This is a genomic window from Microbacterium phyllosphaerae (genome assembly GCF_017876435.1).
In the GTDB taxonomy this organism is placed as follows: Bacteria; Actinomycetota; Actinomycetes; order Actinomycetales; family Microbacteriaceae; genus Microbacterium; species Microbacterium phyllosphaerae.
Genome location: NZ_JAGIOA010000001.1, coordinates 506,309 through 962,066, shown reverse-complemented (window position 1 = coordinate 962,066; position 455,758 = coordinate 506,309). Strand labels below are relative to the sequence as shown.

Genomic DNA, 455,758 nt, shown 5'->3' with positions numbered 1-455,758 from the left:
GAGGGAGAGACCCGATGACCACGCCGCTGACCACGGCCGTCCGCGTGCGCTACTTCGCCGCCGCAGCCGAGGCCGCAGGAGTCGACGCAGAGGAGCGTGGCGAGAGCTCGCTCGAGGAGCTCCGTGCGGCCGTGATCGCCGAGCACCCGGCTCTCGCCGACATCCTGCCGCGCTGCGCGGTCATGGTCGACGGCGTGCGCAGCGACGACGACCGGTCGCTCGCCGGCGCACAGCTGATCGACGTGCTCCCCCCGTTCGCCGGGGGCTGAGCAGCAGCTCGCCGGCTCAGCTCAGCCGCCGATTCCCTTCCACGACGTCGATCCGTCGGACTCGACCTGACGCTTCCACACGGGCAGCGAGGTCTTGATGTCCTCGATGACCGCGCGGCACACCTCGAACGCCTCGGCGCGGTGCTCGGCGGCGACCGCGATCACGACGGCCGCATCGCCCACGTCGAGTCGTCCGATGCGGTGACTCACGGCCACCGCGACGCGAGCCTCGCCCACGGCATCCGCGGCCGCCTGCTCGGCGATGCGCCGCAGCGTGGCCTCGGCGTCGGGGTGAGAGCTGTACTCGAGCCCGACCACCGGGGTCGTGGCATCCGGGTCGTTGTCGCGCACCCGTCCGATGAAGGTCGTCACACCGCCGAGCGCCGGATCCTCGACGGCGGCGAGGTGCGCGTCGAGGTCGAGACTCTGGTCGGAGATCGCGGCGATCCGCACCTCGTTCATGCGTGGTCACCGCCCTCGACCTGGTCGACGACGTGTCTCGCGACGGTCAGCACCACGGGGACTCCCGATGCCACGGCACGCGTGGAGCCCGGGAGGTTCACGACGAGCGCTCCGGCCGGGTCGACGACACCGGCGAGGCCGCGGGACAGCACCGACAGCGGGGTGTCGGCGAGGCCGCTGCGACGCAGCTCTTCGGCGATGCCCGGCACCTCGCGCGTGATGACCTTGCGGGTGCCCTCGGGGGTCTCGTCCCGCGGGCTGACGCCGGTTCCGCCGGTGGTCACGATCAGTCGCACGCCGCGCGCGACAGCTCGGCGCAGCGCGTCGGCGACGGAGGCCGCACCGTCGGGGATCACCTCGGCGTCGGGGCAGTGCCACCCCGCATCCCTCAGCAGACCGACCGCGATCGGGCCGCCTCTGTCTTCGCGTTCTCCGGCGAACGAGCGATCCGAGACGGTGATCACGCAGGCGGGGAGCGACGTCATGGCTCCACCCTAGGTCCTGCCCCACACAGACGCACGGGCATCATGCGACGCGGATGAGCGACCGCTGCCAGCCCGACGATCCGTTCGGCGCGATCGGTGCGCGCTCCTCGATCTGCATATCGCCGTTCTTGTTGATCGCTCGCACCGCCACGTAGTGCGTCCCCGGTGTGGCATCCCACTCCATGAACCACTGCACCCAGGTGTTCTCGTTGATCGGGGCCGACAGCGTCGCAGGCATCCAGTCGCCCTCGTCGATGCGCACCTCGACCCGCTCGATGCCCACGGTCTGCGCCCACGCGACGCCCGCGATCGGGATGCGACCGGCCTCGACGGCCTGGCCGACCTTCGGGGTGTCGACGCGCGAGGCGAACTTGATCGGAGCCTCGGCGCTGTATCCACGCGGAGTCCAGTAGGCCTCGTCCTTGTCGAACGTGGTGACCTTGAGCTCGGTGAGCCACTTCGTCGCCGAGACGTAGCCATAGAGCCCCGGGACGACCATGCGCACGGGGAAGCCGTGCTCGAGCGGCAGCGGCTCGCCGTTCATGCCCACCGCGAGGATCGCGTCGAGATTGTCATCGGTGAGGGCCGACAGCGGCGTGCTCGCCGTGTAGCCGTCGACGCTCTTCGACAGCACCATGTCGGCGCCGGACTTCACTCCGGCCTTCTTCAGCACGTCGCGCAGCGGAACACCCAGCCACACGGCGTTGCCGACCAGGCCTCCGCCGACCTCGTTCGAGACGCACGTGAGCGTCACCGCATACTCGTCGAGCCCCATGTCGAGGAGGTCCTGGAAGCTCATCTCGACGCGCTGGTCGACCATGCCGTCGATCACGAGACGCCAGGACTCGGGATCGATGGTCGGCACGGTCAATGCGGTGTCGACCCGGTAGAAGTCCTTGTTCGGGGTGATCAGCTTGGTCAGCCCAGGGATGTCGAGCTCAGCGCCCTTCGGCACGGTCACGGTCGATTTCGGGGCGGGAAGCTTGAGGGCATCACGGATCGACGCGACCGATGCGACCGTCATGCTCACGGTGCGGGAGGCGATGCCGACCACGACTGCCGAGACGCTGGCGATGCCGGCGAGGATGAAGAACTGCCTGCGACCCATCGCCTTGGCGGGCTTCGCGTCCGATGCCTCGGCATCCGCGATCTCGGCATCCGCGGTCTCGCCCTTGCGGTCGACCATCGCGACCGGAACCACGGATGCCTTCCACGCCCTGAGCCGACGGATCAGCAGCACGATGATGATGGATCCCGCGATGGTTCCGAGCACGGGGGGCAGGAAGGCGAGGGCCGTGACACCGGCCCTGGTCACGATCGCCGCGGTGGAGAGCGCGCCCGCGACCACCAGGGCGATGACGCCGAGCGGGGGACGGAGCAGCTGCAGGATGCCGGCGATCGCCGACGCGATCACCACCGCGAGACCGAGACCGACCAGCAGCGCGATCTTGTCGTACTCGCCGAAGGTCGCGATCGCGAACTCCTTGAACGGCTGAGGCACGATGTCGATCACGAATCCGCCGACGGCGAGGATGGGGCTGGCCGAGCGCGCGAAGATCAGCGCGAACAGCTCGGCCGTCGCGAGGAAGACGAGTCCACTGATCACACCCGAGAGGGCAGCCCAGAAGAAGAACCTCTTACCCCTGCTCGGCCGTTCGCTCGTGTCGCGCTTCTCTGCCGTGCTGCGCTGTGCCATGGTCTGCTCCTTCGCACCGAGGACGGTGTGGTCTCGGGTTGTTCGGAGCGGAGGCGAGAACGGATGGTCGCGGCATCGGATTCGAGCGGCTCGGGACGCGGCGGGGTCAGAGGCGACGTGCGGTGATGGTGTCGCGGTCCTGCAGTTCGCGCAGTGTGCGCAGGCACCTCGAGCAGAGGATCTCGACGCGACGCGGGTGGTTCTCTCCGCACACGCAGTCGACCGACACCCGCCACTTCGCCTTGCGTCCGCACGCGGCGTACGCCTCGTCATCGCCGTGGTCGCACTCGCACAGCTGACGACCGCGGTCGAGTCCGGGGAGCTCCACGAGGGTGCGCTCGACATCCGAGACCGGGGGCAGCTGCGTCTTCACCACCTGTCGATGCTCCCAGGGCCGTGCGGCCCCGCGCAACACCGCGCGGGGTGGCGGGTCGTCGGGGGGCGGGTCAGACCTGCACGACGTGCGGCGGGGGCGGCGGCGCGAGCTGGCGCTGCGGCACGCCATGCGCCTCGCGGTGCAGACGCTCCATGCGGCTGTCGAGCTCGGCTGCGGCCTCGGCGGCATCCGTCAGGCTCTCGACGAGGTGCGACGGCACCTGGTTCGAGAACTTGTAGTAGATCTTGTGCTCGAGGCTGGCCCAGAAGTCCATCGCGATGGTGCGGAACTGCACCTCGACCGGCACCGACAGCGCCCCGGTCGACAGGAACACCGGCACCTCGATGATCGCGTGCAGGCTCTTGTAGCCGTTGGCCTTCGGAGTGGCGATGTAGTCCTTGACCGTGACGACGGTCACGTCGTCCTGCGCGGTGAGCAGATCGAACAGGCGGTAGACGTCCGCGACGAAGCTGCAGGTCACCCGAACTCCCGCGATGTCGGTGATCTCGGTGCGGATGCGCTCGAAGTCCGGCTCGGCGATGCCCTTCCGGGCGATCTTCTCGACGATGCTGTCGGGCGTCTTCAGCCGGCTCTTGACGTGCTCGATCGGGTTGTACGCGTGGTGGTGGGTGAACTCGTCACGAAGGATCGAGATCTTCGTCTCGACCTCCCGCATCCCGAACTCGTACTCGCGCAGGAAGCGCTGGAACTCATCGCGGAGCTCACGAGTCTGCTGGATGGCGTCATCGGTGACCTGAAGGGACGTCATGCATCCGACGTTACGCGTCCGTGATCGGAAGTGGCTGTGCATCGTCGATGAGAAATCGAGTCGCATCCCGTTGACGATGTCGGAACCCGGGTCTAGAACGGAGGACATGACCAGCGCAGGAGAGAAGTGGACTGAAGCGTACGTCGAGGCCTGGAAATCGAACGACCCTCAGCAGATAGCGGCGCTCTTCAGCGACGACGCGATCTACCTCACCAGCCCCGACTCCGAGCCGCGCATCGGCAGGGCCGACATCGTCGCAGGGTGGCTCGAGGATCTCGACGAACCGGGCACATGGTCGTTCGACTGGTGGATCGTGCGCGAAGACGATGAGTTCGTCGTGGTCGAAGGGCGCACGAAGTATCCGGCCGAGCGCGACTACGTCAACCTCTGGATCGTCCGACTGGATGCCGAGGGCCGGGCGACCGCCTTCACCGAGTGGTACATGCCCCGCCCGCATCAGGACTGAGCGCAGCACCGACCGCGCGGAGGCCGTGAGGATTCCGTTAGGGACGTTCGACACGCCGTAGGGATTCCGTGAGGATCTCGTGAGGGAAGCGTTCGCGGGCGTAGAGTCGCCCGACGTGTCAGATGAAACTCGGGACAACACCGATGCTCCTCCCCGCGCCAAGCGCATCCTGATCGGCGACCCCCTGACGAGCGAGCAGGTCGAAGATCAGCTGCTCCCGAAGAAGATGGCCCTGCCGATCTTCGCGTCGGACGCGCTGAGCTCGGTGGCCTATGCGCCGCAGGAGCTCGTGATGATCCTGCTCATCGGCGGACTCACGTTCCTCTCGTTCACCCCGCTCGTGGCGATCGCGGTCGTGGTGCTGCTGGTCGTGGTGGTGCTCAGCTACCGCCAGCTCATCAAGGCGTACCCCTCGGGTGGTGGCGACTACGAGGTCGCCTCCAAGAACCTGGGCGAGATCCCGGGCGTCATCGTGGCCGCCGCTCTGCTGGTCGACTACGTGCTCACGGTCGCCGTGTCTGTGGCATCCGGTGTCGACAACATCATCTCGGCCGTGCCCGGGCTCGATCCTCTGCGGGTCGAACTCGCCGTCGGCTTCGTGATCCTGATCATCCTCGTGAACCTGCGCGGTGTGCGCGAGGCGTCGCTCGTGTTCGCGATCCCCACCTACGTCTTCATCGCGTCGGTCGGCTTCATGATCGTGACGGGTCTCATCCGCACGTTCCTCGGCGATGCGCCGGTCGCATCGAGCGCCGAGTTCGCGGTGAACGCCGAGAACCTGGGCCAGGCCGCGGTCATCCTGCTGATCCTCCGCGCGTTCTCGAGCGGATGCTCCGCGCTCACCGGCGTCGAGGCCGTCTCGAACGGCGTGCCGGCCTTCCGCACGCCGAAGGTGCGCAACGCGCAGTCGACGCTGGTGCTCATGGGCTCGATCGCCGCCTGCCTGTTCGCCGGCCTCACGGCGCTCGCCCTGATCACCGGCGTGCACTATGCCGAGAATCCGTGCGACCTGATCGGCTTCGACTGCTCCAACCCGCAGCCGAGCCTCATGGCGCAGATCGCCTCGGCGACGTTCGGCGGCGGCAGCATCATGTTCTTCATCATCCAGGCGGCGACCGCGTGCGTGCTGCTCCTCGCGGCCAACACCGCCTTCAACGGATTCCCGCTGCTCGGCTCGGTGCTCGCCCGCGACGGCTACGCACCGAAGTCGCTGAACACCCGCGGTGACCGCCTCGTCTTCTCGAACGGCATGATCGTGCTCGGCATCGCCGCCATCGCCGTGCTCGTCATCTTCCAGGCCAAGCTCACGACGCTGATCCAGCTGTACATCATCGGTGTCTTCGTGTCGTTCTCGCTGGGGCAGATCGGCATGGTGCGGCACTGGAGACGTGTGCTGCGCGGCCCCGTCGAAGACAGAGAGGACTCGGGCGTCGACGGCGCCTCGGCATCCGATCGCCGCTCGGCCAAGGTGGGCCTCGTCATCAACTCTCTGGGCGCCGCGATGACCGTCGCCGTGCTGCTGATCGTGACGATCACCAAGTTCACCCACGGCGCGTATCTCGTGTTCTTCGCGATCCCCGTGCTCGCGTTCCTGATGATGGGCGTCAAGAGGTACTACCGCGACGTCGAGCACGAGATCGCGATCGACGACACCACCAAGTTCGGTGCGACCGGCGACCTCGCGATCGTGCTCGTGAACCGACTGCAGAAGCCGGTCGTGAAGGCCGTCGACTATGCGATCGCCGCCAAGCACGGCAAGACCCTCGCGGTGCACGTCGCCGTGGCATCCGATGATGCCGCACAGCTGCAGAAGGACTGGGCCGACCACCTCGTGCCCATCCCGCTGGTGATCGTCGAGTCGCCGTACCGATCGTTCGCCCAGCCCGTGTCGCAGTTCATCAAGCAGTACCGCGCGAAGCACGGCTCATCGGTCGTCACCGTCTACCTGCCGCAGTACATCGTGGGGCACTGGTGGGAGACGTTCCTGCACAACCGCCGCTCGCGCCGCCTCGCCAACCAACTGATGCTCGTGCACGGAGTGTCGATCACGCTCGTGCCGTGGCTGCTCGACTCGTCGGAGCTGATCTACGGTCGACGGTCGCGCCCGCTGCCCGGGCAGGAGCGCGCAGGCCGCCCGGTCGTCGTGAACGGACGCCGCGCACACCGGCCCGAGGGCCCGCCCGAGGAGTGAGGCGGGCGGCGCCTCTGAGCTCCGTCTTCGGTTCCGGTCGCACTTCGGGCCGCTCCTGAGCTTCGTCTTCGGTTCCGGTCGCACTTCGGGCCGCTCCTGAGCTTCGTCTCCGATTCCGAGCGCAGTTCGTGCCGCTCCTGAGCTTCGACTTCGGTTCCGGTCGCACTTCGTGCCGCTCCTGAGCGATCTCGGCGTCACAGACTGCGACCGGAACGCGCGGGAGACGGATGCTGGCGGCGACAGGCTCAATAGGCTGGGGCGATGACCCCTACGCCGCACGCCGATGTCTGGCCCGTCCGCACCGAGCGCCTGCAGATCCGGCCGATGACGGCGCCCGACATCGATGCGATGTGGGAGTGGCGGCAGCTGCCCGATGTGAACCGCTGGCTGGGACTCGCGCCCGACACGATCGAGGCCTTCCGCGAGCGCTACCTCGACCCTGAGCGCCTCGCCGCGATGTACCTCGTCGAACTGCTTCCGCACGGTGGCGAGCCCGCCGCGCCGATCGGCGACCTCATGATCAGGATCGGCGACGCGTGGGCGCAGCTCGAGGTCACCGACCAGGCGAAGGGTGTCGAGGCGGAGCTCGGCTGGGTGCTCGATCCGGGATACACGGGACGCGGGTATGCGACCGAGGCGATCCGCGCGGTGATCGACGTCTGCTTCGGCGCGCTGGGGCTGCGTCGGGTGCACGCCGGATGCTTCGCCGACAACGAGCCCTCGTGGCGCCTCATGGAGCGGCTCGGGATGCGACGTGAGGAGCTCAGTCGCAAGACCGCGCTGCACCGCTCGGGCCAGTGGCTCGACGGCATGAACTACGGCATCCTCGCGGAGGAGTGGGCGGTCACGGATTCCTGAACACGTCGTGGTCTCCGATGCGGCGCCACCGGATCCGGGGTTCGTCGTCGACGGTGACGATCTCGAACGTGGCGCGGCCGTCGGGTGAGGAGAATGACCACGTCATCTCGAGGATGCCTGGCGCGGCGCGCATGGTCTTGACCCTGAGCGACGCCGGCCAGGGCGTGGACGGATCTTCTGCGAAAGCATCGCAGGCCGGGATGAACTTCTCACGCAGGATCTTCCGGAACTCCGCGAGATGGGACGACTTCAGCCTGCGGACATCAGCGTCGAAGCTCGGGGTCGTCTCGAACTTCACTGTTCGGGCTCGACGGCATCGAGGCTCTCGAGGAAGGCCTCTCCGCTGTCGAACGTAGCCACGCGCCCAGCCGCCACATGCGCATCGACCTCGCGCTCTCGCTGCTGCCACCTCTCGGTCCAGAACCACGCTTGCTCGGCGGGCACAGGCACGGCGGCACGCAGCTCGACTACCCCATCCGCACGCTCGGTCACCTCGAGCTGGGTTCCGGGCTCGTTCAGGCGCAGGCGCTCACGCACGCTCGCTGGCAGGGCGATGAGACCTCGGCTCTGCACGCCGACGTATCCGTGGAACTCTGCGGTGGACATGTCTCCATGGTACTGCCGTGCAGGCAAGCGGGGAAGCTGCTTTGCAGTATTGCAGCATGCCACCTTTCACATGGGACCTGTCAGCCCGAGACCAGCGCGAGGACGAGCGTCGCGACGAGCACGGTCGGCACCGCCACGATCGCGCCCCAGAGCATGAGGCTGCCCCAGCGGATCTCGACGCCGAGCGACACCACCCGGTGGTGCCACAGCAGCGTCGCGAGCGAGGCCCAGGGTGTGATGAGCGGCCCGAGGTTCACGCCGATCAACAGCGCCATCAGCGCGACCGGGTCGCCGGCTGCGGGTTCGAGGATCAGGTAGGCCGGCAGGTTGTTCACCCCGTTCGCGGCGAGCGCGCCCGCGGCCGAGAGGCGCAGCAGCTCGGCGGGTGCGTGGCCGCTGGTGGCCAGCACCGACAGGAAGTCGAGGATGCCGTTCGCGTGCGCGGCCTCGACCACGACGAACAGCGCCGCCGCGAGAGCGATCGCCTGCCACGGCACGAGCGACGGTCGCAGCACATGCCGGCGACGGATGCCGAAGAGCACGACGAGGACCACGGCAGCGACCGTTGCCGGGATCCAGACGTCGTGCGTCAGTGCGAGCAGTGGCATCAGCAGGAGCAGCACCGCGGAGGCTCCCCAGAAGAGCACCCGATCAGACGGCTGTCCCCCTGACGGCACCCGGTATCCGCCGAAGAGCGTGCGCCGATGGCGCAGGGTGAGGATCAGCGCGGGGATCAGAACGCCGACGAGGGTCGGCGCCCAGCTGAGAGCGAGGAACGAGAGCGGGTCGTCGCCGATCGCCCGCGCTGCCAGCAGGTTCGTGAGGTTCGAGACGGGCAGGGCGAGGGACGCCGTGTTCGCGAGCCACACGGTCACGAGCGCGAAGGGCAGGGGCGGGATGCCGACACTCTGCGCCAGCACGACGACGACCGGCGTGACGATCACGGCCGTGGTGTCGAGCGAGAGGAACACGGTGCTGATGACCGCGAGCACCACCACCGACACCCACAGCAGGATGACCCGTCCGTGGCCCCAGCGCGCGAGGCGCTGCGCCACGACGTCGAACACGGCCGCATCCCGCGCCAGCTCGGCGACGATCGTGATCGCCACGACGAACCCGAGCACAGGGGCGATGCGCGCGCCGAGCGCCCCGGCATCCGAGCGCGGAAGGATGCCGGTGACGATGCAGACCACCGCGACGACGATGAGCGCCAGGACGATGATCGTCCCTGCTCCCAGTCGCCGTCGCGTTGCACTCACTCGCTGAGTGTAGATCCGTCAGCCTGTGACGTTCAGTCCTCGTCCCAGGGAAGCTTGACGACCGGCAGGATGTAGACCCGGCCCATCACCGCCGTCGGGTGCTTCGCCATGAAGGTCGCTGCCTCGTCGATCGACTCCGCGGTGACGATGTCGTAGCCCGCGAACCACTCCTTGAACTCGGGGAACGGGCCATCGGTGACGAGCACCTTGCCGCCTCGTACGGCGACCGACTTCGCCTCCTCGCGGCCGGCGACGGGAGCGCCTTCACCGAGTCGTCCCGCCGCGTCGCCCTCCTGCGCCCAGTCTTCGAGCAGTCGTTGATCCTCTCCCTGAGCCATCGTGCCGCCGGTCGGATCGGTCATGTGGATCACGAGGTACTTGTTGCTCATGTGCTCTCTCCGTTCGATGCGGTCCCGGGCGTTCCGGGCGCGGACGGCGTCGCGAGTTCGTCGCGGCGCCGGGTCAGATGGATGATCTCGGCGGTGTTGTCGGCCAGGGCGATCGCACGTGCGTACGCGTCGCGGGCCTCGGAATCGCGGCCCGTGGCTCGCAGCAGTTCGGCGCGCGTCACGTGGAACCCGTGGAAGTGGTCGAGGGCATCGTTCAGCTGCTCGACGAGCGGCAGCGCCCGCTCGGGTGAGTCCCGCTCTGCGAGGGCGACCGCCTTGCCGAGCACGACGACCGGGCTGGGGTCGATCCGCTCGAGCTGTTCGTAGAGCTCGACGATGCGCGCCCAATCGGTGTCGGCGGCATCCGTCGCTCGCACGTGCACCGCGTTGATCTCGGCGAGCAGACGATGTCGACCGGGCACCCCAGGGAGAGGCCCGTCGAGAAGCGCGAGCCCCTGCCCGATGAGCTCGTGGTTCCACGCTTGGCGGTCCTGTTCGTCCAGCCGCACCAGCTCACCCTCGGCGGTGACCCTCGCTGCGGCGCGCGCCTCACTGAGCAGCATCAGCGCCAGCAGACCCGCGACCTCGCAGTCGTCGGGCAGCAGCTCGCGAAGCAGCCCGGTGAGCCTGATCGCGTCGCAGGTCAGCTCCCGACGCAGAGCGGGCACGCCGGCTCCCGACGCGAAATACCCCTCGTTGAAAACGAGATAGAGCACCGCGAGCACCCCGTCGATCCGAATCCGGAGGTCGTCGGCTGCGGGCATCCGATACGGGATCCGCTCGGTCTTGATCTTCGCCTTGGCCCGGGTGATGCGCTGCCGCACCGTGGACTCCGAGATGAGGAACGCCCTGGCGATCTCCTCGACGGTGAGACCACCGACGATCCGCAGAGTCAGGGCGACGCGCGCCTCGAGCGACAGCGCCGGATGGCAGCAGGTGAACAGCAGTCGAAGACGGTCGTCGTCGATGACTCCTGTGGGCTCCGGTGGTTCGGGATCCTGCAGCATGAGAGCCTCCCGCTGCTTGGCGTCGCGGAACGACTCCCGGCGGAGCCGATCGATGGCCTTGCGATAGGCCGTGGTGGTGATCCAGCCGGCGGGGTTCGGTGGAATACCCTCTTCTGACCAGAGCTCAGAGGCTGCGGCGAAGGCCTCCGCGGCCATCTCCTCGGCCAGGTCGAGGTCCCCGCACCTCCGGGTGAGACCGCCGACGATGCGCGCCCACTCGTCGCGGTACACCTGCGTGACGCGCGCCGCGACGTCGGCGTTCACCGAGCCTCCTCGATCCGATTCCGGCGCTGCATCACTCGGGCTCTCTCCATCCGCACGATCGAGCAGGCTCTGCGCCGAGCCGGCCCTCCCGACGATCATCCCGGTTCCCCGTCGCTGCGGAAAGAGCGCGCCCACACGCGGCGAGCGCGGGTCAGAAGAGACGGACGCCGGATCAGACCCGGATGCTCGAGCGCTGCGCGCCGCCGAACGATCCGCTCTTCGGCTTCCTCCGCCTCGAGTCGGTAGACCAGGTTCGCCACCATCGGGTCGTTGTACACAGCCGTCACCGGGTCTCTCTTGTCGACGAGTCACCGGGGATCGGTGGCCTCCTACCCGAACAACGAACGCCGACGCCCGGATGCGACAACGAGGCCCGAGAAAAGTTCGCGCGAGCCCGAGATGTGAGCATCCCGCATGCATCCCGCACAGCCGCGTAGGCAAAGCGTGAGGATCGTCATATTCCGGTCTGCACAGGAGTTGTATCGAGTCTCGTGCTCGACATCATCTACATCGCGCTGACTCTCGCGCTGTTCGCCCTCGTGTCCCTGGTCGCGAAGGGGGTGGAACGACTGTGATCGTCTTCGAGATCATCGCCGCCGCCCTCGCCGTGGCCGCCGTCGTCTACCTCGTGGTGGCTCTCGTCGCCCCGGAGAAGTTCTGATGGGCGCCGGTGCGAACCTGTGGTTCGGCATCCTGCAGGCCGCCGTCCTCATCGTCGCGATCGTGCTGCTGTACCGGCCGGTGGGCGACTACATGGCCCACGTCTTCAGCACGCCCCGTGATCTGAAGGCCGAGAGAGGCATCTACCGCCTGATCGGCGTCGACCCGGCATCCGAGCAGACCTGGCGGGCCTACGCACGCGGCGTGCTCGCGTTCTCGGTCGCCGGGCTCCTGCTCGTCTACGGCCTGCAGCGTCTGCAGGGCTTCCTGCCCGAGTCGCTCGGACTCCCCGCGGTTCCCGAGGGCCTGGCGTTCAACACCGCCGCCTCGTTCGTCGCGAACACGAACTGGCAGTCGTACTCGCCCGAGCAGACCATGGGCTACACCGTGCAGCTCGCGGGCCTCACCGTGCAGAACTTCGTCTCGGCCGCCGTCGGCCTGGCGGTCGCGGTCGCTCTGATCCGCGGCCTCGCCCGTCGGGGCTCGACGACGATCGGCAACTTCTGGGTCGACCTGATCCGCGGGCTCGGACGCATCCTGCTGCCGATCGCCCTGATCGGCGCCATCGCCCTGATCGCGGGCGGTGTGGTGCAGAACTTCGCCGGCTTCACCGATGTGACCACCGTCTCGGGTGGCACGCAGACCATCCCCGGCGGCCCGGTCGCCTCGCAGGAGGCCATCAAGCTGCTCGGCACGAATGGCGGCGGCTTCTTCAACGCCAACTCGGCGCATCCGTTCGAGAACCCGACCGGCTGGACCAACCTGCTGCAGATCCTGCTGATCCTCGTGATCCCGTTCGCGCTGCCCCGCACGTTCGGCCGGATGATCGGTGACGACCGGCAGGGCTATGCGATCGCCGCAGTGATGGGCACGATCTTCCTGATCTCGACCTTCGCCCTCTCGGCCCTCGAACTCGCCGGCCGCGGCAGCGCCCCCGAGCTCGCGGGCGCGGCGATGGAGGGCAAGGAGGTGCGCTTCGGCATACTCGGCTCGACCCTGTTCGGAAGCGCCAGCACGCTGACCTCGACCGGCGCCGTGAACTCGATGCACGACTCGTACACGGCACTCGGCGGCATGATGCCGATGCTCAACATGATGCTCGGCGAGGTCGCCCCCGGTGGCGTCGGCACGGGCCTCTACGGCATGCTCGTGCTCGCTGTCATCGCGGTGTTCGTAGGCGGGCTGCTCGTCGGCCGCACCCCCGAGTACCTCGGCAAGCGCATCGGCCCGAAGGAGATCAAGCTCGCGAGCCTCTACATCCTCGTGACGCCCACCCTCGTGCTGGCAGGCACCGCGCTGAGCTTCGCGATCCCGGGCATCCGCTCCGACGTCGAGTCGACCAGCATCCTGAACCCCGGCGTGCACGGCATGAGCGAGGTGCTCTACGCCTTCACCTCGGCCGCGAACAACAACGGCTCGGCCTTCGCGGGGCTCACCGCGAACACTCCGTGGTTCAACACCGCACTGGGAGTCGCGATGCTGCTCGGCCGGTTCATCCCGATCGTCCTCGTGCTGGCCCTGGCTGGTTCTTTCGCCGCCCAGCAGCGCGTGCCGGAGACCACCGGAACCCTGCCCACGCACCGACCGCAGTTCGTCGGGCTCCTCACCGCCGTCGCGGTCATCATCACGGCACTCACCTACTTCCCCGTGCTCGCACTGGGACCCCTCGCTGAAGGACTCGTCTGACATGACACTCATCACCACGCCGTCGGAACAGCAGGATGCGTCGGCATCCGCCCCCGCCACCACCGAACCGCCGCGCTCGTTCGGCTGGGCGCAGCTGACCCAGGCCCTGCCGGGCGCACTGCGCAAGCTCAACCCCGCATCTCTCGTGCGCAACCCCGTGATGCTGCTCGTCTGGGTCGGCGCCGCGTTCACCACCGTGCTCGCGATCGCAGAACCCTTCCTCGGGGGCCCCGCCGACTCGGGCGGTACCCCGGTGCCCGCGCCGTTCACGTGGGGCATCGCGATCTGGCTGTGGCTGACCGTGCTGTTCGCCAACGTCGCCGAGTCGGTGGCGGAGGGCCGCGGCAAGGCCCAGGCCGCGAGCCTGCGAAAGACCCGCACCAGCACGATGGCCCGCAAGGTCGTGCGCTACGAGGCGACCTCGGATGCCACGGCAGAGCGCACCGAGACGGTCGACGTCTCCTCGGCCGAGCTGCAGCGCGACGACATCGTGATCGTCACGGCGGGCGAGCTGATCCCGGGCGACGGCGACATCGTCGCGGGCATCGCGACCGTCGACGAATCGGCCATCACGGGTGAGAGCGCCCCGGTCATCCGCGAATCCGGCGGCGACCGCAGTGCCGTCACGGGCGGCACCCGCGTGCTGTCGGATCGCATCGTCGTGCGCATCACCTCGAAGCCCGGCGAGACGTTCGTCGACCGCATGATCGCGCTCGTCGAGGGCGCGAGCCGTCAGCGCACACCCAACGAGATCGCGCTCAACATCCTGCTCGCGAGCCTGTCGATCGTGTTCGTCGTCGTGGTGCTCGCGCTCAACCCGATCGCGTCGTACGCGGCGTCGCCCGTCAGCATCCCGGTGCTGATCGCCCTGCTGGTGTGCCTCATCCCGACCACGATCGGCGCCCTGCTCTCGGCCATCGGCATCGCCGGCATGGACCGGCTCGTGCAGCGCAACGTGCTCGCGATGTCGGGCCGCGCGGTCGAGGCCGCGGGAGACGTCACGACCCTGCTGCTCGACAAGACCGGCACCATCACCTACGGCAACCGCCGCGCGCACGAGGTGCTGCGGCTCGGAGGCGTCGACGCCGACGAGCTGCTGCGTGTGGCCGCTCTCTCGTCGCTCGCCGACCCGACACCCGAGGGCGCATCGATCGTCGAGTTGGCCCTGAGCCGCGGCATCCGGGTCGACGAGCCGGCGGATGCCGTCGTCGTGCCGTTCACCGCGCAGACCCGCATGTCGGGTCTCGACCTGGCCGACGGCACGCAGATCCGCAAGGGCGCCGGTTCGGCCGTCAGCGCCTGGCTCGGACTCGAGACGGATGCCGAGCTGACGTCGCTCACCGACGGCGTCGCGTCCAGCGGCGGCACCCCGCTGGTCGTCGCCGTGAAGCACGCCACCGGTGCCGGTCAGGTGCTCGGCGTCGTGCATCTGAAGGACATCGTGAAGGACGGTCTGCGCGAGCGGTTCGAGGAGCTGCGGAGCATGGGCATCCGCACGGTCATGATCACGGGCGACAACCCCCTGACCGCCGCCGCGATCGCGAAGGAGGCGGGGGTCGACGACTTCCTCGCCGAGGCGACCCCCGAGCAGAAGCTCGAGCTGATCAAGCGCGAGCAGGAGGGCGGCCGACTCGTCGCCATGACCGGCGACGGCACGAACGACGCCCCGGCGCTCGCCCAGGCCGACGTCGGCGTCGCGATGAACACGGGCACGTCGGCCGCGAAGGAGGCCGGCAACATGGTCGACCTCGACTCCGATCCGACCAAGCTCATCGACATCGTGCGCATCGGCAAGCAGCTGCTCATCACCCGCGGAGCGCTCACGACGTTCTCGCTCGCGAACGACATCGCCAAGTACTTCGCCATCATCCCCGCGATGTTCATGGGCGTGTTCCCCGGGCTTGCGGCGCTCAACATCATGCAGCTGCACTCGCCGGCATCCGCCGTGACCAGCGCGATCATCTTCAACGCGATCGTGATCGTCTTCCTCATCCCGCTCGCGCTGCGGGGTGTGAAGTACCGGCCGGCGAGCGCCTCGCAGATCCTGCAGCGCAACCTGCTGATCTACGGCCTGGGAGGCGTGATCGCGCCGTTCATCGGCATCAAGCTGATCGACCTCGTCATCACCCTCATCCCCGGTTTCTGACCGGCATCCACCTCGCTTCCCTCTCGCTTCGAAAGGCATCCCATGTCCTCCTCCCGCACCGCCGCTCGCACCGCCGGTGTCGCCGTCCGCGCGATGCTCGTGCTCACCCTCGTGCTCGGCGTCGGCTACACGCTCGTCGTCACCGGCATCGGCCAACTGCTGCTGCCCTTCCAGGCGAACGGGTCGCCGCTGCCCGACGACAGGGGCAGCGCGCTGATCGGGCAGTCCTTCACGGATGCCGACGGCGAGGCTCTCCCCGAGTACTTCCAGTCGCGTCCGTCGGCCGCCGGGGACGGCTACGACGGTGCCGGCTCGAGCGGCAGCAACCTCGGCCCGGAGAACCCCGATCTGGTCGCGGCGATCGACGAGCGCAAGGCCGCGATCGCGAAGCGCGAAGGGGTGAGCCCGGATGCCGTGCCGGCCGATGCCGTCACGGCATCCGGATCCGGTCTCGACCCGCACATCAGCGTCGCCTACGCCCTGCTGCAGGTGCCGCGCGTGGCAGCCGAGCGCGGCGTGCCCGAGGAGGAGGTGCGCGACCTCGTGGAGTCTAGAATTCAAGGGCGGGATCTGGGATTCCTCGGCGAAGAACGCATCAACGTCGCCGAACTCAATCTCGCGCTCGATGAGCGGGAGGGCGAATGACGGCAGAGCGCCACGGCAAGCGCGGCCGCCTCCGCGTCCTGCTCGGCGCGGCCCCCGGCGTCGGCAAGACCTTCGAGATGCTCGCCGAGGGCAAGCGGCTGCTCGACGAGGGACGCGACGTCGTGATCGCGATCGTCGAGACCCACGAGCGGGCGGCGACGGCAGCACAGACCATCGGCATCCCCGAGGTCCCGCGACGTGTCGATCTGCATCGGGGCGTGCCGCTGAGCGAGATGGATCTGGATGCGGTGCTGGCACGGCATCCCGAGATCGCCCTCGTCGACGAGCTCGCCCACACGAACACCCCCGGTTCGCAGAACCCGAAGCGCTGGCAGGACGTCGAGGCGCTGCTGGCGGCGGGCATCGACGTCGTGACGACGGTCAACGTGCAGCACATCGACTCGCTGAACGCCGTGGTGGAGAAGATCACCGGCATCGCGCAGCAGGAGACGATCCCGGATGCCGTGGTGCGGGCCGCCGACGAGATCGAGGTCGTCGACCTCGCACCGCAGTCGCTTCGAGACCGGCTGTCGGCAGGGCTCGTGTACCCCGCCGAGCGGATCGACGCCGCCCTGTCGAACTACTTCCGGCTCGGCAACCTCACCGCGCTGCGCGAGCTCGCCCTGCTGTGGCTCGCCGACGAGGTCGACAGCGCGCTGCGCAGCTACCGCGCCGACCACGGCATCGAGGGCACGTGGCAGGCACGCGAGCGCGTGGTCGTGGCACTCACGGGTGGTCCCGAGGGTGAGACGCTGCTGCGCCGCGGCGCTCGGATCGCCGCCCGCTCCGCCGGTGGCGAGCTGCTCGCGGTGCACGTCGCGGCGCAGGACGGACTCCGCGACGAGACCCCCGGCGCTCTCGCAGCCCAGCGCTCCCTGGTCGAGTCGCTCGGCGGCAGCTTCCACCAGATCATCGGCGACGACATCCCCGGAACCCTCGTCGAGTTCGCACAGGGGGCGGATGCGACCCAGCTCGTCATCGGGGTCAGCCGTCGCGGTCGACTCGCCGCCGCGATGACGGGACCCGGCATCGGCTCCGAGGTCATCCGTCGCTCCGGCGACATCGACGTGCACATCGTCACCCATGCCGCCGCAGGTGGACGCGTCGCACTCCCCCGCATCACCGGCGGTGCTCTCGGCTGGCGGCGGCAGGTGCTCGGTTTCGCGGTCGCCCTCGTCTTCGGGCCTCTGCTGTCGTGGGCGATGTTCGCGTTCCGCAGCCCCGAGTCGATCACGGTCGAGGTGCTGGCGTTCCAGCTGCTCGTCGTGATCGTGGCGCTCGTAGGAGGGCTCCGTCCGGCGGTCTTCGCCGCCGTGCTGTCGGGTATCACCCTCGACTTCCTTTTCGTCGCGCCGATATTCACCATCACGATCGCGCACCCGCTGCACGTGCTCGCCCTCGCGCTCTACGTGATCATCGCCATCCTCGTCAGCATCATCGTCGATCAGGCGGCCCGGCGGGCGCGCACGGCTCAGCGCGCCGCCGCTGAAGCGGAGCTGCTCGCCGCGGTCGCCGGCAACGTGCTGCGCGGAGACAACGCCGTGCTCGCCCTCGTCAGCCGCACCCGCGAGGCGTTCGGGCTGAGCGGAGTGCGCCTGCTCTCCGCCGACGGCGAGGTGCTCGCGAGCGACGGCGAACCCGTGGCCGATGACCGCGCCACCTCCGTGCCCGTCGGCACGGGCGGCGCGTCGCCCGCCGTGCTCGAGCTCCACGGCGAACCCCTCGACACCCCCGCACGCCGCCTGCTCGACGCGATCGTCGCGCAGCTGGCCGCCGCGATCGAGCACACGGATCTGCGCGCGACGGCCCGTGAGGTGGCGGCCCTCGCCGAGACCGACCAGGTGCGCAGCGCTCTGCTCTCGGCGGTGAGCCACGATCTGCGCCGGCCCCTCGCCTCAGCGGTCGCCGCGATCGGCGGACTCCGCGGTGCGCACCGCCTGTCGGCATCCGACCGGGAGGAGCTGCTCGCGACCGCCGACGAGAGCCTCGCCACCCTGTCGTCGCTCGTCACCGACCTGCTCGACGTCAGTCGCGTGCAGGCCGGTGTGCTCGCCGTCTCGCGCATGCGCCTCGATGTCGCCGGCCCCGTGCTCGCCGCCGTGGACGAGCTCGGCCTCGGTCCGTCCGATGTCGAGCTGGCTCTCGACGCCGGCCTGCCCGCGGTCTCGGCCGATCCCGTGCTGCTGCAACGGGTTCTCGTGAACGTCGTCGCCAACGCGAATCGGCACTCGCCGACCGACGACCGTGTGATCGTGTCGACGAGCACCCTCGGCGACCGGGCCGAGATCCGGGTCATCGACCGGGGCAAGGGCGTTCCCGTCGAGAAGCGCGACCAGATCTTCCAGCCGTTCCAGCGCCTCGGAGACACCGACAACACGGCCGGCCTGGGACTCGGGCTCGCACTGTCGCGCGGATTCACCGAGGGCATGGGCGGTACCCTGACACCCGAGGACACCCCCGGCGGTGGGCTCACCATGGTCATCTCGCTGCCACTGGCGGCCGACCCCGACTTCGATCAGGAGGAGACGGAGTGAAGCTCCTCATCGCCGACGACGACCCGCAGATGGTGCGCGCACTGCGCATCACTCTCGCCGCCCACGGGTACGAGGTGGTCGTCGCCCCCGACGGTGCCGCCGCCGTCGCCGCCGCCGCGCAGGCCCATCCCGACATCATCATGCTCGACCTCGGGATGCCGCGGCTCGACGGCATCGAGGTGATCCAGGCGCTGCGCGGCTGGACGAACGTGCCGATCATCGTGGTGTCGGGTCGCACCGGATCCGCCGACAAGGTCGAGGCGCTGGATGCCGGAGCCGACGACTTCGTCACCAAGCCGTTCCAGGTCGACGAGCTGCTCGCGCGGCTGCGTGCCCTGTCTCGTCGCTCGGTGCCGGCCGGCGGCGAATCGACCGTCGGGTTCGGCGACGTCGTGGTCGACCTCGCGACGAAGACCGTCACCCGTGCGGGATCGCGGGTGCATCTCACCCCGACGGAGTGGCGCATGCTCGAGCACCTCGCCCGGCATCCCGGAGCCCTGGTCACCCGACAGGATCTGCTGAAGGAGATCTGGGGCAGCGAACAGGTGTCGGACTCGGGCTACCTGCGCCTCTACATGTCGCAGCTGCGCAAGAAGCTCGAGGCCGAGCCCAGCGCGCCGGTGCACCTGCTCACCGAGTCGGGAATGGGCTACCGGCTCGTCCTCTGAGCCCGGAGCCCTGACTCCTGCGGACTGAGCCCGGCCCTTCGCCCTCGCACTTCGCCTGAGATCAGGAGGACCGTCTGAGATCAGGACGATCTGCGCCGGATGTTCCTGATCTCGACCGGTCGTCCTGATCCGGGCGTGGGGTGAGCCACTTACGCCGCGACCCCTGAACGCGACCGGCGCAGCACGCCGAACGCGCCGGCCGCGACGAGCGCGATGGCGACGATGATCCCGGCGATGCCGGTGACGGTGCTCTCGGGCTCTCCGGTGAAGCGGCCGACCGCGAGCCAGCCGAGACCCCACGCCGTCGCGAGGGCGGGCGCGATGCGCTTGGTGACGAGGGCACTGGCGACACCGATCACGAGCACGACGGCGAGCACGGCGACCGCCCAGATCTCAGCCTGGTCGGCCCAGCTCTCGGGTGCGATCTGCGTGAGCCAGGCGGTGACATTGGCCACGGTCGCGATCGTCACCCATCCGAAGTGCAGTCCGTTCGCCCCATCGACGACGATGCGCTCGGGCCAGGTACGGGCACGGCTGCGCCCGAGGATCACGATGACCCGGGCGAGGGTCGCGAGCAACAGCGCGATCATCAGGACCGTCAGGGGAAGAGTCAGGAACTGCGCCATGACGAGCCACAGTCCGTTGAGGATCATCGACGCGGCGATCCATCCCCCGACCGCGCGCTGGCGCTCATCGGCCCGCTGCGCCGGCAGCGCCTGCCACACCGTGTAGGCGATCAGGCCGATGTAGATCAGCGACCAGATCGAGAACGCGGGGCCGGCCGGAGCGAGGTACGACCCCTGCGCCGACAGCGCCCCGTCTTGCAGCTCGCTGACCGAGGTGCCGCCGAACGCGCCGGAGCCGACAGCCGCGGCTATCAGCATGAACGTGGCCGAGGCGATGATCACTGACTGGCGGGCGATGTCCTGCGTCCGGGATTCCATGCTCCGCACGTTACGCGCGAGCGGGCGGGTGCGCAGGAGCCTTGACACCGGCATTCGAAAACGCTAGCCAGGCTAGCTAAATCTCCGACAATCAGGCAGCAACGGCCGCGTCGATCAGCACCTCGGCGGCGTTGCGCGCCTGCACGGCGACCTGCGGATCGGCGGCGATTGCTGCGGTACTCTGGGCGCCCTCGGCGAGGATCGACAGCTGCGCGGCAAGGGATGCCGGCGCCCCGGCATCCACCACGAGGCCCGACATGTACTGCTGGAACGACGCCTTGTGGTCACGGACGATGGCCGCGACTTCGGGGTTCGTCCCGCCGAGCTCCCCGAATGCGTTGATGAACGCGCACCCGCGGAAGTCGTCGGTGCAGAACCAGTCCTCGAGGTATCCGTACACGGCGAGCAGGCGGTCGCGCGGGTCTGCACCGGCATCCGCCACCGCGCCGGTCAACCCGGCCTCCCACTCGGCATGCTTGCGCGCGAGGACAGCGGTGACGATGTCGGTCTTCGAGGGGAAGAGGGCGTAGAGCTTGCGCAGCGAGACTCCGGCCGCTGCCCGCAGCTCATCCATGCCGACAGCCGCGTAGCCCTTGCGGTAATACAGCTCATCGGCCGCCGCAAGGATCTGTTCACGCACTGTTCCATCGGTCATGATCCCAGTGTACTTGACATGAGAACGACCGTTCTCTACAGTGGGAGACATCAGGTGAGAACGATCGTTCTCACCGAACCGAAAGGATCAGGATCATGGGTTACATCACCGTCGGAAACGAGAACAGCACCCCGATCGAGCTCTACTACGAAGACCAGGGATCGGGTCAGCCCGTCGTCCTGATCCACGGTTACCCGCTCGACGGACACAGCTGGGAGCGCCAGACCCGCGAGCTCCTCGCCCAGGGCTACCGCGTCATCACGTACGACCGCCGCGGCTTCGGCGGATCGTCGAAGGTGAACGCCGGCTACGACTACGACACCTTCGCCGCCGACCTCAACACCGTGCTCGAGACCCTCGACCTGCGCGACGTCGTGCTCGTCGGATTCTCGATGGGCACCGGCGAGCTCGCCCGTTACGTCGGCACTTACGGCCACGAGCGCGTCGCGAAGCTCGCTTTCCTCGCCTCGCTCGAGCCCTTCCTCGTGCAGCGGGACGACAACCCCGAAGGCGTGCCGCAGGATGTCTTCGACGGCATCGAGGCCGCAGCCAAGGGCGATCGCTTCGCGTGGTTCACCGACTTCTACAAGAACTTCTACAACCTCGACGAGAACCTCGGATCGCGCATCAGCCAGGAGGCCGTCACCGGCAGCTGGAACGTCGCGATCGGCAGCGCGCCCGTCGCCGCCTACGCCGTGGTGTCGTCGTGGATCGAGGACTTCCGCGGTGACGTCGACGCCGTGCGCGACGCCGGCAAGCCCACGCTGATCCTGCACGGCACGAAGGACAACATCCTGCCGATCGACGCGACCGCCCGCCGGTTCCACCAGGCCGTGCCCGCCGCGACCTACGTCGAGGTCGAGGGCGCCCCGCACGGCCTGCTCTGGACCCACGCCGACGAGGTCAACGCCGCGCTCAAGGACTTCCTCAGCAAGTAATCGGCCCCGGTCGTTGAGCGACAAGCGCACCGCTCAGCACCGTCCGAGAACAGGACGACCGCCCCGGATCAGGACAGAATCACGCAGATTCTCCTGATTCGGGGCGGTCGTCCTGTTCTCCGCAGGTCAGGCGGATGCCAGCGCCAGGCGCCGTCAGCGCTTGACGGTCACCGTGAGCGGCTTGCTCTCGCTGCTGCCGGCGGCGTTCACGAACTCGACGCGATAGGTGTGCTTCCCCACTGACCGCCCGTCGACCGCCACCGAGACCCGCTGCGCGGCGGGGCTCTTCGCGGTGATGGACCCTTCCTTCAGCAGCACACCGTCCTCGAAGAGGCGGTAGGACATCGCGTTCGTCCCCCACCACATGTCGGCGGTGAGCGTGTACGAGCCGTCACCGTCCCCGTTGTCGGCTGACAGCACGGGAGTGCCCGGCGCGGCATCCTTCACCTTCACCGTGACGGGCTGCACTGCGGTCGTCCCGCGTGAGTTCACGAGCTCACCGGTGTAGACGTATGTGCCGTTCTTCTTGCCGGCCACGGCGACCCGAGCCACCTGCGCGGCGGTGCCCCCGAACGTGAGCGGCACGGTCTTGATCAGCACCCCGTCCTCGAACAGTCGCAGCTTCGTGGCGTTCGACCCCCACCACAGGTTCATGGTGACGGTGAAGTCGCCGTCGAGGAGTCCGGTGTCGTGGCCGTTGTCGTGCGACAGCACGCCGCGAGCCGGCGCGGCCGTCGCCGCGTCCTTCCGCACGAGGGCATCGACCGCGGCATCCAGCGCGCCCAGCGCCCCGGCGACAGCGGACGCACTCGGGCTCGCCGCGGACAACACGATGTCGGCGCGGCCGATCGCTCCGGGCACCGCGACCGTCGACGACTCGATGTAGGCCGCCAGATCGAGGGCTGCGGCAGCCTTCCGCCGCTCCCGCAGCACCGAGGTGTCGGCACCGACCGCGGGTTCGCGTACGAGCTCGAGGTCGTCGATCGTGCCCCACGCCCCGGCAGGCAGAGTAGCCGCGACCCGCACCACGGCTGTGCCGCCGGCTCCGACCTGCAGCGCCTGAGTCGTCGGCGTCGACCACACGCGCCAGCCGTCGAGCGCGAAGGCCGACGGCGCACCCGTCACGGCGGAAGACGACAGAGACAGGGCGACCTTTCCCTCGGTGCCTTCGCCGTCACCCTGCAGTGATGCCCGAGCCACATACCTCCCGGCGGGAAGCCCCGTCACGGTCTGAGTCAGATCGAACGAGTACGCGGATGCCGAGTAGAAGTGCGCCGAGTGCGTGCCGCTGTGGGGGTCGTCCCACGCACGCAGGCTCAGACCGGAGCCGGTCGCCCGCCACATGCTCGTGTCGGCGTCCTCGAAACCGGGGTTCTGCAGGTAGTTGCGTGCCGAGACGGTGACAGTGGCAGTGGCTGCGAGACCGGCATCCGTCGTCCCCGTGATCGTGTACTCGCCGACGCCCTCGATGAACTCCGCACCCGGCGACCAGGTGACCGCCTGCTGCTCCGATGATCCGTCGTTGTAGAGCACCGTGACCTCGCTCGGCAGCTCGACCGCATCGCCCTCGACGAGAGACAGGGCAGCGGGCTGCACCGACTCGACGGCTCGAGGAGCCTGAGCACCGGTGCGCACGTACGAGAAGATGTTCAGCGCATCGGATGCGGTGCCGTCGAAGCCGAACAGTGCCTGGTTGTCCCACGCGGATCCGCCGAACCAGTGCCCGGCGTCTTCGGGCTCGTACTCGCCGGCGAAGCTCGACGCCCATCCGGATCCGTCGCGCTCCCACAGCACCTTGTTCTGCTCGAGCTGAGCGGGCGGACCGACCGGCAGCCACGCGGGCTCCCAGTAGTAGACGCCGATCCCGGCCTCACCCACGTCGGCGACGGCCTGCACGACCGCGCGCACCGCATCGGCCTGACCCTGCACGCTCACCGGATACTGCGTCGCCTCGGAGGGCAGGTCGATCACGTTGCCGTGGCCGTCTCCGTCGTCGAGGGTGAACGCCCACGAGGTCTCGGCGACCATGACCTTCTTGTCGTACGTGTCGGCGACGTGCGAGAGCACCGCCGTGAGGTTCGCCGGGGTGCCGTGCCAGAACGGGTAGTACGACGACGCGAACACGTCGTAATCGACGTCGCGGCGATCGAGCTGCGCGGCGACGTCGGCGTAGAAGCCGGCTCGCTCGGGATTCGTGAAGTGCAGGGCGACGAGCGTGTCGGGCGCCTCGGCGCGCACAGCGGCGGAACCGGCCGAGAACACCTTCGCCATGTCGTCCCAGCCGCGCACTCCGGCGACCCCGCCGTTGGTCTCGTTGCCGACCTGCACCATGCGCAGATCCACCCCCGCGTCGACCAGGCGTCGCACCGCGTCGCGGGTGAAGACGCCGACCTCGGCGGCGACCTGGTCGGCCGTCATGCCCTCCCATGCCTTGGGCACCTGCTGCTTGGCGGGGTCGGCCCAGAAGTCCGAGTAGTGGAAGTCGACGAGCACGCCGAGTCCGGCATCCGTCGCGCGCTGCGAGATCTCGATCGCCCGGTCGACGTCGACATCACCGCCGCCGTAGCCGTTGCCGTTCGCGTCGAACGGGTCGTTCCAGACGCGCACGCGCACGTCGGTGACACCGGCGTCGGCGAGGATCTCGAACAGGTCGCCCGGCGCGCCCTCGGCGTCGCGGAACACGACCCCCGACTCCTCGAGCGACAGCACCGAGGACACGTCGACGCCGCCGATGAAGTCATCGGGCAGGTTCTCGACCCGGGGGACGGTGACGGTGGCATCCGCCGGGTCGGCGGGCGCGACCGCCGTCGACACGGAGGCCGTGAGCGAGGCGGCCGAGGCGGGCAGCGCCACCCCGATCAGGGCGACGGCGGTGACCGCGGCCAGGGCGGTGGAGAGAAGGGAACGCGTGCGACGGTGCATGACGGCCTTTCGAGCAGTGCGGAAGAGGGGATCAGCCCTTGACGGATCCCTGGGTGAGCCCGCCCACGATGTACTTCTGCAGCGAGAAGAACAGCGCGAGCACGGGCACGGCGGCGACCACGACACCGGCGGCGAACAGCCCCCAGCGCGAGGTCAGCTGGTTCGAGACCCACTGGTACATGCCGACGGCGAGCGTCCAGTTGTCCTCGGAGGTGAGGATGATCTTCGACAGGATGAAGTCGCCGAAGGCCGCGAGGAACGCGAGCAGCGCGACGACCGCGAGGATCGGCACGACCAGCGGCATGATGAGCCGCCAGAAGATCTGCGCGTGGCTGGCTCCGTCGATCTTCGCCGACTCGTCGATCTCGACGGGGATCGTGTTGAAGAAGCCGTACATGAGGAACGTGTTCGCGCCGAGAGCGCCGCCGAGGTACACGCAGATCAGGGCGATCTTCGAGTTGATGCCGAGGGCCGGCACGACATCGCCGATCGTCTGCAGCATCAGGAAGATCGCGATGAACGCGAGCGCCTGCGGGAACATCTGCAGCACGAGTAGCGTGGTGAGGCTGGCCCGTCGCCCGCTGAAGCGGAAGCGCGAGAACGCGTACGCACCGCAGGCGCCCATGAGCACCGAGCCGACCGCGGTCACGCCGCCGATCAGCAGCGTGTTGCCGAACCACACCCAGTAGCGCGATTCGCCGAGGGCGATGTAGTTGGCGGGGTCGAACGCACTGAACAAAGCGCTGGATGCCGCGAGGCTGCCGTTCGGGTTGAGTGACGCCGACAGCACGTACACGAGCGGGAACGCGGCGAAGAAGAGGACGCCGACGGCCAGGATGTACTTCCAGCCGACCTCGCTCCACCACCGACGCCGACGTGCACCGGCGCGGGCGGCCTGCGCATCCTTCGACGAACCGGTCACGATGACTCTGGTCTCACTCATCACTGGTACTCCTCGAGCTTGCGGGTCTGTCGGAAGCTCAGCGCTGAGATGAGACCGACCACGATGAAGGCGATGATCGACAGCGCGCTCGCGAGGCCGTAGTCGGCCGCACCACCCGAGACGCCCGAGACGTCGTAGATGGCCGAGACCAGGATGTCGGTCGAGCCCAGTGCGTACGGAGCGCCGGCGATGGCCGGCCCGCCGTTGTTGAACGTGTAGATCACGGTGAAGTTGTTGAACGCGACGGCGAACGAGGCGATCAGCAGTGGGGCGGTCGAGACGAGCAGCAGCGGGAGCACGATCGCGCGGAAGCGCTGGATCTTGTTCGCGCCGTCGATCTCGGCGGCTTCCATCGTCTCGCCCGGCAGCGACTGCAGGGCACCGGTGCAGACGAGGAACCAGTACGGATAGCTCAGCCAGACGTTCACGAAGATCACCGCAGCGCGGGTGAGCCACGGGTCCCCGAGCCAGTTGATGTGGGCTCCGAAGAAGAGCAGGTCGTTGATCACGCCGAACTCGGCGTTGAACATGCCGCGGAACAGCAGCGCGGCCATGAAGGCGGGGAACGCGTAGGGAAGGATGAACAGCGCCCGCAGGAACCGTCGCCCCTTGACGCGCGGGTCGTTGTAGACGATCGCGAGTCCGAGCCCGACGGCGAAGCTCAGCACGACCGAGAGGATCGCGAACGCGAAGGTCCAGACCGTGACGCTCAGCAGGGTGCCGGCGAGGTTCGCATCCGTCAAGAGCTTCAGGAAGTTCGCGAAGCCGACGTTCACCGACCACCCGGTCGGCAGCGCCGTGCCGTCTTCGGCGACGAACGCTCCGAGATCGGTGGCGGTGTAGACCGTGCCCGACTGCGTGTCGGTGATGGTCTGCGCCTCGGCATCCCACACCAGCGTCGGCTCGTAGACCGAGCCGGTGGATCCTTCGCGAGTGCGGATCGAGCCGTCGTTCGGGTCGTCCGAGACCGGGACCCGGAGGTCCTTGATGGCCGCACCGAGCGTCGGATCCGTCAGCACGGTCGCCCGCGGGATGACGGTCCAGCCCGGAACCTCGCTCGGGGCGCCGGTGGTGCCGACCTCGGCTCCGGAGACATCGGAGAGCGGCACCGTGGCCGACCCGACCTGCACGTCGCCGTCGTCGTCGACGATCGCGAAGCCGAGCTCGCCGCCACGCTCGACGATCGACAGCGGATAGTCGGCCGACCCGTCGACGCGGCGCTCACCCTGGATCAGCGCGGCCTCGACCGCCTGCTCCTGCGTGCCGACGTGGCCCGTGCCGTAGTTCGTGAAGGCGATGTAGGCCGTGTACCCGAAGATGAAGACCTGGAAGACGAGCAGGAAGATCAGCCCGGGGAGCAGGTACTTCAGCGGCAGAGCCTTGCGAGTGAAGTACACCCAGTCGGCGATGATGACGAGCAGCACGACCACGCCGAGGACGATCCACGACTCGGCGCTCCAGGCCGAGATCGCCGTCATGATGCCGAAGGCGTTGACGAGCGCCATGAGGGCGAGCTTGAGGAGGAAGCCCCAGCCGAGGCCGCGGAAACGGCGGGCGTGGGATTCGCGCGAGGGCTTCACCACGGGGGTGGGAGCCTGCGTGGGCGGTGCCTGGATCGTCATGTGTGCGTCCTGTCTGCGGATCGCAGGATGGGGAGGGATTCGGGCCCTCCCCATCCGGCAGGATCAACCGGCGAGAGTCGTCTCGAGGTCGGTGACCATGGCGTTCCACGTCGACACCGGGTCGGCGCCGTTGATGATCTGCGCCTGCGCGGCGTTCCAGAGATCCCACACCGAGCCCATCTCAGGGATCGACGGCATCGGGACGCCGCTCTGCGCGGAGGCCACGAAGCCGGCCGTGATCGGGTCGGACGAGACCTCGTCGGCGAGGGTGCTCCACGCGGGGATGCGGGGGTCGGCCTCGTACAGCGCACGCTGCGCGTCTTCGGTGCCGAGGTAGTTCACGAGGAACTCCTGGGCCAGAAGCGCGTTCTTGCTCTTGCTCGAGAGGTAGAAGCCCTGCACACCGACGAACGGCGCGGCGGTCTCGCCGCCGGCCGACGGGATCGGGTTCACGGCGACGTCGATGCCCTCGAACGCGCTGATCGCCCACGGTCCCTGGATCGTGTACGGAGCCTTGCCCGACGCGAAGAGCTCGTTGTTGATGTCGTAGTCGACGGTGGTCGAGATGTAGCCGGTGCCCTGGGAGCCGTTGGCGCCGAGCCAGCTCGCGAAGGCCTCACCGGGGGCACCGCCCATGCCGACCTCGCTCGTGTACGAGCCGGTGTCGTCCTGCACGAAGACCGGGGCGCCGAACGAGGTCTGCAGTCCGTACATCGTGTAGCCGTCGCCGGTCTCGCCACCGGTGTTGATGACGAACGGACGCTCGGTGCCTGCCGCGATGCCCTTGGCGATCATGTCGTCCCAGGTCGCCGGAGCCTCGGCGCCGACGAGGTCGACGTTCTGCACGAGCGCGATCGTCTCGAGCGAGTACGGCAGCGCGTAGAGCTGGCCGTCGTAGGTCATGGCGTCGAGGGCGACCTGCTCGAACTCCGACGACTTGTCACCGAGGTCGATCGTGTCGACGACACCGGCAGCGACGAGCGCGCCGAGCCAGTCGTGGGCGCCGACGGTGATGTCGGGGCCCTCTCCTGTCGGGACCTGAGCGATGAAATCGTTGCGGAGGTCCTCGAAGTTCTTCTGCACGAGGGTGACCTTCGCTCCGGTCTCCTCCTCGAAGGCCTCGGCGGCGGCCGTGATCGCGGCTTCGCGCTCCGCGTCCGTCCAGATGACGAGCTCAGCGCCGTCGCCCGAGACGGCGTCGTCGCCGCCCTCCGGTGCGCCGGCCGAGCAGCCTGCCAGGAGGACGACGGCCGACAGAGCGAGTGCGCCGACTCCGATGTGCTTGCGCATGCGTTTTCCTATCTGTTGTGGCCGACGATGCGCTTCGCGTCATCGCGACCGGGTGAGTGGGTGGTGCTGGTGTTCGGGTAATGCTGAGTGGTGCGGGTGGTGCTGAGTGGTGCGGTCAGGGGGTGGTGGTGCGGATGACGGCGACGCCGCCCGCCGCGATCGTCAGGGCGCCCGAGATCTCGGCGCCGGTGAGCAGATCGACACCTGAGGCCTCGAGCTCGACGTCGTCGTCGCGGTGGTTCACGGCGATGCGGTAGACCGCGTCGGCGCCGTGGCGCGTGATGACCTCGAGGCCTTCCGCGATGCCGGACGGTGCGATGTCGGCATCCGCGTAGACCTCGTGGAGGAGCGCGCGCATGCCCGCGGCATCCAGCCGGGTGCCGACATACCAGCCGGTGCCCGAGCCGTGCACGTTCCGGGTGATCGCCGGTTCGCCCTCGCCGGGACCGCCGGCGAAGTTGGCGACGACCTCGGCTCCTTCGAGCGCGATGTCCTCCTGCCAGACGTCGGCGACGACGCCCTCGTGGTCGACCCAGTCGAGCCCGTGGCTCTCGCCCTCGCGCAGCGGCAGGAACTCCTCGACCGTGAGACCGAGCGCATCGCGCAACGGGGCGACGAAGCCCCCGGCGTGCACGGCGTCGTTCTCGTCGACGATCGCGGAGAAGAACGACACCAGCAGCGTGCCGCCGTCGCTGACATACGAGGTGAGGTTCGCGGCGTCCGCGGTGCTCAGCAGGTACTGCGCCGGGGCGACGACGAGGCGGTAGCCAGAGAGGTCCTGTCCGGGGAGCGCGAAGTCGACCGTGATGCCGTCGCGCCAGAGCTGCTCGTAGAAGCGGCGCACCTGGGCCGCGTGCGTGACGTCTTCGGAGGGCCGCCATTCGAGATCCTGCGCCCAGAACGACTCGAAGTCCCAGAGGATCGCGACGTCGGCCTTCACGGTGGTGCCTTGCACCTCGTCGAGGCGGCCCAGCGCCGCGCCGAGGTCGACGACCTCGCGGAACACACGGGACTCGGCTCCGGCGTGCGGCAGCATCGCGGAGTGGAACTTCTCGGCGCCCGAACGACCGGCCCGCCACTGGAAGAACAGGATGCCGTCGGCACCGCGGCCGAGGTGGGTCAGCGAGTTGCGCGTCATCTCGCCGCGGCGCTTGGCGATGTTGCGCGGCTGCCAGTTGACGGCCGAGGTGGAGTGCTCCATGAGGATCCACGGCTTGCCGCCGCCGACCGAGCGGCTGAGGTCGGCGGCGATCGCCAGACCGATGTGCGCGTCCTCATCGGCCGCCCACAGGTAGTGGTCGTCCGAGACGATGTCGACCTCGCGGCCCCATGCCCACAGGTCGGTCGTCCAGCTCTGGTTGGCCATGAAGTTGGTCGTGACCGGCTGGTCGGCGTGGACGCGGATCGCGTCGCGCTCGGCGATGAAGCACGCGCGCAGCTGGTGATCCGTGAAGCGCGCGAAGTCGAGGCGCTGCGCGGGGTTCACGACGCTCGGGGCGATGGCCGGGGCACCCACGTGCTCCCAGGCCGAGTAGTGCTGACCCCAGAAGGCGGTGCCCCACGCGCTGTTCAGCGCGTCGAGCGAACCGTATTTCTCCTGGAGCCAGAGCCGGAAGGCGGCGACCGCGTTCGGCGAGTAGTCCTCGCCGACGGGAACACCGTACTCGTTGTGCACGTGCCACAGCACGACGGACGGATGCTGCGCGTAGCGCGCCGCGAGAGCATCCGCGATCCGCACGATCGCCTCGCGGTAGGCGGGCGACGAGTGCGAGGCCATGCCGCGGGAGCCGAAGCCCATCGTGCGCCCCTCGCGGTCGATGACGTGAGCGTCGGGGTTCTTCGCGAAGAACCAGGCCGGCGGCGATGCCGTCGGGGTGCCGAGGTCGACCGCGATGCCGTTCTCGTGCAGCAGATCGAGCAGCTCGTCGAGCCAGGTGAAGTCGAACTCGCCCTCGGCGACCTCGATGAGCGCCCACGAGAAGATGCCCACGCTGACCAGGTTGACGCCGGCCTCGCGCATCAGGATGACGTCTTCACGCCACGTCTCGGGCGACCACTGCTCGGGGTTGTAGTCGCCGCCATAGGCGATTCCGCGCAGGTCGGGCCAGGCGTGGGGGGAGGTCATCGGCACTCCATCGGGTCGGTGCGGTCGTGGTGCGGTCCCGACATGCTGTCGCTCATTCGACTGGGACCGGTCTCAGCCTGACTCATGAGACATGACTGGGACCGGTCTCAGTTCTACCCCAGGTGCACTCGTGATCACAACCGCCGTTACCGAACTGAGACCGGTCCCAGTTTCGACTACCGCTGGACGGGATGCTGTGGGTAGAGTCACAGCGATGAGTGATGTCAGCGCGAAGCGCAAGCCGACGATCCGCCAGATCGCGGCGCAGGCGGGGGTGTCCCGCAGCACGGTCTCGCGCGTGATCAACGGCGGGCACTGGGTGTCGCCCGACGCCAGACAGGCCGTCGAAGAGGCGATCCTCGCCACCGGGTACACCGCGAACCATCACGCCCGCAGCCTCGCCACCGGTCGCGCCGGTTCGCTCGCCTTCCTGCTCACCGAGCCGCAGCAGCTGCTGTTCGACGACCCGACCTTCGCGCTGCTGCTGCGCGGCGCCGCCGAAGCTCTCGCCCAGCGCGCGATGACGCTGGTGTTGCTCGTGGCCGGAACGCCCGCCGAGCGCGAGAGCGTCGCACAGTTCCTCAGCGCCGGGCACGTCGACGGCGTCATGCTGATCTCGTCGCACGAGTCGGATCCCCTGCTCGACCAGCTGATCGAGGTCGGAATCCCCACCGTGTGCTGCGGCCTGCCCCTCGGACACGAACGAGAGCTCTCGACGATCTCGGTCGACGAAGTCGCCTCCGCGCGCACGATGGCCGCGCACCTCGTGGCGCAGGGACACCGTCGCATCGGCATGATCACCGGCCCCGACGACACCCCCGGCGGGCGCTACCGCCTGGTCGGATTCCGCGAAGAGCTCGGCGAGCTGTTCGACGAATCTCTGGTCGAGGTCGGCGACTACTCGTACGACTCAGGGCAGGCCGCCATGACCCGGATGCTCGAGCACGACGTCGACGCCGTGTTCGCCGCCTCCGACCGGATGGCCGCAGGAGCCATCGCCGCCGCCCGCCGAGCAGGACGCCGCGTGCCCGAGGACATCGCGATCGCCGGCTTCGACGACTCGGGCCTCGCCGCCACCCACGAGCCGCCGATCACGACCATGCGCCAGCCGTGGGATCAGATCAGTGCGCAGATGGTCGCCGTGCTGCTCGAGGTCATCGCGGGGGCATCACCTCGCTCCGTCGTCCTCGACACCGAGCTCGTGGTGCGCGCGAGCGCGTAGTCCGCTGTCGGGCTCTACGACCGGTCGAGGACCTCGCGGAGCGTGGCGGCGAACGCCTCGGGCTGGCCGGCGTAGCCGAACTCGCCACCCATGAAGCCGCCGTGATGACTGGGGAAGACCGTCACCTGCTGGCCGAGTGCCTCCGCAAGGGCGATCGACGTGCGTCCGGTGTAGACCTTCACCGACTCCTCGCCGACGGCCACGACGATCCTGGTCGGCGACGCCTTCAGCGCCTCGATGTCCGGAACGTAGAGGGGCACCGCCCACGAGAGCTCGGACAGCAACGGGTCGTCCCGGCTGCCGTCATCCTCGGTCGGCATCCCGAATGCTGCAGGGTCGGGCGCTGGCCGAGAGAGGAACTCGTCGGTGACCTCGCCCTCCCACGCCGTCATCGCGACGAAGGCGGCCATCCCGGCGCCCCATCCGTGGTCCTGATACGCCTGCGTGTAGGCCACCCGGGCTCGATGCACCGCGTCGGCATCCGGAAGCACGCTGTCGATCGGCGGCTCGTGCGCGACGAGCGTCGCCACGTCGTGCGGATGCTCCGTGACCAGGGCGAGCGCGGTCACCGCGCCACCGCTGCTCGCGAGCATGTCGACGGGTCCCGCCTCGAGAGCCTCGATGATCGCGTGCACGTCCTCGGCCTGGACCTCGGGTTCGTTCGTGACACCGCCGTCCTTGCGGGCGCTCCGACCCAGTCCGCGCGGGTCGTAGGTCACGACGGTGCGGTCGTCGAACAGCTTCACCTGGGCCTGGAATCCGCTCGCGTCCATCGGCTGGCCGATCATCATCAGCGGAGGGCGACCATCCGCCGTCGGCAGCGGCCCGTGCACGTCGTAGACGAGGTCGACCTCGGGGAGCTCGAGTGTGTGCTGCGTCATCAGGGGCCTCCTCGCCGGCGAACGATTCCACTGGGATGCTACGGCGCCGCCTCCGCGTGCGCCACCGGTTCGGTCGTCGTCCGCGTCGGCGCGAGCGCATGCCACGAAGGAGATCTCACGCGACGAAGGGTCGAACGCCGGATGCAGTCCTTCGTTGCGTGAGATCTCCTTCGTGGCGAGCGAAGCCCGAGCGTGGCCGACCGCGCGGAAGCCGCCTCAGCCGCGCATGGCGACGCCGCGTCGCCAGTAGCCCATGAAGGCCACTTGACCGCGATCGATGCCGAGATCCTTCACGAGGTGGCGGCGCAGCGTCGTGACGACGCCACTCTCGCCGGCGATCCAGAAGTAGCGCTCGGCCGGAGCATCCGCTGCCGCGATCTCCTCACCGAGACCCGAGTAGTCGGGTGTCTCCCAGAGCAGATCCTCGGACTCGATGTCCTTCACGTCGATCTCGTCACCGGCATCCGCATCGCCGAGGTACGCGAGCACGCCGGGAATGAGCCGCACGCCGTGGGGCTCGCCGATGTCGCGAGGCAGCCAGTGCACCTCGACGCCCGACGGAGCGTCAATGCGCAGGATGTCGGCGGGTGACGGCACCTCGAGGAACGCCACCCCACGCAGGTCGCGCGGGGCGTCCTCGAGGATGCGCGCGATCGCGGGAGCCGCCGTCTCGTCACCGGCGAGCACCACCGAGGTGGCCGTCCCCGGCTCGTACTCTGCACCGCCATGAGCGGATGCGGGCACACCGCGGCGCGGGCCGACGATGAACAGCTCCTGGCCGACGGCGGCCGCATCGGCCCAGCGCGACGCCGGTCCGGTGAGACCGGGGGCGAGATGCAGGACGAAGTCGACGTCGAGCTCGGTCCCGGCATCCGTGACCCGCAGCTCGCGCACCGAGTACGTGCGCATCGAGCCGCGCTCGTCTTCGGGCACGGCGAGGAACGAGCCCCACCAGTCGCCGGTCGAGCGGTCGAGATCGGGGAGGATGCCGGATGCCGGCGGGAAGACGATCTTGATGCGCGAGTCGAAGACGTCGCCCGGCGTGCCGAACTCGAACAGGTCTTCACCGCCGAACGTCACGCGCACGAAGTTCGGCGAGACGCGTTCGACGCCGCGCACCTCGGCGCGAGCCAGCACGTAGGTGGGGCGTTCGGTCGTGGTCTCAGCGGACATGATGCCTTCCGATCGGGGTGACCATCGGCTTACCCGAGACGGGGTCGATGGTGATCTGGTTCGCGAGGCCGAAGACCTCTTCGACGTGCTGCGCGGTCACGACATCCTGCGGGGTGCCGGTGACGTGCACACGGCCGTCCTTCATCGCGACGAGCTCGTCGGAGTAGCGCGCCGCGAGATTGAGGTCGTGCAGCACCATGACGATCGTGGTGCCGCGCGAGACGCTCAGGTCGGTGAGCAGGTCGAGCACCTCGACCTGATGAGCGACGTCGAGGAACGTGGTCGGCTCGTCGAGCAGCAGGATGTCGGTCTCCTGCGCGAGCGCCATCGCGATCCACACGCGCTGACGCTGGCCGCCCGACAGCTCGTCGACACTGCGGTCGGCGAGCTCGGTGGTGCCGGTCGCCGCGAGAGCATCCGCCACGACCTCGTAGTCGTGCGCGCTCCAGCGGGCGAGCATCTTCTGATGCGGATGCCGGCCGCGCCCGACGAGGTCGGCGACGGCGATGCCCTCGGGAGCCACCGGCGACTGCGGCAGCAGGCCGAGGATGCGCGCGACCTCCTTGGTCGGGCGCGCGTGCACCGACTTGCCGTCGAGCACGACCTGACCGGCGGTCGGCGAGAGCAGGCGAGCGAGCGAGCGCAGCAGCGTCGACTTGCCGCATCCGTTCGCTCCGACGATCGTCGTGATCTTGCCGGGGGCGATCTCGAGATCGAGGTTCTCGATGATCGTGCGGTCGCCGTAGGCGAGGGTGACGGCGTCGGCCGTCAGAGTGTGCGCCTCGGTCACAGGGAGCCTCCCGAGCGGTTGGTGCGGATGAGCAGATAGATCAGGTACGGAGCGCCGAGCACACCCGTGATGACGCCGACCGGGTAGCGCTCTCCGAACGCGAACTGGCCGATCAGGTCACCGCCGAGCACCAGGACGGCGCCGATGAACGCGCTCGGGACGAGCAGGTTCGCGCCGGGGCCGGTGATGCGCGCGGCGATCGGGCCCGCCATGAAGGCGACGAACGCGATGGGTCCGGTGGCGGCGGTCGCGAAGGCGAGCAGCGCGACCGCCCCGAGGATGAACAGCAGGCGGGTGCGGTTCACCCGCACGCCCAGTCCGGATGCCGAGTCGTCGCCCAGCTGCAGCGCTCCGAGCGCCCTGCCGTTCGAGAGCATGAGCGGCAGGATGACGGCAGCGGCGATCGCGAGAGGGAGCACGCGCTCCCACGAGGCGTTGTTCAGGCTGCCGGTGAGCCACTGCATCGCCGTCTGGATGTCCCAGCTCGCCGCGCGCGACAGCATGTACGAGATGATGCTCTGCAGCATCGCCGCGACGCCGATGCCGATCAGGATCAGCCGGGTGCCGGCGAAGCCGTTCTTGATCGACAGCAGATAGATGATCCCTGCGGTGAGGATCGCGCCGCCGAGGGCCATCAGCGAGACGACGGGTCCGTTGAGCGAGAGCACGACGATCCCCACGACGGCCGCAGCCCCGGCGCCGTTCGAGATGCCGATGATGTCGGGCGACGCGAGCGGATTGCGCAGCAGGGTCTGGAACGAGACGCCGGCGATGCCGAACGCGAAGCCCGAGAGGATCGCGAGCACCGCCCGCGGGAGCCGCAGCTCGCCGACCGTGAAGGATGCTCCGGGCACCGTCTGGCCCAGGATGACGCGGATGACCTCGTCGAGCGGGTAGAACGTGTTGCCGATCATCAGTGCCACGGCGAACAGGACCACCAGCAGCACGCCGAGCACGATCGTGGCGACCGCGTGGCGACGATGGCGGGAACGACGGCCGGCGATGATCGCCGCGACCTGGTCGCCTCGACTGTCGGATGCCGACGGGGTCTGGGCCGCAGCCCGGTCGATGGTGCTCACAGTTCACGCACCTTCTGACGACGGACGATCCAGATGAAGAACGGGGCGCCGATGATCGCGGTGATGATGCCGACCTGGATCTCCTCCGACGACGGAGCGATGACACGGCCGACGATGTCGCTCGCGAGCAGCAGGGCGGAGCCGGCCAGAGCTGAGAACGGCAGCAGCCAGCGGTGGTCGGTGCCGATCAGCATCCGGCACACGTGTGGGATCACGAGACCGACGAAGCCGATGGGCCCGGCGATCGCAGTGGCGGCACCGGCGAGGATCACCGCGCCGACCGCTGAGACGAGGCGCGTGCGGAACACGTGCTCCCCCAGCCCCTTGGCCATGTCGTCGCCGAGCGCGAGGGAGTTCATACCGCGGGCGCTCACGAAGCAGATGAGTGCGCCGAGCGCGAGCACGGGAGCGGTGATCGCGATGCGCGGCCATTCGGCACCGCCGACTCCGCCGATCTGCCAGGACTGGAAGGCCTGCAGCAGGTCGACGCGCGGCAGCATGACCGCGCTGATGAGCGAGGCGAACGCCGCCGAGGTGGCGGCACCCGCCAACGCGAGCTTGAGGGGGGTCGCGCCACCGCGTCCGAGCGAGCCGACCGTGTAGACGAAGGCGGCGGCGAGGGCGGCGCCGATGATCGCGAGGGCCATCTGGCTGTACGCATCGGTCAGACCGAGGAAGGCGAGACCGAGCACCACCGCGAGCGAGGCGCCGTTCGAGACGCCGAGGATGCCGGGGTCGGCGATCGGGTTGCGGGTGACCGCCTGCATCGTCGCGCCCGAGAGCGCGAGAGCGGCACCGACGAGGATCGCGAGCACGGTGCGCGGGAGCCGCTTGATGATCGCCGCCTGAGCGAGCGTGTCATCCTGCCCCGCGAGTGCGGCGAAGATGTCGTCGATGCTCACAGCGCGCACGCCGAAGCAGATGGACAGGATGCAGAGCACGAGCAGCACACCCACTCCGACGAGCAGCCAGAGCGAGCGCGCCCACGCCGGGCGCCGCAGGTCTGCGGTGCCCGGCGTGGGGATGGTGACAGCGGTCACGGGAATTCAGTGCGCGAGGGTGACGCCGAAGGTCACTTCGCGGCGAGCGGTGCTGCCAGCAGAGCGAGGTAGTCGGAGAGACCCCACGGGATCGACAGCGGCGACGGGTTCGCCGACGCGGCGATGGGAGTGGCATCCGGGAGGATCGCGATGCGGCCCTCGGCGATGGCCGGGATCTTCGACAGCAGCGGGTCGGCCTGCAGCGTCGCGATGAGCGACTCGTCGCCGTAGGTCACGAACACGTCGACGTCGTCGAACTTGTCGGCCTCTTCAGCGCTGACCGTCAGGTAGAACTGGTCGCTGTCGGCGTTCTCCTCGACGATCGACGGCAGCGGAAGGCCGAGGTCGTCGTGCAGGTATCCGGGACGCGTGTCGATCGCGGTGTAGTAGCCGACCTGGCTCAGGTCGCTCGGGTCGACGTAGGCGAACAGGACCTTCTTGTCCTTGAGGACGCTGTTCTCTTCGAGGGCGGCCTCGGCATCGGCGTGCAGGTCCTCGATCAGGGCCTCGCCCTGAGCCTCGAGGCCGAGTGCCTTCGAGTTCATCTCGATCATCTCGTCGACCGGGGTGCCCCAGGCGACCTCGGGGTAGGCGACGACCGGTGCGATCTTGGAGAGGGTGTCGTACTCCTCCTGCGTCAGGCCGGAGTACGAGGCGAGGATGACGTCGGGGTTCGTGTCGGCGACGGCCTCGTAGTCGATGCCGTCGGACTCGTCGAAGAGCACGGGCTCGTCGCCGCCGAGCTCGTCGAGCTTCTCCTCGACCCAGGGCAGGATGCCGTTGTCGTCGTCGTCGCCCCACGTCGCCTTGCTCATGCCGACCGGCACGATGCCGAGGGCGAGGGGAACCTCGTGGTTGGCCCACGCGATCGTCGCGACGCGCTCGGGCTTGGTCTCGATGGTCGTCTCGCCGAACACGTGCTCGATCGTGACGGGGAAGGCGCTGTCGTCGGCCGGGTTGCCGCCGGCCGAGTCGGATCCGTTGTCGGCGGCGGGCGTCGCGCAGGCGGTGAGGCCGATGGCGAGGGCCGCGGCGACACCGGCGGCGATGAGACGAGAGGTGCGCACAGGCATTCCCTTCGGGTTGGGATTGGGGGTGCGGCGCAGAGAGGCGCCTGGGCTTTGGTAAGCCTGGCCTAATCTAACAGAAAGTTAGGCAAGCCTCATCTCGGGGTGCCCCTGGGAAGCTGTGCATCGCGCGTTTGGGCGGGGCCAGTTGCGCATCGCGCGTTTGGGCGGGGCCAGTTGCGCATCGCGGACAGGCGAATCGGATGCAGAACTGGCCCCGCACCGGGTTCGGATGCAGAACGGCCCCGCACCGGCATCCGCGCGAAGACCCCAGGGCATGCAGAAAGCCGGCCGGATCCGTGAGGATCCGGCCGGCTTCAGGAAGTCAGCGCGCGCTCAGAGAGCGCGGATGTTCGCCGCCTGCATGCCCTTGGGGCCACGCTCAGCGTCGAATTCGACCTTCTGGTTCTCGCGGAGCTCCTTGAAACCGGAGCCGGCGATTGCCGAGTAGTGGGCGAAAAGGTCGTCCGTGCCGTCATCGGGAGCGATGAAGCCGAAGCCCTTTTCCGCGTTGAACCATTTCACAGTGCCAGTGGCCATGTGTTTTCTACTTTCTGTTTTCAACGGCCGCTTTCGCGGCCTGCGCCGTGACGGAACGTCCGACACACGCGCTCGCTCAACGTACCACGACAGGCTGACCGAATGCCGCGAACGCCGACTTCTGCTGCAGAACCGCCGCTTCTGTGCGTGTGCTGACACCGAGCTTGCGCAGCACGGCCGACACGTGCACGCTCACCGTCTTCGCACTGATGAACAGCCGCTCGCCGATCTGCCGGTTGCTCAGGCCCTCGGCGATCAGCGCGAGAACCTGCCCCTCACGCGAGGTGAGGGGGTCGGATTCCGCGACGGCACGGGAGGGATCGGATGCTGCGGCGAGGCCGGCCGCGACCGAGAATGCCCCGACGGCCTGAGTCAACGGCACGTGCCCGAGCCGCTCCGCCTCGGCGAGCGCGTGGGCCAGAACGGAGGCTGCCTCGGTGCGCTCTCCCGTGTCGACGAGCAGACGCGCGAGCTCGAGCCGGGTCGTCACCCGGACCGTCACCGGCACATCGTCGCCGTCGGCGAGATCGACAGCCGCACGCAGTGCGGGGATCGACGGAGAGAGCAGCGCGTCGAGGATCGACCACCAGGTGTCATCGAGCAGCTGGGTCGGCTGCGCCGACCAGGCTGATCGCACCTCACCGACGGCTTCACCGACATCGACGCCGGATGCGCGGAGTTCGGCGATCATCCACCCCGCCTCGAGGAGAAGCCGTCGCTGGTGGAGGAACACCGGCCCGTCATCGGCGAGCATCGCCCTGACCTCGGCGAGAGCGCGCGCGTGATCGTTGCGCCCCTCGGCGACGGCGACCCGCATCATCACCTCGTCGTACCAGATCTGCCGTTCGACGCGTCCGGTCTCCTCGAACGACGGATGCCACTCGCGTACGATCTCGGCCGCCTGCTCGTGCCTGCCCCGCCACGACAGCACGCGGACGCGCGTCATCGTGGAGTACATGTGCGAGATGCGCAGCGTCCGCTGGGAGAGCTCGCGCGCCAGCATCCCCTCGACGCGGTCGATCTCGCCCATCTCGAGAAGCGGCACCGCCATGTTCTGGGTCATCAGGGCGCCGGTCGTCCGCTCGACGCCGAATGCGCGCGCCGGAGCGAGGCCGTCTTCGGCGACCTGCACCGCATCGCGGTAGCGCCCGAGCAGCCCCAGCAGATCGGAGTAGTTGACCCGGTATCGCATCTCGGCGTTCGTGCCCTTCGCCAGCTGCAGGGCGAGCGCGTACTCGCGGTGCCCTGCCTCGAGATCGCCGAGGTGCGCACGGGCACCGCCGCGGACGTTCGCAGCGATGGACGCCTCGTCATCGGATCCCGCCCTCGCCGCACGGTCTCCGGCCTCGATCGCCAGCGTGATCGCCTCGTCGAGCCGCCCCGCGATCATGTATCTGCTCGCCAGCTGATTGAGGATCGACGCGCGCAGCCGATCGTCGTTGACTCTGCCGTCGAGGGCGGCGAGCGCCTGCTGCAACAGGGGGATCGATCCCTCCCGCCCGAGGTTCATCATGTAGTACGCCTTGTCGCGCAGCAGCCTCGCGTGCGTGCGCGGGTCGACCGTCTCGGGGTCGACCTCGCCGAGGGCGACGTTGACCACCGCGAGCGCACGCTCGCCGTCGCCGGCGTTGCGCAGCACCGAGCCGAGAGTGCGAAGCAGTTCGAACCGCTCGACCTCGACGACGCTCGCCGCGTCGGGTACCCGGATCCACAGGTCGAGGGCGAGTTCGCCGAATCGCGCGGCACTGGCGAAGGCGAACCGTGACTTGGCGTCGAGCATCGCGGTGACGGCTGCGGCGAGCGCACGCCGGTCGTCTTGCGCGAGCTGCCAGTGATACGCGAGGGCTGCGGGGTCGCCGCTGTCGGTGCCGGTGCAGTTCTCTTCGAGGGTCTCGGCGTAGGCGCGATGCAGGCGTGCCCGCTCACCGGGGAGCAGGTCGTCGTGCACGGCCTCGCGCAGCAGCGCGTGCCGGAATCGATAGTCATCGTCGACCACGACGAGGATGCCGCTCATCGTCGCCTCGCGGATCGCCTCATCGAGCCGCGCCTCGGGCAGGCCGGCGAGCTGCGTGACCAGCGGATGCGTCAGAGGACGCTCTGCCCCGGACACGACCTGCACGACGCCTCTCGCATCGTCGCCGAGCCGGTCGAACCGGGCGAGCAGCAGATCGCGCAGACTGCCGGGAAGGGGACCGGCCGAGCATCCGGCGATCTCCTCGACGAAGAACGGCACGCCCTCTGCGCGCTCCTGGATCCGTTCGAGCGCGGTGTCGCTGAGCGGCTCTCCGGTGATCGCTTCGGCGAGCTGCCGCACCGATGCCGTCGCGAGCCTCTCGACGGCGACCCGCTCGAGGAGGCGCGCGCGGGTCGACTCGCCGATGAACCGGCTCACCGCGTCGCCGCGGCGCACGTCGTCGGAACGGCAGGTGAGCACGAGCAGAATGCGCCCTCGGGCGAGCGTGCGCAGCAGGAAGGAGAGGAGCGCGAGAGTCGACTCGTCGGCCCAGTGCAGGTCTTCGACCACCAGCACCTGCGGAGCCAGTTCTGCGGCGGCCTCGATGAGCGATGCGATCGCGTCGCGCAACCGGTCGGGACTGGTCTGCGAGCGCTCGGTGGGGTTGAGCTCGGGCAGCAGCATGCCCAGCGCCTCGACGCCGACGCCGAGCTCGTCACGCACACGATCCGCACCCATTCGCGCGACGATCGAGCGCAGGATGCCGGTCAACGGTCCGAACGGGGTGCGCGATGCCCCGAGGTCGAGACACCAGCCGACGTGGACGTCGGCCCGGTTCGCGACCTCGGCACCGAACTCGCGCAGCAGACGCGACTTGCCGATGCCCGCCTCGCCCTCGACGAGCACCGCGATCGGGACCCCTTCGACCACCTGGTCGAAGAACCCGCGCACGATCGCCAGCTCGACCTCGCGGCCGACCATCGTGGCGCTCGGGGCGGATGGGGGCATGGATTCATCGTCCCACCCCCGTCCGACATTCAGGGGTCTGTGCGCGTCTGCCGTCGGCAGAGTGGAACTCACCTCGCCGCGACGGGTTCGCACCGCAAGGCGGCATCACAGTCGGCGGATGCGGCAGCCTGCCGGTCGGCAGGCACGTCAGCCCGCCGGTCGGCCGGTGCGGCGGCATCCGGGGCAGCGGCGCGTGCACCGATGATCGCGCGCAGCATCCGCTGTCCTGCTCTCCGGAACGGGCCAGCGGCCCGAGGGACGATCTGGTCGGCGTGCTCCGCGAGGAAGCGACGCCGCTCGGCCGCTCTCTGGATCCGCTCCTGCTCGTACTCGGTCACCGTGTAGGCGAGATAGGGGTGCTCGTACATGACATCTCCTCGGTCGGGATGTCCCTACACTCCGCTCTGAGGTGCCACGCCGACATCGGGAGGATGCCCTATCTTTGCGAGTCCGATCGCTCGGGCGCACAGAACGGGGCCCGAACGACAGCGGGGACTACCGCCGTTCGAGCCCCTCACCTGGGGTCTGTCAGGCCTTCACGTCGCCGCGCCACGCGCCGGTCTCGGCACCGCGCTTCTCCATGAACTCCTTGAAGTTCTTCAGGTCCTTCTTCACCGCGTGCGACCCCGCACCGACGAGCGCTCCGACCTTCTCGAGCAACCCTTCGGGCTCCCAGTCGATCTGCACCGTCACGCGGGTCGTGAGGTCCTCGATCTTGTGGAACGTCACGACGCCCGCATGCTCCGTGTCGCCGCCGACGCTCTTCCAGGCGACCCGTTCGTCAGGGTGCTGCTCGGTGATCTCGGCGTCGAACTCGCGCGTCGCGCCGCCGACCTTCACGATCCACCGGTTGTGGGTGTCGTCGATCTGGCGGATGGACTCGACCTCGTCGAGGAACTCCGGGAAGCTCTCGAACTGCGTCCACTGGTTGTAGGCGACGTCGATCGGAACGTGGACGTCGATGGTCTCGATGATCTGCACCATGTGATGCTCCTCACTGCTCGTCGTTCGTGTCGTCCCATTCAGCGCCGGTCGCCGCACATGCGCGATGGGGTTGACTTCTCGGTCGAGCGGGGGCGCTTCCGAGTAGCGTTGGTCGCATGCGCATCCATGCCGCGATCCGCGCCTCCAAGCGCTCACCCCTGCTGCAGGTGGTGAAGTCCGCGGCGGCGACGATCGCCGCGTGGATGCTCGCGGGCTGGGTCGTGCCGGGTCAACTGCCGGTCTTCGCCGCGATCGCGGCCCTGCTCGTCGTGCAGCCCAGCGTCAACCAGTCTCTGTCGAAGGCGCTCGAGCGCAGCATCGGCGTGATCGCCGGCGTGATCATCGCCGTCCTGCTCGGGCTGCTGCTCGGATCGCCGAGCTGGATCGTGCTGCTCGCGATCGTCGTGGCCATGCTCGTCGCGTGGGCGTTGCGGGCGACGCCGGGTACCGGCAACCAGGTCGCGATCTCGGCGATGCTCGTGCTCGCCCTCGGGTCGACCCCCGACTACGCCCTCGCCCGCATCGTCGAGACCCTGATCGGGGTCGTGATCGGCATCGTCGTCAACGCGCTGATCGTGCCGCCCGTGCTCGTCGCCCCCGCTCGGCGCGACCTCGGCCTGCTCGGCAGCGAGCTCGCCGCGAGCCTCGACCGTCTGGCCGACGCCCTGCCCGAGCCGCAGACGCCCGCGGGACTGCAGGAGCTCATGCTCGAGGCACGGCTGCTGCGCCCGATGAAGGATGCCGCAGAGGCGTCGATCGAGGCCGGCGAGGAGTCCCTCACGCTCAACCCGCGCCGTTCCACCCACCGCGAGGAACTCGTCGAGATGCGCGCGCTGCTCGAGCGGCTCTCGCCGATCGTGACGCAGACGATCGGCATGACCCGCGCCTACTTCGATCACTACGACGACTCGATCGGCCAGGAGCCCGCAGTCACGGCGATCGCCGAGCAGTTGCGTCGAGCGGGCCACGATGTGCGCCTCGCGGTGCAGATCGCGGATGTGGCGCCTGAGCCCGAGACCCTCACGTCCGCGATCCCCGCGCTGACGGCACCGCTCGTGATCCGTCCCCCCGCCTCGACGCACTGGATCCTCATCGGGTCGCTGATGGAAGACCTCCGTCGCATCCGCGGAGAGCTCGTCGACGAGGACTGAGCGCGGCTCGAGGCCTACCCTGGAGGCATGTCTGACATGACCGTCGCCGACGCGCTGGCCGAGCTGGCCGCGATCGAGGATCCGAAGATGCGCGCGGCGAACGAGAAGCGCGGCGACGACCATGGCATGAACCTCAGCCGGCTGCGCGGGGTCGCCAAGCGCATCAAGACGGATCACCCCCTGGCGAAGGAGCTGTGGGCGACCGGCGAGACCGGCCCTCGGCTGCTCGCCCTGCTCATCTGCACGCCGAAGCAGTTCACCGCCGACGAGCTCGATGCGATGCTCCGCGAGACTCGGCCCCCGAAGGTCAACGACTGGTTCGTGAACTATGTCGCCAAGAAGACGCCCCTCGCCGAAGAGCTGCGTCTGCGCTGGTTCGACGACTCCGACCCGACGGTCGCCGCCGCGGCGTGGTCGCTCACGACCGTCCGCGTCGCCAAGGACGCGGAAGGCCTCGATCTGGAGCACCTGCTCGACCTGATCGAGCGCGACCTGAAGGATGCACCGAAGCGCCTGCAGTGGTCGATGAACGAGACCCTCGCGAACATCGGCATCTTCCACCCCGAGCTGCGCGCCAGGGCGCTGGAGATCGGTGAGCGCCTGCAGGTGCTGGCCGACTACCCCACCGCTCCGGGCTGCACCTCGCCCTTCGCTCCGGCATGGATCGGCGAGATCGTGCGGCGACGCGAGGGCTGAGCATCCTCATCAGTGTCGTCACTACGCTGATTCCATGAGCACGCACATCGCCGCAGAGCCCGGTCAGATCGCCCCCATCGTCCTGTTCCCCGGTGACCCGCTGCGCGCGAAGTGGATCGCGGAGACGTTCCTGGAGGACGCCGAGCTGTACTCCGAGACCCGCGGGATGCTGGGGTACACCGGCACCTGGGAGGGTCACCGTGTCTCGGTGCAGGGCTCGGGCATGGGCCAGCCGTCGATGGCGATCTATGCGAACGAGCTGTTCGAGGAGTACGACGTGCAGACAATCGTGCGCGTCGGATCGTGCGGCGCTCTGACCGAGAACCTGAAGGTCCGAGACATCATCATCGCCAACGGCGCCTGCACCGACTCGGGCATCAACCGCGTGCGCTTCCACGGTCTCGACTACGCCCCTGTCGCCGACTTCGGCCTGCTGCGCGCGGCGGTCGAGGCGAGCGAGGCGGAGCCCCTGGACTCGGCCGTGCACGTGGGGCTGCTCTTCTCGAGCGACCAGTTCTACAGCACGCGCCCCGAGCTCACCGAGCCGTTCGTGAAGCACGGGGTTCTCGGCGTCGAGATGGAGGCCGCGGGCCTGTACACCCTGGCCGCCTACTACGAGCGCCGCGCCCTGGCCATCTGCACGGTGTCGGATCACATCGTCACCGGCGAGGAGACGACCGCGCAGGAGCGCGAGCAGACGTTCGGCGACATGATCCGCATCGCGCTGCGCGCCGCGACCTCGGTCTGACCTCCCCGTTCCCTTTCGAATCGCTCACCTGACCGCATCTTCACCGCATATCGGGTCATTCACGCGATTCGAAGGCGGGACGAGGTGGGATGATCGACAGACCATGCCTGCGATCCTCGACCCGACCACACTGACCGACGGATCCGATGCGGATGCCGTCTACACGGCGTTCGTCGAGTGGGCGGAGTCGACCGGCATCCGCCTCTACCCCGCGCAGGACGAAGCGGTCATCGAGATCGTCTCGGGCAACAACCTGATCCTGTCGACGCCCACCGGCACCGGAAAGTCGCTCGTCGCGGTCGGCGCGCACTTCGCCGCGCTCGTCGAGGGCCGCCGTTCGTATTACACGGCCCCGATCAAGGCCCTGGTGAGTGAGAAGTTCTTCGCCCTCGTCGACGTGTTCGGCGCCTCCAACGTCGGCATGATCACGGGCGACTCGTCGGTGAACCCGGATGCGCCGATCATCTGCTGCACGGCCGAGATCCTCGCCAACCTCGCTCTGCGCCAGGGCACGGATGCCGCGGTGCACCAGGTCGTGATGGACGAGTTCCACTTCTACGCCGACCCCGACCGCGGGTGGGCGTGGCAGGTGCCGCTGCTCGAGCTGCCGCAGGCGCAGTTCATCCTCATGTCGGCGACCCTCGGCGATGTGTCGCAGCTGTCGAGCGACCTCACCCGCAGGACCGGCCGCGACACGGCATCCGTCACGGGAGTCGAACGCCCCGTGCCGCTGCACTACTTCTATGAGACGACGCCGATCCACGAGACGATCGACGACCTGCTCGGCACCGGTCAGTCGCCGATCTACGTCGTGCACTTCTCGCAGGCGGCGGCGATGGAGCGGGCGCAGGCGCTGTCGAGCACCAAGGTCGCCACGCGGGAGCAGCGAGACGAGATCGCGGCGCTGATCGGCGGTTTCCGTTTCACGACCGCGTTCGGCAAGACCCTTTCGCGGTTCCTCCGGGCGGGCATCGGCGTTCACCATGCCGGGATGCTGCCCAAGTACCGCCGGCTCGTCGAACAGCTCGCGCAGCGCGGCCTGCTGCGGGTGATCTGCGGCACCGACACCCTCGGCGTCGGCATCAACGTGCCGATCCGCACGGTGCTGCTCACGGCGTTGACGAAGTTCGACGGCACCCGGATGCGGCAGCTCAGCGCCCGCGAGTTCCACCAGATCGCGGGACGCGCAGGTCGGGCGGGCTTCGACACCGCGGGCACGGTCGTCGCGCAGGCTCCGGAGCACGAGAGCGAGAACGTCGCCGCGATCAAGAAGGCCGGCGACGATCCGAAGAAGAAGCGCAAGATCGTCCGCAAGAAGGCACCTGATGGCTTCGTCTCGTGGGGAGAGCCGTCGTTCCGCAAGCTGATCGACGCCGAACCCGAGACCCTGACCTCGCACATGCAGATCACGAGCGCCATGATGCTCAACGTGATCGGCCGCGGCGGCGACGTCTTCGGCAACATGCGCGCGCTGGTCTACGACAACCACGAGCCCCGCAAGAGGCAGCGTGAGCTCGCACTGCGCGCGATCGGCATCTACCGGACGCTGCTCGAGTCGGGCGTCGTCGAACAGACCGCAGACGGCGAGATCCGCCTGACGGTCGACCTGCAGCCGAACTTCGCGCTGAACCAGCCGCTGTCGCCGTTCGCCCTCGCGGCGTTCGAGCTGCTCGACCCCGATCCCTCGGCCGGCACCGGCACCGGGTCGTACGCCCTTGACATGATCTCGATCGTCGAATCGACGCTCGACGACCCGCGCGCCATCCTCGGCCAGCAGGAGTTCCAGGCGCGCGGCGAGGCGGTCGCCGTCATGAAGCGCGAGGGCATCGAGTACGACGAGCGCATGGAACTGCTCGAGGAGATCACCTACCCGAAGCCGCTCGACGAGCTCCTGAGCGCGGCATTCGAGACCTTCAGCGCCGCCCAGCCGTGGATCCGCGACTTCGAACTGCATCCGAAGTCGGTCGTGCGCGACATGTACGAGCGAGCCATGTCGTTCGGAGAATATGTCGCCTTCTACAAGATCGCGCGCTCTGAGGGCGTGGTGCTGCGCTACCTCTCCGATGCGTATCGCGCGGCCTCGCAGACGATTCCCGAAGAGCTCAAGGACGAGGACCTCCGCGACCTCATCGAGTGGCTCGGCGAGCTCGTCCGCCAGGTCGACTCGAGCCTGCTCGACGAGTGGGAGGAGCTCGTCAACGGCGTTCTCCAGGGCCCGGATGACGAGCCGATCGTCCCACCTGCGCCGAAGCGTCTCTCCTCGAACGTGCGCGCTTTCCGCACCCTCGTGCGCAACGAGCTGTTCCGCCGTGTGCAGCTCGCGGCCCGTGAGGATGTCTCGGCTCTCGCCGAGCTCGACCCGTCGTTCGGCGCGGATGCCTGGTCCGACGCGCTCGACGGCTACTTCGCCGATCACGACGAGATCCTCACCGGCGCGAACGCCCGCAGCTCCCAGCTGCTGCTCCTCACCGAGGGCGTCAGCGAGTGGACCGTGCGTCAGATCCTCGACGACCCGGCGGGCGACCATGACTGGGGCATCTCGGCCACGGTCGACCTCGCCGCCTCCGACGAGGAGGGCGCCGCCGTCGTCACCGTGACGGGCGTCGACCGACTCTGACGCGCTCGGATGGCTGATCGTCGCCCGGACGGCTGACGGTTGGCGCCTGCGGAGTCAGCCGGGCGGGGCTCAGCCAGCCGTCCGGACCTGCAGCCGCCCGGACCGCAGCCGCCGGGCCGCGGCCGCCCGGACCTGCAGCCGCCCCGACCGCAGCCGCCCAGGGCCTCAGCCCGGCATCCGGGCGGCAGCCACACGGTCGACGAGAAGCAGCGGGTCGAACAGTACCCCGAGCCCGATCCGCACGAGCGCCGCGTGCACCGCGAGGCAGATCGCGATGACGACACCCGTGAGCACGATCGGCCAGACGACCTCGAGTGCCGGGGTCGTGACCCACCCCGCCCCGCGAAGCGCTCCGTCGATCAGCGCGAGCGGGATCATGTGGATCACGTAGATCGGCAGAGTTCGTTGCCCGATCCAGCGCAGGGGGCGCGCGATCGCCCCCGCATGACGGTCGAGCACCGCGCAGGCTGCGACGCCGAACGTGACAGCGACGACCGCGAGCAACGGCCAGACCCCGGGCCACTGCCGCATACCGAGCACCCCGACGGCACCGACCGCGGCGACACATGCCGCTCCCAGCATGAGGGTTCGCAGAGGCCCGGATGCGGCCGCGAAGTGCTCGATCATCGGTCGCAGCCGGAGGCCTGCGAGGAAGAAGAACAGGTTCTGCACGAGCTGCCACAGGTTGCCGAGGTCGGGAATGAGCCCCGCAGCGGCGACCGCCGCGATCACGAAGGCGGCCGGCAACACCACCCCAGTCGGCACATCACGCAGCAGACGAGCGACGACCAGGTACACCGCGAGCGCGAGCAGGTACCAGAGGTTGGTCGGGCTGATGGTGAGCTGCGGGAGCAGCTGCCATCCGTCCTCGGCCCTCGCCGTGTCGAAGCCCGGCGTCAGCGCGAGCACGAACGTCTGGATCACGACCCAGATGACGTAGACCGCGGCGAGGCGCCCTGCGCGACGCCGCCACGACGACCCGGCCGGCGCACTCACGGCGCTTCCCGCGAACATCCCCGAGATGAGGAAGAACAGGGGCATCCGCAGCGGCAGCAGCTGCGCGTTGAGGGTCGCCCACGCGTCGGTGATCGGCCCCGCCCCCTCGACCTCGATCGCGTGCTTGGTGACCACATGCCACAGCACCACCAGGATGATGCAGACGCCCTTCGCGACATCGGGCCAGCCGACGCGAGCCCTCACCGCCCCGGCACCTCGGCGGCACGCACCAGGCGCGACACCAGGTCGACGTACGACACGTCGGCCGCCGCGAACATCCGGGGCACCTGCGAGGCCGCAGTCAGACCGGGCATCGTGTTGACCTCGTTCAGCACGGGCCCCTCTGCCGTGAGGAAGAAGTCCATCCGGGCGACGCCCGCGCAGCCGAGCGCGTCGAACATCGTCAGGGCGGCCCGGCTGAGCGCGGTCGCCTCGGCATCCGAGAGCTGTGCAGGCACCGTGAACCGTGCACTGCCGTCGTACTTCATGGCGGTGTCGAAGAGCCCGGCCGCATGGATCTCGAGTGGCGGAGCCGCCCAGCGCACCCCGCCGGCCTCCCGGATCACCGCGACGTCGATCTCGCGTCCCTGCACGACCTCCTCGACGAGGATGCGGCGGTCGAACCGCGCCGCCTCGCGCAGCGCCGGCCCGAGCTCACCCTCGTCGCGCACGAGCGAGACCCCGTAGCTCGACCCAGCCGACACCGGCTTCACGACCACGGGGCCGTCGAACTCGGCATCCCCGCAGTCGGCGGATGCGATCAGGCGCCCCCGAGCCGTGCGCAACCCTGCGGCCTCGGCCACGAGCTTGGTCGCCCACTTGTCCATGCCGATCGCCCCCGCCCGAGGCCCTGACCCGACCACCCGCACGCCCGCCAGTGCGCACAGCGCCGCGAGAGCGCCGTCTTCCCCGAGCGCTCCATGCACCGCGGGGAATATGACCTCCGCGCGCGATGAGGGGCATCGCGAGAGCCAGGGAGTCGGCGACGGTGGCACCCTCCGAGACGCCCGCCACCTCCCAGATGCCCTCGCGTGAGATGGTCACCGCGCGCACCTCGTGTCCCCCGACACGCAGCGCCTCGGCGACCGCCGCCGCCGACGCGAGAGAGACCTCGTGCTCGGCGTTCTGCCCTCCTCCGACGACCAGCACCCTCACGCGATCGCCCTCTCGACCCGCGCGCCGATACCTGTGACGATCGTGTGCGGAATGCTTCCCGCCCACCGCGCCCACTCCTGCACGCTCGGCACCGCCCCGCCCTCGGGACCGAACACGACGGCGGTCGCGCCCCGCGGCACGATCCCATCCCCCGTGTCGACGACGATCTGATCCATCGACACGCGTCCCACGATCGGGCAGCGGATGCCGTCGATCGCCACCGCCGCCCCCGCGGCGAGTTCGCGAGGAATGCCGTCGGCGTACCCGACCCCGACCACGCTGAGACGGGTCGCGCGCTCGGTCACGAACGCACCGCCGTAGCCCACGGGAGTCCCGGCGGGCACGACGCTGCTGTGCACGACGGATGCCGTCAGCCGCGCCGCCCCGTGCAGCGCCACCGTCTCGGACGGATCGATGCCGACGAGCCCTGCGCCGACGCGAACCAGGTCGAAGTGGGTCGCCGAATCCGTCAGGGTGCCCGAGGTCGCGGCGAGGTGCACGAGGAGCGGGCCGAAGCCGGCGCGCAGCACGGCATCCCGCGCCTGCCGCATCCGCAGCACGGAGGGTGCGTTGACCGACGGGTCTGCCGCATCGGCGCACGGAAGATGCCCCATGACCCCGACCACGTCGATGCGCCCTCGGCCCGAGCGCGCCACCCGCAGCAGCTCTGCCCAGTCGTCGAGTGGCACACCGCCCCGCGCCATGCCGGTATCCATGTGCAGGTGCACGCGGACCGGACCGGCAGCGAGAGCAGTCACATCCGCGAGGAGCTGTCGCAGCTCCTCCACCGATCCGACGGCGATGTCGACGCGATCGGCGACAGCCCGCGCGACGTCGACCCCCGAGGGGTTGAGCCACGCGAGGATCGGCACCTCGATGCTCGCGGACCGCAGCTCGGCAGCATCCTCCGCATCCGTCACGCCCAGCCATTCCGCGCCCGCATCGACCGCCGCGCGAGCGACCGCGACGGCTCCGAGACCGTAGCCGTCGGCCTTCACGACGGCCATGATGCGTGCGTCGGTCGCCGACCGCATCCGCTCGACGTTCGCCGAGACGGCGGCGGGGATCGTGTGCAGAGTGGGCGCGTGCATGCGCGAGAGCGTGAGGCGCGGGGCGCTCAGTGTCGTGGTCATCGCTGGGTCCTCGGATCGGCAGTCGGGTCGTCGTACATGAGGGGGCAGCCGTTGGCGACGGCGGCCGGGCGCAGCTCGAAGTGCCACCGCTCGTTCGCGTAGATCTGGCAGAGCCCGAACTCGGCGCCGTTGCGCGACAGCCAGTCCTGAGCGGCGACCGGTCCGAGGTCGACGGCGTCTCCCGACACGTGCTCGGAGTTCTCGGGAGTCGCGACCCAGCGCGCTGCTTCCTCCTCGGAGCCGTACTCGGCGACCGCGTCCTGCCGCAGCACCTGCTGGTACGCGGCCGAGCGCCACCCGCTGTTCACGTGCACCCGCACGCCGTCGGCTGTTGCCGCCGTGGCCGCGGATCGCACCGCGGCGAGCAGATCGGAGTCGAGGTTGGTCACGGCCGGAGTCTCGTCGAACACCGACACCGCACCCTCGTCACGGATGACGCCGTCGGCCTCGGTGAGCGACGATGCGGAGAAGGTCGGAGGAACGGATGCCGACGCCAGCGACTGCTGGCCGATCAGCACGACCGATCCGGTGATGGCCGCAGCGAGCAGCGCGGCGCCGATCAGCGCGGTGAGGCGTCGCCGCCTGAGGGTGGTGCGTGTGTTCATGTCCTCAGTCAATGCAGGCGCGTGTTGCGAGGGCGTATGCGCTTTTGCATACGCTCCCGATATGCCCGGGTGCGTAAGCTCTGAGCGCATGAGAGCTGTGCCGTGCGTGTGCTGATCGTCGAGGACGAACCGTATCTCGCCGAGGCCGTGCGCGATGGGCTGCGGCTCGAGGCGATCGCCGCCGACATCGCGGGAGACGGCGACACGGCGCTCGAGCTCCTGAGCGTCAACTCCTACGACCTGGCCGTGCTCGACCGCGACATCCCCGGTCCGTCGGGCGATGACGTCGCCCGGTCGATCGTGGCGTCGGGCAGCGGCATCCCGATCCTCATGCTCACCGCGGCCGACCGTCTCGACGACAAGGAGACGGGCTTCGAGATCGGTGCCGACGACTACCTGACCAAGCCGTTCGAGCTGCGCGAGCTCGTGCTGCGCCTGCGTGCCCTCGATCGCCGCCGTCAGCGGGTGCGGCCTCCGGTTCTCGAGGTCGCCGGCCTGCGGCTCGATCCGTTCCGCCGCGAGGTCTTCCGCGACGGCCGGTACGTCGCGCTCACCCGCAAGCAGTTCGCGGTGCTCGAGGTGCTGATCGACGCGGGCGGCGGGGTCGTGAGCGCCGAGCAGCTGCTCGAGCGCGCGTGGGATGAGAACGCCGATCCGTTCACGAACGCCGTGCGCATCACCGTCTCGTCGCTGCGCAAGCGACTCGGGGAGCCCTGGCTGATCCTCACGGTGCCGGGCGTCGGATACCGCATCGGGACGGATGCCGATGACTGATCCGGTGCGCAAGCCCCGGCGCCGCGGCATGAGCGCCCGCTGGAAGCTCACCCTGAGCTATGCGGGCGTCGTCGTCGTGTCGGGCATCGGTCTGCTCGCGGCTGTCGCCCTGTACTTGCTGCGGTATGTGCCCGACGTGGCGATCATCGCCGACCGTTTCGTGCCGAACCGCTCCGACCTCATCCGCGCATTCGTCCCGGTCGCGATCGTCATGATGCTCGTACTGCTTGCGATCGGACTCGGCGGCGGATGGCTCATCGCCGGACGGATGCTGGCGCCCCTCGACCGCATCGGCAAAGCCGCACAGCTCGCAGCTCAGGGGTCGCTGTCACACCGCGTCGCCCTCGAGGGTCCCCGTGACGAGTTCCGAGACCTGGCCGACGTCTTCGACTCGATGCTCGAGCAGCTCGAGGCGCACATCGCCGAGCAGCAGCGGTTCGCCGCCAACGCCTCGCACGAGCTGCGCACCCCGCTCGCGATCTCGCAGACCATGCTCGAGGTCGCCCGCAACGACCCCGATCGCGACGTCGACGCGCTGATCGACCGACTGCACGAGGTCAATGCGCGGGCGATCGAACTGACCGAGGCGCTGCTCATGCTGAGCCGCGCCGAGCGCCGTACGTTCACGCGCGAGCCGATCGACCTCTCACTGCTGACCGAGGAGTCCGCCGAGACCCTGCTCCCCCTCGCCGAGCGGCGTGGCGTGGCGATCGACGTCGGCGGCGACACCGCGAACGTGCTCGGGTCTCCCGCACTCCTTCAGCAGCTGATCACCAACCTCGTGCACAACGCGATCGTGCACAATCTCGCCGAGGGCGGCACCGTCACGGTGCGCACCCACGTTCTTCCCGAGGCCGTCGCGCTGGTGGTCGAGAACACCGGCGAGGTGCTCCCCGCTCATCGCGTCGCGACTCTGGCCGAGCCCTTCCAGCGGGGAGCCGAGCGCACGCGCGGCGACGACCACGTGGGCGTCGGGCTCGGGCTGGCGATCGTCCAGCGCATCGCCCAGGCGCATGACGGATCGCTGGTACTCACCGCGCGCGAGAGCGGCGGGTTGAACGTGACGGTGTGGCTGCCGCATCCGTTCCCCCGGCCGTTGGCCTGAGGCCGGACCGGGGATGGTCGGGGTCGGTCCCGCCCCGACACCTGCATGCTCGAATCACGGATGCAGGCCGAGGAAACCTGTTCTCGGCGTGCATCCGTGATCTGGGCATGCATCTGTTGGGGTGGGGCCGACGGGCCGGGCCGGATGCCGGGTCAGGCGACCTTGTCGCCCCGGAGTGCGGCGAGCTCGCGACCGTAGGTGCGAGCATCCGTCTCGGCATTCTCCTTGAGCTCGCGGGCGGTGTCGGCGAAGGCATCCAGTGCCGGGTTCACTCCCACGAGGGTGAACGGGCGCTCGACGATGCGCAGGTCGAGACCCCAGACGTCTTCGAGCACGCGGCGCAGCCATCCGGTGGAGTGGTCCCAGCCCTCCTTGGGGGTACCGGGGGCGTAGTTGCCGCCGAGAACGGTGACGAGGGTCGCCGGCTTGCCGCGCAGCGCGGTGCCCTGCGGATCGATGCGCGGGTCGGTGTACGCCAGGTCGAACCAGGTCTTGAAGTGCTGCGAGACGCCGTAGTTGTAGAGCGGCACGGCGAAGAGCAGCGCATCGGCGCCGATCAGCTCGTCGGCGAAGGTGGTGCCGAGGGCACGCGCGGCACGCTGGGCGTCGGTGCGCTGCGCTTCGTCGACGAATCCGCCGGTGACGGCATCCGCCCAGGCCGTCGCAGGCACGGGGTCGGCGGCCAGATCGCGGCGCGTGACCGTGGAGTCGGGGTGGGATGCGGTCCACTCGGCCTCGACGAGGTCGGCGAGCGAACGGCTGGCGGACGACGCGGGAAGGATGCTGGCGTCGAGACGGAACAGGGACATGGGGTGCCTTTCGTTTACGTAGTCACTCTGTTTTTCTTAGCGACTCGCGTTAACGTAGCACAGGTATGATGGGCGCATGGCCGAGATCGACGAGGAGCGTCACGTCTGCGACGCCGCCGTCACCCTGGCCTTCAGCGTGCTCGGCAAACGGTGGAACGGCATGATCGTCTCCTCCCTCGGCGGCGGCCCTTCGACCTTCGTCTCACTGCGGCGAGCGGTCGTCGGCATCAGCGACACGGTGCTCTCCGACCGGCTCGCCGAACTCGCCGAGGCCGGACTGGTCTCCCGCGCCGTCGACGCCGGTCCTCCCGTCGCCGTCTCCTACGCCCTCACCGACAGCGGCCGCGGACTCCTGCCGATCCTCGACCAGCTCGGCACCTGGGCGTCCGAGAATCTCGAGATTCGGGCCCGATGACGATCCCTCAGGCACGACGACCCCGCCGCGCCTGGTGGATCCTGCTGCTGCTCGGCGCGCTCATCCTCGCGGGCGCCGCCGCACTGGCGTTCAGCCCCGGTTTCCGTCTCGCACCGCCCGCCGCCTTCGGCGAGGAGCTCACGGTCGACCTCAGCGAGGGCGATCACGCGATCTACGTCACCCCGTCGGATCAGTGGAGTGAGATCGAGTGCACCGGCACGTTCCCCGGGGGCGGCGTACTGCAGCTGCGGCCGGACATGACGCAGCAGGGTCTGCTCATTCCGGAGGCTTGGGATGCGCAGGGGAGCTTCTCCGTGGGCACCCCCTCCCCCGGAACGATCACGTGCGACGGCCCGGTCGCCGACGGTCGGTTCACGGTCGGACCGGTGATGACGTTCTTCACGGTCATCGGAGCCGTGCTGCTCGCGATCCCCGGCATCCTTCTGGTGATCGCCGGCGCGATCGTCGGGGCTGTGCAGGCACGGCGCCCGTAGGTCACGCCTCGTCTCCGATCCGTCGAGTTCACCGGCGGATGCAGGGTTTCGAATCGCGCACTTTGCCGTTCTTCGATCGCGAATCCTGCAAAGTGCGCGATTCGAAACCCAGGGGCGGCAGCCGACTCACCAGGGGCTGGGCTCGTAGTCCTTCAGGAAGACACCGTGGATGTCGTCGCCGGCCTCGCCGCGAACGATCGGGTCGTACACGCGGGCCGCTCCGTCGACGAGGTCGAGCGGGGCATGGAAGCCCTCCTCGGCGAGACGCACCTTCGTGAAGTGGGGACGCTCGTCGGTGATCCAGCCGGTGTCGACGGCGGTCATCAGGATGCCGTCGGTCTCGAGCATCTCGCCCGCGCTGGTGCGCGTCAGCATGTTGAGGGCGGCCTTCGCCATGTTCGTGTGCGGATGCCCCGGGCCCTTGTACCGGCGCGAGAACTGACCCTCCATGGCCGAGACGTTGACCACGTACTTGCGATGCGCCGACGACGCGGCCATCGAGGCGCGCAGACGGCTGATCAGCAGGAACGGCGCTGTCGTGTTCGCGAGCTGCACCTCGAGCATCTCGAGCGGATCGACCTGATCGATCGACTGCACCCAGCTGTTCGACGTGTTCACGTCGGGCACGAGTCCGCCGGCGTCGATCGCGGTGCCGTCGGCGTGCTTCTCCAACGACGATGATCCGGGCGCCATCGCGAGCCGGGCGAGGTCTTCGGCGGTCAGCGCCTGGCCGCCCTGCTCGGCGACGGTGCCGCCGAGGGCTGCGACCGAGAGCAGCGGGTGCGCATCGACGGATGCCTGCAGCGCCTGCGGATGTGGATCGGCGGTGTGCCCGAAGGTCTCCATCTCGGGCAGCGGTCCGTCGGGAAGAGGCTGCAGCTCGGCATCCGCCAGCAGCGAGTACGAACCGGGCGAGCGGCGCACGGTCTGCGCGGCGTTGTTGATCAGGATGTCGAGTGGGCCCTGCGCCGCGACGGAGTCGGCGAGCCCGATGACCTGGGCCGGATCGCGCAGGTCGATGCCGACGACCCGCAGGCGGTGCAGCCAGTCGGCCGAGTCAGGCAGCGCCGAGAACCGACGCACAGCGTCGCGCGGGAAGCGGGTCGTGATCGTCGTGTGGGCACCGTCGCGCAGCAGCCGCAGCGCGATGTGCATACCGATCTTGGCGCGGCCCCCGGTGAGCAGCGCGCGCTTGCCGGTGAGGTCGGTGCGGGCGTTGCGCTTGCCGTGACTGAAACGCGCGCAGTCGGGGCAGAGCTGGTGATAGAACGCGTCGACCACCGTGTACGGCTGCTTGCAGATGTAGCAGTTGCGCGGCTTGAGCAGCTCGCCCGCGATCGGGGCGTCGACGACGCTGGTCGCCAGATCGTGTCCGCGGGTCTCGTCATCGATGCGGTCGGGGGCACCGGTGGCGGTGCGGGCGACGACGGCCTTGTCGGCTTCGGCGATGGCATCGCGGATCTCTTTGCGACGCACGCGCTTGACGGCCTTGAACATCGCGGCGGTCGCGTGACGGACGGCGACGAAGTCGGGGTGCTCGTTGTCGATCTGGTGCAGTTCCGAGAGCACCCGCAGCGTCGTGGCCAGGTCTTCGGGGTCGATGCCGGGTCCGAGGTCGGGTGCAGCGTCGGAGGAGGCATCGGTCATTGTGCCGATTTTACGCGAGATCGCGGGCTGCGTTCCTGGGAGCCTCGGGGCGAGACCGCGCACGGCCCCGCCCCTCGGCATCCGATGGTTCCGGTGGTTCCGACCGGGTCAGTGTCCGGCGGCGCCGACCACCACGAACTCGCCGGGTACGACGTCGAGCGTCGCCTCGGCCGAGACCTCGCCGGTGTGCAGATCGATGGCGAGGATGCGGTTGGCCGCCGGCTCCGTCACGTAGGCGATGTCTCCCACGACGCGCAGGCCCGGGTGCGGCTGCTGCCACTCTTCGGGGCTCTCCCACGGCTCGATGACGCTCCACGAGTCGATCACCTCGCCGGTCTCGTCGAGCACGTTCAGCGTGCCGTCGGAGGCGAGCACGATGATGTTGTCGTGCCCGTCGCGGCCCACTCCGCGCCACGTGTACTCGACGCCCTCGGGCAGGTCGACGACCGAGAGCTCCTGCGCCTCGGTGTCGACGAGCGCGAGCTTCGAGAGGAGGTACCCCTCCTGGTCGGGGTCGATCTTGTAGTCCATCGCCGCGATCGCGCTGGTGTCGGTCACGTAGGCGTTGCCCGAGCGGCCGAAGGCGTCGGGGGCGTCGAGCTTGGTGAACGCCCCGGCTGCGAACAGCAGCGCGCCGTCTTCGCAGCCGAACACGACGGCCTCGCCCTTCAGCGCTCCCTCGCCGTGCACGCCCGGGCACTGCTCGTTGCGGGCGAGCTCGCTGCCGTCTTCGGCGAGCAGGCGGACTCCGCTGCGCGACTCGGAGGTGCCGATGGTCGACAGCACGGTGCCGTCGGACAGCTCGATCGCGACGCCGTGGTGGGCCTCCTCCGAGGTCAGCGTCTCGGCCTCGGGCAGCGATCCCGTGCCGACCGCATCGGTGTCGAACAGCGTCACATCTCCCGTGCCGTCGTCGAACAGAGCCGTGCGCCCGGCGTGCGGGGTGGCGTGCCCGGGGGTCACGGCGTCGAACACCTCGCCCGTGAACTCGACCGTGTCTGAGGCGAGGCCCGTGTCGAGCACGTGGAATCCGTCGGCGGCGGTGACGAAGACGTGTCCGTCGTGGTCGCCGGCCGGGTTGACGCGCAGGAACCCGTCGAGGTCGGCCGAGTCGACCGTGTCGAGGGTCTCGCCGTCGAGCACGACGATGCCGCCGTCGTAGGCGATCGCGACGCGGGTGTCGCCCTCGTGTGCGGCGTCGGAGGCATCGGGTTCGCCGGATGCCGACGGCGCGGCGGTCGCGCATCCGGCGAGCGCGACCACGGCGAGCGTGGCGAGCGCGCCGGCCGCGAGGCGGCTGCGGGCAGGTCGGTGCATGGGGTTTCTCCTTCTTGTGGGTGGTGCGCGGGTGCGCGAGACGGCGGATGCCGTCGATGGGCGTGAGAGCGGATCAGCCGACGAGCTGCACGTATCGGGAGTCGAGGTCGCCGAAGGTGCGGGTGACGGAGCCGTCGCGGTGGTCGATCTCGTGCACGGCCCCGGTGTCCGGGTCGGAGACGTAGGCGTGCTGGGCGTCGACGAGGAGCTGCACCCGGTCGCGCGGCGCGGGGTCGGCGACGGATGCGGCGAGCAGCGGTTGCGTCCGGGCGAGCTCCGAGCCGTCGGCCGCGAGCACTCGCACTGTGCCGTCGGACGCGATGACGACCGTGCGGCTGTCGTCATCGCCGATCGCTGCGGCGCGGACGAGCGAGGTGTCGGTGGCGAGCAGCATCCATTCGCGGGTTCGGGAGTCGAGCAGCCAGGCCCCCTGGTCTCCGGCGACACCGGCGAGGTCGGGTCGGTCGGCGCGGCCGGCGAGGTCGGATGCCGGCGCCACCCCGGCGGGGTACGGGATGACTTCCGCGGCGAGCGCTCCGCCGATCTCCCGCGTGACCAGCACGGCCCCGGTCTCGCAGGCGAAGACGGCGCCGACGCGGGTGATGTCGGCATCCGTCGCGTCGGCACAGGGTGCGGTGATGCCGGTCGCGGTGCCGTCGGAGTCGAGGATCTCGACCGCGTCGCCGGTGGCAGCGAGCAGGTGCCCCGAGAACGGCAGGACGGGTCCGCTCGGGGTGTCCGCGAGGGTGAGGCGCTGCGCATCCTCGATCTCGGCGAGCTGCTCGTGATCGATGAGGGTGACATCGGCGCCGAATCGGATGGCGGTGGCAGTGTCGCCGATGCGGATGTCGGCGGGCCCGTCCCCCTCCACCGCGCCGAGCACGCCCGCATCGCCGACGAACGAGTGGGAGTGGTCGCCGTGCGGCACGGTCCAGCGTCCGGAGTCGATGACGTCGACGGACGTTCCGTCGACCGTCTCGCGGGTGACGTGCAGGAAGCGGCCGCCACCGGTCACCGCAGCATCCGCGGCATCCTCTCCCGCTTCTGCGTCCGTGAGTGGCGAGCGCTCTTCGGTCTCGAGGTCGAGCAAGGCGAGCTCGCCGTTCTCCCCCGCGACGATCAGCGCGAGCGCCGGGGATGCGACCTCGGCCGCGCCGCCGCCGTCGACGCCGTCATTCGGAGGGAGACTCGGGCTCGATGCAGGGGCGGGAGCGCCGGACGCCGCACAGGAGGTGGCGCCCAGAGCGCCCACGAGGAGCGAAGCGAGCAGAAGTGTGCGGCCGGCGCGAGGAGAGGAGGTCACGAGAGATCACCCTATTGAGAACGATTCTCAATCTCAAGTTCAAGACCATTCAGGTGTCGTCGAAACTCGCAGGCGACTTGCCCCGACGTCGGACCCCCGGCGTAGGGTCTGAACATGAGCAGCCACACCGAAACCCCCGGAGTCGTCCCGTCGTACCTGCTCGCCCGCCTTGCCGAGTCGGGCCGCTATCCTCGTGCCGCCGCGGCCGCGAGGCAGACGCTGACGGCCGGCAGACCGCCCTTCCGTGCGCGCATCGACCTGTCGATCGACGAGAACGGCGACCTCGTCGCGCAGCTCTCCGACGCCCCCAACCGCACGATCAGCGATGCGGGAAACACGCAGAACCTGCCGGGCGCGATCGTCCGCGGTGAAGACGACGAACCGGTGGCCGATGCCTCCGTCAACGAGGCGTTCGACGGCCTCGGGGCCACCTTCGAGATGCTGCTCGCTGCCTTCGGCCGCAACTCCCTGAACGACGCCGGGGCACCGCTCGACGCCACCGTGCACTACGGCGTCGACTACGACAACGCCTTCTGGGACGGCGAGCGCATGGTCTTCGGCGACGGAGACGGCGAGGTGTTCGTGGGCTTCACCTCGTCGACCACGGTCATCGGGCACGAGCTCGCTCACGGCGTCGTGCAGTACACCGCGAACCTCGAGTACCAGGGGCAGCCCGGCGCGCTGAACGAGTCGATCGCCGACGTCTTCGGCGCTCTCACCGAGCAGTACCTGCTCGAGCAGAGCGCGGCGGACGCGACGTGGCTGATCGGTGCGGAGATCTTCACGGATGCCGTGCAGGGCACGGCGCTGCGGTCGATGATCGAACCGGGCACCGCCTACGACGACGACGAGCTCGGCAAGGATCCGCAGCCCGCCCACATGAGCGGGTTCGTGCGCACGACCGAGGACAACGGCGGGGTGCACATCAACTCCGGCATCCCGAACCGGGCGTTCGCCCTGTTCGCGATCGACCTCGGCGGCAATGCCTGGGAGACCGCGGGCACCGTCTGGTACCGGGCGCTCACCGGAGGCCTGTCGAGCACCGCGAACTTCACCCAGTTCGCCGATGCGACGGTCGCCGCGGCATCCGCCATCGACGCCGCCACCGGCGCAGCCGCTCGACGTGCGTGGACGACCGTGGGAGTCTATGGAGATGAGCGAGTCCCCTCCACCGACTGACGCGCAGGTCGTCATCGCGGTGGTGCGCACGGGCGGCATCGGCGGCATCCGTCGTCAATGGCGGGTCGAACCGGATCCGGCCGACACGCACGACTGGATCGCGATGATCGAGAGCTGCCCGTGGGATGCCGACGCCGACGGCACCAGGGGTGCCGACCGGTTCGTGTGGCTGATCCGGGTGCGCACTCCGTCGGAGAAGCGCGAGCGGGAGCTGCCCGACTCCGAACTCGACGGTCCGTGGCGGGACCTCGTCGATGCGGTGCGCGCGGCATCCGACTGAGGCATGCACGACTGAGAGCGCACGCCGCGGGCGAGCCGACCACGAGGAATCACCGCCACGGCGGATGATGGGACGACGACACGAGGGGGAACACCATGCCGACGAGCGAAGAGGCCGAGCGCCTGATGCAGCTGTCACGCGAGGCGTACGACCGAGGCGACGTGGTGCTGCACCTGCAGGCCGAGGTCAGCCGACTCACCGGCCAGGCGTCGTCGTGGGGCTCCGCAGAGAACGACTTCGTGAGCGATGACCACGTCGGGTACTTCCTCAGCGACGTCGAGCGCATCGGCTGGCGCCTCGAGCACACCGGCTACACCTTCGTGGAGTCGGGCGCGACGACCTCGGCGCGCATGCTGAGCAGCGGAACCGGCGTCGTCAACCACGGCCACGTCGCGGGGTACTTCACCTTCCGCCGCATCACCCCGTCTGCCTGAACCGATCAATCCGGTGTGAATCGGGTGCTTCCGCCGATGGGCGGGATCAGAATGGGACCCATGGGACTTTTCCAGCAACGCTCCGACGAAGAAGAGAACCAGTGGACTCTGCCCTCCGAGCCGCTCGAACGCTCGGAGTCCGAGGTGCTCGACGACGCCCCCTCCGTCGACCCGCTGTCGATCGGTCTGGGGCTGGGCCCCGGCGCCTCCGTGAGCTCGGTCGCCTTCCCCGTGGCGCCTCCCGCACCGTCCGCGGTCTCGATCGAGAACCGCGACCCCGAGAACGACGACTGACGCGCGGCCGCCTGACAGCACGACGGGCGGTGTCGCCGGTCGCGGCTACGGTTGAGGGATGACGATCACCGCCGCCGCAGACGGCTCCGCCCTGGGCAATCCCGGCCCCAACGGCTGGGCCTGGTACATCGACGACGACAACTGGGCTGCGGGCGGATCCCCCCACGGCACCAACAACCAGGGTGAGCTGCGGGCTGTGCTCGAGCTGCTGCAGGCGACGGCGGGCATCTCCGAGAAGCTCATGATCGAGTGCGACAGCCGCTACGTGATCGATTCGGTGACCAAGTGGATGCCGGGGTGGAAGCGCAAGGGCTGGCGCAAGTCCGACGGCGGACCCGTGCTCAACCGCGACCTGCTCGAGGGCATCGACGAGGCGATCCGCGGACGCGACGTCGAGTTCTCGTGGGTCAAGGGGCACGCCGGCCACCCCCTCAACGAGGCGGCCGACGAGCGCGCGAATGCCGCGGCCAAGGCGTACCAGGCGAAGCAGGAGCCGCGCCGAGGGCCCGGATTCACCCTGGCGACGGATGCCGGCGCAGCTGCGGCAGCCTCCGCACCGATCGCCGCCGCGGCACCGGCATCCGCGGCCTCTTCCGCCCCTGCCCCCTCTTCCCGCCCCGCTGCCTCGACGGCCGTCGCCGAGCCGCTCTGGGCCGAGGCGTCCGATCTGCTCGACGGGCTCGATGCTCCGGTCGACGACCCGATCGTCGTGAGCCTGGCGCTGTCGAGCGATGAGCATGCCCGGCTGCGCGACCGCGCCGAGGCCCAGGGCGTCACGCTCGAAGAGGCGCTCCGCCGCCTGATCTGACGCGCCGCGCACCCCGAGACCCCGCGTACACTCGCACCATGTCGAAGAAGAATGTCGCACGCACCGTCGGTCGGATCTTCCTCGGTTCCTTCCTCGTCTTCGCGGGCGTCTCGCATCTGACGTTCGCGCGCGAGGAGTTCCAGGCGCAGGTGCCGGACTGGGTGCCGCTGGATCCTGACGTGACCGTGCTCGCCTCCGGAGTCGTGGAGGTCGGGCTGGGCGCAGCGCTCCTCGTCGCTCGCAAGCGCCGGGGATTCGTCGGTGTGCTCGCGGCGCTGTTCTTCGTCGCCGTCTTCCCCGGCAACATCGCGCAGTGGCTCGAGCACCGCGATGCGTTCGGTCTCGACACCGACACCAAGCGCTTCGTCCGGCTCTTCTTCCAGCCGGTGCTGATCGCCCTGGCGATCTGGTCGACGCGCACTCCGCGCCGCACATCCGCGGGCTCGTCCGACTCGTAGCCACGGGCACGGTGCAGGGCCGACCCCCTCACGCCTGACCTGCCCGTGCGTGGCCAGTTTCGCACCGGAAACCGGCGGATGCCGTGCACTATTGACCCCGCAACGGAGCCGGGATGCGTTTTTGACCCCGCATCCCGGCATCGCAACGGTCGTAAAGGTCAGACCGCGAGCAGCTCCCGCTCGAGACGGTCGTACGACGTCTCCATGCCGTCGGCCATGCCGGTGGCGAGGATCATGTCGCGCGTCTCCTTGTCGGGGTACTCGATCAGCAGGGTGATCAGCGTCGCGCCGTCCTCCTCGTAGAGGTTCAGGTCGTTCAGCGTCTCGACCGGCATCCCGATCATCCGCTCGGTGTTGACCGACCGGCGAGGCGCGTCGATCAGCAGCGCCTCCCCCTCGAAGCCGAACGGCTGCCCCTCGGTGTCGCCGACCGGCGCCCACGAGTTGCGGTAGGTCTGGCCGACCTCCGTGGCGACGATGCACTCGGTCATCTCCCACCCGTCGGGTCCGAGCAGCCACTGCTTCATGAGCTCGGGTTCGTTGTGCGCACGCCAGACCAGATCACGGGGTCCCTCGACGAGGCGCGTGATGCGCACGTGCACGTCGTCGAGCAGCTCGACCCGCGTGCCCTTGCCCTGCGCGTAGTCGCGGAGGTCCTGCAGCACGGCGTCGATCTGACTCATCGCGAGCTTCGTGCCCTCGACCATCCCCATCGAGACGACCTGCTCCAGCGCATCGGCAGACGCGAAGTGGCTCGTGGTGACCATGCGGGCGCCCTCGGCGGTCGACTCGAACGAGAAGACCATCCGCATCGAGGGCAGGTTCGGGTCAGGGGTGCCCTCGTCGTCGGCGAAAGAGTCGAGCACCTCGAAGCCGTGCGGGGCCTCGATGCGCAGGAACTCCCACGTGCCCGAGGCCTTCTCACCGCGGGGTCCGTTCATCGTGTAGTTCGCCTTGCCGCCGACCGTGTGGTCCCAGGCGGTGAAGGTCGCCGGCCATCCGGGAGGACCCCAGAAGCGCTCGAGCTGGCGCGGGTCGCTGTACGCGGCCCAGACCCGCTCGATCGGCGCCGCGAAATCGGCGACGACGGTCATGGTGAGGTTGTCGGCATCGGTGGTGACATCCGTGACGGGCATGTCAGTCTCCTTCTTCGGTTCGTGGATCTTCGGTGGCTTCGGTCGTGTCTGCAGGAGATGCCGGCGTCTCGGCCAGCAGGTCATCGAGTCGGGCGATGCGCGACCGCCACAGCTCTTCGTATCGGGCGAGGAGCGCCCTGGCGCGGGCGATCATCTCGGGGTTCGCGCGGACGAGCCGCTCGCGTCCCTCGGCGCGCTTGACGATGAGATCCGCCGCTTCGAGCACGGCCACGTGCTTCTGCACCGCGGCGAAGGACATCTCGTATTCGGAGGCGAGGGTCGAGACGGACTGCTCCCGCTCGATCGTCCGGCGCAGGATGTCACGCCGGGTCGACGTCGCCAGTGCGTGGAACACACGGTCGACCTCCGCTTCGCTCAGTTCTCTTTGTGCAACCATTTGGTTGTACGTTATGTCTGAGCGAAGCGGATGTCAAGAGGTCGAGCGAGATCCCTACGAACGAACACTCCTCTGCGTCTCAGCACGATCGCCACCCACCGCGGCGGAGCCCACGCGCGGCCATCTCCACGCGGAGCGGAGGATGAAGGCCAGGAGCAGGACCTCGATCGCGATGGAGATGCCATAGAAGGCGGCCCACTCCCAGGTCGCCCCCGCCGCATTGAAGAGCGAGTACGGAATGAGCAGCGATGCGACGACGAGGTTCGCGACGCGGTTCGCCCGGGCCGGCAGCGCCATGGAGAGCGCCACCATCAGTGCAGGGATCGAGACCGACACGAGGAAGACCGCCAACAGCCCCGAGCTGATGTCGAACTGCCAGATGCGGCCGTTCAGGATGCCGTCGACGACGTCGGGCTTGTAGAAGTTGAACACGTCGACGTAGACGTACAGGAACATGAAGCTCGTCCATGCGGCGGCGATCTTGGCGCGCACCGAAGCGGGTGCGGAATCGAGCAGAGGCTGGGTCTTCGCTTGAGTGGTCATCGGTTCTTCTCTCTCGTTGAACGTTGTTTCGTACACTGTACGCGTACGCTGTACGACCGAGCGTACACCGTACTATGGGCGTGCGGGTGATGACTTTCACGCCGCGGGAGCGAGCGAGGGAAGACGTGTCCGCGAAGGAACAGAACCGAGTCGACTCAGACGCAGGCCTGAGCACGGAGCGGGTGGTGGCCGAGGCGATCCGGCTCGCCGACCGCGAGGGGGTCGACGGACTCAGCATGCGCCGCCTCGCCGGAGCGCTCGGCGCGGGCGCGATGTCGCTCTACCACTACGTGGCGAACAAGGACGAGCTGCTGGATGCCATGATCGACGTCGTCTTCGACGAGGCCGACGCACCGCCACTCGACACGGACTGGCGGTCGGCGATGAGGGCGGAAGCGATCTCCACCCAGCAGGCTCTCGCTCGGCATCCGTGGGCGATCGGCCTGATGGAGTCGAGGACCTCGCCCGGCCCTGCGAACCTCCGCCACCGCGAAGCGGTCACCGCCTGTCTGCGACGTGCCGGGTTCTCGATCCTGATGGCGACCCATGCCAACTGGCTGATCAACAGCTACGTCTACGGCTACGCCCTGCAGGCGGCCAGCCTGCCGTTCGACACCGCCGACGAGCTCGCGGACATGACGCAGGACGTCTACATGCCGCAGCTTCCTCCTGCCGACTTCCCCTATCTCAATGAGTCCGCCGCGGGCCTTCTGGCCGCGGGCTACGACCCTGCCGAGGAGTTCCTCTTCGGGCTCGATCTCATCCTCGACGCGCTCGAACCGCTCAGGGACGCGTAGCCGCGAGCGTCGCAGCCACCGCGACGATGTGGCCGCCCTTGCGCTCGGCACGTCGTACCGACGACGGGTCGACGGCATCACGCTCGAGCATCCGCCAGGGTCGCGCCGCGATGTCGGCTCCGCCCGTCGCGCAGGCGAGGCGGGCGAGCGGTGAGAGCACACGCCAGAAGCCGTGCGGCGGCTGCATGTCGACGATGCACGCCCTCGCGTCGGGGCGCAGGCACGCTCGCGCTCGTTGCCACGCCTCCTCGCGCTCGGTGATCACGCTGAGCGAGTAGGTCGCGAGCAGAGCGTCGGCTCGGCCGTCGCCGCCGCCACGCAGGTCGATCACGGCCCGGGCCACCTCGTCCGACCGCAGCTCTGCGGCATCCGCCCGGATCAGACGGACCCTGTCACGCCAGCCCTGCCGATCGATCCGCCGCTGGGCCACGGCCAGCATCTCGGAGCTGCGATCGATGCCGATCACGACCCCTGACGGCGCCGTCGCCGCGAGCAGCAGCGCGAAGTTCAGCCCGGTCCCGCATCCGAGATCGATGACGACATCGCCGGGTCCCGGGTCGAGCAAGGCGATCCCCGCCTGCCGACCGGCCCGATAGACCAGGCGCTCGCCCGAGAGCACGTCGTACCAGCGCGCGCCCACGCCGTATCGCCGCATCAGTGCCGCCATCCGCCCTCCCGCTTCCGGGTCCACTCTAGGCTTCAGGGATGAGCACTCCTTCTCGCAGATCGGCGCGCGCACTGACCGCGCGCGAGGCAGGCGGACGCACGTGGGACCTGGTCGTGATCGGGGCCGGAAGCGCCGGACTCGTCGGGGCACGCACGGCGGCCGCGCTCGGCGCGCACGTGCTGCTGATCGAGGCGCACCGGTTCGGAGGCGAATGCCTGCACACCGGCTGCGTGCCGTCGAAGGCTCTCATCGCGTCGGCCGCCGCCGCGCACGCCGCGCGCAGCAGCGCGGGGCTGGGTGTGACCGCGAGCGAGGTGCACGTCGACTTCCCCGCCGTGATGCAGCACGTGCACGCCGCGATCCATGACATCGAGCCGGTCGACTCCCCTGAGACGCTCAACCGAGACGGCATCCACACGCTCACCGGCCGCGCGCGGTTCGACGGTCCCCGCTCCGTCGTGGTCGACGGCGAGCGCATCGCGTTCCGTGACGCGCTCATCGCCGCGGGGAGTTCGCCGGTGCGCACGTCGGTCGAGGGCGAGGCATCGATCGACGTGCTCACGAACGAGACCTTCTGGGATCTGGATGCGCTGCCGGCACGCCTGCTCGTGCAGGGCGGTGGCGCGATCGGCTGCGAGATCGCACAGGCGATGGTGCGACTGGGCAGTCAGGTCACGCTGATCCACCGAGGCGATCGGGTGCTGCCGAAGGAGGATGCCGCGGCGAGCGCCGTCGTCCTCGCTGCTCTCCGTGCAGAAGGCGTCGACGTGCGCCTCGGCACGACCGTGCGCTCTTTCGACTCAGCCGGGTCCGACGACGCTCCGTCACCATCGGGCACCGCCCGGCTGAGCGACGGCACGCAGGTCGTGTTCGATCGCGCCCTCGCGGCACTGGGACGCCGGGTCGAGGTCTCCGACCTCGGGCTGCCGGCAGCCGGTGTGACCCTCGATCGCCGAGGAGCGGTCGACGTCGACGCCTCGCTGCGCACGTCGAACCCGCGCATCCGTGCCGCCGGCGATGTCACCCCGCTGCCGCGGTTCACGCACACGGCCGGCATGTACGGCAGCGTCGCCGCGACGAACGCCGTGCTCGGGCTCTCCCGCAAGATCGACGCCGACGTCGTTCCTCGCGTCACGTTCACCTCACCCGAGGTGGGCGCAGTCGGGGTCTCGCCCGCCGACGCGTCCGCGCGCGGGATGCATGTGATCACGCAGCAGCACTCGCATCTCGATCGGGCGATCGCCGACGGCCACACCGACGGATTCACGAACATCGTCGTCGATCGCCGCGGCCGCGTCACGGGGGCGGTGATCGTCGGGCCGCGAGCAGGCGAGTCCTTGGCCGAGTACACCGTGGCGGTGAAGACGAGGATGAACGTACGCACCCTCGCGACGACGATGCACGCGTACCCGACATACTCCGACGCGGGATGGAACGCGGTCGTGAAAGAGGCACAACGTGGTCTGCGGGGCGGGGCGATCGCATTCGCGATCGGACTGCTGGCCCGTCTCCACCGCCGCAGGTCCTGAGCGTGCCCGGCCCGACTCAGCGCAGGCTGCGATAGCCGACGACGACGCGCTGCACAGCGCTCACCGCGACGAAGAGCGACCAGACGAGCGCGATCTGCCAGGCCCAGAACGGCAGGATGAGCCACAGCGCGTGCACCGCGATGGTCTCGGTGCCCTCGGCGATCCGGCCGAGGAACGACAGTGAGCGTCCGTCGTCGATCGTGCGCCCAGTGCGCTCGGCGATCGAGGAGAAGGCGAGGAAGGCCGTGCCGTTCACGTAATAGACCAGGAGCACGACGAGGAACGGCCACCACGGGGCGTCGAACTGCGACGTGGCGCCGAAGGCGACGCCGACGACCGTGGCGCCGTAGACGACGAAGTCGGCGGTGATGTCGAGGAATCCGCCCGCATGCGAGGGCGCGGACTCCCGCCCCTGCGACTCCGCCAACCGTCTGCGACGTCGGGCGAGGGTCCCGTCGAGCCCGTCGGCGATGCGCGAGACGAGCCACAGCCCGAGAGCGACCCCCCACAGCTGGAATCCTGCCGTCACAGCGGAAGCGACGCCGAGCACGAGCCCGAGCACCGTCAGCCGATCGGGCGTGATCCCGGGTCGGTCCAGGGCCGCCGCTGTCGCCTCCAGCGGTCTGACGAGCACGGCCCGCAGAGAACGGTCAAGCATCGAGACCGCCTTCGGCCTTCCGCGCCGACGACGAGCGGTCGCCGTTCCGGCGGCGCAGGATCGCCGCGGTCACGACGCCGCCGAGGATGAGCACACCCAGCACGGCCACCGCCACCCAGAAGGGCGGCCCGAGCTCGAGCCCGAACGCGCCGAGTGCCACATAGGCGGCAGACCCGGGCAGGATGCCGATGGCCGTGCCCAGTGCATAGTCCCTGCGTCTCACGGCCGTGAGCCCTGCCCCGTAGTTGATCAGGGTGAACGGGATGATCGGCACCAGTCGCGCTCCGAGCACCGCGAGGAATCCGCGGTCGGCGAGGGCGGCGTCGAGGCGCGCGACCCGGGCTCCGGTGAGCCGTTCGACGGCCTCCCTGCCGAGTGCTCGACCGATCACGAATGACGCCGCGGCACCGAGCAGGGCTCCGACGTAGACGAGCACGAGAGCGAGCCAGAAGCCCCACACGAGACCTGCTGCGATGGTCAGCAGGTTCTTGGGCACCGGGGTCAGCGTGAGTGCGGCATATCCGACGACGAACAGCAGCGCGCCGCCCGGTCCGAGACCCGCCGCCCAGTCGCGTATCGCCTCGAGGTCCGTCGGGGCGAAGAAATACCCAACCGTTCCGACGAGGGCGACGAACAGAAGGAGAAGCAGCAGGCGGACGATCGCCGACCGCTTCGAGGGGGCGACTCTGACACGCGAATCACCAGCATCCACAGGCATCCTCCCCGACTCCTATACCCTAGCCCGGCGATATGCCGATACACCGATTCCGAAGCGAGGAACCCCGATGAGCAGCACCGCACGATGGCATCGGAGGAGCGCGGCTCTCGCGCTCGCCGTGCCGCTGATCGCCCTCACCGCGTGCGCGGCTCCCCAGAGCAGCGCCTCGACGACCTACGACGACTGGGATGCGGTGCTCGAGGATGCCGAGGGGCAGACCGTGCAGCTGTGGATGTACGGCGGCGACGATCAGGGCAACGCCTACGTCGACGACATCCTCGCTCCTGCGGTCGCGGAGTACGGCGTGACGCTCGAGAGGGTGCCCGTGACCGACACCGGCGATGCGCTGAACCGGGTGTTCACCGAGATCCAGGCCGGCCGCGAAGACGGCACGGTCGACCTCATCTGGGTCAACGGCGACAACTTCCGCACCGGCAAGGAGGCCGACGCCTGGCTGTGCGGCTGGACCGATCTGCTGCCGTCGATGGCGGCCACCGACCCCGACGACCCGCTGCTGCAGTCCGACTTCGGAACCCCCGTCGACGGCTGCGAGGCCCCCTGGCACAAGGCGCAGTTCACGCTCGCCTACAACGCCGAAGCGATCCCCGACCCTCCCACGACTCTCGAGGAAGTGCTCGAGTGGGCCGAAGCCAATCCCGGCCGCTTCACGTATCCCGCTCCCCCGGACTTCACCGGATCGGTGTTCGTTCGCGAGGTGCTGGCGAGCGTCTCGGGCGGCGCCGACGAGGTGCCCGCGGCGTACTCGGACGAGGCATTCGACGAACTGAGCCCTGCCCTCTACAAGCGGCTCGATGACCTGGCCCCGAGTCTGTGGCGTGGCGGCGACACCTACCCGGCGAACGAGGCCGAGCTCGGACAGCTCTTCGCCGACCGGCAGATCGACATCACGATGACGTACGGGCCGGCGACGCTCACCGATCTCGTGGCCGATGGCACCTACCCGCCGGGAACCACTGTGCTGCCTCTCGAGGACGGCACCGTGGGCAACGCGAGCTTCCTCGGACTGCCCGCGAACTCCGACTCGGTCGCGGGCGCGATGGTCGTCGCGAACGTCGCGCTCTCGGTCGAGCAGCAGGTGGCGAAGGCGCAGCCCGATGTGTGGGGGCAGTTCACGGTTCTCGACATCGATGGCCTCTCGGATGCCGACCGCGCCCTGTTCGACACGCTCCCGGAATCGCCTGTCGTTCCCGGGTACGAGGTGCTGTCGGAGAACGCGCACGGCGAACTCTCCGCAGAGTGGGTCCCCGCCCTCGACGAGGGCTGGCGAACCGGCGTGCTCGGCCGATGAGCTTCGCGCCGGTGGCGCGCCGCCGCGGGAGCGCTCGTCAGCTCCTGAGCGGCGCGCTGCTGGTGCTTCCCGCCGCCGTCGTGACGCTGCTCGTCGTGGGTGGCGGGATCGGGGCGACGCTGCTCCAGGCTCTCGGCCTCATGCCCATCGCGGGCCCGGTGAACCCCGGGATCGACGCCTTTCTCGCGCATCCTGACGACCTCGCCGCCGCGACAGGGGTGTCGATCGCCGTCGCGGCCGTGTCGACAGTGATCGCCGTCGTCGTGGGAACCTCCGCCGCAGTCGTCATCGCCTCGGGCCGCGCGGGCAGTCGTCTGCTCGCCGCGCTCGGCGCCACGACCGTGACCGTGCCGCACCTCATCGGCGCCGCGACGATCGGACTGCTGCTCTCGGATGCCGGTGTGCTGCCGCGCATTCTCGGCATACAGCCCGAGGAGTGGGCACCCTGGGTCGGCGGCCCACTGTGGGGAGCGGCGATCGCGGAGTTCGCGTGGAAGGAATCGGCATTCGTCGCGCTCGTGGTGACCGGCACTCTCGCCACCCGCATCGCCACCTACGACGAGACCGCTGCACTGCTCGGCGCGGGTCGGTGGCGCCGCTTCCGCCATGTGCTGCTGCCCCTGACAGCGCCGACCATCGTCATCTGCGCCGCGATCAGCTTCGTCTACGCCCTGGGATCGTACGAGGTCACCTGGCTGCTCGGACGCACCTATCCGGAGCCGCTGCCCGTGCTCGCCGTGCGACTGTTCCAGGGCGTCTCGCTGGCCTCTCGTCCTGAAGCGGCCGCGGTCGCCCTCGCCACCTGCACGATCTCGCTGGCCGTCGTGGCCCTCACCTTCGCGGCGCTTCGGCGTACTGCGATCTGGCGGTGACCGGGCGATGTCGAGCACCCTGACGACTCCGCGCGGCGCCGGCCGCGTCATCCGCCTCGCTCTCACCGCGCTGCTGGTGGTCTGGTTCGCCCTGCCGTTCCTGCCCCTCGTGCTCTGGGCGTTCGCCGACGGCTGGTCCTTCCCCTCGCCCCTGCCCACGGCCTGGGGATTGCAGGGCGTCGAGGACGCGCTCGGCTTCGGCCTGCTGCCCGGACTCGCACGGTCTGTGTTTCTCGGACTCGCGGTCGCCGCGATCGCCACGCCGCTCGGCGCTCTCGCCGCTCGGGCGCTGACCTTCGGGGCCGTGCCGTTCCCCCGAACCGTCTCGGCACTGCTGCTCGCGCCCATCGCCCTGCCGCCGTTCGCCGCAGTGCTCGGCGTGAACGTGCTGCTGCTGCGCGCCCACGTCCCACCGGTCCTCGGTGTGGTGCTCGTACTCGTCGTGCTGGCCCTGCCCTATACGACCTTCGTGATGCGCACGGCCTACGGCGCCTACGATCCGTCGTACGAGGAGGAGGCGCGACTGCTCGGCGCTTCTCGAGCCCAGGTGCTCAGACGCGTGCACCTGCCGATGATCGCTCCGGCTCTCGCTCGCGCCGCGTTCCTCGCGTTCCTCGTCGCCTGGAGCGACTACATCGTGACGGTCATCGTCGGCGGAGGCGAACTCGTCACCCTTCCGCTGATCGTGGCAGGAGCCGCCGCCGGCCTCGGCAACGATGCCGCCGTCGCCGTCATGTCGCTCGGAGCGGTCATCCCCCCGGTCCTGCTCCTCGTCTCCGTGCTGACGCTGCGCGGGTCTCGCAGCCCTGTCACCGAAGGGCATCGGCGGTCGTCCACTCGGTCGCGCTCCGGTGCCGCCACCCCCGCTTCCCACCCCACGACCTCAGGAGCATCCGCGTGAGCGCCGACCTCGTCCTCGACGGACTCGACAAGAGATTCCCCGGCTCGCCCACCCCGGCGCTGCGCGGGTTCTCGCTCACCGTGGCCGCAGGGACATGCACGGCGGTTCTCGGCCCCAGCGGCTCGGGAAAGAGCACCCTGCTGCGGGTCATCGCGGGGCTGGAGTCGCCGGATGCCGGAGCAGTCCGCATCGGCGGAACGGATGTCGCGGACGTCGTGGCAGAACACCGCGGAGTCGGGATGGTCTTCCAGCGTTCGCTGCTGTTCCCCCACCTCACGATCCTCGACAACGTCGCGTTCTCCGACCGGGTCTCCGGGATGAACCGCCGGGCCGCGCGCTCTCGCGCCAGCGAGTACCTCGAGATGGTGCAGCTGCAGGGCTTCGGGGATCGGCGGGTCGGCGAGCTGTCCGGCGGACAGGAGCAGCGGGTCGCGATCGCCAGGGCCCTCGCTGCCGAACCGTCGGTGCTCCTGCTCGACGAACCGTTCAGCGCACTCGACCCCGCTCTCCGCAGCGACATGCACGACCTGCTCGACTCCGTGCGGCAGGCGGTCTCGCCCACGATCGTGCTCGTCACCCACGACCGAGACGAGGCGGCTCGAGCCTCGGATCGCATCGCCCTTCTCGAGCACGGGGTGCTCCTGCACGAGGGGACCGTGCTCGAGGCCTACCGCCGCCCGCGGAACCTGCGGGCGGCGCAGATCATGGGCGGACGCAACGAGGTCGCCGGCGAGGTGCGCGACGGCAACCATCACAGCGCGCTCGGCTCGGTTCCGGTGCCGCCGCAGACGCCGGCGGGGTGGGGGACGCTCGTGATCCGGCAGGAGGACGTGGCCGTGCTCGACGACAGCACGGGATCTACGGATGCCGGCGCGATCGCCGGTGTCGTCGAAGCGGTCCGGGTCACCGGTGCGCGCTCCGAGATCGCCGTCCGCTGCGGCGACGCCCTGCTGCACGCCGAGGCGCCTCCGACGCAGCGGTGTCAGCTCGGCGACCGGGTCCGGCTGATGCTGCCGACGTCGGCCGTGCACGTCGTCACCGGCTGATCCGGCCGGGGGCGGCGTCGGGGCGCCGGCATGGGTCAGCGAGCGGCGGCCCGCGCCGAGCCCGTCTCGCGGACGCCCGTGAGGCCCGCGGGCCTCGAGACGACCTGCGGTGCGGCGCCGTCACGCACCGAGGGGATCGGCAGCAGACGCCGCAGTTCGACGTTCTCGATCGGGTCGAGCACGGAGTGCTGCACGCACGCCGGAACCAGGCGTCCGTCCTCCGGATGCGCCATCGCGTACATGCACGAACCGAGGCGCTCCTGAGTCTCCTTCAGCAGCGGATCATCGGCGACGATGCCCTGTTCCATGAGCTTCCACGCCGGGTCGACCTGCTCGGCGTCCATGAAGTTGTGCACCACGAAGGTCTTGAAAGACACCTTGCCCCGACGCGCCTCGCGCAGCACGCGACGCAGTCCGCCCGCCCGGCGGAGTACGCGTCGGGCGAGGCCGATGAGAGGAGGGATGTCACCCGGGTGGCCGGCGACGGCACGGACCACCTTCACGACGAGCACAGGCTTCGGAATGCCGCCGAAGATCATTCCACCGAAGTGATCGAGGAACCGGTCGCGTGCCGCGATGTCCTTCGGATCGTCGGGGTCGAGCAACGCCGCGAACCCGCCGCCGACCCGCACGCCGACCGTGGAGCGGTTGCATCGCGGGTCGCCGAACTGGGTCGCCTGCCAGGGCAGCTTGTGGCCGGCACCCGCCTCGATCCGCTCCCACACGGCGTCGATGGTGACCTCGCCGAAGTCCTCGCGCCAGCGCCGGTCGTCGCCGATGAACGCGGCCGGCTGGAAGGACATCATGTCGAACGGCATGTCGAGCACGTCGCGGGTGACCTGCTCGACCTCGTCGACATTGGACGGCGTCACGGTCATGTTGTGCGCGAGGTAGCTGTCGACTCCGTGATCGCGCTTGAGGTCGATGAACATCTGCGCGAACTTCTCGCGGAACGGATTGAGCTCGGCTTCACTGTGTGGGCGGACCGCACCCTTGCGACCTCGCATCAGCGAGTCGAAGTGTGCGGCGAAGGACACCTTGTCGAACCTCGGCTTGCGATCCTGGTCGAGCACGACATCGAGCAGATAGTCGTACTCGAAGTCGCCGTGGGTCATCGACATCGGCTCGCGGCCGACCGCGCGCATGGCGAGAAGCGCCTGGGCATGATCCTCCGCCGAGAGCAGACTGACCTCACCGCCGATCAGCTGCGCATGCGCTCGCGGCCCCCGCACCTGACGCAGATACGACATCTGACGCTCGACGTTCTCGATCGTGTGGTCACCGTCGATGCGCACCTTGTTGGCGTCCGCCGAGTGGTAGCAGGGCGAGCACGTGAGGTTGCACTTCGGGAAGACACCATGGGTTCCCTCACATCCCACCGCACAACGACCGAGCAGCTGATTCGGTGTCTTCGCGTGCTCGGGCAACTCGGACCAGCGGATGGCGAGAGCACGTCTGGTCTCGGGATGTATCGGTCGCGTCTCGAGTTCGATCCGCTTGAGTGTCGTGGCGAGTCCCATGGCATCCTCTCGACTCCGTGAGCATCCGCATCGTCGACGGGCTCGATGTCCGAGAGTTGTTCGACGCCGACGGCATCCCGGATTGCATCGATTGTCGCACCCCTGCTCCGTGACGGCACCCCGCACTTCGCCGAGTATCCCGGAGTCGAGCGACGCGTGTCGCCTGCGATCGCGATCACCCGACGCGAATGCGCTCCGATGCGGGCGCAGAGTCGAGACGGGGTGCGCTTCCTGCTGACTTCGGCCAGCGCGCCAGGTCCTCGGCGCGTGGAGGCGCCGCCCCGGCACGAGACACCGCGATCGCCGCACTGGCGAGGGCAGTTCCCGTCGCCTGATCCAGCATGCTCGAAGCATCGGCATCGGGAGCGAAGATCGCGGCCGTGAGCGCCGGGACGAGGCCGGACGAGACGATCCCATAGACGAGACCGGACATGAACGCGTCACCGGCACCGATCGTGTCGACCACCGTCGCAGGCGACGCACGCCTCGTCACCGGTTCTCCCGCGCCGGCGATCGCGGTGACGCAGCCCTCGCCTCCTCTCGTGACGACGGCCAGCCTGGCTCCGAGGTCGAGCACATGCTCGAGCACCTCACCGATCGCGCGACCGGGGTAGAGCCAGTCGGCATCCTCATCGCTCAGCTTCACGATGTGCGATGCGGCCATGATCGACTCGATGCGCGACACGGCGGCGTCTCGCGGTCCGAGCAGCGCCGGCCGGATGTTCGGGTCGTATGTGCGCAGGATCCCGCGAGGGATAGTGGCGAGCATCGCCCGCACGGCCGTGGCTCCCGGCTCGAGTGCCGCACCGATCGACCCGACGTGAACGATCTCGGCATCAGCAGCCTCGACGATCGCGGCGCGCGCGGACAGCTCCCACTCGATGTCGAAGTCGTAGGCGGCCGAGCCGTCAGCTCCTATCACGGCGATCGCACGGGAAGTCCTCGTCCCTGGTCGGATGCTCACCAGCGGCACCCCGACTCCCTCTCGGACCAGATGCTCTTCGAGCAGCCGTCCGTGCGCGTCGTCTCCGATCCGGGTGAGAAGGCTCGTCGAGAGTCCGAGTCTGGCGAGGCCGACGGCGATGTTCAGCGGCGAGCCGCCCGGGTGCGCCATGCCGTCGACGACGTCGACGAGAGCCTCGCCGACCACGAGACAGCGCGGAGCGGTCACCACCGCATCTCCACGACGTCCGCTCGTGCCTGGAGGAGCCGGCCGCCGACCGCGGCGAGCGCGAAGGTGCACGACGACGCGGGGATCAGTGCGGTGAGCACCCTCTCTCCGTGCTCGGCGAACAGCTCGAGCGACGACACCTGCTCGTTGAGCGCATCGATCAAGATCTCCCACTCGATCTCATCCGCCCGGGCGAGGGGCGCCGAGGACGATCCCCGGAAGCCCTCCGGCATCCCCGCGTCCGGACGATCGAGTTCGATGCGGGCACTCGCACGGTCCTGGCGGATCACGACCGCGTCCGCGTCCGTCTCGGATCCGATGCGCAGTTCGACACTCTGCGCGTCTCCGAAGAGGGCGGAGACGCGGATCCGCACGGCATCCGACGCGTCCGCGACGAGCGCGGCACCCTCAGTGAGCGAGCCCAGGTCCGATGTCTCCGGCGCCTCGAGATCCATCACCGGATGCTGCCGCAGTCGCACGTCACCGTCCCGATCGCGTACGAGCGAGAGGCGTCGGGGAAGAGTCATCGCGCTGCGGTGTTCATCGGAATCGTCGGTCGGGATGCGACCGGCATACTTCCAGTTGTCCATCCAGGCGATGAGCGTCCGCTCGTTGCGCGAGAGGCTGTCGAACGTGACCCCGGCATAGCAGTCGGGTCCGAAGTCGATCCAGCCGTAGCGTTCCAACTCGTCGCGCGACTGACTCCCGTCTCTCAGCAGCGCACGCGTCGGAGTGGGGTGGGGAACGGATGCGCGGAACGTCGTGCCGTCGAAATCGCCCACGATGTAATGCGTTCCTGAACCACCCGCGATACCCCCGGGGTTGAGGCTGATCAGCAGCACCCAGCGCACGTCGTCGTCATCGCCGTCGACCGCGAGCGGGAACATGTCGGGGCACTCCCACACACCGCCGACCGGGCCCGCCGGACCATAGGACGACAGGAGGGTCCAGGTCTTGAGGTCGTCGGAGCGGTGGAACAGCACCTGGCGGTCTTCGGCCTCGACCGCGACCATCACCCAGTACCCGTCTCCTCCGTCGTCGTAGCGGAACACCTTCGGGTCACGGAAGTCGCTCGTGCCGCGGTCGAGCACCGGATTGCCGTCGTACTTCGTCCAGGCGTACCCGCCGTCCGTGCTGTACGCGAGTGCCTGCGCCTGTCGTCCGGCCGCAGCGGCCGTGTAGAGCGCCACCAGCGCCGGATTCTCGTCGGTGCCGAATCCGGACGTGTTGCCGTGATCGACCACGACGGAGCCCGAATAGATCTGCGCATCGTCATCGCAGAGGATCGCCGGGTCGCGCTCGGTCCATCGCAGCAGATCGGTGCTCGTCGCATGACCCCAGCTGAGGTTGGCGTGTTCGATGCCCTGCGGGTTGTACTGGAAGTACAGGTGGTACAGGCCGTCGTGGAAGACGAGACCGTTCGGATCGTTCATCCAGTTGTTGCGCGGGGCGAAGTGCATGCGCGGGCTCGTGGTGCGGACCGGGGGAAGGTCAGTGGGGGTCACCGGGCAGTCGTCTTTCTCCTTGATGGGGGCGTGCGTCACTTGCCGACGCCCGCTGTGAGTCCTTCGCGCAGCGGCTTCTGCCCGAAGAAGAACACCAGGAGCGCAGGGATCATCGAGAGGATCACTCCGGCGAGCACCGTCGAGATGCTGCCGGTGCCGAGGTTGCCCTGCAGCGTCACGAGTCCCAATGGCAGGGTGAAGTTCTGGTCGCTGATCGTCATGATGAGCGGCCTGAAGAACTCGTTCCAGTGATAGTTGAAGGCGAGGATGCCGACGATCGCGAGTGCCGGCGTCGCCAGCGGCAGGTAGACGCCGAAGAACGTGCGCCAGGGCCCTGCGCCGTCGAGCTGCGCGGCTTCGCCCAGTTCCGTCGGGATCCCCATGAAGTACTGCCGCATCAGGAACGTGCCGAACGCGGTGGGCAGGGCGGGCACGATGAGCGCCAGGAGCGTGTCGGCGAGCCCCATGCCCCTCACGAGCATGAACACGGGCACGATCGTGACCTGCAGCGGCACCATCATGGTCGCGAGGATCAGAGCGAAGAGGATCTTCTTGCTGCGGAACTCGAACTTGGCGAAGACGTAGCCCGCCATCGCCGCCGAGAGCATCTGCCCCGCCGCGACGAGCATCACCACGAGCGCGCTGTTCCAGGCGTACAGCCAGAGCGGGATCTTGGTGAAGACATCGGCGAACGCTCCGAAGCCGACGGTGACCTCCTGAGTGACGCTGTCGGTGGGCGAGAGCGCCGTGACGAGGGTCCAGACGACCGGTCCGAGAGTGAGGAAGGCCGCCAGCCCGAGGATGACGAACTTTCCGCCTGTGCCGAGGCTGTGGGCCCACGAGCGCTTGGTGATGATTGTCGTAGTCATGATGACCTCACCCGTAGAAGACGAATCGGCGGCTCAGCCGGAACTGGATGGCCGTGACGAGCATGATGAGAAGCGTCAACACGATTCCGATGGCGGAGGCGCCCCCGAAGTCGAGCTCCCGGAAGGCGGACTCGTAGATCACCATCACCGCGGTTCGGGTCTCATCACCGGGACCGCCGCGGGTGAGCACCCACGGCTGATCGAAGATCTGCAGCGCGTTGATGATGGCCATGACCGACGCGACAAGCAGGGTCGGGCTCACGAGGGGCAGCGTGATCATGCGGAACTGCGTCCACCCGGCCGCGCCGTCGAGAGAGGATGCCTCGTAGACCTCGCTCGGGATCGCCGCGAGCCCTCCGATGAAGAGCAGGAACGTGAAGCCGAAGTTCTGCCACACGTAGACCAACAGCACCACGACCTTCGCCCCGAACCCGGTCGTCAGCCACCCGACATCAGCGATGCCGATCAGGTTGAGCGTCTGGTTCACGAGCCCGAACTCCTGGTTGAACAGGTACGCCATGATGAGCGAGACGGATGCGGCCGAGAGGATCAGCGGGAAGAACAGCGACGACCGGAAGAAGGTGCGCAGCCACGTCGGCATCTTCGATTGGACGAGGATGGCGAGCACCAGCGCGACCGTGAGCTGCAGGATGACCGCCACGATGACGAAGCCGATGGTGTTCAGGAATGACACGCGCACCGTGGGATTGGTCGCGAGGTCGACGAAGTTGTCGAGCCCGACGAACACGGGGTCCGAGATGATGTCCCAGCGGAAGAACGCCAGGACGAACGATCCGACGATCGGGACCAGGTTGAACAGCCCGAGGCCGATCACCGTGGGGGCCAGGAAGACCCAGATGACGGACCGGCCCGAGCGGGCGACGGTGCCGGTCTCGCCGCGTGCTCCCGGCGGGACCGTGAGGGTTCGAGTGCTTTCCGACATCATCGTCCTCCCAGCGCGATCTCGAGATCTCGCTGCATCGTCTCCAGGCCCCGGCGCACACCGGACGGGCCGTTGGTGATGGTCGACACCACGTTCTTGAGCAGCGCCGACTCGACGGCGGCCTGCTGGGGAGGCGCCGGCATCGGGCCGGTGTCGGGGAACTTGTCGAGCGTGTCGTAGAAGACTTCCCAGTGCGCGGGGCCGACTCCGGCTCCGTACAGTTCGGCGTTGAGCGAGCGGCGAGGAAGTGATGAGTCCGGCTTCGGGTGGGCGATCTTCATGCCCTCGACCGAAACGCAGTACTTGAGCCATTCCCACGCCTCGTCCTTGCGCGGAGAGGTCTCCATGATCGCGTACCCGCCCGCGCCGAACTGGTGCCGCTGCCCCGACATTCGAGGGAAGTAGGTGACGTCATAGGCGTCGTTCGCGACGCCCGCCTCTTCGAGGCCGCGCACCCAGAATCCGCCCGCGGGAGTCATTCCGACCGCGCCGGTGGAGAACAGCGAGACCAGCTCGTTTCCGCCTCCCTGTGCAGGGTTCGCCGCAAGACCCTCCGAGACCATGCGTTCGAGAACCGAGAAGCTCTCGACGGCATGCTCGTTGAGCGCGTCGGCCTGCTTCCACACATAGCCTCCGCTGCGGGCAGGCTGGTCCGGATAGAAGCGGTCCCAGAACCAGTCACCGCCTCCGGACTTCTCCTCTCGGAGGAAGCTCGTGTTGTTCACGTACAGCCAGGGGACGACGCCGCCCCACAGCCGGTTGTTCCAGAAGTAGGGCAGGAACTGACCCGGCGCGCTCTTCTTCATCGCACGGGCGGTGCCGAGGAACTCCTCGAGCGTCCAGTTGTCGGCGGGGCGTTCGAGCCCTGCGCGCTCCATGGCCTGGGTGCTGTAGAAGACGTTCGCCGCGTTGAAGTTGTCGGGCATCTGGAACAGGCTGCCCTGGTACATGAACGCCTCGATGAGGGTCGGGTTCACGTCGTCGAAGTACTCCTGCATCTCCGACGCGTCGCGGCGCACATACTCGTCGAGAGGATGCGCGAGGCGCGATGCGAAGAGCTGCGCCCCCTCGGTCGCGACCGTGACGACGTCGGGCGGCGTGCCCGCGGCGATCATCGTGAGGATCTTCGCGAAGTACTCGCTCCAGTCCTGACCCTGGATGGCGACGATGCGCACCTCGATGCCGGGGTGCTTGCGCTGGAAGCCGTCGACCAGCGCCTGACGCGCCACGGCGTCCTGGGCAGTGCCGAAGAGGGCGACGGTCAGAGTGTCTGTGCCGCGGCCGGGGATGTCGGCTCCGGTGAGTCTCGGCCACGAGACGACGGTGCCCACGATGCCCAGACCGATCGCGCCGAGCAGAGCCCTGCGAGTGAGATCAACCACGATGTTCTCTCCTGAGTGAGTGACTCCGCAGGCGGGATGCAGTCTCCGCGCGGAGGTGCTGAATTGATTCAGCACGCCGAGATTAGCATCGCGGATGGGGGGCTGCAAGCATTTTGCTAAATCAATTCAACTCAGGTGGTTTCGGGGCATCTCGCGCACTGCCTAAGCTGGAGATGTCACGACAGGAGGAAGCCGGTGCCGAAGAACGTCGATCGCAGGCCGACGCTCGCCGATGTCGCCGCGCTCTCGGGAATGTCGAAGACCGCCGTCAGCATGATCCTGAACGACCGGCCCGGTTCACGCCTCTCGGCCGATGCCGCACGCCGGGTCCGCGCCGCCGCCGAGGAGCTCGGCTACCGCCCGAACCCGGCTGCACAGAGCCTGCGGCTCGGCAAGACGAAGACCCTCGGGTTCATCTCCGACCAGATCACGGTGACCCGCTACGCATCCGAGATGATCCGCGGCCTGCTCTCCGCGGCGAAGGAGCACGGCCACACCGTCCTCATCGCCGAGACGGAGGGTGACGACGCGACGATCTCGGACGAGATCCAGGCGATGATCGATCGCCGAGTCGACGGCATCCTGATCGGACTCCTCGGAGCCCGCATGATCGAGGTACCTGAGACACCCGCCGACGTTCCCGTCGTGATCGTCAACGGCACCTCGACGACGGGGCACCCCTCCGTGCTCCCCGACGAACGCACCGCTGGCCATGCGATGGCGCGCCTGCTCACGGAAGCCGGACATCGTCGTGTCGGAGTGATCGGCAACAACCCCCGCGCGGTCTCGTCGCCGTTGCACTCGGTCACCATCGGGCCGCGGTTCGACGGCATTCGCGCCGCATTCGCCGAGGCGGGCGTCGACCCGCTCATCATCGACGTCCCCGAGTGGAACCCCGACATCGGATACACGCGGACGCTGCAGATGCTCGACGCGCACCCCGACCTCACGGCGATCCTGGCCGGCAACGACGGCGTGGCATTCGGCACGTACCAGGCGATCGCGGAGCGCGGGCTGCGGGTTCCCGACGATATCTCGGTCGCATCGTTCGACGATGAAGAGCTCGCGAGCTTCCAGCGACCGGGCCTGACGACTGCACGGCTCCCCTACGACGTCATGGGTCGCACGGCCGTCGAGATGCTGCTCGGCGAGCGCCCGCTCGGCGCGGTGCTGATCCCGATGCCGGTCATCGAGCGGGCCTCGATACGCTCCGCGGGCTGACCGAGAAATTCCATTCACACGCATCCACCTCACTCTCGCAGGCGTAGGCTGAAGAGAAGGACGGACCGTCCGAGAAGATCTCCCGGCACCGCGACCGTCCGGAAGAGGAGTCACTCGTGGCTCAGTACGACGTCTCGAACCGCTCGGCGATCGTGACGGGAGCAGGCAGCGGAATCGGACGCTCGACCGCTCTGCTGCTCGCCCAGAACGGCGCATCCGTCGTCGTCAACGACCTCAACGCGGACAACGCGAACGCGGTCGTCGACGAGATTCGCGCCGCCGGCGGCACCGCCGAGGCATCCGTCGGAGATGCGACCGACACCGCCTGGATCGCCAGCTCGATCGAACTCGCGAACACGCTCGCCCCCCTGCGCATCGGTGTGAACAACGCCGGCATCGGCGGAGCATCCGCCCCCACCGCCGAGTACGACGACGAGGCCTGGGACAAGGTCATCTCGATCAACCTCAACGCCGTCTTCCGCAACATGAAGGCGCAGATCCCCTCGATCCTCGCGAACGGCGGCGGCTCGGTCGTCAACATCGCGTCGATCCTCGGCAGCGTCGGCTTCGCGAACTCGCCCGCCTACGTCGCCGCCAAGCACGCGGTCGTCGGCATGACCAAGTCGGCCGCCCTCGAGTACTCCGCACAGGGCGTGCGCGTGAACTCCGTCGGCCCCGGCTTCATCGACACCCCGCTGCTCGCCACCATGGGTGACGAAGCCAAGGAGTTCCTCGTCAGCAAGCACCCGATCGGCCGCCTCGGCCAGGCCGACGAGGTCGCGAACCTCATCGCCTTCCTCGCCAGCGACGCCGCCAGCTTCATCACCGGCAGCTACCACCTCGTCGACGGCGGCTACACCGCCCTCTGAGGATCGGTGGCCGCTCGCAGCTGTCAGCGGGCGGAACACCTGCAGGGCGAAAGAACGGATGCAGGGCGAGATCGGTGATCTCGCCCTGCATCTGTCATTCGGCCCTGCATCCGGCACCGACCTACCCGTCGGCGTCGGAACAGGCCCCGAGGTGGATCCCCCAGGAGTCAGGCGAGGCGCTCCAACCGCAGCGTGGCGGTCGCGCTGTGCGCGGCCATCCCCTCGGAATCGGAGATCACCTGCACGGCGTTCGCGAGCTCGGGCGTCGCCTCGCGGCTGATGCGCTGATAGGTGAGCGGCTTGAGGAAGCGCGAGACCGAGAGGCCCGCGCTGTGCTTGGCGCCACCGGCCGTCGGCAGCACGTGGTTCGTGCCGGCCATGCCCTTGTCGGAGTACGCGACGGTGCTCCACGGCCCGAGGAAGATCGAGCCGTAGTTGCGCAGATTCTCGTGGTACCAGTCGTCGTCGGCGGTGAGCAGTTCGAGGTGCTCGGGGGCGAGATCGTCCATGAGCGCCGCAGCGGTCTCGCGGTCCTTCGCGACCGTGACGACGCCGTAGTCGCGCCAGGCGGCGCCCGCGATGTCGACGGTCGCCAGTGTCTCGAGCTGCCGCTCGATCTCGGCGATCACGGCGTGACCGTGCTCTTCGGACGTCGTGATGAGCGCCGCGGGAGAGTTCGGCCCGTGTTCGGCCTGACCCAGAAGGTCGGCGGCGACGAGCACCGGGTCTGCGGTCTCGTCCGAGATGACGGCCACCTCGCTCGGGCCCGCGAGCAGGTCGATCGCGACCGTGCCGAAGAGCTGGCGCTTGGCCTCGGCGACGAAGGCGTTGCCGGCTCCGACGAGCATGTCGACGGGCAGGTCTCCGAGCAGCCCGTAGGCCATCGCAGCGAGCGCCTGCACTCCGCCGATCACGAACACACGGTCGACGCCCGACAGGTGCGCGGCGTAGACGACGGCATCATTCGCTCCGCCGTCGGGCTGCGGAGGCGTGCAGGCGATCACGGTCGGCACACCGGCGGCCTTGGCCACACCCACCGTCATGAAGGCGCTGGCCGTGAGCGGGAAGCGCCCGGCGGGCAGGTACGCACCGACGCGCGAGACGGGGATGTACTTGGCGCCGGTCACGATGCCGGGAACGAACTCGGTCTCGAAGTCGGTCAGGTGCTCGCGGGAGGCGCGAGCGAACGCCTGCGTCCGCGCGGCGCCCAGTTCGATCGCCGCACGCAGATCCGGGTCGAGCCGGTCTCCGCTGCTCGCGATCTGCTCGGCGGTGAGCTCGATGTCGGCGCCCTGGTAGTTGTCGAGCTTCCTGGCGTAGTCGAGCACGGCATCGAGGCCACGCTCGCGGATATCGGCGAGCATGCTCGTCACGGTCTCGATCACCGCGGGGTCGCGCTGCGCAGCCGGTGCATCGATGAGCGGGGTCTTGAGGTGGTGGAAATCGCCGTCGAAGCGGGCGAGCACTGCTGAGGAGTAACGCATGCAGGAAGGCTAGATCCGCGGCATCCACGAGACAACCCTGATGATCCTGAGATAGCCATAGGGTTTACCATTGGGTGTGACCATCACGCAGTTGACCGCCTTCCTCGCCGCACTCGATGACGGTTCGTTCACGGCGGCGGCGAAGAGCCTCGGGATGACACAGGCATCCGTCTCCGAGCTGGTCGCGCGCCTCGAGCGCGAACTCGGCACCACGCTCTTCGCCCGCGGCAGCAGGCGTCTCGTGCCGACGGCGGCAGCGCTCGAACTGCGACCGCACGCCGCGCAGGCGGTGAGCGCGGTGCAGAACGGCATCGACACGATCCAAGCGCTGGCGTCGCTCGAGCGCGGCACCTGCACCTTCGGCGTGCTGCGCAACGCGGCGTACTACGCGCTCGCCGATCTCGCCGAGACCTTCCACCACCGGCATCCGAACGTGCGGCTGCGCCTGGTCGGCATCAACTCCGCGCACGTCGCGCGTTCGATCGCCGCGGGCGAGCTCGAGGCCGGCCTGCTCGTGCTGCCCGTCGACGAGGACGGCCTCGACGTCCGTCCGCTGTTCCGCGACGAGGTGCTCTACGCCTCGGCCACCCGCGAGCCCGATGCCCCGGCGGTCACGATCGATGAGGTCGCCGACGCCAAGCTCGTGCTCTACGACGCGTTCGCCGGATGGGACGACCCGACGCGGCGCCAGCTTCTCGAACGCGCCCGACTCCGGGGCCTCACGATCGACCCCGCCGTCGAAGTCGAGCACGTCGAGACGGCGCTCAGCCTGGTCGCCGCGGGCACGGCCGACACGATCGTGTCTCGGTCCATCGCGGAGTCCGAGGCTTTTCCCACCGGCATCCGCACGTTTCCGTTCGCCGAACCGATGCACGACACGATCGCCCTCGTGCAGCGCCAAGGCGTGCTGCTCTCACCGGCCACCCAGAAGCTCGCCGAGCTGGCGGAGCGGATGCTGCGCGAACGCCTGCCCGAGCACGAGGGGCGCACGGCTCTCGGCTGACCACGCCCCGGGGCCCCGGGACCCGCTCAGTACAGGTCGGCCCGACGGTCGGCGAACAGGTCGTTGTGCGGCGGGAGCGCCTTGCTGCGGACGGCATCGAGCGACAGCACAGCGGTCGCCCCCATCACGGCCCGGAACGCGACGATCCAGCCCTGCTCGTCGATGATCGCCGTGCCGTCGGTCCAATCCACCCCGCGCTCAGATCCCCACCGGTCGGCGATCACCACCGGCAGCCGGGATGACCGGGCCGCCGCCATCGCCTGGATGAGCTCAGGCGCATGCTCACCCTCAGGGCGAGACACGAGCGGCCAGTTGACCGGAAGCGCGAGCACGTCGGCGCCCGCGAGCGCGAGACGGCGGGGCACCTCGGGGAACTCGTTGTCGTAGCAGAGCGCCACGCCGAGTCGACCGAACGGCGCATCGACCACGAGGCCCGCCTCCGCCCCGCTGTCGAAGACCAGCTTCTCGGCTCCCCACAGGTGAGCCTTGCGGTAATCGGCCAGGCGCGCGTCGCGGGTGAGCACGGCGGCCGTGTTGAACAGCAGGTCGCCGGCGGTCTCGGCGTACCCGACCACAACGACGGCATCCGCGGGAATCGCACCCTGCACCGATGCCCAGCGCGGATCAGCGGCGCTCATCGCCGCGCCCCGCGCCTCCTCTCGATCCGCGAACACATAGCCGCTCGTGGCGAGCTCCGGCAGCACGATCAGCTGCGCCCCGCGACGAGCGGCCGCCGAGATCGCCGAGCGGATGCGGTCGAGGTTGCCGTCGAGATCGCCGATGACGACCTCGGGCGACACCGCCGCGACGCGCAGCCGCTCAGCATCCGGCTGTCCGGCGGAGACGCCGGGGCGCGAGGAGCCGGAAGCCCCTCGCGCCCCGTCAGTCTCAGTCATCTTCGGTGGCGGTGACCATCACCCCGAGCGGGGCCAGGTAGCCGTTGGGGTCGATGGTCCAGTCGGCGGCCGCGGCGGCCTCGATGACCTCCGGAGCCCACTCGAGGTAGACGCGGTCGTCGCCGCCGTTGATCACGAGCACGGTTCCGGTGCCGGACTCGTCGCCTTCGACGCACACGTACGAGCGCCAGCTGCCCTCGGGCACCGAGAACGTGTCGCCCGCGCCGAGCGTGACCGCGGTCGACGGGTCGCCGTTGAGGGTGACCTCCCAGCGTCCGGTCTTGAACAGCAGCGCCTGCGTCTTGTCGTGGCGGTGGCGCAGCACACCCTGGCCGGCCTCGGCACGCACCCATGCGAGGTTGAACGAGTGAGGCTCGGTGACGTTCGGCACCTGGCGACGGTTCTCGCTCATGCCGTAGCCGATGGCGGTGGCGAGCTCGACGCGGCCCCCGTCGACCGCGGCGCACAGCAGCGCCGCCGCCGAGTACTTCCGGTCGCCCGGCTGGATCACGCGCGAACGCATGTCCTCGACCGTGTAGGTCGTCAGCTCGTCGATGTAGTGCTGCTTCATCGGCGTGATCAGCGGCACATCGTCGGGCAGCACATCGCCCGCGACCGTGTCGATGAGCTTGTTGTCAGCCGTGAGGTGCAGCCCGTACGACTCCGCCTCGCGCAGCACCGACGGGCCCCAGATGATGCCGCCGTTGTCGTCGCGACCGAGCACCGTGTAGAGGATGCCGTCATCCGGACCCTCGTTGGTGAAGCCGCGGAAGATCCAGGTGGGGATCGTGACGATGTCGCCATCATGGCTGATGTACTCGCCCTGCTTGCCGTCGACACCCCAGCGGAGCCGGAACTCGCCACCGAGGTTGATGAAGACCTCGGCAGTGAAGTGCAGGTGCAGGTTGTTCGAGATGCCGTTCGGCATGCCGGCGGCGCCGGTGTTGAAGCCGTGGTTCACCTCGAGGTTCACGTACTGGCTCGCGTTCTGCGAGACACCCGCCCCGATGAAGGAGTAGTTCTCCTTGCGGTCGGAACCCGGGGTCCGGCAGTCGATGAAGGCCGAGTTGCACGGCACCCAGTCGGAACGGCGGATGGTGCGGCGTGCGATCTCGTCCGCATCCACGATGACGTCGACCTGGTCGACGATGGCGTTGCTCATTTCTTCTTCTCCTGTCGATCAGTCGCTGATCAGTAGATGTTGCTGAAGGCCGCGGGCTCGTCGCCGCGGAGACCCGCGATCTGGGCGCGCAGGGCGATGTCGTCCCACAGCCGCACCTCTTTGACGAGCGCTCCCTGGTGGAACGTGAACTGCGAGATGCCGAGCACGTCGACGGGCTTGCCGGTGAGGCTGCCGTAGTTGGGGACGCCGTTGTAGTCGCCGACGAACTTCCACGTGACGGCGACCCGAAGGCCCGCGTACCGCACGTCGTAGTTGGTCTGGATGTCGCGGATCTCGAACTGCCCAGCGGGGAAAGACTCGAGGAACCGCAGCAGCGCGCGGCGATAGCCCTCGGGTCGGATGACGATGCGGTTGCCGACCGTCACCAGCACGAGGTCGCGGTGGAAGAACTTCTCGACCTTCTGCAGATCGCGGTCGTTCCACACCGTCTGGATCATGTCGATCACGGTCTCGACCTCGGAGCGGTAGTCGTCGGGGCGGACGCCCGAGTCACCCTTCGCGATCGGATCGGACGGCGCCGGCTCGGTCCACGAGCCCGTGTACCCGCGGAACGCCTGCGCACGGGCCAGCTCGTCGAGGTCGAGGCCGCTCTCGAGCGCACCGGCGAGCGAGTCGCGCACCACCCACTCCTCGACCATGCGGCCCTTGCGGTAGAGGCAGTTGGCGATCGTGCGGCTGTGGGAGGAGGTCTGCAGGTGTCCGGAGAGCACGAGGTGCGAACTGAGGAACGCGTCGTCTCCACGGGCCTCCCAGATCACGTCCTCGGCCTGGCCGGTGCGATCGGGCGTCGCCGAGATGCGCATGAGCGTGCCCTCGATGACCTCCTGACGCGTCGTGGAGGTGCCGTAGGCGCCGTGCACGATCGAGTCGGGTTCGTAGTTTTCGCGGATGAAGCTGATCGACCGATCGACCCAGATCAGATCGGTGACCTCGCGGATGAAGTCGTCGGGGTCTTGGTACGGCAGATAGGCAACCGGGTCGAGAGACACGCTTTTCACTCCTTCAGGATGCGAAGCTGCGGTTCATCGGTGATCGCTGGCTCCGTCTTCGTCAGTGTATGCGTATGCACAAACCAGCGCAAGAGAAGATTTTGCGCACACGGTGATCATTCCGCGGTGGAGGCGTCAGGCGGTGCGCGCGGCAGCCAGGGTGCGCCGCGGCACGAAGGCGGATTCGAAGCGCGTGTTCTCGAGGGCGGCGTCCGGATCCTCGATGCGGCGCACGATCAGGTCAGCCGCGGCACGCGCCATTCCGGCGATGTCGTAGCCGATGGTGGCCAGGTCGATGATCGGCCACGCCGCTTCGGGCAGGTCGTCGAAGCCCACGATCGAGAGATCCTCAGGCACGCGGAGCCCGGCTCGATGCGCGGCGTTCAGGGCTCCGTAGGCGACGACATCGTTGCCGCAGAACAGCAGCGTCGGCCGATCCGGCACCGCGAGGATCTCGGTCGCGGCGGCCTCTCCTTCGGCGGCACCGTACGGGACACGCCGGACATCCGCCTCGTGCAGCACCACACCCTCCGCCACGAGCGCCTCGCGCAGCGCGGCCTCGCGGCTCTGCGCGGTGCTGGTGTTGCTCGGCCCGAGCACGGCCCCGACTCTCGCGTGCCCCAGCTCGACCGCACGTCTGACCACCTCGCGGTACCCGGGAGCGGGGTCGACCACCGTGGCATCCGCCTCGACGAAGGATCCGGTGCGGTTGAAGTAGACGAACGGCAGGCCGCGATCCTTGAGACGCAGGGGAGCGACGGACTCGACCGTGGTGGTCGCCAGGATGACGCCGTCGAGGCCGTTCGCGAGCAGACGTTCGACGATCGTGTCGTTGTCGGCCGACTCGGTGTGCAGCATCAGCTGATACCCGAGCGCCTCGAGCTCCCGGTGCACCGGGGCGATGATGTGCGAATAGAACTGGTTGTCGAGATCGGTGAGCAGCAGGCCGATGCGGCGGGTGCGACCGGATGACAGCGCCCTGCCGGCCTCGCTCGGCACGTAGCCCAGCAGCTGCGCGGCCTCGCGCACCCGGAGCTTGGTCGCCTCGGACACCCGCGCATCGTCGCGCAGTGCCCGAGAGACCGTCGGCTGCGAGACACCCGCCAAGCGAGCCACATCGCGACTTGTGACGACCATCTGGCGCCTCCCCCTCGATCTCACGGATTCTACCGCCCTTGACGCCCCGATGCATACGCGGTCATAATCAGCACATACGTATGCAATGAAAGGAAGGGCCATGCCCCTGCATCTGAAGACAGCGCCGACGAAGACGTTCGCGGACACCGCTCAGCAGGATGTCGCCGAGCGCGTGAGGGGGATCATCGGCGACATCCGGGAGAACGGCGACACCGCAGTGCGGCGGTACGCGGAACAGTTCGACAACTGGAGTCGCGACTCCTACCGACTGTCCGATGACGAGATCACCGAGATCATCGCCACCCTCGACCCGCAGGTCATCACCGACATCGAGTTCGTGCAGAGCCAGGTGCGCCGCTTCGCGCAGGCGCAGCGGGATTCGCTCGTCGACATCGAGGTCGAGACGCTGCCCGGGGTCTTCCTCGGACAGAAGCACGTTCCCGTGCAGGCGGCCGGGGCCTACATCCCCGGCGGCAAGTACCCGCTGACCGCCTCGGCCCACATGACGATCATCACCGCGAAGGTCGCGGGCGTGCCCCGCGTCGTCGCGTGCACCCCTCCCATCCGCGGAGAGATCCCCGCCGCGACCGTCGCCGCGATGAAGATGGCCGGCGCCGACGAGATCTACATCCTCGGTGGCGTGCAGGCCGTCGCGGCGATGGCCGTCGGCACCGATTCGATCGACCCCGTCAACATGATCGCCGGCCCCGGCAACGCCTACGTCGCCGAGGCAAAGCGCCAGCTGTTCGGAGAGGTCGGCATCGACCTGTTCGCCGGCCCCACCGAGATCCTCATCGTCGCCGACGAGCACGCCGATCCGTTCTTCACCGCGGTCGATCTGCTCTCGCAGGCCGAGCACGGTCCCGACTCCCCCGCGGTGCTGGTGACCACGTCGCAGGCTCTCGCCGAAGAGGTCATGGACTGGATCGAGAAGATCCTTCCCGGTATGCCCACGCGCGACTACGCCGGGCCCGCCTGGCGCGACTGGGGTCAGGTGATCGTCGCCGACGACCTCGACGAGGCCTACCGGATCGCCGATGACTTCGCCTTCGAGCACGTGCAGATCTTCACGCAGAACCCGCGCGAGGCCCTGACGCGGATGCACGACTACGGCGCCCTGTTCCTCGGTGAGAACACCTGCGTCTCCTACGGCGACAAGGTCATCGGCACCAACCACGTGCTTCCGACCCTCGGTGCCGCTCGCTACACGGGCGGACTCTGGGTGGGCAAGTACCTGCGCACCGTCACCTATCAGGAGGTGCAGAACACCCAGTCTTCGGCCGAGCTCGGCGCCGTGTGCGGTCGCGCCGCCCGTGTCGAGCTGTTCGAAGGCCACGCCCGCTCGGGTGACGCCCGCGCCTGGCGGCACGCCGGCACCGAGTTCGCCTGGATCGACGAGAGCCACGCGGCGGTCGGCGCGGACGCGCGATGACCGACCTCACCGGTCGCACTGCGGTGGTCACCGGAGGCGGCAGCGGACTCGGGGCGGCCATCGCCCGGGCGCTGCACGCCGCCGGTGCGCAGGTGGTCGTCGTCGGGAGGGATGCCGAGAAGCTCGGTCGCGTCGTCGATGAGCTCGGTCCACGGGCGCGCGCGCTCACGTGCGACGTGTCTGACGCGGCATCCGTCGATGCGCTGCGCGAGCAGCTCGCCGGCACCGAGGTGTCGATCCTCGTGAACAACGCCGGCATCCCCGGCCCCGTCGCGGCCCTCACCGACATCGACGTCGCCGACTGGGACGAGGTGTTCGCCGTGAACGTGCGAGGCACCTACCTGCTCTGCAAGGCGCTGCTGCCGGGCATGGTCGCGCGCGGCGACGGTGACGTGATCAACGTCGCATCCGTCTCGGGCAAGCGTCCCCTCGCGCACCGCACGCCGTACTGCGCGTCGAAGATGGCCGTGATCGGGCTCACCTCGACCCTCGCGTTCGAGGTCGGGGCGGCCGGGATCCGGGTGAACTCGCTCTCGCCGGGGCCGGTGCAGGGTCCGCGCATGGAGCGCAACTTCCGCCTCGAGGCCGCGAGATCGGGCACGAGCATCGACGAGGCCGAGCAGGCGTTCGTCTCTCGCGCGGCGCTCGGGCGCATGGTGACGGAGGACGAGGTCGGCGCCGCGGTCATCGCGATGCTGGCGATGCCGGGCATGTGCGGAGCCGACGTCGATCTCTCGGCCGGGATGGTGGCGTGATGGCCTCTGTGCGTGCTCGCGCGCTCGCCGGCGACAAGCTGATCGGCGCCTTGCTGCGGATGCCGTCGGAGGAGCTCGTCGAGATGCTCGCGGTCGCCGAGTTCGACTTCGTGCTGATCGACTGCGAGCACGGACCGGCCGACCTCGTCGCCCTGCGCCAGCACATCGCGCTGGCCCAGGTGCACGGAGTGCCGGTGATCGTGCGGGTCGGCGAGGGCGATCGCGGGCAGATCCTTCGGGTGCTCGACCAGGGTGCGGAGGGCATCCTCGCTCCCCATCTCGACACGGCGGCGGATGCAGCGGCGCTGGTCGACGCGGCGATGTACCCGCCCGTCGGCAACCGGGGCTTCGCGACCTACAGCCGGGCGGGGCGATTCGGCCTCGTCGCGCCGCCGGACCACCGCGACTGGTGGCTCGAGCACACGCTCGTGCTCGGCATGATCGAGTCGCCGGGAGGGGTCGCGAACGTCGACTCGATCGTCTCGACGACGCGGCTCGACGGCATCATGGTGGGGCCCGCCGATCTCGCGGCCAGCTCCGGTCCCGACGATCAGCCGGTGCCCGAGGCGATCACGGCGGTGCATTCGGCGCTCGCGCGCGCCGGCTCACTGCGCATGGACATTGTCGGCACACGGGATGCGGCGAGCGCGGCGTTCTCCGACGGCGCCGACCTCGTCGTCTACAACCTCGCCTCGTCGCTCATGGCGCATCTGCGCGGACTGGCGGCGCCCGAGCGCTGACCCGCACGTCTCCTCAGGAGGAGACGCCGCTCAACTGGGCGCGCCGTCCACGCGCGCGCGCCGTCAGGCGACGGCACCCAACAATCGCTGCTGCGACATCCACGACCGCACGAGGCGCCCGAACTCCCGCGGCCGCTCGAGCGGCAGAAGGTGCCCGGCATCCAGACTCACGAGCCGTGCGTCGGCCATCGCCGACACGATCTCGGTGTGGAAGTGCGGTGGGCAGATCACGTCGTCGAGCCCCGATACGACGAACGTCGGCATCGTCAGCTCGGGCAGGCGGGCGAGCAGGTCGGTGCGGGTGAGCTGCATCGCGAGTTGAGCCCTCAGCCGTTCCGCGCCCGTCTCCTCCCCCATGCGCAGAGTCCGCTGCACCAGATCGGGTCGGTCTCGCACGAGGCGCTCCCCCAGAAGCGGGGACAGGATGCTCTGCTGCAGCGCTCGGGCGTCAGTGCCGGCATCCACTCGGGTCAGCCAGTCGCCCCATCCGGACCGCTGCGCCTCCGTCGGCGCCTTGGCGTTCGTGGATACGAGCACGAGCCCCGCCACACGCTCGGGCGCGGCGAGAGCGAGTGCCATGCCGACGATGCCGCCGAGCGAGTGACCGACGAGCACGAACTTCTCGGGAAGCCCGTCGAGCAGCGCCGCGACCTGCTCGGCGATCGAGGGTCGATCCAGCACGGGCCGGATCGCGCCCTCGAACCCCGCCCCGTCGAACCGCGCATCCGCCCACAGGTCGGCCGTGCAGTTCATACCCGCGAGCAGCACGAGGGGCGCGGCCGCGACCGACACGTCAGCCCTTCACGGCGCCGTCGCTGAGACCGGCGACGAGGTACTTCTGCGCGATGAACGCGATCACGAACACCGGGATCGTGAGCAGCATGGATGCGGCGCCCGCCTGTTGCAGCATCGGCAGGGTCTGCCCGAGCTGGGTGGCGATGAAGACCGGCACGGTCTTCGACGAGGTGTCGGTGAGCACGAGCGCCGTGAGGTACTCCTGGAACGCGAACAGGAAGACGAAGATGCCGGCGGTCAGGATGCCGGGCCCCATCAGCGGGATCATGACCCGGCGCAGCATCCCGATCCTGGTGCAGCCGTCGATCATCGCCGCCTCGTCGAGCTCCTTGGGGATCTCGGCGAAGAAGTTGCGCAGCAGCCAGATCGTGAACGGCTGGTTGATCGCGACCAGGGCGATCGCCAGCGCGAACGTGGTGTCGTAGATGCCGAGCGCCCGGCTGATGTCGTACATCGGCAGTACCACGGCGAAACGAGGAAGTGCGCGGAAGATCAGCGCGAGCACGAGCAGCAGCGCCGAGACGTAACTCGGGAACCGCGAGAGCGCGTAGGCCGCGGGGATGCCGATCGCGAGCGCGATCACGGTCGATACGACGGCGACGACCAGGGTGTTGACCAGGTAGTCGGCGAAGTAGGTGGTCTGCCAGAGGTCGACGAACGCCTGCAGCGTGGGCTGGTAGTCCCAGAGCACCGGCGGGTTCGAGAAGGCGACGTCGGTCGGCTTGGTCACCGAGAGCGTCATCCAGATGAAGGGACTCAGCACGACGACGCAGAGGATGCCGAGCAGCAGCCCCGTGATCACCGGCGGACGGTTGGGCCCACGGCGACGGCGCTTCGGCACGCCCTTGGTGACGATGGCCTTCGTCGAGAGTTCTGCGGAGGTGAGACTCATCGTTCGGCCTTCGCTTCCTTGAAGATGCCCCGGATGAACGGGATCAGCATGATGAGGATCAGGAGGATGGTGAGCACGTTGATCGCGCTGCCGAGGCCGAGGTTCTCGGCGCCGTCGGCGAAGGCGACGGAGTAGACGTAGAGCATGATCGACTCGTTGCCGATGTTCTGCGCCTGTGGCGACAGCGGGATCAGGTTGTCGAACATTCGCAGCACATCCATGATCGTGATCAGCGTCACGAAGCCGAGCACGCCGCGAATGGTCGGGATGATCACGTTGATGTGCGTCTGGAAGCCGTTGGCGCCGTCGATCTTGGCCGCTTCCTTCAACTCGTTCGGCACGCCCTGGAGCCCGGCGAGGATGATGAGCATCGCGAACGGGAGCATGTGCCAGACGGTGTTCGCGATCACGAGGATCGCGTTGGGCACCTGGTCGGTGAACCAGAGCACCTGCGACCCGCCGAAGAAGCCGATCAGGCGGTTCACGACGCCGCCGAAGTTGTCGTCGAAGAGCCACGAGAAGGCGACAGCGCCGACGAGGTTCGGCAGCACGTACGAGACGAGCATGATGCCGAGCACGAGCGGTCGCGACGTGGTGATGCGGTTGATGCCGGTGGCGATGATGTAGCCGAACACGAGCAGGATCGCCGTCGTGACGACCGTGACGGCGACGGTGAAGAGCACCGCCTTGTGGAAGCGCGGATCGGTCAGCGCGTCGGTGAAGTTCTCGAGCCCGATGAACGTGCCGGGTGTGCCGTAACGGACCTGCTCGAAGCTCCACTGCACCGTGCGCACCAGGGGAAGCACGAGGAGTGCACCCATCACCAGCAGGCTCGGAGCGAAGAGCAGCCAGAATTCGCGTGCCTTCATATGCGTCCTCCCTTGGACGGACTGTGGCCTGAACTCGCGCTCAGGCCACAGTCATGGACGTTGGTCGTCGGTCAGCCGGCGATCTTCTCGCCGGCGGCCTGCATCTGGGCGAGCCCGTCGTCGACGGAAACCTGTCCGTTGAGGATCGAGACGAGGATCGGCCGGATCTCGTTCGTGATGTCGGCGATGACCGGAGACACGATCGGCGGCATGGCGCTGGCGATCGAGTCGTTCGCCGCGGCACCGTAGGGAGAGTTCTTCTCCGTCACCATTCCCTCACGCGCCGGGTAGGCGGCGGGGACGGATGCGGTCGAGGCGTCTTCGCTGACGGCCGAGGCCATCATCTGGAAGAGCATGTCGTGGTCGAGCTTGGTGTTGAAGGGGATCGACCAGCCGTCGATCGACAGGCGGTTGTAGGAGTACTGGGCGTCGTCCGAGACCTTCGGTGCGCCGGCGAAGCCGAACGAGTCCGACAGCTTGGAGTTGGCGGGGAGCGTCAGGTCGAACATGCGACCGGAGAACATGATCGACATGGCCGCGGTGCCGTTGAACATCTGCTGCTGCACCTTGGGCTGGTCGAAGGTGGTGACCTGCGGGTCCATGTAGGGCTTGAGTGCGAGCATCGCCTCGACGGCCTGCTTGGCTTCGGGCCCGTCGAGCGTGACGTCGCCGTCTGCGGTGACGAAGTCGGCGCCGAGGGAGTTCATCGCGCCCTCGAAGCCGGTCGTCACATCAGCCGTGGCGAGCCAGGGCAGTGCGATCGGGTAGTCCATGAGCCCTTCGGCCTTGATCGCCTCTGCGGCGCTGATCATCTCGTCGAAGGTGGTCGGCACCTCGAGCCCGAGGTCGTCGAAGATGTCGGTGCGGTAGGCCATCACGAACATCTGCGCCTGCATCGGGATCGCGTAGATGTCGCCGTCGTACGACATGCCTTCGACCATCGACTCGCTGATCTCGCCGAGGCCGTAGTCGTCGGCGTACTTGTCCCAGAGGTCATTCAGCGGAACGAGCTTCTCTTCCTCACCGAAGCCGGGGATGACGAATCCGTAGGTCTCGATGATGTCGTACGTGCCGGTGTCACCGGCGAGGGTGGCCGTGGTCTTGGTCACCTGCCCGCCGAAGTCGATCGGGTCGTGCTTCAACGTGACATCGTCGGTCGAACAGCTCTTGACCATGGTGTCGGTGAAGGGGTCGATGGCGGAGGAGTTGTAGGCGAGGACGTTGACCGTGGTCTTGCCCTCCGGAGCGGTGTAGTCGCACGACACCGTTGTCGCGTTCTCATTGTCGGTGCGGGTCCCGGCGCCGCAGCTGGAGAGGGCGATCATGCCCACGGCTGCGAGGGCGAGTACCGGCAGTGCTCGATGCTTGATGTGTCCCATGACGCTGATGGTATACGTATGCAACGGACTTAGGGAAGCCTATATTCCAGGAAAATCCAAGGATTGAATACGTATACTGCGAAAACTCGCGGCAGGGTGCGGGAAGACCCCCTCCACACCACTGTAGAGGCCGGTGATTCCTACTCCCGAACCTTGCGCTTCTCGAGCACTCCGGCGAGCACCACCGCCACCAACGCCGCCGCGGGAGCCACGATCAGCCCGGCGCGCAGGCTCTGGGTATCGGCGATGAAGCCGACGAAGGGCGGCGAGAGCAGGAAGCCGAGTCGCAGCAGCCACGACACGATCGTGAGGCCCACGCCCGGCTTCAGCCCCGGCAGCTCGTCGGCGGCATGCATGGCCGCGGGGATGAGCGTCGCGATGCCGAAGCCGACCGCCGCGAAGCCCGCGATGGTTCCGGGCACGCTCGGGAAGATCAGGGCGAGGGTCATACCGCCCGCGGCGATCAGACCGCCGACCCTGGCGACCGCGCGCTGGCCGAAGCGGTCGGTCATGCCGTCGCCGAGCATCCGTCCGATGAACTGCGCGCCGACCAGGGCGATGAAACCGAGCGGTGCGATCGCGGCCGCAGCACCGAGCGACTCACTGAGATACAGCGTGGCCCACGAGTTGCCGGCATCCTCGGCGATCGCACCCGCCATCGCGATGAGCGTGAGGGCGATGACCATCATCACGATGCGCGGGCTCACGCCGCGGCGCACCGCGGACTGCAGCTCGACGGGCTCGGCGGTGGCCTCGGCATCCGCCTCTTCGTCGCGGCCGGGAAGGCAGAACCAGAGGGCGGTGAACGCCACCGCTGCGAAGACCGCGGTCGAGATGCCGAGGTGCACGCCGAGGGGCAGCTGCAGCGCGATCGCAGCGGCGGCCATTCCGCCGCCGAGCACCGCGCCGATCGACCAGATCGCGTGGAACGAGTTGATGATCGAGCGTCCGTAGCGGCGCTGCACGCGCAGCCCGTGCGCGTTCTGCGCGACGTCGGTGATCGCATCGGATGCTCCGCCGAGCAGGAGCGCGACGGCGAACAGGATGCCGGAGGGGGCGACGGCGGCGGCGAGCAGACCGAGACCTGTGGCGATCGTGCCGAACACGGCGATGCGGGCCGAGCCGAACCGACGGATCAGCACCGCGGCGAGGAGGCCGGCGGCGATCGCTCCGGCGGGGAAGGCCGCGATCGCGAGACCGTATCCGACGTTGTCGAGACCGAGCGCGGATTTGATCTCGGGGTATCGCGGAAGGATGTTGGCGAACAGCGCGCCGTTCGTGAGGAACAGCGCCGAGACGGCGATGCGCGCACGTCGGGAGGCCCGATCCGGCGCCGGTCGTCGAATCGATTCGATCGAAGTCATAGCAACGACCGTACACGCCAATCGGGCCGTCGGAAACTCGCGCCGAGCGCCAGCCGGAGAGGTTCGCTCGCCTGCTCCGAGACTCAGCCCAGCTGCGGCTCCGCCTCCGGAGCAGCCACCGCGCCCGACGCAGCCGTGGCCACGGCCGCCTTCGCCACGTCGAGGTCGTCGAACTGCCCGAGGAAGTCCGACTGCGGGCCGAACGCGCGGAAGCCCTCGAGGGGCGTCCCGGTGATCGAGCCGAGGAACTGGCGTCGATCATTGCCGACGTGGAAGCCGGGCTCGACCTCGACCCAGAGGCCCCGAGGTCTCGATGCCGCACGCACGCGCGCGCTGGTGACGGCCTTGGCCGCGTTTCTGATCCGAGTCGACATGGGTCACGCACTCATCGCATGCAGCCGGCGAGAGCCACCGGCCGATCGCGCGAACTCCTCGCGCGTGACGTCGAGTCCGCCCGATGAGCTTGCGGCGTTCATCATCGCGACGACCAGGGGGCGATCGATCGGCGCCTCCTCCTCGATCGCGAATCGCAGGGGAATGGATGCGTGCAGCCAGAGCGTCTCGGACACGCCGTCACCCAGGGGGAGCGTGAGCGGGAACGCCTCGTTCCGCCGGAGCTTGGTGACGATCACCAGACGCAGATGCGTCAGCAGCTCGTCATCGACCTCGATCGGTGCTGCGGTGTTGCCGTACGTCAGGTGACCCATGATCTCTCCTCAAGCCAGACTTCGCTTGATAGATAGATTACTAGGTTACCTAGCTAAATGACAGTCGAGACTCAAGGAAGGTCGTTGATCTCTTCCGAAAGGCGGCGCAGGAAGCGCGTCACGGTGTCGATCTGCCCGGGCGTGAATTCGCTCGCGAGCGACTCGACGCGCTGCGTGAGCTCGTCTGCCGGCGAGTGCAGATCGCGCAGAGACGGTCGCAGCACCTTCGATCGGGCGTCGGCCGGATGCGGGGCGATGACGACCTGCCCGCGCTCCTGCAGACGACGCAGCAGGCTCGTGATCGCCGCCGTGCTCACGTTCAGGTGAGCCGCCAGACTGCCCGGTGTCGCCGGAGCGTCGGTGGGAGCATCCGTGATGAACCGCATGGCTTCGCGATCGGTGTCGCTGGGCGCGCGCATGGCCGCGAGGCGACGCCCCAGCTGCGCCTCGGCGCGACGAAGCTCATCGACTCTCGCGACGAGTTCGGTCGCCGTGGTCTGCAGCTGTGTCCTGCTTGCCATGTGTCACCCCCTAGCTCCATGCTACTCGACAATCAGGTAAGCAGGTGAGCTAGTGAAATCCAATGCGACCAGGCACTCTCTTCGGATGCGAAGATGGATACCTGCGGGAAGGGAAGACATGGTCGAGCGATTCACACTCGAGGATGCGGGGTACATCGCGTACACCGACATGCTCGATCGCCTCCGGGCACGCTTTCCATCCGTTCCCGCGTGGCGACTCGACCAGATCGTCACCGCCGAGCACGACGCCATCACCGGCGGCATCCTGCAGATCGTTCCCGCCGAGGTCGAGTCCGGTGCAGCTGAGATGCTCTCCCGCGAGGCCGACGAGCGCGAGCAGCAGGACTCTCTGAGCGACGACGGCGAGGTGGCGTGATGGAGAAGCCTGAGGAGTTCGGCCGCTCGGGCTACTGGTACCCCGAATCGAGCACCGCCAGCACGGTCGACGTCCTGAACATGCTGCGTCGCTACCGCGCGGCCGAGACGGCGATGCGCGCCCGCACCCGCGTGTCGATGGGCATGAACGAGACCGACCTGGTGGCCCTGCGCTTCCTGCTGCGCGAGCAGCGGGCCGGTCGCATCGTGCGCCCGATCGACATCGCCCGCATGCTCGACATCTCGACCGCATCGACGACCACTCTGATCGATCGACTCGAGAAGGGCGGCCACGCCCGCCGCGAGCCGCACCCGACCGATCGCCGCGCCGGCGTGGTCGTTCCGACCGTCAGCAGCGACGACGAGGTGCGCGAGACCCTCGGGGCGATGCATCGACGGATGCTCGCGCTCGTCGACGAGATGAGCGACGAAGAGCGCGGCATCGTCACCCACTTCCTCGCCGGGATGACCTCGGCGATCGAAGAGGCATCCGATCTCGATCAGGAGCTGCGCGACGTCATCCGCTCGCACGAAGAGTCCGAGTCCTCCGACGACTGATCGCCGAGGGCCAGCCGAGAATCGGCCGGCCGCCCGACGGGTCGATCAGGCCTTTTCGGCCTGACCTTCCGTCTGCCCCTCGGTCTGCTCTGCCTTTTCCGCCTGCTCGGCCTGCTCAGCCAGCTCCGCGACGTACTCCGCGTTCTCGAGGCGCTCGGGGAAGAGCTCGTCGAGGTCGAGGTCGGGGTTCTCCTCTTGGGTCTCGACGAGCTCGACGGCCTCCTCGACGGTCTGCACGCTCGGCATGGCACCCGGCAGCGGCCTGCGTGCCGACTCCTTGAGCACGACCACGGCGATGAAGCCGGCGATCGAGGTGCCGATCACGTAGAACGCCGGTGCGAGCGACGACCCGGTCATCTGCACGAGCGCCTCCATCACCACCGGAGCCGTACCCGCGAACAGCGCGACGGCGAGGTTGTACGAGATGCCCATGCCGCCGTAGCGAGAGGACGTCGGGAAGAGGGCAGGCAGCGACGACGCGAGGTTCGCGACGTAGAACGTCACCGGGAACGCGAGCAGCACGAGGCCGAGAAGGGTCGACCAGATCTCGCCGTGCATCATGAACAGGAACGACGGCACGGCCAGGACGATCGCCGAGATCGAGCCGATGAACAGCACCCTCTTGCGTCCGATGCGGTCGGAGAGCTTGCCTGTGAGAGGGATGCAGAGCGCCATCGCCACGAGCACGGGGAGCGTGAGCAGCGTGCCGTGCACCTCGTCGTAGCCGAGGGTGCCGGTCAGGTAGGTCGGCATGTACGACGTGAGCGCGTAGCCGACCGTGTTCGCTGCGGCGACGAGCACGAACGCGGTGAGCAGCTCGCGCCAGTATGCGCGGATCAGCGCGATGACGCCCTTCGGAGCATCCGCGGATTCCTTGGCGTCGTCCGCCGCGCGCTTCGCCGAGTCCTGCGCCTCCTGGAAGGCGGGGGTGTCTTCGATCTTGAGTCGGAAGTAGATCGCGATGAGTCCGAGCGGCAGCGCGACGAGGAACGGGATGCGCCAGGCGAAGCCCTGCATGACCTCTGCCGAGAGCGTGAGCTGCAGGATCGACACGAACGCGGCACCGATCGCGAAGCCCATGTACGAGCCGAGGTCGAGCAGCGAGGCGTAGAAGCCGCGGCGCTTGTCGGGAGCGTATTCGGTGATGAACGTCGTGGCGCCGGCATACTCGCCACCGGTCGAGAAGCCCTGCGCGAGCTTGAGGACGATCAGCAGGATCGGCGCCCAGACGCCGATCACCGAGAAGTCGGGGAGGACACCGATCAGGAACGTCGCGGCGGCCATCATGATGAGCGTGAATGCGAGGACGCGTTGGCGGCCCATCCGGTCGCCGAGCTGGCCGAGCACGATGCCGCCGAGCGGACGCGCGACGAACGTCACGGCGAAGACGCCGAGCGAGAACAACGACTGCGCCCCGGCCGACGCATCGGGCAGGAACGCTCGTCCGATGATGACGGCGAGGTAGCCGTAGACGCCGATGTCGTACCACTCCATGAGGTTGCCGACCACGGTGCCCGCGACGGCGCGGCGGAGCATCGGACGGTCGACCACCGTGACGTCCTCGACGGTGAGGCGCCGCAGTTCCTCCTGCTTGGCCGGTCGCAGGCGACGGAGCAGTCGCTGCCACAGGGTCAGATTCTCGGTCTTCATTGGATCGGACATGCAGTCATCTTCTCTCTCGTGCCGGATCAGCCTCGTAGGCCGGGCCGGACAGACGACGGGGAGGCGGCTGTCGCCGCCTCCCCCGCACTGTGTGGCTGGTCTCAGCTGTTGAAAGCGTCCTTGACGTTCTCGCCGGCCTTCTTGACGTCGGCCTTCGCCTGGTCGGCGCGGCCCTCCGCCTCCAGCTTCTCGTTGTCGGTCACCTTGCCGGCGGCCTCCTTCGCCTTGCCGGCGAGGTCCTGAGCGGCGTTCTTGATCTTGTCATCGAGTCCCATGGGGGATCCTTTCTCTTATCAGCGGTGGTCTTCAGTTGGTCTGGGCGTCTGCTCTGCGCTCACAGCGGGAGCGAGAGGATCTGAGCGATCAGCGGCAGCATCGCGGCGGCGATCAGGGCGATGATCCCGACGATCCCTGCGGCCTGCCAGGGCGGCGATTTCTTGGTGACCAGGGGCGCGCGGCCGATACCGGTCGCGCGCCCCACGGCCTCGCTGGCGGGGAGCGGTGCGAGACTGACCGCCGTCGGGAGCGCAGACGTCGCGTCGAAAGAATCTGGGGAGACGCGTGCGGGGGAACTCGTTGCTCGGGACATGATCACCTTCCTCGCGGTAAAGATTACTAGGTGAACTAGTGAATAGCCAGCCTGATGAAATAGTCAGGTATGCGGCCTACGCTTCACCCATGACCGAGCTCACCCAGCCCACCGGGCACGAAGAGGCCCTGCGCGCCCTCCCCCGCGAAGACGGATCCGCGCCGCGCGCGCTCGTCCTCGGAGCCACCGGATACATCGGCGGCCGCCTCACCCCGCGGCTCCTCAACGCCGGGTACCGGGTGCGCGCTCTCGCCCGAGACGCCGCACGGGCGGCATCCTTTCCCTGGGGTGCGGAGTGCGAGATCGTCGAGGGCTCGGCGGATGACGCGGATGCCGTGGCCGAGGCCATGGCCGACGCCGACGTCGTCTACTACCTGATCCACTCGATGACCGCTGGCAAGGGCTTCGAAGAGAGCGACGAGCGCGCGGCGACGACGGTGGCGGATGCCGCGGCCAAGGCCGGCGTGCGCCGCATCGTCTATCTGGGCGGGCTGCATCCAGAAGACGCGAAGCTCTCGCCGCATCTGCGCTCCCGGGTGCGCGTGGGCGAGATCTTCCTCGAATCCGGCGTGCCGTCGCTGGTGCTGCAGGCCGGGGTCGTGATCGGCTCGGGCTCGGCATCCTTCGAGATGATCCGCCACCTCACCGATGTGCTGCCGTACATGCCGGCGCCGAAGTGGGTGCGAAACCGCATCCAGCCGATCGCCGTGCGCGACGTGCTGCACTACCTGCTCGGCGCCGCGCGGGTGGATGCCGACGTCAACCGCGCGGTCGACATCGGCGGTCCTGACGTGCTGCGCTACGGCCAGATGATGAACGGGTACGCGCTCGAGGCGGGCCTGCGTCAGCGTGCGATCGCCGCACTGCCCGTGCTGACCCCCGGGCTGGCATCGCACTGGGTGAACCTCGTGACGCCGGTCCCTCGCTCGATCGCACGTCCGCTCGTGGCGTCGCTGCAGAACGAGTGCATCGTGAAGGACCACGCGATCGACGACCTGATCCCGAAGCCCGAGGGCGGGCTGACGCCCTACCGCAAGGCCGTGGCGATGGCGCTGGGTCGCGTCGATGCCGACACGATCGAGACGAGCTGGCAGGATGCCGAGGTCTCGGGCGCCCCGAGCGATCCCCTTCCGAGCGACCCCGACTGGGCCGGACGCACCGTGTTCACCGACACCCGCAAGCTGAAGACCGCCGCACCGGTCGACGGGCTGTGGCGCGTGATCATCGGCATCGGCGGATCCAACGGCTGGTACTCGTCGAAGTTCCTCTGGGCCGTGCGCGGGTGGATGGACCGCCTCGTCGGAGGGGTGGGTCTGCGCCGCGGACGTCGCAGCAAGGTCGAGGCCCGCGTCGGTGACGCGATCGACTTCTGGCGCGTCGAGGCCGTCGAAGAGCCGGGGCGGGCGACCGACTCCTCCCCTGCGAGCGGTGGACTGCTGCGCCTGCGCGCCGAGATGAAGGTGCCGGGCGAGGCCTGGCTCGAGCTGAGGGCGCTGCCCGACGGCGACGGCTCACGCTACGAGCAGCGCGCCGTGTTCTTCCCCCGCGGACTGCTCGGACGCCTGTACTGGCTGGGCGTGCTGCCGTTCCACGGGTTCATCTTCGCGGGCATGGCCGCGCGGATCACCGACGCGGCTGCTGTTCCTGTCGAGACCGTCGCGCCCGCTGCGGGTGCGCCGGGTGCGGATTCCGAGGCGGCCGCGGTCGCCTGACGCGGTCGCCTGACACCGTCAGGAGGGCCGCTCGGCGAGGTCGGATGCGTCCGCGTCCGTATCCGCGCCGGCAGCGGCGCCGGCATCGGCACCGGCCCCGGCATCCGCCCCGTCGGTCGCCCCGGCATCCGGGATGATGTCGATGGCCTCGGTCGCGGTCGCGTAGACCTCGGCGAGGCTGTCGTCGACGTCGGCCTCGTCGATCCAGGCGAGGTCGTCCTCGGAGTGGTCGTACTCGACGGGCACGAGCGCGAAGTCGTCGCCGTACTCCTCGAGGCCCGCCATGACGCTGTGGCGCACGGCCATGCGGGCATACCGGTCGCGCAGGATCAGGGGATCGCGGCGGAGGTCCTTCATGAACGCGATCGTCATGAACGTCATGATCACCGCGAACGGCAGCGCGGCGATGATCGTGACGTTCTGCAGCGACTTGAGACCGCTGCCCTCTTCACCGGTCACCAGCAGCACCGCAGCGATGACACCGACCAGCACACCCCAGACGACCGCGACCCACCGAGACGGCTCTGGGCGCCCCTGCTGCGACAGCGTGCCCATGACGAGCGATGCGGAGTCCGCTCCGGTGATGAAGAAGATCGCGATCAGCAGGATCAGCACGATGCTGGTGATCAGCGGGAACGGCAGGTTCTCGAGTACCCCGAAGAGCACCTCTTCGGGCGGATCGACCGTGAGGTTCGCGCCGTCCATCTGCTGCTGGATCGCCGTGGTGCCGAAGATCGCGAACCAGATGAGCGAGATGACGGCGGGCACGACGATGACGACCGACACGAACTGGCGGAGCGTCCGGCCGCGCGAGATCTTGGCGATGAACATGCCGACGAACGGCGACCACGAGATCCACCAGGCCCAGTAGAAGATCGTCCAGCTCGAGAGGAACATCTGCGCCTCGTCGCCCTGCGAGGCCGAGCGGGCGACCATCTCGGGCAGGTCGCCGAGGAACTGCACGGCGACCGAGGGGATGACGTTCAGGATCAGCAGCGTCGGACCCACGAAGAACACGAAGAACGCGAGCAGCAGGGCCACGACCGCGTTGATGTTCGACAGTGCGCGGATGCCCTTCGAGACACCCGACACGGCGGAGGCGATGAAGCAGGCGGTGAGCACGGCGATCGCGGCGATGAGCACGCCGTTGCCGAGCTCGCCGATGCCGCTGACGATCTCGACGCCGTGGCCGATCTGCAGGGCGCCCAGGCCGAGCGAGGCCGCGGTACCGAAGAGGGTCACGATGATCGAGAAGACGTCGATCGTGCGGCCGAGGGGTCCGGTCGTGCGGCCCTCGCCGAGCAGCGGCGCGAAGATCGACGAGATGAGCGGGGTGCGACCGCGGCGGAATGCGCCGTAGGCGATCGCGCCACCGACGAGCGCGTAGAACGCCCAGGCCTGCGGGCCCCAGTGGTAGAGCACCTGCGCCTGCGCGGTGTGCATCGCGTCGAGCGTGTCGGCCTCGACCGTGCCCGGCGGCGGGTTCTCGAAGAAGGTGAGCGGCTCGGCGGCACCCCAGAAGACGAGACCGATGCCCATGCCGGCAGCGAACAGCATCGAGATCCACGAGAACATCGAGAACTCGGGCTCTTCGTCGTCACGGCCGAGAGGGATGCGTCCGTAGCGGCTGAAACCGATGAACAGCATGAAGACGAGGATGACGGTGGCGATCGTCGTGAAGAAGAAGCCGAAGTACTCCACGACCCATGCGAGCACCGTCGAGGTGGTGCCCGAGAGGTTGTCGCCCGCGAACACGCCCCACGCGATGAACGCGACGGTCAGTGCGACGGCGATGCCGAAGACGAGCGGGTCGGTGCGGTAGGTGCGGCCCGTCTCTTCGACCGCGACACCGGGAACGAGCGCCGGATGCACGCCGCGCGGCGGCACGGCGGCAATGTCACGGACGATCTTCTGGGCGGTCTCGGTGGCCTTCGCGGCCTGCCGGACAGCGGCGGTGGTGGTCTTCGGAGCGTCGTTCCTCGGGGGCGTCTTATCGTCCGGAGTGTCCATGAGAACCCATTCTCCCATGCCGGCATACTGCAGCCGGAGTCGCGGCCGGTCCCGCGCACGGCGGAGCGGGTGCGTCAGCGCTGGCGACGCCCGCCGAAGACCGCGTGCAAGAGAGGCAGCGCCGAGACGCAGAGGAGGGTGATGCCGAGCGGCGGCAGGGAGGGCACGAGCAGCGCTCCGCCGACGAGCATCGCGGCGAACAGCACGCCGGAGCCGATACGACGGGCGATGCCCTCGAGCCGGTCGAGGCGACGCTCGAGACGCGACGTGTCGAACGTGACGTTGCCGTCGTCGACGCGCGTGATGATCGCATCGATCCGCTTGGGAAGGCGGTACGTGACGGCCGCGGTCTCCATGGCCTGCTGGGCCATCTCCTGCATGAGGTTGCCCGACTCGTCACGCAGCAGGCGTCCGGCGTAGGGCTCGGCGGCATCCCACACGTTGAAGGTCGGGTCGAGGCTCGAGCACATGCCCGAGGTCAGCGAGACCGCACGGATCAGCAGCAGCATGTTCTCGGGGAGCTGCAGCGGCAGCGAGCGCACCATGTCGCCGAACTCGTCGGCGAAGTCGGCGAACTCCCGCGGATCGACCTTGCTCAGCTCGGCGAAGCCCATGCCGCCGAAGCGGGCGAACAGCGCCCGCAGCGCGCGTTCGAGCTCGGCCGTATCCGCCGAGGGCAGCAGCACGCCGATCTCCTGCGCGGCGGCCACGAGTCCTTTGCTGTCACGACCGGCGACCGCGATGAGCAGCATGCGCAGACCGTCACGGAGGTTCGCCGGGACCTCGGCCATCATGCCGAAGTCGATGAACGTGAGGCGGAAGTTCCGGCCGGTGGTGGATGCCGGCTCCGGCGTCACGAAGATGTTGCCGGGGTGCGGGTCGGCATGCACGAAGCTGTGCGTGAACACCTGGTCGAACATGACCTCGGCGAACACGTCGGCGACCTCGGCCGGATCGATGCCCGCTGCGCGCAGAGCATCCGTGTCGTTGATCTTGATCGCCGTGACATCCGACAGCGTGAGCACGCGGCGGGTCGAGCGCTCCCAGACGATCTCGGGGGCGTCGACGCGGGCGTCGCCGGCGAAGTTCTCGCGGAACCGCTCGGCGCTGGCTGCCTCGTGCAGGTAGTCGATCTCTTCGAGGCTCGTCTGCGCGAACTCCTCGACGAGCCCAGGGGCGTCGACGCGGTCGGCGACCAGGCGCACACGCGTCAGCCAGCGAGCCACGCGGCGGAGGGCCGCGAGGTCGACCGCGACGATCTCGTCGATGCCGGGGCGCTGCACCTTGACGACGACGTTCGCGAGTCCGGTGTCGACGGCATCCTGGGCCGAGAGACGGGCGCGGTGCGCCTGACCCAGGGATGCGGCCGCGACCGGCGACTCGTCGAACCAGGCATACGCCTGCTCCAGCGGCATCCCCAGTTCGGCCTCGGCGGCGGCGCGGATGCCGGCGAACGGCACCGCCGGCACCTCATCCTGCAGCCCCTCGAGCTCTTTCGTGATCTCGGGCGGGAGCACGTCGAGGCGCGACGACATGAACTGCCCGACCTTGATCATGAGCCCGCCGAGCTCGACGGCGAGCACGTGGAACCGCTTCGCGAAGCGCTGCATCCGAGGGGCGCGGGTGCGCTCCGAGACCGAGCTCAGACCGAACTTCGGCAGGACGAGCTCGAACCACCAGATCTTGAGGAATTCACGCGCCGCGAAAGAGAGGATGCGGCGGTACCGGGCACGATGGGCGCCCTGCGCCGCAGCATCCGTCATGTGTCGTCCCTGGGTCGTGTGCGATCAGTCCTGAGCGAGGATCGAGTACAGCCTACGGCGGGCGTCGTCGAGGATCTCGACCGCCTGCTGCACCTGCTCGGTGCTGCCGCTGCGACCGACGGCCGCGGCTGCCGACGCCAGGTCGACTCCGGCCTTGGGCAGTGCGCTGTAGCGGGGGTTGTCGTGCGAGCCCTCACCCTTCGACTGCGACTCCCAGGGTGCCGGATTCTCGGTGTGCTCGGATGCGACCGCGCGACCCGCCTCGGTGAGCGAGTAGGTCTTGCGACCGCCCTGCTCCTCGGCCTCGATCAGGCCCTCGTCGGCGAGGAGCTGCAGCGTCGGGTAGACCGAGCCGGCGCTCGGCTTCCACGAGCCGCCGCTGCGATCGGCGATTTCGTTGATGATCTGATAGCCGTGCATCGGCTTCTCAGCGAGGAGCGAGAGCACCGCGGCGCGGACGTCGCCCTTGGCCATGCGAGAGCCGCCGCTGGGGCGCTGCTCGAACGACTTCTCGAAGGACTTGCGGAGCTGATCCATGGCGTCGAAGATCGCGGATGCGGGTCCGCCCTGACCCGAGCCGAAGCCGGATCCGCCGAACGGGTTCGAGGGGAATGCGTTGTTCATGATGACCTCCCGGAAGTGGTGAGCGATACTCAACGATATATCGTTAAGGCTGGGTGGCGGGTGGGAGTTCTCGTTCGGATTGCACGCCCCATTCCTGAGCGCAAGCCCCGTGCGCCACACAGGTCGCAGTGTTTGACTGCCGGTGATGTCGAATTCGTCTGCCGTTCAGCCTGCGTCCACCTCCATTCGGGTGAGCGTGGTCGTTCCCGTGTTCAGACCGGGGCCGGCATTCGACGAGCTCATCGCGTCGCTCGACTCTCAGACGCTGGATCACTCGCGCTTCGAGGTCCTGCTGTGCGATGACGGATCCGGTGAGGAGACGGCCGCACGGCTGGTCGAGGTCGCGCGCGATCGCGACTACATCCGCGTGGCGTACCTGCCGCACTCGGGCTGGCCGGGCACGCCCCGCAACCACGGGATCGATGAGGCGCGGGGAACGTACATCCAGTTCGTCGACCAGGATGACTGGCTGTATGACGGCGCGCTCGAAGCGCTGTGCGACTATGCCGACAGGAACGGCTCCGACGTCGTGGTGGGCAAGGAGGTGGGCATCGGACGCCCGCTGCCGAAGCGGATCTTCCGCCGTGACGTGCCCCGCGCCGTGCTCGGCGAGGATCCCCTGCTCGAGATGCTCACGCCGCACAAGATGTTCCGCACGTCGTTCCTGCGCGAGAACCGCATCCGCTTCCCCGACGGAAAGGTGCGCCTCGAGGATCACCTGTTCGTCATGAGGGCGTACTTCGAAGCCTCGACGATCTCGATCCTCGCCAGCCAGCCCTGCTACGCGTGGGTCAAGCACGCCGGCAGCGCGAGCTCGTCGCGGATCGACCCCGAGTCGTACTTCCCGCATCTCGAAGCGGTGCTCGACCTCGTCGAGCGATACACCGAGCCGGGGCGACTGCGCGATCGACTGCTGCGGCACTGGTTCCGCGGCAAGATCCTCAAGCGCCTGACGGGCAAGAAGTTCGTCGGATACCCCGACGAGTATCGCGAGCGCCTGCTCGGAGTGGTCGGCCCGCTCGCTCGGCGACGCTTCGGGCCCGGTGTCGACGGCGGCCTCTCTTTCCCGAACCGGATCCGCGCAGCGCTCCTGCGTGCCGACCGGCGCACCGACCTGGTCACGTTCGCGCGGTTCGAGCTCGAGACCACCTGTCGCGCGACGGTCACGTCGGCGCGGTGGTCGCGCGGCGGTGGGCTGTATCTGACGGTCGCCGTCTCGATCACACGCGATGGCAAGGATGCTCTGGTCATCGAACCGGGAACGGGGATCCTGACCTCGCTGCCCGTGGCGATGGACGGCCTGCCCACGGGGCTGCTCGAGGCCGGGCGCGAACTGACGAACGACCGGGTCGAGCTGGTGCTGCGAGACAAGGCCGCGGGGGTCGAACGCCGGGTGGCGAGCGTGCATCCGCGCAACCTCGGGGCGATTCCCGTCGCGATCGACCCGCTGAAGGTGTTCGGTCCCGACGACGAATCGCGCGGCGCGACGCTGTTCGTCACCGTGCGGCGCGCGGGGTGGACGTTCGACGTTCCCCTCACCGCGGATGCCGCGACGCTCGCCGCCGCCGGTCGCTCGCCGCTGCTCGCCGGCCGCACCTGCACGCCTGTCGCGGGGCGCGGCGGCGCGGTCGAGCTGCGTCGCCAGTGGCCCGGCGGGCGGTTGAAAGACGTGGCCGGTCGCGCGGTTCGTCGGATGCGGAGCGGGTCGCGCAAGAAGTAGGCTGCGCCGGCTCGTCTTCAGCGTGCGCTCGACGTCGCCCGATGCCGGCTCGTCCTCAGCGTGCGAGCGTGAGCACCTCCGCGCCGTCCTCCGTGATCGCGATCGTATGCTCGGTGTGGGCCGTGCGGCACCCGGTCGCACTGCGCAGGGTCCATCCGTCGTCGTCGGTGATGAGCTCGTCGGTGTCGGCCATGACCCACGGTTCGAGGGCGAGGAGCAGGCCGGGGCGCAGTGTGTAGCCACGGCCGGGGCGTCCGTCGTTGGCGACGTGCGGATCCTGATGCATCGTCGAGCCGATGCCGTGGCCACCGAACTCGAGATTGATCGGGTAACCCGCGGCGGTCAGCACGGCGCCGATCGCATGTGAGATGTCACCGATGCGGGCTCCAGGACGGGCGACGGCGATGGCCGCGGCGAGCGCACGTTCGGTCGCGTCGATCATCGCGAGATCGGCGGATGCCGCGCTCTCCCCGACCACGAAGCTGATCGCCGCATCGGCGGAGATCCCGCGCAGCGTGACGGCGAGGTCGAGCGTCAGCAGGTCCCCGTCGGCGAGGGCGTAGTCGTGCGGCATCCCGTGCAGCACCGCGTCGTTCACGGCTGTGCAGACATAGTGACCGAAGGGCCCGCGGCCGAACGACGGGGCGTAGTCGACATAGCAGGACTCGGCTCCGGCATCCTCGATCATCTTCTTCGTCCAGCGGTCGAGGTCGAGCAGGTTCACCCCGACGGTCGTGCGCTCTTTCAGTGACTGCAGGATGCTGCCGACGAGCGCCCCGGCATCCCTCGCCCTGGCCAGTTCGTCGCTCGTGAGGATCTCGATCATGGTGCTCTCCGCATCCGGCGTACTGCCGTTCCAATAACTATCCCGGTAATACTATCCCGGTATTAGAATCGGCACATGATGGTTCGCATGCCCCTCACCCCTGCCGAGGTCGAACGCGGCGAGCGCCTGGGCGCCCTGCTGCGGCGAGCGCGCGGCGAACGGTCGATGCTGAGCGTCGCCCTCGATGCGGGGGTCTCGCCCGAGACTCTGCGCAAGATCGAGTCGGGTCGCGTGGCGACTCCCGCCTTCTCGACCATCGCGGCGATCGCGGGCGTGCTGCATCTCTCGCTCGACTCGGTGTGGGCGGAGATCGAACCGCCGGTGCGCACGATCGGGCGCGTGCAGGTCGCATCCTGAGATGGCGCATGCACTGATCACGGGCAGCTCTCGCGGCATCGGGCGCGCCGTCGCCCAGGCCTTCGCTCGACGCGGCGACCGGGTCGTCGTGCACTTCGGTCGAGATCGCGCCGCCGCTGAGGAGACGCTCGCCTCGCTCGAGGGTTCGGGGCATGCTCTCGTGGGCGGCGACCTGGGGGATCCCGCTGAGGCGCAGCGCGTGGTCGAGGAGGCCGTCGCCGCGCTGGGCTCGCTCGACATCCTGGTGAACAACGCAGCCGTCGCGCCGAGTGCGGCGAATGAGCATCGCGTCGACTCGACGTCGTACGCCGAGTGGCAGGCCGCGTGGTCTGCGATGGTCTCGGTGAACCTGCTCGGAGCGTCGAACGTGACGATGCTCGTGGCGCAGCACATGATCGAGCGCGGATCCGGCGGAGCGATCGTCAACGTCGGCTCGCGCGGCGCCTTCCGAGGCGAGGCCGATCACCCCGCATACGCCGCAACGAAGGCGGGGCTGCAGGCGTTCGGTCAGTCGATGGCGCTGGTGCTCGCGCCCCATGGCATCTCGGTCACGTCGGTCGCGCCGGGGATGATCGCGACCGAGCGCCAGTCGGCGAAGCTCGACGGAGAGCAGGGCGACAGCATCCGCGGGCAGAGTCCGTTCGGTCGCGTGGGCACTCCCGAAGAGGTGGCGGATGCCGTTGCGTACCTGACGTCGCCCGGCGCGGTATGGGCGTCGGGGACCGTGCTCGACCTCAACGGGGCGTCGTACTTCCGCTGAGCCCTCGGGCAGCGTCCTGTCACGGGAGCCACCCTTCAGGAGGAGAACTGCGCCTCGGGAGGAGATTCTCCGCGAATCTCTCCTCCCGAGAGGCAGATCTCCTCCCGGGCGGCGGCCACGACGCTCGCGCTTCCGTCCCCACACCCGCACACCCTCACGCTGCGCACCCCGCACCGCACGCACCCTCGGGAGGAGAACTGCGCCTGGGGAGGAGATTTCCCGCGAATCTCTCCTCCCGAGAGGCACATCTCCTCCCGGGCGGCGATGTCGCTCGGGGCTGCGCGCTCCGGGCCACCGCGCTCTTGCGCGTCAGCCCCGCAGCACCGAGTCCAACAGCCCCGGGAACAGCGAGTCGAGCTCGTCGCGGCGGAGCGTCAGCATCCGTCGCCGTCCGTTGGGTTCGTTGCGGATGACCCCCGCTTCGCGCAGAACCTTCATGAAGTGCGACTTGGTCGACTTGGGCAGGTTCGGGTCGGTCGCGTGGCACTCGGCCATGTCGAGCGGACCGTCGGCGAGCTGCCGCGCGATCGCCAGGCGCTCGGGGTCGCTGAGCGCGAAGAGCACGTCCGTGAGCTGAATCTCGGAACGCTCCGGGTGCGGAAGGTCGCCTGGCATAGTTCGAGAATAGTTGAACAATCACGGGGAGGCGAGTACGCTCCGATAGTTCGATGATTCTCGAACCTAACGAGTTCGAGACCTCACCCGCGGGAGCACAGATGACCATCACGTCACCGATCGCCACGACGACGACCGCGCCGATCCGCCGCCCGCGCTTCGGCTTCGCGCTGGCGATCGTCACGCAGATCGCGATGATGATGGGGGCGAGCGCACCGTCGCCGTTCTACCCGGTACTCGCGGCCGAGATCGGGTTCGACGCGATCGTCATCAGCGCCGTGTTCGCCGTCTACGCGATCGCCCTGCTGCTCGCGCTGCTCACCGCCGGGTCGCTCTCCGACCACGTCGGACGCCGCCCCGTCGCGATCGGCGGACTCCTCCTGCTCGCCGCGAGCATGCTGCTGTTCTGGCATGCCGACAGCGTCGCGACGCTCATGCTCGCGCGCATCCTGCAGGGTGCCGCGAGTGGCGTGCTGATCGCCTCCCTCTCGGCCGCCGCCCTCGACCTGGCTCCCGGCGGACGCTCACGGGTCGCCGCCCTGTGGAACGCCCTCAGCCCCGGCATCGGCCTCGCCCTCGGCGCTCTGATCTCGGGCATCGCCCTCGACGTGACCGGCCAGCCGCTGCTCGACGTGTTCGCTCCGCTGACCGTCGTCTACCTCGCGCTCGCCGCGCTCTTCTTCCTCGCGCCCGAGACCGCACCGCTTCGACCCGGAGCACTGGCGTCGCTGAGTCTCCGCCTGTCGGTGCCGGCCGGCATCCGCTCGGACTTCTGGCGGGGCGCGCCCGCGATCATCGCCGGGTGGGCGACCGGTGGACTCTTCCTGTCGCTCGGCGCGAACATCGTGCGCACCGAGCTCGGCGGGGAGGCGCACGTCTGGCAGGGGCTCGCGGTCGCGATGCTCGCAGGAATCGGCGCGATCACCGCGTTCATCTTCCGCAACCGGATGCCGCGCACCTCCGTCATCTTCGGCACCGCCGCGCTCGCGACAGGAACCGCCCTGTCACTCTGGGCCCTCTCGGCCGAGTCACTCCCCTTCTACCTCGCCGCGACCGCCATCACCGGCATGGGCTTCGGCACCGCCTTCTCGGGAGTCGTCGCCTCACTCGCACCCCGCATTCCCGCCACCGACCGCGCCGACACGTTCGCGGTGATCTACCTGCTCGCCTACCTCGCGTTCGGGGTGCCCGCGGTCGTCGCCGGGACGCTGGTCGGGGTGTTCGGGCTCGGAACCGTGTGCGTCGGATACGGGGTCGTGGTCATCGTGCTCGCGTTGGTCGCGCTGGCGCTGCGGGTGCGCCGCACGGAGTAAGGGTCGGAGCCGGCGCGCGGCGATTCCGGTGTGGGCTTCGCGGCTGCATGCGCCTCGGAAGCAGATTCGCACTTCACAAGTCCGGGCTCCCTGATTCCGGACTTCCCAGTGAACATTGACTTCGTCAGCGCACGGATTCCCGCGGTCGATGCGCCGCGTCAGGCATGTCAGGCGGTCTTCAACGGCTGGATCACCGCAAGAGCATCCGCGATCGCATCCCGCTCCACTTCGAGATCGAACTGCGTCTGAAGGTTGATCCAGAATTGTGCGGTCGTGCTGAAGTAGCGCGCCAGTCGCAGCGCCGTGTCAGCGGTGATTCGGCGCTTTCCGAGGACGATCTCGTTGATCCGTCGCGGAGGCACACCCAGCGCGACCGCGACACGATTCTGCGTGAGTTCGAGCGGCTCGATGAACTCGTGCATGAGCACTTCGCCGGGATGGATCGGCGGGAGTTCGTTCATGGTCGCCCCTTGTCTTCAGTGATAGTCGATGATCTCGACGTCTTCAGCGCCGCCGTCGGTCCAGCGGAAGCAGATGCGCCACTGATCATTGATGCGGATGCTGTGCTGACCGATCCTGTCGCCACGCAGCTGCTCGAGCCGATTTCCGGGTGGTGCACGAAGATCGTCGATCACGACTGCCGCATCGATCATCACGAGCTTTCGCAACGCCACTCTCAGAATCCGGGGATCGATACGCTTCACCGACTCCCGCCGCCATAGCCGCCCGGTCGTCGGATCCGCGAACGACCGGATCATTGAAGAACTCTATAACGCGTTGCGTTAATGACGCAACGCGTTATACGCGACCGGGTCCCGACTGACACTCCCGGCATCACGGATCCCCCTTTGCAGGCATCGGAAGTCACAAGCCCACCGAGAACCGTAAACCCGTCTGGCGTGCTCCGTCCGGCATCCCGGAATTGCCTGGGCTCAAAGCCGGATGCCGGATGCCGGCTGCCGGACCGCGGACGCCGCCCCGACCTACCGCCCCGCGAGCAGCTCCCGCAGCCGTGCGACCTCCGCCTCGGGCATCCCGTACCCGTGCTCGGGCGCGGGGTACACACCGTCGCGCACCTCGTCGGCATAGGCCTGGACTCCGGCGACCGACACTCCCCGCACATCGGCATAGCGCTTGACGAACTTGGCGACGCCGCCGGCGTAGATGCCGAGCAGGTCGTGGAAGACGAGCACCTGGCCGTCGGCATCCGCTCCTGCTCCGATACCGATCAGCGGAATGCGCAGGAGGGGCGCGAGCGCCGCGGTGACCTCTGACGGCACGGCTTCGATGACGAGCACCGAGACTCCGGCATCCTGCAGCGCGAGGGCGTCGTCGATCACGGCGAGCGCGGCGTCGGCGGTGCGTCCCTGGGCGCGGTATCCACCGAGGGATGTCGCGGTCTGCGGGGTCAGCCCGACGTGTCCGACCACGGGGATGCCGGCATTCACCAGCGCGCGGGCGCGGTCGACCGTCGTGCCGCCGCGCTCGATCTTGATGAGGTCGACGCCCGCCTCCTTGATGAAGCGCTGCGCGGTCGCGAGGGCGAGCTCGTCCGACGCCTCATACGAGCCGAAGGGCAGGTCGCCGACGAGCAGCGGCTTCGTCAGGCCCCGTCGCACGGCCTTCGTGAGCATGAGCATCTCGTCGATCGTGACCGGCACCGTGCTGTCGTAGCCGAGCACGGTCATCGCGGCCGAGTCGCCGACGAGCACCATGTCGACGCCGGCCTCCTCGACGATCTGCGCACTCGGAAAGTCGTACGCGGTGACCATGACGATCGGCTCACCCGCCTGCTTCTTCGTGGCCAGATCGCCCAGGGTCAGGCGCTTCGACGGGGCAGCGTGGGCGCTCATCGGGCGACCCCTCTCAGCAGGTGGTTGTCGATCAGTCGGGCGGCGCCGACGCGGGCGGCGACGAGAAGCAGTGCGTCTCGTTCGACGGCCGTCACGGGCTGAAGGGTCTCGGCATCCCGGAGTTCCAGGTACTCGGCGTCAATTCCCGCCTCGTCGAGAACAGCCTGAGCAGCAGGAAGGATGCTCTCCCCCGACCGGTGCGCCGCGTCGGCGGCGTCGAGGGCGCGGTTGAGCGCGGTCGCCTGGGCGCGAGCATCCGCGTCGAGGTAGACGTTGCGCGAGCTCATGGCGAGACCGTCGGGTTCGCGCACGATGGGGCAGGCCTCGATCCGCACGTCGAGGTCGAGGTCGCGCACGACCCGGCGGACGACGAGCACCTGCTGTGCATCCTTCTGACCGAAGTAGGCGACGTCGGGCTGCACGATGCCGAACAGCTTGGTGACGACGGTGGCGACGCCATCGAAGTGGTGGGGTCCGCGGCTGGCGCCGTCGAGCACCTCGGTGATGCCCGCGACGTGGATGGTCGTGGCGAAACCGTCGGGGTAGATCTCGGCGGGCTCGGGGGCGAACAGGATGTCGACGCCCTCGGACTCGGCGAGCGCAGCGTCGCGGGCCTCGTCGCGCGGGTAGGTGCTGAGGTCTTCGTTCGCGGCGAACTGGGTCGGGTTGACGAAGAGCGAGACGACGACGAGTCCGTTCTGCTCGCGAGCGGCGCGCATGAGCGAGAGGTGCCCCTCGTGGAAGGCGCCCATGGTCGGCACTAGTCCGACGGACTTGCCCGCCGCCTTGGCGTCGCGGACCGAGGCTCGCACCTCGGCGATCGTGCGGAGGATTCTCATGCCTCGGGCTCCTCGGTGGTGGCGGCGTGATCGGCGGTGGTCGCATGTGGCGCGCGCCCGGCGACCGCGCGGGTGGCGGTGGCGAGCGCGTCGAAGAGGTCTTGGTACTCGGCGGATGCTGCGCGCTGCCGCGCCACGGTGTCTTCATCGCCCCGCACGATCGGCCCAGTGAGAGCGGATGCTGCGCCGGACGCCACCCAGTTGTCGACCGTCTGTCGCACGAGCGGTGCGAGGTGTGCGCGGTCGACGCCCGCGTCCTTCGCGAGGTGTTCGGCCGCATCGAGCACGGTGAGCACGAAGTTCGAGGCGAAGGATGCGGAGGCATGGTACTCCGCGCGGTGGGCGTCGTCGACGTGGAACGGGTTCGCGCCGAGCGCCCTGGCGAGCTGCTCGGCCACCTCGAGCGCCTCGGGGGTGCGGCCGTCGATGGCGACGCCGATGCCGTGGAAGACCTCGGCTGACTCCTTGCCCGTGAAGGTCTGCAGCGGGTGAAGGCTGAAGTCGACGTCGGTCAGCGGCGTCGCCCCCGAGACGTGGGCGACGAGCCGCGCGTGGGATCGAACGGCGAAGGCTACTGCCGGGATGGCGGAATCCGGAACGCAGAGCAGTGCGATGTCGGCATCCGGGGCTCGGTCTTCGCGGCGCAGGGGTCCGATGACGACAAAGCCCGCTGCGCGCAGGGCCCGCGCGAGTACGCCGCCGAGACGGCCGGCGCCGACGATGGCGATGGTCGTTTCGGGGGCGAGAACAGGGGTGCTGTGCATGTCGATTCCCCGGCCGAGACGGTCGGCGCGGATGGGATGAGTATCCGCCCGGGATGGGGTGCGCGCAAAATCTGAGAGCAGAGTGGCAACCAAAAGAGCGCGCATCGTTACTTTTATGCGCACTAGCTTGAGCATATATCGGGCTTATCGATTCCCGGAGTCCCGCGATCAGTTGTGGAGGTTTGCGTCCTTGCCGACCTCGACGATTGAGATCGCCCGGCATGCCGATGTTCTGCGGCGCCGCGCTTGCTCGCGACACGATGCGCTGCCACTCTGGGTCGCGGGCCACTCGACCTCGCTCTCAACTAGCAGGGCTGTCTCATAGAGGAGACACCATGAACACTCTCCAAATACTCGGCGGAGCTGTCATCGCGGCGAGCGCGCTCGCCATGCTCACGGCGTGCTCCTCGGCGGACGAATCCGTGACTGTCCTCAACGTCGGAGGAACCAGAATCGCCGTGAGCAGCGACTCGAACGAAGGCAGTGACGCTCAGTTCGTCGGCCGACTCATCCAAGACGAGCATGGATGCTGGGGCGTCGAGACAGACGACGAGACTTACACGATCGTGTGGCCGGCCGGAACGACACTCGACGAAGACGGTGTCCGCACAGCAAGCTTGCCCGACGTCTTGGCGCTCGGAGAGACTCTCGAAGCATCGGGCGGAGAGATCATCGAGGGCGCATTCCCCAACCTCGAGGACGCGTGCTCTACGCCAGTCATCCAGATCTGGAGCGTGACGGGGAGCTGAACTCAGGAGGCGAAGCGTCCGTCACGCGTAGCGCTCGGCCAGCCAGGCTTCGCCGACGATCGGGATCCCGTAATCACGGGCCTTCCGAGCCTTACCTGACAGGGAATCTGGGTCAGCCGCGATCACGAGCCTCGCCGCCTTCGTCACGGCGGGCTTCGGAGTGAAGCCGTGCTCGCGCAGCCGCTTCTCCCACTCCGACCGCGGCCTGGCCATGTCGCCAGTCAGCACGACGATGTCGCCGGGGGTCAGCGCGAACGCCTCTGCGGGTGCGGCCTCGGCGACCTCCACCGGTCGCGCGAGGGCGTCGAGCACGACCTCCGCGGGGACTTCGAGCAGATGGGCGACTGCGAGAAGATCGGCACGCTCGTCTTCGGTGACCACGCCGTCCGACCACGCGATACGCACCAGAGCGGAGAGGTAGTCGCGGTGAAGTCGTTCGACGGTGGCGCGGCCGAGGCCTGTGCGATCGGCGTGTGCCACCAGCGCATTCTTCTCGTGCTCTGACAGGTAGCGGTCGAGCAGGCACCGCTCGACGAGCGCGACGTATTCGGCCTGCTCGTCCGAGTCGCTGATGTCAGGGACCCTGTCGACAATGCGTTCGAGGAAGCTCGGCGAGTACTCTTCCACGCCGGTGCGGGCCAGCCAGGGGTGGCGCTCGCCCGGGTGCGGAGCGAGCCGCTCGGCGCTGCCGAGAAGCTCCGTCCATGACGACAGCCCCGTGCTGGCGACGAAAGCTCCGAGCAACTCCGCGGTCGCTCGCGCGTCGACCGCGGCACGGTGTCCGCCGTTCAGGTCGATGTCGAAAGCGGCGCAGCAGTCGGCGAGGGTCGTGCTGCCTCCGAGATGAGTGCGCGCGAGACGCATGGTGCAGAGGCTGACGAATGGCACACCACCCCAGTACGCCGCGCGCCCGAGCTCGGCCTGCAGGAATCGCATGTCGAACGAGGCGTTGTGGGCGACGACCACGCGTTGCGAGAGAAGGTCGACGAGATCCGCCGTGATGTGCGAGAACTGCGGTGCGCGCAGGATCTCGCGAGCACTGATGCCGTGGATGTCCTGCCGCCCGAGATCGCGACCCGGGTTGATCAAGGTCTCCCACTGCCCGGTGATCGTGCCGTCGGGCTCGGAGTGCACGACCGAGATCTCGATCGCGCGGTCCGTGCCCTCGGCATGGAACCCGGTCGTCTCGAAGTCGATCGTCGCGAAGCCGGAGGACGGGGTGGGGATCACACTCATGATCGCCAACATATCGGCGAAGTCCGACGACGCTCGACGATGACACGGACGCTCAGCATCCGCCGTACCCTTAACTGTTCTGCCCCATCCCCGGGCACCTTCTCTGGAGCATCCCCATGTCTGCAACTGCGGTCGACGATCGTGCCCGCTATCGGGCGAATCCCACCGTCCTTCAAGCGCTGAAGAGTCCGCGGATGCTGACGCGCGAGGTGCTCGCGGGTCTGGTCGTGGGGCTCGCGCTGATTCCCGAGGCAATCGCGTTCTCGGTGATCGCGGGGGTCGACCCGAAGGTGGGCCTGTTCTCGTCGTTCATCATGGCGGTGTCGATCGCGTTCCTCGGTGGGCGTCCGGCGATGGTGACCGCGGCGACCGGAGCCGTCGCGCTCGTGATCGCACCGGTCGCGCCGACGTATGGGATGGACTACTTCATCGCGACGGTCATTCTCGCGGGCATCTTCCAGGTGATCCTCGGGGTGTTGGGCGTCGCGAAGCTGATGCGGTTCATTCCGCGCAGCGTCATGGTCGGGTTCGTGAACGCACTGGCGATCTTCGTGTTCAGCTCACAGTTCCCGCAGCTGATCGATAAGCCGTGGATGGTGTATCCGCTGGTCGCGCTGGGAATCGTCGTGATGATCGTGATGCCGAAGATCACCAAGGTCGTGCCGGCGCCGCTGGTGTCGGTGGTCATCGTGACGGCCGTGGTGCTGACGTTCGCGATCACCGTGCCGACGGTCGGCGATCAGGGCGAGCTGCCGAAGAGCCTGCCCGAGCTGTTCATCCCGAATGTGCCGCTGACGTGGGAGACGTTCACGATCATCGCGCCGTTCGCGCTCGGGGTCGCGCTGGTCGGACTCATGGAGTCGCTGCTCACTGCGAAGCTCGTCGACGAGATCACCGACACCCACTCGAACAAGACGCGTGAGTCGTGGGCTCAGGGCGTCGCGAACATCCTCTCCGGAACTTTCGGCGGCATGGGCGGATGCGCCGTCATCGGACAGACCATGATCGGCGTCAAGGCCTCGGGCGCCCGGACCCGCATCTCGACGTTCTGCGCCGGCATCTTCCTGTTCCTGCTGGTCGTCGTGTTCGGCGACTTCGTCAGCACGATCCCCATGGCGGCCCTCGTCGCGGTGATGATCATGGTCGCGATCGGGGCGTTCGACTGGCACAGCGTCAAGCCGTCGACCCTGAAGCGGATGCCGAAGAGCGAGACGTTCGTGATGGTGGCGACTGTCGTTCTCGTGCTGTTGACGCACAACCTCGCGATCGGCGTTGTCGGTGGGGTGCTCGTCGCGTCGGTGCTGTTCGTGCGGAGGGTCGCGCACTTCGTGTCTGTGTCTCGGACTGTTTCTCCCGCCGGGGATTCCGTCACGTATGTCGTGAACGGGGAGCTGTTCTTCGCGTCGAGCAACGACCTGACGACGTTGTTCTCGTACTCGGTGGATCCGGACTCTGTCGTGGTCGATCTGTCGGGATCGCACATCTGGGATGCGTCGACCGTCGCCGCGCTGGATGCGATCGAGACGAAGTACACCGCGCTCGGGAAGAGCGTCGAGATCATCGGGATGAACGAGAGCAGTCAGCGGATGCGGGGGCGGTTGACCGGCGGGTTCGAGTGAGCGATCTACCCGGGTAGATCGCAGTCCAGTGATCTACCCAGGTAGATCAAGCTTCGCCCAGGTGCATCGGACGCGGTCCCGTCACGTTCAGCGAGAGCGCCCAGGGCCCGGCACCTCGTTTGATGATCTCCTTCACGATCCGCTCCTCGTGGCGCAGGAACAGAGCGGCCTGCTCCTCCGGTCGCATGTCCCTCTTGGCGCCGATCCACACCGATCGGATTCCGTGCTCACGGTAGGCGGCAAGCTCGGCGGGACGAGTTCGGATGCGTCGGTCGCGTGTGACGACGACAAAGCCTCGCGCCCCGACGATCGGCATCCACTCGAGATCGAGAGCACCGAGCGGCACCTCGGGCAGATCCGGATGCCCGGGAGACAGGAAGTCGCTGCGCCCGGAGCGTCGTAGCACCTTCGCCAGGCCCAGCGTGTTCTCGTCCGCGAAGTACACCGGCGAGAACGGAGTCATCAGGCTGCTCGGTCGCTGCCGACGATGAGTTCGAAGCGCAACGCCTCGTCGACCTGGTCGAGAGTCAGTTCGTAGAGGTCGGCGAGCTCATCGCGCGAGCTGCCGGCTTTGTAATCGCCGGCGAGGACTTCGGTACGCACGTTGCGGACCGCGGGCTGACCGAAAGTGCGCGCAGGATCCATGACGACGAACGGGGTGCGCGGATCGGGCTGGATGCTGCCTGCGGCGCCGTCCACGTACTTCACAGCGCCGCTGAATCGCTCGGTCGCAGCGGTGAGCATGCTCTGTCCGTTGCGCACCACGACGAGCTGAAGGGACCGGTCCAGTCCGACCTCTTCCTGGACGATCTGCACGAGCTCTCTGCCTTCGACTTCGAGGAACGGCTGTGCGAGCGCGAGTGGGTAACGTCCGAACCGCTCTCGAAGCTGCTCGATCGCCGGACGCAGTTTCTGAACGGTGACGTCGCGGCTTCGGAACTCGGCAAGGAGTCGAGCCTCGACCATCTCGCCCCAGGTGACGACCTCGGTTCCCGTCGAGGCTTCGCGAAGGATCGGCTCGTAGAACTTCCCCGCCCTCGAGTACCCATCGAGCCAGCGCCGGGCAGTACCGCCATGCAGGCCAACGAGACGATCGACGTCCGAATAGGAGTAGATCGCCCTGTCGAGCATCGAGGTGGTCATGGCGTCAATCATGACAGTCCCCGACGACAGCTTGGGGATTGCGTGCAGCCTCGCCTCGTGGACCATCAGCTCGCTGCCGTCACAAGGATGCCGGTCTCGTCGCGCGCCCAGGTGAGGTTCGAGCTGTCGCGGAACCGCATCCCGGCGATCGTGCGCTTCTTCGACTTGGTGACGGGTCGAATCTCGTCGTCGAACGAGCGGAGCCGCGACGCGAACTCCCAGGCGTATGTGGTGAGGGCGGTGAGGACGTCTGCGAGGGATCTGAGTTGCACGGGATGACCGTACCCACCCAACAGCCGCCCCCAGCCCGGACGCGCCGCTGCGTGAAGCAGTACATCGGCATCCATCAAACGGCGATCGACTCACGCCATCCGTCAGCCGATGGCTGCCTGGATCTGCGCCGCGAGCTTCTCGACAGCCTTCTTGTTCTTCTTGCCGTCGAGCAGTGCCGGCGGACGATTGTGGTGCACGTTGAGTGTGAGCTGCACATCAGACCCGGATTCCGCGGGGGTCGTGATCGCGCGGCCGAGGAGCTCCCAGTTGAGCATCGTCTTGCGGGTCTGGAAGTCGATCTGCATGCCATCGGGGCTCTCGTGGAGAACCTTGGCCTTGTTCTCAGCGAGAACTCGCTGCACGGCCGCTGCGGTGGTCGCCGCATCGGCGTTCGAGTGGAATGTGGTGGTCGCTTCAGCTGACATCGTGATCCCTCCAGGTCATGGTGTGTCCGGCCACCCTAGCGAAGCGGCCTTCCGGTCTGGCCCGCTTGTCAGCGCAGGACCCCGGCCTGACGCAGGGCATCGCGAAGGCTCTCCACTCCAGTGAAATGATGCGTCGGCATGCCGAGCGCACGTGCGCCAACGAGCTTGCTGGCGGAGTCATCGGTAAAGAAGACCTCGGCGGGTGCGAGCTGCATGGTGTCGAGAACGTACTGGAACGCTCGCACGTCAGGCTTCGTCCAGCCGATCTCGGCAGAGTTGAAGACCGCCTCGAAGTGCGGGGCCAGATTCATGGATGCGATCTCGGCGGGGATCGTGTCAGTGCCGTTGGTGAGGATCGCCGTGCGGATGCCGAAAGTCCGCAGATCGTCGACGAGATCGATGACCTGCTCATCGGCCTGGAACGGCTGAGTTCCCCATGCCTCGGCGGCTTGAGCGTTGCCCAGCGCGCCGCCGATACGTTGCACCCACTCGCGGCGGGAGATCGCCCCGGTCGTCACCTGGTCGAGGAGTTGCGGGGCGAAAGCGATGGCTTCGATCGCCCCAGGGCCGAGGTCGTGAGAGCGTTCGATCGCCGTGACGTTCTCCGGGTCGAAATGACGGACGACACCATCGAGGTCGAAGAGCACGGCGCGGATGGGAGGCATCGGATCACGATAGCGGGCACCATGACGAGGAGAGCGGGACGCTTGCGCCATGATCGGAGCATGGAAGCATCGCCAATCCTCGTCTGGACCCTTCAGCAGGAGATCCCCGTTCCGCCCGACGTGTACTCGCTTCTCGTTGAGGGTGAACAGCCGATCACATCTTTCAAGACGTTCCGCGACTCCGCGACGTTCACTACGAAGCGACTGATCGTCCGCGATGCGCAGCGGATCACCGGCAAGAAAGTTGAGATCTACTCCCTGCCCTACAGCGCCATCAACATGTGGTCGTCTGAGAACGCCGGCACCCTCGACTGGAACTCCGAGATCGAGCTCTGGACGCGTGCCGGCCACATCAAGGTCAGGCTCTCGAAGGGCGCGGATGTCAGGAGGATCGACAGCCTGATCGCTTGGGCTGTGCTGCAGGCGCACTGAGCCTTCGATGCGTGAGGGGTCGAATCAACCCGCGTTGACTTGACCTCCTCGTGTGACGCCAACGAAGGAAAGGGCGGCTATCGTCAGTCGGCACGGACTTTGACTGCGCTGACATCGTTGAGTTCGATCTGAGCGGCGCCGTCGTAGTTTGTGATCGTTCCAGAGGTGCACACCTCCGTGCCGGAGGGAATCGACTCGACTCCTCCGACGTCCCAGAGGACGATCGTGAAGCGCGCGACGTCCGGATAGTCGCGGCCGAGGTTCAGGAAGACGTCGTCGTCGGAACCGCGGATGCTGGCGAGCGGCCCGCACACATACTGACTCTCGCCCACGTGAGCGATGGCTTGGTCCCAACTGATGCTGCCGTCGGACGGAGCTTGCGCGGACGCCGCAGCGGACGCGCTGCAAAGTTGATCTGCCCTGAGCAACGCGGTCGCGGCTTCACCGACCCGATCGACCCAGACGTCACATGCGTCAGCGCCGAACTGAGCGATCGATCCCTTCGACGAGATGTATCCGACAAGAGCGTCGTACTCCTCAGGGCACGAGCTGTTGAGCCAGTCGATCTTCTCGCCGATGCTCCCCGCCGTATCTCCCGCGCGTTCCTGGCTGAGCGCGGCGTCGAACACCTCCTGGCAGCTGTCCGGTGCTGCGTGAGACGGTTGCCGGTCGTCTGCCTGAGCATTCCACCACCACACGCCGCCGATGGCGAGCGCGCCTATGACGATCCACGGCGTCCAGTTCTTCTCCGACTCGGCCATGATCAGCCCGCGAGTTCGCAGGCGATAGCGTTGTACATTTTGGTGGCCGGGTCGTCGGTGACATGGAACTTCGTCGTGCCCGTCGACTTCAGCATCAGCCTGGAGATCTGCGTTGTCGTCAGAGGGGTGGCACCAGCGAGTTCGACGAGCTCGCCACCCTCGACTCGTGCTGTGCCCGAGTAACGCTGGCCCGCCGAATCGACGAGGATCTCGTACTTGCTGTCTTCGTTCACGTAGACGCCCGTGCAGCTGTAAGAGCCGTCCTGCAGCGTCGCGAATGGCGATTGCGCGTTCCACCACCAGATACCGCCAATCGCGAGGACCGCCAACACCGCGTAGGGCTTCCATGTGCGCCACATTGTGCGCTCCTCCATACAGGCTCCTGACCCCAGCGGTTCCCGATATATCAACCTGAGCATAGCGACCCGATCCTGCCGCTCACGCGTCGAATAGCGCATGTGACGGCGACAGCATCGTCGTGGCCTTCATCGCATGACGGCATCCACCGATCCCCTATGCTGACCCAAGAATTCGGAAACCGAAGTCGCCGCGACACCGACCTCGCTGGCTGGCTCCGAAGGCGGCGTGCGTGAGCATTATGTGACACGCAAATAGTCCTGAACGTGTGCGTGCGGTCGAGGGAGAATCACATGGCAATCAAAGTCGACAACGTTCGTGTCTCTTCGGTGGGTGAACTCCTCGCAGAAAAGCTCTTCATCCCCGAGTATCAGCGCCCCTACAGCTGGGAACCCTCAACTGCGCTGCAGCTGGTCGATGATGTGATGGAGGCACTCCATGACCCACAACGCGCCGAGATCCCGTACGTTCTCGGCTCGATCATCCTCCACGATGACGATGGCACGCTCATGGTCGTGGATGGTCAGCAACGACTGCTCACGATTCGGATGATGCTCGCGATCACGGCCCCATGCGCGAAGTTGACGATCGAAGAAGGTGACACCGCAGTGTCGCGGGTATGGCGGGCACTGCAGAAGCGGCTCGGTTCGACTCCGCCGGGCTTCGCTGCCTTCGTCCAAGATCTTTGCCAGATCGTGCGAGTCGAGACCGACGACCCCGACGAGGCATTTCGAGTCTTCGACTCGCAGAATTACCGCGGCAAGCCGCTCGCACCGCACGACCTCCTCAAGGCGCACCACCTTCGCGAGATGCGCGCCGAGTCCGACGCGATGAAAGCCGCAGTCGTCGAAACATGGGAATCGGTGGCGTCCGAAGAGCTCGACAGGCTCTTTTCGACATACCTCTACCGAATCGCCCGGTGGTCGCGCGGCCAGAGTGCAACCACGTTTACAGCCCGCGACATAGGCTTGTTCAAGGGGATTTCGGCGCGCGGCTCAGCTTCACCGAGCGAGCGTTACCATCTCGCCGCGCAAGCCGCGATCCCGCTGCTGACGGCACTGAGCGACGTGAACAGCCACGCGATAAGGCGGGACATCGCTCGCACGCGCTTTCAACTCGATGCACCGATCGTCGCCGGAAAGCCGTTCTTCGAGATGGTGACGTTCATGCTGGAAGAGCTGAAGGATCTCGCGGTCGTCGCGCACATCGGCGACCTGTCAGATTACGCGCTGTACGACCGGGCGCTGCTCCAGGAAGAGCTCGACGGTCGGCGTGCTCTCTCTGAACTCCCATCTCGCAGCCGATACCGCTATGTGGCCGAGCTCTACCTGGCAGCGTTGCTCTACTACTCGAACAGGTACGGAGATACAGAGTTGGAGGCTGTTGGCGCCAGCCTGTTCTCCTGGGCGTATTCGCTGCGAGTCAAGCACCTCCGCGTGCAATTCCGATCCATCGACAACCACGCCCGGTCGTTCGAGGCGCCATTCATTCAGCTTCGAAGCGGCGCGTCCCCCGCATCGATCGCGGGCATCGTCGTCGAAGCGGACGCCTACCAGCCCGATCACGAGAGCACGCTGACCACGATCGTGAACGGAGTACCTCGCACATGAGCACAGGTGAACTCAACGCGCGTCTCTTGACTGTGGGGGAGCTATTCACCGACGACACCGTCTACACCGTGCCCGTCTACCAGCGAAACTACGCCTGGCGCGCGCCGCAGATCGAACAGCTGATCAGTGACATCCAAGACGCGGCTTCCGAGGTCGACTCGGACCCTGACGCCGGCTACTTCCTTGGGAACCTCATCGTCACAGCCCGTCCCTCGATCTCACCCGACTTCGAAGTGATAGATGGCCAACAACGTCTCACCACCCTCCACCTCCTTCTCAGCTTCCTGACGGAGAGTCGGGCGTTGACTTCTGACACACACACGGATCGACTGCGGTATGAGTCACGCCCCCGCGCCGCGGAAGCGCTGCGTCGGGTAGCCCGCAACGCCGCCACGATCTCGACACACGACTTCGCAGCTCGCGAAGACACTGGCATCCACGAGGGCTTCAACGTCATCCAGCAGTTCATCAAGCAGCATCCGACGCTTCGCTCCCCCGATGCGTTGACCGCATTCGCCGACTACCTGTGCCGGAAGGTCACGCTTGTACGGGCCGAGCTGCCGAAGGAGACGGATCTGAACCGTTACTTCGAAGTCATGAACACGCGTGGGCAGCAGCTCCAGCAGGTTGATATCGTCAAGGCTCGACTGATGAGCCGACTGCCGGAGCCGTCCGAGCAGTCGTGCTTCGCGTGGATCTGGGATGCGTGCGCCGACATGGACTCATATGTTCAGATGTCTCTCACCCGCGGCAAACCCGACCTGCGCACGGTGATCTTCGGGGATGACTGGTCGTGGTTGTCGAAGCGGACTTTTGCTGAGCTGTGCGACGCACGTGCTTCCTCCATGGGAACCTCCGCCGAGGCGCCACCCCCTAGCCCGTCCCAGATGTCCCTCGACGAAGCGCTGCACGCATACTCGATGAGGGGACAACAGGACCACGGCGAGGACGTCGACAACGTCCGCTTCCGTTCGACGATCGATTTCCCCGCCTTCCTGCTCCATGCACTCAAGGTCATGGAGGGCGGCGAGGACGAGCTCGAGGGCCAACTCGACGACAAAAGGCTGATCGGACGATTCGAGGAGGCTGTCCCCGGCGCCGCGGCAGAACAGTGGGTACGAAAGTTCGCGGTCACTCTGCTCATCTGCAGGAACATCTTCGACAATCTCGTGCTGAAGCGGCAATTCACGGCGACCGCGAACGACGACGGAGACTGGTCGGTGCAGCGCTTGATACGCCGGAGTTCCAAAGGGCGCCATCTGGCTGGCTACATCAATTCCTTCTCGAAGGGCGCCTCAGACGCCGAGGCGAGTGGAGATGTCGACGAGACGACGAGCGGCATCGTGCTGCTGGAATCGATGCTTCGCGTGACTTACACGTCGCCACGCACGATGCATTGGATCACGCGCGTACTGCGATCGGCAGCGGCCGCTGGCTCGCCCCTCGCCGGGAGCGACCTCGCGGGGCTTCTGCAGGACTATGCCCGCGCAAGGGTCCGGGAGGCTTTTCCCGTGTCCGCGCAACCGCAAGGCTTCGACATCCCCCGAATCGTCTTCACATATCTGGACTACCTCCTACTACGTGATGCACCTCAGCGGGACTTCCGATTCTCGTTCCGCAACTCGATCGAACACTTCTACCCGCAGCGCCCCGATGAGCATCAGAGCGGTGCGGTGGTGTCCCCCGAGAATCTCAATCTGATCGGCAATCTCGCCCTTGTGAGCGTCGGAGCGAACTCGAAGTTCAGCAACTCTCTTCCGAGAGCGAAGGCCGAGAACTTCCGTTCGACGATCGAAGCCCAGAGCGCGAAGCTCCACCTGATGGCTGAGACCACTCGCGAACAAGGTTGGAGCGACGAGCAGCTCGTCCGCCATCATCGCGAAATGGTCGAACGCATACGGAGAGACTTGGCGATCGATGACAGCATCGACCCCCGGTAGGTACCTCCTCGCGGCGCGAGGTGAATATTTTCTCCGCTGGCATCTCGTAATGCCTTGTGTCGACCCGAGTCGATACTCTGAACCAATGACACCGTCGCCATCCCGCGCCGTCTACCTCAAGCATTACCCGAACGGGAAACTCGCAGACACACGGATCTTCTTGTTCGAGGACGGGACGTTCGAGGAGGAACTCGCGACTTCCGCCGATGAGCTCATCGCAGTCGGCGAGTGGGACATCACCCACGAAGATGAGACCGTGACGGTGGCGGTCCGAGTCGGCGAAATGGAGCGGCGATACGACACCGGGGAGACGTGGGGAGATCCGCCGATGTACGCGTCGGGCATCGAACCGGACACGGGACTCGAAGCGCGGCTGTACAGGATTGATCCCACCGACGCCGATTCCGAGGAAACCGCATGACTTCCTCGTTCATCGCCCGCCCCGCAGATGCCGTCGCCTGGCCGTTCTACACGGAACAGACCTCGTTCCGGTGGGCGGCGGATGATGTGACCGACGTCGCTCGGTTCCTCGGAATCCTCCCCGCCGATCTGGAGGTCAGCCACGAAGGGCATACTGTTCCATCGCGGCTCCGCGGTCAGCGAATCAGCCTCGTTCTGGAATCGGAGTGGTTCCCCGTCATCGACTCACTGGGCGCAGCGATCGAGGATGCTGCGTTGCAGCGTCTGGTCCTGCAGACCGGGCCGGAGCTCGACGACGGCTTCCGCGTAGCCGTCCTCCGCATGCGCGATGCGATCAAGATCGATGTCCTCGGGCACATGGAGAACCGCCGAGCGCAGCGTAGACATCCTGGGAGCAGTGCGGATGAGTCCCGCGCCGACTGGTCCATGCTCGGATGGACGCCTGGCACCGAGCCGGCACTCGTATCGAGAGAGTTACCTCACACGACCTCGACCGGTGCGATCGCGTACGCGATCATCGAGCTCCTGGCCCTTGTCGAAATGACCCCGGGAACGGCACCCCATGTGCGTGACGAGGAGTCGGGAACGTGGCTCCCTCTCTCCGATGTGTTCGCCACCGACTTCCCCGGTTCCTTCGCACTCCTCCCCGTCCCTTCTCGCGATCTCGAAGCGCTGAACACCCGTCATCTCGACCTCCGGTCGACACTTATCCTCGAGGCGAACCTTCACGGCTGCGACCTGACCCGCGCGATCTTCGACGGGAGTACGTTGGTCGACGCTGACATGTCCGACGCGGTCCTCGACGGCGCGAGCTTCCGGAACGCCACGCTGGAGCGAGTGGTGTTCGATCGATCGTCCGCGTCATTCATCGATCTGGCCTGGTCGAAGATCAGCGAATCACGTCTGGATGACATCCGCTGGGGCCAGACCGTCCTGTTCAACTCGCAGTTGAACGCCGTCCGAGGGGAGGGGACTCGGATCGAGCATCTCCTCGCCTCGCATGCCCAGGTGAACGGATGTCGGTTCCATCGCTCCGTCTTCGACGGCGCAGAGGTCACGTCGGGGTCGATCAGCGAGAGCTCCTTCGAACACACTGAGCTCACGCGGGCCCGATTCGACGGCAGCCGACTGGATGATGTCGTCTTCTCCGACTGCACACTGGCCCGCGCGAGCTTCCAGCCGGTGGATGACCGCCTCGTCGACGAGGGGATGCGGAGCCATCCCGGATTCTTCATCGACGATCGAGAGGAACGGCAAGCGCGCGCCGACCTGATCGGATCCCTCAACGCGGGACAGCTGCGCAACATCCGGTTCGATCATTCCGACATGACCTGGGCAAACCTGACCGGCGCGGACCTCCGAGGCTTCGACTTCTGGGGTGCGAAGGTCGACGGGTTGAACCTCATCGATGCCACGCTGCGCGGAGGAGAGTTCAGCGGCCAGGGGTGGGAGGCGGTGCACCCGTTCCGGCGATCCGGGCCCGACGAGGCGACCGCGCTCACCATCCTCGCCGAATTCACAGAACAGGGGCTTCGGCTCCCGCACATCCCGCGGGACTCCGGTGTCGGGCTCCGGACGCTCGAGGGCGGAAGCTTCGCCACCGAGGGGCGAAACTGGCCGATCCCGCTCGCCGATGCGCTCCACTCGCTGGTGTCGCAGCTCGCTCGCGGTGGCTGGACACCTGGTCTCGCATTCGGCCGCAGCCTCTCGGGCAGCGGCGTGGAACGGTGGACCTACCTGGCGGTCGCTGGCGATGTCGCGATCGTCGCCGTTCTCCCCGCGCACGACCCCGCCCGCCCGGACGTCTCTCTCGCCTCACGCTGGGCCGAGCTGATGTCAGGCATCAGCGATTTCCTCGATGACGTCCTGCCCCCCGAGCCGGACGAGGAGAGGCTCCTCGTCGTGTTCAGTCCCGCAGACTCGGAATTCGGGTGGACGATTCTGCCCATCGACAATTCGTCACCCCCACCCCGTTTCGGACTGCACCACAGCACCCCCGTGTCCGCGACGGATTTCTTTCACCATGCCGCCGACTGGGATCAAGGCCCATTCAGACCTTGATCCCGGCGCTCCCATCGATCTCTGCTGCCGACGAGAAGATGTCCAGTCCTATAGTTCTGTGAGGGCACGGCGGGCCGATTGATTCGGCCGTCCGACAGCCGAACCAGACAGAGAAACAGAGTCGAGACATGTCTCAAGCTTCGGCGTCCGAAGATCCTTCGACCCGCACGCCGCCGCGGCGGAGAGCCACACGACTGATATCCGCCGCGGCCATGGTGGCGGTTGCCGGACTGGTGGGCGCCGGGTTGTACGTCTTCGTCGATCGCTTGAAGGACAGCGACGGCGACGGACTTCCGGACCACGTCGAGAGTTCAGGATGGGTAACTGTGCGAGGCGCGACCTTCGTCACCGATCCGTGGTCTGCGGACACGGACGGTGATGGTCTCACCGACTCTCAAGAAGCCGGCGACGCCGAGGGAGTTGGGTATGTGGGCGTCTCCGATCCGACGCGTTCGGATTCTGACGGTGACGGGCTCGGAGACCAGCTCGAGGTGCTCGGATGGCAGAGCACAGCTGAGATCACGTATCGGACGGATCCGCTGCGGGCAGACTCCGATTCCGACGGCCTGGACGACGGTATCGAAGCCGGTGCTTCTCGGGCACCGGACCGGGCATTCGCCATCTTCGCGGATCCCCTCGATTCTGATACCGACGCAGACGGCCTGAACGACAGCGCTGAAGCGGATCTCTCGCTCGATCCGTTCCACACCGATACCGACCTGGACGGGCTCGATGATCGCTATGAGGTCGACGAGCTGGGGACCGCCGCGGATTCCGCCGACACGGACGATGACGGGTTGGAAGACGGGTACGAGGTCTCGCATCGCGCGGACCAGGGATTGGACCCACTCTGGCCGGATCAGAGGGTCGACGCACTGACCTTCGCCACAGAGTTCGCGCAGGGCGCCGTGCTCGGAGAGCTCGCCCCCGGCGACACACTGGCCTGGCTGGCCGGCAACCTCGCGGCCGGCGGTACCAGCTTCATTCCCGGGGTGGGCTGGGTAGCCGGAAGTGTCGTCGATCTGCGCGACGCCGTCGGCTCAGCGATTCGTGCGGATTGGGTGGGCGCCGGCTTCAGCATGATCGGCCTTGTGCCCGTGACCGGTGATCTGACGGCTTTCTCGGGAAAAGTCGCGCGCTTCATGATCGATCATCCCGGCCTCGCTCCAGCCGCCGCCGCTGCCGTCGTCGCGCTGGATTGGCTGCCTGACCGCGTCAAGCTGACGGCGTTGAAGTCAGCCACCCCGGAAGGATGGAGCGCTTTGGGCGAGGCAGGGTTCAGCGACAAAGCGTTGCTGAAGCTTCAGAAGGGCAAGACAGGTATCAACACCCTGGCGTCGGCGATGAGCGGGCCGGGGCATGTCAGCGGCACACGTGCTCGGTTCTTCGCCACAGGCCCCGACGCCGAGGCCTGGCTGACCGCATCCCTGCAGTCCTCTCGAACGAAAGCAGACACCCAGGTCGTGTTCTCGACCGCAGCATGCGCTGTCGTCTGCAATGCGGTCGCACGACGTGTCGATGCCATGGCTGCGGGCATCGCACACGAATCCAAGTCAGGACGTGTCTACCTGACCGAATCGATCGAGGCCCAGCTCAGATCAGACGCATACCTCGTCGATGAAGGGCTGATCGAAGGAGCACATTGGCACTTCTTCGCCAGCTCTGAATCGAACTCCATCGGACCGAGCGGGCCAGTCGTCACTCTGCTGGAAGATCTCGGCATCGCCTATACGGTGCATCCCCCTCGGGCCTGAGTACAGCCCTCCATCACCTCGCCAGCACTGCGGGGCATCGAGAGCTCCGGTCAGTCGAACGCCCGCACGAGGTGTCGCCCGATCGCCCTTCCGAGGGGAATCGGGACAGCGTTGCCGATCTGGCGAGCGATTGCGGTCCGAGACCCCGCGAAGCGGTAGTCGACCGGAAAACCCTGGAGAACCGCCGCCTCGTAGTGAGTGATCGCCCGGTCGGCCGAAGGGTGGAGGTATCGCCCCTTCTCCGGCTTGAAGAACTCCGTGCGGATCGTCACCGATGGCTTGTCCACGTACAGCCTCCCCATGACATCGCCGGAACCCGACTTGTGCTTACGCCAGCACGGCGCGAGCAGCTCATCAGGGAGGTTGAACCTGTTTCCGCCCGGCGGGATGCTGGCGAAACGCTTCAGAGAGATCTCCGCATAGTCACGACCGATATGAAGCTCTCTCGAGCTCCACGGGCCGCGATGCGCACGACCGTCGATCTCCACCCGGCGGTCCACAAGAGCTGGATCCACCTCGAGCGGGATGCCTGCGAAGACCTGGCCGACACTGACGTGTTCTTCACGTCGGTGAGTCGCCGCCGGTAGACCGATGTCCGGCATGTCGCGGTGCCGGCCGATGAGGATCGCGCGCTTGCGCGCCTGTGGCGCACCGAAGTCCGCCGCGTTGAGCACGTCCCACTCGAACGCATAGTCGCTGAGGATCCCGCCCGGCTCTGTCGCCTGAGTGAGATCCCGGAACTGGGGCGACTTCGCGAAGACCGCGACGTTCTCGAGGACGAAGTACTTCGGCTGAGCACGGATGATCGTCTCGGCGTACTCACGCCACAACGTGTTGCGCTCGTCCTCGGCGTTCTGCTTACCGAGAGTGGAGAACCCCTGGCAGGGCGGTCCCCCGACGATCACATCGACAGAGGGCACCGTCTCCTCGCGCAGCCACTCTTCGATGCCGCCCTGGTAGGTGACGCCCTCACCGTGATTGAGCGCGAAGGTCGCCGCCGCATCGCGGTCCTTCTCCACCGCGCGAACAACTTCGAAACGAGGTGATGCCTCATGCATCCCCTGGGTGAGTCCGCCGGCTCCCGCGAACAGGTCGAGCACTGAGATGGCGTTCCCCATCGGCGCCTCCCGGGCGGTCGAAAACCCGCAGAGCAAACGGGTTGATCTGATCCTACGACGTTGCAGGATGGACGAATGGAAGCGTCGCCGGCATCCGCAGAATCCGCCTCATGGGCCAGCAGCCCCGCGGCGCGAGCGACCATGCGAGCGAACCGCGGGCGCGACACCGGACCGGAGATGCAGGTCAGACGAATCGTCCATGCGGCAGGGCTTCGCTACCGAGTCAACGCACGCCCTGAGCAAGATCTGCGCCGGACGGTCGACATGCTCTTCCGTCGAACTCGGGTGGCTGTTCTGATCGACGGCTGCTTCTGGCATGGGTGTCCGAAACATCATCAGGCTCCGAAATCGAACGCCACGTTCTGGTCGGACAAGATCGCGACCAATCGGGCGCGCGACTCACAGACGACCGAGTTCCTCACCCGACGCGGATGGCTCGTGCTGCGCTTCTGGGAGCACGAGATCCGGGCGGACGTAGGTCCTGTCGCCGCCCGGATCATCGACGAGGTTCGATCGCGATCAGCCGATGCGCTGTCCGAGCATCGCGTCGAGGACCGGACCGAAGAAACCGACGACCTTCTCCCCTCCGACCACGAACGTCCTGTCGAGCAGTAGGTTCGACGATTCACACGACGTCTCAGGGGCGAGGCTACACGCGTGGCACGCGGCGAGATTCAGCCCGTCGATGCTCTGTGGTTCCGACTCGGCGCATACGGGATCGTTCGGGCACCAGGCGGCCTGCTCCAGGGCTGCCACGATCGCCGGCACCAGCAGGTCCGGCTCCCCCTGGCGGACGAGGCCGCCGAGCGTCCCTTCGACGTCCGCCGTGGTCGTGTAGATGAACACGCCGTAGTCTCCGGCGGCCTCGCAGTAGACCCGCTCCCTCAGGGAGGACGCGGTGTACCCGCTACTGAAAGCCAACTCTCGCATCAGCAGGTGAGCGAATGAGTGGAGCAACACGTACTCAGCGGACACGACGTGCAGGCGAAGTCCGAGAGTGGAGTGATTCTGATGCTCCAGGAGCGTCTCCTCGAGAGTTCTGACCGCCGGCTGCGCTGCCCATTCCTCGACGGCAGCAGCGTCGAAACGGATGAAGATCCCCTCGCCGTATCCCTCGGCCGCCGGCAGCCAGGACTTCTCGAAGGACTGTGTCGACACAGCCGGGACTGCAGTCGCCTCCGGGGAGTACCTGCGGAAGCCTCGCACCGCTCGGACGTCGCGGAGCCTGTCGACCAGCACCACGTCCTGGATCCTCGCGGCCACGCCATCGCTGGCATCCTCGCCCGTCGGGTGCAGCTTGATCGGCCTCGTCACGAAGTCCTGCATGGGCGCGGTTCCGGAAACCGCCCTGACGAATGCTTCGAACTCGTCGCTCTGAAGGGTACTCATGATCTCGCGGCGCTCGACTGGTCCGGCGTCATCCACCAGCGCCTCGATCTCCTCCACCGATACCCCGAGATCCGTAACCATCTGGGCGACCATGCCGTCGCGCAACGCGGGGACAGCGGCGCCGAGGCTGTCGAACAGCCCGTGGCCACGGATCGCGTCCTCTTTGTCGGATCCACGACTGGGAACGGGCGGGATGTCGATGGCACTCACGGAGTCGCTGAAGTGGAGGCTGGTCGCGCCCCGCTGCTGCGCATCCACGGGCTTTCCGCAGCCGGTCCACTCGTTTTCCCAGGGCTGGGTACCCCTACAGGAGAATCCGTCCTTGGCCAACGCATCGCGGCGGAGTTCGCCCAGCGACCTCTTCGCTCCGCAGGCATCGCAGGAGACCTGGAGACTGCTCAGACCGTCACCGACTCCTTCAAGCGTGCGGAAGCGCAACCTCTCGGATGATCTGCAATCGCCCTCAGATCCACGATGTGCCCAGTCACCCCATGGGACGTCACCGAGGTGGCTGTTCTCCGTGCAGACGAGGACGAACCTCATCGGGACGAGCCGTCCGTCGCACCCGGTCTCGGCGCAGTGTGGAGCGCGACCGGTCTCGAGCTTGGGGCTCCACTTGACCAACCGGCGGCACACCTGGCAGAAGAGCCACCCGGGGAACCGGACGAACTCGAGTCCCGGCACCGTGCCCTTCTCAGGTTCGTGGGTCGTCGGGGCCGCCCACAGTTCCTGAACATGGAGGGCATCGGCGAGTCGGGACGAATCCACCCTCTCTCGCACCTTCTGCGAAGGCCACTTGTCCCCGGTCGGCACCATGAACGACTGACCGAGGATGTCCACGATCGCTCCCGGACCGTAGGGGGCGACCGTCTCGGAGGCTCGGATCGTCTTCACCGTCGACTCAACCATTTCTCTCTCCCTTCGCTCGCACCTTCACGACCCTGTCCACATTCCTCATCGAGTTCATCACCGGCCAGCCCGCTCCTGGCTCGGTGAACTGGCGGAGCAGCCGCTCCTCCGGGTCCTTCGACTGGTACACGAGCGACTTGCCCGCACGCGAAGCCCGCTCGCGTACCTCCACCCAGTCGAGGACGGCCTCGTCGATCTCGCGGCCGACCTGTTCCGCCTCGCGTTGGTCAGCGCATGCGATGTGCTCCTTCAACAACGAAACCGCCTTCTCGACGCCCGCTGAATCAGGGTCGAAGTACGCAGCATCAGCGTTTCCATTCCTCCCGACGCCATGCCTCACGAGGATGACCAGCGCTGCGCGCAGAGCCCGACGCCGCGCCTGCAGAGACCAGGGCGTGACGCTCGACGGTTCGACGAACCGGTAATAGGCGCTGTGATACGCGTCGAACGATTCGAACACCGACCTGTCTCTCGGCTTTCCCGAGCGGAACATCGTGACGACCAGCCCCGGCGTCGTCCCACGTCCGACACGGGAGGTCGCCTGGATGTACTCGGCGGTCGTCTTCGTGTGGCCGTTCACGAGCATCATTCCGAGCCGTTGGACGTCGATCCCGACCGACATGATGTTCGTCGTCGCCAGGGCATCGATCACATCCGCGTTCTCGGGCCCTCGCTCGAGTCGCTGCAAGAGGCGTATGAGCTCGTCCGAGGGGACGTTGCCGTTGAGCTCCTCCACCCCTTCGGCGCCCAGAGCGCGAGTCGGCTTCTCGCCGCCGGACCGACGCGCGAGGTTGCTCTGAACGTCATCCCGAAGGATCGTGACCGTGCGCCCGAGTTCGCGAAGGCTGTTGTGGTAAACCGCAAGCGTCCAGTACCGGTCCTTCGCCTCCCCCGCCAAACCGGTGGCGACCGGGGCGTCGAGGAGTTCGGTCGCGATCTGACCGATCGACCACGAAGGCGTGTGAGCCTGCGGCATGATTCCCAGATAGAGCCTTCCCGCAGCATCGGGGTCGGGTTCAGAGAAGTGATTGTCCTCGGCGTGCAGCCCAGCAGGCGGGAACGCCTCGACCTTCTTCGCCATCAGCCCCTGAACCTGGTCCGCCGACGCGCGGGTGGTCGCCGTCGAAGCGACCGTCTTGGGTCCTGTGCCGTTCCATCGGAGCAGGGCTCCGATCGCGGCCTCGTAGGCACCCACGATGGTGCCCAGCGGCCCGGACAGGAGATGGAGCTCATCCTGGATCACGAGCGAAGGAGCGTCGCAGATGCTGTCGATCCCGAACATCCTGGATCCATCCGATATCCAGGCCAGACGTGCGAGTTTGTCGACTGTGGCCACCAACATCGTCGGGGGGTTCGCGTAGATGCCCTCATCGACGACTTGAACCGGAAGCGTGTCGGAGAAGGGACAAGCGTCATCCGGGCAGAAGAACTCGAACCCATAGGCGCTCGCCTTCACCCCGTATCGGCGATCCTTCGACGTCTTGCGTGGCGGCATGATCGACTCGGCGCACCACGGGCACTCGAGCAGCTGGAAAGGGTTGTCCGGGCGGCTTTGCTGTCTCACTTCGCGCAACTGCTTCTCGGCCTGCTTGTACGTGCCTGGAGTGGTGGAGTTGCCCAACCAGAGACCGATCGAGAAATCGGGAGCTTCATCCAGCCGCTCATCGTCCGCGCGCATCAGTTCGAGCGCGCATATGAGTGTCGCCGCGCGCTGGAACTGCTGTGCGGTGAGGAGGCGCATCGTGTAGCGCGTCAGCACAGCCATCCCGCCACCCTTGTGTCCACGGGCCAGCCTGCGTCGGATCATCTCGATCGCGGCGAGGCCGAGGTACGCCTCGGTCTTACCTCCGCCCGTGGGGAACCAGATCAGATCGACGAGATCGCGATCATCGTGCGCATCATCCACAGTCGACGCCAGCGCGCTGAGGATGAACCCCAGCTGGAACGGGCGCCACGTCGGTTCGTCTGCTCCTTTGTCGTCGAAGAGCTTCCGACCGTAACGCGTCTCTTTGTCGACGACCTTGCGCTGCCGCAGCATCTGCCATCGCATCGCGGTGTTGGCCATCCGGAACGCCTGCAGTACTTGTGCATCCTCGCTGAGGACTCGGATGCCCTCTTCGATACGTTCGAGTGCGCGGTGCTGCCGCTCGACGATACTTGCTGCGATAGCGCCGTCGGTGTCATCCAGCTTCGCAGCCTCGGCCTCCTGCTCTGAGATCCAACCCGCGTAATCCCGAGCGACGGACGACAGCCCCTCGACGAGGTCGGGGACGGGCACCGTCTCATCCGACAGCCATCGCATCCTGACGGCATCGCCGGCCCCTCGCTTCGCGCGGATCGCACTCACCTCGGTCTGCGGAATCACAGACGTTCGGACGGTGATCGGAGACGACGCCGGCACGCACTCGACGGCAACGCCATGGCCGATCGCGAACGACGGCTTGTCCCGATAGCGGAACGCCAGCTCGCGATCATCTGCGGAGACGTGAACGCTCGTCTGCGGGTAGGGAAGCAGCCCGGTCTCGTCCGAGCACGACATCTCCACCTGGAAGAGGCACAGCTCCGGATAGCGCTTGGCTTCGCCTGCCGCGACATTCGCGTCGTTGGACAGCGCCACTGTGGTCAGCCAGCGGCCCCTGTGATGGCGCGAGCGCCACGACAGCTTCGCTCGCCCTTCGAGCACCGACATCTCACCGTTCGAACCGACCTCGATGAACTCGCGGCCGCCCACGGGCCGTCGCGTCCACTGCTCGTCACCGCCCTTCTCGTACACCCCGGCCGAAAGGTCGATGCTCAGCGACGACCCACCATGAACGAAGGACATTCCCAGGGAGGCCGGCGCCCACCCGAACGCACCGGTCAGGTTCACGCCGAGGTCCTCGATCTCGGCGTCACCGCCCTCGCCGTCGTCGGCCGCCGACTCCCACTCGATCTCCTCCTCTTCGGCGACCGCTCCGGCCGAGTCCTCGACCTCGTCCAGTTCGGCAGGAACCGCTGTTCCCTGCTCGACCGGGTAGAGCGTGCCCACCAGGTACGCGTACACGGGGCTGCGCTGCAGCACCTCGTGCTCTCCATCGAGCGGCCCCAGCCACCGACGCCGCACTTCGGCGACGACTGCAGCCCTTCCTTCGCGCGGATCAGTGATCGGCTGAGCGGGTTCTGTCGGAGTGGTCGTCTCGATGTCGGTCATGCCTTGCTCCAGAGGTAGTCGAATTCGTTGTAGGCCAGTTCCTCGCCGAACTGTTCGAAGGTGTCCTCGACGTTCACGATGAGGCACCGTTCGGTACCACCGTTCTTCGGGCCCCGAAGGCCTCGCCCCACCATCTGCAGATAGCGGTTCGGGCTGAACGTCGGGCGGGCGATGTAGAGCGCACGTACCTTGGGGGCGTCGAACCCCTGAGTGAGTAGGTCGCAGTTCACCAGTACCTGCGTCTCTCCGGATTTGAACTGTTCGATCACGCGCCGGCGTTGCTGCCTTCGCATGCCGCCATCCACGGAATCCGCATTCACATCGTTCAATCGCAGAAGCGCTGCGATTGTGTGCGCGGATGCCACCGACGCCGCGAAGACGAGGATCGGCCACTCGCTGTTCTGTCGTTTGATGTGCTCCACGACGGTCAAAGTCCGCTGCATGTCCTGGCCGATCGCCGCGAGCATCCCCGGCGTGACCTCTTTCATTCGCTGGAACTCGGCGTCCTGGTCACCCAAGGCGACCTCGACGCCGTTGAGGATCTCGTAATCGACCTCCGACAGGACTTCCCACGACCTCAATTGCGCGATCGGATCGTCTGCGTCGAGCGACTCGAGTCGGTTCTCACCGAAACGCTGGGCGAAACGCTGGTTGATCTCATCGTTGCGACCCCGGAAGGGCGTCGCCGTCAATCCGAGCAACGGCCGCTCGGTCCGTGCCGCCGTGAGCCCGAGGTTCCGGAGGATCTCCGTGTACGACTTCGAGAGTGCTGTGTGAGCTTCGTCGATGACGACGATTCCGGGGTTCGTCAACCACTCGTATTGCGGCTCTCCGAGTCGCCGGACCAAGGTGGCATCGATGGCGACGACCACGTGGAGCTCCTCGTCCGACTCATCCAACTCGTATCCGCCCCAGAACCGGCTGACGTCGAGGGCCCGCTCGTCCCCGAACGCGCGCCAGACCTCGGTGAAGGAGTGGATCGCCTGTTCGCACAACTCCTCGCTCTGTGCGATCCACAGCACCGGCGACGGAATCTCACCCGACTTCATGAGATGGACGAGCGCCTCCACCGTCACACGTGTCTTTCCCGCGCCGGTCGGCAGATAGAGAAGGCCTCGCTTTCCCGCGGGATCTTCGGCGGTGACGAGGTCGCGGATCTTGTCGGCCACTGCGCGCTGGTACGGGTGGAGGGGATTGAGTGTGAGCTGTCCCTGGATATGGCTAACCGCCGACGGCCGCTTCTCGCGCGTTCCCGCGTACGAGGTATCGAACCCGAGGTTCTTCACTGCTGCCTGCGCCGCGGGCGAGCCGTCCCATCGATCGGGGACAGCGATGCCCCGACGCCGAAGCACCTCGCGCAGTTCGCGCACCGAGTCCTGCCCGTACACCCGCAGGAAGAGCTCGGCGACGTTGCGATCGTCCAGAGTTCCGGTGTTGGCCTCCACCGCGTCGAGCAAACCCGCCGGCAGGGCTGCTCGGAGGTCGTCGGCATCGACCAGGATCAACAGACGCCGCTCGTCATTCCGCGCAGAACGAGCTGACGCGATCAGTTCGCTGTGGCGCATCTCCTCGTCACCGCGAAGGACGCTTCGAACGTCGTCCGGCGAGAGCCCGAGTTCGAGGGCGACCGACACCGCGGCGAGCGCGCTCTCCAGGTCGAGGGCGGCGTCGACAGTCACCGCGTTCTCCTGGCGTGTGGCTCGGAGCCGCTTCTTCTTCACACCTCTTGCGCTCTGGAGCACCCGCTGAATGCTTTCGGCGCGCGTCACTGTGACCTTCGCGAGCGGCATGACGACGTGGTTCTGGAGACTCGGGTGGATGTCGCGCAGCGGGACGGCCTCAGCAGCACCGCTGATCTCGATCGACTGGTGGAGAGCGTCCTCGGCGGAGATCAGCCCCCATCTGGTCGTGAGATCCGTATCGTGATCCTCGACGGGTATGTACGCGACTCCCGACTCGTCGAGATCGGCGATGCCGTCTTCGCGGACCGCGACGGCGACCTCTTCGCGAGCCGTGAGCAGAATCCTCCCGTTTGAGATCGCCGGAATACGATCGGGGATCGCCATGTCGGACCTGCGAGCACATTCGACGATCAACTCCGAGAACTCTTCGGGTCGCGTCGCCGGGTAGTCTTCCGCAGCCAGGAAGGCGGCAAGCATCTCCTCGGGAATCGATTCGACGGTCTTCGGCAGTGGCAGCCCCGCGACGACGTCGGTGCTAGCGACCGGCAGGAACGGCGCGAATCGCCTCAATGACCCGGACACTGCTTCATCGATTCTTCGAGCTCCGACGGAAGTCTGGATCAACCCGAGTCGGCGAACGGCCCACCACTCCATGGTCGGCATCCGGATCTCGGCTTTACGCCCTCCGAGCGGAACCACCAGGATGAACTCCGACGCACCCATCCGAGTTAGCACGGCCTGCGTCCAGGCGACTCGGTCCTGTTCCTCAAGGTCGTCCAGCAGCAGGTCAAGCGGACCGACTCCCAGATACTCCGGAACATCGATCCGACTGGCTTTCGCCTGGTTCGCTGCCAGGTAGCGCCGGGCGAGGTTTTCTATCGTCGAGACATACTCGCTCCGGAGACCATCGCGCCAGATAGGCCTGTCACGCTCCGGCGCAGTGACCGCACCGGCGGCAGCGCGGACGGCGACATTCGGAGCCACCGAGGGATCGATCTGGCGGCTGGGTATGTCGCGCGCTATCGAGGCGTCTGCGATGAGATCATGCGCCGCGCGCCAGGTGCCTGCCTGTGTGCGCATGAGAATCGTGACCCCGCGCTGGCGCACGCCCTCGACGGCGTTCAACGCCACGCGTGGGGTGGCGGCATCCAAAGCCTTCCAGAGGCGGACCCAGTCACTCTCCTCCCAGTGATCGGTCGCAGCGGCGGCAAGAGCCGCGGCAGCTTCATCGGCGGATATCTCGCGGAAGCCGAAGGCCCGCAACTCGTCGGCGGCCAAGGCGGCCAGGTCGGCACGCACGAGCTCGACTCCGTCGGGCACAGCTGCGCCCGGCACCGGGAGAAGAACCGTCTGGTTCTGATCTGCGCGCGCCCACTCCCCACTTTCGAGCGGGAGGATCTTCGCGGCGACGGCCGCTTGATAAGTGGGAGATGCACCGCGACGAAGGTCACTGAGAATCCTGAGCGCAGCGAGCGAGCCTCCGGGATCCTGTTCGTCAGCGAGTTCCGCAAGCCACCCCGCCGCCCCGGATTCCTGAGGACTCCGTTCTCCTTCCCCGCCCCCCAGAAGCGAACGGAGTCGAGCGCGTCGGGCCGGCGTGGAGAAGCATTTGGCATGCGGCATCGTCGAGCGCGGAGCGCGTGACTGCCACAACTGCGCCGCCTCGTGGCTTATCGGAGACTTCTCGAGGTCGGGCACGCCTCGGAAGTAGGTGGAGACCTTCAGGGCGCCCGAGACATCGGGAATGAGTGGTCGTGACTTGGCGAGAATGGGCACCGCAGCCGACAGATAGGCATCCGCGGCACTTTTGACCTCTCGCCCGCGAGCGGGGAAGAGATCGAGATGCGCTGCGGGATCGTCGACCGACGCGGCCCTCGCCACCACATCCAGGAACAGTTGCGCTCCCACCTCGAGCATCGCGGCATTGAGTCGGGAGTTGGTGACGAGCGAGGTCCGGTCGTCATTCACCTGCCACGGAGCGTTGAAGATGCCACTGGCCGTCGTCTCGTCGCGGAGGGGGAACCATGCCCAGAGTCGGCCGGTCGCCCTCACTCCCGGCTGCACGGCATAGGAGACTGTCATCGACTGACGCAGTGCCGTCTCCGGGAGGGTCGACGAGACATCGATCGTCGGCGAGTAGGTTCGCTCGGCGAACAGCCAGCGAGCCCGAGTCCCATCACGATCGACGATGACCACCTCACCGTCCTTCTCCTGACCTTCGCGCAGGAAATCTCTAGAGATCGCTGCGGTTCCTGGCCTGCCCTGCAGGGTGATGCGCAGCCGGCTGAGCCCCTTGAAGAACAGCAGAGCCTCTGGCTTGAAATCGTCGAGCTCTTCGCGCAGTCGGGCCCCCTCGCGGCTGAGCGGGAGCTTGACGATGGTGGTCGCCCACCCCATCATCTCCGCGAGGTTCTGATCCTCGCGCCGAGCCGACTCGACATCGATCATGCTGGGCACTCGCAACAGCGGGTAGCGTCCGCCTGCGGACGGGATCCCTGCGAAGAGCTCAGACGTCTCGGGGGCATTGAACCCGAAACTGACCGAACGGCTGAAGATCTGCGGGTGATCGCTGACCCCCAGCACCGACTTGAAGCCCAGCCCGAAGCGGCCGATCTCGTCGCCGCGCTTGGAACTCAGAAAGGCATAGGTGACGGCCGTCAACCCGTCGGCGTCGAAACCCGCGCCCTCATTGGCGCAGTACAGCGCTCCGTCAGCGAGGCGAAACTCGACCATTCCGGACGATCCCCCCGCGGCGAGCGCATCCACGGCGTTCTGCAGCAGCTCAGGAATCTGCCTCGTCCCGTACCCGCCGGACTTGAAGCTGTCCTCCTGACGGACATGCTCGACCAGCAGATCATGGTCTTCCTCATAGACGCGCAGCGCCTTGGACTGTCGCTCCGAGATGTGATCCTGCAACGCGGGATCCATCAGCTCCGGCCAGCTCATGTCGAACCTCTCCTCCTGTCAGCGGAACGTTCGTCCGCGCCGAGGCGAGTGCTCAGCCGAGTGACGTTACGGAGGACCTCAGACATTCCGCTTCGAACGCCACCCCCTGGCGATCATTATGGAGGAGGATTCATCCGTCCGCATGAAGTCGAGGCGCTGAATGTCCGACGAATCGATAAATTCTTCGGTTCTGCTCGGATCGATACGATGGCGGAGAGCGGATCGACCGCAGACCGGTCAGGGGAGGTACGACGTCGTGCAGACATCGCATCAGGATGCCGCTTCGAGCACGCTCAATGTGGCTCCGGGCTCGATCGTCACGGTTCGCGACGCCGACTGGCTCGTGACCAACGCGTCCCCGACGCGTGATGGCCTGTTGGTCGAGGTCACCGGACTCTCAGAGCTGGTCCGTGACACGCGTGCTGCCTTCTACGAGGGCCTCGACGACATCGTGCCGCTCGATCCACGCGCCGCGCGGCTTCGGTCCGACACATCCCCAGGACATCGGCAGACTCGCCTGTGGTTGGAGTCCACGCTGCGCCGCACGCCTCTTCCGCTCGGCGAGGGCGACCTGTCGGTTTCGACGCGGATGCTCACCGACACCCTCGGCTACCAGCGCAGCGCCGTGCGCAAGGCTCTGAGTTCGGAACAGCTCCGCCCTCGCGTGCTCCTCGCCGACACGGTGGGGCTGGGCAAGACGATCGAGATCGGGATGATCCTCTCCGAGCTCGTCCGTCGCGGACGCGGCGAGCGCATCCTCATCGTCACCCCGAAGCACGTGCTCGAACAGATGCAGTTCGAGATGTGGACGCGGTTCGCCCTTCCGTTCGTGCGCCTCGACTCCGTGGGCATCCAGCGCGTACGCCAGAAGCTGCCGGCCACACGCAATCCCTTCAGCCTCTACAAGCGCGTGATCATCTCGGTCGACACGCTCAAGCAGGATCGCTATCTCAACCACCTGCGCCGGCAGCAGTGGGATGCCGTCGTCATCGACGAGTCACACAACCTCACCGGCGTCACCAAGAACAACGCCCTCGCCCGCGTGCTCGCCCCGAACACCGAAGCCCTGATCCTCGCGTCGGCCACTCCCCACAACGGACGCAAGGAGTCGTTCGCCGAGCTCATCCGCCTTCTCGAGCCCACCGCCGTCTCCCCGAACGGTGACGTGGATCCGCAGGCCCTCGATCGCCTCGTGATCCGGCGGCACCGTTACTCGGATGAGGTCAAGCGTGAGGTCGGAGATCAGTGGGCGGAGCGCAAGGAGCTGCAGCATCTGGTCGTCGCCGCGTCACCGGCAGAGGATGCCGTCGCCGACGAACTCGCCGAGGTCTGGCTCTACCCGCAGGTGAGCAGCCCATACTCGGGGGACAACAAGGGACTGTTCCCTTGGACCCTCGCGAAGGCGTATCTGTCGAGCCCTCCGGCGCTGTTGGAGTCTGTGCGCAACCGCATCCGCACCCTCGGCGACACGCGAACCCTCGAGCAGGACCGGGAGCTCGAAGCACTCCGGCGTCTGGAGTCGCTGGCGCGGGACAGCACCGAGGGTGAGTCAGCCAAGCTGACGAAGCTCGTCGCCTACCTCAGGCAGGTCGGCATCGCTCGCGGCTCGGCCGAACGCGTGGTCATCTTCTCGGAGCGGGTGGCAACCCTCCATTGGCTGCAGTCTCGCCTTCGTGAACATCTCAAGCTGAAGGACGAACAGGTCGAGATCCTGCACGGCGGCCTGTCCGACGTCGAGCAGCAGGCCGTCGTCGAGTCTTTCAAGCAGTCATCGTCACCTATCCGAGTTCTGATCACCGGCGACATCGCCTCGGAGGGGGTGAACCTGCACTCCCAGTGCCATGAACTGGTCCACTTCGACATCCCGTGGAGCCTCATCCGCATCGAGCAGCGCAACGGCCGCATCGACCGCTACGGCCAGCAGCACCCACCGCAGATCACGACGCTGCTGCTCAGCCCTTCGAACAAACGGTTCTCGGGTGACATGCGGGTTCTGCAGAGACTCGTCGTGCGCGAGAACGAGGCACATGGCGCGCTCGGCGATGCGGCGGTGCTCATGGGCGCTTACAGCGTCACGGCTGAGGAGAAGGCGATCGAGCAGGCGCTGATGAAGGGCAATCCGATCGACGAGGTCGTTCCGGGAGTCGCCGATATCGCGGACTCCGATGATCCGTGGCGAGCCTTCCTACAGGGATATTCCGAGTCGACCCCCACCGCGGTCTCCGCCACCGTCGATGACGGCGGCACCACCGGCCTCTTCGAGTCGGATGCCGACTACCTGCAGTCCGCCCTGCACGAGGTGTTCGAGACACCGGCCGAGAACCTCGGTGCGGGCGGCGTGGACTGGAAGGTCCACTCCGGATACGGGATGGTCGAGCTCAGCCCGACCGACGACCTGAAGCAACGACTGACCGTCCTGCCGCAGAGTTACCTGCAGGAGCGCAAGGTTCTCGGCGACATGAAGCTCGCGACCACGGAGACCCGGGCCAAGGCCTCGCTCAAGGACGCCCGTGACGACGCCTCGGAACGACAGAGCCTGTGGCCCGACACGCATTACCTCGGGCCGCTGCATCCCGTGCTCGACTGGGCTGGTGATCGCGTCCTCGCGAAGCTGGGTCGCAACGAGGTCTTCGTCGTGCGCGGTGACGTGTCGGTGCCGACCGTGCTGCTGCTCGGCACACTCAGCAATGCCCGAGGTCAGGTGATCGCGACGAGCTTCGTGACGGTCGCCGGCGGGATGATCCGCCCCTACGCGAGTGCGGGAGAGGCGCTCGCCGACCTCGGCATCACCTCGGCGCACACGAACCCGGGTGCTGTCGAGAGCGTCGAGGCACTGCAGGATCTCATCCCGCGGGCTGTCGACCGGGCCGTGGCACATCTCGAGGTGACGACCGAGGCCGCGGCGGCGGACGCTCGCCGACGCGTCGACGAATGGTCCCAGCGGGTGGAGTCGTGGATCGAGACGTCGGGTGACCTCGTCCAGCGTGCGGATCTCAAAGGTCGCCGCTCCGCCGTGAAGGACGAGGAACGCACAGCGCGTTCGATGCTTCCCTCGCGACACCTCGCCCGCCCGCTGCTCGTCGTCGTCCCTGAGGAGGCCTGAGATGCCATCTGATGCGTTCATCGTCGGTGAGGACTGGATCAGCGAGCACTACTTCAACACCGAGTCCGCGAAGCAGTCGTTCCAGGGCCGAGTCACCGCCCGCCGCAAGGACTGGGACGAGCGCGAGAGCGCGGGAGAGAAGACACCGCGGTCGCGTCTCGCGGCGGCAGGAGCCACACTCACATCGCTGTTCTCCACCGTCGACGCGGACGCGGGCAACGATGCGGTGATCGAGATCGATGCGGACCGCTACCGCAGCGAGGTCCTCGCTGCCCTCGCCACCGCCCTCGGCTACGAGGATGCTCGCTGGCGCCGCAAGACGAGCGGGCCGATCACGCTGCTCGCACCGAAGGATGCCGCCGACGTCTCGGCCGCCATGCTCTTCGCTCGCCCCGTCGCCGACGTGGTCGACCTCCTGTCGAAGAACAAGCCGACACTTCTCGAGCCGTTCCTGCCGGAAGACGAGACCGGCGAGGTCATGTCGGTGGCGCGAGCTCTCTCATGGCTGTTCACGAGTGACGAGGCGCCTGCGTTCGCGGTGGTGCTCAGCGGTGCGAAGGCACTCGTCGTCGAACGCGAGCGCTGGGCCGAAGGCCGCTACCTCGCCGTCGATCTGCAGCTCGTGCTCGACCGCAACGAGGTGAAGAAGCGGGGTGGCGAGTTCGATCGTGCCGTCGCCGTGCTCGCCGCGGAGTCGGTCTCACCCGACGTCGACGGCACCACGTGGTGGGCCGAGACGCTCGAAGACTCGGTCAAGCACACCGTCGGTGTCTCGAAGGATCTCCGTGACGGCGTGCGGGAATCGATCGAGATCATCGCCAACGAGGTCGTGCGCCGCCGTGCCGCGCAGTGCCTGGACCCGTTGCCCGCGAGCGAAGCGAACACACTGGCCCGGCAGTCGTTGAGATACCTCTACCGCGTGCTGTTCCTGCTGTTCGCCGAAGCGTCGCCAGAACTGCGCGTGCTTCCCGTCGGCGCACCCGAGTACGCCCTGGGATACGGCCTAGACCGGCTGCGCGAGCTGGTGCTGGTCGAGCTCGGCGAGGAATCCCGCCATCGCACTCACCTCCACGAGTCACTCGACACCCTGTTCCGCCTCGTCGACGCCGGCCATGAGAAGGTGGCGATTACCGATGAGGCTGAGCTCCCCGAGGGACTCGAGTTCCATCCGCTGAGCGCCGATCTGTTCCGACGAGAGTCCGTCGCGCTGATCGATGCGGCGAAACTCGGCGACGGAGCTCTGCAGCGCGTGCTCTCGCTGCTCCTGCTCACTCGTGAGGAGCGGACCAAGAAGGGCGGAGATCGCGGCTTCATCTCGTACGCCGACCTGGGCATCAACCAGCTCGGGGCCGTGTACGAGGGCCTGATGTCGTACAGCGGCTTCTTCGCCGAGACCGATCTTTTCGAGGTGGCGAAGGACGGCGACTCATCGAAGGGCTCGTGGGTCGTGCCCGTCGAACGCGCGCACGACATCGCGAAGCAGCACTTCGTGATGGCCGAAGACCCGATCACCCACGAGCGGGTGCAGCGGCGGTATCGAGGAGGCGAGTTCGTCTTCCGGCTCTCCGGCCGTGAGCGCCAGACCTCGGCCTCGTATTACTCTCCCGAAGTCCTGACGAAGTTCGTCGTAGGCCAGGCACTCGAAGAGCTGCTCGACCAGGACGGTCACACCACGTCGGCCGAAGAGGTCCTCGATCTGAGCGTGTGTGAACCCGCACTCGGCTCGGGCGCGTTCGCGATCGAGGCGGTGCGCCAACTCGCCGACGAGTACCTCACTCGACGGGAACAGGAGGTCGGTCAACGCATCGACCCCGACGAGCGTCCGCGCGAACTGCAGAAGGCCAAAGCCGCGATCGCTCTGCACCAGGTGTACGGCGTCGACCTCAATGCCACGGCCGTAGAACTCGCCGAGATCTCGCTGTGGCTCGACACCATGGTCGATGGTCTGCAGGCGCCCTGGTTCGGGCTGCGCTTGCGTCGGGGCAACTCGCTCATCGGTGCGAAGCGGGCCGTCTACACGCAGAAGCAGGTCAACGACAAGGCTTGGCTGAAAGACACTCCGACCGACGTGACCGTCTCGGCTCTCGTTGACGACATGCGCGGGGGACGAATCGGCAGCTCGACATCGGGCAAGATCCATCACTTTCTCGTGCCCGCCGAGGGCTGGGGATCTGCCGTGGACGCGAAGGAGGCGAGGGAGCTCGCGCCCGAGGCGCACACCGCACTTCGCGAGTGGCGCAAGACGACCCGCGTGAAGCCGTCGAAGAAGCAGCTCGAGCGGCTCGTCGGACTCGGTCATCGGGTCGAGGCGCTCTGGCAGTTCGCACTGCGGCGCCTCGAGATCGCCGAGAGACAGGTCTCCCGCGAGCTGACCCTCTGGAACGATCCTCGACCGCCACAGGAAGGCGACGAAGCCGTAGTCGGCCGCCTCAAGGTCGAGGCGTTCCTGAATGACGACAGCGGAGCATACCGGCGGCTGAGACGAGTGATGGATGCCTGGTGCGCCCTGTGGTTCTGGCCGCTCACTGACGACCTCACGCAGGGGGCAGCACCACCCAATCTCGACGAATGGCTCGACGGGGTCACCGCACTGATCGGCGGCCACTCGCGCGCGACTGCACGCAAAGCCGGTGAGGGCGCCCAGCAGTTCGGCCTGCCGACAGGGTGGGACGACCTCGAGGAGGCCGAGAAGGACGACCTCGACTGGTCGAGCGCACTCGACGTCGACGACGCTCTGGCAAGCCACCCTTGGCTTCGAGTCACCGAGCGCATCGCCGACGCGAACGGTTTCTTCCACTGGGAGCTCGACTTCGCGGGAGTGTTCGCGCGCGGTGGTTTCGATCTGCAGGTCGGGAACCCACCGTGGGTGCGGCCCAGGTCGGACGTCGATGCGCTCTTGGCCGAGGGAGACCCGTGGTGGCAGTTGGCGGTGAAGCCGACTCAGACCGAGGTCAAGGCCAAGCGCGAGCAGACTCTGGAGATCGAGGGGATCCGAGACCTCGTGGTCGACGGCACCGCCGACGTCGCGTGCACCGCCGCATTCGTCGGTTCTCCGATCGTCTATCCACACCTGGCCGGCCTGCAACCGGATCTGTACAGATGCTTCATGGAGTTGACCTGGTCTCATCTCAGTCCGACGGGGGCCGTGGCTCTGATCCACCCGGAGAGTCACTTCACGGATGAGAAGGCGGGCTACCTGCGCCAAGCGACGTATGAGCATCTGCGACGTCACTGGCAATTCATTAACGAGCTCTCATTGTTCGAGATCCACCACCTCGTCTCGTACGGCGTGCATGTGTACGGCGCTGCACAGAGACCGCGGTTCAGAATGGCGACGAACCTCTACCACCCGGAAACAGTGGTCGGCTCGCTTCGGCACAACGGGGATGGACCAGAACCAGGGATCAAGAACGTCGACGGCAAGTGGGACCTCAGCGCCCACAGCGGCCGCATCACGCTCGTCGACGACGATGTGCTGCGGTCATGGCACGGACTTCTTGAAGACGAGTCCACGCCGATCCGAAGGACGCGGATGGTCTACGCGGTCAACCGAGCCACGGCGGCCGTGCTGGCAAAACTCGCCGACGCTCCCCGACTCGGTTCGCTCGGGCTCGAATTTTCCCGTGGGTGGGATGAGAGCATCGATCGCAAGAAAGGTTACTTTGACGTGGAATGGGGCGAGGTGGAGTCGTGGGATCAGGCGATCCTGCAGGGTCCGCACCTCTTCGTCGGCAACCCTTTCTACAAGTCCCCGAACTCGACGATGCTCCACAACCTGGACTGGTCGCCGGTAGACCTGGAGACGCTCGCGCCGAACGCGATGCCCATCACCTCCTATAAGCCCGCCAAACCGCGCGCCGAATACGACGCCGGATACACGCACTGGGGCCCGGACCGAGTCCCTGCCCGCGACCACTATCGAGTCGCATGGCGGAAGATGGCAGCGAACACAGGCGAGCGAACTCTCATTAGCTCTCTCGTACCGCCTGGAACCACACACATTGACGGCATGCTAACGGTCGGTGCACCAAACGCTACGGCTCGTGACCTGCTCGTTTTGCAGGCATACATGTCATCGATTAGCAATGACATGTTGGTTCGCGCTGCGCCCAAGGCCAACATTCGCTTTCAGACGGTCGCAAACCTGGCAGGTCGCCAGAATGAGTTGACGCCAGCGCTAACGCTGCGAGTTGCCCGTTTGAATATGCTCACCTCGGTGTACACCGAGCTAGTGTCCGATGCATTTGATGACGACTGGCGGACCGATCGATGGTCAACCGACGCAGAGGAGACAGGCGCCGTGTCCCTTTCTATCGACACTGCCTCGTGGACGTCCGACTTTCCGCTCCGCCGAGCATCTGATCGACGCCAAGCGCAGGTCGAGATCGACGCCATCGTCGCTCTCTCCCTCGGTATCACCGCCGACGAACTCTGCACGATCTACCGCACCCAGTTCGCCGTGCTCTATGGCTACGACCGAAACACCTACTTCTACGACGCCAACGGGCGCCTCGTCCCGAACGAGGTACTGAAGGTGTGGCGCCAGAAGGGGGACGCGATCTCGCAGGACGAGCGCACCTCGACCAACGCGTCGGGGAACACCTACGAGTACGAGCTGCCGTTCGTCACGCTCGACCGTGAGGCCGACATGCGTCAGGCCTACGCCCACTTCGAGAAGATCCTGCAGGAGCGCTCATGAGTGAACTGCTTCCCTCGCGCGAGGCGGTTCAGATCCGCGAGGCTCTGACCGACTTCCTCACCACGACCTTCGCGCTGTCGGATGTCGACGCGCAGCGGTCGCTCACTGAGTTCCTCACCGATCCCGCGGCCGGCATCTTTCGCGGTCCGTTCGTCCGGGCGCGCATTCCGTTCCGTGCGGCAGACGACGGATGGCGGGAGACACTCGACTGGTACGAGGGCCACACGCCATACGGCCATCAGGCCGATGCGTTCCGTCGTCTCAGCAGTTCGAACCTCGGGGAGCAGCCCGACGGATCGGTGAAAGAACACCCCCTTCCGACGCTCGTCGTGACCGGCACGGGCTCGGGAAAGACCGAGGCGTTCCTGTATCCGATCCTCGATCATGTGTTGCGGGCGAAAGCGGCGGGCGCAGACGGCGTGAAGGCCCTCATCCTCTATCCGATGAACGCATTGGCGAACGATCAGTCGCGACGTATCGCTGAGATGATCCGCGGACATGACGCGCTAAAGGGCGTGCGCGCAGCGCTCTACACCGGTGAACAGGCGGGTGCGAAGCGCACACGAGTCACCGACGACGGCCTCATCAACCACCGCGAGACGATTCGCGATGATCCGCCCGACATCCTGCTCACCAACTACAAGATGCTCGACCAGGTGCTGCTGCGCCCGGCCGACCGAGCCCTCGTCGAGGCGATGAGCCTGGGCCTGCAGTACCTGGTGCTCGACGAGTTCCACACCTACGACGGCGCGCAGGGCACCGACGTCGCGATGTTGCTGCGGCGACTCGGGCTCGCGTTGCGTCGCTCACGTGGTGACACGCGACCTCTCGACACCGAGTTCGAGGCCTTCCCCCTGGGCGACGTGACACCGATCGCGACCAGCGCGACTCTCGGTGACGACGGCGACCCGTCGGGCATGCTCGCGTTCGCGGAGACCGTGTTCGGCCGTCCGTTCGACTCTGCAAGCGTCGTGACCGAGACCCGGCAGTCGGCACGCCTGTGGATCCAGAACGCCCGCGCTGCCGGCCGGGTTCCGACGACCCCGGCGGCCGGCATCAACAATGCGCTCGCCACGGCTGTCGCCGAGGCCGATATCGCGGAGGACGCATCCTCGTCTGAGATCGCCGCAACAGTGCTCGACCGCCTGTACCCGGCATCCACCGATCCTGACGTGGCGGACACACACGTCGAGTGGGCGGATCTACCGGACGAGGACCTCCTGGCGAGCGTCGCTGCCCACCCCCTGATCCACTCCATCGCGCAGGCCGCTGACAAGGCGATCTCGATCGACGACCTCGCCGATCAACTGCTGCCGCGCGGCCTCGGGACCGACGAGACGTTCGAGTCACGGCGCGATGTGCGACGCACCTTCCTCACCCGCGTCTTCGCGATGCTCAGCCATGTGCGCGCGCGAGTCGGCCGGGCTACATTGTCGATCGACCTCAATCTCTGGGTTCGCGAATTGACCCGCATCGACCGGGCCGCCTCCCCCATCGTGCGATTCTCGTGGTCGGATGACGGGCCGAGCGATGCCCTGCTCGAGGACGGTGAGTTCGCCGTCTTCCCGGCGATCTACTGCCGCCACTGCGGCCGCAGCGGCTGGGGCGTCGAGCTCGCACCGACCGGCAACGAACTTTCGGCCGATGACGAGAGCATCCGTCGCAACCACGCCTCACGCGAGACGCGCAGTCGCTTCCGGGCACTGCTGCACGCTCCAGGCGAAGCCGAGTCTTTCGAGGCCGGTACCCCCGTCGCTGGCCTCGCCTGGTTCGATCCCGAGCTGCGTCGCGTCTCGGCGACGATCCCTCAGGATGGCGACGGCACGGCGGTCCACTTGCCCGTCCTGACTCTGACCGGCGATGATGCGAGCGACGACTCGCGCGACGACGTGTGTCCGGCATGTCAGCGCCGTGACGGCATCCGCTTCCTCGGGTCGGCCATGGCGACGATGCTCAGCGTGATCGTGACCACGCTCTTCGGCGACGCGCAGCTCGACCGTGCGGAGAAGAAGGCCCTCATCTTCACCGACAGCGTGCAGGATGCCGCGCACCGGGCCGGGTTCGTGCAGAGCCGCGCGCACGTGTTCGCGCTGCGCAACGCCATTCGGCAGGCGGTGGGCGATCAGCCTGCTCCGCTCGACGAGATCGTCACCCGCATGGTGCAGCAGGCAGGCGACGACCCCGACGCCCGGTATCGCCTCGTGGCTCCAGAGCTCGTGGAGCGCGAGGACTTCGCGCCGTTCTGGTCGAGCGACACCCTGCGCCAGGTACCGACCCAGGTGCGCACACGGATCAACCGACGCCTGCTCTTCGACGTCGCGATGGAGTTCGGACTTCACTCCCGCGTCGGTCGCACGCTCGAACTCACCGGCAGCCTGGCGGCAGGCGTCGACGTGTCCGACGCGAAGCTCGAGGCCCTCGGTCGCAAGGTGTTGGCCGACGGAGGTTCCGAGACCCTCGAGGGGATGTCGGCGGCTAACGCAGACCCGGCGATCGTGCTGCGCTGGGTGCGCGGCGTGATGGAGCGCATGCGCGAGCGCGGTGCCGTCGAGCATGAGTGGTTCTCGAAGTACATCGCCGAAGACGGTCGTCGCTGGAACGTGTGGGGCGGGCGCCCCCGCGGCTCAGGCATGCCTGCGTTCCCACCCGGACGCGAGGCACCTGCATTCCCCCGCGTCGGACCGCACGCGCCGACGGGCACGGACGGGCACCGCACACACCTCGACGTCGTGTCGTCGTCGCAGAGCTGGTTCGCCACGTGGGCGCGCAAGACGCTCTCGGTCACGGCGGCCGAAGGGCCGACGCTCACTGCCGCGCTCCTAGCTTCTCTGGCAAAGGACGGGCTGCTGCACGCGACGAACATCGCGACCGGCTCCGCCACCGTCTACGCCATCCCCCCGGCATCCGTGATCGTCGCCCCTGTGACCGACGCCGAGCTCTCCGACGGCCGCACCCGTCTCGTCTGCGACGTCTGCCAGAACCCGATCACGGGCCTTCCCTCCGCTGTGGCGGCCCTGCGCGACGGGCCATGTATGTCGGCGCGGTGCCCCGGCAGGCTGCGCACGGCTCAGACAGGTCAGAACTACTACCGTGGCTTGTACGACGAGGGGCAGATGCGGCGCGTCGTCGCGCGCGAGCACACCGGTCTTCTCGACGACGATCTGAGACTGAAGTACGAGAACGCCTTCAAGTCCTCGGACGAAGACCCGTCCGCACCGAACGTGTTGGTGGCCACCCCGACACTCGAGATGGGCATCGACATCGGCGACCTGTCGACCGTGATGCTCGCAGGTCTGCCGCGAACCGTGGCCTCATACCTGCAGCGGGTCGGCCGCGCCGGACGTCTCACGGGCAACGCTCTCTCGATCGCCACCGTCACCGGTCGCGGCGATCAGCTGCCCCGAATGGGTGATCCACTGTCGGTCATCAACGGAGCCGTCCGCCCGCCGGCCACCTATCTCGACGCACAGGAGATAGTCCAGCGGCAGTACATCGCGTCTCTGCTCGACCGACGCACCGGGGCCGGGCTGCTGACGCAGACCGACACGCACGACGTGTTGGCGTCCAGCGAACGCGGCACACTTCTCGGCGACCTGATCGACGACGCGGACGGCCATCACGAGCAGCACGTCGAGGAGTTCCTCGCGACCCTGCCCGGGATCACGCCCACGACGGCCGAGCGGTTGCGTGCGTTCGCAACACCCGTCAGCGATGACGGCACCTCGCCACTCGCCGATACCGTGCGCGATGCCGTGCAGCGCTGGAACAAGCAGATCGAAGCCCTGGCATTCCGTCGTAAGGAGATCGCCGACGCGATCCCTGATCTGGAAGCCGCCAAGGATCTCGGCCTCGAGCCGGACGCCGAGGAGAATCTTCGCACGGCGAGGATCACCCACCGTATGCTGGGCCGCCAGCTGAACGAGCTGCACACCGACCATTGGGTCGCTTCGCTCGAGCGATTCGGCCTTCTGCCGAACTACACCCTGCTCGACGACTCGGTGACTCTCGACGCCGCGATCTCGTGGGTCGACCCCGAGACCGGGAGCTGGCAGGAGGATCCGGTGAGCTATCAGCGCGGCGCCTCGGTCGCGATCCAGGAGCTCGCGCCTGGCGCCTACTTCTACGCTCAGGGCTTGGAGATCGAGATCGATGCCGTCGATCTCGGTCCCGGGGGCGAAGCCGTGCAGGAGTGGGCGTTCTGCGCACGATGCGGCCATGGGCGCAACCTCGTGGCAGGAGACGGGCTGAACATCTGTCCACGGTGCGGGGCGAAGGGACTGAACGACGTCGCCCAGCGACTTCGCGTGGTCGAACTCGACGCGGTGTCGGCCATCGCGCGCCGCGACGAGGCATCGATCAGCGACCGCAGCGACGAGCGGCGCCGCACTCGCTTCACCGTGCAGGTCGCCGCCGATCTCGACCCTGCAGGCGTGGCCCGTCGATGGTTCGACGACGAGACACATTTCGGTGTCACCTACGCGCGCGACCTGACGATCCGGTGGCTCAACCTCGGACGACAGAGCGCCGGCGGCGAGGCACGGATCATCGCCGGCCGGGAGCATCACGCTCCGCTGTTCCGTGTGTGTGACACTTGCGGCAAGCAGGACTCGCAGTCGGGTGGAAACCGCCCGAGCGATCATCGTTCGTGGTGCGCTCGGCGCCGGGAGACCCGAGAGCACACGATCGCGCTCGCGCTCAGCCGCACGCTCGTCACGCAGGGGACATTCCTGCGTCTCCCCATCGGGATCACGCTCGGCGACTCGCTCGCCGTACCGAGTCTGGCGGCCGCGATGATGCGCGGGCTGCGTGAAGTCATGGGCGGCGATCCCGATCATCTTCGCGTGATCTCGACGATCGAGCCCGTGGGCGACGACACCACTGCGGAATCCCTGCTCGTGCATGACGCGGTGCCGGGCGGCACGGGCTACCTCGCCGAACTGGCCGATCCGGACCGCATGTTCGAGCTGCTGTCGACGGCGTGGAGGATCGTCCGCGACTGCGAGTGCCGTGGCGAACAGCGCGCCGCCTGCCATCGGTGCCTGTTGCCGTATGCGAGCGGGAACACGAGCGTCGTCTCGCGTGCGAGCGCTGAACAGGCGCTCGCCAAGCTGCTGCGCGTGGGCACCGACGGGGAGCCCCACGCATTCGAGCCCGTCGAACAGGACCCGGGAGTCGTGCTCGACGAGTCCACGATCGAGCAGCTGTTCAGGATGCGCTTCATCGAGCGGGCGCAGAAGCTCGGCGGAACCGTGAAGGAGAAGCCCGGCGACTGGGGCAACAAGGTCCAGGTCAGCTTCCCGGGCGACGCGCGTATCTGGAAGCTGAGCCCGCAGGTGTCGCTCGGATTCACGAAGCCCGACTTCGTCCTCGAGCAGCACGGAGGCGGCGCCGAGCCGATCGCGATCTACACCGACGGGAAGGCATTCCACGCCAGCATCCTGCACAATAAGCTCGCCGAAGATGCCGGGAAGCGGGCGCTCGCACGCAACGGCGGACACCGGGTGCTCGCGGTCACGTGGGCCGATCTGCAGGACGACGACGCGCTGCCCCACGACTGGATCGACCCCGGCTTCGCCGAGCGGATCGCCCCGATGTATCAGCTGCCCCTGGTGCAGCTCGACCGACTCCACGCCGATCCTTTGACGACGCTCATGGAGTGGATGCAGGACCCGGTCGGGGAGGCAAAGCGTCGCGACAAGATCGCTCGTGCTCTCCCCATGATGACGAGGAGCGCCGGCGGTCCGGCGCCCGCCGTCACGCCCGTGAATGCGGCATCCGCGGTGATGCGGGGGGCTACCGATCCGGCTTCGGGCGACTCGATGATCTGGGTCGTGGATCGCGGTGCTCTCGTCCACGCGACTCGGATGGGCGATCAGGGCGCATCGGAGTTCGCCCTGATCATCGACGACCGAGACGCTGCTGTCGGCGCCGAGGGCTTCACGGACGCATGGCGACTCTGGTTGCATCTGTCGAACGTGATCGGTTGGCGACACGATCTCAGCGGTGTCGAGATCCTCGCGCTGTCGCAGGTCGTCGACGCGGGCGGGGACGCTGCCTCGACGGGCGTGCTCGGGCACGTCGACTTCCCGCTCGCGAACGTCAGCATCGAATGGAAGACCCTCGCCGAGGTCGCCACATCCGCGGAGAAGATCCTGATCGCCGCGCTCGCCGCCGCCCCCGGCATCCCGATCCCGAAGATGGGACTCGAGTTGGGCGACGGCATCCCGTTCTCGTTCGTCTGGGAGGATGAGCGCGTCGCGACCGCCTGGGATCTGAACGATGACGATCGAGAGTCCCTCGCGTCACTCGGATGGACCGCAGTGGAACCCGAGGCGGATGCGGTCTTGAGCGCCCTCGCCAATGCAGGAAGGAACTGACATGCCCACGATCGTCTGGGGGGCCGCGAAGGACCCGAAGCATGACCAGGCTGTGAAGGCCAAGATCTACACCTTCCTGGGGAAGCTCAGCGACGACGACACCGTGCCGGGACTCCACATCGAGCCGATGCAGAAGCCGCGCGATGCGCGTGCGCGCACGGGACGGGTCGACATCCACTGGCGCGCCGTGCTCTTCAAGCTCGAGCCCGCCGGAGACGAACCCGTATACGTGTACGCCGGGACATGGCACCACGACGAGGCCATCAAGCGGGCCCGGACCACGACGCTGAGCATGAATCCGGTCAACGGCCTGGCCGTCCTGCGGCAGGAGCTCGACACCGCCGATGAGATCGAGGCGCAGGCCCCTGCTGCGGCCGCGCCCATCGCCGATGAGGCCCCTGCGCAGACGACGGCACTCCTCGCCGATCTCGGGTTCTTCGTCACAGACCTGACCGAGGAGTTCGGATTCGATCAGGAGACGGCGGAGGCGGCCTTCCGCGTTCCGGACGAGGAAGCCCTTCTCGACTTCGCGACCGGTCTCGACACCGCCTGGCAGGCGGACGTCCTCGTCGCGATGGGCGCCGGAACCGCACTCCACCTCATCAAGGAAGAGCTGAAGCTCGACCAGCCTGTCATCATCGACGCGGGCGCGGACGATGACACGAAGCTCGTCGAAGCACTGCGGCATCCCGCGGCGCAGATGCAGTTCACGTTCATCGACGACACCGAAGAGCTGCGCCGTGTCATCGAGGGCGGCGACTTCGGCGCATGGCGTGTGTTCCTGCACCCGGAACAGCGGGAGTACGCAGAGCGCCCCCGCAACGGCTCGTTCCGCCTCACCGGAGGAGCCGGCACCGGTAAGACCGTGGTGCTCTTGCACCGCGCTCGGCACCTGGCGCGGAAGGATCCTCACGCACGGATCGTGCTGACGACGTTCACTCGAGCGCTGGCCGAGAATCTGCGACGCGACCTGGAGCGACTCGATCCCGACCTCCCGTTCGCGGCGAAGCTGGGAGAACCGGGCATTCTCGTCCGCGGAGTCGATCAGATCGCCTCTGACGTGCGCACGACCGCCGGGGGCTCGGCCTTCGGCGATGCGTCACTGGCGGTAGTCGGGTCGTCCCGCGACAGCATGGCGAGCGCCGCAGAGATCGACTGGAAGTCGGCGATCCAGGAGGTCGGCGGCGACCTGCCGATCGCGCTGAGGTCCGAAGCATTCCTCGACGGCGAATACACCCAGGTGGTGCTTCCGCACCGCATCCATGAGCTCGACGACTACCTGCTGGTGCGCCGGCCAGGACGCGGCGTCGCGCTCGACCGCGGACGACGCGCCGCGGTCTGGGCAGTCATCGAGCAGGCGCGCAAGAACCACCGGATCGCCGGAGCGCTCTCATTCGCCGAGGTGGCTGCGATCTCGGCAGAGTGGCTGAAGTCGAACGGGCAGACTCTCGCTGACCATGTGCTGATCGATGAAGCCCAGGACCTCGTCCCGTCGAAGTGGCAGTTGCTGCGTGCTCTCGTGGCCGAAGGCCCTGACGACCTCTTCATCGCAGACGACACGCATCAGCGGATCTACGGGCAGCCCACGGTGCTGAAGCGGTATGGCATCGCCGTGCAGGGCAGATCCCGCCGCCTCACACTGAACTACCGCACGACTCTCGAGAACCTGAGATACGCGATGGAGATCCTGTCGGGCGTGGAGTACTCCGATGCCGAAGCGGAAGACGTGACGACCGCGGGCTATCGCTCGTCACGCAGCGGACCGAAGCCGGTCACCCGCCCGTCGAAGTCGGATGCCTCACAGTTCGACGCGATCGCGGACGACGTGAAGCGATGGATCGCCGAAGGCGTGAAGCCGGAGACCATCGCCATCCTGTCGTCGTCGAACACCTCATCGAAGAAGGTGCAGCAGGGGCTCGGACAGCGTGACGTGGCGGTGGCACTGCTGAACTCGCCTCGGATCACAGGCGGACAGCCTGTCGCGATGACGATGCACAACGCGAAGGGCATGGAGTTCTCACGCGTGGTGTTGTTCGACGTGTCGGACGGTTCTTTCCCGCCAGCCGTTGCGTACAAGGGCGTGCCCGACGAGGAGAAGCCGGACCTCGACAAGCGCTTCCGCTCGCTGCTCTACGTCGCGGCGAGCCGCGCACGTGACGAGCTCGTGGTGACGTGGAAGGGGGCGCCGAGCGCGTTGCTGCTCGGGGAGTGACGACTAGCAGGATGTCGAGCAAACGACTTTGACAGGTACTTTTGACCGACTTGCCAGATTTGCGGAGACTGTTCGACAGCATTCTGCGTGCCGCCACAGGCGGGCCCGCCGCGCCTTTGCGGTGCTCACGCGTGCGTCGCGGAGCGCACGGATCAAAGTACTTGACAAGCTTCGCTCTGCACGCCGCCTCAGTCGGCGTAGCCGTTCCCCTAAGCGGACACCTGGGCGTATGGCGACCGGGTCATTATGAAAACCTTCGGCATCAGAACTTGATACTCGTCGTGATCTCGATGCTCCGGATCGACTTGACCTCGCGCGTGAACGTGGCGCCCACGTTGATCCCCTTCTTACCAGAGACGGACTCAGCGATCGACAGCGCAGCGCGGAGGTTCGCGTCGGACTCTCGAGTTCCACTGAGGGTCATCCGGTATCCCTGAATCGGGTTGGACCCCGTCCGCATCTCGACGAGCGACTTCAATTGTTGATCGTTTGCGAGGTTGTGGCGGCGCAGGAACTCCAGGGCGGCTTCCGGATCGGGCTCGCCGCCACCGAAGGTCAGCTGCCCCTCGAGGCGTGCGTCGAGCTTGCGCGCCACCTCCTTTGACACGTCAGTGTCGCCACCGCCGAGTCCAGGAATCATCGCCCTCACACCGCCGTTCGTCGCAGCGGTCTGACGCTCGATCTTCGCGTCCTCGAATCTCACGTCCGTCGCACCGAGCAGCTTCGCGACGGTGGCAAGGTGATGATACTTCGCACTCGCGAACGACTCGAGGGCGTACTCGGAAAACTCGAAAACCTCGGACTCGTAAGGATTCTTGATCAACAGAGCTCCGGGAATCAGTTGACCTGCTGCTCGGAGGAGCTCACGGACGGCGTTCACCTGGGTCTCGTTGCCTGCAGGCATCACGGAGTAAGGAACGACCATCGCATCGAGATCGTCGACCAATGAGACGGAGTCCGAGTCGCCGGTGATGTCCAGGTAGAGGCTGTCGTCGGCGACCAGCACTGATCGAGGCGATCTGTTGTTCAGGGTGTCCATCACGAGTCCCACGCTCCCTGTGCCGGAGGGCCGGCTACTGTAGCCGGCTCTTGATCCCTCGGAGCAGCCTATCGGCGTCCTTCGAGGTGGAGAGGCTTCCGACGACGACAGCGGCGCCGCCGAGTCGGATGGATCCGATCTTGATCACATCGGCTTCCAGGACTTGCTTGGCCACACGCGATGGGTGACGCGCGTTGTCCGGATGCTCGTCGGCCCACGTGCCCACGAGCAGGATCTTCGGAGCACTGGCGGGCTTCTCGCTGAGCCATTTCCTCAACAGCGCGAGGTGGGTGCGCACCAGTTGAACGGTCCCGGCATCGCCCTGGGCGACGAGATCAGCGCGGAACAGATACCAGACGTGATCGGCGACCGCGAAGGCATCCTTCCACTCGGCCACGTTCAGGCCCTCGCTCCCGGGGAGATCCCGAGGGACCGCGAAGTCGACCGCTTTGCCCTTGATCTCCAATCGAAAACGCCCACGATCACCGCCGGGTTTCGCGCTCGGCAGTCCATCGTCGGGGGCATTGACGTCACGGAGCAGCCTGATCAGCGCAGTCTTGCCCGTCTGCGGAGCCCCCAAGATCGCCACTGTGCGCTGGTCGAGGATCTTCCAGAGCCTCGGAAGAGCCGCGAAGATGGCCGCGCTCACAGCCACGGCGGCCGCGGCGATCGGCACGACCAGGATCGGAAACGGCACCTGCTCTCCCAGCTCGGCCGCTGATCGAGCCGCTTGGTTCTTGGCGCCTACCCCGCCGGGGAGGCCTGGTCGAGTTCAACCCTAGCGGGGCTTCATCGCATCGCCGCTGCAATACCGACGATCCTGCCCTCTCAACTCAGCGGCAGCACCCGCGTCAGCGAAGTATGGGAACACCTTCGCCTCGATTTTGGCCCGCTCCCAGTCGTATTTGAGCATCCGCTGGACTCGGGAACGCACGAGACATCGGTGCTGAAGGTTCGTGCTTCACGTGTACTCATTCAGAACTATGGCGCTATCGACCGCACTCGTGGCCCGACGAAGTGGCTTGCAAGTCCCCGACGATTGCTATTCCTCGTATAGCCGTCGTTCCTTCTCTTCGTCGATCTGACGGTCCACCTCGAGTTCCGCGTGCGTCATGAGAGTCAGCACAATCGCTTCGAACTCCTCGAATTCGGCCTCGAATTCAGCAAGAGATCGAAAGGCCTCCACCGGGTCAGAAAGCTGTCTTGTGCCCTCGGGCCAAGCGTCCCAGCGCATGAGCGTGGCTCGGGTGGGAAGCTTCGCATGCTCGGCTTTCGTGTTTGGGATCGGCTGAAACGCGAACCTGATCGTGTCCATCTCGGTGAATCGTCCACCAAACACGGACACGGCGACCTCTCCCGAGTATCTGAGGAAATCATGCGCCTGATCAACCCGATTTGCGATGTAGGCCGCGATAAGCGTCGGTGCGTCGTCGAGGTCCAGGTCGCGCCGGAGCGCAGCGGCCATCTTCCGCTGAAGATTGCTCACGAGGCCCACCCGGCGCGTCTCCTCCTCCAGATACGGCTCGCCTAGCCGTGCATACAAACGCTCCATAGCTCCGGCGTCGCCGGGCCAACTAAACCCGTGGGGCTCAAGCCGGTCGAGAAAATCCGCAACGAAAAACGCGTAGAGGTGACAGACGACACGCAAAGCCTCCGGACGCGATTCTTCGCGGTGATACATCTCGTTTCGGTAGTCATGGAGCCGCGAGATGATGCGGACATACTCGACAGGGATGTCACCGTGCCAAGCAAAGAAGCGCAACTTGTCGTCGAAGTTGCGGTCGATGTCCCTGACCTGCGACTTCGAGAACGCCCAGTCGACGTACCCGGTGCTTGATGTCTCAACTTCTCCTCTCTGTTCTGGGTCGTTGAGATCCGCAGGAATCCGGCCATCTGAGTTCGACCGCCACGGAGACTCAGCACGAAGCAGGTAGTTCGACAGATGCCGGATCTCTCTAACCATGAGGGTCTCTATCGCACTGTCGAAGAGCAGGAAGGCGACTCGGAGGTCTTCCAAACTGTCGCGAAGCATTGCGTCCCGAGCAGTGAACACCTGGGCTGAGATTTCCGCGGCACTTTGCACGGTGCGATCCTAGTGATTGCTGCGCCGATCCCCTGCCCGTACGGGAAAGACGCTGCAACTCAATCCGTCATCGTTGAGCCTTCGTCAACCAGCATGCGGGACCCCTCGTTCGCGCGCATGGCCCTCACCCGAAACGGCGCGCCGAGGCAGCAGTCGGCGATCGACTGCCTGATTTAGGCGCATGAGACGTACACTGATTGATAAGTAGACGCACCGTTGCGAAACCCAAGCCTCAAGGAGCTCGACCATGGCCCTCACCGCACACTCCACCATCGGCGACTGGCTGAGCGACCCGACCGGCGGGCCACTCATCCGCGCACTCTTCGAGCAGACGGGCGCCGACCCCGAGCTCCTCACCCCCGTGCTCGGCCTGCCGCTGCAGCAGCTCGTCGCGATGAGCCAGGGCGCACTCCCTCAGTCGGTCGTTGACGATCTCGTGCGCGCCGCCAACGGCGGTGAGATCCCCGAGGCCGACGAGTCCGAGGGTTGGAACGAGAAGCCCACCGCCGGACGTTTCGCCGGCAAGACCGTGATCGTCACGGGTGCAGCCTCCGGAATCGGCAAGGCCACCGCATCCCGCATCGCCCGTGAAGGCGGACGCGTCATCGCGTCCGACATCGCCGCCGACAAGCTGGACGCTCTGAAGGCCGAACTGCCGGGTGCCGACATCACCACCGTCGCTGGAGACCTCACCAAGCAGGACGCGATCGACGCCGTCATCGCCGCCGCGGGCGACCGCATCGACGCCCTCGCGAACGTCGCCGGCATCAACGACGACTTCTCCCCCGCGGGCGAGACGACGGATGCCGTCTGGGACCGCGTCATCGCCATCAACCTCACCGCTCCGTTCAAGCTCATGCGTGCGGTGCTGCCGATCATGGAGAAGGCCGGCCGCGGCTCGATCCTCAACGTCTCGAGCGAAGCGGGCCTGCGCGGCAACGCGTCGGGCAACGCCTACACCGCCAGCAAGCACGGCATCATCGGCGTCACGAAGTCCGCGGCGTTCATGTATGGACCCAAGGGCATTCGCGTGAACTCGGTCGCTCCGGGCGGCGTCGCCACCGGCATCCCGATGCCCCCGAACATGTCGGAGTACGGCTCCGGTCGCCTGGCACCGTTCCAGCAGGCGATCCCGACGGTCGCGACCGCCGAGCACCTCGCCGCGTCGATCACGTTCCTGCTGTCGGACGACGCCGTGAACATCAACGGCGCGGTGCTGGCATCCGATGGGGGATGGTCGGTGCAGTAAGCACCCCGATGACTACGCCCCTGCCGACCCGAACGGCAGGGGCGTGCTTCTTTCTCAAGCCGACGTCGGCGCCTGAGGAAGCCCCTACGGTAGGGAAGACTGAGCCGAGGCAGATCGATCTTGTCTCGGCTATCCGATCATCACGTAGAGGGGGAGATGGCACTCCAGTTGATCGCCCTGTCGCCCAGGAACTGGTTTGCTTCCGAGAACACGTACGTGCCCTTGAACGGCCGTTGGTCAGTGTTCGACGCCATTGGATGCGCGGCCCGAATGATCGCGTCACGCGGAACCTGTCGCAGCAACGGCATCGCGATCTTGCGTGCGTCCTCTCCGAGCACGACGAACGCGATAGGCGAGCCTGACGCCGCTAGGCTTCGGATCACGGTCTCGATGAACGGCTTCCAAAGTCGGAGATGAGATTTTGGCTTGTTACTGACGACAGTTAAGGCTGTGTTGAGAAGCAGGACACCTCCCGTTGCCCACTCAGTGAGGTCACCTGTCGCTGGCCTGGTGAAAGGGATGTCGGGATCCCGCTCGAGATTGAGGAAGATTCGGTGAAGCGCCGAGCGCTTGTCCACCTCTCCGTGTTGAGAGAATGCCAACCCGTCCGCGAGCCCTGACGTGTCGTACGGATCCTGGCCCAGGACCATGACCCTCACATCGGTGGGGGCAGCCAGTTCGAAAGCGCGAAACACATTCCGGCGCTCCGGTAGGACGTCCAGCCCGCGCTGGTAGAGGCTCTGAAGATCCGGTGGCCTATCGGACACGCGAAGGTCGAGCCACTCGTCCCAGACGCGCGGAAGAGTTAGCCCGTTGGGCGCTTTCACAACTGACGATGTGTTCACACGTCCAAAGCTAGGACCTGCGCACGCCAGCCGTAGCACGCGATCCAGGTAGCACGCCGGTCGACGTCGCCGTAACTCGAACGCGCAGTGGCTACGGATGCTGTACCTCATCGGAACTGGCGCTTCCACTCAGTGCGGGCCGCCTAGCTCTCTCATATGCTCAGTGAGGGATGACGACCCACCAAGGGCGTCGGGGGATGAATAGAGGGTCAATGAGCGACTTCAGTCCGCTTGAATACATCGAGCAGGCATTGACGGCGGCAGCACGCGCGCTGGGGCCGTTCGTGACTCGACGTCTCTCCGAGGTCGCTCCGGAGGTATCGGACTGGACGCAGATCCTCGCGGCGAAGGACCGGCAGGCCGGCCGTCGAGTCGACCGCTACAACCCCCGTGATCTTTCATTGCAACTGCGCGTCCTGACGGAGCGCCTCGGCAATCTCGGTTTCCCCTTCACAGACCTTGTCGACCGGCAAGCGAGCAACTGCGCGAGTGAGCTCCGAGACGTCCGCAACAAGTGGGCTCACAGCGAAGAGTTCACAGTCGCCCAGACTTTCCGGGCTCTCGATTCAACCGAGATCCTCCTGCGAGCGATCGCTGCTGACGAGGACGCCGACGCGATCGGACTCCTGAAGTCAGAGGTCCTGACGGCGCTGAACACGTCCGAATTGAAACACCAAGACCCCAACGGACCGACCGCCACTCGCGCGGCCTCTGTAGCCCTCGAGTCCACGGCGATCACCGCCGAACCGGGATCGGCTGCCTCGCTCGACGCTTCTGTGCTCAGTCCGTTGAGTTTCGCTGTCGCGCGAACGGGCATCTCGGTCGTGCCGCAGCTGACGGTCTCCTACCGAGGCCCCGAGCTGCGAGGCGCCTCCGTAGAGGTCGAGGTCGACTGTCAGTTGGGATCACTGGGAGACCCTCGCGTATTGCTCGTCGACCTCGACGGAGAACATGACACCACTCTTCGCAACGTCGATCTGCGGTTGGATCCAGCTCGCATGCTCGCGGTCGAGTCGCCCATGCCCGGCACGGTGACCGCGACGTTGAGAGACGCGAACGGCGACGAGATCGCCAGTCAACGCGCGGACGTTCAACTGCTGGCCGCGAATCAATGGATCGCCAAACCGATGCCGCTGAGTCTCGAGCTGCTCGCCGCCTTCATCCAGCCTCAGTCGTCGGCCATCAGTGCTCTTCTGGTCGAGGCATCGACGCTTCTGGGTAACCGGACGGGTTCCTCGGCCTTGGACGGGTACCAGCAGGGCGACCCGAATCGGGTCGATTCGATGGTCGAAGCGATTTACGACGCCGTACGCGCGCGCGACATCCGCTACGCGGAACCGCCCGCGAGCTGGGGGATCTCGGGCCAGAAGGTGCGTACTCCCGCCGAGGTTCTCGAGGGGCGACTGGGCACTTGCCTGGACACGACGCTCACCCTCGCTGCCGCGCTGGAAGAAGCGGGAATCAACTCAACCCTGTGGCTCCTCGAGGGTCACATCTTCCTCGGGTACTGGCGGGAATGGTCGAGCCTCGACGCCCCTGCGCAGGCAGAGGCCAGCGAGGCGGTCAACCTCGTCGGACTGGGCAAGATCGGGCTCGTGGAAACGACGAAGATGACCGGAGGTGCGGAATCCGCGCCGTTCGGGATCGCCCGACGGCAGCCATTCACCGACGGCAACGTGGATCCCACTCTGGTCATCGGCGTGACCGATGTCTTACAGGCTCGACAAGCAGCTATCTATCCCCTGCCGAGTCGCTCGATCGGCTCGAACGGCGAAGTCACGGTGCACGAGTACCGCGCGGCCGCAGCTCCGGATCCATTGCAGTACAACCCCTCCGCCACGGATCTCACCGGCGATGACGCGCGCAGGCTGCCTGCGCGCGTGAGCTCGTGGAAGAACTCCCTGCTCGACCTGAGCCTGCGCAATCGGCTCATCAACTACACGCCGTCAGCAGGTCACTCCATCGCCGTGCCACAGCCAGCTCTAGCCGCATTCGAGGATCTGATCAACAGTGGGTCCGCGATCACGCTCCTTCCCAGCGATCGCATCCCCGATGTCGACAAGACCCGCGGCGTTCAGTTCGGACGCGACCTGCCTGAAGCTGCCCGCTCGGACATGCTCATGTCCCGAAAGTCCGCCTATGTCGACATCACGGAGGGCGCCTATACCTCGCGACTCCGCGCTCTGGCATACAAAGCGCGCACCATCGCCGAGGAAACGGGCGCGAACAATCTCTATGTCGCGTTCGGAATGCTGCGCTGGCGGTTCAACGATCGCGACCTCAGGTCGCCGCTCATCCTCGTGCCTGTGACTCTCGAGCCTGCGGGCCGCGGCTCTGTGTTCCGTGTTCGCGTCGACGACACAGGTGAATCCACACCGAACTACTGCCTGCTAGAGAAGCTGCGAGTGACGCACGGCATCCGCATACCCGGTCTCGAGAACCCGGCAAAGGATGAAGCCGGCATCAACCTCGCAGCCGCCTTCGCGGCCGCGCGGCAGGGATTGGCGGAGGCGCGCTTGCCGTTCACCGTTGAGGACTCCGCAGATCTGTCGATCCTTCAGTTCGGCAAGTATCGGCTGTGGAAGGACCTCGACGAGAGTTGGGAGACATTCACCTCCAACCCGCTCGTCAAGCATCTCGTCCATACGCCGACCGCAGCGTTCGAGGACCCATCGCCGTCGCCGACCTCAGTGGATCTGGATGCTCTCGGAACGTCCCTGCCCGTCCCGGCGGACTCCTCGCAGCTCGACGCGGTCTCGGAAGCGGTCGCGGACCGGACGTTCGTACTCGAGGGCCCTCCCGGCACTGGGAAGTCGCAGACCATCACGAACCTGCTCGCTCATGCCATCGTCAACGGCAAAAGAGTGCTTTTCGTCGCTGAGAAGCGCGCGGCGCTGGACGTCGTGAAGCAGCGTCTCGATGCAGTCGGACTGGGGCCTTTCTCGCTCGATCTCCATGACAAAGGTGCTCGCCCGAATGCCGTCCGCGCGCAGCTGAAAGAGGCACTCGAAACAACGGCGCGCCCCGACGGTGCCGCCCTGAGCGCGCAGAACGAGAATGCGGTATCGAGCCGGAACACTCTGCGCCGGTACGCTGACCGCCTCCACGAGAGCAACACCGCGGGCATGTCGTTCTACACCTCGAGGGATCGCCTCCTGGCGTTCGAGCCCGATGCTCCTACGCTCGACATCCCGACCGCTTTCGTCTCGACGAGTTCCACCACGCAGATCGACTTCGTCCGCACGACACTGAGACGCCTGCCTGACACTGCCGACCTTGTCCGCCCAGCGGAGCTCAACGGGTGGGGCTTCGTCGACGTCACGTCTCATGACCCTTCGGACATCGGGGCCCTGCATCGAGCAGCGATGGACTTCGACCAGGCGATCGGAGACGTCTTCGTCACGACCGGCGAGTCGCCGGCACTCTCGCACAGTACCTCGCCTGAGTTCATCGAACGCTGGTCCCAGCTCGCGGGAGCTCCACGCTTCTCCCTTGAGTCCCTCGATCAGCTGCTCCCCCGAGTCCGATCCGGTGAACTCAGCGCTCTTCAACAGCACCTTCGAACGCTCACGTCCACACCACCACAGTGGGTGAACACCGTTGGCCTCGGCGCGCTGAGCGCGAACCCGACGCCGAGCGCCGTTCACGTAGCAGCTCAGGCTGCCGATGCCTCTGGGTTCTTCGGCCGACGCAAGCGTCAACGATCGGCGCTCGAGATGTTCGGCGACAGCCTGTTGGTGCCTCTGAAGAGCGTGCCTCCGAAATCCATCGCGCAGTTGACCGGACAGGTGGAAGCGACAGCGGCGTCGGCGACTGCTCTGCGCAACGGACTCCTCTCGCTCCCCGTCTCCGTGGTCGGTGCGAGTTGGAACCCGTTCGATGCGACCGACGCGGCTCGCGCCGCGTCGCAGCTCGATTGGCTCGTCTGGCTCAGCGGGGCTCTCGAGTTGCGACCTCATGATCTGGACGCGACGATTCTGCGAGAGACCTATCGCACCTCGCCTGCGGATCCGGCGCTCTCCGGTGCGCTCGCAAAGCTCGGGACCGCTTGGCGTTCACTCGAAGTGATGGCTTCGCCGAAGGTCGGAGCCGGGGTGTTGAAGAGTTGGGCCTCGCCGCGCGCCGTGGTCGATGCGTGGGGAAGCACTCGCGGTTCGCGGGCACTCGAAACCTCTACTCCCACGTCCCTGCAGAGATGGGTGGCGTTCGCTCGGGCGCTCGAGCCTCTGCGAAGCTACGGGCTCTCCGAGGCACACGCAGCACTCATCTCGGGACGCGTTCTGGCAGACGATGCGTCGATCGCCTTCGACAAAGGCGTGGCGGCCTCATCGTTGGTGGAGCGCGAGCAAGCTCAGGGCCTCGAGATATTCGACCCTCAGGCTCACGGCCGATCCGTCGAAAGATTCACCTCGAGCACAGCCGCGATCCGAGCCGAGCTTCCACGCTGGATCCCCGCCGAAATACTCGGCCGGAGGAAGATCGACGCAGCATACAACGGCGGGCGCCTGGGCGAACTCAAGCGTCAGATCGGGCGTCAGCGCGGGGGGCTCTCAGTACGTGGGCTGATGGACGGCTACGCAGAGCTGATCACGCAGATCACCCCGTGCGTACTGGCGAGTCCGGAATCCGTCTCGCGGTTCTTCCCGGCAACCGGCGACCTGTTCGACGTCGTCGTCTTCGATGAAGCGTCGCAGATCAGAGTTCCCGATGCGATCGGCGCGATGGGGCGATCGAACTCGGTGGTGGTGGTGGGCGACAGCAAACAGATGCCACCTACAAGCTTCGCAGACGTCGTGACCGACTCTGATGAGGTGGTCAGCGCGGACAGCACCGCGATCGCCGATGAGGAATCGATCCTGAGCGAATGTGTCCAAGCGCAGGTGCCCCGGCGCTGGTTGTCCTGGCACTACCGGAGTCAGGACGAGGCGCTGATCGCTTTCAGCAATCACAAATACTACGACGGCCGACTCGCATCCTTCCCTGCGCCTTGGCCGACGAGCGCCTCTTCACAGCCCTCGGTGTCCGGTCATGGAGTATCACTGGTCAGGGTCGACGGGCACTTCAACAGAAGCGGACGGGGGCGAGACCTTCGCACCAACATCGTCGAGGCCCGTGCAATCGTCGGGGACATCGCACGGCGCTTCGCCACGTCCAACACTCCTCCATCGCTCGGCGTCGTGACCTTCAACGCGCAGCAACGCTCGCTGATCGAATCACTTCTGCGAGACGAAGCGGACGACCGGATCGCCACCGCTCTCGATCAGCGCGACGGACTGTTCGTCAAGAACCTCGAGAACGTACAGGGAGACGAGCGAGACACGATTCTCTTCTCCGTGGCTTTCAGTGCGAACGAACGTGGCGACCTGCCACTCAACTTCGGACCGCTCTCGCGTGCGGGCGGAGAGCGCCGCCTCAACGTGGCCATCACCAGAGCACGTCGAGAAGTGATTCTGTTCGCCAGTTTCGACCCGTCTGACCTGAGAGCTGAACAGACGTCATCCGTAGGAATCAAGCACCTGCGCTCCTATCTGCAGCTTGCTGCGGACGGTATCGATGAGAACGCAGACGAGGTGGCTCGGCCCGGGTTCGTCGATCGCCATCGAGAAGAGATCGCCGCCACGCTTCGCGACCGAGGGCACGTGGTGCAGACGGACATCGGTCTCTCTGATTTCCGCGTCGATATAGCAATCTCGGCAGCAGACGATCCTGAGCAACCGGTACTCGCCGTTCTGCTCGACGGCCCAACGTGGCGCGAGCGGCGCACTGTGGCCGATCGAGACGCGCTGCCCACCGACGTCCTGAAGGGCCTCATGCACTGGCCGGGCGTGGAGCGTGTATGGCTTCCCGAGTGGCTGCAGCAACGGGAGACGACCCTCGACCGAATCAGTCGCGCCGTTACGGAGGCGACAACTGCTGCGCGTCGTGCCGACGAAACTGGGAAGCGCAGTTCAGTCTCGACGGGCGTCGAAGCGCGAGCAATCGACACAGCATCGGACCCCGTCGCGACCGCCGCTCACGTCGAGACCGGATCTGGCGTGGCGGAGTCGCAACCCGTCGTCCTCGCTCGGTCGGCATCAGCACCCGGGGTCACCGACCTGCAGCATCCCCGTCTTCGGGATTTCTCTGAGTGGTCACCACGAGCGGCCGGCGGCGTCGCGGTTCTCGACGCTCTCCCGTCCCCGGGAGCCGCTCAGCGCATACGCGAACTGGTCCAGGAAGTGATCACGCATGAAGGCCCTATCCACCGAATGCGGCTGGTGAAGCTCGTGGCCGGTGCTTTCGGTCTGAGCAAGGTCCACGCCTCTCGGGCGGATGCAATCCTTCGCTGCGTCCCACCGGATTTCGTTCGACCGAATGATCGTGCGGTTCTGTGGCCGCAAGGTGTCGATCCACTCACCTGGCGGGAGGTCCGCCGGCCAGTCAACGGGACTGCTCGCCCCCTCGAGCATGTCCCTCTGGCGGAGATCGCCAACGCCATGGCGGTCGTCGCGGACCTGAGCGGCGGAATGACGGACGAGGAGATCAAGCGGGAGTCGCTCGGGCTGTTCGGCGGTAAGCGCGTGACGTCCGGCATCGGCGATCGCCTGAGCGAGGCCTTGGATACTGGCCTGAGCTCCGGCCGGCTCCAGCGACGTTCCGGGGGGTTGATCACGGCAGCGAGTTGACGGGGTGGGGCACCCGTCCAGGATGGCCGGGCCAGTGATCGCGCATCTTCACCATGCACCCGGGCGCCCGCTGAGAGAGAGCTCTGCGCTCGCTGCACCCGCCACCGGGATTCTGCCGGCTCCCCATATGCTCGCGGCGTCGGACCAGCTGCCTGACGGAGGATGGTCAGTCCAGTAATTACCTCACTCTTGGAGGCCGGCACGACTGCCGTGCCGGCCTCCGAACTCTCCGATCGCTCGCCGCGCCTTGCGTAGCTCGAAGATCCCGATGAACACTCCGACGCCGAATATGGCAGGGCCGAACCATCGGTACAGCGCGCTCGGATCGAGCACGAGCGTGACGACCCATCCTGCAACCATGACCGCGGAGAACACGATCGAGTAGAGCGCGAAGTTCTTGCGGCGCTGCAATGCCATGCGCTGCTGGATCAGGGAGGGCTCGGCACTGGGCTCGCTCATGAGCCGAGCCTAGACCGCGGCACCCAGCCGAAGTAGGCCACCGCCTCCCGAGCGGATGAAAGACTGACACCGTGCCCGAGCGTCCCGAGATCGTCTGCATCTGCGGCTCCATGCGGTTCGTCGAGGATATGCGCGTGGTGAGTCAGGGCCTGTCGCTCGCTGGCTGCATCGTCCTCATGCCGACTGAGATCGACGGTCCGATCACCGAGGAACAGAAGACCGCGCTGGGCGAACTGCACCTCCGCAGGATCGACCTCGCCGATCGAGTGGTCGTCGTGAACCGGGGTGAGCACTTCGGCGAATCGACGCTCCGCGAGATCGCCTACGCAGAAGCCGCAGGCAAGCCCGGGACCTTCGTCGGCGTCGCGTGGGGCTCGCAGTAGATCTCACATCTGCGTCACCTACCCTGACTGTCATGAAGAAGCTCCCCGCGCTCGCGTCGCTGGCCGTCGGCATCCTGCTGCTCTCCGGATGCTCGCAGGCCGCGACCATCGCCGCCTGCGGACAGGTCGCCGCCCAGGCCACCCAGGTCGCCGGTGTGATCGAGAGCGTCAGCTCGCCGACTCCCGAGGCTGCGCAGGCGGCGCTCGATGAGGTCAAGAAGGTCGCCGAGAACATCCGTGGTGTCGACGGACCCGAGGAATTCGTCACGCTCCGCGACTCGTGGACGACGAGCATCGACGCGTTCGTCGCCGAGGGCGAGAAGGCCATCACCGGGGACGCCGGGGGATGGATGCGGCATCCACCCAGCTGCGCACGGCGACCGACGCGATGGTCGCCTACTGCACGCCGTGACCAGCTAGCGAGCGATCCCTCGCAGCAGCCGCGTCACCGTCGCCGTAACGCGCTCGGCGCTCAACGGCTGACCGATGAGCGCGGCGTACGACGCCATGGCGATGAGCTGGTCAGCGATGGCAGCAGCATCCACGTCTTCGCGGATCTCGCCTGCCGCCTGACCGCGCGCAATCCGCTCGGCGACCCACGCGCGGATCGGCGCCGCGAGACGCTCGTTGAGGGCCAGCCCGAGTTCGTGATCCGTGGCCGTCACCGCGATCAGAGCCCGGGCGAGTGCGACACCCTCGGGCCGCTCCATACCGGCGGACATCGCGGAGAACCAGGCGTGCAGGTCAGCCCGGATGTCGTCGCTCATCGTGACGGTTGCATCCGCGAGGGGCACCTCTCCCTCGAGCAGCGCCTCGCCGAGGATCGCTGCCTTCGACGGCCACCAGCGGTAGATCGTCTGCTTGGAGACGCCCGCCGATTCCGCGAGACCCTCGATCGTCACCGCCTCGTACTCACCGGCCACGACGGCGGCGCGCATCGCCTCGAGCACGGACTGGCGCGCGGCTTCACTTCGGGGACGAGGCACCAGAACAGGCTACCGAGGCTGCGGGCGGCGCGTTTCGTCTCGGGCCGCTTTGCGGGCCTCGCTCAGTGACCGGTGTGGCTCCACACGGTCTTGGATAGAGTCGCGGGATGAGGGAGACACGAGGGCCGCTCAGCATGGGCATATTGACTCTCGCGCTCACACTCTTCGGACTCGTGTTCTTCATCGTGACGATGCTGATCATCCACGGCGCACCGTACCTCACCGACTCGCTCGGCTCCGCGGACGACCGCCAATGGACCGATTGGTACTGGCTCGCGATGCTCATCGTGGCACCCACAGTCGTCACGGGCGCCGTCTCCGGGCTGACCTCCGCCCTCGGCGCATACATCGGAAAGCGCGTCTCGACGAGCATCGATGGCGCACCGGCAGATCGGATGAGAACCAGCGTCGGTGCCGGCATCGGAGGCGCGCTGGGGAGCGCGTTGTTCCTCATCTACATGAGCTGGCTCTATCAGAATGGGCTGAGCCTCTGGATCCTGGTGCTCGGGTCCGCAGCGGTATTCAGCGCCTACGCGGGTTTCACCGCACTGTGGATCGGTCGCAGATCATGGGCTCCTCAGACGCCAGCAGCTGTGATCACCGCCGCGGACGGTATGTGACCGCCACAGCACCGGAATCGAACACCCGACGGCCCACCTCCTTGAGCTCGATACGCTCGTTCAGCCCGTCGAGCAGCCTGGGCCCGTGCCCGGCGATGATCGGATGCACGACGAAGGTGAACTCGTCGATCAGACCCAGCTCGGCGAGCGCGAGCGGCAAGGTCACGCCGCCGACGGACAGCCCCTCACCCGGCTGCGCCTTTAGCTGCGTAACCGCCTCGCCCACGTCGCCTCGGACGAGCTCGGCGTTCCAGTCGACCGACTCCAGCGTGCTCGACACCACATGCTTCGGTATGCGGTCGAGGGCCTCTGCGAACGGGACTTCCCACTCATCCATCCAGTCGGGCCACACCCCGGATGCCGGACGCCGCCAGGCGCCCTCCATCATGTCGTAGGTCGTCCGGCCGTAGAGCACGGCATCCGCTCGCTGCATCTCCGCCGTCCAGAAGCCCATCAGCTCCTCGTCGGGAGCGACGCCCGCCTCGTGATGGACGCAGCCGTCGAGCGTGACGTTGATCGCGTAGCGCAGTGGTCTCATCTCGCCGATCTCCTTCGATGCGGGCGGTGCCGGATGAGGATCAGAGTACTGCTGGTGCCGGCCGATCACTCGCCCTGTTCAATGCCGACGATGTGAAACATCGCCCCGTCGGGAACCGACAGACGCACAGTGCGCGACTCTCCGCTCACGGGGATCGTCCCGAACGCTGCGAGTACGTCGCTGCAGTCTCCGCTCACGAAGGAGTCGAACACGTCGATGCGGTACTCGGCCGTCGGTGAGCATGTCACGTAGAACGCGACCTTGTCGTCGACCTCGGGTAGCTCGAAGGTGGCTGGCCCGCTCCCCGTCTCATCAAGGACGGCGTCGACGGTGAAGTCTACGAAGAGGCCACTCGAAGGATCGGTGATCGTGTCGATCGGGCTCGGTGGATAGTCGGCGACGGGGCTGGGCGACACGCTCGATGCCGGATGAGCAGTGCATCCCACGGACACGCGATCATGAGGACCAGACCCAGTGGTGCGCGACGTCTCACTCGTCGCTCGCATCGATGCGCCCCGACCTGCGAGAGATCACGAGGAGCACTCGCTGCCAGTAGGACTCACCGACGAACCGTGGTTCACGCCTGCGTGACTCGGCCTCGACCAGCACTGCCGTGACGACAGCGATGGTGGAGAAGAGTGGACCGAGCCATTCGGCCGCATCACCGAGATGGATACCAGCGACGATCACACACCCCGTGATCATCAGTGCCCCGACGTTTCCAGCCCAGCGAAACGGAGGCTCGATGCGCGCTCCGAAGAGCAGACCCGCGCCCAACGCCAGTGCGATCACGGCCAGACACGTCAGCATTCGCTTTTCCCTCCACGCTGAGGGGCGGAGGAGCCATCAGTCCTACATGACGTCACATGAGGTACATAAGCACACGAAAGAGTCCTAGGCAGTATTCTGCGGACGGGTCCGCCCGTCTACCCCTCCCCCTCCAACGCCCGGTAGAAGTAGAACGCCCGCTCGCCCGAGTCCGGGTCGGTGCCGCTGAAACCGTGCCGCTCGTAGAAGCGCATCGCCGCGGCATCCGACTCGTCGACGTTGATCTCGATCGCTGCGACTCCGAGCTCGCGGCAGATCTCGACCATCCGCCGCAGGATCGCGCTGCCGATGCCGCTACCCCGCTGCTCAGGCTCGACGTACATCTCGTCGAGCAGCGCGACCGGTCCGTCTGACCACACGTTCGGACGCAGGGTCACGAGCGCGACGCCGGTCGCAGGTGAGCCGCCGAGCACGGCGAACGTCAACGGTTCGTCGAGCAGCATCCGCAGCCGAGCGGCGAGCACCTCGACGCCCGGAGTCTCGGTGTCGAACTCGGTGTTGAACGCGTGCAGGAGTTCAGCGACGGTGACAGCATCCGAGACTTCGGCCCGGCGCACAGGCGTTTCGTCTCGCTCCGCTCGCTCAAGGACCGGGTCGGGGTCAGGCACTGTCCGACTCCGCCTTGCGCGATCCCGCCTCCAGCACATCTCCGGCGGGCAGCTCCTGATGCCCACCGAACTGCAGGCGCATCGCCGACAGCACCTGGTTGGCGAAGTGGTCTTCATCCCGCGAGGCGAAGCGCTCGAACAAGGATGCCGCGAGCACCGGCACGGGCACGCCCACGTCGACCGCGGCCTTGACCGTCCAGCGACCCTCGCCCGAGTCAGACACGCGGCCTGCGAGACCGTCGAGCTGCGGGTTCTCGGCGAGCGCGGCGGCGGTCAGGTCGAGCAGCCACGACGAGATCACGGATCCGCGACGCCACAGCTCCGCGACCTTCGAGGTGTCGATCGGGAACTGGTAGAACTCCGGCTCCTCCAGCGGGGCGATCTCGGCCGAGTGCTCGGCCTCTCGCACCCCGGCATCCGCGTTGTGCAGCACGTTGAGGCCCTCGGCGATCGACGCCATGATGCCGTACTCGATGCCGTTGTGCACCATCTTCACGAAGTGCCCGGCACCCGACGGACCGCAGTGCAGATACCCCTGCTCCTCGGCGGTGAGCTCACCGGTGCGACCGGGCGTGCGCTCGATCTCGCCGACACCCGGAGCGATCGTCTTCAGCACCGGCTCGATGCGCTCGACGGCCTCGTCCGGTCCGCCGACCATCAGGCAGTAGCCGCGGTCGAGCCCGAAGACGCCACCGCTCGTGCCCACATCGACGTAGTGGATGCCGCGCTCGCGGAACGTCTTCGCGCGCCGCACGTCGTCGCGGTAGTTCGAGTTGCCGCCGTCGATCAGGATGTCGCCCTCGTCGAGCACCTCCGCGACCTGGTCGGCGACGGATCCGGTGAGCGATGCGGGCACCATCATCCACACGGCCCGCGGCGCCTCGAGCTTCGACGCGAGGTCGGCCATGCTGTCGGCGCCGACGGCTCCCTCGGCGACCAGCGCCTGCACAGCATCCGCGTTCACGTCGTAGACCACGCATTCGTGCCCCGCCCGCATGAGGCGGCGCACGATGTTGGCGCCCATCCGGCCGAGTCCGATCATCGCCAGCTGCATGAGAATCCCTTCGTCACAGCCGACCCGCGATGCCGCGAGCCGAGTCGGGGCAATCCTGGCACGGGTGCGGGAGGCACTCAATGGTCATGCGGATGCGAGCGCTCGATCGCGCGCGAAAAGCGGATGCTCGCCGCTACCAGGCCACCGCACCGCCGCCGTCGTGGGTGAAGGTGAGCGAGTGGTTGCCGCTGCCGCGGTATCCGGCCAACATGAGCTGGCGCTGCCCCCTCAGCCACGCCTTGCGCTGGGTCAAGTAGGGCGGCGCCTCGGGCTCACCCACCTGCTCGGTGATGTACGCGGCGAGCGCCTCGCGCCTCGCCGGAAGATCATTGACGACGAGCCCTGCAGGATGCAGACCCGACCCCAGCTCGACAGCGAACGACAGGCGGCCCGACCGTTCGTCGACGCGGGGTGCACGGATCAGCGAATCGCTCGGATGCATGATCGCCGCACCGCCCTGCTCAGCCCATTCGGAGAACGGCGTTCCCGACATCCAGGCCGCCGCCGCGGCTCCGATCGATTCGAAGGATCGCTGTGGCCGAACCTGCACGCGCACGAGGTCGTCACGCACACTCAGCTCGCAGATGAACGGCCCTGAGCTGTAGACCTTGTCGGTTCCGGTGGGCTTGCCGAGCACCTTCGCGATCGCGGCGCGGAGCTTACGGGCGACGCTCGCGGCGTCTCCGTCGGAATGCTGAAGACGGAGCGCCCGCTGATCATCGATGCGAGGTCGAGGGAAGTGCTCCAGTCCCTCTTCACGGGCGATCGCCCGCATCCGCTCGACGTCGTACTCAGCGACCTCGCTCAGACGCCCGAGCGTCACCGGAAGTCGTGAGACGAGCTCTTCGCAGCTGTAGGCATCGGTCATGCCCTCATCGTATCCACGCGATTCCGCGGGATGCCGGGTGCAGGAGGGCTCAGCGCTCGGTCATCACCACCGCGGTCGCGATCGCAGCGGCCGCGAGCCCGAGCGCGCCGACGGCGAGGAGAACGAGCCCGGCGGGCCAGACGGCGAGCAGCGTGACGTCGTACGCTCCTTCACCCAACGGCTCCCACTGCTCGACCGCCCCCGTGGCCGTCAGCGCGATGCCGACGATCAGTGCGATGACGGGCAGGCCCCACGCGAGAGCCCACGAGAGACGACGAACGGTCTTGCGGCTCATAGGTGGTGGTGTCGAACTGGCACTCTCCGCCTCGTCGCGAACCTGCTCGGTGATGCGCTCACGCGGAGCATCCTGTGTGCCGTCCATGCCTGCACCATATAGCTCGCCAGGCGTCGGCGGCTAGGGAACGCGAGCCGTCTCGCTCCGCCCGCTCGACGAACGAGCGAACGAAGCGAGACTGACCCGACGTCAGGCCCTGCGCCTCCGCAGCACGAGCGTGATTCCGAGGGCGATCACTCCGGCGCCGAGCGCGACCCACAGCAGCATCCACTGCGCGTCGAGGCCGGTGGTGGCGAGCGGGTCGCCACCGGCATCCGATCCGGCTCCCGATCCGCCCGGGGTGAGGGCGTCGGGGTCGAACACGGTCACGGCGTCCCACCCGATCAGAGTTCCGTCAGCGGCGTAGAGGGCGAAGCGGTGCTCGCCGAAGGGCACGCTCGCGGGGACGGTAAGCGTGGCGGTGGTCCCCGACACAGACGCCGATCCGAGAGCCGTCGGCGTCGAGAACAGGAACCCGTAGACCGACTCGCCATCGCGCCCCTCCGGCATCGAGATCTTCACGGTCGCGCCGGGAGCGAAGCGAGACGGATCGACCGTCACCACGCCCTCGAGCGACGGCACGAGGTCGGCCTCATCGGGCGTCCACGCGGTCGACTCGCCGATCACGAGCACGCCCTCGAAAGCCTCACCCGATCGCGTGCCGATCGACTGCACGAACGACAGCTCGTGCGAGCCCGACCCTGCGATCGGAGAGGTCAACGGCAGCGACCACGATCCGTCGGCACCGACGACCACCGACCCGGCAGCCGCACCGTCGACCGAGACGGAGACGGATGCTCCGGCATGCCCGGTTCCCTCGAGCGAGGAGACGACCGCGTCAGACGGACGAACCGACACGAGATCGGTCGTCACGGCCAGCGAGGCGTCGAGGTCGACACGCTGGTACAGGAACTCCGACGACGCAAGAGCGTGGTCGACGACGCGCGTCTCGCCCACGCAGCCGTGCCAGCCGTGCTCGACCTCGGTGTTCCAGGTCGAGGCGCCGATGATCCACGGCATGAAGTCCGCGGCCATCATGCCGCCGACCTTCGACGCGTTGCGCAGCACCGGCACACCGTCGACATACATGATCACGGTGTCGGCGACCGGGTCGTTGACGATCGCGACGTGGTGCCACGAGCCCTGCATGATCTCGCCCGACCACAGCGTGTACGAGTTGCGGGTGTCGGTGTCGCCGGCCGAGAACTGGTACTCGCGCAGGCTCGAGATGCCGAGCCAAGCAGCCCCCGCACCGGGGTCGGACGAGTCGTTCACGCCGATCCACTGACGGGCGCCGCCGCGGGTGAGCGCCGCGCTCCAGCGGTTGGCCGCCTCGGTCCAGTCCTCGTCGAGCTGCAGGAAGGCCTCGACCGTGTAGCCCGACGACGAGTCGAGGTCGGCGAAGGTGGCCGGTGCCCCGTACTCGGTCGAGATGTACGACATGTTGTCGGGCCCGGTGGCGTTGCGGTGCACGTCAGAGAAGCACACGGCTCCGCGGTCGGCCGAGTAGAACGGCACGTTCTTGTGCGAGACCTGCACGTCTTCGAGCTTCTCGGGAGCATCGGTGTTGTCGATCGCGCTGCGATACATGGGGCTCGCACCCGCGACATCCGGGATCACCGTGGTCTCGTCGACGACTCCCTCAGCGACCGACCCGAAGCGCCAGTGCGCCACGGTGCCGTCGACGTCGATGTAGTCATCCGCTCGTCCGGCCGCAGCCCAGTGTTCGCCGACACCGTCGCCGTCCCAGCCCTCGGAGACGATCTCCTTCGCGCGCTCCGACAGGTCGCCCTGCGTCGCCTCCGCCGGCTTGTACCCGAAGCGGCCCTCGAAATCGACGGCCATCGAGAACGACTGCCACGGCCCGTCGAGCACGGGAGTGTCGTTCGCGGTGAGCGACTCCTTGTCTTTCACCGTCACCCACGGCGACACCGACTCGACGTCGATGCGATCGTTGGTGAGGTCGAACTCGAACAGCGTCATGTAGCCGTTGCCGCCGTCGGCAGCCATCTGATAGTCCGTCAGCACCTGGTAGACGGGGTGACCGAAGTCGTTCGTGCGCTGCCGCATCGTGGTGCCGTGGAAGTGCCCGTTGACCGTGACGACGATCTCGTCGTTCTTGCGGATCAGCTGGTTCCACAGCTCCTCACCCCACCACCAGTCGGCGGGCGACGTCTGATCGAGATCGATGTTGATGATCGCGTGCGACGACAGCACCACCGGGATGCCTGGGTGCGCGTCGAGCACGCCCTGCGCCCACGCGAACGTGTCGGCCGAGGCGTTCCAGGCGAGCGCGAGCGACATCCACTGATGCCCCTCGGCCTCGAAGATGTACGCCGTCGAGAGTCCGTTCTGGAAGCTGTCGACGAACGTCGATCCGCCCTGCGTCTGCATCCGTCCCTTGTCGAACCGCTGCAGGTACTGCCACGAGTTCGCCTCGGACGAGCGGGCGTTCATGTTCGCGACGTCGTGGTTTCCGGGCACGACCGAGTACGGCACACCCCCGTCGGTGAGGATCTTCATGGCCTTGGCCGCGGCATCCCACTCGCCCGTCACCCACTCCTGGTCGACGACGTCGCCCACATGCACCGCGAACGGGATGTTGAGCTCGTCTTTGTTCTCGACGATCCAGTCGGTCTGCACCTCGAACGGGTTGGTGTCGTACTTCGGGTAGAACTGCGACGCGCTGTAGCGCGAATAGAACTGCGTGTCGGGGATCACCGGCAGCACGAAGCTCGACCGCAGCTCGGTGGCGACGGTGTCGGCAGCCGCGGCGAGCGCACCGCGCAGGACCGGTTCGGGAGTGGATGCTGCCGCAGCCGGCGCGGCGGTGGTCGCCAGCAGTCCGGCCGCGATCGCTGTCGCGGTGAAAGCTCGCCAGGAACGGCGACGGGCAGGAGGGTTCATCGGTCTTCCTCGGGTCTCAGAAGGCAGTCAGCGGATCAGCCGGCGAGCGCGGGCCCGAAGGCCTCGACCTCGGACAGGCTCATCCAGTTGTCGTTCGACTTGTTCGTGATCACGACGCGCATACCGGTCGCGAGCACGGGGGTGCTGGTGAACTCGAGGCTCAGGTTCGGCGTCGCGTTGACGTACGGCCAGGTCATCGCCTGGGTGGGCATGTCGATCCATCCGCCGATCAGGTCGCGGTACTGCACCGTGACGCCGCCGACGTTCTGGCGGCCGCCGATGTCGTAGACGGCCGCACCCGTGAGCTGGCGCGGCTGGTCGAAGTAGAACGACACGGTGTTCGGGTTGACGCGGTTCGCGGCCCCGCCGCTCTTCCAGTCGTCGAAGCCGGCGACGTCGCGCACACCGTCGGTGAGCCTGAAGTTTGAGCCGTTCAGGTGCGTGTAGTCCCAGTGGATGCCGGCACCGCGCAGAATGTTCACGCTCGCCGCCGGGGCGATCGTGATCGTGAGGCGGGCGGCGAACCCGGTGGATGCCGCGGCGGGAACCTCGATGACGCCGGCCGTCGCGGTGGCATCGGCGGCGAGCGCCGACCAGTCCCACGTGACGGGGGCTGTGACCGTGGTTCCCGAGCCCGAGATCGTGCGCTGCACCGTGGTGGGCGCGTGCATCTGCAGCTCTTTGAGCGTCTGGCCGACGTAGCCGGTCATCGCCACATCGGTGGCGCCGCCGAGCGAGCCGACGAGGTACTCGGCCTTCACCGGCACGGTCTCGCCGAAGAATCCGACGCCGGTGCCCTCGACGGTCACGGTGCCGTCGACCGTCCAGACGTCGGCGCTCGGCGCGTTCCAGGTGATGTTCGCGAGCGGGGTGGTGAGGCCCCAGCTGTACCGGCCGGTGAGCGCGGTAGGGAGCTTCGGGGGCTTGCCGGTGTCGACGCGCTGCTCGACCGGGGCGACCTCGGCGGTCAGGCGGTGCGTGCGCCACTTCTGCACGTTCGCGGTGCCGGCGTCGTAGGTCTGCACCTCAGACCCGGCCGCGGTCGCCCAGTTGTACATGTCGAGATTGGCTGTCGCGCCGCTCGCATAGGTCTGCACGTTGCGGAGGTACGAGTACCCGCCGCCCGCGTCGCTCATCGTCCACTGCGCGCTGGGGTCGGTCGCCGCCTCGTCGAGGGTGAGACCGGGGATCGTCAGGTACCGGTAGTTCGGATCGATGTTCGTGCGACGTGCGAGCACCTCGCCTTCGGCGTTCGCGAATACGAACCGCTCGGGCGACGCCTCGACCGGGTAGGCGAGCACGGCCTGCGCCGTGAGAGCATCCGCCGTCTTCGCGAACGGGAACACGGCGGCCGCCGCCGGAGTGCTGTCGGGGATCGTCGGCTGGGCCGCCGCATTGCCGATCTCGATGACCTTGCCGGGGGCAGACAGGCTCTCGATCAGCAACGGCGTCGGGTCGCCGAGCAGCGTGGGGTCTGGGTCTGCGGCTGCGTCAGCCTGCGCGACGGAGGGGAGAAGAGCGACGGCCGTGAGGGCGGCCACGCCCAGGGTCGCGATGGCACGCCGGCGGGCACGCCGAGTAGCGGTTCTCATGGAGGGGGATCCTTTCGACAGCGCAGACGATCAGGGTCTCGCCGCGCCGAGGACGAACCTAGTGACCGCGGATGCGGCGAGGGGACCGGTTAATGAATGACACGTGAACAGGATTCGGCGTTCGTGTTAATCCGGTCGGCGACCCGGACCGACGGGTGCGTCAGCGGTCGGGGCGACCCTGCGCTCGCTGCCTGGTGAAAGGATTGAGACACCCGATCCTTCTGCAGGAGACGGGCCCGGCGACCAGACAGAGGTCGCGACCACACAGAGGAGGCGGGATGACCCCCGGCGCGTTCGACCAGATCACGCAAGACGACCTGCGCAACGCAGGCAGCGTCAAATGGACGACCTTCCCCGACACGATCGGCGCCTTCGTCGCCGAGATGGACTTCGGACTCGCGCCGGCCATCACCGGTGCGGTGAAGGATGCTCTCGATCTGGGCGTCACCGGGTATCTGCCCGAGAAGCTCGCGAAGGACCTCTCCGCAGCGACCGCGCGCTGGTACGCGAACTCGTACGGGTGGGAGGTCGCGCCCGAGCGGGTGCACCACGTGCCCGACGTGATCGCCGCGTTCGAGTTGGCGATCGACAACTTCACGACGCCCGGGTCGGCGATCATCGTGCCGACGCCCGCATACATGCCGTTCCTGCTGGTGCCTCCGATGCGCGACCGCAGGGTGATCGAGGTGCCGAGCATCGAGGTCGACGGGCGATGGCTCATGGACCTAGACGCCGTGGCCCAGGCATTCCGCGACGGCGGCGAGATGCTCGTGCTCTGCAACCCGCACAACCCCCTCGGCACCGTCGCGACACGTGACGAGCTGCTCGCCATCGCCGATACCGTGACCGCGGCGGGCGGTCGGGTGTTCGCGGACGAGATCCACGCGCCCATCGTCTACGCGCCGGCGACGCACATCCCCTACGCCTCGGTGTCGAATGCCGCCGCCGCGCACACTCTCACCGCGACCTCGGCGTCGAAGGCGTGGAACCTCGCGGGTCTCAAGTGCGCCCAGATCATCATCTCGAACGACGCCGATGCCGAACTCTGGGAACGCCTGGGCTTCTGGCCCGGCCACGGAACCTCGACGATCGGCGTCGTCGCGAACACCGCCGCCTACACTGCAGGAAGCGAATGGCTCGACCAGGTCGTCGAGTACCTCGACGGCAACCGGCGGATGCTGGCACAGCTCGTCGACGAGAAGCTGCCCGGCGTGCGGATGATCGTGCCCGAAGGCAGCTACATCGCCCTGCTCGACTTCCGCGAGACGGGGTTGAGCGGTGACCTCGGGGCATGGTTCCGTGAGCATGCGCGCGTCGCGATGACGGACGGTGCCGCGTGCGGTGTGGCCGCCATCGGGTACACGCGGTTCGTGTTCGCGCTGCCCCGGCCCGTCATGGTCGAAGCGGTCGAGCGCATCGCCGTGGCGCTGCGCGAGCGGGAGGCGGCGTCGGTCTAGGTTTCGGTTTAGGCCCGGCGCCGCCGGCACGCGGCGCGGGAACTCAGCCAGACCCAGCCGGCACGATCCGACTCTGGGACTCGCTGCGCTGGACCTCCCGCGCGTTCCGCCACTCGTCGAGGACGCGAACGAACCGCTGCGGATCTTCGAGATGCAGGTAGTGACCGTACCCCTCCCACAGTTGCGAAGCAGACCCCGGAGGCGTGTGAAGCGACGCCTCGCGCTGCACGCTGTCGAGCGTCGAGTGCAACGACAGCACGGGTCTGCGGCGGGCACTCGCAGCAGCCTCGGTCGCTGGGCTCAGGCCGATGGCATCCGGATCGACATACTCCGAGCGGAGATACGACGCGATCACCGCCGGCGCGGTGTCGTGCAGGTCAGCCAGCACCCGCCGAGCATCACCCGGCAGCATCCCCACCGTGGCGGAGGCGAAGAACTCCGACACGCGTGGCAACCCCTCACGTTCGATCGCCGTCGCCCAGTCCGCCATGTTCTGGCGCGACTCGGCGGCACCCGCGTACGCCGCATCGACCACGACCTCGCTCTGCACGAGGTCGGGCGCATGCCCATGGGCGAGCATCGTGACCTGCGCCCCCATCGAGTGCCCGACGAGCACAGCCGGAGAAGCCAGACCCTCGAGCACATCGACCACCATGCGCACACCCTGGGCGATCGTGGCGGGCCCAGGCCCTCCTCCAGGCGAGCCCGGAAGCCGTACCGCGACGGCATCCCACGTACTCGCGGGGAGTGCATCCTGAATCGGTCGCCAGCTCTCGGCCGATCCTGCCCAGCCGTGCACCAGCACCACCGGTGTGCGCGTCACTGCAGCCACCACGTCCCTTTCCGATGTGCAACGAATGAACCCACTCTGCCGCACCATGCGCAAGTTGCGCAAGCGTTAGCGCATCCATGATCCATTGAAATAGGTGTTGACAAGCATGCTCTCGCGTTCTACTTTGATAGCGCTTGCTCGCATCGAGCAGCAGATCAGCTTCATCAAGGGAGAAGAAGATGACAGCGCGAAAGGCGTTGATGGCCATCGCAGCGGGAGGCCTGGTTCTGAGCCTCGCTGCGTGTTCGGGAAGCACGAGCGGCACCGGGGATGCCGGGTCGGCAGAGAACCCGATCGAGTTGACCTTCTGGGGAAAGACGCAGGGCCAGAAGGCTCAGGTGGACCTTTGGAACGAAGAGCACCCCGAGGCCCAGATCACCTATGTCGAACAGGGTGGAGACTCCGACCTTTCGCAGGCACTGCAGAACGCGACGACCGCAGGGAACGCACCCGATGTCTTCGAGGTCCCCCGCACGTACTCGGTGTCATTCCTCGCCGACGGCGTCTCGCGAGACATCGCCGAATGGTTCGACAACGACGACGGGGCTATCGCCGAGGGCGCCTTCGACTTCGTGAGCGTCGGCGACACCGTGGTCGGCGTGCCGTACGCGACGAACCCCACGTTCAATGCGATCAACACCACGACCTTCGGCCAGTTCGGGTTCGAGGCTCCGGCCGACTGGGCCGAGTTCCTCGAGCAGGCGACGACGATGCAACAGCAGGGCGACATCAAGAGCATGAACCTGCCGGGCGAGGATCCCTCGTACCTGCGCGACCTGGCGACGCAGTTCGGTGCCGAGTGGTGGCAGCCCGAGGACGACGCCTGGAAGATCGGCTTCACGTCAGAAGAGTCTCTCGCGGCCGGCGAGATCATCCAGCAGGCGATCGACGCCGACATCGTCTCGAACAACACCTACATCGAGTGGGATGCTCTGATGCAGTTCTTCGCATCGGGCCAGCTGTCGCAGTTCACCACCTCGACCTGGCAGCTTCCGGTCTACGAGCAGAACTTCGCTTCGTCGGTCGGCGACTGGGAGCTGGCGTCATATCCGTCCGAGTCCGCCTCGGCTGATCTCGTCTCGCCGAGCTACTACAACATCTACGGGATTTCTCCCTCGACCGATCACCCCGAGACGGCAGTCGAGTTCGCGCGGTGGACCGCCACCGACCCCGACGCGATCGCCCTGCTCGCCGACCCGACCGAGGGCGCGGCGGCCTTCCCGGTCGTCGCCGACCCCGAGTCGGTGATCGACCAGCTGCTGCCGAACGAACTGCTCGGAGACACCCGCGCCGACGCACCCGCCGTGGTGCTCGAAGCCGCCAACACCGCACGCTCGATGATCGAAGGCCCCAACCAGGCGTCCGCGACCGAGGAGCTCACCGACTGGTGGGCCAAGGTGATCACCAAAGAGGCCACGATGCAGGAGCTCCTCGAGCACATGCAGGAGTGGACCATCGATGACCTGACGTCGAAGAACATCCAGGTCGCGGAGTAGCAGCGCACACCATGACCATCTCCTCTGCCCCGTCACCCCGCACCACGCGTCGTGCGGTGGGCTCTCCGCCCACCGCACGACGCGGCTGGCGAGCCTCGCAGAATCGCGCCGGTCTGGCCTTCGCGGCCCCGTTCTACATCGGATTCGCGTTCGTCTTCGTCCTGCCGATCCTGTACGCGATCCAGCAGAGCTTCTTCTCCGTGAAGTCCAGCGGTGGGCTCGGGCTGGGTGGCACAGAGGTCGTCTTCTCCGGGATCGACAACTACGTGCGCGCGTTCTCCGACGAGGGATTCTGGGGGTCGATGGTGCGGGTGGCGATCTTCGCCGTCATCCAGATTCCGATCTCGCTCGGACTGAGCCTGACCGCCGCCCTGCTGCTCGACAGCCTGTCATCCGAAGTGCGCGCCAGCGGATTCCGCACCGCCCTGCTCGTGCCCTACATGGTGCCGGCGATCGTCGCCTCGTTGATCTGGGTCTACCTGTACTCACCGCGAGTCGGGCCCTTCACCTCCGTCGGCGACTTCTTCGGCATCGACGTGAACCTCTTCTCACCCTCGATGCTGTGGTTCTCGATCGGCAACCTCATCGTCTGGATGGTCCTCGGATTCAACATGCTGATCCTCTACGGATCACTGCGCGGGATCGACCGGTCGGTACTCGAGGCCGCACGCGTCGACGGGGCAGGGGCGCTGCGCATCGCCTGGTCAATCAAGATCCCCGCCATCCGCGGAAGTCTCGTGCTCACCGGACTGCTCTCGATCATCGGGATGCTGCAGATCTTCAACGAGCCGCTACTGTTCCGTGCCGCCTCGCCCGAGACGGTGACCAAGGACTTCACACCCATCATGTCGATCTACTTCCAGGCCTTCGCGAGCAACAACTACAACTACGCCGCCGCGCTCTCGGTCGTGCTCGCCGCTTTGCTGGGCGTGCTCTCGTTCGGCTTCTACAAGCTCACCACCCGGAAGGACGCATCGTGACCGTCGACCACCTCGAGGCGCCGGCCCGAGCATCCGTGGTGCGAGGACGGACGACGCCTCTCGAACGCATCCCTCGCCCTCGCCGCCGGGCCGGATCCGAACAGCTCGTCGCCCTGATCGGACTCATCCTCTTCGCGATCTACTCCGTCGCACCGATCTGGTGGCTGATCGTGAACGCCACGAAAGACCGCCGCGACCTCTACAACTCGAACGGCCTGTGGTTCGCCGACTTCAACCTCTGGGCCAACCTCGAGTCGCTCGCGACCTACCAAGACGGCATCTTCTTCCGATGGGTGCTGAACACGCTGGTGTACTCCGGCGTCGGCGCCGCCGTCTGCACGCTGATCTCGATCGCCGTGGGCTACTCGCTCTCGAAGTTCACGTATCGCGGACGCGGGATCGGACTCGGGATCGTCGTCGGTTCGTTCCTGATCCCGAGCACGCTGATCACCCTCCCGCTGTTCCTGCTCTTCTCCCAGCTGGGCATCGTCGACACGATGTGGGCGGTGTTGATCCCGTTCTTCGTCTCCCCGTTCGGGGCGTACCTCGCGAAGGTCTACGTCGACGGCGCAGTGCCGGACGAACTCCTCGAAGCCGCGCGCATCGACGGCGCCAGCGAGTGGCGCATCTTCTTCACGATCGTGCTGCCGATGATGCGCACAGGGGCAGCGACCGTGTTCATCCTGCTTTTCGTCGCGAACTGGAACAACTTCTTCCTGCCCCTCACCATGCTCCGGGGCTCCGACAAGTGGACGCTCGCCGTCGGCCTGTACAGCTGGTTCGTCAACCGATCCAATTCGGTCGTCGACCTCACCGCACTGACCATCACCGGTGCGCTCATCTCGGTGATCCCGCTGGCCATCATGATGATCTCGATGCAGCGCTACTGGAAGACGGGCGTCACGCTCGGCGCGATAAAGTGACCTATCCTCGCCCCGCACGCACTCGAAGGAATCCGATGACAGAGAACGGCGCCGTCACGTTGGAAGACGTGGCTCGCGAGGCCGACGTCTCGGTCTCGACCGCGTCGCGAACCCTCAACGGGCGCACGGGGAGAGTCAGTGAGACGACGCAGGCTCGGGTGCGTGCGGTGGCCGCGCGCCTCGGATACGCGACGAACCTCGCAGCGCAGGCCGTCGCCCTCGGGCGATCGCGAGCCGTCGGGCTCGTCGTCGGCGACATCCCCGACGACTACCAGAACCCGGTCATGACCGGCGTCTTCCACGCAGCGGCGAAGCGGGGAATGCTCGTCACCACTGCGGTCGCCCAGACCGCCGCGATCGACGCCACCTCGAACGCGATCCGCCTGCTCCGCGGCCAGCGTCCCTCTGTGATCATCTACGTCGGAACCGAGTCTTCGACCAGCGACGGCATGCCCGAACTGGCGGCCGAGCTGAAGCATGCAGAGCACGAAGGGTGCCGCGTCGTGGTCATCGGCGTCTCGGGAACGCCCTTCGACTCGGTCGTCGTCGACGATCGACGGGCCGCGGCCGAACTCGCGACGTCACTCGCCGGCATCGGCTACCGCGATCCGATGATCGTCGGCGGCGTGGGCCTCGGGCAGATCTCACGCGAGCGCACCGACGGGTTCATCGAGGGCTGGGCGCAGAACGGCCTGACCGTGCCACTCGACCGCGTGCTGCAGCAGGCATCGAGCCATGACGGCGGATACCGAGCGGCAGGCGAGATCCTACGCCGACGGCCATTGCCCGACGTCGTCTTCTGTGTGAACGACTCGATGGCGATCGGCCTCTCGGTGCGTCTGCGCGAACAGGGCCTCGTCATCGGTCAGGACATCGCTGTCGCCGGATGTGATGACATGCCCGCACTGCGAGACATCGACCCGCCGCTCACGACCATCCACCTGCCCTGGCTGGAAGCCGCCGAAGAGGCATTCCGGCTCGCGGAGTCGACGGAGCCGTCCGGTCGGACAGTCGTTCTCGAGGGATACCCAGTGCTGCGCACATCGACCCCGCAGGTCGCGGGCGTCCGCTCTTAGGGGTTGTTTCAGGCGGGGTCGGGGTTGGTCTCCCCCTGCGTCGTGCGAGGCGAGAGCGGTTCGGATGCCCCTGTGCCCCCGCTCCCGACGGGCGAGGAGACTGGGCCCGCAGCCGCAGCTGCGCTCTGACGCGACGTGATGCAACACAGCGCGACGTGATGCGACGCAGCGCGACGTGATGCGACGCAGCGCGGCGTGCTCTGCTCAGCGAGTGCGGACGGCGTCGCCCATCGCGGCGAGTGCCTCGCGCAGGATCGGCCGCGGCGTCGCGAATACGACCCGCACGAAGTTCTCGTACCCGCGCCCGAGGAGCGCACCCTCGGTGAGCACGACCCCGGTGTGTTCGCGGAAGAACACCGCCGGCGGGCCCTCGATGTTCAGCGCAGTGGTGTCGATCCAGCCGATGTACGTCGCCTCCGGCTCTCGGTACGCGGCGCCGGGCAGGTGCTCGGCGACGAGCGACGCGAGCTCCCGACGAGACTCGTCGAGATACGAGACGACGCCGTCGAGCCAGGGCTTGCCCTCGCGGTACGCCGCGGTCGAGGCGACCACCCCGAGCGTCGCGGCCCCGTGCTGCACTGAGAACCCGAAGCGCCGGTACAGCTCTTGGTCGGCGTCGTTCGAGGTGATCAGCTGCGCGGTCTTCAGGCCGGGGATGTTCCACGCCTTCGACGCGCTCGTACCGGTGACGGTGTGCGCGGCCGTGGCCTCGGACACCGACGCATAGGGGATGAACGGCCTGCCGCCGAAGCGCAATGGCGCGTGGATCTCGTCTGCGAACACGCGACCGCCGTGGCGCTCGACGATCTCGGCAAGAGCCTCGAGCTCGTCGCGGTCGACGACGGTTCCGGTCGGGTTGTGCGGATTGCAGAGCACGAGAGTGCGAGCTCCTGCGGCGAAGGCCTCGTCGATGCGCTGCAGGTCGTGGTGCCAGCGCACCCGTCCGCTCGCATCGGTTGTCTCAACGCCGGGCACCTCGATGACCGGATGCCCGATCGTCGGCAGATATGTCAGAAACGGCATATATGCGGGAGTCGGCACGATGACGGCCGATCCGGCCGGCGCGTACTCCTCGACGGCCACCCGCAACGCCGCCATGACATCAGACACCGGATGCACGCGTTCGGGGTCGATCGCCCAGCCGTATTCGCCCTTCATCCACTCGGCCGTCGCCTCGCCGAGTCGGGCCGCAACCGGAGGCGACAGGTAGCCGAGGTTCTCCTCATCGATCGCGCGGTGCATGGCCTCGGCGATCACCGGTGCGACGCCGAAGTCCATCTCCGCGACCCAGGCGCCGATGCGCCCCGGGTGCAGACTCCACTTACGACTCTCCGGTCGATCGAGGTCGAACCTCGTACGGGAGTCGAAGGGATGCGGGTCGGTGCGCACGCGGTCGTCTGTCATCACATACGGCTCTCAGGCCGCCCGCTGACATCGAACGACGACGACCCCACGACGAATACTCACGCGATCACCGTAGCCGGACTCGAAGCTGAAGCCATCGGCGCGACCGAGCGAGAAGCGTCGGCGTCGAGTCTCGGCTGCGTGCGAGGCAGGATGCCGGCGCTCGTGGTCGCGATCTCAGACACGGCTTCTCCTTCACAGCGGGAGCTTCCACACTAGAGACGAGGTGCTCTGCGGGCGAGTCAGGTTTCGGTGCGTGACGGTTCAGACGCGACGCGGGCCGGCGCATCGGGCGACGCGGATTCATGCATGCCGTCGGGCCTCCCGCGCGCCGTCAGCGCGGACGCGCCATGGCCGCTGCGGCTCGCACGAGCGCCGCGTTGTCGGACGCGACTCGTCCGTCGGGCATCGTCAGGGTGTCTTCGAGCCCGATGCGTGAGTCGAGCCCGAGTTCGACCGCCAGAGAGAACGCCGGCCAGGCCGAGCGCTGCTCTCCGTGCAGCAGGATCGGGATGCTCGGCTCATCGAGCCGCACGTGCGCGATCAGCCCCTCGGCGTGAGACCGCACGACATCGGCGGCCTCATCAGGAAGCTCGATCAGCACACGCAGACACTCTCCACGCACCGGCGAACTCTGCCAGGCGTCAAGACCCGTCGGGTCCCAGATACCCGCTTCGACTCCGACCCCGCGGCTCACGAGCAGCCCGGCGACGTCGTCAGCACCAGCTTCATGCCAGTTGACCGAAACGAAGTCGGGGAGTTCGGTCCAGCCTGCGATCGCGTCGCGGCGTGTGTCGACATCGGGCTCGATCCAGGCTCCGGTGGTGACGCCGATCGGCACGCCTGGACATGCGTCGCGTACGGCCCGAACCCACCGCTCGACGTCATCGGCGGCGAGGCTGTCTCGGCCCGCAGCATCCTTCGGGTGCACGTGGATCGCCTGCGCTCCGGCGGCCACAGCCCTCGCGGCATCCGCAGCGGCGAGCGTCACGTCGGCACTGAGCCCCGGATGCTCGACCGCGGGTCGTGCTCCGTTCAGGCACACCTGCAACAGCATCCGTCGTTCTGATCCGTCACGCTCAGGATCGCTGCCCTGCTCCGGCCGCTCGGCGTTGTCCGGCCCGTTGGCGTTGTCGCGCACCTCTGTGTTGTCCCACCCGCCGGTGTTGTCGCGCCCGTCGGCGCTGTCCCACTCGTCGGTGTTGTCGCGCCCGTCGGCGGGCGGTGCATCGTCACGAATCGCGACCATCAGTTCATGAGGTCGCGCGGATGCCAGTCGTGGAGGTTGCCCGTCTCGGACGGACCCTCTTCGGTACGCACCGCGTGCTGCACCTGGCGCGCTGCCGCTGCTCCGCGACCGACCCGAACGGCGTCGTCTTGGGTTTCGAAGCTGGAACCCAATGTGCGGGATTCGCCCTCGATGCGGTTGAACCAGATTCCGTCTCGTTGGAACGTCTCGATGTCACCTGCGGCCATGCTTCGTCCTTTCGTTCTTCCTTCCTTCTAGTCGGAGCCTCGGACATCGCAGGAGCCCCTTGACAGCATTCTGGGCTTTCGCCTGCGGGGTCGAAAAAGCATCGGAAACCACGGTTTCCGGTGCGTTTTTGACCTCGCAAGCAACCAGTAGGGGCAGGCAGGGGGACCGGCATGCGGCACCCGGCATCCGGCAACCGGCGACCGGCGACCAGCGCCCGCGCTACGCGGCGACGCGCGCGTTTCGCCGTCGGGCGAGCTGGAAGGCCGAGTTCGCGTACGCCGCGGCGATCACGAGCAGCACGGCCGCAGACAGCCGCGAAGGCACCACCAGCGGAGACGTCCACAACATGAAGAAAGTGCTCGCGGCCTGGGCCAGGAACAGCGCCGACAGCACTCCGCTCGACGAGGGCCGCGCGGTCATCTGCCACCACGGCCGAGGGGTCAGGGGCTCATCGACGGCGCGGAACGTCCTCGCCGCGAACACGACCAGCGCGGTGATCGCGACGATCGACCAGGCGAACCCCCACGGGACGTCTGCGACCAACAGCACGACGCCGATCATCGGCACAAGGATGACGGCGGCGACCACGATGCCCGCTTGCACCGAAAGTGTGGTTATCCGCATGCGGGAATCCTCTCGACAGACGAACATGACGGTTCCTCCAGAGGGTACTCACCTGGCGTCTCATGATCCAGGGCACGATGCCGCATCCACTTTCTCTCGCGAACGTCAACCCCACTGACGAGCATCCGGCGCCCTGGTTAGGGTCGTCAGATGCATGGCCCGGATGTACCCGCAAGGAGCAAGCGATGACGCTGGAAGTGATGTCGCCGACGGCGGCACTGCTCGATGGACGATATCTACTGCACGACAGAGTGGGACGCGGCGGCATGGCGACCGTCTATCGCGCCGACGACACGCATCTCGGCCGAACCGTCGCCATCAAGATGATCCATGAGAGCCAAGGCCCCGTCGCCTCGATCGAACGTGCGCACACCGAGAAGGCGCTGTTGGCCTCGCTGAGCCATCCGTCGCTTGTCACGCTGCACGACGCCCAACTCGCACCAGGACGACCGCAGTACCTCGTGATGGAGTTCGTCGACGGGCCGACGCTCGCCGAGCGGATGGCCGCTGGACCCCTGCCCCCGCAGGACGTCGCCCGCCTCACCCGCGACCTCGCCGAGGGGCTGACTGCCGTGCACGGAGCCGGGATCGTGCACCGCGACGTCAAACCCTCGAACGTGCTTCTGGCCCGAGGCCGAGCGGGGCGACCGTTCGCCGCGAAGCTCGCCGACTTCGGCATCGCCTGCACGCTCGGTGACCCTCGGCTGACGACCCCGGGGATCGTGCTCGGCACACTCACCTATATGGCGCCGGAACAGCTGCGCGACGCTGAACCGGGAACAGCGGTCGACATCTTCTCGCTCGGTCTCATCCTGATCGAGGCACTCAGCGGAACACCCGGATACGCATCGCTCGGCTCAGGACGTGCGGCGGCGATCGCGCGGCTGATGAATCCGCCGACGATCTCCGAGACGGTTCCGCGCGAGTGGCGCGATCTGCTCGAGCGAATGACCCGGCTCGAACCCGAAGAACGGCCCGACGCGATCGACGTGGCGCGAGAGGCGCGGCAGCTGCTGCGCGGCTATGCGACGGGCTCGCACCGTGCGGCGGTCGCGGCGTCGGCGGCGGGAGCAGCGTCGGTCGTGGACCCGGGCGCGGGTGGCGGGGAGATCTCGGATGCCGGCGATGCGCCGGGCACTCAGCTGCCGGATGCCGTCGGCCTGCCGCGCGATGGAGCCACGCCCGACGCCCGCGGCGATGTCACGGACCCCGATTCAGCACAACGAGCGACGTCGGCCGAGACGGCAGTGCTGCCGCCGGCGGAGTCGCCACGATCGCACGCCCACACTCGCCGCCGCGTCGTAGCAGGAGCTGCGGGCGCGGTCGCGGCCGGAGCACTCGTCGCCGGTTTCTCCCTGATGGCCGCACCCGCCACCGACCTCGGCCGGGTCGTCTCGGCACAGGTCATGCGCGCGGAGGTGACCCCGATCGCCCCTCCGACAGATGACGGCGCCACGACACCTGTCGAGGTCGCGGCCGACCCGGATGACTCCGGGACGGACGACAAGCCCGGAAACTCGGGCAACCCCGGCAACGGCAATTCCGGAAACTCCGGAAGCGGCAATCCCGGCAACGGCAATCCCGGCAACGGCGAAAACTCCGGCAAGAGCGACGGCGAGTAGTCCGTCACCCCTCCATCCCGTCCATAACTCCGGATGAAACCGACGAGTCCGACCCGAAACCGGGGTGTGCGGACGATCCGACGCCGTTCATCCGGAGTTGTGGACGACCGGCGGCTCAGCCCGCGTGCGCGACCCGCACGTCGAGCACCCAGGTCACGCCGAAGCGGTCGGTCAGCATCCCGAATCCGGGCGACCACGCCGATGCCGCGAGCGGCTCGACGATCGAGGCGCCGTGTGCGAGAGCATCCCAGTATCCGGTGAGCTCGTCGAGAGAGTCGGCACGCAGCGACTGGAAGAACGTCCGGTCGCTGAGGGTCGCGCCATTCTCGCGTGTCGTCGAGCCGGCGGTCGCCTGCAGATCCTCGGATGCGCCCGGGATGTCGTACGCCATGAGCCGGAAGCCCTCGGCGTTCTCGACCTGCCCGAACACGACCTTGTCGGCACCGGGCACCCCGGCCGGCATACCGAAGTCGCCGTAGGTCGCGAGGGTCACCTCGCCGCCGAAGACGGCTCCGTAGAACTCGAGCGCCTGGCGAGCGGTGCCGCGGAAGTTGAGGTGGGTGGTGGTTGCGATGCTCATGATGTCTCCTCGATCGTCGTGCGGCGGATTCGCCGTCGAGAACCACATTCACAGCAGAAGCGGACAGATTCGGTCCTCTACCTGACGCAGAATGGATGCCATGACCGGCAGCTCCTCACGCATGCTCGCCCTGCTCTCGCTGCTGCAGACGCAGCGCGACTGGCCGGGGCAGGTGCTCGCCGACCGCCTCGACGTCACACCGCGCACGGTGCGCCGAGACGTCGACCGCCTGCGCGAACTGGGCTACCGGATCAGCGCGATCAAGGGCCCGGACGGCGGATACCGGCTGGCAGCGGGCTCCGAGCTTCCTCCTCTTCTGTTCGACGACGAGCAGGCCGTCGCGATCGCCGTCGCCCTGCAGAGCGTGCCCGCCACGGGGATCGACATCGACGAGGGCGCCGCTCGTGCGCTCGCCACCGTGCGCCAGGTGATGCCGTCGCGTCTGCGGCATCGGGTCGACGGCATCCGTTTCACCGGCGTCGAGAACGAGACCCGGGTGGATCCCGCGGTGCTCGAGGCCGTCAGCGCCGCGGTACGCGACCGGCGCGTGCTGCGCTTCGACTACGGCGACCACGATCGCCCACCCCGGCGCACCGAGCCGCACGCCGTCGTCGCCCGCGAAGGACGCTGGTACCTGCTCGCGTGGGATCTCGAGGCCGACGACTGGCGCACCTTCCGGCTCGATCGGATGACCCCGCGCATCCCGACCGGCCCCGCCTTCACGCCCCGCGAGCTGCCTGCCGCCGATGCACAGACTTACCTCGCGGCGCGGGCGAAGGGGTCGGATGCCGGCGACCGCTGGCCCTGCATCGGCGAGCTCGTGCTCGAAGTGCCCGCCCGCGAGGTCGCGCACTGGATCGGACGCGACGGCAGCGTCGAGCTGATCGACGACACCTCATGCCGCGTCACGGTCGGATCCTGGTCGTGGACCGGCATCCTCGCCTCGGTCGCCCGCTTCGACGCCCCGTTCCGCGTCGAGGGCCCGCCCGCCCTGGCGGACGCCGCCCGCGCCCTCGCAGCCCGCCTCGGCGCCGCATCCTGACCGGCGATCAGCCACGGCATCCCCCGGTAGACTGGCCATGCCCCGCCGGCCCCTCATCTAGGAGTGCGCGTGACCACCGCCCCTGCACCTGCCCACAAGCACGTCCCCGACTCCGTCGAGAACGCCACCGCGACTCCCGAGAAGGAGCAGCCGTACGCAGCGCTGGGCCTCAAGGATGACGAGTACGCCCGCATCAAGGAGATCCTGGGCCGCCGCCCCACCTCCGGCGAGCTGGCCATGTACTCCGTCATGTGGTCGGAGCACTGCTCGTACAAGTCGTCGAAGAACTACCTGCGCCGTTTCGGCCAGAAGGTGTCCGACGAGATGAAGGAACGCCTGATGGTGGGCATGGGCCAGAACGCGGGCGTCATCGACGTCGGCGAGGGCTGGGCCGTCACCTTCAAGGCCGAGTCGCACAACCACCCGTCGTTCATCGAGCCTTTCCAGGGTGCGGCGACCGGCGTCGGCGGCATCGTCCGCGACATCATCTCGATGGGCGCACGCCCGGTCGCGGTCATGGACGCCCTGCGCTTCGGCGCGATCGACCACCCCGACACCGCCCGCGTCGTGCACGGTGTGACCAGCGGCATCAGCTTCTACGGCAACTGCCTGGGCCTGCCGAACATCGGCGGCGAGACGGTCTTCGACTCCGTCTACCAGGCCAACCCGCTCGTCAACGCGCTCGCGGTCGGCGTGCTCCGCCACGAAGACCTCAAGCTCGCCAACGCGACAGGCGTCGGCAACAAGGTCGTACTGTTCGGCGCCCGCACGGGTGGCGACGGCATCGGCGGCGCCAGCATCCTGGCATCCGACACCTTCGCCGACGGCGGACCCACCAAGCGCCCCGCGGTGCAGGTGGGCGACCCGTTCGCCGAGAAGGTGCTCATCGAGTGCTGCCTCGAGCTGTACCGCGACGAGCTCGTCGAGGCGATCCAAGACCTGGGCGCCGCCGGCATCTCGTGCGCGACAAGCGAGCTCGCCGCCAACGGCAACAGCGGCATGAAGGTCTCGCTCGACAACGTGCTGCTGCGCGACCCGTCGCTCACGGCTGAGGAGATCCTCATGTCGGAGTCGCAGGAGCGCATGATGGCGATCGTCGCCCCCGAGAAGCTCGACGCGTTCCTCGCGGTCGTGAAGAAGTGGGACGTCGAGACGTCGGTGCTCGGTGAGGTCACCGGCGACGGCCGCCTCATCATCGACTGGCAGGGCGAGCGCATCGTCGACGTCGACCCGTCGACCGTCGCGGTCGACGGCCCGGTCTACGACCGCCCCGTCGCCTACCCGACGTGGATCGACGCACTGCAGGCGGATGCCGCCGAGAAGCTGCCCCGTTCGAACGACCCCGAGGTGCTGCGCGAGCAGTTCCTCGACCTGGTCGCCTCACCGAACCTCGCCGACACCCGCTGGATCACCAACCAGTACGACTACTACGTGCTCGGCAACACCGCCCTCTCCTTCCCCGACGACGCCGGCATGATCCGCGTCGACGAGGAGTCGGGCCTGGGCTTCGCGATCTCGACCGACGCCAACGGCCGCTACTGCCAGCTCGACCCGTACGCGGGTGCGCAGCTCGCCCTCGCCGAGGCGTACCGCAACGTCGCCGTCACCGGCGCCGTTCCGACCGCGATCACCGACTGCCTGAACTTCGGCTCTCCCGAGAACCCCGAGGTCATGTGGCAGTTCGGGCAGACCGTCGACGGCCTCGCCGACGGATGCTACGAGCTCGGCACCCCGGTCACCGGCGGAAACGTCTCGTTCTACAACCAGACCGGCGACGTGCCGATCCACCCGACCCCGCTCGTCGGCGTGCTCGGCATCATCGACGACGTCTCGCGCCGCATCCCCTCCGGATGGCAGGACGAGGGTCAGAACATCTACCTGCTCGGCACGACCTCGACCGAGCTGTCGGGTTCGGCGTGGGCCGAGACCGTGCACCAGCACCTCGGTGGACTTCCCCCGAAGGTCGACCTCGCGGGCGAGAAGCGCCTCGCGGGTCTGCTCGGCGCGGCCCGTGACGAGTGGCTGATCTCGTCGGCGCACGACGTGTCGGAGGGTGGCCTCGCACAGGCTCTCGCCGAGGGCGTCTCGCGCTTCGGCGTCGGCGCGCGCGTCTGGCTGAACGAGATCATCGAGCGCGACGGCGTGGATGCCGCATCCGCCCTCTTCTCGGAATCGACCGGTCGCGTCATCGTGACCGTCCCCCGTGAGGACGACGTGAAGTTCCGCGGCCTCTGCGAAGGCCGGAACTACCCGGTCATGCGCATCGGCGTGACCGACAGCGAGGGCGCGAAGCTCGAGGTGCAGGACGTCTTCACCGTTCCGATCGCCGAGATCCGCGAGCGCTCGCAGGCCACCCTGCCCGCAGCCTTCGGCCCGACGGTCGCGGAGCCGGTCAGCGCATGAGCGAGCTCAGCCGGCCCGACGACGACTACGGCGACCTGGGCGAGAAGCGCAACCGCCGCATGCGCATCGTCGCCTGGACCGTCATCATCGCGCTGATCCTCGGTGGCGGCGGCGCGACCGTCCTCACGCTGATCCTCGGCTGAGTTCCGGGGTCCTTCGGCTGCCGCTGCCGCTTCACACTGCCGCTTCACACTTGCAGGCTCAGATCACACGGGCATGCCCAGAACCCGGGTTCCGGCATGCATCTGTGATCTGAGCCTGCGTCTGTGACGGCATCCTCTTCTGCACCGGCATCCGTGATCTGGGCTTCTCCACAGTCCCCGGAATTCGGCCTCGCAATGTAGGCACCCCCGCGGAGGATCACGGCATCACGAATCCAAGGGGGATGCCATGACCGAAGCCAAGCTCGACCTGATCGCGAAACTGCTCGCCAAGGCCGAGAGCACGACGCCCGAAGAGGCCGAGGCTCTGACCGAGCACGCCGAGCGCCTGATCTTGAAGTACGGGATCGAACAGGCGCAGATCGACGAGAGACGCGGGCGACTCGGGCAGACGCAGGAGCAGATCGTCACCGAGCGGATGCTGTTCCGCGGCGTCTATGCGAAGGATCTGCGCGAGATCGGCATCGGCGTGGCCATGGCGTTGGAGACCGTTCGGCCGCTCGTCGGGGAGTTCCCGCCCGTGGCCGCGCTGTATCTGGTCGGGCACGAATCCGACGTCCGCCAGGCGCAGACACTGACCGCGAGCCTCGAGGTGCAGGCCATGGTCGCGATGCGCGACTGGTGGCTCACGCACCGCGACCTGTACGCCAGGCATCGCGAGGGCGACAGACGACGGGCGCGCAGCGGGTTCCTCCGCGGATTCGCGGTGGGCGTCATGAACCGCATCGCCGAGAGCCGGCGAGTGGTCGTCGACGAGAGCATCGCAGGAACCGAACTCGTGCTCGTCTCGCGGCGGAGCCGGGTCGATGCTGCGGTCGACGAGATGGCGACCAAAGCCGCACGGCCGAGGCGAGGGGCGGATGCCGCGTCGTTCGCGTACGGGCACCGATCGGGCCTCGATGCTCAGACCGGCGGCCAGACCGCGGTGGCGCGGTGAGTCAGAGCGCTAGCGGGAGAAGAAGAAGCGGGTCAGCTGCACGATCGACTCGGGGTCGTGGTGCTCGCGCCCCAGCGACTCGACGATGATCGCGCCGAGGATGGCTCGTCCGAGCTGGTCGACCGGCGCGTCTTCGGCGAGCTGTCCGTCGCGGATACCCCCGCGGATGCGCTCGGTGAGGTACTTCTCGACGCCGAGGCTGTCTCCGAGGTGCGCGCCGACTCCGGCATCCTCGGTGGCTGCCGCGACGAGTGATCGCAGCAGCGCTCCGCCCTCGGGCGCTTCGAGGATCGAGAGCACGCTGCGCAGCCACGTCTCGACGTCGGCGGCGAGGTCTCCGGTGTCCGGGACGATGAAGTCGACAGGGATGAGGCGCCCCTCGGCGAGGCACTCTCCGATCAGCGCACCACGCGACGGCCACCAGCGATAGATGGTCTGCTTGCCGACCCCGGCCTCCTTCGCGATCCCCTCGATCGTGAGCCGGTCGTACCCCTGATTGTGGAAGAGGCGAGAGGTCGCGTCGAGAATCGCCTCACGCGCAGCCGTGCTGCGCACGGGCCCGCTTCGATGCTCGTTCACCACACGTTCAGGATAACCACAGAACTCTAGACGAGACGCACCGTATGATCAGTTCGTCTGAAGGAGATCGTCTTGGCATCACTGCTCTACCGTCTGGGTTCCTTCGCTGCGCGCAAGGCGTGGACGGTGATCGTCTCGTGGGTCATCATCCTCGGCCTGGGCGTCGGCGCGTTCCTCACGCTCGGCGGCACGCTGAGCAACAGCTTCGACATCCCCGGCACCGCGTCCGGCGCTGTGACCGATCAGCTCGCCGAGAAGCTGCCCGACACCGCCGGCGGCACGGGAACCGTGGTCTATCAGACGGACGACGGCTCGGCCTTCACCGAGCAGCAGAAGCAGGAGATCTCGAAGCTCGCGGCGAGCGCCGAAGACCTCGACGGCGTCGCCTCGGTCATCGACCCGTTCGATGCGCAGGAGCAGCAGGCCACGCAGGCGCAGGATCTCGCCGACGGGAAGGACGAGATCGAGGGCGGCCGCGCACAGCTCGACGCCGGTCAGGCGCAGCTCGACGATGGTCGCACTCAGCTCGACGCCGGTCTCGACCAGCTGACGACCGCCCGGTCGCAGTCCGAAGCGGGCGGCGCTCCGGCTGAGCAGCTCGCCGCGCTCGATGCTCAGATCGCCGACCTCAACGCCCAGCTCGCCGGCCTCGACGCACAGCAGAAGAAGATCGACGAGTCGCGCACAGAACTCGAGGAGAACGCCGAGAAGGTCGAACTCGGCTCGACGCTGCTCGACCTCACGAACGGCATCGGCGTCGTGTCCGACGACGGCTCCACGGCGATCGTCAACGTCTCGTTCGAAGACCCCCGCCTCGAGCTCTCCGAAGAGGTCAAGCAGGGAACGATCGACCACTTCGAGTCCTCGCCGATCGACGGCGTCGAGGTGAACTTCGGCACCGACATCGCCCAGGGCGTGCCCGAGATCTTCGGCGTCGGAGAGGCGATCGGCCTCGCGTTCGCGGCCGTCGTGCTGATCGTGATGCTCGGCACACTCATCGGCGCGGCTCTGCCGATCGTGACGGCGATCGTCGGCGTGGGCGTCGGCGTGACCGCATCCCTCGCCTTCTCCGGCGTCGTCGACATGGCATCCGTCACTCCGGTGCTCGGCGTCATGCTGGGCCTCGCTGTGGGCATCGACTACTCGCTCTTCATCGTCAACCGACACCGCAAGCAGCTGCTCAACGGCGTCCCCGTGAGGGAATCCATCGGGCTCGCCACGGGCACCTCGGGTACCGCCGTCGTGTTCGCCGGCACCACGGTGATCGTCGCGCTGCTCGCCCTCAATGTGACGGGTGTGCCGTTCCTCGGGCTGATGGGAACCGTCGGCGCGGTCTGCGTCGCCGTCGCGGTGCTCGTCGCGATCACTCTCGCTCCTGCGATCCTCGGACTCGTCGGCACCCGCCTGCTCAGCGGCAAGGCCCGCGCCACGATCGGTCAGCCGCACGCGGCAGGCAAGCCCGTGAAGCGGATGTCGACTCTGCGCGCGATCGTCACCGCCCTCGTCAGCATCATCGCCCTGTTGATCATCGCGATCCCATCGATGTCGATGCGCCTCGGACTCCCCGACGGCGCCAGCGAGCCCTCGGACTCCACGAGCTACCGCGCGTTCCACGCCGTCGACGAGCAGTTCGGCGAAGGGGCGAACGGTCCGCTGCTCGTCACAGCCACCCTCGACGACGCGGTGAGCGACGGCGACCTGCTCGCCACGCAGGTCGAGATCGCCCAGAAGATCGCCGCCCAGGATGACGTCGTGGCCGTCGCTCCGATCGCGACGTCCGACGACAACACACTGCTCGCGTTCCAGGTGCTTCCGGCCGAAGGCCCGAACAGCTCGTCGACAGAGAAGCTCGTGCAGGACATCCGCGCCCTGCCCCAGCTCGACGGCGGCATCACGCTCGGCGTCGCCGGTCAGGCTGCGATCAACATCGACATCTCCGAGGCACTCGCGGGCGTCCTGCCGCTCTACCTCGTGGTCGTCGTCGGACTCTCGCTGCTCATCATGATCGTCGTGTTCCGCTCGCTGCTCGTGCCGATCATCGCCACCGGCGGATTCGTACTCTCGCTGTTCGCGACCTACGGCCTGATCGTCGCCGTGTTCCAGTGGGGCTGGGCGGCAGACCTCATCGGCCTGCACAGCACGGGACCGATCCTGAGCTTCCTGCCTGTCATCCTCGTCGGCATCCTGTTCGGACTCGCGATGGACTACCAGCTCTTCCTCGCCTCGGGGATGCGCGAAGCGTACGTGCACGGAGCCTCGGCACGGGATGCCGTCGCCCAGGGCTTCCGCGCCGGCCGATCGGTCGTCATCGCCGCCGCGCTCATCATGGTGTCGGTGTTCGGCGGGTTCATCTTCTCGGAGTCGACCATCATCCGCTCGATCGGGTTCGGCCTCGCCTTCGGTGTGCTGCTCGATGCCTTCGTCGTGCGGATGCTGCTCATGCCCGCGCTCATGCACCTGCTCGGTCGCTCGGCCTGGTGGCTGCCGCGGTGGCTCGACCGCATCCTCCCGAACGTCGACATGGAGGGCGCCGCCCTCGAGCACGACCACCCCGGTGTGCGGACCGACACGGTTCAGGTCGTGCCGAGCTCGGGGGCGACCGAGGCGCGCTGACCGCCTGGGGCGGCGCGCTCGACCCAGGCACGGCAAGCGCCCCTTCCGCGCACGGGCGGGCGTCGGTAGCCTCGGCCGCAAGGAGGCACCATGACCGTCGCACCCATCGACGTGGCCCTCGACGCGAACATCGAGGGCCACCTCATCGGCTCGCCTGTGAGCATCATCCGCGAGTTCACCTCAGCCGTCGGAAGCGGGCCGCGGTTGCACCGGCATCCGTACGTCGAGACCTTCGTGATCCATCGAGGCCGCGCGCTCTTCACCGTGGGCGACCAACAGGTCGTCGGGACCGGCGGGCAGGTGCTGGTCGTTCCGGCGCTCGTCGACCACCGATTCGAGGTGCTCGACGGCGGCACGTACGAGGCCACCCACATCCATGCGAGCGACCGCTTCATCACGGAGTGGCTCGAGTAGTCGCTCGCGTTCGGCCCGCCGGATGCGAGGTACCGCCCGGATGGCTGAGCGGATCCCGGATGACTGAGTGGCCTGTGGCGATTCCCCCGCCGCCCGGGGATCCACCAGCCGGAACCAGCGGGAGACCGCACAGACGCATGCCCAGATGACGAATGCATGCCGAGAAACCGGATTCTCGACATGCAGGTGTGTTCTGGGCCTGCGGGTGTGTGTGGTGGCCTGCATCGCGCCCGGTCGCCGGCGTGACCTGCACCGCGCCCGGCCACCGTGCCCGATGTCGGAACGTCGGCCTAGAGTGTGCGGATGACGTCGGATGCCCGCTCTCGCCTCGAATCACGACGCGCTGAGGCGAGCGAGCGGGTCGCCACGACGGCGGCCACCCTCGCCGAGCTCATGCACGACCGCGAGGGCTCGAACGACGACGACGAGCACGACCCCGAGGGCGTCACGCTCTCGTCGGAGTGGTCACGATTGACGGGGCTCGCCGAGGCTGCGGCATCCGAGCTCCAGCAGGTCGACGACGCGATCGCGCGCCTGGATGCCGGCACCTACGGCGTCTGCGCGAACTGCGGCCGACCGATCCCCACCGCGCGCCTCGAGGTCCGCCCGTTCGCCACGCACTGCGTCGCCTGCGCCGAGAAACTCGGCCTCTGAGGCCGACGCACCGAGCGCCGAACACGATCGCAGCCCGGCCGAGCGCACGACGCGTCAGGCGACGACGACAGGCCAGGATGCCGCGCGGATGCCCTGCCAGAGCCGGGACAGACGGTCCGCCATGTCGATCGAGGGATCCAGGAGCCATTGCACCTGCAGTCCGTCGGCGGCGGCGATCACGAGATCGGCGACGTACGCGGTGTCGACGTCGGGGCCCATCAGCTCGGCGGCCTGCTCGATCTCGACAGCCTCGACCATGAGGCCGCGCACCCAGGTGAAGCGCTCCTCGAAGAACGCTCGGGCGAGATGGCCTTCAAGAGTCGCCTCCGCCGAGTACTCCACGTAGAGCCTCACGAGTCCGGGCACGCTGGCGTTGTGCGTGATCACGTGAAGGAAGCCCTGAAAACCCTGGAGCGGAGAGTAGAACTGCTCGTGGTCGCGCTCGTCGCGCGCTCGGAGGACCTCGAGGAAGAGCTCTTCTCGAGTGCTGAAGTAGTGCATCAGCCCTGGCTGTGTCAGCCCCACACGCGCGGCGATCTCACGGTTCGACGCCTTGCGGGTTCCCTGCTCGGCGACGACCTCGAGCGCGACGGCGAGGATCTCGGCACGCTTCGCCGCGCCCTTCGCGTACTGCCCCCGTCGTGCCATCAGGTCATTCTAAGAGAATCCGATGAATGTCCGAGTGGGGCCGCGGAGATCGGATGCGCCCCCCGAGGCGTCCGATCCCCACTCCCCTTCCCCGCTACTTCACGCTCTTGATCGGGAAGATCGCCACGGCGCCTATCAGCGCCAGGACTCCGCATATCGAGAACCACAACCCGTAGTTGTTGCCGTTCTCGCTGCCGATGTACACGATGATCCCGCCGATCAGCGGTGCGAACGTCTGCGGCAACGCATTGGCGATGTTGAACACACCGAGATCCTTGCCGGCGTCATCGGGGTTGGGCAGCACATCGACGACGAGTGCGAGGTCGACACCGACGTACATTCCGTAGGCGATACCCATGAAGGCCTCGAGGATGTAGAAGGCAGTGACGTCCTGCACGAAGATCAGGCCCACCGTTCCTGCGGCGAACAACACCGTCGAACTCCAGACGAAGACCTTGCGACGCCCGAGTTTGTCCGAGAGCCTCCCCGCCACGATGCTGACCACGACCAGCGCGACGGTATAGATCAGGACGCTCGTCGAGATCACCGCAGGGATGTCCACCTCCTCGACCCCCACGTGGTTGAGCAGATAGAAGTAGCGGAAGGTCGTGAACCCGAAGCTCGCGAAGGTGATGAGGAATCGAGACCACCACGCCAGGGCGTAATCGGGGTGCTGCCGCGGGCTGACCCAGAACGTCTCCCACCAGTCGCGGAACGTCGCGCGAGGCGGCTTGGTCGGCAGCACCTTGTCGGGAAGGACGATCACGAAGATGACCATCACGATGATTGCGAGGATCGATGGTGCGACGAACATGATGACCAGGTCATTGACGAAGAACTGGGCGACATAGGTGCCGCCGAGGATTCCGACGTTCTGAGCGATGCCGAGCGCCGCAGTGATGGTGCCGCGTTGGAACTTCGGCACCTGATCGGCGACCGTCGCGACGAACGGGGCGAACGCCATGTTGGCGCCCAACTGCGCGAGGGCCCAGCCGACCGTCGCCACGAGCAGGCTCGGCGCGAGCGCCATGATGACGAACGCGACGGTCATGATCACGGTGCCGAGCACGATCCAGATGCGGCGGCGCCCCCACTTGCTGGTCGTGCGATCGGAGACCCGCCCGAACACGACGTTCGCGATCGTCGCGAACAGCGCTCCGACGCCTCCGAGCACCGCAGCCGCCCCCGTCGCACCGTTCTCGGGGATGACCCCGGCCGCCACGAGCGATTGGATCTTGATGCCGATTCCGACGATCGCCGGGCCGAGCAGCGCGATGAAGAAGACCAACTGGGCGATGATCAGCCAGGCGACGTAACTCTTCTTCGCCGGCTCTGTCGGCTCCTTGAACCAATGATGATCGCGGGCGACTGCCGTCGCCGTCGTCATTCCTGACGGCATTCCCGCTGCGGAACCGCTCATGCCTGCCTCCTTCGGCCGGTGGGAGTCGGAAGGCATCGCCACACTGCGAAATGCCGGGGTTTCGCTCCCGTGGCTGAAAACCTAGACCGTTCAGGTTTTCAGCGCAAGAGGTTCTTTCGCAGATGTCGAACGTGCCTTGTGGAACAAAACCTTCACAGCTAAAGTTTTCACATCGAGCGGACGCCGCGCACCCGACGCGGCCCGATCCGACTCAACGGCGAGAGGGAATCACATGTCCGAGCCCACCGGCGCACGCGCCCACGACCTCAGCCTCGAAGAGAAGGCGGCGCTCACCAGCGGCGCGGACTTCTGGACGACCAAGAGCATCGATCGCGTCGGCATCCCCTCGCTCATGCTGACCGACGGACCCCATGGCCTGCGCAAGCAGGGAGGCGACACCGATCACCTGGGCCTCGCCGGCAGCATCCCCGCGACCTGCTTCCCGCCCGCCGTCGGACTCTCGGCGAGCTTCGACCCCGAGCTCGCCGAGCGCGTCGGAGTCGCGCTCGGCGTCGAGTCGGCGATCGAAGACGTCGCGGTGATCCTCGGCCCGGGCATCAACATCAAGCGCTCGCCCCTGTGCGGACGCAACTTCGAGTACATGTCGGAAGACCCGATCGTCTCGGGTGCGATGGGAGCCGGGCTCGTGCGCGGCATCCAGTCGCAGGGCGTCGGCTCGTCGCTCAAGCACTTCGCGGCCAACAACCAGGAGACCGACCGCCTGCGGGTCTCGAGCGACGTCGACCCGCGCACGCTGCGCGAGATCTACCTGCGCGGATTCCAGCGGGTCGTCGAAGACGCCCAGCCGTGGACGATCATGTGCTCGTACAACCGGATCAACGGCGTCTACGCGTCCGAAGACCCGTGGCTGCTCACGACCGTCCTCCGTGACGAGTGGGGTTTCGAGGGCATCGTCGTCTCGGACTGGGGCGCGGTCAACAGCCGCGTCGCCGGCGTGATCGCGGGCATGGACCTTGAGATGCCGGGCAGCAGCGGACGGACGGATGCCGAGATCGTCGCCGCCGTGCAGGACGGCAGCCTCGACGAGGCCGCTCTCGACACCGTCGTCGACCGCCTCGTCGACCTGGCGCGCAAGGCGCAGTCACGGCCGGCGGCATCCGGTCCGCTCGACGTCGATGCCCATCACGCTCTGGCCCGCGAGGTCGCCGGACGCTCGATCGTGCTCCTGCGCAACGAAGGCGGCATCCTGCCTCTGCAGCCGTCGACGAACCTCGCCGTGATCGGCGAGTTCGCGCGCACGCCACGATTCCAGGGCGCGGGGTCGTCGCAGATCAACCCGACCCGCGTCGATACGGCTCTCGATGAGATCCGCGCGCTCAACGGCGCCGACGTCTCGTTCGCCGCCGGGTACACGATCGCCTCGGATGCGGATGCCGACGCTGCGGCGCTCCGCGATGAGGCCGTCGCTGCCGCATCCGCCGCCGATGTGGCCGTCGTGTTCCTGGGCGTTCCCGCCCACGAGGAGTCCGAGGGCTTCGACCGCGAGCACATCGACCTGCCTGCCGCGCAGCTGGAGCTGCTCGACGCGGTGCTCGCCGCGAACCCGAACGTCGTCGTCGTGCTCTCGAACGGCGGGGTCGTTGCTCTGCCGTTCGCCGACCGGGTGCCCGCGATCGTCGAGGCCTGGCTGCTCGGCCAGGCGGGCGGCGGCGGCACCGCCGACGTGCTGTTCGGTGTCGTGAACCCCTCGGGCCGGCTCGCCGAGACCATCCCGCTGCGCATCGAGGACACCCCCGCCTTCGGGACCTTCCCCGGCGAGCACGGCCACTCGCTCTACGGCGAGGGCCTGCTGGTCGGATACCGCTGGTACGACGCGCGGCACCTGCCCGTCGCCTTCCCGTTCGGACACGGCCTGTCGTACACGACCTTCTCGTACGGCGAGGCGACGGCATCCGTCATCGACTCGGGCGACGTCGTCGTCACGGTGCCGGTCACGAACACCGGGGCGGTCGCGGGCCGAGAGGTCGTGCAGGCGTACACGAGCCTTTCCGGATCGTCGGTGCAGCGCGCACCGCGCGAGCTCAAGGCCTTCGCGTCGGTGCTGATCGAGCCGGGAGAGACCGTCCAGGTCGAGCTGCGTCTTCGCCGCTCGGAACTGGCGTACTGGGACACCCGCGTCGACCGCTGGATCGTCGAGAGCGGCGACTACGTCATCGACCTCGGGTCGTCGAGCCGCGATCTGCACGCGCGCACGACCGTCTCTGTCACGGGTGACGAGGTCGTGCTGCCCGTGAGCCTCGGATCATCCTTCGACGAGCTGCTGGGCGACCCCGTCGTGGGTGCGGAGTTCACGGCGGTCATCGCCGAGAAGTTCGGATCGGAGGGCGACGAGATGCTCAAGATGCTCGGCAACTTCCCGGTCGGCCGCCTCGACGGATTCCCGCTGCCTCGGGCCGAACTCGTCGCACTCGTGGAGCGTGCCCAGCGCGGCTGAGGTGAATCGGGCGCAGCCCCGGCATCGAAGCTGTGCCCCGGCCGGGAAGCCGCGACGCCGTCGAGCCCGAGAAGTAGGCTGAGTCCATCATGGAACCCTTCTTCGCGTGGCTCGGCACTGTGCCCTGGTGGATCATCTTCCCCATCATGGGTGTCGCCGGCGGCGCGGCGAAGGCGTGGGAGCGCAATGCGAAGCGCCGCCATGAACGGCGCCTCGAGACGCTGCGACTCAAGGCCGAGATCAAGACCGCCCAGCTCGAGGCCCGCGGAGGCCACGCGCGGCGGATCGGCCCGGCCGTCGTCGACACCCGAGCATCCGTCGCCCCGAACGCCCTGCTCGAGCGCCTGTTCGCCGAGCACGACGAGATCACGGCGCGGTGGCTCGACTACGAGCTCGACGTCGCGAAGCTGATCGCCTTCCCCGCGATGAGCGACGGGCGCCAGCCTCTGGTCGCCGCGTTCCTGCGGGCGAAGAAGACGGCGGATGCTCTGCGGCCGATATCGGCCGAGGCGACCGTGACCGAGCAGCAGGTGTCGGAGTACCTCGACGCGGTGGGCGCCTACGCCGTCGCGTTCGAGATCGCCGAAAAGGATGCCCGGCGCCTGCGCGACTCGACCTTCACCGAACCCGAGCGCAAGCGCCTCGACCGGGCGCAGCAGCTGCTCAAGGTCGCCGTCGACGAATCGGCCACGCAGGCCGAGCGCAACGTCGCCTACCGCCGTGTGCGCGACGAGCTCGAAGGGCTGATCCTGCTCAGCGACGAGGCCGTGCAGGTGCTCGAGAAGCAGGTCGCCCGCGAGCTCCCCGCGCACCCGGCGGCCACGCAGGCCGCACCTTCCGCAGCCCCTGCGGCCGCACCCGAACCGGAACCCGAACGGATCTTCCTGCCCTCTTCGACGAGTTCTCCCGCGCCGCCGACCGCAACAGCAGCGCCCGCGCCTGGGCCTGCGAACACGACGGACGACCGGGAGGACCGGCAGTGATCACGAGATTCGAGGAGCTCGACTGGCAGGAGACGCCGATCGGCGAGCTGACGTTGCGCCGGCGCACCGAGCCTGCGGTCGGCCAGGAGATCTACGAGGTCAAGCTCGGCGACGAGTACCTCATGTCGAGCCTGTTCACGGTGGCGGAGGAGGAGCTCTCGAACCTGGGCCTGGCCGCTGTCGACGGCGATGATCTCTCGGTCCTGGTCGGTGGTCTCGGACTCGGATACACCGCGGTCGCGGCGCTGCGCGACGAACGTGTCTCGTCACTCACCGTGGTCGATCGGCTCGGTGCGGTGATCGGCTGGCACCAGAGGCTGCTGCTGCCCGTGTCGGCGGAACTCGTCGAGGATCCGCGCACGAGCCTGGTCGAAGACGACTTCTTCGCCCTGGTTCGGACAGCACCCTCGGAAGACCACCGCGGATACTCCGCGATCCTGCTGGACGTCGACCACTCGCCGCGTCACCAGCTCGATCCGACTCACGCGGACCTCTACACCGCGGCCGGCCTGCGCGCACTCGACCGGCACCTCGCTGCCGGCGGGGTCTTCGCACTGTGGTCGGACGACCCGCCGGATGACGAGTTCATGGTCGAGATGCACGCCGTGTTCGATGGCGCCGCCGCCCACGTGGTCGACTTCTCGAACGCCGTCACCGGCGGCACGTCATCGAACACCGTCTACGTCGCGCGCAGTCGCGGTGGGCTCGAGGCGACGACCGGGGCCGCACCGAGGTCGACCTCGTGACCCCGAAGACGATCGTGCTCACCGGTGCATCCGACGGCATCGGCGCGGCATCCGCACGCCAGCTCGCGGCATCCGGTCACCGGCTGATCCTGGTCGGACGCTCGCCCGAGAAGACCCGCGCCGTCGCCGCAGACACCGGAGCCGAATGGTTCACCGCCGACTTCTCCCGCCTCGATGACGTGCGCGAGCTGGCGACGAAGATCGCGGATGCCGTGGGCGACGGCGGCATCGACGTGCTCGCGAACAACGCGGGCGGGATCTTCGGCGACCAGACTCCGACGGTCGACGGCTTCGAGAAGACGCTGCAGGTGAACCACCTCGCGCCGTTCCTGCTGACGAATCTGCTGCTCCCTCCGCTGCGCGCCGGCCGCGCGGCGATCATCAACACCTCGAGCGTGGCCCACCGCCTGTTCGGGCGCATCGACATCGACGACCTCGACAATCGCAAGAACTTCAGCGCGAACAGGGCCTACGGCGATGCGAAGCTCGCGAACGTGCTGTTCACGAAGAGCCTGCACACGAAGTTCCACGGCGAGGGGCTGACCTCGGTCGCCTTCCACCCGGGCACGGTGCAGACCAACTTCGCCTCGGACTCGAACACGCTCATGCGCTTCGTCTACCGCACTCCGCTCAAGCGCCTGCTGCTGATCAGCAGCGAGAAGGGCGGCAGCACGCTGAGCTGGTTCGTCGAGGGCACGCCGGACGAGACCTGGATCTCGGGCGAGTACTACGACGAGCGGGTGCTGACCCGACGGGTCAACCCCCGGATCGAGGATGCCGCGCTGGCCGAGGCCCTGTGGCGCAAGAGCGCCGAGCTCGTCGGAATCGACGCCTGACCGCATCCGAACCGCATGGATCTTGCGTCCAGCATGCAGAGGTATGCTGGCACACCGGGTCATGTGACCCTTTCAGAGCGCGAGAGGCGGTGATGGCGATGTCCGGTGATAGTTGCGACGCCGCCTTCGTTGCGTCGCGTCTGACTGCATCCGTGCGTTGAGCTTCGGCTCCGTACCTGCACGTCCTGCTCCGCAGCCGTCGGCGGCGTCTTCCGCCCCCTGACGAATTCTGCGCACGCCCTCTCTGACTCGGCGTGCGCCTGCGAGAACGGAGCCAGCCATGGCCCTCATCGACAACGGCGTGTACGTCCACGGACGTCGCGTGGAGACCCCGAAGAACCTCGACGAGACCTACCGGTCGCTCGACGCGCACGGCGGCATCGCCTGGATCGGCCTCTACCGGCCGAGCCCCCAGGAGGTCACCTCGGTCGCGCGCGAGTTCGACCTGCATCCGCTCGCCGTCGAAGACGCGCTCTCAGGACACCAGCGGTCGAAGGTCGAGCGCTACGGTGACACGCTCTTCGCCGTGCTGCGCCCCGCGCGTTACCGCGACGAGCAGGAGTCGATCGAGTTCGGCGAGCTGCACCTGTTCGTCGGTCCTGACTTCGTGGTGACGATCCGGCACGCGGAGTCGCCCGACCTCGCCGGTGTCCGCCGCCGCATGGAAGCGCACCCCGAACTGCTCGCGATGGGACCGGAGGCGGTCTTCTACGCGATCCTCGACGAGGTCGTCGACGGGTACGAGCCGATCGTCACCGGTCTGCTCAACGACATCGACGAGATCGAGGACCAGCTCTTCGGCGACAGCGACGACGACGCCCTCTCGCGGCGCATCTACGAGCTCTCTCGCGAGGTCATCAACTTCCAGCGGGCGGTGCACCCGCTCGCCGGGATGCTGGAATGGCTGCGCCGGGGCTCGGAGAAGTACCGCATCGACGAGGAGCTGCAGCGCTCGCTGCGCGACGTGCTCGACCACGTCATCCGCGTCAACGAGCGGGTCGACTCTTTCCGCGCGATCCTCGAGAACGCCCTCACCGTGCATTCCGCCCTGGTCGCACGTCGGCAGACCGAGGCGGGGCTGGCGCAGAACGACGAGATCAAGCGGATCTCGTCGTGGGCGGCGATCATCTTCGCCCCGACGCTCGTCGGCACCGTCTACGGCATGAACTTCGACGTCATGCCCGAGCTGCACTGGGTGCACGGCTACCCGATGGCGATCGGCGCGATGGCCGCCTTCGCGGTCGCCCTCTACGGAGTGTTCAAGTACAAGAAGTGGCTGTAGGCCCGGCGGGCTCAACGATCGCGCACTTCGATGCTCGCGACCTCGAGGTCGTCGTCGAGCTGCACGAGGATCCGCGAGTCAGGGAACTGCTTCGGCGCGTCGAAGGCGATCAGCACCGCGTCGGCGAACACGACGACGGAGGTGGCTTCGAGGTCGTCGCGCAGGTCGGTCTGCTCGATCACCGGCTCGTCGTCGACCGCCTCGTCGATGTCGTCGGCGACCTCGTCGATCACCGCACGCCACCGCGTCTCCGACACCGACAGGATGCGGGTGATCGCCGCGAGCAGGGCGTCGACGTCGAGTGTCTCCTCGTCGTCCTCGAGCTCGGGATCGACGTTCACCGTCACCACCGCGCCGGCGGCATCGATGGTCGCGCGGCCATAGACGAGACCGTTCTCGGCGACCGGATCATCGAGCAGACCACTGTCGATGATGCGGGCGAGGAAGTCGTCGAGCAGCGGAGAAGCCATGAGACCAGTCTTCCACTGACGCCGCCGCTAGTCTTTAGGGCGTGCCGAACGCCGAGTCCCCCGCATCCGCCGCATCCGATCTTCGCCGCCTCCACGACGCGCTCGCAGGCCCCGATCCGCTGAACTGGGTCATCACCGGCGACTCGATCACGCACGGACTCGTGCACACGCAGGGCGGTCGCAGCTATGCCGAGCACCTGCACGAGCTGATCCGCGGCGAACTGGGACGCACGCGTGACGCGGTCATCAACACGGCGATCAGCGGGCACCGCATCACCGACATCCTGGGCGACTGGGATCGCCGCGTCGCATCGTGGACCCCCGATGTGGTCACGCTGATGATCGGCACGAACGACATGGCGACCGGGCCCGGGCAGGTCACGGCCGAGCCGGCCGAGTTCGCCGCCTCGCTGCGGGAGTTCGTCACCCGTGCACGCTCGGCGGGCACGATCGTCGTGCTGCAGACTCCCCCGTCGATCGACATCCCCAACGCACCGGGGCGCGAGCGGATCATCGCCTTCGCGGATGCCGTCCGCGAGGTCGCCGCCTCAGAGGACGTGATCCTCGTCGACCAGCACGCGCGCTTCACCGAGCTGGGCAACGGCGGCGTGCCGTGGGGGATGATGAACGATCCGTTCCACCCCAACGCGGCCGGTCACGCAGCCCTCGCGCTCGAGCTCGCGAACGCCCTCGACATCTGCCCGCAGCCCGGCAACGACCGTGTGCTGCCGCTGCTCGAGGCGCGGGTCGCGGCCGCTCGCCTCTGAGCCGCCCGGCACCACGCGCGTCGCACCCCTCCGCAAGTCACACTGGCGCATCGGTTCGTATACCAGTAGCTTGAGCCGCATCCGAAGTCGTACCGCGGGGGAGCGATGAAGGGGGGACGCCATGTCTCATGTGGTGGCAACAGGTGCAGGCAAAGCGATGATGGAGCGCCGGAACGACCCGACGCACGACTACATCCTCGGACTCACTCGAAAGAAGAGACCGCGAGTGCTGTTCGTCGGTACCGCGACGGGTGACGACGCGGCGTACATCGTGAGCTTCTACTCGACCTACGACTCCGACCGGTGCGCGCCGCATCACCTCCCCCTCTTCCACCGGTCGGTCGACGACCTCTCGGGGTTCGTGAAGGGGTTCGACGTCATCCATGTCGGCGGCGGCAACACCGCGAACATGCTCGACGTCTGGAAGCGACAGGGTCTCGATGAGATCATGCGCGAGATGTGGGAGGACCCCGACTCGAACGTCGTGTTCACCGGAGGCAGCGCCGGCGGCATCTGCTGGTTCGAGGGCGGCACGACCGACAGCTACGGACCCACGCTGCAGGTGCTCCCCGAAGGACTCGGATTCCTGCACGGCAGCTTCTGCCCGCACTACGACGCCGAGGATCAGCGGCGGCCGCTGTTCCACGCCTCACTGCTCAGCGGCGAGCTCGCCACCGGGTATGCGGTCGGCAACCTGCAGTCGCTGCACTTCGAGAACTCGGAGTTCGTGACCGCCATCAGTCCGGTCGAGAACGCACTGGCCCTGCGCGTCGAAGCCATCGACGGCAAGATCGTCGAGACCGAGCTCCCGACCGAGATCCTCGCCGGCTCGGACCCCATCACGAAGGGGCCGTCGACGTGAACGACAACGTCTGGATCCTCATCGCCCAGCTGATCGTCGTCATCCTCGCGATCTACATGGGCACCCGCACCAGCGGGATCGGTCTGGGAGTGTGGGGTCTCGTCGGTGTGGCCGTGCTCATCTTCGTCTTCGGAGAGGCCCCGGGCAACGCCCCGGTGGATGCGGTCTTCATCGTCATCACGGTGATCACCGCCGCATCCACCATGCAGGCCGCCGGAGGCATCGACTGGATGGTCTCGGTCGCCGCCAAGGTGATCAGGCGCCGACCGAGGTCTGTGGTGTTCCTCGCGCCCGCGATGTCGTTCCTCTTCACGGTGGGCGCTGGCACGGGAAACATCTTCTACCCGCTGCTGCCCGTGATCTACGACGTGTCGTACCAGCAGAAGATCCGCCCCGAACGGGCGCTGTCGGTCTCGGCCGTGGCCTCGCAGGTCGGCATCCTCTGCTCCCCCGTCTCGGCCGCGACCGCGTCGATGGTGGTACTGCTGGCGCCCCAGGGCGTCGACCTCGGCGGACTGCTGCTGATCATGTGGCCGGCGTCGATCGCCGGACTCTTCGTCGCCGCGCTCGTGATGATGCGGCACGGCAAGGATCTCGAAGACGACCCGGAGTTCCAGCGCCGCCTCGAGAGCCACCAGATCCAGCCACCCGTCGTCGACGCGCACGACACCAAGCTGCCGCGCACCGCGGTGCTGTCGGCCACGCTGTTCCTGATCGGCGTCGGCGTCATCGTGTTCTTCGGGCTCTTCGAGGGGCTGCGCCCGGTGATAGGAACGGATGACGCCGGCGACCCCGTTCGTCTGAGCGTGACCGTCATCATCGAGGTCGTGATGGGCATCATCGCCGCTCTCATCTTCGTGTTCTGCAAGGTCAAGGCCGCAGATGTGCCGAAGCAGCCGACGTTCCCCGCCGGTATCGTCGGGGCGATCGCCCTGTTCGGAATCGCGTGGCTCGCCAACACGTTCGTCGCGGCCAACCAGACGCTCATCGTCGACGGGCTGGGCTCGGTGGTCTCCGGATCGTCGGCGTTCCTCGGGGCGCTGCTGTTCGCGCTGGCACTGTTCGCGGTCGCGATGCTGACGACGAGTCAGTCCAGCGCGACCAACGCGATCGTCCCGATCGGCATCACGATCGGGCTGCCGGCGCCGCTGCTGGTGGGGCTCTGGCCGTCGACGATGGGCATCTACACGCTGCCGGCCAACGGCAGCCAGGTCGCGACCGTGGCGTTCGACCAGACCGGCACGACGAAGATGGGCAAGTTCGTCTTCGACCACTCGTTCCAGCTGCCGAACCTCGTCTACGTCGGCGTCGCGATCGTCGTGGGCGTGGTGCTCTCCTTCCTGTTCTCGTGACGTGAGCGTCCGCTGACATGTCGGATGCCCTCGACCGTACGGCCCTGCGCCAGTTCCTCCTGGGACTCGCGCAGGGCATGAACCCCTAGGCCGAGCCGCGCCGAGTCTTCGGCCGGCTGCTGCCCTGGCGGCGCGGCGGTCGGCCGCGAGACTGAGCCCGCCTGCGGTTCGCTCGTCGTTCTCCGGCCCGCTCCGGTCGCACTTCGTGCCGTCCGATGCGCGTCCGCGCGGCGCATAGTGCGACCGGAGCGGATGCCGCAGCGCCCACCCGGCACAAAGTAAAGTGCGACCGGAACGGATGCCGGAGCGCCCACGCGGCACAAAGTGCGACCGGCGCGGATGCCGCAGCGTCCACGCGGCACAGAGTGCGACCGGAGACCCCGCCACCCCAGACACCCACCGAGAGAGTTCAGTATTCGGTGTTGCTAAGTACCGGTACTCGGTGTTACTTTGTACCGGTACCCAGCAACACTGAGTACCGAACACAACGGAAGGAGGTCCTCATGGGCAAGCAGATGACCGAGATGCTCAAGGGCACCCTGGAGGGCATCGTCTTGACCCTCCTCGCTGAGCAGCCGGCATACGGGTATGAGATCACCACCCGCATCCGCGATCACGGATTCACCGAGATCGCCGAGGGCACGATCTACGCCCTGCTCGTGCGCATCGAGCAGAAGAAGCTCGTCGACGTCGAGAAGGTCCCGAGCGAGAAGGGACCGCCCCGCAAGGTGTACTCGCTGAACGCGGCGGGCACGCAGGAGCTCGAGGAGTTCTGGAAGACCTGGAGCTTCCTCGCGCAGCACATCGAACGCCTCAACACGAACAACACCGACAGCAGCACGAACAAGGAGAACTGACCATGGCCGCGAAGTGGATCGAAGCGCTCACCGGATCGCTCGAGCAGAAGAAGCAGTACCGCGATGCGAAGAAGCGCATCGACGCCCTCCCCGAGCCGTACCGCACGGTCGCGAACGCGCAGCACCGCTACACGATGTACTACGGGGGCATCACCGACGGCGACATCCTCGTGCAGATCTTCCTCGACCTCGCCGACCTGTGGGAGCGCGCCGCCATCGACGGCACCCCGATCCACGACATCGTGGGCGACGACGCCGTCTCGTTCGCCGAGACCTACGCCGAGGCCTACGGCGGAACCCACTGGATCGACAAGGAACGCGCCCGCCTGAACAGCGCGGTCGCCGACGCGAAGAAGAAGGGTCCACGATCATGAACGCATCCGCCATCGCCGTCCGCGGCATCGAGAAGTCCTACAAGGATCTCCACGTGCTGCGCGGCGTCGACTTCGAAGTCGAGAAGGGATCGATCTTCGCCCTCCTCGGGTCGAACGGGGCCGGCAAGACCACGATCGTCCGCATCCTCTCCACGCTGCTGACCTCGGATGCCGGCATCGCCACCGTGCAGGGAATCGATGTCGCCGCCGACCCGGTCGCCGTGCGCCAGCGGATCAGTCTCACCGGCCAGTTCGCCGCGGTCGACGAGATCCTCACCGGTCGTGAGAACCTCGTGCTGGTCGCGAAGCTGCGGCATCTGCCGGAGCCGGGGATCATCGCCGACGACCTGCTCGCCCGCTTCCGACTGACGGATGCCGGCGGCCGCAAGGTCGGCACCTACTCCGGAGGCATGCGCCGTCGTCTCGACATCGCCATGAGCCTCGTCGGACACCCCGAGGTCATCTACCTCGACGAACCGACCACCGGCCTCGACCCCGAAGCCCGCATCGAGGTGTGGGCCGTGGTCAAGGAACTCGCGAACACCGGCACGACCGTGCTGCTCACCACCCAGTACCTCGATGAGGCCGAGCATCTCGCCGACCGCATCGCGATCCTGCACGAGGGCCGGATCATCGCCAACGGCACCCTCGCCGAGCTCAAGCGCCTGCTGCCGGCCGCGAAGGTCGAGTACGTCGAGAAGCAGCCCACCCTCGAGGAGATCTTCCTCACCCTCGTCGGCACCACGTCGACCGCCGAATCCGGAAAGGAGAACGCAGCATGAGCACGCACGTCGTCGCCGACACCGCGACACTCACCGGCCGCTCGATGCGGCACATCTTCCGCAGCACCGACACCATCATCACCACGGCGGTCACCCCGATCGCGCTGATGCTGCTGTTCGTGTTCGTCTTCGGAGGGGCGCTCAAGCAGAGCATCGGCTCCGAGAACTACGTCAACTACCTGCTCCCCGGCATCCTGTTGATCGCAGTCGCATCCGGCATCGCCTACACGGCGTACCGCCTGTTCAACGATCTGCAGAGCGGCATCTTCGAGCGCTTCCACTCCATGCCGATCGCCCGATCGAGCGTGCTGTGGGCGCACGTGCTCACCTCGCTCGTCGCGAACGGCATCACGCTGGCGATCATCTTCGCCGTCGGGTTCCTGTTGGGGTTCCGCACCGGAGCAGGCCCCCTCGCCTGGCTCGCCGTCATCGGCATCCTGCTGCTGTTCACCCTGGCCCTCACCTGGCTGGCGATCATCGCGGGCCTGAGCGCCAAGACGATCGACGGGGCGACGGCGTTCTCGTATCCGCTGATCTTCCTGCCGTTCATCAGCTCGGCCTTCGTGCCGACCGACACCATGCCGGGTCCGGTGCAGTGGTTCGCCGAGAACCAGCCGGTCACGTCGATCGTGAACACCATCCAGGCGCTGTTCGCCGAGAAGCCGGTCGGCACCGACATCTGCGTCGCTCTCGCCTGGTGCGTCGGCATCCTGATCGTCGGCTACGTCTTCGCGATCATCGCCTACCGCAAGAAGGTCAGTTGAACGTCTGCAGTGAGACGGAACGCTCCGTCCGGGCTCCGCGCCCGGCCGGGGCGTTTCGCCGCGCTCGGTGTCGGCTCCTTCGGCACGGCTCGTGACTTCGTGACTGCTCCTCGGGAGGAGAACTGCGCCTCGGGAGGATGATCCTGCTCTGAGCCTCCTCCCGAAGGACGGTTCTCCTCCCGAACGCCCCGAACGCCCTGAGCACATGCGGCGCCGTCAGCGTCGCGGGTGATCGTCGACCTTGACCAGAGTGCGCCCGCGGAGTGTGAACACGGCACCGTCCTCGTCGACGTTCAGGTGCGGGCCGCTGTACCAGCCGCCGTCGATGCCCGGCACGACCGTCGTCACTTCGAAGGTGCGGGGGTGGATGCGGAACAGGTTCGTGTCGGAGACCCCGTAAATCGCACCTCTGGCCGCCTTCATCGCGGCGAAACCAGGAACGAGGGCGGTGAGGTCGCCCGTGTGGACGATCTCGCGGCGCGGGCGATCGATCACGACCAGCGCACCCTTGATCGTGAGCGCGAACAGGTATCGTCCGTGCGCGGCGAGTGCAGCGATGCCGTTGGGCTTGCCCGTCTCGACGCGCCAGAGCTCACGATGCGCCACCGGATCCCACGCGACGATCGTTCCCCGAGGCCCGGTCTTCTGCGCGTTGTCACCGCCGAGATACGCGACGCCGTCGACCGCGACCACGGCGCGCACCAGCTGCACGTCGTCGATCGGATTGATCGCATGGGTGCTTGCGCCGGTGCGCGGATCGAAGGTCCACAGTGAGCCACCGCCCTCGGTGTCGGCCTGCGCGGCCACGAGCAGCATGCGATGGCAGTCGTCCCAGTGGGTGTCGAGCGGACGATTCTGCGCCGACGGGAACGACGCGACGCGACGGATCGGATCACCGGAGCGCGGGTCGTACGCCCAGATCCCCTGCGAGTTGTACTGCCCGGTATAGAGCACACCGCGGATCACCTCGGCATCCTTCGCTTCGCCGGGCGCCCGGAGGTTGACCGCGCCGCCCCGCCGTAGATCGTGACGCGCGATGCCCCCGTTGCCGCCGACATAGGCGAAGCCCGCTCCGACCGCGATCCCCATGCAGGTCTGCGCGCTCACCGGTGCACCTGCCCTGCCGAGGTCGTATTCTCCGCGCACCGCGCCCCCGGCGTCGAGCGCTGCGACAAAGCCGTATCCCGAAACCACGACCAACCCGGCATCGTGGGGCTCGAGCCCCCAGACCTCTCCGAGGTCGATCGTCAGCGGGAGTTGCTGCACGGCAGCCTCACCCGGCGTCCAGCGCAGCACGCCGGAATCATTCGCACAGAACACGTCATCACCCAGGACGGCGAAGTTCTTGGCCGTGGTCCCGATCGACGTCACTGCACGGTACGAGGCGTGATCGGCGAGCGAGATCGCTGCGAGCTTCGACGGCTCGGTCGACCCCGCGGACGACACGAGAAGTCGGTCGCCGGAGACCGTGAGCTCGCGGATGCTGGGGTCGTTCACCATCTCGGCAGGAGTGATGTCGGAGAAGGTCGCCGCCGCACGATCGAAGGCATAGAGCGCCGCCCTGCTGGTGCCTGTTCCGCCGCCGAGCGTGCTCCCGGCTCCGAAGAACACCGCCTGGTCGGTCGCGGCCACGGCTCGGGCGAGCGTCGCCTTCGCATCGGGCACGCCGAGGCTCGTGATCGCTCCGGACGCAGGGTCGTACTGCCACAGCGCCGGGGCACCCGTGCCACCACCTCCGACGGCGAACACGGTGCCGTCCGGCGAGACGGCGAGGTCGCGCACGTCGCGGTCTCCGATGCGTCCGATCGCCACCGCGGGTGAGCTGAGGTCGCTCAGATCCCAGCGATACAGGTTGTTGGCACTCGCTGCCTTCTGCAGGATGCCGGCGTAGAGCACCTTGCGCACGGGATCCACCGCGAGCGCCTGGATACTGTGGCCGGTCACGAGCGTGGTCGAGTGCGTGACAGTGCCCGATGCGACATCGAAGGCGAGGATGCCGGTCGGCTCGAGGTTGCGGGATCCGATGTAGCAGATGCCGTCGAGCAGCACCCCGCTCATGAGCGAGTACTGCATGATGCCGGGCCCGATCTCGGTGATCGTGGTGCCGGTGCGACCAGCCGGGAAGAGTGACGGTGCGGCGCTCGCCGACTGCCCGGATCCGACTCCCGCCGCAGCCGCGAGCAGGCCACCGGCCCCTGCAAGGAGGACGGTTCGTCTGGTCATCTTCAGTGGTTCGGACATGAGGGCTCCTTGCTTCGTCGTCGAATGATGGGGAGAACGTCAGGTCAGGCGGTGATGGCGAGCAGCTCGGGCTCGACCTCGTGCGCGAGCGGCTCGCCCCGCGAGATCCGGAGCAGCTCGTCGAGCATCACTCCCGACAGCCGCTCGAGTTCGACCCCGTACGACCCTGCGATGTGCGGGGTGAGCAGCGCATGCTCGGACGTGTAGAGCGGGTGGTCCGGCTCGAGGATCCACGGCACGGTCACGTCGAGGATCGCGAACAGCTCACCCGCGAGCACCCTGCGGGTCAGAGCGTCCTGATCGACGATCTCGCCACGTGCGGTGTTCACGAGAGTCGCGCCACGCGGCATGGAGGCGATGCCGGCGGCATCCACCAGATCGATCGTCGAGGGCAGCGACGGCGCATGCACCGAGACGACGCGGCTCGTGCGCAGCAGCTCGTCGAGGGCGACCGAGATGACACCGAGCTCCGCGGCATCGGCCTCGGTCAGATACGGGTCGTAGACCACGACCTCGAACGCATAGGCCCTGAGCATCCCGATGACGATGCGGCCGATCTTCGACGCACCGATGATCCCGACGCGCTGACCGTAGTTGCCGAGCCCGGGGAACGATGCCTCGATGTCGAACTCGTCCTGCACCTGACGATAGTGGCGCGCGATCGGGAGCACCTGCTTTCCCGCCAGCACGATCATCGCGACGGCGAACTCGGCGACGGGCACGGCGTTGGCACCGGCGGCCGAGCTCACCCGCACCCCGCGCTCGAGAACTGCGGGGTCGAGGTAGGGCTTCACGGTTCCCGCCGCGTGCAGCACCGCTTCGAGTCGGGGTGCCGCGTCGAGCGCGGCGGTGTCGATGCGTGGTGCGCCCCAGCCCGTCACGAGCACCTCGACTCGAGCGAGCACGGAGCGGGCATGGTCAGACGTGTACTCGGTGAGGATGCCGGCGATGTCGGCCGCAGCGGCGTACTCGCGCATGACCCTCTCGGGGAACACGCGCCCCCGCACGGAGTCGGACATCGCGAAGGCGATCACCGGGCGCCGCGCGCTCACTTGACGCTCCCCGCCGACAGGCCCGATCGCCAGAACCGCTGCAGCATCACGAACGCGAGGATCAGGGGGAGCACCGAGACGAACGATCCGGCGATCACCAGCGTCGAGAACTCGGGGTTCTGCTGCACCTGGCTCTGCCAGAGCGCGATGCCGACGCTGGAGGGGAACAGATCGCGGTTCTGCAGCATGATCAGCGGGAGCATGAAGTTGTTCCAGATGCCGACGAACTGGAAGAGGGCGATCGTGACGAATCCGGGGACGAGCATCGGCAGCCCGACCTGCAGGAAGCTGCGGATGGGACCGGCCCCGTCGACCCTTGCGGCCTCGAGGGTCTCGGCCGGCAGATAGCCCGACGAGAACACTCGTGCCAAGTAGACGCTGAAGGGGTTGCAGAGCGTCGGGATGAGCACCGCCCAGATCGTGTTGGTGAGTCCGATGGATGCCGCGAGCAGGTAGAGCGGGATCACGGTGGCGGTGTTCGGGATCAGGACTCCCACGAGCACCGAGGCGTACAGCCCTCGTTTGCCGCGGAACTCGAACTTGTCGAACGCGTACCCGGCCATGAGTGAGACGAATCCGCCGACGACGGCTCCGATTCCCGCATAGAGGATGCTGTTCCCGAGCCACCGGAGGAAGATCCCGTCGTCCTGCGCGAGCAGGCGCTGCAGGTTGACGAACAGGTCGGTGCCGAAGGCGAACGCGTTGCCCGAGTAGAGGTCGCCGGCATCCTTCGTCGCGGCGAACACCAGCCAGAGCAGCGGCAGCACCATGTAGGCGGAGCCGAGCACCAGGAGTCCGTTGACGCCGACCTTCGCGGCCGTGCGGCGGGAACTGCGCGGCGGGCGCGAGCGCACCGACTTCACGGGGGCGGACGTCGGGGACGTCGGGCGATCGATCACGGCGGTCATCGCGTCGGCTCCTTCGAGGTGAATCGGGTGACGACCCACGACAGCAGGCCGGCGAGCAGGGCGAGGATGATCGAGGCGGCGGCCGCCTGCGGCAGGTTGTTGCGGTTGAACGCCGCGTCGTAGGCCCACATGTTCGGCACCCAGGTGCTGGTCACCGCCGTCGTCGCGGAGGACAGGATCTTCGGCTCGGTGAACAGCTGCAGCGAGCCGATCACGGTGAAGAGCAGCGCGACGCCGAGGGCCGGCCAGACGAGGGGCGTCTTGATCGAGAGTGCGGTGCGGATCTCGCCCGCGCCGTCGACCTTCGCCGCTTCGAGGATCTCGCGCGGCACCGCCTGCAGCGCCGTGAAGAGGATGATGACGTTGTACCCGGCCCACTCCCACACCGCGATGTTGACCATCGAGGGGAGCACGAGCTGCACCGAGAGGAAGTCGATCCCGATGCCGCCGGATTCGAGCGCCTTGACGATCGGGCTGACGCCGGGGGTGTAGAGGTAGGCCCAGATCAGCGCGGCGATCACACCCGGCACGGCGTGCGGCAGGAACAGCAGCAGCTGGAACGCGCGCTTGGCGTAGGCGACCGCCGAGTCGAGCAGGAGCGCGAGCACGAGGGCGAACGCCAGCAGAGTCGGCACGTAGAGCAGGCAGTAGATCGCCAACCGCCCGAAGCCGTCGGTGAAGGTGGTGTCGCTCAGCACCTCGAGGTAGTTGCCGAGTCCGACGAACTCGACCGTCGCCCCGCCGAATCCGAGTCCGCTGCGTCGCTCTGCGAAGAGGCTCATTCCGATCGCGTAGATCACCGGGGCGATCATCGTGAGAGCGAACAGCACGAAGAAGGGGATCAGGAACACGGATGCGGTGCGTCCGCCCGTTCCCGGAATCGTCTTTCTGCGGGCGCGCCTCGTGGCGGGTGCCTGAGTCGTCATGGTCTGTGTCCTTCGATCCGGACCGTCGGGCGGTGCGTCTTCGCGGCCGCCCGACGGTGCATCGGCTATTCCTTGATGTCGAGGCCGAGCTTCTCGAGCCCGCCGACCGTGGCCTTCTGGGTCGAGCTCAGCGCATCGCTCAACGTCGGCGAGGCCGTGACGGAGTCTTTGAGCGCCGTCGCGGTGAGGTCGTACTTCGGTCCCCAGGCCCACGGGCCGAGGTCAGCCGATGCCTCGTCGAACACCTCGTAGATGTCGTTCGCGTAGTAGTCGGTCGGCGCGACGGATGCGGCGACGTCGTTGAGCCCGGGATAGGCCAGGTACGCGGTACCCACGGCACCTCGCGCCTCGATCGCCTCGGGAGACGTGACGAGCCACTCCAGGAAGACCGCTGCCGCTGCCGCGTTGTCGGAGTTCTCGGGGATCGCGAAGCTCGTGCCGCCGCTCAGCGCGCCGCTGGGCTCACCATCCCAGGACGGCGGGGCTGCGGCGATCCACTTGCCTGCCTGGCCCGACGCCTCGGTGCGAGTCTTCAGCGCAGATGCGCTCCATGATCCGCCGACCCACGCGTTGACCACTCCGCTGTTCAGATCGGCGGTCCATTCGTCGCTGAACCCGAGCTGCTTCTTGACCAGTCCCTCGTCGATCAGACGCTGCCAGTAGCCGGCGACGTCCTGCGACCTCTCGTCATCGACGGCGACCTTCCAGCTGTCCTCCTCGACGCTGAACCACTCGGCTCCCGCCTGCCACGACATCGGTGCGAGCTGCGGCTCGTTCGTGAAGAAGCTCGTGAGGTAGGCGTCGGGGTTGGCGGCCTTGACGGCGCGTGCGGCCTCTTCGAATTCGTCCCACGTCGTGGGCACTCCGACCCCCGCGGCCTCGAGCACGTCCTGTCGGTACCAGATGATCATCGGCGGGGCGTCGTACGGGAGCGCGTAGGCCGCGTCGCCGAACGACACGAGGTTGCGCACCTGCTCGTCGTACTCACCTAGCACGTCACCCGACACCAGCTCGTCGACCGGTGCGAGCTGCTCCGCCGCGACGAATCCGGGAAGCCGGTCGTACTCGATGCCGACGACGTCGGGGCCGCTTCCCGATTCGATGGCCGCGGAGAGCTTCGTGTATCCGCCGTTCGCCCCGTTCGGGATCTCTTCGAAGGTGACAGTGATGTCGTCCTGGCTCGCGTTGAAGGCGGCGGCGACATCGGACATGCCGCTCAGGAACGACCAGAAGGTGACCTCACCCTTCGGGGTCTCTGTCGTCACCGGCTCAGCTGCCGGACCACCGGCAGCGCATCCCGCGACGAGGACGGAAGTGGCGGCCAGAGCCACCACCGAGAGGGAAGTTCGATGCAGGGACATCGCGGGTTCTCCTTTGAATCGTTGACCGTGCGAGTTCGATCATTCGTCACGCGGCACGATTCACCAACCGAAGTGGTCGATTTACAACAAAACCTAACAATCAGGGAACGCGGACAGTCGACTCGCGCACCACCAGCGCAGGCAGCAGAGCCATACGCACGGATGTGTGGGCGACGCCCGACGGCTGCCTCAGCCGGTCCACGCAGAGGCGGAGAGCCGCATGGCCGAGCTCATGCTTCGGCGGAGCCACCGCGGTGAGGGGAACTGTCGCGAAGCCGGCGACCTCGTCGTCATACGCCACGACCGCGAAGTCCTCCGGCACCCGCAGTCCCCTCTCGAGCACGAGGTCGAGGAACGCCATCGCGTCGGCATCGCCGAGCAGGATCGCGGCCGTGATCCCCTCCGCCAGGCAATCGTCGAGGAGTGCGCCCAGTTCGACGATGTTCGCGTTGTCGCCGATCTGCGGATGCGAGAGATCACGACGCAGCGCATGAGCCGGTCCCGGATCGAGAGTGCTCATCGCGCGCCGGAACCCTGCGTCGAGCCCCGCCACGGTCGCTGCGGGGCGCGCGGCGAGCGCGATTCCGAGATGCCGCTGCTCGGCCAGATGGCGCACTGCGACCTCGGCGCCGTGCGCATGGTCAGTGCGGACCCATTCGAGCTTTCCCGCCAGCGGATCATCCACCGACCTCTCGACCATCACCACGGGGACGTCGACCCCTGACAGCAGCCGCTGCAGTGCGGAGTTCTGTGTGAGCGAATCCTGGGGCGTGATCATCAGCGCATCCACCCCGCTGGCGATCAGTCGTTCCGCCTGCCGCAACTCCTCCTTCTCGGAGTAGTTCGATGCGCCGACCACGAGGCGGCAGTTCGACTCGTGAGCCGCCTGGCTCGCGCCACGGATCACTTCCGGGAAGTAGTACCGGGTGGTCGGGACGATCATTCCGATCGTCGCCACCGGCCGCGGTCTGATGGCACCGTGCTCACCGTCGCGCGACTGCTGCTGCGCGACCGCCGGAGAGATCGCCCCACCGTGCACCCTCACGAGCAGCCCGCGCTCCTCGAGTGCGACGAGGTCGCGCCACAGCGTCATCGTCGTCACTCCGAGTCGCGCGGCGATCGCCGCGCTCGAGAGTGAGCCACGCAGCTCGAGTTCGCGAAGGATCGCATCGTGACGCGCTGCGGCGGGCATCTCTCCTCCGTCGGGACTCCGTCGAATACAACAGAACCCAACATAGCCGCGGGTCGGGCGCCCGCCCCTCGGGAGGAGATCTGCGCCTGGGGCGGAGGAACCACGACTGCTCCTCCTCCCCAGACGAAGTTCTCCTCCCGGGGCGATAGGTCATCACGAAGCAAACCGCACGAAGGGCCACGATCACGCCCGCGGACGCACGGCCGACACAGCGATGGGCGGAGGATCGCATCGGATCCTCCGCCCATCGGAGTGACGTCGGCCCCACACTGTGGAGCGAGCAGGGTCAGGTCAGCTGACGACCCAGTCGAACTCGTCGCCGTGCTCCTCGAGCCAGGCGTCGATGGCATCCGCTTCCTTGCCCTCGCCGTACTCGTTCACGACCATGTCCTCGAGCGAGCCGTACTGCTCGTCATCGAGCTTGATCTGCTCGATCAGCTCGGCAGCCTCGGGGAACTCCTCGGCGAAGCCCTTCGTGCCGAGGAAGTGCAGCGCCTCGGACTCGCCCATGGCGCCCTTGGGGTCTTCGAGGTCCTTCACGGGGAAGGCGTCGTTGGCCCAGAACGGACGCCACAGCGTGACGACGATGTCCTCCTGCTTGTCGGTCGCGGACTTCAGCTCGGTGAGCATCGCCGCGGTCGACGAGGTGACGAGCTCGTACTCGCCGTCGAGACCGTACTCGGGCATCATCTTCTGGGTCTGCGCGGTGAGGCCGGCGCCCGGCTCGATGCCGTAGATCTTGCCGTCGAGCTCAGCGCCCTTGCCCGCGAGGTCCTCGATCGAGTTCAGGTCGGAGTACTCCGGAACCGCGAGGGTCAGCTTCGCGTTGTCGTAGTACGCGCCGAGGTCTTCGATGTCGTCGCCGTAGGTGTCCATGTACTCGGCGTGCGTCAGCTCGGGCCACGCCGACGGGTACATGTCGACGTCGCCCTGGGCGAGGCCGGTGTACAGCGGACCCGCCTCGGTCAGCGTCTTCATCTCGACGGTGTAGCCGATCTTCTCGAGCTGATCCTGCAGCAGGTACGCCGTGCTGAGTCCGTCGGTCCACGAGGGCAGGAACCCGAGGGTGATCGTACCCTTGTCGCCCGATCCGGTGTCTCCGCCGCCGGTGCCTCCACCGGTGCCGCCCATGCCGTCGCCGCTGCATCCGGCGAGGGTCAGGGTCGCTGCGGCTCCGATGGCCGCGATCGTCAGGAACTTCTTCTTCATGTGTGTGTCTCTCTCGTTCCGTATATATGGGTGCTGTGTTGCTGTGTACTGCGGTGTTGCGTGTTCTCTTGTGGGAGGGATGAGTCAGTGCACGCCGCCGCCGACGGCGGTGCGACGCGGGGATGCCGTCTCGCGATCGGCCGCGTCGGCCGCGGCCTTCGAGTCGGCAGCGTCGGCCGAGACCGACGTGGATCCGGATGCCGTCGACTCCGCCTCGGCGGATGCCGCCTCGAGGCGCTTCTGCGTGCGACGACGCGCGAGCAGACCGAGCAGCGACGAGCGGTTGCTGCCGAGATCGCCCAGGGCCGCGGTGACGCGGTCGAGGAAGACCGCGATGAGCACGACGCCCAGACCCGCCTCGACGCCCTTGGCGATGTTGATGGTCGAGATGGCTTCGACGACGATCTTTCCGAGGCCGTCCGCACCCGCCATTCCGGCGATGACCGCCATCGACAGCGCGAGCATGATGACCTGGTTGACGCCGGCGAGGATCGTCGGCATGGCGAGCGGAAGCTGGATGCCGCGCAGGATCTGCCCCGGCTTCGCACCGAACGCCTGACCGGCCTCGACGGTCTCGGAGTCGACTCCGCGGATGCCGAGCTCGGTGAGACGCACGCCCGGAGGCAGCGCGAAGATCACGGTCGCGACGAGGCCGGGCACGACGCCGATGCTGAAGAACACGATCGCGGGGATCAGGTACACGAACGCCGGCATGGTCTGCATGAAGTCGAGCACGGGCTTGAGAACCGCGCGCACGGTGGCGTTGCGGGCCGACCAGATGCCGAGCGGCACGGCGATGAGCACGGCGATCACGGCGGCGACGAGCACGAGGGCGAGCGTCTGCATCGCCGGAACCCAGAGGTTCATGGCGACGATCAACCCGAACGAGATGATCGTTCCGATCGCGAGCTGCCAGGAGCGCACGAGCCACGCGATGAACGCGGCGATCAGGATGATGACGATGAAGTGCGGGCTGAGCAGCGCGCGGGTGAGACCGTCGACCAGGAAGCTGACGACGAACGAGATGACGTCGAGCAGACCGTCGAGGTTCGTCTTGATCCAGTCGACGCCTGTGGCGACCCAGCTGCCGAGGGGAATGCGGAAACCATCCATCAGCGCACCTCCTCCGTCGTCGCGGCAGCCGGCTGCGTGTCGGCCGTCCATCCGTCATCGAGTACTGCATCGATCTCGGCCTGCGGCATCGGGAGAAGCGGCAGGGTGAGCTCGCCGGTCGCGCCCGGGCCGGGGCCGAGGGCGGCGAGCAGGGTGATGCGGGGGATCACGCCGACGAGGCGGCCCTCGGCATCCACCACTGCCAGCGGCAGCGGCGACTCGACCGACGGGATGAAGAGGTTCATCAGGACTTCGTCCTTGCTGACGCTCTGCGGCACCGGCTTGATGATCGACTCGAGGGTCGACACGCCCTTGCGCACGAGCTTGACGGCATCGCGGTCGGTGACGATGCCGAGCAGCTTGCGGTCGCGGCCCGTGACATAGGTGGCCGACATGAACGCGTCTCGCATCTGGCGCAGCGCCGTGCGGGGGCCGGCGGTCTCGGCGACGACCGGGCGCGGGCGCTCCATGACGTTCGCGGCGGTGAGCACGCGGGCACGGTCGACGTCCTGCACGAACTGCTCGACGTAGTCGTTGGCGGGGTCGGTGAGGATGTCCTCCGGCGTGCCGATCTGCACGATGCGACCGTCACGCATCACGGCGATGCGGTCGCCGAGGAACATGGCCTCGTTGAGGTCGTGGGTGATGAAGACGATCGTCTTCTGCAGCTTCTCCTGGAGTTCGAGCAGCTGCTCCTGCATCTCGCGACGGATCAGCGGGTCGAGCGCGCTGAACGCCTCGTCCATGAGCAGGATGTCGGAGTCGGCGGCGAGCGCACGGGCGATGCCCACACGCTGCTGCATGCCGCCCGAGAGCTCGGACGGCAGCTTGTCAGCCTGGCCCTCGAGCCCCACCAGGGCGAGGATCTCCTCGGCCTTCTTCAGGCGTTCGTCCTTGCCGACGCCCTTGAGTTCGAGCGGGTAGGCGACGTTCGCGGCGACCGTGCGGTGGGGCAGCAGAGCGAAGTGCTGGAACACCATCGAGATGCGGTCGCGGCGGATCTCCCGCAGACGCGACGACGGGATGCCCGTGATGGGGTCGCCGTTCACGACGACGGATCCGTCGCTCGCCTCGTGCAGCCCGTTGAGCATGCGGATGATGGTGGACTTGCCGGAGCCGGAGAGCCCCATGATCACGAAGATCTCACCCCGGTTGACGGTGAAACTGGCGTCGATGACGGCGGCGGTTCCTGCGTCGCTGACTGCGGACCTGCTCTCACCGGCCTTCAGACGACGGACGGCACTGCTCGGATTCTTCCCGAACACTTTGAACAGATTGCGCGCTTCAAGAGCGATTTCGGACACGTTTCCCCTGCGGCTCGCCTCTGCGGCTGAGCCTGCTTCGGTTACGCCCGGGTGATGTTCTCAGGGCCGTTTCGAGTGCATGCTGTGGCGGCGCAGGCGGCGGATTTCGGATCCGCCGCTATAGAGCATCGACCGTACGTCCACGCCTCTTCGCAGCACAGCACATTCGAAAGAAGGACGTGGTCGCGGACTGGTCTTCGGGCCGTCAGGCCCACCAACCAACGTAACGAAATGGCCGGTCAGGGGCAAATCCGCAATCTCGAGTGTCGTTCAGTTCCGTCGGCTGACCGGGGGATTGTGCGGGTTTCGGACACCGTCGCGGCGCGGTGCGACACGGGCGTTTCGGAGGCGGGATCAGCGGCGGATGCTGCGCGTCACGGTGAACTTCGGGGTGCGCTCGAGCTGCTCGGTGACACCCACGAGACGGGTCAGTTCGGCACGGTATCCGAGCGACGAGTTGAAGACCGTGAAGAGCTCGCCGCCGGGGCGGAGGATGCGGGCGGCGGCCTCGAACAGACGCGTCGCCGCCCCGGTGTGCACGCTGCTGCCGAGGTGGAAGGGCGGGTTGAGCAGCACGACGTCGGCGCTGGCGTCGGCGAGTTCGGATCCGGCGTCGTCGTGCATCACCGTGACCCGATCGGCGACACCGTTCGCTGCCATGGTCGCGCGAGCCGAGGCCACGGCTGCGGCCGACCGGTCGGTGGCGATGACGCGCGCATCGGGGTGCGCGAGGGCGTAGGACGCGGCGAGCGCACCCGCTCCGCAGCCGAGATCGACGACAGTCGGAGTCGGCGTCGACGGCCCGCCGTCGACGCCGAGCACCTCGAGCAGCACCCTCGTGCCGATGTCGAGCTTGGCACCCGCGAACGCGCCGCCGTGGGCGGCTAGGGTCAGTCCGTCGTGCTGTGCCACGACAGGAAACGGCGGTTCGGGGGGCACTGTCCGCGGTTCGCTCGCGACGACCAATCGTGACTTCCGTTCGGCCCGCTGCGCCTGGACCTGCGCGAAACCGCGTCCGAGCACCTCGTTCTGCGCGATGGTCATGTGCTTCACGCGGCCACCGGCGACGAGCACGACGTCGGGCGCGGCCCAGCGCGCCACGGCATCCGTGATCTCCTCGAGCTCGGCGAGCGCCTTGGGCAGCTGCAGCAGCACGAGTCGCGCCCCATCCAGCAGTGTCGCATCGAGCTCGTGCGACGAGAATCCTGCAAGCTCGAGCTCTTCGGCATTGCGAGCGAGGGCCCGCCGTCCCGTCGCGAGATCCTGGTGCACCCGCACGCCGTCGAGGCCGGCAGAGATCAGCGCCAGCGTGATCGCGCCGTACTCGTCGCCGATCACCGCGACCTCGTGTCCGTCGATCCCGAGCGACAGAGCGCGCTCGACGAGCAGCAGGTCTGTCGCGTCGTGAGCCTGCAGATTGTCGGCCTCGACGTCGGGCCAGCGGCGCAGGCGGCTGTAGGGGAAGTCCACGTCTCAAGACTACGAGCGGTGCCTCTTGACGGAGGCTGAACGAGTGTTTAGTCTGCTGTACATGCGTTCAGCTCCTGACGATCTCACCGCACGTGCCCGCATCCGCGACGCCGCGATCGGCGCCTTCGCCCGCGACGGATTCGATGCGACCAGCATGCGGACGATCGCCGCGCAGGCCGGTGTCAGCGCCGCGCTGATCGTGCACCATTTCGGCGACAAGAATGCACTCCGCACCGAGTGCGACGAGCACGTGGTCAGCGTCTTCATCGACGAGGAGCACGACCTCATCGAGGCGCCGACCGGCGACCGCATCCGTGCCGCCCTTCAGGATCTCGACCGCTACGGCACGTACGTCGACTACCTCTCGCGCATGCTCGTCGACGGCTCGCCCGCGGCAGACCGGCTGTTCGACAGCTTCCTGGGCAGCACCCGCAGCATGCTCGCCGAACAGAGCGAGGCGGGGATGCTCGAGCCCCTGAGCGACCCCGAGATGACGACGCTGCTCGTGACGCTGATCGGCCTCGGACCCGTCGTGATGCGCAGTCAGATCGCGCGCGCCCTGGGCACCGACCAGCTGAGCCCCGCAGGGCTGCTCCGCCTGACGCTGCCCACGCTCGAGCTGCTCACGCACGGCATCTACTCGACGACTGCGCTGCTCGACAGCGCCCGCGACGCACTCACGCCACAGGGAAACGCCTCGGAAGGAGACGAATCATGACCGACACGATCGAGATCGACCGTCTGCACAAGCGCTACGGCAGCCGCATCGCGCTGCACGAGCTCGACCTGCACGTGCGACCCGGAACCGTCTTCGGACTCATCGGCCCGAACGGCGCCGGAAAGACGACCACGTTGCGCACGCTGGTCGACATCATCCGACCGTCGTCGGGCAGCGTACGGATCCTCGGCGAAGACCCCCGCCACGGCGGCGCGGCACTGCGTCGACGCATCGGGTACGTGCCCGGCGAGCTTCACCTCGAGGGGCGATCGAGCGGCCACCGGATGCTGTCGTTCTATGCCCAGGTCTCGGGCAGCCGCGACGCGGCCACCACCCTGCGCACCGGTCGCGATCTCGCCGATCGCCTCGGCGTCGATCTCTCGCGTCCCGTCCGCACACTGTCGAAGGGCAACAAGCAGAAGGTCGGACTCATCCAGGCGTTCATGCATCGACCCGAGCTGCTGATCCTCGACGAACCCACGAGCGGCCTCGACCCCCTGGTGCAGCGCGAGTTCCTGCAGATGGTGCGCGAGGCGAAGGATGCGGGGCAGACCGTGCTGCTCAGCTCGCATGTGCTCAGCGAGATCCAGCAGACGGCCGACGAGGTCGCGGTGCTCGCGAATGGCCGGGTGGTCGCCGACGGCGATGTCGCCTCGCTGCGGCTGGGCTCGATCCGACGGGTGCGTGCCGAACTCGCGACAGCGGATGCCGCGGCAGCCCGCGCCGAGTTCGACCGGCTTCCCGGGCTCACGGCTCTCGACGTGCAGGATGCCGACGGCATCCTGCACCTGGCAGGCACGATCGACGGCGCCATCGATCCGTTCATCAAAGCCCTCGCGCCCTTCGAGGTACGGGATCTGACGGTCGAGGAGCCCGACCTCGAGGAGTCCGTGCTGCGGCTGTACGGCGACTCGGCGGCATCCGGCGCGGCACCCGCGACACCCCGCGCCACTGCCGGGGCGGACGCCACCGCGGCACCGACCCGGCGATCGCGACGCGATCGGCACGACGGGTCACACGGCTCCGATGGGGAGGTGCAGCGATGAACGGCATCCTGCCGGTGTTCCGGCGCACCCTGCGCGACTCGTGGCGGAGCCTTCTCGGCTGGACGGTCGGACTCGCCGCCGTGCTGTTCCTCTATCTGCCGCTGTATCCGAGCATCGGCGGCAACGGGCAGATGCAGGACATCATCGACGCCCTCCCGAAGCAGCTCGTCGAGACCATCGGGTACGACCAGATCTCGAGCGGCGCTGGCTACACCCAGAGCACGTTCTACGGCCTGATGGGCTTTCTGCTGCTCACGATCGCCGCCGTGATCTGGGGTTCTGCGGCGATAAGCGGGGCAGAGGAGAGCGGACGCGCCGAGCTCGACCTCGCACACGGCATCGGACGCGGTCAGTACGCACTCGAGTCGGCGCTCGCGGTGCTCGTCCGGCTGGTCTGGCTCGGCGCGTTCTCGGGCGTCGTCGTCTGGGCGTTGAACGACTCCGCCGAGCTCGGGCTCGAGGGCTGGCGGATCGTCGGGGCCAGCGCCGCGCTCACCGGACTCGCCTTCCTCACGGCATCCGCCGCGCTGCTCGCGGGAGCCGCGACCGGGCGCAAGGCCTGGGCGACCGGGGCGGGCGCGGGTATCGCGGTGGTCGGATACATCCTGCAGGCGCTCGCCAAGCAGTCGAAGGATCTCGACTGGCTGAACGCCCTCTCGCCCTACGCCTGGGTCTACCGGCAGTCACCGCTCGCCGAGGGCGTCGACCCCGGCGGCCTCGCGCTGACCTGGGGAGTGGCGCTGGTGTTCGTCGCGGTGTCGGCCCTCGCGCTGCGCGCCCGCGACCTGCGCGGCTGACGTCTCGGACGGGAGGGCGGATGCTGCGGCATCCGCCCTTCTTCGCGTACCTGTTGACACGATCGAGGTTCAGTGGTTACCTAGTCGAGTAAGTAACCCACTAACCACCGCGGAGGACTCGTGATCGAAGAAGGCAAGCCGCTCTTCCTCCAGATCGCCGAGCAGATCGAGGACTCGATCCTCGACGGCTCACTTCCGGAGGAGTCACAGGCGCCCTCGACCAACGAGCTCGCCGGCTTCTACCGGATCAACCCCGCGACGGCTGCGAAGGGAGTCGCCATGCTCACCGACAAGGGAGTGCTGTACAAGCGCCGCGGCATCGGCATGTTCGTCGCCGCCGGGGCGAAGGATCTGCTCCTCGGCGAGCGCCGCGCCGCATTCGCCGACCGCTACATCGACCCGCTCCTCGCCGAGGCCCGCACGCTGGGGCTCGGCGCCGAAGACCTCGCCGCACTGCTTCGCGAGCGCGCGTCCCACACCGAACAGACACCGCAGACAGAAGGGAAGACCCCCGCATGACCGCCGTCATCGAGGTCCAGAACCTCACGAAGCACTACAAGGAGAAGAACGCGCTCGACGACGTGTCGCTCACCCTCGAAGGGGGCGCGATCTACGGACTCCTCGGCCGCAACGGCGCGGGCAAGACGACACTCATGTCGATCCTCACCGCGCAGAACTTCGAGTCGTCCGGAACCGTGCGCGTCTTCGGCGAGCACCCCTACGAGAACGCCCGGGTCCTGAATCGGATCTGCTTCGTCCGCGAGAGCCAGAAGTATCCGGATGACGCCTACCCGCGTCACGCGTTCAAGGCCGCGAGCCTCTTCTTCGACAACTGGGATCAGGCCCTGGCAGACGAGCTCGTCGACGAGTTCCAGCTGCCGATGAAGCAGACCATCAAGAAGCTCTCCCGCGGTCAGCTCTCGGCCGTGGGCGTGATCATCGGTCTCGCCTCCCGCGCCGAGCTCACCTTCTTCGACGAGCCCTACCTGGGTCTCGACGCGGTGGCCAGGCAGATCTTCTACGACCGGCTGCTCGAGGACTACGCCGAACACCCCCGCACGATCGTGCTCTCGTCGCACCTGATCGACGAGGTCTCGAATCTCATCGAGAAGGTCATCGTGATCGACAACGGGCAGATCCTGCTCAACGAAGACACGGATGCCGTGCGCGACCGCGCCGTCACCGTGGTCGGCGACGCCGCCAAGGTCGACGCCTGGGCCGCCGACCGCGAGGTGCTGCATCGCGAGGCGCTCGGCCGCGTGGCATCCGTCACGGTGCTCGGCGCGCTGTCGCCCGCCGAGCGCGCCGAGGTCACGGCATCCGGTCTCGATCTCGCGCCCGTCTCTCTGCAGCAGCTGATCGTCCGACTCACTCAGAAGGCCGAGGCGGATTCCGCCACGAGAGGTTCCGATGTGAAGGAGGAGGTGCGCTGATGCGACGCACACTCAACGTCATCCGCCTGCAGCTGATCAACCGCCAGACGTTCATCTGGGTGCCGCTGATCATCCTCGGCTCGGCTGTCGTGCTCTCGGTGCTCATCTACGCGATGATCCCCGTCGACACCCCGAAGTACGGTGGTGGCGGCCAGGCTCCACTCTGGTACTTCTTCGCCATCGGCATCTCGGCGATGACGCTCACGTTCCCGTTCTCCCAGGCGATGAGCATCACCCGACGGGACTTCTTCTTCGGCACGCTTCTCACGGCGATCCTCGGCAGTGCGTTCATGGGCGTGCTGTTCCTGATCGGCGGCGCGATCGAGATGCTGACCAACGGCTACGGAGTCAACGGGTACGTGTTCTACCTCCCGTGGTTGTGGGAGGCGGGTCCGCTCGGGGCGTTCATCGTCTACTTCACCCTCGCGCTCTTCCTGTTCGTCGTCGGCTTCACCGGCGCGACGATCTACAAGAGCTGGGGGCCGACGGTCCTCACCATCGTCGGAGTAGGCCTCGCGCTGATCCTCGTCGGTCTCGCATTCCTCGCGACCAGACTCGACCTGTGGGCCCAGGTGTGGACCGGCATCCTCGATGCGGGTGCGCTCGGGCTCGCACTCTGGGGACTCGTCGCCACGGCGGTGCTCGTCGGGGTGTCTTTCCTCGCCTTCCGCCGGGCGATTCCCTGATCCTCCGGATCCGCTGAGCCGCTCGACCCTCGCCGGTCGCCCCTCCCGGGGCGGCCGGCGTCGTCGCGCCCACACCCGCTACCCGCCGCGAGCGCAGGACGCAACCCGGTGCGGGCACCGAGGCGCACCGGATAGCGTCACCTGCGGGGAGGATGACGAAGGGATGCCGTGAGCAACATCACCACGCGACTCCGAGCGCGCCGCTCGGGGGCCGCGCTCGAGATCCGCGAAGCCGTGCATCCGGCCCGCCTCCTGCTCGTGGCGAAGACCACGCTCGCCGTGGGTCTCGCCTGGACGATCGCCCCGCACATGCCGGGCATCACCGACGAGTACCCCTACTACGCCCCGCTCGGCGCGCTCGTGAGCATGTATCCGACTCTCATGGGGTCGCTGCGGTCAGGCCTGCAGACACTGCTGGGCCTCGCCACCGGCATCGGGCTCGCTCTCCTGGTGGTGATGACGGTCGGCCCGACGTGGTGGACGATCCCCGCCGTGGTGGGTGTGGGCATGCTCATCTCCGGCACCGGCTGGTTCGGCGCCGCCCGCGAGTACGTCCCCGTCGCCGCGCTCTTCGTGCTGATCATCGGCGGCCAGAACGCCGACGACTACTCGCTCGGATACCTGGTGCAGATGGCCGTCGGCGTCGCCATCGGGCTCATCGTGAATGTGGTGATCGCACCGGCTCCGCTGACCCTCGCCGCCGCCGCACGGGTCGATGCGTTCCGCGAGCAGTTGAGCACCCATCTGCATGACATCGGCTCAGCCGTGTCGGAGTCCTGGCCGCCCGAGCACGAGAAATGGGCGAACGATGCGGCGTCCCTCGCCGATACGACCTCCGCGCTGCGACAGGCACTGGCCGATGCCGACGACAGCCGTCGCGGCAATGTCAGGGCGCGCGGCCGACGGGGCGAGACGCAGCACATCCACGCGGACCTGACGCGCCTCGATCGAGTCGCCCACCTCATCCGCGACATCTCCGACGAGATCGCGGACACCATCTGGGATCGACCGGGCGCGCTCGTGCTCGACCCCGCGCTGCCCGAGCCACTGTCGGCCGCCTGCCATGCGGTCGCCGAGGTCGTCGGCCAAGACGAGCCGCTGAGCGCCGCAGATCACCGCGCCAGGGCCGAGGCGGCGCGGGCGATCCGCCTGCTGCTCGAGACGGTCGACGACCGCACGATCGACGTGCACCGCTCGATGGGTCCAGGCGTGCTCGCGGCCATGCACCTGCGCCGCATCCTGATCCTCAGCGGCCACCGCGAACCGGAAGCGCCGGAGTAGCCGTCGTCGCCGTCCGCCGCGTCAGATGGTGTCGTCGGCGGCGAGGACGTCGATCTGCCACGGTCGTCCGGCCGGGTCATCCTTGTCGTGGGCATCGACCGCCTCGGTGATGACCTCCTGCACGCGGTCCATCACGGCTTCGAACTCGGCCTCGGTGAGGCGCACGATGCGCTGCGAGAACGCGGCATGCATCTCGGTCGCCCGACCAGAGAGGTACTCGGGCGTCCAGGCGATCACGCGGCTCAGCATGTCCTGATGGTCGTCGGCGACCGAGCGGACCATGGCGGTGCCCAGGGCCTCGTCCGGCACGGGATGCTCGGGGTCTCCGACATTGAAGGATCCCCTGCGCGACTTCCAGACGCGGTCTCGACGGTCGCGTGCATGCTCGGGAGCCTCCTCGATGAGGCCCGCGTCAGCCAGGACCCGCAGGTGGAAGCTCGCGCTGTTGGCCGGCACGTCGAGGTCGGCAGCGACGTCGGCCGCACGCAGGTGCTCGCGACGCGAGAACAGACGGATCATCCGACGACGCAGCGGGTGGGCGTACGCCTTGAGCATCGCCGACGTCATCCAGACCTGATCGTCGTCCTTCTTCGCCTCCGCCATACCGAGAGTGTATCCGCACCGGAAGTTGCGCAATAAGTATTGCGCAACTGTTCTTGCGCAATTACCGTGGATACCATGGCGACCGTGACCGAGCCCCACCGTCTGTGGCGCAACACCCGATACCTGACCTGGCTCGTGAGCGACACGAGCAAGGGGCTCGCGGCTGCGCTGTTCGCGTTCGCGATCCCCCTGCTCGCGCTGATCGTCACGAACGACCCCGCGCAGGCCGGCATCATCGGCGGCGCGGGCATGGTCGCCCGCCTGCTGCTCACGCTCGCCGGCGGCATCCTCGCCGATCGCCATCGGCGCATCCTCCTGATGCTGATCGGCTCGCTCATCGGCATCCTGCTCGCGGGCGCATTCACCCTGTTGGCGCTCGGCGGCGCACTCACCTTCGCCACGCTCCTCATCGCCGACGTGCTGCTGGCCGCGCGCAGCGGACTCTTCGACGTCGCCGGCGAGAGTGCGATCAAGGAGATCGTCCCCGACGAGGCGATGGGCAGGGCGCAAGCCGCGAACCAGGGCCGCGATGCCGCCATCCAGCTCGCCGGCGGCCCCCTCGGAGGCCTGCTGCTCGGTGTCGGCGGATGGCTGGTCGGCGCGGTCATGACGCTCTGCCATGCGGTCGCGGCGGTGACGGCGTGGATGCTGCAGCGCGAGATGCGCCGCACCGGGATCGTCGACACAGGAGCGGATGCTGTCGCTGCGGGTGCCCGCCCGGAGAACGGAGAGATCGGCGACGAGCGTGTCACCGCGGGGCTCGCCGTGGATCCGGCAGACGGCCTGGGTCTTCCCGTCGACACGGCCCAGGATGCCGGCGCACGAGGCAAGACCAGCGCCTGGGCCGAGCTGCGCGAAGGGTTCACCTGGCTTCTGTCCCGCCCCGACCTGGGCGGCGTGCTGCTCATCATCACGGTCATCAACCTGGGCTTCAACGCCGCGATCACGACCACGATCTACGCGCTGCAGCAGGACGGCTACTCCGAACTCCTCATCGGTTCACTCAGCGCCGCAGTCGGTGGCGTGATGCTCGTGGGAGCGGTCGTCGCCCCGACGCTCGTGCCCCGCATCCGCGCCGGCGTGATCGCGATCAGCGGACTCTCGGTCGTGGCCATCGGCACGATCGTGCTCTCGATGGTCACCGAACCGTGGGCGATCGTGGTCGTGCTCGGTGCGTCGGTGCTCCTGCTTCCGGCACTCAACGCGGGGATGATGGGCTACTTCATGGTCGCGACGCCGACCGAGCTGCTCGGTCGGGCGAACAGCGCGGCCGGCGTCCTGGGCATGGGTGCCCTGCCGCTCGCACCGCTGATCGCCGGCTTCGGCCTCACCTGGATCGGCCGCGAGTGGACCATCCTCGTCTGCGCGGCGCTCTGCGTCGTCGCGGTCGCGCTCGCGCTCGGCAACCGCGCATTGCGCGCCCTGCCGGTCGAGTCGCGCTGGGCCGAGCACGCGCGGCAGTACGAGAACGCCTGAGTCGCAGTCCGGCCGGATGGTGGTCGCGGATCCCGGATGGGTTGATGCCGATGCCGGATGCCGATGCCGGCGCCAGCGGCCGCGCCTTGGCCGATGTCGGTGTCTGTGCGTAGGATCGGCGGCAGCGAACACCCTACGTGAGGAGACGACGATTTCAGCCCTGGAGATCAGCGAGAAGCCTCTGCCCTATGTCCGCCTCGCGACGCTGACCGAGAGCGTGTCGACGCAGCCTGAGGTCGCCCCCGTCGTCGGGCCGCTGTTCGACCGGGTGGCCGACGCACTGCTGGCATCCGGGGCGACCCTGGGTCTGCCGATCGCCGAGTACGACATGGACCGGCACGGCGTGCGCATCACGGTGGGCTTCACCTATGACGGCCCCGCGATCGAGGGCCTTGTGATCGTGGAGCTGCCCGCCGTGGAGTCGGCTTTCAGCGCCACCCATCACGGGTCCATGGCGACCATCGACGACAGCTGGCGGGCGGTGAACGACGCGATCACCGAGCGGGGAGTCACTGCGGTGGGACCATGCCGCGAGGTCTATCTGCAGTCGGAATCCGAAGACCAGGCCGACTGGATCACCGAACTGCAGCAGCCGGTCTCCGCGAACTGAGCCGGTCGAGCGGCGGGTGGTTCGTTCGTTCGGTCGGTCGGTCGGTCGGTCGGTCGGTCGGTCGTCAGAGGATGCCGGTGAGGGCTGCGATGCCGACGAGCACCGAGACCAGGGCGAGCACCAGGGCGATCGCGATCAGCACGGCGTGCACCTTGAGGAAGGTCGTGGCCTTGCCGTCGGCATCGCGCGCCCGCGGGTCGGTCGCGACGCGCTTGTGAAAGCGGGGCCACACCAGCACGTTGAAGGCGGCGTTGAGGAAGAGGACGACAGCGAGGGCGATCACCCCTCCACGGTATCGCCCACGGCATCCCTCCCCCGCCATGCGCACCCGAGGCCCGGCACCGGCACCGGCACCGGCACCGGCACCGGTGACCCGTCCTCCGTCCGAATGCAGGAGACCAGCACGAACGCAGGACGAAACCTCGGTTTCGCTCCTGAACTCGGCCCTTTCTCCTGCTTTCGGCACGCTGTGACGCCCCGCCCCCGGAGCACAGACCGATATTCCGGAAAACTGACCGAGTCCATGTATCACCAAACCCTTGCCGTGCTCCTTACTGGTGTGATCACAATGGGACTCATGATCGACGGCGCACCCGACGGCGCCGCCCTCGATCCTGCACCGGACGACGGCGCGGCACGCTGGAGGCGAGCCGCCGACTTCTTCGACGCATGGCGAGACGGCGACAGCCGCGCGATGGACGACCTCGTGCGGCTGATGACGCCTGTGCTCTGGCATGTCGTGCGCGCCTACGGTCTCGAGCGCACACTCGCCGAAGACGTCATCCAGACGACCTGGCTGCAGCTGGTGCGCGGACACCTATCGATCGCCGATCCGAAGGCCGTTTCAGCCTGGCTGACGACCACCGCGCGCCGCGAGGCCTGGCGGGCGGGCAAGGCGCACAACCGACTCGACACGACAGAGGCGGATGCTCTCGACGCACTGCTCCCCGAGCAGGCATCTGCCGAAGAGCACGCCGCCGCCGGCGAGGAGAACCGCCGACTCTGGTCTGCCGTGCAGCGCCTCGCCGAGAGGTGTCAGCGCCTGCTGCGCGTGATCGCCTTCGAGGAGCGACCGGACTACGCCCGACTCGCCGCCGACCTCGGAATGGCCGTGGGCAGCATCGGTCCGACGAGGCAGCGCTGCCTGGCGAAGCTGCGCGACCTGCTCGCCGCCCCGACACCACGGACGGGAGGCACCTCATGAGCGAGAACGACGGCAACAACGGCGGCGACAACCACGAGGATGCCGAGCTCTTCGCGCACCTGCGCTCGCTGTGGCGCGACGTCGACCCGATGCCCGCCGCACTGATCGATCGCATGATCGCGGCCGTCGCGACCGAGGGCCTATCGGCGGAGTACGCGCTGCTGACCCTGGTCGACCAGCCGCTCGGCGCGGTGCGCGGAGACGCGGATGCGCTGACTCTGCAGTTCAGCGACGGCACGACGAGCATCCTCCTGCACGTCACGGGCACCGCGAGCGGCACGCATCGCATCGACGGCTGGGTCGACACGGCGGCCGGCCTGATCGAGCTCGCCCAGGGCGAGCGCATCCGCACGACCACCGCCAGCGACACAGGTCGCTTCGTGTTCGACGACGTGCCCGACGGGCTCACGCTCGTGCGCCTCACCACGACGGTCGGCGACGAACAGCGCACCCTGTCGACTCCGCAGTTCGAGTTGTGATCCACCGCGGGGCGACCCGCTCACACCGCGGGCCCGCCCGCACACACCGCAGGGCAAGTCCCGCACCTCGCAGGATTCCCCGCACAGGACGCGGGTCCGCCCGCGAGGAGAGGACCGACGATGGAGCAGCCCAAGGGGTGGAGCTGGCAGGACCGAGCGGAAGGATCGATCCGTCGAGGGACGGCGCTGGATCCGTCGGTCGAGCCGGTCGACGGCGTCCGTGCGTTCCCGACCGCGTATCTGCAGGAGCGTCTGCTGATCACGCAGGACCAGATCGACAACGGGCAGGAGGCCTACGACCGGGAGATCCGCGCGCTCCGGGAGGCGGCCGGGTCGTTCGGCTGGAATCTCGACATCGAGTCGCCCGGCGCGGTGCGCTCCGCCGACCAGCTGGTGCCCGGAGTGCCCGGGTTCCTCCGCGCGCACCTCACGACGCCCGACGAGCCGACACGCGGCGAGTCCCCCGTGCCCCCGGATGCCTGGCGCGTGCTGCAGCGCGCTCGACGCAGCACGGGAACCCCGATGCCGAGGACCAGCCTCGAGCACGTGCTGTCGATCGACCCTGTCGGGCTCAATCCCTTCAGCCGCACGAATCCCTTCAGCCGCACCAACCCGTTCAGCCGCACCAACCCGGTGCGGGGCGCGGGAGGCGCCGGTGGCAGCGACGACTACCTCGAACCAGGACGCGGCGCGCGTCAGCCGGTCGCCTGGCTCGGCCCCTCCCCTCAGCGCACTTCCGCTCCGAGGCGTGGTCGTCGCCCGGTCGTGGCGGTGCTCGACACCGGATGCGGCGTACACGACTGGCTGCCCGACGACATCGTCACTCGGCACATCGAGCTCGACGGGGTGCCGGTCGGACTCACCGACGACGCCGACCCCGAGCGCTACCCCGATCTCTACGGGCAGCTCGACGGGGAGATCGACGCGGTCGCCGGGCACGGCACGTTCATCGCCGGCATCATCCGGCAGACGGCGCCGGAGGCCGACATCCTCTCGATCCGCATGGCCGGAGCACTCGGGGTGATCGACGAGAGCACGTTCCTCACCACCGTCGCCCAGGTCGTCGAACTGCTGCGCCGGCACCGCGAGAACCCGAAGACGGGGCATCCGATCGACGTGCTCAACCTGTCGCTCGGGTACTACCACGAGACCCCGGTCGACGGTCAGTTCAGCACGACGCTCAACGCCCTGCTCACCAAGGCACGCGAGCTCGGCTGCGTGGTCGTGTGCTCGGCGGGCAACGACGCGATCGACCGGCCGTCGTTCCCGGCATCCCTCTGGCCCTGGCCGGGTGCCGACAACGGCATCCCGCGCGACAAGGACGCCCCGCACGTCTCGGTCGGCGCACTGAACCCCTCGGCGCGCTCGGTCGCGCTCTTCTCGAACGTCGGTCCGTGGGTGCAGGTATATGCGCCCGGGGCGGCCGTGGTCAGCACCTCGCCGGCGTTCGTCGGCGGCGAGCAGGCGATGACGAGAGCAGACGTCGACGGTCTGCGCCGCGAGACGATCGATCCCGATGACTACCGTGGCGGTTTCGCGATCTGGAGCGGCACGTCGTTCGCGGCACCGTACGTCGCCGGTCGCATCGCCGCACAGCTCGGCACGGTGCCTCCGCAGGGCGTGACGGCGGATGCCGCGGCCAAGGCCGTCGCCGCCGTGCTCAAGACACTGCCGTCACCGGTCGAGCGGGGGTAGACGCGGTCGGGGGTGGATGCGTGCGGATGGCTGGAGAAATCACCGACGGCCGACAGAACGGGCCCGAATCGTCAGCCATCCGTGCATCGTCCAGCCACCTCGCCGGATCTGCGCACAGATGGATGCTCAGATCACGGATGCAGGTCGAGTTCGCCGATCTGAGCCTGCATCCGTGATCTCGACATGCATCCGTGCGCGAGCAGACCGCAGACCGGACCTCGGATGCCGTCACAGACCTTCCCTGAGACGCGACCGACCGGCATTCTGGTTGGATGCCCCTGTCTGCGCGCGAGCTGCACCAGCGCGGCGTCGACGCGGCCAACTCCCGGCGGTTCGCGCAGGCGCGGCGTGCGCTGGCTGCGGCATCCGCCCGCACGGATGACGACGACCTGCGCGCCCGCATCGACGGCACCCTGGCGTACGTGCTCGCCCAGACGGGTGAACCAGCCGAGGCCGAGCGGCTGTCGCGCGAGGCACTGGCACGACCCGGGCTCAGCGCCGAGACCATCGCCCTCGCGAACGGGCAGCTCGGCACCCTGCTCATGCACGGCGGCCGACTCGATGAGGCCGACGTGTTCCTGACGAAGGCGATCGACGGCCTCGACGAGGGGTCGATCCAGAGCGCGAACCTGCTGATGAGCCGGTCGATCGTCAGCATGCAGCGGCATCGCCTCGACGACTGCACCGCCGATCTGCAGCGCGCGATCACCGCCTACGAGGCGCACGACCAACAGGAACCGCTCGCCGAAGCCCGCCACAATCTCGGCTATGCGGCCCTGCTCGGCGGCGACCTCGTCGCGGCGCTGGGGCTCATGACGAGCTCGCGACCGATCCTCGCGGCCACCAGCGACCTCGCCGCAGCGATCAGCGACCTCGACCGGGCCGAGGTACTGCGCGATGCGGGTCTCACGACCGAGGCCGAGGAACTGCTCGGCGCGGTCGCCACGCAGTTCGGCGCGCAGCGGATGCGGCAGGCGCGCGGCGAAGCCGAGTTCCACCTCGCCCGGTCCCTGCTCCGGCATGACGCCCCCGCCGCGGAGCGCGCCGCCTCGACAGCGTCGCGCCGATTCGCCGCCCTGGGCAGCGAAGGCTGGGCCGCTCGTGCCGAGGCCGTGCGTCTCGAGGCCCGACTGCGCGCCCGCCCGACGACGCCACCCGTCGCCGACGAGTTCGCCCGCACCGCGGAAGCGCTAACCCGGGGCGGGTTCCGCACCGAGGCCGTCGCCCTGTCGCTCACGGCACGTCTCGCCGACGGAGGACGGATGCCTCGGCTCACCGCCGACGCACCGACGCCGCTCCGGCTGCGGGCCCACGAGGTGCGCGCCGCACGAGCATCCGCTGCGGGGCGTCACACCGAGGCCCGCCGCGCCGCCGCCGAGGGCCTCGACCTGCTCACCGCCTGGCAGCAGTCGTTCGGCGCCCTCGACCTGCAGGCATCCGTCGCGATGCACGGCACCGAGCTGATGTTCACGGGGCTCGCAGCCGCGGCCCGTGCGCACGACCCCGAGGTGCTGTTCGACTGGTCGGAGCGCGCCAGACACCTGAGCCAGCAGGTCGCTCCCGTGCGTCCCCCGCACGACGCGGACCTGTCGTCCGACCTGGCCGAACTGCGGATGCTCCGCGCCGACCTCGCGGGTTCGGATTGGACGACCGATGCGCGCGTGCGCGAGCTGCGCGACCGGGTGCGCGACCGGCAGTGGTCGTCGACCGGGGCCGGTGGCAGCCGTGAACGTCTGGGTCTGCTCGAGACCCAGGCGCGTCTCGATGACGAGACAGCGATCCTCGCCTACGTGTTCACCCGAGAAGAGCTGCTGTGCGTCGTGGTGACGGCATCCGGCTCGTCGATCGTCGAGCTGTCGCTGCCGCGCATCGAGGCCGCACTCGACGGCCTCCGCGCCGATCTCGATGTCGCGGCTCTCACGCATGCCGGCCCGATGGCGTCGGTCGTGCAGCGGTCGCTCGATGAGAGGCTGCGCCTGCTCGACGACGCCCTCCTCGCGCCGGCGCGGGCTGCGGCAGGTGGGACGGTTCGTCTCGCGCTCACCGTGCCCGGCATCCTCGGCGGCATCCCCTGGGCGATGCTCCCCGGCATGCGCAGAACACCCTTCACGATCGCCACCTCGGTGTCGCGCCTGCTCGGCGACTCGGGTCAGCGCACGACGTCGCAGAGTGCATCCACCGCCGGTTTCGCCGCCGGCCCCCGCGTGGCTCGTGCCGACGAGGAGGTGCGCCGAGCGGCGTCGGCCTGGAGCAGCGCGCGGGTCGTGACGGGCGACGAGGCCCGCGTCTCGGCCGTGACCGAGCTCGCCGCGCAGGTCGACGTGCTGCACATCGCCGCGCACGGCCGCCATGCCGTCGACAATCCCCTCTTCTCGGGCTTCGAGCTCGCCGACGGCACCCTGTTCGGCTACGACGTCGACCTGATCCCGCACGCGCCCGACACCGTCATCCTGTCGGCGTGCGAGTTGGGTCGTTCCTCCGTCCGCTGGGGCGAGGAGGCGCTCGGCATGACGCGGGTCTGGCTGCACGCGGGCACGCGGTGCGTGATCGCGGCCCCCGTCGTCGTGGCGGACGACGTCGCCTGCGAGCTGCTCGGATCCGTGCACACCCAGCTCGCCAGGGGCGTCGCTCCCGCGGTCGCGCTGGCCGCAGCATCCGAATCCACCGGGCTCACTGCCCCGTTCCAGTGCCACGGAAGCGGCCTCTGAAAGAATTTCTCCAGTCGATGTATCAGAACATCGACACCCCGCTCCTTATCTGCAGAAGGTGCCACGCGGAGGGCTTCGGAAACGAAGCGCGAGGGAGGCGCAGTCGAATTGGGGAAACCCTCGTGCACTGGGGAGTGTGAGGGAACGACAGACACCATCTGCTCCGGGGATGTCGCGAGAGGTCGCGGCATCCCCACCAGGAGTTCAGCAGAACACGACCGCGGGGATCAGGCGGTCAGCACCTCGTAGCCGGCTGCGCGCAGGCCGGCGAGCGAGGCGGCGTCCGCGCCGTCGTCGGTGAGGAGAACGGGGAACAGCTCCGCACCGCCGACGGCTGCGAACGCGACCGTGCCGAGCTTGCTGCTGTCGGTGACGACCACCGCCCGGCGGGCCCGCTCGGCCATCATGCGGTTCACGGCCGCCTCCCGCTCATCCTGGGTGGTGGCGCCGGCGTCGGCATCCATTCCGTTGACACCGATGAAGGCGATGTCGAGACGCACTCCTCGCAGCAGCTGCTCGACGAACGGGCCGACGAGCTCGTAGCTGCGCGAGTGGATCACGCCTCCGGTGACCACCACTTTGATGTCGGGGCGGGTCGCGAGCTGGGCGGCGATGTTCACCGCGTTGGTGACGACCGTGATGCCGGGGCCGGCCGCGAGGTCATCCCTCGCGGCGAGCGCCGCGGCGATCGCCGTGGTCGTCGTTCCGCCCGAGAGCCCGACGACCATGCCGGGGGCGACGAGTGCGGCGGCGGCCTGTGCGATGCTCTCCTTCTGCTGCGACCGCTGATGGCTCTTGTAGCGGATCGGCAGTTCGTAGGCGACGGAGTGGGCGACCGCGCCGCCGTGCGTGCGGGTGAGCAGGCGCTGCTCGGCGAGCGAGTCGAGGTCGCGGCGGGTGGTGGCAGCCGAGGCACCGAACCGCTCGACGAGCTCGTCGACGTTGACCTCGCCGTCGGCGGCGAGCAGGTCGAGGATCGCGTTCAGGCGAGCGGCGCGCTTCATGTCACCATCCTGCCCGGTTCGCGCAGTTCACCCCGCCACCTCGACGGTCTCGAGGGCGAACAGCCGCAGCATCCGTGCGGCCTCGCCGGCGAGCGCGTCACGGGCAGGCGTCAGGTACTTGCGAGAGTCGACGAGCATCTGGTCGGCGTCGAGCGTCGAGCGGATCGCCCGGGTGAAGAAGCCGTTCAGGTGGGTCGAGACGTTGATCTTGGTCATGCCCGCCCGCACCGCGTCGGCGATCACGGCGTCCGCGACGCCCGACGAGCCGTGCAGCACGAGCGGCACGTCGAGCGCGCCGTGCAGTCGCGCGATGAGGTCGAGGTCGAGGGATGCCGTGCGATCGGTCATCGCGTGCGACGACCCCACCGCCACGGCCAGGGCGTCGACTCCCGTCGCGGCGACGAACGCGCGCGCCTCGTCGGGGTCGGTGCGCACTCCCGGCGCGTGAGCGCCGTCCTTCCCGCCGACCTCGCCGAGCTCGCCCTCGATGTAGACACCCGCGTCGTGCGCGCGCTCGGCGACGGCCGCGGTGATCGCGACGTTCTCGTCGTAGGGCAGCGTTCCGCCGTCGAACATCACCGAGCCGAATCCGAGGGCGATGGCCTCGTCGACGAGCTCGGGCCGCTCGGCGTGGTCGAGGTGCACAGCCACGGGTGTCGCGGCCCGACGGGCGATCGCGAGGGTCGCCAGCGCTATCGGCTCGAGTCCGCCGTGATAGTCGGCGCAGTTCTGCGAGATCTGCAGGATCACCGGCAGCCCCGACTCGTCGGAGGCGCGCACCAGCCCCTCGGCGGTCTCGAGGTGGATCACGTTGAACGCGCCGATGCCGGTGCCGCGCGTCGCGGCATCCGTCACCAGCTCGCGGGCGGAGACCAGGGTCACAGACGTTCCTCTCGAACGGTGGGGATGAAGGGGCCGACGACGAGGCGCTGTTGGAGCGCGACCCACTCATCGGAGATCTCGCCGGCGAGCGGCATGAGCACGGCGGCGGCCGACCAGGCGGTCGCTCGGCGGAGGATCGTCTCGGGGTCTCGGATGCCGTCGGCGAAGAGCACCGCGCAGGCAGCCACTCCGGCATCGCCGGCACCGGTCGGGTTGCCGGCGAGAGGGGCATCGAGGCGCGCGTGCAGCACCTCGGATGCCGTGACCGCGAGCATGCCCTCGGCGCCGAGCGACAGCAGCACCATCTCGACCCCGCGCTCGAGGAGCGACCGAGCACCCTCGATGGGGTCGGCGAGGCCCGTCGCCTCGACGAGTTCGGCGGCGTTCGGCTTGACGACGGATGCTCCTGCATCCGCCGCGAGCAGCAGAGCGGGGCCCGAGGTGTCGACGATCACGGGAACACCTGCATCCCGCGCCGTGCCGATCAGCAGAGGCAGCAGCGTCTCAGGAGCACCCGGCGGCAGACTGCCGGAGATCACCAGCACCTGCGCGCCGGGAAGGGCATCGACGACCTCGCCGAGCAGCGCCGCCCACTCAGGATCGGTGGGGTTCACACCGCGCTCGTTCACGATCGTGGTGTCGCCGAGCTCTCGGTCGACGATCGCGATGCTCTGCCTCGTGGCACCGACCACCGGCACGAGCCGATGCGGCACTCCACTGGCCCCGAGCTCGGCGGCGAGTTCCACCCCGGCGCGACCGCCGGCCGTCGAGACGGCGAGCACCGAGGCGCCCTGGGCGTGCGCGACGCGCGCGACGTTGAGGCCCTTGCCGCCCGCACGGGCCGCACCGGCATCCGCTCGATGCGTCTCGCCGAGGGTGAGCCGATCGACGTGCCAGGTGAGATCGAGCGCCGGGTTGGGGGTGACGGTGAGGATCATGCGAGCTCCCTTGCGCGCAGGGCCGCTCCGAGGATGCCGGCGTTGCCCGACAGCTCGGCGGGCACGAGTTCGGGGATGCGGTGGAAGCTCAGCCGCGCGGCGAGGCGCGCACGCAGCTCGTCGAAGAGCGCGCCTCCTGCACGCGAGAGGCCCCCGCCGATCACGACGGCTTCCGGGGCGACGACCGCGGTGAGCTGGGCGAGCGAGAGGGTCAGCGCGTCGAGTGCCGAGTTCCAGATCTCGGAGGCGACAGGATCGCCGGCCGCAGCACGTGCGATCACGTCTTTCGCGCCGTCGGGCGTGATCCCGGTCGCCTCGCGGTAGCGGCGCGCGATGGCCCCCGCCGAGGCGACGACCTCGAGGCATCCGCGGGCGCCGCAGGCGCACACGGGCCCGTCGGCGATCGGCGAGTGACCGATCTCGCCGGCGTAGCCGCCGGCTGTGTAGGGCTCTCCTCCCACGAGCAGGGCGCCCGCGATGCCGGTGCCGATGACGAGCACCACCGAGTTCGAGTAGGCGCGGGCGCCGCCCAGGCGATGCTCCGCCCAGCTCGCTGCCCGCACGTCGTGGTCGAACGCCACCGGAAGACCGAGCTTCGCCGACGCGAGATCGCGCAGCGGGGAATCGTGCCAGCCGAGGTTGCTGGCGAAGACGCCGAGCCCGGCATCCGCGTCGACGATGCCCGGCACCACGAGGCCGACTGCCCGGGGCACGACGTCGGGGTGGTCGGCTCGCAGCTCGGCGGCGAGCACACCGAGGCGCTCGATGAGCACCTCGGTGCGGTCGCCGTCGGCGACGGGAGTCGGGGTGCGTCGCAGGCCCAGTGCCGTGCCGTCGGCGTCGAACAGCGCCGATTTGATGTCGGTGCCGCCCACGTCGAACGCGAGCACGGGCGCACCTGCGCCCAGCGTCCGCGCGACGGCGAGCCGCTCGCCCGACGCGTCACTCACGACATCGGCGATGCGCTGCGCATCCTCAGGCCTGGTCATCGACTGCTCCGCAGGTGGGTCGGGTCATGCATCCAGGATGACGGATCGCGTGAGGTTGCGAGGCTGGTCGGGGTCGAGGCCGCGCGCGACGGCCCGGTCGAGTGCGACGCGGTGCAGGCGCACGAGGTCGGCCAGGGGATCGATCGGATGCTGCACGAAACGCGCCCCCGTGGCCTCGACCTGCGCGGCCAGACCCTCGGGCGCCTCACCGAACTGCCAGGTGACGCGACCCGGCGCGGCGATCGCGATCGGACCGTGGCGGTATTCCATCGACGGGTACGACTCGGTCCACGACTGCGACGATTCGCGCATCTTCAGTGCGGCCTCGTGCGCGAGGCCGACGGTCCAGCCACGGCCGAGGAACGAGTACTGCTCGGCGTCGCGGAGCTCGTCGTCATAGTCGGCGGCGAGCACGGCAGCGGCATCCTCGATCGCACCGGTGAGGTCTTCACCGAGCGACGCCCGGAACAGCGCGAGCGCGGTCGTCGCGAAGCGGGTCTGCACGACCGACTTCTCATCGGCGAAGGGCAGCAGCACGGCCTCGTCGACGAGAGGGACGAGCGGCGAGGTCTCGTCGCCGATCACGCCGATCGTGGGCACGCGACCCTTGATGCGGTCGACCAGTTCGAGGACCTCGGTCGTGGTGCCCGAGCGCGTGAGCGCGACCACGGCGTCATAGCCGCGGTCGACGAACGACTCGGAGGCGGCGAAGGCGTCGGTCTCACCCTGGCCGGAGGTCTCGCGGAGGAACGCGTACGACTGCGCCATGAACCACGAGGTGCCGCAGCCGACGACGGCGATGCGGGCTCCGGATGCGGGCAGCAGTGCCTGTGCATCGCGGAGATCGGCGGCGCGAGCCCACGTCTCGGGCTGCGAGGTGAGCTCTTCGCGCATGTGTGCGCCGGGCAGAAGTTCGGTCATGTCGGGCCCTCCGGACCAGATGTTGCAAGTTTGTGATTGTTTAGGTGCTGATTCGATCATAGTATTTCGACACAAGGAAATGTCGCAAGGTTCCTCTTGATTTGTTTATTCTCCTGACAAATAATCGAACAAGTTCCACCGCCCCTCCGGCGACCCGGTCCATGGAGGGTTCTCCGAGCCGACCCGGCTTGACCGATCGCCCAGCCACCAAGGGAAGGCGATCACACGCACCGTCGCGTGAGTTGTGCTTGCGACTGTGCACCACCTACACAGTGAGGAATGCAATACACATGAAGAAGTCACTGCGATTCGGCGCCGTTGCCCTGGCGGCAACCGCCACGCTCACGCTCGCTTCGTGCGGGTTCGGCGGCTCCACCGGAAGCGGCGGAGACGCCGAGGGCGAGACCACTCTCAACCTCCTCGTCCCCAGCTACTCCGACGCCACCAAGGGCCTGTGGGAAGACGTGATCGACGGGTTCGAGAAGGAGAACCCCGACATCAAGGTCGACCTCGAGGTGCAGTCGTGGGACAACCTCGAGAAGGTCGTCTCGACCAAGATCCAGGCCGGCGAGGCTCCCGACATCTACAACGGCGGCCCGTTCGCCGGGTTCGTCGGCGACGAGCTGCTCTACCCGGTCGATGACGTCGTCTCGGAAGACACGTACTCCGACTTCCAGGACGCGTTCCTCGCGAACGCCGAGGTCGACGGCACCGCCTACGCGCTGCCGCTGATCGCCTCGGCGCGTGCACTGTTCGTCAACAACACCCTGCTCGACCAGGCCGGCGTCGAGGCGCCGAAGACCTGGGACGAGCTGCTGGATGCCGCGACCAAGGTGTCGGCACTCGGCGGCGGCGTGGCCGGATACGGCATGCCCCTCGGCTCCGAAGAGGCGCAGGCCGAGGCCGCCGTGTGGCTGTGGGGCGGCGGCGGCTCGTTCGGCGATGCCTCCGAGATCACGATCGACACCCCCGAGAACCTCGTCGGTGCCGAGCAGATCAAGAAGATGATCGACGCCGGCGCCACGCAGGCAGACCCCGGTTCGACCCAGCGCTCGCCCCTGATGGACATCTTCATCCAGGGCAAGATCGGCATGCAGGTGGGTCTGCCGCCGACGGTGGGCCAGATCGAAGAGGGCAACCCCGAGCTCGACTACTCCATCGTGCCGATCCCGACGAAGGACGGCTCGCCGTTCACGCTCGGCGTCATGGACCAGCTGATGGCGTTCCAGAACGACGGTGACAAGCAGGAGGCGATCACCAAGTTCTTCGACTACTACTACTCGGCCGACGTGTACGTGCCGTGGGTGCAGGCCGAGGGCTTCCTTCCCGTCACCAAGTCGGGTGCCGAGCAGCTCGCCGGCGAGGAGGCTCTCAAGCCGTTCCTCGACGTGCTGCCCGACGCACAGTTCTACCCGTCGACGAACGAGAAGTGGTCGGCCACCGACGGCGCCTTCAAGTCGCTGTTCGGCCAGCTGCAGACGAAGTCCGCGCAGGATGTCCTGACCGAGATCCAGGCACAGGTCGACGCGGGCTGAGCCCCGCCGACGGAGAGGTTCGGATATTCCATGAGCCAGACGAAAGAATCCTCGAACCTCGCGGGGGCGGCCACCGGCCGCCCCCGCACCCCGGGCCGCCGATCCGGCGCCGCCCGCGGCAAGCCCGGCGGAAAGGACCTGCTCCAGGCGCTGCCCTGGATCGCCCCCGCCCTGCTCCTCATCATCGGCGTGGTGCTGTTCCCCGCCGGTGTGATGTTCTTCAACTCCACCCGCGACATCTCGCTGTCGGGCCTCGACAAGGGCTCGGTCGGCTTCGACAACTTCGTGACGGTGTTCACGTTCGCCGAGTTCTGGCCGATCATCTTCCGCACGGTCGTCTGGGTCGTCGTCGTGGTCGGCTTCACCGTGATGATCTCGCTGGGCCTCGCGCAGATTCTCAACAAGGCCTTCCCCGGCCGACAGATCGTGCGCATGGCCGTCATCGTGCCGTGGGCGGCATCCGTCGTGATGACGACCATGGTCTTCTATTACAGCCTCGAGCCGTACTTCGGAGTCTTCAACAAGTTCCTGTACGACATCGGGCTCTCCGATGACGCGGTCGGCTACGGGTGGACGAAGAACCCGGCGACCGCCTTCGCGTGGTCGATCGTGATCGCCGTCTTCGTCTCGCTGCCGTTCACGACGTACACGATCCTGGCGGGACTGCAGACGGTTCCGTCCGACACCCTCGAGGCCGCGAAGATGGACGGCGCCGGAGCGACCCGCACGTACTGGACCATCGTGCTGCCGCAGTTGCGCAGCGCTCTCGCGGTCGCCGTGCTCATCAACATCATCAACGTGTTCAACTCGCTGCCGATCCTCAAGGTGATGACGGGCTCGATCCCCGGCTACGGCGCCGACACGATCATGACGATGATCTTCAAGTACATCGAGCTGCAGAAGAAGGTCGACGTCGCGAGTGCGCTCTCGGTCGTGGCCTTCCTCATCGTGATCGTGATCGTCGCGATCTACGTCAAGGCCGTCAAGCCCATGAAGGAGGTCTGATCATGACCCTGACCGAGACCGCCCTCGTCACGACCGCCGGAGACGACGCCGCTCCCCGCATCCCGGGCCGCAAGCGCCGATACACCGAAGACCAGGTGACGCTGCCCCGCGTCATCCTGCGCATGGCCGCCGGCATCCTCGTGCTCGCGATCTTCGTGCTGCCTTACCTGATCATGTTCTTCGGCTCGGTGAAGACCAAGCCGCAGATCCGCTCGGTCGACCCGACGTACCTCCCGACCGAGTGGCACTGGGAGAACTACATCTCGATGTGGTCGACCCCCGAGACGCCGCTGCCGTACAACCTGATCTCGACGATCATCATCGCCGTGTTCGCGACGCTGCTGGTGCTCGTGGTCTCGCTCCCCGCGGCGTACTACACCGCCCGGTTCAAGTTCCCCGGTCGCATGGTGTTCCTGTTCCTCGTGATCGTGACGCAGATGCTGCAGCCCGCCGTGCTCACCTCGGGTCTGTTCCGCCAGTTCACGACCCTGGGACTCGGTGACACGTGGGCGGCGATGATCTTCATCAACGCGGCGTTCAACCTCTCGTTCGCGGTGTGGATCATGCACTCGTTCTTCGCCGGCATCCCCAAGGAGGTCGACGAGGCCGCCCAGATCGACGGCGCCGGGCGCTTCACCGTGCTGTTCAAGATCAACCTGCCGCTCGTGTGGCCGGGCATCGTGACCGCGATCGTCTTCACGTTCGTGGCCTGCTGGAACGAGTTCGCCGCATCGCTCGTCATCCTCTCCACCGACAAGAACCAGCCGCTCTCGGTCGCGCTGACGAAGTTCGTGGGTCAGTACGAGACCAGCTGGCAGTACGTGTTCGGCGTCTCGATCGTCGCGATCCTGCCCGTCGTCATCCTGTTCATGCTGATCGAGAAGCGCCTCGTCGGCGGCCTCACCGCTGGCAGCGTGAAGTAGACCCCGCGGTATCGATGCGGAGCGCCACCCCGGTGGCGCTCCGCATCGCTGTCTCCGGGCGGACTGCAGCGTTCAGGCTCGTTCCGGTCGCACTTCGTGCCGCCATTCGCGCTCACAAGCGGCTCGAAGTGCGACCGGAACCGACACGAGCGCGGAAGCGCGCAGCGTCAGTCGTGAGAAGCGGATGCCGCGCGCAGCTGCGCCGGGCTCCAGCGCACGCCCAGCGCGCTCGACAGCGCCACCTGAGCGACCCCGGTGGAGATCGAGGCGTCCGCATCGGCGTACCGCACGGGCACGTTCGCCGTTCCGGTGGCGGTGTAGTCGATCTCGGCCTGCACGAGACGGAGGAACCGATCGCCGAGCGCGCGCGCCGGGCCGCCGATCACGACCTCGGCGGCGTCGAGCACCGCCGCGATGAGCTTGATCGTGCGCGCCAGTGCGCGTGCGCCGTCGGCCAGCCGCTCGCTGTCGGCGGTCGCGGCGAGGGCCTCGATCGCCCGGTCGTCGAGCGCGTCGTCGAAGGTGTCGCCGAACATGGCCGTCATCGATGCCACCGACTCCAGGCACCCCTGTCGTCCGCAGCGGCAGGGGCGTGCGGCGTCGCCGAACTGCACCTGCACGTGGCCGATCTCACCGGCGCGGTCACGGGGTCCGGGGGCGAGTTCGCCGTCGAGCGTGACCGCCGCTCCGATCCCGGTGCCGATGTGGATGAAGAGGCGGTACCCCGACGACTCCTGCTCCCTGGCGGACTCGGCGATCGCCTCGGCATCCACGTCGTTGACGAGCAATACGGGCACGCCGAGCAGCGCCTCGAACCGATCGGCGAGAGCGACGTCGGTCCAGCCGAGCTGCACGCTCTCAAAGACGCGTCGGCCGTCGGTCGTGCCGGGGAGCTGCACACCGGCGACGAGCAGACGGTCGCGGTGTGCGGCCGCGATCTCGGCGAGCGCGTCGTCGAGCATCCGATCGCGGGACTCCTCCGAGTACGCGACCCTGCGCGTCTCGACCTCGGCGCCGTCGAGACCGACCAGCGCGATGCGCGCGTCAGTCGGCCGGACCACGAGCACCAGGATGAGGTGATGAGCAGCGTCGATGCTGAGCGTCGTCGCCCGCTTGCCCCCGGTGCTGGCGGCCTGGGCGCCCTCGGCGATCAGCTGGAGATCGATGAGCTCGGCGACGAGAGACGAGGCGGTGGCCGCCGTGAGCCCGGTCGCGCGAGCGATGCCTGCGCGCGTCTGCGTGCCGGGTTCACGGAACACGAGCTGCAGCGCCCGCCGCAGGTTGGCACGACGAACCGACGCCTGCGTGTCGAGTGCGTCGTCGCCGTTCAGCATGGAGCCGGTCCCGTTGTCGGAATTGATTGACAGACCAGGGGGTTCTGCGTACCCTCGGTCATAGTTTATTCAATAAACTTAGTTCGGTCCCCGGGCGGGTGAGTGCTGCACACACTGTCACTCGCCCGGAAGGCCGGCTCATCGCCCCTCAGCGGCTTCCGTGTGATGGCGGATCACCTCGGCCACCACGAAGTTGAACCACTTCTCGGCGAACTCGGGGTCGAGATGCGCATCCTCGGCGAGTGCCTTGAGGCGCGCGACCTGCTGCTCTTCGCGGCCGGGATCGGATGCCGGCATCTCATGCTCGGCTTTCAGCTGCCCGACCTGCTGCGTGGCGCGGAAGCGCTCCGCGAGCATGAAGATGAGTGCGGCATCGATGTTGTCGATGCTCGAGCGCAGTCGGAGGAGTTCAGCCCGGGGATCTTCGGCGGCGGTCATGCCCCCTACTCTACGGAAACACGGGGCTGAACGACCCCATGCGACAGCGCGGATGCTCCCCGGTCGCGCCGCTGTCGAGCGCTATCGTGAGCACATGAGCCGAGAAGAGCAGGAACCGTCGTCGAGCGCGTCCGCTGCCGCATCCGCCCCGTCCCCGACCTCGGAGTCACGGGTGTCGGCACCTGCCGAGACCGCCGGCGACTCAGCCGTCGTCGGTGAATCCGAGTCCCCGACCGTCGTCACGACCGCGCTCGTCGACCAGACAGTGTCACAGGCTCCCCGCACTGGCGTCGTCGAGCCGATGACGCCGAGCCGCTCGTTCTGGACGCGCATCGACCGCCCGTTCGTGTTCGGCTTCCTCGTGACGCTCGGGGGCCTCGCGGCGCTCGTGCTCGGCCTGGCCGTCGCGAACCTCTCGACCGTTCTCATCTACATCGCCCTCGCGCTCTTCGCCGCACTGGGACTCGATCCGACCGTGCGCTTCCTCGAACGGCGCGGGCTGTCTCGGGCCATCTCCGTGGTCGTCGCGATCCTCGGGCTCATCGTCGTGGCGGGCCTCGTGGTGTGGATGGTGCTGCCTGTCGTGATCGAGCAGATCGCGAGCTTCATCCGGTCGGTGCCCGGCATGATCCAGGAGTTCATGCGCAGCGACATCTACGCGACCCTCGAAGACCAGTTCGGCGACCAGTTCGAATCCCTGGTCACCGACGTGCAGAAGTTCCTCACCGACCCCGGCAACATCGCCGCGATCGGCGGAGGGGCCCTGCAGGTCGGTGCGTCGATCGCGAATGCGATCTCGGGCATCATCGTGGTGCTCGTGCTCACGCTCTACTTCGTCGCGACCCTGCCCTCGATCAAGACGGGAATGCTGCGTCTCGCTCCTGCCCGTGACCGCGCTCGCGCAAGCGACATCACCGACCAGATCACCGACTCCGTCGGCGCCTATGTCATGGGGATGGTCGTGCTCGCGTTCTGCAACGCCGTCCTCACCTTCCTGCTCTATCTCTTCCTCGGCCTGCCGTTCCCTCCGCTGATGGCGACCGTCGCGTTCTGCATCACCCTGATCCCGCTCGTCGGATCGGTGATCTTCTGGATCATCGGCAGTGGGCTCGCGCTCTTCAGCGATCCGGTAGCGGCGCTCGTGTTCGCCCTCATCTACGTGGTCTACATGCAGATCGAGGCGTACGTCATCACTCCCCGCGTGATGAACAAGGCCGTCGCCGTTCCCGGGGCGCTCGTCGTGATCGGCGCGCTGGCCGGCGGCACGCTGCTCGGCCTGCTCGGCGCCCTCGTGGCGGTGCCGGTCGCCGCATCCATCCTCATCATCATCAAGCAGGTGCTGATCCCGCGGCAGGATGCCCGGGTCTAGCCCGCCCCGAGCCGGCTCCCACCACCCCGCACACGCGAAGCGCCCGGCCCCCTCAGGGACCGGGCGCTTCGCGTGAGGCGACTCGGATCAGACGAGGTCGTTGTCCTCGAGCCACTTCTTGGCGATGTCGGCCGACGACTGCTGGTCGACCGTGCTCAGAACGTTGAGCGCGACGAGCTCCTCACCGGTCAGCTTGGCGCTGATGGCGTTGAGCACGTCGGACACGTCGTCGGCGATGTCGCTCGAGACGATCGGCACCACGTTCGACGAGATGATGAGGTTCTCGGGGTCTTCGAGCGCGACGATGTCTTCGGTCTCGAAGGCCGGGTCGGCCGTGTAGATGTCGGCGACCTGGATCTGGCCGGCGAGCAGCGACTCGAGCGTGGTCGGGCCGGTGGCCGAGAACGCCAGGTCGACGCCGTAGACCTCCTTGGCCTTCGCCGGGCTGTACGGACGCTGCTCGAACTCGGGAGCCGCGCCGATCGTGACCTGAGAGGTCACCTTCGACAGGTCGCCGATCGTCTTCAGGCCGTTCTCCTCGGCGAAGCTCTTCAGCACCGTGTAGGAGTCCTGGTCGGTCGCCTCGGCGAAGTCGAGGGCCGTCAGGCTCTCGGGCAGAGCATCCTGCAGAGCCGCGTAGACGTCGTCAGGGCTGGTGACGTCGACCTCGTCGTCCGAGATGTACTCGAGCAGGCTGCCCGTGTACTCGGGGAAGACGTTGATGTCACCGGACTCGACGTCGGGCATGTACGCGTCGCGCTGGCCGATGTTGAGCTTCTTCTCGACGTCGAAGCCTGCCGCCTCGAGCGCCTGGGCGTAGATCTCGGCGATGATCTCGTTGGAGTAGTACGCCTGCGAGCCGACGACGATCGTGTCGCCGCTGCCCGAGCCTTCACTCGAGTCGGACGACTGCTCGTCGAGCGGGTTGCTCGACGAGCAGGCCGACAGGGCGAGTGCTGCCGCGGCGACCAGGCCGACGGCGAAGACAGAACGCTTGCCTCGTGCTGTGAACATGGACTTCCTCTTCTCTGGAACTGCTGTGGGGGACATCACGGAGATGGACGATTCAGGCGGTGGCCGGTGCGGCGGTCGGCTGCGCGGACCCTCGCGACCGACGGCGTTCGGGGCGACCGGTGCGGAGACCCGCAGGAACGGCGGCGTGCTGTGCGGCCGCGAGGAGCAGGTCGACGAGCAGGGCGAGCACGGCGACGATGATCGCACCGGCGAGCACCTGATCGAACCGGCGCAGGGGGATGCCCTGGATGATCGGCCAGCCGAGGCCGCCGAGGTTGACGTAGGCGGCGATCGTGACGGTCGCGATCACCTGCAGCAGCGCCGAGCGGATGCCGCCGACCAGAAGCGGCAGGCCCAGCGGCACCTCGACCTTCCAGAAGATCTGCCAGCCGGTCATCCCCATCGCCTTGGCCGAGTCGATCACGCGGCGGTCGATCGCCTCGAGCCCGGTGTAGGCGCCAGCGAGCAGCGAGGGGATGGCGAGGAGCACGAACGTGACGATGGCCGCCTCGGGGATGCGCAGCACGCCGAGCAGCAGCACGAGCAGCACCATCAGACCGAAGGCGGGGATCGCGCGGGCGGCTCCGGAGACGGCGACCGCGATCTCGCGGCCACGACCCGTGTGCCCGATGAGCCACCCGATCGGCAGCGCGATGACCGCCGCGATCAGCACGGAGATCGCGGTGAGGGCGAGGTGCTGGCCGAGCAGCACCGGCAGCGCATAGCGACCCTGCCACTGCTCGGGGGCGAGCATCCAGGCGATGGCTTCGGCGAAGAGGTTCATGCGGGAGCCCCCACGGCGAGCGCACGGGCGGCGGCGGGCTTCGACGCGGCGCGCGTCCACGGCATCAGCGCTCGCCCGAGAAGCAGGAGGATCAGGTCGATCACGAGTGCGATCACGACGACCGCGACGACACCCGCGAAGACCTCGGCGATGATGCGGCGCTCGAGGCCGTTCGTGAAGAGGTAGCCGAGATTGGTGACGCCGATCAGGATGCCGACCGTGGCCAGCGAGATCGTGCTCACAGCGGTGACGCGGAGGCCGGCGAGGATCACGGGCCCGGCGAGCGGGAACTCGACCGCCCAGAAGCGGCGGAAGGCGGCGAACCCGGTGGCCGTCGCGGCCTGGCGGACGCCGTCATCGACAGAGTCGAGCCCGTCGGACACCGCACGCACGAGGATCGCGATCGCGTAGATGGTCAGCGCGATCACGAGGTTCGACTCGCTGATCGCCGAGTACCCGAGCGCGGCGGGCAACAGGATCAGCAGCGCGAGCGACGGGATCGTGTACAGCAGGCCGGTGAGCACGATGATGGGTCCGCGTACGAGGCGGAACCGCCAGGCGACCCAGCCGAGCGGGAGCGACAGCACGAAACCGAGCACGATCGGGATGATGCTCTGACGCAGATGCACCAGAGTCAGCTCGAAGATCAACCCGAGGTTGTCGGTGACCCAATTCACGCGCGCTCGCCCCGGACCGCACCGAGGGCGGCGGCATCCGGCCCGGCCAGCGGACCGTCGGACTTCTCGGCGTCGCCCACGATCGCACCCTGGGTGCGACCCTCGGAGTCGACCACCACGGTGCCGTGCGGCGTCTCTTTGAGGTGCAGAGCGCGGCGTCCGCGGTCGGCTCCGATGAAGGAAGCGACGAAGTCGTCTGCCGGGTTCTCGATGATCTCGCTCGGGCTGCCCACCTGCACGATACGGGCACCCTTGTCGAGGATCACGACCTGGTCGCCGAGCAGGAAGGCCTCGTCGATGTCGTGCGTGACGAACACCACCGTCTTGTCGAGTTCGCGCTGCAGCCGCAGCGTCTCCTGCTGCAGGTCGGCGCGCACGATCGGGTCGACGGCGCCGAAAGGCTCGTCCATGAGCAGGATGTTCGGGTCTGCCGCGAGGCCTCGGGCCACCCCGACACGCTGCTGCTGCCCACCCGAGAGCTGGCTCGGGTACCGCTCGGCCAGCGACTGGTCGAGACCGACGGTGGCCAGCAGCTCGCGCGCCCGCTCGTGAGCCGGACCCTTCTTCACGCCGGTCAGGCGCAGCACCGTCGCGACGTTGTCGATCACGGTGAAGTGCGGCATGAGGCCCGAGTTCTGCATCACATAGCCGATGCTGCGGCGCAGCGCGACCGGATCGCCGCCGAGCACGCTCTCGCCGTCGATCTCGACGTCACCCGAGGTGGGCTCGACCATGCGGTTGATCATCCGCAGCAGAGTGGTCTTGCCACAGCCGGAAGATCCGACGAAGACGGTCGTCTGGCGGGAGGGCAGAACCAGGCTGAAGTCCTTGACGGCTGTCGTGCCGTCGGGGAACTGCTTGGTGACGTTGCGGAATTCGATCACGATTACTCTCCGGTCGATCGATCGACGAGACGGGCATCAGCGCCCCGGCTGCGGCATACAGAGGTCATGCGGACACTTCGACGCGGGGGTCGAACGCGACGAAGCCCGAGAAGTCCTTGCCGACACGGTCGAAGGCGCTCGGGTACGGGGTCGGATACGACCAGGCATAGTCGGTGTGCAGCTCGCCGCCGGCCTGCACCGAGTAGTACTGGGCAGCGCCCTTCCACGGGCAGGTGTACGGGGTCGGGCTCTCGACGAGCGCGCCCTCGGTGATGGATGCCGGCGGAAAGTACCAGTTGCCTTCGATGCGCGCGAGATCGCTCTCGTCTGCTTCGGCGATGACGGTTCCTGCGAGTACAGCCTTCATGGTCCTGCCTCCTCGGATGTGGTTTCGAGCGTATAAGAGGTGTGCGACATCCGCCCCAGGCTTGCGCTGGGGGCCGTCAATGTGAGAAACAAACCTGCGCCGGGCACGCCGAGCGCACCCGTCTTCTCACGGTCTGTTCGGAGCGGATGCCGGAACAGATGGTTCGAGAGATCATGCCGAATCCCGCCCGTAGCCCTCCAGCAGCCGCAGCCAGACCTCGCTGATCGTCGGGTAGGCCGGAACGGCGTGCCAGAGGCGCGCGATGGGCACCTCGCCCACGATCGCCACGGTCGCGGTCTGCACGAGCTCGGCGACCTCGGGGCCGACGAAGGTGGCGCCGATGATGACGTCACGCTCCTTGTCGATCACGATGCGGGCCTGGCCCTCGAAGCCGTCCTCGTAGAGGCTGGCGCCCGCGACCCCGCCGAGGTCGTAATCCACCACGACGACATCTGTGCCCGCCTCACGGGCCTCGGCCTCGGTCTGCCCGACCGATGCCACCTCGGGGAACGAGAACGTCACCTGGGGGGCTGCGGTCTTGTCGGCCGTCGCCACATGCTTTCCCCAGGGCTCGTCGTCGACATCCGCGCCCTGCGCCCGAGCCGCGATGACATCGCCGGCCGCCCGCGCCTGATACTTGCCCTGATGCGTGAGGAGCACGCGGCCGTTGACATCGCCGACCGCGTAGAGCCAGTCGGATCCGGGGACGCGCAGCGTGTCGTCGACCGTGATCCAGCGCCCCGGCTCGAGGCCCACGACGTCGAGCCCGATGTCTCCGCTGCGCGGCGAACGGCCCGTCGCGACGAGCACCTCCGCCGCGGTGACCGTCGATCCGTCGTCGAGCACGATCGACACCCCGTCGTCGCCGCGCGTGACGCCGGTGGTCCCCGTGTCGGTGCGCACGTCGACGCCGAGTTCCTTCAGCCCCGCGGCCACCCGCTCACCCGCGAACGGCTCCATCGTGCCGAGCAGGCCGCTCCGGGCGATGATCGTCACCGTCGAGCCGAGAGCCGCGTATGCCGTCGCCATCTCGACCGCGACCACTCCTCCGCCGATCACGGCCAGCGACTCGGGAAGCTCTTCGGCACTCGTCGCCTCACGGCTCGTCCACGGGGATGACTCGCGCAGGCCCTCGATCGGCGGGATGACGGCATCCGAACCCGTGCTGATCGCGACGGCATGGCGGGCGCGGAGCACGCGGGTGCCGCCGTCGGCATCCGTCACCGTCACCTCGCGCTCGCCCGTCAGGCGACCGTGACCTCGGGCCAGGTCGATGCCGGCCGAGTCGAGCCACTTCACCTGACCGTCGTCCGACCAGTTGCTCGTGAACGAGTCGCGGCGGTCGAACACCGCCCGCACGTCGAGCTTTCCGGTCACCGCCTCCTTGGCTCCTGCGACGTGCTGCGCCGCGCGCAGCGCCTGCCCAGAGCGCAGCAGCGCCTTCGACGGCATGCACGCCCAGTACGAGCACTCGCCGCCGACCAGTTCGCTCTCCACGATGATCGCGGTCAGTCCGTCCTGCACGGCGCGGTCGGCGACGTTCTCGCCCACGGGACCTCCGCCCAGCACGATCAGGTCGTATTCGTCGGTCTTCTCAGCAGTCATGGGGTGCACCTCTCCGTCGCCCAGTCTTGCTCAGAAGCAACGCCGAGTCACGGGGTGGTGTTCCGCCGGAGCTTGTGCAAGAGCGCTCCGGGCGCGTCGTGCCGTCCGTGTTCGTCCCGCGCGTCACGCACTCCGCGGGGCGACGCGAGGCGCGAGCACCGCCGCGGCGAGCGCGATGACGCCGGCCAGGGCGAAGACCGCGACGAACGGATCGGCCACCGCCGCGAGCCCGGTGAACAGCACGCCCGTGATCGCGAGCGCAAGGGCGCTTCCGAAGGAGTCGGCCACCGTCATGGCCGCACTGTTGAAGCCCTGATTCTCGGGCGCCGACATCTCGAGGGTCAGAGCGCTGGTCCGCGGACTCATCAGCCCCATGCCCGCCCCTGCGACGATCCACGCGACGATGATGACGACGACCGGCGCGGTGAGCACCGCTGCGGCGAGCGCGAGCACGACCCCCGCGACGACGAGGAGCGTGCCGATCCTCACAGCCGTGACGCTCGAGAGGCGCACCCCCATGCGCCCCTGCACGGTGGCGGCGGCCGACCACGCGAGCGCCCCGCCGGTGAGGGAGAGCCCCGCGATGGTCGGCGACACCTCGTATCGATCGGTCAGCAGATAGGGGATGTACACCTGGGCGCCGAAGAACCCGGCGGCGGCGAGTCCGCGCACGAGCAGCACCGAGGGCAGACCGCGTCGGGCACGCAGGGTTCCCGTGGGCAGCAGCGCCCGGACCGCGACAAGCGCCACGACGACTGCTGCCGCCGCGAGCACGGGGCCGACGCCGGGGATGTCGCCGACGAGGTTCAGACCGAGCACCGCGACCGCGGCGAGCACCGACCATCCCAGCCGGCCGAACGCCCACGGGATCGTGGCATCGCCGTCGCCCGAGAGCCCGCGGAGCGCGGGGACGACCATCAGCAGGGCGGGGACCACGAGGAAGACGACGCCGAGGAACACCCAGTGCCAGCTCCACAGCTCTGTGACGGCCCCGGCGACGGTCGGCCCGACGAGCGACGGCACGACCCAGGCGGCGGCGAAACCGGCGAAGATCGCAGGATGCAGCTCGCGCGGGTAGACGCGGGCGACGACCACGTACAGTGCCACCATCAGCCCGCCGTTGCCGAGGCCCTGAGCGAAGCGCCCGGCGACGAGCACCTCCATCGTCGGTGCGAGGCCCGCGACGAGGAGTCCGACGACGAACAGCGCCACCGAGGCGTACAGCGGCGCGACGGGTCCGCGGCGATCGGCCCAGTTGCCCGCCACGACCATGCCGATCACCCCGGTGGCGAGCGGCCCCGCGAAGGCGAGCGCATACAGACGATCGCCTTCGAGGTCGGCGCTCACCGCCGGCATCACCGTGGTGACGGCGAGGGATTCGAACGCCCCGAGGAACACGAGGGCGCAGGCGCCGATGGTGATCCAGAGGTAGGCGCCGCTCATGATGCCGGGGGCGGCGACCTTCGCGGTCTGCGCCCCACCCGTGTCGATGGTCATAGGCACGACCGTAGAACCTCAACAAAGGTTGAGGTCAAGCGGGCTCAGTGGACGCGCGTCAGCGAACCGGCAGGAAGTGCGTCGGTGTCGGAGCCTGGGCGGTATGACGGATGCCGAGCGGCGCCCCCGTGCGCTCATCGAGGTCGATCAGCGCGACGGTGTCGGAGCGCTGTCCGGCGACGAGGAGCTTGCCCTCGTGCACGAGGTGATGCCGCGGCCAGTCGACGCCCGAGTCGGCGAGCGCGATCGGCTCGAGGCTCTCGCCTCCGCCGCGCACGCGCAGCGCCGCGATCGTGTTGCTCCCGCGGAGCGCCGTGTAGAGGAACTGCGCGTCGCGCGTGCGGGCGAGCTCGGCAGGGAAGTCCACACCGATCTCGGCGATCGGGCTCGCCAGCACCGACGAGGCCACGGCCCACGTGCCGTCGCGGCCGGCGGCGAGCGTGAACACCTCGCACGAGTACTCCGTGACGACGTGCAGGTGGCCGCTGGGGTGCACGACCATGTGGCGCGGGCCGGTGCCGAGCGGCAGCACGACCTCATGATCGAGCACGAGGCCTGCCGCGCCCTGGCGCCAGATCCGCACCAGATCGAAGCCCAGGTCGGTCGTGGCGATGCGCCCGTCGGGCAGGAACGCCGAGGCGTGCGCGTGCGAGACACGCTCTTCTCCGCCGGCCGTGAGTTCGCCGGCATACGGATCCGATGCCGCCGCGGCGACCCCCGCCGGCGCCGACGTCTCGATCGGTTCGCCGAGAAGCGCCGCACGCAGCTCGGCGGCCTTGTTCACGGCATCCGGCACCAGGCGTCCCAGCGGATCGATGCCGATGCGCACCACCCGTCCGTCGCCGTAGCAACTCGCGATCAGGGACGATCCGTCCCGCGCGACCGACACGTGGCAGACCGAATCGCCGGCCTCGACCGGCTCTCCGAGCGGCCGCAGCGTGGATTCACCGCTTCGAGAGAATGCCTGCACCGCGGCATCCCCCTCGAGCGCCGCGTAGACGACGTCGAGAGTCGGATGCTGCGCCAGCCACGACGGCGACGGGGTCTGCGTGACCGCGCCGCGGTACTCGAGGGCGGTCTGCCGGTCGGCATCCCCCGCCAGCAGGCCGATGCCGTCGGCGGAGCCGTCCATCGCGGAGCCGTAGCCTCCGAGCCAGAACCGGGTCACAGCGCGCTCAGTCGAGCAGGTCGTGACGCACGATGACCTGGTCGCGCTCGGGGCCGACGCCGATGACCGAGATGCGGGTGTTGCTCATGCTCTCGAGCGCCAGCACGTAGTCCTGGGCGTTCTGCGGCAGGTCGTCGAAGGTGCGTGCCGTCGAGATGTCTTCACTCCAGCCGGGGAAGTACTCGAGGATCGGCGTCGCGTGGTGGAAGTCGGTCTGGTTGACCGGGACCTCGTCGAAGCGCGTGCCGTCGACGTCGTAGGCGACGCAGACCGGGATCTGCTCGAGACCCGTGAGGATGTCGAGCTTGGTGAGCACGAGGTCGGTGATGCCGTTGACGCGGGTCGCGTAGCGCGTGATCGGGGCGTCGTACCAGCCCACCCGGCGGGGACGGCCGGTGGTCGTGCCGAACTCGAAGCCGCGCGAGCGCAGCCATTCGCCCTGCTCGTCGAACAGCTCGGTCGGGAACGGACCCGAGCCGACACGGGTCGTGTACGCCTTGACGATGCCGACGATGCGGTCGAGGGCACCGGGGCCGACTCCCGAGCCGGTCGAGGCGCCGCCGGCGGTCGCCGACGACGACGTGACGAACGGGTAGGTGCCGTGGTCGACGTCGAGCATGGTCGCCTGGCCGCCCTCGAACACGACGACCTCGCCGCGGTTCAGGGCTTCGTCGAGCAGGTAGCCGGTGTCGGCGACCATCGGACGGAGTCGCTCGGCGTAGGACAGCAGGTCTTCGACGATCTCGTCGGCCGTGATCGCGCGTCGGTTGAAGATCTTCACCAGGAGGTGGTTCTTCTGGTCGAGGGCGCCCTCGACCTTCTGACGCAGGATGTTCTCGTCGAAGAGATCCTGCACGCGGATGCCGACGCGGTTGATCTTGTCGGCGTACGCCGGACCGATGCCGCGGCCGGTCGTGCCGATCATGCGCTTGCCGAGGAAGCGTTCGGTGACCTTGTCGAGCGTGCGGTGGTACTGGGTGATGATGTGCGCGTTGGCGCTCACCTTGAGACGCGAGACGTCGATGCCGCGGCCGCCGAGGGCCTCGAGCTCGCTGAACAGCACCTCGAGATCGATCACGACGCCGTTGCCGATCACCGGGGTGACCCCGGGCGACAGGATGCCCGAGGGCAGCAGGTGCAGCGCGTACTTCTCGTTGCCGACCACGACCGTGTGGCCTGCGTTGTTGCCGCCGTTGAACTTGACGACCCAGTCGGTGCGCTCGCCGAGCAGGTCGGTGGCCTTGCCCTTGCCCTCATCGCCCCACTGGACGCCGACGATAACGATTCCTGGCATGGGTATCCCCCTTGCTTTCGCCGGGTTTGCACCGGCTGATGAGCTGGCCCTTGTCGGGCGACTCCATCCTACCGAAGGCCTGTTTCGCGGCCGTTTCAGGTGTGGACGGGTGGGCTCCCGTCGCAGTTCGTGCCGCTCGGGAGGTCGCGTGCCCGCTCCCGTCGCTGTTCTTGCCGCTCCCACGGCCGGACCCCCGATCCCGTGGCAGTTCGTGCCGCACGGGAGGTCGTGCGGCCGCTCCCGTCGCAGTTCGTGCCGCACGGGAGGTCGTGCGGCCGCTCCCGTCGCAGTTCGCGCCGCTTGGACGGTCGCAACGCGGCACGAAGTGCGACCGGAGCAATCGGACGCGGCACGAAGTGCGACCGGAAGAGCCGAAGAGGTGCGGCGGGCACGACGCACTGCGAAGCACTGCGAAGCACTGCGAAGCACTGACTGAAAAGCGACGGATGCTGTCGCTCCGGCGCATCGCCGATGTCGGTGGCCGGTGCCAGGATCGAAGGATGCCGAAGACCGGTCCCGTCCAGCGCGACGACAGCCTGAATCCCGCGAAGCCCCGCACACAGGGTCCGCTCGTGCTCATCGCCGCCCTCGTGACGGTCGTGCTGTGGGCGTCGGCGTTCATCGGCATCCGCGGTGCGGGTCCGCATTTCGACCCGGGAGCCCTGGCGCTGCTGCGCATGGCCGTGGGCAGCGTCGCGCTCGGGCTCATCGCGGTGCGCCACGGCATCCGTCTTCCCGAGCGCCGCCACTGGTGGCTCGTCGCGGTGTGGGGCGTCGGATGGTTCTGCGTCTACAACCTCGCGCTCAACGCAGCCGAGCGAACCCTCGATGCGGGCACGGCGGCGATGGTCGTGAACCTCGCGCCCCTGATGGTGGTGGTCTTCAGCGGACTCTTCCTGCGTGAGGGGTTCCCGAAGCCGCTCATCATCGGAGCCCCGATCGCGTTCCTCGGCGTGGTGCTGATCGGTATGAATTCGTCGACGAGCGAGGGGCCCGACATCACGGGGCTGCTGCTCGCACTGCTGGCCGCAGTCATGTACGCGGGGTGCACACTGCTGCAGAAGCACCTGCTGAGTGCAGGGTCCGATGCGACGACCCTCACCTGGCTCGGCGCACTCGCGGGCACCGTCGCACTGCTCCCGTGGACGGGCAGCCTGATCGGCGCTCTGCAGACGGCTCCGCTCGAGTCGACGCTGTGGGTCGTCTATCTCGGTATCTTCCCGACCGCGATCGCGTTCACGACCTGGGCGTACGTGCTGCAGCGCAGCTCTGCCGGGCAGACGTCAGCCACGACCTACGTCGTTCCCGCGATCGCGATCCTGATGTCGTGGGCGATTCTCGGCGAGGTGCCGACTCCGCTCATGTTCGTCGGGGGCGCGCTGTGCCTGCTCGGCGTACTCGTCACTCGGATGCGGTGGGGCCGCCGCGCCTGATCGTCCCCGCGGCTCTTCCGTCCTGAGTCGGGCGGTTTCTCTCGGCGCGCGGCATGTCGCGGTTTCGGCCTCGGCTGCGGCGCATCCGCACTCGCATCCGCATCTGCAACTGCATCCGTGCGCGGCCACACACGCACCGCCCGCCACGAGGGGTCTGTGCGGGGTCAAAAACGCACCCCTCGAGCACGTTTCGGATGCACTTTTGACCCCGTACCAGTCGGCCGGTGCACTTTTGACCCCGCACCAACGCGACGCCACGCCGACACCGCACCCCGCACCCCGCACCCCGCACGAACCCGAAGCCGCACGGACGCACCGCGCACCACATGGATCCGTGCGGGGTCAAAAACTCATGCCTCGAGCACCTCGAAGCCATGCGGGGTCAAAAACGCACCCCTCGAGCACCTCGAAGCCATGCGGGGTCAAAAACTCATGCCTCAAACACGTTTCGGGTGCACTTTTGACCCCGCACCAACGCGACCCCGCACCGACGCGACCCCGCAACCCGCAACCCGCAACCCGCAACCCGGACCAACGCAACCCGCACCGACACCGCATCCGGCACTCGACGCACCACGACTCAGCTCAGCGCGACACCGACCGGCGCTGACGGATCGACCCGCGCTGCGCCTCGACGCTCGCGAGCATGTCGCCCGCGAGCTTGCGCTTGAGTTCGAGCGACTCCCCGATCTCGGCGGCGAGTCTCGGGCGGGTGCGGATCAGCTCGTCGATCGTCGCGAGGGGCAGCACGAGAACGGTCAGGATCTCGCCCGCGACCGTCACAGCCTGCGTCCGCTCACGGGTGAGCGCCGTCTGACCGATCAGATCGCCCTTCTCGGCCGCCGCGAACTCGACCCGTCCGCCGTCGACCTCGATCGCGAGGACCGCGCGGCCCGAGACGACGACGCGCACCTCGTCGGGCACGACGCCACTGGGCAGGACGACCTCGCCGACGCCGTAGCGCTCGAGATGCGAGGCCTGCGTCATCGCCTCGAGATCGTCGTCGTGCAGATGCAGCGTCCCGGCGATCTCGGCGAGCGCCTCGGCGAGGCGACCCGGCTCGGCGATCGGATCGGTGGCATCGCCGTCGAGCGCGAATCCGCGCCGTCGCGCCGCGTACCAGACCCACGACAGGTACATCGAGAGTGCGCGTCCGGCATCCGCGGGCCCGGCGACCGGGATCGAGACGCCGTAGGCCCCGCCACCGGAATAGCTGACGGAGGCGCGCTCTCGATCGGCGAGCATCGGCAGGGCGTCGGCGACCTCGACCAGCAGCGCCATGACCTCGTGAGGGGGGTCATCGGTCGCGAACTTCACGTCGGTGGATGCCGAGTACGGCCCGTCCGGCTCGGAGAGGTTCGTGAAGGATGCCCCCGAGAGGCTCGAGTTCGGGACGATCTGGATGCCGGAACCCGTGTCGATGTGCACGGCACGCCAGTTGACCTCGACCACGCGGCCCCTGACGCCGGCGGCATCGAGGAAGTCACCGATCTTGAACGGCTGCTCGAACAGCAGCAGCAGGCCCGAGATCACGCCGCCGACCGCGTTCTGCAGCGCGAGGCCGATCACGATCGACCCGACGCCGAGGGCCGTGAAGAGGCCGCCCACGTCGGCATCCCACACCCAGGAGAAGAGCAGCGCGAGACCGAGGGCGACGAGCACGAGTCGAGCGATCTCGACGAAGATCGTCGGGATGCGCTTGCGCCACGAGTCCTCGGCGGCGTTCGCGAACAGAGCCACGTTGAACGACGACAGCAGCAGCAGGATCACGAGGAACCCGAAGATCGTCGCGGCGACGCGGGTCCAGACCTGGTCAGCGGGCGACTGGATCGCGAAGGCCAGCAGCGCGAACAGCGCACCGACCGGGATCACGCCGTTGCGCAGCAGACGCAGAGGTCCCGCGAGCGGGTTGTTGCGGCGTCGGAGTCCGTTGATCAGCTCGGTGAGGACGACGAGCAGCACCGGCACACCGACCGCGAGGGCGATGACCCACCAGCCCCAGCCGTCGCGGAACGCGTCGTCGAGCATGTCAGCTCACCTTCCAGACGGTCTCGCTCTTGCCGTGCGCCTCGACGGTGCCCGCCTCGGTGAACGTGAAGATCTCGCGCGTGCGGTCGTAGACGGTCTGGCTCACGTACACGCCGGGCTCGCCGGTCACCGAGCGCACCCGGTACGCGAGGTTCACGGCATCGCCCCAGAGGTCGTAGGCGAGGGTCGTCCGCGCCACGAGACCGCTCGTCACGGTGCCCGTGTCGACTCCGGCACGGATGCCGATCGACGAGCCGTTCTGCGCGTTGAACCGCTCGACGACGCCGAGCAGGTTCTTGGCGAAGTCGACACTGCGGCGCACGTTGTCGACCCGGGGCACGATGAGACCCGAGGACGCGAGATATCCCCCGCGCAGCGTGCGCACCTTCTCGACACCCGCCTTCTCGGCGGCCTCGTCGAAGCCCCGCATCAGGGTGTTGAGGTGGCCGATCTCCTGTTCGGTGTTGAGGCCGCGGGCGTAGTCGTCGAAGCCGACGAGCTCGGCGAACACGACCGAGACGTTCTCGTGCGCCTCCGAGATCGCCTCGTCACCCTGCTTGTACTTCGCGGCGACGCTCTCGGGCATCAGCGTGAGCAGGAGCTTCTCGTTCTCGGCCTGCTGCTCGTCGATCAGCTCCTGTTTGATGCGCAGACTCGACGCCATGTCGTTGAACGCGCTGCCGAGATCACCGAACTCGTCGCGCGATCCCTGCGGCACCTGCACGTCGAGGTCGCCCTCGGCGACGCGATGGACGGCGCCGACGAGCCGGTGGACAGGTCGTGTGAACACCTGGGCGAGCAGCAGCGACAGCAGCGAGACGCCGAGCAGGATGCCGAGCAGCGACAGCAGCACCGTGCGGGTGAAGTCGCTCACCGGTGCGAACGCCTCTTCCGAGTCGATCCGCGCGATGATCACCCAGTCGAGCCCCTCGACCTCCAGCGGAGCGTACGCGGTGACGCTCTCGCGGCCGAGATAGTCGCGGCCGATCGTCGTGCCCGTGCGGCCGGCCTGGGCATCCGCCACCGCCTGCGTGTTCACCTGCTGCAGCAGTACCGTGCCGTTCACCTCGACGGCGCGCTCGGCGACGCTCGGCGGGACGCCGCCGTTGATCGCGATCTCGGCGTAGCTGTCGGGATCCTCGATCAGTCGTCGCGAGTTGCTGCGCATGAGGTCGTCGCGTCCGACGAGGTAGACCTCGCCGGTGTCGCCGAGCCCCTGTTCCTTCCAGCCCTCGGAACCCGTGGTGAGGTCGTTGATGGTGTCGATCGACACCTGGAACGCGATGGCTCCCGTGATGCGGCTGCTGTTGCCGACCGGTGAGATGACCCACATGGTCGGGATGTTGAGCGAGGGGATCCAGCGCTCGAAGTCGGTGAGGATCACCGTGTTCACCGAGTTCGTGGCGATCGCGTCCGCGTACGCTCCGGCGAGGACGGAGTCGCGATACGGCCCGGTCAGAAGGTTCGTGCCGAGCTCCGGCCCCTTGTACGCCGAGAACACGACGTCGCCGTCGAGGTTCATCAGCAGTGCATCCTCGTACCCCGCCTCCTCGACCAGTCGCGTGAAGTAGTCGCCGTACCTCACGGAAGCCTCGCCGTACAGGGTTCCGTCTTCCGGATCGTTGTCGTTGAGAAGAGTGTCGTAGTCGGCGTCGAAGTCCTGATTCTGCGTCGTGAAGTGGGACTGCAGGTGCTGACCGGCCACCGAATCGGGGATGAACGCGCTGTCACCGTACTCGTCGCCGGTGCGCTCCTCGAGCTTCGGGATGAACACGTCCGCGTAGTACGCCTCGAGCTCTTCGTGCTCGCCCGGCTCGGGCTGCTCCTGCTGCAGCTCCTCGAAGCCCTCGTTGATCGAGGTCGACAGGTTCTGGGCACTGAGGTTGCGCGAATTCAGCGAGGCGTCGCGCTTCACCGTCTCGAGGGCATCCGTGATCTCCGCCGCCCGCATCGAGCGGATGGTGATGAGCTGGTCGACCGCCGAGTCGTGCAGCGACTGCCGACCGTTGAGGAATCCGATCGTCCCGACGATCACCGACGAGACGAGGCTCACGGCGAGCAGCATGATGAGCAGCTTCGACTGGATGCTGAGGCCGACCCTCCCCCGCCACAGTCTTCTTCGCGTCTCCGTGCCTGTCGTGGTCCCCGCAGTGCCCTCGCTCATGTGCCCCTCCCGGCCGCGATGTGCTCTCCCGCTGACGCTATCGACATATCGACATATCGGTCTAGGGACAATGACACTTCGTGACCGATAAAGTGTGCGCGGAGGCGAATATGACGACCTGGTGGCCCTATGCACGACTCGCAGCAGCCGTGCTCGGAATCGCGGCGATCATCGCGCAGCTGTCCCGCAGCATCGAGAACTCTCTCGCCGCCAGCACCGAGTGGGGCCGGCACATTCCCACCGTGGCGGCGAACTTCCTCAGCTTCTTCACGATCGAGGCGAACCTGTTGGCCGCGATCGTGCTCGCAGTCGGCGCGATCTGGGCACTGCGCCACCGCCACGACGCCGAGCCGGAGCCGAAATGGTTCGCGATTCTGCTGGTGTGCGTGAGCACCTACATGATCGTCACCGGCATCGTCTACAACACCCTGCTCCGCAACGTCGAGCTGCCCCAGGGCGTGACCGTTCCGTGGTCGAACGAGGTGCTGCATGTCGTCATCCCGCTGTTCCTCCTCGCCGACGTGCTGTTCGCGCCCCGGCGACGGGCCCTCGGCTGGAGTGCCGTCTTCATCACCGCGCTCTTCCCCATCGCCTGGGCGGTCTACACACTCGTGCGGGCGAACCTCATCATCGCTCCGGCCACCGGAGACCCGTGGTGGTACCCGTACCCGTTCCTGGACCCGCACCTGGTGCCCGGCGGCTACCTCGGAGTCTCGGGCTACATCGTCGGCATCGCGATCGCCATCATCGGCGTCGCGTGCTTCGTGGTCTGGATCGGTCGCAGGCGCGGCGCCCCCGCTTTTGAATCGCGCACTTTGCAGAAACCGTGACGTGAAAGTCGCCAAGTGCGCGATTCGAACGAGAAAGGCGGGCTAACGCCGCTCTCACCGATGGGGAGAAGTCCCCACCCGCGGGCCGAAGCCGCCGGAGAGTATGCGGTTACGCTGGTCGACGGGGGATCGTCGACGCGTCCCCGTGGGAACGAGGAGACACACCGATGAACGAGCCCTACGCGCCCGGCCCCTCCGCAGGTTCGACGCCACCGCCTCCGCCCGCGCCCTCGGCTCAGGCGGTCCCGCCGGCTCCGCCCGCCCCCGCGACCCGCGCCGCCGCAGCCGCCACGGCAGCCCCGGCCTCAGCCGCGGCAGCCCCGGCCTCAGCCCCGGCAGCCCCCGCCGCGTCGACCTCGGCGAGCAAGAAGTCCGAGGCCCCCACCGAGGCCGAGCTGCGCCGCGCGAGCGACGTGCTGAAGACGGTCTCCGACGCATACTCCGCCAAGATGGTCGGTCAGGAGCGGCTGCGGATGAGCCTGCTGATCTCGCTGATCGCGGGCGGACACATCCTGCTCGAGAGCGTCCCGGGGCTCGCGAAGACCACGGCGGCGAGCACCCTGGCCGACACCGTGAAGGCGCAGTTCAAGCGCATCCAGTGCACCCCCGACCTGCTGCCGAGCGACATCACCGGCAACCAGATCTACGACGCGGCGACCGGCTCCTTCCGCACCGTGCTCGGCCCGGTGCACGCGAACTTCGTGCTGCTCGACGAGATCAACCGCTCGAGCGCCAAGACCCAGAGCGCCATGCTCGAGGCGATGCAGGAGCACCAGACCACGATCGGCGGCGAGATCCACCACCTGCCCAAGCCGTTCCTCGTGATCGCGACGCAGAACCCGATCGAGCAGGAGGGAACGTACGAGCTCCCCGAGGCTCAGATGGACCGCTTCCTGCTCAAGGAGATCGTCGAGTACCCGAGCCCCGCTGAGGAGTTCGAGATCCTCGGGCGCATCGACTCGGGCGTGCTCGACCCCGACCGCCACGTGTCGAGCGCGATCAGCCTCGACGACGTGCACATGCTGCAGGACGTCGCGAGCCGCATCTACGTCGACCCGGCTATCCGCAACTACATCGTCTCGATCGCCTATGTCACGAGGAACCCCGCGCCCTACATCGGCGAAGAGCGCGCCCGTTTCATCAAGTACGGCGCGAGCCCCCGTGCGAGCATCGCCTTCCTGCAGGCATCCCGCGCCCTGGCCCTGCTGAACGGCCGCGCACACGTGCTGCCGGAGGACATCCGTTCGCTCCGTCACCTCGTGCTGCGCCACCGCGTGCTGCTGACCTTCGAGGCCGACGCCGAGGGCATCCGCAGCGAGGAGATCATCGACCAGATCTTCGCGTCCGTGCCCACGCCCTGACCCCGCCATGGCCAGCCTGATCACCCAGGTGAAGAGCAAGCTCTTCATCCACTCGTCGCGCAAGTCGCTGCACGCGCTCGACGGCGCCTACGCGTCGCTGCTGCACGGCCGCAGCCTCGACTTCGAGGACCTGCGCAAGTACGAGTACGGCGATCAGGTGCGCGACATCGACTGGCGTGCCACGGCGCGGCTGGGCACACCGCTGGTCAAGCGGCACCGCGCGATGCGGATGCACACGATCCTGTTCGTGGTCGACACGGGGCGGTCGATGGCCGCCCTCGCCCACGATGAGAAGTCGAAGAAGGATCTCGCGATCCTCGCGACCGGCGTCCTCGGTGTGCTGGCTCTTCGCCACGGCGACGACTTCTCTCTCGTCTACGGCGACTCGGACCGCGTGCGCCGTCGTGCACCCGGCCGCAGCGAAGGCGCCCTCGAGCACGCGCTGCGCACGATCGACCACGCGATCGACTCGAGCACCGCGTCGAGCGACCGCGACGCCCTGCTCTCGTACGTCACGCGCACGATCTCGCGTCGCATGATCGTGGTCGTGATCACCGACCAGGCCCCCGTGACCGATGAGACCGAGCGGATGCTGCGCCGACTGCGCGTGCAGCACGACGTCCTGTGGCTCACCGTGAGCGATGCCGATCCGGTGCTCGACCACACGACGGCCACGATCCGCAGCGACGTCGACAGCCTGTGGGAGGTGCCCGACTTCGTACAGGGCGACCTCGACATCATCCGCGAACTCACCGCCCAGACCGAAGCCGATGCCGCACGCCTCGCCGAGGTCCTCAAGCGCATGGAGATCAGCCACAGTGTTTTGGCCGGTCAAGACGACGCCGTCTCGCAGCTCCTGCAGCTGCTGAATCGGAGGTCGAATGCCCGGCTCTGATGAGCTGTATCCCCCGGCCCAGTACGGCTGGGGATGGCTCCTGCTCGCCTTCGGCATCCTGATCCTGCTGATCTCGGCCGCCTGGCTTGTGGCCGCCCTGACGCGCCCTCGGCGCGATCTCACCCTGACAGGCGAGGCGCAGGGTCCGCAGCTGCTCACCACCGACGTGCTGTCGCAGCTGCGCGTGGAGTACCTCGACCGCATCCAGCGCATCGAAGACGACTACCGCGCCCGCACACTCTCGGCCCGCAACGCGAACCTCGAGTTCAGCCGCGTGGTGCGCACGTTCGTCAACGAGTACAGCGGCCTCGAAGCGCCGGTTCTCGCCCTCGACGACCTCGTGTCGCGCGGGGTGCACCCCGCCCTGATCGACGCGATGGGCCGCCACTACTACCCCAGCATCTTCCGTCAGGGCCCCGCGATCGACCCGGTCGCCGGTGCCGAGGCCGCGCGAACGGTGGTGCGCACATGGCACTAGCGAACGGATGGCTGATCCTCGTCGCCGCGGGCGTCGTCGTGATCGCGATCGTGATCGGCATCGTCCTCGGCCTGCGCGGCAGTGCGAAGACCGAGGCGCATGAGCGCGCTCGTGTCGCCCGCGCCGAGCGCCTCCGCGCACTGCCGACGTTCCGTCAGGCGCTCAACCGCAGGATCCTCGCGCTGTCGAGCATCCTGCTGCTCGGTGTGGTCGCGGCGCTCTCGGCCGGTGTCGTGTCGGCCCGCCCGATGTCGTCGCAGACGATCCAGCCCGTCAACACGAGCCGCGACATCATGCTGTGCCTCGATGTCTCGGGTTCGATGAGCGAGGTCGACGTCGAGGTGCTGACCGTCTTCGAGGAGCTGCTCGAGGACTTCGAGGGCGAACGCATCGGCCTGACGATCTTCAACAGCTCCCCCGTGCAGATCTTCCCCCTGACCGATGACTACGAGTTCATCCGCGGACACCTGCAGAGCATGCGCGAGAGCTTCGACTACAACGAGCCGCTCCCCGAGCACTGGGTCGGCACGCAGAACGGCAACGGCGCGTCGCTGATCGGCGACGGCCTGGCCGCATGCGCGATGGCGTTCGATCACCCCGACGACGAGCGTTCGCGGTCGATCATCTTCGCGACCGACAACGAGATCAACGGCGCATCGATCGTGACGCTCGACGAGGCGGCCGCGTACTCCGAGTCGATCGGCGTGCGGGTCTTCGCGCTCAATCCGGTGCAGGGCAAGGATGCGGACGTCAGCGCCGAACTCTCGAAGGCGGCGGAGGCGACGGGAGGAGCGGCCTACGGCCTCCGCGACACCACCACCGTCGGCGACATCGTCGAGCAGGTGCAGGAGCAGGAGGCGACCGAGCTGAAGGGCCAGGCGCAGGTGGTCTGGACCGACACCCCGAACCTCTGGATCGTCGTGCTGATGATCTCGATGCTCTCGTTCCTCGTGGTGCTGTGGAGGGTGAGACTGTGATCTTCCAGCCCGTGCTCAACGTCTTCCTCCTCGTGCTGCTGTGCGCGCCCGTGGCGGCCCTGGCCGTGCTCGCCCTCACCCGGGCGAAGGGCCGCGACAGGGCGCTGTGGGTCATGAGACTGGTCATGCTGCTGGCCTGCTTCGTGATGTTCCTGCGGCCGGGCATCCCCGGCGGCGCCACCGAGACCCTCGCGACCGACACCGACATCGTGCTCGTCGTCGACACCACGGCCAGCATCGTCGCAGAGGACTGGGACGGCGATCAGCCTCGCCTCGACGGCGTGCGGGCCGATGTGCAGGCGATCGTCGACGAGTACCCCGGTGCCCGGTTCGCACTGATCACCTTCGACGCCTCCGCCGACCTGCGGATGCCGCTCACCACCGACACCACCTCGCTCGTGTCGTCGCTCGACGTGCTGCGCCCCGAGGTGACGAGCCAGTCCCGCGGCAGCTCGATCGGCCTCGCGAACCAGCTGCTCGCCGACACCCTCTCGAACGCGGCGACGGCGTCTCCCGATCGCTCGCGCATGGTGTTCTACTTCGGCGACGGTGAGCAGACCGTCACCACCGACCCCGAGTCCTTCGACGGCAGTGCGACCTTCACGGATGCCGGAGCCGTCCTCGGCTACGGCACCGCCGAGGGCGGCCCGATGCAGCTGACGACCGGCAGCGTCGACGGGTCGGGCTCGGGCGAGTACATCGAATACCAGGGGTCGAACGCGCTGTCGGTGATCGACGAGGGCAACCTCGAGGCGATCGCCGAACAGCTCGGCGTCGACTACCAGCACCGCACCGCGGATGCCGAGCTGACTCTGCCGGACGCGCCGTCGACCACCACCAGCTACTCCGAGTCCGGATCGGTCGGGAACGTCACCGAGCTCTACTGGATCGCCGCACTCGTGGTCGTGGCGCTGCTCGGGGTGGAGCTGGCGAGGGCGAGCATGCTCGTCGCGCGCCTGCGTCTGCTGCGCGCGCGGCCCGCCCGTGCTGCCCGAGGCGACCGCGGGCGTCGTGAGAACCGCCCCGCCGACATCGGGTCGCCCGCCGAGCGCGGCGAGACTCGTGGCACCGACCATCAGGGAGGTGCCGCATGACCGACCTGTCGACCCGCGAGGGCGCAGCTCCCGCCCCCGCCGACCTGAGGGCGGCGGCCGCCGCGTCGCTGCTCGCCTCGAACCGTCGCCGTCGCCTCGTCCGTCGCTGGATCGCGATCGGCACCCTGCCGCTCACGCTCGCCGCGCTGCTGTTCGTCGGGAAGATCCTCAGCATGTACGCGTTCGCGCACCAGTCGATCACCTCGTATGTGGCCGACGACTACGCGGGCTCCGAGTCCTCGGCCCGCGGCCAGGAGTTCCTCAACTGGTTCGAGCCGTACAAGGCGCCGTTCAATGTGGGCACGGCTCTCGCGGGTTCCGAGAAGCTCCCCGAGGCGCGCGCGAAGCTCGAGGAGTCCCTCGGGCTCGCGACCGGTGTCGAGGTCTGCAGCGTGCGCATCAACCTCGCCCTCGTGATCGAGCGCATGGGCGACGCGGCCCGTGCAGACGGTGACGGCGCGGGTGCCGCCGAACTCTACGGCGAGGCGCTGACGATCACGACCGAGATGCCCGAGGAGTGCGGCAGCGACGAGGCCGAGAAGCAGTCCTCGGACCCTGATCGCGACATGCAGCAGAGCGAGGACGACCTCGAAGACCGGCTCAAGCAGAAGCAGCAGAGCGAGGAGCAGACTCCCCCCGAGGAGGAGCAGCCGCAGGAACCCGACGAGCAGCCGTCGGACGACAAGCTCGACGACCTCAAGGACAAGCTCGAGCAGGGCACGCAGGAGCGCGACCAGCAGCAGGGCGATGACGGCGGCGGCTCCGGGACGGACAAGCCATGGTGATGGATCACGAGAAGCAGCGGGCACGCTACGTCGCCGGCACCGAGGGCGCACCGCCCGTTCCGCCGCCGGGAGGCTACCGCAACGCACGCCGACAGGCGGGCCCCATCACGACGCAGGTGCCGGGGGCTCCCGCGGCGAGCGCGACGGCCACGGCATCCGAGGTCTCCGCCGCCGAGCGGAAGCCGGCGAACGCGCTCGGATGGAGCGCGTTGATCGTCGGCATCCTGTTCGCGCTGATCCTGCTGATCACGATGGCGGTGGGCGCGACCGATGCGCTCTACGGCGTGACCATGCTGGCTCTGCAGCTCGTGGTCGTCGCGGTGATCATCGGGGCCCTCTTCTCGTCGCGGGGGCGCCGATTCGCCGTGATCGCGCTCGCGATCACGCTCGTGTTCAATGTCGCCACGGTCGGCGGGATCGGCGCTCTGCAGACGTCGGCCTCCGGCAGCTACGACGGCATGAAAACCGACGAGCAGAAGCACGAAGAGGCCTACCCCGGCATCAAGGACACGGATCCCCAGGATGCCCTGAACCAGCAGTCGCTGGAAGAGGTCAGGGCCGAGGCCGACGCGCTGTTCGCCGACATCCGCGAGCGCATCACCGCCGAGTACGGATACGAGTGGGTGAAGGTCGGCGACGAGGATCTGCGTCCGGAGCGCAACGGCTACGGCGGGGAGTCGATGCTGATCGAGTACAGCTCGGTCGGGTGGGCGACGACCGAGCCGATCCACGGCTACAGCCTCAAGCTCGACGTCATGAACACGATCGACCAGGTCGTCGCCGAGCACGGGATGCCCCCGCTGTACTCCTTCAACGGCGAGTACTCGGGTCTCGACCCTTCGGTGATCGCGAAGCTCTACGGCAGCGAGGATCCCCGCAAGCAGCACACCTGGGAGTACTACACCGACAACTACCCCGACCCGACGCGGCTGTACGCCAACATCTACGACCTCTCGAACGACCCGACGGGAGACTTCCTCACGAACCGCGAGGCGCAGAGCGCCCGCACGGGGGAACCCCTGGAGGGCCTGCAGATGGTCGTGATCGCGAGCGCCGTGCTCAGCGAGGCCGATCGCGCCGAGTTCGAGGAGAAGCTGAAGGACTACCCGGGATTCCAGTGAACTCTGCCTTGTCTACCACTGCGATGGTAACGTCGTGGCATGCACACGACCATCGACAAGGCAGGGCGGATCGTGATCCCCGCGTCGATCCGTGAACGCCTCGGCATCCTTCCGGGTCCGGTCGACATCATGATCGACGGCACCGGCATCCGGATCGAGGTCGCCGCTCCTGACGACCTCGTCGAGAAGGACGGACGCCTGGTCGTCCGCGGCAGCGGGGCCACTCTCACGCCAGATGACATCCGGGAGCTCCGGCTTGCCGACCAGCGCTGATCTGCTCCTCGACACGAGCGCCGCGATCGCCCTCGTCACGGAAGACAGTGCTGCCCACGACGCGGTCCGCTCGGCGTGCACGGGCCTCGGCCTCGGCCTGTCGGGGCACGCCCTGCTCGAGACATACTCGGTGCTCACCCGGCTTCCCGGCGGCAGCAGGCTGAGTCCCGAGGCCGCCGCGCGGGTGATCGCCCACGAGTTTCCCGGATCCGTCGCCCTGCCCCCTGACGAGGCGGTGCGGGCCGTGTCCGAGCTGGCCGTCGCCGGCGTCGCCGGAGGCGCCGTGTACGACGGCCTCGTCGCACTCGCGGCGCGGTCAGCCGGCATCACGCTGCTCACCTGCGATCGGCGCGCGATCGGAACCTACGCGAAGCTCAAGACCGACATCCGAATCATCTGATCGGATGCCGGCCGGCGACGCGACCGTTCGGCATCCCCTTCATCGGGCGGAGCGCGGCTCGAGGTGTCCGAGGAACACCAGCACGACCTGAAGCCGATCTCTGACCTGCCACTTGGCCATGACACGGCCGAGGTGGGCCTTCACGGTCGCCTCCGCAAGATGCAGCTGCTCGCCGATCTCGGCGTTGGAGAGACCCCGTGCCAGAAGTTCGACGATCGCGAGTTCGCGCGCGGTGAGCTCCGGACGCTGCCGGGAGTGCTCCGCGTTCGCGTCACCGACCGACATCGCGGAGAACCTCGTCCGGCGGGATGGATGCCGCTCGACACGCGGGGAGGAACGCCGCGGCGGCGAACGCGAGCGGCGGGATGAACAGCAGCGCGGAGAAGTAGGCGACCGAGTCGACCGAGATCGCCATGACCAGGGGCAGTCCGAACACGCCCGTCGGGAACACGAGGGCCAGGAGAGCCGCGCCGAGAGCACTGAGCGTCGCACCCGAGACCGCGATCACGGCGCCGAGCAGGGCGAACTGCGCCACGAACGCCCACAGCACACGGCCGCGACGCCATCCGAAGGCGCGGAGCACGCCGATCTCCGCGCGCTTCGCGCCGACGAGGGCGGCCGCCGCTCCTCCGCCGACCACGAGCAGGAACACGACGAGCAGGGCTCCCAGTACGACCTTCGCCATCTGCAGTGCGGCCTGGACCGGTTGCACCGCTGACAGCAGCGCGCCGAGACCTCCTGCGACGTACCCTCGGCCGCGCAGCTCGTCCACCACCTCCGAGAGGCGATCGGCACTGTCCACCACCGCGTAGATCTCCAGGTACTCCAGTCGACTCTGGATCGCATCCGCCGGCACTCCCTGCCCGATGGCCCGGATGCTGTCGACCCACTCCGGCAGAGCGTAGGCGACGTCCTCTCCGTCGAGACCGGCGAAGGCATCGTCGAACGCGCCGACAACCGTGACCTGAACGGCCACGCCCTCTCTGAGGTTCTCGGAGAGGTAGCGATCGTGCCGGGCGGTCAGAACAGCGCCGACGTCGGCGCCGAGCTCGTCGAGGTCGGATTCGGCAAGAAGGATCTCCCCCTCCGCCACCGGCTCGCGACCGTGCGTCACGCGCGGCTGCAGCGGCGAGAATCGCGGCGTCAGGAACGGCCCGACGGTCATCGACCCCGAGGACACCTCTATACCTGTCTGAGCCCACCCGACGGCGGACTCGATGCCCTCGACCGCCCGCACTTCGGCGAGGTCATCTGCATGGAAGAGGTCGCCCTGGGCGTCGGACTCGATCGACGGGCTGATCATGATCGCGCGCAGCACAGCGGCGCCGAGGCCCTCCTTCGTCGTGGCCGCCGAATCCGCGGTGTCGGAGGCGAGGGGGATGAGTGTCCCGAACACGGCGATGCCGAGCACGGAGAGGATCACGAGAGATCGGTTGGCCCGGACGAGGCTGGGAATCAGCCAGCGCGCCAGTGCGCTCGCACGCCGCATCACACCGCTCCGATCGCCACGCGACGGTCGGCGTGACCGGCGATCCGCGCGTCGTGCGAGGCGACGACGACGGCGCGTCCGCTGTCGACGGCGTCACGCAGGATCCCCCAGATCGCGCTCGCGTTCGCGTCATCCAGCGACGATGTCGGCTCATCCGCGAACAGGACGTCGGGATCCTTCGCGAGGGCTCGCGCGATCGAGACGCGCTGCTGCTCGCCCCCCGACATGGTCTTGACGCTGCGCGCCGCTCGCTGGCGGAGACCGACGCGACCGAGCGCGCGTTCCGCGTCCTCCCGGGTGATCGAGGGTGCCGCGAGCATGACGTTCTGCGCGGGTGTCAGCTCGGCGAAGAGACGCGGCGTCTGCGGGACGATCCCGAATCGCCGTTCGCGGACGAGGTTCCGGGTCGTATCGTCGCGTGCGACCTTCTGGCCGTCCACGATCACGGTCCCGGTGGACTCGAGGACGAGCAGCGAGGCGATGCCGAGGAGCGTGCTCTTGCCCGATCCTGACGGGCCGCTGAGCCACACCAGCTCACCTCTTCCGAACCGCGCAGAGGTCGGATGCAGCGCGACCTTGCCCGTGCCGTAGGTCTTCGAGACATCGATCAGCTCGATCATGGAGGTGGCCTCCGAAAACCAGCCCGAGGCTCGAAGATCCCGAGGCGGTCGAGCAGGAGCGCGTCGGCGGCGACGCTGCGCCACACGATCGGGGGCAGCGAATTCAGGTCGTCGCTCCACTGCCGCGTGATCTCATCTCCGATCGTCGCCGCTCACGATCGCGAGCGTTGATGAACTGACTCGTTCAGTGTGAATGCCCCATCGCAGCCGTGCATCCTACTTTTGTCTACATTTGAGGTCATGGAAACACGTATGACGGCACACCAGAATGACCGCCGTCGCCGCGTTCGGAGGGGGATCAGCTCGCGAGCGACAGACCCGCCGCGAGCGCGAAGCCCAGCACGGTGGCGAGCCCCGTCAGCTGCTTGGCCTTCTCCTGCGCGTCAGGCACCATCGAGTCGACGAGCATCACGAGCAAGGCACCTGCCGCGAAACCGCTCGCCCCGGCACGGAAGGCATCACCGGTCGCGCTCGCCAGCGCGAATCCGGCGACCGTGGCGAGCGCGCAGATCACTGCGATGCCCGCCCAGAGCAGCAGCACCCGCGACTTCGCCATCCCACCCTTGAGCAGATCCGCGGCCGAGCCGATCGACTCGGGGAGGTTCGAGACGATGATCGCGACGACGAGCGCGATGCTGACGGGCTCTCCCGATGCGAGGCCGATGCCGAGCACCAGCTGCTCGGGGATGCCGTCGAGCAGCGCGCCGAGGGCGAGGGGCGCACCGGCCCCTCCGTCCTTCGACTTCGCAGCTCGGGCATCCAGGATCCGGTCGGCGGCGAAGTAGGCCAGGGCTCCTGCCGCGACGCCGATCACCAGCGGGATCGGGCCGGCGAGGTGGAGCCCCTCCTCCCACAGCTCGAACGCGATCGAGGCCATGAGCGCGCCGGCGCCGAAGCCGAGCACGATGCCGAGCCAGCGCGGCGGCCACGTGCGTAGCAGTGCGAGCACCGCCCCGACGAACAGGGGCGAGGCCGCGACGACACCCCAGAGAATCGCTGCGCCCATGTGCCGCCTCCTTCAGGGCCACTCTGCCACGCGATCGGTCGCAACGGCGCCGTCACCTCTGAAAAGCGACACGCCGACCGCCGATAGACTGGGAACCATGTCCAAGGTCCTCCAGTCACTTCCCGTCGGCGAGCGCGTCGGCATCGCCTTCTCCGGAGGACTCGACACCTCCGTCGCCGTCGCCTGGATGCGCGACAAGGGCGCCGTCCCCTACACGTACACCGGAGATCTCGGCCAGTACGACGAAGACGACATCGAGTCGATCCCCGGCCGCGCCCTCGAGTACGGCGCCGAGGCCTCGCGCCTGATCGACTGCAAGACCGCCCTGGTCGAGGAGGGCCTCGTCGCCCTGTCGTGCGGCGCCTTCCACATCCGCTCCGGCGGCAAGACGTACTTCAACACCACGCCCCTGGGCCGCGCCGTCACCGGCACGCTGCTCGTGCGTGCGATGAAGGAGGACGGCGTCGACATCTGGGGCGACGGCTCGACCTACAAGGGCAACGACATCGAGCGGTTCTACCGCTACGGCCTGCTCGCCAACCCCCGCCTGCGCGTCTACAAGCCCTGGCTCGACGCCGACTTCGTGACCGAGCTCGGCGGCCGCAAGGAGATGAGCGAGTGGCTCCAGGCCCACGACTTCCCGTACCGGGACTCGGTCGAGAAGGCGTACTCGACCGACGCCAACATCTGGGGCGCGACGCATGAGGCGAAGACCCTCGAGCACCTGAACGTCTCGCTCGAGACCGTCGACCCGATCATGGGCGTCAAGTTCTGGGACCCCTCGGTCGCGATCGAGACCGAAGACGTCACCGTCACCTTCGAGGCCGGTCGCCCGGTCGCCATCAACGGCGTCGAGTACACCGACCCGGTGGCGCTGGTGCAGGAGGCCAACACGATCGGCGGACGCCATGGCCTCGGCATGAGCGACCAGATCGAGAACCGCATCATCGAGGCGAAGTCGCGCGGCATCTACGAGGCCCCGGCCATGTCGCTGCTGTTCATCGCCTACGAGCGCCTCGTCAACGGCATCCTGAACGAAGACACCCTCGCCACGTACCACGAGCAGGGTCGCCGCCTCGGACGCCTGATGTACGAGGGCCGCTGGCTCGAGCCGCAGTCGCTCATGCTGCGCGAGTCGATCCAGCGCTGGGTCGGCCTCACGATCTCGGGCTCGGTCACGATCCGCCTGCGTCGCGGTGACGACTGGACGATCCTCGACACCACGTCGCCGAACCTGTCGTACGGCCCCGAGAAGCTGTCGATGGAGCGCGTCGGCGACGCCGCCTTCGGCCCGGTCGACCGCATCGGACAGCTGACGATGCGCAACCTCGACATCGCGGACTCGCGCTCGCGCCTCGAGCAGTATGCGGGTCTCGGCCTCATCGGCGGCGCCACGGGCGAGCTCGTCGGCCGTGTGACCGCGGGCGAGTCGGGTGAGATCACGGGCGCCGTGGAGGGTTCGGTCTCCGAAGCCGACGAGAACTTCGCCGACGCCGTCGACACCGCATCCGAGGGCGCCGCCTTCGACTCGGGCACCGACTGACGCTCTTCTGCTGAGAGAGGGGGCGGATGCTGCGGCATCCGCCCCCTCTCTCTGTCTGCGCTCTCCGCATCTGCGCGCTCCGCATCCGCGCTCCCCCGCGCCGGACTCTGTGAGTCCGCCGAGTTATCTTGCACACACGTGTGCACTATAAGTACAATCGACGTATGACCACCCGTGCTCCCCGCCGCGACTCCGTCGAGAACCGCGCCGGCATCCTCGATGCGGCCCGCGCCACCCTGGCCGCCGACCCGCGAGCCTCGATCGACGTCATCGCCCGCAGCGCCGGCCTCTCGCGTCGCACCCTGTACGGCCACTTCGACGACCGCGATGCACTGATCCGCGAGCTCATCTCGGTCGGCGCGCAGCGCTTCAACGCGATCGCCGAATCCGTGACCGACGCCGACGCCCGCATCGCCCTCGCCCGCCTCGCCGCCCGTCTCTGGCAGGAGGCGGCGCACGTGCAGGTCGCCGCAGCGCTGGCCCTCGACGAGGCCCATGTCGAGCACACCGCCGACGCCCTCGCTCCCCTCCGCCGCACGGTCGCCGCACTCGCCCGCCGAGGCCAGGACGACGGCAGCTTCCGCACCGACCTCGCCGCACCGACCCTCGCGCGACTGATCGAAGAGGTCGCCCGCACGGTCGTGTCACGCACGGATGCCGCCAGCACCGGCGCCGCCAACCTCGCTGTCCGCACCCTTCTCAGCATCGCGGGGCTCTCCTGGCGCGAAGCCGACGAGCTGCTGACCGCTCACCCCGACATCGTCGACCCTCAGGAGGTCAGCGCATGAGAGTCACCCTGCATGACGTCAGCAAGGGCAAGGGCGGCCAGGCGCTGCCGACCATGAGCCTCGAGTTCCACTCCGGAGCCGTGCGCTTCGCCCTCGCCGAGACCGAACAGCGCCCCAGCGTGCTCGGCCTCATCGCGAGCGGCCGGATGAAGCCCGACACCGGCCGCGTCACGATCGACGGCACGGCGAACAACCGGATGCTGCGCCGCACGATCGCTCTCGTCGATGCCCCCGACGTCAGCGACCCGCACGCCGACATCACCCTCGCGGGCGTCGTCGGCGAGGAGCTCATGTTCGCCGGCGTCGGCGCGACGCCTCTGCACGCCCGCCGCTGGCTCTCCCAGCTCGGCTTCGGCGAGCTGGCCGGTGTTCCGATCGGCAACGTCGACCCGGCCGCGCGCGTGCGCATCCTGTGCGAGCTGGCGATCCTGCGCAAGGGCACCGAGGGCATCGTGCTCGTCTCCCCCGACCGGCACGGCGGCAGCCCCGACGGATGGTGGCGCATCGCGTCGGAGTTCGCCGACCGCGGCTACGCCATGCTCGTGATCATCGGCGGCTCGGCGGCCGTCGCCCTCGAGCGGATGCACGAGCTCGAGGCGATCAACGCCTCCGGCCCCGTCGAGCCGCTCGTGCTCGATGCACCTGCCGCCGACTCGGCCGATGAATCGGCGGATGACTCCGACGACGTCGACGACGAGGACGCGCCAGCTCACGTATCCGCTCCCCCGGAGGAGCCGGACGACTCCGACGATCGTGCCGACGCACCGCGCGCCGACACCGAACACGCCGGCGACGCATCGGATGATCTGGAGTCGCCTTCCCCCGAGACGGACGACGCCGACTCGGACGACGACGCGCAGGCCGCCGACGACACAGACACAGACACACACACGCCCCGGAACGGAGCCGAACGATGAAGGTTCCCTCGATGATCGCCGCCGAGCTGCGGCGCCTCACCGCCAGCAAGATGGGCATCATCGCCCTGATCGCGCTCGTGTGCGTGCCGATCCTCTACGGCGGCCTCTACCTCTGGGCCAACCAGGATCCCTACGCGAAGTTCCCCGATGTGCCGGTCGCGCTGGTCGTCGACGACGAGGGTGCGGCGACGCCCACCACAGGCACGGACGCTCCGACCGGAGAGACCGTCAACTACGGCGAGGACGTCGCCGAGAACCTCATCGAGGGCAATGCCTTCGACTGGCAGCGCATGTCGGCCGACGAGGCGGCGGATGCTCTGCGCGAGGGCACGGTCGACTTCACCGTCACGATCCCCGCCGACTTCTCGGCGGCGCTGACCTCCGCCGCCGGCGACGATCCGCACCAGGCGCGAATCGACCTCGAGACCAACGACGCCAACAACTACCTGGCCTCGTCGATGGGCACGCAGGCGGTCGAGAAGATCCGCAGCTCGGTGGCCGAGATGGTCGGCAGCGAGGCCGCGGAACGGCTGCTCACCGGACTCAGCGACGTGCGCGACAGCCTGGTCACCGCGGTCGACGGAGCGAACCAGCTCACCGACGGCGCCAACACGGCAGCCACCGGAAGCACGACCCTCGCCGACGGCACCAGCAAGCTCGCCAGCGGGACGTCGCAGCTCGCGAGCGGCGCGGCCACCCTCGCGTCGGGGGCCCAGCAGGTGAGCGACGGCAATCGTCAACTCGCCGACGTCGCCGACCGAGCAGGCTCGGCCGTGCAGCAGGCGACGAACGCGCTGCCTCAGGTGCGGGAGGACATCACGACCGTCCTGACCGACCAAGGTCTCACGCAGGACGAGATCGACCAGGTGCTGGCCACCCTCGATCCGCTCGGCACCCGTCTCGAAGAGGGCAACACCACCGTGCAGAACGCGGTCGACAAGGTCGATCAGCTCGCGGCGGGCGCCGCATCCGTGGCATCCGGCGCCTCGCAGCTCGCCTCGGGGGCGAAGACCGTCGCCACTGGAGCGGCGGCTGCGAACGACGGCGCGGCGCAGCTGCGCGACGGACTCGGCACCCTCGCATCGGGCACCGCCGAGCTGCGCGACGGGCTGGCCGATGGGGTCGAGCAGATCCCCGCCTCGACCCCTGAACTGCGCACCCAGCAGGCCGACACGATCGCCGACCCGGTGAAGGTGTCGAGCGACAAGGTCGCGTCCGCCGAGGACTACGGCGCAGGGCTCGCCCCCTTCTTCGCCGCCCTGTCGGCGTGGATCGGCATCTACGCGCTGTTCCTCATCGTCAAGCCGATCTCGCGTCGAGCCGTGACCGCCCTGCACTCGCCGATCCGGGTGACCCTCGCCGGCTGGCTGACCCCGGCCATGCTCGGTGCCGTGCAGATGCTCGGACTCATGGGGATCCTCGCGATCACCCTCGGCTTCACGTTCAACAACCCCATCGGCACGCTCGGCGTGATGATCTTCGCGTCGGCGACGTTCGCGGCGATCATCCTCGCCCTCAACGTCTGGCTGGGTTCCGTCGGACAGTTCCTGGGCCTGGTGCTCATGGTCCTGCAGCTCGTGACGGCGGGCGGAACCTTCCCCTGGCAGACTCTGCCCGCGCCCCTCGCTGCGCTGCACCATGTGCTGCCGCTCGGTTATGTCGTCGACGCCATGCGGCAGCTGATGTACGGCGGGAACCTCGGCAGAGCGGGCTGGGATCTCGTGGTGCTGGGCATCTGGCTCGTCGGAGCTCTGCTCCTCGCGGCCATCGGCGTGACGCGGATGACGCACCGTCGGACCCTGCGCGACCTGCAGCCGAGCCTGATCGGCTGACCCGAGCGTGCGGGGCCCGAGATCGGCCCCCGCACGCTCGACGGTTGTGGGTAGTATTCCGGGAGTGCGTCTCTGAGACGCGCTCTGGGGCTCGCTGGGACTGAGTCCCGCCGTGCCACCCGAAAGAGTTCTCGAAGATGACAACCGATTCGCCCGAATCCGCCGCGCCGTCGCGCCCCTCGCTGGGAGTGCGCATCGGACGCATCGCCTTCCTCGTGCTCGCGGGCCTGGTCGTGATCGCGGTCGCCGCCGCGTTCTTCGTGACCTGGACGATCCAGAGATCCTTCCCGCAGACCGAGGGCACGTTGCCGCTCGACGGGTTGCAGGCCGAGGTCACCGTGCAGCGCGACGAGAGCGGCATCCCGACGATCACCGCCGACACGACGCACGACCTCTTCTACGCCGAGGGCTTCGTGCACGCGCAGGACCGCTTCTTCGAGATGGACTTCCGTCGGCACGTCACCGCGGGCCGCGTGGCCGAGATGTTCGGAGAATCGCAGGCCGGAACGGATGCCTTCCTGCGCACCCTGGGCTGGCGCAAAGTCGCCGAAGCCGAGGTCGCCGCGATGGACGAGGTGACGCTCGGCTACTACCAGGCCTATGCCGACGGCGTGAACGCCTATCTCTCCTCGCGCTCCGGCGCAGAGCTCTCGCTCGAATATGCCGTTCTGGGCATGCAGAATCCCGAGTACGCCCCCGAGCCCTGGGAGCCCGCCGATTCGGTCGCCTGGTTGAAGGCCATGGCCTGGGACCTCCGCGGCAACGTCGAAGACGAGACCGAGCGCTCGCTGCTCGCGGCCGAGCTCGCCTCCGGGGCGTCCGAAGCTGCCGAGACGCAGGCCACGCTCGACAGGCTCTACCCCGCCTACCCGTTCGACGAGCATCCGGTGATCGTGCCGGAGATCTCGACGGTGCCCGCGGTCGGCACGGATGCCGCACCCGCCGCCTTCACGACCGACGAGAACGACGGCGAGATGCAGCAGGCCGCCACCACGATCGAGTGGCAGGAGGCATCCGATGTGATCGAGGCGGCGAGCATCCTCGTCGGCGACGTCGGCGAGGGCATCGGCTCGAACTCGTGGGTCGTCTCCGGGGATCTCACCGACACCGGCATGCCGCTGCTCGCCAACGACCCGCATCTCGGCTCGTCGCTGCCCTCGGTCTGGTACCAGGTGCAGCTGAAGTGCAGCGAGGTCACCGACGACTGCCCCTTCGACGTGGGCGGCTTCTCTTTCTCGGGGCTGCCCGGCATCGTGATCGGCCACAACCAGAAGGTCGCGTGGGGCTTCACCAACCTGACCACGGACGTCACCGATCTGTACATCGAGCGCATCGAGGGCGACCAGTACTGGCGCGACGGCGCCCTCGTTCCTCTCGAGGAGAGCACCGAGACGATCAAGGTCGCCGGGGGTGACGACATCGAGCTGACGATCCGCTCGACCGTCCACGGGCCGATCATCTCGGGCCTCACCGACGACTTCACGGCGATCGCCGACGACCCCGAGCCCGGACTCGTGGCAGGCGGTGCGACCGGCACCGCCCCTGCCGGCGACGCCTCGGAGTATGCGGTCAGTCTCCGGTGGACCGCTCTCGACCCCGGCACAGCGGCCACAGCGATCTTCGCCCTCTCGACCGCTCAGGACTTCGACGAGTTCCGTGCGGCGGCCGCGCTGTTCGACGTCCCGGCACAGAACCTCATCTACGCCGACACCGAGGGCAACATCGGCTACCAGACCCCCGGACGCCTGCCGATCCGCGGCGCCGGAGACGGATGGATGCCGCAGCCCGGCTGGGACAGCAGCTACGACTGGACCGGATTCATCCCGTTCGAAGACCTGCCCGTGTCATACAACCCGTCCGCCGGATACATCGTGACCGCGAACAACGCGATCGTTCCCGATGACTACCCCTACTTCCTCTCGCGCGACTGGGACTACGGCTATCGCGCGGCACGCATCGTCGACCTGATCGAGAGGCGCTCCGCCGATGCGCCCCTGACCGCCGACGACATGCGCGACATCCAGATGGACAGCGAGATGTGGATCGGCAAGCGCCTCGCCACCGCCATGGACGAGGTGCAGGTGACGGGAGAGGGAACCGCGGATGCCGTCGACCTGCTTCGCTCGTGGGACGCCCAGAACGAGGCATCCTCCGCGGCCGCCGCGTACGCGAACGTCCTGTGGTCGAACCTCGTGCAGAACCTCTTCGCCGAACGCGACCAGCCCCTGCCGATCGACGGCCAGGGACGCCTGTTCACCGTGGTCTCCGACCTTCTCGACGACCCGACCGACCCGCTCTGGACGAACCCGACCATCGACGTCGCGAGCATGGACGAGATGCTCGCCCTCTCGGCCGAAGAGGCCTACGACGAGCTCTCCGCGCTGCAGGGCACGACGGTCAGCGCCTGGCGGTGGGGCGACCTGCACGCCATCACCCTGACGAGCGACACCCTCGGCTCGTCGGGAATCGCTCCGATCGAGGCGCTCTTCAATCGCGGCCCGTTCCCGGTGAGCGGCGGGGCCTCGGTCGTCAATGCCACCGGTTGGGAGCTCGGCGCCTCGTACGCGACGACCACGGTGCCGTCGATGCGCATGGTCGTCGACCTGTCCGATCTCGACGCCTCCACCTGGATCCACCTCACCGGAGCATCCGGCCACGCGTTCGACGAGCACTACATCGATCAGACGGCCGACTGGGCGGCCGGCATCCAGCGACCGTGGGCGTTCTCGGCCAAGGCCGTCGATGCGGCGGCCCGGCACACGCTGGTACTGACCCCGGCGGAGTAGACACCGAGGACGCGCGGGCGAGTCAGGCGGAGGCCGGCGCGGTCGCGGATGCCGCGGCGCGGCGCGCGATCAGCCAGATGCCGAACGCTGCCGCGAGGAAGATCGCCGCGAGCATCGCCCACCCCGCGAACCCGAACGTGATCGCCGTGGCGTTCACGACGATGGGCGACGCCAGCGCACCGAGCGAGAAGCCCATGCCGAACACGCCCTGGTAGGCACCGGCTCGCACGGGGTCGGCCAGTTCGAAACTCAGGCCCCAGGCTCCGGCCTGCGACAGGATCTCGGCGAACGTGTGCGTGATCATGCCGACGATGAGGATGACGATCGCCGCCCACGCCGGCAGCCCCGCGGCGAGCGCGTAGACGATGCACGCGGCGACCATCAGCCAGCCGGCGATCATCGTGACCCGCCCTGCGGTCCGCACATCGTGCGTGCCGCGAGACGCACGCACCTGGAACAGCACCACCAGTGCGGTGTTGATGATCAGGAGCACCGCGAACGTCGCCTCGGGCGCGTTGGTGTTCTCGGTGATCCACAGGGGCACCCCGAGCTCCGCGACGCCGAACTGCATGCCGAAGATCGCCGACAGCCCGCTGAGCAGCAGGTAGCGGGGATCGCGCCAGGGAGAGCGGCGGTTCCAGTCCTTGCGCTCGGCGGATGCCGCCGCGGTGGCGTGCGTGTCGATCGACCCGGTCTCGGTGTGCAGGACCCTCGTGCGGGTGCGGGCCGGAGCGTCGACGGTGGCGGTGAGGCGGAGGAGCGGGAGCGACCCGAGGGCGCAGATGACGCCGGCGCAGGCGATCACGATCCGATAGGCCTCTGCCGTCCCCAGTGCCAGTGCGATCGCGCCGATGCCGGACCCTGCCGCGATCGCGAGGTTCGTGACGGTGCGCAGCACGGCGCGGGCGTGCACGCGCTTCTCGGGTGCGAAACCGCGCGCGATGATCGCCGACCGCGCCGAGTGCCCGAGGGTGTCGAAGAAGCCGGCCAGGCTCGCGAGCAGCAGCGCCGACGCGAAGTCGCCCACGAAGGCGTAGGCGGCCAGCAGCACACCCCCGATGGCCTCGAAGCCGAATGCGAGGCGACGCGCACTCCACCGATCTGCGAGCCACCCGCCGAGGAACGACGCCACGACACCGCATCCGCTCGACACGGCCAGCACGATCGCCGCCTGCGCGGGGGAGAGACCGATGATCTGGGTGAAGAAGAGCACCGTGACGGCGAGGAAGACCCCGCGGCCGACGCGGGAGACGGAGGTCGCGGTGACCAGCGCCCGCAGGACCGGATCGCTCAGCGCGCCGGACAGCCGTGCGAAGAGACCCTTCGTCGCTGCCCGGCCCTCGCCCCCTTCATCGACCTGCTCGGGATCGGGGTGGGACGAAGACACCCTTTCATCCTCGCACGGCGTACAGAGCCGCCCTCTCACACACCGGTATGCGATAGGCGGACCTCGGTTCGTCACAGGCGGCCCCCTCGGTTAGCGTGGGTGGGTGGCCTCCAGTTACCTCGCCCCCAAGGGCACTCCCGTCACCCTGCTCGAGTTCGAGCACGGTGGATCGACGCTCATCGCGGAGACCTTCGGCGAGGGCGCGCACACGTTCCTGCTGCTGCACGGCATCGGCATGGGCCGCAGCGTCTACCTCGATGTGGTGCAGCGTCTGCGCGGCCGCGTGATCGCACTCGACCTCCCCGGGTTCGGCGAGGCCCCCGAGCCCACCCGCACCCTCACGATGGAACGCCACGCCGACCTCGTCGCCGCCTACCTGCGTCATGTCGGCGAAGGACCGGTCGTCGTGATCGGGCACTCGATGGGCAGCCAGATCGCGGCCGAGCTCGCCGCACGGCATCCGTCGCTCGTCGAGGGCGTCGTGCTCGCCGGCCCCACGGTCAACAAGGCCGCCCGCAACGTGGCTGCGCAGGCGAGCTACCTGCTCACCGACCTCATCGGAGAGAGGCCGCTGGTGATCTGGCGCGGGGCGAGAGAGTATCTCCGCGGCGGCCCCCACCTCATCCGCAAGATCAGAGCCACGATCGTGCACCAGCCCGAGAAGGCGTTCGCACGGATCGAGCAGCCCGTGCTGGTGCTGCGGGGCGAGAGCGATCCCCTCGCGCCGATGAGCTGGTGCCAGGAGATCATCGACGAGATCCCCGGCGCCGATCTGCGGGTGATCCCCGATCACGGCCACGGCACGCTGATCAGCGACTCCGAACCCGCGGCACGGCTGATCCAGGGCTTCGCCGACAACCTCTGACGCACGCTCACCCGCGTGACCCGGACCCGGGTTCGCAGGACTCAGCGCAGCGGCGGAGGGGTCGTCGGCAGGAGCATCGCGTTGCGACGAGACCGCGTGAGCAGAAGGATGAACGCGCTCAGACCGCCCATGAGCAGGGCGAAGACCACGCCGAACGCGATCAGGAACACCGTGACGGTGCTCTGCTCCATGACGATCCCGACCACCGCGACGACCGCACCGATCACCGCGATCGCGGCCACGCACCAGCCGACGATCATCGACGCGAGATAGCCGCGGGGACCTGCGTGCCCTGGACGCACGCCGAACCGCGTGCCGAGATACCAGGTCCATCGCGAACCCGTCCACCACCGGCTGGCCTGTCGCGTCATCGGGTACCACCCGGCATCCGGCCCGTCGACCTCGCCGGGAAGCGGCCCGACAGACGCATCCACGACCGGCGCGGACTGCGGAACGGGACGCTTGCGCACGGTGAAGGAGTGTGCGGCGCCGGCGATCCAGATCACGGCCACGGCCATCAGGAACACGGGAACCGCGAAGTTGCCGGGGTTGCGCGAGATCAGCGCCGCGGTCAGCTGCAGCAGTGCGAGCACGAGGAACACGATGCCGAGCGTCAGCCCCACCACGGGCGGCTCGACAGCCAGAGCGTCGGGCCGCGGCTTGCCGGCACGCACGCGGTACGGCGTCCACATCACGCCGTCCCACCAGCGGACGTCTGTCGTGCCCGGCACCGGATACCAGCCCATCGGCGGACTCGTCGGCGGAATGTCTCGCTCGTGCGCCGTCCACTGCACTCCGTCCCACCAGCGCTGCCGCCCCGGTGTACCGGCGTCATACCACCCCTGTGGCGTCGACATGTTTCCCCCCTCCGACCCCTCAGCCGGCGCCGGGAGGGGTCTGCTTCGAATCGGCGAGCTCGTCGACCACGAGGCTCCGCTCGTCGGTGGTCCCGTTCCGATAGGCCTGGCGTCCGACGATGTGCGCCGACAGCGGAGCCGTCGCGAACTGCATGAGCACGACGGGGGCGACGATAGCGAGGCCCACGAGGATGCCGCCGACCGTCCGCTGCGACAGAGCGATCGCGAGGCAGATGAGGATGAGACCGAGCACCTGCGGCTTGGTCGCGGCGTGCAGCCTCGACGGCACGTCGCGGAAGCGCAGCAGGCCGACTGCGGCCGAGAGGCAGAGCACCGCGCCGAGCAGGATGAGCACGAGGATCGCGACGTCGATGACGGCGTCGGGGATGGCGAGACCGAACACGTTCATGGTGTCGTGTTGTCCCTTCTGGCGACGAACCGGGCGACCGAGATCGACCCGAACACGCCCACCGCCGCGATGATGAGCAGAACCGGGATGTTGCGGGTGTGCCCGTTGATCGCCATCTCGGCTCCGAGCACGCACATCACCTCGGTGAGCAGCACGTCGGAGGCGACGGCCCGGTCGAGGATCGACGGGCCACGCACGATCCGGATGATCGTCAGGATGGCGGCGATGCCGAAGACGACCGAGATCACCAGCAGCAGGATGTTCATCGGGCACCGCCCTTCGTCACTCCATCATCGCGTGCCGCACGTGCCGACCGCTCGTCAGCCTTGAGGGCACGGTACTGCTCCGGAGCGCCCAGCGCGCGAACGACTCGGCGCTCCCAGCGGAGCACTCCCTCGCGCTGCTTCTCGACGTCGGCGAGGCTCCGCACCCCGATGACGTGCAGGTACAGCACCTGACGGTCGCGGTCGGCTTCGACGACGAGAGAACCCGGCACGAGCGACGAGACGACAGAGACGTGCGTCATCATCAGGTCGTCGGCGTACTTCAGTGGCACGGCGATGATCGCCGCTCCGGGCTGGCGCCGGAAGTCGAAGACCTGCGCGGTCACCGAGAGCGCGCCCTGCAGCACCGCGAACAGGAACTGCACGACGAGCAGGACCGCGTACCAGATGTTGATCCGGCCCGAGAGCTCGACCGTCGGCAGCCGGAACACACGGGTGACGAACACCGCGACGACGAGTCCGGACAGGAAGGCGAGAACCGTGAACTGGCTCCACAGCAGCATCCACAGCACGACCAGCCATGCGAGGAACGGCAGCTGCACGCGGATGTCCCGCCAGAAGTGACGGCCGGTCTCGGTGGGGCTCATCCCTCCACCTCGTCTTCCAGCTGGATCAGGCTCACGGGGTCGAGCAGAGCCTCACCGATGCGGTCGCACAGCGCGTAGAGAGGGCCGGCGAAGACCGTCAGCGCCACGGTGACCCCGACCATCCCCGCGGTCGCGACCGTCATGATCGTCGGGATGCGGCGGCGCTCCTGCTGCTCGTCGGCGGCCGGGGCGTTGCCGAGGTACGAGATGCGGCCCTCGGTCTCGGCCGAGTCCTCCTCCTCGCGCCAGAACGCGAGGTTCCAGGCGCGCATCAGCGCGTAGAGCGTGAGGAGCGAGGTGACGATTCCACCCGCGATCAGCACGATCATCAGGGGGGTGCCCACCGACGCCGCCGCCTCGAAGAGCGCGAACTTGCCGATGAAGCCGGAGAACGGAGGAAGGCCACCGAGGTTGATCGCCGGGATGAAGTAGAGCACGGCGATCACGGGCGCGACCTTCAGCAGCCCCTTCACCCGGAGGATCGAGGTGCTGCCCGCTCGACGTTCGATGAGACCGACGGCGAGGAACAGGGTGGTCTGCACGATGATGTGGTGGACGATGTAGTACACGGTCGCGCCGATCGCGGCGGGGGTCGCGATCGCGAGGCCGAAGATCATGTAGCCGACATGGCTCACCAGAGTGAACGACAGGATCCGCTTGAGCTCCGCCTGCGCGACGGCGCCGAGCACGCCGACGATCATGGTCGCGAGGGCGATGATCAGCAGCAGGGTGTCGATGCTGTTGTCGGCGAACAGCTGCGTCTCGGTGCGGATGAGCGCGTAGACGCCGACCTTCGTCAACAGACCCGCGAAGACCGCGGTGACCGGCGCCGGCGCCGTCGGGTACGAGTCGGGCAGCCAGAACGACACGGGGAAGATGGCGGCCTTGATGCCGAATGCCACCACCAGCATCAGGTGCAGCACCAGCTGCGTCTCCTGCGGCAGCTCGGTCATCCGCTCGGCGATCTGCGCCATGTTGACCGTGCCGAGCGCGCCGTAGATCATCGCGATCGAGGCGAGGAACAGGATCGACGAGACCAGCGAGACGACGATGTAGACGGCGCCGGTGCGGATGCGGGACTCGGTGCTGCCGAGGGTGATCAGCACGTACGACGCGACGAGGAGGATCTCGAATCCGACGTACAGGTTGAAGAGGTCGCCCGCGATGAACGCGTTGAAGATTCCGGCGGCGAGGATCAGGTACGACGGGTTGAAGATCGAGATCGGCGTCTCGTCCGTGCCGTCGGCGGCTCCCTGACCGATCGAGAAGAGGAGCACGGCGAGCAGCACGATGCTCGAGATGAGCACCAGGAGGGCGGCGAGCCGGTCGACGTAGAGCACGATGCCGAACGGCACGGGCCACCCGCCGACCGAGACGGCGAGCGGAGCGCCGGCGTCGACGACCACCAACAGCACGGCGGCGATCACCGAGACGATGGCGAGCGTCGCCACCGTGACGAAGACCTGGAGGCGCGGCTTACGGCCGAAGATGAGGGTGACGGCCGCGCCGAGCAGCGGAAGTGCGACGAGAAGCGGGACGAGGGCGCTCATGTGCGGTCCTCCCCGTCATCCGTGTTCTCTGATCCGCTGTGCTCCGCGTCGGCGTCCTCGGGCGGAGCCGATTCGCCGGCCAGGGTGGATGCCGCCGCATCCGCAGACCGCGACTGCGTCGGCCGATCGACCGGAGCATCGTCGTGGATCGCGGGGTGGTCGCGCATGTGCAGCACCGTGATCGGAGCCGTCTGCACGCCCACGAAGTCGGTGGTGGCCTCGTCGTCGGCGGCGTCGGCCTCGTCGTCCATGAGATCCTCGTCGGCATCGGTGCGCTCGCGGAGCGCGATGTCGGCCTCGTCGTCTTCGACGGTGTCGGCCTGGCCCAGCTGCCAGGAGCGGTAGATGAGTGCGAGGAGGAACGCCGAGACGGCGAACGTGATCACGATGGCCGTGAGGGTGAGCGCCTGGGGCAGCGGATCGCTGAGCTCGCCCTCGGTGCCGAAGAAGGGCGCGTTGCCCGGAACTCCCATGACGATGAGGAGCAGGATGTTGGTGGCGTTGCCGAGCAGCAGGAAGCCGATCAGCACGCGGGTGAGGCTGCGCTCGAGCATGGCGTAGACGCCGCACGCGAACAGCACGGCCATGATCACGATCAGGGTGAGGGAGACATCCATCAGATGGTCGCCCCCCGTTCGCGGAACTCCTGCGCCTGGCGGTCGACCTCTGCACCGAGGCTGCGCAGCACGTCCAGCACGAGACCGATCACGACGAGGTAGACGCCGATGTCGAAGATCGTCGACGTGACGAACTCCATATGGCCGATGCCCGGGATCTCCCACTCCCAGAACGTGCTGGTCAGCGGAGCCATGCCGAAGAACAGCGGAACCACGGCGGTGCCGACGGCGAGGATGAGGCCGGTGCCGAGAAGACGACCGGCATCCGTGGGCGCGGCGGCGCCGAGCTCCCAGCGACCACCGGCGACGTACCGCATGACGAGCGCCATTCCGGCGACGAGTCCGCCGGCGAATCCGCCGCCGGGAAGGTTGTGTCCGGCGAAGAGCAGGAAGATCGACACGACGATGATCGTGTGGAACAGGATGCGGACGATCACCTCGAGCAGGATCGACCTGTTCTCGGGTTTCATCTTCTGACCACCGACGAGCCAGGCGCGAGGGCTGCTCTCGTTCTCGGAGGTCTGGAAGCGCACGCCCTCGGTCGTCTCGACGAGTGGGCGGCTGAGCGTGCGCCGGCGACGGGCGTTGGGCAGCGTCTTCGTCGCCGCGAGCATGTCGGCGCGGTGCGTCACGAAGACGAGAGAGGCCACTCCGGTCGCGGCGAGCACGAGCACCGACAGCTCGCCCATCGTGTCCCACCCGCGGAGGTCGACGAGCGCGACGTTGACGACGTTCTTGCCGTGCCCGATCTCGTAGGCGAGCTTGGGGAAGGCCTCGGAGATCGGGTCGGAGACGCGCGACTGCGTCGCCACGATCGCGACCAGGGCCATGGTGAGTCCCACGCCGACGCCGAGCAGGGCGCGGGGGATGCGGCCGACGGATGCGTTGTGCTCGCCCATCCGCGCCGGAAGACGTCGCAGCACCAGGGCGAACGTGACCATGGTCACCGTCTCGACGAGGATCTGCGTCAGCGCCAGGTCGGGGGCGCCGCTCGTCGCGAACAGCACCACCATGCCGAGTCCGGTGATCGAGACGAGCACGACGCCGGTGTACCGCTTCTGCGCGCGAACCGCCATGACCGCGGCCGCGGCCATCATCGGGGCCACGACGAGCTGAGCGGGCGTGTGCCACGCCGAGAGCTGGAAACGCTCGACGTCGGTCGCGAGCAGCGCCGTGATCTCTGCGGCGACGAACACGACGAAGATCGTGCCGACGTACACCGGGAGCGAACCGCGCTGGGTGAGGGTCGTGCTCAGCACCGACAGGCGATCGATGCCGCGCATCACGAGGTAGTAGACGTCAGCCGCGGTGAAGCGGATGAGTCGCGCCTTGCGGTCCCAGCCGGTGCGCACCGTGAGCAGGAACAGCCCCGCCCCGAGCAGGATCGAGAGGATCGAGATGCCGAGAGCGGGCTCGAGTCCGTGCCAGAGGGCGAGGTGCCCTGGACCCTCTGCGGCGACCCCCTCGGCGTCGAGGCCGGGGGTCGCGGTCAGCGCGTATCCCTGCAGGGCGGTGTCGAGCGCCGGGGCACCGATCCCGGCCGCGAGCGTGATGCCGGCGAGGATGATCGGCGCCGAGAGGAAGCCGACGGGAGGATCGGGCCAGGCGGTGTCGGGCAGGCGGTCGCCGACGGCATCCCGCTTCTTCCAGAAGGCTCCCCAGAGGAAGCGGATGCCATATGCCGCAGTGAGAATGGACCCGAGGCTGACCCCGATGATCGCGACGAGACCCCAGGGCGAGCCGTGCATCGCATCGTCGAGGAGCGCGGTGAGCGTCGACTCCTTCGCCACGAACCCGATGGTCGGGGCGATGCCCGCCATCGAGGCCACCGAGATGAATGCCGCCGTCGCCATGACCGGCGCCTGCCTGCCCACCCCGCTCAGCTCGTCGATGTCACGGGTGGAGAGCTGGCGGTCGATCACACCGACGATCAGGAACAGTGCCGACTTGAACAGCGCGTGCCCGATCACGAGCGCGAGCCCTGCCAGAGCGCTCGCCTGCGTGCCGTAGCCGATCACGATCGAGAAGAACCCGAGCTGGCTCACGGTGCCGAACGCGAGGATGCGCTTGAGGTCGGTCTCGCGCAGGGCCTGGATGCCGCCGAGCAGCATCGTCACGATGCCCAGCGAGATGATGATGGGCCGCCAGGGGCCGGTGAACGCGAAGATCGGCGCGAAGCGGGCGATCAGGTAGATGCCGGCCTTCACCATCGCCGCGGCGTGCAGGTACGCGCTCACCGGGGTGGGCGCCGCCATCGCACCGGGCAGCCAGAAGTGGAACGGGAAGATCGCCGACTTGCTGATCGCTCCGATCAGGAGCATCACCACGGCGGCATCGACGATCGGCCCGGTGGGCGCGAGCTCGAGGATCTCGCGGATGCTGGAGGTGCCCGAGTCGACCACGAGCAGCACGACGCCGACGAACATGACGAGCCCACCGAGAGTGGTGACCAGGAGTGCCTGCAGGGCGGCACGACGGCTGGCCGCACGGCGTCGGTAGTGCCCGATCAGGAGATACGAGAGGATGCTCGTCACCTCCCAGAACATGACGAGCATGACGAGGTCGTCGGTCAGGACGAGACCGTACATCGCGCCCGCGAACCCGAGCAGCACGGCGGCGAACTGACCGATGCCCGCCGAGTCGTCGTGGAAGTACCAGCGGCAGTACAGCAGCACGAGTGCGCCGACGCCGGTGACGATCAGGGTGAGCACCCAGCCGAGCACGTCCATGTGCATCGACAGGTTGAGCCCGAGCTGGGGGATCCACCCCACCGAGACGAACGGCACGGGGCCGTCGAGCACCTGAGGGGTGAGGACGAGCGCGTGGACGAATGCCGCTGCGGGAATGAGAGCCGCGATGGCGAATGCCTGAGATCCCAGCCAGCGCACCAGCACGGGCATCACGATGGACCCGAGAAGGAACACAGCGAGGAGCGTCAGCATATACGCGGCTCCTCGAAGCTCGTCGGCCGGGGGTGCGGCGCAGGCGGGCGGGTGTCGAGACTCAGTTTACCTTGATATTTCGCGCTTCCGGGTCGATGATGTCGCTTTCGAATCGCGCAAATGGCCGATTCCTCCCGGCATTTCGGGCAATTTGCGCGATTCGAAACCCGGAATCAGATCATTCGGATGCGTTCGCGGCCCGTCGTGCGAGAGCGGGGCCGAGCCTCTCGTACGAGTTCTCGATATGCGCCCGCATCGCCTCGGCGGCGGCTGCGGCGTCTCGTCGACACAGGGCGTCGAGGATGCGCTGATGCTCATTGGCCGTGTCGTCTTCGAAGTCGTGACGGAAGTTCAGTCGGTACAGGTGCATGTGCGAACGCAGCCGCACGATGGCCTCGGCGAGCAACGGGCTCTCGGCGTGCTCGGCGATCAGATGGTGGAAGCGCAGGTCCTCATCGATGAAGCGGCGGTAGTTGCGGAAGCTCTCCTCCTCGTCGGGAGCAGATGCGGCTCGCATCTGCGCGACCGACTCCGCGAGCTCCGCCTCCGTGTCGTCGTCGAGGCGCGTCGAGGCCCGGCGCGCCGCCTCGGGTTCGAGCAGCTCGCGCATGTCGTAGAGGTCGCGAAGACCCGCGGCGTCGAGCAGCGGCGCGGCGACGTACCCCTTGAGCGCCCGCTTCGCGACCAGGCCTTCTGCCTCGAGACGCGTGAGCGCCTCCCGCACGGGCGTGGGTGAGACGTCGAGGTCGCGAGCGACCGCGTCGATGTTCACACGGGCACCCGGCTCGATCACGCGATCCATGAGGAGGCCGAGCACCGCGTCGTACACGTCATCGACGAGCGCGCGACGCGCAGGGAGCGGCCGCGGTCCGCGGGCTTCGTCGTCGCCGAACATGAGTCTCATCGTACGGGGTGCCCTTCGTGCCTGATCAGACCCCGTTCTCGCAGCTCGTCCCACACGTCGCCACCGACGGGCCGAGCGACCAGTCCGCTGTTGCGGGCGACCTGCTCTGCGCTCGCTCCGCCCATCACGATCGCCCCCACGGCCGGGTGGGTGAGCGGGAACTGCGCCGCCAGCTCGGGAAGTGTGCGGCCGTGTCGATGCACGACGCCGGCGATCTCCTGCGCACGCTCGACGACCGCGCGGTCCGCGGGACCGTAGTCGAACGTGGCGCCCTGCCCCGGAGCATCCGTCGCGAGGATCCCCGAGTTGAACACGGCGGCCGCGAGCACGGTCACGCCGCGCTCGTCAGCGACAGGGAGCAGGTCGTCGGCGGCGGATTGATCGAGCAGCGTCCACCGCCCCGCGACCATCATCACGTCGGCATCCGTCTCACGCACGAACCTCGCGAGCATCGCGCTCTGGTTCATGCCGGCGCCGAACGAGCGGATGACGCCCTGGTCGCGCAGTTCGCTGAGCGCGGGGAAGGCGCCGTCGAGGGCGTCACGCTCATGCTCGTCGGGGTCGTGCACGAGCGCGATGTCGATGCGGTCGAGACCGAGGCGCTCGAGCGACTGCTCGATCGAGCGCAGCACGCCGTCTCGCGAGTAGTCGCGCACGCGACGGTGGTCGGCAGGCACGTCGAACAGGTTGTCGAGGTCGGTGCGACCGGCGGCATCCTGCGGCACGAGCAGCCTGCCCACCTTGGTCGAGACGATGAACTCGTCGCGAGGCAGCTGCCGCAGACTCTCACCCAGCCGCCGCTCGGCGAGGCCGAGCCCGTAGTGCGGGGCGACGTCGAAGTACCGCACGCCGCCCGCCCACGCCGCGGGCACGACATCGGGCCATTCGTCCTCGCGGAGCGCCTGATAGAGGTTGCCGAGGGCTGCGGCGCCGTACCCGACGGGCGGAGCGGAGAGCCCGCCGCGTGCGATGGCAGTGCCCTTCGGAGCAGACCGTGCGCCGACGGAGACGGGGATGCTCATGCGACGATCAGCCGCCCGAGCGCGTCGTGGTCCCAGGCGATCCCGAGCCCCGCCGCCGTCGGCGCCCAGCCGCGCCCGTTCTCGATGCGGATCTCGCCGGTCGTGACCGCCCGCAGCTGGGGGATGTGCTCGAGGTAGAGCGCGTTGGGGATCGCGCAGACGAGCGACACGTGCAGCTCCATGAGGAAGTGCGGCGCGACGGGCGCGTTGAACGACTCGGCGAGGTGCGCGATCTTGAGCCACGGCGTGATGCCTCCGACGCGGGCGACGTCGGCCTGCACGATCGACGCCCCGCCCCGCTGCAGGTGCTCGCGGAAGTGGCCGAGGGAGTACATGCTCTCGCCGACCGCGATCGGCACCGACGTCGATCGCGCGAGCAGCCGATGCCCCTCGATGTCCTCCGCCGGCAGCGGCTCCTCGAACCAGAAGACGTCGACCTGCTCGAACAGCCGTGCGCGGCGCACCGCCTCCGCGACCGAGAACGACTGGTTCGCGTCGACCATGATGTCCATGCCGGGCCCGACGGCGTCGCGCACGGCGCGCAGTCGCTCCAGATCCTGATGCCCGCGCGGCATCCCGACCTTGATCTTGACCCCACCCATGCCGCGTTCCTTCGCGTCGACGGCGTGGGCGACCAGCTCGTCGGTGCGGAAGTGCAACCATCCGCCCTCGGTGTCGTAGACGGGCACGGAGGGTGACGCCCCGCCCGCGGCCACCCACAGCGGAAGCGCGGCTCGGCGGGTCTTCGCATCCCACACCGCGGTGTCGACCGCGGCGAGCGCCAGCGCGGTGATCGGCCCGACCGTCGTCGCACGCGTGATGCCGAACAGCGCGAGCCACACGGCTTCGGGACGTTCGGCCTCGAGGCCGATCAGCGCAGGGAGCAGCGTCTCGCGCAGCAGGCTCAGCACCGCTCCTCCGCCGGTGCCGATCGTGTAGCTGTAGCCGGTGCCCTCGGTGCCGTCGGCGGTTCGCAGCCGCACGAGGATCGTCTCCTGCTTCACGAACGTCTGCAGAGCATCCGTCCGCTCGGTCTCGACCGGCAGGTCGCACAGCTGCGCCTCGGCATGCACGATGCGGCTGCCGGCGGTCGCATCCGCCCTGACCTCGAGGAGGCTCCTGGTGGTGTCGTGTGTCGTGGTCATCAGCGTCCTCCGAGTCCGCCCAGGGTGACCCCTTTGATGAGCTGCCGTTGCAGCAGCAGCACGAGGATCAACGAGGGGATGACGGCCAGTGTCGACGCGGCCATGAGCAGAGACCACTGCGTGCCGAACTGTCCGGTGAACATGCCGAGCCCGAGGGGCACGGTGGCCATGTCCTGTGTGTTGATGATGATCAGCGGCCACAGGTACGAGTTCCAGTAGCCGATGAAGGAGAAGACCGCGAGCACGCTCAGCGGAGCGATCAGCTGCGGCAGCAGCACCGACCATAGGGTGCGCAGGCGCGAGGCGCCGTCGATCAGTGCCGCCTCCTCGTACTCCATCGGGATGGTGAGGAAGAACTGCCGCATGAGGAAGGTGCCGAACGCCGTGAACGCGAACGGGATGATGAGCGCCGCGAAGCTGTCGTTCCATCCCCAGCTGTTGATCATGATGAACAGCGGCACGACCAGCACCTCCTGCGGCAGGACGAGGGTGAGCACGAACAGCAGGAACAGCTTGTCGCGGTACTTGAATCGCAGCCGCGAGAACGCGTAGGCCGAGAGCACGGCGACGATCACCGAGAGCAGGGCGCCGAGGATCGCGACGGTCAGCCCGTTGAGGATGAACCGGCCGAACGGCACGACGGTCCACGCCTCGACGAAGTTCGCCCAGCGGATCTCCGAACCGAAGATCTGCGGCGTCGCCGTGAAGACCTCGTTCTCGGGCTTGAGGGCGGTGAGGAACATCCAGATGAAGGGGAACGCGAAGATCAGCGCCACCACGGCGATGGCTGCGGTGTTCAGCCACTCCTTGAGGGAGTCCCGGCGCTGACGCGCACGTCGGGGCAGGCTCACGACGTCACTCATAGTTCACCCACCTGCGCTGACCGACGAACTGCAGGGCTGTGATGAGCATCACGACGAGGAAGAGGATCCACGCGAGGGCGGATGCATAGCCGAGGCGATCGAAGACGAATCCGTTGCGGTACAGGTACAGCACGAACGTGTTGGTGCTCTCGCCCGGTCCGCCCTGTGTGAGGAACAGGGGCTGCACGAACACCTGGAAGGCTCCGATCATCGTCATGGTCGAGCAGAAGAAGAGCGAGGGCGAGAGCAGCGGGAGGATGATGAACCGCAGCCGCTGCCAGGCCGAGGTGCCGTCGATGCGGGATGCTTCGAGCAGCTCCTTCGGGATGGCGCTGAGGCCCGCCGACAGGACGATCACGTTGTAGCCGAACGACTGCCACACCGACATCGCGATCACCGAGGGCAGCGCCCACGCCGAGTCGGACAGCCAGTTGGGACCGTCGATGCCGACGGTCGCGAGCATGGAGTTGATGAGCCCGTCCTGCGAGAGGAGCAGCCGCCACACGAGCGCGTTCGCCACCATCGGGGTGATCACCGGCAGGAAGAAGACGACCCGCCACACTCCTGCGGCCTTCATGCGCGTGTTGAGCCACAGCGAGATCGTGAGGGCGACGAAGAGGTTGAGGGCCGTGTAGACGATCGCGAAGATCAGCGTGTTGCCCAGCACCGTGTAGAACGTCGGATCGCGGAAGAGCTTGACGTAGTTCTCGAACCCGATGAAGTCGGGGCTGCCGAACAGCTTCCAGTCGAACAGGCTGATGAACGCCGACCCGAACAGCGGGGTGAGGATGAAGAGGACGAACCCGATCAGCCCCGGCGCGAGGAAGGCGACCGCCACCCAGCCGTCGCCGCGCCGCCTCCGCAGACGCGGAGCCCGCGGGGCGGGGGTGCCGAGTGGCACCCCCGCCGCGCCGGGCATCGGGGAGGAGGCCGTGGCCTCCGTCCGCTCGCTCATGATGGCCATCGGCTCAGCCCGCCACCGAGTTCTGGATCGTGTCCATGATCTCCTCGGCCGTGAGCTCACCCCGGTAGCCCTGCACGCCGTACTGCGTCATCAGGGTCTCGACCTGGTTCCAGGTCGGGGTGGTGCGCTGCGGGGTCGCGTCGGCGAGCAGCGCCTCGACCACCTCGGCTGCACCCTCGGTCTTGCCCTCAGCCCATGCGGGGAGCGCCTCGATGCGGGCCGGGACGATGCCGCGGGCCTCCGCCTGCTTCTCCTGCACCGAGACCGAGGTCAGGGCCTCGATCGCTGCGAACGCCTCGTCTGGGCGATCGCAGTTGGCGGCGATGCCGAACCCCGATCCGGCGGTCATCGCCGCAGCCTTGCCGCTCGTCGACGGGACGATCGTGACACCGAGCGTGAAGTCGGCGGCATCGGCGAAGCTGCCGTACATCCACGGACCCTCGATGAGCATCGGCACCTCGCCCGAGGTGAACGCCTGCTGCGAGACCTCCGAGCCGTCGGCGGCCTCGGGCGCCTTGGCGACCTGCTCGACCGACACGAGGTCGAAGAAGCTCTGCACCTGATCGACGAAATCGGAGTTCGTCAGGTCGAGCTCTCCGTCTTCGGTGACCGCGGGCACACCGTCGGCGAGCGACCAGGCGTTGGGGATGAAGATGCCGGGAGCGAGCGCGAGGCCCTTCTTCTCTCCGTCGGTCAGCGCCTTGGCATCCGAGATGAACTGGTCGCGGGTGTATTCGGTGCCGGGCAGATCGAGGCCCGCGTCCTGGAACGCCTCGACGTTGTAGAAGAGCACGATCGGCTCGGCGTCGTAGGGGATCGCGCGGATCGTTCCGTCGACCGTCATGCCGCTGAGCATCGAGGCGTCGATGTTGTCGATGTCGAAGCCGCTCTTCTCGATCAGGTCGTCGAGCGGCATCAGCAGATCGCCGAGCTCCTGCGCTCGCGCGGCCTGGGTGGTGAGCAGGCACGGCGGGTTCGAACCGCTCAGTCGCGTCTTCACCTTGGTCCAGTAGTCCGAGAAGCTCGGGCCCTCGACTGTGATGTCGAGGTCGGGGTCTTCGGCCTGGGCGCCCGAGATGAAGTCGGCCCACTGAGCCTGGTCGCCTTCACTGGCGGCCCATGTGTAGAGCACGAGCGGGCCGCCGGCGTCGCCGCCTCCGCTGCCGGATCCGCTGGCGCAGCCGGCGAGGGTGATCGCGGTGAGGCCCGCGACTCCGGTCAGGACGAGACGCTTCGCGCGTCGGGATGAGAGTGCATTCATTCTGTCTGCCTCCTTCATTGGATGCTGATTCGATGCGATGGGTGAGGGGGGTGTTGCTCGGGTGTTCGGGTACTGCTCGGGTCACTCGGAGAAGTCGATGGCGACGACGTCGATCAGGGCGCCGCTGGGCTCGGGTGCGACGATGCGCAGTTCGCCGAGGTCGTCGCCCGCCGTGGATGCCTCGTGCACCTCGAAGCTCGCGTCGTGCTGCAGCTCGAGGTCGTCCGCGAGGCGATGCACGCGGGTGATCCTGCGCACCGGAAGCCCGCGCACGATGATCTCCTCGACGGGCAGTGCGGTCAGGTGCAGGTAGAGGCGTCCGGCGCGGGCGGTCGTCGGTCCGTGGAAGTCGATGCCCTCGGTGGGCTCGACGCCGATGACGGATTCGGCGTGCGCCTGCATCCATCCCGCGAAGTCTCCCAGCCGCTCCTGCTCGACCGCCGGCAGAGTGCCGTCGGGGCCAGGACCCACGTTGAGCAGCAGGTTTCCGCCGCGGGCGACGACGTCGATGAGCGTGACGAGCAGCGACCTCGCGGACTTCTCGTTGTCGGGGCCCTTGCGCCACGCCCAGTGGTCGCCGATCGTGAGGCACAGCTCCCAGGGCCCGGTGGGAGGCGTGAGAGGGAAACCCTGCTCGGGGGTGCGGTAGTCGCCCTGGCCGGGAAGGCGGTCGTTGATGACGACGTCCGGCTGCAGCTCTTTGATCAGGCGGCGCAGCCCCGGCGAGGTCCACTCTACGGCCGAGCGCTCCCAGTCGCCGTCGAACCACAGCAGGTCGATCTGCCCGTAGTTCGTGAGCAGCTCGGTGAGCTGAGCGCGCACGTAGTCGAGGTAGCGCGACCACTCCTCCGGCGACGAACGACGGTGGCGGTCAGTGGCGTCCGGGGTGTCCGCGAACTCCGCGAGGCCCGCGGCCGGCCAGTGCTCGAGCTTGTACGGCAGGTCCTCGTCACGGAACGCGGGATAGTCCGCGTGATTCCAGTCGGGAAGGCTGTAGTAGATGCCGACCTTCAGACCCTCGGCCCGGACGGCCTCGACGAACTCGCGGGTGATGTCGCGCCCGAAGGGGCCGTGCTCGACGCCGAAGTCCGACTGCTCGGTGAAGAACATGTTGTATCCGGCATGGTGACGCGCGGTGAAGACGACGTAGGTGGCGCCGGCCTCCCGCACCCGGCGGGCGAGATCGGCGGCATCCCACTCGGTCGGGTCGAACGTGGGCGCCGTGGCCTGGTACTCGGCCACCGTCACGGCATCCTCGACCGCATCCACTCCGGGGATGATCGAGCGCCCGACCAGCGGCCAGGAGATCTCGATCCCCTGCTGCGACGCCTGATCCCAGTGCACGAAGATGCCGAAGCCCGCCCCGCTGAACCACTCCCCACCGGGGATGCGTTCTGTGGGCCGTCGGAAGCCTGCGTCCGTCATCGAATCTCTCCTTTGAGTTCAAGATTTCCTATAGGATACGTGATAGACGAAACCGTTCACAAGGGTGTGATGAAAGGTGCCGACCATGGCGATGTTCAAGACCGATCCCGTTCGCCCCGACGCGTATCGAGAGTTCGAGCGGCCTCTGCCCGAATGGTTCCGTGGCGCCGCGCTCGGGATCTTCGTGCACTGGGGCCCCTACTCCGTGCCCGCCTGGGCGGAGCCGACAGGCGAACTCGGAGCGGTGCCGAGGGAGGAGTGGTACGCCCACAACCCCTACGCCGAGTGGTACGCGAACACGATGCGCATCGAAGGCTCCCCGGCTCAGATGCACCATGAGCGGGTGCATGGCGGCGCTCCCTACGACGACTTCCTCGACGCATGGAAGGCCGAGGACTTCGACGCCGACGAGGTGCTCGCCGTGGTCGCCGCGACGGGAGCCGGCTATTTCATCCCCACCACCAAGCACCACGACGGGGTGACCCTCTGGGACGCACCGGGAACCGACGGGCGCAACACGGTCGCACGTGGTCCGCGGCAGGACCTGATCGGAGCGTTCGCGGATGCCACGCGCGCGGCGGGACTGCGATTCGGCGTCTACTACTCGGGCGGACTCGACTGGCACTTCTCGGGGCTTCCTCCCATCGAGCACGATGACGACCCGGCTCCCGACGACCTCGCCTACGCCGAGTACGCCCACGATCATGTGATCGACCTGATCGACCGCTACCGCCCCGACATCCTCTGGGGCGACATCCGCTGGCCCGTCGCAGGGATCGAGCCGGGCCCCAAGAGCCTCGCGCATGCGTTCCAGACGTTCTACGAGCGCGTGCCCGACGGGGTGGTGAACGACCGCTGGGGCGAATCGCACTGGGACTTCCGCACCAGCGAGTACGTGCACGGCACCGCAGTCGAGGTCGGCGAGGCCTGGGAGAACACGCGCGGCATCGGCCTGTCGTTCGGCCACAACCGCAACGAGACGAACGAGCACCTGCTCTCGGCGCACGAAGCCGTGCGTCTGCTCGTCGACGTCGTCTCGCGCGGCGGCAACCTGCTGCTGAACATCGGACTCGAGGCATCGGGCAGGATCCCCGAGCTGCAGCGGCAGACCCTCGAGGGGATCGGCGTCTGGAACCGGCACTACGGCCACGCCGTGGTCGGCGCGAGGCCGGAAGGGCGGATGCCGGCATCCGACGAGCCCTGGATCCGCTGGACGCGCACGGATGACGCGGTGCACGCCGTCGTCGACCAGACCGGTCCGGTGCGCCTGCCCGACCCCGATCGCGTCCTCGACGAGAGCACGGCCCGCATCGGCGAGCGCCATGTCACGGCCGAGCGCGTGGATGGTGGGATCCTGGTCGATGTGGAGGATGCTGTGACCCCCGTCGCGATCTCCTTCCGAACCCGGGACTGACGAGAGGCCTCTTCATGCGCATCGCACTGCACTCCGAGATCCGCGACGGCGCGGTCGACGACTACCGCACCAACCACGCCCGCATCCCCGAAGCCCTCGCCGCGACGTTCGCGCGCATCGGCATCCACGACTGGACGATCTGGCGATCGGGCCACCGTCTCTTCCACCTCGTCGACTGCGATGACTGGGATGCCGCCGTGGCTGCTCTCAAGGACGACCCGGCCGACCACGCCTGGCAGGCCGACATCGGCCGGTTCGTCGAGGTCTTCCGCGATGCCGACGGCGACGAGGGCACAGCGCCCCTCGAGCAGATCTGGGATCTGCGGGCTCAGGCCTCGTCCTGACCCCGAACCGTCTTCTCGACCGGTTCGCCGAACCTTTCGAATCGCGCATATGGTCGTGAATCGTGTCCGGATGCGGCCATTCACGCGATTCGAACGTGCGCGGGCCGTGGCAGAGTAGCCCCGTGACACGGGCATGGGTGCGAGAGCTGGCCGGGTGGATGGCGGCCGCCGCCGTCTCGCTGATCACCGCAGCCACGGTGGCGGCGTCCGCCCGCGCCGAGCTGATGTTCCGCGACGGCGACTCACTGATCGTCGCGATGGTCGCCCGGTCTCTGCTCGCCGGAGACAAGCTCGACTGGGCCATGTCGAGCGTGCTCTTCCTTCCCGAATCCGCCGGCTTCGCGGCTCTCGACGCCGGCCTCCCCCTCGGCGCGAACGGGCTCTTCGCGGTGAGCGCGGCCCTGAACCTGCTCGCCCTGTACGGGGCGATACGCCTGGTCGCGGGCCGGTCCCGCCCGGGTTCCGCTCCGGTCGTCTGGTCGATCATCGCTCTCGCTGCTTTCGGCGCCCTGGCGATGACCGAGACGTCCGCGTCGCGCGACGCGCTCGAGCTGGCGTCGCTGCAACTGACCACCACCTACTACTCCGCGACGGTCGTCGCCGTGGTCTTGGCGGTCGGCGTCGTGCGGCGGATGCTCGATCGATCGGCCCGAAGCATCGGACTCGCCGTCGCCCTCGGTGCCGTCGCCCTCGTCTCGACCCTCACCAACCCGCTCTTCGCCGTCTGGGCGACGGTGCCGCTGATACTCGTCCTCTCGGTGGCCGCGCTGCTCGACGCGGGCCGGCGGACCCGCATCCTCACCCCGTCGGTCATCCTCGTCGGAGCGACCGGACTCGGATTCGTCGCACGTATTCCGTTCGCGGCATGGATCGCGAACACCGGAGCCGGATACGCACAGCCCGAGCTCTGGCCGGAATCGATCGAGTACTACGGCGGGCTGCTCGCGAACCGTCTCTCGACCCCGCCCGGCATCCTCGCGCTGGTGATGACCCTGGCTCTCGTCACACTCGCCGTGGTCCGCACCGTCCGCGCCCCCGACGTCGGCTCGAGGCTGGTCGCCGCCGCGGCCTGGATCATGCCGCTGGTAGTCGTCGTCGGCGCCATCGCGCTCGGCACCCACGCGGCGCGCTACCTCCAGCCGGTCGTCTTCGCACCGCTGCTCGCCCTCGTCGCCGCGCCCCGGGCGGTGACCTTCCCCGTACCCCTGCGCCGAGGGGCGGCCGTGACGGCCGGCGCGCTGCTCCTGGTCGGGGGCGCCCTCAGCATCCCCCGCCTCGCGGATGCCGCCCAGCAGCCCGACCCCGATCTCGCCTGCGTCACCGACTGGGTCGACACCTCCGGTCGCACCGGCGCAGGGCAGTTCTGGACCGTGCGGCTTCCGAAACTGCACCTCGACGACCCGTCACAGCTGGTCCAGGTCGACCACCGGCTCAACGCCTACGCCTGGCTCGTGAATCGCACGGACTTCGCCGTCGGTGAGGTCTCGTTCCTCGTCGAGGATTCGCAGACGGTGCAGTGGGATCTTCCGGTGTCCGCCGTCCCTGACGAGGTCGTCGACTGCGGCCGGTACTCGATCCTCGACTTCGGCGACGCGACGCTGCCCCTCGGGCCCGCACACAGCTGAGAGTCGTATCGCACTTCATTCTCAATCGCGCGGCAGGCACGCATCGAAGGAGAACGCATGAAACGAAGGAGCGGAGCAGACGGATGCTCCTTCCGAACGCGAGATCTCCTTCGCAGCGTGCGCGGACCCGCGTGACCGCATCCCGAACGCCGGAGGCGGCGGAAGAGACGATCAGCGCGCGGGCGGTGCCGTCGTCGTGCCCTCGCGGAACCGACACGTGAGGTGCAGCGTGAGCCCGGGCTCGCCTCGCAGCATCCGGGCGACCTGCTCGCCCGCCGCACGGCCCTTCTCGACGGCGGGCTGCACGCTGGTGGTGAGCACGAGGTCGCCGAGCCCGTCGGCGGCGATGCCGTCGAACCCCGCGACCGACAGGTCTTCCGGAACGCGGAGCCCGAGCTCCTCCGCCGCGCGGATCACTCCGACGGCGATGAGGTCGCTCTGGGCGAGGATGGCGGTCGGTCGAGACTCGGCATCCGCCAGCAGCTGTCGTCCGGCGAGAAGCCCCTCATCGATCAGGCTGCCTCCGGCCGAGATCGCCGGGGCGTCGGGGAAGATCTCGCGCATGCCGGCGAGGCGGTCGATCGTGACGTCGACGGTCGCGGAGTCGATGCGCTCCTGCGTGACCGACCCCCGGTCGCGCGCGGTGTCGAGCGGCAGGGTGACGAGGGCGACGTCGCGGTGCCCCAGGTCGTGCAGGTGGCGGGCGACGTCGGCGGCCGCTGCGGCATTGTCGAGGGTGATCCTCGGGATCCCCTCTCCGGCATCCCCCTCGATCACGACGACCGGGAGCCCGCGGCTGCGGACGATGTCGAGCGAGGCCTTGGTGCGACCGGAGCATCCGATGAGCACGACCGCATCGACGGGAGCGCTCGAGAGCGAGGATCCGTCATCGCCCGGCTCGTCGCGCATGAGCAGGATGCCGGCACTCAGATCGGCCATCCCATCGGTGAGGCCGTCCATCATGGCGGTGGTCACGGGGTCGAGGAACGCCGCCCGCAGGTGCCCTTCGAGCACGACAGCGACGATGCCGCTGCGTCCTCGTCGAAGAGATGCGGCACGAGGGTCGGGGCCGGCGTAGCCGAGCTCGGCGGCGACCGCGAGCACCCGCTCGCGCGTGGCCGGCGCGACGTTGGCCTTGCCGCTGAACACGACGGATGCGGTCGATGTCGCGACTCCCGCCGCGCGGGCGACATCGGCGATCGTCGCTCGGCGCGGGGTCTCATGACTCGTCATACTCCGAGGATAGCTCCCCCGGTTCCGTCGCATCGAATCGATTCGATATGCTGTGCATCATGGACACGGCTCTCTCCCGATCGCAGTACGTGCGCTGGCGCACGGCGATCTTCGCGATCTTCCTCGCCAGCGGTCTGTCGATCGCGACCTGGGCATCTCGTGTCCCCGACATCAAGCTCGCGCTCGAGGTCGACAAGGCTCAGGTCGGCATGCTGCTGCTCGGCGCGGGGATCGCGTCGATCATCGGAATCTCGACGAGCCCCGCGATCATGGCGCGCACCGGCGCACGCCTCGGCATGATGGTGTCGATCTTCACGTTCGCCTCGGGTGTCGCCCTGATCGGCATCGGAGCCAACGTGCTCGGCTCGTACGCCGTCGTGCTCATCGGCCTCGTGCTGTTCGGCCTGGGCAACGGATGCGTCGACGTCATGATGAACGTCGAGGCCACCGCGATCGAGCAGCACTCGGGAAAGACGATCCTCCCGCTTTTCCACGCCTTCTTCAGCTTCGGTACCGTCATCGGCGCAGGGCTCGGCGCACTCGCCGCACAGCTGCAGATCAACGTCTTCACCCACACGCTCGTCATCGCGGTGCTGATCGCGGCGATCGGGGTCGTCAGCATCGCGAGCGTCCCCCGCCGCCAGGAGGCACTCGACCCGAGCGTGGACGATGGCGAGAAGCCGCACTGGCGCGATCGGATGCATGTCGCGCTGTCGGCCTGGCGCGAGCCCCGCACATACGCGATCGGCGTGGTGATGCTCGGCATGTCGTTCGCCGAGGGCGGCGCCAACGACTGGCTCGCGCTCGGCGTCGCAGAGGATCACGGCGGCGGAACCGCGCTCGGCGCCGCCGCTCTCGCCACCTTCTCGGTCGCGATGACCGTGGTTCGCGTCTTCGGTGGGCCTCTCGTCGACCGCTTCGGCCGCGTGGCCGTGCTGCGCATCCTCGCGGTCGCAGCGGCATCCGGCATCCTGTTGTTCATCCTCGCCCCCAGCCTCCCGCTCGTCTTCGTGGGTGCAGCGCTATGGGGAATCGGCGCCTCGCTCGGCTTCCCGCTCGGAATGTCCGCCGCAGCGGACGACCCCGCGAAGGCAGCCGCGCGCGTGAGCGCCGCCGCGACGATCGGCTACATCTCATTCCTGGGCGGCCCGCCGGTGCTCGGCTTCATCAGCGAGCACATCGGCCTGCTGAACACGCTGTTCATCCTCGTCGGCCTCGTCGTGCTCTCCGGTCTGTTCTCGGGCGCAGCCCGACCCCTGCGCCAGGACGAGATGTCGACGCCGCCCGTCGCGGTGAAGTCCACCCCGTAGGTCAGCGCGAGACGAGGAGTCGCGGCGTCGGGCCTTCGAGCCGGGCAATGGCGATCTTCACATCGCCGAGCTCGACCTTCACCTGGGCGACATCGAGCTTCACCTCGCCGAGCTCGACCTTCACCTGGGCGACATCGACCTTCACCTCCCGGAGATCGGCCTTCACCTCCCTGAGATCGGCCTTCAGTCCGGCGATATCCGTCTCCAGGTGGCCGAACCGCGCATCGGCGCGCTGCTCGGACTTCTCGAACCGCGCATCCGTGCGCGTGATCATCCATCCGAAGCCAGCCGCCAGCCCCACCAGTGTGGACGCGACAGTCACGATCATGGTCACGACTTCGATCGACACCGTCATCTCCTCATCCTCGACGTGTCCGCCCAGAATGTCAGGATCCAGTCCGGGGTCGATGGCGTGGGGCGCCCGTAGCCGGTCGATGTGGAAAGATCGCCAGACGCGCCCGCCGCCGCAGAAGGAGTCCGCCCGACGAAGTAGGCTCGACGGGTGCGTCTCGTCATCGCCCGCTGCTCCGTGGATTACACCGGGCGGCTCAATGCTCATCTCCCGCTCGCCACACGTCTTCTCGTGCACAAGGGCGACGGGAGTCTGCTCGTGCACTCCGACGGCGGCAGCTACAAGCCGCTGAACTGGATGAGCCCGCCCTGCTCGCTCGCCTCCGAGGAGCCCGGTGAAGAGGAGTCGATCGCCGGCGTCACCGAGGTCTGGCGCGTCACGCACAAGAAGACCGGCGACGCGCTGCGGGTGCAGATCTACGAGATCCTCCACGACACCACGCATGAGCTCGGCATCGACCCCGGCCTGCAGAAGGACGGCGTCGAGGCCGACCTGCAGCGACTTCTCGCCGAACAGGTCGAGCGCATCTCCGACGGCGCGACGCTGGTGCGCCGCGAGTACCCGACGGCGATCGGTCCGGTCGACCTCCTGGTGCGGGATGCCGACGGCGCGGCCATCGCGGTCGAGATCAAGCGCCGCGGCGACATCGACGGCGTCGAGCAGCTCACCCGCTACCTCGAGCTGCTGGGTCGTGACCCGCACCTCGCACCGGTGCAGGGCGTGTTCGCCGCACAGGAGATCAAACCGCAGGCTCGGGTGCTCGCCGAGGACCGCGGCATCCGCTGCCTCGTGCTCGACTACGACGACATGAAGGGCATCGAGTCCGGCATCCCCCGCCTCTTCTGAGGCGAGCTGCACAGATGTTCACCGCGGTCGGTCGCACCGTGCACTGCCCATAGGCTGGAAGACATGGCTTCTTCCCCTTACTCCTGCGTGCTCTGGGACGTCGACGGCACGATCGCCGACGCATCGGTCGGCATCCTCCGCCGTCTGAACGTCGCCCTCACCCACTTCGGGCACCCGGCGCCGACCCGCGAGGAGCTGGTGCACTGGATCGGCCCGCCGATGTTCGAGTCGTTCCAGGCGCAGGCGGGGATGACCCCCGAGCAGTCCGCAGAGGCCGTGAGCTTCTATCGCACACTCGGCAAGGCCGACGGCTACACGACCGACGTCGTGGCCTACCCCGGCGTGCCCGAGATCATCCGCGATCTGCACGCCGCCGGTGTACCCCAGGCGACCGCGAGCTCGAAGCCCGAGATCCAGGTCGACGCGATCATCGACTTCTTCGAGCTGCGCCCGTACTTCCTCACGACCGTCGGTGCGACGCCCGACGAATCGACCCTCGCGTCGAAGACCGACATCGTGGCCGAGGCCCTGCGCCGTCTGGCCGAGCGCGGAGCAGACGTGTCGCGCCCGGTGCTCATCGGAGACCGTCACCACGACGTCGAGGGCGGCAACGCGAACGGCGTGCCCGTGATCTTCGTCGACTGGGGCTTCAGCGACACGCACGAAGGCGATGAGGCCGCGTTCCGCGCAGCATCCGCCGACGAGCTGCGCGCGCTTCTGTTGAGCTGAGCCCGGGCTCGCCGCCTCGGGAGGAGAACTCTCCCTGGGGAGGAGCCTCAGCCCGCACCGCTCCTCCCGAGAGGCAGATCTCCTCTCGAGAGAGTGTCCGGCGCACGTCGCCGGCCGAGCACAAGCCCCTGGGATCACCCCACGAAGCACAGAACTCCCTGCCGGAGGTCGCAACGAGTTGCGGACCCCGGTCAGGGAGTTCTGTGATCGTCCGCTCAGAGCGGACGGATGTTCTCAGCCTGCAGGCCCTTGGGGCCCTGCGCCACGTCGAACTCGACTCGCTGGTTCTCTTCAAGAGAGCGGTAGCCGGATGACTCGATGGCGGAGTAGTGCGCGAAAACGTCAGCGCCGCCGTCGTCGGGGGAGATGAAGCCGAAGCCCTTCTCCGAGTTGAACCACTTAACCGTGCCCTGGGTGCTCATGTACTGCCTGTTCTGCTGGAAAGAAGCCGACGCAGGATGCCCCGACGTGCTCCACGCTAGTGGAGCACGCGCTGAGCGGAAGTCCCGAGGTCAGCCCGTAACCCAAATGTTGCACGAGCGGTAACCGTCGGTCACACAGGAGGCGCTCGTCTCGGCATCGAGAGGGGCCGGAAAAATGGTGTGGCCCTCACCGCGGGGGGAGCGATGAGGGCCGAAGACGACCGGAGGGTGCGTCAGATTCCAGCGTAACCCCTCCGCAACCCGTTTGTCCCCCATTTGGGGGACAAATCTGAAAAAAGTTGGAAAGTACAGCGATCAGCGGCCCTCTCGAGCAGCCCGTTGGGGACAGAACCACTCGAGAGGGCCCAATCGCGTGCACGGATCGCCTTTGCCTCTGGGGAAGGCAGCCCGTCATCTGGGGTAGACGGAGACGATCAATCCCCTGTGCACGCACTCCCACACTAGGCGAGCACGCCCCGCGGCGCCATGGGGGTTGCCCCCGGACGAGATCGGTGAGAATCTTCCGCCCGTTTCGCGCCCGTCAACCGCGAGTAGCCTGATGACGTGACCATGCTGAACAAGGACATGACGCTGTGCATCTCGCTGTCCGCGCGTCCGAGCAACAACGGAACCCGCTTCCACAACTTCCTTTACGAGGAGTTGGGGCTGAACTGGATCTACAAGGCATTCGCCCCCACCGACCTCGGCCAGGCGATCGCGGGCGTGCGCGGCCTCGGCATCCGCGGATGCGCCGTCTCGATGCCGTACAAAGAAGACGTCATCGCGCTCGTCGACCGCATGGACCCGTCGGCCACCGTGATCGACTCGGTCAACACGATCGTGAATGACGACGGCGTGCTCACGGCCTACAACACCGACTACAGCGCGATCGCCCAGCTGATCGAGCGCAACCGACTCGACCCTTCTGTGTCCGTGCTGTTGCGCGGCTCCGGGGGAATGGCGAAGGCCACGGCCGCGGCTTTCCGTGACGCCGGGTTCTCGCGGGTCACGATCGCCGCGCGCAACGAGCAGCGCGGTCGCGGGCTCGCCGATCTCTACGGGTTCGACTGGACGGCGGATGCGGATGCCGTGACCGCCGACATCATCGTGAACATCACGCCGCTCGGAATGGCCGGAGGTGCAGACGAGCACACCGTGTCGTTCTCCGAGGCGCACATCGCGGCGGCATCCGTCGTGTTCGACGTCGTGGCGCTTCCGGCCGAGACCCCGCTGATCGCCGCGGGACGCGCCGCCGGCAAGACCCTCATCACAGGAGCCGAAGTCGCGACCCTGCAGGCGCTCGAGCAGTTCGTGCTCTACACCGGCATCCGCCCGAGCCCCGAGCAGGTCGCCGCTGCCGAGGAGTTCATGCGGGCGCAGTAGTCACCGCGCCCGCATGGGCCGATCGGCTCAGCCGTTGAACTGAGCCGGGTGGGGCCCTGTGCGACCGTCGCGCTCGAGAGCATCGATCGTCGCGAGTTCCTCGGCCGTGAGTTCGAAGTCGAACACGTCGAGGTTCTGGGCGATGCGCGCCGGGGTCACCGACTTGGGAATCACGATGCGCGCCTGCTGCAGGTGCCAGCGCAGCACCGCCTGCGCAGGCGTCTTGCCGTGGCGGTCGGCGATCTCGACCACCGAGGCGTCACCGAGCACGGCGCCCTGCGCGAGCGGGCTCCACGCCTCGGTGACGATCCCCCGCTCGGCGTTCGCCGCGGCGACCGCGCGGTTCTGCAGCGCCGGGTGCAGCTCGACCTGGTTCACGACGGGCACGATGCCCCCCTCGGAGGCGATCCGCTCGAGGTGCTCGGGTTCGAAGTTCGACACACCGATCGCGCGTACGCGGCCCTCGGCGTAGAGCTCCTCGAGAGCCCGCCACGTCTCGGGGTACGTCCCGAGTGCGGGCGTCGGCCAGTGGATCAGGAACAGGTCGAGATGGTCGAGGCCGAGGCGTTCGAGCGACTCGTCGTACGCGCGAAGTGCGGCGTCGTAGCCGTGGTCGGCGATCCAGACCTTCGAGGTCACGAAGAGGTCGTCGCGGGCGATGCCCGAGTCGGCGAGCGCGCGGCCGACGCCCGCCTCGTTGCCGTAGATCGCCGCGGTGTCGATGCTGCGGTATCCGGCGTCGAGCGCCGCGGTGACGGCCGCCGTCGTCTCGGCGTCCGGCACCTGGAACACGCCGTAGCCGAGCTGCGGCATCTCGATGCCGTTGTTCAGGGTGACCGTGGGGATGAGGGGAGTGTTCACTGCTGTGTCCTTCTTGTTCTATACGGGGTCGACGTCGTCAGGCGGCGACGGTCTGGAAGCTGCCGGTGGTGGTCGGCGCGGGCCGCCGTGCGGTGACCACGGCGATCACCATGACGACCAGGGCGGATGCCGTGATCGCGGCACCGATCCAGATGGGTGAGGTGTAGCCGAGGCTTGCGGCGATGCCGAGGCCCCCGGCCCAGGCACCGAGAGCGTTGCCGACGTTGAACGCACCGATGTTCGCGCCGGAGGCGAGGGTGGGCGCTCCGCCGGCGTAGTGCATGATGCGGCTCTGCAGCCCCGGCACCGTGCCGAAGCCGAACGCTCCCATCAGCACGAGGATCCCGATCGTGACGGGCTGCGACCACGCGAAGAAGCCGAACAGCACGAGCACGACGACGAGGGCGGCGATGAAGATCAGGAGCGTGCGGTCGATCGAGCGGTCGGCCAGACGTCCGCCGATCCAGTTGCCCGCCACGAGGCCCGCGCCGAACAGCACGAGCAGCCAGGGCACGGTGGTGTCGGCGAAGCCCGTGACACCCGTGAGCGTGTACGCGATGTAGGTGAAGGCACCGAACATGCCTCCGAACGCGAGCGCGGTGACGATGAGCGAGAGCCAGACCTGGCCGGACCGGAAGGCGCGGAGCTCGCTCCGGAGGCTCACCTGCGGGCCGGTGGACTTCGGGGCGGTGACGAGCAGCGCGATGCCGGCGAAGGCGACCACGCCGATCGCGGAGATCACCCAGAACGTCGAGCGCCAGCCGAACTGCTGGCCGAGGAACGTGCCGAAGGGGACGCCGAAGACGTTCGCGGCGGTGAGGCCGGTGAACATGATGGCGATCGCCCGTGCCTTCTTCTCGGGGGCGACGAGCTCGGCCGCGACGACCGAGCCGATACCGAAGAACGCGCCGTGGCACAGGGCGGCGATGATGCGGCCGATCATGGCGACCGTGTAGTCGGGGGCGAGGGCCGTGAGGGCGTTGCCGGCGATGAACAGCACGATGAGTCCGAGCAGCACGGGCTTGCGCGGCAGTCGCGTCGTGGCGGCGGTGAGGCCGAGCGCGCCGACGACGACGGCCAGCGCGTAGCCCGAGATGAGCCAGCCCGCCGTGGCCTCGGTGACTCCGAAGTCGGTGGCGACCTCGGGAAGAAGGCCCATGATCACGAACTCGGTGAGTCCGATCCCGAAGGCGCCGATGGCGAGTGCGATGAGTCCGAGTGGCATGGGTGTGCTCCGAAGTCCTCTGCTAAAGTAGTTGCAGACGCGGGATATTGCGTCACGAGGGATAATCATTGCACACGCAAGTATCCCGCGCAAGCAACTACTTCGGAGGTCACTGTGGGCATCTCAGACGATGCGGTCGAGATCCGAGCGCGCGGCTGGCGTACTCTCGCCGCTCTGCACGGCATCATCGAGGCCGACCTCGAGAAGGCGCTCGGCGCGTCGGTGGGCCTCTCGGTCGTCGAGTACACCGTGCTCGACGCGCTCAGCAGGCAGGACGGCTGGCACATGCGGATGCAGCAGCTCGCCCGCGCGACGGCGCTGAGCCCGAGCGCGACGACGCGGCTCGTGACGCGACTCGAAGACCGCGGGCTGCTGACCCGCATCCTCTGCGCCGACGATCGTCGAGGCATCTACACCGAGCTCACCCCAGCCGGTCTGGCGCTGTACGAGCAGGCGCACCCGATCCATGACGACACCCTCGAGCGCGCCCTCAGCGATGCGGTGACCCAGCCCGAGCTCGCGCCGGTCGTGCACGCCCTGCAGGGCTCGACGGTCGACGCCTAGTCGCTGGCGATCGGATCAGGATCCCGTTCGCGCCACGGTGACCTGGATGCTCTTCATCAGCGGCTGATCGCTCTGCGCGCTGAAGTCCTTGCGGCCGATCAGCACATTCATCTCCGGCATGTAGCCGGCGGCGCTGCCGCGCGGAAGGTCGTACGGCACGGCGCGGAACGCCCTGAGCATCCGGGTCGATCCGTCCTTCGACGTCGACACGATGTCGACGAGGTCGCCCTCGATGAGCCCCCGGTCGCGCATGTCGTCCTCGTGCAGGAACACGAGCTCTCGAAGGTTCTTCACCCCGCGGTAGCGGTCGTCGTTCGAGTAGATCGTCGTGTTCCACTGGTCGTGCGAGCGGACGGTCTGCAGCACGAGTGTGTCGGCCGACTCGGGGATGACGTCGGGCAGCGGTGCGTGCGAGAACTCCGCACGGCCCGACGGCGTCTCGAACACCCGTTCCCTGGCCGGCTGCGGGATGCGGAATCCGTGCTTGCCGCTCACGCGCTCGTTGAATCCCTCGAAACCCGGCAGCACCTTCGCCATCACATCGCGGATCGTGTCGTAGTCGCCGACGTACCGGTCCCACGGGGTCTGCGTGTCAGGAAGCGTCGCCTTCGCCAAACCCGCGATGATCGCGGGCTCCGACTTCAGGTACGCGGACGCCGGTTGCTTGCGCCCCACCGAGAGGTGCACCATGCTCATCGCATCCTCGACCGTGACACCCTGCGGCCCCTGCGCCTGCTGGTCACGCTCGGTGCGCCCGAGGCAGGGCAGGATCAGGGCCTTCTCGCCGTGCACGAGGTGACTGCGGTTGAGCTTCGTGCTCACCTGCACCGTGAGTCGGCACTTCTCGAGACCCTGCGCGGTGAAAGGGGTGTCGGGGGCGGCGAGCACGAAGTTGCCGCCCATACCGACGAACACCTTCACCCGCTCGTCGTGCATCGCCTCGATCGTGCGCACGGTGTCGAGACCCGGATGCCGCGGCGGATCGATGCGGCAGACCGCGGCGAGGCGGTCGAGCCAGGCATCCGTCGGCCGGTGGTCGATGCCGCAGGTGCGGTTGCCCTGCACGTTGCTGTGGCCGCGGATCGGCGAGGGTCCGGCGCCCTTTCGGCCGATATTGCCGCGCAGAAGAAGCAGGTTGACGATCTCGCGGACGGTGTCGACGCCGTGCTCGTGCTGGCTCACGCCGAGGCACCAGCTGATGATCGTGCGCTCCGACGCGAGGTACACCGCGGCGGTCGCGCGGATCTGCTCCTCGGTGAGCCCCGACTGCGTGACGAGGTCGGGCCACGGCGTCGCCTCGACGAGCGCCCGATACGCATCGACACCGTTCGTCAGCGACGAGAGGAACTCGGAGTCGAGCACGGAGGGGTCATCGGCCGCGGCCTCGAACACGACCTTCGACATGCCGCGGATCAGCGCGAGGTCGCCACCGGGGCGCACCTGCAGGTTCATCGTGCTCGTGCCGGTCGCCTTGAAGCGTGCCATGTCGACGAAGTCGTGCGGCACGATCGTGCGGGTGGCCCCGGCCTCGACGAGCGGATTGACGTGCACCACCTGGGCACCGCGCTTCACGGCATCCGCCAACGCCGTGAGCATGCGCGGAGCGTTGGACGCCGCATTCACGCCGAGCACGAAGAGGGCGTCGCAGTCGTCCCAGTCGTGCATGTCGACCGTGCCCTTGCCCGTGGCGATCGAGGCCTTGAGTGCCCGGCCCGACGCCTCATGACACATGTTCGAGCAGTCGGGCAGGTTGTTCGTGCCGTACTCCCGCACCATCAGCTGGTACAGGAATGTGGCCTCGTTGCTGAGCCGTCCGGACGTGTAGAAGGCGGCCTCGTCGGGGCTGTCGAGGCTCTGCAACTCGTCACCGACCAGCGCGAACGCGTCGTCCCACGAGATCGGCACGTAGTGATCGGTGGCCGCGTCATAGGCCATCGGCTCGGTGAGGCGCCCCTGGTCTTCGAGGTCGAAATCCGGCCAGGTGGCGAGCTCGGTGACCGTGTGCTCGGCGAAGAAACGACGGTCGACGCGCTTCCGCGTCATCTCCCACGTGACGTGCTTGATGCCGTTCTCGCAGATGTCGAGCTTCAGGTTGCCGAGGTCGTCCGGCCACGCGCAGCCCGGGCAGTCGTAGCCCGAGATCGGGTGGTTCATCTGGAGCATCGCTAGGGGCCCCGCGATCGGCTCGCGCTGGTCCAGCACCACACGCCCCACCGACACCGCGGCTCCCCACCCCGCCGCGGGGTGACCGTACGGCTTGCGTGACCAGGCCCGATCGGTGCGCGGGCCGTATCCTCCCTGCCGCGGTTCGACCGGCATGAGACCGAATGCCGTGCCTGCGGTTCCCTGACTATCGAGCATGGCTCGCTCCCTCCGCAGCAGGCTCGGACGCGCCGATCCCCACGCCGCCGACGCGCACCCGGTGCGCGTGCGTGTAGATGTTCATGGTTCGCCCGCGGACGAATCCGATGAGCGTCACCCCCGACTCGTCGGCGAGTTCAGCGGCCAGCGACGAGGGCGCCGACACGGCACTGAGCATCGGGATGCCGGCCATCGCCGCCTTCTGCACGAGCTCGAAGCTCGCGCGCCCCGACACCTGCAGGATCTGCCGCCGCAGGGGCAGCCGGTCGTTCAGCACCGCCCAGCCCACCACCTTGTCGACCGCGTTGTGTCGGCCCACGTCTTCGCGCAGCACGAGCATCTCGCCGGTGTCCGCGTCGAACAGCGCTGCCGCGTGCAGACCACCGGTCTTGTCGAACGCCGCCTGCTCGGCGCGCAGCCGGTCGGGGAACGATGCGATCTGTTCCGGGCCGACCTCGATGTCGTCGTCGAGGACCGGATGCTGCGACACGGTGCGCACGGCGTCGATGCTCGCCTTGCCGCAGACCCCGCAGGAGCTGGTCGTGTAGAAGCGCCGAGCGGCCTCGGGGTCGGGAAGCGGGACTCCCTGCGCGAGGCTGATGTCGAGCACGTTGTACGTGTTCTCCTGGCCTCCGGTGCCCGGTCCGCCGCAGTGGATCGCAGAGTGGAAGTCGGCGGTCTGCGCGATGATCCCCTCGGACACGAGGAACCCGGCCGCCAGCTCGACGTCGTGCCCCGGAGTCCGCATCGTGACCGCGAGCGGCGAGCCGCCGACCCTGATCTCGAGCGGCTCCTCGACGGCGAGCGTGTCGGCTCGCCGGACCGCACCCTCGCCGAGGGTGAGCTTCAGTACCGGTCGCCTCGTCGTGATCCGCCCCACACGAGCGAGCGTACTCCGCGGGGCTGCGATCGGACGGGTGGCGGGATCGACCACGCGACGGGATCGGGCGGGTCACGAGATCGAACCGATCCGTGATCGCCGGCGCGATACCTGGGTAGCCTAGGCGCATGAGCGCGCCCCGCAACGCACGACGGACCCCCGCCGCCCTCGCCATGGCGGCGATCGTCGCCCTGGCATTGACCGCCTGCACCGGCGGCGGCGACGAGGGCACGACCACTGATGGGGCGCAGGGCTTCCCCGATGACGGCTGCACGCACATCGCGGTCGCGACGTCGTCGGAGAAGGTCAACATGCTCGACGAGCTGGCCAAGGCGTTCAAAGACTCGCCCGAGCACAAGGCGCTCGAGACCTGCGCGACCGTGCGTCCGACCAACGTCTCGTCCGGCAACGCGACGCGCTTCCTCACCTCCGGCGACGACTGGCCGAGCGATGACACGTCGCTCTGGCCCACCCTGTGGTCTCCGGCATCCACCGTCTGGACCGACCGCGTCGCTGCGGCCGCATCGCCCAGCCTCGTCGGCGAGCCGAAGTCGTTCACGCGCACGCCCGTGGTGTTCGGGATGCCCGAGCCCATGGCCACCGCCCTCGGCTGGCCGAACACCCCCATCAGCATCACCGACCTGGAGAACCTCTGCCAGGATCCCGACGGCTGGGGCAGTGTCGGCAAGGACATCTGGGGTGCGTTCAAGATCTCGAAGACGAACCCGAACACCTCGACCACGGGACTCTCGACGATCCTCATGCAGTCGTACGAGGCGACCGGCAAGGCCGAGGGGCTCACGTCCGCCGACGTCGAGGCCTCGGCCGACTTCTCCCGGGTGTTCGAGGAGTGCGTCATCCACTACGGCGACACCACCGGCAATGTGCTCTCGACGCTCTACGACGAGACGCAGAACGGCTCGAACGGCTCGGCGTACGTCTCGGCCGTCGCGCTGGAGGAGACCTCGCTGCTCAACTACAACCAGGGCAACCCCGACTCGCACACCGTGCAGCCGGGCGAGACCCTGACCCCGCCGAAGACCAAGCTCGTCGCCGTCTACCCCGAGGGCGGATCGATGTGGTCGGACAACCCGATCACCGTTCTGGGCGCCGACTGGATCACCGCCGACCAGCGCACCGCCGGCGAGGCGTTCGCCGCCTTCGTGCAGACCACCGCGGCGCAGAAGATCCTGCCCGACTACGGCTTCCGCCCGCTCGACGAATCGGTGCCGCTGGGCGACCTGTTCACCGCGAAGTTCGGCGTCGACCCGGCGCAGCCCACCGTGACGCTGCCCAAGCCCGATGTCGACGTGATCTCGACCGCGATCGACCAGTGGACGCAGGTGCGCAAGCCCTCATCCGTGCTCGAGCTCATCGACATCTCAGGCTCCATGGACGACCCGATCGGCGACGGCCGTTCGCGCCTCGACGGGGCGATCGAGGGCGCGCAGTCGACCCTGAACCATTTCCGCTCGACCGATGAGATCGGCGTCTGGGCGTTCACCACCGGCATCTCGTCGGATGAGGGCGAAGGCATCCAGGTGCTGCGTGAAGTCGACGCCCTCGGGTCGGATGGCGAGAAGCTCGACTCCTCGCTCGACGACCTCCGGTACGCGCAGCGCAACGGCACTCCGCTCTACGACTCGATCCTGCTGGCCTACGAGGCGATGAGCGAACGAGCGGAGCCCGGGCGCATCAACGCGATGGTCGTCCTGTCGGACGGTGAGGACACCGACTCGAGCGTCTCGCTCGACTCCCTCATCGCGAAGATCGGCAAGAGCACGAAGGAGGGCGGCGACGATGCCCCCGTGCGTATATTCCCGATCGCGTATGGAGAGGGCGCAGACACCTCGGCGCTGCAGCGCATCGCCGACGTCACCGGCGGTCAGTTGTTCGACGCCTCCGACGCGGAGCGCATCGACCTCGTGTTCGCATCCGTCATCAACAACTTCTGAGGATTCCGGTGCCGTCTCTCTCCTCGTCGAACAATCCTTGGATCGATGATGCCGTCGCGGGCATATCCGGGCAGAACATCTATGTCGACCCCGACGTGTCCGGTGGGCCGGCGCTGACGGATGCCCTCACGAGCGTCGTCCCGGGCGACGGCTCGATCGCGGTTGTGGTGCTGCCGGCGGATGCCGCGCGCGACACCCCTTACAACACCTACATCCTCGAGCAGCTCACCGCGGGCGCGAGTCAGCAGACCGTGATCGTCGCGATCGGCGACGACCTGCAGGCGGCATCGGCGACGATCGACGACGCGCTGCGCATTGCGAACGAGAACGAGTCCTCGGGCGGGAGCCTTCAGGATCAGCTGCTCGAGACCGTGACCGAGATCTCGGCCGAGACACCGACCTCGTCGGGTGACGACACCCTCGTCGCCAACCCCGTGATCCCATTCGTGATCGGCGGGGTCGTGCTCGTCGCGGCTGCTGTGACAGCCGTCGGTCTCATCGCCCGACGCCGACGTCGCACGACGCCGACCTCGACGGATCCGGTGCCCGCCGGCATCCGTCTGCGAGTGAACCGCCTGCGCGAACTCCGCGCCGACTACGCCGCAGTGCCGGGCAGCCCGGTGGCGGCCGAAACGGCGGCGGGGATCGACGCCCTCGCGTCGCACGTCGAGCAGCTGTTCATCCGTCTCGACGCCAAGGCCGGCGAGGATCAGAGCGTGCTGGCCGAGGCCGAGTACTCCGACAAGCTCGCTCGTCTGGTCGCGGCGCTGGACCGCGACTATCTGCTCGACCTGCTCACCCGGCCCGACCTGTGGGATGCCCCCGACGAGCGCATCGCCGAGGTGCGCGAAGCGCTGTCGTCGGTGACCACCCAGATCGTCGACAACATCAAGCAGGTCAATGCCCGCAAGGGACTGCTGTTCCAGGTGTCGCTCGACTCGCTCATCGGTCGCAGCGAGCTGCGCGACTGGGAGCGTCAGTTCAAGCAGAGCTCCGGCGACTAGTCGCCGCTCAGCGCCTCGCCACAGCGGCGGCGTCGACGACGCGACCGTCTACGAGGTGCAGCACCCCGTGCATGCGCGGGAGGTGCACGAGGTCATGGGTGACGAGCAGCGTCGATGTGTTCCGCTCGTCGGTGAGGCGCAGGATGAGGTCGATGATGGTGGCTCCGCGTTCCTGATCGAGAGCGCTGGTGGGTTCGTCGACCAGGAGCACGCTCGGCTCGTTCATCAGGGCTCGGGCGATGTTGACGCGCTGACGCTGTCCGCCGGAGAGCTGGTGCGGCCTCTTGTGACCGTGCTCGGAGAGGCCCACCGCCGAGAGCAGCTCATCCGCACGAGCGGCCGCCTTGGCGCGATTGCGTCGACTGTGCGGGGCCCCGAGCTCGTTCATGACGCTGAGCTGCTCACGGGCGCTCAAGGAGGGGATGAGGTTGGGCTGCTGGAAGACGATCCCGATCCGGTCCCGCCTCAGACGCGTCGCCTCGGCCGGGCTGAGTGCGGTGACGTCGCTGCCGTCGATGAGGACCTCTCCGGAATCCGGACGCAGAAGGGTGCCGGCGACGGCCAGCAGACTCGACTTGCCCGAGCCGCTGGGCCCTGTGATGCCCGTGACGGTTCCGGGGTGGGCGGTGAGGGAGACGCCGTCCACGGCGGTCACCCGGGAGTCGCCGTCGGGGAAGGTCAGGGTGATGTCATTCAGGCGGATCATCGGTTGCTCCCGAGGGCGGTGAGGGGGTCGGCGGAGGTGACGGAGCGCAGGGCGAAAGCGGCGCCTGCGAGGCCGAGGGCGATCATGATGCCCCCAGGAAGGATGGTCGTGATCGGGCTCAGCAGGAACGGGAGGGCGGTGCCGGCGAGCAGGCCGAGCACCACGACCAGCCCCAGACCGACGCCGATGCCCACCAGCAGCACGATCAGCGCCTGGCCCAACGCATCGCGGATCAGGGAGCGCGTGCTCGCGCCGAGCGCCTTGAGGACGGCGACGTCGCCCTTTCGCTGCATGGTCCAGACGGTGAAGAACGCCCCGATGACGAGTCCCGAGATGCCGAACAGCATGGCCACCATGAGCAGGAGCGAACCGATCTCGGAACGGAAGGCGCTCAGCGCCGTCAGAGATCCGAGGGTCGTCTCGGAGATCGTGTCGTTCGCTGCATCCGCGGCATCCCAGTCGGGGGCGCCGGAGACGGCGAGGACCGTGGCGTAGGCGTCAGGGTTGCCGGTGGATGCCGAGTACGCCTGCCAGTCGTGCAGGGTCATCTGCACGACCGGCGTATGGCTGTACCAGGCGTCTCCCTCGATCGTCTCGACGTCGTAGGAGACGCCGGCGATCTCGATCTGATCGCCGACCTTCACGGCGAGCGCATCTGCGGCGGGAACCGACAGGCGCAGCCGACCGTCCCCGGAGGGCGCACTCGCGTCGAAGCCGGGTTCCACGCCGAACACGGCGATCGCGGCACGGGCGTCGTCGGTCTCCGCGCGGGTCTGGCTGATGCCGAGGGGGCGCGCGTCGGTCACGCCATCCGTCGACGCCCAGTCCTTCGCCTGCTGCTCGGTGATCGAGGAGTCCGCGAAGCTCGCCGCGCCGTCGCCACCCGAGGGGGCGGAGAACACGATGCGGTCCGCAGGCAGTGCGAGCACGCCCGAGACGTTCTGGATGGCGAGGCCACCCGTCAGGCCGCTGAGGAACCCGACGAGAAGGGTGATGAGGGCGACGACGGAGCCGATGAGGATGAATCGCCCCTTGGCGAAGCGAAGATCGCGTAACGCGACGAACATGGTGAGCCTTTCCTGTCTCCGATGCGGCGACCATTCCACTTTCGCCGCCTGCGTCGTCGCGGTCATCGGCCACCGGGACGGGCTTTCGCACCCGGGATGAGGACGCCTGGATCGTCCTTTCGGACGATGCGGCCGATCCGTGCGTCGGCGTAGAGTTCGATCCATGGCGCATACCGCTCTGACCCCGGTGTTCGTGGGTCTGCGGACGGGTCTTCACGTTCTCTTCTTCGCCCTGACGGGAGTCGTCATCGCCCGTGCGGTGCTCGACCCGTCGGATTCGAGCGTCGCCGCGATCGTCCTCGCCGTGGTCGTCGCCGCGACCTACGCGTCCGGACTGCTGCTCACCCGTCTCTCCCGTGGACGACGGGTGATGTCGCTGATCTGGTTGGCCCTGCTCTCGGCAGAGTGGCTGGGGTTGCTCTGGCTGAGCGCCGATGCCGCCTACCTCGTCTTCCCTCTCTTCTTCCTGTTCCTCCACCTTCTCGGGCGCTGGGCGGGATCCGCCGCGATCCTTGTGGCGACGATCGTCGCGGTCTGCGCGCTCGGCATCCACGGCGGGTGGAGCGTCGGCGGGGTCGTCGGCCCGTTCGTCGGCGCCGGCGTCGCCCTCCTGATCGGCCTCGGCTATCAGGCTCTGGCGAAGGAGGCCCAGCAACGCGAAGCACTGGTCAGTGAGCTGCTCGCGACCCGCGGACAGCTCGCCGCACGGGAGCACGAGTCCGGCGTCCTCGCAGAGCGCGCCCGCCTCGCCCGTGAGATCCACGACACGCTCGCGCAAGGACTCTCCAGCATCCAGATGCTGCTGCATGCCGCGGAACGGGCCGATGACACACGCCCGGGGATCGAGCACATCCGGCTCGCCCGCGAGACGGCAGCCGCGAACCTCGTCGAGGCGCGGCGGTTCATCCGCGAGCTGACGCCTCCTCAGCTCGACGACCAGACCCTCGGTGGGGCACTGCGTCGACTGGCCCGCACGCAGTGGGCGACGCAGGGACTCGACGTGCAGGTGCGGGTCTCCGACACGATCGTCCTGCCCATGCATCTGCAGACGGCGCTGCTGCGCATCACTCAGGGCGCGATCGCCAATGTCATCCAGCACGCTCACGCCACGACGGCGACGGTCACGATCAGCATCGACGGCGACCGCCTCCACTTCACCGTCGATGATGACGGCACCGGCTTCGATGCGGAGCTCCCCGAGCCGGGGACCGCCGAGAAGTCCGATTCCTTCGGTCTGCGTGCCACCGCCGAGCGGGTGCAGCAGCTGGGCGGGAGGCTCGAGATCAACACCGCGTCGGGGCGCGGAACGACACTCACGGTCGACCTCCCGCTCACGGAGTTCGCATGATCCGCCTCGTCATCGCCGACGACCACCCCATCGTCCGCGCCGGGCTCACAGCCCTGTTCAGCCTCGAGCCGGATCTCGAGGTGGTCGCTGAGGCGGGCACCCCCGATGAGGCCGTCGCCTGCGCCGAGCGCGAGAATCCCGACGTCGTGCTGATGGACCTGCAGTTCGGTTCCCAGTCGCAGGCCACGGGCGTGGACGCGACGCGACGCATCCGTGCGCTCGAGGCTCCTCCCTACGTGCTCGTGCTCACCAACTACGACTCGGATGCCGACATCCTCGGCGCCGTCGAGGCCGGTGCGAGCGGCTATCTGCTGAAAGACGCCCCACCGCACGAGCTGACGGCCGCCGTGCGCGCGGCAGCCGCAGGAGAGAGCGCGCTCGCGCCGGTGATCGCCTCCCGCCTGCTCGATCGCATGCGCGCGCCGCGCGTCAGCCTCAGCAGCCGCGAGATCGAGGTGCTCGAACTCGTCGCCGCCGGGCGATCGAACAGCGAGGTGGCTGAGGAGCTCTTCGTCAGCGAGACGACCGTGAAGTCGCACCTCGCGCACATCTTCTCGAAGCTCGACGTCAGCTCACGCACCGCCGCGGTCTCGGCGGCGCGGCAGAAGGGCATCCTCCGCTGAGACGTGGTGCGACCGCGAACCTCAGATGTCGTAGACGGTGCGTCGGTGCGCGACTCGGACGACCGTCACGAGCACCTGCTCGTCGAGGACCTCGTAGAGCACTCGATAGTCGCCGACTCGTATTCTCCAGGCGTTGTCGTACCCGGCCAGCTTGCGGCATCCGTGCGGACGGGGGTCGCGCTCGAGATCGGTCACCCCACTGAGTATCCGTCGGCGGATCTGCGGTTCGAGCTTGCGGATCTCTCTGGCAGCGGCAGTGGTGAACTCGATCCGAAAGCGCGTCACGCGACTTCCGCGCGCAGCTCATCCAACGAGACGCGCTGACCGTCATCGGCCGCTCGAGCCGCGGCGAACTCGGCGGCATCTCGGGCCGCCTCCAGTTCTTCGAGCAGCTCGAGATCATCGACGCTGATCACCACGGCCGTGAGCTTGCCATGGCGCGTGACGCCCACCCGCTCCGAGCCATAGGCGACCCCGCCGAGGACATCGGCAAGGCTGTCACGCAGATCCTTCGAAGGCACGCTGCGGGTGATCGTGTTCATGCCTCAAGAATATCACTTATGTACATAATGCCGATATTGTACGTCGCTAGCTCACGCCCGGGGCTCCTCTGCAACTCTCCGCGCCTTGCGCGCGCGGCCATCTTGACGAGGTCCACCGGAGAGACGGTGCGGCCTCTTGTGTCAGTGCTTGGCAAGGCCGACTGCGCGCAGCAGTTCATCCGCGCGGATGGCCGCCCGAGGGTGCGCCGCGTAGCGACGCCCGACGCCACCCACACCATGAGATGGCAAGAGGAATCAATGCCACCAGCCAGGACGCGGGCCCGCTGAGCGCAATGGCCAGTATCCCTCCTCCCAGGACGGTGAGTCCCGCGCACAAGGACTTCGCAACAAGCTCGCCAAGGCCGGACAAGACCGCGGGACGGGTGATCGACACACCCTGGAGCGATGCGCGGAGAAGAAACACGGACGCTACCACCGGATAGAGAACCGCAGACAACTGCAGGTACGTCGTCGCGGTCGCGGTCACCGCCGGGTCACCGCTCGACAGGAACGCCTGTGCGATCCGATCGGCCAGCAGGATGACGACGATGCTCTCGATCGCCGCGAGAGCAATACACATCACGCTCGCCTGCCTGACGCCCCGACGGACTCGCCCCATGTCCTCAGCTCCCGCGTTCTGAGCACAGTAGACCACCATGCAGATTCCGAACGCTGCGAGTGGCGCGAGAGCGAATCCCTCTACTCGCATCCCGATCGACACGCCAGCGATCGCGGCTGCGCCGAGAGAGTTCGCGGCTGCCTGCAGTAAGACGTTTCCCGCCCCGATGCCCGCGGACTGGAACGCCATCGCCGCACCCTGGCGACCCTGTGTCCCACCGGCTACCGGAGCAAGCGACGTCCGCACACGCAAGTGGGGATGGGATCGCAGGAGAATCAGGAAGCTCACCAGCGCTGTGCACAGACCCGCCCCCTGTGTCGCGAGCCCGGCACCCAGCACCCCCAGGTGCGCACCTCCGACAAGCCACAATGCGAGAAGTGCATTCACCACGCCGCTGATGAGCATGACCACCGTCGGAGACGTACTGTCACCCAACCCGCGGATGGTGTGGGTGCAGAAGTTCCCGAACGCGGTGAGTGGCAAACCGACACAGAAGATGAGGTAGAAGGTCGTTGCATCCGAGCGAATGTCCATCGGAACTCCGATGAGAGTCATCACGATCGGTGCTGTCGCCGCGAGGAGCGCCCCGATGAGCACGGCACCCCCGACAGCGATGACAGACCCCGTCCAGAACCGACGACCTACTGCGATTGCATCGCCTGCGCCGTGCGCTTGCGCGATTTGAATCGTGAGGCCGGCCGTGAATGCGAAGACTGTGCCGAAGAGCAGCGAGACGAGACCGAATGACGACCCCACCGCAGCAAGTCCGTGCTCGCCGACGAACCTGCCGAGTATCAACGCATCCACCGTGTAGTGCGATTGTTGGATCACGTTGCCGATCCAGATCGGGACGATGAAGCGAAGGATCGCCCTCCAGGGCGGGCCTTCCAACAGAGCCCGGGCACGGGCACACGCGCGCACCTCACTCATCGGCGAGAGCGAGGACGGACGCTGGCGCCCAGGTGCGAGAAGCCAGCCTCCGGCATCGACGTCGCAGCACCGTCAAAGTCGAGCAAAACGTACCCCCCCTGGGTCATAGCCATCAATGACGCCAAGATAGGAAGGATCCTGAACAAAAGCAAATATACGATCCAGCCCTCGTTTCTCCGAGGTCGGAACCCGTCGGTTCAGACGGCGGGAGCGGCGGTCGACGCACGCACGATCAGCTGTGAGCCGAGGGTCACGACGTCGTCGATCGCGGTGCCGTTCATCGCCTGCAGCAGCAGGTCGACGGCGAGGGCTCCACTGCGCTCGATCGGCATCCGCACCGTCGTGAGCGCCGGCGTGACCGCGCCCGCCAGGTCGATGTCGTCGATGCCGACGATGCTGATGTCGGCGGGGCATCGCCTGCCGAGCTCGAGCATTCCGGCCTCGAGACCCAGCGCCACGAGGTCGTTGTACGCCACGACGGCGGTCGCCCCACTCGCCGCGGCGAGCGCGGCGGCCGCGCGACCGCCCTGGATGGATGCGGCGTGGTGGCTGAGGCGGGTGAGGCGGATGCCGTGGTTCTCGCACGCCCGTGCGACGGTGTCGGCTCGGCGGATGTCGGCCCAGGAACCGCGGGGTCCTGAGGCGTAGGCGATGTGGGTGTGACCAAGCGCGGCGAGGTGCTCGATCGCCTGGCCCGGCCCGTGCTCGGTGTCCATGAGCACGCAGGGCGCGCCGTCGATCTGGCGGTTGACCACGACGTAGGGGGTGTCGCCCACGAGGGCGAGCACCTCGTCATCGGGCAGTCGCGGAGAGCACAGCAGCATGCCGTCGAGCTTGCGGGCCTGCTCGATCTGCTCGCGCTCGCGGCGCAGGTCCTCGTCGGCGTCGAACAGCACGATGCGGTGGTGCCCATGCCATGCCTGGCCCTGGATCGCCTTCAGCAGCGTGGCATAGACGGGGTTCGACACATCGGGGACGACGACGCCGAACGTGCGGGTCGCGGTGACGGACTGCGGGGCGGCGTAGCCCAACTCGGTCGCCGCTTCGAGGACACGGCCGAGTGTGCCGGGAGCGAGCCGATCCGGCTCTCCGAAGGCGCGCGATGCGGTGGCGATCGACACGCCCGCGTGCCGTGCCACATCCGTCAGTGTCGCCGCCATCTTCTGCTCCCACCCTCTCCGTCATCCTACGGTCCCGCGACGAGATGAAAGATGGCTTGACAAGTTTGTACAACTCATTCACACTGTTTGCAGGACGATCATCGCCGATCACCCATCAGGGTGCGCGGCCCAGAGCGAAGGAGCCGACGCGTGAGCATCGAGACACCGGTCCTGCGCCGCACCACCCCCGCGAGCGCCACCCCCGAAGCCACCCCCTCCGCAGCAGGCATCCTGCACCTCGGACTCGGCAGCTTCCACCGTGCGCACCAGGCCGTCTACACCGCGGCCGCCCTGCAGCCCGCCGGTGGCGACTGGGGCATCGTCGGCGTCGCATCCCGCTCTCGTTCGATCGTCGACGCCATGCACACGCAGGACTTCCTCTACTCGGTCGCGACCATCGCGCCCGACAGCACCACGCTCTCGATCCCCGGTGTGCACACCGACGCCTTCGTCGGCGCCGAGCAGCCCGAACGAGTCGTCGCCCAGATCGCCGACCCCGGCATCCGCATCGTCACTCTCACCGTCACCGAGAACGGCTACAGCTACTCGCCGGCCACCCAGCACCTCGATCTCGACGACGACGCCGTGCGCGCCGATCTCCGTGGCGGCGCCCCGCGCTCGACCATCGGCCAGCTCGCCCGCGGACTCCAGGCGCGCGCCGCAGCCGGTGGAGCACCGATCTCGATACTCAGCTGCGACAACCTCTCGGCCAACGGCAAGCACACCGCGAAGCTCGTACGCGAGTTCCTGCAGGAGCTCTCGGGTTCCGAGGGCGCGGACGCACTCGCCTTCCTCGACCGCGGCGTGACGTTCCCGTCGAGCATGGTCGACCGCATCGTTCCGTCGACCACTCCGGAACTTCGAACCCGGGTCAGCGCGCTGCTCGGCGCTCGGGATGACATCCCCGTGCCCGCCGAGCCGTTCACCATGTGGGCCATCGAGGATGCCTTCGCGGCCGGTCGTCCGGCATGGGAGGCCGGCGGCGCCGTCTTCACCAGCGAGGTCGCGCTTTACGAGCAGATGAAGGTTCGCCTGCTCAACGGCACACACTCCCTCATCGCCTACCTCGGCGCCCTCACCGGCGTCGGCACGATCCCCGAGGCCATTCGCATCGACGGCATCGCGAGGGCGGCCCGCGCCGTGCTGAACGACGAGTACGAGCCGTCGATCGAGGTGCCGACCGGCGTCGACATCCGCGCCTACGAGAGCGAGCTCTTCGAGCGCTGGGAGAACACCGCCCTCGGCCACCGCACCAGCCAGGTCGGCACCGACGGCTCGGTCAAGCTGCGCCAGCGCATCCCCGAGCCCGCGCTCCTCGCCCTCGGTCGGGGCGACATGCCGCACCTGATCGCACTGACGGTCGCCGGCTACCTGTCGTGCATCGCACCGCTTCCCGGGTTCGATCCCGGCCTGCACGCCGCCGCGATGACCGACGCCTCCCGCGAGCGCCTGGCCGAACTCGCCGCCACCGCCCGAGACGGTCGCGGGCTCGCGACGCGCGTGATCGCCGAGCTGCACCTGTTCGGCGTGGAGCTCGGGGCGGAGGATGCGTTCATCGCCCGCGTCGGCGAACTCGTCGACATCATCCAGCGACGCGGCGTCGATGCCGCGATCACCGATGCCGTCTCGGCATCTCAGACACCCACGAAGGAGATGCAGCCATGAAGGCTCTCGCCATCCACGGCAAGGAAGACATCCGCTGGGAGGACCGCGAGGTCCCGACCCCCGGCGACGGCGAGGTGCGCCTCCGCGTCAACTACGTCGGCATCTGCGGATCCGACCTGCACTACTACTTCCACGGCGCCAACGGCGAGTACACGATCCGTGAGCCCCTGACCCCCGGTCACGAGCTCTCGGGCGTCGTCGACCTCGACCCGTCAGGTCGCCTGGCTCCCGGCACCCCGGTGACCGTGCACCCGGCGCGCTACGGCCCCGAGGTGCCCGGCCTCGAGGACCGCCCGCACCTGCGCCCCGGCGGCGACTACTTCGGCAGTGCCGCGGCGAACCCGCACCGCCAGGGCGGAGCATCCGAGCTGCTGATCGTCGAAGACCACATGGTCCGCGTGCTGCCGGCATCCCTGCCGCTCGAGCGTGCGGCACTCGCCGAGCCGCTGGCCGTCGCGATCCACGCCGTGAATCTCGCCGGTGACATCACCGGCAAGCGCGTGCTCGTGATCGGTGCCGGCCCCATCGGTCTGCTGGTCGTGGCCGCCGCGGTCAAGGCCGGAGCATCGGTCGTGGGCGCCAGCGATGTGCGCGAAGAGCCCCTCGATCGTGCGAAGGCACTCGGGGCGACCGAGGTCTCGCTCGTCGGCCGCGACACGATCGAGAACGAGTCCTACGACGCCGTCTTCGAGTGCTCCGGCGTCGGAGTCGCGCTCACGCAGGCGGTCCGCGCCGGCCGTCGCGCCGGCACCATCGTGCAGGTCGGGATGCTCCCCAACGCCGACATCGGAGTGAACCTCGCCCCGATGCTCGCCAAGGAGCTCACGATCCGCGGCGCGTTCCGCTTCTCCACCGAGATCGACGACGCGGTCACCCTGCTGGCCGAGTCCGACGCCCTCGACTCCGTCATCTCGCACGTCCTCCCGGCATCCGACGCCGTCCAGGCCTTCGAGCTCGCTCGCGACTCGTCGGCCTCGGCGAAGGTCCTGCTGTCCCTCTAGCCACACCCCCTCCGCGCCACCCCGCGCACCCACCCTGTTCCTGGTCCGAAGGAGTACCTCCCATGTCAGAACCGCAGACGACGGCCACGGCCGCCGACCCCACCGCGAAGAGGTCTGTCAAAGACCTCGTTCGCGCCGCCATCTCGGGATGGCTCGGCACGGCCCTCGAGTTCATGGACTACCAGCTCTACTCGCTGGCTGCCGCTCTCGTCTTCGCCGACCTGTTCTTCTCGTCCGAGAACCCGGCGGTCGCCGTGGTCGCCGCGATGGCCACGTACGGCGTCGGCTACGTCGCCCGCCCGGTCGGCGCGTTCTTCTTCGCGCGCCTCGGTGACAAGACCGGCCGCACGAAGGTGCTGTTCTACACGATCCTCCTGATGGGTCTCGCGACCACCCTCATCGGCTTCCTGCCGACGTACAACCAGGTGGGCGTTCTCGCGCCGATCCTCCTCGTGCTGCTGCGCATCGCGCAGGGCTTCGGTGCGGGAGCCGAGATCTCGGGCGCCGGCGTCATGCTGGCCGAATACGCACCGGCCAAGCGCCGTGGCATCATCGCCTCGCTCGTCGCGCTCGGCACCAACTGTGGAACCCTCCTCGCGTCCGGCATCTGGGCCATCCTCCTCGTCGCCTACAGCGAGCAGGAAGTCATCGACTGGGCATGGCGCATCCCGTTCATCGGCAGCGCGATCATCATGCTCTTCGCGATCTGGGTGCGCTTCAACCTCAAGGAGACCCCGGTCTTCGAGGAGCGCGACGACGTCGTCGACGGCAAGGCGCTCTCTCGTGAAGAGACGATCCAGCTCGCCACCGAGACCGGCGACGTGCGCACGCTCGAGGCGATGGAGCGCAAGCCTTGGAAGGCATTCTCGATCGCCCTCCTCCTGCGCTTCGGCCAGGCCGGCAACTCGGGCATGATCCAGACGTACCTGATCAGCTACATCACCGTCGTGCTGCTGCTCGACCGCTCGATCGGCGTCAACGCCGTGATCGTCTCGTCGCTCGTCGCCTTCATCACCGTGCCGCTGTCGGGCTGGCTCGGAGACCGGTTCGGCCGCAAGCGCATGTACATGATCTGGGCGGTCATCGCGCTCATCATCATCATCCCCACGATGCTCATGATCAGCAGCGGTGTCACGGTGCAGGTCTTCATCGGCTACGTCGTGCTGCACAACCTCGCGGTGATGAGCTTCGCGTCGCTCGAGAACCTCACGCTGCCCGAGCTGTTCGGTGCCCGCAACCGCTACACGTTCACGGCCATGGCACGCGAGATCGCCGCCATCGTCGCGACCGGTGCGGGCCCCGTCATCGCGGCAGCCTGGGTGTCGGCCGTCACCGGATCGTTCATCCCGATCATCATCATGCTCTTCATCTTCACCCTGAGCGCGCTGATCGCCTCGATCTGGATGCCCGAGGTCGCAGGCCGCGACCTGACGGACCCCCGCGACGCGATCTGATCGCGCCTCACATCACGACCCGGGGTGCGGACGCCCGAACGTCCGCACCCCACACCTCGCCCCGCATCTTCAGGAGAACGACATGACCATCGAGATCGTCGACGTCAACATCACCAGCCCCGGACGCAACTTCGTCACGCTCAAGATCACGACCTCCGACGGCATCGTCGGCCTGGGCGACGCCACGCTCAACGGACGCGAGCTCGCGGTCGCCTCGTACCTCTCCGACCACGTCGCCTCGATGCTCGTCGGCCGCGACGAGGACCGCATCGAAGACACCTGGCAGTACCTCTACCGCGGCCCGTACTGGCGTCGCGGCCCGGTGACGATGGCGGCGATCGCCGCGGTCGACATGGCGCTGTGGGACATCAAGGCCAAGAAGGCCGGGATGCCGCTGTACCAGCTGCTCGGCGGCGCCAGCCGCGAGGGCGTCCGCGTCTACGCCCACGCCTCCGGCACCGACTACGCGGCGCTCAAGAACGCCATCACCGGCTATGAGGAGCTCGGCTACACCGCCGTGCGCGTGCAGACCGGCGTGCCCGGCCTCGGCCAGATCTACGGCGTCTCATCGACCGGCCCCGGCGTGCGCTACGACTACGAGCCCGCCAAGCGCTCGGGCGACCGCCCGAGCGAGGAGACGTGGGACACCCGCAACTACCTCAACCACATGCCCGGGATCTTCTCGAAGATCCGGGAGGACTTCGGCACCGACCTGCGCATCCTGCACGACGGGCACCACCGGATGTCGCCGATCGAGGCCGCGCGCTTCGCGAAGGACATCGAGCCCTACGACCTGTTCTGGCTCGAGGACTGCACCCCGGGTGAAGACCAGACCGCGCTGCGCCTGGTGCGCCAGCACTCGACGACGCCGCTCGCGATCGGCGAGGTGTTCAACTCGGTCTTCGACTACCAGACCCTCATCACCGAGCGTCTGATCGACTACGTGCGCTCGGCGGTCACCCACACCGGTGGCATCACGGCCATGAAGAAGCTGCTCGACTTCGCCGCGATCTACGGCATCAAGTCGGGCATCCACGGCCCGACCGACATCTCGCCCGTCGGCATGGCCGCGGCGCTGCACCTCGACCTCGCGATCCACAACTTCGGCATCCAGGAGTACATGCCCCACAACGAGCAGACGCTCGAGGTGTTCCAGACCTCGTTCACGTTCGACAAGGGCTTCCTGCACCCCGGCGACAAGCCCGGGCTCGGTGTCGATCTCGATGAGGATGCCGCGGCCGGCCACGAATACACCAAGGCCTACCTGCCGGTGAACCGTCTGCTCGACGGGACCGTCCATGACTGGTGAGGTCAGCCGGGTCCCGCTGTCGCAGCGCACGGTCGACTCGCGTCTGATCGTCGTGGCCCGCGCGAAGCGGGCCGAGGACTATGACGCCGTGCTCGACATGCTGGTGGATGCCGGCATCCGCAGCGTCGAGCTGACGCTGACCACCCCCGGCACGTTCGAGCACTTCCCGAACCTGCTCGCGCGCTTCGGTGAGGCGATCGACCTCGGCATCGGCACCGTCACGAACACAGAAGACCTGACACGGGCGATCGAGGTGGGTGCGGGCTACATCGTGACCCCGATCACGTCGACCGACTTCGTCACGCAGGCGACGGACGCCGGTGTGCCGATCGTCCCGGGCGGACTGACGCCGACCGAGCTGTTCGCCTCGTGGTCTGCGGGCGCCTCTGCGGTGAAGGTGTTCCCGGCAGGACAAGTGGGTCCCGCGTACCTCAAGGATCTGCGCGGCCCGTTCCCCGACATCGTCGCGGTGCCCTCAGGTGGCGTCGATCTGGCGGGGGCAGAAGCGTGGCTGCGTGCCGGGGCGGTCGCCGTGAGCGTCGGCGGGCCGCTGCTCGGCGACGCCTTCGCCGGCGGCGATCTGCAGGCCCTGCGCGAGCGGGCTCGGTCGTTCGTCGAGGTCTGCGCGCGGGAGTCCGCGTGACCTCGCCGTCTGTCGTCACACTCGGCGAGACCATGGCGCTCGTGCGTACGACCGAGATCGGCTCGTTGCGGCACGCGAACGCGATGGCATTCGGCATCGGCGGCGCCGAGAGCAACGTCGCGATCGGTCTCGCGCGGCTCGGTGTGGCGGTGTCGTGGCTCGGACGCGTCGGCGACGACTCTCTCGGCGAGCGCGTGGCCCGTGAGATCCGCGCAGACGGCGTGCAGGTGCATGCCGTGATCGACGCAGAGGCGCGCACCGGCCTGATGGTCAAGGAGCGCCCGTCGGCATCCTCCACGGCCGTGCACTACTACCGTGCCGGGTCTGCGGGATCCCGCCTGCGCCCCGAGGATCTCCCCGACGGCTGGATCGAACGGGCATCGCTGCTGCACATCACCGGGATCACTCCCCTGCTCTCCGACACCGCTCGGGATGCCGTGCACGCGGCGATCGACCGCGCGCGAGCATCCGGTGCGATCGTGACCTTCGACATCAACTACCGCTCCGCACTCGCATCGCCCGAGGCCGCCGGCCCGGTGCTGCGTGAGCTCGCCGAACGCTCCGACATCGTGTTCGGCGGCGAAGAGGAGTTCGCAATCCTGTACTCGGCGACCTCCGTCGCGGTCGCCGCGGCGCGGCTGCGCGATGCCGGGTGCGCGACGACCGTCGTGAAGCTCGGCCCTGCGGGCGCCGCCGTGATCACGGCGGACTCCCTCGTCGAAGCAGGTGGATTCCCGATCGAGCCGGTCGACACGGTCGGCGCGGGAGATGCCTTCGTCAGCGGGTATCTCAGCGCGTTCCTCGAGGGACTCGACGTGGATGCGACCCTGCACCGCGCGAACGCCTGCGGCGCCATGGCCTGCCTCGTGCCCGGCGACTGGGAGGCGGCACCGACCCGACGCGAGCTCGAGCGCTTCGCAGACCGGGATTCCGATCCTGTACGTCGCTGATCCGGTGCGGATGCCGGCTCAGGACGCGTAGCCTCGAAGTATGTCGAAAGCCGCTGTATCCCCGTCCGCGGCTTCCGCCCTCCCGGATCCCGAGCCCGCCCGCACATCTCTGTACGCTCACGCTGCGCTGAACTCCCGACCGGTCGCGCTGGTCTACCGCATGCTCGCTCTGGCGGTCATCCTCACCGGCGTGATCCGGCACTCCGACGTCCTGACCGGTGCTCCGAACTGGACGACGCTGCTGTTCTACACGATGGTGAGCAACCTGCTCTGTCTCGTGTGGATGATCCTGCTCATCGTCCGTACCGCTCGGGATCTCCGACAGACGGGACCGCGAGGCACGTCGACGCCGAGTGCGAGGGGCAGCGGCGCGGTGATGATGGCGATCACCGTCACGATGCTCATCTACCTCGTCGTCCTGGTGCCGACGAGGTTCGCCGACGGCGACTCCGACATCTTCTCGCTGACCGACAACCTCATCCACATCATCACTCCTCTGCTGATGATCGTGGACTGGCTGGTGTTCGTGCCCAAGGGGTCGTTCCGGTGGATCGACCCGCTGCTGTGGACGCTCATCCCCTACGCATACCTGGTGTGGGCCTTCGTCTACGGGTCGCTCGGCGGTGAGTTCACTCCCGGTCAGAAGTACCCGTACCCGTTCATGGACGTCGACGCCCTCGGAGTCAGCGGCGTCGCCCAGTGGGTCGTGGCGCTGACGCTGGCGCTCGTCGTCGTCGGTCTGGTGTTCGTCGCGATCGACCGCGCACTCGGAGTTCTCTCCCGGCGCAGCGTGCGTCGCTGACTCAGTTGATGATCTCGCCGCGCTCGTCGTCGCGGATGGCTGCGAGCCGTTCCCGCCACGTGGCGAGCGCCTCCGGCGCCAGTCGCGTCCAGTCGTGCACCTCGCGGACCACTCGCAACGGAGCGCTGCTGCGGTACGAGCGGGTCGGATTGCCCGGGAACTTCTTGTCGGTGACGTTCGGATCGTTCTCGAACTCGCCGGTCACCTCGACCTCGTAGACCCGAGGCTCCCTGTCACCGGGCGCGAGCTCGGCGGCCAGACCGGCACCGTCGGCCGCCGCCGTGAAGTAGATGTGGTTCATCACGATCTCGGGGCGGTAGTTCGAGGGGAACCCCGCCGTCAGCAGGTCACCCGGTCGCAGGTCTGCCTTGGTGCCGTGGAAGAAGGGTCCGTCATCCAGTGCATCGCTCACCGCAGAAGCCTACGACTCCCGTCTGGCGCTTCGAAAGGGCAGCACTCCCGCGGGACGCCTGCGCCCCGGGAGGAGAACTGCGCCCCGGGAGGAGAAATTCTCGCATCCGCTCCTCCCGAAGCGCAGTTCTCCTCCGCAGGCGCGGCAAGATCGGCGGGCGCGGCCGGATCCACGATTGTCGCAGCGAGACCCCGTCAGTCGTCCGAGCGACGCGTGCCCACGCCCGGTTCGTCGTTGTGCACCGACTCGTCAGGAACGGATGACTCCGACGACGGATCGACGCGCACCGCACCGGATCCGCCGGAGTCGGCACCGGCCCCGCCCGCAGGCGTCTCGGTCACCTGCCCGGGGTCGTCACCGTCGCGCTCCTCGATCAGTGCCGCGACTCCCTCCGCAGAGGGCGAGGCCGCGTCAGGCGCGACCGAGTCATCACGGGCGTTCTCGGTGCCGCTCATTCGCTGCCGTCGCGGAGGTCGCGCGGCGCATCTCCGTCGACAGCGGCCGAGTCGTCCTCGGTGTCGATATCGCCCTGGCCGTCGTCGCCGAGCTCGGCCTCGAGAGCATCCTCGCCCTGAGTCTCCGGCTGCTCGGTGTCGGTGGGGAACGTGCCGTCGGTGAAGTCGTCGACCGGGGGAATTCCCGGCATGTTCGGCGGGAAGCTGTTGGCGAAAGCGTCGATGTTCGACATGGTGCCCTCCTCTGATTCGTGCGTAGACCCATGATCCGCGCGAGCTGCGGCGAGCGCAGGGCGGTTGACAGCTCGGTTCAGGGCGAGGAGGATTCCCGCCCTGCGCCCGCGGTGGTCAGCTCGAGAGCCCGAATGTGCGCAGCACGACGTCGACGTGCGCGTCGATCTCGCCTGGAGTCGGGGGCCCGGCAAGCCCCAGGAGTCGTCGACGGTGCGGTTCGCCGAGGAGGGCGGTGAAGAGCAGATCCGGCGACACCGGGGCATCCGGGGTGAGGTGGGACGCGAGGAACCCCTGCGCGCGAGCGGGCCCCTCGTCGTAGAACTCCAGAGCGAGGGGTGGATGCAGGACTGCGGCGGAGATTATCGCGCGGTGGATGCCGACGGCTTCGTCACCGAGCAGATGCACCAGGATCGCTCGGGATGCCGACCGCAGATCAGCCGACTCCTCCTCCGCGTGGTCGAGGTAGGCATGCTGTCTCAGAATCGCCGCTCGCACGAGGCCCGCGCGGTCGCCGAACACTCCGTAGAGGGTTCGCTTCGCGACGTGAGCCTCCGCGGCGACACGATCGAACGTCAGCGCCTCGAACCCCTCACCGGTGAGGAGGGCGATCACGACGTCGACCACGCGTTCGTCCCGAGCGAGCGATTCGGCTGCGGAGGGCCGTCCACGTTTTCCCGTCATAGGGTTACTCTAGCAATAATGCTACGCAACCGTTTCATTAAAGGAGTCATCGTGACCGACCTCATCCACCACATCGCCATCCAGGATGACTGGGAGATGAGCCGAGCGTTCGGCGAGTACTCCGTCGCGACCCGGGGCGTGCACGTCGATGACGCCGGCTTCATCCACGCAACCACCGCAGACGACCTGGATGCCGTGATCGCCGCCCGCTACAGCGACCTCGCCCTGCCGCTGCTCGACATCGCGATCAGCCCCGAGGCCCTGGCCGCGGAGGGAATCGTCGTCGAGTGGGTCGACGGACGCCCTCGCATCCTCGGCGCCCTCCCGATGACGAGCGACGTGGTGGCCTCGGAGACGCTGATCGCGCGGTGACCGGAATCGCGGTGACCGGATCTGTCACACTGCGCGCCTTCCTCTCGTCTTAGGAGGAGGGCGTGCAGCCGACTCGGGCGCACGCGACACGTCACCCCTCGAAAGGCTCCCCATGGACTTCGCCGCAGCTGCCGCCGATCCCGCATTCCTCGCCATCGTCGGCGGACACATCCTCGTGCTGTTCCTCGCCGTTCTCCTCACCGTGCTTCGCCGATACTCCGCAGGAGGGTTCTTCGCCTGGCTCGCGACGATCGCCTCGCTGCTCTTCGGCCTCTTCTGGTTCCTCGTACTGGGCGGCGGACGCAAGAACTCGCAGGCGGACGAGTCGGTGCAGTTCGCGCTCGACCCGAACGGCGGCCTCTGGGTCACGGTCTACATCGTGGGCGCGCTCATCGTCTCGTACGCCATGACCTGGATCTGCAAGCGCGGTCGTGAGCGCGCACTGGCGGCCAGGAGCGCAGCGACCACCGCTGCCGGCACCGAGTAGCCCCGGGCGAGCATCGGCCTCCTCCGTTTCCGACATTCACCATGCACATGTCCGCAGCGCATCGGACTGTCCACGACGCATCCGAGTCTGCTGCGTCTAACCTGTGGGCATGAACCGTACCCACCTCCGTCCACTGATGTGCGGGGCTCTCGCCCTCGGAGCGATCGCGGTCCTCGCCGGGTGCGTGAACGCTCCGACCGTCGACGTGCTCGCCAGCGGTGAGTCCGCGCCTCTGCCCGAATCCGTCGGTCCCGACCAACTCGACACCGTGATCCCCGACACGGCTCGTCTGCTCGGTGAGGACTCCGAAGGGCACACCTATTACGTCGTCGAGGCGCGTGCGCAGGCCGGTATGGGCAGCATCTGCCTGGTGATCGACGGCGTCGACCACGGACCGATGATGGGATGCGGAGCGATGCCGATCGAAGTCGGCACCGACGGCGTCCGAGCCCGGCTCAGCGTCGAGGTGACCCCCGAAGAGGACGGCGAGAAGATCGGCGAGTACCTGAGGGTGTTCCTCTGATCGGCGGCCGCTCTGCGCATCCGCGATCCGCTTCGTGCCGGTCAGCAGCTCAGCGTGAGAGCATCGATCTCACACCACGACCTGAGGGAGATCTCTGATGCTCGACACCGCAGACAGCGTGAGGCTCGGCTCGTCAGGACTCCGCATCTCGAAGGTGGTGCTCGGATGCATGAGCTTCGGCGCTCCCGACAGAGGCGCGCACGGGTGGTCGCTCGATGAGGAGACCAGTCGACCTCTCATCAGGCAGGCGCTCGAGGCCGGGATCACCACCTTCGACACCGCCGACGTGTACTCCGACGGCACGAGCGAGGAGTTCGTGGGCCGCGCGCTCGGCGACTTCGCCCGCCGCGACGAGATCGTGATCGCGACCAAGGTGCACGGGCGCATGGGTCCGGGCGCGAACCAGGCCGGACTCAGTCGTGCGCACATCCTGTCGGGCATCGATGCGAGCCTGCGACGTCTGGAGACCGACCACGTCGACCTGTACCAGATCCACCGGTGGGATCCGCAGACGCCGATCGAGGAGACCATGGAGGCCCTGAACGACGTGGTGCGCTCGGGCAAGGCTCGCTACATCGGCGCCTCGTCGATGTGGGCGTGGCAGTTCGCGAAGGCCCAGCACACAGCCGCGCAGAACGGGTGGACGCCGTTCGTCTCGATGCAGGACCAGTACAACCTGCTGCAGCGCGAGGAGGAACGGGAGATGCATCCGCTCTGCCTCGACTCGGGCGTGGGCGTGCTGGCGTGGTCGCCACTGGCCCGCGGAAAGCTCACGCGGGACTGGGATGAGAAGACCGCGCGGACGGCGACGGATGCCTTCGGCGCGACGCTCTACCGGCGCGAGGAGGAGTCGAATCGCGCCATCGTCGAGGCGGTCGCCCGCGTCGCCGAGGCGCGCGGCGTCTCCCGCGCGCAGGTCGCCCTCGCGTGGGTCGCTCAGCAGTCCGCGGTCACCGCTCCGATCGTCGGCGCGACCAGGGCGGGCCACATCGACGATGCGGTGGCCTCTGTCAGCATCCGTCTCGAGGACTCCGAGTTGGCGGCGCTCGAGGCCGCGTACACACCCCGGGATCCCGAAGGGTTCTGACCGGCGGCCGGACGGCGACTACTCGATCTGGCCGATCGGTTCGCGCTTCTCGGCCTGGAACTGATCCTCCGCGCGGCCCCGCGCCCAGTAGGCCGAGATCGACAGACGGTCGCGCGGCACCTCGCGCTGCTTCAGCAGTGCACGGACCTCTTTGATCGTGCCGCGCTCTCCGTGCGCGAAGACGCCGGGATGCCCGTCAGCCCAGGGCAGGTCGGTGAGCGCGGCGAGAAGCTCGTCATCGGTCTCGGTCCAGCGCACACTCACACCCGACGGAGCTTCGGGGAGGATGCGGTCGGCCGGGTCGGCCACCGTGAGGACGACGTGCCCGACGGCATCCGGCTGCATCGCCTCGATCGCCGAGGAGATCGCGGGCAGCGCCGTGTGGTCGCCGATGAGAAGGTGCCACGGCAGCTCGGGCTCGGGCAGGTAGCCGCCGCCGGCACCGCTGACGACGATCGCGTCGCCCGGTTGCGCCTGCCGGGCCCACGGACCCGCGACACCCTCGTCACCGTGGACCACGAAGTCGATCACGAGCCGGCGCTGCTCAGGGTCCGCCGACCGGACCGTGTACGTGCGCCGAGTGGGCAGCTTCTCGGGGCTCTCCTCGCGCAACTGCGCCAGGTCATAGGGCGGGGTGAGCCCATGACTCGGGTCGGCGAAGAGGATCTTGACGTACTTGTCGGTGTAGATGTTGTCGTTGAACGCCTCGTACCCGTCGCCGCCCGCCGTGATGCGCACCAGATCCGGGCTGATCTGCTCCACCTGCTGCACGGTGAGGACTGCTTGGCTGGGGGTTCGACGAGGCTGTTCCGGCATTGCGTCTCCTGACGGTGAAGAAGGAAGTCCCCTCCAGTCTGCCCTCGCCGTGCAGCACAGGCAGCGGTTCTCAGTCAATCCTTTGAGTCGGGATCGGCCCACTCGCTACTCTCTCGTCATGACTTCCGAAACGAACCCGGACATCGAGCGCGACGTGCATGCCCAGATTCGCGAGCTGCAGGCCGTGATCGAGAAGGTGTCTCACGAGTACAGCGGACACCCGGCCCAGGAGGTCCGAGACGCCGTGCAGCGCGAGGTCGACGCGCTCGGCAACGGAGCGACGATCGTCGACCCCGAACTGACCACGGGCGCAGAGGCCGTGGCCGAAGGCAAGAACCTCCGCCTCTCCGATGAAGGCAAGCTCGTCATCGAGCAGACAGACGACTGACCGGCCGGATCACCCCAGTATTCTGGCCGCATGAGAGAAACCGTGGCCGTCATCCTCCGCCTTCTGCTGGCTGCGGCCTCGCTGGCCGGAGTCGTGACACAGCTCGTGATCGCGATTCAGACCGACTTCGGTCTCGTGAACTTCTTCAGCTATTTCACGACGCTCAGCAATCTGTTCGCGAGCATCGTGTTCATCGTGGGTGCGGTCAAGATCCTCCGCCGCAGCGAGAGCAGCCCGCGATGGGAGGCGGTGCGCGGAGCATCCGTCGTCTACATGGCCTTCGTCGGCATCGTCTTCAACACCCTGCTCGTCGGCGCCGACCTCGGCGGGCTGCTGCCCTGGACCAACGTCGTGCACCACATGCTGATGCCGTTGGCCGTCGTGATCGACTGGGTGCTGATGCCGCCGAGACGTCGACTCTCGACGCGCACGGCCTGGTTGTGGCTCATCGTGCCGGTGGTCTACACGGTGTACTCGGTCGTGCGTGGCGCGGCGACCGGCTTCTACTGCTACCCGTTCTTCAACCCCGCGGCCGTCGGCGGCTACGGCGGCGTCGCCGCCTACTGCGCAGGCCTGCTGGTCGCGTTCATCGTGCTCGCCCTGGTGATCCGTCTCGTCGGCAACGCCCTCTCGCGCCGGACCCCGCGGGCCGAACCGTTCGACGCGGACGGTGCGCCCCGGACCCCGACGACTGAAGGAGAACCCTCGTGACCACCTCCGCCACACTCCGCGCACTCAGCGGCGTCGCCGACCAGCCCGCGAACCTCGCGACCTCGACCGTCGTGCTCGTCGACTTCCAGAACACCTACACGCGCGGCGAGATGGAGCTCGAGGGCTGGGATGCTGCGCTCGACGCGGCCGCTGACCTGCTCGCCCAGGCCCGCGAGTCAGGCGCGACGGTCATCCACGTGCAGCACGACGGCGGCGCCGGATCGGCCTACGACATCCGCGAGGACATCGGGGCGATCCACGAGCGCGTCGCTCCGCGCGACGGCGAGGCCGTGGTCGTCAAGAAGGCACCGAACTCGTTCGTCGGCACCGAACTCGGCGACCTGGTCGACGAGGCGGGCCACGAGGACGTCGTGATCGCCGGGTTCATGACGCACATGTGCGTGACCTACACGACCGAGGGCGCGTTCCTCCGCGGCAATCGGCCCACCGTCGTCGCGGCGGCGACCGCCACCCGCAGCCTTCCGTCGGTCGCCGGTGACGTCCCGGCCGAGCAGCTGCATCGGGCTGCTCTCGCCGGCATCGCCGACCTCTACGCGACAGTCGTGCCCACCGTCGCCGATCTCGGACGCTGACATCGGCATCGGATGCGGTCCCTCCGACCGCATCCGCTCCGATCAGGCCGTGCAGAGATCGGTGTCGGCGCTGCGATTGACGGCGTCGACCGGCCTCGACGGGGGCGGAGTCGCCCTCGGCTGAGAGGTCAGGTCGGTGTAGTCGGCTCCGAGCAGAAGCTGCACTCCCTCGACATCTCCGGTCTGCACGGTCACGGCGAGGCCGAGCTCGGAGGCCAGAGCCTGTGCGGTCTGCTGCGCGTCAGGTGTGTCGGCCGCCGTGATGACGGTGAGGTCCGCCGCATCCGCGTTGGCGAGTCCCGACACCGTATACCCGTATCCGGTGGCGTCTTCCGACACCCGAGAGGCCAGTCCTGCGACGCCCGCTCCGTTGAGGATTCGGACGGGAGCGGTGCGCACCGTGGCATCCTCCTCGACCTCGTCGGTCGTCAGCACGACGGGCACGTCGTCGAGCAGCGCTCGGAAGATGACGTCGGCGTCGGCCGTGGGCACGACGCGGTTGCGATCCTGCGGAGCCTCGGTGGTCGGCATCGTCAAGAAGGTGACGCTGCTCATCGGAACGTTCGCGACGCGGGCGGCGAGACCGGCCAGGTCAGTCAGGGCGCCCAGCCCCGGGTCGACGGTCATCGACGAGGTCGCCGCGTCGAGGAAGGCGTAGAGACGATCCGGGCGCACGAGCACATCCGTCTTGGTGGCCTTCTGCACGATCGCCGACAGCACCATCTGCTGGTGCCCGAGGCGCGCGACGTCGCTCTCTTCGGCGAGCGCATGGCGCGTGCGTGCCAGCGCGAGAGCCTGAGTGCCGTCGATCGACTGCGCGCCGGCCGGAAGATCGAGCTGGGCATGACCGTCGGTCAGGGCCTGCGGGAGGCACACGTCGATGCCTCCCATGGCGTCGACGATCCCGATGAAGCCTTCGAAGTCGATCTGCACGAAGTGGTCGATCGTGAGCCCGGTGAGCTGCTCGACCGCGGCGACAGAGCAGGCGGGCCCGTACTCGAGCGCGGAGTTCAGCATCCCGAATCCGCCGTCGAACGACCCTCGTCCCGTGTCCTCGCAGGCGGGCAGGTCGGTCAGTGTGTCTCGCGGGAGCTGCACCGCGTCGATACGTGTGTTGTCGCTCGAGATGTGCGCGACCACCATGGCATCGCTGCGCTGACTGCCGTCGTCGTCGCCGTAACCACCGGACGCGAGCGCCCGCGTGTCAGACCCGAGCAGCAGGATGTTCAGGTCGCCGGTCGCGAGCGGCTCGCTCGACGGGTCGGAGCGCAGGGGCGCGGTGGTGACGTTTCCCTGCAACTGCGCGTAGGCGATCGCGCCGACGGCGATCAGTGCGACGACGACGAGCGCGCTGATCCAGCCGATCACTCGGCCGCGCCGACGGCGAGGCCGGCCTTCCACTCCCCGTGCGGGGGTGGGGTCCGGAGTCGAGTCGGTCTGGGGGGATTCTGGCCGTCGCACTGGTTCACACCATCACGAGGAGAGCGTGATCTCAAAACGGCTGGCCGTATTCACAGAACCTGTCCGGGGTATTCGAAGGCTCGAGACCTTGACGATATGTTTCTTCTGCTCACTTGCCAAGGTGGAAAGTCGGGGGTAGTTTTCCACTATGGAAAGTGAACGGAATGACCCTCACGCCTCGCTGGCTCGCCTCGATGCCGTGGCGACGACGTACACGGATGCACCCCGGGGCGAAGGCTGGTACCACCTCGCTCTGGGGCTCGGAGCCGGAGTGTTCACCGCGTCTCAGGGCTTCCCGCAGCCCTGGGCGTTGATCGTGGCGGTCGGCTTCGTCGTTCTCATTCCTCTCTTCATCGCGTGGTGGCGACGGACTCACGGCTGGTGGGTGTCGGGCTACACCGGCGGCGCGACGCTGTGGGTGACGGGCGTGATGCTGGTGGCTCTGGTCTCGACGGCACTGTGGTCGTATCTCGCCTCCGACATCGGGATCAGCATCGCCGCCGGCGCGATCGCGTGCATCGCCGTCACCGCTTCCGGATTCGTCTGGATGCGCGTCTGGCGTCGTCGACTCGAGACGCAGGGCACGGCGTGAGCGGACTCGATCCAGCCATCCACGCCGTCGCACGGCTGGAACTGTGCGGACTGCTCGCGCCCGTCGACGACGCGGAGTTCTCATTCCTGCGCGAGCGACTGAACGTGTCGGACTCGGTGCTCTCCAAGCACGCCAAGGCGCTCGAACAGGCGGGCTATGTCCGTATCGACAAGGTCACACGGAACGCGCGTCAGCGCACCCTGCTCTCCCTCACACAGGCCGGGCGACGAGCCTTCCGTGCGCACGTCGCGGAGCTTCGACGCCTCGCCTCCATCGCGGACGCATCCCTCGAGGTCGACGGATAGGGCGCGAAGCCGCGCTCACTCGCCCCGCCGACCGGGTCGGCTCCCGCGAATCCGGATGACCTTCCGGGCCTGGAAGGCGAGCAGCAGCGCGGAGCCGACGACCATGACTCCGATGACCACCCATTGGAAGACGGAGTACGACGTCCCCCAGGCGACGGTCAGAACCAAGAGGCCCGACATGTACGCGAGAAGCAGCGCGCTGAGCGTCATCATCAGCAGCTCACGCCGATACCGCCGTCGCACTCCGCGTCTCACCATGTCGTGAAGACTACGCGCGAAGCCTCACGAGGGCCCATCCTGCTGCTCGCGACCCGCAGGTACTGTCGAGCCATGAGCTTTCACATCGAGCACTCGGCCGGCGGCCGCACCGACGGATACGACTCTCTCGGCGAAGCGGTGATCGCAGCTCTTCGCCTCACGCATGCCCCGGTACTCATCGTGAGTGACGCCGACCCGGCCTCCCCTGGAGAGGCGCAGGTCGTCGCCGCCGTCCTGAAGAAGGGCGAGGTGCTCACAGCGACGCCCGAGCCCGAATGGTGGGCGCGACTGAAGGGGTCATCGCAGAAGAAGCTTCTCGCCGGGGGCCGACTCGATGCCGGCGTGGTCGACGACCTCACCGATGCGGGTGGCGCGGTCGCCGCGACAGCGTGGGAGGGCGGCCCCGTCGACGAATGGGAGCTGACACCGGCATCCGACCACGATTGGGTGCGGTTCGAAGCCGCGCGACGACTGATTCGGGGCTGAGAAGCGACGATGGCTGAGCATGCTGTAGCAGCCAACCTCGCCCATAGCGTCCAATACTCTGTGCATAAATAATATTTGAGTGTAAACTATTGGACATGGGGCGAACTCAAGTGGGAACTTCACGGGCTGCCGAAGATGCTCTTGCAGTGTTGGGCCAGCAGATCCGACTGGCGCGCGCTGCTCGAGGGATGACCGCTGAAGAGCTTGCGGGCACTGCAGGGATATCTCGGACGACCTTGCACTCCATCGAGCGGGGCAACCCCGCCACCAGCATCGGGAAAGTCTTCAACGTCGCGACGATCGTCGGCGTGCCACTGTTCGGCGTTGATGACCCGAGTGAGCTCATCGCACTACGACGTCGCGGCGAAGAGCGACTTGCTCTCCTGCCCGCACGCGTGGATCGGCCTCGGAGGAACGACGACGATGGACTCGACTTCTGACATCTACGTCTGGGCATGGCTGCCCGGCGAGACGACACCCGTCCCCGCCGGGCGACTGCGCGAGAACGCTGGGGGCAACTTCTCGTTCGACTACGGGCGGCTCTACCGACAACGTGAGAACGCGGTCTCGCTGTCGCCGACCCTTCCCCTGACCGGCGACACCTATGGTCCAACGGGATCACTGGGACTCCCCGGCGCCCTCCGAGATGCCTCACCGGATGCGTGGGGACGCCGCGTCGTGCAGTACCAGGTGACAGGCGACAGGGGCTCGGACGCTGACACCGGCGACGTGGACGAGCGCACCTACCTCCTCCGCTCCGGATCCAATCGGTTCGGCGCCATCGACTTTCAGTCGTCGCCGGAAGAGTACGTACCTCGTGACTCTGCTCCGGCACCCTTGACCGAGCTTCTGAGCGCCGCCGACATCGTCGAAGCCGGTGGCGACCTTTCCTATGAGCTCGAGCGCGCACTGCTCAGCGGCACAGCCATGGGCGGCGCGCGTCCGAAGGCGATCCTCCACGACGGAGCCCGCGAGTACATCGCGAAATTCACCGCGTCCAACGACAACTTCCCCGTCGTCGGCGCAGAAGCGGCCAGTATGTTCCTCGCCGAGCGAGCCGGAATCGACGTCGCCTCCACGCGCGTGGAGACTGTTCTCGGCCGTAGCGTGCTGCTCGTCGAACGCTTCGACCGCGGCGACCGCGGCGAGCGCGTACTCGCCGTCAGTGCGTTGACGATGACCGGTCTCGACGAACTGCAAGCACGTAGCGGCAGCTACGTGGACTTCTTGGACTCGTTACGGATGAATCGAGCGCCCGAGGGCACCGCAGCAGAGCTGTTCACCCGTATCGCCTTCAACATGGCGATCTCCAACTCCGACGACCACCTACGCAACCACGCCGCGCTCTGGGACGGGACAAAAGCCGTTCTCAGTCCGGCGTATGACCTGTCTCCGATGAGGCGTAGCGGTGAGACCGCATCTCAGGCCATCTCGTACGACCGGAAAGGTGCACGTACCAACAACTTCGCCGAATTGTTGTCCGTCAGGAATCTGTACGGCCTCAGCGAGGCCGACGCTTCGGGCATTTTGGAACGGATCCAAGGCGTCATCCACGACAACTGGGAGGACGCGGCCGAGCACGGGCGGTTGACCAGCGCCGACAAGAGGCTGCTCTGGGGTCGACAGTTCCTCAATCCCGGAACGCTCTACGGGTTCAACGGCCACTGAGACGCGGGCGGTCATAGTGCGCGCCCAGCACGAGGATGGAACCGGCCGGCCAGTGCCGGACATCTCTCAGTATGAGGTCCACTGATCTGGTCGTGTTGCGGGAACAATGCGTCGCTCTCATCGAGATCCATTACAAGAACCCCGAAGTCAGCGCCGTGTGGCTCGCGCAGGCACTCTACGTGTCGAGAAGGCAGCTGGACCGAGCCTTCAGTGGCGGGCGAGGAGTTGCGGAAGTCCTCGCGCGTCGTCGCCTGAGCCAGGTCGTGGTCATGGCCGCCCGGCATCCTTCGGTTCCCATGTCCGTCGTCGCAGAGCACTGCGGGTACGGAACATATGAGACGTTTCGGGCGCAGTGCCACCGCTACCTGCACCGCACCCCGCGAGAAGCCCGTCGCGACCATCGCCGAATCCTCGCCGTCTCCCACGCCGCGTAGACTCGTCTCAGGTCAGGACATCGACCGTGACGTGTGAGGTGAGATCGTGTCGGAACCCGGCGGGCCGAGCGACGGCGAGCTCCTCTACCGCCTCTCGCGCGGCGACGAACCGGCCTACCGAATGCTGCACGACCGGCACCAGATGCCCGTTTTCCGGCTGTCGCTCGTGCTCATGCACACCAGCTGGGACGCGGAAGAGGTCGCGGCGACCGCGTTCTTCGAACTGTGGCGACGGCGCGACAAGGTCCGTATCGTCGACGGATCCGTCCTGCCATGGCTCTTGGCGACCACGTCGTTCGCAGCGAAGAACAGCCTGCGCTCGCGTCGTCGATATCAACGACTGCTGCACCGCATCCCCCACGACGGAGACGTTGCCGACCATGCCGACGAAGTCGCTCGCGCGATGGACTCATTGAAGATCTCGGCGAGCGTGCGTGAGGCTCTGCGCCAGTTGAATCCTCGCGACGCGAGTGTCGTGGTCCTCTGCATCATTCATGAGCTTCCGCTCGCCGAAGCAGCCGTCGCTCTGGGTGTCCCGGAAGGAACCGTCAAATCGCGGTTGTCTCGGGTGAAGGCGCGGCTTCGCGGTGACCTGTATGAGTATTCTCCGAGATCAGAGGAGGCGAACGCATGAGTGACCGGATGCCGCACCACCGGGAGGTGCAAGACCTCCTCATCGAGCAGATGCGCCGAGACCTCGCGCGCCCCCGATGGTGGAAGACCATCTGGGGTCGCGTCACCATCGCCGGAGGGATCCTCGCGGTGGCGGGAGCGGGCGTCGCCGCGGTCACCCTCCTCGACGAGCGTCCGGTCAGCGAGACCGGCGTCGTGCATTGTCTCGAAGGCCAGTATCGGAATCCCGACGGCACGCTGTCCGGTGCAGCGGCGAGTGTCGCCACACCAGACGGCGTCATCGCCATCGAGGATGCAGAAGCTCTGTGCACTCAGATGTGGGAAGGCGGGGCGTTCGCCGACAACGACGAACTCTCGGCCACCCCCACTCCGGGATCAGCGCCCTCCGAGTTCACGACCTGCGTCACCGACGAAGGCGAAGCAGCCGTCGTCCCGGGGAGGCTCGAATGCTCGGTCCTCAGACTGCACCCGTTCCAGGACTAGACGGGATCGTTCGCCCCCAGGTCCCCGCCGGGCGGTAGACGATCGACGAGGTCTTCGCGGCCAGCGCCCCCAAGGTCGCGCAGTAGGGCGTGCATGTCAGCTTGCTGCCGGTGTAGCCGGTGCCGTCGTACTGTGTCGACCAGCAGTTGTTGATGCCTTCGGCGGAGCGGACGTTGTTGTTCCAGCCGGACACGATGCTCGGGAAACCGAACGTCACGCCGCAGCACCCGCTCCCGGCGCCGTAATGGATGAGGGCGCTGCCGGACCGAGAAGCCCCGGTCCACGCCTTGCCGACGATGACCGTCGACGCGGCCGCGACCGCTGAGCGGGCAGCCACTCCTGAGGGTTGCAGCTGTTCGATGTGGCCGGGGGCGCCCTCTTCGATGAACTGCTCGGCTTCCTCCAAGTGCAACTTCGGGGTACTCCCTGCTGTCGGCTATCCCGATGCCAGTCACCGTCGACCAGACCACGAGCGTCACCATCGACGCACCACACGCTACGGCGAATGAAAAGAGCCGGTCAGAATAATCTCTGACCGGCTCTTTCAATCACGAACAGGTGGCCCTGATTTGAACAGGGCCCGCTGTGCGCGAGGGGGGACTTGAACCCCCACGTCCATAAGGACACTGGCACCTGAAGCCAGCGCGTCTACCATTCCGCCACTCGCGCGAGTCTGTCGGGCTCCGAAGAACTCAACTTCCCAAAGATATCACGCGTTCCGCCCCATGAAGAAACCGAGGCCACGACGGGCTCCACCCCCTGAGGAGGACTTCCGCCCGTAGGGAGGAGCATCCACCCCACTTCCTCCTCCCCAGGCGCAGATCTCCTCCCGAACGACGCCGCCAACGACGCAAGAGCAGCGCCAGAACGCCACCCGCACGACGCCGGAGCAGCACCCCGCCTCTCCCCCACTCCCCCGGAATCTCGGGGCTTTGCCGCCCTGCGAGGGCGTTCACCCAGGACACCTGGCTACGATGTGTCTACCGGTCGGCATGCCAGAGGAGCCCAGTGGGACTACTTGACAGCTTTGAGAAGGGTCTCGAGCGCGCTGTGAACAGCGCCTTCGCGAAGACCTTCCGCAGCGGCATCCAGCCCGTGGAGATCGCTTCGGCCCTTCGGCGCGAGGCAGACACCAAAGCGGCTGTGGTGAGCCGCGACCGCATCATCGCGCCCAACAGCTTCGTCGTGCGCCTCAGCACCGATGATGCCGAGCGCATGCTCGGACTCGGCGGAGCTCTCACCGACGAACTGCATGCTCTTCTCACGAAGCACGCGAAGTCGCAGGGCTACAGCTTCTCGGGTCCGCTGTCGATCAGCCTCGAGAGCGACGACAAGATCGCGACCGGCACGATCAACGTCAGCTCGGGCACCGTCGAGGGCCGCGTCAACTGGCAGGCTGTGATCGACGTCGACGGACGCCGCCACTCCCTCACCCGCGCCCGCACGGTCATCGGCCGGGGCACGGATGCCGACATCACCATCGCGGATGCCGGATCCAGCCGCAAGCACGTCGAGGTCCTGTGGGACGGCGAGCGCGCCATGATGCGTGACCTCGGATCGACCAACGGCACCAAGGTGAACGGCCAGAAGGTACGCGAGGCCGCGCTCCCCACCGACACCACGATCACCATCGGACGCACCGATCTGGTGTTCCGTATCGTTCCCGTCGCCTCCCCGTCACGCCCTCCGCGGCCGCGTGACGACGACGCGACCCGTGCGTTCGGAGCCCTCTCGTGAGCACTCCCAGTGAACTCGTCCTCCTGCTGCTGCGCGTCGGCTTCCTGCTGCTGCTGTGGTTCTTCGTGTTCGGCGTCGTCTACTCGCTGCGCGCCGATCTGTTCGGCATGAAGGTGCGAAAGCTCCCCGCCGAGGCGGCCGCGGCGACACCGGCACCGACCGCCGCCCCGGCGGCATCCCGCCCCGCCTCCGCGAAGCCGAGCACGGGCCCGGCGACCGTCGCGACCGCCAAGCGACTCGTCATCACGTCCGGTCCCAAGGCCGGCCTCGAGCTCCCCCTGGGCAGCGACACCCTGACGATCGGACGCTCGAGCGAATCCGCACTCGTCATCCGCGACGACTACACCTCCAGTCACCACGCCCGCCTTCTGCTGCGTGGCGACAGCTGGGCCATCCAGGACCTCGACTCGACCAACGGAACGTTCGTCGCCGGTCAGCGGGTGACGGGCGGTCCGGTCGGTCTCGCCCTCGGCACCCCGATCAAGGTGGGCGCCACGACCTTCGAGCTGCGAGCCTGACCCCGGCATGGTCTTCGAAGGCTCGAGCGCCGCGATCTCCCATACGGGCAAGGTCCGCTCCAACAACCAGGACTCCGGATATTCCGGGGCGAACCTGTTCGTCGTCGCCGACGGCATGGGCGGCCACGCGGGCGGCGACGTCGCCTCGAGCATCGCGATCCACCGCATGGAGCCGCTCGACCAGCCGTACACGTCGGTCGACGACGCGCAGGCCTCACTCCAGGCCGCCGCGACCACGGCCGCCGGCGACCTGATCCGCGCCGCGAAGGATCGCCCCGAGCTCGCCGGCCTCGGCACCACGCTGAGCGCGGTGATCATGGTCGACGACTACGCGGTCATCGGTCACATCGGCGACTCGCGCATCTACCTCTACCGCGACGATGCCGTGACGCAGATCACTGCGGATCACACGTTCGTGCAGCGGCTCGTCGACTCCGGCCGCATCACGCCGGAGGAGGCGCGGTACCACCCGCGTCGTTCGGTGCTCATGCGTGTGCTCAGCGACATGGATGCCGATCCAGAACTCGACATGTTCGTCATGCACACCCAGCCTGGCGACCGCTGGCTACTGTGCTCCGACGGCCTCTCGGGCGTCGTCGACGAGGCGCACATCCTCAAGGCGATGCGCATGGGCATGGCCCCCGGCCGCACCGCTGACAACCTGCTGAAGCAGGCGCTCGACGGAGGTGCGCCCGACAACGTCACGATCGTCCTCGTCGAGGTCGGTGGACAGCACGCCATGCACTCGGGCACCGCGACGATCGTCGGCTCGGCGTCGAACCCCGCCAACGTCACCGTGCCCCCGGTGCGCGCACCCCGAGGCAACTGGCTGCACCCCGTGCGCCAGGCCGCGAACGAGCCCAGCCACTTCGAGCCGGCCCCCGAGTACCTCGAGGAGCTCATCGAAGAGGATCGCCGACGCGCCAAGCGCCGACGCTACGGATGGATCGCCGGGATGCTGGTCGTCATCGCGATGCTCGTGTTCGCGGCGTTCGCGGCGTACAGCTGGACGCAGACGCGTTACTTCGTCGGCGCCGATGAGGACAGCGTCGTGATCTTCCAGGGCGTTCAGCAGAACATCGGTCCGATCACGCTCTCGACTCCGCTGCGCGACACCGACATCCTGCTCGCCGACCTGCCGCCCTACCAGCGCGACTCGGTGGAACGCACGATCACGGCGCGCTCGTTCTCCGACGCCGAGGCGATCGTCGCGAGGCTTCAGGCCGGCGCCGACCGCGTCATCGGCGAGACCCCGCTGCCCACTCCGGTGCCCACGCCGACGTCGACGGAGGACGCAGGATGACCACCGACGTCACGGCCGACACCAGCGTCATCAAGGCCCTCAAGCGCATGCGGATGCCGCAGACGCAGCGCAACCGCGAGTTCTGGCTGCTCCTGTTCGCCGTCGCGATCAGCGGCGCGGCCCTCACCCTCGTGCAGCTCGGCGCACTCGGTGTGATCGACCCGATGATCCTCGCGATCGGCGGCGGTCTCGCCGTTCTCGCCTTCGCCGTGCACTTCGTGCTGCGGGCGGTCGCCTCCGCAGCCGACCCGTTCCTGCTGCCCATCGCCACCCTGCTCACGGGCCTCGGCATCGCGATGATCTACCGCATCGACATCGCCAAGTCCCTCACGGGCTGGAACGCGTACTCGACGAAGCAGCTCGCCTGGACCGCCATCTCGCTGGCCGGTGCCATCACCTGCATCATCCTGCTGCGCAACTACCGCGTCCTGTTCCGCTACACCTACATCTTCGGCCTCTCCGGCATCCTGCTTCTGCTCCTGCCGTTCGTCCCCGGACTCCGCATTCCCGACGCGAACGCCGCCGTCTGGGTGTCGCTGGGCGGCATGTTCGCGTTCCAGCCGGGTGAGCTCGCGAAGATCTGCCTCGCGATCTTCTTCGCCGGCTACCTCGTGCGCACGCGAGAGAGCCTGACCTCGGTGGGAACGCGATTCCTCGGCATCACCTGGCCGCGCATGCGCGAACTCGGCCCTGTGCTCGTGGTGTGGGCGATCTCGCTCGGCATCATCGTGATCCAGCGCGACCTCGGCACCGGAACCCTGATCTTCGGCATGTTCGTCGCGATGCTCTACGTCGCCACCGGCAAGACCAGCTGGGTGCTCATCGGCCTCGCGCTGGTCGCGGCGGGCGTGGCGGTCGCGACGCAGATCCTCAGCTACGTGCAGGGACGCTTCATCAACTGGCTGTTCCTGTTCGACCCCGACAAGGTCGACCCCGATGTCGCCGGATTCCAGCCGATGCAGGGCCTGTTCGGCCTCGCGCACGGCGGTCTCCTCGGCACCGGCTGGGGTCAGGGTCGCCCCGAAGTCACTCCGCTCGCGCACAGCGACTACATCATCACCAGCCTCGGTGAGGAGATCGGCCTGATCGGGCTGTTCGCGATCCTCTGCCTGTACATGGTGTTCGTCAGTCGCGGTGTGCGCATCGGCCTCGCCGGGCAGGACGACTTCGGCAAGCTGCTCGCCACCGGCCTCTCGTTCACCATCGCACTGCAGGTGTTCATCATGGTCGGCGGTGTCACGCGGATCATCCCGCTCACCGGTCTGACCACCCCGTTCCTCGCCGCCGGCGGATCCTCGCTCGTCGCCAACTGGCTGATCGTCGCGATCCTGCTGCGCATCTCCGACGGCGTCCGCAGCCAACCCAGGGCGGTGATCGGCTGACATGACCAAAGAACTCCGTCGACTCAGCATCGTGATGCTGTTCATGTTCATCTCGCTGTTCGCGGCGACCAGCTGGATCCAGGTCGTCGAGGCCGATGCTCTCGGCCAGAACCCGAACAACCGACGCACCCTGCTCGACAGCTATGAGATCCAGCGCGGATCGATCATCGTCGACGACGTCGCGATCGCCTCGTCCACCCCGTCCGACGACAAGTACCAGTTCCAGCGCGTCTACATGGATGCCGCGATGTGGGCGCCCGTGACCGGATACTTCAACCCGGCGCTGCAGTCGGCGACCGGCATCGAGCAGGCGATGAACGCCGACCTCTCGGGCACGGGCTCGAACGCGTTCTTCGCCGAGATCGAGCGCATCCTGTCGGGAAAGCCGCAGAGCGGATTCAGTGTCGAGCTGTCGCTCGACACCGCAGCCCAGACCGCGGCGTACCAGGCGCTCGAAGGACTCAACGGCGCCGTCGTCGCGATCGAGCCGAAGACGGGGCGCATCCTGGCCATGGTCTCGACCCCGGGGTTCGACACGAACCAGCTCGCGACGCACGATGCGGATGCGGCGAACTCGGCGTACGACCAGCTCGTCGCCGATGCGAACAAGCCGCTCTCGAACCGCGCGATCGCCGGCGACCTCAACCCTCCGGGGTCGACCTTCAAGCTCGTCGTCGCGGCGGCCGCGTACGCCTCCGGCGAGTGGACGCCCGACTCCACGCTGCCCAACCCCGCGCGCTACACGCTGCCCGGCTCGAACAACACCGTGGCGAACGCCTGGGGTGGCAAGTGCGGCAACGCCGCGACCGTGACGATCTCCGAGGCGATCCGACTGAGCTGCAACATCCCCATGGCAGAGCTCGCCGTACAGCTCGGCGACGACGCGATCCGCGAGATGGCCGAGAAGTTCGGCTTCAACAAGAGCTTCTCGATGCCGCTGGAATCCACGCCGTCGAGCTACCCGACCGGGCTCGACGACGCGCAGACTGCACTCACCGGCTTCGGGCAGGGACAGGTCACCGCCACCCCGCTGCAGATCGCCATGGTCGCGGCCGGGATCGCCAACGACGGCGTCGTGATGAACCCGCGTCTGATCGACTCCGTGATCGGCGACGACCTCTCGGTGATCCGGGCTGACGGTGACACCGAGTTCGGCCGTGCACTCGACGCCGATGTCGCCGATCAGGTGACGGCATCGATGGTCGCGAGCGTCTCAACCGGAGCTGCTCAGGGTGCAAGAATAGACGGGGTCGATGTCGCCGGTAAGACCGGTACGACCGAGAACGATAACAAGCCGTACACGTTGTGGTTCACCGGTTTCGCACCGGCGGACGACCCCGAGGTGGCAGTAGCGGTCCTCGTCGAAGACGGCGGTGGACAAGGGCAGTCAGGATCCGGCGACACCATCGCCGCTCCGATTGCGAAGAAGGTCATAGAGGCGGTGCTGGGCAGATGAGACCGACGCAGGGTGTGTCGTTCGGTGGTCGCTACGAGCTGCAGTCGCGTATTGCGATCGGCGGCATGGGCGAGGTGTGGGAGGCGACGGATCACGTCATCGGACGCACCGTGGCCATCAAGATCCTCAAGGACGAGTACATGGGGGACCCCGGGTTCCTCGAGCGGTTCCGCGCTGAAGCGCGCCATGCCGCACTCGTGAACCATGAGGGCATCGCGAGCGTCTTCGACTACGGCGAGGAGAACGGCAGCGCGTACCTCGTCATGGAGCTCGTGCCCGGCGAGGCTCTCTCGACCGTCCTCGAGCGCGACGGCGCGCTCAGTGCCGACAAGACCCTCGACATCGTCGCCCAGACGGCATCCGCTCTGCAGGCAGCCCACGCTGCCGGCCTCGTGCACCGCGACATCAAGCCGGGAAACCTGCTGATCACGCCTGACGGGCGCGTCAAGATCACCGACTTCGGCATCGCCCGCATCGCCGACCAGGTGCCGCTGACGGCCACCGGTCAGGTCATGGGCACGGTGCAGTACCTCTCCCCCGAGCAGGCCTCCGGCCACCCGGCATCCCCCGCGACCGACACCTACTCGCTGGGTATCGTCGCGTACGAGTGCCTCGCGGGCAAGCGCCCCTTCACCGGTGAGTCGCAGGTCGCGATCGCGATGGCGCAGATCAACGAGCAGCCCCCGCCGCTGCCGCCGACCGTGCCGATCCCGGTGCAGAACCTCGTCATGGCGATGATCGCCAAGAAGCCCGCCGATCGTCCGTCGTCGTCGGCCACGGTCGCTCGTGCAGCCCAGGCGCTGCGACGCGGCGACCTCAACTCCGCGGCGATCGCGGTGCCGGCGATCGCGACCGGTGGTGTCGCCTCCGACGACGCCACGCGGCTGCTCACGGCATCGGGCGACGACGGCGCGACCCGCATCCTCCCCACCACGGCTCAGCTCCCCACGGGAGAAGAGGTCGAGGAGGACGGCGAGAAGAAGAAGAAGCGCAGCCCGTGGACGTGGCCGCTCATCGCCCTCATCGCCCTGCTGGTGATCGTGCTCGGCGGAACCGTCTTCGCGCTGATGAACCAGGGCGACGGCGACCCGAAGCCGACCGAATCGACGACGACGAGCCAGTCGGCCAAGCCGACGCCGTCGGACACGCCGACCGAGGAGCCCGAGCAGGTCGACGTCGATGCCCTCGGCCTCGAGGGCATGCAGTGCGAGGCCGCGCGCGCCGCCGCGGTCAACGCGGGTCTGCAGGCCGAGTGCGTCGTCGGCAACACGGTCGCACCGAATGCGAACCAGGTCGGCACGGTCGAGTCCGTGCAGCCCGGTGGCAACGTGGAGCCGGGAACGCTCCTCACGCTCACGACGTTCAAGGAGCAGGTCCAGGTGGGCAAGCCGTCGGGAACCCCGACTCTCGCCGGCACGCCCACCGAGGGTGAGCCGGTCACGCTCAACTGGCCGAGCTTCGAGTGCCCCTCGGGCACGCCCGCTCGCTCCGCCTTCGAGGTGACGCTCACCAACGCGACGTTCTCGGGTGGCAACCCCGGCGAATCGATCCGCAGCTTCGGGCCGAGCGTCCTGTCGACGCAGATCGTGCCCGGCACGGCAGGTCAGAGCATCACCGCGACGTTCCGCGTGTTCTGCGGGAGCGACATGCCGTCCGAGCAGTCGGACGCCATGCCTGGCGTGGTCATCCTCCCTGCCGCCCCCACCGACGGTGGCGACGGTGGCGGCGGCGAGGACGGCACCGAAGGCTGATCCGCGGCTCGCATCGTAGGCTGGGACAATTCATCAGGTCGTATCAGGGGGTCAGTACGTGTCGACAGAGCAACGCGTTCTCGCGGGTCGCTACCGCGTCGACGAGCTCATCGGGCACGGCGGCATGGCGAAGGTGTACCGCGGGTACGACCTGACCCTCGGTCGCGCAGTCGCCATCAAGATCCTCGACCCCGATCTCGCTCGCGACAACGCCTTCCGCACCCGGTTCCGACTGGAGGCGCAGTCGGCCTCGCGCATGTCGCACCCCTCGATCGTCCGGGTCTACGACGCCGGAGATCCGTCGACCACCGACAGCAGCACCGATGAGCCTCCGTACATCGTGATGGAGCTCATCAGCGGAACCCTGCTGAAGGACATCATCGCGAAGGGCCCGGTTCCCGTCGAAGACGCCGTGCGCTACGTCGACGGCATCCTCGAAGCCCTCGACTACTCGCACCGCGCAGGCGTCGTTCACCGCGACATCAAGCCGGGCAACGTCATGGTGACCGACAAGGGCCAGGTCAAGGTCATGGACTTCGGCATCGCCCGAGCCGTGTCGGACTCGTCGTCGACCGTCGCCGAGACCACCCAGATCATCGGCACCGCCGCGTACTTCTCGCCCGAGCAGGCCAAGGGCGAGCCCGTCGACGCCCGAGCCGACCTCTACTCCACCGGTGTCGTGCTCTACGAGCTGCTCACGGGACGCCAGCCGTTCCGTGGCGAGTCGCCGGTCGCCGTCGCCTACCAGCACGTGAGCGAGACGCCCGTGCCGCCGACCGAGGTGAACGAGGACTCCCCCGGAGCCCTCGACCCGATCGTGCTGCGTGCCCTGGCGAAGGATCCGTACCAGCGGTATCCGGATGCTGCGCACTTCCGCGCCGCGCTGGATTCGGCTGTCTCGGGTCACGCGCCGAGCCGCAAGGAACTGGGCGCTCTCACGAGCGAGCTCTACGGACCGAGTCCTCGTGCCGCACAGGAGACCGCCCGCTCGCTGCGACAGCTGAGCACCGACACGACGATGGCGCGCACCCAGTCGGGGCCGCCCGTGGCGTGGATCTGGGCCGGCGTCGCCCTTCTGGCGGTCCTGCTCGCCTCCGTGCTCTTCTGGGTGTGGACGATCAGCATGCGCCCCGACGACGTTCCGTCGAGCTCGCGAGTCGTACCGGACCTCGTCAACGTCTCATCGGAGCGCGCTCAATCCGACCTCGGCGAGCTCGATCTCACGGCCAAGCTCGTGCTCGAGTCCAGCAACGACATCGTCGAGGGCAACGTGATCCGCACAGACCCCGAGGGCGGCACAGCGGTCAGCGAAGGCGATTCCGTCACGGTCTACGTCTCGTCCGGCAAGGAGACCGTGGTGGTCCCCGTGCTGGAGGGCCTGTCACTCGATGCGGCGAAGGATGCGCTCAAGGCAGCAGGGCTCCAACTCGGCACGGTGATACAGCGCAACGACAAGGGCCTGGCCGCCGAGACCGTCATGGAGGCGAGCGAGACGGCCGAGAGCGAGGTCGCGCCGAAGACGGTCGTGAACCTCGTGGTTGCGAGCGGTCGGATGACCCTCACCGACGTCACCGGATGGACCATGGACGCCGCCAAGGCCGAACTCGAACGCATCGGCCTCACCGCGAGCCCGGTCGAGCTCAGCGACTGCCCGCCGACGGATCCGCCGACCGTGGTCTCGATGTCGGCCGCGCCCGGCGATGTCGCGATCGGATCGACGGTCGAGCTGCGCTACTGCGTCGCTGCCGGCTGATCAGGACAGCGGCTGCAGATCGGCGGAGCGGGCCACGGCGTCCGCATCCCCGCACAGCTCGAGCCAGTTGGCGAGCAGACGGTGACCGCCCTCGGTGAGCACGCTCTCGGGGTGGAACTGCACGCCGAGGATCGGCAGCGTCGTGTTCGCCAGCGCCATCACCGTGCCACTCTCGGTGCGGGCGGTGACCACCACATCCTCCGGGAGCGCGGCCTCGTCGACGGCGAGCGAGTGATAGCGGCCCACGTCGAAGGGCGAAGGGATGCCGGCGAACAGTGCCGAACCGTCATGGGCGACGCGCGACACCATGCCGTGCATCAGCTCGGGCGCCTCGGTCACGGGTGACCCGAACGCCGCAGCGATCGCCTGGTGTCCGAGGCAGACCCCGAGCAGCGGCATCCGCAGACGCGAGGCGGCGCGAACCACGTCGAGCGACGCGCCGGCATCCTCCGGTCGGCCGGGACCCGGAGAGAGCATGACGGCGTCGAATCCTGAGAGCAGCGCGTCGAGCTCGGCGGCGTCGGCCGCATCCGACTCGATCATCGACGCCTCTGCACCGAGCTCGCGCAGGTAGCCGACCAGGGTGTGCACGAAGCTGTCGTGGTTGTCCACCACGAGCACCCGGGTCATTCGAGGTCGACCTCGCCCGGTGTGATCAGCGGGCTCACCCAGGGGAACACGAACCAGAACAGCGCATAGAGCACGGCGGCGATCAGGACGAGCAGGATGAAGAGCTTGAGAAACCACGGACCGGGCAGCAGGCGCCAGAGTGCGGCGTACATGTTCGTCTCGTTCCGTTCGGCTAGATCGACGGCGCAGCGGGCGGCGGGGGCGGGTCGGTGAGTGCGGGCGGCGGGCCCTCAGCCCTCGGCTGGAAGCTCTCGAAGATGCCATAGGCGACGATGCGCTCGGCGAGCGAGTAGAGAGGCGAGCACGCGGTGAGCGTGATGTACTTCTCGCCGGTCTCGACTCCGGGCATCTGCGGCACGTCGAGCAGCACCTCGGTCTGAGTGGGCTTCACGTACTCGAGCGTGCGGAAGCGGTAGGTGAACCAGCCGTCGGGCGTCTCGACGACGATCGCATCGCCGACCTGCAGCTTGTCGAGCTGGTTGAACGGCTTGCCCCAGGTGGTGCGGTGACCCGCCATGGCGAAGTTTCCCACCTCACCCGGCATCTTAGAGTCGGTGTAGACGCCGATGCCGAGCTTGTCGAGCGTGCGGGCACGGCTGGTGCCGCCGTAGATCCCCACGTTGTAGTCGGCGCCGAAGCGCGGCACGTGCATCTGACCGAGCCGCTCCGTGTCGGCCGGCGCGGCCGGAATCACCGGTTCGAACGTCGTGGTGCCGTCGTCCGCCTCGACGACCGGCGGCAGTTCGGGAGTGGGACCGCTCGCCCATTCCTGCGACACCGCCGCGCCCTCGTCGTTCTTCTGCGCACTGATGATGATGTCGCCGATCCACATCTGCCAGGCGACGAAGAGCAGCACGAGCACGCCGGCGGTGAGCAGAAGCTCACCCAGGACGCTCGTGAACGTGGCGCGAGATCGAGGGCGACGGGGCCGTGCACGTCGCTCCCCCGAGACGACGGATGCAGTCATGCCCCGACTTTATCGCTTCGACCTGAATCAGCGCCGGGAAGCCTGGATTTCCGCGCGATATGACACTCTTGGGTACACTGTGGGAATGGCACGCGACCGTAAGACCGAAGAACCCGAAGCTCCGCGCAGTGAAGGCGACGCCGCTCCCAATGCGGTGTGGTTCAAGCCGGTGATGGTCGGCTTCATGCTGCTGGGTCTGGCCTGGATCCTCGTGTTCTACATCTCGGGCATGCAGTTCCCGATTCCCGGACTCGACAACTGGAACCTCGCGATCGGCCTGGGGATCGCCCTGATCGGCTTCCTCATGACGACCCGCTGGCGCTGACGCCACCCTCTCCGCTTCGCAGAAGGCCCCTCTCGTCTGACGAGAGGGGCCTTCTGCGTTGTCAGGGATCTGACGACGAGTTATCCACAGGTTATCCCCAACATGGGGAGAATTACACAGATGTTATTCACACCCGTCAACAACCCTGTTAACAACCCTTGATCAGGAGTAAACCGTCGTGATCAGGAACGGCGGCAGGAAAGCGACGATCAGGACCAGTGCCACAACGACCGCTGACAGCAGCACGATCTGAAGAGTCCGCTGCTCTCTGCGTCTCGTGCGGGTGAGGATGAACGCGACCAGCGCTCCGATCAGCACGCCTCCGAGGTGCGCCTGCCAGGCGATGTTCTGAGAGAACACGAAGCCGACGACGAAGTTGATGCCCAGGATCACGAGGATGCCCGTGACGTTCGCGCCGAGATGCCGACCGATGATGAGCAGGGCGGCCATCAGGCCGAAGATCGCACCCGAGGCGCCGACCGTGGCCGTCGTGGGGTCGATCACGGCGACGGCGACAGACCCGCCGAGTCCGCTGATCAGATACAGGGCGAGGAAACGCACGCGGCCGAGCATCGGCTCGAGCGTCTGCCCCAGCATCCAGAGAGCCAGCATGTTGAGGGCCAGGTGGAGGAACCCGCCGTGCACGAAGACGGCGGTGAGCAGTCGCCACGGCTCGAACGGGTAGAGCGACAGCGAGGGGTAGAGGTAGCCCGCGGCGAAGAGCAGCTGGCTCGTGATCGCATCACCCACACCGGGGATCAGCTGAAGCAGCCCGATGAAAGACGTCACAGCGAGGAGCGCGTAGGTGACGATCGGCTTGCCGCTTCGGACCATCGTGGTCGCGGTGTTGCGCCCGCCCCAGCGGCGTTCGGCCCTCTTCTGGGCAGGGGTGCGGTTCTTGCGCTCTGCGGCCATGCACTCGGGGCAGATGACCCCGACGGCTGCCTGGGTCTGGCACTCGGGGCAGATGGTGCGCAGGCACCGCTGGCAGAGCACGAAGCTCTGCCGATCCGGATGCCGGTAGCAGAAGTTGTCGCGGTTGTCCGCGAACTCAGGCGTCGTCATCCGGATCGGCCAGCGTCGGCGTCAGGCCGCGACGATGTCGATCGACTGCAGCACGACGGGCTCGATCGGGCGGTCGCCCGCTGCGGTCGGCACGGCGGCGATGGCGTCGACGACGGCCTTGGAGGCGTCATCGGCGACCTCGCCGAAGATCGTGTGCTTGCCCTGGAGCCAGGGGGTGGGGTCGGTCGTGATGAAGAACTGCGAGCCGTTGGTGCCCTCGGCCTTGCCGGTGATGGCGTTGCGACGGAGGCCGGCGTTGGCCATGGCGAGGATGTAGGGCTCGCTGAAGTTGAGCTCCATGTTGATCTCGTCGTCGAAGTTGTAGCCGGGGCCGCCGACGCCCTGTCCGAGCGGGTCGCCGCCCTGGATCATGAAGTTGGGGATGATGCGGTGGAAGATGACGTCCGAGTAGAGCGCGCCCTCGCCCGGCTTGCCGGTGGCGGGGTCGGTCCAGGACTGGGTGCCGTCGGCCAGGCCGACGAAGTTCTTGACCGTCTTCGGAGCGTGGTCGCCGAAGAGGTTGATGACGATGTCACCGTGGTTGGTGTGCAGGGTTGCGACATGAGAAGCGTGAGCCATGCTCTCATTCTCGCAGAGCTTCCCATGAGTTGGCCCGCCACTACCGCTGTTCCGCCCTCGGCGCAAGGGTTCGGCGATTCCCTCCCCCCATCCAGGGTCGCGTGGCAAGATGGGGTACTCGTACTCCAATCGACAGGAGAGCACCGTGAGCATCAGCCGCAAGCGTAAGAAGGAACTGCGTCGTCTTCAGGCAGACGCGAACCAGCTCTGGGAGAACCAGCAGGTCCTGGTCGGCCACGCCGCCGACGTCGCACGTGAAGCCGGACGCCAGCTCGGCCACTTCGGCCGCGAGCAGGTCGGTCCTGTCGTGCAGGACACGTACAACCGTCGCGTGGCACCGGTCGTCGACCGCGGGGTGCGCTTCGGCCACCACGTCGTCGATGACAAGGTCGTTCCGATCGTCGGCGGCGTCGTCGGCACCGCGCTCACCGCGTGGGACGTCGCGAACGCCAAGCGCGAGGGCGTCGTGAAGAAGGTCAAGAAGGCCACCCAGCCCGAGCCCAAGGGCCCGAGCGTCGGATCGGTCATCGCCCTGATCCTCGGAATCGCCGCAGCGGCGGGCGTTCTCTACGCCGCATGGCAGGCACTGCGCGCCGACGACGAGCTCTGGGTCGCCGACGACCCGCTCTCCGCTCCCGACGCGTGACCTCGACCTCGGATCACCCGGCCGCCGAGCCGGGTGATCTCCATGCCCGGGTGAGGGATGCCGCGGCTTCACGCGGCCTCGACATCGAGATCCGTGAGCGGCCCGCCGCTCGGAGTCTCTTCGAGGCCGCGGAGCTGCTCGGCATCCCTGCGTCCGGCATCGTGAAGACGCTCGTCGTGAAGCGATCGGACGACACCTACCTGTTCGCGCTCGTTCCCGGCGGCCGGTCGATCTCGTGGCCCAAGCTGCGTGCGGTCGTCGGCGTGAACAAGCTGCGTCTGCCCGAACCCGATCTCGCCCTCGCGGCGACGGGGTACGAGCGCGGGACGATCGTCCCGATCGGCAGCACCACCGACTGGCCCGTCTTCGCCGATGAGACCATCGTCGGCCAGCGCATCGCGATGGGTGCGGGTGCGCACGGCTACAGCCTGTTCGTCGACGCGGACGACCTGATCGCGGCCTACGGCGCGACCGTCGCCGACATCTCGGTGCCAGAAGAGCCGCGCGACTGAGTTCGCCGCGCGCTCGCGTCAGAGGATGCCGGCCATCCGCAGCGCGATGTCGACCAGCTTGACCCGCTGCAACTCCGACACCGACTTCAGAGTGAACCACTCGGCCATGTCTGTGGAGCCGTCCGTCTCGAAGCTCAGCTTTCCGCCGCGGACGGTCGCGCGATAGACGATGCGAAGTGTGTGCAGCGGCTGATCGGACTTGTTGACCCGCTGGCTCGCCGGGATCACCCGGGAATGGATGCCGAGCAGCTCGCCGACCTTGACGGTGTATCCCGTCTCCTCACGGAGTTCTCGACGGACTGCATCTTCGGGAGCCTCGCCCGGTTCCAGGCCACCACCGGGCATGGTCCAGGCGACTCTGCGCCCCTCGATCCAGCGCGCCAGAAGTATGCGTCCGTCGTCATCGGTGACGACCGCGTATGCCGCGACCCGCATGTCCATGCCCTCACCCTAACGTCAGGCGGGTGCCAGAGCGTGCTCTGTGTCAGCACCCCGCGATGGACATACCGATATCGATCAGGAATCGAGAAGCACAGCGGTCCGCGGCGTCCGTAGTGTGAGATCCATCGCAGATCACCCCGTGAAAGGAGTCGGCCATGGCTGACAACGAGAAGAACTTCAGCGCCGAAGAACGCGAGGCCATGAAGGAGGCTGCCGCCGACAAGCGCAAGTCCCGCTCCCGTGCGAAGAAGACCCCAGAAGAGGTGCGCGCCGAGGGCGTCGCCGACCTCGAGGCGGCGATCGCCAAGCTGCCCGACGACAAGGATCGCGAGCTGTCGCTGGCACTGCACGCGCTCGTGACCGAGGTCGCCCCCGAGCTCATGCCGCGCACCTACTACGGCATGCCGGCGTGGGGCAAAGACGGCAAGGTGCTCTGCTTCTTCCAGCCCGCCAGCAAGTTCAAGGTGCGCTACGGCACGTTCGGCTTCGAGCCGATCTCGAACCTCGACGACGGCACGATGTGGCCGACCGCCTATGCGCTGCTCGACCTGACGGCGGCGAACCGGAAGGCGCTGACCGAGCGCATCCGCCTCGCCGTGAGCTGAGCAGCGGTTCCCGGGCGGCAACGCGCGCAGTAGCGTGGATGCCGTGAGCACACTGCCGTTCCCCGCCTCCGTGTACGCCGCCCGACTCGACCGCGCCTCATCTCTCGCCGCCGCTGCCGGCCTGGACGCGATCATCGTGGGCCCTGGCCCCGACCTGCAGTATCTGGTCGGCGTCGAGGGCGACACGATCGAGCGGCTCACCGCCCTCGTTCTGGGCCCGGGACTCGCACCCACCGTCATCGTGCCGCGCATGGAGCTCGCCAAGGTGCGCAGCACCGCTGTGGGCGAGCTCGGCCTCGCGGTGTCCGACTGGGTCGACGGCGAGAACCCGTACGATCTCGTGGTCGCCGCCGTCGGCGCGGTCTCCCGCGTCGGCGTCTCCGACGCACTCCCCGCCCTGCACGTGATCCCGGTCGCCGAGCGGATCGGCGTGCGCATCGAGCTCGCGACTCCCGTGCTGCGCGAGGGACGCATGATCAAGGACGCAGACGAGATCGCCGAGCTGCGGCGCGCGGGCGCGGCCATCGACGCAGTGCACCGGCGTGTGCCCGAATGGCTGCGTGCCGGCCGCACGGAGCGCGAGGTGGCCGCCGACATCGCCGAGGCGATCGTCGCCGAGGGGCATCGCACGGTCGAGTTCGTGATCGTCGGCTCGGGTCCGAACGGCGCCGACCCGCACCATGAGGTCTCCGACCGTGTGATCGGCGACGGCGAGGTCGTGGTCGTCGACATCGGGGGAGCGGTGCCGAGCGGCTACAACTCCGACAGCACGCGGACGTATGTGGTCGGAACTCCCGCGCCCGACGCCGCCGACCGGATCGCGGTCCTGGTGCGCGCGCAACAGGCCGCGGTGGACGCCGTACGACCGGGTGCGACCGCAGAAGAGGTGGATGCCGCCGCGCGACGGGTTCTGACCGACGCCGGGCTCGGCGAGGCGTTCCTGCATCGCACCGGCCACGGCATCGGCGTCTCGGTGCACGAGGAGCCGTACATCGCCCCGGGCAACGACCTGGTACTGCGGGAGGGCATGGCCTTCAGCATCGAGCCCGGCATCTACTTCGCCGGCGAGTGGGGAGCCCGCATCGAGGACATCGTCGTCGTGACGGCCGAGGGCTGCGAACGGCTGAACGTCGCGCCGCACCAGCTCACGGCAGTCGGCTGAGTCCTCACGGGTCGAGGAGGCATCCGCTCGGCCCGTCAAGACCCTGTGTCGGCCGGAGCGATCACGACAGACTGCTCGCATGGCATCCGACAGCGACGCACGATCCGGCGAGAAGGCCGATCCCGTGCGCACAGCCGACGGTCACCACGTCGTCATCGACGGCCGGCGCTGGCGGGCCACCGACCCCTCGATCCCCGACGGATTCCGTCAGGAGCTGGTCGACGAGCTCATGGCGGCGCGACGAGCGGTGAAGTCGTCGGAGGTGGATGCGCGGCGTCGGGTGCACGACGCCAAGACCGCGCTCGGCGAGCGCGGAGCTCCGTGGTGGGAGGAGCGCACGGGCGACGGGTTCGACGAGCGCATCGCGGCCGCCATCCGGGCGCTCGTCCGAAAGCGCGGCGAATCCTCGATCTGCCCCAGCGACGTCGCTCGGACGGTCGGCGGCGAGTCCTGGCGCGGTCTGATGCCCGACGTCCGTCGAGTGGCGGCCGACCTCGCCGACCGCGACGAGATCCGCGTCACCCAGAAGGGCGAGCCGGTGAGCATCCGCACTGTTCGCGGGCCCGTGCGGATCATCCGCGGCCCGGAGATCTGAAGGATCGCCGACGCGCGATCATCCGTCCGAACCGCTGTCAGTGCCGCACGACCGTCGCACGTCGATCGATCGACGACGGAACAGGACGCGTGACTTCCATCGGTCCTGCGGCGGCCATCGTCGTGGCAGGGTCCAGCGCCGCTCCCCGTCGGTGGACGATCCGCAGAAGCTCGGTGAACTGGTCCGAGGCGACCGAGGGATGCTCGGGATGCCACTGGACACCGAGGAAGGGAAGCGACTCATGCTCGACCGCTTCGACCACTCCGTTGCGTGAACGGGCGATGGCACGAAGGCCGTGACCGAGCTCGTCGACGGCCTGATGGTGGGTGCACAGAAGAGGGTGCCGCAGTCGCGGCGACACCGCATCGAGGTCCTTCAGATCGGTCGCGACGAAGGGATCGACTCCCGCGCCGCGGTGCCCCCCGACGTGCTGGTGGAGCGTCCCGCCCAGGGCGACGTTCAGCAGTTGCATGCCGCGACAGACTCCGAGCAGCGGCCGCCTCGACCGCACCGCCTCCATGACGACCGCGATCTGCGTGCGGTCAGCACGACGCTGGTACGCCGTGCGCTGCGGACGCCGGTCGGACTGGCCGTAGAGCAGTGGCTCGATGTCGTCGCCGCCGAGGAGCACGATGACATCCGCCTCGCGCGAGGCGCGCTTCAGCTGCGGTTCGGGGGCCTCGCCGGCGGCGTGCAGCGAGGTCGTCCACCCCACCCGTTCGATCGCTGCGACAGCAGAGGCGTTGAGGCCGTCCAGGAGCGTCTGGTATCCGACGGCAGCGGCCTGACGGCGGGTGCGCACGTGGAAGAGAGCGACGTGCACGCTCATTCTGCGACCCGGGGTGCGGTCATGGTGCTGGTCCCTCCATCACGTTCCGCTTCCAGATAAAGCCTCGCGACAACCCCAGGTCAAATACGTTTTCCCCTTCGGATTGATAGCGCTTTGCTCGCAATCCACGTGTAACGCGGCGGTAATACACGGCACGTATCGTTCCGAGATGGAACTCCGTCAGCTGCGCTACTTCATGGCTGTCGCTGACGAGCTCCACTTCGGGCGGGCGGCACGGCGTCTGCACATGTCGCAACCCCCGCTGAGCGTGCAGGTCGGCCGACTCGAGCGAGAGGTCGGCGTGCCGCTGTTCGACCGCAGCACTCGGCGCGTGACGCTGACGCCCGCCGGCCGCCATCTGCAGGAGCGCGCGCGGAGGATCCTCGACGAGGTCGACGCCGTGCGCGGCGAGATGCGCGACTATGTCGACGGCCTGGCGGGTCAGCTCACCGCCGGGTTCGTGAGCTCGGCGAACTACACCGTGCTCCCCGAGGTGGTGCGCCTGTTCCGCTCCCGCCGTGACCGCGTCACGCTGTCCCTGGTGCCCCTGACATCGGGAGAGCAGATCGACCGCCTCCGTGACGGGACGCTCGATGTCGGGCTGGTGCGCGACGAGTCCGCGCTGTCGGATGCGAGGGCTCCCGAGCTGATCACCGAGGTCGTGTTCGAGGAGAGACTGGTGATGTGTGTACCGGTCACACACGGCCTCGCGTCTCGCGCGGAGGTCACCGCGGCCGAGATCCTCGAGGTCCCTATGATCGCCTACCCTCGCTCAGTCATGCCGGGGTATGTCGATCGGGTGCACGAAGTGCTCGGGATCACCCCGGGCGCCATGCGCATCGCCGAGGAGGTCGTGCACCAGGAGACGGCGCTCGGGTTCGTCGCGGCCGGCGTCGGCGCGAGCATCCTGCCTGAGTCCGTGCGACAGCTGGTTCCCCCGTCGATCGCGGTGATCCCTCTCGCCGGGTCGCCGACGACGAGGCTCATGGCCGCGCGCCAGGCCCGCACCGACGAGAGCGCGGTCTGCGCCGCCTTCATCGAGTGCCTCCACGACGCGGCTGAGACACTCACCGCCGCTCGACCCGCCTGACCCGCGAACCTCAGAGGACGTCGTAGTACCCGCTGTACGGGAAGTCGATGTCGCCCGTGTCGCGCGGGTCATATGCCACCGTCGCCACGCTGATCGCGACTCGGCTTGTCGGCGTGATCAGCAGACTGACGGATCTGTTGCCGACCACGACGACATCGATGAAGGTCCCTCCGGTCTTCGCCGCAGCCTCGATGCGATGTCGGAGGTCTCCGACATCCTGATCCTGGGCGAGAAGGTAACTCGTCCCGTCGAAGACCACCTCTGTCTGAATCATCGTCTTCGCGTCGCTCATGCCCGGCACGCTACGCCGGGGGTCGCGACCTGAAAAGGGGGGTTGCGAACCGGCGGCCAGCGTGGCAACGGCGTCGGCTTCTGACACTCGGAAAACAAGGAACCCCTCCGTTCTTTTCGGGCGTCCGAGTTGTTAACAGATCCATCCACACCTGTGGAATGGCGCTCCGGGGTTGTTAACAGGGTTGTTAACACCTGTGGACGAGATGCAGCGGATAGGCTCTGGACGCCGGAAGACGGAGGGGCGATGAAGCGAGATGTGCGTGTGGTTCTGGGGATCCTCCTCGCGGGTGCGATCGGCGTCCTGACCGGATGCTCGACGGGAGCCGGTACGCCGGCGCCTCCGCAGGCCGTCGGCGAGAACTATCCCGGAACCTGCACGCCGCCGGAGTTCACGTGGCCGACGGACTTCCTCGAGGGGCTGCCGTCGGAGTCGGCCGCGGTGGGCGGCAGCGTCGTCGGACTCCGCCTCGAGTACCTGAACGAGCAGTGGGTGTGGCGCATCCGCAGCGTCTCCTCGAAGACCGACATGTGGGGCGAGCGCGTGGACGACCCGAGCTTCGGGATGGAGTCGATCGTCGACGTGCGGTCCTTCGAGGTCCTCTCGTCGGGCGATGTGGAACTCACCGAGGCGGAGCAGAGCCCCGGCAGCGGTGCGATCGTGGCGGCGATGGCATCGGGAGAGCAGTGGCCGAGTCCGCTGATCGTCGAGATGGCGCGAGAGATCGACGGCGGCTCCGCCGTGTGGCGCATCACGACCTGTGACACCGCCACCAACGAGCTCTCCGAGCAGACGATGCCCTGACACCCATACAAACGAGAAGGCCCCGCCGAAGCGGGGCCTTCTCGAACTGTCTCAACACAGTGTGGAGCCTAGGAGATTCGAACTCCTGACATCCTGCTTGCAAAGCAGGCGCTCTACCAACTGAGCTAAGGCCCCGTGAGGGAAATATTGAGTTGAGGAGTGGGCCCACCAGGACTTGAACCTGGGACCTCTTCATTATCAGTGAAGCGCTCTAACCGCCTGAGCTATGGGCCCGTCAACCTCCGAAACTTTACCGGAGATTTCCCGAATTACCCAATCGAGGGCGGGGACCCCCACGGATCCCCGCCCTCGAGGGGGATCAGCCGCCCGGACGGATCGTCACGCTGCCTGCGGAGAGCGAGACGTCGATCGTGCGCCGGGCGCCCGATGCCTGGTCGACTTTGGCGTCGAGCGAGCCCGCGCTGACGTCCTGGGTGATCGTGTACGACTCGTCGGGCACCGTGAGATCGAGGGATCCGGCGCTCACGTCGATCGTCGTCTGCGACGGCGCACCCCCCGTGAGTTCGACGTTGAGATCACCGGCGGAGACGCTGAGGTCGGCCGTGTCCACCCCGTCGAGCACGGCGTCGGCACGACCGGCACTCATGTCGATGCTCAGCCCGGTCGCCGCGCCCTCCAGGTCGACCGCTCCCGCGTTGACCGTGATGTCGAGGGCGCCGAAGTCGCCGACCACGTCGAGGCTCCCGGCATCGAGGGTCAGGTCGGCGTCCAAGGCACCGTCCCGCAGGCTCTCGGGGAGCGTGAGCACCGCCGACTGGTCGTCGCCGAACCAGCTGCCGAACCACCATCCGAATTCGAACTCGGGGCTGCGCACGACCAGGGAGTCGCCGTCTCGTTCGAGCGTCCACGCCGGACCACGGCTGTTGGTCACCGCGAGCTCCGCGTCGTCGACGTCACCGAACTCGATCCGCATGTTCCCTGCATCCACGTCGAGGTCGATCCGCTGGATGCCGGATGCATCCTCGGACAGCACCGAGTCCGTGCCCTCGGTCGACGCGGCGACCAGACTGCCGGTCGCGGCGACCGCAGCGGTCGCTCCCGAGCCGATCAGAGCCATTCCGCCCACCACTGCGGTGAGGATCATGACCGCGGTCGCTCCCGAGGAGCGACCCCCGTCTTCCGAGCGAGTCGGTGCGGGTGTCGGTGCCGCCGGCTCCGGAGGGGTGGCCGGCGGGGGAGTGAACGGCGTGTGTCCGCCCTGGAAGTCGTCGTTCGTGGTCATCGTCCCACTCCTGTCTGTCCGGTCGGCGTCGGGCCCCCGGTGTTCTCGATGTGTGCGAGGGCGGCGAGCACGCGCCGGTTGCCCGACTCTCCCTGCTCGAAACCCAGCTTCTGGAAGATCGCGGTGATGTGCTTCTCGACGCTGGCCTCAGAGAGGAAGAGCAACCCGGCGATCGCCTGGTTCGACTTGCCCTCGGCGATGAGCGCCAGCACGGTGCGCTCGCGTTCGGTGAGCCGCTGCATCCGATCGTCGCGGTTGCGCCGTGTCAGCAGCTGGGCCACGACCTCCGGGTCGAGCACGGTCGCGCCCTCGGAGATCCGCTGGACGGACCCGAGGAACTCCGAGACATCGGCCACGCGGTCCTTCAGCAGGTAGCCGAGCGGGCCACCCTGGGCCGCGATGAGGTCCGAGGCGTACCGCTCCTCGACGTACTGGGAGAGCACGAGCAGCGGAAGAGCCGGGTTCGTGGCGCGGAGGCCGAGTGCCGCACGGATGCCCTCGTCGGTGAACGTCGGGGGGAGCCGCACATCGAGGATGCAGAGCTCCGGGTCGGTCTCGACCACTGCCTCGACCAGTCCCTCGGTGTCGGGGAGTGCCGCGACCACGGTGTGGGCGGCATCCTCGAGAAGGCGCACGAGTCCTTCGCGCAGCAGGACCGAGTCCTCGCAGATCAGGATGCGCATGGCACGTTCACCTCCAGGCTGGTCGGTCCGCCCACGGGGCTCTCGAGGCGGAAGGTTCCGCCTGCGGCGAGGATGCGGTTCGCGATGCCGTCGAGGCCACCACCGGGCTGCACCTGAGCGCCGCCCATGCCGTTGTCCTCGACGCGGGCCCACAGCACCCCGCCTTCACGCAGTCGCACGGTCACCCTGGCCTCGCTGGCCCGGGAGTGCTTCGCGGCGTTCGTGAGCGATTCGGCGATCGAGAAGTACACGGCGGCCTCCGCTTCACGGCTGCAGCGTCCGTCCATCCGGACGTCGAGGCTCACCGGGATGTGCGACCGGCCGGCCAACGCAGACAGAGCCGCGTCGAGGCCACGATCGTCGAGCACCGAGGCATGGATGCCGCGGGCGAGCTGTCGCAGTTCGGTGATGGCGGCCTTGGTCGAGGTATGCGCCTCGGCGATCAGCTCTTTCGCGGCATCCGGGTCGTCGTCGATCTTCTGCTGCGCGAGGCCCAGGGTCATGCCGACCGAGACGAGCCGCGGCTGGACGCCGTCGTGCAGGTCGCGTTCGATGCGAGTGCGCTCCACGTCGGCGGCGCGCACGGCGCCCTCCCGCTGGGCGGTGCTGGTGCGCACACGCTCCGTGAGTTCAGCCTCGCGGCTGCGGATCACGATCGACAGCGAGAGCACGCGGTGCAGCAGGGCGAGACCGATCATCCCGGCGAGCGAGGCGGCAAGACCGAGGATGCCGACGAGCGGCGCCCAGGAGGCGTCGATGCCACCTCCGCCGAACGGCCCGATCACGGCATCCGTCCCCGTGAGCGGGGCGAAGCAGATCACGATCGACCACACGACGCCCCAGGCGAGGCGCAGCACGATCCAGCCGAGCACGGCCGTGATCGCGAAGTTCGCGAGCGCCCGCCACATGCGGCCGTCGATCGCCTGGCGTCCGAGCGAGCGCAGCCAGCCCGCGAAGCCGGGCCGATCACGCGGTCGCCAGCGCAGCGGGGCGATCGGAGCGTTGTAGAGGGCACCGACGCGGGCGACCTCGAACCAGCCGACGCCGAACAGCGCGTAGACGAACCCGACGAGGAGCACGACGCCGATGCCGGCCGCGAAGAGCAGACCGAGGCCTGTGCCCAAGAGTCCGGAAAGGGTCGCGAAGATGAAGCCGCCGATGATCCCGATGCCCGCCAGATGCAGGATCGAGAGGAAGATGCGCAGCGGCGGCTTCGAGGCCGTCGCCGGTGGGGGCGTGGCAGTCTGTGTCGTCATGTCTCCAAGGTACGGCGGTGCGGATCGCGCCGACACCGAGGCAACCGGACTCCCGAGTTCGGGTTTTCCGTAGTGCTCGTCAGATCTGGCACGGCCCGAAGGGGGCGCGGTGCGTGCGACGATCTGCTTCACTGAGCCCATGAGCGCACACGAGGGCGAACCGCACGGAGCAGGGCTCGGACAGCGGTTGAACTGGCTGCGCGCCGGCGTGCTCGGCGCGAACGACGGCATCGTCTCGGTCGCATCCCTCGTCGTCGGCGTCGCCGGTGCCACGACCGACAACGCGGCACTGCTCACCGCAGGCCTCGCGGGTCTGGTGGGCGGCGCGATCTCGATGGCCCTCGGCGAGTACGTGTCGGTCAGCAGCCAGCGCGACAGCGAGAGGGCACTGATCGCGAAGGAGCGTGAGGAGCTTCGGACCATGCCCGACGCCGAGCTCGCCGAACTCACCGCCCTGTACCGACACCGCGGACTCAGCGAGGAGACGGCACGCACCGTCGCCGAGGAGCTCACCGCGCACGACGCCCTCGCCGCGCACCTCGAGGTGGAACTGGGGATCGATCAGGACGACCTCGTGAACCCCTGGCACGCGGCGCTGTCGTCGGCGATCGCCTTCACGCTCGGCGCCCTGCTCCCGCTTCTGGCCATCCTGCTGCCCCCACCCGAGTGGCGGGTTCCCGTCACCTTCATCGCCGTCCTCCTGGCCCTCGCCGTCACGGGAACGGTGTCTGCGAAGATCGGCGGGTCGCCACCCCTCCGAGCATCCGTGCGGCTCGTCCTCGGCGGGGCGCTCGCCCTGCTGATCACCTGGGTGATCGGCACGCTTCTCGGCACGACCGGGGTGGTCTAGACGCAAGAAGGGCGGATGCCGCAGCATCCGCCCTTCTTCGAATCCGTGGGATCAGTTCGACATGAACCCGACGAGCAGTCCGCCGGTCACCTTCACGGCGACGTTGTAGATGCCGGCGATCACCGCGCCGAGCACGGTGAACACGATGAGGTTCAGGATCGAGACGACGGCGGCGAAGGCCATCACCTGAGGAAGCCCGGCGACCTCGGAGATGCGCACCGAGTTGTCGGTGATCACGCCGACGAAGTCGTCGGCCTGCGTGAGGATGCCGGTCGCCTGAAGCACGAGGTAGATGAGGAAGAACGACACCATCGTGACGATGGCGAGCGCGACGGCTCCCAGGAACGAGAGCTTCACGGCCGACCAGAAATCGACGTAGACGAGGCGCAGGCGGACCTGCTTGCCTCCGGTCTTGCGCGTGGACTTCTTCGCCAGCTTGTCGGCTACTGTGCTCATGCGTCTGCTTCCTCAGGGTTCTCGTTCGTCTCGGGGGCGGTGGTCTCGGAGTCCACCTCCGCCTCATCCGATTCGTCTTCCTCGGTGAGGCCCCGCTCACCGTTGCGGGCGATGGCGAGGATACGGTCGGCTTCCGTCGTCCGTGCGAACACCACTCCCATGGTGTCGCGGCCCTTGGCGGGCACCTCGGCCACGGCAGAGCGTACCACCTTGCCGCTGGACAGAACCACCAAGACCTCGTCGTCCTCAGCGACCATCAGACCACCCGCGAGAGTGCCCCGATCATCGTTGAGCTTGGCGACCTTGATGCCGAATCCGCCGCGTCCCTGGACGCGGTATTCCTCGATCGCGGTGCGCTTCGCGTAGCCGCCGTCGGTGACCACGAACACGTACTGGCCGAGTGCCGCGACGGAGGCGGACAGCAGGCTGTCGCCCTCGCGGAACTTCATGCCCTTGACGCCGGCGGTCGCTCGACCCATCGGACGCAGCGCCTCGTCGGTGGCGCTGAACCGCACCGACATGCCACGGCGGCTGATGAGCAGGATGTCGTCCTCGGCGTTCACCATGAGAGCCGAGACCAGCTCGTCCTCGTCGTTCAGACGGATCGCGATGACGCCGCCCTGACGGTTGGTGTCGTAGGTCTCGAGTCGCGTCTTCTTGACGAGTCCGTCCCGCGTGGCGAGAACGAGGTAGTCGGCGACCGCGTAGTCGCGGATGTCGAGCACCTGCGCGATGTTCTCATCGGGCTGCAGAGCCAGGAGGTTCGCGACGTGCGTGCCCTTCGCGTCGCGACCGGCTTCGGGAACCTCGTAGGTCTTCGAGCGGTAGACGCGACCCTTGTCGGTGAAGAACAGCAGCCAGTGGTGCGTGGTCGTCACGAAGAAGTGCTCGACGATGTCGTCGGCGCGCAGCTGCGCGCCCTTGATGCCCTTGCCACCGCGGTGCTGCGACCGGTAGTTGTCGCTGCGCGTGCGCTTGATGTATCCGGCACGGGTGATGGTGACGACCATCTCCTCTTCGGCGATGAGGTCTTCCATCGAGACGTCGCCGTCGAAGCCGTGCAGGATGTGGGTGCGACGGTCATCGCCGAAGCGGTCGACGATGCCGGTCAGCTCGTCGCGGATGATGTCGCGCTGCAGGGACTCGTCGGCGAGGATCGCCTGGTACTCGCCGATGAGGCGCTCGAGCTCCGCGGCTTCGTCGAGGATCTTCTGACGCTCGAGGGCCGCGAGTCGGCGCAGCTGCATGTCGAGGATCGCCTGCGCCTGGATGTCGTCGATGTCGAGGAGCTTCTGCAGGCCCTCGTTCGCATCCTGCGTGGTCTGCGATCGACGGATGAGAGCGATGACCTCGTCGAGCGCGTCGAGCGCCTTGAGGTAGGCACGCAGGATGTGCATGCGCGCCTCCGCCTTGGCGAGGCGGAAGCGCGTGCGACGGACGATGACCTCGAGCTGGTGCGTGATCCAGTTCGTCACGAAACCGTCGATCGCGAGCGTACGCGGCACGCCGTCGACGATCGCGAGCATGTTCGCGCCGAAGTTCTCCTGCAGCTGCGTGTGCTTGTAGAGGTTGTTCAGCACGACCTTCGCGACCGCGTCACGCTTGAGCACGACCACGAGACGCTGACCCGTGCGGTCGGACGACTCATCGCGGATGTCCGCGATACCCGTGATCTTGCCGTCACGGGCGAGGTCGCCGATCTTCACCGCGACGTTGTCGGGGTTCACCTGGTACGGCAGCTCGGTGATGACAAGGCACGTGCGGCCCTGGATCTCCTCGACGTTGACGACCGCGCGCATCGTGATCGATCCGCGTCCCGTGCGGTAGGCCTCCTGCACACCCTTCGTGCCGAGGATCTGCGCGCCGGTCGGGAAGTCAGGACCGGGGATGCGCTGGATGAGTCCCTCGAGCAGCTCCTCGCGGGGGAGACCGGGGTTGTCGAGCGCCCAGAGTGCAGCGGCCGAGACCTCGCGCAGGTTGTGAGGGGGGATGTTGGTCGCCATGCCGACCGCGATGCCGACGGATCCATTGACGAGCAGGTTCGGGAAGCGCGCCGGCAGGACCGTCGGCTCCTGGGTCTGACCGTCGTAGTTGTCGGTGAAGTCGACCGTGTCTTCCTCGATGTCTCGCACCATCTCGAGCGCGAGCGGGGCCATCTTGGTCTCGGTGTATCGGGGAGCAGCGGCGCCCATGTTGCCGGGCGAGCCGAAGTTGCCCTGGCCGAGAGCCAGCGGATACCGCAGCGACCACGGCTGCACGAGACGGACCAGGGCGTCGTAGATCGCCGAGTCACCGTGCGGGTGGTACTGACCCATGACCTCGCCGACGACACGGGCGCACTTCGAGAACGACTTGTCGGGGCGGAATCCGCCGTCGTACATGCCGTAGATCACGCGGCGGTGCACCGGCTTGAGCCCATCGCGGACGTCGGGCAGCGCGCGCCCGACGATGACGGCCATCGCGTAGTCGAGGTAGCTGCGCTGCATCTCCGACTGCAGGTCGACCTGGTCGATCTTGCCGTGGTCGTGTGCCGGCTCGGGGCGTACTTCGTCAGTCATGTGTGTTGTCGATTCCGGTCGTTGTCGAACGAATGCAGGCGCGGGGGACGCGTCAGATGTCGAGGAAGCGGACGTCCTTGGCGTTGCGCTGGATGAAGCTGCGTCGCGACTCGACGTCCTCACCCATCAGCACGCTGAAGATCTCATCCGCGGCGGCCGCGTCCTCGATGGTCACCTGGCGAAGCGTCCGCGTGGTGTGATCCATCGTGGTCTCCCACAGCTCCTTGGCGTTCATCTCGCCGAGACCCTTGTAGCGCTGGATGCCGGCGTCCTTCGGGATCCGCTTGCCGTTGTCGAGCCCGAACTTGAGCAGCGCATCGCGCTCGGCGTCGCTGAACACGTACTCGTGCGGCTGGTTCGACCACTTGAGACGGTAGAGCGGCGGCATCGCGAGGTAGACGAAGCCTGCCTCGATCAGCCCGCGCATGTAACGGAACAGCAGCGTGAGCAGCAGCGTGGTGATGTGCTGGCCGTCGACGTCGGCATCCGCCATCAGCACGATCTTGTGATACCGCGCCTTCTCGATGTCGAACTCTTCACCGATGCCCGTGCCGAAGGCCTGGATCATCGCCTGGACCTCTTTGTTGCCGAGGGCCTTGTCGAGGCGAGCGCGCTCGACGTTGAGGATCTTGCCTCGCAGCGCCAGGATCGCCTGCGTGTGCGGGTCGCGACCCTGCACCGCCGAGCCGCCGGCCGAGTCACCCTCGACGAGGAAGATCTCGCTGATCGAGGGGTCCTTGCTGGTGCAGTCCTTGAGCTTGTCGGGCATCGCCGCCGACTCGAAGACGCTCTTGCGACGGGCGGTCTCACGCGCCTTGCGCGCTGCGAGACGTGCGGTGGCCGCGTCGATCGCCTTGCGGATCACGTTCTTGGCCTGGTTCGGGTTTCGACCGAACCAGTCGCCGAGCTGATCGCCGACGACCTTCTGCACGAAGGCCTTCGCCTCGGTGTTGCCCAGCTTGGTCTTGGTCTGACCCTCGAACTGCGGCTCGCCGAGCTTGATCGAGATGACCGCGGTGAGTCCTTCGCGGACGTCGTCGCCCGACAGGTTGTCGTCCTTCTCCTTGAGAAGGTTGTTCGCCCTGGCGTACTTGTTCACCAGCGTGGTCAGCGCCGCACGGAAGCCCTCTTCGTGCGTGCCGCCCTCATGCGTGTTGATCGTGTTCGCGTAGGTGAAGACGTTCTCGGTGTACGAGGTCGTCCACTGCATCGCGACCTCGAGCGAGATCTTGCGCTCTGTGTCCTCCGACTCGAACGCGATGATCTCGTCGTTGACGACCTCGGCGTGGCGCACCTTGTTGAGGTACTCGACGTAGTCGACGAGGCCGCGCTCATAGAAGAACACGTCGTTGGGCTGAGTGAGAGTCGCCTGACCGTCGACCTCGACCTCGTAGGCCGAGGCAGGACGCTCGTCGGACAGCTCGATGCGGAGTCCCTTGTTGAGGAACGCCATCTGCTGGAAGCGCGTGCGCAGGGTGTCGTAGTCGAAGTCCGTCGTCTCGGCGAAGATCTCGGCGTCCGGCCAGAAGGTGATCGCCGTTCCCGTCTCGTCGGAGGCCTCGCCCTTCTCGAGCTTCTGCTGCGGCACTCCACCGTTGGCGAAGCTGTGCCGCCAGACGAAGCCCTTCTGCTTCACCTCGACGTCGAACCTGGTCGACAGGGCGTTCACCACGGAGGAGCCGACGCCGTGCAGTCCACCCGAGACGGCGTAGGCACCGCCGCCGAACTTTCCACCCGCGTGCAGGATCGTCAGCACGACCTCGACGGTCGACTTCGTGGGGTCGGAGGAGTGCGGGTCGACGGGGATACCGCGGCCGTTGTCGATCACGCGGACGCCGCCGTCTTCGAGAAGCGTCACGAAGATCGTGTCGGCGTACCCTGCCAGGGCCTCGTCGACGGAGTTGTCGACGATCTCGTAGACGAGGTGGTGCAGACCACGCGGCCCCGTGGATCCGATGTACATACCCGGGCGCTTGCGGACGGCTTCGAGACCCTCGAGGATCTGGATGGAGTCGGCACCGTACTCACCGGGCTGCTTCACCTTGGGTGAGATCCTGTTCTCGGTGGCGGGGGTCTCCCCGGTGGTGGATTCCGTCTCGTCAGCGGGGGATTCAGGCGTCATCAGAGGGCATTCTCCACATCGATATCACGAACTCCCAGTCTAGCGGCTTTTCGTGTCGAGATGCGGCTGAGCGGCCACCTGTGGCCCTCTGAGCGTGTCGGACCCCATCCGTGGTGTCCTACCCGTAGGTGTCTCGCGGGCCCCGCCCTGGAACGACTCTGGGACCCCATTTCCACGAGGGTACGTCCGGTCCGATGAAGCGCAGATTCTCGACACCGGCATCCGGATACCGTCGTCCGATCTCGGTGAGGATCGTCCCGCGCATGTACTGGAGGTTCTTCGCCCAGGCCGTCGAGTCGCACTTCACGGTGAGCACACCGCGTTCGAGCGAGACGGGCTCAGAGTGCTTCGCGGTGTCGCTGCCGGCCAGATCGGCCCACTGACGCACCAGGTCTTCGCGAGCCAGCGTCTTCTGCCACCCCGAATCCCGACTGAGCTTGTCGAGCACAGCGCCGAGCGCTCCCGGGTCGCGCCCCGGGGTGAACGGAGCGTTGTCGTCATCGGTGACGATGCGGCGCTTGCGCTTCCACGACTTCGAACTCGGCGCGAGGCCACGCAGACGCAGGTAGGTGGCGACGGTCTCGGGGGTCTCGGGTGCCGGAACGGCTGCGACGTCAGTCATCGGTCACCTCTCTCTCGTCGCTGATGGTTCCCGCCGAGATCCGCACCACGTGGGCGTGCAGGACCTCGGGGATATCCTCCTCCACCGCCGCGGTCACCACCACCTGCTCGTATCCGGCGGTCAGCGCCGCGAGGCGCTGCCGGCGGTCGGCATCGAGCTCGGCGAACACGTCATCGAGGATCAGCACCGGGTCGCCGGCGGGGGATTCGCTGCGCAGCAGCTCCGCGGAGGCGAGGCGCAGGGCGAGCGCCACCGACCAGGATTCGCCATGGGACGCATACCCTTTGACCGGAAGACCGCGGACGCGCAGCACCAGATCGTCGCGATGAGGTCCGGTGAGCGTGAGGCCGCGGTCGAGTTCGTTGGACCTCTTCGCGAGAAGCGCTGCGTGGAACATCTCGGCGATGTCGCCGGAGGTCTCGGCCGGAGCATCCACTCCCTCTTCGGGGTCTGCGCCTCGCACCGAGAGCGCCCAGTCGAGCTGTGGGCGGTGATCCTCACCGGCGATCGCGGCATACGCCTCGGCCACCGGCTGCTGCAGATCGGTCGCGAGCCGCTGGCGGGCGGTGATGATCTCGGCCCCGAGCGACACGAGCTTGTCGTCCCACACGTCGAGCGTGCTGAGACCCTCGCCCTTGATGCCGCGAGCACGCGCCGATTTGAGCAGAGCGTTGCGCTGCTTGAGCACGCGGTCGTAGTCGGCGAGCACCGACGACATCCGCGGCGTGCGCTGGATGAGCAGCTGGTCGACGAAGCGGCGTCGCGCCGAGGGGTCGCCCCGCACGATCTGCAGGTCTTCGGGAGCGAACAGGACGACGTGCGCGTAGCGGGGGAGTTCGTTGGTCTTCGACGGCGAGCCGTTGATGCGGGCCTTGTTCGACCCCTGCTTGTTGACCTGCACCTCGACGAGCACGCGACGCTCGCCGTGCGACAGACGCGCACGGATGATCGCGAAATCCTGACCTTCGCGGACCATGGGCGCATCGGATGAGACTCGGTGCGAACCCAGGGTCGCGAGGAAGACGACAGCCTCGGCGAGATTCGTCTTTCCCTGGCCGTTTCGACCAACGAGCACGTTGGGGCCCTTGTGCAGGGCGAGATCAGCGGTCGCGTAATTGCGGAAATCGACCAGGCTCAGGTGTTCCACAATCACGCTGTCAGCCTACCTTCGGCGTCTGACATCGGACGCCCGGGAGCCGGGCCCGCGACCGCCCGATCTCGAGCAGTCGCGGGCCGTGGATCACGGGAGCGGTCCGTAGAGCGACGGCGACGTCCGGGCATCCGTCGTCTGCTCGAACGCGTAGGCCAGGCCGAGGAGCGTTCCCTCGTCGAAGTCGCGTCCGAGGAACTCGAGGTTCACACCGCTGCCCGGCAGTGTCTCACCCGCGACCGTCTGCCCCATCGGCACGGTGACCGACGGCATTCCGGTGTTCGGGCTCAGCCTCATGTTCGTTCCCTGGGTCCCGTACGCGTTCGTGCTCGGATAGATGATCGCGTCGAGATCGAGATCCTCCATCATCTGCGTCACGAGCGTCTTTCCGGCCGCCAGCTGCACAGTGTGCGAACCGGTCTCACCCGCCCACGCCTGGTAGGTCGCATCGGTGACCGCGTTCCGCGCCTCGTAGATCGATCGCCGTGAGGTCACGAAGCTGTTCGTCGCGAGGATGTCGGTCAGGGTCCGCGCCTCGACCTCCGGGCCGAGGTGGGTGGCGATGTACTCGTCGAGATCATGGAGGAACTCGTTGGTCGATCCGGAGCCCTCGTTCAGCACCGCGGCGAACCCGGACGGAGGCGTGACGGTCACCACCGTCGCGCCCTGGGCGGTCAGCGCCGCCGTCGCTTCCGAGAAGAGTCGTACGGTGCCGGCGTTGCTGCCGACCATCGACGTGACGTAGCCGATGCGCGCTCCCTGCAGAGCATCCGGGTCGAGGAACGAGGTGTACGAATCGGGCACCAGACCCTGCTGTCGCGAGGTGACCGGGTCGGCGTCGTCGACCCCGACCACCGCGTCGAGCGCGACGGCCGCGTCGATGACCGATCGGGCCATCGGCCCGCCGGTGTCCTGCGACAACGCCAGCGGGATGATGCCGTCGCGGCTGGCCAGACCCACGGTGGGGCGAACGCCGACGAGCTGGTTGTACGACGACGGGACGCGGATGGATCCCCCGGTGTCGGTGCCGAAGCCGATCGCGGCGAGGTTCGCCGAGATCGCGGCCCCCGTGCCGCCGCTGGACCCGCCGGCGGTCTTCGTCGTGTCGTACGGGCTCGCCACGAGAGAGGTCGCACCCGGATCCTGGAACGACGAGAACTCGGAGACGAATCCATACGCGAACTCGTCGAGGCTGGCCTTCGCCAGGATCACGGCGCCATCGCTCCGCAGGCCCGTGACCATCGAAGCGTCGGTCGCCGTCTGATTCTCGTTCCAGCAGGCGCATCCACCGGTGGTGACCATGTCAACCGTGTCGTAGTTGTCCTTCAGAGCGATCGGCACGCCCAGGAGCATGCTCGTCATGCCCTGGGAGGCACGGATCTCGTCGGCGGCGGCCGCACTCGCGAGCGCCTGCTCGTTCACCGTGATGATCGAGTTGAGCGGACGACTTCCGCCGGGCACGACGGTACGGTCATACGCCGCGATCCTGTCGAGGTACTCCTGAGTGATGCTCTCCGAGGTCACCACTCCCGCATTCATCGCCGCCTGCATGTCGATCACCGACGCCTCGACCAGCTCGAGGGGCCCGTCGTCGTAGATGATCCGCCGCGAGAGATCCGCGAGATCGAGGACCGTGAGCTCGCCGTCGGCATCCGTGTCGAGGACGGACACACGTGACCAGCCCGGCGATTCCTCCGTGAGGCCGAGGGAATCCGCGGCGACGGACAGATCCGCGGTCGTCACCATCTCGTCGCCGGTCACGTCGAGCTCGCTGTAGTAGGGCGGGAGGCTGACGGATGCCGGCACCGGCGCCGCGGTCGCGGCTCCGCTCGCCATGCCTGCCGCGACGATCGTGGAACCCGCGACCGACACGGCGGCGACGATCCGCAGGGTTGTCTTCTTCACGGTGGTGTCTCTCCTGTTGTTCCGGTTCTCTTCTCTGACGTCGTGCGCGGTCATCGGGTCCTCCGTCGCACAGCGATGACGGTGCCCGCCGCGATGGCGGCGATGGCTCCGGCGCCGAGGATCAGCCACGGTGCGGCGTCCGCACCGGTGACGGCGAGCGAGCCGTCCGTCGTCGTGCCCGCACCCGTTCCGGAGCCTGAGTCGGACCCGGAGCCCGAGTCGGGGTCGGGGTCGCTGCCGTCGGAGCCGCCGTCACCGGGTCCCGGCTCGGAATCCCCATCGGCGGTGATCTCCACCGTCGTCGACGTGCTCGCCGCAGCGGCATCGACCGTGAACGGCTCGGCGGCCGAGTCCACGATGCGCCCGGAGGCGATCGCGAGCGAGGCGTCGCCCGCGTCGAGCGCGGTGAAGCTGAGAGTCACCAGGGTCTGCGTCCCGGTGAGGCCGGGGGAGGTTCCGAGCCGTGTTGCGGCGACCGCGATCTCACTGCCCGAATCCGTCGCCGATCCGAACCCGCCCGACGGCAGGATGTCGCTGTCGGCCACGAACGCGAGCAGTTCGGGGTCGTAGGCGATGTCGAGCTCATACGCATATGCGTCGACGAGGCCGGTGAAGACCGCGGTGACGGTGATCGTGTCCCCGACGGACACCGAAGTCGGGGCAGCCATCAGTGCGGCGGTGTCATAAGAGTCGGGGACGACGACCGCGGAGGCGGGGGACGCCGCGCCGAACGCGAGGAAGGCCATGGCCGTGAGTGCGACTCCGGCTCCGAGCGCGCGCAATCGGCGGAACCGGGCAGGGGGATTTTCTGGCATGCGGAACGTCTTTCGTCTGGAGAGACGAGCGCGGCCGCACGGCTATGCGGAGCAGCCGTGCTCTGGGGGTACGGCTGACTCTCGCAGTCGGGTGTTACGCGTTCTGAGCGGTGCCGTTTCCGGCACGTAACGGCAGGGAGCCGGGGCTCAGCGCAGCAGGAGGTTGGGCTGCAGCAGGTACTTGAACGAGTCGAGTCCGGCCTGGTCGACCGACGTCTGGCTCGTGATCAGCACCGGGCTGAGCTTGTTCGCGTTGTCGCTCGACGTGAACGTGACGCGGACGAACTCGCTCTTCACGGCGCCCAGTGCCTCGATGAGGTACTGGGGGTTGAGGCCGAGAGTGACCTCGTCGCCGCCCGAGAGGATCGCATCGACGGACTCGGATGCCCGCGCGTGCTCGCTGCCCGAGGCATCCATCGTGACGCCGTCGCTCGCGAACGTGAAACGCAGCGGAGCGGCACGGTCGAGCACGAGCGACACTCGGCGCACGGCCTCGACGAGGTCGGCGGTGTTGACGACTGCGTAGTGCTCGGTCTGCTCGGGGAACAGACGGCGCACGGGCGGGAAGTTTCCCTTGATCAGCAGCGAGGTCACGGTCTTGTTGCCTGCCGTGAACGCGATGATCTCGCGGTCGCCGGCTCCGGAGAAGGCGATCTGGATCGTGCCGGCGTGGCCGAACGTCTTTCCGACCTCGAGGAGCGTTCGTGCGGGGACGAGTGCGGTGGCCTCGACGGCCTCCCCGTCCCAGGGCACATCGCGAAGCGACACGCGGTAACGGTCGGTGGCGACGAGGCTCAGCGTGTGACCGGAGACCTCGAGCTGCACGCCGGTGAGCACCGGAGTGACATCGTCGCGGGATGCTGCGAAACCGACCTGTGCGATGGCTGTGCCGAAGTCATCGGCGGGAACGACGCCGGAGGAGCCGGAGACCTCGGGGATCGAGGGATATTCCTCGACCGGCATGGCGGCGAGCGTGAATCGAGCGGATCCGCAGCTGACGGTGATGCTGCCGTCGTCTTCCACGGCGATCTCGATCGGAGCGTTCGGAAGTCGGCTCGCGATGTCGGAGAGGAGGCGACCGTGGACCAGGATCGTGCCCGGTGTCTCGACGGTGGCTTCGATGGTCGTCCGTGCCGAGGCTTCGTAGTCGAAGGCCGACAGCGTGAGGCCGGAGCCGTCTGCTTCGATCAGGACTCCGGCGAGGATCGGCTGAGGGTTGCGCTGCGGAAGCAGCTTGACGACGAACGAGACTGCCTCGCTGAAGACATCGCGGTTGACCTGAAACCTCACGGGTGCTCCCTTGTCGTCGTTCTGAGACGTGTCGTCATCGGTCCTGCCTGTGCAGGGCTTCCCATGCTAGCCCCACAGTCGGTCGGATCCCTACGGCCGGGTCGAACCTCGGGCCTGTCGGAGTTTCCCCACCGTCTGGTGATCGGATCGCCCCTGAAATGAATTAACTCCTTAACGGTGTTAACACCTGTGGATACTGTGGATAACTCGGTGGAAAGCAGACGCGAGTAGGGAACTACACGCTTGTCACTTGTGGAATCCCTGAGGAATCCGCGGGTGGAGGGGGTCTGCCGGTCGGAGCACTCTCCCGTAGTTATCCACAGGTTGGCCCGTTTCCCCCACATTCGTCCCGACCTGATCGGGATCCATCCACAAGTTATCCACATGTGCAAACTGGCATCTATCCGGACTCGCGCATGCCGCTCAGACGCACGAGAAGGGGGTCGCAGCGTCCTGACGGACCCTGCGACCCCCTTTTTCGAGGCAGCGTGCGCTCAGCGTCGACCGAGCTGCGTGGTGATCTCGGTCACCTGGTTGTAGATCGAACGGCGCTCCTTCATGAGTTCGCTGATCTTCTTGTAGGCGTACATGACGGTCGTGTGATCGCGGTTGCCGAACAGCTGACCGATCTTCGGCAGTGAGAGGCTCGTGCGCTCACGGCACAGATACATGGCGATCTGTCGAGAGGTGGCGATCTGCTGGGACCGACTCGAGCCGTAGAGGTCGTCGACCGTGAGCTTGAAGTACTGAGCGGTCGCCGTGATGATGTCGGTCGGCGAGATGATGTTGTCTTCCGCCGTGTCGATGATGTCGCGCAGCACGGTCTGGGCGAGGGAGATGTCGAGCGCGGAGCGGTTCAGGCTCGCGAACGCCGAGACGCGGATGAGGGCGCCCTCGAGTTCGCGGATGTTCGACGAGACCACGGTCGCGATGTACTCGAGTACTTCGTCGGGAATATGGAGCGCCTCGCTCTGCGCCTTCTTGCGGAGGATCGCGATACGCGTCTCGAGGTCGGGCGCCTGGACGTCGGTGATCAGACCCCACTCGAAGCGGCTCCGCATACGGTCCTCGAAGCCGGTCAGGTGCTTCGGCGCCACATCGCTGGTGATCACGACCTGCTTGTTGTGATCGTGGAGCGTGTTGAAGGTGTGGAAGAACGCCTCCTGAGTCTCCGCACGACCCTGCAGGAACTGGATGTCGTCGATGAGGAGGATGTCGACGTCGCGGTAGCGAGCCTGGAAGGCGGCACCGCGGTTGTTGGCGATGGAGTTGATGAAGTCGTTCGTGAACTCCTCGCTCGACACGTACCTCACCTTCACCCCCGCATAGAGGGACTGCGCATAGTCGCCGATCGCGTGGAGGAGGTGGGTCTTGCCCAGACCCGAGTCTCCGTAGATGAAGAGAGGGTTGTAGGCCTTGGCCGGCGCCTCGGCGACGGCGACGGCTGCGGCGTGCGCGAAGCGGTTGGACTGACCGATGACGAAGTTGTCGAAGGTGTACTTCGGATTGAGTCGCGATTCGTGGCGCAGCTGCGTGGGCTGCTCCATCGGGGACTCGACGCGGATCTGCTCCTGTCGTCCGTAGTCGGCGACGGCGATCGGGGCGGTGGGCTGCTCGGCGAGCTCGTGATTCACGACCACGCGGTACGAGGTGACCTCCTGGCCGATGTGCGAGAGCGCCTCCATGATCGGCAGCCGCAGACGCTTGTTGATCTGCGCGGCCGTCAGGTCGTTCGGGACCTCGAGATAGAGCGTCGCAGCCATGACTCCGGCGGGAACGGCGAGACTCAGGAATCCCTGCAGCTGCGGAGTCACCCGGTCGTCTGCCTCGAGCAGATCCTGCACCGTGGTCCAGATCGGAACGTCGGGCTGGGCAGGTGATGACATGACGCTCCGTGCTGGGGGATGCGGAGGGGCGTCGAGAAAAGGCGGCCCCCCTGTGGATAACTTCGGATGCCACGGTAGTCACCGCGGCTGGGAACGGCAACCTGCCTCCGGGATTCCGCGCGCGTGTTGCGCATACGTGCACGGCGGAGGTTGTGGATAATAGCTGTGCGGATCGTGCCGGAGGTCGAGGTCGAAGCGCGCAGATTTGCTCTGCGCGCCGTCAGGACGTACCCTTAATCGGTTGACTTATGCCTGAATGGCAGATCCCTATGTCTCCGGTCAAATCGATCCCGGTGGCAGCATTCCCGGAGTGATTTCATGAGCAAGCGCACCTTCCAGCCCAACAACCGTCGTCGCGCCAAGAAGCACGGCTTCCGCCTTCGCATGCGCACCCGCGCCGGCCGTGCCATCCTTTCGGCTCGTCGCGCGAAGGGCCGCACCGAGCTCTCCGCGTAAATCGCTGTGCTCGCCCGCCCGTTTCGTGTGACCCGCGGGAGCGACTATCGACTGGTCGTTCGACGCGGATCCCGTTGTGGCGGAGCCAAGGTCGTCACCTCCATGCTGACGACCGGCGAGAGCAGAGCCGCGAGGTTCGGATTCATCATCAGTAAGCAGGTGGGTACCGCTGTGGTGCGCAACACTGTGCGTCGGCGACTCAAAGCCGTCTGCGCGGAAGCGCTTCCGCGGGTTCCCGAGGGCACGGATGTCGTCATCCGTGCCCTTCCTGCGTCCGCCGACGCCAGTTACGCCGAGCTGAGCGCCGACGTGAACCGCTGCCTCGCCCGACTCGCGCGGGCCCGGTCATGACCGCTCTTCCCGCCTCGTCGATCGGCACGGCACACGTGCGTTCAGGGGATCTGCTGCGCAGCATCCCGCTGCTTCCGCGAAACCTGGTGCTCGGCTTCCTCACGGGTTACCGCAAGGTGATCTCTCCGATGTACGGAGACGTCTGTGCCTACTACCCATCCTGTTCGGCTTACGCTGTAGGTGCGGTGCAACAGCACGGCGCCGTGCGGGGAACGATGCGCTCGGCATGGCGCATCCTCCGTTGCAATCCCTGGAGCCACGGCGGCGTCGATGACGTCCGTCCGCACGAACACTTCCGCTATGACCTGACCGCTCACGGTTTCGTCGTCCCTTCCCGAAAGGACTGATCGGTGGGTCTTGACCTTCTGCTCGCCAGCACCACTCCCTCGCCGGCGCCTGCGTCCGGCGGCTTCGACCTGATCGGAACCATCCTCTGGCCGCTCAAGTGGCTGGTCGAGATGGTGCTCGTCGCCTGGCACTGGCTGCTGACCGCCGTCGGCCTTCCTGCCGCGTCCGGCCTGACCTGGGTGCTATCGATCGTCGGCCTCGTCATCGTCGTGCGTGCCGCTCTGATCCCGCTCTTCGTGAAGCAGATCAAGAGCCAGCGAAAGATGATGGAAATTGCCCCTGAACTGCGAAAGGTTCAGGAGAAGTACCGGGGCAAGAAGGATCAGCTCTCTCGTGAGGCGATGAGCCGCGAGACGATGGGCCTGTACAAGAAGCACGGCACGACGCCGATGTCGAGCTGCCTGCCTCTGCTCGTGCAGATGCCCATCTTCTTCTCGCTGTTCAGCGTTCTCAGTGACGTCTCGAAGCACCACAATCTCGGCGTCGGTGGCGTCGGTCTACTGAACGCCGAGCTCACGGAGCAGTTCTACAACGCGGAGCTCTTCGGTGTCGCGTCTCTGCACGAGACGCTCGGCAACGCGGTGGATGCCGGAAACACCACGGCGATCGTCATCCTGGTCACGCTCGTCGTGCTCATGATCGCGTCGCAGTTCTTCACTCAGCTGCAGATCATCTCGAAGAACCTGTCGCCCGAGGCCAAGACCGGCCAGGCGTACCAGATGCAGAAGATCATGCTCTACATCCTTCCGCTGGGCTTCATCTTCTCGGGCATCTTCTTCCCGCTCGGCGTCGTCGTGTACTGGTTCATCTCCAACCTCTGGACGATGGGACAGCAGTTCCTCGTCATCCGCGAGATGCCGACACCCGGGTCGGAAGCAGCCAAGGCACGCGAGGAGCGCCTCGCTCGCAAGGGCAAGGCGATCGACTCGTCGGGCAAGGTCGTTCCGATGGCTGCCTACGAGGCAGAGCAGCAGCGGATGCTCGAAGAGGCGGAGCGTGCGAAGGCACAGACTCCCAAGCGTCAGCAGCCCGTGGGTAAGAAGCGTTCGAAGAAGAAGGGGAGCGGTTCGTGACCGACAACGTGACTGAGACCGTGGAGCCCACGGTCGCCGAGCTGGAGAACGAGGGCGACGTCGCAGCCGACTACCTCGAAGAACTTCTCGACATCGCCGACATCGATGGCGATCTCAACCTCGATGTGCGCCAGGGTCGTGCCTATGTCTCTGTCGAGGCGGAGGGCGATGGACTCGCTCTGCTCTCGGCACCCGACACGGTGCAGGCTCTTCAGGAGCTCACGCGACTCGCTGTGCAGAGCAAGACCGGTTCGTTCTCGCGCCTGATCCTCGACATCGGTGGATCCCGCGACACCCGTCGTCGTCAGCTCGAGACGCTGGTCAACGCGGCGGCTGCGAAGCTCGATGAGGGTGCCACCCAGGCGTCGCTGCCGGCGATGTCCAGCTACGAGCGCAAACTGGTGCACGATATTGCCGCTGACCAGGGACTTGTCTCTGAGTCGTACGGTGAGGGCGCAGACCGCCACACGGTCCTCCGTCGTCGCTGATGCATCAGGCGGAGCGTCGGATCGGCATGAGTTGGTGAGTGCTCTGGAGGTCGAGCCCGCGGTTGCGGTGGACCTGTTCGGCGATCGCATCGAGCTCGCGCGGCAGTTCACCGCCGCTCTCGCTGACCAAGGGGAGGAGCGCGGGCTCATCGGTCCTCTGGAGCTCCCCCGTCTGTGGACGCGTCACATCTTGAACAGCGTGATCGCTGCTCCGCTGTTCCACGGTTCCGTTGCCGACATCGGGTCCGGAGCCGGGCTGCCTGGAATCGTCCTCGCGATTGCGTGCCCCGATGTGCACTGGACTCTCATCGAGCCGATGGAACGCCGCGTCACCTGGTTGACCGAGCAGGTCGAGGAGCTCGGTCTGGACAACGTCGATGTGCTGCGTGCCCGCGCAGAGGACGTTCGATGTCCCGTGGGATTCGACGTCGTCACCGCGCGTGCTGTGAGTGCGCTCAAGACACTCATCCCGTTGACGGCACCGCTGGTTCGTGACGGTGGAGAGCTGACTGTGCTCAAGGGTATGAACGCCGCGAACGAGATCGACGCCGCACAGAAGCAGATCAAGAAGTTCCGGTTGTCGGATGTGCGGGTAGAGGTGCTCGGAGAGGGCGTTCTTCCTGAGATCACCCGCGTCGTTCGGGCCGTCGTCCGCTGAGACTCGTCCTTCACGCGTGACCGGTCGCGTCTCGTGTGTGTGGATCACCTGGGCGGGGTCGCCGTTGTTCTCGTGGAGGGAATGCCTCTGCCGGTTTCGGGGCCCGTCGGGTGGGCTGTCGCGTTGATTCGCGTCGGTAAGGGCAGTGCATCGGCATGGTCAGTCACCGACTTCGCTTCCCAGCGCCTGTTCGTCGGATGCGGTCGCACCGGTGTCTGTCGTGCATCTCGGGCCTGACCCGCGCGCCGAGTGTTGGCATCAAGGGCTGAGTGATCTGCGCTCCGGCTCCCGTTCAGCAGTGAGGGACCCTTCTGTTCCGTTGCCGTGTTGTTTCACGTGAAACATGGCGTGGAAGCTGTGCTCCCGGTTCACTCAGCACAGAGGCTGCGGGTAGGGGTCGGGCCTGAGTGTGTGGGCTGATTCCGCCGTTGGGACCGGGGATGTAGGTGGTGTGGCGGCGTAGCGGACGGTTTTGGATCGTAGCGTCGCTGTTGTTGTGGGGTCTGGGAGTGCTGTCGACGAGAGGGCGGGTGCAGCACCAGGGGTCCTACCGGCCCGCGGCCAGCGGGGACTCATCATGCTTCGCTGAGTGCAGGCGTCCATGAACCGGTTACTACTGGACCGATGGCTCGCACTCGCGAATGCGGCAGCCAGTCCCGCGTGCCGCTGCCAGAGACGGCAAAGGTCCGGGCGTTTCACGTGAAACTGAGATGTAGGTGGCGGTGTAGGTGCAGCCAAGGCACGGAGTTCTCGGATGTTGGCACGACCTGGCCACTGGGTTGCACATGTAGACAGGTGGTGTTTCACGTGAAACCAGCGGCGCATATGCAAGTCAGGCGTCCACCGGTTGGTTTGTGGCACCAGGCGGACGAGGGTCGGCGGACGTCATGTGCCACGTTTCACGTGCAACACGTAATCCAGCGGAGACTACAACCCCTATGCCAGTAAGTACTGGCGAGAGGTGCAGGCAACCCATCGGCGACGATCTGCAGATGTTTCACGTGAAACGGTGCCTATGAACGCCAAGCTTGCCTCTGCCTCTGCCTCTGCCTCTGCCTCTGCCTCTGCCTCTGCCTCTGCCTCTGCCTCTGCCTCTGCCTGCGTACGGAGTCGTGTTCCGTGTGAATCTCGCGTTCGGGGAAAGTCCCGCGGACTGAGTGGTGCCCATGGTGGTGCACCTACAGGCGGGCGCCTTCAGTCAGACGGGGACGGCTGCGGCCCCACAAGGTGTCGCGCGGCCGGGATCGCCAACGTCAGTGCAGCGCTCTGTGGTGTACGACACACATTCCTGCCCAGGGGTGGGCATTCTCTGGCTCTCGCCCGGATCCCCATTTCCTGTGAGAGGGGGACGGTCAGGCGCCGACATCTCGTCTGCCCCGGGCGAGCTGCGCAGACACCGGATGCTGTCGTGGGGTCGTGGGGTCGTGGGGTCGTGGGGTCGTGGGGTCGTGGGGTTGGGGGTTGTGGTGGAGTGGGGAAGTTGGGTCCTGCGGTCGTGGCGTCGTGGGGTCGTGCGGTCCTGGGATTCGGGGCGAGACATCACAGTCTTTGGGGCTGCGTTTGTCTCGGCTTACACGTGTTTCGGCTGGCGAGTGTGTCGGCTGGCGCGTAGTTCGGCTGGCGCGTGTCTGTTCTGGCGAGTGTCTGGGTGGCGTGTACCTCGGCCGGCGCGTGTCTCGGCTTACGGGAGGGCGAATGGGTGTGATCACACCGCTCGTGATGTGGTGAGAAGGAAGGGGAGAGTGGCAGTGGCAGTGGCAGTGGCAGTGGCAGTGGCAGTGGCAGTGGCAGTGGCAGTGGCAGTGGCAAGGGCAGCGGGTGCGCGCGATTCAGTCGGCTTGTTCGTATGTTTCACGTGAAACGTCGGTGTTCTGTTCACTCGGTGTGGCCGGTTTCGCAGACGCTCGGCTCAATAGCTATGCAGGGTTACTCGTCCGCTGGCTGCGGAATGCGCGGGCGAAGGTTGGCACCTCATGACCATCGTCATCACCCGATGTCCCGCCGGTGCCGTGCGAAATGCGCTCGAGTGACCTATCGGTGGAGGCCGGATGACGTATCGCTCTCATGAGGATGGGAAGGATGCAACGGGGGACTCCAATGCGATGAAGGCCTTGCCGTTATCGAACTCACTGCCTCCACACGGCCGAATCGCTCTCCCGTGCCCGCTTCCCTCATCCTGCGGCCTCGAGATGCCCAAATTCAGGCGTGATGGGCGGCACCTGCGACTGGCAACTCGGGCTTGATCTCGCGTCAACGGCTCGCCGGGGATCGATCCCGTGACTCGGAGTGAGGATCGGCAGTAGGTGAGTACGGGGCCATGGGCGCGAGCCGACGCAGACTGACCGCGAGTGTCTCTCCACTGTGTTTCTCGGTGGAAGCCGCGTCGATGTGCCGCTCGCCGTCGTCCACTCGACGGCGTCATCCCCGGCATCTACGAGCCACTGGGGGTGTCCCCGGCGACGTGTTTCACGTGAAACATGCTCGTTGTGGGGTGCAGTTCGCGTGGGTGTACCGCTGATTGTGGAGCTCTTCGTCTGAGGGGTCTACGGAGCTCCACTCACAGAAGGCCCTGTCCGATGCGCACTCTGAGAGAAGGAGAGCGGGAATCTGCGCTGCGGGTGTAAGAACAGTGTTCGAACATCATCGGATCCCATGGCACAACGGCGCCAGCCTGCTGCATGGACGCCACCATGACAAGATTTCGGCGCACGAGAGTGGACTGGGGCGCTGAAACGCGCCCCACCAGAGGCACCTGTCAGAACTAGGTGTGGGGCTGAGCACGGGAATCCTGTCTGCTCTCCAATGTTTTCCTACATCGCGGTCGAGGAGCAGCTGATGTCGGTAGCGCGGAGTCGGTGAACTGCGCTCGTTTCACGTGAAACGCAGATACCGTGGAGCCATGGTTCGGGTACTCATCACAGGTATGTCGGGCGTGGGGAAGTCCAGTCTCCTCGAGGTGCTGGGGGAGTGGGGCCAGTTCGTGATCGATACGGACTACGGAGACTGGAAGACTTCAGCTGGGATCTGGGACGCGCGGCGTATGGACGAAGCCTTGGCGGGGCATGAAAGCGTCGTCGTGTCGGGGACCGCCGAGAACCAGGGCCAGTTCTACGATCGGTTCGATCATGTGGTGCTGCTCTCGGCGCCGGAGGAGGTGATCATCGAGCGGGTTCAGAACCGTTCGACGAACCCGTACGGATCGTCGGAAGAGGAACGTGCGGAGATCCGGGGCTATCTGCGATCGGTGGAACCACTCTTGCGTAGAGGTGCGACGGTCGAGATCGATGCCACTCGACCCCTGCTCGACATCGCGCGAGAGATCGTTCGGCTAGCGAACGCCGAACGTTCCACGTGAAACATCGCCGTGCCCGACCCGGCCCGAGCGCGTCATCACGCTGTCACGCCCAGCGACGGCCGCGATCGCGGCCGTCGAAATGCCACGGGATGCGTGGCAGCGGGTCGTCCACGCACCCGGTTGGCCCGCGTACGCGCCGAGCCACGGAGGCCACCCGAGACACACCCCGAGAACACGGGTCAGGCTCGGTTCACTCCGCGGGTCGGCGGCACCACAGCGAAGGGAGTGAAGCCTTCGTGACCCGCAATCCCGGTCCGCAGCAAGGAACGTCCGCCACAGCGATTAGAGTGGAACACGGCCCCGAAAGGAGTGGATGTTTCACGTGAAACAGCCCGAAAAGGCATCACCGAAGGACTCCTTCGGGATGGATACGCCGCTCGCGCGGGAACTCGCCGATCTCTCAGCTCGCCGCCGAGTGCTCGAGTCAGTCAGCATCGACTTCAGCGGAGACACTCGCATCCTGACGGTCTCCAACCAGAAGGGCGGCGTCGGTAAGACGACCAGTGCAGTCAACGTCGCTTCAGCTCTGGCTGGACTCGGGGCGAAGGTCCTCGTGATCGACCTCGATCCGCAGGGAAACGCCTCCACGGCGCTGGGGGTCCCACACAACGCCGACACGCAGAGTATCTATGACGTCCTGATCGAGGAGCTTCCTCTCGCGGAGATCGTGCAGCAGAGCCCAGAAGATGAGAATCTCTTCTGCGCACCGAGCACGATTCACCTCGCTGGAGCCGAGATCGAACTCGTCTCACAGGTCGCACGCGAGCACCGTCTGCGCAGTGCCCTGGGGGAGTACCTCGACGCCCACCCGATGGACTTCGTGATCATCGACTGCCCGCCGTCTTTGGGCCTCCTCACGATCAACGCGTTCACCGCGGCGAACGAGGTCTTCATCCCGATCCAGTGCGAGTACTACGCGCTCGAGGGACTGAGCCAGCTTCTCGGCAGCATCCAGATGATCCAGAAGCACCTGAATCCGGGGCTCCACTTGTCCACGATCCTGCTGACCATGTTCGACGGACGCACGCGCTTGGCGCAGCAGGTCGCTGACGAGGTTCGCACCCACTTCCCCGACCAGGTGCTCGACACCGTCATCCCGCGCTCTGTGCGGGTGTCGGAGGCACCGAGTTTCGGTCAGACCGTGATCGCCTACGATGGGCAATCCGCCGGCGCTGTCGCCTATCGCGAAGCCGCTGTCGAGATCGCGTCGCGGACGGCGACGCAGAGCAAGGAGAAATGATGGCGAAGCGCACTGGACTGGGCCGGGGCATCGGTGCCCTCATCCCCACCGCGGATCAGTCTGAGCGGCCTGTGGATGTGTTCTTCCCCGGCGCGAACCTGCGCCCGGCGACGGAGCAGACCAGCGATCAGCCCGCCGCCGAGGCCGACCTCGAGGTGGTGCCGGGCATCCACCTGATCCAGATCGATCCTCTGAAGATCGTTCCGAACCCTCGTCAGCCGCGCACGCACTTCAACCCCGAAGACCTCGCTGAGCTTGTGCACAGCGTCCGGGAGTTCGGCGTGCTGCAGCCCGTGGTCGTCCGCAAGAACACCGAGGGTGAGTACGAGCTCATCATGGGAGAGCGGCGTACGCGTGCTGCCCGTGAGGCCGGCCTGGCGGCCATCCCCGCCGTCGTCCGTGAAACCGCCGACGAGGATCTCCTGCGCGACGCGCTTCTCGAGAACCTCCACCGGTCTGAGCTGAACCCTCTGGAAGAGGCATCCGCCTATCAGCAGCTCCTCGAGGACTTCGGCATCACGCAGGAAGAACTGGCCACCCGCATCGGCCGCTCGCGCCCGCAGATCAGCAACACGATCCGCCTTCTGAAGCTGCCGGTTCCCGTGCAGCAGCGTGTGGCCGCAGGTGTTCTGACAGCCGGCCACGCCCGCGCGATCCTCAGCCTCGAGACGCCCGAGGCCATGCAGCGTCTCGCCGACAAGGTCGTCAACGAAGACCTCTCGGTGCGAGCCACGGAGCTCGCCGCGAAGACCGAACCCGCCGCTCCCGGGCGCACCGCGAAGCCGACGCCGGGAGCCCGCCGTGCCTACCTCGACGAGGTCGCGACGAATCTCGGAGACCGACTCAACACGCGGGTCAAGGTCTCTCTCGGTGCTCGAAAAGGGCAGGTCACCATCGATTTCGCTTCCATCCAGGATCTGAATCGCATTCTCGAGGAGATCGGGCAATCCGGCTACGGCTCGGCGTGATTCCGCCTCTGAGCGACTGAGCGGTCGTAGACTCGCCAGGTCGCGACGATGAGAGGGATGCCATGTCAAAGCCGCTGAATCCAGAAGGTGTCCGACGCCGCGTCATAGCGGTCAGCATCGCCGCAGCGTTGGGCGGGTTCCTCTTCGGCTTCGACACAGCCGTGATCAACGGCGCCGTCGACGCTCTCGCAGGAAACGTCTCAGGATTCGATCTCGGGGTCGGACTGAAGGGCTTCGCCGTCTCGTCGGCTCTCATCGGCTGTGCGGTGGGCGCGTGGTTCGCAGGACCGATCGCGAACAAGCGCGGACGCATCCCCGTGATGGTCGTCGCCGCGGCCATGTTCTTCATCTCGGCGATCGGCTCCGGCCTCGCCTTCAGCGTCGTCGATCTCATCATCTGGCGTGTCATCGGCGGCCTCGGCGTGGGTGCGGCATCCGTCATCGCTCCCGCGTACATCGCGGAAGTCTCACCGGCCGCCATCCGAGGACGCCTGGGCTCACTGCAGCAGCTCGCCATCGTCACGGGTATCTTCGCGGCGCTGCTGTCGGATGCTCTGCTCGCGAATCTCGCCGGAGCGGCCGATCAGCCGCTGTGGGGGCTCACGGCCTGGCGCTGGATGTTCATGGTCGCCGCGATCCCTGCGCTCGTGTACGGGCTGATGTCTCTCAGACTTCCGGAATCACCGCGATATCTCGTGAGGAAGGGCGATCTGAAGAAGGCCGCTGACGTCCTCGAGACGGTGACCGGAGCGGTCGATGTCGACGCGAAGATCAAGGAGATCACCAGCACGATCGACACGGAGCGCAAGGAGTCGCTGCGCGACCTGCGGGGGAGCCGCCTGGGCCTGAAGCCCATCGTGTGGGTCGGCATCCTGCTGTCGGTGTTCCAGCAGTTCGTCGGCATCAACGTGATCTTCTATTACTCCACGACGCTGTGGCAGTCGGTCGGATTCGACGAGTCCAGCGCATTGCTCACCTCGGTCATCACCTCGGTGACGAACATCGTCGTGACGATCGTGGCGATCCTGCTCGTCGACAAGGTCGGACGCCGCATCATGCTGCTCGTCGGTTCGGTGGGCATGACGGTGACGCTCGGCCTGATGGCCGTCGCCTTCTCGTTCGGCACGCTGAACGCCGAAGGCACTGCGACTCTGCCCGACCCGTGGGCCACTGTGGCGCTCATCTGCGCGAACGGCTTCGTGGTGTTCTTCGGGGCCACATGGGGGCCGCTCGTCTGGGTGCTTCTGGGAGAGATCTTCCCGAACTCCATCCGTGCAGGAGCCCTCGCGGTCGCTGCGGCAGCCCAGTGGGCGGCGAACTTCTTCATCTCGACGACGTTCCCGATCTTCGCCGACATCGGCCTCACATTCGCCTACGGCTTCTACGCGTTCTTCGCTCTGCTGTCGTTCTTCTTCGTGTACTTCAAGGTTCCCGAGACCAAGGGCAAGGAGCTCGAAGAGATGACCGACGAGCTGAAGGTGGAGCGCCGGGGCACCCGCAAGGCCACGTAGGCTGGGAGCATGACCGAGCACGTTCCCCGTCGCGCCAGCCTGGAAGTGCTGCGAGCAGAGGCGTCGGACGAACTCGCGGTGCTCATTCAGGAGCGTCTTCTCAGCGGAGAGGATCCCTGGGAGTTCATGGAGGAGCTGCCGAGCGTCGACGAGCTCGTGGTGTACCTGCTGCGCGCCGACAACATCAACGCGAACGACGGTGTGCGCCCGAATGAGGCACGCCACTATCGCGTGCTGCGTCAGATCGCCCTGGAGTATCCGGAGCTCACACCGGCCGTGTGGGGTCTGCTCGACGAGAAGCAGCGCCATCGCCGCTGGGACCCGACGGTCGCCGACGCGTCCTGAGGATCCTGTCGCGATGCCCAGGATGCTTCTCACCTACGACCCCGCCTGGGCGGATCAGTTTGCGAGCATCGCCGCTGAGATCCGCGGTCAGACGGATGCCGACTGGGTGATCGAGCACATCGGGTCGACGGCCATCCCGGGGATGCGGGCGAAGCCCGTCATCGACCTGGCGATCAGGATCCGTGATCTCGAGGAGTTCGAGACGCACCTGCCGGCGCTGGAGGCCGCAGGATGGCGACGGGGCAGCGCCGTGCGCACGCATCCCGTCATGATTCGCGAAGCCGACGGCATCCGCAGCGCGATCGCGCACTTCTTCGTCGCGGGGGAATGGGATGCCGCGAACCAGCGGATCCTCCGAGACTGGCTGCGCGCGCACCCGGATGATGTGGAGCGGTACTCGCATGCGAAGTGCGATGCGGTGGCGGCCGCTGCGCGGGGGCGTTCGACGTACAACGCGGCCAAGACCCCGGTGATCCAGGAGATCGTCGATCGCGCCCGAATCGCTCGCGGGCTGCCGTCTGTGCCGGTGTACGACAAGTAGGGTCGCGGGCCGCAGGAACGCCGCGTCCCGATCTGCGGACGGTGCCCCGATCTGCCTGCGTGCTGGCCGGATTCGTCCGCAGAACGGGACAGGGTCCGCGGGACGGGCCGGGTTTCGGAGACTGGGATGCAGAAAGGCCGCCACCCCGAGGGGTGACGGCCTTGAAGAAGCCTGATCAGCCGATGAAGGCTGCGAGATCCTGCTCGAGGGCCGGCTTCGGCTTGGCGCCGATGATGGTCGTCTTGACCTCACCGCCCTGGAACACCTTCATCGCGGGGATCGAGGTGATCTGGTACTTCATCGCCAGCTGCGGGTTCTCGTCCACGTTCAGCTTGAGGATGGTGATCTTGTCGGGGTTGTCCGCCTGGATCTGGTCCAGAACGGGGGCGACCATACGACACGGTCCGCACCACTCGGCCCAGAAGTCCACGAGGACGGGACCTTCGGCCTGCAGAACGTCCTGCTCCCAGGTCGCCTGGCTCGTAGCCTTTGCACTCATCAGAGTTCTCCTTGATTCGAGGTTCGCCTGCTACAACAGCGGGCGAGGTGAAACTGTTCCCGACCGCTCAGGCGGTGATGATCTCGGCGGCTTCCGCTGCCGGGAACTCGACGGAGGCATCCTCGAGATCCGCGAGGAAGTGCTCGGCGTCGAGGGCCGCGACTGTGCCGGATCCGGCAGCGGTGATGGCCTGGCGGTAGGTGGGGTCGATGACGTCGCCGGCGGCGAAGACGCCGGGAACCGAGGTCTTCGACGAACGGCCGTCGACCCAGATGGTTCCCTCGGCCGTGAGCTCGAGCTTGTCGTGCACGAGGTGCGTACGCGGGTCGTTGCCGATCGCGATGAACAGGCCGTCGAGGGCGAGGTCGCTGAGCGTGCCGTCGAGCGTGTTGCGCAGCTGGACGCCCGAGACGGCGTCGCCACCGAGGATCTCGGCGACCTCGCTGTTCCACACGAACTCGATCTTCTCGTTCGCGAAGGCACGCTCCTGCATGATCTTCGAGGCACGCAGGGAGTCCTTGCGGTGGATGACGTAGACCTTCTCCGCGAAGCGGGTGAGGAACGTCGCCTCTTCCATCGCAGAGTCGCCGCCGCCGACGACCGCGATCGTCTTCTCCCGGAAGAAGAAGCCGTCGCACGTGGCGCACCACGAGACGCCGTAGCCCGAGAGACGCTCTTCGCCCTCGATGCCCAGCTTGCGGTAGGCCGAGCCGGTCGCGTAGATGAGCGACTGGGTCTCGTGGACGGTTCCGCTGCCGAGCGTGACCTTCTTGACGGGACCGGCGAGATCGAGCTCGGTGACATCGTCGTAGACGACCTCGGTACCGAACTTCTCAGCCTGCTCCTGGAACTTCGCCATGAGCTCGGGCCCCTGGATCCCGTCGGGGAAGCCCGGGTAGTTCTCGACCTCGGTGGTGTTCATCAGCTCTCCGCCGACCTCGACCGTGCTCGCGATGAGCAGCGGCTTGAGGTTCGCGCGCGCCGCGTAGATGGCGGCGGTGAATCCGGCAGGACCGGAACCGATGATGATGACCTGACGCATGTGCTCTCCGTCGTAGATGCTGAGACGCCGAAAGACGTTCGACTGCTTCAACCAATGGTAACCGCGCGACATTCCCGCGCGTGGATGCTCAGCGACCGGGCAGGAAGCGCCGCAGCATGGAGCCCGCGACCTTGAGCTCGGGCGCACGGAGGAGTGCCAGGATGCCGATGTAGACGACCACCACGGCGGCGCCGATGATGCACGTGCCGAGGGCGCCGAAGAGTTGACTCTGCAGGGTCCAGCCGTCGTCGCCGCCCATGAGCAGGAAGACGCCCCACCCGGCGGCGCCGGCGGGGATCGCCGCGAGAGCGAACCGACCGATCGCCAGCATCCAGGATCCGATCCGGAGGCCGCCGATCTTGCGGTGCAGCAACCAGATGGCGAGAAGTGTCTGCAGCGTGCTTGCGATCGATTGCCCGAGAGCGACGGCGGCGGCCAGAAGGCTGGCGGGGAGGACGTCGGCGGCGTAGAGGAACGACGCGAGCAGGGCCGTGCCGACGACAAGAGTGCACTGGAAGATCGTGAACCAGAACGGCGTGCGTGTGTCGTCGTAGGCATAGAAGGTGCGCTGGACGATGAAGAGGATCGTGAGCGGGAGGAGCCCGATGAGGTACGCGATGAGCACCGGAGCCGCCGCGAAGCTCTCGTCGACAGATCGGGTGAACACGCGCGATGCTGGAAGCGTGGCGGCGGCGACGGCGGCGATCGCAGCCATGATGAAGAACACCAGGGTGCGGATGCTGCGGCTGATGTCCGCTCGAACCTCGTCGTCGCGGCCGGCCGCCGCATGCTCACTGATCTGCGTGAAGTAGGGCGTTCCAATCGACAGCACGATGACCGAATACGGGAGCATGAAGACGAGCCAGGCGTTCGCCATCACAGTCGTGGAGGCGTCGGTACCGGAGACGGCCGTGGCGATGCTGGTCTGGAAGAATCCCGCGGCGATGCCGGCGAGGGCCATCAGCAGCGTCCACCCGGCGAGTCGTCCGACGGTGCCGAGACCGGCGCCGCGCCAGCGGAAGTCCGGGCGCAGCGAGAGGCCGGTGCGTCGCCAGAACACGAGCAGCACGAGCGCCTGAAGCACGATGCCGAGTGTGGCGGTGCCGCCGAGCATGGCGGTCATCTCGGGCGTCCAGGCCGCGGCCCTCGTGGGCACGTTGCCGAACAGAGCGCCGAGCGCGAGGAAGCCCGCGATCGACACGACGTTGTTGACGACTGGCGCCCACGTGAACGGGCCGAAGATGCGACGCGCGTTGAGCGTCTCGCCGAGCAGCGCGTAGATGCCATAGAAGAGGATCTGAGGCAGGCACCAGTAGGCCAGCGCCGTCGCGAGGGCGCGCAGTTCCTGCTGCTTGTCGGATGTCGCGAGCAACACGAGGCCGGGAGCCGCGAGCATGGCGATCGCGGTGCAGATCAGGAGCACCACGACACCGAGCGTGAACATCTTCGAGATGAACGCGCCACCGCCGTCGGGCTTGGCAGTGGCCTTCACGATCTGCGGCACGATCACGGCTGTCAGCACACCCACCGAGATCAGCTGGAACACGCTGTTGGGAAGCTGGTTCGCCACAGTGAAAGCGTCAGCAGCCTGCGAGATCGATCCGAGAACGCCGACGAGTACGATGCTGCGCAGCAGGCCGGTGACTCGAGACACCATGGTGCCCGCAGCGATGACGGCGCTGGCACGACCGAGACTACTCATTCGACTCCTCGACGGCGACGGCATCCGCGTCGGCATCCGGTTCAGGTGCGTCCTGCGCGAGGGCTTCGCGGCGTCGACGGCGGACGGTGCGGATGATGCCCAGGCCGAGCAGCAGCACGATGAGGGCGCCGAGGACGCCGAGTCCGATGGCCTCCCATTCGGCGCGCACCGAGACGCGGACCGTCTCCGGCTGGCTGATGGGCACCCCGGTGGGGCTCGAGAGCTGCAGCGCCAGGGTGACCTCGCCGCTGCCGACGCGGGCGGACACGGGAACCTTGACCCTGGTGGTGGTTCCGGGCTGGATCGTCCAGGGGGTCACCGACTGCACATCGAGGCGCGGGTCGCTGGGCTTGACGCTGAGCTCGATGTTCACCGGCCACGGCAGATCGTTGCGCACCGAGAACGGCAGGTCGGCATTGGCGGAGAGCAGCTGGATGGTGCTCGCCGGGGGGATGTCGACGGAGGCGAGCGTGTCGGTGGTCGCGGTGTTCACCGCTGCGACCGCTTCATCGAATCGGTCCTCGCTCAGGCCCACCGCCGTCGCGCGCATGATCTGGATGCGCTTGGGACTCAGCAGGAGCTGGCGATCGTCGAGGATCGTCGCGAACTCTCCGAGCACGACCTCGCTGTCGAGCATCCGCTGCAGCGACGTCGCCCGCGTGACATCGGCCTCGGCGGTCAGAGTGACGGCGGTGGGAGCGGCGGCGAGCACGCTCGTGAGTCCGAATCCGAGCGAGTCGACGGCGGCGATCGCGTCGTTCAGCGCCTCGGCGGTGCGCGTCTCGTCACGGTCGAGGCCGACGAGGCGAGGCGTCCCGGGGCTCGCCTGGCCGGACAGATAGAGGTGAGCGCTGGCCTCTGCGAGCGAGCGCTGGCGAAGGGCGGGGTCCTCTTCGTTCGCGGCATCGGACAGGGCATCGGAGGTGGCCGCATCCGACACGAGTACGTTCTGTGCGCCGACGGTCGCGCGGGCGCCGACGGCACCGCTGACCGTCGTCGAGGACAGGACCGTGACGGCGCCGTCGGGCAGGTAGGCGGCGAAGGTCGCCAGGTCCGTGGCGGAGACGTCGCTGCGCGGCCACAGGGTGCCGGGAGTGGCGCCTTCGACGGCGGTGAGCTCGGCATCGTCCGGCAGCACCGGGCCGTCGGCAGGGTCGGGCTCCTCGCTCGGAGTCTCCGTCGGAGTGGGAGTCGGTGAGGGCGTCTCTTCGGGAGGCGAGGTGAAGTTCGCCGGGGTGAGGAAGGGAGTGAGCGTCGTCGGCTGCAGGAGCTGGGGGAGACCCGCCTGCGACTGGGTCGTGGCATCCGCATCGCCGAACTGCAGGGCGAAACGCTCGTTCGGCAGTGCGTCGAGCTGCTGCAGCCACTCCTGTGCGCTCTGGGGTGCTGCAGATCCGAGGACCTTGATCGACGCGACGATGGCCGGGTCGATCGCGAGGATCGCCGAGGTGCCGCGGACGCCTTCGAGGACGGCGGTGAGCGAACCGTCCTGCGCGGTGAGCGCGGTCAGCTCCTCCGCAGTGAGAAGAGCTCCGTCGACCGGTGTCGCCGTGATCGGCACCATGACGGCGACCGGCGGGTTCGCGGCGGCGGAGACCACGAGCACGGATGTCGAGGTCACGGCCTCTGAGGCATCCTGTCCGTCGGGCTGCGCGCCCGTGAGAGTCGCTCGCAGCGCATAGACGCCGGGAGCCAGGGCGCCGAGTGTCTCCGGGGGGATGAACAGACTCGAGGTCACGGACGATTCGGGCTCGACCGGCGCGGTGGTGTCGGCACCGAGCTGATCGAATGCGCCGGTGGCCTCGGCATCCTCCAACCAGGTGGTCACGGCGGCCTCATCGGTGAGAGGCGTGCGGTTCAGCTCGACGGTCACGCGCCCGGCCGACAGCTGCGACGTCGCATCGTTCTGCACCGTCAGGGATGCCGTCGTGGCGCTGCCGGGAGAGACGGTCCCGCGTACCCCCGCCGACACGAACAGCTCGGCGGCAGGGGTCTCATCGGTGTCGGAGTCGCTCGCCGCCACGGCGTTCGTCGCACCGAGCCCGCACATGCCGAGAACGATCGCCGAGATGACGGTTCCGCGTGCCAGGCGCTGCAGGCGCGTGCGGAGGCCGTTCTCGGGGGTGGTCGCGGTCATGGGAGTCTTTCTCGAACGCCGGGATCCCAGGCTGTTCGTGAGTGCTGACCCTGTGATTCTAGGCGGCAGGCCGAAGGAGAACCCTGAACACGCGTAGAGTGACGGCCGTGTCCGACACCCTCACGCCCGTACCCGATCCGCGCCGCAGCACCGCACTCGCGGCGGATCTGGATGCCGCAGACTTCCGCTCGGAGCCGCTCCGTCGCCTGTGGGGCGAGGAGGAGGACGACGCCCTGGCGCGAGGAATGCGCGAGCCGATCCTGCGGGCGATCGCCGGTGACGACGGTGTGCTCGCGACCCTCGGACGACTCCTGGTGCTCGGGATGCCGCAGCTCGCCGGCCCCGTGGCATCGGCCCTGCCGCACCTCGGTGTCGACGGCCTGGTGGCCCTGGGGCTGGCCCGGATCCACGGCGATCACGTCGTTCCCACCGCGCTGCTGCGTCCGCAGTCGTTCGTGGATGCCGACGGGATCGGCGAATGGTGGATCGCCAGCGACCTCGACGAGGTGGCGCTCGACGGGGCGCTTCCTGCAGACCACGTGCTCGGTGTGGGTGGTGCGTCGCGCACGCTCGCCGAGATCATCATGCCGATCGAGGTCGATCGTGCGCTGGACCTCGGCACCGGCTGCGGCATCCAGGCCCTCCTCGTCGCGCGGCATGCGGGCGCGGTGGTCGCCACCGACATCTCTGCACGAGCCCTCGCCTACGCCGAGCTCAACGCCCAGCTGAACGGCGTCTCGAACATCGAGTTCCGCCTCGGCAGCATGTTCGAGCCCGTCGACGGCGAGGCGTTCGACCTGATCGTGTCGAACCCGCCGTTCGTGATCACCCCTCGCGCCGAGGGCGTGCCCGAGTACGAGTACCGCGACGGCGGCCTCGTGGGGGACGCGCTCGTCGAGCAGTTCCTGCGCGCCGTCCCCTCGTTCCTCACCCCCGGCGGGGTCGCCCAGCTGCTCGGCAACTGGGAGTCGCGCGGGGCCCAGCGCGAGCTGACCGGCCGGGTCGGTCTCGATCGGCTGTCATCGTGGGTGCCCGGAGAGCTCGACCTCTGGGTCATCCAGCGCGAGGAGCTCTCACCGCTCGCCTATGCGGAACTCTGGATCCGCGACGGCGGCACCACTCCCCGCGACTCCTCATTCACTCCGCTGCTCTCCGCCTGGCTCGACGACTTCGCCGCACGCGGTGTCACCGCCGTCGGCTTCGGCTACATCCTGGTGCGTCGGCCGACGGCATCCGCGCCGGGTGCACCGCTGCGTCGTCTCGAACGCCTCTCGCAGCACGTGTCGAACGTCGGAGGGGCGCTGCGCTCGGGGCTCCTCGCGCACGACCAGATCGTCGACGGCCTGCCCTCCACTCTCTTCACCGCCCCCGACGTCACCGAGGCGCGTCACCTGCTGCCCGGCAATGACGACCCGAGCATCATCGAGCTCCGTCAGGGTGGAGGGTTCGCGCGGACGATCACCGTCGACCCCGCGCTCGCCGCCTTCGTCGGCGCCTGCGACGGAGACCTCACCGTCATGCAGATCGTCGCGGCCCTGGCCGACCTGTTCGAGGTCCCTCTCGTCGACCTCTGGGCCGACCTCGAGCCGCGCATCCGCCAGCTCGTTCTCGACGGACTGCTGGTGACGGGGGAGTGATGCAGGAATACTCGGCAGTATCTATGCGTTCGAATACACCATGAAGGCTTTCGGATTCCTCTCCTTCGGGCACTACGCCGACGTGCCCGGTTCGGCGACCCGCACCGCGGGAGACATGCTGAAGCAGACCATCGAGATCGCTGAGGGCGCCGACGAGATCGGCGTCAACGGCGCATCGGTGCGTGTGCACCACTGGGCGCGGCAGGCGGCATCGCCCATGCCCCTGCTGTCGGCCATGGCTGCGCGCACGAAGCGCATCGAGGTCGGCACCGGCGTGATCGACATGCGCTATGAGAACCCGTTCCAGTTCGCGGAAGAAGCTGCGGCCCTCGACCTGATCGCCGACGGGCGAATCGCGCTCGGCGTGAGCCGTGGTTCACCCGAGACGGCCCTGCGCGGCTACGAGACGTTCGGATTCCATGACGAGGAAGATCCCGAGCGGGGAAGCGTGATCGCACGCGAGAAGTTCGACCTCTTCCTCCGTGCGATCGACGGCGAGGGCCTCGCCCCCGGTGACCCCCGCATGGTCGGGGCGGGTCGGTATCTCGCGATCGAACCGCAGTCGCCGACGCTGCGCGACCACATCTGGTGGGGTTCGGGTTCTCGTGCGACCGCCGAGGAGACCGGACGCAAGGGGCTCAACATGATGAGCTCGACGCTTCTCACCGAAGCGACCGGCGTGCCGTTCCACCAGCTGCAGCGTGAACAGATCGACCTCTTCCGCTCCGCCTACAAAGAGGCAGGGCACACCGGCACTCCGCGTGTCTCTGTGAGCCGCAGCGTCTTCCCGCTGGTGTCCGACATGGACAGGGCGTACTTCGGACTGCGGAGCGAGGAGAACGCCGACCAGATCGGCATCATCGACGGCTACCGTTCGACGTTCGGCAAGACCTACGCGGCCGAGCCCGACGTGCTCATCCAGCAGCTGCTCGCCGACGAGGCGGTCATGTCTGCCGACACCCTGCTGCTGACGATCCCGAACCAGCTCGGCCCGGCGTACAACCTGCACGTGCTCGAATCGTTCGCGACGCACGTCGCGCCGGCGCTCGGGTGGAAGCCGAACACCGAGGGCCGCGTCGAGGGATACGCGATCTGAGGCCTCTTCCTGGATGACGACGGGGCATTAAAGCAAGGCGTCGAAACAGCCTGAGATCGCAGTCTGTGGGCCTCAAGTGCCCGAGCACCTGGGTTCGTCGGTGGGGTACCCATAGAATGACAACCATTCGGCGGCATGCAGCCCGCCCGGGGGCCAGGAGGTGGAGCGATGGCGAGAGCGCCCATCAATCCCTTGACTCTCAGCTGGGCGCGCGAGGTCAATCATGTGAGCACGGAAGACCTCGCTCACGCCGTCGGGGTCAAGCCCACTCGCGTTGAAGAATTTGAGAGTGGCGACGCCCTCCCGACATTTCGGCAGCTCACGCTCCTCGCCACCAAGCTCGACAGACCGCTCGGCTTCTTTTTCGCGCCCCCGCCCGCTGTCCCTGATGTGCCGGATACCGCGGACTTCAGAGGTCGCGCACATGCCAGCCTCCCCGCCGATCTAGCGAAGGAGATGCGTCGAGCTGAGCAGCACCGAGACGCCATGCTGGATCTCGGCGGGCGGCCGGAGCGGAAGCTGAACGGGGGCGCAATCGGCTGGAGCAACATTCCTGTCCGGGCGCGGGAGCTGAGAAGGCAGTTCGGGCTCACAGATGTCTTCGTCCCTCCAGAGTCCGCCAATAGTCAGGTCTTCAACTTCTGGCGTGGCTTGCTTGAAGAGCATGGTGTGTTGGTTTTCCAGACCACGAAGATCTCCCTCGAAACCTTCCGCGGGCTTTCTGTACATCACGAGGAACTCCCTGTTGTGATGGTGAACGGCGGGGATAGCCCGGCGGGTAGAACATTCACTCTGTTCCATGAGGTTGCCCACCTCATCAATAGAACCAGCGGGCTATGCGTTCTACGGGAGACGGTCGACGAAGAGGCCATCGCCAACAACTTCGCGGCGAACTTCCTCATGCCGGAGGCTGCGGTCCGAACCAACCTGAAGTACGCGGATGATCCATTCGCGGCCTCTGAGCACCTTGCCCGGCACTTCAAGGTCAGCAACCTCGCTGCCGCGGTGCGCCTCCGTCGTCTCGATTTCATCGATGATGAGGACCTCGATGAAGTTCGGACGGCCAGCGAAGAGACCTGGGAACGAGCGCGAGAAGCCCTGAAGCAGAAGGATGGCTTCGTCCCCCCATGGCGGCTCCGGTACCGCGATCTCGGATCCTCTTACATCGGCACAGTTGCTCGGGCTCTGGAAGATCGCCGGGTTGACCTCGTCGACGCTACCTACCTACTCAATGCTCGGCTTCCGATGGTTGAGCAGATGCTCAGCGAGTACTACCGAACAGGTGGTGCCGAATGAGCTACACCCTCGACACCAACATTCTGATCGGATTGATACAGCGATACCCCCGGGACATCTTTCCTGCGATGTGGGACAGCATCGAAGCAACAGTCGCAGCTGGAGAGAGCTGTATTTGCGAGGCGATCCTCCGCGAGGTACATCGGGGCGGCGATGACCTCCATGACTGGGCGAAGAACCTCCAGGGGTTCGTCTGTTCCATTACTGATGAGGAACTGGTCACCGTCGCTCAGATCGGTGCTGCTCACCCAGGATGGGTTCAGGGACAACTTAACGAGGCAGATCCTTTCGTGATCGCGCACGCGAAGGCGGAGCAGTCCACGATCGTCTCGGAAGAGAACCGCAAGGGTCCGGGAGCTGAGGACAAGAATCAGAAGATCCCCAACATCGCCGACGAGCATCGGGTACGAACCATCAAGTTCTTCGACTACATCCGCGCCTACGGCTGGCAGTTCTAAGGCCGCCGCACCCACGCGTCGCGACGGCTCGGTCATCAGATCCCGAGAGCCTGGATCTCCTCGATTCTCTCGATTGTCATCTCAAGCATGAGCGGCCTCGAGTTCGGCTTCAGCGTTGTATTGCTCCACTGCCTCCATCATCACCCGGGACATCTCCTCCATCAGCTCAGCGTCGATCGCCTCGATGTTGGGTTGAGTGCCGTAGCTCTCATCGTTCATAGCCCTGTAAAGGGTTGGTCGAGATACACCGAGATCCCTCGCGACCTTGGCCACAGGAACTCCGAGATCAATGCGCTCCCGAGCGATCTCGATCTGCTCTAGCGCCAGGGCGTAGCGTTTCTTCCGCTTCTTGTATGTGCCCTTCTTCTTGGCCTGAGCGATTCCCTCAGCCTGACGCTCCCTCGAGATGTCCCGCTCGAACTCCGCAAAGACGCCGAGAATGTTGAGCTGGAGATTCTGCGCCGCCGTCGCTCGCTCGCCCGGGGCGAAGCTCATCCCATCCTTCTCGAACCGGACAGAAACTCCTTTCGCCAGGAGTTCAGCAACGATGTCGCGTAGATCACGAATGCTCCGGGCGAGGCGATCCACGCTCCAGACCACGAGCGTGTCTCCGTCTCTGCAGTAGTCGATCGCAAGCCGCAGCTGAGGGCGCGCCTTTCTATCCTTACCGCTTTGCTTCTCTCTGAAGGATCTACCGCCAGAGGCTTCGCAGGAGGCCGCAAGTGCTTCCTGTCGGGCCAGGTTCTGATCCCTGGTTGAGACTCTCAGGTAGGCGACTTCTTGGCCATTGGGGTGGGGTGTGTCAATCACAAGCCTGCTCCATTCGTTTGTGTCAAAGACATATCGCAGTGACTTGCGGTTGACGCGCCAAAGCGTATCGAGCGACTGGGAGCTGACGGTGTTCGCACCTGTGGTTGAGATTGACACTCGCAACGCATCGCCAAGATCAACGACCCGGGCCACACAAGCCGATGTCGGCTCGCATCGATAGGCTCATGTCAGCGCAACAGAAGCGGGGGCTGCGATGGGCTTGAACTGGCCGGGTGTAAGCACTGGCAACAGTGAGATGAGTGACGAGACTCACGCCGAGGTTGCGAAGGTTCTGGACCAGTTCGGGGACGCTGTAGCGAGGCGACTCGACGAACTCGACCTCGCTCGTCACCTCTCGCCGTTCTTCCGACCCTTTTCGCTGGTCGTGCTCCGGGACAGCGATCAGCTTCTTGTGGGCCTGTCACCCGCGGCAGCGATGTCGCAGTTGCTTTGGCTCGATCGCCCTTCAGATCTGGTGGCTCTCCGCGCGGTGGGGAATCTCGTAACTCAACAGTTGGGCCTGGAACTCGCAGCGCTCGTCAGCCTGCCGCTGCCGACGGACTCGCAGCGATTGGAGAAGGTCGAAGCAGCCGCCGCTGCTCATGCCAAGGAAGTAGAGACCATGAACACCCTGGAGAAACTCGGCGACTTCCAGCATGTAAGGCATCTCGAGCCTTACCTCAGAGCCTTCCTCGAAGACCACCCGGAACCCAGTCGGAATGTGTTCATCATGATGCGCTTCGGTGCGACCCCTCAGATGAAGCAGATCCATGACGCCATCGTGGCTGGTCTGGCCGAACACGGAATGAATGCTGTGCGTGCCGATGACCGGGACTACACCGGCGAGCTGTGGTCCAACATCGAGGTTTACTTGACTGGTTGCGCCTACGGCATCGCCGTCTTCGAGGACATCGAACAGCGAGACTACAATCCGAATGTTTCCCTCGAACTCGGGTATCTGATGGGCCGGGGCAAGCGGACCCTTCTTCTGAAGGAGAAGCGGCTGCCGAACATGCCTTCAGATGTGGTCCATCGCCTGTACAAGGAGTTCGACGGGTTCGACATCGATAACTCAATCAAGCGCGAGGTCGGTACATGGATTACCCGGGACCTCAGGATTTGAAACATGGCGGCAAAGCAGCGGCCTGAACTCAGCGCGGAAGCGGTGGAGCTGATGGGGCTGATCCGAGATCGATACCTCGGGTCCGGGGAGTTCAACGGTCTGCACATCCGGAAGGCTCGCGTTGAGTCAGCGCGAGCGCCCGCCATCGAGCTTCTTGAAGCCAGCCTGATTCAGGTGATGACCGGAGCGGACTACCCGAACATTCACATCCGCCCCTGGCCGTCGAAGCGTTCGACTGATGACCAGATCCAAGACATGCGGGACTTGACACGCTCGGACTACGGTCTTTGCCTCTACCCCACCACCGCTGGCATGAAGGGCGTGCGTCTCCCAAGTCGGCTCGCGGGTCGCCCCTTTGCCCGGGCCATGGCTCGGGGAAAAGGCACGCTGGAGCTGGCCTACTTCCAGTTCGATGTTCTTGAGCAGTACAGGAACGACAGCCGATTCCGCTTCGACATCGGTGATACCGGCGCGAGCATGGGCCTCAGCGATGAAGCGTTCGATGACGAGGGGGTCTTCGAGCGGGATCATGTCGGCCTGAACCACATCGGCTTCGCCTACGATCTGACGGCTTACGATCCGAAGGACGCAGAATCACCCATCGAACGCAGAGTGGCAGTGTTCCATTGCGACCTCATCACGCTGACCCCCGAGCATCAGCGCCGCTGGGAGACATACCAGGTCGACGGGACCAACCTGGAGCCGCATCCCCTCTGGTGGAACTCTCAGATGGGGATCTTTCCGGACGGCGTCGGCCCTTTCAACAGACTCTTCATGGAACTCGCGAACCTGAACGAGCTGGCCGTCCTCGCCTTCGACCAACCAATGTTCCGTTCCACCGAACGGCCCTCTGACATGGGATGGCTACTGCGTCCGTCTCAGCGGGAGTGGGATGACTTCGTGCTCCAACTCGACAAGGTTCTCTCGGACAACCTCCAGTCCGACTTCTTTAAGGCGGCTGGGATTGAGGCCGTTGACGAGCGAGGCCAGCGTTTGGGCACACTCAAGAGGTTCGAGCGCTTCCTGCAGAGCGGTGGCGTGGCTGAGGACAGGGCGAAGAAGATCGTTTCGCCGATGGCGGCAGTGAGGGAGGCCCGCCAGGGACCGGCCCACCGGATCCGTCTGAACATCACGGATCAGACCTTCATCCATCAGCAGATCGAACTTGTGAACAACATCTACTCGGCACTGGGTGCAACCCGGGTTTGGCTCGCTACCCACCCGAAATGCGCTGGGTGGGAAGAGAAGCACAAGGATCTTCTCACCTACATGCTTTGACGGGCTGCAGCGATCGCGCCGGGAGAACATCTGGCCCGCAGAAGCCAGACACTACGATGAAATCAGACCGACGGAAAGGGCGGTATGAGCGACGAGGGCGATACAGACAAGTCACCGGCTGACGAGCCGCAGATTGCGGATTGGTCGAACCCCACCCCCGAGGAAGCCGCAGAGCTGCTCAAGCGCAGCCCCGACGAGCTGGCCCGGTTCGCCGTCACCCACCCGCCTTTTGCCCAGTTTCTCTCTGTGGGATTCGAGGCGCTGCGGGAGGTGCGAGCGGGCGATCGCGAGTCGATTCCGAAGATTGGCACTCCCTACTTCGAAACTGCCAACAACACCATCGAGGGGCTTTTGAAGAGGCTCGATCAAGACGGCGTGAGCGATGCGGAGCGCGAGCGGATCTACGAGATCATCGACAGCACGCAAAAGCAGAGCGGCAAAACGACCAGCGAGCTGATCGATGCGAATAACAAAAGCAGCAGACGAACTCAGTTCATCATCGGTGGCCTTCTGACAGTTGGTCTGGTCGTCGTTGCGACCCTCACCAACAAGGGATCACCGCCGCCGCAGGCGCTTTCATAATCTCTCCACGCATCAGGGCCACGATCCGCTGTTGGATCGTGGCCCTGTGGTGTCGCACACCAGCTCAGCGCGCCTGCTCCAATGCTCGCAGCTCCTCTTCATCGAGCGTGAGGCACATGGGAGCCATTCGACGCAGAGCAGTTTTCGGGTCTTCGGGCAGTCTGTAGTAGACGGCGAATCGAGCGGGATCGCTCAGGACAGTTCCCCGCCCATCAGCCGACCTGGCTCGCTTCGAGATCTGCACATCTTTGACCGGGCCTCCAGCCGACGCTCCGGCCAGAGTCTCAGCTCGCCCCATGATGCTGTCCATCAGTGCCTCCCCGTTGTAGACAGCTCGTCTGCGATCACGGCGGCCAGTTCGAAGAGGGCTTCGGCGTCATCCTTGAATCCGTCCGCCTCCGACCCGATGCTCGCCTCCTCTAGCCAGTGGAGCTGCCACGCTGCTTCGTCGCAATGCTCGGGATGATCCAGCCAGCTCCAATCACAGGAGCCAAACTCCGTAGTGCGTAGTGTCCCGTTGCAGACAGTGCTTTAAATCCGTTCTCTGAGCGATGTGGGGATCTCCATGTCAGTGCCACCTCCGCCGACCACGCCGAGGAGCCGTCAGACCTACGCTTCTGTAGTGGCCAGACGCCCTCAGGTAGTAGTACTGGGATGAAATCTCCAGCTTGAAGGTTCGGTCATCGAGCAGGGCGTGGGCCTCGTCAGGATGCTCCTGAGCGAACTCCTGGAGATCCATACCTGTGTAGTCCCCGATGGGGACGATTGTGTCTGTAGCGTTCACGATTTCCATTTCTTCTCGAAAATTTTGCAAAGCATGTTGCACCAGCGTTGGGATGGCGCCCCAACACAGAAGGCCCGGTGCAGGGGTACGCCCTATGACGAATACTCGGCGTACGGAATTTCGTGTCCTTCACTCTCGATGCAACTGGCGCCACTAGCATGACGCCATGAGGACGCATCTCGGCACCGCGATTGTCGGCATCGGCGCGGCGGTAGTGGTGTGGGCGATCACCACGGGTCTGGACATTCTTCAGATGCCCTGGTCGTTAATATCTGCGGTTGCGATTGGACTGGTTGCGGCTCTGGTCGGTTCCCTCGTGATCGGTCGCGGGCGCGACGGGACCGTCACTCACCGGACCGTGTCCGGCCTTCGCGGCCGAGGCGACGTGCGTGTCTCACGAGTGGACGCCGATGTTCCCACCGGCGGCCACGTGAGTTCCGAAACTGCATCTGACATCTCGGGCCGAAACATCGAAATCTCCGACATTCGCTCAGGCACGACGCCAGAAAATCCGACAACGAAGGACCCCTCTGACCCCGAGAGCGGCCAAAAGTGACTGATTACCACATCAACTGGTCATCGGAACTGGAGAAAGCGCGCACCTTCCTGGCCGACGCGGGAGGTGTCCTGCACGTCCGTGCGGACTCCGCGTGCATGCCGTCCCAGTTCCTAAACGTGCTTGCAGGGATAGCGCAGCAGGTGCCTCTTTCTCGCTTGGTGGCGAAGGTGGAACCGCATAATCAGTTGACTGCGAGCCCGTTGGCTGCTTTGAAGGAGATATTCCGAGTCATCGGTGCGTCGAAGCCGTTCGCCCCTCCTCAGCAGCACTTGTCGGTCACGGTCGCAAGCGACGTGCATGCTTGGTTCGGATCGGTAACGGTAGAGAACGTGCACGTGTACGTAGGGAGCATCAGTGAAGCTGAAGAGATCGGCGCTCTGATACGGCTGCTCGACGATGAGATCGATGGCGGACGACGTTTTGACGACCTGCTCGTAGTTTTCAGCAACTGTGATTCGATGTCCTCGACCCTGAGGCGCGACTTCCATCACAGCATCTGGCAACCAGCCCTCGAGAAGATGGTGGACCTAGGCGCGCACGTCGTCTTCCAATACAGTTCCTCAGATCTTGCTGTCGAGGGCGAGTCGCTGCCAGCGATGTCGCCGCACATGATTGATCTACCCCGGAGTCTCGTGGGCATGCAAGATGAGTTTGCTGAGCTGGCGCTCAGACTCTCGTGGGAACGTGAAGAGCGTGATGCACTCGTTCTGGCGCGAGGGATCTTGGAAACGAGCCACACGGTTGAGGCGCTTTACGCTGCGATGGCGATGTTGATGATGCGGAAGGGATCGGCCTCCTGATGTCTACTACCGAGATTGCTGAACGCCCTGAGGTTGTCGTTCTCGCCGCCGCCAGCGCTCATACGCCGAAGTCCGCAGATGATGCTCTTCGGGCATTTGGTTTCGATGACAGTGTGTTGGCCCCACTTCGCATGTTCGGCTTCATCACGCACAGCGCTGGCGAGTGGCAGTTCGAGCCAGGTCTGCGCAAGCAGGTACTCGCGAACGTGTCGAGGAACGACGATCTGTGGTTGCGAGCCAACCGGCACTATCTGTCGCTCGCGGGTTCCTCCGCGGCTGGAACGCCCGCCTATTTGGCGACAGGGGCTGGGCGCGCCTACCACTCGACTGAACTTAGTCCCGCCACCGGTGCTCGCGAGTACAGGGATGTTGCCGACGTCGATTCGCTGGCCATAAACATTCAGGGTCTGACTTTGGCGGAGGAGCAGACCGAACGGGGGTTGATCGAGGTCGACTCGACCGACGTCCTGTTCCTTCGCGCTATGACGGCATACCGTTCCCAACGAGAAGCCGAAGCAATCGCCCTGTTCCGGGAATTCCTTGAGCATGACGACGAGTCCCGGGAGGCAGCGATTGCGCAGCACCTCGTCGCCCACTGGGATTGTCAACACACGGCACCGAACAAGAATGAGAACTTCATTCCGTTATTCAAGAAGAGTCTGCGAAGCGGGGTGCGCCTCAAGGACAGTTGGCACCAGGCGCAGGTTCTTCACTCGACGGCACTTTGCATAGCGAAGCAGAAGCCAAAGAACGTCCAACAAGCCATCAAACTGCTCCTGAGGAGTCTGGACCTGCTGACCGAAGCGGACGACCAGTGGGGACGCGCGAAGGTTCTTCACTCGCTTGGCCAGATTCTGGGCCGCATGCCCGGTATGTACAAGCAAGCGCATAGCCGCTTAGCAGAGAGTAGGCAGATCGGACTTGACCTCGGCTACGAGGGCCACGTTCGACAGGTCGATGCGTCTATGAGTGCGCTCAAGGACCGCAAACCGAGCGAGTCGAGCCGCCGGCGCGTCGCGCGGAAGCAGCAGGAGAAGCCGCTAAAGAATGACCACCGCAGCATGTGAGTCCAGCTCGACCGTCACTCTCGCCCATCACCCGACCTATGTCGAGGCACCACTAGGGTGAGTGAAACGATCTGGAGGGGTACAGATGGGGCGATCCCGTCTGAGAACCACCGAGACTGAGTGATACGAAGGGGCGGATGCTGCGGCATCCGCCCCTTCGCCGTTCTCTGAGTCCGCTTCTGCCCTCGACACCGGCAGCGATATATCGATACGCTCGCCGCATGCGTGCGGCCAGGGGTGGACTTCTTGCAGGGGCGACCGTGCTGGTCGCGACGCTGGTCGGTGTGATTCCGGCCGCGGCGGCCACCACCACATCGTGGGCGAGCTGGCAGCCGCTCACCGGAACGAGTGGGGCATACACGACCACCGTCGAGATCGCCGCGCAGCCCGCGATGACCGCCACCATGACGAGCGATTCGCGCTCGGGGCAGGTGGGCGTCATCTCGGGCTCCACGAACTGGCTGTCGCAGGGAACCCCCGTCGGCGCCAAGTACGGCACCAGCCTCAACGAGCAGTACCTGAACCTGCGGCCGAAGGTCGACAACGCCACGAGTCCGTCGACGACCACGTACTCGTTCGCGTCGCCCACACCGGCGTCCGGCTGGACCTTCGTGCTGGGTGACATCGATGCCGACTCGGTGCGCATCCAGGCCCTCGGGGCGAACGGCCAGGCGCTGACGGAAGAGCAGCTCGGCTTCCAGGGCGGGTTCAACTACTGCGCCCCCGGTCTCGCCGGCAAGCCCTCGTGCACGGGAGACGCCGCAGACGTGCCGACGTGGGACACCGCGACGCAGACGCTCACGGGCAACGCGGCGGCGGCCGACACGAGTGGCGCGGCAGCCTGGTTCGAGCCCTCGGTGCCGATCACCTCGCTCACCTTCTTCTTCACGCGCCGAGCCGGATTCCCGGTGTACCAGACCTGGTTCGCGTCGATCGCCCGTGACATCTCGGGCACGGTCACCGACCAGGCCGACGGTGTGCTCGAGGGCGTCGCGCTCTCACTCACCGACGCGAACGGCGACATCGTGGGCACGACGACGACCGGCGCCGGAGGCACTTATTCGTTCCCCGGTTTCGTCGCGACAGGCGGATACACGGTGCGGGTCACGCCACCCGACGGCAAGATCGCCGTGGGCTCGACGTCTCAGGCGGTGGACCTCACGACGGATGACGACGTCGCCGACTTCGAGGTGCGCAACATCGTTCCCGTGGCGGTCTCCGGCCGGGTCGTCGATGGCGAGGGCAATCCGGTCGCGGGTGTCACGGTGACCGTCGACGGCACGCAGACCACCACGACGGATGCCGACGGCAACTATCTCTTCGACGAGGTCGCGGTCGGCCCGCACACCGTCGTCGTGACACCGCCTCCCGGCTTCAGCACGACGGATCCGACGGAGCCGCTGGTGGTGCCGGAAGACAGCGAAGTGCCGATCATCCTCGATGACTTCGTCCTGGTCGAGAATCCCGACCTCAGCGGAGCCGTGCGCGCGAACGGCACCGGTGTCGCCGGCGTCGTGATCACCGCATCCTCGGGCGGCGACGTCGTCACCGCGGTCACCGACGCGAGCGGTGCCTACCGGTTCCCGAGGCTGCCCTCCGGGGAGTACGAGGTCACGATGACGACCCCCGACGGCTACACCGCGACCGGCCCCGTCAGCCGCACGGAGGATCTCGACGCAACCGACGTCGCGAACGTCGACTTTGAGCTGGCGCGCTCTGGCGCGCTCGCCGGAGTGGTGCGCACGGAGGGCGGGGCGCCGGTGAGCGGAGTCGTCATCACCGTCGGCACGGACGAGGGATCGCAGCAGCTGACGACGGATGCTGACGGCAGCTACGGGCTCGATGACCTGTCGCCGGGCACCTACACGCTGACCATCACGGCGCCGTCGGGCAGCACGATCGTCGGCCCCTCGACGCTCACTGTCGTGGTCACGGCTGCCGGCGAGACGTTCGTCGACCAGGACTTCACGCTCGCCGCGGCGGTCGTCATCCCGCCGGATCCGACCGACCCCACCGACCCGACCGATCCATCGACTCCGCCGAGCACGGGTGGCGGTCAGCTGCCCGGCACCGGACTCGGGCCGGAGACCTTCGCCTGGGCAGCGGGAGGCGCGGCCGTGCTGGTGCTCGGAGTCGTGCTGTTCCTGATCGCCCGGCGTCGCGCGAACCGCGACTGAGTACGACGCGGCATCCGCCGTGTGCCTCAGCGCGGGTGGAGAACCTGGAACAGCTCGCAGACGACGGGCATGTCGGGCTCGAAGCCTCGCGGGCTCTCGGAATGAGTGCGCCAGTAGCGTTCGTGCGACTCGCGCCAGTAGCGAAGCGTGCGGTCGCCCTCTCCCTCGGCGTGAGCGTGCTCGGCCGTGACCTGGTCGAACGGCACTGTGCGCACGTCGATCGTCCGGATGACGGCGCGCGGCGCCCCTGACCCGTCGAGGATGATGCTTAGCTCGCCCGCGGAGGGAACGGGATCGCCGGAGGCCTCGTAATCCCAGAGCGACGAGGCGGTTCCGGTCTTCGCGCCCGAGAGCACCAGGGCGAGCAGCGCATCGGCGTGGTCGGGCGTCGCCCCGAACGCCCAGGCTTCGGGGAGTTCCGACGGAAGGGAGGGGTGCTCTGCGCGGACGCGGTGCCAGAAGTCGGTGATCGCGGCGCCATCGGTCATGCAGCCAGCCTAGGCCGCGGCATCCGATCGACCGTCTCCGGCGGTGCTCCGCGGTGACACATACTGAACAGATGAACCTCCCCGGCCACGCCTTCAGCACGACCACCTGGGCAGACGTCGAGCCCACGATCCATGCGGGCATCACCGGCGAAGCCGTGTGGCGGTCTCAGCAGATCGGTGACACGCGCATCCGCATGGTCGAGTACTCACCCGGGTATCTGGCCGACCACTGGTGCACCCGCGGGCACGTGCTCTTCGTCATCGAGGGCAGTCTCGACACGGAGCTCGAAGACGGCCGAACGTTCACCCTGCATCCCGGGGAGAGCTACCAGGTCGGCACGGACATGGAGCCGCACCGGTCGAGCACGACGACGGGTGCTCGGCTGTTCGTCGTCGACTGAGGGCGCCGCCGGGACCGAAGCCCCGACGACGCCCGAACAGCGGATGCGACCGACTACTCCGCGGACTCCGTGCCGGCCGGGTGGCGGCGGCGCCGCATCGCGAACAGGCCGAGGCCGAGGGCGAGCAGCACGACCGCTCCGACGATGTACGGCGTGCTGTCGGCACCCGTCGTCGCGAGCGATCCGTCGGTCGCTCCACCCGTCTCGCCCGGCGTGGTCACCCCGCCGCTCGCGGCGGCGGTCACGGTCACCGGCGAGGTCACCTCTGTGCCGTCGGCGAGGATCACCGCGAGGGTGTGCGTCCCTGCGGGGGTGTTCGCCGGGATCGTGAGCGTGCGGCTGAACGCGCCGTCCGCATCGGTGGTCGCGGTGCCCAGGTCGACCGGGTCGGAGCGCAGCTCGAAGCGCAGCGCGGCATCCGCCTCGAATCCGCTGCCGGAGACGGTGATCTTGCCACCGGCGACGACGGATGCGGCACCCAGCGTGACCTCGGGCGCGGCGGGCTCCTCGATCACGGGCGGGGTGACACCGGCCTCAGTGACCCACTTCTCACCGGCATCCGACTTCGTCACGGTGAAGGTGTCGTAGACCGAGCCGACGGGGAGGTCGGTCGTGGCATCCGGCTGCTTCTCCGCGAGGTACGAGCGGTAGACGAGCTGGTTCTTCGACACGTCGATCACCTGGTACGTGGTCACGCCCTGGCCGCGCAGCACCTGGGTGGCGCCGTTGTTGGTCCAGACGTTCTTCTCCGGCGTCTCGAGCTCGTAGTGCTTCGCGCCCGAGTTCGACACGACGTAGACGGGGCCCGAGGTCATGCCGGGGGTGTCGGTCGCATCGGTGTTCACGTAGCCGCGGGCGTACGTGTGGTCGTGGCCCATGAGCACCAGGTCGATGTCGTTGCGCTGGAAGACGGGGAGCCACTCGGCGCGCAGCACCGGCTCGTCGCGACCCTCGGATGCCGAGAACACCGGCTGGTGGAACGTGACGACGTTCCACTTCGACGGGCTGTTCTGCAGCAGCAGGTCGAGCCATGCGGCCTGGAAGCGGGTCCACAGCACGCCGATCTGCGCCGAGGGGCACTCCGCACCCGTGCACGACGGAAGACCCGCCGGGGTGAGGAAGGTGGTGTCGCGCGTCGCGTTGAGGGTGATGAAGCGCACGCCCTGGTAGTCGGTGTAGTACGCGGTCTCGGCGGCGAACGAGCTCCAGTGATCGAAGAACGCGCGGTACTGAGCCGCGACCTCGGTGTCACCCTTCGCGAGGTCGGCCAGGTCGCCGATCGTGCTCGTCGACGGGTTGTTGTGGGGGTACTCGAACGCGGCCTTCCACGCGGTGAGCAGCTTGTCGCCCGAGTACTCGTGGTTGCCGGGGGCCGCCATGACGTTGGTGCGGACCGCGGAGTCCTCCATGCCCTTGAACCAGTTGAGCCACTCGTTCTCGTTGCTCGAGGTGTTGATGAGGTCACCGGCGTGTACGGAACCGATCGAACGGGGAGCCTGGGCCTCCGCCTGCTTCACCACGCTCGGCCAGGTCGTGTCGAGGCCGATCTGCGCGTCGCCGTAGTAGATGAACTGGAAGTCGGTGGCCTTGGGGTCGGCGGTGCGGAACTCGAACCAGTCGCTCCAGCTGCCGGGAAGACCCACGCGGTAGCGGTAGGCGGTCGCGGGCTGCAGACCGGTGACCGTCGCCGAGAAGTGCTTGTTCGGGTTGCCGTTCACGACTCCTGCGTCGTAGGCGTCGACCGTGCGCGTCTCGCCTCCGGCCGTCGGGGCGATCTCGACCTGGCCGATCGTGTGCGAGGCGTCGCCTGCGAGCCATGAGAACGACTGCGACACGGCGGGCTGCTCGGTCGGGGTCAGGATCACGCGGGTCGGCGGAGCCACGACGGGCGAGCCGGGGTCCGATGCCTCGACGAGCGTGAGCGACGACATGTCGAAGTAGATGTCCGAGCTGGTCTCACGGTCCTGGAACAGCGCGACGGCGATGTCGTTCGTGCCGTCGTGCAGCAGGTCGCCTTCGGCGCTGAACGTGCTGGTGAGAGGGTCGCCCCCGCTGTCCCCGGCGTACTCGACGTTGACGGTGTCGGTGATGCGGCCGTCGACGTAGCGGGCGACCTCTTCGCCGTTGATCCAGACGACGATCGCGTCGTCGTAGGTGATGGTGCTGCGCAGCGCCGCGACCTGCTCGGCGACGCCCGCCTCGAGCTCGAACGTGGTGCGGAAGAAGTAGGTGGGAACGGTCGGCGCCGCCGTCCCGTCGATGTAGTGGTTCAGCAGCGTCTTCGGGGTGACCGGCCCGACCGGCGCGAGCGCGCCCTTCTTCGCGCCGAACGAGCCGGGTGCCGACTTCCAGGCGCTGTCGTCGTAGTCGGGGAGGGTCCAGTCACGGAGGGCCGCGGGTGCCGGCGACGGGTCGGAACCGTCGTCGAGGTAGCGCCAGCTGGTGTCGCCGGTGATCAGCGAGCCGGTCGGCACCTCGGGGTCGGGTGCGGCGGTCGCGATGGGGGCGACGACGGCGCCGCCGAGCAGGGCGAGGACGGCGGCGGACGCGAGTCCGTAACGCCGCCACCGCACCGCAGGGGTGGGGGAGGTCATGAGTGTCCTTCGTGAGGTGGGGGTTTCCGTGCTCAGCCGCACGGGGCCCGACCAGCCCATCGAAGGAGGATGACCTGGCGGTTGCCATCGCCCGACCGATGGGTGAACGTCGCTACGGTGGGGGCATGAGTTACGCAGGCGAATCCTCGATCGAGGCACGCGTCCGGGCGGTCACTGCCGACTTCGGCAGGCGTCAGACGCGGCTGTTCATCACCTTCGCGCTGATCGAGGGACCGGTGCTGCTCCTGCTCGCCGTCGCGATCTACGGATTCGAGCTGATCGATCCCGAGGTCGGCATCTGGTTCATCGTCGCGGTCGCCGTGGTCGGCGGATTCCTGATGAGTGCTCTGCTCATGAGGCTCATGCAGGCCCGAGTCCGCGCCATCGCCCAGGCAAAGGGCGAGAACCCGCTGTTCTGACCCCCGGTACGCTGGAACCCATGCTCAATATGGCTGACGGCCTCGACCGTCTCGGCGCGCTCGCCGAGAATCCGGTCGTCCGCACCCTCGCCGACGCGTTCTCGGCGGCGGGCTTCGACCTCGCCGTGGTCGGCGGTCCGGTGCGCGATGCGCTGCTCGGCCGCCCGACGCACGACCTCGACTTCACCACGAACGCGCTGCCCGACGACATCCTGCGCATCGTCACGCCGATCTCGACCGCCCAGTGGGACATCGGCCGTGCGTTCGGCACGATCGGCGCACGGGTGCAGGGCGAGCAGGTCGAGGTCACCACGTACCGGGCCGACAGCTACGACGGGGTGACCCGCAAGCCGACGGTCGAGTTCGGCGACACGATCGACGCCGACCTGCACCGCCGCGACTTCACGGTCAACGCGATGGCGCTGCTGGTGCCGGCCGTCAAGCTCGTCGATCCGACCGGGGGCGTCGAAGACCTCATCGGCGGGGTGCTCCGCACTCCGGCGGATCCGCAGGTCTCGTTCGGCGACGACCCACTGCGGATTCTCCGCGGGGCGCGCTTCAGCGCCCAGCTGGGATTCCGCATCGATGACGCCACGTGGGATGCGATCACCGAGCTCAAGGCGACACTCGAGATCGTGAGCCCGGAGCGCATCCAATCCGAGCTCGTGCGGCTGATGCAGACCGATGACCCCGTGCGCGGCATCCGCGTGCTGGTCGACACCGGTCTGATCGAGGAGTTCCTGCCGGAGGTCAGCGCGCTGCGACTCGAGGTCGACGAGCACCACCACCACAAGGACGTCTACGAGCACTCGCTCACGGTGCTCAGCCAGGCGATCTCGCTCGAGCAGTCGCGCAACCCCGGCGCCGAACCCGACGTCGCGCTGCGCATCGCCGCGCTGCTGCACGACATCGGCAAGCCCCGCACCCGCAAGCTCGAAGACGGGGGAGTGGTCACGTTCCACCACCACGACGTCGTCGGCTCGCGCATGGCGCGAAAGCGTCTGCAGGCGCTGCGGTTCGACACCGACACGACCGACGCGGTCGCGAAGCTGATCGAGCTGCACCTTCGATTCTTCGGATATGCCGAGGGCGCCTGGACGGATGCCGCGGTGCGCCGCTACGTGCGCGACGCCGGCGACCAGCTCGAGCGCCTGCACATCCTCACCCGCGCCGACGTCACCACTCGCAACAAGCGCAAGGCCGGTCGCCTGGCCGGAGCCTACGATGACATCGAGTCGCGCATCGCCGCGCTGCGCGAGCAGGAGGAACTCGACTCGATCCGTCCCGAGCTCGACGGCAACCAGATCCAGAGCATCCTCGGCATCGCCCCCGGTCGCGAGGTCGGCGAGGCCTACAGGTTCCTGCTCGAACTGCGTCTCGACGAGGGTGTCATCGGACCGGATGCCTCCGAGCAGCGCCTCCGCGAGTGGTGGGCCGCCCGGGCCTGAGCCCGCTCACTCCTCCGGTTCGTCACCGCGTACACCTGCATGCTCAGATCACACCTGCATGCCCGGATCGCCGATCTGAGCCTGCACCCGTGATCTGGACATGCATCTGTGCACCACAACCGGAATATCGCGGGTTCCGCCCGTGGCATCCGGCTCCTACACTGAGGTAACGCTCCACCATCGACGATCGGAGACGCTGTGGTTGCGTCGTGGCAGGTGTCACGTGACGGCCCGCCTGAGGCCTCTCGTCTCCTGATCGAGCGCGCACACGAAGAGCTGATCGCCGGCAACCTCGACGACCACCGCCTGCAGCAGGTGCGACCGCTGGTGCGGGAGTCCTGGGTGCGATCGTGGCGAGGGCGAGTCGGGCCCGAGGAGGCCCCGCGGATCGAGCTCGTGACCGAAGAGCTCGAGGCGTACCGGCTCGCGCATCCGCTGGCATCCGCCATGGACATGATCCGTGCGCTGCTGCTCCCGGGCACACCCGAGGAATCCGGGGTCGTCATCGCCGTCGGCGATCAGGCCGGACGCCTGCTCTGGATCGAAGGCGACCGCCAGCTGCAGTCGCTCACCGAGGGCATGGGATTCGTCGCGGGCGCGAACTGGGCCGAGGATGCCGTCGGCACCACCGCGCCCGGAACCGCGCTGACCCTGGGTCAGTCCGTGCAGATCCGCGGTGCGGAGCACTACAACCGCCTCGTGCACCCGTGGTCGTGCACCGCCGCGCCCGTGCGAGACCCCGAGACGCAGCGGGTTCTCGGCGTCATCGACATCACGGGCGGAGACGAGGTCGTCTCGACTCAGGCCCGCCTTCTCGTCGACGCCACGGCACGGGCCGTGGAATCCGAGCTCATGGTGGCTCGCCTGCGGGAACGGAGCGAGTCGCATCGACCGACGACGATCTCTTCACGGGCCAAACCGACGACTCGCGCGACACTCCATGTGCTCGGTCGAGACCGGGCCCGGCTCGAGAGCGAGACCGAGCTCGAAGAGTCGGTCATCGAGCTCAGCGCCCGCCACGCCGCCATCCTGCTGATGCTCGCGATCAACCGGCAGGGCCTGTCGGCAGAGCGACTGAGCGAACTCGTCTACGGCCCCGACGCATCCGCCGACACGCTGCGGCCCGAGATGGTGCGCCTGCGCAAGGTGCTCGAGAAGCACGCGCCCAGCCTCGTGCCCGAGTCCCGCCCCTACCGCCTGACCGTGCCCCTCGAGACGGATGCGCACGACGTGCTGTCGCTGCTCGACCGCGGCGCCCACCGCGTCGCGCTCACCGCGTACCGTGGGCCGGTGCTGCCCGAATCGACGTCGCCGGGTGTCGAGGAGTTCCGCGAGACCGTCCGAGCGGCGCTGCGAGAGGCGATGCTGTCGGAGGCGAGTCTCGACGTGCTGCTGGCCTATGCCGAGATCCCGGAAGGGCAGGGAGACGCCGCAGCCCTGCGTCTCGCGCTCGAGATGCTCCCCGCCCGTTCGCCGAAACGCGCGGGTCTCGTCGCCCGTATCGAGCGCCTCGAAGGTCGCTGACGCGGCGTTCGAATCGCGCGACTGGTCGCATTTCGACGTCGGATCGGGTCATTCACGCGATTCGAAACCCGCTGGGGCGAGATGCAACCCGTCGCAACGTTGCGCATTCGGGCGCAACGTCCGCAGACGTACCGTCGGAGCACAGCCGCGCAGCACCGACGCCCGCGGCCCGTCGAAGGAGTCCCGATGACCATCGTCGAAGAAGACGTGTCCACCGCCTACGCCGCTCCCGGTCAGCCGGGCGCCCTTGCGAAGTACCGCCCCCGGTACGGGCATTACATCGGCGGAGAGTTCGTCGACCCGGTCAAGGGACAGTTCTTCGAGAACGTCAGCCCCGTCAACGGCAAGCCGTTCACCGAGGTGGGCCGCGGCACCGTCGAAGACATCGACCGCGCGGTCGACGTCGCCTGGAAGGCCTTCGCGAGCTGGGGAAAGACCAGCCCCGCAGAGCGCTCCGTGATCCTCAACAGGATCGCCGACCGCATCGAGCAGCACCTCGAGGAGATCGCGATCGCCGAGACCTGGGAGAACGGCAAGCCGGTGCGTGAGACGCTCGCCGCCGACATCCCCCTCGCGGTCGATCACTTCCGCTACTTCGCCGGCGTGCTGCGTGCGCAGGAGGGCGGCATCAGCCAGCTCGACGAGAACACCGTCGCGTACCACTTCCATGAGCCGCTCGGAGTGGTCGGCCAGATCATCCCCTGGAACTTCCCGATCCTGATGGCCGTGTGGAAGCTCGCGCCGGCGCTCGCCGCAGGCAACTGCGTCGTCATCAAGCCGGCGGAGCAGACCCCGGCATCCCTGCTGTTCCTCTTCGACATCATCGGCGACCTGCTGCCGGCCGGCGTCGTGAACATCGTCAACGGCTTCGGGATCGAGGCGGGCGCACCGCTCGCTCAGCACAAGCGCATCCGCAAGGTCGCCTTCACGGGTGAGACCACGACGGGTCGCCTGATCATGCAGTACGCGTCGCAGAACCTGATCCCGGTCACGCTGGAGCTCGGAGGCAAGAGCCCGAACGTGTTCTTCGAGGACGTCGCCCGCGACACCGCCGACCCGTTCTACGACAAGGCGCTCGAGGGTTTCACGATGTTCGCGCTGAACCAGGGCGAGGTCTGCACCTGCCCGTCGCGTGCGCTCATCCAGCGGTCGATCTACGACGGCTTCCTCTCCGACGGACTCGCACGCGTCGGCAAGGTCGTGCAGGGCAACCCGCTCGACCCCGCCACGATGATCGGGGCTCAGGCGTCGAACGATCAGCTGGAGAAGATCCTCAGCTACATCGACATCGGAAAGCAGGGCGGTGCGCGGCTGCTCACGGGTGGGGAGCGCGTCGACCTCGGCGGCGACCTGAGCGAGGGCTACTACGTCGCTCCGACCGTCTTCGAAGGCACGAACGACATGCGCATCTTCCAGGAGGAGATCTTCGGTCCGGTGCTGTCGGTCACCTCGTTCGACGACTTCGACGATGCGATCTCGATCGCGAACGACACGCTCTACGGTCTGGGTGCCGGCGTCTGGAGTCGCAGCGGAGACACCGCCTACCGTGCCGGGCGCGCGATCGAGGCCGGGCGGGTCTGGACCAACACGTATCACCAGTACCCGGCGCACGCCGCGTTCGGCGGATACAAGCAGTCGGGTGTGGGACGCGAGAACCACAAGATGATGCTCGATCACTACCAGCAGACGAAGAACCTCCTGGTCTCGTATGCGGAGGGCCCGATGGGCTTCTTCTGAGCTCGACCCCGGGCGGGCGCTGCACCCTCAGCGCCCGCCCGGCACCATCTGCTCCGGAGGAATCGGCAGGAAGGCACGAATCATGGTGAGCATCGGCACCTACCAACGCGTTGACGTGACGGATGCTGCGGCATCCCTCGTGCGCGATCTCACCGAGCAGCACGGGCCGCTGATGTTCCATCAGTCGGGCGGATGCTGCGACGGCTCGTCGCCCATGTGCTACCCCGTGGGGATGTTCATCACGGGGCCGGGAGACGTGCTGCTGGGCGCGCTCGACGTCGGGTTGGATGCCCCGGTCGAGGTCTTCATGTCGGAGTCGCAGTTCGAGTACTGGAAGTACACGCACCTCACCATCGACGTGGTGCCTGGGCGCGGCGCCGGCTTCTCGGTCGAGGGGCCGACGGGCATGCGGTTCCTGATCCGGTCGAGGATGCTGAACGACGCGGAGCTGGAGTACTTCGGATTGGCGCCTTCGGCGGGTTGAGGGGGCCGAAGTCAGCCAGCGGCCGTCAGTAGGTCATCCCCATCGCCGCCCTCACCTCATCGAGCGTGTCGTTCGCGACGGACTGCGCGTGCTCGTTGCCCTCTCGGAGAACCGCGGCGGCGTCGGCGATCGTGAGCGCCGCACGGCGTGCGCGGTGGTCGGCGAGGAACTCGTTCACAGCCTCGGTCGTCAGGCGCTTGAGCGCACCGGCCCCCGCACCACCGACGTCATCCGCGATCTCCTCCGGAGTGTGGCCGAGTACGACCGCGGCCGTCGCGAGCAGCCCCGACACTCCTGGCCGGTTCGCGGGGTCATAGGTGATCACGCGTTCCGAATCGGTGGGGGCGCGCCTGATGGCGTCGGCGGTCTCGTCAGCCGTCATCCCGAGTGCGATCGCGTTCCCATAGCTCTTCGACATCTTGCGGCCGTCGAGACCGGCAAGCTCAGGAGTCTCGGTGACGAGACTGTCCGGCTCGGGGAACACGTCGCCGTAGCGCTCGTTGAAGCGACGTGCGATCGTGCGCGTGATCTCGACGTGCGGGAGGTTGTCCTTCCCGACGGGAACCAGGTTGCCTTTGCAGAACAGGATGTCGGCGGCTTGGTGCACGGGATACGTCAGCAGCAGACCGCTCAGCGTGCGACCGGATGCGGCGAGTTCGGCCTTGACGGTGGGGTTGCGATGCAGCTCCGCCTCGGTGACCAGGCTGAGGAAAGGGAGCAGCAGCTGGTTGAGCGCGGGTACCGCGGAGTGGGTGAAGATCGTGGTCGAGGTCGGATCCAGGCCGGCGGCGAGATAGTCGAGGACGGCTCCGTAGACGTTGCCGCGCACATCACCGGCCGAGTCGCGGTCGGTGATCACCTGGTAGTCGGCGAGGATGACGAACGTCTCGACGCCTGTCTCCTGCAGCCGCACACGTTCCCGGATGGTGCCGAAATAGTGACCGAGGTGCAGCCTTCCTGTGGGGCGTTCGCCCGTGAGAACGCGGTAACTCTCGGGATGCTGCTCGATCGCCGCCCGAAGGCCGGGCATGCGAGCGAGGGTTGCGGCGTATGAGTCCATGATCTGCTCCTGATTCGAAAGGAGCTGCACGGACCATGGATCCGCGAGGGGTTCGCGGGCTGCCGTGCAGCCCGCGCGTCAATGCGTTACGGCTGCTCGTGCAGCCACCACGACGAAACGGTGAAACGCATAGGTCGAGGATAGTGACCCGCGGCGGTCGAGGCGACCGGCAGCGCGATTCCCCTGGTTACCATGGGCCGATGTGGTGGAGCGATGAGGAATGGGCGGAACTCGTGGACCCGGAGCTCTGCGGGATGTGCGCCGACGCTCATCTGCCGGAGAACGAGCACAGCATCCTCCTGGCAACCACAGAGATGACCCACATCCGTCTGGTGCGAAACCAGGCGCATCCCGGCTACACCGTCGTCATCCTCCGCGAGCATCTCACTGACCTCGGTGAGCTGGACGCCGTTCAGCTCAGCGCGTTCTGGCGCGACGTCCAGCGCTCTGGGCGTGCCATCGACAGGGCATTTACCCCGAGGAAGATCAACTACCTGGTGATGGGGCATCGGGCACCGCATCTTCACTGCCATGTGTTCCCGCAGCATCTCGAGGACGACCCTCTTCGGAACGTGGACATCTCCGATGGCCCTGTCTATCCGCCTGACGCGGAGATGGCACAGACGTTGGTCGCACTACGAGAAGCCTGGCACGCGTTGGCCTGACACCGAGGAGTCGTCTGCGGCCAATCGGGCTGGATGATGTCCGACGGGCGGGAGACACGCCGTCGGTCCGGCAGCCATCCGTGAAACGGCCAGCCATCCGTGACGAATGCGAGAAACGGTCGGCGACTCAGCGCGGCAGTCGGGGAACCGCGTCGACCAGTGCCCGCGTGTACGGGTCCTGCGGGGCGTGCAGCACGGATGCCGTCGCACCCTGTTCGACGACACGACCGTTCTGCAGAACCACCGTCCGGTCGCACGCCGAGGCGATCGCGGTGAGGTCGTGCGACACCATCACGAGCGACAGTCCGTTCTCGCGGCGCAGTCGGTCGAGCAGTTCGAGCACCTGCACGCGCGTGGTGACGTCGAGCGCGCTGACAGGTTCGTCGGCGAGCAGCACCCTCGGGCGCGAGACGACGGCCCGTGCGATCGCGATGCGTTGGCGCTGCCCGCCCGAGAACTCGTGCGGGTAGCGGCGGGCGGTGTCAGCGGGAAGCCCGACCGACTCGAGGGCCTCGGCGATGCGGCGCTGCGCGTCGGGGCCGGATGCCAGGCGCAGTGAGCGCAGGGGTTCGCCGATGATGCGGTCGATGCGCTGGCGGGGGTCGAGCGACGAGTACGGGTCCTGGAACACCGGCTGCACGCTCGCCCGGAAGCGGCGCATCTGCGCGCGGTCGCGCAGAGAGAGGGGCACGCCCTCGAACAGCATCTGTCCGTCGCGCGGTGCCGACAGCCCGAGCAGCAGCCGCAGGATCGTCGACTTGCCCGCACCCGATTCGCCGACGAGACCGAGCGAGTCGCCCTCATCGAGGCTCAGCGAGACGTCATCGAGCACCGGACGGGATCCGTACGAGAACCCGGCGGCACGCAGCTCGAGGAGGCTCATGCGCCGGTCTCCTTCGCGTCGAGGAACGCGTCGAGCGCGCGAGCGCTGTCGACGAGCATCCGCGTGTACGGCTCCACCGGATGCTGCAGCACCTGAGCGACCGCGCCCTCCTCGACGATGAGCCCGTCGCGGAGAACGACGATGCGATCGACCATGCGCGACACGACGGCGAGGTCGTGACTGATGAACAGCAGCGCCATGCCGCGCTCGGCGACGAGCCGCTCGAGCAGGGCGAGCACGGCATCCTGCACCGTGACATCCAGCGCCGTCGTCGGCTCGTCGGCGATCAGCAGTTGCGGTTGGGCGGCGAGGGCGATCGCGATCGCCACGCGCTGGCGCTGTCCTCCCGAGAGCTCATGCGGGTAGGCGCGCGCGAACCGCGGCTCCGACAGCGCCACCTCGTCGAGGGCGGCCGCGACGGCGGAACGCAGCTCGGCGCCGCGCAGACCGAGATGGCGACGCAGTGGTTCGGCGATCTGTCGTCCGACGCGCATCAACGGATCGAGCGCGGTGAGCGGCTCCTGGAACACGATCTGGGCGACGGGTCCACGCAGTGGCCTCAGGTCGGCATCACGAGCACCGACCACCTGGTGCCCGTCGAGCAGCACTGACCCTGAGGCCGTGAGCGAATCCGGAAGCAGGCCGGTGACCGCGAGCGAGGTGAGCGACTTGCCCGAACCCGACTCTCCGATCAGACCCAGGCGCTCGCCGGGTGCGAGTGAGAACGACACATCGCGCACGAGCGCGCCGGACGCCGAGCGCACCGTGAGACCGGAGACGTCGAGAATGCTCATCGGCTCCTCCTGCGGGTCGGGTCGGCGAGATCGCGCAGGCCGTCGGCGAGGAAGTTGACTCCGAGCACGAGCGCGATGATCGCGATGCCGGGGGCGATCGCCCCGACAGGTGCGGTGAGCACCGTGCCCTGGGCCTCCTGCAGCATCCGACCCCACGAGGCGTTGGGCGGCGGAGCGCCGAGTCCGAGGTACGACAGGCTCGCCTCGGCGAGCACGGCTGCCCCGAACTGCAGTGCGAGGCTGACGGCGAGGGTCGGCGCGATGTTGGGCAGCACGTGCTGGAAGACGATGCCGACCACACTCGTGCCGCTGGTGCGCGCCGCGGTGATGTACTGCTCCTGCAGCACGCGACGAGCCAGGATGCGGGTGAGGCGCGCGACGACCGCCGACATCGCGAGTCCGATCGCGAGCACGGCCGACCAGAGCGATGCGCCCTGGACCGCCACGACGAGCATCGCGAGCAGCAGCACGGGGAAGGCGATCACGACGTCGAGTCCTGCCGAGAGCGTGTCGTCGACCCAGGGTCGCGAGAAGGCGGCGATGAGACCGATGATCGTGCCGAGCACGGCGGCGATCGCCACCGAGCAGATGCCGACGATGAGCGCGATCCGTGCGCCCCACATGAGCTGCGAGAGCAGGTCGCGGCCGAGGCGATCCGTGCCGAGCAGGTGCAGGGCGCTCGGTCCTTCGAGGCGACTGCCGCTGGTGTCGGCGAGCGGGTAGGGCAGCCAGAACAGCGACACAAGCGCGATGAGCACAATGACGCCGGTGAGCACGAGACCGATCAGTAGGGTCGCCTTCGGGCGCCTCCGCACGGGAACGGAGTCGGTGATCAGCTGCTCGGCGACGCGGCTCATCGGTTGCCCGAGACGCTCGTGCGCAGACGCGGATCGATCAGGCGCTGCACGATGTCGGCGGCGAACCCGACGAGCAGCACGAAGAGCGTGCTGACGACGAGCACGCCCTGGATGACCTGGAAGTCGTGCTGCTCGATGGCCGACAGCAGCAGGCTGCCGAGACCGGGAAGAGTGAAGACGCTCTCGACCACGACCGCGCCAAGGAGCGTCGTCGACAGCTCGATGCCGAGGATCGCGACGACCGGGACCGAGCCGTTGCGCACACCGTGACGCAGCAGCGCCTCGGACATCCCCGACCCGCCGGCGCGCGCGGTGCGCAGGTAGTCGCTGCCGATCACGTCGAGCGTGGCGGAGCGCACGTAGCGGCTGAGGGACGCGCTCATGACGATCACGATGGTGGTCACCGGAAGGGCGAGCGAACGCAGTGCATCCGCGGGATCCTCCCAGTCATCGCGGGGGAATCCGCCCGAGGGGAGCACCCCGAGACCGAGGGCGAAGATCCACACGAGCACGACGCCGACCCAGAAAACGGGCACGGCGACGCCGAGCTGCGCGAAGCCCGAGAGGGCGATCCCGTACCAGCGGTCGGACTTCACGGCGGCGGTGATGCCGATCACGAGCGAGACGAGCAGGGCGACGGAGAACGCGATGAGCGTGAGGGGGAGAGTGACGGCGAGGCGATCGGCGATATCGGGGCCGACCGGACGCGAGCTCAGGAACGACTCACCGAGATCGAAGCGCAGCAGCTGACCGGCCCAGGTCGTGAACTGCTGCAGGAGAGGCTGATCGGAGCCGACCTGCGCGCGGGCGGCGGCGATCTGCTCGGGGGTGGCGTTCACCGAGAGCAGCGCGTTCGCCGGGTCGCCGGGGAGCAGGCGCAGCAGCACGAAGATCGCGATCATCGCGACGACGAGCGACACCACGAGGAACGCGAGGCGGCGCAGCAGGTAGGCGAGCATGGCTTCTCAGGATGAAAGAGGGGGATGCCGACGCGCGGCATCCCCCTCGCGCGTCAGGACTTGACGATGTCGTAGGCGAAGAACTGAGAGTTCAGGCCGTTGACCGGGTACCCGCTGAGGTCGCTCGAGGCGACCACGATCTGCGGGTACAGGTACAACCATACGCTCGCGGCATCCTCGGCGATCTTCTCGTTGACCTTCTTCAGCAGCGCGGTCTGCTCGTCGGTCGTGGCCGCCTGCTCGGCGTCGGCGACCCACTGCTGCACGTCGGCGTCGTCGTAGCCCCAGTAGAAGTCGGGGTTGCCGTACCAGACCACGTCACGGTCGTTCACATGCTCCTGCAGAGTGGCCTCGAAGTCCTGCTCCTTGAACACCTTCGTGTACCACTCGTCGGCGCTGATCGTGTTGATCTCGACCGCGATGCCGACCTCGGCGAGCTGCGACTGCAGGAACTCCGCCACGGCGGGGTGCGGGTCGTAGCTGGGGGTGTCGAGCGTGAACGTGAAGCCGTCTGCGAAGCCTGCCTGTGCGAGCAGATCCTTCGAGAGCTCGACGTCGTACGGGTTCACGTTCGTGAGGTCCTCGTACCAGGGGTCGGTCGGCGGCACCATCGAGCCGATGAGCGTGCCGTAGTCGCCCCAGATGGACTCGAGGAGCTTCTTCGTGTCGATCGCGGAGTAGATCGCCTTGCGCACGAGCGCATTGTCGAAGGGCGCGACCCGGTCGTTGAACGCGAGCAGCTCCTTCGTGGTCGAGGTGCCCTCGCTGACGACGTAGTCGTCGGAGTCGAACTGCGTGAGCGAGTCGGGGCTCTGCACGCTGGTGATCACGTCGATCTCGCCGGTCAGCAGAGCGTTGTTCTCGGCGGTGGCGTCGGTGAAGTACGTGTAGACGACCTCGCCGTTCTTGGCGGGCTCACCCCAGTAGTCGTCCCAGCGCTCGAGGGTCAGGGTCGAGCCCTTCTTCCACTCGTCGAGCGTGTACGGGCCCGTGCCGTCTTCCTTGCCGGTGATGTCGCCGGCCTCGTCGTTGACGATCCAGACGTAGCTGAGGTTGTAGAGGAACGAGATCGACCGCTGCGACAGCGTGAACACGACGGTCTGGTCGTCGGGGGTCGCGATGTCGGCGATGGTGGCGAAGCTCGACTTGCGCGCAGACACCGAGTCCTCGGCGGTGACGGCCTCGATGCTCGACTTGACGTCGGCCGAGGTGAGCGGGTCCCCCGAGTGGAACGTCACGTCGTCGCGCAGCGTGACCGTGTAGGTCAGGCCGTCGTCCGAGACCTGGGCGTCTTCGGCGAGCAGGGGCTCGACCTCGCCGTCGTCGGTCAGCCGGTAGAGGCCCTCGTAGACGTTGCCGGTCAGCGCCTCGGTCACACCCTGGCCGCCGCCCTGCGTGTTGCTCAGGTTGGTCGGCTCGTACAACGACCCGATGAAGATGGTGGCGTCTTCGCTCGCGGCGTCGTCGGTCGTGCCCGACGCGCAGCCGGCCACGAGGGCGAGCGTGGCGACGGCGCCGAGCGCGCCGATGATGCGGGTTCTTCTCATGAGTACTCCAGGGTGAGAGTGTGCGGCGTCACGCCGCGTAGATGTCGAAGCCGTCGCGGAAGACGACGTTCTTCTCGCCTGCTCGGATAGGCAGGGGGAAGCGGTTGGATGCCGGCGGAAGCGGGCAGTTGTACTGGGCGCTGAACCCGCACGGTGGTACGAAGGCCCGGTTGAAGTCGAGGGTCACGGTTCCCTCGTCGTCACGCAGCTGCACGAACAGGAAGCGGCCGGATCCGTAGGTCTCGGAGCCGTTCGTCTCGTCACCGAAGACGAGCAGCAGCGTGCCGCCGTCGTCGAACGCGGCCAGGTCGTACTCGCGGCCGTCGAGCTCGAGTCGGATGTCGCCGGGAACCACGAGGTCGCGCGTGCCGCCGTTGTCGCGGATGTGCTCGAACGACACCTGACGATCGCCGGACACGGGCGTGAAGTGCCCCTCGAGAACCCACGCGGGGTCGTACTCGTACGTGTCGACGCGGTCGAAGGCGCGGATGGCGGGTGCATCGGCATCCCACACGCGCAGTCCGTGCTCGGCGGCGCCGGTCTCGATGTTCGTGCGCTGGATGGGCGTGACGGTCACCGTGTCGGATGCCGCCTGCTGCTCGGCATCCAGATCGGGCCGATCGCCCGTCCAGCGGGTCTCGATCAGCGCGAGGTTGCCCGTCGCGGACGTGACGGAGGCACGGCGCTCGGCCTGCCAGTGGGTGTGATCTTCGCGTTCAGACATCACCTTCCATTCTCTTGCATGCAGAAGGAGGCGGGGCCGTGGCCGTCACTCGAGGTAATGCCCGACGAGGGACGCTCGCGAGGATGCACGAATGCGGCCTTCCGAGAGGCGTTTGAGTCCGCATTTCGTGCATGGTTTCGCGGGATTCGACCGGTTCGGTGGACTCTCTCCGACGCAATGGAATGCAACGTATGCCGGTATACCATTACTCATATACGCGCAGAGCCGTCAGTCCCCAGCTGACCCGCGCGTGTGGACGGTTCGACCGTCCTGCGGAGGGAGAGTCAGATCTTCTTCTGATCCCGAGGGGGGATGGGGTGGGAGCGCTGATCCCCAGTCAGCACCCACCCCCACAACCCACCCTCGGGGGTTCCGTTCAGAACGATCTGGACCAGAACCAGAACACCGCGAAGCCGATCACCACGACGAACGGCAGCCACGGGAAGCTCTTCTTCAGGCGTCGCCCCTCGTGCGCGACGCCCGGAGGCGGCGAAAGCAGACCGGCCGGGGGTGCGAACGGCAGTCGCTCGCCCGCAGCCTGTGGCGAGACCCTCGATGACGCGGCCGCGGCCGCCGTCGGGTTCTCGATCAGCAGTCGCTCGTCGCGCCAGCGCTCCCACTGGTCGAGCTTGGTGATCACCGCGCCGACAGCCCCGAACAACCACGCCCATGTCGCCGGGTCGAGCGTCGACGCCTTGCGCTGCGTGTAGAGGAACAGCCAGTCGTCGACGATCTCCACGTCGAGCTCGGCGGCGTTGTCGATGAACCGCGCCATGATGTCGGGTGTGAACAGATAGAGGGCGTCGCGCTCGTAGCCCTCGGGGCAGTACAGCGTGAAGTACTGGTCGAAGTCGCCCTCGAGCGACAGTCGCTGTTCGCGCTGGAACGACGCGGGCAGGTTCGAGCCGAAGCCGTTGTTGCCCTTCGCGTCGAGCACGATGTTGGGCAGCGGCACGTCGAGCTTGACGGCGACGTACCCCCAGCGGTGGGTGGTCGAGTTCTTCCCCGACCCGGTCGTGTACTGGTAATTGCCGAACTCCACGAAGCGGGGCTGCGTGCCGCGCACGAGATCCGTGGCCTCGCGGGAGCGACCGAGGCCGAAGAGCATGCCCGGCAGGGCGGGGTTCGCGGCCGTGGCCTCGTACGACATCCCGTTCGCTCGGGCGAAGGCGTCGAGTCGATAACGCGCGACTCGTGAGCGACGCCAGCTCACGATCGCGATGGTGATCCCGACACCGGCAGCCGCGAGGATGCCGAGACCGGCGAACGACGATGCCCCGGGATCGGTGAACATCGAGACCATCGTCGCGCCGACGAGCGTCATGGCGACGACGAACACGAGGCCGAAGACCACGATCGCGATGATCGAGGCGGCCGAGACGCCCGACGTCCCGCGCGCGCGAAGTTCGGTCTGGAAGGCGCTGACCGCCCGCGGGTCGACGGGGTCCGTGAGAGGGCCTGCGTCGAACGGCGGGGCCGGCTGCGGAGCGCTCATCGGTTCACCTCGTCGGCATCCCAGGTGAGGTCTGCGTTCTCGGGGATCGCGAACGCCTCGAGGCTCTCATCCGCACAGATCTCCGCGATCAACGCGGCGGACCCCGCGACGATCGTCGAGTCGTAGTCGATCTCGCTCACGAGAGCCCACGCATGGTCGTCCGGCCACAGGATGCTGAGGCTCTGCGCGGAGGGTGCGAAGCCGTGCTCCTCACCCGGGCGATCGCGCCACGGCACATCGAGCACCCAGTCCGCGCGGGCGAAGTCGCTGACCGCCCCGCGGAACAGCACGTGATCACGCCCGGGCAGGCGGAAGCGCGGCCCCTCCGAGATCTCGCGCGACAGGATGCCCTCCTGCCACGTCGGCTTGCGGAAGGCGTTGTTGAGAGGGTCATGGATGCTGCGGTCGAGCATCGCCTGGTGATTCGGCTCGTCGCTGAACGTGAGGAACACCCGGGACGGTGAATGGCCGAGGTATCCGACGAGACCGCCCCGACCTTCCCAGAGCGCCGCGAAGCCGGCATCCGGAGTCGTGGTGTGGGCGACGAGGTGCGAGGCGATGATCGACAGGGTCTCCGGGGCGATCTCTCCCTCCATCGGAGCCGTGAACTCGCGACCGTCGGGGGAGAGCCGCAGGTTCCAGTCGCCGTCGGTCGGGGTGCGCACGATGCGCTGCCACTGAGCCAACGGGTGCAGGGTGGTGCCGAAGGCGGATGCCGTCTCCGCCCACGTCGCGGGCTCATCGACGTACTGGTCGATCAGGCTCAGGTGCTCGGCCTCCGACATCCGCTCGTACTCGTCGTAGGAGGGCACGGGACGGTCGGGCAGAGAGCGCACGGTCGCGGGATGCAGGATGCGGGCGTACGCGGGGAACCCGTGCGGCACGACGTCGTGCATCGTCGCGTTCCACGGATCGTCGAGGCGATCGCGCAGCCAGTCGCCCGCCGAGGTGTCAGAGATCCACTGCATGCGACCCACGGTACCTGCGAGATATCGCTTCACCCGTGGGCGCGGCGGAGGGGCCAGAATATGCGGAGGAGTGCGGCCCGTCGCTGACGGCCGAGGTGCGGAACGAGACGGTTCGGGAGGGCGTCCATGGTCGATGGTGTCTCTGTGGTGTCGGGTGAGCGGGTCTTCCGTCGGCATCCGGGTCGTGCGCTGGTGAGTGCGGTCCTGCTCTCGGCGGCCCTGTCGGCCGCGGCGCTGTTCGTCCTGCCGCAGTTCCTGCCGAGGGGGATGAACATCTCGACCCGCGGAACGATCGTGCTGGTCGTCGCGATCGCTCTGACGCTCCTGATCTTCGGGTCGACCTTCTGGCTGCGCAACACGCGCGTCGTCGTGCGCGCCGACAGCGTCGAGGTCGGGCGCGCCGGCAACCGCGAGGTCTTCGACCGCGCGACCACCGGCTTCCGCTCGAAGATCACCGAGCACCGCACCAACGGGATCCGCAGCGGCATCACCCGCGCGCTGATCATCCACAACGGCGGCAGGGAGATCACGGTCGAGCTCGTCGGCTTCACGCGGGCGACGTTCAACGACCTGATGGCGATGCTCAATCCGATCGCCCCGCCGCCCACGGCCGACCCTGTCGCCGCAGCGCGGGAGCGAGCCCAGCTGCCCTCGTCGTTCACGGTCGATTCGTCGGGCGAGCGTCGCCTCGTGAGCGGGCTGACCATCGGCGCGGTGGCGCTGCTCATCGTCGCCGCGGCCGTCGGTGCGCTCGCCGCGTCGCCCGGTTTTCTCGACGGGGATCTCTCCGCGCTCGTCCTGCTGGTGCCGTTCGCAGGACTCGCCGGCATCGGACTCGCGATCGGAGCGTTCCAGCGTCGTCGTGTGCTGAGGGCGATACCCGCTCACGTCATGGTGAGCCATCACGGCATCCGCTTCGATGACACCGACCTGCCGTACGCGCAGCTGACCCGCATCTGGCTGACCCCGGCGGGCTATCCGGTGCGGCGCATCCGGTTCGAGCGAGCGGCCGGACGCACGACCGTGCACGTGCTCGGATCACCCCGCGTGCAGATGTCGCCCGAGTACACGGCTTTCCTCCTCGCAGTGCGGGCCGAGACGGCTCGCCACCCCGAGCTGCTGCGTCTCGACCTCGAATGAGAGGTCAGACGAAACGGTGCCGCCGACGAGCCGCGCCGCCGTTTCGTCTTGCATCGATCATCGGGTGAGTGGCCGCGCCAGACGGTTGACGGGCGGTTCTGAGCCCTGCCGGGGTGCCCTCCATAATCGGATCATGACGTCCCCCGCATCCATCCCCTCGCTCGACGGCCGCCGCTTCACGATGGTCTCGTCGACCACCTCGGTCGTCGATGCCGACGCCCCCAGCGAGTTCGTCTACCGAGAGAAGGACGGCGCGATCTGGGGTGACTACTCGGGCGACACCGTGACGTTCGGGCGCTTCGTCGGCACGCGCACCGGCGACACCATCTGGGTCTCCTTCGTGCACGTCCTCGTCGCCGACGGCACCGTCGTGACCGGAGACGGCGAGAGCGAACTCGAGCTCACGGATGACGGACGCATCCGCCTCGTCGAGCACTACGAGATGCACGGACTGCCGCAGCTGAGCGTCTGCGAAGAGCCCGTCGCCGCCTGAGAGCACGAGCTTCTTCGCGTCGCTCCGCTCGCTTGACGACCGGGAAGGTCAGCGCGGGGGCAGCATGTCGCGACCCGGCGTCGCCGGCGTCCACCGCGTCATGCCCAGCGGCGTCGCCAGATCGCGCTCGGGAAGATCGGTCGGCAGCAGGTAGGCGCGACGGATCACCTCGTCGAGCACCACGACGCTGACGACCGTGCGCACCTCGGGGAGCTGCGCGATCACGCCCGTCGTGAACTCGTGCACTCCGCTGACGTCGACCGCGCGGATCAGCAGCATCGCGTCGTGCTCACCGGTCGTGATCGCGCACCACTCGATGTCGGGCATCTCGAGCACGCTCTCACGGAACGACGCCCACGCCTGCGGATGCACGGTCACGAAGACCAGGGCGCCGATCGAGAGACCCGCCTTGGACTGGTCGACCCGCGCACTGAAGCCCGTGATGACACCGTCCTGCATGAGCGACTCGACACGCGTGTAGGCGTTCGCCCTCGAGATGCCGACCGTTTCGGCGAGCGCAGCGATCGAGATACGACCGTTATCACGGAGCGTCTCTAGGATTCTGTATCCGATGTCGTCCAATGGGGCGGCACTTCGTCCAGCTTGCTTCACTGCTTCGTCGGTCTTCGTGGACACAATGCTCCTCACGTGCGAGCTCTCTGGCAGACCGTGATCGTGATCTGCATCATCGCTGGACACATCGTCCCATATGATGCGAATCTGATCACCGGTCGTCCACCCGGTGTCGACCAAACCCGATGAACTCCTCGCCCTTGGAGGCCCATATGTCGTCACGTCGCAGCACGTCCGTCATCGCGATCGGAGCCGTCGCGCTCTTCGCCCTCGCAGGTTGCTCCGGTGGCAACTCCGCGAACAACGGCGGTGAGTCCTCGGGCTCGGATTCGCTCGTCATCGACACCGCGTTCTCGATCGAGACCGCCGACCCGGGTCACACCTACGACCCGACCGGCAACATGATCGCGAAGGCCCTGTACGAGACCCTCGTCGACTTCGAGGGCTCCGACGTCTCGACCCCCGTTCCCGGCCTCGCGTCGTGGGAGCAGAACGACGAGGCGACCGAGTTCACCTTCACCCTCGAGGGCGACCGCGTCTTCTCCGACGGCACGCCGATCGAGGCCAAGGACGTCGTCTTCACCCTGCAGCGCATCCAGGGCATGACCGATGCCAAGCCGAACTTCCTCCTCGGCGGCCTGACGATCACCGAGGTCGACGACAAGACGATCTCGATCACGTCCGAGACCCCGCTGCTGCAGCTGCCCGCGATCCTCGCCAACCCGGCTCTCGGCATCGTCAACTCTGACGTGGTCATCGAGAACGGCGGATCGATCGACGGATCCGACAGCGCACAGAAGTTCCTCGACGGCGCCTCCGCCGGCTCCGGCCCCTTCGTGCTCGACACCCTCGACCTCTCGTCGCAGGTCGTGCTGACCAAGAGCGACGAGTACAACGGCGACGAGAAGGCCGCCTACGACCGCGTGGTCGTCCGCAACGTCTCGGAGAGCGCGACCCAGCTCGCGAACCTCAAGGGCGGCGACTCGATGGTCGCGATGGACCTCAACGGCGACCAGGTCTCGGGTCTCGGCGACGGACTGAACGTCGAGTCGGTGCCGTCCGGCCAGACGATCTTCCTGCTGCTGAACCAGTCGGAGGCCGTCGCGGGTGACCTCGCGAACGTGAAGATCGCCGAGGCGATCCGCTATGCCCTCGATTACGACGCGCTGCTCGAGCTCGCAGGCTCGGGCGCCGTCCAGGCCACCGGCGTCATCCCGCCCGGATTCGAGGGAGCCCTCGACAGCGGCGTGGAGCAGGACCTCGACAAGTCGAAGGCCGCTCTCGAGGAGGCCGGCTACACGGGTCAGACCCTCAAGCTGCAGTTCCCGAACGACTACCCGGTCGGCGGCGTGGAGTTCACGCCTCTCGCCGAGCGCATCCAGGCACAGCTCGAGGATGCCGGCATCACGGTCGAACTCGCTCCGGCGCCGTTCGCGACCGAGCTCGACGCCTACGTCAACGGCACCGAGGGCTTCGGCCTCTGGTTCTGGGGTCCGGACTACGCGGACTCCGCGAACTTCCTCCCCTTCGCTCCCGGCCTGAAGGTCGGTCTGCGCGCCGGATGGGCGGCCGAGGCCAACCCCGAGATCGCAGGCATCGCGGCGGGTGCCGCAGCCGCGACCGACGAGGCCCAGCGCAGCGATGCCTTCACCTCGTTCGCCGAGGCGATGCAGGCCGAGGGTCCCTTCGTGCCGCTGATCGTCCCCGGTCGCAACATCGCCACGGCTGACTCCGTCACCGGCGCCGTGTACAACTCGGTGTGGGAGATGGACATCGCCGAGATCACCCCGGCCGGCTGAGCGGAGCAGTCTGATGACGACGGTGGCCGTGCGACGGCAGGCGCAGCGTCGCAGGTCGCCGCTCGTCGGATACCTGCTGCGCCGGATCGGCACTTCGCTGCTCCTGCTCGTGGGGGTCACGATCGTGACCTTCGCGCTGACGAACCTCGTGCCCGGCGACCCCGTGTCGGCGGCGCTGGGTGAGGGAGCATCACAGAACCCCGCCACGCGCGAGGCGTTCATCAAGGAGCACGGGCTCGATCAGCCGCTGTTCGTGCAGTACTTCATCTACATGGGGAACCTCCTTCGCGGGGACCTCGGCACGTCGCTGGTGACCGGTCGCCCGGTCACCAGCGACCTGGCCACCGCGGTGCCTGCGACGATCGAGATCGCGATCGGCGCCATCATCCTCAGCCTCGCGGTGAGCGTGGTGCTCGGCACCCTCGCGGCGTACCGCCGCGGACTCGTCACGGATCAGGTGATCCGCATCGTGACGCTGATCGGCCTGAGCGTGCCGACCTTCTGGCTCGCACTCGTGAGCTTCTACGTGTTCTTCCTCGAGCTGCGGATCGCCCCCGGCTCGGGTCGCATCTCACCGTCGATCACCCCGCCGCCCCGCATCACCGGGCTCTACACGGTCGACTACCTCCTCAACGGAGACGGCGTCGGATTCGCGGATGCTCTCGCACATCTCGCGCTCCCGGTCATGGTGCTCTCGCTCGTCACGATCGGCCTCCTCACGCGGTTCATCCGCACCTCGGTGCTCGAGGTGCTGGGCAGCGACTACGTTCGTGCGGCTCGGGCCAAGGGCCTTCCCGCGATGCGCGTGATCCTCGACTACGTGCTGCGAGGAGCATCCCTCCCGATCCTCACCGTCGTCGGCGTCGCCTTCGGATCCCTGCTGTCGGGCACCGTGCTCGTCGAGTCGGTGTTCGCGTGGCCGGGCCTGGGCACCTACGCCTACAACTCGGCGGCGAACCTCGACCTCCCCGGCATCATGGGCGTCGGCCTCGTCGTCGGATTCATCTACCTCCTCATCAACTTCGTCGTCGATCTGCTCTACGGCGTCCTCGACCCGAGAGTGAGGATCGCATGAGCCGCATCGACTCGGCATCCGGCCCCTGGCGGTTCCGCTTCCGCTGGCCCCGCGCCTGGCGCACGCCCCTCGGCGTGATCGGCACCGTCATCGCGGGCGCCTGGATCATCGTCGCCTTCACCGCGCAGTGGTGGGTGCCGTTCGGCCCCAATGCGCAGGTGCTCCCGCGTCTGCAGGCCCCGGGCATCGACACGCTGCTCGGCACCGACGGCAACGGACGAGACATCTTCTCCCGTCTCATGACGGGTGCGACCGTGAGCCTTCCCCTCGCGCTGATGCTGGTGATCGCCGCGATGATCATCGGAACGGTCATCGGCGCGGTCGCCGGATACTTCGGTGGCTGGGTCGATGAGACGCTGATGCGCATCACCGACCTCTTCATGGCGTTTCCGACGGTCATCCTCGCGATGGTCGTGGCGGCCTCGCTCGGTCCGTCACTGTTCAACGCGGTGATCGCGGCGATCGTGGTCTCCTGGCCGCAGTACTCGCGAGTGACCCGCAGCATCGTGCTCGGACTCCGCGGACAGAACTACGTCATCGCGGGTCGTCTGCTCGGCCACTCTCCGCTGCGGACCCTGTTCGTCGACATCCTGCCGAACATCGCCGGTCCCGTCATGGTGCTCGCGACGCTCGACATCGGCGCGGCGATCCTGCTGCTCTCGGGGCTCTCGTTCCTCGGCCTCGGTGCGCAGCCGCCGACCGCCGAATGGGGATCGATGATCTCGGCAGCCATGCAGAACTTCGACGCCTGGTGGCTCGGGGTCTTCCCCGGCCTCGCGATCCTGACCGTGGTGCTCGCGTTCAACTTCCTGGGTGACGCGATGCGCGACATCCTCGACCCGACGGCCGAGGTCACGCACGAGAAGCAGGCCGACCACGCCGCCTCGGCGAAGGGGGTGGCAGCATGACCGCGCTCAGCATCCGCGACCTCACGATCACCATCGGCCGTCCGCTCGTGCACGGGATCTCGCTCGACCTCGAGGCGGGCCGCATCCACGGTCTCGCCGGCGAATCCGGATCGGGCAAGACCCTCACCTCGCTCGCCGTGCTCGGGCTCCTGCCCCGTCAGGCGCGCACCGGCGGATCCATCACGCTCGCGGGGGAGGAACTCGTCGGCATGCGCCGCCGGGCGCTCAACCGCATCCGGGGCAAGCGCATCGCGATGATCTTCCAGGACCCGTCGGCGTCGCTGCACCCGCAGCTGCCGATCGGCCGCCAGCTCACCGACCACATGCGCGTGCACCTCGGACTGCGCGGCGCCGCGGCCACGGCGCGGGCCATCGAGCTGCTCGAGACCGTGCAGGTGCCGAATCCGGATGCTGCGCTGAAGCGCTACCCCCATCAGTTCTCGGGCGGACAGCGGCAGCGCATCGCGATCGCCTGCGCCCTCGCCTGCGACCCCGAGGTGCTGCTGGCCGATGAGCCGACCACCGCCCTCGACGTCACGGTGCAGGCCGGCATCCTGAAGCTGCTGCGCGATCTCGCGATCGAGCGCAACCTCGCGGTGCTGCTCGTCACGCACGACCTGGGCGTCATGAGCGCGATCGCCGACGAGGTCGCGGTGATGAAGAGCGGGCAGATCGTCGAGCGGGCCGACCGTGCGACGCTGTTCCGTGACCCGCAGCACGAGTACACGCGCACACTGCTCGCCGCCCTCCCCGGGTCGAAGATCGAGATCGCGGATGCGGACCCCGCACACGACCCGACGTTGCTCGACCCGGTGCTGCCGGATGCCGAGCTGCCGGATGCCGATGAGGAGGCCCGCAGATGAGTGAAGTCGCCGTCCTCGACGCGCACGACGTGGTCGTGCGGTACCCGGGGAACCCGCCCGTGGTCGCGGTCGACAAGGTCTCGCTGACGGTCGCACCCGGTGAGACGGTGGCGCTGGTCGGCGAGTCCGGCAGCGGCAAGTCGAGCCTGGCTCGGGCCGTCGTGGGCATCGAGAAGCTCGCCGGGGGAGAGGTGCGCTTCCGCGACGCACCCGTCACGCCGCTGGGCATCCGCCGTCGCAGCCTCGCGCTCACCGGCATCCAGATGGTGTTCCAGGACCCGTCGACATCGCTGAACCCGCGCCGCCGGGTGGGCGACCAGATCGCCGACGGCATCGCCACGGCGCGCGCTCGTGGCGCCGAGGGCTCGACGGTCGAGGAGTGGCTCGAGCGGGTCGGTCTTCCGACCGAGGTCGCCACGCGGTTCCCCCACCAGTTCTCCGGAGGACAGAAGCAGCGTCTCGCGATCGCCCGGGCGCTCGCCGCACGTCCGTCGCTGCTCGTCGCCGATGAGCCCATCTCGGCTCTGGATGCCTCGACGCAGACCAGCGTCGCCGGGCTCATGCGCGATCTCGTCGCAGAGTCGGGCGCGGGGATGCTGTTCATCTCGCACGACCTCGCCGTCGTCCGGCGCATCGCCGACCGCACCTTCGTGATGTTCGCCGGACGCGTGCTCGAAGCGGGGGCCACGGACCGCGTGTGGTCTGCGCCGCAGCATCCGTACACCCAGGCGCTGCTCGCCGCGATCCCCGAGCCCGACGGCGCGGGCCGCATCCCGATCGCGCCGTCGACGAACGAGCGCACGGTCTGGTCGGAGATCGCCCCCGTCATCGACTGAGCTGCGCCCGCGTTGTCGGTCGGTCGCAGCTCGGTCGCTCCTTCGCTCCTTCGCTCGCGAGGAGCCTGCGCCTCGGGAGGAGAACTGCGCGTCGGGAGGATGCCTGTGGCTGATCTCTCCTCCCGAAGGAGAGTTCTCCTCCCGAGGGCGGGCTCGCCTCTCGAGAGAGGGTCCCCGGTCGGTCGGTGGCGCACGCAACGAAGGAGAAGTCTCGTAATGAAGAAGGGATGCGGCGCATCGCTCCTTCGATGCGTGCGATCTCCTTCTCAACGAAGGTGACCCCGCGAGCCAGCCATCCCCGCGACGCACCTTCGGGAGGAGACCTGCGCCAGGGGAGGATGCCTGTGGCTCATCGTTCCTCCCGAGGGCGGGTTCTCCTCCCGAAGAGCAGGCCGAAGTCCTCGCCTGATCCGGCATCAGCCCCCGGAACGCAGTGCGGGCCGAGGCGATCGCCCCGGCCCGCACCATCCGCTCGTGGATCAGAGCGGAGCGACGATGTCCTGCTCGGCGTCCCACTCGGTGATCTCGAGCGAGGTCTCGACGGTCTGGCCCGCGGCCTCGGTCGTGCCGGTCGTGGCGAGCACGACGTAGTCGCTCGTGACCTCGAAGACCACGTCGACGGCCACGCCCTGCGCCTCGGACGTGCCGCTCAGGAGGTAGACGTCCTGACCCAGGCGCGTGCCCGTGCCCGTGACGGTGAACTCGCCCGTGAGCGCGCCTGCCGCGGTCGCGGGGTCGGTGTCGGCGGCCGTCTGCGCACCGCTGCTGAGCGCGGCGATGATCGGGTCGCTGGAGTTCGGGTCTGCGACCTGCCACTCGCTCGTCGCCGACTTCACCCAGGCGTCGTCACCGATCACGATGAGCGATCCCATGGGCGTGATCGTCTCGACGGCATCCGTGCCCGGGTTGTAGCGGGCGGTCGTGTCCATGCCGAGGATCGACGTCTTCGCGGCGTAGCCGGCGGTGTCGGTCATGGCCTCGGTGATGCAGGTGCCGAGCGCGGCACCGTCGACGGTCGCCCCGTCCGACAGCTCAGGGCAGTCGGACTCGGGTGCGGTCGTCTCTTCTGCACCGGCCGCGGGCTTCTCGTCTGCGGGCTTCTCAGAACCTGCGGAACAGCCGGTGAGCACTACGGCGGCGGCGAGCATGACGCCGACACCCCACTTGTTTACGCGCATTGCGCTTCCCCCTTCGGTCGTTGTCGTGCGGCGCCTGTCGGCACGCACGGATACCAGCATGCCAACTCCGAGGCGATACGTGTGGGGGCAATCCGAAGTTTTCTCCGCTACACTGTCAAGGTTGTCTGCCTTCAGGCGCCCATTCGGGGTGGCTCGGGCGGATGACGTGCACACACCCTCCTGCTTCCGGGAAAGTCCCGGAAGCCGTTCTAGTCCGAAGGAGGTGGGTAAGTGACGCACCAGTACGAACTCATGGTCATTCTGACCCCCGAGATCGACGAGCGCCAGGTCGCCCCTACGCTCGACAAGTTCCTGAAGGTCATCACCAACGATGGTGGCTCGATTGACAAGGTCGACATCTGGGGCAAGCGCCGTCTGGCTTACGAGATCCAGAAGAAGAACGAGGGCATCTACGCCGTCGTCAACTTCACCGCGACCAGCGAAGCCACGCAGGAGCTCGACCGTCAGCTGAAGCTGAACGAGCAGATCATGCGCACGAAGGTCCTCCGCTCTGAGGAAGCTCAGGCGATGGTCGCTTCGGAGGCGAAGCGCTCTGAAGAGAAGGCAGCCCGCAAGGCCGCCAAGGCTGCGAAGGCCTGAGTCCGATGGCCGGCGAAACAGTCATCACCGTGGTGGGCAACCTCACGGCCGACCCCGAGCTGCGTTACACGCAGAACGGACTGCCGGTGGCGAACTTCACCATCGCTTCGACGCCTCGGAACTTCGACCGCGCCGCCAACGAGTGGAAGGACGGCGAAGCGCTGTTCCTCCGTGCGTCGGTCTGGCGTGAGTTCGCCGAGCACGTGGCGGGTTCGCTGACCAAGGGCATGCGCGTCATGGCGCAGGGCCGTCTGCGTCAGCGCTCCTACCAGGACCGCGAGGGCAACCAGCGCACCGCGATCGAGCTGGAGGTCGACGAGATCGGCCCCTCGCTTCGGTACGCGACTGCACAGGTCACCCGTGCGGCCTCGAACGGTGGCGGCGGCGGTGGCGGCGGACAGTCGCGTCCCGCTCAGCAGCAGCAGGTGTCGGAGGAGCCGTGGTCCACGCCCGGCTCGTCGACCAGCGCCGATGCCTGGAGCACTCCGGGCAGCTTCGGCGACGACACCCCCTTCTGAAACAGGATCTCCGGATGCTTCGGCATCCGTCTCAAAACTAAGGAAAAGCAATGGCTGGAAAGTCGAGCGGCGACCGCCGCAAGCCGCGGAAGGGTGGCAAGCCCACCGCTCCCGCGAAGTCGATCCGGGTCGGAGTCATCGATTACAAGGATGTCTCCACCCTCCGTAAGTTCGTCTCGGAGCGCGGCAAGATCCGCGCCCGTCGTATCACCGGTGTTTCGGTGCAGGAGCAGCGTCTGATCGCCACGGCGATCAAGAACGCGCGCGAAATGGCACTCCTGCCCTACGCTGGCGCCGGCCGGTAAGGGGTAACGAGATGGCAAAGCTGATTCTCACGAACGAGGTCGCCGGGCTTGGTAGCGCCGGTGACGTGGTCGAGGTCAAGAACGGGTTCGCCCGTAACTACCTCATCCCCCAGGGCTTCGCTACGGCGTGGACCCGCGGTGGCGAAAAGCAGGTCGCTTCGATCCAGGCTGCTCGTCAGGCGCGTGCGATCCACGACCGCGACGAGGCCGTGGCACTGAAGAACTCCCTCGAGAGCACCAAGGTGCGCCTGGCCGTCAAGGCCGGCAACGAGGGCCGCCTCTTCGGTTCGGTCAAGACCGATCACATCGCGGATGCTGTCGCAGCCGCGGGTCTCGGCTCGATCGACAAGCGCAAGGTGCACATCCCGTCGGCGATCAAGTCGACCGGTGAGCACGAGGCCACGGTTCGTCTGCACGACGACGTGACCGCAGTCATCACCCTGCAGGTCGTCGCCGCCAAGTAAGGCGCGACGCTCTCGAACGCCCTCTGTCCTTCGGGACAGGGGGCGTTCTGCGTACCCGGCCGGGTCGTGCCGGTTCACGGGGAACGTTGAGGGCGGGGGAGGGCACGACGGATGCCCCGCGCTGGGGACGCGGGGCATCCGTGAGCAGTGCGGCATCGCAGACCGCGGGCGGGGCTGGGGACCCACGCTCATCGCGTCACGGGATCCGCACACCGACGGTGCCGCATCTCCTCCCCCGAGGATGACGACACCGCCGGGGTCTGGGCTACGCCGTCACGTGGCGACGGCGCAGCATCCCGGCTCCGAGGAGGAGCAGGAGAGCGGCCAGCGCCGCGTATCCGAGCGACGAGGAGCCACCGGTCATGGCGAGTCCCTGCGCGGATCCGGCCGCGGTCACCGCGCCGCCGGTGGCGGCGGCTGCAACGACGGTCGCTCCGGGGCCGGTCGCCGGTCCCGTTCCCGGGTCGGTGCTCGGGTCCGTGCCCGGGTCAGTGCCCGGGTCCGTTCCGGGATCAGTCCGCGGGTCGGTACCGGGGTCCGTGCCCGGAGTCGTACCGGGGCCCGTCACCGTGCTCTCGCCGCCCACGGCGATGGCGTTGCCACCGATCGTGATCGGAAGCGCGATCGGTGCGGTGACCTGGGTGCCGCCGAGGATGCCGTCGTCTCCGGTGGTGGTGCCGCCGGTCGATCCGCCCGTGGTGGGGGCGGTCGTGCCGGTGCCGCCGGTGACGGCGCTGTCTCCGAGGACGGAGATGGCGTTGCCGGTGGCGGTCACGGGTGCCGTGACGGGCGCGGTGACCTGGGTGCCGCCGAGGATGCCGTCGTCACCGGTGGTGGAGCCGCCGGTGGTCGACCCTCCTGCAGCGGGTGCTGCCGGAGCCGTGCCGCCCGTGACGGCGCTCTCTCCGAGGACGGAGAACGCGTTGCCGGTCGCGGTGACGGGTGCGGTGACGGGAGCGGTGACCTGAGTGCCGTTGCCGACACCATCATCGCCCGACGTCGTAGCTCCCGTCGCGGGAGTCGTCGGAGCGGCGGGGGCGGCCGGAGTCGCACCGCCGTTCGCCGAGCTCTCGCCGAGGACGGAGATGGCGTTGCCGCCGACGTTCACCGGTGCGGTGACGGGTGCGGTGACCTGGGTGCCGCCGAGGATGCCGTCGTCACCGCTGGTGGAGCCGCCGGTCGAGCCGCCCGTGGCGGGTGCTGCCGGAGCCGTTCCGCCCGTCGCCGCGCTCTCTCCGAGGACGGAGATCGCGTTGCCCGAGACGGTCACGGGTGCGGTGACCGGGGCGGTGACCTGCGTCCCGCTGCCGATGCCGTCATCGCCCGACGTGCTCGGGGTGACCGAGCCGCTCGTCGGGGTGCTCGAGGAGGCCGGTGCTGCGGCATCCTGTCCGAGAGTCTCGCTCTCGCCGAGCAGTGCGACGGAGTTGCCCGACACGGTGACGGGGACATCGACGTGCAGCAGGGCCTGGGTGCCCGACAGCAGTCCGTCGACGCCGTTCGTCGTGATCGCCGGAGCTGGCGCGGTGGGGGCCGGGGCCTGGGGAGCCTCGGCCGGCGCAGCCGGAGCCGTGTCGCTCGACGAGTCGCCGAGCACCGTGATCGCGTTGCCGGTCACCGTGACGGGCACTGTGACGTCCACGACGGCCTGGGTGCCGGATGCGGCGCCGGAATCGCCGCTCGTGGTGGGAGCGGGAGCGGGAGCGGGCGCCGGTGCGGGCGCCGGTGCGGGTGCCGGTGCGGGTGCCGGTGCGGGTGCCGGCGCGGGTGCGGGAGCCGGGGCAGGCGCTGGGGCGGGCTGCGCGGAGGAGCTTCCGAGGACGGAGATCGCGTTGTCGACGATCGTGACGGGCACCGAGATCGGTGCGACCGCCTGGGTCCCCGAGAGAAGTCCGTCTTCTCCCGAGGTGTCTGCCGCATTGGCGGCCGTTGCGCCGAGCAGGGTGATTCCGCCGGCGAGAAGCGTGCCCCACAGGGCCCGCTTGATGAAAGTACGCATGATGACCTTCTCCTGACTGAACTGGGTGTGTCTGGATGGGTGCGTGCGAAAGAGCTTGTGCGCGCGCAGCACGGCATCTGTCGTTCACGAGGAACGACCGGACAACCCGTCAGTCAGGAGAGACGTCGGTGTCGGCGACCAGAGACGTCGGAAGGACGTCGTCGGGTGCACCGGGGGTGCGTTCCACAGCACGGAACGCGGGAACGCCCACGTCGCTGAGACGCGCGTGGGAGAGAGAGGATGCTCCGCCGGAACCAGCGGAGGAAGACGGCGCCACGGGTCC

435 protein-coding genes, 3 tRNA genes and 1 pseudogene (2 of these 439 cut by a window edge) are annotated in these 455,758 nt (G+C 67.7%); 213 read left to right on the top strand and 226 right to left on the bottom strand.

Annotation, left to right across the window (positions count from 1 at the left end; genetic code table 11):
- Positions 1-18, top strand: partial view of a cyclic pyranopterin monophosphate synthase MoaC gene (gene moaC / locus JOF42_RS04585; protein ID WP_210096781.1) — the final stretch only. Its footprint begins 462 nt before the window's first position; the window shows 18 of its 480 coding nt (coding positions 463-480); its start codon lies beyond the left edge, outside the window; the stop codon is at positions 16-18.
- Positions 15-269 carry a MoaD/ThiS family protein gene (locus tag JOF42_RS04580; protein WP_210096780.1) on the top strand — a complete coding sequence of 85 codons (255 nt, stop codon included), beginning with the start codon at positions 15-17 and terminating at the stop codon, positions 267-269. The genes moaC and JOF42_RS04580 overlap by 4 nt, the downstream gene beginning before the upstream one ends.
- A 21-nt stretch (positions 270-290) precedes the next feature.
- On the opposite strand, the gene JOF42_RS04575 is transcribed toward JOF42_RS04580, so the two are convergent.
- From JOF42_RS04575 to JOF42_RS04555, 5 genes are all read right to left on the bottom strand, one after another.
- A complete protein-coding gene (locus JOF42_RS04575) occupies positions 291-731 on the bottom strand; it encodes a molybdenum cofactor biosynthesis protein MoaE (protein WP_210096779.1) in 441 nt (146 codons plus the stop codon).
- Entirely contained in the window at positions 728-1,216 is a 489-nt protein-coding gene (locus JOF42_RS04570) for a MogA/MoaB family molybdenum cofactor biosynthesis protein (protein WP_210096778.1), read from the bottom strand. Before JOF42_RS04570 ends, JOF42_RS04575 begins: the two co-directional genes overlap by 4 nt.
- Positions 1,217-1,256: 40 nt before the next feature.
- Positions 1,257-2,912, bottom strand: coding sequence for a molybdopterin-dependent oxidoreductase (locus JOF42_RS04565; protein WP_210096777.1), 1,656 nt, complete (start codon positions 2,910-2,912; stop codon positions 1,257-1,259).
- 106 nt (positions 2,913-3,018) lie between these two features.
- Entirely contained in the window at positions 3,019-3,288 is a 270-nt protein-coding gene (locus tag JOF42_RS04560; protein WP_210096776.1) for a hypothetical protein, read from the bottom strand.
- Between the two features lie 70 nt (positions 3,289-3,358).
- Positions 3,359-4,057, bottom strand: a complete 699-nt coding sequence (locus JOF42_RS04555; protein WP_210096775.1) for a GTP pyrophosphokinase — start codon at positions 4,055-4,057, stop codon at positions 3,359-3,361.
- A gap of 106 nt (positions 4,058-4,163) precedes the next feature.
- Between JOF42_RS04555 and JOF42_RS04550 the strand changes: the two genes are divergently transcribed.
- From JOF42_RS04550 to JOF42_RS04540, 3 genes are all read left to right on the top strand, one after another.
- Positions 4,164-4,523, top strand: a complete 360-nt coding sequence (locus JOF42_RS04550) for a nuclear transport factor 2 family protein (protein ID WP_210096774.1) — start codon at positions 4,164-4,166, stop codon at positions 4,521-4,523.
- Positions 4,524-4,749: 226 nt separating this feature from the next.
- Entirely contained in the window at positions 4,750-6,714 is a 1,965-nt protein-coding gene (locus JOF42_RS04545) for an APC family permease (protein ID WP_245340979.1), read from the top strand.
- Positions 6,715-6,975: 261 nt separating this feature from the next.
- Entirely contained in the window at positions 6,976-7,572 is a 597-nt protein-coding gene (locus JOF42_RS04540; protein WP_210096772.1) for a GNAT family N-acetyltransferase, read from the top strand.
- Here the strand turns inward: JOF42_RS04540 and JOF42_RS04535 are convergent.
- The 6 genes from JOF42_RS04535 to JOF42_RS04510 form a co-directional block, all read right to left on the bottom strand.
- Complete coding sequence (locus JOF42_RS04535; protein ID WP_210096771.1) at positions 7,559-7,870, bottom strand: hypothetical protein; 312 nt, start codon at positions 7,868-7,870, stop codon at positions 7,559-7,561. The genes JOF42_RS04540 and JOF42_RS04535 overlap by 14 nt on opposite strands.
- Positions 7,867-8,178 carry an AbrB/MazE/SpoVT family DNA-binding domain-containing protein gene (locus JOF42_RS04530; RefSeq protein ID WP_210096770.1) on the bottom strand — a complete coding sequence of 104 codons (312 nt, stop codon included), beginning with the start codon at positions 8,176-8,178 and terminating at the stop codon, positions 7,867-7,869. Before JOF42_RS04530 ends, JOF42_RS04535 begins: the two co-directional genes overlap by 4 nt.
- Before the next feature lie 80 nt (positions 8,179-8,258).
- Positions 8,259-9,437 carry an SLC13 family permease gene (locus JOF42_RS04525; protein WP_210096769.1) on the bottom strand — a complete coding sequence of 393 codons (1,179 nt, stop codon included), beginning with the start codon at positions 9,435-9,437 and terminating at the stop codon, positions 8,259-8,261.
- A 32-nt stretch (positions 9,438-9,469) separates the two neighbouring features.
- Complete coding sequence (locus JOF42_RS04520) at positions 9,470-9,826, bottom strand: YciI family protein (protein ID WP_210096768.1); 357 nt, start codon at positions 9,824-9,826, stop codon at positions 9,470-9,472.
- Positions 9,823-11,097 carry an RNA polymerase sigma factor gene (locus JOF42_RS04515; RefSeq protein WP_307803543.1) on the bottom strand — a complete coding sequence of 425 codons (1,275 nt, stop codon included), beginning with the start codon at positions 11,095-11,097 and terminating at the stop codon, positions 9,823-9,825. The genes JOF42_RS04520 and JOF42_RS04515 overlap by 4 nt, the downstream gene beginning before the upstream one ends.
- Before the next feature lie 95 nt (positions 11,098-11,192).
- Entirely contained in the window at positions 11,193-11,384 is a 192-nt protein-coding gene (locus JOF42_RS04510) for a hypothetical protein (protein WP_210096766.1), read from the bottom strand.
- A 284-nt stretch (positions 11,385-11,668) separates the two neighbouring features.
- On the opposite strand from JOF42_RS04510, the gene JOF42_RS18170 reads away from it, so the two are divergent.
- The 6 genes from JOF42_RS18170 to JOF42_RS04480 are packed head-to-tail and all read left to right on the top strand — an operon-like array spanning position 11,669 to position 19,436.
- Positions 11,669-11,758, top strand: a complete 90-nt coding sequence (locus JOF42_RS18170) for a potassium-transporting ATPase subunit F (protein WP_056276367.1) — start codon at positions 11,669-11,671, stop codon at positions 11,756-11,758.
- Positions 11,758-13,443 (top strand): potassium-transporting ATPase subunit KdpA, encoded by a 1,686-nt coding sequence (gene kdpA / locus JOF42_RS04500; RefSeq protein WP_210096765.1) that lies wholly within the window; start codon positions 11,758-11,760, stop codon positions 13,441-13,443. Before JOF42_RS18170 ends, kdpA begins: the two co-directional genes overlap by 1 nt.
- A 1-nt stretch (position 13,444) precedes the next feature.
- Positions 13,445-15,589: a potassium-transporting ATPase subunit KdpB gene (gene kdpB, locus JOF42_RS04495; RefSeq protein ID WP_210096764.1), complete on the top strand. Its 2,145-nt coding sequence runs from the start codon at positions 13,445-13,447 to the stop codon at positions 15,587-15,589.
- Between the two features lie 42 nt (positions 15,590-15,631).
- Positions 15,632-16,234: a potassium-transporting ATPase subunit KdpC gene (gene kdpC, locus JOF42_RS04490; protein WP_210096763.1), complete on the top strand. Its 603-nt coding sequence runs from the start codon at positions 15,632-15,634 to the stop codon at positions 16,232-16,234.
- Positions 16,231-18,768: an ATP-binding protein gene (locus JOF42_RS04485; protein ID WP_210096762.1), complete on the top strand. Its 2,538-nt coding sequence runs from the start codon at positions 16,231-16,233 to the stop codon at positions 18,766-18,768. The genes kdpC and JOF42_RS04485 overlap by 4 nt, the downstream gene beginning before the upstream one ends.
- On the top strand, positions 18,765-19,436 hold the full coding sequence (locus tag JOF42_RS04480; protein WP_210096761.1) for a response regulator: 672 nt from the start codon (positions 18,765-18,767) through the stop codon (positions 19,434-19,436). Before JOF42_RS04485 ends, JOF42_RS04480 begins: the two co-directional genes overlap by 4 nt.
- A 149-nt stretch (positions 19,437-19,585) precedes the next feature.
- Here JOF42_RS04480 and JOF42_RS04475 read toward each other — a convergent pair whose 3' ends face one another.
- Together JOF42_RS04475 and JOF42_RS04470 are read right to left on the bottom strand one after the other, a co-directional pair.
- The gene (locus tag JOF42_RS04475) at positions 19,586-20,380 is read right to left on the bottom strand and encodes a TspO-related membrane protein (protein WP_210096760.1); all 795 of its coding nucleotides are present in this window, start codon (positions 20,378-20,380) and stop codon (positions 19,586-19,588) included.
- Between the two features lie 91 nt (positions 20,381-20,471).
- Positions 20,472-21,035 (bottom strand): TetR/AcrR family transcriptional regulator, encoded by a 564-nt coding sequence (locus tag JOF42_RS04470; RefSeq protein WP_210096759.1) that lies wholly within the window; start codon positions 21,033-21,035, stop codon positions 20,472-20,474.
- A 95-nt stretch (positions 21,036-21,130) separates the two neighbouring features.
- On the opposite strand from JOF42_RS04470, the gene JOF42_RS04465 reads away from it, so the two are divergent.
- Positions 21,131-21,973: an alpha/beta fold hydrolase gene (locus JOF42_RS04465; RefSeq protein WP_210096758.1), complete on the top strand. Its 843-nt coding sequence runs from the start codon at positions 21,131-21,133 to the stop codon at positions 21,971-21,973.
- Positions 21,974-22,126: 153 nt separating this feature from the next.
- On the opposite strand, the gene JOF42_RS18055 is transcribed toward JOF42_RS04465, so the two are convergent.
- From JOF42_RS18055 to JOF42_RS04440, 5 genes are all read right to left on the bottom strand, one after another.
- Entirely contained in the window at positions 22,127-24,895 is a 2,769-nt protein-coding gene (locus JOF42_RS18055) for a glycosyl hydrolase 53 family protein (RefSeq protein ID WP_210096757.1), read from the bottom strand.
- Positions 24,896-24,926: 31 nt separating this feature from the next.
- Positions 24,927-25,838: a sugar ABC transporter permease gene (locus JOF42_RS04455; protein WP_210096756.1), complete on the bottom strand. Its 912-nt coding sequence runs from the start codon at positions 25,836-25,838 to the stop codon at positions 24,927-24,929.
- Entirely contained in the window at positions 25,838-27,460 is a 1,623-nt protein-coding gene (locus tag JOF42_RS04450; protein WP_210096755.1) for an ABC transporter permease subunit, read from the bottom strand. The genes JOF42_RS04455 and JOF42_RS04450 overlap by 1 nt, the downstream gene beginning before the upstream one ends.
- A 63-nt stretch (positions 27,461-27,523) precedes the next feature.
- On the bottom strand, positions 27,524-28,750 hold the full coding sequence (locus JOF42_RS04445) for a sugar ABC transporter substrate-binding protein (RefSeq protein WP_210096754.1): 1,227 nt from the start codon (positions 28,748-28,750) through the stop codon (positions 27,524-27,526).
- A 115-nt stretch (positions 28,751-28,865) separates the two neighbouring features.
- Positions 28,866-30,875, bottom strand: coding sequence for a beta-galactosidase (locus JOF42_RS04440; RefSeq protein WP_210096753.1), 2,010 nt, complete (start codon positions 30,873-30,875; stop codon positions 28,866-28,868).
- A gap of 214 nt (positions 30,876-31,089) precedes the next feature.
- Here JOF42_RS04440 and JOF42_RS04435 point away from each other — a divergent pair, with 214 nt between their 5' ends.
- Positions 31,090-32,097, top strand: coding sequence for a LacI family DNA-binding transcriptional regulator (locus JOF42_RS04435; RefSeq protein ID WP_210096752.1), 1,008 nt, complete (start codon positions 31,090-31,092; stop codon positions 32,095-32,097).
- A 14-nt stretch (positions 32,098-32,111) separates the two neighbouring features.
- Here the strand turns inward: JOF42_RS04435 and JOF42_RS04430 are convergent, their stop codons facing one another.
- The 10 genes from JOF42_RS04430 to JOF42_RS04385 form a co-directional block, all read right to left on the bottom strand.
- Entirely contained in the window at positions 32,112-32,978 is an 867-nt protein-coding gene (locus JOF42_RS04430; protein ID WP_210096751.1) for an alpha/beta fold hydrolase, read from the bottom strand.
- A gap of 216 nt (positions 32,979-33,194) precedes the next feature.
- Positions 33,195-34,151 (bottom strand): siderophore-interacting protein, encoded by a 957-nt coding sequence (locus tag JOF42_RS04425; RefSeq protein ID WP_210096750.1) that lies wholly within the window; start codon positions 34,149-34,151, stop codon positions 33,195-33,197.
- Positions 34,141-34,941 carry an ABC transporter ATP-binding protein gene (locus JOF42_RS04420; RefSeq protein ID WP_210096749.1) on the bottom strand — a complete coding sequence of 267 codons (801 nt, stop codon included), beginning with the start codon at positions 34,939-34,941 and terminating at the stop codon, positions 34,141-34,143. Before JOF42_RS04420 ends, JOF42_RS04425 begins: the two co-directional genes overlap by 11 nt.
- Positions 34,938-36,011 carry a FecCD family ABC transporter permease gene (locus tag JOF42_RS04415; protein WP_210099077.1) on the bottom strand — a complete coding sequence of 358 codons (1,074 nt, stop codon included), beginning with the start codon at positions 36,009-36,011 and terminating at the stop codon, positions 34,938-34,940. The genes JOF42_RS04420 and JOF42_RS04415 overlap by 4 nt, the downstream gene beginning before the upstream one ends.
- Before the next feature lie 5 nt (positions 36,012-36,016).
- Positions 36,017-37,066: a FecCD family ABC transporter permease gene (locus JOF42_RS04410; protein ID WP_372443574.1), complete on the bottom strand. Its 1,050-nt coding sequence runs from the start codon at positions 37,064-37,066 to the stop codon at positions 36,017-36,019.
- 26 nt (positions 37,067-37,092) lie between these two features.
- Positions 37,093-38,127: an iron-siderophore ABC transporter substrate-binding protein gene (locus JOF42_RS04405; protein ID WP_210096747.1), complete on the bottom strand. Its 1,035-nt coding sequence runs from the start codon at positions 38,125-38,127 to the stop codon at positions 37,093-37,095.
- 336 nt (positions 38,128-38,463) lie between these two features.
- Entirely contained in the window at positions 38,464-38,667 is a 204-nt protein-coding gene (locus tag JOF42_RS04400; protein ID WP_056310329.1) for a cold-shock protein, read from the bottom strand.
- Between the two features lie 76 nt (positions 38,668-38,743).
- Entirely contained in the window at positions 38,744-41,629 is a 2,886-nt protein-coding gene (locus JOF42_RS18050; RefSeq protein WP_210096746.1) for a helix-turn-helix transcriptional regulator, read from the bottom strand.
- A gap of 68 nt (positions 41,630-41,697) precedes the next feature.
- Positions 41,698-41,997: a hypothetical protein gene (locus JOF42_RS04390; RefSeq protein WP_210096745.1), complete on the bottom strand. Its 300-nt coding sequence runs from the start codon at positions 41,995-41,997 to the stop codon at positions 41,698-41,700.
- Positions 41,998-42,157: 160 nt separating this feature from the next.
- Positions 42,158-42,613, bottom strand: coding sequence for an SRPBCC family protein (locus JOF42_RS04385; protein ID WP_210096744.1), 456 nt, complete (start codon positions 42,611-42,613; stop codon positions 42,158-42,160).
- A 116-nt stretch (positions 42,614-42,729) separates the two neighbouring features.
- On the opposite strand from JOF42_RS04385, the gene JOF42_RS04380 reads away from it, so the two are divergent.
- The 4 genes from JOF42_RS04380 (at position 42,730) to JOF42_RS04365 (ending at position 47,825) form a co-directional block, all read left to right on the top strand.
- On the top strand, positions 42,730-43,764 hold the full coding sequence (locus JOF42_RS04380; protein WP_210096743.1) for an FUSC family protein: 1,035 nt from the start codon (positions 42,730-42,732) through the stop codon (positions 43,762-43,764).
- A 27-nt stretch (positions 43,765-43,791) separates the two neighbouring features.
- Positions 43,792-44,460: a DNA alkylation repair protein gene (locus tag JOF42_RS04375; RefSeq protein WP_210096742.1), complete on the top strand. Its 669-nt coding sequence runs from the start codon at positions 43,792-43,794 to the stop codon at positions 44,458-44,460.
- A gap of 34 nt (positions 44,461-44,494) precedes the next feature.
- Positions 44,495-45,208: a purine-nucleoside phosphorylase gene (gene deoD, locus JOF42_RS04370; protein ID WP_210096741.1), complete on the top strand. Its 714-nt coding sequence runs from the start codon at positions 44,495-44,497 to the stop codon at positions 45,206-45,208.
- A gap of 103 nt (positions 45,209-45,311) precedes the next feature.
- Entirely contained in the window at positions 45,312-47,825 is a 2,514-nt protein-coding gene (locus tag JOF42_RS04365) for a DEAD/DEAH box helicase (RefSeq protein WP_210096740.1), read from the top strand.
- Between the two features lie 165 nt (positions 47,826-47,990).
- On the opposite strand, the gene JOF42_RS04360 is transcribed toward JOF42_RS04365, so the two are convergent.
- The 5 genes and pseudogenes from JOF42_RS04360 to JOF42_RS04345 form a co-directional block, all read right to left on the bottom strand.
- Positions 47,991-49,025: an acyltransferase family protein gene (locus JOF42_RS04360; protein ID WP_210096739.1), complete on the bottom strand. Its 1,035-nt coding sequence runs from the start codon at positions 49,023-49,025 to the stop codon at positions 47,991-47,993.
- Positions 49,022-49,747, bottom strand: a complete 726-nt coding sequence (locus tag JOF42_RS04355; protein WP_307803542.1) for a D-alanine--D-alanine ligase family protein — start codon at positions 49,745-49,747, stop codon at positions 49,022-49,024. The genes JOF42_RS04360 and JOF42_RS04355 overlap by 4 nt, the downstream gene beginning before the upstream one ends.
- A gap of 139 nt (positions 49,748-49,886) precedes the next feature.
- Positions 49,887-49,970: pseudogene (locus tag JOF42_RS18275) on the bottom strand (hypothetical protein); the annotation flags it as partial.
- A gap of 2 nt (positions 49,971-49,972) precedes the next feature.
- Positions 49,973-51,109: an alanine racemase gene (gene alr, locus JOF42_RS04350; protein WP_210096738.1), complete on the bottom strand. Its 1,137-nt coding sequence runs from the start codon at positions 51,107-51,109 to the stop codon at positions 49,973-49,975.
- Complete coding sequence (locus JOF42_RS04345; protein ID WP_210096737.1) at positions 51,106-51,714, bottom strand: M15 family metallopeptidase; 609 nt, start codon at positions 51,712-51,714, stop codon at positions 51,106-51,108. The genes alr and JOF42_RS04345 overlap by 4 nt, the downstream gene beginning before the upstream one ends.
- Positions 51,715-51,816: 102 nt before the next feature.
- On the opposite strand from JOF42_RS04345, the gene JOF42_RS04340 reads away from it, so the two are divergent.
- A complete protein-coding gene (locus JOF42_RS04340; RefSeq protein WP_210096736.1) occupies positions 51,817-52,488 on the top strand; it encodes a response regulator transcription factor in 672 nt (223 codons plus the stop codon).
- Between the two features lie 28 nt (positions 52,489-52,516).
- A complete protein-coding gene (locus JOF42_RS04335; protein WP_210099076.1) occupies positions 52,517-53,593 on the top strand; it encodes a sensor histidine kinase in 1,077 nt (358 codons plus the stop codon).
- Between the two features lie 152 nt (positions 53,594-53,745).
- On the opposite strand, the gene JOF42_RS04330 is transcribed toward JOF42_RS04335, so the two are convergent.
- Positions 53,746-54,402: an FMN-dependent NADH-azoreductase gene (locus tag JOF42_RS04330; RefSeq protein ID WP_210096735.1), complete on the bottom strand. Its 657-nt coding sequence runs from the start codon at positions 54,400-54,402 to the stop codon at positions 53,746-53,748.
- 76 nt (positions 54,403-54,478) lie between these two features.
- Between JOF42_RS04330 and JOF42_RS04325 the strand changes: the two genes are divergently transcribed.
- On the top strand, positions 54,479-54,817 hold the full coding sequence (locus tag JOF42_RS04325; protein ID WP_210096734.1) for a winged helix-turn-helix transcriptional regulator: 339 nt from the start codon (positions 54,479-54,481) through the stop codon (positions 54,815-54,817).
- The gene (locus tag JOF42_RS04320) at positions 54,814-55,311 is read left to right on the top strand and encodes a hypothetical protein (protein WP_210096733.1); all 498 of its coding nucleotides are present in this window, start codon (positions 54,814-54,816) and stop codon (positions 55,309-55,311) included. Before JOF42_RS04325 ends, JOF42_RS04320 begins: the two co-directional genes overlap by 4 nt.
- Before the next feature lie 126 nt (positions 55,312-55,437).
- On the opposite strand, the gene JOF42_RS04315 is transcribed toward JOF42_RS04320, so the two are convergent.
- From JOF42_RS04315 to JOF42_RS04305, 3 genes are all read right to left on the bottom strand, one after another.
- Positions 55,438-56,958 (bottom strand): SDR family NAD(P)-dependent oxidoreductase, encoded by a 1,521-nt coding sequence (locus JOF42_RS04315; RefSeq protein ID WP_210096732.1) that lies wholly within the window; start codon positions 56,956-56,958, stop codon positions 55,438-55,440.
- 108 nt (positions 56,959-57,066) lie between these two features.
- A complete protein-coding gene (locus JOF42_RS04310) occupies positions 57,067-58,275 on the bottom strand; it encodes a hypothetical protein (RefSeq protein WP_210096731.1) in 1,209 nt (402 codons plus the stop codon).
- A 73-nt stretch (positions 58,276-58,348) separates the two neighbouring features.
- Positions 58,349-59,578: a hypothetical protein gene (locus JOF42_RS04305; RefSeq protein ID WP_210096730.1), complete on the bottom strand. Its 1,230-nt coding sequence runs from the start codon at positions 59,576-59,578 to the stop codon at positions 58,349-58,351.
- Positions 59,579-59,692: 114 nt separating this feature from the next.
- On the opposite strand from JOF42_RS04305, the gene JOF42_RS04300 reads away from it, so the two are divergent.
- From JOF42_RS04300 to JOF42_RS04275, 6 genes are all read left to right on the top strand, one after another.
- Positions 59,693-60,757 carry a M4 family metallopeptidase gene (locus JOF42_RS04300; protein WP_210096729.1) on the top strand — a complete coding sequence of 355 codons (1,065 nt, stop codon included), beginning with the start codon at positions 59,693-59,695 and terminating at the stop codon, positions 60,755-60,757.
- The gene (locus JOF42_RS04295) at positions 60,732-61,037 is read left to right on the top strand and encodes a protealysin inhibitor emfourin (RefSeq protein WP_210096728.1); all 306 of its coding nucleotides are present in this window, start codon (positions 60,732-60,734) and stop codon (positions 61,035-61,037) included. The genes JOF42_RS04300 and JOF42_RS04295 overlap by 26 nt, the downstream gene beginning before the upstream one ends.
- Before the next feature lie 95 nt (positions 61,038-61,132).
- Positions 61,133-61,471: a hypothetical protein gene (locus tag JOF42_RS04290; RefSeq protein ID WP_210096727.1), complete on the top strand. Its 339-nt coding sequence runs from the start codon at positions 61,133-61,135 to the stop codon at positions 61,469-61,471.
- A 60-nt stretch (positions 61,472-61,531) separates the two neighbouring features.
- Positions 61,532-61,765, top strand: a complete 234-nt coding sequence (locus tag JOF42_RS04285; protein ID WP_210096726.1) for a hypothetical protein — start codon at positions 61,532-61,534, stop codon at positions 61,763-61,765.
- Positions 61,766-61,823: 58 nt separating this feature from the next.
- Positions 61,824-62,573: a ribonuclease H family protein gene (locus JOF42_RS04280; RefSeq protein WP_210096725.1), complete on the top strand. Its 750-nt coding sequence runs from the start codon at positions 61,824-61,826 to the stop codon at positions 62,571-62,573.
- 38 nt (positions 62,574-62,611) lie between these two features.
- Complete coding sequence (locus tag JOF42_RS04275; protein ID WP_210096724.1) at positions 62,612-63,031, top strand: DoxX family protein; 420 nt, start codon at positions 62,612-62,614, stop codon at positions 63,029-63,031.
- A 158-nt stretch (positions 63,032-63,189) separates the two neighbouring features.
- Here JOF42_RS04275 and JOF42_RS04270 read toward each other — a convergent pair whose 3' ends face one another.
- From JOF42_RS04270 to JOF42_RS04260, 3 genes are read right to left on the bottom strand one after another with little or no spacing between them, the layout of a single operon-like run.
- On the bottom strand, positions 63,190-64,167 hold the full coding sequence (locus JOF42_RS04270; protein ID WP_210096723.1) for an SRPBCC family protein: 978 nt from the start codon (positions 64,165-64,167) through the stop codon (positions 63,190-63,192).
- A gap of 1 nt (position 64,168) precedes the next feature.
- Complete coding sequence (locus tag JOF42_RS04265; protein ID WP_210096722.1) at positions 64,169-64,564, bottom strand: ArsR/SmtB family transcription factor; 396 nt, start codon at positions 64,562-64,564, stop codon at positions 64,169-64,171.
- 54 nt (positions 64,565-64,618) lie between these two features.
- Positions 64,619-65,107: a DUF6326 family protein gene (locus JOF42_RS04260; protein WP_210096721.1), complete on the bottom strand. Its 489-nt coding sequence runs from the start codon at positions 65,105-65,107 to the stop codon at positions 64,619-64,621.
- Positions 65,108-65,292: 185 nt separating this feature from the next.
- Here JOF42_RS04260 and JOF42_RS04255 point away from each other — a divergent pair, with 185 nt between their 5' ends.
- The gene (locus tag JOF42_RS04255) at positions 65,293-65,904 is read left to right on the top strand and encodes a TetR/AcrR family transcriptional regulator (protein WP_307803541.1); all 612 of its coding nucleotides are present in this window, start codon (positions 65,293-65,295) and stop codon (positions 65,902-65,904) included.
- Here JOF42_RS04255 and JOF42_RS04250 read toward each other — a convergent pair.
- Positions 65,891-66,571, bottom strand: coding sequence for a class I SAM-dependent methyltransferase (locus JOF42_RS04250; protein WP_245340721.1), 681 nt, complete (start codon positions 66,569-66,571; stop codon positions 65,891-65,893). The genes JOF42_RS04255 and JOF42_RS04250 overlap by 14 nt on opposite strands.
- A gap of 38 nt (positions 66,572-66,609) precedes the next feature.
- Here JOF42_RS04250 and JOF42_RS04245 point away from each other — a divergent pair, with 38 nt between their 5' ends.
- Positions 66,610-68,100, top strand: coding sequence for a dihydrolipoyl dehydrogenase family protein (locus JOF42_RS04245; RefSeq protein ID WP_210096719.1), 1,491 nt, complete (start codon positions 66,610-66,612; stop codon positions 68,098-68,100).
- Between the two features lie 16 nt (positions 68,101-68,116).
- Here JOF42_RS04245 and JOF42_RS04240 read toward each other — a convergent pair whose 3' ends face one another.
- Positions 68,117-68,758 (bottom strand): CDP-alcohol phosphatidyltransferase family protein, encoded by a 642-nt coding sequence (locus tag JOF42_RS04240; RefSeq protein WP_210096718.1) that lies wholly within the window; start codon positions 68,756-68,758, stop codon positions 68,117-68,119.
- Positions 68,751-69,476: a TVP38/TMEM64 family protein gene (locus JOF42_RS04235; RefSeq protein WP_210096717.1), complete on the bottom strand. Its 726-nt coding sequence runs from the start codon at positions 69,474-69,476 to the stop codon at positions 68,751-68,753. Before JOF42_RS04235 ends, JOF42_RS04240 begins: the two co-directional genes overlap by 8 nt.
- A gap of 67 nt (positions 69,477-69,543) precedes the next feature.
- On the opposite strand from JOF42_RS04235, the gene JOF42_RS04230 reads away from it, so the two are divergent.
- From JOF42_RS04230 to JOF42_RS04215, 4 genes are read left to right on the top strand one after another with little or no spacing between them, the layout of a single operon-like run.
- The gene (locus tag JOF42_RS04230) at positions 69,544-70,785 is read left to right on the top strand and encodes an ABC transporter substrate-binding protein (RefSeq protein WP_210096716.1); all 1,242 of its coding nucleotides are present in this window, start codon (positions 69,544-69,546) and stop codon (positions 70,783-70,785) included.
- On the top strand, positions 70,782-71,657 hold the full coding sequence (locus JOF42_RS04225; RefSeq protein ID WP_245340720.1) for an ABC transporter permease: 876 nt from the start codon (positions 70,782-70,784) through the stop codon (positions 71,655-71,657). Before JOF42_RS04230 ends, JOF42_RS04225 begins: the two co-directional genes overlap by 4 nt.
- Before the next feature lie 7 nt (positions 71,658-71,664).
- Positions 71,665-72,558: an ABC transporter permease gene (locus tag JOF42_RS04220; protein ID WP_210096715.1), complete on the top strand. Its 894-nt coding sequence runs from the start codon at positions 71,665-71,667 to the stop codon at positions 72,556-72,558.
- Entirely contained in the window at positions 72,555-73,604 is a 1,050-nt protein-coding gene (locus tag JOF42_RS04215) for an ABC transporter ATP-binding protein (RefSeq protein ID WP_210096714.1), read from the top strand. Before JOF42_RS04220 ends, JOF42_RS04215 begins: the two co-directional genes overlap by 4 nt.
- 35 nt (positions 73,605-73,639) lie before the next feature.
- Here JOF42_RS04215 and JOF42_RS04210 read toward each other — a convergent pair whose 3' ends face one another.
- From JOF42_RS04210 to JOF42_RS04185, 6 genes are all read right to left on the bottom strand, one after another.
- The gene (locus JOF42_RS04210) at positions 73,640-75,124 is read right to left on the bottom strand and encodes a hypothetical protein (protein WP_210096713.1); all 1,485 of its coding nucleotides are present in this window, start codon (positions 75,122-75,124) and stop codon (positions 73,640-73,642) included.
- A gap of 175 nt (positions 75,125-75,299) precedes the next feature.
- Complete coding sequence (locus JOF42_RS04205; RefSeq protein WP_307803540.1) at positions 75,300-76,295, bottom strand: carbohydrate kinase family protein; 996 nt, start codon at positions 76,293-76,295, stop codon at positions 75,300-75,302.
- Positions 76,292-77,800, bottom strand: coding sequence for a glycoside hydrolase family 32 protein (locus tag JOF42_RS04200; RefSeq protein ID WP_210096712.1), 1,509 nt, complete (start codon positions 77,798-77,800; stop codon positions 76,292-76,294). Before JOF42_RS04200 ends, JOF42_RS04205 begins: the two co-directional genes overlap by 4 nt.
- Positions 77,801-77,835: 35 nt before the next feature.
- Positions 77,836-78,669: a carbohydrate ABC transporter permease gene (locus tag JOF42_RS04195; protein WP_055876214.1), complete on the bottom strand. Its 834-nt coding sequence runs from the start codon at positions 78,667-78,669 to the stop codon at positions 77,836-77,838.
- A gap of 7 nt (positions 78,670-78,676) precedes the next feature.
- Entirely contained in the window at positions 78,677-79,612 is a 936-nt protein-coding gene (locus JOF42_RS04190; RefSeq protein ID WP_210096711.1) for a carbohydrate ABC transporter permease, read from the bottom strand.
- The gene (locus JOF42_RS04185; RefSeq protein WP_210096710.1) at positions 79,612-80,994 is read right to left on the bottom strand and encodes an ABC transporter substrate-binding protein; all 1,383 of its coding nucleotides are present in this window, start codon (positions 80,992-80,994) and stop codon (positions 79,612-79,614) included. Before JOF42_RS04185 ends, JOF42_RS04190 begins: the two co-directional genes overlap by 1 nt.
- Before the next feature lie 195 nt (positions 80,995-81,189).
- Between JOF42_RS04185 and JOF42_RS04180 the strand changes: the two genes are divergently transcribed.
- Positions 81,190-82,215, top strand: a complete 1,026-nt coding sequence (locus JOF42_RS04180; RefSeq protein ID WP_210096709.1) for a LacI family DNA-binding transcriptional regulator — start codon at positions 81,190-81,192, stop codon at positions 82,213-82,215.
- 116 nt (positions 82,216-82,331) lie between these two features.
- Entirely contained in the window at positions 82,332-83,084 is a 753-nt protein-coding gene (locus JOF42_RS04175; RefSeq protein ID WP_210096708.1) for an SDR family NAD(P)-dependent oxidoreductase, read from the top strand.
- Positions 83,085-83,251: 167 nt separating this feature from the next.
- Here the strand turns inward: JOF42_RS04175 and hisD (JOF42_RS04170) are convergent, their stop codons facing one another.
- Complete coding sequence (gene hisD, locus JOF42_RS04170) at positions 83,252-84,568, bottom strand: histidinol dehydrogenase (RefSeq protein WP_210096707.1); 1,317 nt, start codon at positions 84,566-84,568, stop codon at positions 83,252-83,254.
- A gap of 76 nt (positions 84,569-84,644) precedes the next feature.
- Between hisD (JOF42_RS04170) and JOF42_RS04165 the strand changes: the two genes are divergently transcribed.
- Positions 84,645-85,571: a LysR family transcriptional regulator gene (locus tag JOF42_RS04165; protein ID WP_307803539.1), complete on the top strand. Its 927-nt coding sequence runs from the start codon at positions 84,645-84,647 to the stop codon at positions 85,569-85,571.
- Positions 85,572-85,597: 26 nt separating this feature from the next.
- Here JOF42_RS04165 and JOF42_RS04160 read toward each other — a convergent pair whose 3' ends face one another.
- From JOF42_RS04160 to JOF42_RS04145, 4 genes are all read right to left on the bottom strand, one after another.
- Positions 85,598-86,467, bottom strand: coding sequence for a nitrilase-related carbon-nitrogen hydrolase (locus JOF42_RS04160; protein WP_210096706.1), 870 nt, complete (start codon positions 86,465-86,467; stop codon positions 85,598-85,600).
- Complete coding sequence (locus tag JOF42_RS04155; protein WP_210096705.1) at positions 86,460-87,629, bottom strand: cupin domain-containing protein; 1,170 nt, start codon at positions 87,627-87,629, stop codon at positions 86,460-86,462. Before JOF42_RS04155 ends, JOF42_RS04160 begins: the two co-directional genes overlap by 8 nt.
- 29 nt (positions 87,630-87,658) lie before the next feature.
- The gene (locus tag JOF42_RS18165; protein ID WP_210096704.1) at positions 87,659-88,639 is read right to left on the bottom strand and encodes a nuclear transport factor 2 family protein; all 981 of its coding nucleotides are present in this window, start codon (positions 88,637-88,639) and stop codon (positions 87,659-87,661) included.
- A 135-nt stretch (positions 88,640-88,774) separates the two neighbouring features.
- A complete protein-coding gene (locus tag JOF42_RS04145; protein WP_210096703.1) occupies positions 88,775-89,776 on the bottom strand; it encodes a LacI family DNA-binding transcriptional regulator in 1,002 nt (333 codons plus the stop codon).
- 100 nt (positions 89,777-89,876) lie between these two features.
- On the opposite strand from JOF42_RS04145, the gene hisD (JOF42_RS04140) reads away from it, so the two are divergent.
- Genes hisD (JOF42_RS04140) through JOF42_RS04130 form a run of 3 tightly spaced genes read left to right on the top strand, consistent with a single transcriptional unit; the run spans position 89,877 to position 92,703 of the window.
- Entirely contained in the window at positions 89,877-91,208 is a 1,332-nt protein-coding gene (gene hisD, locus JOF42_RS04140; protein WP_210096702.1) for a histidinol dehydrogenase, read from the top strand.
- Positions 91,205-91,963, top strand: coding sequence for an SDR family NAD(P)-dependent oxidoreductase (locus JOF42_RS04135; protein WP_210096701.1), 759 nt, complete (start codon positions 91,205-91,207; stop codon positions 91,961-91,963). The genes hisD (JOF42_RS04140) and JOF42_RS04135 overlap by 4 nt, the downstream gene beginning before the upstream one ends.
- Positions 91,963-92,703, top strand: coding sequence for an HpcH/HpaI aldolase family protein (locus JOF42_RS04130; RefSeq protein WP_210096700.1), 741 nt, complete (start codon positions 91,963-91,965; stop codon positions 92,701-92,703). The genes JOF42_RS04135 and JOF42_RS04130 overlap by 1 nt, the downstream gene beginning before the upstream one ends.
- Positions 92,704-92,766: 63 nt before the next feature.
- Here JOF42_RS04130 and JOF42_RS04125 read toward each other — a convergent pair whose 3' ends face one another.
- From JOF42_RS04125 to JOF42_RS04090, 8 genes are all read right to left on the bottom strand, one after another.
- The gene (locus JOF42_RS04125; RefSeq protein ID WP_210096699.1) at positions 92,767-93,495 is read right to left on the bottom strand and encodes an alpha/beta fold hydrolase; all 729 of its coding nucleotides are present in this window, start codon (positions 93,493-93,495) and stop codon (positions 92,767-92,769) included.
- Position 93,496: 1 nt separating this feature from the next.
- Complete coding sequence (locus tag JOF42_RS04120; protein WP_210096698.1) at positions 93,497-94,390, bottom strand: carbohydrate ABC transporter permease; 894 nt, start codon at positions 94,388-94,390, stop codon at positions 93,497-93,499.
- The gene (locus JOF42_RS04115) at positions 94,387-95,259 is read right to left on the bottom strand and encodes a carbohydrate ABC transporter permease (protein WP_210096697.1); all 873 of its coding nucleotides are present in this window, start codon (positions 95,257-95,259) and stop codon (positions 94,387-94,389) included. Before JOF42_RS04115 ends, JOF42_RS04120 begins: the two co-directional genes overlap by 4 nt.
- Positions 95,260-95,330: 71 nt before the next feature.
- Positions 95,331-96,638 (bottom strand): ABC transporter substrate-binding protein, encoded by a 1,308-nt coding sequence (locus JOF42_RS04110; RefSeq protein WP_210096696.1) that lies wholly within the window; start codon positions 96,636-96,638, stop codon positions 95,331-95,333.
- A 140-nt stretch (positions 96,639-96,778) separates the two neighbouring features.
- A complete protein-coding gene (locus JOF42_RS04105) occupies positions 96,779-98,002 on the bottom strand; it encodes an MFS transporter (protein ID WP_210096695.1) in 1,224 nt (407 codons plus the stop codon).
- Between the two features lie 83 nt (positions 98,003-98,085).
- Positions 98,086-98,376: a hypothetical protein gene (locus JOF42_RS04100; RefSeq protein ID WP_210096694.1), complete on the bottom strand. Its 291-nt coding sequence runs from the start codon at positions 98,374-98,376 to the stop codon at positions 98,086-98,088.
- 3 nt (positions 98,377-98,379) lie between these two features.
- The gene (locus JOF42_RS04095) at positions 98,380-98,709 is read right to left on the bottom strand and encodes a DUF7882 family protein (protein WP_210096693.1); all 330 of its coding nucleotides are present in this window, start codon (positions 98,707-98,709) and stop codon (positions 98,380-98,382) included.
- A gap of 71 nt (positions 98,710-98,780) precedes the next feature.
- Positions 98,781-99,230: a MarR family winged helix-turn-helix transcriptional regulator gene (locus JOF42_RS04090; RefSeq protein ID WP_210096692.1), complete on the bottom strand. Its 450-nt coding sequence runs from the start codon at positions 99,228-99,230 to the stop codon at positions 98,781-98,783.
- Between the two features lie 118 nt (positions 99,231-99,348).
- Between JOF42_RS04090 and JOF42_RS04085 the strand changes: the two genes are divergently transcribed.
- Both JOF42_RS04085 and JOF42_RS04080 read left to right on the top strand, forming a co-directional pair.
- Entirely contained in the window at positions 99,349-99,606 is a 258-nt protein-coding gene (locus tag JOF42_RS04085) for a hypothetical protein (protein ID WP_210096691.1), read from the top strand.
- Complete coding sequence (locus JOF42_RS04080; protein ID WP_210096690.1) at positions 99,606-100,163, top strand: MarR family winged helix-turn-helix transcriptional regulator; 558 nt, start codon at positions 99,606-99,608, stop codon at positions 100,161-100,163. Before JOF42_RS04085 ends, JOF42_RS04080 begins: the two co-directional genes overlap by 1 nt.
- A gap of 45 nt (positions 100,164-100,208) precedes the next feature.
- On the opposite strand, the gene JOF42_RS04075 is transcribed toward JOF42_RS04080, so the two are convergent.
- The 3 genes from JOF42_RS04075 to JOF42_RS04065 form a co-directional block, all read right to left on the bottom strand.
- A complete protein-coding gene (locus tag JOF42_RS04075) occupies positions 100,209-101,825 on the bottom strand; it encodes an MFS transporter (protein ID WP_245340719.1) in 1,617 nt (538 codons plus the stop codon).
- 101 nt (positions 101,826-101,926) lie between these two features.
- Positions 101,927-102,100, bottom strand: coding sequence for a CsbD family protein (locus tag JOF42_RS04070; protein ID WP_210096689.1), 174 nt, complete (start codon positions 102,098-102,100; stop codon positions 101,927-101,929).
- A 59-nt stretch (positions 102,101-102,159) separates the two neighbouring features.
- Positions 102,160-102,414 (bottom strand): hypothetical protein, encoded by a 255-nt coding sequence (locus JOF42_RS04065; protein WP_210096688.1) that lies wholly within the window; start codon positions 102,412-102,414, stop codon positions 102,160-102,162.
- 89 nt (positions 102,415-102,503) lie between these two features.
- Between JOF42_RS04065 and JOF42_RS04060 the strand changes: the two genes are divergently transcribed.
- On the top strand, positions 102,504-104,126 hold the full coding sequence (locus JOF42_RS04060; RefSeq protein ID WP_210096687.1) for an SDR family oxidoreductase: 1,623 nt from the start codon (positions 102,504-102,506) through the stop codon (positions 104,124-104,126).
- An 18-nt stretch (positions 104,127-104,144) separates the two neighbouring features.
- On the opposite strand, the gene JOF42_RS04055 is transcribed toward JOF42_RS04060, so the two are convergent.
- The 3 genes from JOF42_RS04055 to JOF42_RS04045 form a co-directional block, all read right to left on the bottom strand.
- Positions 104,145-106,136 (bottom strand): BCCT family transporter, encoded by a 1,992-nt coding sequence (locus tag JOF42_RS04055; protein ID WP_245340718.1) that lies wholly within the window; start codon positions 106,134-106,136, stop codon positions 104,145-104,147.
- 74 nt (positions 106,137-106,210) lie between these two features.
- Complete coding sequence (locus tag JOF42_RS04050) at positions 106,211-107,899, bottom strand: ABC1 kinase family protein (RefSeq protein WP_210096686.1); 1,689 nt, start codon at positions 107,897-107,899, stop codon at positions 106,211-106,213.
- Positions 107,900-107,923: 24 nt separating this feature from the next.
- Positions 107,924-108,523 carry a PadR family transcriptional regulator gene (locus tag JOF42_RS04045; protein ID WP_210096685.1) on the bottom strand — a complete coding sequence of 200 codons (600 nt, stop codon included), beginning with the start codon at positions 108,521-108,523 and terminating at the stop codon, positions 107,924-107,926.
- A gap of 145 nt (positions 108,524-108,668) precedes the next feature.
- On the opposite strand from JOF42_RS04045, the gene JOF42_RS04040 reads away from it, so the two are divergent.
- Positions 108,669-110,243 carry a glycosyltransferase family 2 protein gene (locus tag JOF42_RS04040; protein WP_210096684.1) on the top strand — a complete coding sequence of 525 codons (1,575 nt, stop codon included), beginning with the start codon at positions 108,669-108,671 and terminating at the stop codon, positions 110,241-110,243.
- 55 nt (positions 110,244-110,298) lie between these two features.
- On the opposite strand, the gene map is transcribed toward JOF42_RS04040, so the two are convergent.
- A complete protein-coding gene (gene map / locus JOF42_RS04035) occupies positions 110,299-111,069 on the bottom strand; it encodes a type I methionyl aminopeptidase (RefSeq protein WP_210096683.1) in 771 nt (256 codons plus the stop codon).
- 78 nt (positions 111,070-111,147) lie between these two features.
- Between map and JOF42_RS04030 the strand changes: the two genes are divergently transcribed.
- Positions 111,148-111,426 (top strand): helix-turn-helix domain-containing protein, encoded by a 279-nt coding sequence (locus JOF42_RS04030; protein WP_056512766.1) that lies wholly within the window; start codon positions 111,148-111,150, stop codon positions 111,424-111,426.
- A gap of 1 nt (position 111,427) precedes the next feature.
- Positions 111,428-112,186 carry an SDR family NAD(P)-dependent oxidoreductase gene (locus JOF42_RS04025; RefSeq protein ID WP_210096682.1) on the top strand — a complete coding sequence of 253 codons (759 nt, stop codon included), beginning with the start codon at positions 111,428-111,430 and terminating at the stop codon, positions 112,184-112,186.
- A 309-nt stretch (positions 112,187-112,495) separates the two neighbouring features.
- Here JOF42_RS04025 and JOF42_RS04020 read toward each other — a convergent pair whose 3' ends face one another.
- On the bottom strand, positions 112,496-112,801 hold the full coding sequence (locus tag JOF42_RS04020; protein ID WP_210096681.1) for an ArsR/SmtB family transcription factor: 306 nt from the start codon (positions 112,799-112,801) through the stop codon (positions 112,496-112,498).
- A gap of 101 nt (positions 112,802-112,902) precedes the next feature.
- Here JOF42_RS04020 and JOF42_RS04015 point away from each other — a divergent pair, with 101 nt between their 5' ends.
- On the top strand, positions 112,903-114,114 hold the full coding sequence (locus JOF42_RS04015) for an MFS transporter (RefSeq protein ID WP_245340717.1): 1,212 nt from the start codon (positions 112,903-112,905) through the stop codon (positions 114,112-114,114).
- A gap of 167 nt (positions 114,115-114,281) precedes the next feature.
- Here JOF42_RS04015 and JOF42_RS04010 read toward each other — a convergent pair whose 3' ends face one another.
- The 5 genes from JOF42_RS04010 to JOF42_RS03990 form a co-directional block, all read right to left on the bottom strand.
- On the bottom strand, positions 114,282-114,575 hold the full coding sequence (locus JOF42_RS04010; RefSeq protein ID WP_210096679.1) for a HigA family addiction module antitoxin: 294 nt from the start codon (positions 114,573-114,575) through the stop codon (positions 114,282-114,284).
- Positions 114,576-114,590: 15 nt separating this feature from the next.
- Positions 114,591-114,872, bottom strand: a complete 282-nt coding sequence (locus tag JOF42_RS04005; protein ID WP_210096678.1) for a type II toxin-antitoxin system RelE/ParE family toxin — start codon at positions 114,870-114,872, stop codon at positions 114,591-114,593.
- A 225-nt stretch (positions 114,873-115,097) separates the two neighbouring features.
- Positions 115,098-115,967: a 3-methyl-2-oxobutanoate hydroxymethyltransferase gene (gene panB, locus JOF42_RS04000; RefSeq protein WP_210096677.1), complete on the bottom strand. Its 870-nt coding sequence runs from the start codon at positions 115,965-115,967 to the stop codon at positions 115,098-115,100.
- On the bottom strand, positions 115,964-116,806 hold the full coding sequence (gene panC / locus JOF42_RS03995; protein WP_210096676.1) for a pantoate--beta-alanine ligase: 843 nt from the start codon (positions 116,804-116,806) through the stop codon (positions 115,964-115,966). The genes panB and panC overlap by 4 nt, the downstream gene beginning before the upstream one ends.
- Entirely contained in the window at positions 116,803-117,570 is a 768-nt protein-coding gene (locus JOF42_RS03990; RefSeq protein WP_210096675.1) for a Rossmann-like and DUF2520 domain-containing protein, read from the bottom strand. Before JOF42_RS03990 ends, panC begins: the two co-directional genes overlap by 4 nt.
- 335 nt (positions 117,571-117,905) lie before the next feature.
- Between JOF42_RS03990 and JOF42_RS03985 the strand changes: the two genes are divergently transcribed.
- A complete protein-coding gene (locus JOF42_RS03985) occupies positions 117,906-118,319 on the top strand; it encodes a hypothetical protein (protein ID WP_210096674.1) in 414 nt (137 codons plus the stop codon).
- Positions 118,320-118,340: 21 nt separating this feature from the next.
- Here the strand turns inward: JOF42_RS03985 and JOF42_RS03980 are convergent, their stop codons facing one another.
- Complete coding sequence (locus JOF42_RS03980; protein ID WP_210096673.1) at positions 118,341-119,555, bottom strand: exonuclease domain-containing protein; 1,215 nt, start codon at positions 119,553-119,555, stop codon at positions 118,341-118,343.
- A 116-nt stretch (positions 119,556-119,671) separates the two neighbouring features.
- Between JOF42_RS03980 and JOF42_RS03975 the strand changes: the two genes are divergently transcribed.
- The gene (locus tag JOF42_RS03975) at positions 119,672-121,174 is read left to right on the top strand and encodes a SulP family inorganic anion transporter (protein ID WP_210096672.1); all 1,503 of its coding nucleotides are present in this window, start codon (positions 119,672-119,674) and stop codon (positions 121,172-121,174) included.
- Between the two features lie 46 nt (positions 121,175-121,220).
- On the opposite strand, the gene JOF42_RS03970 is transcribed toward JOF42_RS03975, so the two are convergent.
- The 5 genes from JOF42_RS03970 to JOF42_RS03950 all read right to left on the bottom strand — a co-directional run bounded on the left by JOF42_RS03970 (position 121,221) and on the right by JOF42_RS03950 (position 123,680).
- Positions 121,221-121,637, bottom strand: a complete 417-nt coding sequence (locus tag JOF42_RS03970; protein ID WP_210096671.1) for a PIN-like domain-containing protein — start codon at positions 121,635-121,637, stop codon at positions 121,221-121,223.
- Positions 121,637-122,317, bottom strand: coding sequence for a DUF433 domain-containing protein (locus tag JOF42_RS03965; RefSeq protein WP_210096670.1), 681 nt, complete (start codon positions 122,315-122,317; stop codon positions 121,637-121,639). Before JOF42_RS03965 ends, JOF42_RS03970 begins: the two co-directional genes overlap by 1 nt.
- A 65-nt stretch (positions 122,318-122,382) precedes the next feature.
- Positions 122,383-122,589: a hypothetical protein gene (locus tag JOF42_RS03960; RefSeq protein ID WP_210096669.1), complete on the bottom strand. Its 207-nt coding sequence runs from the start codon at positions 122,587-122,589 to the stop codon at positions 122,383-122,385.
- 102 nt (positions 122,590-122,691) lie between these two features.
- Positions 122,692-123,015 (bottom strand): hypothetical protein, encoded by a 324-nt coding sequence (locus JOF42_RS03955; RefSeq protein ID WP_210096668.1) that lies wholly within the window; start codon positions 123,013-123,015, stop codon positions 122,692-122,694.
- Between the two features lie 68 nt (positions 123,016-123,083).
- Complete coding sequence (locus JOF42_RS03950) at positions 123,084-123,680, bottom strand: HAD family hydrolase (RefSeq protein WP_210096667.1); 597 nt, start codon at positions 123,678-123,680, stop codon at positions 123,084-123,086.
- Positions 123,681-123,740: 60 nt separating this feature from the next.
- Here JOF42_RS03950 and JOF42_RS03945 point away from each other — a divergent pair, with 60 nt between their 5' ends.
- A complete protein-coding gene (locus JOF42_RS03945; RefSeq protein ID WP_210096666.1) occupies positions 123,741-124,112 on the top strand; it encodes a PH domain-containing protein in 372 nt (123 codons plus the stop codon).
- 83 nt (positions 124,113-124,195) lie between these two features.
- On the opposite strand, the gene JOF42_RS03940 is transcribed toward JOF42_RS03945, so the two are convergent.
- Both JOF42_RS03940 and JOF42_RS03935 read right to left on the bottom strand, forming a co-directional pair.
- On the bottom strand, positions 124,196-124,873 hold the full coding sequence (locus tag JOF42_RS03940) for a hypothetical protein (protein WP_210096665.1): 678 nt from the start codon (positions 124,871-124,873) through the stop codon (positions 124,196-124,198).
- A 2-nt stretch (positions 124,874-124,875) separates the two neighbouring features.
- Complete coding sequence (locus JOF42_RS03935) at positions 124,876-125,247, bottom strand: hypothetical protein (protein ID WP_210096664.1); 372 nt, start codon at positions 125,245-125,247, stop codon at positions 124,876-124,878.
- A gap of 276 nt (positions 125,248-125,523) precedes the next feature.
- On the opposite strand from JOF42_RS03935, the gene JOF42_RS03930 reads away from it, so the two are divergent.
- The 5 genes from JOF42_RS03930 to JOF42_RS03910 all read left to right on the top strand — a co-directional run bounded on the left by JOF42_RS03930 (position 125,524) and on the right by JOF42_RS03910 (position 133,015).
- Positions 125,524-126,840, top strand: a complete 1,317-nt coding sequence (locus tag JOF42_RS03930; RefSeq protein WP_210096663.1) for a DUF262 domain-containing protein — start codon at positions 125,524-125,526, stop codon at positions 126,838-126,840.
- Positions 126,837-128,780, top strand: a complete 1,944-nt coding sequence (locus tag JOF42_RS03925) for a DUF262 domain-containing protein (protein ID WP_210096662.1) — start codon at positions 126,837-126,839, stop codon at positions 128,778-128,780. The genes JOF42_RS03930 and JOF42_RS03925 overlap by 4 nt, the downstream gene beginning before the upstream one ends.
- 85 nt (positions 128,781-128,865) lie before the next feature.
- Positions 128,866-129,201 (top strand): hypothetical protein, encoded by a 336-nt coding sequence (locus JOF42_RS03920; RefSeq protein WP_210096661.1) that lies wholly within the window; start codon positions 128,866-128,868, stop codon positions 129,199-129,201.
- Entirely contained in the window at positions 129,198-131,261 is a 2,064-nt protein-coding gene (locus JOF42_RS03915) for a pentapeptide repeat-containing protein (RefSeq protein WP_210096660.1), read from the top strand. The genes JOF42_RS03920 and JOF42_RS03915 overlap by 4 nt, the downstream gene beginning before the upstream one ends.
- 128 nt (positions 131,262-131,389) lie before the next feature.
- Positions 131,390-133,015, top strand: coding sequence for a hypothetical protein (locus tag JOF42_RS03910; RefSeq protein ID WP_210096659.1), 1,626 nt, complete (start codon positions 131,390-131,392; stop codon positions 133,013-133,015).
- Positions 133,016-133,065: 50 nt separating this feature from the next.
- Here JOF42_RS03910 and JOF42_RS03905 read toward each other — a convergent pair whose 3' ends face one another.
- On the bottom strand, positions 133,066-134,133 hold the full coding sequence (locus tag JOF42_RS03905; RefSeq protein WP_210096658.1) for a DNA cytosine methyltransferase: 1,068 nt from the start codon (positions 134,131-134,133) through the stop codon (positions 133,066-133,068).
- 75 nt (positions 134,134-134,208) lie between these two features.
- Here JOF42_RS03905 and JOF42_RS03900 point away from each other — a divergent pair, with 75 nt between their 5' ends.
- Positions 134,209-134,748: a very short patch repair endonuclease gene (locus JOF42_RS03900; RefSeq protein ID WP_210096657.1), complete on the top strand. Its 540-nt coding sequence runs from the start codon at positions 134,209-134,211 to the stop codon at positions 134,746-134,748.
- On the opposite strand, the gene drmB is transcribed toward JOF42_RS03900, so the two are convergent.
- The 3 genes from drmB to JOF42_RS03885 are packed head-to-tail and all read right to left on the bottom strand — an operon-like array spanning position 134,653 to position 144,249.
- Positions 134,653-136,431 (bottom strand): DrmB family protein, encoded by a 1,779-nt coding sequence (gene drmB, locus JOF42_RS03895; RefSeq protein ID WP_210096656.1) that lies wholly within the window; start codon positions 136,429-136,431, stop codon positions 134,653-134,655. The two genes, JOF42_RS03900 and drmB, sit on opposite strands and share 96 nt — an antisense overlap.
- Positions 136,424-139,621, bottom strand: coding sequence for a helicase-related protein (locus tag JOF42_RS03890; RefSeq protein WP_210096655.1), 3,198 nt, complete (start codon positions 139,619-139,621; stop codon positions 136,424-136,426). Before JOF42_RS03890 ends, drmB begins: the two co-directional genes overlap by 8 nt.
- Positions 139,618-144,249 carry a DEAD/DEAH box helicase gene (locus JOF42_RS03885; RefSeq protein WP_210096654.1) on the bottom strand — a complete coding sequence of 1,544 codons (4,632 nt, stop codon included), beginning with the start codon at positions 144,247-144,249 and terminating at the stop codon, positions 139,618-139,620. The genes JOF42_RS03890 and JOF42_RS03885 overlap by 4 nt, the downstream gene beginning before the upstream one ends.
- Positions 144,250-144,505: 256 nt before the next feature.
- Here JOF42_RS03885 and JOF42_RS03880 point away from each other — a divergent pair, with 256 nt between their 5' ends.
- The 4 genes from JOF42_RS03880 to JOF42_RS03865 are packed head-to-tail and all read left to right on the top strand — an operon-like array spanning position 144,506 to position 160,640.
- Positions 144,506-147,352: a helicase-related protein gene (locus JOF42_RS03880; RefSeq protein ID WP_307803537.1), complete on the top strand. Its 2,847-nt coding sequence runs from the start codon at positions 144,506-144,508 to the stop codon at positions 147,350-147,352.
- 1 nt (position 147,353) lies between these two features.
- Entirely contained in the window at positions 147,354-152,051 is a 4,698-nt protein-coding gene (locus JOF42_RS03875) for a DNA methyltransferase (protein ID WP_210096652.1), read from the top strand.
- Positions 152,048-158,428, top strand: coding sequence for a DEAD/DEAH box helicase (locus JOF42_RS03870; RefSeq protein ID WP_210096651.1), 6,381 nt, complete (start codon positions 152,048-152,050; stop codon positions 158,426-158,428). Before JOF42_RS03875 ends, JOF42_RS03870 begins: the two co-directional genes overlap by 4 nt.
- Position 158,429: 1 nt before the next feature.
- On the top strand, positions 158,430-160,640 hold the full coding sequence (locus JOF42_RS03865) for a UvrD-helicase domain-containing protein (protein WP_210096650.1): 2,211 nt from the start codon (positions 158,430-158,432) through the stop codon (positions 160,638-160,640).
- Positions 160,641-160,902: 262 nt separating this feature from the next.
- Here the strand turns inward: JOF42_RS03865 and JOF42_RS03860 are convergent, their stop codons facing one another.
- From JOF42_RS03860 to JOF42_RS03850, 3 genes are all read right to left on the bottom strand, one after another.
- A complete protein-coding gene (locus JOF42_RS03860) occupies positions 160,903-161,586 on the bottom strand; it encodes a hypothetical protein (RefSeq protein ID WP_210096649.1) in 684 nt (227 codons plus the stop codon).
- Between the two features lie 127 nt (positions 161,587-161,713).
- Positions 161,714-162,376 carry a GTPase domain-containing protein gene (locus JOF42_RS03855; protein WP_210096648.1) on the bottom strand — a complete coding sequence of 221 codons (663 nt, stop codon included), beginning with the start codon at positions 162,374-162,376 and terminating at the stop codon, positions 161,714-161,716.
- 345 nt (positions 162,377-162,721) lie between these two features.
- Positions 162,722-163,762: a hypothetical protein gene (locus JOF42_RS03850; RefSeq protein ID WP_210096647.1), complete on the bottom strand. Its 1,041-nt coding sequence runs from the start codon at positions 163,760-163,762 to the stop codon at positions 162,722-162,724.
- A 247-nt stretch (positions 163,763-164,009) separates the two neighbouring features.
- Between JOF42_RS03850 and JOF42_RS03845 the strand changes: the two genes are divergently transcribed.
- Positions 164,010-165,011, top strand: a complete 1,002-nt coding sequence (locus tag JOF42_RS03845; RefSeq protein WP_210096646.1) for an SDR family NAD(P)-dependent oxidoreductase — start codon at positions 164,010-164,012, stop codon at positions 165,009-165,011.
- A gap of 140 nt (positions 165,012-165,151) precedes the next feature.
- Here the strand turns inward: JOF42_RS03845 and JOF42_RS18040 are convergent, their stop codons facing one another.
- Positions 165,152-165,856: a uracil-DNA glycosylase gene (locus tag JOF42_RS18040; protein ID WP_210096645.1), complete on the bottom strand. Its 705-nt coding sequence runs from the start codon at positions 165,854-165,856 to the stop codon at positions 165,152-165,154.
- 212 nt (positions 165,857-166,068) lie between these two features.
- Between JOF42_RS18040 and proA the strand changes: the two genes are divergently transcribed.
- On the top strand, positions 166,069-172,521 hold the full coding sequence (proA, locus tag JOF42_RS03835) for an anti-phage protein ProA (RefSeq protein ID WP_210096644.1): 6,453 nt from the start codon (positions 166,069-166,071) through the stop codon (positions 172,519-172,521).
- Between the two features lie 183 nt (positions 172,522-172,704).
- Here the strand turns inward: proA and JOF42_RS03830 are convergent, their stop codons facing one another.
- Positions 172,705-172,980 (bottom strand): hypothetical protein, encoded by a 276-nt coding sequence (locus tag JOF42_RS03830; protein ID WP_210096643.1) that lies wholly within the window; start codon positions 172,978-172,980, stop codon positions 172,705-172,707.
- 71 nt (positions 172,981-173,051) lie between these two features.
- On the opposite strand from JOF42_RS03830, the gene JOF42_RS03825 reads away from it, so the two are divergent.
- A complete protein-coding gene (locus tag JOF42_RS03825) occupies positions 173,052-173,363 on the top strand; it encodes a hypothetical protein (protein WP_210096642.1) in 312 nt (103 codons plus the stop codon).
- A 14-nt stretch (positions 173,364-173,377) separates the two neighbouring features.
- Here the strand turns inward: JOF42_RS03825 and JOF42_RS03820 are convergent, their stop codons facing one another.
- Together JOF42_RS03820 and JOF42_RS03815 are read right to left on the bottom strand one after the other, a co-directional pair.
- Complete coding sequence (locus JOF42_RS03820) at positions 173,378-173,722, bottom strand: hypothetical protein (RefSeq protein WP_210096641.1); 345 nt, start codon at positions 173,720-173,722, stop codon at positions 173,378-173,380.
- Between the two features lie 57 nt (positions 173,723-173,779).
- Positions 173,780-174,349: a TetR/AcrR family transcriptional regulator gene (locus JOF42_RS03815; RefSeq protein ID WP_307803536.1), complete on the bottom strand. Its 570-nt coding sequence runs from the start codon at positions 174,347-174,349 to the stop codon at positions 173,780-173,782.
- A gap of 107 nt (positions 174,350-174,456) precedes the next feature.
- Between JOF42_RS03815 and JOF42_RS03810 the strand changes: the two genes are divergently transcribed.
- On the top strand, positions 174,457-174,969 hold the full coding sequence (locus JOF42_RS03810) for a hypothetical protein (protein ID WP_210096640.1): 513 nt from the start codon (positions 174,457-174,459) through the stop codon (positions 174,967-174,969).
- Here the strand turns inward: JOF42_RS03810 and JOF42_RS03805 are convergent.
- From JOF42_RS03805 to JOF42_RS03765, 9 genes are all read right to left on the bottom strand, one after another.
- Positions 174,947-175,507 (bottom strand): dihydrofolate reductase family protein, encoded by a 561-nt coding sequence (locus tag JOF42_RS03805; RefSeq protein ID WP_210096639.1) that lies wholly within the window; start codon positions 175,505-175,507, stop codon positions 174,947-174,949. The two genes, JOF42_RS03810 and JOF42_RS03805, sit on opposite strands and share 23 nt — an antisense overlap.
- A gap of 65 nt (positions 175,508-175,572) precedes the next feature.
- Complete coding sequence (locus JOF42_RS03800; RefSeq protein WP_210096638.1) at positions 175,573-175,953, bottom strand: hypothetical protein; 381 nt, start codon at positions 175,951-175,953, stop codon at positions 175,573-175,575.
- A gap of 43 nt (positions 175,954-175,996) precedes the next feature.
- On the bottom strand, positions 175,997-176,317 hold the full coding sequence (locus JOF42_RS03795; RefSeq protein WP_210096637.1) for a hypothetical protein: 321 nt from the start codon (positions 176,315-176,317) through the stop codon (positions 175,997-175,999).
- A gap of 116 nt (positions 176,318-176,433) precedes the next feature.
- Entirely contained in the window at positions 176,434-176,892 is a 459-nt protein-coding gene (locus JOF42_RS03790; protein WP_307803535.1) for a GNAT family N-acetyltransferase, read from the bottom strand.
- 43 nt (positions 176,893-176,935) lie between these two features.
- On the bottom strand, positions 176,936-177,997 hold the full coding sequence (gene gnd, locus JOF42_RS03785; RefSeq protein ID WP_210096635.1) for a phosphogluconate dehydrogenase (NAD(+)-dependent, decarboxylating): 1,062 nt from the start codon (positions 177,995-177,997) through the stop codon (positions 176,936-176,938).
- Positions 177,998-178,130: 133 nt separating this feature from the next.
- Positions 178,131-178,865, bottom strand: a complete 735-nt coding sequence (locus JOF42_RS03780; protein WP_210096634.1) for a hypothetical protein — start codon at positions 178,863-178,865, stop codon at positions 178,131-178,133.
- Between the two features lie 49 nt (positions 178,866-178,914).
- A complete protein-coding gene (locus JOF42_RS03775; RefSeq protein WP_210096633.1) occupies positions 178,915-179,247 on the bottom strand; it encodes a hypothetical protein in 333 nt (110 codons plus the stop codon).
- Between the two features lie 102 nt (positions 179,248-179,349).
- Complete coding sequence (locus JOF42_RS03770; protein ID WP_210096632.1) at positions 179,350-182,106, bottom strand: LamG-like jellyroll fold domain-containing protein; 2,757 nt, start codon at positions 182,104-182,106, stop codon at positions 179,350-179,352.
- Positions 182,107-182,141: 35 nt separating this feature from the next.
- Positions 182,142-183,698, bottom strand: coding sequence for an Ig-like domain-containing protein (locus JOF42_RS03765; RefSeq protein ID WP_210096631.1), 1,557 nt, complete (start codon positions 183,696-183,698; stop codon positions 182,142-182,144).
- 278 nt (positions 183,699-183,976) lie between these two features.
- Between JOF42_RS03765 and JOF42_RS03760 the strand changes: the two genes are divergently transcribed.
- Positions 183,977-185,155, top strand: a complete 1,179-nt coding sequence (locus JOF42_RS03760; RefSeq protein ID WP_210096630.1) for a MalY/PatB family protein — start codon at positions 183,977-183,979, stop codon at positions 185,153-185,155.
- Positions 185,156-185,198: 43 nt separating this feature from the next.
- Here the strand turns inward: JOF42_RS03760 and JOF42_RS03755 are convergent, their stop codons facing one another.
- Complete coding sequence (locus JOF42_RS03755) at positions 185,199-185,990, bottom strand: alpha/beta fold hydrolase (RefSeq protein WP_210096629.1); 792 nt, start codon at positions 185,988-185,990, stop codon at positions 185,199-185,201.
- Between the two features lie 176 nt (positions 185,991-186,166).
- On the opposite strand from JOF42_RS03755, the gene JOF42_RS03750 reads away from it, so the two are divergent.
- The 4 genes from JOF42_RS03750 to JOF42_RS03735 are packed head-to-tail and all read left to right on the top strand — an operon-like array spanning position 186,167 to position 190,462.
- The gene (locus tag JOF42_RS03750) at positions 186,167-187,483 is read left to right on the top strand and encodes an ABC transporter substrate-binding protein (protein WP_210096628.1); all 1,317 of its coding nucleotides are present in this window, start codon (positions 186,167-186,169) and stop codon (positions 187,481-187,483) included.
- Between the two features lie 11 nt (positions 187,484-187,494).
- Positions 187,495-188,463 (top strand): carbohydrate ABC transporter permease, encoded by a 969-nt coding sequence (locus JOF42_RS03745; RefSeq protein ID WP_210096627.1) that lies wholly within the window; start codon positions 187,495-187,497, stop codon positions 188,461-188,463.
- On the top strand, positions 188,460-189,386 hold the full coding sequence (locus JOF42_RS18160) for a carbohydrate ABC transporter permease (protein WP_210096626.1): 927 nt from the start codon (positions 188,460-188,462) through the stop codon (positions 189,384-189,386). Before JOF42_RS03745 ends, JOF42_RS18160 begins: the two co-directional genes overlap by 4 nt.
- Positions 189,387-189,421: 35 nt before the next feature.
- Complete coding sequence (locus JOF42_RS03735) at positions 189,422-190,462, top strand: LacI family DNA-binding transcriptional regulator (protein WP_210096625.1); 1,041 nt, start codon at positions 189,422-189,424, stop codon at positions 190,460-190,462.
- Between the two features lie 204 nt (positions 190,463-190,666).
- Here the strand turns inward: JOF42_RS03735 and JOF42_RS03730 are convergent, their stop codons facing one another.
- The 4 genes from JOF42_RS03730 to JOF42_RS03715 all read right to left on the bottom strand — a co-directional run bounded on the left by JOF42_RS03730 (position 190,667) and on the right by JOF42_RS03715 (position 193,967).
- Positions 190,667-191,866 (bottom strand): MalY/PatB family protein, encoded by a 1,200-nt coding sequence (locus JOF42_RS03730; protein WP_210096624.1) that lies wholly within the window; start codon positions 191,864-191,866, stop codon positions 190,667-190,669.
- A 334-nt stretch (positions 191,867-192,200) separates the two neighbouring features.
- On the bottom strand, positions 192,201-193,115 hold the full coding sequence (locus tag JOF42_RS03725; RefSeq protein ID WP_245340714.1) for a 3-keto-5-aminohexanoate cleavage protein: 915 nt from the start codon (positions 193,113-193,115) through the stop codon (positions 192,201-192,203).
- The gene (locus tag JOF42_RS03720; RefSeq protein ID WP_210096623.1) at positions 193,115-193,342 is read right to left on the bottom strand and encodes a DUF2188 domain-containing protein; all 228 of its coding nucleotides are present in this window, start codon (positions 193,340-193,342) and stop codon (positions 193,115-193,117) included. Before JOF42_RS03720 ends, JOF42_RS03725 begins: the two co-directional genes overlap by 1 nt.
- Before the next feature lie 220 nt (positions 193,343-193,562).
- Positions 193,563-193,967, bottom strand: a complete 405-nt coding sequence (locus JOF42_RS03715) for a hypothetical protein (protein ID WP_210096622.1) — start codon at positions 193,965-193,967, stop codon at positions 193,563-193,565.
- 185 nt (positions 193,968-194,152) lie between these two features.
- Here JOF42_RS03715 and JOF42_RS03710 point away from each other — a divergent pair, with 185 nt between their 5' ends.
- On the top strand, positions 194,153-195,589 hold the full coding sequence (locus tag JOF42_RS03710) for a serine/threonine-protein kinase (protein ID WP_210096621.1): 1,437 nt from the start codon (positions 194,153-194,155) through the stop codon (positions 195,587-195,589).
- A gap of 115 nt (positions 195,590-195,704) precedes the next feature.
- Here JOF42_RS03710 and JOF42_RS03705 read toward each other — a convergent pair whose 3' ends face one another.
- Positions 195,705-196,169, bottom strand: coding sequence for a VOC family protein (locus tag JOF42_RS03705; RefSeq protein WP_210096620.1), 465 nt, complete (start codon positions 196,167-196,169; stop codon positions 195,705-195,707).
- 100 nt (positions 196,170-196,269) lie between these two features.
- Here JOF42_RS03705 and JOF42_RS03700 point away from each other — a divergent pair, with 100 nt between their 5' ends.
- The 4 genes from JOF42_RS03700 to JOF42_RS03685 all read left to right on the top strand — a co-directional run bounded on the left by JOF42_RS03700 (position 196,270) and on the right by JOF42_RS03685 (position 200,712).
- Entirely contained in the window at positions 196,270-197,211 is a 942-nt protein-coding gene (locus JOF42_RS03700) for a helix-turn-helix transcriptional regulator (RefSeq protein WP_210096619.1), read from the top strand.
- A 69-nt stretch (positions 197,212-197,280) separates the two neighbouring features.
- Positions 197,281-199,614, top strand: coding sequence for a phosphoribosylformylglycinamidine synthase subunit PurL (gene purL, locus JOF42_RS03695; protein ID WP_210096618.1), 2,334 nt, complete (start codon positions 197,281-197,283; stop codon positions 199,612-199,614).
- Complete coding sequence (locus tag JOF42_RS03690; protein ID WP_210096617.1) at positions 199,611-199,757, top strand: hypothetical protein; 147 nt, start codon at positions 199,611-199,613, stop codon at positions 199,755-199,757. Before purL ends, JOF42_RS03690 begins: the two co-directional genes overlap by 4 nt.
- A gap of 247 nt (positions 199,758-200,004) precedes the next feature.
- The gene (locus JOF42_RS03685) at positions 200,005-200,712 is read left to right on the top strand and encodes a DUF2786 domain-containing protein (RefSeq protein ID WP_210096616.1); all 708 of its coding nucleotides are present in this window, start codon (positions 200,005-200,007) and stop codon (positions 200,710-200,712) included.
- 9 nt (positions 200,713-200,721) lie between these two features.
- Here JOF42_RS03685 and JOF42_RS17805 read toward each other — a convergent pair whose 3' ends face one another.
- Complete coding sequence (locus tag JOF42_RS17805) at positions 200,722-201,291, bottom strand: TetR/AcrR family transcriptional regulator (protein WP_259160932.1); 570 nt, start codon at positions 201,289-201,291, stop codon at positions 200,722-200,724.
- A 72-nt stretch (positions 201,292-201,363) separates the two neighbouring features.
- On the opposite strand from JOF42_RS17805, the gene JOF42_RS03675 reads away from it, so the two are divergent.
- The 3 genes from JOF42_RS03675 (at position 201,364) to JOF42_RS03665 (ending at position 204,972) form a co-directional block, all read left to right on the top strand.
- Positions 201,364-203,904 (top strand): MMPL family transporter, encoded by a 2,541-nt coding sequence (locus tag JOF42_RS03675; protein ID WP_210096614.1) that lies wholly within the window; start codon positions 201,364-201,366, stop codon positions 203,902-203,904.
- Between the two features lie 90 nt (positions 203,905-203,994).
- Positions 203,995-204,318 (top strand): cupin domain-containing protein, encoded by a 324-nt coding sequence (locus JOF42_RS03670; RefSeq protein ID WP_210096613.1) that lies wholly within the window; start codon positions 203,995-203,997, stop codon positions 204,316-204,318.
- A 303-nt stretch (positions 204,319-204,621) separates the two neighbouring features.
- Positions 204,622-204,972 (top strand): TraR/DksA family transcriptional regulator, encoded by a 351-nt coding sequence (locus JOF42_RS03665; RefSeq protein WP_210096612.1) that lies wholly within the window; start codon positions 204,622-204,624, stop codon positions 204,970-204,972.
- Positions 204,973-205,026: 54 nt separating this feature from the next.
- Here the strand turns inward: JOF42_RS03665 and JOF42_RS03660 are convergent, their stop codons facing one another.
- Positions 205,027-205,620 (bottom strand): TetR/AcrR family transcriptional regulator, encoded by a 594-nt coding sequence (locus JOF42_RS03660; protein ID WP_210096611.1) that lies wholly within the window; start codon positions 205,618-205,620, stop codon positions 205,027-205,029.
- Positions 205,621-205,714: 94 nt separating this feature from the next.
- Positions 205,715-207,040 carry an MFS transporter gene (locus JOF42_RS03655; RefSeq protein ID WP_210096610.1) on the bottom strand — a complete coding sequence of 442 codons (1,326 nt, stop codon included), beginning with the start codon at positions 207,038-207,040 and terminating at the stop codon, positions 205,715-205,717.
- A 232-nt stretch (positions 207,041-207,272) separates the two neighbouring features.
- Between JOF42_RS03655 and JOF42_RS03650 the strand changes: the two genes are divergently transcribed.
- The 5 genes from JOF42_RS03650 to JOF42_RS03630 all read left to right on the top strand — a co-directional run bounded on the left by JOF42_RS03650 (position 207,273) and on the right by JOF42_RS03630 (position 213,342).
- Positions 207,273-209,495, top strand: a complete 2,223-nt coding sequence (locus JOF42_RS03650; protein ID WP_210096609.1) for a glycoside hydrolase family 3 C-terminal domain-containing protein — start codon at positions 207,273-207,275, stop codon at positions 209,493-209,495.
- An 89-nt stretch (positions 209,496-209,584) separates the two neighbouring features.
- On the top strand, positions 209,585-210,478 hold the full coding sequence (locus JOF42_RS03645; protein WP_245340713.1) for a hypothetical protein: 894 nt from the start codon (positions 209,585-209,587) through the stop codon (positions 210,476-210,478).
- Complete coding sequence (locus JOF42_RS03640; protein ID WP_210096608.1) at positions 210,475-211,224, top strand: polyamine aminopropyltransferase; 750 nt, start codon at positions 210,475-210,477, stop codon at positions 211,222-211,224. The genes JOF42_RS03645 and JOF42_RS03640 overlap by 4 nt, the downstream gene beginning before the upstream one ends.
- Positions 211,221-212,060, top strand: a complete 840-nt coding sequence (locus JOF42_RS03635) for an SDR family NAD(P)-dependent oxidoreductase (protein WP_210096607.1) — start codon at positions 211,221-211,223, stop codon at positions 212,058-212,060. The genes JOF42_RS03640 and JOF42_RS03635 overlap by 4 nt, the downstream gene beginning before the upstream one ends.
- 280 nt (positions 212,061-212,340) lie before the next feature.
- Entirely contained in the window at positions 212,341-213,342 is a 1,002-nt protein-coding gene (locus JOF42_RS03630; RefSeq protein WP_210096606.1) for a magnesium and cobalt transport protein CorA, read from the top strand.
- Between the two features lie 11 nt (positions 213,343-213,353).
- Here JOF42_RS03630 and JOF42_RS03625 read toward each other — a convergent pair whose 3' ends face one another.
- Entirely contained in the window at positions 213,354-213,812 is a 459-nt protein-coding gene (locus tag JOF42_RS03625) for a cytochrome C5 (protein WP_245340712.1), read from the bottom strand.
- 41 nt (positions 213,813-213,853) lie between these two features.
- Between JOF42_RS03625 and JOF42_RS03620 the strand changes: the two genes are divergently transcribed.
- The 7 genes from JOF42_RS03620 to JOF42_RS03590 all read left to right on the top strand — a co-directional run bounded on the left by JOF42_RS03620 (position 213,854) and on the right by JOF42_RS03590 (position 219,570).
- Positions 213,854-214,579: an SGNH/GDSL hydrolase family protein gene (locus JOF42_RS03620; protein WP_210096605.1), complete on the top strand. Its 726-nt coding sequence runs from the start codon at positions 213,854-213,856 to the stop codon at positions 214,577-214,579.
- A gap of 121 nt (positions 214,580-214,700) precedes the next feature.
- Positions 214,701-215,441 (top strand): Type 1 glutamine amidotransferase-like domain-containing protein, encoded by a 741-nt coding sequence (locus JOF42_RS03615; RefSeq protein WP_210096604.1) that lies wholly within the window; start codon positions 214,701-214,703, stop codon positions 215,439-215,441.
- On the top strand, positions 215,438-216,793 hold the full coding sequence (locus JOF42_RS03610; RefSeq protein ID WP_210096603.1) for an anaerobic C4-dicarboxylate transporter family protein: 1,356 nt from the start codon (positions 215,438-215,440) through the stop codon (positions 216,791-216,793). Before JOF42_RS03615 ends, JOF42_RS03610 begins: the two co-directional genes overlap by 4 nt.
- 503 nt (positions 216,794-217,296) lie before the next feature.
- Complete coding sequence (locus tag JOF42_RS03605; RefSeq protein ID WP_210096602.1) at positions 217,297-217,650, top strand: PadR family transcriptional regulator; 354 nt, start codon at positions 217,297-217,299, stop codon at positions 217,648-217,650.
- 2 nt (positions 217,651-217,652) lie between these two features.
- A complete protein-coding gene (locus tag JOF42_RS03600) occupies positions 217,653-218,024 on the top strand; it encodes a DUF1048 domain-containing protein (RefSeq protein ID WP_210096601.1) in 372 nt (123 codons plus the stop codon).
- Positions 218,021-218,806, top strand: a complete 786-nt coding sequence (locus tag JOF42_RS03595; protein ID WP_210096600.1) for an ABC transporter ATP-binding protein — start codon at positions 218,021-218,023, stop codon at positions 218,804-218,806. The genes JOF42_RS03600 and JOF42_RS03595 overlap by 4 nt, the downstream gene beginning before the upstream one ends.
- Complete coding sequence (locus tag JOF42_RS03590) at positions 218,803-219,570, top strand: ABC transporter permease (protein WP_210096599.1); 768 nt, start codon at positions 218,803-218,805, stop codon at positions 219,568-219,570. Before JOF42_RS03595 ends, JOF42_RS03590 begins: the two co-directional genes overlap by 4 nt.
- A gap of 216 nt (positions 219,571-219,786) precedes the next feature.
- Here the strand turns inward: JOF42_RS03590 and JOF42_RS03585 are convergent, their stop codons facing one another.
- From JOF42_RS03585 to JOF42_RS03540, 10 genes are all read right to left on the bottom strand, one after another.
- Positions 219,787-221,811 carry a WD40 repeat domain-containing protein gene (locus JOF42_RS03585; RefSeq protein WP_210096598.1) on the bottom strand — a complete coding sequence of 675 codons (2,025 nt, stop codon included), beginning with the start codon at positions 221,809-221,811 and terminating at the stop codon, positions 219,787-219,789.
- Between the two features lie 44 nt (positions 221,812-221,855).
- A complete protein-coding gene (locus JOF42_RS18155; protein ID WP_210096597.1) occupies positions 221,856-222,863 on the bottom strand; it encodes a hydroxyacid dehydrogenase in 1,008 nt (335 codons plus the stop codon).
- The gene (locus JOF42_RS03575) at positions 222,860-223,771 is read right to left on the bottom strand and encodes a carbohydrate ABC transporter permease (protein WP_210096596.1); all 912 of its coding nucleotides are present in this window, start codon (positions 223,769-223,771) and stop codon (positions 222,860-222,862) included. The genes JOF42_RS18155 and JOF42_RS03575 overlap by 4 nt, the downstream gene beginning before the upstream one ends.
- Positions 223,768-224,697 carry a carbohydrate ABC transporter permease gene (locus JOF42_RS03570; RefSeq protein ID WP_210096595.1) on the bottom strand — a complete coding sequence of 310 codons (930 nt, stop codon included), beginning with the start codon at positions 224,695-224,697 and terminating at the stop codon, positions 223,768-223,770. The genes JOF42_RS03575 and JOF42_RS03570 overlap by 4 nt, the downstream gene beginning before the upstream one ends.
- 65 nt (positions 224,698-224,762) lie before the next feature.
- Complete coding sequence (locus tag JOF42_RS03565) at positions 224,763-226,058, bottom strand: ABC transporter substrate-binding protein (RefSeq protein WP_210096594.1); 1,296 nt, start codon at positions 226,056-226,058, stop codon at positions 224,763-224,765.
- 100 nt (positions 226,059-226,158) lie between these two features.
- Complete coding sequence (locus JOF42_RS03560; protein ID WP_210096593.1) at positions 226,159-227,250, bottom strand: LacI family DNA-binding transcriptional regulator; 1,092 nt, start codon at positions 227,248-227,250, stop codon at positions 226,159-226,161.
- Between the two features lie 291 nt (positions 227,251-227,541).
- Positions 227,542-228,459: a glycine betaine ABC transporter substrate-binding protein gene (locus tag JOF42_RS03555; protein WP_210096592.1), complete on the bottom strand. Its 918-nt coding sequence runs from the start codon at positions 228,457-228,459 to the stop codon at positions 227,542-227,544.
- An 84-nt stretch (positions 228,460-228,543) separates the two neighbouring features.
- Complete coding sequence (locus JOF42_RS03550; protein ID WP_210096591.1) at positions 228,544-229,572, bottom strand: ABC transporter permease; 1,029 nt, start codon at positions 229,570-229,572, stop codon at positions 228,544-228,546.
- Positions 229,572-230,876: a quaternary amine ABC transporter ATP-binding protein gene (locus JOF42_RS03545; protein WP_210096590.1), complete on the bottom strand. Its 1,305-nt coding sequence runs from the start codon at positions 230,874-230,876 to the stop codon at positions 229,572-229,574. The genes JOF42_RS03550 and JOF42_RS03545 overlap by 1 nt, the downstream gene beginning before the upstream one ends.
- Positions 230,877-231,230: 354 nt before the next feature.
- Positions 231,231-232,346, bottom strand: coding sequence for a class I SAM-dependent methyltransferase (locus JOF42_RS03540; protein WP_210096589.1), 1,116 nt, complete (start codon positions 232,344-232,346; stop codon positions 231,231-231,233).
- Between the two features lie 61 nt (positions 232,347-232,407).
- Here JOF42_RS03540 and JOF42_RS03535 point away from each other — a divergent pair, with 61 nt between their 5' ends.
- The 7 genes from JOF42_RS03535 (at position 232,408) to JOF42_RS03505 (ending at position 238,307) form a co-directional block, all read left to right on the top strand.
- Positions 232,408-233,064, top strand: coding sequence for a TetR/AcrR family transcriptional regulator (locus JOF42_RS03535; RefSeq protein ID WP_210096588.1), 657 nt, complete (start codon positions 232,408-232,410; stop codon positions 233,062-233,064).
- The gene (locus JOF42_RS03530; RefSeq protein WP_210096587.1) at positions 233,061-234,110 is read left to right on the top strand and encodes an ABC transporter ATP-binding protein; all 1,050 of its coding nucleotides are present in this window, start codon (positions 233,061-233,063) and stop codon (positions 234,108-234,110) included. Before JOF42_RS03535 ends, JOF42_RS03530 begins: the two co-directional genes overlap by 4 nt.
- A complete protein-coding gene (locus JOF42_RS03525) occupies positions 234,107-234,907 on the top strand; it encodes an ABC transporter permease subunit (RefSeq protein ID WP_210096586.1) in 801 nt (266 codons plus the stop codon). The genes JOF42_RS03530 and JOF42_RS03525 overlap by 4 nt, the downstream gene beginning before the upstream one ends.
- Before the next feature lie 120 nt (positions 234,908-235,027).
- Positions 235,028-235,426 (top strand): GntR family transcriptional regulator, encoded by a 399-nt coding sequence (locus tag JOF42_RS03520; protein WP_210096585.1) that lies wholly within the window; start codon positions 235,028-235,030, stop codon positions 235,424-235,426.
- Positions 235,423-236,340 (top strand): ABC transporter ATP-binding protein, encoded by a 918-nt coding sequence (locus JOF42_RS03515; RefSeq protein ID WP_210096584.1) that lies wholly within the window; start codon positions 235,423-235,425, stop codon positions 236,338-236,340. The genes JOF42_RS03520 and JOF42_RS03515 overlap by 4 nt, the downstream gene beginning before the upstream one ends.
- Positions 236,340-237,026 carry a hypothetical protein gene (locus JOF42_RS03510; RefSeq protein WP_210096583.1) on the top strand — a complete coding sequence of 229 codons (687 nt, stop codon included), beginning with the start codon at positions 236,340-236,342 and terminating at the stop codon, positions 237,024-237,026. The genes JOF42_RS03515 and JOF42_RS03510 overlap by 1 nt, the downstream gene beginning before the upstream one ends.
- Before the next feature lie 168 nt (positions 237,027-237,194).
- Positions 237,195-238,307, top strand: coding sequence for an FUSC family protein (locus JOF42_RS03505; RefSeq protein ID WP_210096582.1), 1,113 nt, complete (start codon positions 237,195-237,197; stop codon positions 238,305-238,307).
- A 21-nt stretch (positions 238,308-238,328) separates the two neighbouring features.
- Here the strand turns inward: JOF42_RS03505 and JOF42_RS03500 are convergent, their stop codons facing one another.
- Positions 238,329-238,910 (bottom strand): winged helix-turn-helix domain-containing protein, encoded by a 582-nt coding sequence (locus JOF42_RS03500; RefSeq protein ID WP_210096581.1) that lies wholly within the window; start codon positions 238,908-238,910, stop codon positions 238,329-238,331.
- A gap of 75 nt (positions 238,911-238,985) precedes the next feature.
- On the opposite strand from JOF42_RS03500, the gene JOF42_RS03495 reads away from it, so the two are divergent.
- Both JOF42_RS03495 and JOF42_RS03490 read left to right on the top strand, forming a co-directional pair.
- Positions 238,986-240,386, top strand: a complete 1,401-nt coding sequence (locus JOF42_RS03495; protein WP_210096580.1) for an MFS transporter — start codon at positions 238,986-238,988, stop codon at positions 240,384-240,386.
- A gap of 16 nt (positions 240,387-240,402) precedes the next feature.
- Positions 240,403-240,996, top strand: coding sequence for a GyrI-like domain-containing protein (locus tag JOF42_RS03490; protein ID WP_210096579.1), 594 nt, complete (start codon positions 240,403-240,405; stop codon positions 240,994-240,996).
- 64 nt (positions 240,997-241,060) lie between these two features.
- On the opposite strand, the gene JOF42_RS03485 is transcribed toward JOF42_RS03490, so the two are convergent.
- Positions 241,061-241,279 (bottom strand): SCO4848 family membrane protein, encoded by a 219-nt coding sequence (locus JOF42_RS03485; protein WP_307803530.1) that lies wholly within the window; start codon positions 241,277-241,279, stop codon positions 241,061-241,063.
- A gap of 294 nt (positions 241,280-241,573) precedes the next feature.
- Here JOF42_RS03485 and JOF42_RS03480 point away from each other — a divergent pair, with 294 nt between their 5' ends.
- The 4 genes from JOF42_RS03480 (at position 241,574) to JOF42_RS03465 (ending at position 247,082) form a co-directional block, all read left to right on the top strand.
- On the top strand, positions 241,574-242,200 hold the full coding sequence (locus JOF42_RS03480) for an RNA polymerase sigma factor (protein WP_245340711.1): 627 nt from the start codon (positions 241,574-241,576) through the stop codon (positions 242,198-242,200).
- Positions 242,197-242,679: a hypothetical protein gene (locus tag JOF42_RS03475; RefSeq protein WP_210096576.1), complete on the top strand. Its 483-nt coding sequence runs from the start codon at positions 242,197-242,199 to the stop codon at positions 242,677-242,679. The genes JOF42_RS03480 and JOF42_RS03475 overlap by 4 nt, the downstream gene beginning before the upstream one ends.
- Positions 242,680-242,799: 120 nt before the next feature.
- Entirely contained in the window at positions 242,800-244,374 is a 1,575-nt protein-coding gene (locus JOF42_RS03470; RefSeq protein ID WP_210096575.1) for a S8 family peptidase, read from the top strand.
- 272 nt (positions 244,375-244,646) lie between these two features.
- Complete coding sequence (locus tag JOF42_RS03465; protein ID WP_210096574.1) at positions 244,647-247,082, top strand: CHAT domain-containing protein; 2,436 nt, start codon at positions 244,647-244,649, stop codon at positions 247,080-247,082.
- A 227-nt stretch (positions 247,083-247,309) separates the two neighbouring features.
- Here JOF42_RS03465 and JOF42_RS03460 read toward each other — a convergent pair whose 3' ends face one another.
- The 5 genes from JOF42_RS03460 to JOF42_RS03440 are packed head-to-tail and all read right to left on the bottom strand — an operon-like array spanning position 247,310 to position 251,816.
- Positions 247,310-248,086, bottom strand: a complete 777-nt coding sequence (locus JOF42_RS03460; protein WP_210096573.1) for a DeoR/GlpR family DNA-binding transcription regulator — start codon at positions 248,084-248,086, stop codon at positions 247,310-247,312.
- A gap of 27 nt (positions 248,087-248,113) precedes the next feature.
- A complete protein-coding gene (locus tag JOF42_RS03455; RefSeq protein ID WP_210096572.1) occupies positions 248,114-248,968 on the bottom strand; it encodes a class II fructose-bisphosphate aldolase in 855 nt (284 codons plus the stop codon).
- On the bottom strand, positions 248,965-249,906 hold the full coding sequence (locus tag JOF42_RS03450; protein ID WP_210096571.1) for a 1-phosphofructokinase family hexose kinase: 942 nt from the start codon (positions 249,904-249,906) through the stop codon (positions 248,965-248,967). Before JOF42_RS03450 ends, JOF42_RS03455 begins: the two co-directional genes overlap by 4 nt.
- Positions 249,903-250,895 carry an ROK family protein gene (locus tag JOF42_RS03445; RefSeq protein ID WP_210096570.1) on the bottom strand — a complete coding sequence of 331 codons (993 nt, stop codon included), beginning with the start codon at positions 250,893-250,895 and terminating at the stop codon, positions 249,903-249,905. The genes JOF42_RS03450 and JOF42_RS03445 overlap by 4 nt, the downstream gene beginning before the upstream one ends.
- Before the next feature lie 24 nt (positions 250,896-250,919).
- Positions 250,920-251,816: an SIS domain-containing protein gene (locus tag JOF42_RS03440; RefSeq protein WP_210096569.1), complete on the bottom strand. Its 897-nt coding sequence runs from the start codon at positions 251,814-251,816 to the stop codon at positions 250,920-250,922.
- Positions 251,817-252,106: 290 nt separating this feature from the next.
- Between JOF42_RS03440 and JOF42_RS03435 the strand changes: the two genes are divergently transcribed.
- Genes JOF42_RS03435 through JOF42_RS03425 form a run of 3 tightly spaced genes read left to right on the top strand, consistent with a single transcriptional unit; the run spans position 252,107 to position 255,279 of the window.
- Positions 252,107-253,351: an extracellular solute-binding protein gene (locus tag JOF42_RS03435; RefSeq protein WP_210096568.1), complete on the top strand. Its 1,245-nt coding sequence runs from the start codon at positions 252,107-252,109 to the stop codon at positions 253,349-253,351.
- 30 nt (positions 253,352-253,381) lie between these two features.
- Positions 253,382-254,356 (top strand): carbohydrate ABC transporter permease, encoded by a 975-nt coding sequence (locus tag JOF42_RS03430; protein WP_210096567.1) that lies wholly within the window; start codon positions 253,382-253,384, stop codon positions 254,354-254,356.
- 2 nt (positions 254,357-254,358) lie between these two features.
- Positions 254,359-255,279, top strand: coding sequence for a carbohydrate ABC transporter permease (locus JOF42_RS03425; protein ID WP_210096566.1), 921 nt, complete (start codon positions 254,359-254,361; stop codon positions 255,277-255,279).
- 167 nt (positions 255,280-255,446) lie between these two features.
- On the opposite strand, the gene JOF42_RS03420 is transcribed toward JOF42_RS03425, so the two are convergent.
- Together JOF42_RS03420 and JOF42_RS03415 are read right to left on the bottom strand one after the other, a co-directional pair.
- Complete coding sequence (locus JOF42_RS03420) at positions 255,447-256,613, bottom strand: ROK family protein (protein ID WP_210096565.1); 1,167 nt, start codon at positions 256,611-256,613, stop codon at positions 255,447-255,449.
- A 138-nt stretch (positions 256,614-256,751) separates the two neighbouring features.
- Positions 256,752-257,051, bottom strand: coding sequence for a chorismate mutase (locus JOF42_RS03415; protein ID WP_042541193.1), 300 nt, complete (start codon positions 257,049-257,051; stop codon positions 256,752-256,754).
- 94 nt (positions 257,052-257,145) lie between these two features.
- Between JOF42_RS03415 and JOF42_RS03410 the strand changes: the two genes are divergently transcribed.
- Positions 257,146-258,420, top strand: coding sequence for an AI-2E family transporter (locus JOF42_RS03410; protein WP_245340710.1), 1,275 nt, complete (start codon positions 257,146-257,148; stop codon positions 258,418-258,420).
- A gap of 87 nt (positions 258,421-258,507) precedes the next feature.
- Here JOF42_RS03410 and JOF42_RS03405 read toward each other — a convergent pair whose 3' ends face one another.
- The 9 genes from JOF42_RS03405 to JOF42_RS03365 all read right to left on the bottom strand — a co-directional run bounded on the left by JOF42_RS03405 (position 258,508) and on the right by JOF42_RS03365 (position 267,710).
- A complete protein-coding gene (locus tag JOF42_RS03405) occupies positions 258,508-259,434 on the bottom strand; it encodes an ABC transporter substrate-binding protein (RefSeq protein ID WP_210096564.1) in 927 nt (308 codons plus the stop codon).
- A 52-nt stretch (positions 259,435-259,486) separates the two neighbouring features.
- Complete coding sequence (locus JOF42_RS03400; protein WP_210096563.1) at positions 259,487-260,218, bottom strand: ABC transporter permease; 732 nt, start codon at positions 260,216-260,218, stop codon at positions 259,487-259,489.
- On the bottom strand, positions 260,215-260,895 hold the full coding sequence (locus JOF42_RS03395) for an ABC transporter permease (RefSeq protein ID WP_210096562.1): 681 nt from the start codon (positions 260,893-260,895) through the stop codon (positions 260,215-260,217). Before JOF42_RS03395 ends, JOF42_RS03400 begins: the two co-directional genes overlap by 4 nt.
- On the bottom strand, positions 260,892-261,779 hold the full coding sequence (locus tag JOF42_RS03390; RefSeq protein WP_307803528.1) for an ABC transporter ATP-binding protein: 888 nt from the start codon (positions 261,777-261,779) through the stop codon (positions 260,892-260,894). The genes JOF42_RS03395 and JOF42_RS03390 overlap by 4 nt, the downstream gene beginning before the upstream one ends.
- 64 nt (positions 261,780-261,843) lie before the next feature.
- On the bottom strand, positions 261,844-262,146 hold the full coding sequence (locus tag JOF42_RS03385) for a DUF427 domain-containing protein (protein ID WP_194764477.1): 303 nt from the start codon (positions 262,144-262,146) through the stop codon (positions 261,844-261,846).
- Between the two features lie 171 nt (positions 262,147-262,317).
- The gene (locus tag JOF42_RS03380) at positions 262,318-263,751 is read right to left on the bottom strand and encodes a dihydrolipoyl dehydrogenase family protein (protein WP_210096561.1); all 1,434 of its coding nucleotides are present in this window, start codon (positions 263,749-263,751) and stop codon (positions 262,318-262,320) included.
- A 123-nt stretch (positions 263,752-263,874) separates the two neighbouring features.
- Positions 263,875-265,248, bottom strand: coding sequence for an MFS transporter (locus JOF42_RS03375; RefSeq protein ID WP_210096560.1), 1,374 nt, complete (start codon positions 265,246-265,248; stop codon positions 263,875-263,877).
- A gap of 58 nt (positions 265,249-265,306) precedes the next feature.
- The gene (locus JOF42_RS03370; protein ID WP_210096559.1) at positions 265,307-266,416 is read right to left on the bottom strand and encodes a lactonase family protein; all 1,110 of its coding nucleotides are present in this window, start codon (positions 266,414-266,416) and stop codon (positions 265,307-265,309) included.
- 7 nt (positions 266,417-266,423) lie between these two features.
- Positions 266,424-267,710: an adenylosuccinate synthase gene (locus tag JOF42_RS03365; RefSeq protein ID WP_210096558.1), complete on the bottom strand. Its 1,287-nt coding sequence runs from the start codon at positions 267,708-267,710 to the stop codon at positions 266,424-266,426.
- Between the two features lie 500 nt (positions 267,711-268,210).
- On the opposite strand from JOF42_RS03365, the gene JOF42_RS03360 reads away from it, so the two are divergent.
- Positions 268,211-269,143, top strand: coding sequence for a DMT family transporter (locus tag JOF42_RS03360; protein ID WP_210096557.1), 933 nt, complete (start codon positions 268,211-268,213; stop codon positions 269,141-269,143).
- Between the two features lie 585 nt (positions 269,144-269,728).
- On the opposite strand, the gene JOF42_RS03355 is transcribed toward JOF42_RS03360, so the two are convergent.
- Entirely contained in the window at positions 269,729-271,171 is a 1,443-nt protein-coding gene (locus JOF42_RS03355) for a mechanosensitive ion channel domain-containing protein (protein WP_210096556.1), read from the bottom strand.
- Between the two features lies 1 nt (position 271,172).
- A complete protein-coding gene (locus JOF42_RS03350) occupies positions 271,173-273,335 on the bottom strand; it encodes an adenylate/guanylate cyclase domain-containing protein (RefSeq protein WP_210096555.1) in 2,163 nt (720 codons plus the stop codon).
- Positions 273,336-273,445: 110 nt separating this feature from the next.
- Between JOF42_RS03350 and JOF42_RS03345 the strand changes: the two genes are divergently transcribed.
- From JOF42_RS03345 to JOF42_RS03300, 10 genes are all read left to right on the top strand, one after another.
- Positions 273,446-274,165, top strand: a complete 720-nt coding sequence (locus tag JOF42_RS03345; RefSeq protein ID WP_210096554.1) for a Pr6Pr family membrane protein — start codon at positions 273,446-273,448, stop codon at positions 274,163-274,165.
- A gap of 167 nt (positions 274,166-274,332) precedes the next feature.
- Positions 274,333-275,526 (top strand): AAA family ATPase, encoded by a 1,194-nt coding sequence (locus tag JOF42_RS03340; RefSeq protein WP_245340709.1) that lies wholly within the window; start codon positions 274,333-274,335, stop codon positions 275,524-275,526.
- 7 nt (positions 275,527-275,533) lie between these two features.
- Positions 275,534-276,421: a DUF58 domain-containing protein gene (locus JOF42_RS03335; RefSeq protein WP_210096553.1), complete on the top strand. Its 888-nt coding sequence runs from the start codon at positions 275,534-275,536 to the stop codon at positions 276,419-276,421.
- The gene (locus tag JOF42_RS03330; RefSeq protein ID WP_210096552.1) at positions 276,408-276,899 is read left to right on the top strand and encodes a hypothetical protein; all 492 of its coding nucleotides are present in this window, start codon (positions 276,408-276,410) and stop codon (positions 276,897-276,899) included. The genes JOF42_RS03335 and JOF42_RS03330 overlap by 14 nt, the downstream gene beginning before the upstream one ends.
- On the top strand, positions 276,890-277,876 hold the full coding sequence (locus JOF42_RS03325) for a VWA domain-containing protein (protein ID WP_210096551.1): 987 nt from the start codon (positions 276,890-276,892) through the stop codon (positions 277,874-277,876). Before JOF42_RS03330 ends, JOF42_RS03325 begins: the two co-directional genes overlap by 10 nt.
- A complete protein-coding gene (locus JOF42_RS03320) occupies positions 277,873-278,970 on the top strand; it encodes a vWA domain-containing protein (protein ID WP_210096550.1) in 1,098 nt (365 codons plus the stop codon). Before JOF42_RS03325 ends, JOF42_RS03320 begins: the two co-directional genes overlap by 4 nt.
- On the top strand, positions 278,967-279,755 hold the full coding sequence (locus tag JOF42_RS03315) for a hypothetical protein (protein ID WP_210096549.1): 789 nt from the start codon (positions 278,967-278,969) through the stop codon (positions 279,753-279,755). Before JOF42_RS03320 ends, JOF42_RS03315 begins: the two co-directional genes overlap by 4 nt.
- A complete protein-coding gene (locus JOF42_RS03310; RefSeq protein WP_245340708.1) occupies positions 279,749-280,876 on the top strand; it encodes a DUF4064 domain-containing protein in 1,128 nt (375 codons plus the stop codon). Before JOF42_RS03315 ends, JOF42_RS03310 begins: the two co-directional genes overlap by 7 nt.
- 39 nt (positions 280,877-280,915) lie before the next feature.
- Positions 280,916-281,149, top strand: a complete 234-nt coding sequence (locus tag JOF42_RS03305) for an AbrB/MazE/SpoVT family DNA-binding domain-containing protein (RefSeq protein ID WP_245340707.1) — start codon at positions 280,916-280,918, stop codon at positions 281,147-281,149.
- On the top strand, positions 281,133-281,549 hold the full coding sequence (locus tag JOF42_RS03300) for a PIN domain-containing protein (protein ID WP_210096548.1): 417 nt from the start codon (positions 281,133-281,135) through the stop codon (positions 281,547-281,549). The genes JOF42_RS03305 and JOF42_RS03300 overlap by 17 nt, the downstream gene beginning before the upstream one ends.
- A 39-nt stretch (positions 281,550-281,588) precedes the next feature.
- On the opposite strand, the gene JOF42_RS03295 is transcribed toward JOF42_RS03300, so the two are convergent.
- From JOF42_RS03295 to JOF42_RS03280, 4 genes are all read right to left on the bottom strand, one after another.
- Positions 281,589-281,834 (bottom strand): response regulator transcription factor, encoded by a 246-nt coding sequence (locus tag JOF42_RS03295; RefSeq protein ID WP_210096547.1) that lies wholly within the window; start codon positions 281,832-281,834, stop codon positions 281,589-281,591.
- Positions 281,821-283,038 carry an FtsX-like permease family protein gene (locus tag JOF42_RS03290; RefSeq protein WP_210096546.1) on the bottom strand — a complete coding sequence of 406 codons (1,218 nt, stop codon included), beginning with the start codon at positions 283,036-283,038 and terminating at the stop codon, positions 281,821-281,823. Before JOF42_RS03290 ends, JOF42_RS03295 begins: the two co-directional genes overlap by 14 nt.
- Positions 283,038-283,658 (bottom strand): ABC transporter ATP-binding protein, encoded by a 621-nt coding sequence (locus tag JOF42_RS03285; RefSeq protein ID WP_210096545.1) that lies wholly within the window; start codon positions 283,656-283,658, stop codon positions 283,038-283,040. Before JOF42_RS03285 ends, JOF42_RS03290 begins: the two co-directional genes overlap by 1 nt.
- 298 nt (positions 283,659-283,956) lie before the next feature.
- Positions 283,957-284,664 (bottom strand): ZIP family metal transporter, encoded by a 708-nt coding sequence (locus tag JOF42_RS03280; protein WP_210096544.1) that lies wholly within the window; start codon positions 284,662-284,664, stop codon positions 283,957-283,959.
- 97 nt (positions 284,665-284,761) lie between these two features.
- Here JOF42_RS03280 and argG point away from each other — a divergent pair, with 97 nt between their 5' ends.
- The 5 genes from argG to JOF42_RS03255 all read left to right on the top strand — a co-directional run bounded on the left by argG (position 284,762) and on the right by JOF42_RS03255 (position 292,530).
- Positions 284,762-286,207: an argininosuccinate synthase gene (gene argG, locus JOF42_RS03275; RefSeq protein WP_210096543.1), complete on the top strand. Its 1,446-nt coding sequence runs from the start codon at positions 284,762-284,764 to the stop codon at positions 286,205-286,207.
- A 164-nt stretch (positions 286,208-286,371) separates the two neighbouring features.
- Positions 286,372-286,995, top strand: a complete 624-nt coding sequence (locus JOF42_RS03270; protein WP_210096542.1) for a TetR/AcrR family transcriptional regulator — start codon at positions 286,372-286,374, stop codon at positions 286,993-286,995.
- On the top strand, positions 286,992-287,912 hold the full coding sequence (locus JOF42_RS03265) for a hypothetical protein (protein ID WP_210096541.1): 921 nt from the start codon (positions 286,992-286,994) through the stop codon (positions 287,910-287,912). Before JOF42_RS03270 ends, JOF42_RS03265 begins: the two co-directional genes overlap by 4 nt.
- Positions 287,909-289,744, top strand: coding sequence for a YhgE/Pip family protein (locus JOF42_RS03260; protein WP_210096540.1), 1,836 nt, complete (start codon positions 287,909-287,911; stop codon positions 289,742-289,744). The genes JOF42_RS03265 and JOF42_RS03260 overlap by 4 nt, the downstream gene beginning before the upstream one ends.
- Positions 289,745-289,881: 137 nt before the next feature.
- Positions 289,882-292,530, top strand: coding sequence for a penicillin acylase family protein (locus tag JOF42_RS03255; RefSeq protein WP_210096539.1), 2,649 nt, complete (start codon positions 289,882-289,884; stop codon positions 292,528-292,530).
- A 22-nt stretch (positions 292,531-292,552) separates the two neighbouring features.
- Here JOF42_RS03255 and JOF42_RS03250 read toward each other — a convergent pair whose 3' ends face one another.
- Positions 292,553-293,917, bottom strand: a complete 1,365-nt coding sequence (locus JOF42_RS03250; protein ID WP_307803526.1) for an MFS transporter — start codon at positions 293,915-293,917, stop codon at positions 292,553-292,555.
- Between the two features lie 103 nt (positions 293,918-294,020).
- On the opposite strand from JOF42_RS03250, the gene JOF42_RS03245 reads away from it, so the two are divergent.
- Positions 294,021-294,782, top strand: coding sequence for an alpha/beta fold hydrolase (locus JOF42_RS03245; protein WP_210096538.1), 762 nt, complete (start codon positions 294,021-294,023; stop codon positions 294,780-294,782).
- Between the two features lie 41 nt (positions 294,783-294,823).
- Here JOF42_RS03245 and JOF42_RS03240 read toward each other — a convergent pair whose 3' ends face one another.
- The 14 genes from JOF42_RS03240 to JOF42_RS03175 all read right to left on the bottom strand — a co-directional run bounded on the left by JOF42_RS03240 (position 294,824) and on the right by JOF42_RS03175 (position 309,612).
- Entirely contained in the window at positions 294,824-295,639 is an 816-nt protein-coding gene (locus tag JOF42_RS03240; protein ID WP_210096537.1) for a DUF2510 domain-containing protein, read from the bottom strand.
- Between the two features lie 19 nt (positions 295,640-295,658).
- Positions 295,659-296,048 (bottom strand): monovalent cation/H(+) antiporter subunit G, encoded by a 390-nt coding sequence (gene mnhG / locus JOF42_RS03235; RefSeq protein WP_210096536.1) that lies wholly within the window; start codon positions 296,046-296,048, stop codon positions 295,659-295,661.
- The gene (locus JOF42_RS03230) at positions 296,045-296,314 is read right to left on the bottom strand and encodes an MrpF/PhaF family protein (protein WP_210096535.1); all 270 of its coding nucleotides are present in this window, start codon (positions 296,312-296,314) and stop codon (positions 296,045-296,047) included. Before JOF42_RS03230 ends, mnhG begins: the two co-directional genes overlap by 4 nt.
- Positions 296,311-296,919: a Na+/H+ antiporter subunit E gene (locus JOF42_RS03225; protein WP_210096534.1), complete on the bottom strand. Its 609-nt coding sequence runs from the start codon at positions 296,917-296,919 to the stop codon at positions 296,311-296,313. Before JOF42_RS03225 ends, JOF42_RS03230 begins: the two co-directional genes overlap by 4 nt.
- Positions 296,916-298,469, bottom strand: coding sequence for a Na+/H+ antiporter subunit D (locus JOF42_RS03220; RefSeq protein ID WP_210096533.1), 1,554 nt, complete (start codon positions 298,467-298,469; stop codon positions 296,916-296,918). Before JOF42_RS03220 ends, JOF42_RS03225 begins: the two co-directional genes overlap by 4 nt.
- On the bottom strand, positions 298,466-299,086 hold the full coding sequence (locus JOF42_RS03215; protein ID WP_245340706.1) for a Na(+)/H(+) antiporter subunit C: 621 nt from the start codon (positions 299,084-299,086) through the stop codon (positions 298,466-298,468). The genes JOF42_RS03220 and JOF42_RS03215 overlap by 4 nt, the downstream gene beginning before the upstream one ends.
- Entirely contained in the window at positions 299,086-302,028 is a 2,943-nt protein-coding gene (locus JOF42_RS03210; protein ID WP_210096532.1) for a Na+/H+ antiporter subunit A, read from the bottom strand. Before JOF42_RS03210 ends, JOF42_RS03215 begins: the two co-directional genes overlap by 1 nt.
- 178 nt (positions 302,029-302,206) lie before the next feature.
- Positions 302,207-302,923: a GntR family transcriptional regulator gene (locus JOF42_RS03205; RefSeq protein ID WP_210096531.1), complete on the bottom strand. Its 717-nt coding sequence runs from the start codon at positions 302,921-302,923 to the stop codon at positions 302,207-302,209.
- A gap of 5 nt (positions 302,924-302,928) precedes the next feature.
- Complete coding sequence (locus JOF42_RS03200; protein WP_210096530.1) at positions 302,929-303,954, bottom strand: aldo/keto reductase; 1,026 nt, start codon at positions 303,952-303,954, stop codon at positions 302,929-302,931.
- The gene (locus JOF42_RS03195; RefSeq protein WP_210096529.1) at positions 303,951-305,099 is read right to left on the bottom strand and encodes a mandelate racemase/muconate lactonizing enzyme family protein; all 1,149 of its coding nucleotides are present in this window, start codon (positions 305,097-305,099) and stop codon (positions 303,951-303,953) included. Before JOF42_RS03195 ends, JOF42_RS03200 begins: the two co-directional genes overlap by 4 nt.
- Positions 305,099-305,962, bottom strand: coding sequence for a carbohydrate ABC transporter permease (locus tag JOF42_RS03190; protein WP_210096528.1), 864 nt, complete (start codon positions 305,960-305,962; stop codon positions 305,099-305,101). The genes JOF42_RS03195 and JOF42_RS03190 overlap by 1 nt, the downstream gene beginning before the upstream one ends.
- Positions 305,955-306,917 carry a carbohydrate ABC transporter permease gene (locus JOF42_RS03185; protein ID WP_245340705.1) on the bottom strand — a complete coding sequence of 321 codons (963 nt, stop codon included), beginning with the start codon at positions 306,915-306,917 and terminating at the stop codon, positions 305,955-305,957. The genes JOF42_RS03190 and JOF42_RS03185 overlap by 8 nt, the downstream gene beginning before the upstream one ends.
- Before the next feature lie 13 nt (positions 306,918-306,930).
- The gene (locus JOF42_RS03180) at positions 306,931-308,187 is read right to left on the bottom strand and encodes an ABC transporter substrate-binding protein (RefSeq protein ID WP_245340704.1); all 1,257 of its coding nucleotides are present in this window, start codon (positions 308,185-308,187) and stop codon (positions 306,931-306,933) included.
- An 81-nt stretch (positions 308,188-308,268) separates the two neighbouring features.
- Positions 308,269-309,612 carry an alpha-L-fucosidase gene (locus JOF42_RS03175; RefSeq protein ID WP_210096525.1) on the bottom strand — a complete coding sequence of 448 codons (1,344 nt, stop codon included), beginning with the start codon at positions 309,610-309,612 and terminating at the stop codon, positions 308,269-308,271.
- A gap of 85 nt (positions 309,613-309,697) precedes the next feature.
- Here JOF42_RS03175 and JOF42_RS03170 point away from each other — a divergent pair, with 85 nt between their 5' ends.
- The 3 genes from JOF42_RS03170 to JOF42_RS03160 all read left to right on the top strand — a co-directional run bounded on the left by JOF42_RS03170 (position 309,698) and on the right by JOF42_RS03160 (position 312,995).
- Positions 309,698-311,026 carry an alpha-L-fucosidase gene (locus JOF42_RS03170; protein WP_210096524.1) on the top strand — a complete coding sequence of 443 codons (1,329 nt, stop codon included), beginning with the start codon at positions 309,698-309,700 and terminating at the stop codon, positions 311,024-311,026.
- A 14-nt stretch (positions 311,027-311,040) separates the two neighbouring features.
- Positions 311,041-311,370 (top strand): L-rhamnose mutarotase, encoded by a 330-nt coding sequence (locus JOF42_RS03165; RefSeq protein ID WP_210096523.1) that lies wholly within the window; start codon positions 311,041-311,043, stop codon positions 311,368-311,370.
- Positions 311,371-311,492: 122 nt separating this feature from the next.
- On the top strand, positions 311,493-312,995 hold the full coding sequence (locus JOF42_RS03160; protein ID WP_210096522.1) for a hypothetical protein: 1,503 nt from the start codon (positions 311,493-311,495) through the stop codon (positions 312,993-312,995).
- A 171-nt stretch (positions 312,996-313,166) separates the two neighbouring features.
- Here JOF42_RS03160 and JOF42_RS03155 read toward each other — a convergent pair whose 3' ends face one another.
- The gene (locus JOF42_RS03155) at positions 313,167-314,228 is read right to left on the bottom strand and encodes a LacI family DNA-binding transcriptional regulator (protein ID WP_210096521.1); all 1,062 of its coding nucleotides are present in this window, start codon (positions 314,226-314,228) and stop codon (positions 313,167-313,169) included.
- 59 nt (positions 314,229-314,287) lie between these two features.
- Here JOF42_RS03155 and JOF42_RS03150 point away from each other — a divergent pair, with 59 nt between their 5' ends.
- The gene (locus JOF42_RS03150; protein ID WP_210096520.1) at positions 314,288-315,538 is read left to right on the top strand and encodes an MFS transporter; all 1,251 of its coding nucleotides are present in this window, start codon (positions 314,288-314,290) and stop codon (positions 315,536-315,538) included.
- 1 nt (position 315,539) lies between these two features.
- On the opposite strand, the gene JOF42_RS03145 is transcribed toward JOF42_RS03150, so the two are convergent.
- Complete coding sequence (locus JOF42_RS03145) at positions 315,540-315,893, bottom strand: response regulator (protein WP_210096519.1); 354 nt, start codon at positions 315,891-315,893, stop codon at positions 315,540-315,542.
- Between the two features lie 147 nt (positions 315,894-316,040).
- Between JOF42_RS03145 and nucS the strand changes: the two genes are divergently transcribed.
- Positions 316,041-316,736 (top strand): endonuclease NucS, encoded by a 696-nt coding sequence (nucS, locus tag JOF42_RS03140; RefSeq protein WP_056310825.1) that lies wholly within the window; start codon positions 316,041-316,043, stop codon positions 316,734-316,736.
- 63 nt (positions 316,737-316,799) lie between these two features.
- Positions 316,800-317,465 (top strand): HAD hydrolase-like protein, encoded by a 666-nt coding sequence (locus JOF42_RS03135; RefSeq protein WP_210096518.1) that lies wholly within the window; start codon positions 316,800-316,802, stop codon positions 317,463-317,465.
- 215 nt (positions 317,466-317,680) lie between these two features.
- On the opposite strand, the gene JOF42_RS03130 is transcribed toward JOF42_RS03135, so the two are convergent.
- Positions 317,681-317,887: a cold-shock protein gene (locus JOF42_RS03130; RefSeq protein WP_042540947.1), complete on the bottom strand. Its 207-nt coding sequence runs from the start codon at positions 317,885-317,887 to the stop codon at positions 317,681-317,683.
- Between the two features lie 564 nt (positions 317,888-318,451).
- On the opposite strand from JOF42_RS03130, the gene JOF42_RS03125 reads away from it, so the two are divergent.
- Entirely contained in the window at positions 318,452-319,270 is an 819-nt protein-coding gene (locus tag JOF42_RS03125; protein ID WP_210096517.1) for a shikimate 5-dehydrogenase, read from the top strand.
- A 27-nt stretch (positions 319,271-319,297) separates the two neighbouring features.
- Here the strand turns inward: JOF42_RS03125 and JOF42_RS03120 are convergent, their stop codons facing one another.
- Positions 319,298-320,083 carry an aldo/keto reductase gene (locus JOF42_RS03120; RefSeq protein ID WP_210099063.1) on the bottom strand — a complete coding sequence of 262 codons (786 nt, stop codon included), beginning with the start codon at positions 320,081-320,083 and terminating at the stop codon, positions 319,298-319,300.
- Positions 320,084-320,168: 85 nt separating this feature from the next.
- On the bottom strand, positions 320,169-321,356 hold the full coding sequence (locus JOF42_RS03115) for an MFS transporter (protein WP_210096516.1): 1,188 nt from the start codon (positions 321,354-321,356) through the stop codon (positions 320,169-320,171).
- Positions 321,357-321,470: 114 nt separating this feature from the next.
- Here JOF42_RS03115 and JOF42_RS03110 point away from each other — a divergent pair, with 114 nt between their 5' ends.
- Positions 321,471-321,920 carry a MarR family winged helix-turn-helix transcriptional regulator gene (locus JOF42_RS03110; protein ID WP_056310831.1) on the top strand — a complete coding sequence of 150 codons (450 nt, stop codon included), beginning with the start codon at positions 321,471-321,473 and terminating at the stop codon, positions 321,918-321,920.
- A 15-nt stretch (positions 321,921-321,935) separates the two neighbouring features.
- On the opposite strand, the gene JOF42_RS03105 is transcribed toward JOF42_RS03110, so the two are convergent.
- On the bottom strand, positions 321,936-324,281 hold the full coding sequence (locus tag JOF42_RS03105) for an FdhF/YdeP family oxidoreductase (RefSeq protein WP_210096515.1): 2,346 nt from the start codon (positions 324,279-324,281) through the stop codon (positions 321,936-321,938).
- Complete coding sequence (gene fdhD / locus JOF42_RS03100) at positions 324,271-325,161, bottom strand: formate dehydrogenase accessory sulfurtransferase FdhD (protein ID WP_210096514.1); 891 nt, start codon at positions 325,159-325,161, stop codon at positions 324,271-324,273. The genes JOF42_RS03105 and fdhD overlap by 11 nt, the downstream gene beginning before the upstream one ends.
- 128 nt (positions 325,162-325,289) lie before the next feature.
- On the opposite strand from fdhD, the gene JOF42_RS03095 reads away from it, so the two are divergent.
- Positions 325,290-327,116 carry a substrate-binding and vWA domain-containing protein gene (locus JOF42_RS03095; protein ID WP_210096513.1) on the top strand — a complete coding sequence of 609 codons (1,827 nt, stop codon included), beginning with the start codon at positions 325,290-325,292 and terminating at the stop codon, positions 327,114-327,116.
- 8 nt (positions 327,117-327,124) lie between these two features.
- On the top strand, positions 327,125-328,120 hold the full coding sequence (locus JOF42_RS03090; RefSeq protein ID WP_210096512.1) for a hypothetical protein: 996 nt from the start codon (positions 327,125-327,127) through the stop codon (positions 328,118-328,120).
- A gap of 7 nt (positions 328,121-328,127) precedes the next feature.
- Here JOF42_RS03090 and JOF42_RS03085 read toward each other — a convergent pair whose 3' ends face one another.
- Together JOF42_RS03085 and JOF42_RS03080 are read right to left on the bottom strand one after the other, a co-directional pair.
- On the bottom strand, positions 328,128-328,826 hold the full coding sequence (locus JOF42_RS03085) for an ABC transporter ATP-binding protein (protein WP_210096511.1): 699 nt from the start codon (positions 328,824-328,826) through the stop codon (positions 328,128-328,130).
- The gene (locus JOF42_RS03080) at positions 328,823-329,893 is read right to left on the bottom strand and encodes an FtsX-like permease family protein (protein ID WP_210096510.1); all 1,071 of its coding nucleotides are present in this window, start codon (positions 329,891-329,893) and stop codon (positions 328,823-328,825) included. Before JOF42_RS03080 ends, JOF42_RS03085 begins: the two co-directional genes overlap by 4 nt.
- Positions 329,894-330,056: 163 nt before the next feature.
- Here JOF42_RS03080 and JOF42_RS03075 point away from each other — a divergent pair, with 163 nt between their 5' ends.
- Entirely contained in the window at positions 330,057-331,241 is a 1,185-nt protein-coding gene (locus JOF42_RS03075) for a sensor histidine kinase (RefSeq protein ID WP_210096509.1), read from the top strand.
- On the top strand, positions 331,238-331,864 hold the full coding sequence (locus JOF42_RS03070) for a response regulator transcription factor (protein ID WP_210096508.1): 627 nt from the start codon (positions 331,238-331,240) through the stop codon (positions 331,862-331,864). The genes JOF42_RS03075 and JOF42_RS03070 overlap by 4 nt, the downstream gene beginning before the upstream one ends.
- Before the next feature lie 21 nt (positions 331,865-331,885).
- Here JOF42_RS03070 and JOF42_RS03065 read toward each other — a convergent pair whose 3' ends face one another.
- The 4 genes from JOF42_RS03065 to JOF42_RS03050 all read right to left on the bottom strand — a co-directional run bounded on the left by JOF42_RS03065 (position 331,886) and on the right by JOF42_RS03050 (position 335,115).
- Positions 331,886-332,149 carry a type II toxin-antitoxin system RelE family toxin gene (locus tag JOF42_RS03065; protein WP_307803523.1) on the bottom strand — a complete coding sequence of 88 codons (264 nt, stop codon included), beginning with the start codon at positions 332,147-332,149 and terminating at the stop codon, positions 331,886-331,888.
- Positions 332,146-332,406, bottom strand: a complete 261-nt coding sequence (locus tag JOF42_RS03060; protein WP_210096507.1) for a type II toxin-antitoxin system prevent-host-death family antitoxin — start codon at positions 332,404-332,406, stop codon at positions 332,146-332,148. The genes JOF42_RS03065 and JOF42_RS03060 overlap by 4 nt, the downstream gene beginning before the upstream one ends.
- A gap of 175 nt (positions 332,407-332,581) precedes the next feature.
- Complete coding sequence (locus JOF42_RS03055) at positions 332,582-333,955, bottom strand: MATE family efflux transporter (protein WP_210096506.1); 1,374 nt, start codon at positions 333,953-333,955, stop codon at positions 332,582-332,584.
- Between the two features lie 197 nt (positions 333,956-334,152).
- Complete coding sequence (locus JOF42_RS03050) at positions 334,153-335,115, bottom strand: LacI family DNA-binding transcriptional regulator (RefSeq protein ID WP_210096505.1); 963 nt, start codon at positions 335,113-335,115, stop codon at positions 334,153-334,155.
- A gap of 150 nt (positions 335,116-335,265) precedes the next feature.
- On the opposite strand from JOF42_RS03050, the gene JOF42_RS03045 reads away from it, so the two are divergent.
- The 7 genes from JOF42_RS03045 (at position 335,266) to JOF42_RS03015 (ending at position 342,939) form a co-directional block, all read left to right on the top strand.
- On the top strand, positions 335,266-336,780 hold the full coding sequence (locus JOF42_RS03045; RefSeq protein WP_307803520.1) for a mannitol dehydrogenase family protein: 1,515 nt from the start codon (positions 335,266-335,268) through the stop codon (positions 336,778-336,780).
- Positions 336,777-337,781, top strand: coding sequence for an L-idonate 5-dehydrogenase (locus JOF42_RS03040; RefSeq protein ID WP_210096504.1), 1,005 nt, complete (start codon positions 336,777-336,779; stop codon positions 337,779-337,781). Before JOF42_RS03045 ends, JOF42_RS03040 begins: the two co-directional genes overlap by 4 nt.
- Positions 337,782-337,843: 62 nt before the next feature.
- Positions 337,844-339,235 (top strand): MFS transporter, encoded by a 1,392-nt coding sequence (locus JOF42_RS03035; RefSeq protein WP_210096503.1) that lies wholly within the window; start codon positions 337,844-337,846, stop codon positions 339,233-339,235.
- Positions 339,236-339,317: 82 nt separating this feature from the next.
- Positions 339,318-340,544 carry a D-mannonate dehydratase ManD gene (gene manD, locus JOF42_RS03030; RefSeq protein WP_210096502.1) on the top strand — a complete coding sequence of 409 codons (1,227 nt, stop codon included), beginning with the start codon at positions 339,318-339,320 and terminating at the stop codon, positions 340,542-340,544.
- Positions 340,534-341,187 (top strand): bifunctional 4-hydroxy-2-oxoglutarate aldolase/2-dehydro-3-deoxy-phosphogluconate aldolase, encoded by a 654-nt coding sequence (locus JOF42_RS03025; RefSeq protein ID WP_210096501.1) that lies wholly within the window; start codon positions 340,534-340,536, stop codon positions 341,185-341,187. Before manD ends, JOF42_RS03025 begins: the two co-directional genes overlap by 11 nt.
- Positions 341,184-342,137: a sugar kinase gene (locus JOF42_RS03020; RefSeq protein ID WP_210096500.1), complete on the top strand. Its 954-nt coding sequence runs from the start codon at positions 341,184-341,186 to the stop codon at positions 342,135-342,137. The genes JOF42_RS03025 and JOF42_RS03020 overlap by 4 nt, the downstream gene beginning before the upstream one ends.
- A 40-nt stretch (positions 342,138-342,177) precedes the next feature.
- On the top strand, positions 342,178-342,939 hold the full coding sequence (locus tag JOF42_RS03015; RefSeq protein ID WP_210096499.1) for a Pr6Pr family membrane protein: 762 nt from the start codon (positions 342,178-342,180) through the stop codon (positions 342,937-342,939).
- Position 342,940: 1 nt separating this feature from the next.
- On the opposite strand, the gene arr is transcribed toward JOF42_RS03015, so the two are convergent.
- The 4 genes from arr to JOF42_RS02995 form a co-directional block, all read right to left on the bottom strand.
- Positions 342,941-343,351 carry an NAD(+)--rifampin ADP-ribosyltransferase gene (gene arr / locus JOF42_RS03010; protein WP_210096498.1) on the bottom strand — a complete coding sequence of 137 codons (411 nt, stop codon included), beginning with the start codon at positions 343,349-343,351 and terminating at the stop codon, positions 342,941-342,943.
- A 194-nt stretch (positions 343,352-343,545) separates the two neighbouring features.
- Complete coding sequence (locus JOF42_RS03005; protein WP_210096497.1) at positions 343,546-343,806, bottom strand: hypothetical protein; 261 nt, start codon at positions 343,804-343,806, stop codon at positions 343,546-343,548.
- Positions 343,803-344,039 (bottom strand): hypothetical protein, encoded by a 237-nt coding sequence (locus tag JOF42_RS03000; protein ID WP_210096496.1) that lies wholly within the window; start codon positions 344,037-344,039, stop codon positions 343,803-343,805. Before JOF42_RS03000 ends, JOF42_RS03005 begins: the two co-directional genes overlap by 4 nt.
- Before the next feature lie 115 nt (positions 344,040-344,154).
- Positions 344,155-344,721 (bottom strand): TetR/AcrR family transcriptional regulator, encoded by a 567-nt coding sequence (locus JOF42_RS02995; RefSeq protein WP_210096495.1) that lies wholly within the window; start codon positions 344,719-344,721, stop codon positions 344,155-344,157.
- 51 nt (positions 344,722-344,772) lie between these two features.
- Here JOF42_RS02995 and JOF42_RS02990 point away from each other — a divergent pair, with 51 nt between their 5' ends.
- The 4 genes from JOF42_RS02990 to JOF42_RS02975 all read left to right on the top strand — a co-directional run bounded on the left by JOF42_RS02990 (position 344,773) and on the right by JOF42_RS02975 (position 347,190).
- On the top strand, positions 344,773-345,093 hold the full coding sequence (locus JOF42_RS02990) for a DUF952 domain-containing protein (protein WP_210096494.1): 321 nt from the start codon (positions 344,773-344,775) through the stop codon (positions 345,091-345,093).
- 112 nt (positions 345,094-345,205) lie between these two features.
- Positions 345,206-345,580, top strand: coding sequence for a hypothetical protein (locus tag JOF42_RS02985; RefSeq protein WP_210096493.1), 375 nt, complete (start codon positions 345,206-345,208; stop codon positions 345,578-345,580).
- A 109-nt stretch (positions 345,581-345,689) separates the two neighbouring features.
- Positions 345,690-346,103 carry a hypothetical protein gene (locus JOF42_RS02980; RefSeq protein ID WP_210096492.1) on the top strand — a complete coding sequence of 138 codons (414 nt, stop codon included), beginning with the start codon at positions 345,690-345,692 and terminating at the stop codon, positions 346,101-346,103.
- Positions 346,104-346,200: 97 nt separating this feature from the next.
- The gene (locus tag JOF42_RS02975) at positions 346,201-347,190 is read left to right on the top strand and encodes an aldo/keto reductase (RefSeq protein WP_210096491.1); all 990 of its coding nucleotides are present in this window, start codon (positions 346,201-346,203) and stop codon (positions 347,188-347,190) included.
- Positions 347,191-347,208: 18 nt separating this feature from the next.
- Here the strand turns inward: JOF42_RS02975 and JOF42_RS02970 are convergent, their stop codons facing one another.
- Complete coding sequence (locus tag JOF42_RS02970) at positions 347,209-348,006, bottom strand: siderophore-interacting protein (protein ID WP_210096490.1); 798 nt, start codon at positions 348,004-348,006, stop codon at positions 347,209-347,211.
- A gap of 118 nt (positions 348,007-348,124) precedes the next feature.
- On the opposite strand from JOF42_RS02970, the gene JOF42_RS02965 reads away from it, so the two are divergent.
- From JOF42_RS02965 to JOF42_RS02955, 3 genes are read left to right on the top strand one after another with little or no spacing between them, the layout of a single operon-like run.
- A complete protein-coding gene (locus tag JOF42_RS02965) occupies positions 348,125-348,394 on the top strand; it encodes a hypothetical protein (RefSeq protein ID WP_210096489.1) in 270 nt (89 codons plus the stop codon).
- A gap of 30 nt (positions 348,395-348,424) precedes the next feature.
- Entirely contained in the window at positions 348,425-349,105 is a 681-nt protein-coding gene (locus tag JOF42_RS02960; RefSeq protein ID WP_210096488.1) for a Pr6Pr family membrane protein, read from the top strand.
- Positions 349,102-349,698 carry a cysteine hydrolase family protein gene (locus JOF42_RS02955; protein ID WP_210096487.1) on the top strand — a complete coding sequence of 199 codons (597 nt, stop codon included), beginning with the start codon at positions 349,102-349,104 and terminating at the stop codon, positions 349,696-349,698. Before JOF42_RS02960 ends, JOF42_RS02955 begins: the two co-directional genes overlap by 4 nt.
- 42 nt (positions 349,699-349,740) lie before the next feature.
- On the opposite strand, the gene JOF42_RS02950 is transcribed toward JOF42_RS02955, so the two are convergent.
- Positions 349,741-351,066 (bottom strand): LCP family protein, encoded by a 1,326-nt coding sequence (locus tag JOF42_RS02950; protein ID WP_210096486.1) that lies wholly within the window; start codon positions 351,064-351,066, stop codon positions 349,741-349,743.
- Between the two features lie 241 nt (positions 351,067-351,307).
- On the opposite strand from JOF42_RS02950, the gene JOF42_RS02945 reads away from it, so the two are divergent.
- Together JOF42_RS02945 and JOF42_RS02940 are read left to right on the top strand one after the other, a co-directional pair.
- On the top strand, positions 351,308-351,751 hold the full coding sequence (locus tag JOF42_RS02945) for a hypothetical protein (protein WP_210096485.1): 444 nt from the start codon (positions 351,308-351,310) through the stop codon (positions 351,749-351,751).
- A complete protein-coding gene (locus tag JOF42_RS02940) occupies positions 351,748-352,056 on the top strand; it encodes a winged helix-turn-helix domain-containing protein (RefSeq protein ID WP_210096484.1) in 309 nt (102 codons plus the stop codon). The genes JOF42_RS02945 and JOF42_RS02940 overlap by 4 nt, the downstream gene beginning before the upstream one ends.
- A 15-nt stretch (positions 352,057-352,071) precedes the next feature.
- On the opposite strand, the gene JOF42_RS02935 is transcribed toward JOF42_RS02940, so the two are convergent.
- Entirely contained in the window at positions 352,072-352,314 is a 243-nt protein-coding gene (locus JOF42_RS02935; protein ID WP_210096483.1) for a hypothetical protein, read from the bottom strand.
- 72 nt (positions 352,315-352,386) lie between these two features.
- Here JOF42_RS02935 and JOF42_RS02930 point away from each other — a divergent pair, with 72 nt between their 5' ends.
- The 6 genes from JOF42_RS02930 (at position 352,387) to JOF42_RS02905 (ending at position 356,018) form a co-directional block, all read left to right on the top strand.
- Positions 352,387-352,800: a hypothetical protein gene (locus JOF42_RS02930; RefSeq protein ID WP_210096482.1), complete on the top strand. Its 414-nt coding sequence runs from the start codon at positions 352,387-352,389 to the stop codon at positions 352,798-352,800.
- A gap of 95 nt (positions 352,801-352,895) precedes the next feature.
- Positions 352,896-353,240, top strand: a complete 345-nt coding sequence (locus tag JOF42_RS02925) for a helix-turn-helix transcriptional regulator (RefSeq protein WP_281070692.1) — start codon at positions 352,896-352,898, stop codon at positions 353,238-353,240.
- Entirely contained in the window at positions 353,128-354,468 is a 1,341-nt protein-coding gene (locus tag JOF42_RS18030; protein ID WP_307803519.1) for a type II toxin-antitoxin system HipA family toxin, read from the top strand. Before JOF42_RS02925 ends, JOF42_RS18030 begins: the two co-directional genes overlap by 113 nt.
- Before the next feature lie 35 nt (positions 354,469-354,503).
- Complete coding sequence (locus JOF42_RS18270) at positions 354,504-354,902, top strand: helix-turn-helix domain-containing protein (protein ID WP_372443541.1); 399 nt, start codon at positions 354,504-354,506, stop codon at positions 354,900-354,902.
- A 46-nt stretch (positions 354,903-354,948) separates the two neighbouring features.
- Positions 354,949-355,536 carry an RNA polymerase sigma factor gene (locus JOF42_RS02910; protein WP_210096478.1) on the top strand — a complete coding sequence of 196 codons (588 nt, stop codon included), beginning with the start codon at positions 354,949-354,951 and terminating at the stop codon, positions 355,534-355,536.
- Positions 355,533-356,018 carry a hypothetical protein gene (locus tag JOF42_RS02905; protein ID WP_210096477.1) on the top strand — a complete coding sequence of 162 codons (486 nt, stop codon included), beginning with the start codon at positions 355,533-355,535 and terminating at the stop codon, positions 356,016-356,018. Before JOF42_RS02910 ends, JOF42_RS02905 begins: the two co-directional genes overlap by 4 nt.
- On the opposite strand, the gene JOF42_RS02900 is transcribed toward JOF42_RS02905, so the two are convergent.
- The gene (locus JOF42_RS02900; protein ID WP_210096476.1) at positions 355,993-356,424 is read right to left on the bottom strand and encodes a hypothetical protein; all 432 of its coding nucleotides are present in this window, start codon (positions 356,422-356,424) and stop codon (positions 355,993-355,995) included. The genes JOF42_RS02905 and JOF42_RS02900 overlap by 26 nt on opposite strands.
- 180 nt (positions 356,425-356,604) lie before the next feature.
- Positions 356,605-356,687: transfer RNA gene (locus JOF42_RS02895), tRNA-Leu, on the bottom strand.
- 339 nt (positions 356,688-357,026) lie between these two features.
- Here JOF42_RS02895 and JOF42_RS02890 point away from each other — a divergent pair.
- The 7 genes from JOF42_RS02890 to pknB are packed head-to-tail and all read left to right on the top strand — an operon-like array spanning position 357,027 to position 365,918.
- On the top strand, positions 357,027-357,755 hold the full coding sequence (locus tag JOF42_RS02890; RefSeq protein ID WP_210096475.1) for an FHA domain-containing protein: 729 nt from the start codon (positions 357,027-357,029) through the stop codon (positions 357,753-357,755).
- Positions 357,752-358,273, top strand: a complete 522-nt coding sequence (locus JOF42_RS02885) for an FHA domain-containing protein FhaB/FipA (protein WP_210096474.1) — start codon at positions 357,752-357,754, stop codon at positions 358,271-358,273. Before JOF42_RS02890 ends, JOF42_RS02885 begins: the two co-directional genes overlap by 4 nt.
- 7 nt (positions 358,274-358,280) lie before the next feature.
- A complete protein-coding gene (locus JOF42_RS02880; protein WP_210096473.1) occupies positions 358,281-359,576 on the top strand; it encodes a PP2C family protein-serine/threonine phosphatase in 1,296 nt (431 codons plus the stop codon).
- Positions 359,573-360,958, top strand: coding sequence for an FtsW/RodA/SpoVE family cell cycle protein (locus JOF42_RS02875; RefSeq protein ID WP_210096472.1), 1,386 nt, complete (start codon positions 359,573-359,575; stop codon positions 360,956-360,958). The genes JOF42_RS02880 and JOF42_RS02875 overlap by 4 nt, the downstream gene beginning before the upstream one ends.
- Before the next feature lies 1 nt (position 360,959).
- Positions 360,960-362,414, top strand: coding sequence for a peptidoglycan D,D-transpeptidase FtsI family protein (locus JOF42_RS02870; RefSeq protein WP_210096471.1), 1,455 nt, complete (start codon positions 360,960-360,962; stop codon positions 362,412-362,414).
- Positions 362,411-364,165: a protein kinase domain-containing protein gene (locus JOF42_RS02865; RefSeq protein WP_245340703.1), complete on the top strand. Its 1,755-nt coding sequence runs from the start codon at positions 362,411-362,413 to the stop codon at positions 364,163-364,165. Before JOF42_RS02870 ends, JOF42_RS02865 begins: the two co-directional genes overlap by 4 nt.
- A 58-nt stretch (positions 364,166-364,223) precedes the next feature.
- Entirely contained in the window at positions 364,224-365,918 is a 1,695-nt protein-coding gene (pknB, locus tag JOF42_RS02860) for a Stk1 family PASTA domain-containing Ser/Thr kinase (protein ID WP_210096470.1), read from the top strand.
- On the opposite strand, the gene JOF42_RS02855 is transcribed toward pknB, so the two are convergent.
- From JOF42_RS02855 to JOF42_RS02845, 3 genes are read right to left on the bottom strand one after another with little or no spacing between them, the layout of a single operon-like run.
- Entirely contained in the window at positions 365,919-366,548 is a 630-nt protein-coding gene (locus JOF42_RS02855) for an anthranilate synthase component II (RefSeq protein WP_210096469.1), read from the bottom strand.
- Positions 366,545-366,700: a hypothetical protein gene (locus JOF42_RS02850; RefSeq protein ID WP_210096468.1), complete on the bottom strand. Its 156-nt coding sequence runs from the start codon at positions 366,698-366,700 to the stop codon at positions 366,545-366,547. The genes JOF42_RS02855 and JOF42_RS02850 overlap by 4 nt, the downstream gene beginning before the upstream one ends.
- 20 nt (positions 366,701-366,720) lie before the next feature.
- Entirely contained in the window at positions 366,721-367,515 is a 795-nt protein-coding gene (locus JOF42_RS02845) for a class E sortase (RefSeq protein ID WP_210096467.1), read from the bottom strand.
- A gap of 85 nt (positions 367,516-367,600) precedes the next feature.
- Here JOF42_RS02845 and JOF42_RS02840 point away from each other — a divergent pair, with 85 nt between their 5' ends.
- Entirely contained in the window at positions 367,601-367,840 is a 240-nt protein-coding gene (locus JOF42_RS02840; protein WP_210096466.1) for a cell division protein CrgA, read from the top strand.
- A gap of 162 nt (positions 367,841-368,002) precedes the next feature.
- Here JOF42_RS02840 and JOF42_RS02835 read toward each other — a convergent pair whose 3' ends face one another.
- Entirely contained in the window at positions 368,003-368,905 is a 903-nt protein-coding gene (locus JOF42_RS02835) for a rhomboid family intramembrane serine protease (protein ID WP_210096465.1), read from the bottom strand.
- Positions 368,906-368,926: 21 nt separating this feature from the next.
- Positions 368,927-369,484 carry a peptidylprolyl isomerase gene (locus JOF42_RS02830; RefSeq protein ID WP_210096464.1) on the bottom strand — a complete coding sequence of 186 codons (558 nt, stop codon included), beginning with the start codon at positions 369,482-369,484 and terminating at the stop codon, positions 368,927-368,929.
- Between the two features lie 145 nt (positions 369,485-369,629).
- On the opposite strand from JOF42_RS02830, the gene JOF42_RS02825 reads away from it, so the two are divergent.
- Positions 369,630-370,130 carry a DNA helicase gene (locus JOF42_RS02825; protein WP_210096463.1) on the top strand — a complete coding sequence of 167 codons (501 nt, stop codon included), beginning with the start codon at positions 369,630-369,632 and terminating at the stop codon, positions 370,128-370,130.
- A 50-nt stretch (positions 370,131-370,180) separates the two neighbouring features.
- Entirely contained in the window at positions 370,181-370,642 is a 462-nt protein-coding gene (locus JOF42_RS02820; RefSeq protein WP_210099059.1) for an aminoacyl-tRNA deacylase, read from the top strand.
- A gap of 18 nt (positions 370,643-370,660) precedes the next feature.
- Here JOF42_RS02820 and JOF42_RS02815 read toward each other — a convergent pair whose 3' ends face one another.
- A complete protein-coding gene (locus JOF42_RS02815; RefSeq protein ID WP_210096462.1) occupies positions 370,661-371,083 on the bottom strand; it encodes an NUDIX hydrolase in 423 nt (140 codons plus the stop codon).
- Between the two features lie 155 nt (positions 371,084-371,238).
- On the opposite strand from JOF42_RS02815, the gene JOF42_RS02810 reads away from it, so the two are divergent.
- The 3 genes from JOF42_RS02810 to JOF42_RS02800 all read left to right on the top strand — a co-directional run bounded on the left by JOF42_RS02810 (position 371,239) and on the right by JOF42_RS02800 (position 373,445).
- Positions 371,239-371,688, top strand: a complete 450-nt coding sequence (locus JOF42_RS02810; RefSeq protein WP_210096461.1) for a DUF1801 domain-containing protein — start codon at positions 371,239-371,241, stop codon at positions 371,686-371,688.
- Between the two features lie 43 nt (positions 371,689-371,731).
- The gene (locus JOF42_RS02805; RefSeq protein WP_210096460.1) at positions 371,732-372,850 is read left to right on the top strand and encodes a M24 family metallopeptidase; all 1,119 of its coding nucleotides are present in this window, start codon (positions 371,732-371,734) and stop codon (positions 372,848-372,850) included.
- A gap of 79 nt (positions 372,851-372,929) precedes the next feature.
- The gene (locus JOF42_RS02800) at positions 372,930-373,445 is read left to right on the top strand and encodes a DUF3253 domain-containing protein (protein WP_210096459.1); all 516 of its coding nucleotides are present in this window, start codon (positions 372,930-372,932) and stop codon (positions 373,443-373,445) included.
- Positions 373,446-373,482: 37 nt separating this feature from the next.
- Here the strand turns inward: JOF42_RS02800 and JOF42_RS02795 are convergent, their stop codons facing one another.
- Positions 373,483-374,274, bottom strand: coding sequence for a gamma-glutamyl-gamma-aminobutyrate hydrolase family protein (locus JOF42_RS02795; protein WP_210096458.1), 792 nt, complete (start codon positions 374,272-374,274; stop codon positions 373,483-373,485).
- A 169-nt stretch (positions 374,275-374,443) separates the two neighbouring features.
- Here JOF42_RS02795 and JOF42_RS02790 point away from each other — a divergent pair, with 169 nt between their 5' ends.
- Positions 374,444-375,364: a LysR family transcriptional regulator gene (locus tag JOF42_RS02790; RefSeq protein WP_210096457.1), complete on the top strand. Its 921-nt coding sequence runs from the start codon at positions 374,444-374,446 to the stop codon at positions 375,362-375,364.
- Between the two features lie 10 nt (positions 375,365-375,374).
- On the opposite strand, the gene JOF42_RS02785 is transcribed toward JOF42_RS02790, so the two are convergent.
- Entirely contained in the window at positions 375,375-375,656 is a 282-nt protein-coding gene (locus tag JOF42_RS02785) for a hypothetical protein (RefSeq protein ID WP_210096456.1), read from the bottom strand.
- 246 nt (positions 375,657-375,902) lie between these two features.
- Between JOF42_RS02785 and JOF42_RS02780 the strand changes: the two genes are divergently transcribed.
- A complete protein-coding gene (locus tag JOF42_RS02780; protein WP_210096455.1) occupies positions 375,903-376,460 on the top strand; it encodes a hypothetical protein in 558 nt (185 codons plus the stop codon).
- A 62-nt stretch (positions 376,461-376,522) separates the two neighbouring features.
- Here JOF42_RS02780 and JOF42_RS02775 read toward each other — a convergent pair.
- From JOF42_RS02775 to JOF42_RS02755, 5 genes are all read right to left on the bottom strand, one after another.
- Positions 376,523-376,595: transfer RNA gene (locus JOF42_RS02775), tRNA-Ala, on the bottom strand.
- A 25-nt stretch (positions 376,596-376,620) separates the two neighbouring features.
- Positions 376,621-376,694, bottom strand: a tRNA-Ile gene (locus tag JOF42_RS02770).
- A gap of 85 nt (positions 376,695-376,779) precedes the next feature.
- Positions 376,780-377,703: a DUF4097 family beta strand repeat-containing protein gene (locus JOF42_RS02765; protein ID WP_210096454.1), complete on the bottom strand. Its 924-nt coding sequence runs from the start codon at positions 377,701-377,703 to the stop codon at positions 376,780-376,782.
- On the bottom strand, positions 377,700-378,386 hold the full coding sequence (locus JOF42_RS02760; protein ID WP_210096453.1) for a LuxR C-terminal-related transcriptional regulator: 687 nt from the start codon (positions 378,384-378,386) through the stop codon (positions 377,700-377,702). Before JOF42_RS02760 ends, JOF42_RS02765 begins: the two co-directional genes overlap by 4 nt.
- On the bottom strand, positions 378,374-379,642 hold the full coding sequence (locus JOF42_RS02755; RefSeq protein WP_210096452.1) for a sensor histidine kinase: 1,269 nt from the start codon (positions 379,640-379,642) through the stop codon (positions 378,374-378,376). Before JOF42_RS02755 ends, JOF42_RS02760 begins: the two co-directional genes overlap by 13 nt.
- Before the next feature lie 139 nt (positions 379,643-379,781).
- Here JOF42_RS02755 and JOF42_RS02750 point away from each other — a divergent pair, with 139 nt between their 5' ends.
- Positions 379,782-380,492: a VIT1/CCC1 transporter family protein gene (locus JOF42_RS02750; RefSeq protein WP_245340701.1), complete on the top strand. Its 711-nt coding sequence runs from the start codon at positions 379,782-379,784 to the stop codon at positions 380,490-380,492.
- 51 nt (positions 380,493-380,543) lie between these two features.
- On the opposite strand, the gene JOF42_RS02745 is transcribed toward JOF42_RS02750, so the two are convergent.
- The 9 genes from JOF42_RS02745 to dnaA form a co-directional block, all read right to left on the bottom strand.
- The gene (locus JOF42_RS02745) at positions 380,544-380,948 is read right to left on the bottom strand and encodes a DUF3566 domain-containing protein (protein ID WP_210096451.1); all 405 of its coding nucleotides are present in this window, start codon (positions 380,946-380,948) and stop codon (positions 380,544-380,546) included.
- The gene (gene gyrA / locus JOF42_RS02740; RefSeq protein WP_210096450.1) at positions 380,945-383,506 is read right to left on the bottom strand and encodes a DNA gyrase subunit A; all 2,562 of its coding nucleotides are present in this window, start codon (positions 383,504-383,506) and stop codon (positions 380,945-380,947) included. Before gyrA ends, JOF42_RS02745 begins: the two co-directional genes overlap by 4 nt.
- Before the next feature lie 52 nt (positions 383,507-383,558).
- Positions 383,559-385,628, bottom strand: coding sequence for a DNA topoisomerase (ATP-hydrolyzing) subunit B (gene gyrB / locus JOF42_RS02735; RefSeq protein ID WP_210096449.1), 2,070 nt, complete (start codon positions 385,626-385,628; stop codon positions 383,559-383,561).
- A gap of 118 nt (positions 385,629-385,746) precedes the next feature.
- Positions 385,747-386,250, bottom strand: coding sequence for a DciA family protein (locus tag JOF42_RS02730; protein WP_056310963.1), 504 nt, complete (start codon positions 386,248-386,250; stop codon positions 385,747-385,749).
- Entirely contained in the window at positions 386,243-387,403 is a 1,161-nt protein-coding gene (gene recF / locus JOF42_RS02725) for a DNA replication/repair protein RecF (RefSeq protein ID WP_210096448.1), read from the bottom strand. Before recF ends, JOF42_RS02730 begins: the two co-directional genes overlap by 8 nt.
- A gap of 87 nt (positions 387,404-387,490) precedes the next feature.
- The gene (locus JOF42_RS02720) at positions 387,491-389,305 is read right to left on the bottom strand and encodes an amidase family protein (RefSeq protein ID WP_307803518.1); all 1,815 of its coding nucleotides are present in this window, start codon (positions 389,303-389,305) and stop codon (positions 387,491-387,493) included.
- A gap of 50 nt (positions 389,306-389,355) precedes the next feature.
- Positions 389,356-390,120 carry a cohesin domain-containing protein gene (locus tag JOF42_RS02715; RefSeq protein WP_210096447.1) on the bottom strand — a complete coding sequence of 255 codons (765 nt, stop codon included), beginning with the start codon at positions 390,118-390,120 and terminating at the stop codon, positions 389,356-389,358.
- A 147-nt stretch (positions 390,121-390,267) separates the two neighbouring features.
- On the bottom strand, positions 390,268-391,410 hold the full coding sequence (gene dnaN, locus JOF42_RS02710) for a DNA polymerase III subunit beta (protein WP_210096446.1): 1,143 nt from the start codon (positions 391,408-391,410) through the stop codon (positions 390,268-390,270).
- A 494-nt stretch (positions 391,411-391,904) separates the two neighbouring features.
- Positions 391,905-393,173, bottom strand: coding sequence for a chromosomal replication initiator protein DnaA (dnaA, locus tag JOF42_RS02705; RefSeq protein WP_372443573.1), 1,269 nt, complete (start codon positions 393,171-393,173; stop codon positions 391,905-391,907).
- Positions 393,174-393,614: 441 nt separating this feature from the next.
- On the opposite strand from dnaA, the gene rpmH reads away from it, so the two are divergent.
- From rpmH to JOF42_RS02645, 12 genes are all read left to right on the top strand, one after another.
- Positions 393,615-393,752 (top strand): 50S ribosomal protein L34, encoded by a 138-nt coding sequence (gene rpmH, locus JOF42_RS02700; RefSeq protein WP_022889115.1) that lies wholly within the window; start codon positions 393,615-393,617, stop codon positions 393,750-393,752.
- Positions 393,753-393,758: 6 nt separating this feature from the next.
- Positions 393,759-394,103, top strand: a complete 345-nt coding sequence (rnpA, locus tag JOF42_RS02695) for a ribonuclease P protein component (RefSeq protein WP_210096444.1) — start codon at positions 393,759-393,761, stop codon at positions 394,101-394,103.
- Complete coding sequence (gene yidD / locus JOF42_RS02690) at positions 394,100-394,450, top strand: membrane protein insertion efficiency factor YidD (RefSeq protein ID WP_210096443.1); 351 nt, start codon at positions 394,100-394,102, stop codon at positions 394,448-394,450. The genes rnpA and yidD overlap by 4 nt, the downstream gene beginning before the upstream one ends.
- 3 nt (positions 394,451-394,453) lie before the next feature.
- Positions 394,454-395,524 (top strand): membrane protein insertase YidC, encoded by a 1,071-nt coding sequence (gene yidC / locus JOF42_RS02685; RefSeq protein ID WP_210096442.1) that lies wholly within the window; start codon positions 394,454-394,456, stop codon positions 395,522-395,524.
- On the top strand, positions 395,521-396,012 hold the full coding sequence (locus tag JOF42_RS02680; protein ID WP_210096441.1) for a Jag family protein: 492 nt from the start codon (positions 395,521-395,523) through the stop codon (positions 396,010-396,012). Before yidC ends, JOF42_RS02680 begins: the two co-directional genes overlap by 4 nt.
- 34 nt (positions 396,013-396,046) lie before the next feature.
- Positions 396,047-396,670 (top strand): 16S rRNA (guanine(527)-N(7))-methyltransferase RsmG, encoded by a 624-nt coding sequence (gene rsmG, locus JOF42_RS02675; protein ID WP_210096440.1) that lies wholly within the window; start codon positions 396,047-396,049, stop codon positions 396,668-396,670.
- 2,899 nt (positions 396,671-399,569) lie between these two features.
- On the top strand, positions 399,570-400,025 hold the full coding sequence (locus tag JOF42_RS02670) for an ATP-binding protein (protein WP_210096439.1): 456 nt from the start codon (positions 399,570-399,572) through the stop codon (positions 400,023-400,025).
- A 313-nt stretch (positions 400,026-400,338) separates the two neighbouring features.
- Positions 400,339-401,265, top strand: a complete 927-nt coding sequence (locus JOF42_RS02665) for a ParA family protein (RefSeq protein WP_210096438.1) — start codon at positions 400,339-400,341, stop codon at positions 401,263-401,265.
- Positions 401,265-402,233: a ParB/RepB/Spo0J family partition protein gene (locus JOF42_RS02660; RefSeq protein ID WP_210096437.1), complete on the top strand. Its 969-nt coding sequence runs from the start codon at positions 401,265-401,267 to the stop codon at positions 402,231-402,233. The genes JOF42_RS02665 and JOF42_RS02660 overlap by 1 nt, the downstream gene beginning before the upstream one ends.
- A 62-nt stretch (positions 402,234-402,295) precedes the next feature.
- Positions 402,296-403,744: a sugar porter family MFS transporter gene (locus JOF42_RS02655; RefSeq protein WP_210096436.1), complete on the top strand. Its 1,449-nt coding sequence runs from the start codon at positions 402,296-402,298 to the stop codon at positions 403,742-403,744.
- Positions 403,745-403,753: 9 nt separating this feature from the next.
- Positions 403,754-404,089, top strand: a complete 336-nt coding sequence (locus JOF42_RS02650; protein ID WP_210096435.1) for a tryptophan synthase subunit alpha — start codon at positions 403,754-403,756, stop codon at positions 404,087-404,089.
- A gap of 13 nt (positions 404,090-404,102) precedes the next feature.
- Entirely contained in the window at positions 404,103-404,630 is a 528-nt protein-coding gene (locus tag JOF42_RS02645) for a GrpB family protein (RefSeq protein ID WP_210096434.1), read from the top strand.
- A 175-nt stretch (positions 404,631-404,805) separates the two neighbouring features.
- Here JOF42_RS02645 and trxA read toward each other — a convergent pair whose 3' ends face one another.
- The 4 genes from trxA to JOF42_RS02625 form a co-directional block, all read right to left on the bottom strand.
- Positions 404,806-405,129 carry a thioredoxin gene (trxA, locus tag JOF42_RS02640; RefSeq protein WP_042541543.1) on the bottom strand — a complete coding sequence of 108 codons (324 nt, stop codon included), beginning with the start codon at positions 405,127-405,129 and terminating at the stop codon, positions 404,806-404,808.
- A 67-nt stretch (positions 405,130-405,196) separates the two neighbouring features.
- Positions 405,197-406,171: a thioredoxin-disulfide reductase gene (gene trxB / locus JOF42_RS02635; RefSeq protein WP_210096433.1), complete on the bottom strand. Its 975-nt coding sequence runs from the start codon at positions 406,169-406,171 to the stop codon at positions 405,197-405,199.
- 88 nt (positions 406,172-406,259) lie between these two features.
- Positions 406,260-407,873 (bottom strand): murein biosynthesis integral membrane protein MurJ, encoded by a 1,614-nt coding sequence (murJ, locus tag JOF42_RS02630; protein ID WP_210096432.1) that lies wholly within the window; start codon positions 407,871-407,873, stop codon positions 406,260-406,262.
- Positions 407,866-410,010 carry a DUF6049 family protein gene (locus JOF42_RS02625; protein WP_210096431.1) on the bottom strand — a complete coding sequence of 715 codons (2,145 nt, stop codon included), beginning with the start codon at positions 410,008-410,010 and terminating at the stop codon, positions 407,866-407,868. Before JOF42_RS02625 ends, murJ begins: the two co-directional genes overlap by 8 nt.
- 98 nt (positions 410,011-410,108) lie before the next feature.
- Between JOF42_RS02625 and JOF42_RS02620 the strand changes: the two genes are divergently transcribed.
- The 4 genes from JOF42_RS02620 to JOF42_RS02605 all read left to right on the top strand — a co-directional run bounded on the left by JOF42_RS02620 (position 410,109) and on the right by JOF42_RS02605 (position 414,497).
- Entirely contained in the window at positions 410,109-411,647 is a 1,539-nt protein-coding gene (locus JOF42_RS02620) for a DUF7059 domain-containing protein (protein WP_210096430.1), read from the top strand.
- 40 nt (positions 411,648-411,687) lie between these two features.
- Complete coding sequence (locus JOF42_RS02615) at positions 411,688-412,743, top strand: LLM class flavin-dependent oxidoreductase (protein WP_210096429.1); 1,056 nt, start codon at positions 411,688-411,690, stop codon at positions 412,741-412,743.
- A 225-nt stretch (positions 412,744-412,968) separates the two neighbouring features.
- A complete protein-coding gene (locus JOF42_RS02610) occupies positions 412,969-414,039 on the top strand; it encodes an XRE family transcriptional regulator (protein WP_210096428.1) in 1,071 nt (356 codons plus the stop codon).
- Complete coding sequence (locus tag JOF42_RS02605) at positions 414,036-414,497, top strand: DUF4411 family protein (RefSeq protein WP_210096427.1); 462 nt, start codon at positions 414,036-414,038, stop codon at positions 414,495-414,497. The genes JOF42_RS02610 and JOF42_RS02605 overlap by 4 nt, the downstream gene beginning before the upstream one ends.
- A gap of 81 nt (positions 414,498-414,578) precedes the next feature.
- Here the strand turns inward: JOF42_RS02605 and JOF42_RS02600 are convergent, their stop codons facing one another.
- Positions 414,579-415,424: a recombinase family protein gene (locus JOF42_RS02600; RefSeq protein ID WP_307803514.1), complete on the bottom strand. Its 846-nt coding sequence runs from the start codon at positions 415,422-415,424 to the stop codon at positions 414,579-414,581.
- Between the two features lie 139 nt (positions 415,425-415,563).
- Between JOF42_RS02600 and JOF42_RS02595 the strand changes: the two genes are divergently transcribed.
- The 7 genes from JOF42_RS02595 (at position 415,564) to JOF42_RS02565 (ending at position 423,677) form a co-directional block, all read left to right on the top strand.
- Positions 415,564-416,430, top strand: coding sequence for a hypothetical protein (locus JOF42_RS02595; protein ID WP_210096426.1), 867 nt, complete (start codon positions 415,564-415,566; stop codon positions 416,428-416,430).
- A 3-nt stretch (positions 416,431-416,433) separates the two neighbouring features.
- The gene (locus JOF42_RS02590; RefSeq protein ID WP_245340699.1) at positions 416,434-417,708 is read left to right on the top strand and encodes a hypothetical protein; all 1,275 of its coding nucleotides are present in this window, start codon (positions 416,434-416,436) and stop codon (positions 417,706-417,708) included.
- 84 nt (positions 417,709-417,792) lie between these two features.
- Positions 417,793-418,290: a hypothetical protein gene (locus JOF42_RS02585; RefSeq protein WP_210096425.1), complete on the top strand. Its 498-nt coding sequence runs from the start codon at positions 417,793-417,795 to the stop codon at positions 418,288-418,290.
- 950 nt (positions 418,291-419,240) lie between these two features.
- The gene (locus JOF42_RS02580) at positions 419,241-419,630 is read left to right on the top strand and encodes a hypothetical protein (RefSeq protein ID WP_210096424.1); all 390 of its coding nucleotides are present in this window, start codon (positions 419,241-419,243) and stop codon (positions 419,628-419,630) included.
- The gene (locus JOF42_RS02575) at positions 419,627-420,433 is read left to right on the top strand and encodes a hypothetical protein (RefSeq protein ID WP_210096423.1); all 807 of its coding nucleotides are present in this window, start codon (positions 419,627-419,629) and stop codon (positions 420,431-420,433) included. The genes JOF42_RS02580 and JOF42_RS02575 overlap by 4 nt, the downstream gene beginning before the upstream one ends.
- Entirely contained in the window at positions 420,433-421,500 is a 1,068-nt protein-coding gene (locus JOF42_RS02570) for a hypothetical protein (RefSeq protein ID WP_210096422.1), read from the top strand. The genes JOF42_RS02575 and JOF42_RS02570 overlap by 1 nt, the downstream gene beginning before the upstream one ends.
- A gap of 221 nt (positions 421,501-421,721) precedes the next feature.
- Entirely contained in the window at positions 421,722-423,677 is a 1,956-nt protein-coding gene (locus JOF42_RS02565; protein WP_210096421.1) for a carboxypeptidase regulatory-like domain-containing protein, read from the top strand.
- Between the two features lie 26 nt (positions 423,678-423,703).
- Here JOF42_RS02565 and JOF42_RS02560 read toward each other — a convergent pair whose 3' ends face one another.
- Entirely contained in the window at positions 423,704-424,165 is a 462-nt protein-coding gene (locus tag JOF42_RS02560; protein WP_210096420.1) for an ASCH domain-containing protein, read from the bottom strand.
- A 71-nt stretch (positions 424,166-424,236) separates the two neighbouring features.
- Between JOF42_RS02560 and JOF42_RS02555 the strand changes: the two genes are divergently transcribed.
- Positions 424,237-424,566 carry a DHCW motif cupin fold protein gene (locus JOF42_RS02555; protein ID WP_210096419.1) on the top strand — a complete coding sequence of 110 codons (330 nt, stop codon included), beginning with the start codon at positions 424,237-424,239 and terminating at the stop codon, positions 424,564-424,566.
- Between the two features lie 53 nt (positions 424,567-424,619).
- Here the strand turns inward: JOF42_RS02555 and JOF42_RS02550 are convergent, their stop codons facing one another.
- The gene (locus tag JOF42_RS02550; protein ID WP_210096418.1) at positions 424,620-427,160 is read right to left on the bottom strand and encodes a purple acid phosphatase family protein; all 2,541 of its coding nucleotides are present in this window, start codon (positions 427,158-427,160) and stop codon (positions 424,620-424,622) included.
- A gap of 125 nt (positions 427,161-427,285) precedes the next feature.
- Between JOF42_RS02550 and JOF42_RS02545 the strand changes: the two genes are divergently transcribed.
- The 5 genes from JOF42_RS02545 to JOF42_RS02525 all read left to right on the top strand — a co-directional run bounded on the left by JOF42_RS02545 (position 427,286) and on the right by JOF42_RS02525 (position 432,772).
- Positions 427,286-427,579 (top strand): hypothetical protein, encoded by a 294-nt coding sequence (locus JOF42_RS02545; protein WP_060926201.1) that lies wholly within the window; start codon positions 427,286-427,288, stop codon positions 427,577-427,579.
- Between the two features lie 20 nt (positions 427,580-427,599).
- Entirely contained in the window at positions 427,600-429,027 is a 1,428-nt protein-coding gene (locus JOF42_RS02540; protein ID WP_210096417.1) for a CCA tRNA nucleotidyltransferase, read from the top strand.
- A gap of 198 nt (positions 429,028-429,225) precedes the next feature.
- Positions 429,226-430,551 (top strand): GAF domain-containing protein, encoded by a 1,326-nt coding sequence (locus JOF42_RS02535; protein ID WP_210096416.1) that lies wholly within the window; start codon positions 429,226-429,228, stop codon positions 430,549-430,551.
- Positions 430,552-430,737: 186 nt separating this feature from the next.
- A complete protein-coding gene (exaC, locus tag JOF42_RS02530) occupies positions 430,738-432,288 on the top strand; it encodes an acetaldehyde dehydrogenase ExaC (protein WP_210096415.1) in 1,551 nt (516 codons plus the stop codon).
- 82 nt (positions 432,289-432,370) lie between these two features.
- Positions 432,371-432,772: a DUF779 domain-containing protein gene (locus JOF42_RS02525; RefSeq protein WP_210096414.1), complete on the top strand. Its 402-nt coding sequence runs from the start codon at positions 432,371-432,373 to the stop codon at positions 432,770-432,772.
- A 25-nt stretch (positions 432,773-432,797) separates the two neighbouring features.
- Here JOF42_RS02525 and trpS read toward each other — a convergent pair whose 3' ends face one another.
- Positions 432,798-433,832, bottom strand: coding sequence for a tryptophan--tRNA ligase (gene trpS / locus JOF42_RS02520; RefSeq protein WP_210096413.1), 1,035 nt, complete (start codon positions 433,830-433,832; stop codon positions 432,798-432,800).
- A gap of 200 nt (positions 433,833-434,032) precedes the next feature.
- On the opposite strand from trpS, the gene JOF42_RS02515 reads away from it, so the two are divergent.
- Positions 434,033-434,497, top strand: coding sequence for an HIT family protein (locus JOF42_RS02515; RefSeq protein WP_210096412.1), 465 nt, complete (start codon positions 434,033-434,035; stop codon positions 434,495-434,497).
- Between the two features lie 127 nt (positions 434,498-434,624).
- On the opposite strand, the gene JOF42_RS02510 is transcribed toward JOF42_RS02515, so the two are convergent.
- The 8 genes from JOF42_RS02510 to JOF42_RS02475 all read right to left on the bottom strand — a co-directional run bounded on the left by JOF42_RS02510 (position 434,625) and on the right by JOF42_RS02475 (position 442,724).
- Positions 434,625-435,380 (bottom strand): ABC transporter ATP-binding protein, encoded by a 756-nt coding sequence (locus JOF42_RS02510; RefSeq protein WP_210096411.1) that lies wholly within the window; start codon positions 435,378-435,380, stop codon positions 434,625-434,627.
- Positions 435,377-436,174, bottom strand: coding sequence for an ATP-binding cassette domain-containing protein (locus JOF42_RS02505; protein ID WP_210096410.1), 798 nt, complete (start codon positions 436,172-436,174; stop codon positions 435,377-435,379). Before JOF42_RS02505 ends, JOF42_RS02510 begins: the two co-directional genes overlap by 4 nt.
- Positions 436,171-437,031: an ABC transporter permease gene (locus tag JOF42_RS02500; protein WP_210096409.1), complete on the bottom strand. Its 861-nt coding sequence runs from the start codon at positions 437,029-437,031 to the stop codon at positions 436,171-436,173. Before JOF42_RS02500 ends, JOF42_RS02505 begins: the two co-directional genes overlap by 4 nt.
- Positions 437,028-437,990 carry an ABC transporter permease gene (locus JOF42_RS02495; protein ID WP_210096408.1) on the bottom strand — a complete coding sequence of 321 codons (963 nt, stop codon included), beginning with the start codon at positions 437,988-437,990 and terminating at the stop codon, positions 437,028-437,030. The genes JOF42_RS02500 and JOF42_RS02495 overlap by 4 nt, the downstream gene beginning before the upstream one ends.
- A 53-nt stretch (positions 437,991-438,043) precedes the next feature.
- Positions 438,044-439,537, bottom strand: coding sequence for an ABC transporter substrate-binding protein (locus JOF42_RS02490; protein ID WP_210096407.1), 1,494 nt, complete (start codon positions 439,535-439,537; stop codon positions 438,044-438,046).
- 28 nt (positions 439,538-439,565) lie between these two features.
- Positions 439,566-440,261, bottom strand: a complete 696-nt coding sequence (locus JOF42_RS02485; protein ID WP_210096406.1) for a DUF1684 domain-containing protein — start codon at positions 440,259-440,261, stop codon at positions 439,566-439,568.
- A gap of 376 nt (positions 440,262-440,637) precedes the next feature.
- On the bottom strand, positions 440,638-441,756 hold the full coding sequence (locus JOF42_RS02480) for a hypothetical protein (protein ID WP_210096405.1): 1,119 nt from the start codon (positions 441,754-441,756) through the stop codon (positions 440,638-440,640).
- The gene (locus JOF42_RS02475; protein WP_210096404.1) at positions 441,753-442,724 is read right to left on the bottom strand and encodes a hypothetical protein; all 972 of its coding nucleotides are present in this window, start codon (positions 442,722-442,724) and stop codon (positions 441,753-441,755) included. The genes JOF42_RS02480 and JOF42_RS02475 overlap by 4 nt, the downstream gene beginning before the upstream one ends.
- 126 nt (positions 442,725-442,850) lie before the next feature.
- Here JOF42_RS02475 and JOF42_RS02470 point away from each other — a divergent pair, with 126 nt between their 5' ends.
- Both JOF42_RS02470 and JOF42_RS02465 read left to right on the top strand, forming a co-directional pair.
- On the top strand, positions 442,851-443,864 hold the full coding sequence (locus tag JOF42_RS02470) for a hypothetical protein (protein WP_210096403.1): 1,014 nt from the start codon (positions 442,851-442,853) through the stop codon (positions 443,862-443,864).
- A gap of 133 nt (positions 443,865-443,997) precedes the next feature.
- The gene (locus JOF42_RS02465; RefSeq protein WP_245340698.1) at positions 443,998-444,357 is read left to right on the top strand and encodes an avidin-fold protein; all 360 of its coding nucleotides are present in this window, start codon (positions 443,998-444,000) and stop codon (positions 444,355-444,357) included.
- Between the two features lie 48 nt (positions 444,358-444,405).
- Here the strand turns inward: JOF42_RS02465 and JOF42_RS02460 are convergent, their stop codons facing one another.
- Positions 444,406-444,993: an Lrp/AsnC family transcriptional regulator gene (locus JOF42_RS02460; RefSeq protein ID WP_307803513.1), complete on the bottom strand. Its 588-nt coding sequence runs from the start codon at positions 444,991-444,993 to the stop codon at positions 444,406-444,408.
- Between the two features lie 149 nt (positions 444,994-445,142).
- Between JOF42_RS02460 and JOF42_RS02455 the strand changes: the two genes are divergently transcribed.
- From JOF42_RS02455 to JOF42_RS02435, 5 genes are read left to right on the top strand one after another with little or no spacing between them, the layout of a single operon-like run.
- On the top strand, positions 445,143-446,729 hold the full coding sequence (locus JOF42_RS02455) for an ABC transporter substrate-binding protein (RefSeq protein ID WP_210096402.1): 1,587 nt from the start codon (positions 445,143-445,145) through the stop codon (positions 446,727-446,729).
- Between the two features lie 13 nt (positions 446,730-446,742).
- Positions 446,743-447,804 carry an ABC transporter permease gene (locus tag JOF42_RS02450; RefSeq protein WP_056311041.1) on the top strand — a complete coding sequence of 354 codons (1,062 nt, stop codon included), beginning with the start codon at positions 446,743-446,745 and terminating at the stop codon, positions 447,802-447,804.
- Complete coding sequence (locus tag JOF42_RS02445; RefSeq protein ID WP_210096401.1) at positions 447,801-448,712, top strand: ABC transporter permease; 912 nt, start codon at positions 447,801-447,803, stop codon at positions 448,710-448,712. Before JOF42_RS02450 ends, JOF42_RS02445 begins: the two co-directional genes overlap by 4 nt.
- Positions 448,709-449,575, top strand: coding sequence for an ABC transporter ATP-binding protein (locus JOF42_RS02440; protein ID WP_210096400.1), 867 nt, complete (start codon positions 448,709-448,711; stop codon positions 449,573-449,575). Before JOF42_RS02445 ends, JOF42_RS02440 begins: the two co-directional genes overlap by 4 nt.
- Positions 449,572-450,411, top strand: a complete 840-nt coding sequence (locus JOF42_RS02435; protein ID WP_210096399.1) for an ABC transporter ATP-binding protein — start codon at positions 449,572-449,574, stop codon at positions 450,409-450,411. Before JOF42_RS02440 ends, JOF42_RS02435 begins: the two co-directional genes overlap by 4 nt.
- A 479-nt stretch (positions 450,412-450,890) precedes the next feature.
- Here JOF42_RS02435 and JOF42_RS02430 read toward each other — a convergent pair whose 3' ends face one another.
- Positions 450,891-451,589: a hypothetical protein gene (locus JOF42_RS02430; protein WP_245340697.1), complete on the bottom strand. Its 699-nt coding sequence runs from the start codon at positions 451,587-451,589 to the stop codon at positions 450,891-450,893.
- 231 nt (positions 451,590-451,820) lie between these two features.
- Between JOF42_RS02430 and rpsF the strand changes: the two genes are divergently transcribed.
- From rpsF to rplI, 4 genes are read left to right on the top strand one after another with little or no spacing between them, the layout of a single operon-like run.
- Entirely contained in the window at positions 451,821-452,189 is a 369-nt protein-coding gene (gene rpsF, locus JOF42_RS02425; protein WP_029264265.1) for a 30S ribosomal protein S6, read from the top strand.
- Between the two features lie 5 nt (positions 452,190-452,194).
- Positions 452,195-452,707 (top strand): single-stranded DNA-binding protein, encoded by a 513-nt coding sequence (locus JOF42_RS02420; protein ID WP_045253957.1) that lies wholly within the window; start codon positions 452,195-452,197, stop codon positions 452,705-452,707.
- 50 nt (positions 452,708-452,757) lie between these two features.
- Entirely contained in the window at positions 452,758-453,012 is a 255-nt protein-coding gene (gene rpsR, locus JOF42_RS02415) for a 30S ribosomal protein S18 (protein ID WP_042541518.1), read from the top strand.
- A gap of 11 nt (positions 453,013-453,023) precedes the next feature.
- A complete protein-coding gene (gene rplI, locus JOF42_RS02410) occupies positions 453,024-453,476 on the top strand; it encodes a 50S ribosomal protein L9 (protein ID WP_210096397.1) in 453 nt (150 codons plus the stop codon).
- 265 nt (positions 453,477-453,741) lie between these two features.
- Here the strand turns inward: rplI and JOF42_RS02405 are convergent, their stop codons facing one another.
- Positions 453,742-455,475 (bottom strand): chaplin family protein, encoded by a 1,734-nt coding sequence (locus tag JOF42_RS02405; protein ID WP_210096396.1) that lies wholly within the window; start codon positions 455,473-455,475, stop codon positions 453,742-453,744.
- Between the two features lie 109 nt (positions 455,476-455,584).
- Positions 455,585-455,758: the 3' end of a hypothetical protein gene (locus JOF42_RS02400; protein WP_307803511.1), read on the bottom strand. 849 nt of this gene lie beyond the right edge of the window; 174 of the gene's 1,023 nt are visible here — the last part of the coding sequence; its start codon lies beyond the right edge, outside the window; the stop codon is at positions 455,585-455,587.

Coding starts and splice junctions, on each gene's coding strand:
- JOF42_RS04580 (WP_210096780.1), top strand. CDS start 15: ATGACCACGCCGCTGACCACGGCCGTCCGCGTGCGCTACTTCGCCGCC.
- JOF42_RS04575 (WP_210096779.1), bottom strand. CDS start 731: ATGAACGAGGTGCGGATCGCCGCGATCTCCGACCAGAGTCTCGACCTC.
- JOF42_RS04570 (WP_210096778.1), bottom strand. CDS start 1,216: ATGACGTCGCTCCCCGCCTGCGTGATCACCGTCTCGGATCGCTCGTTC.
- JOF42_RS04565 (WP_210096777.1), bottom strand. CDS start 2,912: ATGGCACAGCGCAGCACGGCAGAGAAGCGCGACACGAGCGAACGGCCG.
- JOF42_RS04555 (WP_210096775.1), bottom strand. CDS start 4,057: ATGACGTCCCTTCAGGTCACCGATGACGCCATCCAGCAGACTCGTGAG.
- JOF42_RS04550 (WP_210096774.1), top strand. CDS start 4,164: ATGACCAGCGCAGGAGAGAAGTGGACTGAAGCGTACGTCGAGGCCTGG.
- JOF42_RS04545 (WP_245340979.1), top strand. CDS start 4,750: ATGGCCCTGCCGATCTTCGCGTCGGACGCGCTGAGCTCGGTGGCCTAT.
- JOF42_RS04540 (WP_210096772.1), top strand. CDS start 6,976: ATGACCCCTACGCCGCACGCCGATGTCTGGCCCGTCCGCACCGAGCGC.
- JOF42_RS04530 (WP_210096770.1), bottom strand. CDS start 8,178: ATGTCCACCGCAGAGTTCCACGGATACGTCGGCGTGCAGAGCCGAGGT.
- JOF42_RS04520 (WP_210096768.1), bottom strand. CDS start 9,826: ATGAGCAACAAGTACCTCGTGATCCACATGACCGATCCGACCGGCGGC.
- kdpA (WP_210096765.1), top strand. CDS start 11,758: ATGGGCGCCGGTGCGAACCTGTGGTTCGGCATCCTGCAGGCCGCCGTC.
- kdpB (WP_210096764.1), top strand. CDS start 13,445: ATGACACTCATCACCACGCCGTCGGAACAGCAGGATGCGTCGGCATCC.
- kdpC (WP_210096763.1), top strand. CDS start 15,632: ATGTCCTCCTCCCGCACCGCCGCTCGCACCGCCGGTGTCGCCGTCCGC.
- JOF42_RS04485 (WP_210096762.1), top strand. CDS start 16,231: ATGACGGCAGAGCGCCACGGCAAGCGCGGCCGCCTCCGCGTCCTGCTC.
- JOF42_RS04475 (WP_210096760.1), bottom strand. CDS start 20,380: ATGGAATCCCGGACGCAGGACATCGCCCGCCAGTCAGTGATCATCGCC.
- JOF42_RS04470 (WP_210096759.1), bottom strand. CDS start 21,035: ATGACCGATGGAACAGTGCGTGAACAGATCCTTGCGGCGGCCGATGAG.
- JOF42_RS04465 (WP_210096758.1), top strand. CDS start 21,131: ATGGGTTACATCACCGTCGGAAACGAGAACAGCACCCCGATCGAGCTC.
- JOF42_RS18055 (WP_210096757.1), bottom strand. CDS start 24,895: ATGCACCGTCGCACGCGTTCCCTTCTCTCCACCGCCCTGGCCGCGGTC.
- JOF42_RS04455 (WP_210096756.1), bottom strand. CDS start 25,838: ATGAGTGAGACCAGAGTCATCGTGACCGGTTCGTCGAAGGATGCGCAG.
- JOF42_RS04450 (WP_210096755.1), bottom strand. CDS start 27,460: ATGACGATCCAGGCACCGCCCACGCAGGCTCCCACCCCCGTGGTGAAG.
- JOF42_RS04445 (WP_210096754.1), bottom strand. CDS start 28,750: ATGCGCAAGCACATCGGAGTCGGCGCACTCGCTCTGTCGGCCGTCGTC.
- JOF42_RS04440 (WP_210096753.1), bottom strand. CDS start 30,875: ATGACCTCCCCCCACGCCTGGCCCGACCTGCGCGGAATCGCCTATGGC.
- JOF42_RS04435 (WP_210096752.1), top strand. CDS start 31,090: ATGAGTGATGTCAGCGCGAAGCGCAAGCCGACGATCCGCCAGATCGCG.
- JOF42_RS04430 (WP_210096751.1), bottom strand. CDS start 32,978: ATGACGCAGCACACACTCGAGCTCCCCGAGGTCGACCTCGTCTACGAC.
- JOF42_RS04425 (WP_210096750.1), bottom strand. CDS start 34,151: ATGTCCGCTGAGACCACGACCGAACGCCCCACCTACGTGCTGGCTCGC.
- JOF42_RS04400 (WP_056310329.1), bottom strand. CDS start 38,667: ATGGCCACTGGCACTGTGAAATGGTTCAACGCGGAAAAGGGCTTCGGC.
- JOF42_RS18050 (WP_210096746.1), bottom strand. CDS start 41,629: ATGCCCCCATCCGCCCCGAGCGCCACGATGGTCGGCCGCGAGGTCGAG.
- JOF42_RS04390 (WP_210096745.1), bottom strand. CDS start 41,997: ATGTACGAGCACCCCTATCTCGCCTACACGGTGACCGAGTACGAGCAG.
- JOF42_RS04385 (WP_210096744.1), bottom strand. CDS start 42,613: ATGGTGCAGATCATCGAGACCATCGACGTCCACGTTCCGATCGACGTC.
- JOF42_RS04380 (WP_210096743.1), top strand. CDS start 42,730: ATGCGCATCCATGCCGCGATCCGCGCCTCCAAGCGCTCACCCCTGCTG.
- JOF42_RS04375 (WP_210096742.1), top strand. CDS start 43,792: ATGTCTGACATGACCGTCGCCGACGCGCTGGCCGAGCTGGCCGCGATC.
- deoD (WP_210096741.1), top strand. CDS start 44,495: ATGAGCACGCACATCGCCGCAGAGCCCGGTCAGATCGCCCCCATCGTC.
- JOF42_RS04365 (WP_210096740.1), top strand. CDS start 45,312: ATGCCTGCGATCCTCGACCCGACCACACTGACCGACGGATCCGATGCG.
- alr (WP_210096738.1), bottom strand. CDS start 51,109: ATGACCACGACACTGAGCGCCCCGCGCCTCACGCTCTCGCGCATGCAC.
- JOF42_RS04345 (WP_210096737.1), bottom strand. CDS start 51,714: ATGAACACACGCACCACCCTCAGGCGGCGACGCCTCACCGCGCTGATC.
- JOF42_RS04335 (WP_210099076.1), top strand. CDS start 52,517: ATGAGCGCCCGCTGGAAGCTCACCCTGAGCTATGCGGGCGTCGTCGTC.
- JOF42_RS04330 (WP_210096735.1), bottom strand. CDS start 54,402: ATGTCCCTGTTCCGTCTCGACGCCAGCATCCTTCCCGCGTCGTCCGCC.
- JOF42_RS04325 (WP_210096734.1), top strand. CDS start 54,479: ATGGCCGAGATCGACGAGGAGCGTCACGTCTGCGACGCCGCCGTCACC.
- JOF42_RS04320 (WP_210096733.1), top strand. CDS start 54,814: ATGACGATCCCTCAGGCACGACGACCCCGCCGCGCCTGGTGGATCCTG.
- JOF42_RS04315 (WP_210096732.1), bottom strand. CDS start 56,958: ATGACCGATGCCTCCTCCGACGCTGCACCCGACCTCGGACCCGGCATC.
- JOF42_RS04310 (WP_210096731.1), bottom strand. CDS start 58,275: ATGCACCGACCTGCCCGCAGCCGCCTCGCGGCCGGCGCGCTCGCCACG.
- JOF42_RS04300 (WP_210096729.1), top strand. CDS start 59,693: ATGAGCAGCCACACCGAAACCCCCGGAGTCGTCCCGTCGTACCTGCTC.
- JOF42_RS04295 (WP_210096728.1), top strand. CDS start 60,732: ATGAGCGAGTCCCCTCCACCGACTGACGCGCAGGTCGTCATCGCGGTG.
- JOF42_RS04290 (WP_210096727.1), top strand. CDS start 61,133: ATGCCGACGAGCGAAGAGGCCGAGCGCCTGATGCAGCTGTCACGCGAG.
- JOF42_RS04285 (WP_210096726.1), top strand. CDS start 61,532: ATGGGACTTTTCCAGCAACGCTCCGACGAAGAAGAGAACCAGTGGACT.
- JOF42_RS04280 (WP_210096725.1), top strand. CDS start 61,824: ATGACGATCACCGCCGCCGCAGACGGCTCCGCCCTGGGCAATCCCGGC.
- JOF42_RS04275 (WP_210096724.1), top strand. CDS start 62,612: ATGTCGAAGAAGAATGTCGCACGCACCGTCGGTCGGATCTTCCTCGGT.
- JOF42_RS04270 (WP_210096723.1), bottom strand. CDS start 64,167: ATGCCCGTCACGGATGTCACCACCGATGCCGACAACCTCACCATGACC.
- JOF42_RS04265 (WP_210096722.1), bottom strand. CDS start 64,564: ATGGTTGCACAAAGAGAACTGAGCGAAGCGGAGGTCGACCGTGTGTTC.
- JOF42_RS04260 (WP_210096721.1), bottom strand. CDS start 65,107: ATGACCACTCAAGCGAAGACCCAGCCTCTGCTCGATTCCGCACCCGCT.
- JOF42_RS04250 (WP_245340721.1), bottom strand. CDS start 66,571: ATGGCGGCACTGATGCGGCGATACGGCGTGGGCGCGCGCTGGTACGAC.
- JOF42_RS04245 (WP_210096719.1), top strand. CDS start 66,610: ATGAGCACTCCTTCTCGCAGATCGGCGCGCGCACTGACCGCGCGCGAG.
- JOF42_RS04240 (WP_210096718.1), bottom strand. CDS start 68,758: ATGCTTGACCGTTCTCTGCGGGCCGTGCTCGTCAGACCGCTGGAGGCG.
- JOF42_RS04235 (WP_210096717.1), bottom strand. CDS start 69,476: ATGCCTGTGGATGCTGGTGATTCGCGTGTCAGAGTCGCCCCCTCGAAG.
- JOF42_RS04230 (WP_210096716.1), top strand. CDS start 69,544: ATGAGCAGCACCGCACGATGGCATCGGAGGAGCGCGGCTCTCGCGCTC.
- JOF42_RS04225 (WP_245340720.1), top strand. CDS start 70,782: ATGAGCTTCGCGCCGGTGGCGCGCCGCCGCGGGAGCGCTCGTCAGCTC.
- JOF42_RS04220 (WP_210096715.1), top strand. CDS start 71,665: ATGTCGAGCACCCTGACGACTCCGCGCGGCGCCGGCCGCGTCATCCGC.
- JOF42_RS04210 (WP_210096713.1), bottom strand. CDS start 75,124: ATGGGACTCGCCACGACACTCAAGCGGATCGAACTCGAGACGCGACCG.
- JOF42_RS04195 (WP_055876214.1), bottom strand. CDS start 78,669: ATGACTACGACAATCATCACCAAGCGCTCGTGGGCCCACAGCCTCGGC.
- JOF42_RS04190 (WP_210096711.1), bottom strand. CDS start 79,612: ATGTCGGAAAGCACTCGAACCCTCACGGTCCCGCCGGGAGCACGCGGC.
- hisD (WP_210096707.1), bottom strand. CDS start 84,568: ATGCGTTACTCCTCAGCAGTGCTCGCCCGCTTCGACGGCGATTTCCAC.
- JOF42_RS04160 (WP_210096706.1), bottom strand. CDS start 86,467: ATGACTGAGACTGACGGGGCGCGAGGGGCTTCCGGCTCCTCGCGCCCC.
- JOF42_RS04155 (WP_210096705.1), bottom strand. CDS start 87,629: ATGAGCAACGCCATCGTCGACCAGGTCGACGTCATCGTGGATGCGGAC.
- JOF42_RS04145 (WP_210096703.1), bottom strand. CDS start 89,776: ATGGTCGTCACAAGTCGCGATGTGGCTCGCTTGGCGGGTGTCTCGCAG.
- hisD (WP_210096702.1), top strand. CDS start 89,877: ATGCCCCTGCATCTGAAGACAGCGCCGACGAAGACGTTCGCGGACACC.
- JOF42_RS04135 (WP_210096701.1), top strand. CDS start 91,205: ATGACCGACCTCACCGGTCGCACTGCGGTGGTCACCGGAGGCGGCAGC.
- JOF42_RS04130 (WP_210096700.1), top strand. CDS start 91,963: ATGGCCTCTGTGCGTGCTCGCGCGCTCGCCGGCGACAAGCTGATCGGC.
- JOF42_RS04120 (WP_210096698.1), bottom strand. CDS start 94,390: ATGAGTCTCACCTCCGCAGAACTCTCGACGAAGGCCATCGTCACCAAG.
- JOF42_RS04115 (WP_210096697.1), bottom strand. CDS start 95,259: ATGAAGGCACGCGAATTCTGGCTGCTCTTCGCTCCGAGCCTGCTGGTG.
- JOF42_RS04110 (WP_210096696.1), bottom strand. CDS start 96,638: ATGGGACACATCAAGCATCGAGCACTGCCGGTACTCGCCCTCGCAGCC.
- JOF42_RS04105 (WP_210096695.1), bottom strand. CDS start 98,002: ATGACTTCGATCGAATCGATTCGACGACCGGCGCCGGATCGGGCCTCC.
- JOF42_RS04100 (WP_210096694.1), bottom strand. CDS start 98,376: ATGTCGACTCGGATCAGAAACGCGGCCAAGGCCGTCACCAGCGCGCGC.
- JOF42_RS04095 (WP_210096693.1), bottom strand. CDS start 98,709: ATGGGTCACCTGACGTACGGCAACACCGCAGCACCGATCGAGGTCGAT.
- JOF42_RS04090 (WP_210096692.1), bottom strand. CDS start 99,230: ATGGCAAGCAGGACACAGCTGCAGACCACGGCGACCGAACTCGTCGCG.
- JOF42_RS04085 (WP_210096691.1), top strand. CDS start 99,349: ATGGTCGAGCGATTCACACTCGAGGATGCGGGGTACATCGCGTACACC.
- JOF42_RS04080 (WP_210096690.1), top strand. CDS start 99,606: ATGGAGAAGCCTGAGGAGTTCGGCCGCTCGGGCTACTGGTACCCCGAA.
- JOF42_RS04075 (WP_245340719.1), bottom strand. CDS start 101,825: ATGTCCGATCCAATGAAGACCGAGAATCTGACCCTGTGGCAGCGACTG.
- JOF42_RS04070 (WP_210096689.1), bottom strand. CDS start 102,100: ATGGGACTCGATGACAAGATCAAGAACGCCGCTCAGGACCTCGCCGGC.
- JOF42_RS04065 (WP_210096688.1), bottom strand. CDS start 102,414: ATGTCCCGAGCAACGAGTTCCCCCGCACGCGTCTCCCCAGATTCTTTC.
- JOF42_RS04060 (WP_210096687.1), top strand. CDS start 102,504: ATGACCGAGCTCACCCAGCCCACCGGGCACGAAGAGGCCCTGCGCGCC.
- JOF42_RS04055 (WP_245340718.1), bottom strand. CDS start 106,136: ATGGACACTCCGGACGATAAGACGCCCCCGAGGAACGACGCTCCGAAG.
- JOF42_RS04050 (WP_210096686.1), bottom strand. CDS start 107,899: ATGACGGATGCTGCGGCGCAGGGCGCCCATCGTGCCCGGTACCGCCGC.
- JOF42_RS04045 (WP_210096685.1), bottom strand. CDS start 108,523: ATGAACAACGCATTCCCCTCGAACCCGTTCGGCGGATCCGGCTTCGGC.
- JOF42_RS04040 (WP_210096684.1), top strand. CDS start 108,669: ATGTCGAATTCGTCTGCCGTTCAGCCTGCGTCCACCTCCATTCGGGTG.
- map (WP_210096683.1), bottom strand. CDS start 111,069: ATGATCGAGATCCTCACGAGCGACGAACTGGCCAGGGCGAGGGATGCC.
- JOF42_RS04030 (WP_056512766.1), top strand. CDS start 111,148: ATGGTTCGCATGCCCCTCACCCCTGCCGAGGTCGAACGCGGCGAGCGC.
- JOF42_RS04025 (WP_210096682.1), top strand. CDS start 111,428: ATGGCGCATGCACTGATCACGGGCAGCTCTCGCGGCATCGGGCGCGCC.
- JOF42_RS04020 (WP_210096681.1), bottom strand. CDS start 112,801: ATGCCAGGCGACCTTCCGCACCCGGAGCGTTCCGAGATTCAGCTCACG.
- JOF42_RS04015 (WP_245340717.1), top strand. CDS start 112,903: ATGACCATCACGTCACCGATCGCCACGACGACGACCGCGCCGATCCGC.
- JOF42_RS04010 (WP_210096679.1), bottom strand. CDS start 114,575: ATGAACGAACTCCCGCCGATCCATCCCGGCGAAGTGCTCATGCACGAG.
- JOF42_RS04005 (WP_210096678.1), bottom strand. CDS start 114,872: ATGATCCGGTCGTTCGCGGATCCGACGACCGGGCGGCTATGGCGGCGG.
- panB (WP_210096677.1), bottom strand. CDS start 115,967: ATGAGCGCCCACGCTGCCCCGTCGAAGCGCCTGACCCTGGGCGATCTG.
- panC (WP_210096676.1), bottom strand. CDS start 116,806: ATGAGAATCCTCCGCACGATCGCCGAGGTGCGAGCCTCGGTCCGCGAC.
- JOF42_RS03990 (WP_210096675.1), bottom strand. CDS start 117,570: ATGCACAGCACCCCTGTTCTCGCCCCCGAAACGACCATCGCCATCGTC.
- JOF42_RS03985 (WP_210096674.1), top strand. CDS start 117,906: ATGAACACTCTCCAAATACTCGGCGGAGCTGTCATCGCGGCGAGCGCG.
- JOF42_RS03980 (WP_210096673.1), bottom strand. CDS start 119,555: ATGAGTGTGATCCCCACCCCGTCCTCCGGCTTCGCGACGATCGACTTC.
- JOF42_RS03975 (WP_210096672.1), top strand. CDS start 119,672: ATGTCTGCAACTGCGGTCGACGATCGTGCCCGCTATCGGGCGAATCCC.
- JOF42_RS03970 (WP_210096671.1), bottom strand. CDS start 121,637: ATGACTCCGTTCTCGCCGGTGTACTTCGCGGACGAGAACACGCTGGGC.
- JOF42_RS03965 (WP_210096670.1), bottom strand. CDS start 122,317: ATGACCACCTCGATGCTCGACAGGGCGATCTACTCCTATTCGGACGTC.
- JOF42_RS03955 (WP_210096668.1), bottom strand. CDS start 123,015: ATGTCAGCTGAAGCGACCACCACATTCCACTCGAACGCCGATGCGGCG.
- JOF42_RS03950 (WP_210096667.1), bottom strand. CDS start 123,680: ATGCCTCCCATCCGCGCCGTGCTCTTCGACCTCGATGGTGTCGTCCGT.
- JOF42_RS03945 (WP_210096666.1), top strand. CDS start 123,741: ATGGAAGCATCGCCAATCCTCGTCTGGACCCTTCAGCAGGAGATCCCC.
- JOF42_RS03940 (WP_210096665.1), bottom strand. CDS start 124,873: ATGGCCGAGTCGGAGAAGAACTGGACGCCGTGGATCGTCATAGGCGCG.
- JOF42_RS03935 (WP_210096664.1), bottom strand. CDS start 125,247: ATGGAGGAGCGCACAATGTGGCGCACATGGAAGCCCTACGCGGTGTTG.
- JOF42_RS03930 (WP_210096663.1), top strand. CDS start 125,524: ATGGCAATCAAAGTCGACAACGTTCGTGTCTCTTCGGTGGGTGAACTC.
- JOF42_RS03925 (WP_210096662.1), top strand. CDS start 126,837: ATGAGCACAGGTGAACTCAACGCGCGTCTCTTGACTGTGGGGGAGCTA.
- JOF42_RS03920 (WP_210096661.1), top strand. CDS start 128,866: ATGACACCGTCGCCATCCCGCGCCGTCTACCTCAAGCATTACCCGAAC.
- JOF42_RS03915 (WP_210096660.1), top strand. CDS start 129,198: ATGACTTCCTCGTTCATCGCCCGCCCCGCAGATGCCGTCGCCTGGCCG.
- JOF42_RS03910 (WP_210096659.1), top strand. CDS start 131,390: ATGTCTCAAGCTTCGGCGTCCGAAGATCCTTCGACCCGCACGCCGCCG.
- JOF42_RS03905 (WP_210096658.1), bottom strand. CDS start 134,133: ATGGGGAACGCCATCTCAGTGCTCGACCTGTTCGCGGGAGCCGGCGGA.
- JOF42_RS03900 (WP_210096657.1), top strand. CDS start 134,209: ATGGAAGCGTCGCCGGCATCCGCAGAATCCGCCTCATGGGCCAGCAGC.
- drmB (WP_210096656.1), bottom strand. CDS start 136,431: ATGGTTGAGTCGACGGTGAAGACGATCCGAGCCTCCGAGACGGTCGCC.
- JOF42_RS03890 (WP_210096655.1), bottom strand. CDS start 139,621: ATGACCGACATCGAGACGACCACTCCGACAGAACCCGCTCAGCCGATC.
- JOF42_RS03885 (WP_210096654.1), bottom strand. CDS start 144,249: ATGAGCTGGCCGGAGCTGATGGATCCCGCGTTGCAGGATCACATCTCG.
- JOF42_RS03875 (WP_210096652.1), top strand. CDS start 147,354: ATGCCATCTGATGCGTTCATCGTCGGTGAGGACTGGATCAGCGAGCAC.
- JOF42_RS03870 (WP_210096651.1), top strand. CDS start 152,048: ATGAGTGAACTGCTTCCCTCGCGCGAGGCGGTTCAGATCCGCGAGGCT.
- JOF42_RS03865 (WP_210096650.1), top strand. CDS start 158,430: ATGCCCACGATCGTCTGGGGGGCCGCGAAGGACCCGAAGCATGACCAG.
- JOF42_RS03845 (WP_210096646.1), top strand. CDS start 164,010: ATGGCCCTCACCGCACACTCCACCATCGGCGACTGGCTGAGCGACCCG.
- proA (WP_210096644.1), top strand. CDS start 166,069: ATGAGCGACTTCAGTCCGCTTGAATACATCGAGCAGGCATTGACGGCG.
- JOF42_RS03830 (WP_210096643.1), bottom strand. CDS start 172,980: ATGAGCGAGCCCAGTGCCGAGCCCTCCCTGATCCAGCAGCGCATGGCA.
- JOF42_RS03820 (WP_210096641.1), bottom strand. CDS start 173,722: ATGCCGCATCCATCCCCCGGCGTCCCCGGTGATGGCCTTCTCGCCCTC.
- JOF42_RS03810 (WP_210096640.1), top strand. CDS start 174,457: ATGAGGGAGACACGAGGGCCGCTCAGCATGGGCATATTGACTCTCGCG.
- JOF42_RS03805 (WP_210096639.1), bottom strand. CDS start 175,507: ATGAGACCACTGCGCTACGCGATCAACGTCACGCTCGACGGCTGCGTC.
- JOF42_RS03795 (WP_210096637.1), bottom strand. CDS start 176,317: ATGCTGACGTGTCTGGCCGTGATCGCACTGGCGTTGGGCGCGGGTCTG.
- gnd (WP_210096635.1), bottom strand. CDS start 177,997: ATGCAGCTGGCGATGATCGGACTCGGCCGGATGGGCGCCAACATCGTG.
- JOF42_RS03780 (WP_210096634.1), bottom strand. CDS start 178,865: ATGACCGATGCCTACAGCTGCGAAGAGCTCGTCTCACGACTTCCGGTG.
- JOF42_RS03775 (WP_210096633.1), bottom strand. CDS start 179,247: ATGGACGGCACACAGGATGCTCCGCGTGAGCGCATCACCGAGCAGGTT.
- JOF42_RS03770 (WP_210096632.1), bottom strand. CDS start 182,106: ATGAACCCTCCTGCCCGTCGCCGTTCCTGGCGAGCTTTCACCGCGACA.
- JOF42_RS03765 (WP_210096631.1), bottom strand. CDS start 183,698: ATGAGAACCGCTACTCGGCGTGCCCGCCGGCGTGCCATCGCGACCCTG.
- JOF42_RS03760 (WP_210096630.1), top strand. CDS start 183,977: ATGACCCCCGGCGCGTTCGACCAGATCACGCAAGACGACCTGCGCAAC.
- JOF42_RS03750 (WP_210096628.1), top strand. CDS start 186,167: ATGACAGCGCGAAAGGCGTTGATGGCCATCGCAGCGGGAGGCCTGGTT.
- JOF42_RS03745 (WP_210096627.1), top strand. CDS start 187,495: ATGACCATCTCCTCTGCCCCGTCACCCCGCACCACGCGTCGTGCGGTG.
- JOF42_RS03735 (WP_210096625.1), top strand. CDS start 189,422: ATGACAGAGAACGGCGCCGTCACGTTGGAAGACGTGGCTCGCGAGGCC.
- JOF42_RS03730 (WP_210096624.1), bottom strand. CDS start 191,866: ATGACAGACGACCGCGTGCGCACCGACCCGCATCCCTTCGACTCCCGT.
- JOF42_RS03725 (WP_245340714.1), bottom strand. CDS start 193,115: ATGGTCGCGATTCGTGACGATGCACCGCCCGCCGACGGGCGCGACAAC.
- JOF42_RS03720 (WP_210096623.1), bottom strand. CDS start 193,342: ATGGCCGCAGGTGACATCGAGACGTTCCAACGAGACGGAATCTGGTTC.
- JOF42_RS03715 (WP_210096622.1), bottom strand. CDS start 193,967: ATGCGGATAACCACACTTTCGGTGCAAGCGGGCATCGTGGTCGCCGCC.
- JOF42_RS03710 (WP_210096621.1), top strand. CDS start 194,153: ATGACGCTGGAAGTGATGTCGCCGACGGCGGCACTGCTCGATGGACGA.
- JOF42_RS03705 (WP_210096620.1), bottom strand. CDS start 196,169: ATGAGCATCGCAACCACCACCCACCTCAACTTCCGCGGCACCGCTCGC.
- JOF42_RS03700 (WP_210096619.1), top strand. CDS start 196,270: ATGACCGGCAGCTCCTCACGCATGCTCGCCCTGCTCTCGCTGCTGCAG.
- JOF42_RS03690 (WP_210096617.1), top strand. CDS start 199,611: ATGAGCGAGCTCAGCCGGCCCGACGACGACTACGGCGACCTGGGCGAG.
- JOF42_RS03685 (WP_210096616.1), top strand. CDS start 200,005: ATGACCGAAGCCAAGCTCGACCTGATCGCGAAACTGCTCGCCAAGGCC.
- JOF42_RS03670 (WP_210096613.1), top strand. CDS start 203,995: ATGACCGTCGCACCCATCGACGTGGCCCTCGACGCGAACATCGAGGGC.
- JOF42_RS03665 (WP_210096612.1), top strand. CDS start 204,622: ATGACGTCGGATGCCCGCTCTCGCCTCGAATCACGACGCGCTGAGGCG.
- JOF42_RS03660 (WP_210096611.1), bottom strand. CDS start 205,620: ATGGCACGACGGGGGCAGTACGCGAAGGGCGCGGCGAAGCGTGCCGAG.
- JOF42_RS03655 (WP_210096610.1), bottom strand. CDS start 207,040: ATGAGCGGTTCCGCAGCGGGAATGCCGTCAGGAATGACGACGGCGACG.
- JOF42_RS03650 (WP_210096609.1), top strand. CDS start 207,273: ATGTCCGAGCCCACCGGCGCACGCGCCCACGACCTCAGCCTCGAAGAG.
- JOF42_RS03645 (WP_245340713.1), top strand. CDS start 209,585: ATGGAACCCTTCTTCGCGTGGCTCGGCACTGTGCCCTGGTGGATCATC.
- JOF42_RS03630 (WP_210096606.1), top strand. CDS start 212,341: ATGGCCCTCATCGACAACGGCGTGTACGTCCACGGACGTCGCGTGGAG.
- JOF42_RS03625 (WP_245340712.1), bottom strand. CDS start 213,812: ATGGCTTCTCCGCTGCTCGACGACTTCCTCGCCCGCATCATCGACAGT.
- JOF42_RS03615 (WP_210096604.1), top strand. CDS start 214,701: ATGTCTCATGTGGTGGCAACAGGTGCAGGCAAAGCGATGATGGAGCGC.
- JOF42_RS03605 (WP_210096602.1), top strand. CDS start 217,297: ATGGGCAAGCAGATGACCGAGATGCTCAAGGGCACCCTGGAGGGCATC.
- JOF42_RS03600 (WP_210096601.1), top strand. CDS start 217,653: ATGGCCGCGAAGTGGATCGAAGCGCTCACCGGATCGCTCGAGCAGAAG.
- JOF42_RS03595 (WP_210096600.1), top strand. CDS start 218,021: ATGAACGCATCCGCCATCGCCGTCCGCGGCATCGAGAAGTCCTACAAG.
- JOF42_RS03590 (WP_210096599.1), top strand. CDS start 218,803: ATGAGCACGCACGTCGTCGCCGACACCGCGACACTCACCGGCCGCTCG.
- JOF42_RS03585 (WP_210096598.1), bottom strand. CDS start 221,811: ATGTCCGAACCACTGAAGATGACCAGACGAACCGTCCTCCTTGCAGGG.
- JOF42_RS03575 (WP_210096596.1), bottom strand. CDS start 223,771: ATGACCGCCGTGATCGATCGCCCGACGTCCCCGACGTCCGCCCCCGTG.
- JOF42_RS03570 (WP_210096595.1), bottom strand. CDS start 224,697: ATGACGACTCAGGCACCCGCCACGAGGCGCGCCCGCAGAAAGACGATT.
- JOF42_RS03565 (WP_210096594.1), bottom strand. CDS start 226,058: ATGTCCCTGCATCGAACTTCCCTCTCGGTGGTGGCTCTGGCCGCCACT.
- JOF42_RS03560 (WP_210096593.1), bottom strand. CDS start 227,250: ATGCCCGCCGCAGCGCGTCACGATGCGATCCTTCGCGAACTCGAGCTG.
- JOF42_RS03555 (WP_210096592.1), bottom strand. CDS start 228,459: ATGAAGAAGAAGTTCCTGACGATCGCGGCCATCGGAGCCGCAGCGACC.
- JOF42_RS03550 (WP_210096591.1), bottom strand. CDS start 229,572: ATGGATGGTTTCCGCATTCCCCTCGGCAGCTGGGTCGCCACAGGCGTC.
- JOF42_RS03535 (WP_210096588.1), top strand. CDS start 232,408: ATGCGTTCAGCTCCTGACGATCTCACCGCACGTGCCCGCATCCGCGAC.
- JOF42_RS03530 (WP_210096587.1), top strand. CDS start 233,061: ATGACCGACACGATCGAGATCGACCGTCTGCACAAGCGCTACGGCAGC.
- JOF42_RS03525 (WP_210096586.1), top strand. CDS start 234,107: ATGAACGGCATCCTGCCGGTGTTCCGGCGCACCCTGCGCGACTCGTGG.
- JOF42_RS03515 (WP_210096584.1), top strand. CDS start 235,423: ATGACCGCCGTCATCGAGGTCCAGAACCTCACGAAGCACTACAAGGAG.
- JOF42_RS03510 (WP_210096583.1), top strand. CDS start 236,340: ATGCGACGCACACTCAACGTCATCCGCCTGCAGCTGATCAACCGCCAG.
- JOF42_RS03500 (WP_210096581.1), bottom strand. CDS start 238,910: ATGGCGGAGGCGAAGAAGGACGACGATCAGGTCTGGATGACGTCGGCG.
- JOF42_RS03495 (WP_210096580.1), top strand. CDS start 238,986: ATGGCGACCGTGACCGAGCCCCACCGTCTGTGGCGCAACACCCGATAC.
- JOF42_RS03490 (WP_210096579.1), top strand. CDS start 240,403: ATGGTGGTCGCGGATCCCGGATGGGTTGATGCCGATGCCGGATGCCGA.
- JOF42_RS03480 (WP_245340711.1), top strand. CDS start 241,574: ATGATCGACGGCGCACCCGACGGCGCCGCCCTCGATCCTGCACCGGAC.
- JOF42_RS03475 (WP_210096576.1), top strand. CDS start 242,197: ATGAGCGAGAACGACGGCAACAACGGCGGCGACAACCACGAGGATGCC.
- JOF42_RS03470 (WP_210096575.1), top strand. CDS start 242,800: ATGGAGCAGCCCAAGGGGTGGAGCTGGCAGGACCGAGCGGAAGGATCG.
- JOF42_RS03465 (WP_210096574.1), top strand. CDS start 244,647: ATGCCCCTGTCTGCGCGCGAGCTGCACCAGCGCGGCGTCGACGCGGCC.
- JOF42_RS03460 (WP_210096573.1), bottom strand. CDS start 248,086: ATGAAGCGCGCCGCTCGCCTGAACGCGATCCTCGACCTGCTCGCCGCC.
- JOF42_RS03450 (WP_210096571.1), bottom strand. CDS start 249,906: ATGATCCTCACCGTCACCCCCAACCCGGCGCTCGATCTCACCTGGCAC.
- JOF42_RS03445 (WP_210096570.1), bottom strand. CDS start 250,895: ATGACCAGGCCTGAGGATGCGCAGCGCATCGCCGATGTCGTGAGTGAC.
- JOF42_RS03440 (WP_210096569.1), bottom strand. CDS start 251,816: ATGACCGAACTTCTGCCCGGCGCACACATGCGCGAAGAGCTCACCTCG.
- JOF42_RS03435 (WP_210096568.1), top strand. CDS start 252,107: ATGAAGAAGTCACTGCGATTCGGCGCCGTTGCCCTGGCGGCAACCGCC.
- JOF42_RS03430 (WP_210096567.1), top strand. CDS start 253,382: ATGAGCCAGACGAAAGAATCCTCGAACCTCGCGGGGGCGGCCACCGGC.
- JOF42_RS03425 (WP_210096566.1), top strand. CDS start 254,359: ATGACCCTGACCGAGACCGCCCTCGTCACGACCGCCGGAGACGACGCC.
- JOF42_RS03420 (WP_210096565.1), bottom strand. CDS start 256,613: ATGCTGAACGGCGACGACGCACTCGACACGCAGGCGTCGGTTCGTCGT.
- JOF42_RS03415 (WP_042541193.1), bottom strand. CDS start 257,051: ATGACCGCCGCCGAAGATCCCCGGGCTGAACTCCTCCGACTGCGCTCG.
- JOF42_RS03410 (WP_245340710.1), top strand. CDS start 257,146: ATGAGCCGAGAAGAGCAGGAACCGTCGTCGAGCGCGTCCGCTGCCGCA.
- JOF42_RS03405 (WP_210096564.1), bottom strand. CDS start 259,434: ATGTTCACAGCACGAGGCAAGCGTTCTGTCTTCGCCGTCGGCCTGGTC.
- JOF42_RS03400 (WP_210096563.1), bottom strand. CDS start 260,218: ATGAACCTCTTCGCCGAAGCCATCGCCTGGATGCTCGCCCCCGAGCAG.
- JOF42_RS03385 (WP_194764477.1), bottom strand. CDS start 262,146: ATGAAGGCTGTACTCGCAGGAACCGTCATCGCCGAAGCAGACGAGAGC.
- JOF42_RS03380 (WP_210096561.1), bottom strand. CDS start 263,751: ATGACTGCTGAGAAGACCGACGAATACGACCTGATCGTGCTGGGCGGA.
- JOF42_RS03375 (WP_210096560.1), bottom strand. CDS start 265,248: ATGACCATCGACACGGGTGGGGCGCAGACCGCGAAGGTCGCCGCCCCC.
- JOF42_RS03365 (WP_210096558.1), bottom strand. CDS start 267,710: ATGCCAGGAATCGTTATCGTCGGCGTCCAGTGGGGCGATGAGGGCAAG.
- JOF42_RS03360 (WP_210096557.1), top strand. CDS start 268,211: ATGCCGAAGACCGGTCCCGTCCAGCGCGACGACAGCCTGAATCCCGCG.
- JOF42_RS03355 (WP_210096556.1), bottom strand. CDS start 271,171: ATGCTCGACGACGCGTTCCGCGACGGCTGGGGCTGGTGGGTCATCGCC.
- JOF42_RS03350 (WP_210096555.1), bottom strand. CDS start 273,335: ATGAGCGAGGGCACTGCGGGGACCACGACAGGCACGGAGACGCGAAGA.
- JOF42_RS03345 (WP_210096554.1), top strand. CDS start 273,446: ATGACGACCTGGTGGCCCTATGCACGACTCGCAGCAGCCGTGCTCGGA.
- JOF42_RS03340 (WP_245340709.1), top strand. CDS start 274,333: ATGAACGAGCCCTACGCGCCCGGCCCCTCCGCAGGTTCGACGCCACCG.
- JOF42_RS03335 (WP_210096553.1), top strand. CDS start 275,534: ATGGCCAGCCTGATCACCCAGGTGAAGAGCAAGCTCTTCATCCACTCG.
- JOF42_RS03330 (WP_210096552.1), top strand. CDS start 276,408: ATGCCCGGCTCTGATGAGCTGTATCCCCCGGCCCAGTACGGCTGGGGA.
- JOF42_RS03325 (WP_210096551.1), top strand. CDS start 276,890: ATGGCACTAGCGAACGGATGGCTGATCCTCGTCGCCGCGGGCGTCGTC.
- JOF42_RS03315 (WP_210096549.1), top strand. CDS start 278,967: ATGACCGACCTGTCGACCCGCGAGGGCGCAGCTCCCGCCCCCGCCGAC.
- JOF42_RS03310 (WP_245340708.1), top strand. CDS start 279,749: ATGGTGATGGATCACGAGAAGCAGCGGGCACGCTACGTCGCCGGCACC.
- JOF42_RS03305 (WP_245340707.1), top strand. CDS start 280,916: ATGCACACGACCATCGACAAGGCAGGGCGGATCGTGATCCCCGCGTCG.
- JOF42_RS03295 (WP_210096547.1), bottom strand. CDS start 281,834: ATGTCGGTCGGTGACGCGAACGCGGAGCACTCCCGGCAGCGTCCGGAG.
- JOF42_RS03290 (WP_210096546.1), bottom strand. CDS start 283,038: ATGCGGCGTGCGAGCGCACTGGCGCGCTGGCTGATTCCCAGCCTCGTC.
- JOF42_RS03285 (WP_210096545.1), bottom strand. CDS start 283,658: ATGATCGAGCTGATCGATGTCTCGAAGACCTACGGCACGGGCAAGGTC.
- JOF42_RS03280 (WP_210096544.1), bottom strand. CDS start 284,664: ATGGGCGCAGCGATTCTCTGGGGTGTCGTCGCGGCCTCGCCCCTGTTC.
- argG (WP_210096543.1), top strand. CDS start 284,762: ATGTCCAAGGTCCTCCAGTCACTTCCCGTCGGCGAGCGCGTCGGCATC.
- JOF42_RS03270 (WP_210096542.1), top strand. CDS start 286,372: ATGACCACCCGTGCTCCCCGCCGCGACTCCGTCGAGAACCGCGCCGGC.
- JOF42_RS03265 (WP_210096541.1), top strand. CDS start 286,992: ATGAGAGTCACCCTGCATGACGTCAGCAAGGGCAAGGGCGGCCAGGCG.
- JOF42_RS03260 (WP_210096540.1), top strand. CDS start 287,909: ATGAAGGTTCCCTCGATGATCGCCGCCGAGCTGCGGCGCCTCACCGCC.
- JOF42_RS03255 (WP_210096539.1), top strand. CDS start 289,882: ATGACAACCGATTCGCCCGAATCCGCCGCGCCGTCGCGCCCCTCGCTG.
- JOF42_RS03240 (WP_210096537.1), bottom strand. CDS start 295,639: ATGTCGACGCCACAGGGGTGGTATGACGCCGGTACACCGGGGCGGCAG.
- mnhG (WP_210096536.1), bottom strand. CDS start 296,048: ATGAACGTGTTCGGTCTCGCCATCCCCGACGCCGTCATCGACGTCGCG.
- JOF42_RS03230 (WP_210096535.1), bottom strand. CDS start 296,314: ATGAACATCCTGCTGCTGGTGATCTCGGTCGTCTTCGGCATCGCCGCC.
- JOF42_RS03225 (WP_210096534.1), bottom strand. CDS start 296,919: ATGAGCCCCACCGAGACCGGCCGTCACTTCTGGCGGGACATCCGCGTG.
- JOF42_RS03220 (WP_210096533.1), bottom strand. CDS start 298,469: ATGAGCGCCCTCGTCCCGCTTCTCGTCGCACTTCCGCTGCTCGGCGCG.
- JOF42_RS03215 (WP_245340706.1), bottom strand. CDS start 299,086: ATGGATGTCTCCCTCACCCTGATCGTGATCATGGCCGTGCTGTTCGCG.
- JOF42_RS03210 (WP_210096532.1), bottom strand. CDS start 302,028: ATGCTGACGCTCCTCGCTGTGTTCCTTCTCGGGTCCATCGTGATGCCC.
- JOF42_RS03205 (WP_210096531.1), bottom strand. CDS start 302,923: ATGTTCGGCGACGACGAAGCCCGCGGACCGCGGCCGCTCCCTGCGCGT.
- JOF42_RS03200 (WP_210096530.1), bottom strand. CDS start 303,954: ATGAGCATCCCCGTCTCCGTCGGCGCACGGTCTGCTCCGAAGGGCACT.
- JOF42_RS03195 (WP_210096529.1), bottom strand. CDS start 305,099: ATGACCACGACACACGACACCACCAGGAGCCTCCTCGAGGTCAGGGCG.
- JOF42_RS03190 (WP_210096528.1), bottom strand. CDS start 305,962: ATGAGTGACGTCGTGAGCCTGCCCCGACGTGCGCGTCAGCGCCGGGAC.
- JOF42_RS03185 (WP_245340705.1), bottom strand. CDS start 306,917: ATGAGCGAGCGGACGGAGGCCACGGCCTCCTCCCCGATGCCCGGCGCG.
- JOF42_RS03180 (WP_245340704.1), bottom strand. CDS start 308,187: ATGAATGCACTCTCATCCCGACGCGCGAAGCGTCTCGTCCTGACCGGA.
- JOF42_RS03175 (WP_210096525.1), bottom strand. CDS start 309,612: ATGACGGACGCAGGCTTCCGACGGCCCACAGAACGCATCCCCGGTGGG.
- JOF42_RS03170 (WP_210096524.1), top strand. CDS start 309,698: ATGGCGATGTTCAAGACCGATCCCGTTCGCCCCGACGCGTATCGAGAG.
- JOF42_RS03165 (WP_210096523.1), top strand. CDS start 311,041: ATGCGCATCGCACTGCACTCCGAGATCCGCGACGGCGCGGTCGACGAC.
- JOF42_RS03155 (WP_210096521.1), bottom strand. CDS start 314,228: ATGACGAGTCATGAGACCCCGCGCCGAGCGACGATCGCCGATGTCGCC.
- JOF42_RS03150 (WP_210096520.1), top strand. CDS start 314,288: ATGGACACGGCTCTCTCCCGATCGCAGTACGTGCGCTGGCGCACGGCG.
- JOF42_RS03145 (WP_210096519.1), bottom strand. CDS start 315,893: ATGACGGTGTCGATCGAAGTCGTGACCATGATCGTGACTGTCGCGTCC.
- JOF42_RS03135 (WP_210096518.1), top strand. CDS start 316,800: ATGGCTTCTTCCCCTTACTCCTGCGTGCTCTGGGACGTCGACGGCACG.
- JOF42_RS03130 (WP_042540947.1), bottom strand. CDS start 317,887: ATGAGCACCCAGGGCACGGTTAAGTGGTTCAACTCGGAGAAGGGCTTC.
- JOF42_RS03120 (WP_210099063.1), bottom strand. CDS start 320,083: ATGCCGCAGCTCGGCTACGGCGTGTTCCAGGTGCCGGACGCCGAGACG.
- JOF42_RS03115 (WP_210096516.1), bottom strand. CDS start 321,356: ATGCCACTCGGACTCATCGCACTCGCCATCGGCGCCTTCGGGATCGGA.
- JOF42_RS03105 (WP_210096515.1), bottom strand. CDS start 324,281: ATGCTCGATAGTCAGGGAACCGCAGGCACGGCATTCGGTCTCATGCCG.
- JOF42_RS03095 (WP_210096513.1), top strand. CDS start 325,290: ATGAGCGCGCCCCGCAACGCACGACGGACCCCCGCCGCCCTCGCCATG.
- JOF42_RS03085 (WP_210096511.1), bottom strand. CDS start 328,826: ATGATCCGCCTGAATGACATCACCCTGACCTTCCCCGACGGCGACTCC.
- JOF42_RS03080 (WP_210096510.1), bottom strand. CDS start 329,893: ATGTTCGTCGCGTTACGCGATCTTCGCTTCGCCAAGGGGCGATTCATC.
- JOF42_RS03075 (WP_210096509.1), top strand. CDS start 330,057: ATGGCGCATACCGCTCTGACCCCGGTGTTCGTGGGTCTGCGGACGGGT.
- JOF42_RS03070 (WP_210096508.1), top strand. CDS start 331,238: ATGATCCGCCTCGTCATCGCCGACGACCACCCCATCGTCCGCGCCGGG.
- JOF42_RS03060 (WP_210096507.1), bottom strand. CDS start 332,406: ATGAACACGATCACCCGCAGCGTGCCTTCGAAGGATCTGCGTGACAGC.
- JOF42_RS03055 (WP_210096506.1), bottom strand. CDS start 333,955: ATGAGTGAGGTGCGCGCGTGTGCCCGTGCCCGGGCTCTGTTGGAAGGC.
- JOF42_RS03050 (WP_210096505.1), bottom strand. CDS start 335,115: ATGGCGGCGACACTGACGGATGTGGCACGGCACGCGGGCGTGTCGATC.
- JOF42_RS03040 (WP_210096504.1), top strand. CDS start 336,777: ATGAAGGCTCTCGCCATCCACGGCAAGGAAGACATCCGCTGGGAGGAC.
- JOF42_RS03035 (WP_210096503.1), top strand. CDS start 337,844: ATGTCAGAACCGCAGACGACGGCCACGGCCGCCGACCCCACCGCGAAG.
- manD (WP_210096502.1), top strand. CDS start 339,318: ATGACCATCGAGATCGTCGACGTCAACATCACCAGCCCCGGACGCAAC.
- JOF42_RS03025 (WP_210096501.1), top strand. CDS start 340,534: ATGACTGGTGAGGTCAGCCGGGTCCCGCTGTCGCAGCGCACGGTCGAC.
- JOF42_RS03015 (WP_210096499.1), top strand. CDS start 342,178: ATGTCGAAAGCCGCTGTATCCCCGTCCGCGGCTTCCGCCCTCCCGGAT.
- JOF42_RS03005 (WP_210096497.1), bottom strand. CDS start 343,806: ATGAGCGGCACCGAGAACGCCCGTGATGACTCGGTCGCGCCTGACGCG.
- JOF42_RS03000 (WP_210096496.1), bottom strand. CDS start 344,039: ATGTCGAACATCGACGCTTTCGCCAACAGCTTCCCGCCGAACATGCCG.
- JOF42_RS02995 (WP_210096495.1), bottom strand. CDS start 344,721: ATGACGGGAAAACGTGGACGGCCCTCCGCAGCCGAATCGCTCGCTCGG.
- JOF42_RS02985 (WP_210096493.1), top strand. CDS start 345,206: ATGGACTTCGCCGCAGCTGCCGCCGATCCCGCATTCCTCGCCATCGTC.
- JOF42_RS02980 (WP_210096492.1), top strand. CDS start 345,690: ATGAACCGTACCCACCTCCGTCCACTGATGTGCGGGGCTCTCGCCCTC.
- JOF42_RS02975 (WP_210096491.1), top strand. CDS start 346,201: ATGCTCGACACCGCAGACAGCGTGAGGCTCGGCTCGTCAGGACTCCGC.
- JOF42_RS02970 (WP_210096490.1), bottom strand. CDS start 348,006: ATGCCGGAACAGCCTCGTCGAACCCCCAGCCAAGCAGTCCTCACCGTG.
- JOF42_RS02965 (WP_210096489.1), top strand. CDS start 348,125: ATGACTTCCGAAACGAACCCGGACATCGAGCGCGACGTGCATGCCCAG.
- JOF42_RS02960 (WP_210096488.1), top strand. CDS start 348,425: ATGAGAGAAACCGTGGCCGTCATCCTCCGCCTTCTGCTGGCTGCGGCC.
- JOF42_RS02945 (WP_210096485.1), top strand. CDS start 351,308: ATGGAAAGTGAACGGAATGACCCTCACGCCTCGCTGGCTCGCCTCGAT.
- JOF42_RS02935 (WP_210096483.1), bottom strand. CDS start 352,314: ATGGTGAGACGCGGAGTGCGACGGCGGTATCGGCGTGAGCTGCTGATG.
- JOF42_RS02930 (WP_210096482.1), top strand. CDS start 352,387: ATGAGCTTTCACATCGAGCACTCGGCCGGCGGCCGCACCGACGGATAC.
- JOF42_RS02925 (WP_281070692.1), top strand. CDS start 352,896: ATGGGGCGAACTCAAGTGGGAACTTCACGGGCTGCCGAAGATGCTCTT.
- JOF42_RS18030 (WP_307803519.1), top strand. CDS start 353,128: ATGACCCGAGTGAGCTCATCGCACTACGACGTCGCGGCGAAGAGCGAC.
- JOF42_RS18270 (WP_372443541.1), top strand. CDS start 354,504: ATGGAACCGGCCGGCCAGTGCCGGACATCTCTCAGTATGAGGTCCACT.
- JOF42_RS02905 (WP_210096477.1), top strand. CDS start 355,533: ATGAGTGACCGGATGCCGCACCACCGGGAGGTGCAAGACCTCCTCATC.
- JOF42_RS02880 (WP_210096473.1), top strand. CDS start 358,281: ATGGTCTTCGAAGGCTCGAGCGCCGCGATCTCCCATACGGGCAAGGTC.
- JOF42_RS02875 (WP_210096472.1), top strand. CDS start 359,573: ATGACCACCGACGTCACGGCCGACACCAGCGTCATCAAGGCCCTCAAG.
- JOF42_RS02870 (WP_210096471.1), top strand. CDS start 360,960: ATGACCAAAGAACTCCGTCGACTCAGCATCGTGATGCTGTTCATGTTC.
- JOF42_RS02865 (WP_245340703.1), top strand. CDS start 362,411: ATGAGACCGACGCAGGGTGTGTCGTTCGGTGGTCGCTACGAGCTGCAG.
- JOF42_RS02855 (WP_210096469.1), bottom strand. CDS start 366,548: ATGACCCGGGTGCTCGTGGTGGACAACCACGACAGCTTCGTGCACACC.
- JOF42_RS02850 (WP_210096468.1), bottom strand. CDS start 366,700: ATGTACGCCGCACTCTGGCGCCTGCTGCCCGGTCCGTGGTTTCTCAAG.
- JOF42_RS02845 (WP_210096467.1), bottom strand. CDS start 367,515: ATGACTGCATCCGTCGTCTCGGGGGAGCGACGTGCACGGCCCCGTCGC.
- JOF42_RS02840 (WP_210096466.1), top strand. CDS start 367,601: ATGGCACGCGACCGTAAGACCGAAGAACCCGAAGCTCCGCGCAGTGAA.
- JOF42_RS02835 (WP_210096465.1), bottom strand. CDS start 368,905: ATGACGACGCCTGAGTTCGCGGACAACCGCGACAACTTCTGCTACCGG.
- JOF42_RS02830 (WP_210096464.1), bottom strand. CDS start 369,484: ATGGCTCACGCTTCTCATGTCGCAACCCTGCACACCAACCACGGTGAC.
- JOF42_RS02815 (WP_210096462.1), bottom strand. CDS start 371,083: ATGGACATGCGGGTCGCGGCATACGCGGTCGTCACCGATGACGACGGA.
- JOF42_RS02810 (WP_210096461.1), top strand. CDS start 371,239: ATGGCTGACAACGAGAAGAACTTCAGCGCCGAAGAACGCGAGGCCATG.
- JOF42_RS02800 (WP_210096459.1), top strand. CDS start 372,930: ATGGCATCCGACAGCGACGCACGATCCGGCGAGAAGGCCGATCCCGTG.
- JOF42_RS02795 (WP_210096458.1), bottom strand. CDS start 374,274: ATGAGCGTGCACGTCGCTCTCTTCCACGTGCGCACCCGCCGTCAGGCC.
- JOF42_RS02790 (WP_210096457.1), top strand. CDS start 374,444: ATGGAACTCCGTCAGCTGCGCTACTTCATGGCTGTCGCTGACGAGCTC.
- JOF42_RS02785 (WP_210096456.1), bottom strand. CDS start 375,656: ATGAGCGACGCGAAGACGATGATTCAGACAGAGGTGGTCTTCGACGGG.
- JOF42_RS02780 (WP_210096455.1), top strand. CDS start 375,903: ATGAAGCGAGATGTGCGTGTGGTTCTGGGGATCCTCCTCGCGGGTGCG.
- JOF42_RS02765 (WP_210096454.1), bottom strand. CDS start 377,703: ATGACCACGAACGACGACTTCCAGGGCGGACACACGCCGTTCACTCCC.
- JOF42_RS02760 (WP_210096453.1), bottom strand. CDS start 378,386: ATGCGCATCCTGATCTGCGAGGACTCGGTCCTGCTGCGCGAAGGACTC.
- JOF42_RS02755 (WP_210096452.1), bottom strand. CDS start 379,642: ATGACGACACAGACTGCCACGCCCCCACCGGCGACGGCCTCGAAGCCG.
- JOF42_RS02750 (WP_245340701.1), top strand. CDS start 379,782: ATGAGCGCACACGAGGGCGAACCGCACGGAGCAGGGCTCGGACAGCGG.
- JOF42_RS02745 (WP_210096451.1), bottom strand. CDS start 380,948: ATGAGCACAGTAGCCGACAAGCTGGCGAAGAAGTCCACGCGCAAGACC.
- gyrA (WP_210096450.1), bottom strand. CDS start 383,506: ATGACTGACGAAGTACGCCCCGAGCCGGCACACGACCACGGCAAGATC.
- gyrB (WP_210096449.1), bottom strand. CDS start 385,628: ATGACGCCTGAATCCCCCGCTGACGAGACGGAATCCACCACCGGGGAG.
- JOF42_RS02730 (WP_056310963.1), bottom strand. CDS start 386,250: ATGACTGACGTCGCAGCCGTTCCGGCACCCGAGACCCCCGAGACCGTC.
- JOF42_RS02715 (WP_210096447.1), bottom strand. CDS start 390,120: ATGCCAGAAAATCCCCCTGCCCGGTTCCGCCGATTGCGCGCGCTCGGA.
- dnaA (WP_372443573.1), bottom strand. CDS start 393,173: ATGGCTGCGACGCTCTATCTCGAGGTCCCGAACGACCTGACGGCCGCG.
- rpmH (WP_022889115.1), top strand. CDS start 393,615: ATGAGCAAGCGCACCTTCCAGCCCAACAACCGTCGTCGCGCCAAGAAG.
- yidD (WP_210096443.1), top strand. CDS start 394,100: ATGACCGCTCTTCCCGCCTCGTCGATCGGCACGGCACACGTGCGTTCA.
- JOF42_RS02670 (WP_210096439.1), top strand. CDS start 399,570: ATGGTTCGGGTACTCATCACAGGTATGTCGGGCGTGGGGAAGTCCAGT.
- JOF42_RS02665 (WP_210096438.1), top strand. CDS start 400,339: ATGTTTCACGTGAAACAGCCCGAAAAGGCATCACCGAAGGACTCCTTC.
- JOF42_RS02660 (WP_210096437.1), top strand. CDS start 401,265: ATGGCGAAGCGCACTGGACTGGGCCGGGGCATCGGTGCCCTCATCCCC.
- JOF42_RS02655 (WP_210096436.1), top strand. CDS start 402,296: ATGTCAAAGCCGCTGAATCCAGAAGGTGTCCGACGCCGCGTCATAGCG.
- JOF42_RS02650 (WP_210096435.1), top strand. CDS start 403,754: ATGACCGAGCACGTTCCCCGTCGCGCCAGCCTGGAAGTGCTGCGAGCA.
- JOF42_RS02645 (WP_210096434.1), top strand. CDS start 404,103: ATGCCCAGGATGCTTCTCACCTACGACCCCGCCTGGGCGGATCAGTTT.
- trxA (WP_042541543.1), bottom strand. CDS start 405,129: ATGAGTGCAAAGGCTACGAGCCAGGCGACCTGGGAGCAGGACGTTCTG.
- trxB (WP_210096433.1), bottom strand. CDS start 406,171: ATGCGTCAGGTCATCATCATCGGTTCCGGTCCTGCCGGATTCACCGCC.
- murJ (WP_210096432.1), bottom strand. CDS start 407,873: ATGAGTAGTCTCGGTCGTGCCAGCGCCGTCATCGCTGCGGGCACCATG.
- JOF42_RS02625 (WP_210096431.1), bottom strand. CDS start 410,010: ATGACCGCGACCACCCCCGAGAACGGCCTCCGCACGCGCCTGCAGCGC.
- JOF42_RS02615 (WP_210096429.1), top strand. CDS start 411,688: ATGAAGGCTTTCGGATTCCTCTCCTTCGGGCACTACGCCGACGTGCCC.
- JOF42_RS02605 (WP_210096427.1), top strand. CDS start 414,036: ATGAGCTACACCCTCGACACCAACATTCTGATCGGATTGATACAGCGA.
- JOF42_RS02595 (WP_210096426.1), top strand. CDS start 415,564: ATGAGTGACGAGACTCACGCCGAGGTTGCGAAGGTTCTGGACCAGTTC.
- JOF42_RS02590 (WP_245340699.1), top strand. CDS start 416,434: ATGGCGGCAAAGCAGCGGCCTGAACTCAGCGCGGAAGCGGTGGAGCTG.
- JOF42_RS02585 (WP_210096425.1), top strand. CDS start 417,793: ATGAGCGACGAGGGCGATACAGACAAGTCACCGGCTGACGAGCCGCAG.
- JOF42_RS02580 (WP_210096424.1), top strand. CDS start 419,241: ATGAGGACGCATCTCGGCACCGCGATTGTCGGCATCGGCGCGGCGGTA.
- JOF42_RS02570 (WP_210096422.1), top strand. CDS start 420,433: ATGTCTACTACCGAGATTGCTGAACGCCCTGAGGTTGTCGTTCTCGCC.
- JOF42_RS02565 (WP_210096421.1), top strand. CDS start 421,722: ATGCGTGCGGCCAGGGGTGGACTTCTTGCAGGGGCGACCGTGCTGGTC.
- JOF42_RS02560 (WP_210096420.1), bottom strand. CDS start 424,165: ATGACCGATGGCGCCGCGATCACCGACTTCTGGCACCGCGTCCGCGCA.
- JOF42_RS02555 (WP_210096419.1), top strand. CDS start 424,237: ATGAACCTCCCCGGCCACGCCTTCAGCACGACCACCTGGGCAGACGTC.
- JOF42_RS02550 (WP_210096418.1), bottom strand. CDS start 427,160: ATGACCTCCCCCACCCCTGCGGTGCGGTGGCGGCGTTACGGACTCGCG.
- JOF42_RS02545 (WP_060926201.1), top strand. CDS start 427,286: ATGAGTTACGCAGGCGAATCCTCGATCGAGGCACGCGTCCGGGCGGTC.
- JOF42_RS02540 (WP_210096417.1), top strand. CDS start 427,600: ATGCTCAATATGGCTGACGGCCTCGACCGTCTCGGCGCGCTCGCCGAG.
- exaC (WP_210096415.1), top strand. CDS start 430,738: ATGACCATCGTCGAAGAAGACGTGTCCACCGCCTACGCCGCTCCCGGT.
- JOF42_RS02525 (WP_210096414.1), top strand. CDS start 432,371: ATGGTGAGCATCGGCACCTACCAACGCGTTGACGTGACGGATGCTGCG.
- trpS (WP_210096413.1), bottom strand. CDS start 433,832: ATGGACTCATACGCCGCAACCCTCGCTCGCATGCCCGGCCTTCGGGCG.
- JOF42_RS02515 (WP_210096412.1), top strand. CDS start 434,033: ATGTGGTGGAGCGATGAGGAATGGGCGGAACTCGTGGACCCGGAGCTC.
- JOF42_RS02510 (WP_210096411.1), bottom strand. CDS start 435,380: ATGAGCCTCCTCGAGCTGCGTGCCGCCGGGTTCTCGTACGGATCCCGT.
- JOF42_RS02505 (WP_210096410.1), bottom strand. CDS start 436,174: ATGAGCATTCTCGACGTCTCCGGTCTCACGGTGCGCTCGGCGTCCGGC.
- JOF42_RS02500 (WP_210096409.1), bottom strand. CDS start 437,031: ATGAGCCGCGTCGCCGAGCAGCTGATCACCGACTCCGTTCCCGTGCGG.
- JOF42_RS02495 (WP_210096408.1), bottom strand. CDS start 437,990: ATGCTCGCCTACCTGCTGCGCCGCCTCGCGTTCCTCGTGGTGTCGCTC.
- JOF42_RS02490 (WP_210096407.1), bottom strand. CDS start 439,537: ATGAGAAGAACCCGCATCATCGGCGCGCTCGGCGCCGTCGCCACGCTC.
- JOF42_RS02485 (WP_210096406.1), bottom strand. CDS start 440,261: ATGTCTGAACGCGAAGATCACACCCACTGGCAGGCCGAGCGCCGTGCC.
- JOF42_RS02480 (WP_210096405.1), bottom strand. CDS start 441,756: ATGAGCGCTCCGCAGCCGGCCCCGCCGTTCGACGCAGGCCCTCTCACG.
- JOF42_RS02475 (WP_210096404.1), bottom strand. CDS start 442,724: ATGCAGTGGATCTCTGACACCTCGGCGGGCGACTGGCTGCGCGATCGC.
- JOF42_RS02470 (WP_210096403.1), top strand. CDS start 442,851: ATGGTCGATGGTGTCTCTGTGGTGTCGGGTGAGCGGGTCTTCCGTCGG.
- JOF42_RS02465 (WP_245340698.1), top strand. CDS start 443,998: ATGACGTCCCCCGCATCCATCCCCTCGCTCGACGGCCGCCGCTTCACG.
- JOF42_RS02455 (WP_210096402.1), top strand. CDS start 445,143: ATGTCGTCACGTCGCAGCACGTCCGTCATCGCGATCGGAGCCGTCGCG.
- JOF42_RS02450 (WP_056311041.1), top strand. CDS start 446,743: ATGACGACGGTGGCCGTGCGACGGCAGGCGCAGCGTCGCAGGTCGCCG.
- JOF42_RS02445 (WP_210096401.1), top strand. CDS start 447,801: ATGAGCCGCATCGACTCGGCATCCGGCCCCTGGCGGTTCCGCTTCCGC.
- JOF42_RS02440 (WP_210096400.1), top strand. CDS start 448,709: ATGACCGCGCTCAGCATCCGCGACCTCACGATCACCATCGGCCGTCCG.
- JOF42_RS02435 (WP_210096399.1), top strand. CDS start 449,572: ATGAGTGAAGTCGCCGTCCTCGACGCGCACGACGTGGTCGTGCGGTAC.
- JOF42_RS02430 (WP_245340697.1), bottom strand. CDS start 451,589: ATGCGCGTAAACAAGTGGGGTGTCGGCGTCATGCTCGCCGCCGCCGTA.
- JOF42_RS02420 (WP_045253957.1), top strand. CDS start 452,195: ATGGCCGGCGAAACAGTCATCACCGTGGTGGGCAACCTCACGGCCGAC.
- rpsR (WP_042541518.1), top strand. CDS start 452,758: ATGGCTGGAAAGTCGAGCGGCGACCGCCGCAAGCCGCGGAAGGGTGGC.
- rplI (WP_210096397.1), top strand. CDS start 453,024: ATGGCAAAGCTGATTCTCACGAACGAGGTCGCCGGGCTTGGTAGCGCC.
- JOF42_RS02405 (WP_210096396.1), bottom strand. CDS start 455,475: ATGCGTACTTTCATCAAGCGGGCCCTGTGGGGCACGCTTCTCGCCGGC.